This is a genomic window from Psychrobacter sp. H26 (genome assembly GCF_059073035.1).
Genome location: NZ_JCACRW010000001.1, coordinates 1,672,473 through 2,133,845 on the forward strand (window position 1 = coordinate 1,672,473; position 461,373 = coordinate 2,133,845).

386 protein-coding genes, 7 tRNA genes, 3 rRNA genes and 1 pseudogene (1 of these 397 cut by a window edge) are annotated in these 461,373 nt (G+C 44.1%); 160 read left to right on the forward strand and 237 right to left on the reverse strand.

Annotated elements, in window-relative coordinates:
- Nucleotides 1-204: 204 nt before the first annotated feature.
- The 12 genes from lpxC to AC5JPT_RS06955 form a co-directional block, all read right to left on the reverse strand.
- Nucleotides 205-1,122, reverse strand: a complete 918-nt coding sequence (gene lpxC, locus AC5JPT_RS06900; protein WP_319051414.1) for a UDP-3-O-acyl-N-acetylglucosamine deacetylase — start codon at nucleotides 1,120-1,122, stop codon at nucleotides 205-207.
- Between the two features lie 324 nt (nucleotides 1,123-1,446).
- Nucleotides 1,447-2,646 (reverse strand): cell division protein FtsZ, encoded by a 1,200-nt coding sequence (gene ftsZ, locus AC5JPT_RS06905; RefSeq protein WP_493857585.1) that lies wholly within the window; start codon nucleotides 2,644-2,646, stop codon nucleotides 1,447-1,449.
- Between the two features lie 285 nt (nucleotides 2,647-2,931).
- Nucleotides 2,932-4,257, reverse strand: coding sequence for a cell division protein FtsA (ftsA, locus tag AC5JPT_RS06910; RefSeq protein ID WP_493844359.1), 1,326 nt, complete (start codon nucleotides 4,255-4,257; stop codon nucleotides 2,932-2,934).
- 139 nt (nucleotides 4,258-4,396) lie between these two features.
- Nucleotides 4,397-5,200, reverse strand: coding sequence for a cell division protein FtsQ/DivIB (locus tag AC5JPT_RS06915; protein ID WP_493857586.1), 804 nt, complete (start codon nucleotides 5,198-5,200; stop codon nucleotides 4,397-4,399).
- 432 nt (nucleotides 5,201-5,632) lie between these two features.
- On the reverse strand, nucleotides 5,633-6,706 hold the full coding sequence (locus tag AC5JPT_RS06920; RefSeq protein ID WP_443525742.1) for a D-alanine--D-alanine ligase: 1,074 nt from the start codon (nucleotides 6,704-6,706) through the stop codon (nucleotides 5,633-5,635).
- A gap of 23 nt (nucleotides 6,707-6,729) precedes the next feature.
- Nucleotides 6,730-8,169, reverse strand: a complete 1,440-nt coding sequence (murC, locus tag AC5JPT_RS06925) for a UDP-N-acetylmuramate--L-alanine ligase (RefSeq protein WP_493857587.1) — start codon at nucleotides 8,167-8,169, stop codon at nucleotides 6,730-6,732.
- An 85-nt stretch (nucleotides 8,170-8,254) separates the two neighbouring features.
- Complete coding sequence (gene murG / locus AC5JPT_RS06930; protein WP_493857588.1) at nucleotides 8,255-9,340, reverse strand: undecaprenyldiphospho-muramoylpentapeptide beta-N-acetylglucosaminyltransferase; 1,086 nt, start codon at nucleotides 9,338-9,340, stop codon at nucleotides 8,255-8,257.
- Between the two features lie 277 nt (nucleotides 9,341-9,617).
- A complete protein-coding gene (gene gshB / locus AC5JPT_RS06935; protein WP_493858444.1) occupies nucleotides 9,618-10,589 on the reverse strand; it encodes a glutathione synthase in 972 nt (323 codons plus the stop codon).
- Between the two features lie 64 nt (nucleotides 10,590-10,653).
- Nucleotides 10,654-11,358 (reverse strand): orotate phosphoribosyltransferase, encoded by a 705-nt coding sequence (pyrE, locus tag AC5JPT_RS06940; RefSeq protein WP_493857589.1) that lies wholly within the window; start codon nucleotides 11,356-11,358, stop codon nucleotides 10,654-10,656.
- Nucleotides 11,359-11,419: 61 nt separating this feature from the next.
- Nucleotides 11,420-12,430: a hypothetical protein gene (locus AC5JPT_RS06945; RefSeq protein ID WP_493857590.1), complete on the reverse strand. Its 1,011-nt coding sequence runs from the start codon at nucleotides 12,428-12,430 to the stop codon at nucleotides 11,420-11,422.
- 94 nt (nucleotides 12,431-12,524) lie between these two features.
- Nucleotides 12,525-13,364: an SDR family oxidoreductase gene (locus tag AC5JPT_RS06950; protein WP_493857591.1), complete on the reverse strand. Its 840-nt coding sequence runs from the start codon at nucleotides 13,362-13,364 to the stop codon at nucleotides 12,525-12,527.
- Nucleotides 13,365-13,458: 94 nt separating this feature from the next.
- A complete protein-coding gene (locus AC5JPT_RS06955; RefSeq protein ID WP_493857592.1) occupies nucleotides 13,459-15,561 on the reverse strand; it encodes an Lnb N-terminal periplasmic domain-containing protein in 2,103 nt (700 codons plus the stop codon).
- 241 nt (nucleotides 15,562-15,802) lie between these two features.
- Here AC5JPT_RS06955 and ampD point away from each other — a divergent pair, with 241 nt between their 5' ends.
- The 3 genes from ampD (at nucleotide 15,803) to AC5JPT_RS06970 (ending at nucleotide 18,893) form a co-directional block, all read left to right on the forward strand.
- Nucleotides 15,803-16,408, forward strand: a complete 606-nt coding sequence (gene ampD / locus AC5JPT_RS06960; protein WP_493857593.1) for a 1,6-anhydro-N-acetylmuramyl-L-alanine amidase AmpD — start codon at nucleotides 15,803-15,805, stop codon at nucleotides 16,406-16,408.
- Nucleotides 16,409-16,558: 150 nt separating this feature from the next.
- Entirely contained in the window at nucleotides 16,559-18,109 is a 1,551-nt protein-coding gene (murJ, locus tag AC5JPT_RS06965; RefSeq protein ID WP_493857594.1) for a murein biosynthesis integral membrane protein MurJ, read from the forward strand.
- A 145-nt stretch (nucleotides 18,110-18,254) separates the two neighbouring features.
- Nucleotides 18,255-18,893, forward strand: a complete 639-nt coding sequence (locus AC5JPT_RS06970; protein WP_493857595.1) for a hypothetical protein — start codon at nucleotides 18,255-18,257, stop codon at nucleotides 18,891-18,893.
- Nucleotides 18,894-18,908: 15 nt separating this feature from the next.
- Here AC5JPT_RS06970 and AC5JPT_RS06975 read toward each other — a convergent pair whose 3' ends face one another.
- Nucleotides 18,909-19,514, reverse strand: a complete 606-nt coding sequence (locus AC5JPT_RS06975; RefSeq protein WP_493857596.1) for a GNAT family N-acetyltransferase — start codon at nucleotides 19,512-19,514, stop codon at nucleotides 18,909-18,911.
- 246 nt (nucleotides 19,515-19,760) lie between these two features.
- Here AC5JPT_RS06975 and ribF point away from each other — a divergent pair, with 246 nt between their 5' ends.
- The gene (ribF, locus tag AC5JPT_RS06980) at nucleotides 19,761-20,843 is read left to right on the forward strand and encodes a riboflavin biosynthesis protein RibF (RefSeq protein ID WP_493857597.1); all 1,083 of its coding nucleotides are present in this window, start codon (nucleotides 19,761-19,763) and stop codon (nucleotides 20,841-20,843) included.
- An 81-nt stretch (nucleotides 20,844-20,924) separates the two neighbouring features.
- Here ribF and AC5JPT_RS06985 read toward each other — a convergent pair whose 3' ends face one another.
- From AC5JPT_RS06985 to AC5JPT_RS07000, 4 genes are all read right to left on the reverse strand, one after another.
- Nucleotides 20,925-21,164 carry a DUF2789 family protein gene (locus AC5JPT_RS06985; RefSeq protein ID WP_319051398.1) on the reverse strand — a complete coding sequence of 80 codons (240 nt, stop codon included), beginning with the start codon at nucleotides 21,162-21,164 and terminating at the stop codon, nucleotides 20,925-20,927.
- A gap of 293 nt (nucleotides 21,165-21,457) precedes the next feature.
- The gene (locus tag AC5JPT_RS06990) at nucleotides 21,458-22,447 is read right to left on the reverse strand and encodes a malate dehydrogenase (RefSeq protein ID WP_493857598.1); all 990 of its coding nucleotides are present in this window, start codon (nucleotides 22,445-22,447) and stop codon (nucleotides 21,458-21,460) included.
- A 364-nt stretch (nucleotides 22,448-22,811) separates the two neighbouring features.
- Complete coding sequence (locus AC5JPT_RS06995; RefSeq protein WP_319051396.1) at nucleotides 22,812-23,453, reverse strand: T2 family ribonuclease; 642 nt, start codon at nucleotides 23,451-23,453, stop codon at nucleotides 22,812-22,814.
- A 522-nt stretch (nucleotides 23,454-23,975) separates the two neighbouring features.
- Nucleotides 23,976-26,108 (reverse strand): lytic transglycosylase domain-containing protein, encoded by a 2,133-nt coding sequence (locus AC5JPT_RS07000; protein WP_493857599.1) that lies wholly within the window; start codon nucleotides 26,106-26,108, stop codon nucleotides 23,976-23,978.
- Between the two features lie 347 nt (nucleotides 26,109-26,455).
- Here AC5JPT_RS07000 and miaB point away from each other — a divergent pair, with 347 nt between their 5' ends.
- Nucleotides 26,456-27,949 (forward strand): tRNA (N6-isopentenyl adenosine(37)-C2)-methylthiotransferase MiaB, encoded by a 1,494-nt coding sequence (miaB, locus tag AC5JPT_RS07005; RefSeq protein WP_493857600.1) that lies wholly within the window; start codon nucleotides 26,456-26,458, stop codon nucleotides 27,947-27,949.
- A 181-nt stretch (nucleotides 27,950-28,130) separates the two neighbouring features.
- Here the strand turns inward: miaB and AC5JPT_RS07010 are convergent, their stop codons facing one another.
- The 3 genes from AC5JPT_RS07010 to AC5JPT_RS07020 form a co-directional block, all read right to left on the reverse strand.
- A complete protein-coding gene (locus AC5JPT_RS07010; RefSeq protein ID WP_493857601.1) occupies nucleotides 28,131-28,868 on the reverse strand; it encodes a LysE family translocator in 738 nt (245 codons plus the stop codon).
- A gap of 134 nt (nucleotides 28,869-29,002) precedes the next feature.
- A complete protein-coding gene (gene argE, locus AC5JPT_RS07015) occupies nucleotides 29,003-30,253 on the reverse strand; it encodes an acetylornithine deacetylase (RefSeq protein WP_493857602.1) in 1,251 nt (416 codons plus the stop codon).
- Between the two features lie 91 nt (nucleotides 30,254-30,344).
- Nucleotides 30,345-30,998 carry a UPF0149 family protein gene (locus tag AC5JPT_RS07020; protein WP_493857603.1) on the reverse strand — a complete coding sequence of 218 codons (654 nt, stop codon included), beginning with the start codon at nucleotides 30,996-30,998 and terminating at the stop codon, nucleotides 30,345-30,347.
- Between the two features lie 212 nt (nucleotides 30,999-31,210).
- Here AC5JPT_RS07020 and AC5JPT_RS07025 point away from each other — a divergent pair, with 212 nt between their 5' ends.
- Nucleotides 31,211-31,651, forward strand: a complete 441-nt coding sequence (locus AC5JPT_RS07025; RefSeq protein WP_493857604.1) for a hypothetical protein — start codon at nucleotides 31,211-31,213, stop codon at nucleotides 31,649-31,651.
- 106 nt (nucleotides 31,652-31,757) lie between these two features.
- A complete protein-coding gene (locus tag AC5JPT_RS07030; RefSeq protein ID WP_493857605.1) occupies nucleotides 31,758-32,219 on the forward strand; it encodes a cell division protein ZapA in 462 nt (153 codons plus the stop codon).
- An 89-nt stretch (nucleotides 32,220-32,308) separates the two neighbouring features.
- On the opposite strand, the gene AC5JPT_RS07035 is transcribed toward AC5JPT_RS07030, so the two are convergent.
- The 4 genes from AC5JPT_RS07035 to AC5JPT_RS07050 all read right to left on the reverse strand — a co-directional run bounded on the left by AC5JPT_RS07035 (nucleotide 32,309) and on the right by AC5JPT_RS07050 (nucleotide 36,656).
- The gene (locus tag AC5JPT_RS07035) at nucleotides 32,309-32,614 is read right to left on the reverse strand and encodes a hypothetical protein (protein ID WP_493857606.1); all 306 of its coding nucleotides are present in this window, start codon (nucleotides 32,612-32,614) and stop codon (nucleotides 32,309-32,311) included.
- A 282-nt stretch (nucleotides 32,615-32,896) separates the two neighbouring features.
- On the reverse strand, nucleotides 32,897-34,990 hold the full coding sequence (gene glyS, locus AC5JPT_RS07040; RefSeq protein ID WP_493857607.1) for a glycine--tRNA ligase subunit beta: 2,094 nt from the start codon (nucleotides 34,988-34,990) through the stop codon (nucleotides 32,897-32,899).
- Between the two features lie 9 nt (nucleotides 34,991-34,999).
- Entirely contained in the window at nucleotides 35,000-35,962 is a 963-nt protein-coding gene (gene glyQ, locus AC5JPT_RS07045; RefSeq protein WP_319051478.1) for a glycine--tRNA ligase subunit alpha, read from the reverse strand.
- 481 nt (nucleotides 35,963-36,443) lie between these two features.
- Nucleotides 36,444-36,656: a PspC domain-containing protein gene (locus AC5JPT_RS07050; RefSeq protein WP_319051385.1), complete on the reverse strand. Its 213-nt coding sequence runs from the start codon at nucleotides 36,654-36,656 to the stop codon at nucleotides 36,444-36,446.
- A gap of 614 nt (nucleotides 36,657-37,270) precedes the next feature.
- Between AC5JPT_RS07050 and nadR the strand changes: the two genes are divergently transcribed.
- The 3 genes from nadR (at nucleotide 37,271) to AC5JPT_RS07065 (ending at nucleotide 39,851) form a co-directional block, all read left to right on the forward strand.
- Entirely contained in the window at nucleotides 37,271-38,329 is a 1,059-nt protein-coding gene (gene nadR, locus AC5JPT_RS07055) for a multifunctional transcriptional regulator/nicotinamide-nucleotide adenylyltransferase/ribosylnicotinamide kinase NadR (RefSeq protein ID WP_493857608.1), read from the forward strand.
- A 109-nt stretch (nucleotides 38,330-38,438) separates the two neighbouring features.
- Nucleotides 38,439-39,170 (forward strand): nicotinamide riboside transporter PnuC, encoded by a 732-nt coding sequence (gene pnuC / locus AC5JPT_RS07060; RefSeq protein WP_493857609.1) that lies wholly within the window; start codon nucleotides 38,439-38,441, stop codon nucleotides 39,168-39,170.
- A 243-nt stretch (nucleotides 39,171-39,413) separates the two neighbouring features.
- On the forward strand, nucleotides 39,414-39,851 hold the full coding sequence (locus AC5JPT_RS07065) for an Mpo1 family 2-hydroxy fatty acid dioxygenase (protein WP_493857610.1): 438 nt from the start codon (nucleotides 39,414-39,416) through the stop codon (nucleotides 39,849-39,851).
- 177 nt (nucleotides 39,852-40,028) lie between these two features.
- Here AC5JPT_RS07065 and AC5JPT_RS07070 read toward each other — a convergent pair whose 3' ends face one another.
- From AC5JPT_RS07070 to AC5JPT_RS07080, 3 genes are all read right to left on the reverse strand, one after another.
- Nucleotides 40,029-40,640 (reverse strand): nitroreductase family protein, encoded by a 612-nt coding sequence (locus AC5JPT_RS07070; protein WP_493857611.1) that lies wholly within the window; start codon nucleotides 40,638-40,640, stop codon nucleotides 40,029-40,031.
- A 148-nt stretch (nucleotides 40,641-40,788) separates the two neighbouring features.
- Nucleotides 40,789-41,739 (reverse strand): pirin family protein, encoded by a 951-nt coding sequence (locus AC5JPT_RS07075; RefSeq protein ID WP_493857612.1) that lies wholly within the window; start codon nucleotides 41,737-41,739, stop codon nucleotides 40,789-40,791.
- 89 nt (nucleotides 41,740-41,828) lie between these two features.
- On the reverse strand, nucleotides 41,829-42,542 hold the full coding sequence (locus AC5JPT_RS07080; RefSeq protein WP_493857613.1) for a pirin family protein: 714 nt from the start codon (nucleotides 42,540-42,542) through the stop codon (nucleotides 41,829-41,831).
- 159 nt (nucleotides 42,543-42,701) lie between these two features.
- Here AC5JPT_RS07080 and AC5JPT_RS07085 point away from each other — a divergent pair, with 159 nt between their 5' ends.
- Nucleotides 42,702-43,607, forward strand: a complete 906-nt coding sequence (locus AC5JPT_RS07085; RefSeq protein WP_493857614.1) for a LysR family transcriptional regulator — start codon at nucleotides 42,702-42,704, stop codon at nucleotides 43,605-43,607.
- 27 nt (nucleotides 43,608-43,634) lie between these two features.
- Here the strand turns inward: AC5JPT_RS07085 and AC5JPT_RS07090 are convergent, their stop codons facing one another.
- Together AC5JPT_RS07090 and AC5JPT_RS07095 are read right to left on the reverse strand one after the other, a co-directional pair.
- Complete coding sequence (locus tag AC5JPT_RS07090; protein ID WP_493857615.1) at nucleotides 43,635-45,038, reverse strand: Na+/H+ antiporter NhaC family protein; 1,404 nt, start codon at nucleotides 45,036-45,038, stop codon at nucleotides 43,635-43,637.
- 223 nt (nucleotides 45,039-45,261) lie between these two features.
- A tRNA-Gly gene (locus AC5JPT_RS07095) sits at nucleotides 45,262-45,336 on the reverse strand.
- A gap of 575 nt (nucleotides 45,337-45,911) precedes the next feature.
- Between AC5JPT_RS07095 and AC5JPT_RS07100 the strand changes: the two genes are divergently transcribed.
- The 4 genes from AC5JPT_RS07100 (at nucleotide 45,912) to AC5JPT_RS07115 (ending at nucleotide 48,252) form a co-directional block, all read left to right on the forward strand.
- The gene (locus AC5JPT_RS07100; protein ID WP_319051367.1) at nucleotides 45,912-46,724 is read left to right on the forward strand and encodes a M48 family metallopeptidase; all 813 of its coding nucleotides are present in this window, start codon (nucleotides 45,912-45,914) and stop codon (nucleotides 46,722-46,724) included.
- A gap of 262 nt (nucleotides 46,725-46,986) precedes the next feature.
- Nucleotides 46,987-47,307: a BolA family protein gene (locus AC5JPT_RS07105; RefSeq protein ID WP_493857616.1), complete on the forward strand. Its 321-nt coding sequence runs from the start codon at nucleotides 46,987-46,989 to the stop codon at nucleotides 47,305-47,307.
- Nucleotides 47,308-47,381: 74 nt separating this feature from the next.
- Nucleotides 47,382-47,741 (forward strand): SirB2 family protein, encoded by a 360-nt coding sequence (locus AC5JPT_RS07110; RefSeq protein ID WP_443525688.1) that lies wholly within the window; start codon nucleotides 47,382-47,384, stop codon nucleotides 47,739-47,741.
- 109 nt (nucleotides 47,742-47,850) lie between these two features.
- On the forward strand, nucleotides 47,851-48,252 hold the full coding sequence (locus AC5JPT_RS07115) for a hypothetical protein (RefSeq protein WP_443525687.1): 402 nt from the start codon (nucleotides 47,851-47,853) through the stop codon (nucleotides 48,250-48,252).
- 141 nt (nucleotides 48,253-48,393) lie between these two features.
- On the opposite strand, the gene trxA (AC5JPT_RS07120) is transcribed toward AC5JPT_RS07115, so the two are convergent.
- The 3 genes from trxA (AC5JPT_RS07120) to AC5JPT_RS07130 form a co-directional block, all read right to left on the reverse strand.
- Nucleotides 48,394-48,831 carry a thioredoxin gene (trxA, locus tag AC5JPT_RS07120; RefSeq protein WP_493858445.1) on the reverse strand — a complete coding sequence of 146 codons (438 nt, stop codon included), beginning with the start codon at nucleotides 48,829-48,831 and terminating at the stop codon, nucleotides 48,394-48,396.
- Between the two features lie 130 nt (nucleotides 48,832-48,961).
- Nucleotides 48,962-49,582 carry a class I SAM-dependent methyltransferase gene (locus tag AC5JPT_RS07125; protein ID WP_493857617.1) on the reverse strand — a complete coding sequence of 207 codons (621 nt, stop codon included), beginning with the start codon at nucleotides 49,580-49,582 and terminating at the stop codon, nucleotides 48,962-48,964.
- A gap of 117 nt (nucleotides 49,583-49,699) precedes the next feature.
- On the reverse strand, nucleotides 49,700-50,572 hold the full coding sequence (locus tag AC5JPT_RS07130) for an MBL fold metallo-hydrolase (protein WP_493857618.1): 873 nt from the start codon (nucleotides 50,570-50,572) through the stop codon (nucleotides 49,700-49,702).
- Nucleotides 50,573-50,758: 186 nt separating this feature from the next.
- On the opposite strand from AC5JPT_RS07130, the gene AC5JPT_RS07135 reads away from it, so the two are divergent.
- The 6 genes from AC5JPT_RS07135 (at nucleotide 50,759) to AC5JPT_RS07160 (ending at nucleotide 56,162) form a co-directional block, all read left to right on the forward strand.
- Entirely contained in the window at nucleotides 50,759-51,232 is a 474-nt protein-coding gene (locus tag AC5JPT_RS07135; RefSeq protein ID WP_493857619.1) for an ArsR/SmtB family transcription factor, read from the forward strand.
- A gap of 54 nt (nucleotides 51,233-51,286) precedes the next feature.
- Nucleotides 51,287-52,996, forward strand: a complete 1,710-nt coding sequence (locus AC5JPT_RS07140; protein ID WP_493857620.1) for a SulP family inorganic anion transporter — start codon at nucleotides 51,287-51,289, stop codon at nucleotides 52,994-52,996.
- Nucleotides 52,997-53,236: 240 nt separating this feature from the next.
- A complete protein-coding gene (locus AC5JPT_RS07145) occupies nucleotides 53,237-53,563 on the forward strand; it encodes a protein tyrosine phosphatase family protein (protein WP_319050883.1) in 327 nt (108 codons plus the stop codon).
- A 67-nt stretch (nucleotides 53,564-53,630) separates the two neighbouring features.
- Complete coding sequence (locus AC5JPT_RS07150) at nucleotides 53,631-53,963, forward strand: protein tyrosine phosphatase family protein (protein WP_319050884.1); 333 nt, start codon at nucleotides 53,631-53,633, stop codon at nucleotides 53,961-53,963.
- 398 nt (nucleotides 53,964-54,361) lie between these two features.
- Nucleotides 54,362-55,219: a bile acid:sodium symporter family protein gene (locus AC5JPT_RS07155; protein ID WP_493844321.1), complete on the forward strand. Its 858-nt coding sequence runs from the start codon at nucleotides 54,362-54,364 to the stop codon at nucleotides 55,217-55,219.
- Nucleotides 55,220-55,394: 175 nt separating this feature from the next.
- Complete coding sequence (locus AC5JPT_RS07160) at nucleotides 55,395-56,162, forward strand: glutathione S-transferase family protein (RefSeq protein ID WP_493857621.1); 768 nt, start codon at nucleotides 55,395-55,397, stop codon at nucleotides 56,160-56,162.
- A gap of 111 nt (nucleotides 56,163-56,273) precedes the next feature.
- Here the strand turns inward: AC5JPT_RS07160 and AC5JPT_RS07165 are convergent, their stop codons facing one another.
- Nucleotides 56,274-57,722 carry an alanine/glycine:cation symporter family protein gene (locus tag AC5JPT_RS07165; protein WP_319050887.1) on the reverse strand — a complete coding sequence of 483 codons (1,449 nt, stop codon included), beginning with the start codon at nucleotides 57,720-57,722 and terminating at the stop codon, nucleotides 56,274-56,276.
- 277 nt (nucleotides 57,723-57,999) lie between these two features.
- Nucleotides 58,000-59,577: an alkyl hydroperoxide reductase subunit F gene (ahpF, locus tag AC5JPT_RS07170; protein ID WP_319050888.1), complete on the reverse strand. Its 1,578-nt coding sequence runs from the start codon at nucleotides 59,575-59,577 to the stop codon at nucleotides 58,000-58,002.
- 360 nt (nucleotides 59,578-59,937) lie between these two features.
- Between ahpF and AC5JPT_RS07175 the strand changes: the two genes are divergently transcribed.
- On the forward strand, nucleotides 59,938-60,186 hold the full coding sequence (locus tag AC5JPT_RS07175; protein WP_493857622.1) for an HP1242/YdcH family protein: 249 nt from the start codon (nucleotides 59,938-59,940) through the stop codon (nucleotides 60,184-60,186).
- Between the two features lie 187 nt (nucleotides 60,187-60,373).
- Here AC5JPT_RS07175 and ahpC read toward each other — a convergent pair whose 3' ends face one another.
- Nucleotides 60,374-60,940 carry an alkyl hydroperoxide reductase subunit C gene (ahpC, locus tag AC5JPT_RS07180; RefSeq protein WP_319050890.1) on the reverse strand — a complete coding sequence of 189 codons (567 nt, stop codon included), beginning with the start codon at nucleotides 60,938-60,940 and terminating at the stop codon, nucleotides 60,374-60,376.
- 267 nt (nucleotides 60,941-61,207) lie between these two features.
- Between ahpC and AC5JPT_RS07185 the strand changes: the two genes are divergently transcribed.
- Nucleotides 61,208-62,122 (forward strand): hydrogen peroxide-inducible genes activator, encoded by a 915-nt coding sequence (locus AC5JPT_RS07185; RefSeq protein WP_319050891.1) that lies wholly within the window; start codon nucleotides 61,208-61,210, stop codon nucleotides 62,120-62,122.
- Between the two features lie 39 nt (nucleotides 62,123-62,161).
- Nucleotides 62,162-62,833, forward strand: a complete 672-nt coding sequence (locus AC5JPT_RS07190; protein WP_493857623.1) for an HD domain-containing protein — start codon at nucleotides 62,162-62,164, stop codon at nucleotides 62,831-62,833.
- On the opposite strand, the gene AC5JPT_RS07195 is transcribed toward AC5JPT_RS07190, so the two are convergent.
- From AC5JPT_RS07195 to AC5JPT_RS07225, 7 genes are all read right to left on the reverse strand, one after another.
- Nucleotides 62,811-63,413, reverse strand: coding sequence for a methyltransferase domain-containing protein (locus AC5JPT_RS07195; protein WP_493857624.1), 603 nt, complete (start codon nucleotides 63,411-63,413; stop codon nucleotides 62,811-62,813). The two genes, AC5JPT_RS07190 and AC5JPT_RS07195, sit on opposite strands and share 23 nt — an antisense overlap.
- A 206-nt stretch (nucleotides 63,414-63,619) precedes the next feature.
- Nucleotides 63,620-64,246, reverse strand: coding sequence for a M48 family metallopeptidase (locus AC5JPT_RS07200; RefSeq protein WP_493857625.1), 627 nt, complete (start codon nucleotides 64,244-64,246; stop codon nucleotides 63,620-63,622).
- 173 nt (nucleotides 64,247-64,419) lie between these two features.
- Entirely contained in the window at nucleotides 64,420-65,976 is a 1,557-nt protein-coding gene (locus AC5JPT_RS07205) for a DUF1513 domain-containing protein (RefSeq protein WP_493857626.1), read from the reverse strand.
- Between the two features lie 3 nt (nucleotides 65,977-65,979).
- Nucleotides 65,980-67,131, reverse strand: a complete 1,152-nt coding sequence (locus AC5JPT_RS07210; RefSeq protein ID WP_493857627.1) for an imelysin family protein — start codon at nucleotides 67,129-67,131, stop codon at nucleotides 65,980-65,982.
- A gap of 93 nt (nucleotides 67,132-67,224) precedes the next feature.
- The gene (locus AC5JPT_RS07215) at nucleotides 67,225-68,850 is read right to left on the reverse strand and encodes a di-heme oxidoreductase family protein (RefSeq protein ID WP_493857628.1); all 1,626 of its coding nucleotides are present in this window, start codon (nucleotides 68,848-68,850) and stop codon (nucleotides 67,225-67,227) included.
- Nucleotides 68,851-69,149: 299 nt separating this feature from the next.
- Nucleotides 69,150-70,607: an imelysin family protein gene (locus tag AC5JPT_RS07220; RefSeq protein WP_493857629.1), complete on the reverse strand. Its 1,458-nt coding sequence runs from the start codon at nucleotides 70,605-70,607 to the stop codon at nucleotides 69,150-69,152.
- A gap of 402 nt (nucleotides 70,608-71,009) precedes the next feature.
- Entirely contained in the window at nucleotides 71,010-71,666 is a 657-nt protein-coding gene (locus AC5JPT_RS07225) for a YiaD family glycine zipper/OmpA-like lipoprotein (protein ID WP_319050898.1), read from the reverse strand.
- A 523-nt stretch (nucleotides 71,667-72,189) separates the two neighbouring features.
- Between AC5JPT_RS07225 and yihG the strand changes: the two genes are divergently transcribed.
- From yihG to minE, 5 genes are all read left to right on the forward strand, one after another.
- Nucleotides 72,190-73,155, forward strand: a complete 966-nt coding sequence (gene yihG, locus AC5JPT_RS07230; protein ID WP_493857630.1) for a 1-acylglycerol-3-phosphate O-acyltransferase, YihG family — start codon at nucleotides 72,190-72,192, stop codon at nucleotides 73,153-73,155.
- A gap of 390 nt (nucleotides 73,156-73,545) precedes the next feature.
- Entirely contained in the window at nucleotides 73,546-74,631 is a 1,086-nt protein-coding gene (locus AC5JPT_RS07235; protein WP_319050901.1) for a hypothetical protein, read from the forward strand.
- Between the two features lie 80 nt (nucleotides 74,632-74,711).
- Nucleotides 74,712-75,545, forward strand: a complete 834-nt coding sequence (gene minC, locus AC5JPT_RS07240) for a septum site-determining protein MinC (protein ID WP_319050903.1) — start codon at nucleotides 74,712-74,714, stop codon at nucleotides 75,543-75,545.
- A 405-nt stretch (nucleotides 75,546-75,950) separates the two neighbouring features.
- Nucleotides 75,951-76,763, forward strand: a complete 813-nt coding sequence (minD, locus tag AC5JPT_RS07245) for a septum site-determining protein MinD (protein ID WP_319050904.1) — start codon at nucleotides 75,951-75,953, stop codon at nucleotides 76,761-76,763.
- 2 nt (nucleotides 76,764-76,765) lie between these two features.
- A complete protein-coding gene (minE, locus tag AC5JPT_RS07250) occupies nucleotides 76,766-77,056 on the forward strand; it encodes a cell division topological specificity factor MinE (RefSeq protein WP_319050905.1) in 291 nt (96 codons plus the stop codon).
- 191 nt (nucleotides 77,057-77,247) lie between these two features.
- Here the strand turns inward: minE and AC5JPT_RS07255 are convergent, their stop codons facing one another.
- From AC5JPT_RS07255 to pilG, 9 genes and pseudogenes are all read right to left on the reverse strand, one after another.
- Nucleotides 77,248-77,769, reverse strand: coding sequence for a cytochrome b (locus AC5JPT_RS07255; protein ID WP_493857631.1), 522 nt, complete (start codon nucleotides 77,767-77,769; stop codon nucleotides 77,248-77,250).
- 145 nt (nucleotides 77,770-77,914) lie between these two features.
- Complete coding sequence (locus AC5JPT_RS07260) at nucleotides 77,915-78,412, reverse strand: hypothetical protein (protein ID WP_493857632.1); 498 nt, start codon at nucleotides 78,410-78,412, stop codon at nucleotides 77,915-77,917.
- Between the two features lie 13 nt (nucleotides 78,413-78,425).
- Nucleotides 78,426-79,430 carry a chemotaxis protein CheB gene (locus AC5JPT_RS07265; protein WP_493857633.1) on the reverse strand — a complete coding sequence of 335 codons (1,005 nt, stop codon included), beginning with the start codon at nucleotides 79,428-79,430 and terminating at the stop codon, nucleotides 78,426-78,428.
- Nucleotides 79,420-86,367, reverse strand: a complete 6,948-nt coding sequence (locus tag AC5JPT_RS07270) for an Hpt domain-containing protein (protein ID WP_493857634.1) — start codon at nucleotides 86,365-86,367, stop codon at nucleotides 79,420-79,422. The genes AC5JPT_RS07265 and AC5JPT_RS07270 overlap by 11 nt, the downstream gene beginning before the upstream one ends.
- A 30-nt stretch (nucleotides 86,368-86,397) precedes the next feature.
- Complete coding sequence (locus AC5JPT_RS07275) at nucleotides 86,398-87,336, reverse strand: CheR family methyltransferase (protein WP_493857635.1); 939 nt, start codon at nucleotides 87,334-87,336, stop codon at nucleotides 86,398-86,400.
- 116 nt (nucleotides 87,337-87,452) lie between these two features.
- Nucleotides 87,453-88,514 (reverse strand): annotated as a pseudogene (locus AC5JPT_RS07280) (methyl-accepting chemotaxis protein); the annotation flags it as partial.
- 528 nt (nucleotides 88,515-89,042) lie between these two features.
- Entirely contained in the window at nucleotides 89,043-89,573 is a 531-nt protein-coding gene (locus AC5JPT_RS07285; RefSeq protein WP_443525647.1) for a chemotaxis protein CheW, read from the reverse strand.
- 3 nt (nucleotides 89,574-89,576) lie between these two features.
- On the reverse strand, nucleotides 89,577-89,939 hold the full coding sequence (locus tag AC5JPT_RS07290) for a response regulator (protein ID WP_319050912.1): 363 nt from the start codon (nucleotides 89,937-89,939) through the stop codon (nucleotides 89,577-89,579).
- A 170-nt stretch (nucleotides 89,940-90,109) separates the two neighbouring features.
- Nucleotides 90,110-90,487 (reverse strand): twitching motility response regulator PilG, encoded by a 378-nt coding sequence (gene pilG, locus AC5JPT_RS07295; protein WP_114701589.1) that lies wholly within the window; start codon nucleotides 90,485-90,487, stop codon nucleotides 90,110-90,112.
- 699 nt (nucleotides 90,488-91,186) lie between these two features.
- On the opposite strand from pilG, the gene AC5JPT_RS07300 reads away from it, so the two are divergent.
- The 7 genes from AC5JPT_RS07300 (at nucleotide 91,187) to AC5JPT_RS07330 (ending at nucleotide 99,908) form a co-directional block, all read left to right on the forward strand.
- Complete coding sequence (locus AC5JPT_RS07300) at nucleotides 91,187-92,473, forward strand: efflux RND transporter periplasmic adaptor subunit (protein WP_493857636.1); 1,287 nt, start codon at nucleotides 91,187-91,189, stop codon at nucleotides 92,471-92,473.
- A 326-nt stretch (nucleotides 92,474-92,799) separates the two neighbouring features.
- Entirely contained in the window at nucleotides 92,800-93,522 is a 723-nt protein-coding gene (locus AC5JPT_RS07305; protein ID WP_058025471.1) for a response regulator transcription factor, read from the forward strand.
- A gap of 81 nt (nucleotides 93,523-93,603) precedes the next feature.
- Nucleotides 93,604-95,757: an ATP-binding protein gene (locus AC5JPT_RS07310; protein ID WP_493857637.1), complete on the forward strand. Its 2,154-nt coding sequence runs from the start codon at nucleotides 93,604-93,606 to the stop codon at nucleotides 95,755-95,757.
- Nucleotides 95,758-96,011: 254 nt separating this feature from the next.
- A complete protein-coding gene (locus AC5JPT_RS07315) occupies nucleotides 96,012-96,782 on the forward strand; it encodes a methionine ABC transporter ATP-binding protein (protein ID WP_493857638.1) in 771 nt (256 codons plus the stop codon).
- 19 nt (nucleotides 96,783-96,801) lie between these two features.
- A complete protein-coding gene (locus AC5JPT_RS07320; protein ID WP_493844299.1) occupies nucleotides 96,802-97,488 on the forward strand; it encodes a methionine ABC transporter permease in 687 nt (228 codons plus the stop codon).
- 167 nt (nucleotides 97,489-97,655) lie between these two features.
- Nucleotides 97,656-98,621 carry a MetQ/NlpA family ABC transporter substrate-binding protein gene (locus tag AC5JPT_RS07325; protein ID WP_493857639.1) on the forward strand — a complete coding sequence of 322 codons (966 nt, stop codon included), beginning with the start codon at nucleotides 97,656-97,658 and terminating at the stop codon, nucleotides 98,619-98,621.
- A gap of 438 nt (nucleotides 98,622-99,059) precedes the next feature.
- Nucleotides 99,060-99,908: an aldo/keto reductase gene (locus tag AC5JPT_RS07330; RefSeq protein ID WP_493857640.1), complete on the forward strand. Its 849-nt coding sequence runs from the start codon at nucleotides 99,060-99,062 to the stop codon at nucleotides 99,906-99,908.
- Nucleotides 99,909-100,030: 122 nt separating this feature from the next.
- On the opposite strand, the gene ccmE is transcribed toward AC5JPT_RS07330, so the two are convergent.
- The 5 genes from ccmE to ccmA all read right to left on the reverse strand — a co-directional run bounded on the left by ccmE (nucleotide 100,031) and on the right by ccmA (nucleotide 103,449).
- Nucleotides 100,031-100,531, reverse strand: coding sequence for a cytochrome c maturation protein CcmE (gene ccmE, locus AC5JPT_RS07335; protein ID WP_493857641.1), 501 nt, complete (start codon nucleotides 100,529-100,531; stop codon nucleotides 100,031-100,033).
- A 276-nt stretch (nucleotides 100,532-100,807) separates the two neighbouring features.
- Nucleotides 100,808-101,029: a heme exporter protein CcmD gene (gene ccmD / locus AC5JPT_RS07340; protein ID WP_319050921.1), complete on the reverse strand. Its 222-nt coding sequence runs from the start codon at nucleotides 101,027-101,029 to the stop codon at nucleotides 100,808-100,810.
- Between the two features lie 16 nt (nucleotides 101,030-101,045).
- Nucleotides 101,046-101,834 (reverse strand): heme ABC transporter permease CcmC, encoded by a 789-nt coding sequence (ccmC, locus tag AC5JPT_RS07345; RefSeq protein ID WP_319050922.1) that lies wholly within the window; start codon nucleotides 101,832-101,834, stop codon nucleotides 101,046-101,048.
- Nucleotides 101,835-102,039: 205 nt separating this feature from the next.
- Complete coding sequence (locus AC5JPT_RS07350; RefSeq protein WP_493857642.1) at nucleotides 102,040-102,786, reverse strand: heme exporter protein CcmB; 747 nt, start codon at nucleotides 102,784-102,786, stop codon at nucleotides 102,040-102,042.
- A gap of 33 nt (nucleotides 102,787-102,819) precedes the next feature.
- Complete coding sequence (gene ccmA / locus AC5JPT_RS07355; protein ID WP_493857643.1) at nucleotides 102,820-103,449, reverse strand: heme ABC exporter ATP-binding protein CcmA; 630 nt, start codon at nucleotides 103,447-103,449, stop codon at nucleotides 102,820-102,822.
- A gap of 161 nt (nucleotides 103,450-103,610) precedes the next feature.
- Between ccmA and AC5JPT_RS07360 the strand changes: the two genes are divergently transcribed.
- The 4 genes from AC5JPT_RS07360 (at nucleotide 103,611) to AC5JPT_RS07375 (ending at nucleotide 106,871) form a co-directional block, all read left to right on the forward strand.
- Nucleotides 103,611-104,678 carry a hypothetical protein gene (locus tag AC5JPT_RS07360; RefSeq protein WP_493857644.1) on the forward strand — a complete coding sequence of 356 codons (1,068 nt, stop codon included), beginning with the start codon at nucleotides 103,611-103,613 and terminating at the stop codon, nucleotides 104,676-104,678.
- Nucleotides 104,679-104,733: 55 nt separating this feature from the next.
- On the forward strand, nucleotides 104,734-105,576 hold the full coding sequence (locus tag AC5JPT_RS07365) for a type III secretion system chaperone family protein (protein ID WP_493857645.1): 843 nt from the start codon (nucleotides 104,734-104,736) through the stop codon (nucleotides 105,574-105,576).
- Between the two features lie 146 nt (nucleotides 105,577-105,722).
- Nucleotides 105,723-106,652 (forward strand): histone deacetylase family protein, encoded by a 930-nt coding sequence (locus tag AC5JPT_RS07370; protein WP_493857646.1) that lies wholly within the window; start codon nucleotides 105,723-105,725, stop codon nucleotides 106,650-106,652.
- 12 nt (nucleotides 106,653-106,664) lie between these two features.
- Nucleotides 106,665-106,871: a DUF2905 domain-containing protein gene (locus tag AC5JPT_RS07375; RefSeq protein WP_319050928.1), complete on the forward strand. Its 207-nt coding sequence runs from the start codon at nucleotides 106,665-106,667 to the stop codon at nucleotides 106,869-106,871.
- Nucleotides 106,872-107,036: 165 nt separating this feature from the next.
- Here the strand turns inward: AC5JPT_RS07375 and AC5JPT_RS07380 are convergent, their stop codons facing one another.
- Entirely contained in the window at nucleotides 107,037-107,819 is a 783-nt protein-coding gene (locus AC5JPT_RS07380) for a TSUP family transporter (protein WP_493857647.1), read from the reverse strand.
- Nucleotides 107,820-107,876: 57 nt separating this feature from the next.
- Nucleotides 107,877-109,292 carry a bifunctional phosphopantothenoylcysteine decarboxylase/phosphopantothenate--cysteine ligase CoaBC gene (gene coaBC, locus AC5JPT_RS07385; protein WP_493857648.1) on the reverse strand — a complete coding sequence of 472 codons (1,416 nt, stop codon included), beginning with the start codon at nucleotides 109,290-109,292 and terminating at the stop codon, nucleotides 107,877-107,879.
- Nucleotides 109,293-109,534: 242 nt separating this feature from the next.
- Between coaBC and radC the strand changes: the two genes are divergently transcribed.
- The 3 genes from radC to AC5JPT_RS07400 all read left to right on the forward strand — a co-directional run bounded on the left by radC (nucleotide 109,535) and on the right by AC5JPT_RS07400 (nucleotide 115,380).
- Entirely contained in the window at nucleotides 109,535-110,218 is a 684-nt protein-coding gene (gene radC / locus AC5JPT_RS07390) for a RadC family protein (RefSeq protein WP_493857649.1), read from the forward strand.
- Nucleotides 110,219-110,578: 360 nt separating this feature from the next.
- The gene (locus AC5JPT_RS07395; protein ID WP_493857650.1) at nucleotides 110,579-113,509 is read left to right on the forward strand and encodes an acyl-CoA dehydrogenase; all 2,931 of its coding nucleotides are present in this window, start codon (nucleotides 110,579-110,581) and stop codon (nucleotides 113,507-113,509) included.
- A 494-nt stretch (nucleotides 113,510-114,003) separates the two neighbouring features.
- Entirely contained in the window at nucleotides 114,004-115,380 is a 1,377-nt protein-coding gene (locus tag AC5JPT_RS07400) for a dicarboxylate/amino acid:cation symporter (RefSeq protein ID WP_319050933.1), read from the forward strand.
- A 97-nt stretch (nucleotides 115,381-115,477) separates the two neighbouring features.
- Here the strand turns inward: AC5JPT_RS07400 and AC5JPT_RS07405 are convergent, their stop codons facing one another.
- Nucleotides 115,478-116,233 (reverse strand): TSUP family transporter, encoded by a 756-nt coding sequence (locus AC5JPT_RS07405; RefSeq protein WP_319050934.1) that lies wholly within the window; start codon nucleotides 116,231-116,233, stop codon nucleotides 115,478-115,480.
- Between the two features lie 477 nt (nucleotides 116,234-116,710).
- On the opposite strand from AC5JPT_RS07405, the gene nhaA reads away from it, so the two are divergent.
- Entirely contained in the window at nucleotides 116,711-117,913 is a 1,203-nt protein-coding gene (gene nhaA, locus AC5JPT_RS07410; RefSeq protein ID WP_319050935.1) for a Na+/H+ antiporter NhaA, read from the forward strand.
- Between the two features lie 442 nt (nucleotides 117,914-118,355).
- On the forward strand, nucleotides 118,356-119,696 hold the full coding sequence (locus AC5JPT_RS07415) for an oxygenase MpaB family protein (RefSeq protein ID WP_493857651.1): 1,341 nt from the start codon (nucleotides 118,356-118,358) through the stop codon (nucleotides 119,694-119,696).
- Between the two features lie 147 nt (nucleotides 119,697-119,843).
- On the opposite strand, the gene AC5JPT_RS07420 is transcribed toward AC5JPT_RS07415, so the two are convergent.
- Nucleotides 119,844-120,578, reverse strand: a complete 735-nt coding sequence (locus tag AC5JPT_RS07420; protein WP_493857652.1) for an NUDIX hydrolase — start codon at nucleotides 120,576-120,578, stop codon at nucleotides 119,844-119,846.
- A gap of 628 nt (nucleotides 120,579-121,206) precedes the next feature.
- Here AC5JPT_RS07420 and AC5JPT_RS07425 point away from each other — a divergent pair.
- The 3 genes from AC5JPT_RS07425 to AC5JPT_RS07435 all read left to right on the forward strand — a co-directional run bounded on the left by AC5JPT_RS07425 (nucleotide 121,207) and on the right by AC5JPT_RS07435 (nucleotide 124,100).
- A complete protein-coding gene (locus AC5JPT_RS07425) occupies nucleotides 121,207-122,022 on the forward strand; it encodes an SDR family oxidoreductase (RefSeq protein ID WP_493857653.1) in 816 nt (271 codons plus the stop codon).
- Nucleotides 122,015-123,298 carry an AGE family epimerase/isomerase gene (locus AC5JPT_RS07430; RefSeq protein WP_493857654.1) on the forward strand — a complete coding sequence of 428 codons (1,284 nt, stop codon included), beginning with the start codon at nucleotides 122,015-122,017 and terminating at the stop codon, nucleotides 123,296-123,298. The genes AC5JPT_RS07425 and AC5JPT_RS07430 overlap by 8 nt, the downstream gene beginning before the upstream one ends.
- A gap of 238 nt (nucleotides 123,299-123,536) precedes the next feature.
- A complete protein-coding gene (locus AC5JPT_RS07435; RefSeq protein WP_493857655.1) occupies nucleotides 123,537-124,100 on the forward strand; it encodes an NUDIX hydrolase in 564 nt (187 codons plus the stop codon).
- 70 nt (nucleotides 124,101-124,170) lie between these two features.
- Here the strand turns inward: AC5JPT_RS07435 and AC5JPT_RS07440 are convergent, their stop codons facing one another.
- On the reverse strand, nucleotides 124,171-127,251 hold the full coding sequence (locus AC5JPT_RS07440; RefSeq protein ID WP_493857656.1) for an insulinase family protein: 3,081 nt from the start codon (nucleotides 127,249-127,251) through the stop codon (nucleotides 124,171-124,173).
- 373 nt (nucleotides 127,252-127,624) lie between these two features.
- Between AC5JPT_RS07440 and AC5JPT_RS07445 the strand changes: the two genes are divergently transcribed.
- Together AC5JPT_RS07445 and AC5JPT_RS07450 are read left to right on the forward strand one after the other, a co-directional pair.
- A complete protein-coding gene (locus tag AC5JPT_RS07445; RefSeq protein ID WP_493857657.1) occupies nucleotides 127,625-128,086 on the forward strand; it encodes a universal stress protein in 462 nt (153 codons plus the stop codon).
- A 141-nt stretch (nucleotides 128,087-128,227) separates the two neighbouring features.
- Nucleotides 128,228-128,689 (forward strand): universal stress protein, encoded by a 462-nt coding sequence (locus tag AC5JPT_RS07450; RefSeq protein WP_057761630.1) that lies wholly within the window; start codon nucleotides 128,228-128,230, stop codon nucleotides 128,687-128,689.
- Nucleotides 128,690-128,785: 96 nt separating this feature from the next.
- Here AC5JPT_RS07450 and AC5JPT_RS07455 read toward each other — a convergent pair whose 3' ends face one another.
- Nucleotides 128,786-129,721 carry a LysR substrate-binding domain-containing protein gene (locus tag AC5JPT_RS07455; protein ID WP_493857658.1) on the reverse strand — a complete coding sequence of 312 codons (936 nt, stop codon included), beginning with the start codon at nucleotides 129,719-129,721 and terminating at the stop codon, nucleotides 128,786-128,788.
- 230 nt (nucleotides 129,722-129,951) lie between these two features.
- Here AC5JPT_RS07455 and AC5JPT_RS07460 point away from each other — a divergent pair, with 230 nt between their 5' ends.
- Nucleotides 129,952-131,076 (forward strand): YeiH family protein, encoded by a 1,125-nt coding sequence (locus AC5JPT_RS07460; RefSeq protein WP_493857659.1) that lies wholly within the window; start codon nucleotides 129,952-129,954, stop codon nucleotides 131,074-131,076.
- Between the two features lie 194 nt (nucleotides 131,077-131,270).
- Here AC5JPT_RS07460 and AC5JPT_RS07465 read toward each other — a convergent pair whose 3' ends face one another.
- The 3 genes from AC5JPT_RS07465 to AC5JPT_RS07475 all read right to left on the reverse strand — a co-directional run bounded on the left by AC5JPT_RS07465 (nucleotide 131,271) and on the right by AC5JPT_RS07475 (nucleotide 133,440).
- On the reverse strand, nucleotides 131,271-131,480 hold the full coding sequence (locus tag AC5JPT_RS07465; protein ID WP_045453470.1) for a cold-shock protein: 210 nt from the start codon (nucleotides 131,478-131,480) through the stop codon (nucleotides 131,271-131,273).
- 243 nt (nucleotides 131,481-131,723) lie between these two features.
- Nucleotides 131,724-132,146 carry a YbaN family protein gene (locus AC5JPT_RS07470; protein WP_493857660.1) on the reverse strand — a complete coding sequence of 141 codons (423 nt, stop codon included), beginning with the start codon at nucleotides 132,144-132,146 and terminating at the stop codon, nucleotides 131,724-131,726.
- A 346-nt stretch (nucleotides 132,147-132,492) separates the two neighbouring features.
- Nucleotides 132,493-133,440 (reverse strand): DUF2971 domain-containing protein, encoded by a 948-nt coding sequence (locus tag AC5JPT_RS07475; RefSeq protein WP_493857661.1) that lies wholly within the window; start codon nucleotides 133,438-133,440, stop codon nucleotides 132,493-132,495.
- A gap of 608 nt (nucleotides 133,441-134,048) precedes the next feature.
- Between AC5JPT_RS07475 and AC5JPT_RS07480 the strand changes: the two genes are divergently transcribed.
- A complete protein-coding gene (locus AC5JPT_RS07480; protein ID WP_493857662.1) occupies nucleotides 134,049-134,945 on the forward strand; it encodes an ABC transporter substrate-binding protein in 897 nt (298 codons plus the stop codon).
- 429 nt (nucleotides 134,946-135,374) lie between these two features.
- Here AC5JPT_RS07480 and AC5JPT_RS07485 read toward each other — a convergent pair whose 3' ends face one another.
- The 3 genes from AC5JPT_RS07485 to AC5JPT_RS07495 form a co-directional block, all read right to left on the reverse strand.
- The gene (locus AC5JPT_RS07485; RefSeq protein WP_397477779.1) at nucleotides 135,375-135,845 is read right to left on the reverse strand and encodes a hypothetical protein; all 471 of its coding nucleotides are present in this window, start codon (nucleotides 135,843-135,845) and stop codon (nucleotides 135,375-135,377) included.
- A gap of 68 nt (nucleotides 135,846-135,913) precedes the next feature.
- A complete protein-coding gene (locus AC5JPT_RS07490) occupies nucleotides 135,914-136,876 on the reverse strand; it encodes a hypothetical protein (protein ID WP_493857663.1) in 963 nt (320 codons plus the stop codon).
- 255 nt (nucleotides 136,877-137,131) lie between these two features.
- The gene (locus AC5JPT_RS07495; protein WP_493857664.1) at nucleotides 137,132-140,065 is read right to left on the reverse strand and encodes a valine--tRNA ligase; all 2,934 of its coding nucleotides are present in this window, start codon (nucleotides 140,063-140,065) and stop codon (nucleotides 137,132-137,134) included.
- A gap of 312 nt (nucleotides 140,066-140,377) precedes the next feature.
- On the opposite strand from AC5JPT_RS07495, the gene AC5JPT_RS07500 reads away from it, so the two are divergent.
- Nucleotides 140,378-141,520 carry a formate/nitrite transporter family protein gene (locus AC5JPT_RS07500; RefSeq protein ID WP_493857665.1) on the forward strand — a complete coding sequence of 381 codons (1,143 nt, stop codon included), beginning with the start codon at nucleotides 140,378-140,380 and terminating at the stop codon, nucleotides 141,518-141,520.
- A 159-nt stretch (nucleotides 141,521-141,679) separates the two neighbouring features.
- Here AC5JPT_RS07500 and AC5JPT_RS07505 read toward each other — a convergent pair whose 3' ends face one another.
- From AC5JPT_RS07505 to AC5JPT_RS07530, 6 genes are all read right to left on the reverse strand, one after another.
- The gene (locus AC5JPT_RS07505; RefSeq protein WP_057761648.1) at nucleotides 141,680-142,603 is read right to left on the reverse strand and encodes a bile acid:sodium symporter family protein; all 924 of its coding nucleotides are present in this window, start codon (nucleotides 142,601-142,603) and stop codon (nucleotides 141,680-141,682) included.
- A 421-nt stretch (nucleotides 142,604-143,024) separates the two neighbouring features.
- Nucleotides 143,025-143,522 (reverse strand): YbjQ family protein, encoded by a 498-nt coding sequence (locus tag AC5JPT_RS07510; RefSeq protein ID WP_493857666.1) that lies wholly within the window; start codon nucleotides 143,520-143,522, stop codon nucleotides 143,025-143,027.
- A gap of 76 nt (nucleotides 143,523-143,598) precedes the next feature.
- Nucleotides 143,599-144,033: a YbjQ family protein gene (locus tag AC5JPT_RS07515; protein WP_493844273.1), complete on the reverse strand. Its 435-nt coding sequence runs from the start codon at nucleotides 144,031-144,033 to the stop codon at nucleotides 143,599-143,601.
- Between the two features lie 153 nt (nucleotides 144,034-144,186).
- On the reverse strand, nucleotides 144,187-144,744 hold the full coding sequence (locus AC5JPT_RS07520) for a YecA/YgfB family protein (RefSeq protein ID WP_319050953.1): 558 nt from the start codon (nucleotides 144,742-144,744) through the stop codon (nucleotides 144,187-144,189).
- Nucleotides 144,745-145,008: 264 nt separating this feature from the next.
- On the reverse strand, nucleotides 145,009-145,245 hold the full coding sequence (locus AC5JPT_RS07525) for a PA3496 family putative envelope integrity protein (RefSeq protein ID WP_057761656.1): 237 nt from the start codon (nucleotides 145,243-145,245) through the stop codon (nucleotides 145,009-145,011).
- A 175-nt stretch (nucleotides 145,246-145,420) separates the two neighbouring features.
- On the reverse strand, nucleotides 145,421-146,851 hold the full coding sequence (locus tag AC5JPT_RS07530) for a hypothetical protein (RefSeq protein WP_493857667.1): 1,431 nt from the start codon (nucleotides 146,849-146,851) through the stop codon (nucleotides 145,421-145,423).
- Between the two features lie 380 nt (nucleotides 146,852-147,231).
- On the opposite strand from AC5JPT_RS07530, the gene serB reads away from it, so the two are divergent.
- The 6 genes from serB to hemJ all read left to right on the forward strand — a co-directional run bounded on the left by serB (nucleotide 147,232) and on the right by hemJ (nucleotide 153,172).
- On the forward strand, nucleotides 147,232-148,419 hold the full coding sequence (serB, locus tag AC5JPT_RS07535; RefSeq protein WP_493857668.1) for a phosphoserine phosphatase SerB: 1,188 nt from the start codon (nucleotides 147,232-147,234) through the stop codon (nucleotides 148,417-148,419).
- Nucleotides 148,420-148,638: 219 nt separating this feature from the next.
- Nucleotides 148,639-149,634: a DUF368 domain-containing protein gene (locus tag AC5JPT_RS07540; RefSeq protein WP_493857669.1), complete on the forward strand. Its 996-nt coding sequence runs from the start codon at nucleotides 148,639-148,641 to the stop codon at nucleotides 149,632-149,634.
- Nucleotides 149,635-149,923: 289 nt separating this feature from the next.
- Nucleotides 149,924-150,316, forward strand: coding sequence for an AciT family ciprofloxacin tolerance protein (gene aciT, locus AC5JPT_RS07545; protein WP_493857670.1), 393 nt, complete (start codon nucleotides 149,924-149,926; stop codon nucleotides 150,314-150,316).
- A gap of 189 nt (nucleotides 150,317-150,505) precedes the next feature.
- A complete protein-coding gene (locus tag AC5JPT_RS07550; protein WP_493857671.1) occupies nucleotides 150,506-151,012 on the forward strand; it encodes an SCP2 sterol-binding domain-containing protein in 507 nt (168 codons plus the stop codon).
- Between the two features lie 299 nt (nucleotides 151,013-151,311).
- Nucleotides 151,312-152,418 (forward strand): biotin synthase BioB, encoded by a 1,107-nt coding sequence (gene bioB / locus AC5JPT_RS07555; protein ID WP_493857672.1) that lies wholly within the window; start codon nucleotides 151,312-151,314, stop codon nucleotides 152,416-152,418.
- A gap of 319 nt (nucleotides 152,419-152,737) precedes the next feature.
- Entirely contained in the window at nucleotides 152,738-153,172 is a 435-nt protein-coding gene (gene hemJ / locus AC5JPT_RS07560) for a protoporphyrinogen oxidase HemJ (RefSeq protein ID WP_319050960.1), read from the forward strand.
- Nucleotides 153,173-153,283: 111 nt separating this feature from the next.
- Here the strand turns inward: hemJ and AC5JPT_RS07565 are convergent, their stop codons facing one another.
- The 6 genes from AC5JPT_RS07565 to AC5JPT_RS07590 all read right to left on the reverse strand — a co-directional run bounded on the left by AC5JPT_RS07565 (nucleotide 153,284) and on the right by AC5JPT_RS07590 (nucleotide 161,852).
- Nucleotides 153,284-154,054, reverse strand: coding sequence for a hypothetical protein (locus AC5JPT_RS07565; protein ID WP_493857673.1), 771 nt, complete (start codon nucleotides 154,052-154,054; stop codon nucleotides 153,284-153,286).
- A 263-nt stretch (nucleotides 154,055-154,317) separates the two neighbouring features.
- Nucleotides 154,318-154,809 carry a hypothetical protein gene (locus tag AC5JPT_RS07570; protein ID WP_493857674.1) on the reverse strand — a complete coding sequence of 164 codons (492 nt, stop codon included), beginning with the start codon at nucleotides 154,807-154,809 and terminating at the stop codon, nucleotides 154,318-154,320.
- A gap of 117 nt (nucleotides 154,810-154,926) precedes the next feature.
- The gene (gene rph, locus AC5JPT_RS07575; RefSeq protein WP_194364566.1) at nucleotides 154,927-155,643 is read right to left on the reverse strand and encodes a ribonuclease PH; all 717 of its coding nucleotides are present in this window, start codon (nucleotides 155,641-155,643) and stop codon (nucleotides 154,927-154,929) included.
- Between the two features lie 182 nt (nucleotides 155,644-155,825).
- Nucleotides 155,826-157,625, reverse strand: a complete 1,800-nt coding sequence (locus AC5JPT_RS07580) for an AMP-binding protein (protein WP_493857675.1) — start codon at nucleotides 157,623-157,625, stop codon at nucleotides 155,826-155,828.
- Nucleotides 157,626-158,126: 501 nt separating this feature from the next.
- Nucleotides 158,127-159,854: an AMP-binding protein gene (locus tag AC5JPT_RS07585; protein WP_493857676.1), complete on the reverse strand. Its 1,728-nt coding sequence runs from the start codon at nucleotides 159,852-159,854 to the stop codon at nucleotides 158,127-158,129.
- A 354-nt stretch (nucleotides 159,855-160,208) separates the two neighbouring features.
- Nucleotides 160,209-161,852 (reverse strand): vWA domain-containing protein, encoded by a 1,644-nt coding sequence (locus AC5JPT_RS07590; RefSeq protein WP_493857677.1) that lies wholly within the window; start codon nucleotides 161,850-161,852, stop codon nucleotides 160,209-160,211.
- 567 nt (nucleotides 161,853-162,419) lie between these two features.
- Here AC5JPT_RS07590 and parC point away from each other — a divergent pair.
- Complete coding sequence (parC, locus tag AC5JPT_RS07595; RefSeq protein ID WP_493857678.1) at nucleotides 162,420-164,726, forward strand: DNA topoisomerase IV subunit A; 2,307 nt, start codon at nucleotides 162,420-162,422, stop codon at nucleotides 164,724-164,726.
- 13 nt (nucleotides 164,727-164,739) lie between these two features.
- The gene (locus tag AC5JPT_RS07600; protein WP_493857679.1) at nucleotides 164,740-165,477 is read left to right on the forward strand and encodes a hypothetical protein; all 738 of its coding nucleotides are present in this window, start codon (nucleotides 164,740-164,742) and stop codon (nucleotides 165,475-165,477) included.
- A 272-nt stretch (nucleotides 165,478-165,749) separates the two neighbouring features.
- On the opposite strand, the gene AC5JPT_RS07605 is transcribed toward AC5JPT_RS07600, so the two are convergent.
- The 3 genes from AC5JPT_RS07605 to AC5JPT_RS07615 all read right to left on the reverse strand — a co-directional run bounded on the left by AC5JPT_RS07605 (nucleotide 165,750) and on the right by AC5JPT_RS07615 (nucleotide 167,949).
- Nucleotides 165,750-166,211, reverse strand: coding sequence for a BLUF domain-containing protein (locus AC5JPT_RS07605; protein WP_443525587.1), 462 nt, complete (start codon nucleotides 166,209-166,211; stop codon nucleotides 165,750-165,752).
- Between the two features lie 310 nt (nucleotides 166,212-166,521).
- Nucleotides 166,522-166,995, reverse strand: a complete 474-nt coding sequence (locus AC5JPT_RS07610; RefSeq protein ID WP_493857680.1) for a BLUF domain-containing protein — start codon at nucleotides 166,993-166,995, stop codon at nucleotides 166,522-166,524.
- Between the two features lie 432 nt (nucleotides 166,996-167,427).
- Nucleotides 167,428-167,949: a hypothetical protein gene (locus AC5JPT_RS07615; RefSeq protein WP_493857681.1), complete on the reverse strand. Its 522-nt coding sequence runs from the start codon at nucleotides 167,947-167,949 to the stop codon at nucleotides 167,428-167,430.
- A gap of 319 nt (nucleotides 167,950-168,268) precedes the next feature.
- Between AC5JPT_RS07615 and AC5JPT_RS07620 the strand changes: the two genes are divergently transcribed.
- On the forward strand, nucleotides 168,269-169,108 hold the full coding sequence (locus AC5JPT_RS07620; RefSeq protein WP_493857682.1) for an HAD family hydrolase: 840 nt from the start codon (nucleotides 168,269-168,271) through the stop codon (nucleotides 169,106-169,108).
- A gap of 66 nt (nucleotides 169,109-169,174) precedes the next feature.
- On the opposite strand, the gene AC5JPT_RS07625 is transcribed toward AC5JPT_RS07620, so the two are convergent.
- Nucleotides 169,175-169,972: a 3-oxoacyl-ACP reductase gene (locus tag AC5JPT_RS07625; protein ID WP_493857683.1), complete on the reverse strand. Its 798-nt coding sequence runs from the start codon at nucleotides 169,970-169,972 to the stop codon at nucleotides 169,175-169,177.
- A 362-nt stretch (nucleotides 169,973-170,334) separates the two neighbouring features.
- Between AC5JPT_RS07625 and AC5JPT_RS07630 the strand changes: the two genes are divergently transcribed.
- Nucleotides 170,335-171,462, forward strand: a complete 1,128-nt coding sequence (locus AC5JPT_RS07630; protein ID WP_493857684.1) for an ABC transporter substrate-binding protein — start codon at nucleotides 170,335-170,337, stop codon at nucleotides 171,460-171,462.
- Nucleotides 171,463-171,556: 94 nt separating this feature from the next.
- On the opposite strand, the gene AC5JPT_RS07635 is transcribed toward AC5JPT_RS07630, so the two are convergent.
- From AC5JPT_RS07635 to pilM, 11 genes are all read right to left on the reverse strand, one after another.
- Nucleotides 171,557-172,768 carry an FUSC family protein gene (locus AC5JPT_RS07635; RefSeq protein WP_493857685.1) on the reverse strand — a complete coding sequence of 404 codons (1,212 nt, stop codon included), beginning with the start codon at nucleotides 172,766-172,768 and terminating at the stop codon, nucleotides 171,557-171,559.
- 203 nt (nucleotides 172,769-172,971) lie between these two features.
- Nucleotides 172,972-174,393: an FAD-dependent oxidoreductase gene (locus AC5JPT_RS07640; protein WP_319050978.1), complete on the reverse strand. Its 1,422-nt coding sequence runs from the start codon at nucleotides 174,391-174,393 to the stop codon at nucleotides 172,972-172,974.
- 265 nt (nucleotides 174,394-174,658) lie between these two features.
- The gene (gltB, locus tag AC5JPT_RS07645; RefSeq protein WP_493857686.1) at nucleotides 174,659-179,122 is read right to left on the reverse strand and encodes a glutamate synthase large subunit; all 4,464 of its coding nucleotides are present in this window, start codon (nucleotides 179,120-179,122) and stop codon (nucleotides 174,659-174,661) included.
- An 882-nt stretch (nucleotides 179,123-180,004) separates the two neighbouring features.
- Complete coding sequence (locus AC5JPT_RS07650) at nucleotides 180,005-181,120, reverse strand: hypothetical protein (protein WP_493857687.1); 1,116 nt, start codon at nucleotides 181,118-181,120, stop codon at nucleotides 180,005-180,007.
- 163 nt (nucleotides 181,121-181,283) lie between these two features.
- Nucleotides 181,284-182,393 (reverse strand): 3-dehydroquinate synthase, encoded by a 1,110-nt coding sequence (gene aroB, locus AC5JPT_RS07655; protein WP_493857688.1) that lies wholly within the window; start codon nucleotides 182,391-182,393, stop codon nucleotides 181,284-181,286.
- A 109-nt stretch (nucleotides 182,394-182,502) separates the two neighbouring features.
- Nucleotides 182,503-183,060, reverse strand: a complete 558-nt coding sequence (gene aroK, locus AC5JPT_RS07660) for a shikimate kinase AroK (protein WP_319050982.1) — start codon at nucleotides 183,058-183,060, stop codon at nucleotides 182,503-182,505.
- 203 nt (nucleotides 183,061-183,263) lie between these two features.
- Nucleotides 183,264-185,618 (reverse strand): type IV pilus secretin PilQ, encoded by a 2,355-nt coding sequence (locus tag AC5JPT_RS07665; protein ID WP_493857689.1) that lies wholly within the window; start codon nucleotides 185,616-185,618, stop codon nucleotides 183,264-183,266.
- Nucleotides 185,619-185,645: 27 nt separating this feature from the next.
- Nucleotides 185,646-186,179, reverse strand: a complete 534-nt coding sequence (locus tag AC5JPT_RS07670) for a pilus assembly protein PilP (protein WP_319050984.1) — start codon at nucleotides 186,177-186,179, stop codon at nucleotides 185,646-185,648.
- A complete protein-coding gene (locus tag AC5JPT_RS07675) occupies nucleotides 186,179-186,898 on the reverse strand; it encodes a type IV pilus inner membrane component PilO (protein WP_319050985.1) in 720 nt (239 codons plus the stop codon). The genes AC5JPT_RS07670 and AC5JPT_RS07675 overlap by 1 nt, the downstream gene beginning before the upstream one ends.
- Nucleotides 186,895-187,542 carry a PilN domain-containing protein gene (locus AC5JPT_RS07680; protein WP_443525571.1) on the reverse strand — a complete coding sequence of 216 codons (648 nt, stop codon included), beginning with the start codon at nucleotides 187,540-187,542 and terminating at the stop codon, nucleotides 186,895-186,897. The genes AC5JPT_RS07675 and AC5JPT_RS07680 overlap by 4 nt, the downstream gene beginning before the upstream one ends.
- Nucleotides 187,542-188,597: a type IV pilus assembly protein PilM gene (gene pilM / locus AC5JPT_RS07685; protein ID WP_319050987.1), complete on the reverse strand. Its 1,056-nt coding sequence runs from the start codon at nucleotides 188,595-188,597 to the stop codon at nucleotides 187,542-187,544. Before pilM ends, AC5JPT_RS07680 begins: the two co-directional genes overlap by 1 nt.
- A gap of 192 nt (nucleotides 188,598-188,789) precedes the next feature.
- On the opposite strand from pilM, the gene AC5JPT_RS07690 reads away from it, so the two are divergent.
- A complete protein-coding gene (locus AC5JPT_RS07690) occupies nucleotides 188,790-191,444 on the forward strand; it encodes a penicillin-binding protein 1A (protein ID WP_493857690.1) in 2,655 nt (884 codons plus the stop codon).
- Nucleotides 191,445-191,558: 114 nt separating this feature from the next.
- Here the strand turns inward: AC5JPT_RS07690 and AC5JPT_RS07695 are convergent, their stop codons facing one another.
- From AC5JPT_RS07695 to AC5JPT_RS07765, 15 genes are all read right to left on the reverse strand, one after another.
- Entirely contained in the window at nucleotides 191,559-192,083 is a 525-nt protein-coding gene (locus AC5JPT_RS07695; RefSeq protein WP_493844248.1) for a DUF6586 family protein, read from the reverse strand.
- Nucleotides 192,084-192,248: 165 nt separating this feature from the next.
- Nucleotides 192,249-196,466, reverse strand: coding sequence for a DNA-directed RNA polymerase subunit beta' (gene rpoC / locus AC5JPT_RS07700; protein ID WP_443525568.1), 4,218 nt, complete (start codon nucleotides 196,464-196,466; stop codon nucleotides 192,249-192,251).
- Between the two features lie 151 nt (nucleotides 196,467-196,617).
- Entirely contained in the window at nucleotides 196,618-200,736 is a 4,119-nt protein-coding gene (rpoB, locus tag AC5JPT_RS07705; RefSeq protein WP_443525566.1) for a DNA-directed RNA polymerase subunit beta, read from the reverse strand.
- Between the two features lie 753 nt (nucleotides 200,737-201,489).
- Entirely contained in the window at nucleotides 201,490-201,861 is a 372-nt protein-coding gene (gene rplL / locus AC5JPT_RS07710) for a 50S ribosomal protein L7/L12 (protein WP_319050992.1), read from the reverse strand.
- Nucleotides 201,862-201,993: 132 nt separating this feature from the next.
- Nucleotides 201,994-202,521 carry a 50S ribosomal protein L10 gene (gene rplJ / locus AC5JPT_RS07715; protein WP_057761724.1) on the reverse strand — a complete coding sequence of 176 codons (528 nt, stop codon included), beginning with the start codon at nucleotides 202,519-202,521 and terminating at the stop codon, nucleotides 201,994-201,996.
- A 475-nt stretch (nucleotides 202,522-202,996) separates the two neighbouring features.
- Nucleotides 202,997-203,698, reverse strand: a complete 702-nt coding sequence (gene rplA / locus AC5JPT_RS07720; protein ID WP_319050993.1) for a 50S ribosomal protein L1 — start codon at nucleotides 203,696-203,698, stop codon at nucleotides 202,997-202,999.
- Nucleotides 203,699-204,130, reverse strand: a complete 432-nt coding sequence (rplK, locus tag AC5JPT_RS07725) for a 50S ribosomal protein L11 (protein WP_058025423.1) — start codon at nucleotides 204,128-204,130, stop codon at nucleotides 203,699-203,701.
- An 87-nt stretch (nucleotides 204,131-204,217) separates the two neighbouring features.
- The gene (gene nusG, locus AC5JPT_RS07730; protein ID WP_319050994.1) at nucleotides 204,218-204,748 is read right to left on the reverse strand and encodes a transcription termination/antitermination protein NusG; all 531 of its coding nucleotides are present in this window, start codon (nucleotides 204,746-204,748) and stop codon (nucleotides 204,218-204,220) included.
- A 71-nt stretch (nucleotides 204,749-204,819) separates the two neighbouring features.
- Nucleotides 204,820-205,305: a preprotein translocase subunit SecE gene (gene secE / locus AC5JPT_RS07735; RefSeq protein ID WP_319050996.1), complete on the reverse strand. Its 486-nt coding sequence runs from the start codon at nucleotides 205,303-205,305 to the stop codon at nucleotides 204,820-204,822.
- Nucleotides 205,306-205,356: 51 nt separating this feature from the next.
- Nucleotides 205,357-205,432, reverse strand: a tRNA-Trp gene (locus AC5JPT_RS07740).
- Nucleotides 205,433-205,803: 371 nt separating this feature from the next.
- Nucleotides 205,804-206,994, reverse strand: a complete 1,191-nt coding sequence (gene tuf, locus AC5JPT_RS07745; protein ID WP_319050997.1) for an elongation factor Tu — start codon at nucleotides 206,992-206,994, stop codon at nucleotides 205,804-205,806.
- Nucleotides 206,995-207,217: 223 nt separating this feature from the next.
- Entirely contained in the window at nucleotides 207,218-209,344 is a 2,127-nt protein-coding gene (gene fusA, locus AC5JPT_RS07750; protein ID WP_319050998.1) for an elongation factor G, read from the reverse strand.
- Nucleotides 209,345-209,683: 339 nt separating this feature from the next.
- Nucleotides 209,684-210,157, reverse strand: a complete 474-nt coding sequence (gene rpsG, locus AC5JPT_RS07755) for a 30S ribosomal protein S7 (RefSeq protein WP_057761735.1) — start codon at nucleotides 210,155-210,157, stop codon at nucleotides 209,684-209,686.
- A 207-nt stretch (nucleotides 210,158-210,364) separates the two neighbouring features.
- Complete coding sequence (gene rpsL, locus AC5JPT_RS07760; protein WP_011281154.1) at nucleotides 210,365-210,739, reverse strand: 30S ribosomal protein S12; 375 nt, start codon at nucleotides 210,737-210,739, stop codon at nucleotides 210,365-210,367.
- Nucleotides 210,740-211,215: 476 nt separating this feature from the next.
- Nucleotides 211,216-212,310 carry an EcsC family protein gene (locus AC5JPT_RS07765; protein ID WP_493857691.1) on the reverse strand — a complete coding sequence of 365 codons (1,095 nt, stop codon included), beginning with the start codon at nucleotides 212,308-212,310 and terminating at the stop codon, nucleotides 211,216-211,218.
- A gap of 552 nt (nucleotides 212,311-212,862) precedes the next feature.
- Between AC5JPT_RS07765 and AC5JPT_RS07770 the strand changes: the two genes are divergently transcribed.
- Both AC5JPT_RS07770 and AC5JPT_RS07775 read left to right on the forward strand, forming a co-directional pair.
- Nucleotides 212,863-214,098 (forward strand): beta-ketoacyl-ACP synthase II, encoded by a 1,236-nt coding sequence (locus AC5JPT_RS07770; RefSeq protein ID WP_493857692.1) that lies wholly within the window; start codon nucleotides 212,863-212,865, stop codon nucleotides 214,096-214,098.
- Nucleotides 214,099-215,811 (forward strand): anthranilate synthase component I family protein, encoded by a 1,713-nt coding sequence (locus tag AC5JPT_RS07775; protein WP_493857693.1) that lies wholly within the window; start codon nucleotides 214,099-214,101, stop codon nucleotides 215,809-215,811.
- A 148-nt stretch (nucleotides 215,812-215,959) separates the two neighbouring features.
- Here AC5JPT_RS07775 and hisC read toward each other — a convergent pair whose 3' ends face one another.
- The 8 genes from hisC to AC5JPT_RS07815 all read right to left on the reverse strand — a co-directional run bounded on the left by hisC (nucleotide 215,960) and on the right by AC5JPT_RS07815 (nucleotide 224,200).
- On the reverse strand, nucleotides 215,960-217,084 hold the full coding sequence (gene hisC / locus AC5JPT_RS07780; protein ID WP_493857694.1) for a histidinol-phosphate transaminase: 1,125 nt from the start codon (nucleotides 217,082-217,084) through the stop codon (nucleotides 215,960-215,962).
- Nucleotides 217,085-217,159: 75 nt separating this feature from the next.
- Complete coding sequence (gene hisD / locus AC5JPT_RS07785) at nucleotides 217,160-218,455, reverse strand: histidinol dehydrogenase (RefSeq protein ID WP_493857695.1); 1,296 nt, start codon at nucleotides 218,453-218,455, stop codon at nucleotides 217,160-217,162.
- 250 nt (nucleotides 218,456-218,705) lie between these two features.
- Complete coding sequence (hisG, locus tag AC5JPT_RS07790; RefSeq protein ID WP_319051004.1) at nucleotides 218,706-219,398, reverse strand: ATP phosphoribosyltransferase; 693 nt, start codon at nucleotides 219,396-219,398, stop codon at nucleotides 218,706-218,708.
- Between the two features lie 116 nt (nucleotides 219,399-219,514).
- Entirely contained in the window at nucleotides 219,515-220,783 is a 1,269-nt protein-coding gene (gene murA, locus AC5JPT_RS07795; protein WP_443526988.1) for a UDP-N-acetylglucosamine 1-carboxyvinyltransferase, read from the reverse strand.
- A gap of 111 nt (nucleotides 220,784-220,894) precedes the next feature.
- On the reverse strand, nucleotides 220,895-221,146 hold the full coding sequence (locus tag AC5JPT_RS07800; protein ID WP_058025509.1) for a BolA family protein: 252 nt from the start codon (nucleotides 221,144-221,146) through the stop codon (nucleotides 220,895-220,897).
- Nucleotides 221,147-221,316: 170 nt separating this feature from the next.
- Entirely contained in the window at nucleotides 221,317-222,318 is a 1,002-nt protein-coding gene (locus AC5JPT_RS07805) for an alpha/beta hydrolase (RefSeq protein ID WP_493857696.1), read from the reverse strand.
- A 365-nt stretch (nucleotides 222,319-222,683) separates the two neighbouring features.
- Nucleotides 222,684-223,484: a BON domain-containing protein gene (locus tag AC5JPT_RS07810; RefSeq protein ID WP_493857697.1), complete on the reverse strand. Its 801-nt coding sequence runs from the start codon at nucleotides 223,482-223,484 to the stop codon at nucleotides 222,684-222,686.
- 245 nt (nucleotides 223,485-223,729) lie between these two features.
- On the reverse strand, nucleotides 223,730-224,200 hold the full coding sequence (locus AC5JPT_RS07815; RefSeq protein ID WP_493857698.1) for a YraN family protein: 471 nt from the start codon (nucleotides 224,198-224,200) through the stop codon (nucleotides 223,730-223,732).
- Nucleotides 224,201-224,333: 133 nt separating this feature from the next.
- Between AC5JPT_RS07815 and rsmI the strand changes: the two genes are divergently transcribed.
- Entirely contained in the window at nucleotides 224,334-225,290 is a 957-nt protein-coding gene (gene rsmI / locus AC5JPT_RS07820; RefSeq protein ID WP_493857699.1) for a 16S rRNA (cytidine(1402)-2'-O)-methyltransferase, read from the forward strand.
- A gap of 69 nt (nucleotides 225,291-225,359) precedes the next feature.
- A complete protein-coding gene (locus AC5JPT_RS07825) occupies nucleotides 225,360-226,373 on the forward strand; it encodes an adenosine kinase (protein WP_493857700.1) in 1,014 nt (337 codons plus the stop codon).
- Between the two features lie 213 nt (nucleotides 226,374-226,586).
- Here AC5JPT_RS07825 and AC5JPT_RS07830 read toward each other — a convergent pair whose 3' ends face one another.
- Both AC5JPT_RS07830 and nfuA read right to left on the reverse strand, forming a co-directional pair.
- Nucleotides 226,587-227,903 (reverse strand): O-acetylhomoserine aminocarboxypropyltransferase/cysteine synthase family protein, encoded by a 1,317-nt coding sequence (locus AC5JPT_RS07830; RefSeq protein WP_493857701.1) that lies wholly within the window; start codon nucleotides 227,901-227,903, stop codon nucleotides 226,587-226,589.
- Nucleotides 227,904-228,129: 226 nt separating this feature from the next.
- A complete protein-coding gene (gene nfuA / locus AC5JPT_RS07835; RefSeq protein WP_319051012.1) occupies nucleotides 228,130-228,801 on the reverse strand; it encodes a Fe-S biogenesis protein NfuA in 672 nt (223 codons plus the stop codon).
- A 628-nt stretch (nucleotides 228,802-229,429) separates the two neighbouring features.
- Here nfuA and AC5JPT_RS07840 point away from each other — a divergent pair.
- The 5 genes from AC5JPT_RS07840 (at nucleotide 229,430) to AC5JPT_RS07860 (ending at nucleotide 234,629) form a co-directional block, all read left to right on the forward strand.
- Nucleotides 229,430-230,419, forward strand: coding sequence for an alpha/beta fold hydrolase (locus AC5JPT_RS07840; protein ID WP_493857702.1), 990 nt, complete (start codon nucleotides 229,430-229,432; stop codon nucleotides 230,417-230,419).
- Between the two features lie 139 nt (nucleotides 230,420-230,558).
- Nucleotides 230,559-231,626 (forward strand): bifunctional nicotinamide-nucleotide adenylyltransferase/Nudix hydroxylase, encoded by a 1,068-nt coding sequence (locus AC5JPT_RS07845; protein WP_319051014.1) that lies wholly within the window; start codon nucleotides 230,559-230,561, stop codon nucleotides 231,624-231,626.
- Nucleotides 231,627-231,650: 24 nt separating this feature from the next.
- Nucleotides 231,651-232,298: a DUF4145 domain-containing protein gene (locus AC5JPT_RS07850; RefSeq protein WP_493857703.1), complete on the forward strand. Its 648-nt coding sequence runs from the start codon at nucleotides 231,651-231,653 to the stop codon at nucleotides 232,296-232,298.
- Nucleotides 232,299-232,410: 112 nt separating this feature from the next.
- Nucleotides 232,411-233,808 (forward strand): nicotinate phosphoribosyltransferase, encoded by a 1,398-nt coding sequence (locus AC5JPT_RS07855; RefSeq protein WP_493857704.1) that lies wholly within the window; start codon nucleotides 232,411-232,413, stop codon nucleotides 233,806-233,808.
- Nucleotides 233,802-234,629, forward strand: coding sequence for an SGNH/GDSL hydrolase family protein (locus AC5JPT_RS07860; RefSeq protein ID WP_443526999.1), 828 nt, complete (start codon nucleotides 233,802-233,804; stop codon nucleotides 234,627-234,629). Before AC5JPT_RS07855 ends, AC5JPT_RS07860 begins: the two co-directional genes overlap by 7 nt.
- Nucleotides 234,630-234,738: 109 nt before the next feature.
- Here AC5JPT_RS07860 and AC5JPT_RS07865 read toward each other — a convergent pair whose 3' ends face one another.
- On the reverse strand, nucleotides 234,739-235,017 hold the full coding sequence (locus AC5JPT_RS07865; protein ID WP_057761772.1) for a type B 50S ribosomal protein L31: 279 nt from the start codon (nucleotides 235,015-235,017) through the stop codon (nucleotides 234,739-234,741).
- 516 nt (nucleotides 235,018-235,533) lie between these two features.
- On the opposite strand from AC5JPT_RS07865, the gene AC5JPT_RS07870 reads away from it, so the two are divergent.
- A complete protein-coding gene (locus tag AC5JPT_RS07870; protein WP_493857705.1) occupies nucleotides 235,534-236,133 on the forward strand; it encodes a YceI family protein in 600 nt (199 codons plus the stop codon).
- Between the two features lie 118 nt (nucleotides 236,134-236,251).
- On the opposite strand, the gene AC5JPT_RS07875 is transcribed toward AC5JPT_RS07870, so the two are convergent.
- Nucleotides 236,252-236,686, reverse strand: coding sequence for a COG4315 family predicted lipoprotein (locus tag AC5JPT_RS07875; protein WP_319051019.1), 435 nt, complete (start codon nucleotides 236,684-236,686; stop codon nucleotides 236,252-236,254).
- Nucleotides 236,687-237,285: 599 nt separating this feature from the next.
- On the opposite strand from AC5JPT_RS07875, the gene AC5JPT_RS07880 reads away from it, so the two are divergent.
- On the forward strand, nucleotides 237,286-238,842 hold the full coding sequence (locus AC5JPT_RS07880) for an FAD-dependent oxidoreductase (protein WP_493858446.1): 1,557 nt from the start codon (nucleotides 237,286-237,288) through the stop codon (nucleotides 238,840-238,842).
- A 210-nt stretch (nucleotides 238,843-239,052) separates the two neighbouring features.
- Here AC5JPT_RS07880 and AC5JPT_RS07885 read toward each other — a convergent pair whose 3' ends face one another.
- Nucleotides 239,053-239,736 (reverse strand): LOG family protein, encoded by a 684-nt coding sequence (locus tag AC5JPT_RS07885; protein ID WP_493857706.1) that lies wholly within the window; start codon nucleotides 239,734-239,736, stop codon nucleotides 239,053-239,055.
- A 306-nt stretch (nucleotides 239,737-240,042) separates the two neighbouring features.
- On the opposite strand from AC5JPT_RS07885, the gene AC5JPT_RS07890 reads away from it, so the two are divergent.
- Nucleotides 240,043-241,008, forward strand: coding sequence for an alpha/beta hydrolase family protein (locus AC5JPT_RS07890; protein ID WP_493857707.1), 966 nt, complete (start codon nucleotides 240,043-240,045; stop codon nucleotides 241,006-241,008).
- Nucleotides 241,009-241,015: 7 nt separating this feature from the next.
- Here the strand turns inward: AC5JPT_RS07890 and AC5JPT_RS07895 are convergent, their stop codons facing one another.
- The gene (locus tag AC5JPT_RS07895) at nucleotides 241,016-241,735 is read right to left on the reverse strand and encodes a 3'-5' exonuclease (protein WP_493857708.1); all 720 of its coding nucleotides are present in this window, start codon (nucleotides 241,733-241,735) and stop codon (nucleotides 241,016-241,018) included.
- A 196-nt stretch (nucleotides 241,736-241,931) separates the two neighbouring features.
- Between AC5JPT_RS07895 and AC5JPT_RS07900 the strand changes: the two genes are divergently transcribed.
- Nucleotides 241,932-242,522: a M23 family metallopeptidase gene (locus tag AC5JPT_RS07900; protein WP_493857709.1), complete on the forward strand. Its 591-nt coding sequence runs from the start codon at nucleotides 241,932-241,934 to the stop codon at nucleotides 242,520-242,522.
- Nucleotides 242,523-242,738: 216 nt separating this feature from the next.
- On the opposite strand, the gene phoR is transcribed toward AC5JPT_RS07900, so the two are convergent.
- From phoR to dtd, 3 genes are all read right to left on the reverse strand, one after another.
- A complete protein-coding gene (gene phoR / locus AC5JPT_RS07905; protein ID WP_493857710.1) occupies nucleotides 242,739-243,848 on the reverse strand; it encodes a phosphate regulon sensor histidine kinase PhoR in 1,110 nt (369 codons plus the stop codon).
- Between the two features lie 58 nt (nucleotides 243,849-243,906).
- Nucleotides 243,907-244,611, reverse strand: a complete 705-nt coding sequence (phoB, locus tag AC5JPT_RS07910) for a phosphate regulon transcriptional regulator PhoB (RefSeq protein ID WP_319051026.1) — start codon at nucleotides 244,609-244,611, stop codon at nucleotides 243,907-243,909.
- Nucleotides 244,612-244,723: 112 nt separating this feature from the next.
- Nucleotides 244,724-245,176: a D-aminoacyl-tRNA deacylase gene (dtd, locus tag AC5JPT_RS07915; protein ID WP_493857711.1), complete on the reverse strand. Its 453-nt coding sequence runs from the start codon at nucleotides 245,174-245,176 to the stop codon at nucleotides 244,724-244,726.
- 114 nt (nucleotides 245,177-245,290) lie between these two features.
- Between dtd and asd the strand changes: the two genes are divergently transcribed.
- Nucleotides 245,291-246,127 (forward strand): archaetidylserine decarboxylase, encoded by an 837-nt coding sequence (gene asd / locus AC5JPT_RS07920; RefSeq protein ID WP_493857712.1) that lies wholly within the window; start codon nucleotides 245,291-245,293, stop codon nucleotides 246,125-246,127.
- Between the two features lie 93 nt (nucleotides 246,128-246,220).
- Here asd and AC5JPT_RS07925 read toward each other — a convergent pair whose 3' ends face one another.
- The 4 genes from AC5JPT_RS07925 to fadB form a co-directional block, all read right to left on the reverse strand.
- Nucleotides 246,221-246,850, reverse strand: coding sequence for an HD domain-containing protein (locus AC5JPT_RS07925; RefSeq protein ID WP_493857713.1), 630 nt, complete (start codon nucleotides 246,848-246,850; stop codon nucleotides 246,221-246,223).
- A 130-nt stretch (nucleotides 246,851-246,980) separates the two neighbouring features.
- Nucleotides 246,981-247,556: an isochorismatase family protein gene (locus AC5JPT_RS07930; protein WP_493857714.1), complete on the reverse strand. Its 576-nt coding sequence runs from the start codon at nucleotides 247,554-247,556 to the stop codon at nucleotides 246,981-246,983.
- Nucleotides 247,557-247,827: 271 nt separating this feature from the next.
- The gene (fadA, locus tag AC5JPT_RS07935) at nucleotides 247,828-249,000 is read right to left on the reverse strand and encodes an acetyl-CoA C-acyltransferase FadA (protein WP_493857715.1); all 1,173 of its coding nucleotides are present in this window, start codon (nucleotides 248,998-249,000) and stop codon (nucleotides 247,828-247,830) included.
- A 231-nt stretch (nucleotides 249,001-249,231) separates the two neighbouring features.
- Nucleotides 249,232-251,391 (reverse strand): fatty acid oxidation complex subunit alpha FadB, encoded by a 2,160-nt coding sequence (gene fadB, locus AC5JPT_RS07940; protein ID WP_493857716.1) that lies wholly within the window; start codon nucleotides 251,389-251,391, stop codon nucleotides 249,232-249,234.
- Between the two features lie 797 nt (nucleotides 251,392-252,188).
- On the opposite strand from fadB, the gene AC5JPT_RS07945 reads away from it, so the two are divergent.
- The 4 genes from AC5JPT_RS07945 (at nucleotide 252,189) to AC5JPT_RS07960 (ending at nucleotide 256,572) form a co-directional block, all read left to right on the forward strand.
- Nucleotides 252,189-253,247 carry a polyprenyl synthetase family protein gene (locus AC5JPT_RS07945; RefSeq protein ID WP_493857717.1) on the forward strand — a complete coding sequence of 353 codons (1,059 nt, stop codon included), beginning with the start codon at nucleotides 252,189-252,191 and terminating at the stop codon, nucleotides 253,245-253,247.
- Nucleotides 253,248-253,318: 71 nt separating this feature from the next.
- The gene (locus AC5JPT_RS07950; protein ID WP_493857718.1) at nucleotides 253,319-254,137 is read left to right on the forward strand and encodes a DUF72 domain-containing protein; all 819 of its coding nucleotides are present in this window, start codon (nucleotides 253,319-253,321) and stop codon (nucleotides 254,135-254,137) included.
- Nucleotides 254,138-254,169: 32 nt separating this feature from the next.
- A complete protein-coding gene (locus AC5JPT_RS07955) occupies nucleotides 254,170-255,330 on the forward strand; it encodes a metal-dependent hydrolase (RefSeq protein ID WP_493857719.1) in 1,161 nt (386 codons plus the stop codon).
- Nucleotides 255,331-255,831: 501 nt separating this feature from the next.
- Complete coding sequence (locus AC5JPT_RS07960; protein ID WP_493857720.1) at nucleotides 255,832-256,572, forward strand: SDR family oxidoreductase; 741 nt, start codon at nucleotides 255,832-255,834, stop codon at nucleotides 256,570-256,572.
- Between the two features lie 88 nt (nucleotides 256,573-256,660).
- Here the strand turns inward: AC5JPT_RS07960 and sodB are convergent, their stop codons facing one another.
- Nucleotides 256,661-257,290 carry a superoxide dismutase SodB gene (gene sodB, locus AC5JPT_RS07965; protein ID WP_319051038.1) on the reverse strand — a complete coding sequence of 210 codons (630 nt, stop codon included), beginning with the start codon at nucleotides 257,288-257,290 and terminating at the stop codon, nucleotides 256,661-256,663.
- Nucleotides 257,291-257,839: 549 nt separating this feature from the next.
- Here sodB and rdgB point away from each other — a divergent pair.
- Nucleotides 257,840-258,490 (forward strand): RdgB/HAM1 family non-canonical purine NTP pyrophosphatase, encoded by a 651-nt coding sequence (gene rdgB, locus AC5JPT_RS07970; RefSeq protein WP_493857721.1) that lies wholly within the window; start codon nucleotides 257,840-257,842, stop codon nucleotides 258,488-258,490.
- A 426-nt stretch (nucleotides 258,491-258,916) separates the two neighbouring features.
- On the forward strand, nucleotides 258,917-260,260 hold the full coding sequence (tig, locus tag AC5JPT_RS07975; protein ID WP_493857722.1) for a trigger factor: 1,344 nt from the start codon (nucleotides 258,917-258,919) through the stop codon (nucleotides 260,258-260,260).
- Nucleotides 260,261-260,428: 168 nt separating this feature from the next.
- Here tig and AC5JPT_RS07980 read toward each other — a convergent pair whose 3' ends face one another.
- The 7 genes from AC5JPT_RS07980 to AC5JPT_RS08010 all read right to left on the reverse strand — a co-directional run bounded on the left by AC5JPT_RS07980 (nucleotide 260,429) and on the right by AC5JPT_RS08010 (nucleotide 267,230).
- Nucleotides 260,429-261,181: a HupE/UreJ family protein gene (locus tag AC5JPT_RS07980; protein ID WP_493857723.1), complete on the reverse strand. Its 753-nt coding sequence runs from the start codon at nucleotides 261,179-261,181 to the stop codon at nucleotides 260,429-260,431.
- A 69-nt stretch (nucleotides 261,182-261,250) separates the two neighbouring features.
- Nucleotides 261,251-261,937, reverse strand: a complete 687-nt coding sequence (ureG, locus tag AC5JPT_RS07985; protein WP_493844213.1) for an urease accessory protein UreG — start codon at nucleotides 261,935-261,937, stop codon at nucleotides 261,251-261,253.
- A gap of 57 nt (nucleotides 261,938-261,994) precedes the next feature.
- The gene (locus AC5JPT_RS07990; RefSeq protein ID WP_493857724.1) at nucleotides 261,995-262,789 is read right to left on the reverse strand and encodes an urease accessory protein UreF; all 795 of its coding nucleotides are present in this window, start codon (nucleotides 262,787-262,789) and stop codon (nucleotides 261,995-261,997) included.
- Entirely contained in the window at nucleotides 262,779-263,393 is a 615-nt protein-coding gene (gene ureE, locus AC5JPT_RS07995; RefSeq protein ID WP_319051045.1) for an urease accessory protein UreE, read from the reverse strand. Before ureE ends, AC5JPT_RS07990 begins: the two co-directional genes overlap by 11 nt.
- A 165-nt stretch (nucleotides 263,394-263,558) precedes the next feature.
- Nucleotides 263,559-265,742 (reverse strand): urease subunit alpha, encoded by a 2,184-nt coding sequence (ureC, locus tag AC5JPT_RS08000; protein WP_493857725.1) that lies wholly within the window; start codon nucleotides 265,740-265,742, stop codon nucleotides 263,559-263,561.
- Between the two features lie 55 nt (nucleotides 265,743-265,797).
- Nucleotides 265,798-266,100, reverse strand: a complete 303-nt coding sequence (ureA, locus tag AC5JPT_RS08005; protein WP_443527023.1) for an urease subunit gamma — start codon at nucleotides 266,098-266,100, stop codon at nucleotides 265,798-265,800.
- Between the two features lie 146 nt (nucleotides 266,101-266,246).
- Complete coding sequence (locus AC5JPT_RS08010) at nucleotides 266,247-267,230, reverse strand: urease accessory protein UreD (RefSeq protein WP_493857726.1); 984 nt, start codon at nucleotides 267,228-267,230, stop codon at nucleotides 266,247-266,249.
- A 988-nt stretch (nucleotides 267,231-268,218) separates the two neighbouring features.
- On the opposite strand from AC5JPT_RS08010, the gene clpP reads away from it, so the two are divergent.
- The 3 genes from clpP to AC5JPT_RS08025 all read left to right on the forward strand — a co-directional run bounded on the left by clpP (nucleotide 268,219) and on the right by AC5JPT_RS08025 (nucleotide 271,660).
- Nucleotides 268,219-268,854 (forward strand): ATP-dependent Clp endopeptidase proteolytic subunit ClpP, encoded by a 636-nt coding sequence (gene clpP / locus AC5JPT_RS08015; protein WP_319051071.1) that lies wholly within the window; start codon nucleotides 268,219-268,221, stop codon nucleotides 268,852-268,854.
- Nucleotides 268,855-269,058: 204 nt separating this feature from the next.
- Nucleotides 269,059-270,333: an ATP-dependent protease ATP-binding subunit ClpX gene (gene clpX / locus AC5JPT_RS08020; protein ID WP_493844208.1), complete on the forward strand. Its 1,275-nt coding sequence runs from the start codon at nucleotides 269,059-269,061 to the stop codon at nucleotides 270,331-270,333.
- 340 nt (nucleotides 270,334-270,673) lie between these two features.
- The gene (locus AC5JPT_RS08025) at nucleotides 270,674-271,660 is read left to right on the forward strand and encodes an SDR family NAD(P)-dependent oxidoreductase (RefSeq protein WP_493857727.1); all 987 of its coding nucleotides are present in this window, start codon (nucleotides 270,674-270,676) and stop codon (nucleotides 271,658-271,660) included.
- Between the two features lie 154 nt (nucleotides 271,661-271,814).
- On the opposite strand, the gene AC5JPT_RS08030 is transcribed toward AC5JPT_RS08025, so the two are convergent.
- The 3 genes from AC5JPT_RS08030 to argS form a co-directional block, all read right to left on the reverse strand.
- Nucleotides 271,815-272,909, reverse strand: coding sequence for a PTS sugar transporter subunit IIC (locus AC5JPT_RS08030; RefSeq protein ID WP_493857728.1), 1,095 nt, complete (start codon nucleotides 272,907-272,909; stop codon nucleotides 271,815-271,817).
- A 134-nt stretch (nucleotides 272,910-273,043) separates the two neighbouring features.
- Nucleotides 273,044-273,844 carry an SPOR domain-containing protein gene (locus tag AC5JPT_RS08035; protein ID WP_493857729.1) on the reverse strand — a complete coding sequence of 267 codons (801 nt, stop codon included), beginning with the start codon at nucleotides 273,842-273,844 and terminating at the stop codon, nucleotides 273,044-273,046.
- Nucleotides 273,845-273,931: 87 nt separating this feature from the next.
- Nucleotides 273,932-275,761, reverse strand: a complete 1,830-nt coding sequence (gene argS, locus AC5JPT_RS08040) for an arginine--tRNA ligase (RefSeq protein WP_493857730.1) — start codon at nucleotides 275,759-275,761, stop codon at nucleotides 273,932-273,934.
- 431 nt (nucleotides 275,762-276,192) lie between these two features.
- Between argS and AC5JPT_RS08045 the strand changes: the two genes are divergently transcribed.
- A complete protein-coding gene (locus tag AC5JPT_RS08045; RefSeq protein WP_319051053.1) occupies nucleotides 276,193-276,411 on the forward strand; it encodes a DUF2788 domain-containing protein in 219 nt (72 codons plus the stop codon).
- Nucleotides 276,412-276,506: 95 nt separating this feature from the next.
- Here the strand turns inward: AC5JPT_RS08045 and AC5JPT_RS08050 are convergent, their stop codons facing one another.
- The 3 genes from AC5JPT_RS08050 to cmoA are packed head-to-tail and all read right to left on the reverse strand — an operon-like array spanning nucleotide 276,507 to nucleotide 278,588.
- The gene (locus AC5JPT_RS08050) at nucleotides 276,507-276,668 is read right to left on the reverse strand and encodes a DUF1176 domain-containing protein (protein ID WP_493858447.1); all 162 of its coding nucleotides are present in this window, start codon (nucleotides 276,666-276,668) and stop codon (nucleotides 276,507-276,509) included.
- Between the two features lie 37 nt (nucleotides 276,669-276,705).
- Nucleotides 276,706-277,740, reverse strand: coding sequence for a tRNA 5-methoxyuridine(34)/uridine 5-oxyacetic acid(34) synthase CmoB (gene cmoB, locus AC5JPT_RS08055; protein ID WP_493857731.1), 1,035 nt, complete (start codon nucleotides 277,738-277,740; stop codon nucleotides 276,706-276,708).
- A gap of 50 nt (nucleotides 277,741-277,790) precedes the next feature.
- On the reverse strand, nucleotides 277,791-278,588 hold the full coding sequence (cmoA, locus tag AC5JPT_RS08060; RefSeq protein ID WP_493857732.1) for a carboxy-S-adenosyl-L-methionine synthase CmoA: 798 nt from the start codon (nucleotides 278,586-278,588) through the stop codon (nucleotides 277,791-277,793).
- Nucleotides 278,589-278,823: 235 nt separating this feature from the next.
- On the opposite strand from cmoA, the gene msrA reads away from it, so the two are divergent.
- From msrA to AC5JPT_RS08080, 4 genes are all read left to right on the forward strand, one after another.
- The gene (gene msrA, locus AC5JPT_RS08065; RefSeq protein ID WP_493857733.1) at nucleotides 278,824-279,345 is read left to right on the forward strand and encodes a peptide-methionine (S)-S-oxide reductase MsrA; all 522 of its coding nucleotides are present in this window, start codon (nucleotides 278,824-278,826) and stop codon (nucleotides 279,343-279,345) included.
- Nucleotides 279,346-279,526: 181 nt separating this feature from the next.
- Nucleotides 279,527-280,240 (forward strand): thiopurine S-methyltransferase, encoded by a 714-nt coding sequence (tmpT, locus tag AC5JPT_RS08070; RefSeq protein WP_493857734.1) that lies wholly within the window; start codon nucleotides 279,527-279,529, stop codon nucleotides 280,238-280,240.
- Nucleotides 280,241-280,290: 50 nt separating this feature from the next.
- The gene (locus AC5JPT_RS08075; RefSeq protein WP_493857735.1) at nucleotides 280,291-281,004 is read left to right on the forward strand and encodes a DUF1499 domain-containing protein; all 714 of its coding nucleotides are present in this window, start codon (nucleotides 280,291-280,293) and stop codon (nucleotides 281,002-281,004) included.
- Nucleotides 281,005-281,234: 230 nt separating this feature from the next.
- Nucleotides 281,235-282,677 carry a lytic murein transglycosylase gene (locus AC5JPT_RS08080; protein WP_493857736.1) on the forward strand — a complete coding sequence of 481 codons (1,443 nt, stop codon included), beginning with the start codon at nucleotides 281,235-281,237 and terminating at the stop codon, nucleotides 282,675-282,677.
- A 133-nt stretch (nucleotides 282,678-282,810) separates the two neighbouring features.
- Here AC5JPT_RS08080 and AC5JPT_RS08085 read toward each other — a convergent pair whose 3' ends face one another.
- The 4 genes from AC5JPT_RS08085 to AC5JPT_RS08100 all read right to left on the reverse strand — a co-directional run bounded on the left by AC5JPT_RS08085 (nucleotide 282,811) and on the right by AC5JPT_RS08100 (nucleotide 286,616).
- Nucleotides 282,811-283,110, reverse strand: a complete 300-nt coding sequence (locus tag AC5JPT_RS08085; RefSeq protein ID WP_493844197.1) for a hypothetical protein — start codon at nucleotides 283,108-283,110, stop codon at nucleotides 282,811-282,813.
- 235 nt (nucleotides 283,111-283,345) lie between these two features.
- Nucleotides 283,346-284,350, reverse strand: coding sequence for a DUF4062 domain-containing protein (locus AC5JPT_RS08090; RefSeq protein WP_493857737.1), 1,005 nt, complete (start codon nucleotides 284,348-284,350; stop codon nucleotides 283,346-283,348).
- A gap of 164 nt (nucleotides 284,351-284,514) precedes the next feature.
- Nucleotides 284,515-285,393: a glutamate racemase gene (murI, locus tag AC5JPT_RS08095; RefSeq protein WP_493858448.1), complete on the reverse strand. Its 879-nt coding sequence runs from the start codon at nucleotides 285,391-285,393 to the stop codon at nucleotides 284,515-284,517.
- Nucleotides 285,394-285,827: 434 nt separating this feature from the next.
- Nucleotides 285,828-286,616 (reverse strand): DUF1285 domain-containing protein, encoded by a 789-nt coding sequence (locus AC5JPT_RS08100; protein WP_493857738.1) that lies wholly within the window; start codon nucleotides 286,614-286,616, stop codon nucleotides 285,828-285,830.
- Between the two features lie 535 nt (nucleotides 286,617-287,151).
- Between AC5JPT_RS08100 and AC5JPT_RS08105 the strand changes: the two genes are divergently transcribed.
- The gene (locus AC5JPT_RS08105; RefSeq protein ID WP_319051073.1) at nucleotides 287,152-288,789 is read left to right on the forward strand and encodes an electron transfer flavoprotein-ubiquinone oxidoreductase; all 1,638 of its coding nucleotides are present in this window, start codon (nucleotides 287,152-287,154) and stop codon (nucleotides 288,787-288,789) included.
- 135 nt (nucleotides 288,790-288,924) lie between these two features.
- Here AC5JPT_RS08105 and AC5JPT_RS08110 read toward each other — a convergent pair whose 3' ends face one another.
- A complete protein-coding gene (locus AC5JPT_RS08110) occupies nucleotides 288,925-290,421 on the reverse strand; it encodes an alanine/glycine:cation symporter family protein (RefSeq protein ID WP_493857739.1) in 1,497 nt (498 codons plus the stop codon).
- 747 nt (nucleotides 290,422-291,168) lie between these two features.
- Here AC5JPT_RS08110 and AC5JPT_RS08115 point away from each other — a divergent pair.
- From AC5JPT_RS08115 to AC5JPT_RS08125, 3 genes are all read left to right on the forward strand, one after another.
- Nucleotides 291,169-291,429: a DUF4212 domain-containing protein gene (locus AC5JPT_RS08115; RefSeq protein WP_319051064.1), complete on the forward strand. Its 261-nt coding sequence runs from the start codon at nucleotides 291,169-291,171 to the stop codon at nucleotides 291,427-291,429.
- 3 nt (nucleotides 291,430-291,432) lie between these two features.
- Nucleotides 291,433-293,301 carry a sodium:solute symporter family protein gene (locus AC5JPT_RS08120; RefSeq protein ID WP_493857740.1) on the forward strand — a complete coding sequence of 623 codons (1,869 nt, stop codon included), beginning with the start codon at nucleotides 291,433-291,435 and terminating at the stop codon, nucleotides 293,299-293,301.
- 161 nt (nucleotides 293,302-293,462) lie between these two features.
- Nucleotides 293,463-294,011, forward strand: coding sequence for a hypothetical protein (locus AC5JPT_RS08125; protein WP_493857741.1), 549 nt, complete (start codon nucleotides 293,463-293,465; stop codon nucleotides 294,009-294,011).
- Between the two features lie 60 nt (nucleotides 294,012-294,071).
- Here the strand turns inward: AC5JPT_RS08125 and AC5JPT_RS08130 are convergent, their stop codons facing one another.
- The 13 genes from AC5JPT_RS08130 to AC5JPT_RS08190 form a co-directional block, all read right to left on the reverse strand.
- Nucleotides 294,072-294,674 carry a rhomboid family intramembrane serine protease gene (locus tag AC5JPT_RS08130; protein WP_493844193.1) on the reverse strand — a complete coding sequence of 201 codons (603 nt, stop codon included), beginning with the start codon at nucleotides 294,672-294,674 and terminating at the stop codon, nucleotides 294,072-294,074.
- A 41-nt stretch (nucleotides 294,675-294,715) separates the two neighbouring features.
- Nucleotides 294,716-295,762, reverse strand: coding sequence for a 5'-nucleotidase (locus tag AC5JPT_RS08135; protein WP_493857742.1), 1,047 nt, complete (start codon nucleotides 295,760-295,762; stop codon nucleotides 294,716-294,718).
- A gap of 161 nt (nucleotides 295,763-295,923) precedes the next feature.
- Entirely contained in the window at nucleotides 295,924-296,142 is a 219-nt protein-coding gene (locus AC5JPT_RS08140) for a dodecin family protein (protein ID WP_057761866.1), read from the reverse strand.
- A 144-nt stretch (nucleotides 296,143-296,286) separates the two neighbouring features.
- Nucleotides 296,287-297,576 carry a TRAP transporter large permease gene (locus AC5JPT_RS08145; RefSeq protein ID WP_493844191.1) on the reverse strand — a complete coding sequence of 430 codons (1,290 nt, stop codon included), beginning with the start codon at nucleotides 297,574-297,576 and terminating at the stop codon, nucleotides 296,287-296,289.
- Complete coding sequence (locus tag AC5JPT_RS08150) at nucleotides 297,573-298,100, reverse strand: TRAP transporter small permease (protein ID WP_493857743.1); 528 nt, start codon at nucleotides 298,098-298,100, stop codon at nucleotides 297,573-297,575. The genes AC5JPT_RS08145 and AC5JPT_RS08150 overlap by 4 nt, the downstream gene beginning before the upstream one ends.
- 17 nt (nucleotides 298,101-298,117) lie before the next feature.
- Entirely contained in the window at nucleotides 298,118-299,179 is a 1,062-nt protein-coding gene (locus tag AC5JPT_RS08155) for a TRAP transporter substrate-binding protein (RefSeq protein ID WP_493857744.1), read from the reverse strand.
- Nucleotides 299,180-299,549: 370 nt separating this feature from the next.
- The gene (locus tag AC5JPT_RS08160) at nucleotides 299,550-299,897 is read right to left on the reverse strand and encodes a hypothetical protein (protein ID WP_493857745.1); all 348 of its coding nucleotides are present in this window, start codon (nucleotides 299,895-299,897) and stop codon (nucleotides 299,550-299,552) included.
- A gap of 112 nt (nucleotides 299,898-300,009) precedes the next feature.
- Nucleotides 300,010-300,123 (reverse strand): 5S ribosomal RNA (rrf, locus tag AC5JPT_RS08165).
- A 146-nt stretch (nucleotides 300,124-300,269) separates the two neighbouring features.
- Nucleotides 300,270-303,125: ribosomal RNA gene (locus AC5JPT_RS08170) — 23S ribosomal RNA — on the reverse strand.
- Between the two features lie 351 nt (nucleotides 303,126-303,476).
- Nucleotides 303,477-303,552, reverse strand: a tRNA-Ala gene (locus AC5JPT_RS08175).
- Between the two features lie 10 nt (nucleotides 303,553-303,562).
- Nucleotides 303,563-303,639: transfer RNA gene (locus AC5JPT_RS08180), tRNA-Ile, on the reverse strand.
- Nucleotides 303,640-303,712: 73 nt separating this feature from the next.
- A 16S ribosomal RNA gene (locus tag AC5JPT_RS08185) occupies nucleotides 303,713-305,251 on the reverse strand.
- Together the 16S, 23S and 5S rRNA genes with 2 tRNA genes alongside form the textbook arrangement of a ribosomal RNA operon.
- 674 nt (nucleotides 305,252-305,925) lie before the next feature.
- Nucleotides 305,926-306,594: a DNA glycosylase gene (locus tag AC5JPT_RS08190; protein WP_493858449.1), complete on the reverse strand. Its 669-nt coding sequence runs from the start codon at nucleotides 306,592-306,594 to the stop codon at nucleotides 305,926-305,928.
- Between the two features lie 384 nt (nucleotides 306,595-306,978).
- Here AC5JPT_RS08190 and upp point away from each other — a divergent pair, with 384 nt between their 5' ends.
- Together upp and AC5JPT_RS08200 are read left to right on the forward strand one after the other, a co-directional pair.
- A complete protein-coding gene (gene upp, locus AC5JPT_RS08195) occupies nucleotides 306,979-307,638 on the forward strand; it encodes a uracil phosphoribosyltransferase (RefSeq protein WP_443526642.1) in 660 nt (219 codons plus the stop codon).
- A gap of 69 nt (nucleotides 307,639-307,707) precedes the next feature.
- The gene (locus tag AC5JPT_RS08200) at nucleotides 307,708-308,460 is read left to right on the forward strand and encodes an SDR family NAD(P)-dependent oxidoreductase (RefSeq protein WP_493857746.1); all 753 of its coding nucleotides are present in this window, start codon (nucleotides 307,708-307,710) and stop codon (nucleotides 308,458-308,460) included.
- Between the two features lie 27 nt (nucleotides 308,461-308,487).
- On the opposite strand, the gene AC5JPT_RS08205 is transcribed toward AC5JPT_RS08200, so the two are convergent.
- On the reverse strand, nucleotides 308,488-309,144 hold the full coding sequence (locus tag AC5JPT_RS08205) for a hypothetical protein (protein WP_493857747.1): 657 nt from the start codon (nucleotides 309,142-309,144) through the stop codon (nucleotides 308,488-308,490).
- A 170-nt stretch (nucleotides 309,145-309,314) separates the two neighbouring features.
- Between AC5JPT_RS08205 and AC5JPT_RS08210 the strand changes: the two genes are divergently transcribed.
- Both AC5JPT_RS08210 and AC5JPT_RS08215 read left to right on the forward strand, forming a co-directional pair.
- Entirely contained in the window at nucleotides 309,315-310,271 is a 957-nt protein-coding gene (locus tag AC5JPT_RS08210; RefSeq protein ID WP_493857748.1) for an alpha/beta fold hydrolase, read from the forward strand.
- A gap of 245 nt (nucleotides 310,272-310,516) precedes the next feature.
- Nucleotides 310,517-311,353: an alpha/beta fold hydrolase gene (locus AC5JPT_RS08215; RefSeq protein ID WP_493857749.1), complete on the forward strand. Its 837-nt coding sequence runs from the start codon at nucleotides 310,517-310,519 to the stop codon at nucleotides 311,351-311,353.
- Nucleotides 311,354-311,448: 95 nt separating this feature from the next.
- Here the strand turns inward: AC5JPT_RS08215 and AC5JPT_RS08220 are convergent, their stop codons facing one another.
- Both AC5JPT_RS08220 and tyrS read right to left on the reverse strand, forming a co-directional pair.
- The gene (locus AC5JPT_RS08220; protein ID WP_493857750.1) at nucleotides 311,449-311,685 is read right to left on the reverse strand and encodes a DUF1653 domain-containing protein; all 237 of its coding nucleotides are present in this window, start codon (nucleotides 311,683-311,685) and stop codon (nucleotides 311,449-311,451) included.
- 71 nt (nucleotides 311,686-311,756) lie between these two features.
- Nucleotides 311,757-312,971 (reverse strand): tyrosine--tRNA ligase, encoded by a 1,215-nt coding sequence (tyrS, locus tag AC5JPT_RS08225; RefSeq protein WP_493857751.1) that lies wholly within the window; start codon nucleotides 312,969-312,971, stop codon nucleotides 311,757-311,759.
- A 143-nt stretch (nucleotides 312,972-313,114) separates the two neighbouring features.
- Between tyrS and AC5JPT_RS08230 the strand changes: the two genes are divergently transcribed.
- The 3 genes from AC5JPT_RS08230 (at nucleotide 313,115) to AC5JPT_RS08240 (ending at nucleotide 316,997) form a co-directional block, all read left to right on the forward strand.
- Nucleotides 313,115-314,545, forward strand: a complete 1,431-nt coding sequence (locus AC5JPT_RS08230; protein ID WP_493857752.1) for an anhydro-N-acetylmuramic acid kinase — start codon at nucleotides 313,115-313,117, stop codon at nucleotides 314,543-314,545.
- 153 nt (nucleotides 314,546-314,698) lie between these two features.
- Nucleotides 314,699-316,033 (forward strand): beta-ketoacyl-ACP synthase II, encoded by a 1,335-nt coding sequence (fabF, locus tag AC5JPT_RS08235; protein WP_493858450.1) that lies wholly within the window; start codon nucleotides 314,699-314,701, stop codon nucleotides 316,031-316,033.
- A gap of 130 nt (nucleotides 316,034-316,163) precedes the next feature.
- A complete protein-coding gene (locus tag AC5JPT_RS08240; protein ID WP_493857753.1) occupies nucleotides 316,164-316,997 on the forward strand; it encodes a hypothetical protein in 834 nt (277 codons plus the stop codon).
- Nucleotides 316,998-317,127: 130 nt separating this feature from the next.
- Here the strand turns inward: AC5JPT_RS08240 and AC5JPT_RS08245 are convergent, their stop codons facing one another.
- From AC5JPT_RS08245 to AC5JPT_RS08265, 5 genes are all read right to left on the reverse strand, one after another.
- Nucleotides 317,128-318,945, reverse strand: coding sequence for an aminopeptidase P family protein (locus tag AC5JPT_RS08245; RefSeq protein ID WP_493857754.1), 1,818 nt, complete (start codon nucleotides 318,943-318,945; stop codon nucleotides 317,128-317,130).
- Between the two features lie 409 nt (nucleotides 318,946-319,354).
- Nucleotides 319,355-320,860 (reverse strand): peptide MFS transporter, encoded by a 1,506-nt coding sequence (locus tag AC5JPT_RS08250; RefSeq protein WP_493858451.1) that lies wholly within the window; start codon nucleotides 320,858-320,860, stop codon nucleotides 319,355-319,357.
- Nucleotides 320,861-321,221: 361 nt separating this feature from the next.
- The gene (locus AC5JPT_RS08255) at nucleotides 321,222-321,677 is read right to left on the reverse strand and encodes a hypothetical protein (RefSeq protein WP_443526655.1); all 456 of its coding nucleotides are present in this window, start codon (nucleotides 321,675-321,677) and stop codon (nucleotides 321,222-321,224) included.
- Between the two features lie 191 nt (nucleotides 321,678-321,868).
- Nucleotides 321,869-323,443: an apolipoprotein N-acyltransferase gene (gene lnt, locus AC5JPT_RS08260; protein ID WP_493857755.1), complete on the reverse strand. Its 1,575-nt coding sequence runs from the start codon at nucleotides 323,441-323,443 to the stop codon at nucleotides 321,869-321,871.
- A 292-nt stretch (nucleotides 323,444-323,735) separates the two neighbouring features.
- Nucleotides 323,736-324,635 carry a CBS domain-containing protein gene (locus AC5JPT_RS08265; RefSeq protein ID WP_493857756.1) on the reverse strand — a complete coding sequence of 300 codons (900 nt, stop codon included), beginning with the start codon at nucleotides 324,633-324,635 and terminating at the stop codon, nucleotides 323,736-323,738.
- Between the two features lie 264 nt (nucleotides 324,636-324,899).
- Between AC5JPT_RS08265 and AC5JPT_RS08270 the strand changes: the two genes are divergently transcribed.
- Nucleotides 324,900-326,180: an Lnb N-terminal periplasmic domain-containing protein gene (locus tag AC5JPT_RS08270; RefSeq protein ID WP_493857757.1), complete on the forward strand. Its 1,281-nt coding sequence runs from the start codon at nucleotides 324,900-324,902 to the stop codon at nucleotides 326,178-326,180.
- 49 nt (nucleotides 326,181-326,229) lie between these two features.
- Here the strand turns inward: AC5JPT_RS08270 and AC5JPT_RS08275 are convergent, their stop codons facing one another.
- Nucleotides 326,230-326,757 carry a YcgN family cysteine cluster protein gene (locus tag AC5JPT_RS08275; protein ID WP_493858452.1) on the reverse strand — a complete coding sequence of 176 codons (528 nt, stop codon included), beginning with the start codon at nucleotides 326,755-326,757 and terminating at the stop codon, nucleotides 326,230-326,232.
- 235 nt (nucleotides 326,758-326,992) lie between these two features.
- Here AC5JPT_RS08275 and AC5JPT_RS08280 point away from each other — a divergent pair, with 235 nt between their 5' ends.
- The 5 genes from AC5JPT_RS08280 to mutY all read left to right on the forward strand — a co-directional run bounded on the left by AC5JPT_RS08280 (nucleotide 326,993) and on the right by mutY (nucleotide 335,272).
- On the forward strand, nucleotides 326,993-327,730 hold the full coding sequence (locus tag AC5JPT_RS08280) for a dienelactone hydrolase family protein (RefSeq protein WP_493857758.1): 738 nt from the start codon (nucleotides 326,993-326,995) through the stop codon (nucleotides 327,728-327,730).
- A gap of 171 nt (nucleotides 327,731-327,901) precedes the next feature.
- Entirely contained in the window at nucleotides 327,902-331,210 is a 3,309-nt protein-coding gene (locus AC5JPT_RS08285) for a DUF2339 domain-containing protein (protein WP_493857759.1), read from the forward strand.
- 174 nt (nucleotides 331,211-331,384) lie between these two features.
- Complete coding sequence (ylqF, locus tag AC5JPT_RS08290; RefSeq protein WP_493857760.1) at nucleotides 331,385-332,341, forward strand: ribosome biogenesis GTPase YlqF; 957 nt, start codon at nucleotides 331,385-331,387, stop codon at nucleotides 332,339-332,341.
- Between the two features lie 129 nt (nucleotides 332,342-332,470).
- Complete coding sequence (locus AC5JPT_RS08295) at nucleotides 332,471-333,874, forward strand: KAP family P-loop NTPase fold protein (RefSeq protein WP_493857761.1); 1,404 nt, start codon at nucleotides 332,471-332,473, stop codon at nucleotides 333,872-333,874.
- A 105-nt stretch (nucleotides 333,875-333,979) separates the two neighbouring features.
- On the forward strand, nucleotides 333,980-335,272 hold the full coding sequence (mutY, locus tag AC5JPT_RS08300; RefSeq protein WP_493857762.1) for an A/G-specific adenine glycosylase: 1,293 nt from the start codon (nucleotides 333,980-333,982) through the stop codon (nucleotides 335,270-335,272).
- Nucleotides 335,273-335,364: 92 nt separating this feature from the next.
- On the opposite strand, the gene AC5JPT_RS08305 is transcribed toward mutY, so the two are convergent.
- The 3 genes from AC5JPT_RS08305 to rapA all read right to left on the reverse strand — a co-directional run bounded on the left by AC5JPT_RS08305 (nucleotide 335,365) and on the right by rapA (nucleotide 340,264).
- Entirely contained in the window at nucleotides 335,365-336,000 is a 636-nt protein-coding gene (locus tag AC5JPT_RS08305) for a DUF3885 domain-containing protein (RefSeq protein ID WP_493857763.1), read from the reverse strand.
- Between the two features lie 88 nt (nucleotides 336,001-336,088).
- Nucleotides 336,089-336,991 (reverse strand): acyl-CoA thioesterase, encoded by a 903-nt coding sequence (locus AC5JPT_RS08310; RefSeq protein WP_319051593.1) that lies wholly within the window; start codon nucleotides 336,989-336,991, stop codon nucleotides 336,089-336,091.
- A 384-nt stretch (nucleotides 336,992-337,375) separates the two neighbouring features.
- Nucleotides 337,376-340,264 (reverse strand): RNA polymerase-associated protein RapA, encoded by a 2,889-nt coding sequence (rapA, locus tag AC5JPT_RS08315; protein ID WP_493857764.1) that lies wholly within the window; start codon nucleotides 340,262-340,264, stop codon nucleotides 337,376-337,378.
- A gap of 471 nt (nucleotides 340,265-340,735) precedes the next feature.
- On the opposite strand from rapA, the gene AC5JPT_RS08320 reads away from it, so the two are divergent.
- Entirely contained in the window at nucleotides 340,736-341,680 is a 945-nt protein-coding gene (locus AC5JPT_RS08320; protein WP_493857765.1) for a D-2-hydroxyacid dehydrogenase, read from the forward strand.
- Nucleotides 341,681-341,720: 40 nt separating this feature from the next.
- On the opposite strand, the gene AC5JPT_RS08325 is transcribed toward AC5JPT_RS08320, so the two are convergent.
- Complete coding sequence (locus AC5JPT_RS08325) at nucleotides 341,721-343,340, reverse strand: flavin-containing monooxygenase (RefSeq protein WP_493857766.1); 1,620 nt, start codon at nucleotides 343,338-343,340, stop codon at nucleotides 341,721-341,723.
- 119 nt (nucleotides 343,341-343,459) lie between these two features.
- The gene (locus AC5JPT_RS08330; protein WP_493857767.1) at nucleotides 343,460-344,173 is read right to left on the reverse strand and encodes an RluA family pseudouridine synthase; all 714 of its coding nucleotides are present in this window, start codon (nucleotides 344,171-344,173) and stop codon (nucleotides 343,460-343,462) included.
- 406 nt (nucleotides 344,174-344,579) lie between these two features.
- Here AC5JPT_RS08330 and trxA (AC5JPT_RS08335) point away from each other — a divergent pair, with 406 nt between their 5' ends.
- The 3 genes from trxA (AC5JPT_RS08335) (at nucleotide 344,580) to AC5JPT_RS08345 (ending at nucleotide 347,312) form a co-directional block, all read left to right on the forward strand.
- Nucleotides 344,580-344,906 carry a thioredoxin gene (gene trxA, locus AC5JPT_RS08335; protein ID WP_319051598.1) on the forward strand — a complete coding sequence of 109 codons (327 nt, stop codon included), beginning with the start codon at nucleotides 344,580-344,582 and terminating at the stop codon, nucleotides 344,904-344,906.
- A 523-nt stretch (nucleotides 344,907-345,429) separates the two neighbouring features.
- Entirely contained in the window at nucleotides 345,430-346,698 is a 1,269-nt protein-coding gene (gene rho / locus AC5JPT_RS08340; protein ID WP_319051599.1) for a transcription termination factor Rho, read from the forward strand.
- A 386-nt stretch (nucleotides 346,699-347,084) separates the two neighbouring features.
- Nucleotides 347,085-347,312, forward strand: coding sequence for a YMGG-like glycine zipper-containing protein (locus tag AC5JPT_RS08345; RefSeq protein ID WP_058023542.1), 228 nt, complete (start codon nucleotides 347,085-347,087; stop codon nucleotides 347,310-347,312).
- 174 nt (nucleotides 347,313-347,486) lie between these two features.
- On the opposite strand, the gene ypfJ is transcribed toward AC5JPT_RS08345, so the two are convergent.
- Complete coding sequence (gene ypfJ / locus AC5JPT_RS08350; RefSeq protein ID WP_493844165.1) at nucleotides 347,487-348,377, reverse strand: KPN_02809 family neutral zinc metallopeptidase; 891 nt, start codon at nucleotides 348,375-348,377, stop codon at nucleotides 347,487-347,489.
- A gap of 525 nt (nucleotides 348,378-348,902) precedes the next feature.
- Here ypfJ and AC5JPT_RS08355 point away from each other — a divergent pair.
- Entirely contained in the window at nucleotides 348,903-349,259 is a 357-nt protein-coding gene (locus AC5JPT_RS08355; protein WP_443526675.1) for a hypothetical protein, read from the forward strand.
- Nucleotides 349,260-349,487: 228 nt separating this feature from the next.
- Here the strand turns inward: AC5JPT_RS08355 and AC5JPT_RS08360 are convergent, their stop codons facing one another.
- From AC5JPT_RS08360 to rpmI, 5 genes are all read right to left on the reverse strand, one after another.
- Nucleotides 349,488-349,787: an integration host factor subunit alpha gene (locus AC5JPT_RS08360; protein WP_058023539.1), complete on the reverse strand. Its 300-nt coding sequence runs from the start codon at nucleotides 349,785-349,787 to the stop codon at nucleotides 349,488-349,490.
- A gap of 245 nt (nucleotides 349,788-350,032) precedes the next feature.
- On the reverse strand, nucleotides 350,033-352,438 hold the full coding sequence (gene pheT, locus AC5JPT_RS08365) for a phenylalanine--tRNA ligase subunit beta (protein ID WP_493857768.1): 2,406 nt from the start codon (nucleotides 352,436-352,438) through the stop codon (nucleotides 350,033-350,035).
- Nucleotides 352,439-352,540: 102 nt separating this feature from the next.
- Nucleotides 352,541-353,596: a phenylalanine--tRNA ligase subunit alpha gene (gene pheS, locus AC5JPT_RS08370; protein WP_493857769.1), complete on the reverse strand. Its 1,056-nt coding sequence runs from the start codon at nucleotides 353,594-353,596 to the stop codon at nucleotides 352,541-352,543.
- A gap of 328 nt (nucleotides 353,597-353,924) precedes the next feature.
- A complete protein-coding gene (rplT, locus tag AC5JPT_RS08375; protein ID WP_011281252.1) occupies nucleotides 353,925-354,281 on the reverse strand; it encodes a 50S ribosomal protein L20 in 357 nt (118 codons plus the stop codon).
- A gap of 135 nt (nucleotides 354,282-354,416) precedes the next feature.
- Nucleotides 354,417-354,614 carry a 50S ribosomal protein L35 gene (gene rpmI, locus AC5JPT_RS08380; RefSeq protein WP_011514608.1) on the reverse strand — a complete coding sequence of 66 codons (198 nt, stop codon included), beginning with the start codon at nucleotides 354,612-354,614 and terminating at the stop codon, nucleotides 354,417-354,419.
- 435 nt (nucleotides 354,615-355,049) lie between these two features.
- On the opposite strand from rpmI, the gene AC5JPT_RS08385 reads away from it, so the two are divergent.
- The 6 genes from AC5JPT_RS08385 (at nucleotide 355,050) to AC5JPT_RS08410 (ending at nucleotide 360,244) form a co-directional block, all read left to right on the forward strand.
- Nucleotides 355,050-355,493, forward strand: a complete 444-nt coding sequence (locus tag AC5JPT_RS08385) for an acyl-CoA thioesterase (protein ID WP_493857770.1) — start codon at nucleotides 355,050-355,052, stop codon at nucleotides 355,491-355,493.
- A gap of 174 nt (nucleotides 355,494-355,667) precedes the next feature.
- Nucleotides 355,668-356,504 carry a bifunctional phosphoribosyl-AMP cyclohydrolase/phosphoribosyl-ATP diphosphatase HisIE gene (gene hisIE, locus AC5JPT_RS08390; RefSeq protein ID WP_493857771.1) on the forward strand — a complete coding sequence of 279 codons (837 nt, stop codon included), beginning with the start codon at nucleotides 355,668-355,670 and terminating at the stop codon, nucleotides 356,502-356,504.
- A 201-nt stretch (nucleotides 356,505-356,705) separates the two neighbouring features.
- Nucleotides 356,706-356,948, forward strand: a complete 243-nt coding sequence (gene tatA / locus AC5JPT_RS08395; RefSeq protein ID WP_319051606.1) for a Sec-independent protein translocase subunit TatA — start codon at nucleotides 356,706-356,708, stop codon at nucleotides 356,946-356,948.
- 26 nt (nucleotides 356,949-356,974) lie between these two features.
- Entirely contained in the window at nucleotides 356,975-357,634 is a 660-nt protein-coding gene (gene tatB / locus AC5JPT_RS08400) for a Sec-independent protein translocase protein TatB (protein ID WP_493857772.1), read from the forward strand.
- Nucleotides 357,635-357,777: 143 nt separating this feature from the next.
- Nucleotides 357,778-358,515, forward strand: coding sequence for a twin-arginine translocase subunit TatC (gene tatC, locus AC5JPT_RS08405; RefSeq protein ID WP_493858453.1), 738 nt, complete (start codon nucleotides 357,778-357,780; stop codon nucleotides 358,513-358,515).
- A 232-nt stretch (nucleotides 358,516-358,747) separates the two neighbouring features.
- A complete protein-coding gene (locus AC5JPT_RS08410) occupies nucleotides 358,748-360,244 on the forward strand; it encodes a UvrD-helicase domain-containing protein (protein ID WP_493857773.1) in 1,497 nt (498 codons plus the stop codon).
- 14 nt (nucleotides 360,245-360,258) lie between these two features.
- On the opposite strand, the gene AC5JPT_RS08415 is transcribed toward AC5JPT_RS08410, so the two are convergent.
- Together AC5JPT_RS08415 and AC5JPT_RS08420 are read right to left on the reverse strand one after the other, a co-directional pair.
- Nucleotides 360,259-360,657, reverse strand: coding sequence for a hypothetical protein (locus AC5JPT_RS08415; RefSeq protein WP_493857774.1), 399 nt, complete (start codon nucleotides 360,655-360,657; stop codon nucleotides 360,259-360,261).
- A gap of 27 nt (nucleotides 360,658-360,684) precedes the next feature.
- Nucleotides 360,685-361,089, reverse strand: coding sequence for a hypothetical protein (locus tag AC5JPT_RS08420; protein ID WP_493857775.1), 405 nt, complete (start codon nucleotides 361,087-361,089; stop codon nucleotides 360,685-360,687).
- A gap of 84 nt (nucleotides 361,090-361,173) precedes the next feature.
- Here AC5JPT_RS08420 and AC5JPT_RS08425 point away from each other — a divergent pair, with 84 nt between their 5' ends.
- A complete protein-coding gene (locus AC5JPT_RS08425; protein WP_493857776.1) occupies nucleotides 361,174-362,190 on the forward strand; it encodes a tRNA dihydrouridine synthase in 1,017 nt (338 codons plus the stop codon).
- Between the two features lie 46 nt (nucleotides 362,191-362,236).
- On the opposite strand, the gene AC5JPT_RS08430 is transcribed toward AC5JPT_RS08425, so the two are convergent.
- Both AC5JPT_RS08430 and AC5JPT_RS08435 read right to left on the reverse strand, forming a co-directional pair.
- Nucleotides 362,237-362,665 carry an MAPEG family protein gene (locus AC5JPT_RS08430; RefSeq protein WP_319051611.1) on the reverse strand — a complete coding sequence of 143 codons (429 nt, stop codon included), beginning with the start codon at nucleotides 362,663-362,665 and terminating at the stop codon, nucleotides 362,237-362,239.
- Between the two features lie 11 nt (nucleotides 362,666-362,676).
- The gene (locus AC5JPT_RS08435; RefSeq protein ID WP_493857777.1) at nucleotides 362,677-363,090 is read right to left on the reverse strand and encodes an OsmC family protein; all 414 of its coding nucleotides are present in this window, start codon (nucleotides 363,088-363,090) and stop codon (nucleotides 362,677-362,679) included.
- A gap of 477 nt (nucleotides 363,091-363,567) precedes the next feature.
- Between AC5JPT_RS08435 and AC5JPT_RS08440 the strand changes: the two genes are divergently transcribed.
- Entirely contained in the window at nucleotides 363,568-364,086 is a 519-nt protein-coding gene (locus tag AC5JPT_RS08440; RefSeq protein WP_057761956.1) for an RNA pyrophosphohydrolase, read from the forward strand.
- Between the two features lie 114 nt (nucleotides 364,087-364,200).
- Here the strand turns inward: AC5JPT_RS08440 and AC5JPT_RS08445 are convergent, their stop codons facing one another.
- Both AC5JPT_RS08445 and AC5JPT_RS08450 read right to left on the reverse strand, forming a co-directional pair.
- The gene (locus AC5JPT_RS08445) at nucleotides 364,201-365,025 is read right to left on the reverse strand and encodes an NRDE family protein (protein WP_493857778.1); all 825 of its coding nucleotides are present in this window, start codon (nucleotides 365,023-365,025) and stop codon (nucleotides 364,201-364,203) included.
- Nucleotides 365,026-365,119: 94 nt separating this feature from the next.
- Complete coding sequence (locus AC5JPT_RS08450) at nucleotides 365,120-366,772, reverse strand: DUF4139 domain-containing protein (protein WP_493857779.1); 1,653 nt, start codon at nucleotides 366,770-366,772, stop codon at nucleotides 365,120-365,122.
- Between the two features lie 388 nt (nucleotides 366,773-367,160).
- On the opposite strand from AC5JPT_RS08450, the gene urtA reads away from it, so the two are divergent.
- From urtA to AC5JPT_RS08490, 8 genes are all read left to right on the forward strand, one after another.
- Nucleotides 367,161-368,513: an urea ABC transporter substrate-binding protein gene (gene urtA / locus AC5JPT_RS08455; RefSeq protein WP_319051615.1), complete on the forward strand. Its 1,353-nt coding sequence runs from the start codon at nucleotides 367,161-367,163 to the stop codon at nucleotides 368,511-368,513.
- Between the two features lie 494 nt (nucleotides 368,514-369,007).
- Nucleotides 369,008-370,645 (forward strand): urea ABC transporter permease subunit UrtB, encoded by a 1,638-nt coding sequence (gene urtB, locus AC5JPT_RS08460; protein ID WP_493858454.1) that lies wholly within the window; start codon nucleotides 369,008-369,010, stop codon nucleotides 370,643-370,645.
- A gap of 10 nt (nucleotides 370,646-370,655) precedes the next feature.
- Nucleotides 370,656-371,723: an urea ABC transporter permease subunit UrtC gene (gene urtC, locus AC5JPT_RS08465; RefSeq protein WP_493857780.1), complete on the forward strand. Its 1,068-nt coding sequence runs from the start codon at nucleotides 370,656-370,658 to the stop codon at nucleotides 371,721-371,723.
- Nucleotides 371,724-371,725: 2 nt separating this feature from the next.
- Nucleotides 371,726-372,571 carry an urea ABC transporter ATP-binding protein UrtD gene (gene urtD, locus AC5JPT_RS08470; protein ID WP_319051617.1) on the forward strand — a complete coding sequence of 282 codons (846 nt, stop codon included), beginning with the start codon at nucleotides 371,726-371,728 and terminating at the stop codon, nucleotides 372,569-372,571.
- Between the two features lie 86 nt (nucleotides 372,572-372,657).
- Entirely contained in the window at nucleotides 372,658-373,356 is a 699-nt protein-coding gene (gene urtE, locus AC5JPT_RS08475) for an urea ABC transporter ATP-binding subunit UrtE (RefSeq protein ID WP_493857781.1), read from the forward strand.
- A gap of 308 nt (nucleotides 373,357-373,664) precedes the next feature.
- Complete coding sequence (lgt, locus tag AC5JPT_RS08480; RefSeq protein ID WP_443526700.1) at nucleotides 373,665-374,549, forward strand: prolipoprotein diacylglyceryl transferase; 885 nt, start codon at nucleotides 373,665-373,667, stop codon at nucleotides 374,547-374,549.
- 151 nt (nucleotides 374,550-374,700) lie between these two features.
- Entirely contained in the window at nucleotides 374,701-375,570 is an 870-nt protein-coding gene (locus tag AC5JPT_RS08485) for a thymidylate synthase (protein ID WP_493857782.1), read from the forward strand.
- An 80-nt stretch (nucleotides 375,571-375,650) separates the two neighbouring features.
- A complete protein-coding gene (locus tag AC5JPT_RS08490; protein WP_493857783.1) occupies nucleotides 375,651-376,238 on the forward strand; it encodes a dihydrofolate reductase in 588 nt (195 codons plus the stop codon).
- Between the two features lie 96 nt (nucleotides 376,239-376,334).
- Here AC5JPT_RS08490 and uvrC read toward each other — a convergent pair whose 3' ends face one another.
- Both uvrC and AC5JPT_RS08500 read right to left on the reverse strand, forming a co-directional pair.
- On the reverse strand, nucleotides 376,335-378,179 hold the full coding sequence (gene uvrC / locus AC5JPT_RS08495) for an excinuclease ABC subunit UvrC (protein WP_493857784.1): 1,845 nt from the start codon (nucleotides 378,177-378,179) through the stop codon (nucleotides 376,335-376,337).
- Nucleotides 378,180-378,462: 283 nt separating this feature from the next.
- Nucleotides 378,463-379,998 carry a DUF3360 family protein gene (locus AC5JPT_RS08500; RefSeq protein WP_493857785.1) on the reverse strand — a complete coding sequence of 512 codons (1,536 nt, stop codon included), beginning with the start codon at nucleotides 379,996-379,998 and terminating at the stop codon, nucleotides 378,463-378,465.
- Nucleotides 379,999-380,406: 408 nt separating this feature from the next.
- Here AC5JPT_RS08500 and AC5JPT_RS08505 point away from each other — a divergent pair, with 408 nt between their 5' ends.
- Nucleotides 380,407-380,967 carry a DUF4442 domain-containing protein gene (locus AC5JPT_RS08505; protein ID WP_493857786.1) on the forward strand — a complete coding sequence of 187 codons (561 nt, stop codon included), beginning with the start codon at nucleotides 380,407-380,409 and terminating at the stop codon, nucleotides 380,965-380,967.
- Between the two features lie 223 nt (nucleotides 380,968-381,190).
- Here the strand turns inward: AC5JPT_RS08505 and rplS are convergent, their stop codons facing one another.
- From rplS to rpsP, 4 genes are all read right to left on the reverse strand, one after another.
- Complete coding sequence (gene rplS, locus AC5JPT_RS08510) at nucleotides 381,191-381,610, reverse strand: 50S ribosomal protein L19 (protein ID WP_290176744.1); 420 nt, start codon at nucleotides 381,608-381,610, stop codon at nucleotides 381,191-381,193.
- A gap of 205 nt (nucleotides 381,611-381,815) precedes the next feature.
- Nucleotides 381,816-382,580: a tRNA (guanosine(37)-N1)-methyltransferase TrmD gene (gene trmD / locus AC5JPT_RS08515; RefSeq protein WP_493857787.1), complete on the reverse strand. Its 765-nt coding sequence runs from the start codon at nucleotides 382,578-382,580 to the stop codon at nucleotides 381,816-381,818.
- 76 nt (nucleotides 382,581-382,656) lie between these two features.
- A complete protein-coding gene (rimM, locus tag AC5JPT_RS08520; protein WP_493857788.1) occupies nucleotides 382,657-383,190 on the reverse strand; it encodes a ribosome maturation factor RimM in 534 nt (177 codons plus the stop codon).
- A 165-nt stretch (nucleotides 383,191-383,355) separates the two neighbouring features.
- Nucleotides 383,356-383,625, reverse strand: a complete 270-nt coding sequence (gene rpsP / locus AC5JPT_RS08525) for a 30S ribosomal protein S16 (protein WP_021812802.1) — start codon at nucleotides 383,623-383,625, stop codon at nucleotides 383,356-383,358.
- A 452-nt stretch (nucleotides 383,626-384,077) separates the two neighbouring features.
- Here rpsP and AC5JPT_RS08530 point away from each other — a divergent pair, with 452 nt between their 5' ends.
- Nucleotides 384,078-385,559, forward strand: coding sequence for an ATP-binding protein (locus tag AC5JPT_RS08530; RefSeq protein ID WP_493844143.1), 1,482 nt, complete (start codon nucleotides 384,078-384,080; stop codon nucleotides 385,557-385,559).
- Between the two features lie 33 nt (nucleotides 385,560-385,592).
- On the opposite strand, the gene AC5JPT_RS08535 is transcribed toward AC5JPT_RS08530, so the two are convergent.
- The 13 genes from AC5JPT_RS08535 to AC5JPT_RS08595 form a co-directional block, all read right to left on the reverse strand.
- Complete coding sequence (locus AC5JPT_RS08535) at nucleotides 385,593-385,772, reverse strand: hypothetical protein (RefSeq protein ID WP_443526713.1); 180 nt, start codon at nucleotides 385,770-385,772, stop codon at nucleotides 385,593-385,595.
- 131 nt (nucleotides 385,773-385,903) lie between these two features.
- On the reverse strand, nucleotides 385,904-387,592 hold the full coding sequence (locus tag AC5JPT_RS08540; RefSeq protein WP_493857789.1) for an ATP-binding protein: 1,689 nt from the start codon (nucleotides 387,590-387,592) through the stop codon (nucleotides 385,904-385,906).
- A 311-nt stretch (nucleotides 387,593-387,903) separates the two neighbouring features.
- Nucleotides 387,904-388,620, reverse strand: coding sequence for a response regulator (locus tag AC5JPT_RS08545; protein ID WP_058023509.1), 717 nt, complete (start codon nucleotides 388,618-388,620; stop codon nucleotides 387,904-387,906).
- Between the two features lie 631 nt (nucleotides 388,621-389,251).
- Nucleotides 389,252-389,668 carry a F0F1 ATP synthase subunit epsilon gene (locus tag AC5JPT_RS08550; RefSeq protein ID WP_261869167.1) on the reverse strand — a complete coding sequence of 139 codons (417 nt, stop codon included), beginning with the start codon at nucleotides 389,666-389,668 and terminating at the stop codon, nucleotides 389,252-389,254.
- Between the two features lie 114 nt (nucleotides 389,669-389,782).
- On the reverse strand, nucleotides 389,783-391,216 hold the full coding sequence (gene atpD, locus AC5JPT_RS08555) for a F0F1 ATP synthase subunit beta (protein ID WP_443526717.1): 1,434 nt from the start codon (nucleotides 391,214-391,216) through the stop codon (nucleotides 389,783-389,785).
- A gap of 38 nt (nucleotides 391,217-391,254) precedes the next feature.
- A complete protein-coding gene (gene atpG / locus AC5JPT_RS08560; protein ID WP_443526718.1) occupies nucleotides 391,255-392,136 on the reverse strand; it encodes a F0F1 ATP synthase subunit gamma in 882 nt (293 codons plus the stop codon).
- Nucleotides 392,137-392,345: 209 nt separating this feature from the next.
- Entirely contained in the window at nucleotides 392,346-393,890 is a 1,545-nt protein-coding gene (gene atpA, locus AC5JPT_RS08565; RefSeq protein ID WP_319052002.1) for a F0F1 ATP synthase subunit alpha, read from the reverse strand.
- Nucleotides 393,891-393,986: 96 nt separating this feature from the next.
- Nucleotides 393,987-394,610 carry a F0F1 ATP synthase subunit delta gene (locus AC5JPT_RS08570; RefSeq protein ID WP_493857790.1) on the reverse strand — a complete coding sequence of 208 codons (624 nt, stop codon included), beginning with the start codon at nucleotides 394,608-394,610 and terminating at the stop codon, nucleotides 393,987-393,989.
- A gap of 13 nt (nucleotides 394,611-394,623) precedes the next feature.
- Nucleotides 394,624-395,094, reverse strand: a complete 471-nt coding sequence (locus AC5JPT_RS08575; RefSeq protein ID WP_493844142.1) for a F0F1 ATP synthase subunit B — start codon at nucleotides 395,092-395,094, stop codon at nucleotides 394,624-394,626.
- Between the two features lie 117 nt (nucleotides 395,095-395,211).
- Nucleotides 395,212-395,460: a F0F1 ATP synthase subunit C gene (atpE, locus tag AC5JPT_RS08580; RefSeq protein WP_010197960.1), complete on the reverse strand. Its 249-nt coding sequence runs from the start codon at nucleotides 395,458-395,460 to the stop codon at nucleotides 395,212-395,214.
- Between the two features lie 33 nt (nucleotides 395,461-395,493).
- A complete protein-coding gene (gene atpB / locus AC5JPT_RS08585; protein WP_493857791.1) occupies nucleotides 395,494-396,360 on the reverse strand; it encodes a F0F1 ATP synthase subunit A in 867 nt (288 codons plus the stop codon).
- A gap of 676 nt (nucleotides 396,361-397,036) precedes the next feature.
- Entirely contained in the window at nucleotides 397,037-397,435 is a 399-nt protein-coding gene (locus tag AC5JPT_RS08590) for an ATP synthase subunit I (protein WP_443526725.1), read from the reverse strand.
- A gap of 271 nt (nucleotides 397,436-397,706) precedes the next feature.
- Entirely contained in the window at nucleotides 397,707-398,591 is an 885-nt protein-coding gene (locus AC5JPT_RS08595; RefSeq protein WP_493857792.1) for a metal ABC transporter solute-binding protein, Zn/Mn family, read from the reverse strand.
- A 275-nt stretch (nucleotides 398,592-398,866) separates the two neighbouring features.
- On the opposite strand from AC5JPT_RS08595, the gene AC5JPT_RS08600 reads away from it, so the two are divergent.
- The 6 genes from AC5JPT_RS08600 (at nucleotide 398,867) to gluQRS (ending at nucleotide 404,495) form a co-directional block, all read left to right on the forward strand.
- Nucleotides 398,867-399,421, forward strand: coding sequence for a transcriptional repressor (locus tag AC5JPT_RS08600; protein ID WP_443526727.1), 555 nt, complete (start codon nucleotides 398,867-398,869; stop codon nucleotides 399,419-399,421).
- Between the two features lie 163 nt (nucleotides 399,422-399,584).
- Nucleotides 399,585-400,343: a metal ABC transporter ATP-binding protein gene (locus AC5JPT_RS08605; RefSeq protein ID WP_443526821.1), complete on the forward strand. Its 759-nt coding sequence runs from the start codon at nucleotides 399,585-399,587 to the stop codon at nucleotides 400,341-400,343.
- Between the two features lie 101 nt (nucleotides 400,344-400,444).
- On the forward strand, nucleotides 400,445-401,266 hold the full coding sequence (locus AC5JPT_RS08610; protein WP_493852317.1) for a metal ABC transporter permease: 822 nt from the start codon (nucleotides 400,445-400,447) through the stop codon (nucleotides 401,264-401,266).
- 258 nt (nucleotides 401,267-401,524) lie between these two features.
- The gene (locus tag AC5JPT_RS08615) at nucleotides 401,525-402,367 is read left to right on the forward strand and encodes a metallophosphoesterase (protein WP_443526730.1); all 843 of its coding nucleotides are present in this window, start codon (nucleotides 401,525-401,527) and stop codon (nucleotides 402,365-402,367) included.
- Between the two features lie 486 nt (nucleotides 402,368-402,853).
- The gene (gene dksA / locus AC5JPT_RS08620) at nucleotides 402,854-403,291 is read left to right on the forward strand and encodes an RNA polymerase-binding protein DksA (protein ID WP_319051992.1); all 438 of its coding nucleotides are present in this window, start codon (nucleotides 402,854-402,856) and stop codon (nucleotides 403,289-403,291) included.
- A gap of 223 nt (nucleotides 403,292-403,514) precedes the next feature.
- Nucleotides 403,515-404,495 (forward strand): tRNA glutamyl-Q(34) synthetase GluQRS, encoded by a 981-nt coding sequence (gene gluQRS / locus AC5JPT_RS08625; protein ID WP_493857793.1) that lies wholly within the window; start codon nucleotides 403,515-403,517, stop codon nucleotides 404,493-404,495.
- Between the two features lie 122 nt (nucleotides 404,496-404,617).
- Here gluQRS and ftsW read toward each other — a convergent pair whose 3' ends face one another.
- Both ftsW and murD read right to left on the reverse strand, forming a co-directional pair.
- Nucleotides 404,618-405,814 (reverse strand): putative lipid II flippase FtsW, encoded by a 1,197-nt coding sequence (gene ftsW / locus AC5JPT_RS08630; protein WP_493857794.1) that lies wholly within the window; start codon nucleotides 405,812-405,814, stop codon nucleotides 404,618-404,620.
- Nucleotides 405,815-406,088: 274 nt separating this feature from the next.
- Entirely contained in the window at nucleotides 406,089-407,525 is a 1,437-nt protein-coding gene (gene murD / locus AC5JPT_RS08635) for a UDP-N-acetylmuramoyl-L-alanine--D-glutamate ligase (protein WP_493857795.1), read from the reverse strand.
- A gap of 669 nt (nucleotides 407,526-408,194) precedes the next feature.
- Between murD and AC5JPT_RS08640 the strand changes: the two genes are divergently transcribed.
- The 4 genes from AC5JPT_RS08640 to AC5JPT_RS08655 all read left to right on the forward strand — a co-directional run bounded on the left by AC5JPT_RS08640 (nucleotide 408,195) and on the right by AC5JPT_RS08655 (nucleotide 412,874).
- Nucleotides 408,195-409,694, forward strand: a complete 1,500-nt coding sequence (locus AC5JPT_RS08640) for a SulP family inorganic anion transporter (protein WP_493844134.1) — start codon at nucleotides 408,195-408,197, stop codon at nucleotides 409,692-409,694.
- Nucleotides 409,695-409,853: 159 nt separating this feature from the next.
- Complete coding sequence (locus AC5JPT_RS08645; RefSeq protein WP_319051987.1) at nucleotides 409,854-410,708, forward strand: universal stress protein; 855 nt, start codon at nucleotides 409,854-409,856, stop codon at nucleotides 410,706-410,708.
- 458 nt (nucleotides 410,709-411,166) lie between these two features.
- Complete coding sequence (locus AC5JPT_RS08650; RefSeq protein WP_201556743.1) at nucleotides 411,167-411,505, forward strand: P-II family nitrogen regulator; 339 nt, start codon at nucleotides 411,167-411,169, stop codon at nucleotides 411,503-411,505.
- Between the two features lie 106 nt (nucleotides 411,506-411,611).
- Nucleotides 411,612-412,874, forward strand: coding sequence for an ammonium transporter (locus AC5JPT_RS08655; RefSeq protein ID WP_319051986.1), 1,263 nt, complete (start codon nucleotides 411,612-411,614; stop codon nucleotides 412,872-412,874).
- A gap of 233 nt (nucleotides 412,875-413,107) precedes the next feature.
- On the opposite strand, the gene AC5JPT_RS08660 is transcribed toward AC5JPT_RS08655, so the two are convergent.
- From AC5JPT_RS08660 to AC5JPT_RS08670, 3 genes are all read right to left on the reverse strand, one after another.
- The gene (locus tag AC5JPT_RS08660) at nucleotides 413,108-413,491 is read right to left on the reverse strand and encodes a DUF2147 domain-containing protein (RefSeq protein WP_319051985.1); all 384 of its coding nucleotides are present in this window, start codon (nucleotides 413,489-413,491) and stop codon (nucleotides 413,108-413,110) included.
- 272 nt (nucleotides 413,492-413,763) lie between these two features.
- A complete protein-coding gene (locus AC5JPT_RS08665) occupies nucleotides 413,764-414,027 on the reverse strand; it encodes a hypothetical protein (RefSeq protein ID WP_493857796.1) in 264 nt (87 codons plus the stop codon).
- A gap of 71 nt (nucleotides 414,028-414,098) precedes the next feature.
- Nucleotides 414,099-414,920 carry a DNA/RNA non-specific endonuclease gene (locus AC5JPT_RS08670; protein ID WP_493857797.1) on the reverse strand — a complete coding sequence of 274 codons (822 nt, stop codon included), beginning with the start codon at nucleotides 414,918-414,920 and terminating at the stop codon, nucleotides 414,099-414,101.
- A gap of 204 nt (nucleotides 414,921-415,124) precedes the next feature.
- On the opposite strand from AC5JPT_RS08670, the gene AC5JPT_RS08675 reads away from it, so the two are divergent.
- Nucleotides 415,125-415,215, forward strand: a tRNA-Ser gene (locus AC5JPT_RS08675).
- A gap of 861 nt (nucleotides 415,216-416,076) precedes the next feature.
- On the opposite strand, the gene AC5JPT_RS08680 is transcribed toward AC5JPT_RS08675, so the two are convergent.
- The 3 genes from AC5JPT_RS08680 to AC5JPT_RS08690 form a co-directional block, all read right to left on the reverse strand.
- Nucleotides 416,077-417,138, reverse strand: a complete 1,062-nt coding sequence (locus AC5JPT_RS08680) for a hypothetical protein (protein WP_493857798.1) — start codon at nucleotides 417,136-417,138, stop codon at nucleotides 416,077-416,079.
- Nucleotides 417,139-417,219: 81 nt separating this feature from the next.
- Complete coding sequence (locus AC5JPT_RS08685) at nucleotides 417,220-418,758, reverse strand: YHYH protein (RefSeq protein WP_493857799.1); 1,539 nt, start codon at nucleotides 418,756-418,758, stop codon at nucleotides 417,220-417,222.
- A 674-nt stretch (nucleotides 418,759-419,432) separates the two neighbouring features.
- Complete coding sequence (locus AC5JPT_RS08690) at nucleotides 419,433-419,735, reverse strand: hypothetical protein (protein WP_493857800.1); 303 nt, start codon at nucleotides 419,733-419,735, stop codon at nucleotides 419,433-419,435.
- A gap of 370 nt (nucleotides 419,736-420,105) precedes the next feature.
- Here AC5JPT_RS08690 and AC5JPT_RS08695 point away from each other — a divergent pair, with 370 nt between their 5' ends.
- Entirely contained in the window at nucleotides 420,106-420,888 is a 783-nt protein-coding gene (locus tag AC5JPT_RS08695; RefSeq protein ID WP_493857801.1) for a YdcF family protein, read from the forward strand.
- Nucleotides 420,889-420,956: 68 nt separating this feature from the next.
- Here AC5JPT_RS08695 and AC5JPT_RS08700 read toward each other — a convergent pair whose 3' ends face one another.
- The 7 genes from AC5JPT_RS08700 to rsmH form a co-directional block, all read right to left on the reverse strand.
- Complete coding sequence (locus AC5JPT_RS08700; RefSeq protein WP_493858455.1) at nucleotides 420,957-421,901, reverse strand: putative RNA methyltransferase; 945 nt, start codon at nucleotides 421,899-421,901, stop codon at nucleotides 420,957-420,959.
- Between the two features lie 139 nt (nucleotides 421,902-422,040).
- Nucleotides 422,041-423,159: a phospho-N-acetylmuramoyl-pentapeptide-transferase gene (gene mraY, locus AC5JPT_RS08705; RefSeq protein ID WP_493857802.1), complete on the reverse strand. Its 1,119-nt coding sequence runs from the start codon at nucleotides 423,157-423,159 to the stop codon at nucleotides 422,041-422,043.
- Between the two features lie 3 nt (nucleotides 423,160-423,162).
- Nucleotides 423,163-424,614 carry a UDP-N-acetylmuramoyl-tripeptide--D-alanyl-D-alanine ligase gene (locus AC5JPT_RS08710; RefSeq protein ID WP_493857803.1) on the reverse strand — a complete coding sequence of 484 codons (1,452 nt, stop codon included), beginning with the start codon at nucleotides 424,612-424,614 and terminating at the stop codon, nucleotides 423,163-423,165.
- A gap of 82 nt (nucleotides 424,615-424,696) precedes the next feature.
- Entirely contained in the window at nucleotides 424,697-426,478 is a 1,782-nt protein-coding gene (locus AC5JPT_RS08715; protein ID WP_493857804.1) for a Mur ligase family protein, read from the reverse strand.
- Nucleotides 426,479-426,546: 68 nt separating this feature from the next.
- Nucleotides 426,547-428,628 (reverse strand): peptidoglycan D,D-transpeptidase FtsI family protein, encoded by a 2,082-nt coding sequence (locus AC5JPT_RS08720; RefSeq protein WP_493857805.1) that lies wholly within the window; start codon nucleotides 428,626-428,628, stop codon nucleotides 426,547-426,549.
- Entirely contained in the window at nucleotides 428,625-429,104 is a 480-nt protein-coding gene (ftsL, locus tag AC5JPT_RS08725; protein ID WP_319052334.1) for a cell division protein FtsL, read from the reverse strand. The genes AC5JPT_RS08720 and ftsL overlap by 4 nt, the downstream gene beginning before the upstream one ends.
- A 418-nt stretch (nucleotides 429,105-429,522) precedes the next feature.
- Nucleotides 429,523-430,560, reverse strand: coding sequence for a 16S rRNA (cytosine(1402)-N(4))-methyltransferase RsmH (gene rsmH, locus AC5JPT_RS08730; RefSeq protein WP_493858456.1), 1,038 nt, complete (start codon nucleotides 430,558-430,560; stop codon nucleotides 429,523-429,525).
- 367 nt (nucleotides 430,561-430,927) lie between these two features.
- Between rsmH and gltX the strand changes: the two genes are divergently transcribed.
- From gltX to AC5JPT_RS08755, 5 genes are all read left to right on the forward strand, one after another.
- Entirely contained in the window at nucleotides 430,928-432,451 is a 1,524-nt protein-coding gene (gene gltX / locus AC5JPT_RS08735) for a glutamate--tRNA ligase (RefSeq protein WP_493857806.1), read from the forward strand.
- A 206-nt stretch (nucleotides 432,452-432,657) separates the two neighbouring features.
- Nucleotides 432,658-433,023, forward strand: coding sequence for a hypothetical protein (locus tag AC5JPT_RS08740; RefSeq protein WP_493857807.1), 366 nt, complete (start codon nucleotides 432,658-432,660; stop codon nucleotides 433,021-433,023).
- A gap of 122 nt (nucleotides 433,024-433,145) precedes the next feature.
- Nucleotides 433,146-433,221, forward strand: a tRNA-Ala gene (locus tag AC5JPT_RS08745).
- Between the two features lie 148 nt (nucleotides 433,222-433,369).
- Nucleotides 433,370-433,445, forward strand: a tRNA-Glu gene (locus AC5JPT_RS08750).
- Between the two features lie 291 nt (nucleotides 433,446-433,736).
- The gene (locus AC5JPT_RS08755) at nucleotides 433,737-434,390 is read left to right on the forward strand and encodes a LysE family translocator (protein WP_493857808.1); all 654 of its coding nucleotides are present in this window, start codon (nucleotides 433,737-433,739) and stop codon (nucleotides 434,388-434,390) included.
- 98 nt (nucleotides 434,391-434,488) lie between these two features.
- Here AC5JPT_RS08755 and acnA read toward each other — a convergent pair whose 3' ends face one another.
- Together acnA and AC5JPT_RS08765 are read right to left on the reverse strand one after the other, a co-directional pair.
- Nucleotides 434,489-437,326, reverse strand: a complete 2,838-nt coding sequence (acnA, locus tag AC5JPT_RS08760; protein ID WP_493857809.1) for an aconitate hydratase AcnA — start codon at nucleotides 437,324-437,326, stop codon at nucleotides 434,489-434,491.
- 334 nt (nucleotides 437,327-437,660) lie between these two features.
- On the reverse strand, nucleotides 437,661-438,680 hold the full coding sequence (locus AC5JPT_RS08765; RefSeq protein WP_493857810.1) for a DUF3025 domain-containing protein: 1,020 nt from the start codon (nucleotides 438,678-438,680) through the stop codon (nucleotides 437,661-437,663).
- Between the two features lie 127 nt (nucleotides 438,681-438,807).
- Between AC5JPT_RS08765 and AC5JPT_RS08770 the strand changes: the two genes are divergently transcribed.
- Together AC5JPT_RS08770 and AC5JPT_RS08775 are read left to right on the forward strand one after the other, a co-directional pair.
- A complete protein-coding gene (locus AC5JPT_RS08770) occupies nucleotides 438,808-439,524 on the forward strand; it encodes a metal-dependent hydrolase (protein ID WP_493857811.1) in 717 nt (238 codons plus the stop codon).
- A gap of 29 nt (nucleotides 439,525-439,553) precedes the next feature.
- Nucleotides 439,554-440,129, forward strand: coding sequence for a YchJ family protein (locus AC5JPT_RS08775; RefSeq protein WP_493857812.1), 576 nt, complete (start codon nucleotides 439,554-439,556; stop codon nucleotides 440,127-440,129).
- Here AC5JPT_RS08775 and AC5JPT_RS08780 read toward each other — a convergent pair.
- The 5 genes from AC5JPT_RS08780 to AC5JPT_RS08800 form a co-directional block, all read right to left on the reverse strand.
- The gene (locus AC5JPT_RS08780; protein WP_443526762.1) at nucleotides 440,126-440,557 is read right to left on the reverse strand and encodes a hypothetical protein; all 432 of its coding nucleotides are present in this window, start codon (nucleotides 440,555-440,557) and stop codon (nucleotides 440,126-440,128) included. The genes AC5JPT_RS08775 and AC5JPT_RS08780 overlap by 4 nt on opposite strands.
- Before the next feature lie 134 nt (nucleotides 440,558-440,691).
- Nucleotides 440,692-441,612 carry a class II glutamine amidotransferase gene (locus tag AC5JPT_RS08785; protein WP_493857813.1) on the reverse strand — a complete coding sequence of 307 codons (921 nt, stop codon included), beginning with the start codon at nucleotides 441,610-441,612 and terminating at the stop codon, nucleotides 440,692-440,694.
- Complete coding sequence (locus tag AC5JPT_RS08790; RefSeq protein ID WP_493857814.1) at nucleotides 441,613-441,936, reverse strand: hypothetical protein; 324 nt, start codon at nucleotides 441,934-441,936, stop codon at nucleotides 441,613-441,615.
- A 75-nt stretch (nucleotides 441,937-442,011) separates the two neighbouring features.
- Complete coding sequence (locus AC5JPT_RS08795) at nucleotides 442,012-443,178, reverse strand: homoserine kinase (protein WP_493857815.1); 1,167 nt, start codon at nucleotides 443,176-443,178, stop codon at nucleotides 442,012-442,014.
- A 270-nt stretch (nucleotides 443,179-443,448) separates the two neighbouring features.
- Nucleotides 443,449-444,297: a class II glutamine amidotransferase gene (locus AC5JPT_RS08800; protein ID WP_493857816.1), complete on the reverse strand. Its 849-nt coding sequence runs from the start codon at nucleotides 444,295-444,297 to the stop codon at nucleotides 443,449-443,451.
- 97 nt (nucleotides 444,298-444,394) lie between these two features.
- Between AC5JPT_RS08800 and hisF the strand changes: the two genes are divergently transcribed.
- The 9 genes from hisF to AC5JPT_RS08845 all read left to right on the forward strand — a co-directional run bounded on the left by hisF (nucleotide 444,395) and on the right by AC5JPT_RS08845 (nucleotide 454,710).
- Nucleotides 444,395-445,177 (forward strand): imidazole glycerol phosphate synthase subunit HisF, encoded by a 783-nt coding sequence (hisF, locus tag AC5JPT_RS08805; RefSeq protein ID WP_347163512.1) that lies wholly within the window; start codon nucleotides 444,395-444,397, stop codon nucleotides 445,175-445,177.
- Nucleotides 445,178-445,363: 186 nt separating this feature from the next.
- Nucleotides 445,364-445,882 carry a 6,7-dimethyl-8-ribityllumazine synthase gene (gene ribH / locus AC5JPT_RS08810; RefSeq protein WP_319052082.1) on the forward strand — a complete coding sequence of 173 codons (519 nt, stop codon included), beginning with the start codon at nucleotides 445,364-445,366 and terminating at the stop codon, nucleotides 445,880-445,882.
- A 257-nt stretch (nucleotides 445,883-446,139) separates the two neighbouring features.
- Complete coding sequence (nusB, locus tag AC5JPT_RS08815) at nucleotides 446,140-446,982, forward strand: transcription antitermination factor NusB (protein ID WP_493857817.1); 843 nt, start codon at nucleotides 446,140-446,142, stop codon at nucleotides 446,980-446,982.
- Nucleotides 446,983-446,984: 2 nt separating this feature from the next.
- Complete coding sequence (thiL, locus tag AC5JPT_RS08820) at nucleotides 446,985-448,025, forward strand: thiamine-phosphate kinase (RefSeq protein ID WP_493857818.1); 1,041 nt, start codon at nucleotides 446,985-446,987, stop codon at nucleotides 448,023-448,025.
- Nucleotides 448,026-448,028: 3 nt separating this feature from the next.
- Nucleotides 448,029-448,634 (forward strand): phosphatidylglycerophosphatase A family protein, encoded by a 606-nt coding sequence (locus AC5JPT_RS08825; RefSeq protein ID WP_493857819.1) that lies wholly within the window; start codon nucleotides 448,029-448,031, stop codon nucleotides 448,632-448,634.
- A gap of 169 nt (nucleotides 448,635-448,803) precedes the next feature.
- The gene (glmU, locus tag AC5JPT_RS08830; RefSeq protein WP_493857820.1) at nucleotides 448,804-450,180 is read left to right on the forward strand and encodes a bifunctional UDP-N-acetylglucosamine diphosphorylase/glucosamine-1-phosphate N-acetyltransferase GlmU; all 1,377 of its coding nucleotides are present in this window, start codon (nucleotides 448,804-448,806) and stop codon (nucleotides 450,178-450,180) included.
- Between the two features lie 196 nt (nucleotides 450,181-450,376).
- Nucleotides 450,377-452,221: a glutamine--fructose-6-phosphate transaminase (isomerizing) gene (gene glmS, locus AC5JPT_RS08835; RefSeq protein ID WP_493857821.1), complete on the forward strand. Its 1,845-nt coding sequence runs from the start codon at nucleotides 450,377-450,379 to the stop codon at nucleotides 452,219-452,221.
- A gap of 200 nt (nucleotides 452,222-452,421) precedes the next feature.
- The gene (gene truC / locus AC5JPT_RS08840; RefSeq protein WP_493857822.1) at nucleotides 452,422-453,189 is read left to right on the forward strand and encodes a tRNA pseudouridine(65) synthase TruC; all 768 of its coding nucleotides are present in this window, start codon (nucleotides 452,422-452,424) and stop codon (nucleotides 453,187-453,189) included.
- A gap of 669 nt (nucleotides 453,190-453,858) precedes the next feature.
- Nucleotides 453,859-454,710: an SEL1-like repeat protein gene (locus tag AC5JPT_RS08845; RefSeq protein WP_493857823.1), complete on the forward strand. Its 852-nt coding sequence runs from the start codon at nucleotides 453,859-453,861 to the stop codon at nucleotides 454,708-454,710.
- Between the two features lie 268 nt (nucleotides 454,711-454,978).
- Here AC5JPT_RS08845 and AC5JPT_RS08850 read toward each other — a convergent pair whose 3' ends face one another.
- The 7 genes from AC5JPT_RS08850 to AC5JPT_RS08880 form a co-directional block, all read right to left on the reverse strand.
- Entirely contained in the window at nucleotides 454,979-455,794 is an 816-nt protein-coding gene (locus AC5JPT_RS08850) for a sulfite exporter TauE/SafE family protein (protein ID WP_493857824.1), read from the reverse strand.
- A 38-nt stretch (nucleotides 455,795-455,832) separates the two neighbouring features.
- Entirely contained in the window at nucleotides 455,833-456,357 is a 525-nt protein-coding gene (locus tag AC5JPT_RS08855) for a flavin reductase (protein WP_493857825.1), read from the reverse strand.
- Nucleotides 456,358-456,396: 39 nt separating this feature from the next.
- The gene (locus tag AC5JPT_RS08860) at nucleotides 456,397-457,425 is read right to left on the reverse strand and encodes a methionine synthase (RefSeq protein ID WP_493857826.1); all 1,029 of its coding nucleotides are present in this window, start codon (nucleotides 457,423-457,425) and stop codon (nucleotides 456,397-456,399) included.
- A 53-nt stretch (nucleotides 457,426-457,478) separates the two neighbouring features.
- Complete coding sequence (locus tag AC5JPT_RS08865) at nucleotides 457,479-458,486, reverse strand: DUF1852 domain-containing protein (protein ID WP_493857827.1); 1,008 nt, start codon at nucleotides 458,484-458,486, stop codon at nucleotides 457,479-457,481.
- A gap of 579 nt (nucleotides 458,487-459,065) precedes the next feature.
- Complete coding sequence (gene ahr, locus AC5JPT_RS08870; RefSeq protein ID WP_493857828.1) at nucleotides 459,066-460,067, reverse strand: NADPH-dependent aldehyde reductase Ahr; 1,002 nt, start codon at nucleotides 460,065-460,067, stop codon at nucleotides 459,066-459,068.
- A gap of 333 nt (nucleotides 460,068-460,400) precedes the next feature.
- Nucleotides 460,401-461,015, reverse strand: a complete 615-nt coding sequence (locus AC5JPT_RS08875; protein ID WP_493857829.1) for a YceI family protein — start codon at nucleotides 461,013-461,015, stop codon at nucleotides 460,401-460,403.
- 207 nt (nucleotides 461,016-461,222) lie between these two features.
- Nucleotides 461,223-461,373, reverse strand: partial view of an efflux RND transporter permease subunit gene (locus AC5JPT_RS08880; protein ID WP_493857830.1) — the 3' end only. The gene runs 2,954 nt beyond the window's last position; the window shows 151 of its 3,105 coding nt (coding positions 2,955-3,105); its start codon lies off the right edge, out of view; its stop codon occupies nucleotides 461,223-461,225.

Here is a 461,373-nt window from a genome sequence, read left to right on the forward strand (position 1 = left end):
ATCTGTCAGTTCCACTTATATCTAAAAGGGAACCAACAGATGATTTATTATTTGCCTACAGCTTTTATATACACTGCCTTAGAAAGAAATCTAAAAAATTATCTAGACTATATATTCAAAATATGATATATTATATTAATGTAATCATAACGTCACTATGTAATATTGCGTAAATGTTTCGATACTTCGTGTATATTCCTGTATTTATCCTTCAACCGCTAAACCATTCAACGGTAAATACTCGATCGGGCATGTTACATTGTCATCAAAAGTTACAATTTCAAAGTTATCTTCATCGGATAATATCTCACGTACTAGCAAATTGTTTAATGCATGACCAGACTTATAGGCATTAAAACGTCCTATAATCGGATAACCAATCAAATATAAATCCCCTAATGCATCTAAAATCTTGTGACGAACAAACTCGTCGTTAAAACGTAGACCCTCTTCGTTAAGAATATTCATGTCATCAATGACGATAGCATTGTCCATGCTACCGCCCAGAGCCAGATTGTTTTGGCGCATGGCTTCTATATCACGTAAAAAGCCAAAAGTACGGGCTTCACTCAATTGCTCAATGAAGTTCTGTGTAGAGAACTGTAGCTGTGCGTGTTGGAAGTTTTTATCGATAGCAGGATGATCAAAGTCAATCTCAAAATTCAATTCAAACCCGTCATAAGGGCGCAGCTCTGCCCATTTATCATCTACTTTTACGCGGACTGGACGGATGATTTTGATAAACTTCTTTGAAGCTTCTTGCTCACAAAACCCTGCATCAAGTAATAAAGCAACAAAAGGCGCTGCACTGCCGTCCATGATAGGTATCTCAGAGGCAGAAACACGAACGAGTAAATTATCTACCCCAAGTCCAGCAATCGCGCTAAGCAAGTGCTCTACGGTACCTACTCGCGTCCCACCGAATACTAGATTCGAGGACATCATAGTATCGTGTACCAAAAATGCATTTGCTGGGATAGGCTCGCTACCTACAATATCGGAGCGCTCGAAAACAATACCAGTATCAACCGGCTGTGGATGGAACTCTAAGTCAACAGGCTGACCACTATGTAGACCAGTACCTGTAACGGCTATCGCTGTTTTTATGGTTCTTTGGTTCATGGCTGTTTTCTCACATATTTTGTTACAATTGACATAGTGTACCATTACCTATGCCTAATTCGCTACAAATAAAAAGCGTTAATTTCCTTATCTCCTTGATTGATAACACTTATCGTCCCTATTACTATCCTTGTTGTGGCTCTATTCCTATAACTTTTATATACCATCTAAGGATTTAAGGTAGTAGTTTTTGGACATACTTTTATAGTTTGAAACATTTTATTGTACTACGACCTTTATTATTCTTCCTTTATATACGGTTCCTGATCTATAGACATAAAAAAGCCAGCATTTAGATGCTGGCTTCTTTGTATGGGGTTAGGACTATTTATTTTGTTGGCGCTTCAGATAGTCTTGGATACTATTGGTTTTTGTCTTTGTTTGCTCTTGAGGCGTACTTGAACGCGGAGCAGTGTCCTGATGCATCTGAGCTTGCGAATGCTTTTGGCTGTTCAATGCACTGGTATGCACATTAGGATCGACAGGCTGTGTGCTATTTACAGAAGGTACCGGCTGCTCAACCACTTCTGGCTCTTGACCTGCATTTTCATCCAGAGTCAAACCTGTTGCAATGACTGTGACATGCAAGTCATCACCCATTTTTTCATCAATCACAGAACCGTAGAAAATATGAGCGTCATCGATATCAGTGATTTCTTCAACGATAATACTAATTTTACTCATCTCATCCAATGATAATGATTCAGAAGAAATGACGTTAACCAGTAGGCCTTTGGCATTTTCTAGACGTAAATCGTCAAGTAATGGTGATCTAATGGCTTTTTCAGTGGCTTGACGGGCACGATCATCACCACTAGCACGGCCGATACCCATCATTGCATGACCTTTAGCAGTCATTGCCGTACGGATATCATTAAAGTCAATATTAATCATACCTTCGCTAGCGATCGTCTCTGCAATACCTTGCACAGCATGCAACAACACATCATCTGCTTTTTTGAAGGCATCTTGCATAGAGATGTTACCGTACACGCTCATCAACTTATCATTTGGAATGGTGATAATTGAATCAACGAAATTAGTGAGCTGCTCGATACCTGCTTTAGCAGCTTTGATGCGCTTACCGCCTTCAAACTTAAATGGTGTGGTTACGACAGCCACTGTCAACACTTCCATTTCTTTTGCAATACGTGCAACAACTGGCGCTGCACCTGTACCTGTACCGCCGCCCATACCAGCGGTGATGAACACCATATCTGAATGTTCGAGCAATGCGCGGATAGATTCTTCTTCACTTTCGGCAGCTTCACGACCCACTTCTGGATTTGCCCCTGCACCTAGACCACGGTTTGTTTTGGCACCAAGCTGTAGCTTGTGCGGTGCAGTTAGACGATCTAGCGCTTGCTTATCTGTATTAGCACAGACGAACGTTACACCTCTAATTCCTTGTTGTACCATATGTTCAACTGCATTACCGCCGCCGCCGCCAACACCGAATACAGTGAAGCTCGCTTGGCCGTTGTTTTGAAGCTGATTATCATCTGGCATGGTGTATTTTGACATAAAAAAGATTCTCCAGTTGCAGATAGCGTATAGGTCGATACGTATTGACGCACTCATATGGCGCGCTATCGACATACTATATATAAATGTATTTAAATAAAACAGGGCTATAGATCAAATAGTTCAGCATAGACAATAATATGTCATTACCTCAAGGTATTACTTTTCTTGCTTAGCGTATTATTATCAGTATCACTTTAATCTTTTCTCAAGTTACTCATTGATATCTTGTGAGCTGCTTAAACACTAAATAACTCATAAAACAGGACTATATTCAGAATACTACTATAGTATTTTTTTCAACACGTTAGCGAAGCGTTGCCCTGCGCTTTGAAAGACACCTGTGACTCGATTTTTTTGGATCGTATCAGGCTCGCTTTTTTCACTGCGGCGAAACTGCTCGCTTTGACTATATAATAGTGTACCAAAAGCCGTTTGATAAGCACGGTCGTTCACCTGACTATTAAGCTGCTTAAATGATTCATCATTATCAAAATGGTTATAGGCACTGATAGCAGGATGAGTATTAGTCAATACGACTGGCATTTTTAGCAGCCTTTTGGCGAAAGGTATCATGCCTTTGATTGTACTACCGCCACCCGTTAGTACGATGCCTTTATCTATATAACCTATCAGACCCGCCTCATGTAACTGACGGGCCACTTCTGTAAATATCTGCACATAACGTGCTTCGATAATGCGTGCTAGATTATAGATACCGATATTGATTTCATCACTAGACCCTTGCGGCTTAAACAAGAAGAAAGCGCTGGGGTCAACGCTGGTAGCGTCAGCAGTTCCGTGAGATTTTTTCAACCGTTCAGCTTCGATCATCGATATACCAAAATCAGCTGAGATATCCATCGTTACTTCGTGACTGCCGGTAGCAATACAATGGGTAAAGATTAATTTATTTTCTTTATAAACGCAGATACTGGTCGTGCTGGCACCAATATCCACCAAGCACACGCCTTGCTGACGCTCTTCACTCATCAAGCTATATTCGGCACTGGTCACCGCATCAAATACAATGTGGTCGATACCAACGTCGCAACTTTGCAATAATTTTTGGATATTTTGGCGGCTAGCGACTGGCATCATCATCATGTGATACATCACAGTAATGTTGTGTGCCATCATCTCAATGACGTCATCGACCATAAAATCTTGATCGTCGACGTAGATACCTTGCTGGCAACAATGCATAAGGTAGTAATCAGATGGTAGATCGCGTGATTTGGCATTAGACAATGCCTGTACCATATCATTGGCTCGCACGACGTCATCTTCTACCCTAACTTCCCCTGCGCTGTTTTTACTAGACAGTTCAGGCGTCGCTAGGGTTAACCACACACTATGCACGCGGCAGTTAGCAGTATCTTCAGCTTCTTGGATAGCTTGCTTGATAGCACCTTGTAGACGTTCACGATGCTTTATTTGACCTTGATAAAAATCGCTGTTCTTAACTTTCCCCACGCCCAAAATACGAATGTCTTTTGCAGAGACAACATTGCCAATAACGACATATACTGCCGTGGCACTTAAATGGACAACAACCAAATTTTCATTATTTTTCATGGTACCAGACAAATTATCGCTAGACAGGAGCACATACTATGTCCTCCTGTTGAATCGTTAAAAAAAGCGTTATTAACACGCTATGATGTTGTACATATATTATTCGTTTAAGCCAAATAGTTTCAAATCAGGTCATAACCTCTCATTGATCCTGCTATTGCTTTGCTTAGTGCTACTGTGGTTGTTCTGATTCCTCAACAGGTGATGCTGACATATCCCAAGCTATGGTAAAGCCGTTTTTATAACGTAAATCTACCGACTGTATCTCATCGCGGCGGCCGCTTAACTGATTACCCAGTAGCTGGCTTAGATTCAGTAACTTCTGCGCCGTGTTTTCATTATCAACAATAACGCGTAAACCATTATCAAAACGAATCAACCACGTCATTCTTGGTGATAAGATAATATCGGCAACTTGCATATCAAGTGGTGCATACCAATCATTGACCTGCTGCATTTGTTGCATAATAACTGGTGCTTGAGTCATCTCACCTTGTAAGGTAGCAAAACGTTCCTGAGTCAAATCGTTACTATCAGCGGGAACAAAAACAGCGCCCTTTGCATCGACCAGACGTTCTGTACCAAAGTTGGCGACCGCTTGCTTCGGTAAAGCGGTAACAACAATACCGCGTTGCCAGTCACGAGAGATACTCACTTGATCAACCCAGGCCAAACCCGTCGTGATATCTCGCAACGCTTGTAGATCGGAAGTAAAAAAACTACTGACCTTTTGCTGATCCATCACCGTTTGCAACGAGTTATATTGGGCGCTAGACAATCCTTGGTTACTGACATGAATCTCAGCTGGCGGTGCATCACGCAGTGCTTTGCCACCCATTATCAATATCAGCACTAGCAATCCTATTACCAATATCATAAAAAGATATCTGACCGGATTCGGTATTTGGATTTTAGATACTGGGCGACCGGCTTTATCACTCATCAAGTCAGTTACCTCGTTGACAGTTTGAGCCATAACGACCTTTGTCCCTATATTTGCATAAAACTGATCATGCTCATTATTGATATAAATCTGCATACACTTTGCAGAAGCCTATTCATTCGATATATTATCAAAGTCTGTCAATAAAACGACTCGTACACTGCAATTATTCTTATTTAAACGTAACATTTTTCTTAAGTTATGAATAACTTATGAGTTATCTCTATCACAGAGATAAATATTATTAAACTAAACCCATTCTTGCAATATTAACGTATTTCATAGTCAAACAATAGCCTAACACTCGTTAGCAGCCTTGAATTTACACAAGTTTACATGAAGCTATGATATAGCAGCTTTAGCAACACGTTGAACACGCTAATAACGGTTAGTAGTATGGGATAAAAACACGACTATATAACTACAACTAACTATAGAACCGCAAATGACTTAAACAGCGAATAACTATACTGTCTGCGATAGTATGTGCCAGCACAATGTATCAAAGTCCATGCCGCGTGCTTTAGCTGCCATCGGGACCAAGCTATGGCTAGTCATACCAGGCACTGTGTTAATCTCTAGTAGCCAGAAATTGCCTGCTTCATCTTGCATGGCATCAATACGCCCCCAACCTTTTGCATCCACTGCACGAAATGCAGCAAGACTTAAATCTTGTAGATGCTTTTCGTCGGCAGCAGTCAATCCGCAAGGAATATAGTAGCTGGTATCATTGCGATTGTACTTTGCTTCAAAATCATAGAAGTTGGTAATGTCGGCAGGCTCAAGGCGGATGACAGGGTAAGCTTCATCATCGATAATCACAATCGTAAATTCACGACCTGTGATCCAGCGTTCAGCCATTACAGCATCACCGCACTGTACTGCGGTGGCATAGGCAGCAGGCAACTCATCTAAATGGTTGACCTTCGTCATACCAATACTTGAGCCTTCGTGAACGGGTTTGATGATAAGCGGTAGACCCAGCATGTTAACCACTTGCTGCCAATCTGTGTCTGCCGTCAATAATGAGAAAGGTGCAGTCGATAAACCGCAACCTTGCCATAGCTGCTTGGTACGGACTTTATCCATGCCCAATGCTGATGCCAAAATACCTGAGCCGGTCTGCGGTATATCAAACCACTGCAGTACACCTTGTAATAAGCCGTCTTCACCGCCGCGACCATGTAAGACGTTGAACACGCGATCGTACTCACGTAATTCTGTGATATCTTGATGCTTTGGATCAAAGTGAGTCGCATCGACGCCTTGATTCTGAAGTGCTTGCAATACAGCAGCGCCGCTATCCAAAGACACACTACGCTCATTGCTACTGCCACCATAAACGACGGCAACCTTTCCGAACTGCTTCGCGTCTTTTACATGACTGGTTATCGTACTGACAGAGGTTACGTTGTCTGTTTTGTTTGACGTAGTATCAACGTTATCTTGTTTTACTTGTGCAGCTGCGGCCATTGCCATCTCTGGATTGGTAATGGCTTGGTTCTGATTGCTTGTATTGTCTTTATTATTAGTCGTCATGAGGACAGCTCCTAAGTTTTAGCTTACTTGATATAAAGGTTATTGGCAGCCAAGTCGACAGCAATCTGTCCCACGTTACCTGCACCTTGCGTGATGAGCATATCATTGGCTTTTAATAAACGCTGCATAACAGGAGCTAGATTGTCTTTATCAATAATCGTTGGCTCAACTTCACCGCGCAGACGAATACTGCGTGCTAATGATTTGGTATCAGCGCCTGTGATTGGGCTCTCACCTGCCGAATAAACATCCAATAGTAGTAGCTCGTCCACACTTGATAACACATCAACAAAATCATCGTAGCAATCGCGAGTACGGCTATAACGGTGCGGCTGGAACAGCATAACCAAACGACGATCAGGGAAGCTTTGGCGCGCGGCTTTGATAGTGGCGTCGACTTCTTTTGGATGATGACCATAATCATCAATCAATAAGACATTGCCATCATCGATATCTACAGAAGCATGCTGTTCAAAACGACGTCCTACCCCTTCAAATTTCTGTAGCGCACGTTCAATCGCTGCATCATCCACCCCTTCATCAGTTGCCATCGTGATAGCGGCAAGCGCATTGTAGACATTATGAGTACCAGGAATGTTCAGCGTCAAACGCAATGGCTCACGGTCACGGCGCAATACAGTAAAGTGTGTTTTGGTACCTTCAGTTACCAAATCGATAGCTTGTACGTCATTGAAAGGCTCAAGTCCGAAAGTCAACACAGGGCGGCCAATATCATCAATCATTGCATACAGCTCAGGATCATCACCGCAGACCACTGCTAAGCCATAAAACGGCATATTCTGCAAAAACTGAATGTAGGCGGCTTTTAGTTTATCAAAGCTGTTTTCATAAGTTTCCATGTGATCTTGGTCAATGTTAGTCACGATTGCTGCCATCGGGCGCAATGATAAAAATGACGCATCAGACTCATCTGCTTCTGCTACCAAGAAACGGCTGCTACCTAACGCTGCATTTTTACCAGAAGCATTTAGCTTACCGCCAATCACATAAGTAGGATCTAACTGCCCTTCTGCCATCATCGTGGTAAGTAAACTGGTCGTCGTCGTTTTACCATGAGCGCCTGCAACTGCAATACCATGACGATAACGCATCAATTCACCAAGCATATCAGCACGGCGTACTACCGGTAGACGCGCTTCAAGCGCTGCCTTCACTTCAGGGTTACTGCGATCAATTGCTGATGACACGACAATCACATCAGCGTTAGCGATGTTTTTGGAATCATGACCAATTGATATCTCAATACCAATCTGCTGTAGACGCTTAGTGACTAAGCTCTCTGCAATATCAGAACCACTCACTTGATAGCCTTGGTTGTTCATTACCTCAGCGATACCGCACATACCTGAGCCACCAATACCAATAAAATGTAAATGCTGAATACGGCGCATTTCTGGTATTTCAATCAAACGCTTAGGCAAGGCTTTGGCAGAGGTAGACATAAAATTTTCTCTTTATTAAAGGATAATAAAAATTAAAGAACAGTAAAATGTGATAAATGAAAAATAACGGGTGGCAAGGCGTAAACTACAGCGCTTGCCAAATAATATCAGCGACTTGCTGACTTGCGCTACGATTGGCTAAGGCATGACCCTTTTTTGCCATTGTTAGGCAGTTGTCGCGATTGAGTACCGCAAGCTCATCATGCAAACGCGTCGCGGTCAGCTCAGACTGCGGTAATAAGATTGCCGCATCATGTGAGGTCAACGTGCGAGCATTCGCCGTTTGATGGTCATCAACGGCATGCGGCAGTGGTACAAATATAGCGGCAATACCGACATTTTGGATTTCGGTCACTGTCAATGCACCAGCACGGCAAACAATCACATCTGCCCAGTTGTAGGCTGCGGCCATATCATTGATAAAAGGCTGTACGGTAAATTGATGCTTGCTTAAATCTTGCTCGCTATAAGCCGCCTGCGTGGCAGCTTCGTTGTTGCGTCCACATTGGTGAAGGACTTCGAAGGGCTTATCTAATAGAGCCAGCGCTTTTGGTACCGTGTCATTTAATACTTGCGCACCAAGTGAGCCGCCCACAACTAATAGTTTAAGCGGTGCATTATCACTCACATCGTAGCGTACTACCGGTTCTGCAACCCCAGTGATGGCATTACGCACAGGGTTACCGACAGTTTCAAGCTTGGTATCCTGCTCACTATTGGCAAAGGTACTCTCAAAGGCTTGCAGTGTCTTTGCAGACAGCTTAGACAGGTAGCGGTTGCTCATACCAGCAATAGCGTTTTGTTCATGGATAATCAGCGGCGTACTGGTCAGACGTGCAGCCAGACCACCCGGCGCACTCACATAACCACCGAACCCAACGACCACGTCGATTTGATTACTGCGAATTATTTTTACAGCAGCCATCGTCGCTGATAGCAGAGTGACAGGTAGCTTTAATAGTCGGCCAACGCCTTTACCGCGTAGTCCCTGCATATTGATGGCATGAAAAGGATAACCTGTCGGTTCAACCAAACCATTTTCCATGCCATTTGGGGTTCCTAACCAATGAATCACCGCGCCGCGACGGGTCAACTCATCACTTACTGCAAGCGCTGGAAAAACATGCCCGCCAGTACCAGCTGCCATCATCAATATCTGCGGTGTTTTCATGAACGCCTGCCTATCTTTGCTTTATTTATATGAAGAGTTTATCTTGCTGCTACGATGCCACTAACCAAAAATAATGACATGGCAAAAGCCCGCATAGTATAGAGGAAATCATTGGCTTGTATACAGTACTTTGTGCAGCAAAAACAACAAAAACCTCAGTCGTGAGCTTGCACGACTGAGTACTATATATTACTGATGAACAATCAAGAAGCAATGACTGATTTCACGCCAAAACATAGATGTTGTATCGTCAGAATACGTCTTGAACTGGGAGCAACTATACCGTAAATTTATTTTCAATCGCCATGATAAAGTCGGTTGCGATATCAGTACCGCATTGGTCGTCGATCTCACGTACACATGTTGGACTAGTGACGTTAATCTCAGTGATGCGCCCACCAATTAAGTCTAAACCAACAAACATCAGACCTTTTTCTTTGACAATCGGTGCCACCACTTCTGCCACTTGGCGCTCGATATCAGTCAATGGCATGGCAACACCGCTACCACCCGCTGCTAGATTGCCTCGCGTCTCGCCTTTGGTTGGAATACGTGCCAAGCTATAATCGATCACGACCCCATCAACGATTAGCACACGCTTGTCACCGTCTTTGATCTCAGGTAGATAACGCTGCGCCATAATTGGCAACGTCTCAAGCTCCGTTAGCACCTCAATCGTTACGCCAATATTAGGACTATCGGCAGTTAGACGAAAGATACCTGTACCGCCCATACCGTCTAATGGCTTGACGATGACATCCTGCTGTTCAGCGATAAACTGACGAATATGCGCCTGCTTGCTGGTCACAATCGTTGGGCTCATATATTCACTAAACCATGTCGCAAATAACTTCTCATTACAATCACGGATGGCTTGCGGATCATTGACCACGAGCACGCCTGCCGCTTTTGCATGATCAAGCATATAAGTGGCGTAGATAAAGCGCATATCAAACGGTGGATCTTTGCGCATCAAAATCACATCGTAATCACTGACCGGACCTGTTGCTTTATCGCCCAATGTATAAAAATCTGTAGGATCGCGCTTCACGGTAAGCGGCTGCGTGTCGATCATCAACTGCCCACGGTCCAACCACAAGTCATGAATCTGACAGTAACCAAGTTGATGTCCACGGTCCTGAGCTGCCCACATCATAGCGAGACTGGTGTCTTTTTTATAATTGACCCGCTCGATAGGATCCATAATAACGAGGATCTTTAGCGGTTTCTTTTGGTTTTGTTGGCTCATTGTTTGACTCATAGTAAGGCTCACTTACGTTATATTGTTGATATGAAATAAACTCAGTGCTCAACTATACGCCGTACTGCTCACGATAATGTTGCATTTTGGCTAATTGGGTCGCGTCTTTATGCTGGCTTTTATCACTTGCCAAATAACTGATCAAGTCATCGATATCAACCAATGCACGTACAGGCACTTCTAGTGTCGCCGCAAGCTCTTGGATAGCAGAGTGTTCAGCTTGACCTTTTTCTTTGCGATCAAGCGCAACAATAATACCCGCAACACTGGCACCTGCCTGCTCCAAGATCTCGACCACTTCACGCATGGCTGTGCCTGCTGTAATGACATCATCGAGTACCCATACCGCTTTGCCAGTCACATCTGCACCCACTAAATTACCACCTTCACCATGGGTTTTGGCTTCTTTGCGGTTGTAACCCCATTTGGCGTTAATACCATGGTGTAGCCACAACGCTTGCGCGGTCGCCGCGACAAAAGGAATACCTTTATAAGCCGCACCAAAGATGACCAACTCTTGCTCATCGTTTTTGTCATCTGCTGCACACACTTGCTCTGCTAACGCGTCTGCGTAACCACGTGCTAGCAGCGATAACATCTCGCCAGTCGCAAGCAGACCTGCATTAAAAAAGTACGGGCTGATGCGACCAGATTTGAGGACAAACTCACCAAACTTTAGCACATGGTTATCTAAAGCCAACTGAATAAATTGATGAGATGAAAACATAGTATCTTGCTGGTATGGTGCGTGAGGCATTATTACATTCCTATCAGTAAAAAGAGGGGCAAAAAACTGGCATTATTGTACGCATTATTGGTCAGCTTGACCAACCGTTGATTTCATAATCCTGCATGTTGGCATAGCGAGTCAATAAACCACTACGCGACGAGAGGTTAAAGTAGCTCTGACCGTCTGCGCGTACTTGTATTTCCCAACCCAAGTGATATGCAGCAGCAATGATGTGTCCTGCAAATACTCGAATCTGGCGATACGCATGTTGCTGCGCAGGCTCACAAACGATTTGACTGAGCAAATAACTGCGCACGTATTGGCAGATTTGCGCGGCACTATAACTGTGATTGATACTTTTACGGGTATCACATTGCTTAAGCACATGGACAGCGACGCTACATGCCATAATATCCGTGACCAAGCTGCCCTCACCTGTCTCAAACTGCTGTGGATGCAAAATCACTTGCCAGTCATCTGCATACATACTGCTCAACAGCTCATCAGGATTGTAACGCTTTACTAGTGCTCGTAGAGAGGCTGAAGGCTCATTAGCGCTGCTATCGTTATCTGGCTCAGTCTTTGCGGCACTATCAATAGGTGCAAACCCATAGCGATGCAGCTTTGGATAGGCGCGAATCGCCTGCTGAATGTCTGACATATCTAGTAATGTCATACCCGATAACGGTGATACTAATGGCTGCTCACTGTGATTCTGATAAAAACTATCAGGTAGCTCGATGAGCTGTGCTGCACTAAGTAGTGACAAATGCTCGGCCAACGCTTCTGATGCTATTAGCTCCCACTTCGACAAGCTGGACTCAGTCGGCTGATAAAAACGCGTCGAGTTACCATAAAGCCGACGCAGTTGACCATCTAGGCGACGCGCAGGCTCAGGAATATCACTTAGGGGGCGAGCAGGATCAAGAGGCGATCGTTTGGGATCAAAGTTGGGATGGACAATCGCAGGCTGGTGCGAGTCAGCTAGCAGAGACGATTGCTCAGTCTGTTTTTGGACATGACCTTCTGCAAGCTTACCGCCTTCTGCTGCACTATTAGCATTAGATAAGCGGTTATCAGAAGTAGAAGGCTGGGTCATGAAATCTCCATAGACTATAAAATATAAAACAAGTAAGAGCGAGTGAACAAAACGGCTATATTACATTTGAAAGCATTCAAATGTCCTTAAGAACTTACTGTTGATGATCCAAAATATCACGATACCCTATCTGCCAGTCAGCGTACTCAAGCCAAGCTAACGGAATATTGCTGTGCAAGCGTTTTCCTGTCACTGATGACTTTTTATCATCAATAGCAGGTGCTGTTTCGCCGATTTGCTCACTCAGCCAAACGCCAAGCTCAAAGGTAGTCACAGGCCGATAGTCTGTCGCAATATAAAGCGGCTTTGGCGCGTCTATCTTCAATACATTGGAGATAATAGTGACCAAATCACGGTCCATAATACGGTTACTCCAGTGCGCGGCGGCTACTGGCTCTTTTTGTGATTCGCGAGCTTTGCGTAGACGCATAAGTCGCGCGCGCCCATAGATACCACTTGGACGGATAATAATCGCCTTATTACCAAAGCCTTGCTGCAGTGCTTGCTCTGCTTGCAACATAACCTTTGATGCATCGCGCGCAGGCGTGATGGATACAGTATGCTCATCAATCCACTCACCACTATCCTGTCCATAGACACCAGTAGAGGAAATAAATACCACACGCTCAAGGTTGACTAATTTTGAGGCAAGGGTTGCCAGATGCTGGTTAATTGCCAAATAGCTATCGTGATAGCCGCTAGCTGAATACTCATCAGGGGTGACGATAATAGCAATGTGAGTGAATGGGTCTAACTGCTCCGCGGTCAAGGTCAATGCATCCGCTTGCAAAAAATTAGCGCTATCCACCAAATCATAATGCTGACGCTCACTGCGCGCAAGTCCCGTCACAGACCAACCTTCTCGTGCAAGGGCATTAGTGACTGGTAGGCCGATATCACCCTGTCCAATAATTAGTAAATTGTGCGTGCTCATGCAGCGTTTTCCTTTTAGTGTAACCCTTACCAATAAAATTACTACAGCGCTTAGCATCGACTTTTTTTATATCAATACTTAACTAACCCAAGGTTTAAAAGTACCGTCTGTACGACAGTTGTATGTCATCATTAGCATCGACGCGCTCCTGCCAGTCGTAGTTGGCATTGATACGTAAGGCTTGTTTTTTATCGATATCGTATTGTAGCCCAAGGCTTGATATCGGCTGCCAGTAATGACCTCGAACGTCAGACTCAGCGCTGTTGCCATGATACCAATATGGTAATTGTAATTCAGCTTGCGCACGTAACTGATTGTTAATCTGATAACGACAGCCCGCATTGATACCAGCCCCTACGCGAAAGCCTTTATTGAGACCTCGCCCTGCTTGCGCGGTACCCGCCAAAAACGTATAGCATAGCTGCGGCGGCATCTCACCCGTACCTGTGCTAGGTGTGCCAAATGCCCAAGACCAACCTGTCTCATAACCCACACTACCAACCAAATGGTCCGTGCCCGCATCTTGTGACCCATCATTCACTCGCGTCGCCTCGATACTCGCGCCCCAAGTTTTGCCTTTTTTGGCAGAATTGACAGGATTAAAAGAGCGTCCTCGAATCAAGGTGGCGTTTTGTAAGACCACACGCTCTGGTTGATTGGGTTTGTTATCATCGGTGTCATATAGACGCACTGTCGCCGCCAAACCTTCTAAATTAAAAAACTGCGGATACCCTGAAGCACGGTCAAGCGTATCATGAAACCCAGCTCTAAACCCAATATCAACATAGTCGTCATCGCCGCGTTGCCCTATACCGATAGTGCCAAGCTGTAGTGGATGCCTGTCTACTGGATTATTATCTGACGGCTCGATTTGACGCTTGAGTAATGCCTGATTGTCGTCTGACATACTCGATATAGCATTGAGCTCTGCAGACTTTATTTGGTCAAGTGTTTGCCTGGTACTATCTTGATAGCCTAATTGCCTAGGGCTTGAGTTTTTCTCGTTGATCTGCGCTTGTCGCAAGGTATTATCGGCAGGTGTGTACATGGTACTTGCCAAAAGGTTCTGTTTACCTAACAGTTGAACCACATCGGAGGGAACGACAACATAAGCCATTTCATTCAACAGACTCTGCTGCGGGCGAACCACGTCGATAAGTCGTAAAATCTCAGAGGAACAGTTGTCCGTAGTAAAGTAATACGGCATTTTTAGCTCTTTGGTTTCCCACACATGGCGCATGATCTGTTGTACTTCACTAGGCGTGAGATTCAATTGATACGTCCACGTATCACGCTCATCGTCTTGTAGATACTTTGCCAGCTTTTCTGGATAAGGATCAATCTCTATAGCACTGTCATAACGACCTATCATAGATTTGGTCGCATAAACTGGAAAGCTATCATCTGGATCACCATCAACCGTATAGTTGAGTGCATACGCCTGACTGATCTGATTGGGGTCTGCTACGCTCAATTTTGAATCAATACGCAGTAGCGTGTGACCAAAAGCAGAGAGTGGGTTGTCCAAATACTCCTCAGCAAATACAATGGATAGCTGCTCAGGTGCCAATGTCGACATCCAATCATCCAGCTCTGGACACTCAGCCGATAGACGCGCATTATCAATAGCTAACGTTTCTTTTAGCCATGCCACTCGCGCTGGAAAACGGCACAGAACAGAATCGTTATTCGCTTGAATATGAGTTTCAGTAGTGACTTGGTTACTATGGATAGGAGATGTCGTTTCTTTTGCAAGAGCTACGAGCGTAGCATCTAGCTCCGCTGCTGCATCTTGTTGACCGCGCGTGCTCAAAAAGAAGCTTGGATCATCAACCATACTCTTCGTTTGCTTTTTTGCAAAAATACGGTTTTGGTCATCATAGAAGTACAACATACGTCGCCATGTTGTATGCTGTGCTAAATTGTCAGTTTTTACCTGCTTACGCCATGTTGAAAGTAGCTGCTCTGTCGTTATACTGGAACCAGAATCAATATCATTTTGAGCACCCTGCACAGCCTCATCCGGATATGCCATCTGGATAGGTACAGTAGCATTTGAGTCAGTAGTGGGTAATTCAGATGACTGTAGATCTTCCTCTATGACAGATAAAGGCGTTGGCAAAAATGCCTGTGCGGGTGCAGAGAGTAGTAACGCTGCTACTGCCAAGGATAATGGTGCTCGCGGGTTAAGTCTCATCAGATTACAATCTCCAAACACGAACGTTAGTTCTATGGATATGAGGCAAGCCCTCATACGTTATTACTTAGACGCCATTATTTACACGTTATTAGCGTGCCTAAGATCTACTGGCTCAGGGACGCCGATAACATAGACAGCCTACTATCATTGAAGCCCATTCGATAAAAAGATATCTGACGGCTACTTCGATAGGTCATCTATCACACTACTATGAATACTATTACAAAAAGAGAGCGTCATGCCCACTTTATCAAACGCCACATCATTTACGTCGCCAATGACCATTACAGACGGTTTATTATCCGCAGCAACGTGGCTGACTTCGCCGAACTACAATAGTCGACCACAAGATGTCAATGTCGATGCGATTATCATTCACAACATCAGCCTACCACCAAACGAATTTGGGGTTTGTGACTCTAATGACTTACATTACGTAAAAGCGTTGTTTACCAATCAACTAGACTGGGATGCGCACCCTTACTTTCAGACGATCAAAGGGGCAGAAGTATCAGCACACCTGTTTATCGAGCGTAATGGCGCTATCACCCAGTTTGTCAATTTCAACGAACGTGCGTGGCATGCTGGACGGTCGAGTTACTTGGGTCGACCTGAATGTAATGATTATAGCATTGGCATCGAGCTTGAAGGGTCAGATTTTGTGCCCTTTACTTCTGTTCAATATGAGACGCTTGCAATGGTAGTCGCGGCTATCTATAACGCCTACCCCAAAACACAGCGACATTTGACAGGTCATAGTGATATTGCGCCGGGACGCAAAACGGATCCTGGTGATTATTTTGAATGGGTAAGGTTGCGGCAGCTGGTTGCCGAATCATCTTAGAGCAGCGTCGCCCTGTGATAAGAATGATTTCCATACCCAATCCATTTATCTCAGTGATGAAAGTGCTATAATTCGTCAGTTTTTTGCAGTAGCAAGTCAGTATACAATCTCGTACACAACCCTATAAACACATTGGCAAGATAGGTTCTCATGGCAAAAAGTCGGTTATTTCGTTCAACCATGGTAGTCAGTAGCATGACCATGTTGTCTCGTATTTTGGGTTTGGTACGCGATATTGTATTGTTAGGCGTTTTTGGGGCTGGTGGGTTGATGGATGCCTTTTTGGTCGCCTTCAAAATCCCAAACTTTTTGCGACGACTGTTTGCCGAAGGCGCTTTTAGCCAAGCGTTTGTACCCGTACTGTCTGAGTACAAAGAAAAATACAGCTTGCAACAGGTACAGATTTTAGTCAGTCGCACCTCAGGCGCACTGCTGATGGTGTTGTCGATGCTGACAGTAGTGGTCATCTTGATCGCGCCTTGGGTAGTCACATTGTTTGCCCCTGGATTTGCTGATCAGCCCGACAAGTTTGCTATCACTGCTGAATTGCTTCGCCTCACTTTTCCCTATTTGCTATTCATCTCTATGACGGCTTTTGCGAGTGGTATTTTGCAGAGCTACGGCCGTTTTGCAGCACCTGCCTTTGCCCCTGTGCTATTGAATTTATGTATGATTGGTGCTGCGCTGATTTTTGCGCCGATGTTTGATACCCCCATTATGGCGCTTGGCTATGCCGTGGCAATCGCAGGTTTACTGCAATTCTTGATACAACTGCCGCAGCTATGGCAACAAAAACTACTGGTCGCGCCCAAGATTGACTTTCAGCACGAAGGGGTACGCCGTATTTTAAAATTGATGCTGCCCGCTATCTTTGGTGTGTCTGTCACCCAGATTAACTTGTTATTAAATACGGTTTTTGCATCATTAATGATTGGTGGGTCGGTCTCTTGGCTCTACGCCGCCGAGCGTATGAGCGAGCTACCATTGGGATTAATCGGCGTAGCGATTGGTACGGTCATATTACCGAGTCTATCCAAAAGCGAAGCCCAAAAAGACGATGTCAATTTCAAAAAGACCATCGATTGGGCAGCTCGCCTAATCATCTTGGTGGGTATCCCAGCTTCGGCTGCACTATTTGTGCTCGCAGATGTATTGATGCAGGCGCTATTCTTACGCGGTGAGTTCACCTTACGTGATGCACAGATGAGCTCGCTCGCCCTACGTAGTATGGCAGGCGGTATATTAGGATTCATGTTGATCAAAATCTTTGCGCCCGCTTTCTTTGCACGTCAAGACACCAAAACCCCCGTAAAAATCGGCATCATCTCTGTCATTGCCAATATGGTCTTTAGTGTGATCTTTATTGGGATATTTTACTTTTTAGAGATACCATTACATGGTGGCTTAGCGCTAGCTACGACTGGTGCTGCGTTCGTAAACGCAGGTTTGTTGTATTACTTCTTACACAAACGCAATATTTTCCGTTTTGGATCTCATTGGAAAAAACTGTTTACACAGTTTGCCATTGCGACTGCCTCTATGATTGGCGTCCTTTATCTCATGCTGCCCTACTTCCCCACCAATGATGCTCAGTGGCAACGTATCATTGCCCTCATAATTATGTGTGTCGTGGGAGCGCTCGTCTATGGCGTGGTATTGTTGGCAACAGGCTTCCGCCCTCGCCAGCTAAAACATGGATAGGTCAACGTGCATATAAACCAAACTCCAGAGAAGTTGATAATTGGCTTACCAAACCAAAACAAGCTTCTCATGAGAAATGACAATGCGTGCGACGGTTAGTTGTCATAATTGGTTATGAATAAATAAACGAAACATGAGGTTTGATATGACAACAAAACAGCCTATTCAGCGCTTACCGTTTTTACTGATCACTGGCCTGCTGAGCGCTGGACTACTGCTGAGCGGTTGTAGCAATAATGATTCTGCCGACGTAGATACTGCTAACAATACTGAAACCACTACAGATAACGAAGAGATAGCGGCTGCCGCAGATACTTCAGATACTTCAGACGAGACCATGTCTGAACAAGAAGATACAGTGGGTAGTGCTAGCGATACGGCAGTAGTATCAGATGATGCTGAAAACGAAACCATGATCGATGATGACAATATCAACCCAGTTACTGCTTCAACCACACAAAAAAGCCTAGTAACCAATCCGACTCAAGCGGGCACGCCAGAGGACACGGTCAAAAAAGCATTGAACAGTTTGTATTATGGTGAGGTAAAAGACGCCGTATCATACTACCAAGTCGATATGGCAAATTTTGAGGAAGAGCTTGCCAATACTCAATCAGCATTTCAGCAAACTGTTGAAGGCGTTACTATCACGGACACCCAATATAATGACGACAAAACTCGTGCTACTATCACAGGTGAGCTGATGCTAAAAGGACAGAGCGAACCTGCGCCATTGACCTACCAGCTACAAAAGATAAAAGGCCAATGGAAGATTTTGGGTTAAGGCGATTCAGGCTTTTTACACATTGTCATCTAAGGTTACTTTTTTGCCAAGCATCACAACATCAGCGATAAACCCATCCATATCGCACACTTCTGGCATATATCCCCATTGCTCAAAGCCAAGTTTATGGAACAGTCCTAAACTTGGCTTATTATGAGCGAAAACAAGCGCAACGATATTGTTAATCCCCAAACTTGGCGCTTGCGTCAACATCCAGTGCGTCAATAGACTACCCAGCCCTTTACCCTGGTAGTCTTTATTCAGATAAATACTGATCTCAGTGCTGATATGATACGCAGTACGCGCATACAAATCACTAAAGCTACCCCATGCAACTATGGGTGGTTTTGTACGCTCTTCCTGATGGTTTTGTTCAGGCAATGCCTTTACTACATAAATCGGTCTGGTCCCACTCTGTAAGTGTTCGTCAAACCAAGCTGCACGCTCATTGACCGTTACTAATGCTAAGTTTGCCGTGGCCTGTTTACCAGGGATACTTTGATTATAGATTGCTAAGACTTCTGCTAGATCTTCTCTACTCGCGCGCTGCACAACAAACTGATCGGTTAGCTGATGTAGTAATAACTCAGTTGTAGTAGCGTTCAAGGCAACATCAGACATAAGATCTCCATATTTATTTATATTTTTTGGCATTACTCATCACAGTCACACGGGTAACACAAAAAGGTGCAGACCTTTAGACTCATAGAAAACAGGCGTTCTAGGTAGGCCATACTTGCATTATCCATAGACTATAGGATGTTAGTGCGGCTATTTTACTTTATAATGGCTAGTTTTAGACACATCGATTTTGAGTATAGATGTGTTTTTTCGTTTTTTATCTGGTCTTATCATAGCTGAAAACTTATGAAAACCTATTTTCTTGAGCAACTGATTGCCTCACCAAGCGCCGCATCTACTGGCGATAGCTCAGTAGAGTTGCCGCCTTGTGTACTCAGTATCGGTAATTTTGATGGCGTGCATCTTGGTCATCAAGCGATGCTGGCACAAACGCGTGATATCGCAAGCACCAAAAATCTTACCGCAGCAGTCATGATATTTGAGCCGCAACCGCGTGAGTTTTTTGCGCCGGCCAAAGCCCCTGCACGTCTGACCAATCTAGCAGAAAAGCAGGCACTACTAGCAGAGTATGGGGTTGAGACCTTAATTGTGGCAGGGTTTGACACCGATTTTCGCTCACTCTCAGCGCAGGCATTTGCAGATATACTGGCCAAGCGTCTTAATGTAAAAGCATTGGTACTGGGTGACGACTTTCGTTTTGGACATGATCGTACTGGTGATAGTCAGTTTCTGCGCGGTTATGGTTTGGATGTGACTAACTTGCATACGGTCACTGATAGCAGTACTGATCATGGCGGTACTAGTAGCAACGATATTGTTAGTACGAGCAACGATGATGTACGGATCAGCTCTACGCGTGTTCGTGATTTATTATTAGCAGGCGATATTCATACTGCCAACAGATTGCTTGGGCGTGATTACGCTATCACGGGGTTGATTGTCCGTGGTGACCAAATCGGTCGAACGATAGACTTCCCTACAGCAAATATCGATTTGCAGCGACTAAAACCTGCGCTGCATGGTATTTTTGCAGTGGATGTCGTGAGCTTGGATGACAATGGTGACGTCATTCCTGATGGTCTCGTTACTCTTGCTACTGACGGTAATACGGGTGTTGTAGGGTTACGTTCACATAGCTTGTTTGGCACGGCCAATATAGGCAAAAGGCCTTCGGTTGATAAGGGTGATGACTGGCGACTAGAAGTACATTTTCCAGAGTTGCAGGCTGATCTATACGGACTGCGTGTAGAAGTGCGCTTTTTGCACTTCTTACATGGTGAGCGTCGCTACGATGGCTTGGAAGCATTGAAAAATGGTATTAACCAAGATGTCGCTGATCTACTTGAATGGCGTAACCATCAAATATAGTATTTGATGTTACTTTATCTACGAAAAAACCCCACAATACTATCAGTATCGTGGGGTTCTTTATATTGATTCTATGCGTTATTAAGCATCAGGGTGCAGACGAACATTCAATTCATCAATTGTCTCTACCCATACCGCATCTTTGCTCCATTCTTCTTGCAAAAACATGCGTTGGTTGTCATTCCAAATATCAGATTCTGTTAACTTTTCTTCTTTTGCTAATTGATTATCTTCGATAAACTTATCAATTGCTTCATCAGAGCTCTCTAAACCTAACTGAGCAAATAGCTCATTCATATTATATTCTGGTTCACCCAACATACTTTTCTCCTTAAATAGTACGTGTAAAATCATAGTTATTATTCAAATTAACACGTTTATTGTAGCAAGCTTTAATCTAATAGCTGTTAATCCACGTTTATCTAACGTTATCAATTGTATTAACGGTAATCGGCACATGGCCATTTGAAATTGTAGATGAGGTCACCCACACTTATCCTATTGCCATTTGGCTTAATATCACAAGCACAAAAAAAGCCCTCATATCTAAGAGGGCTTTTTTATGTTTTTTCTACTTATCACCTAGCTTGAGCTAGCAATATAAAGGCTACATCTTATGGTAGTAGATGTGCTACTGCATCACGCTCTTCGCTAAGCTCTTGCTCAGTGGCAGCCATTTTCTCTTTAGAGAAATCTGATGATACATCAACGCCGTCTACGATAGACCAATCGCCGTTAGTACAAGTGCAAGGGAATGAGTAGATAAGGCCTTCAGCGATACCATATTCGCCGTTTGAGTAAACACCCATAGATACCCAATCGTTCTCATCAGTGCCTAGTGCCCATGTACGCATATGTGCGATAGCAGCATTGGCAGCAGAGGCCGCAGATGATGCACCGCGAGCTTTAATGATTGCTGCACCGCGCTGCTGTACTTCTGGGATATAAGTACCTTCGTACCAGTCACGATCAACAAGATCTAGCGCAGGCTTACCATTTACCGTACAAGTGGTTAGATCTGGATACTGAGTTGATGAGTGGTTGCCCCAGATGATCATTTTTTTCACGTCATTAACTGTGCTGTCAGTCTTGCCAGCCAACTGTGCCATAGCACGGTTGTGGTCTAGACGAGTCATTGCCGTAAAGTTACGTGGATCAATATCTGGTGCATTGCGCTGAGCGATAAGTGCGTTGGTGTTGGCAGGGTTACCGACTACCAATACTTTTACATCACGGCTAGCGACTTCGTTCAATGCTTTACCTTGCGCTGAGAAAATCGCAGCGTTGGCTTCTAGCAAATCTTTACGCTCCATACCTGGGCCACGAGGACGTGCACCAACCAGTAAAGCATAATCGATATCTTTGAATGCAACATTAGCATCGTCAGTTTGGACAATACCCGCCAATAGTGGGAATGCGCAATCTTCTAGCTCCATAACCACACCTTTTAGGGCGTCAAGCGCTGGCGTGATTTCAAGTAATTGCAAAATAACTGGCTGATCTTTACCTAGCATCTCGCCAGATGCAATACGAAATAGCATCGCGTAGCTGATGTTACCAGCGGCACCAGTGACGGCAACACGTAAAGGCTGTTTCATTGACATTGAATACTCCCTAATTAATGATTATGTAGCTTATGATTCTAATTGATGATTATCGTTTTAGATATCGACTTGTTCGCTGCAGAACAGCATGTATAAACCGAGAGCTAGTGTAGCACTTCAGCCTATTGACCGTCTAGATACAGTAATAGACCCACCAGGGACTATATTGTTACATTTTATACGGAAGGAATCTGATATAGGCTTAGCGCCTATGGATAAAAGGTTGTAGCACTACGAAGTACGTTTTATCGTTGCTCGATGAGATGATATTTCGACAAAAACAGACGTTTAATATTGCCAAACATGATCGAGCAGCAATGGGAATGAGACTAAAAAATGCATATAAGAAATGGACAAAAAAAGCCTATCTGCCCCCTGAAATGATAAATTGGCTACCGCAATTATCTACAACATTTTGACAAGAGTCAAAACGGCTGCCTTCATAACAGACATGTATATCAGTCAGGATTGACTGACGGCGACTGCCTTCTTGGCAGATAAGATCAACACTACTCGATGACATGCCACTGTTCAGACGTGTCATTTGACTGATAAACCGTGATTTAGAAACCGTATAGCTGTTACCCGTATTTAGCTCATTGGGTAACTTTAGCCCGCCTGCATAGTTGGTGATTTGCCGAAAGTAACTGCTCGCACTGAGTGGACTACAAGCGCCGTAACGCTGCCACGTTTGGCTGCGTACTGTTGTGTCGGGCATGATACGGTTGACGACTTTTAATTGTAGAGGCGTTAATCGCGGTTCACTACCGCGGCCACAACGCTCACCGTATCCCATGTCTAAACCTGACACTGTCAATGAATACCCTTCTAGACACTGGCGCATGCGGGCTCTGGTCGGCTGCATACTACATAATGCAGGTGTCATCTCGATCATCAATACGCGCTGACCTGTTTTATTCGTGCTAGCAGCATGTGCTGGCATCAGCATGAGGCCTTGTATAAGTAATAAGGCACCGAAACTTGCAGTCGTATTAATGTTATTCATGTGTTGCCTGCCTATCAAATTCGTACGAAACTGCTCTAAAGAATTGGATGTTTTAACTTTTGCGTTTAGTTGTGCTCTCATATGTAATAACGGCTGCGCTTGAGTCGGTAATGAATATCTAGCTCTTGACAATACGGACAGTTTGAAAAAATTTTTGATCATAAGACTGAAGGTAATTAGCAGTGGTAAAACATAGAATACTACTCGAATCACCGTGTCCAAAACATCAAACATGGCACAACTTCAGAGTAAGGCTGAAAAAATATGGACACTAACTAAAGTAATGTTAACAAAACGTCTTTTTTAATCTATAGCAGAAACGTAAACGTTGTCGCCTTCGTCAAGAATTGCGTATTGATCAGACAGGTATTTATCAGATGATTATGTATGAAACAACTGATAAACGACTACATATAAAATAACGGTCTATAAAGTCATTCATCACTGGTCAAACAATCTAGTGTACAAAAATAAACCACTAACAAAAAATTATTAGTGGTTTATTGTCTATAACATCACTGGCTAAAATGAAGCAGGCACTGTACCCATACGCTGACTGATTGGCTGACTACGACCTAAAAGGCTACTATAGATAGTGGCGTTTTCCATCACATGTTTGACGTAATTGCGCGTTTCAGGAAATGCAATCGACTCAACGTACTGATCTGCGGCGATAGAGCCATAGAGTGGCTGCCAGCGTTTGGCATTGTTGGGACCGGCATTGTAACCTGCCGTTGCCAATACTGGCTGATAGTTGAGCTTGCCTAAGATATCACCCATGTACCATGTGCCATAACGGATATTGGTATCGCCACTATTGGCACGGCTCGCACTATAAGTCTCGCCCAGATTACGAGCAATGTATTTTGCAGTATCAGGCATAACCTGCATCAAGCCACTAGCGCCAACATTTGAGCGCGCAGAGGTCACAAAACGACTCTCTTGGCGCATGATGCCATAAGCCCACGCTGGATCAATGCCCGCTGACTCGCTATAACGTACGACTGCACTCTGATGCGGCATTGGATGCGAAAGCGCTAAGCTATCGACTCTATCAGTATTGTCCACCGCATAGATCGCTCGATCGAGCCAGCCCATATCATAAGCCTGACGAGCAGCAGCAATGATTAAGTTGTCATCACGCTTATCACGTGCTTGTTTTACTGCCCAGTTCCATTCGCGGTTGGCATACCCTCGGCTAGCATCAGAATTGTACAAGGCAAAAGCTCGAGCAAAGTTACCATCTTGCATGACACGAGCGCGGTCAGCGGTACTGACATTAGGCAGGTTACTACCACCGAGACGGCTAGCATCGAAACGTTGACCTATTCTATCTTTTGCCATTAAGCCATAGTAATCATTACTTTTTGCGATATTTTGATACATTTTTTTGGCAGTATTGCGCTTGCTACTATCGCTTGATTGCTCATAAGCACGAGCCAGCCAATACTGCCATTGGCTTTCTTTCTGAGTCTCTCCATCCATTTTTGAGATGGCTTCTACGACGTCATCCCAGCGACCGAAACGAATCGCCGCCATGGCATAATCTTCTGCTTCTTCAAAGTTAAAATCATTGTCTAAGCTATTGCGAAACCACTCCACTGCTTCAGCATTAAAGCCATCATCTGTATTGTGGTTCATGCGCTTGACGCCAAGCGTACGATACGCATAGTGGCGGGTTTCGTCGTTTAATAGTCTGACTGAGCGCTGATTGTCTTGTCTAATATCAAACTCTAACTGGATCGCCGCCTCGCGATAAGACTTATCAGCGACTCGGCCGATTGCGTATAAATACAGGTATTGATTGGTCTGGCTGGCAGGTTCACGGCCAAATCGACTAAAAAATGATGATGGATTAAGCTGAATTTCGCTCAGCGCCGAATAAGCAATCGGAGTACCTAGGCGTGAGGACAATGCCATGATATCGCCTGTTTTGCCAGTGCGTAGCATACGCTTGAGACGAGAAGCGCGATCCTGATTGCTAATCAGCGCGTTGTTGTTCATCTCCATCGCTAACTGATCGCACAACGCGGGCTGCTTTTTGGTAGTCAGCCAAACATCAGATTTGGCTGCCATAGCACGCATGGTATCACCGCCATTGTTGAACCCAAGCGCAACCGCACAGCGCTCGCTTGCGTCTGCATTGGTGATGAGATTCGCCACTTGTCTGACCGAGGCATAATCATTAGAACCAGCCTTAGTTTCAGCATAGTCAGATACCAACTTTTCTGCCATCACCGTGTCTGGATACTGACGCACAAATTGTGAAACGGCCGCTGAGCTTTGTGAGTTCAGGTCTAGATTCATACGCCAATAAGTAGGATACATGGCAAACAAACCACCGCTCATGACTTGCTCATAGTTATAGAGCGCGCTCACGTCACCACGGTCTGCAGCAATTGCAGCACCCATAAATGAATCAATACTGGTGTCTTGCTGATAATTTTGCTGGTAGTTACTTTCTTGTTGGTAACTCTCGTTATCACCCCACGTCAGCTCCGCGCAGGCAACTTGCGATACACCAAGCGCGCTCACTGCGGTCGCCACGCTGAGTGCACTCATGCGTAACGTCCCCACTGTAAGTCTTTTTGATATTTGTTTTTGACTGGTAGATTCTTCATCCTTGATGCTATGAGCAACACGCAACTTTGTCATACTGACTCTCTTTATTGTCTCTCTACGAGTATTTGAATAACGGTTCGCTAAGTACCGCCAAGGGTATAGCAGTCATCATACTATACTCATTGTGCTTTCAACTATCTCCTTTACCTTTTGTTAATAAATAGGACAGCACGGTGTAACATAGAAGTGATAAAGAGTATTTATTTCGGTAAACACCCCCATTCATAGTAGTAAATAATTGATACTAATGTAAATTATTTGTCTTATTGACGGCTGATAGGCGATGCTAATTTTTCACATTGGTACCAGGTTGTGATAAAATACGCCACCTGTTAATCGGCTACTCCGCTATATTTTTGGTCAATCATGGACTTATCCTTATGAGTGTTACTGTATTCAATCCCCGCATCGATGACGATGCTGTTGCTGAGACGACTGTCACTGCACGTGCTGTCACCGCACTCAAAGAGCAAAGTTCAGCCCAAGCACCCGTCGAAAAATCAACGACCAAAAAAGTCTTCGTCACTACCCAAGGCTGTCAGATGAATGTCTATGACTCTGGCAAAATGCTAGACGTGCTAGGCGACTCACATGGTATGGAAGTCACTCATGATATCGATGAGGCCGACGTGCTACTGATGAATACCTGCTCTATCCGCGAAAAAGCGCAAGAAAAAGTCTTTTCAGAACTCGGCCGCTGGCGCAAGCTAAAAGAAAAACGTCCTGACCTTGTCATTGGCGTCGGTGGCTGCGTAGCCTCACAAGAAGGTGATAACATTCAAAAACGTGCGCCTTACGTCGATATGGTATTTGGCCCGCAAACCTTGCACCGTCTGCCAGAGCTATACGATCAATCAAACGAGCAACGTGAGATTTCACCAAAGAACCGCATTGGCACGATTGATGTCTCATTCCCTAGCATTGAAAAGTTTGACTTTTTGCCAGAGCCAAGAGTAGAAGGCTATAAAGCATTTGTCTCTATTATGGAAGGCTGCTCAAAGTATTGCTCATTTTGCGTCGTGCCTTATACCCGCGGTGAAGAATTATCACGTCCACTCGATGACGTATTGGCTGAGATTGATAGCCTTGCTGCTCAAGGTATCCGTGAAATCAACTTACTTGGTCAAAACGTCAACGGCTATCGCGGCGAAAAAGACGATGGCAGCATTTGCCGTTTCGCTGAGCTATTACATTATGTCTCGCATGTCGATGGTGTCGAGCGTATTCGCTATACGACCAGCCATCCGCTAGAGTTCACTGATGACATCATTGATGCCTATGCACAATTGCCTGAGCTGGTATCGCACTTGCACCTACCAGTTCAGAGTGGCTCAAACGCTATCTTGGCAGCGATGAAGCGTAACCATACGATTGATGTTTATATCAATCAGATTAATAAGCTCAAAGCCATTCGTCCCGACATTCACTTGTCGAGCGACTTTATTATTGGCTTCCCAGGTGAGACGGAACAAGACTTCCAAGATACCTTGAACTTGGCAAAGACATTGAACTTCGATCACTCTTACAGCTTTATCTACTCGAAACGTCCAGGCACGCCAGCCGCTGAGTTACCAGATGATGTGAGCTTCACCACTAAAAAAGCGCGCTTGGCTGAATTTCAGAAAGTCATCATTGACTCAACGCTTGCGAAAACGCATGAGATGGTCGGGACTACGACTCGCGTCTTGGTTGAACAAGTTGCCAATCGCCACCCTGATTGCTTAATCGGCACGGCGGATAACACCCGTACCGTCATGTTCCCTCATGATGTTGAGAAAATGGATGAGCTGTTGGGTAAACTTGTGAGCGTACGTATTACCGATTTTGTCAGCCCGCACATGGTGAAAGGTGAGCTAATCGAAGTATTGGCATAGTGGTTAAGGTAACAATGGTTAAATTATAAATTTGTGTAAGAATAAAAAAGCCGTTCACTATAAGTAGCGAACGGCTTTTTTGTGCGTGAATGTTAACCATCACTATTCTGATAACCAATCTGTCTTCCGTAACTGCTGCTTAGCCTTTCGGCGACGTTTTAAAATAAACTTATCGGCATTTTTAAACCATAAAGCTATTGATTACTTCAGCCAATAAGGCCGCAGCAATGATAATAAATATTACCCCGCAACCACGATTAAGCCATGCTAAACGATTACCCACATCGAGCCAACTTGCCAGCTTTTTGCCACCTAGCGTATAGACGATCTGCCAAATCGTTTCGCTTAAAAACAAGCCGATGGTCAATAGGACATATTGCGGCCATAGTGGTGCGCTGAAATTGATAAACTTAGGGAAAAATGCCGCAAAGAATAAGATAGCTTTTGGGTTAGATAAAGATACCCAGACACCAGTACGAAACAAGGTTATGTTACTTGGTGCGATTTTAGTAGCTGCACTAGAGAGCGAACGCGGCTTTGGCACATCAACCCTACCTTCCGAGGTAGCATAGTCAGCATAGTCCGCCTCTACCTCCGCACTCAACTCTTTGGCATCGCTCATCAAACTGCCATAGCCTGCATCACGCCATGAGCTGATACCCAAGTAGACTAGGTATATCGCACCCACGGCTTTGATAATGGTCAGTAGCCACGGCGACTGACGACTGATCACATCCAGCCCCAACAGCGTCGATAGCAATAATACAAACAAACCAAGGCTCAGCCCTGCCAACGTCCATAGCGTCCGCTTCACGCCATAGTTCATGCCATACTGGAATGCCAGTAACATATTGGGACCTGGCGTCGCGGAAATCAAAAACGTACTTGCGAAAAATACTGCAAACAGATGCCAAGACATCAACCCACCTCTACTGTTTATATATCAGCGGCTCTGATGCGATCCGCTACACTGCCAAAAAATAAATACCGCCATTTAGGCGGTATTATTTGTACTTGCTCATATTATATACATATGTTTAGTATTTTCATACATTATTTACTTGTGCAGCTCGTTAGTAGTTTTTGCAAAAAAGCATCACAGCGTTCGATTTCGATGAGTTCGACATATTCATCCGCTTTGTGCGCTTGCTCAATACTACCAGGGCCACAGATGATCGTTGGAATACCTGCATTGGTAAACTGACCGCCTTCTGTGGCATAAGCGACTTTGTGACGCTCGTCATCCCCTGTCAGCGCAGCGATTAACGATTGTAACTCAGCGCTATCGCTATCGGTCATGGCAGGGACGCTTTCTTCTTGCATCAGCTCGATACCCGTCTCAGGCGCACGTGCTTGCATTTGAGCATTTAGCTCAGCAACTTTTGCTTGAATAGGCTCGAGTATATCGTCTTGTGTCATGTGCGGCAGATTACGATAGTCAAAGGTGAACTCGCACAGATTGGGGACAATATTAGTAGCTGTGCCGCCGTGTATCGTCCCTACTGATAAGGTAGAATAAGGCACGGTAAACAATGCATCCCCGTCTTCTAAAGTGTCGTCACGAGCGCTCAGCTCTTCGGCTAGCGTATCGACATAGCCCACCAGCTTACTGGCATAGCTGATCGCATTGACCCCTTGAGCAATCAAAGACGAATGCGCTGATTTGCCATGGACACGGCAACGATAAACCGCAATACCTTTATGTGCGACCACCATCGCCATATTGGTGGGTTCACCGACGATACAGTAATCAGGCGTGATGCCGCGCGCTTTTAAGTCTGCCAAAATCAATGGTGCGCCCAAGCAGCCTACCTCTTCATCGAACGACAGTGCCAAATGCAATGGACGTCGCAGCTGACCGCTATTCGATAACTGCACGGCTTGTGGCAATATCGTCAGCGCACAAGCGATAAAGCCTTTCATATCACACGCACCGCGTCCGTATAGCTTGTCACCACGTATCGTCGCGGTAAATGGCTCTGATGTCCAGTCTTGACCATCGACTGGCACCACATCAGTGTGACCAGACAGCACAAGACCATTGTTTACTTGGTCAGCATTTTCGCCAGCGGGTACGGTCACAAACAAGTTAGCCTTGGTTTTTGCCTCGTTAAAGGTCAAATCTACCGCTAAACCCAACTGCTCACAGTACGCTTGCACGTCTTCAATCAACGCTAAGTTGGAATGTCGACTGACCGTGTCAAAGGCGATCAAGCGCGTTAGCCAATCAAGGCTATTACTTGGGTGTGTAGCATGGCTTAACTGTTCGTCATTGCTAGCATTGTCATTAGTATCTTGGATCATAAAATATCCTTATTACGATTTTTAAGAGCTATTTCTCACAAACTACTTCTTAAAAACTAATTCTCACAAACTATGATTGATCAGATTCGTCTTATGATGGATTATTCTGATTCATCACGTCAAGCACTGGTGGCATCGGTTTTGGTAACTTGCCTTCTGCTTGTAGCTCTTTGGTTGTTTTAGCATCGATAGACAGTCCAGCAATCAACGCAATGTCTTTCACATGCTTGCGTTTACGCGTCGCAAAACTCACTGGCACCATACGGGCAAACTCGTAGATATAAAGATAAGACTCTTCCCCACCTTCGAAGTCTTCGTCTTCCTCTAAACGAATCGCCCCAATCTTAGCCAAATCTGAGAGCATCTCGTTCTCTTCACTGGTCAAACCACAATCGGTAATACCAAAACCTGTCATAAACCCGTTCGACCACTGTTTCAATGCCATCACGCGCTCGTACAAATCATGTTCATCATCAGGGATGAGCGGCATGTACGCATAGGCATCATCTTTGTCTTTTAACTGAAACACGGTGTCCTCTGCTTCTTCTGCCAACAAGGTCAATGCAGTATCTGGTAGTGGTGCAAAGCTCAGCTCTTCGAACACCTTTGCCCATGTCGATTCGTCAGGTGCATTACAAGCGGTCATAAGCCCTGTCATCAAGCCATGCACTTCGCTGATGGACACATCAGTCCAGTCATCAAAAGCCGTTAGCCAAGTATTCCAGCCAGAAATATTATCGTTCATAACAGATGTCCTAGTAATTGAGTATGACTCATAAGATAAAAAGAAACTCGATAAAATGTTGGAGACAGATTACCGGTAAATAAAAGTAAAAAGACCAAATCTCGTGCTTGTAATTACTTTGTTGATATAGATATTATGCGGTCACCTATGGCATTATTAAATGCAGCGAACAAAATTCATTCACGCTTACTTGTTAAGGATAAAAACTGACTATGTATGATCAACTTAGAATATTAGAAAAAATGGTACTAGACATCAAAAAACAGTATCAGCTTGTCAGTGCTGAACTTAGCAGCCTAAAACAAAACCCTGTTGCTGATGCAAAAGAAGTCACCGCCCTAAAGACTCAGCTTGATAGTAGCCATAGCGAACGTGATGGAGCCAAAAAACAACTGAATGATCTCGACAAACGCTATCAAAGTCTCGCTGAAGCGCATCATATGATCGGTGAAGAACAAGACAAGCTGCAAAAACAGATCAGCCAACTACAACAACAAAACAGCGAGCTACAAAAACATAATAATGAACTAAAGCAGCAGTACAGCGATATCAAACATCAAAACAGTGAGCTACAAAAGAAAAATCAGCTGGCAGCTGAGCGCACGCAAGTGGTATTACAACGCCTAACTCGTATCGATCAAGCAGAGGGCTAACTCATCCTCTAGTAGAGGTAGCATGCAAAGAGATACGGTTTGTCAAACTACCACTTGTTATATCTCACATCACTCATTTCACTGACCAGACATTGTAGGATTTATCATGACCGATGACCAAAGCAAATCGATAGAAAAGCAGTCAAAAAACAACCCAACACCGCATTCTCAAGCACCAAGTAAAGGATTGCCAGCGCAAAAGTCAGCTCAAGCAGGAACCACCGCATCAAGTACAGTAGCAAAAGCCAATACCAAAACAACGAATACACCTGAACCACAAATCAAAAAAGTAGATATTGCGATTGCAGGGGTTACCTACCCTATTTTTTGTCCTGTACATGAGCAAGAAGAGCTACTATCAGCGGTTTCTTATATAAACAACTATGCACTTGACCTAAAAAGAGAAGCGCCAAGCTTGAGTCAAGAAAGCATACTGGTACTGTGCTGCTTGAACTTATACGAAAAAATCCATGCCAATCAGAGAAGCGATGAAGATCGCCTGCAACACGAGAAACAATCACAAGCATTGCTAAATAAAATCATGAAAGATGCACACTCGATCCTATAAACTGATAGGTAATGTATAGTAGCGCTTAGGACATGACGACTAAGCGCTTTTTTATGCGACCAAGCATTGCTCTGTCATGACCCTAATTATTAGTAAGGCTGATAGGTTTTGCCCGCATGAAAATCCGCTTGATGCTCATAATTGCAAAAAAACAACTCCTGACTGCCTGTAATATCAGCTGCTGTATCACCATCGCTAGTTGTTCCTAAGCTAGGCTTAGTTTCAAGTACGCCGCGATATTCAGCCAAACTATGACCGCAAAAATTGCACTGTCGCGGTGTGGTGATATCTCCTTCTTGTGGCATCATGCTTTTGGGTGCTCGTGGGTACATAAACTTATAAAAAGCCCACATTGACGCCCAAATAATGAGAATGACAATAATAACGGCAAACACGGCTGTGCTCCTTTGATTACGGATAAACGTGATGGCTATCAAAAGCAACCAAGCTAATAGCTGTACAAAAACTGGCTACGCTAATGACTGTTTCATACGCATATGCTTTGATAACGTAAATTTTACCGTCAATAATGGTAATGGCACAATGCCTTTACCGTTTAATTACCATTGACCGTAGGTAACAGCCTATAACAATATAAAATGAGGCTGGGCTATAACCACAAAAAACTGGCCACATTGAGCCAGTTTTTATCAAAATCTACGATTAAAGATTGACCGCTACAGCTGTAGCTCACTGATATCAGCTACAGTCAAGAACAGAGCGCGAACCTGCTTTAATAGTGCCAAGCGGTTATTCTTCAATGCCGCATCGTCGCTATTGACCATGACATTATCAAAGAACTGTGTCAGTGGCTCATCTAAGCTCGCTAATGTCTGCAATACTTGGGTGTAGTCTGCTTGCTCAAGCAACGGTTGTACCCTCGTCTGTGCTTGCTTCACATTTGCATATAGATTTTGCTCAGCAGGCTCAGACAATAGCGCTTCATCAACCGTGTCAGCAACACTGGTTTCTGACTTGGCCAATATGTTGGCTACCCGCTTATTAGAGTCAGCCAACATCGACGCTTGTGACATCTCGCTAAATGCTTGTACGGCACGGATACGCTGATCAAAATCGAGCGGCATATGCGGATTAATCGCTTGCACTGCCTGAATCGTATCAACGCTGACGCCTTGCTCTGTATACATCGCACGATAGCGCGAGTTTAAGAACGCCATGACCTGAGTAAAGGTATCGCCCATCTTAGCAATCTTGCTGCCTTCGGCATTGCTATAGCCTTTGATCGCCTGCTCAACGAGCGCTACCAAATTAATCGGCAGTTGCTTTTCAATCAAAATACGCAAAATACCAATGGCAGAACGACGTAAGCTAAACGGATCTTTTGAGCCCGTTGGTGCTTGGTCAATGGCAAAAATACCAACCAATGTATCTAAGCGATCAGCCAATGCTAAGCAAATACCAATTGGTGTTTGCGGCAGCACATCACCACTGAACTTAGGCAGGTATTGCTCTTCTAAGCTTGCCGCAACTGCTTCAGGCTCTTCGTTTAAACGCGCATAATACGTGCCCGCGATACCTTGCAATTCAGGATACTCACCAACGAGTGAGCTGGCCAAATCTGCTTTGGACAAGATACCAGCGCGTACGGTGTCGTCGACATTGATGTCGTGACCTTGCTGCTGCATCAAAGTAGCAATAAATGCTGCAAGCTTAGCAATACGCTCAGATTTCTCCCAAATCGTACCCAATTTGTCTTGGAATACGCGCGTTTTCAGGCTTTCTGTGAGCGCAAACAATGGCTGCTTTTGATCTTGTAAGAAGAAAAACTCAGCATCAGCCAAACGTGGACGCACAACTTTTTCATTACCTTCAATGATCTGGTTAGGATCTTTTGATTCAATGTTGGTAATAAAGATGAAATACGGCTGCAGCTTACCTGCTTTGTCGGTCAAGCAAAAATACTTTTGATCGGCTTGCATAGTCGAGATAAGCGCTTCTTGCGGCACTTGTAAAAAACGCGCTTCAAAGCTCGCTCTTAGTGCAATGGGAAAATCAACCAACGCGGTCACTTCGTCCAGCAAGTCCTGCGGTACGATAGCGTCCGCATTGACCTCACCTGCCAATGCTTTGACTTGGTTGTTGATCAGCATTTGGCGTTTATCAAAATCTACCACTACCTTTAGACTGTCTAGCAATTGCTCATATTCATTGGCATGAACGATGTTATGGTAGTCAGGGCTGTGGAAACGGTGGCCACGAGTTTGCGAGCCTGTTTGGTGCCCTTGAATAGTCGCATCAATAACAGCAGCATCCTGCATCAATACTGCCCACTGTACGGGACGGACAAACTCATTGCGGCTAGCGCCCGAGCGCATACGCTTGGCAATCGGTAGGCTATCTAATGCTGTCTGAAAAATAGCTGGCAGTAGCTCCGTAGTCGCTTGACCAGTGATTGTTTGCTCAAAGCCGACATAGTCACCTTTATCAGTGTTAATCGTCGTAAGCTCGCTGGCGTCAATACCTAAACCTTTGGCAAAACCCATCGCCGCACGTGTTGGATTACCCTCTGCATCAAAAGCGGCTTTGATTGCTGGTCCGCGTTTTTGCTCAGTACGATCAGGCTGCTTGTCGCTAATGCCCTCGATTTGAATTGCCAAACGGCGCGGCGCGGCAAAGGCTTTGATGCTGTCAAAGCTGATATCAGCGTCAGTCAGTTGCTGGGTGACACTGGCTTGTAAGGCATCACGTAATGGCTTTAGGCTTTTTGGAGGTAGCTCTTCACACCCCAGTTCAAATAGAATAGTACTCATGGGATGCTCCTATTTTTTATTAGTAGATTGATTGTTGTCAGTGTCTGCTACTTCTTTTGGTAGATACTTCTCAAGTGCTTCGGCACGGTGTGCTTCATCTGCCAATGGGAAACCCAATTTGGCACGAGCTTCGACATAACCGATGGCAACTTTGCGCGCAAGCGTACGCACACGCAGAATAAAGCGCTGACGTTCAGTGACTGAAATCGCACCGCGGGCATCAAGCAAGTTAAACGCATGAGAGGCTTTTAATACCATCTCGTAAGCAGGCAATGGCAAGCCAGCTTCGACTAACTTGTCGGCTTGCTGCTCATAAAAGTCAAACATCTCGCCCATCATTGGCACATCAGCGTGTTCAAAGTTGTAGGTCGACTGCTCAACTTCGTTTTGATGGAACACATCGCCATAAGTAACACGGCCGAACTCACCATCAGCCCAGACCAAATCATAAACGCTATCAACGCCTTGCACATACATAGCTAGACGCTCAAGACCATAGGTAATCTCACCTGTCACTGGGAAGCATTCAATACCGCCAACTTGCTGGAAGTACGTGAACTGCGTCACTTCCATACCGTTCAGCCAAATCTCCCAGCCCAAGCCCCAAGCGCCTAGCGTCGGTGATTCCCAGTTGTCTTCCACAAAACGCACATCGTGCACCAACGGGTCAATACCAATGGCACGTAGTGAGTCTAAATATAGCTCTTGGATGTTAGGTGGATTTGGCTTTAGCACCACCTGAAACTGATAGTAATGCTGCAAGCGGTTTGGGTTGTCACCATAGCGCCCATCGGTAGGACGACGTGATGGCTGTACATAAGCTGCGTTCCAACGCTCAGGACCTAACGAGCGCAAAAAAGTTGCCGTATGAAAGGTGCCTGCGCCGACTTCCATATCATAAGGCTGCAATATAACGCAGCCCTTGTCAGCCCAATAATTCTGCAGGGTTAGGATTAAGTCTTGAAAGGTCATCGGTTGAGAGTTTTTATCTTGTGTCATTGGGGTTGTCGCTTCGGATGTCATAGTTTGGGTATTCATAGTAAAGCCACTGTGAAATGAGTATTATTAACTAAATCTCTGATAGCACTCGCCACGCATTTTGGCAACGACTCTATTTGCCTGCTCACCTTACTAAAAATTGACTATTTTATCCATATTTACGTCAACTAAATTTGCATTGCGAATAGAAACACGTCGCTATACGACTGTTTTTTGGTCGAATAATCACAAAAGGCAAATCATCATTAAAAGATGTGGTTAGAGATATGGTTAAGATAGACAAAAAAATACCCAAATGCGTGAGCATTCGGGCAGGAGGAAAATTGTATCTTGGGCATCCTGATTATTCAGGCTTTTTATTTTTAAGGTACTGCTGTTCTTTTAACTGCGTTTACAACTTAACGTTTTAACTTAGCGCTTTTAAATTCTAATTTCAAAACTTATCAAAGCGTAATCACTGATAAGACCCACTATTGGCTTTTGGCATGATTATCCACAGTATGATGTAAATCAAGATACCAGGTACTGCTGCACTCAACGATGAAATAATCACAAAAAGCAATCTAACCCACGTTGGCGACCAACCAACATACTCTGCGATCCCGCCCATTACGCCCGCTATCATACGATTGTTTTGTGAGCGATGTAATTTTGCTAACTTAGCCAAACTAAATACCTCTCTAATGTTTGTTTTTATATGTTTATTCTTTTTTTTGCTTCTTTCTATATGTCAAAAAAAGCTTTGTGTTGCTAACTTATGAATAAGTATATCAACTCTTTAGTATTTATCTGTTGACGCTGTAGACGTACTTTGTGAGTTTATGATACCTAAGCTTACCCTAATCTGTCATAACTGCGCGCAAACCCCTGATTTTAAATAGTTATTTCAAAATGTTTCAAAATCACCTTTGTTGCTCAATCCTTACAACAACACCTTCCAATTCTTATTATTTTTTAATTTAATCAAAGAGATAAACAGTAATTTAATAACGACAATAATCATCAACAGCTATCAAAAAATCTTCATCTGCCCAACCAGTTATCAATAAATTACCGGTAAGCTACGCCCAATTTGTCATTGCTAAATTCAATAAACTATCCGTTCAAAATAGCCAGCTGAAGATAGAATAATGTGAAAAAAAGTCAGATATAAGCCAGGGTTACAATAACCTACCTGCAAATCCACCCAAACCTTTATACCATGCTGATAAACAACTCAGACTTTATAAAACTCATCATAAAAACTGAGACAGACTATAAAGATAAAAAATAAGGACGACCATGTACGATACGGGATTGATGATTGGACATTTTGAGCCGCTACATTTGGGGCAAATGCGCAGCATATTAGAAGCAGCAGGACAGGCAAAAACCTTACACATTGTCATTATGGCGCATCCTTCACCGCATCCAGATTTTGCTATTACGTTACAAGACAAGGCACGCTGGCTACAGATGGCCTGTGCAGACCTGCCATTTATTCATATTCATACGACTCATGAGCTCGAGTTGCCTCTTCATGAGCATCTTTATGATAGTAGTGAGGATATCCGTATTGATGTGGCTGCTAGCAACGCCAAATTGCAGCGTTTGATGGACGCACTAGCACTACCTGCAGAGACAGCATTATTTATGGCTGATAACCACCCGCTAACGCAGAGTGATGTACAAGAGCAATTGATTTTGCAAATGGTCACGACAGCGCTACAGCCTGAGTTTGACTCGTACGCCATTGCTCGCGACCCAGTCGCCCATTGGTCAGCGATTCATCCAAAGGCTCGCGCTAACTATACCAAGACCATCGCTATCGTCGGTGGTGAAAGCTCAGGTAAGACGACACTTGTACATAAGCTGGCTAATTATTATGGTGCTAGCTTTGCATTAGAGATGGGTCGTCTGTATGTCGGCACAGACTTGGGTGGTAGCGAAGTTGGCTTACAGTATAGTGACTATGGGCCGATTTCGCTTGATCATGCCCAGGCGATACGAGAAGCCAAAGTCCATGCAACTGCGCCTGTCACCATCGTTGATACTGACTTTGTGACCACGCAGGCATTTTGTGAAGAGTACGAGGGTCGCACCCATCCTTTTGTGGCTGCCTGTATTGATGAGTTTCGGGTAGACCACACCATTATGCTAGATAACAATACGCCGTGGATCGATGATGGCATGCGCTCTTTGGGTACGCCTGAGGCACGTGGACGGTTTGAGCAGCGTCTGGTAGATATTTTTGCGCGTCACGATATCATGCCGCATATGATAGACCAGCCTGATTATGATGCTCGTTATCAACAAGCGTTATTGTTTATCGATCAACATGTCTACGGCAAAAAGCCATAAAAAATTCAGTGTATATTTATAATAATTTATTTACGAGCGCATGTTATTCAGCTAGCGCATGACAGTTAGCAACATATTGATATTAGTATTTATTTTAGAGGAAAAAATTATGCGTATTCAACTATTGGACAACATTACCGGAAAATGGGCAATGCAATGGATTGTCATCTGGTTTATTTGTGGGGTTATTGCCTTGTCCGCCGGTTTTTGGCTCACCACCGACCATACCACGCTCGATTGGTTTTATTTGGCTGTCTCATTTATTGGCTTGGTTTGTGTGGTCTCGCTATCATTTCGCAAAAACGTCATGGGCAATGGTTTTGGGATGGGGGCAACCGCAGGTGAGGTTGTCGTACAGGCAACGTCTGGCGCAGTAGGCTTAATGCTGGCACCACTTTTTAACTTTTTTACCCATGTCTATGGTATCTTTTATTGGTCCAAGCACACGGATCCTGATGGCGATATGATCCCCAAGTCAGCGAGCAAAGCGGTTTGGTTGATCACTGCAACTTTTATCATCATTGGTCTTGCGCTATTCCCTACTATCAATGATCTGCTGACGAGTTATGGATATGCGGTCGTAGAAGATGACAACAGTAAATTTTTAGGGTTTATCTCCTTTTTTTGGATCAACGTCATTGCATTTGTGTTATCTATTACTGCACAGGCTGCCATGATTTTGCGTTACTCGTTTAACTGGTGGCTATGGATCATCGTGAACTTTGTCTGGCTCATTGTGAATCTCATGTCTGGCAACTATATTTTTGCTATTCAAACCATGGTTTATCAGGTCAATGCATTTGTCGGTCTGTACGAGTGGCATCGTAGCGAACGTGGTTAAAAACATCAGCTACAAAAAACTGTATGAGACTTTAAAACACATACGATTTGGAAACACATAAGACATTGAGACAAATGTTGCCAACATGACATTAGCAACCTGTCCAAATTTGACTGTGCCGTCTATGAGATAAAATGGTAGATACACGCGATTAATGCTACAACTGATATCAAACATCATATTGATATTTGAGTGAGCGGCAAATATCAGCCCTTTATTTCAATCACTAACAGGGAGGTTAGTATGTCACGTCATCAACCCAAAATGTCTAAGCGTACGCTTGAGCAATGGCTTAGTGAGTACTCTGTCAGTCATCAGAACTTGGTCAATAAGAAAATCCATTGGCTATGTGTACCAACGATTTTTGTCAGTTTGTTAGGTATGGGCATGTCACTGTCTGTTTGGTTTACCTTAGTGCTCAGCGCCTTAGTGCTACTGTTCTATATGCGCTTATCGACGCCGCTGTTTTTAGCGATGGGTATGTTCATTCTGATCTGTCTGTCAGTCATGGCAGCCATGCCTTGGGGATTTAAAGCATGGGCAGCTGTCTTTGTCGTCGCTTGGATTGGGCAGTTCATCGGTCATAAAATCGAAGGGAAAAAACCTTCATTCTTTAAAGACCTACAATTCTTGATGATCGGTCCAGCATGGGTAGCCGACAGTTTAATGCAGCGCAAATAGCTATTATTTTGGCTGATGAATTTCGTAAATACCAAATTTTGCAAATATTCAGTATCGCTGCGCTATCTTTGACCTTTATCATCAATAAAAAAAGCGCCACCTGATTGTCAGGTGGCGCTTTTTTTTATGTACTTAATCTAGGACGTTTTTTAAGTAAAAACAATAACGCCCTATATTTTAAGCACCAAAAACTTTTAGACGTTCGTCAACTGGCTTGAACGCTTTGTCGCCTGCTGACTGCTCGATTTTACCAAATACCAACTGGGCTTTGAGCTCCCAGTCTGCATCGATGTTCCAAGTGCTTGCAACTTTTTGATCAATCACTGGATTGTAGTGCTGTAAGTTTGCGCCAACCTCAATACTTGCAAGCGCCGTCCAAATAACGTACTGGTGCATTGCATTGGTCTGGGTTGACCAAATCGGAAAATTATCAGCATATAAAGGTGCCGCTTCTTGCATGCCTCTGACGACAGCTTGATCTTCAAAGAACAACACCGTACCAGCACCCGCTCTAAAACCAGTAATTTTATCTTTGGTAGATTTGAATGCTTCCTCGTCACCGACGATTACACGCAATGCATCTTCAGTCATGTCCCACAATTTATGATGGTCATCACCGAATAACACCACAATGCGTGTTGACTGTGAGTTGAACGATGATGGTGTATGCAAGATAGCATGCTCCACTACTTTTACAACTTCATCATTAGATACTGGTAACTGATCGCTAAGGGCATAGATTGAACGGCGTTTTTCTGCTGACTGCTGTAATGTTTTTAGGTCTGACATAGTGTTGCTCCACGTTGTTGATATTAATAGTTGTTGGTATAAGTTATCGTTTTTTCTTTATTATAGGCTTAATGGTATTAAACCCATATGTCGTTTTTATCAAAAAAAATTATGAGTGTTCGTTGGATGGAAACTATCATTCGTGACGTTATCCTTTGAACCCTTCAGGCAATTCTGGCGCCACAAGACGGTTCATATCAGAATCGATCTCACCAAAGCGTTCATGACCATTGTTCCAATCGCTAATCGATTGCTTGAGCGCTTCTTTATTGTCAGCGACAAAATTCCACCACAGCAGTACCTTGTTATTCAAAGGCTCACCGCCAATAAACATCAGACGTGTGCCTTTTTTTGCTACCAATCTTATGCTGGTACTATTGGCGACATCTGTACGATGAAAACGTAACAGCTGGTTTTTTTGATAGACCTTACCTTCGGACTCCAGCTCACCAATAATAACCAAAACACCGTACTCGAAGCTGGCTTCTAAATCCAGTGTCACATCCCCATCTTCTAGGAAGTGCGCATCGATACCGACCATCTTAGAGTACTGCAATGTTGGCGCTTGATAGTGCTCGCCTGAGGCAGCTGTATAGTTACCTGTGGTCAGAATCAGCTCAACATTGTTTTCAGTCCATGTTGGCAACTCTGGATAATGATTGAAACTGCATTCAATCTGTTGGTCAGTAGGTAGGGCTATCCACAGCTGTACCATGTTCATATTGCGTATAGCTGTGCTTGAGTCAGTATCGCCTACATCATCACGTAAAAAGACGCTTTGCTCTGTGTGACTGATGCCTTGATTCAGTCCAGTACCTGCCGTCATGACATTAACTTGGTGTTTGGTGATGACTTGCTCACTACCTAAGCTATCTTTGTGTAATATCTCACCCTCTATCATCCAACTAAAGGTCTGTAGATTGGTGTGCGGGTGACGTCCAACTTGCACCCCTGAATCATCTGACGCGAATTCGACCGGACCTGCATGATCCAAAAAGCACCAAGCACCGATGGGTTGTTTGCCTTTGTTCGGTAGCAATCGAGCGATAGGAACGCCGCCAACATCTGTCAATCGTGGCTCTAAAGTACTAATAGTCATGACCCACCTCTTGGTATCTATAACATCAATACGGTTATTAATAATGAGTTGTTGATCGCTATAGTTTCTCTATAAAAAAGCAGTACTTCTTATAAAAAAAGCGGTACTTCTATCACCAATACTGTTGCAGCTGCTGGCACATCCATCGTAAAACTCTCAGTATCCCAAATACCCAAACCATCTCGACTGGCCAGAACATTATTATCTATCACGACTTGACCACTGATAACAAAAACATAGACACCGTTGCTAGGGTTTTTTAGTTGATAACTGCTCATCACCCCTTTATCAAATTCCCCCATGCTAAACCAAGCATCTTGATGAATCCAAACGCCTGCATCCTCAGCATTAGGCGACAGCACTTGACTGAACGCATTGGGCTGCATGATATCGCCCATAGGTATTTGCTGATATCGAGGAGCCACACTCATCTTATTTGGGATTACCCAAATTTGTAGAAACGCCATGGCTTCTTCATTATTACCATTCATTTCACTATGAGTAATGCCCGTACCTGCTGACATGACTTGGATCTCACCAGTCTCGATCATGCCTTCATTGCCGATACTGTCTTTATGTGCAAGCTTGCCAGATAAAGGAATGCTGATGATCTCCATATCACGGTGCGAATGCCTACCAAACCCATGACCACCAATGACAAAGTCATCATTGAGGACACGTAAAGCACCAAACCCCATACGCTCCCGGTTATGATAGTTAGCAAAGCTAAAGCTATGACGGCTTTTGAGCCAGCCATGATTGGCGTCACCACGTGAGTCTGCTGCATGATAGATCGTTTTCATAATTTATCCTTAGCTATCAACACGTTTATCAGCTATGTATTTATTATTAATTAACGTCATTGAACAATAGACTTATTATAATTGTTGACTACAAAGAGATAAACAAGGATAAATGCAATTGACTATTCTTTTTTTTAGAACAATCATAAGGTACCGATAATGGGACAACTAGAAGATATGGCGATGTTTGTACGCATTGTCGAAGCAGGTAGCATTACCAAAGCGGCTGAGCAGTTAAATATCGCAAAGTCAGCCGTGAGCCGTCGTCTCAAAGAATTAGAAGCACGTCTAGGCAGTCAATTGATCAGCCGTACCACTCGCCACTCTAAATTGACTCAAGCAGGTGAACAGTATTATCAGCAGGTAAATCATATCTTGCGCGCAGTCGATGCGGTCAATGAGCGTACCAGCGATGCACCTATGCGTGTCGAAGGCACGCTCAAAATGACAGCACCATTATCGTTTGGAGTCAGGCATCTGAATGATGTGATTGATGAGTATGCCAATCAGCACCCCAACCTGAGATTCGATCTGGATTTTTCTGACCGGCGTATCGACTTAATTGAAGAAGGCTACGAGTTGGCAATTCGCATTGGCGATCTGCGCGACTCTAGCTATCAGGCAAAACAGTTGGCATTGATACGCTGTGTTATTTGTGCCAGTCCTGACTATCTGGCAAGGATGGGTGTACCCGAAACCCTAGATGATTTAGACAATCATGAGCTGTTGCAATATAGTCTTGGTCAAACGAGCAGTATAGAGCTGGTGGACGCTGAGGGCAAAAGACATCACCGTACTATCGATGCCAAAATAAAAGCCACCAATGGAGAGTTTTTAGTTGATTTGGCGGTAAAGGGACACGGCATTACCTTTGTGCCCACGTTTATTGCCTACAATGAACTGGCACGAGGTGAACTCGTACCTGTCTTCCAGCAGTACCAGTTGCCTGTACTAAAAGCATATGCCGTTTATCCAAAAAACCGATTCTTATCGCAGCGTTGTCGTTATTTGATTGACTTTATTGCAGAGCGATTCGGCGATCATCCCTATTGGGATGAGTATTAATAGCACTACTAAATAGAGCTATGAGGGTTACGCTTTGGCAACCCTCCCCTCTTTCACCCGACTAATCGTCAGTCCCGTAAACCCAAACAACAGCGTCAGTAGCAATGACAAATAACAGAAGAACGCATACGGCAAGTATTCCAGTACTGGCACCCCTAACGCCTGACTAATGAACACCCCGCACACACTCCAAGGTACCAGTGGATTGATTACCGTTCCTGCATCCTCAATCGTCCGCGACAAATTCTTCGGGTGCAGTTGCAGACGCTCAAATGTCGACCGAAACGCTGTACCTGATAATAGAATACTTAAATACTGCTCACCAATCAGCACATTGATACTGAGCGCCGACATCGCCGCTGCAAATATCGCTCGTCCTGACGTCGTCAGCGTGTCTTTGATGCCAGATAGCAGTGCTGGCAGAATCCCTAGTGCCGTCAACAACCCACCCAAACTCAATGCCAATATCACAATCGCCTGGGTAAAGAACATACTCTGTACACCGCCACGCGACAGCATACCACCGCCTTCACCCAGCTCTAAGGACTCAGCGGGAGCATAGCCTGCAAACAGATACCCACCCAACTGACCAAAGCTTGGTGAACTATGGATATAAGTAATAATCAGAGCTACAGCAATCGTACAGATAATCGTATAGATCGCATTAACCCGAAACAGTGCCAATCCAACTAGTATTACAAAAGGCAGTACCGAATACCCATGTACCAAACCACTGTCTATCAGCTGTCCTTGTAGTATGGTCACTTGACTCAGATCAGCGCTGGTCGTCTGGCCTGAGAACATCCAGAACAGAATTACTGTCAATAGCCACGCAGGCACAGTGGTGTACATCATATTGCGAATGTGCTCAAACAGATCGATACCGACTACTGAGGACGCAATGGTACAGGTATCAGACAAGGGCGACATCTTATCACCGAAGAACGCGCCTGATACCACTGCCCCTGCTGCTATCGCCACATTGGCATCAAAAGCATTACTCATGCCAATAAAGGCCACACCCAAAGTCGCAGCAGTCGTTAAACTACTACCCAATGCAATACCAATAATAGAGGTCAAGACAAAGGCAGAGATATAGTAGTACTCAGGTGAGATAAGCTGAAAACCTACATACATCAAAGTAGGAATCGCCCCTGACATCATGAGAGCCGCCACCATAAGACCGATAAAGAAGAATAGGTAGATGGCACCGATACCGCGCATGACCCCTGAGGCCATTTGCGCTTGCATGTCGTCAAAGCTGAGACCTTTGGTCATACCAATCGCCAGCAATACACAGATGGCAAGGATAAGAGACAGGTGCGGTACCCAGCCAAAGCCAATCATGGTGATGCCCATAATAGCGATGACGATGGCGGATATAATAAAGGCGAGCTTGGCACTAATCTCGGTGAGCGGTTTTGGTGGCATGAGGTGCCCTTATGTTGCCTACAGGTTTAAACTGCGTAGATGTCTGGGTTTATACGCCTGATCTGTCGCGATCATGATGGCTACTCTCTTTTGCTCTGTAGAAATTCCATTTTGACTTGCTATGTCTCTACTAGCTGCTTAGCTTATTTTTCAAGACAAATTTTAAGCATAAAAAAAAGCCTCACTATGAAGTGAGGCTTTTCGCGCTTTTTCAAGCCATATTTGGAGCGGGAAAAGAGATTCGAACTCTCGACCCCAACCTTGGCAAGGTTATGCTCTACCACTGAGCTATTCCCGCTTATTATCGAATCGTCGTGTTGTTAACAACTACTTCGTCTCGATAGGCTGGCTATTCTAGCAAATATTCTGTAGGTGTCAACACCTTTTTTAAAATTTATATCTAATATTATCAACTAAGCTCCCTGTATTTTAGGTAAATAGACACAAACAATTGATTTAATAAAATAATTTATTTTTAGAAAAATATAAATTATTTCGCATTAAATATCACATATTACAGTCCCACTCTTTTGATCTGATGCTTTCTACTATTGCAACCTGCTACTTACCTACTATTTTCCGTTTATATGTACTAATAAAGATCTCATAGAGAAAAAGAAGCAAAGCCAAGCCTTACTTATAGCAATATCTTACTCATTTACAATCATAGGCTCTATTGTTACTTTTTCTACCTTGGTTTTAGTCAGTTAACATTATTATACTTATCTACAATAAGAGTTCAGGTAGACTTTCACTATCTATATAGATGAACAAACGTTAATAAAAGAGCAATAACAAATAACGTTACCATCTATTTTACTGTTATTTATTTTGTATGATTTTAATTTTACCGCTTATCGAGAGGATATTTTTATGAAGAAGTTATTAACTACCACAGTGATGGCAGCTTCGTTGTCGGCACTGACATTGACCGGTTGTACCAGTACCACGAATACGGGTGCCGTTGGGGTTGATCGCCAGCAGTTATTATTGGTCTCCAGCGAGCAGGTACTACAGTTATCAGCACAGAGCTACGCGCAGACATTACAAGAAGCAAGAGCAAAAGGCGTGTTAGATACCAATACCGCTCAGCTCAACCGTCTAAAGAACATCGCGAATCGTTTGGTTGGTCAAGTAGGTGTTTATCGTACAGATGCTGCAAAATGGCAGTGGGAAGTCCACACAATCAAATCTGATCAGCTAAACGCCTTTGTGATGCCAGGCGGTAAGGTTATGTTTTATTCAGGTATTATCGATCGCCTAAATCTGACCGATGACGAGATTGCCGCTATTATGGGTCACGAAATCTCTCATGCATTGCGCGAGCACTCACGTGAACGTATCTCACGCGAGTATGCCACTCAGACAGGTATCGGTGTGGCTGCTAGTATCTTCGGTCTATCGCAAGGTCAAGCTCAGATCGCAAGCGTAGCTGGTGATCTAGGGTTGAGCCGTCCGCACAGTCGTACTCAAGAAAGCGAAGCCGACCAAATCGGACTTGAGCTAATGGCACGCGCAGGCTATAACCCGCAAGCGGCTATTACGCTATGGCAAAAAATGCAACGTGCCAGCCAAGGCGAGCCACCTCAGTTTTTGAGCACTCACCCAACGAGCAGCAGCCGTATCTCTGAGCTACAGTCGTTGATGCCAAAGGTCACACCACTGTACCAACAATCGCGTCGTTAATATGCGAACAATCGCTTTTATGCATGCATAAGAGATCAAGTTTAAGAGACTAAATTTGAGAGACCAAGCATAAAATAATGCGTGTATAGAGTCCAAAAAAGCAAAGTACAGCCAGTGCGCCGTGCTTTGCTTTTTTACTTGGCGCTAGGCATTGTATGATTTCTGATCGTACGCTATACCGACTGCTGTCTCTGCTATAATGCCAGTAGATATCATTTGCAAATTGCCAATAGACTTGGGCAATACATATTGAAGGATTGTTATGAGTACCACACCTACCACCGATGCACTTCATACTGAACTACAAGCGCTAGAGCCGCAGTATATCGAGCTAATCAATGAGTCGATGTCTCATGCTGGCTACTTCGAAGGCAAAGAGAGCCACTTCAAACTCACTATCGTCAGTGATGCTTTTGAAGGTAAACGATTGGTCGGGCGTCACCAACTAATATACGGGTTAGTCAACTCCCTATTGACGTCACAAGGTGGTCAGGTACATGCGCTAGCCATTCACGCCTATACGCCAACAGAGTGGCAAGGTCAAAGCCCAGACAGTCCATTATGTGCGGGTCAAAACAAATAGCACGATACACGTTTATAAAAATCAAACAGTTTAAATATGCCCGCATATCATAATGCTGAAGGGAGCAAGATTCGATGAAACATCTACACATGTTAATGGCAGCGCTGACCGTTATATTATTTCTATACCAAAGTTACTTGGTACTGAGCGCTGACAGGCGTGCACCGCGTGTGGTCAAAATAGCCACTCATATTATCTACGCTGTGCTCATCTTGTCAGGTGCCATAATGCTGATGCAGTTAATGAGTGCTAATGCCCCTGTACAGTGGGTGTTTGCTAAGATTATTTTGCTTGTTGCTGCTATTAGCTCTAGCATCAAAGCCTTCAACGCTAACGCAACCCCTGTTCAGAGAAAAACAGGCATTCTTATTGCTGCAGTTGCCTATCTTGGCATCGTGATACTTGCCTTTGCCAAACCAGCAAATTTATTCTAATTATTCCTACGCTTTTAGTGAGTATTCGATATTTTTTAATATCTTAATGATGCGGTATTTGTTATCTTAAATAGACATAAATACAATTACTTAGCCTAACGGAGCCTTCATGAAAACGTTTACGACAGCGACCCTACTGGCAGCAGCTGGCATCTTTGCGCTCTCAGGCTGTGCTTCTACTGGTAATGTCACACCGCAATATGTCCCGCCAAGTACTTATCAAAATTACAATTGCCAAGCACTCAGTCAAGAGTACGCGCGCGTCAACCGCTATGTTGAAGCTGCTCGCAGTGAGCAATCTACCTTGTCAACCTCAGGCGTGGGCGTGGGCATTTCTGCAGGGCGTTGGGGTATCTCTCCCAATATCAGCTTTGGCGTTGGCAAAAGCAACAACACCAAAGCACGCGATGCAAAACTCTCGCGTCTGTATGGTGAGCGTGATGCGATTGTCCAATCTGCCCGTATTCAGCGCTGTAGTTTTGCCAATGGCATCAAAATTTATGGTGAATAAGAGTAAGCAAAAGCTGTCTACATGATTGAGATAGTACGTGACACAAGAAAAAAGCCAATATGCTGATCGCGTATTGGCTTTTTTCTTGTTATCGCTTTGATGAACACTGTCCTAATTTGACGCATACTGCTTTACTAAACGCTACGCCTGCAAGCTTTGCACCCACTGCACTATTTGATGGCTTGGCAGTGCGCCTGATTGACGCGCAATCTCCTTGCCGTGCCTAAAGGCCACCATCGTTGGCAGGCTGCGAATATTATAAGGAGCAGCAGCTTGCTCGTATTTATCCGTTTGCACTTTGGCAAAGACCACTTGCGGCAATTGACCAGCAGCCGCTTTGAATTCTGGTGCCATCATAATACATGGCTGGCACCAGCTCGCCCAAAAATCTACGATGGTTAATACATCATTTTTTTGAATGACTTTGTTGGTCGTTTGCGCGTTCAGCTCATGTGGACTGGCGGTCAATAATAGCTGGCTACATTTACCACATTTTGGTGTAGCACTTAGCCGTGCGGCAGGTACACGGTTGGTTGCTTGACACTGTGAGCATACTAAATGGAAACTTTGTTCGCTCATCATCTGATTCCTATTTTAATTATTCCAATCACTTTAATTTTTATAAGTTCGATATTGGTATTTATAACCCAAGCTCAACGCATAATCTACGCAGACAAATAATTTTAGCACAGTTCACTATTTTCCTTCTCTATGCTATTTGCTGTGCCACGCCGCTATAGACATAGCTCATGGGTCGTGGACCAGGCAAATACGCTTCGCTCAATTCATCAATAGCAAACCCACCTGCTCTGATTAATGCTGGAATATCACGGTCTAAGTGACAACCGCCTGCTATTGGTTTCCAAAAAGGCGTTAATCGATGCTGCCAACGCTCAACAGTCAGGTCTGGTGCTAGCCCATGCTCACAGAATAACAAGCGTCCATTAGGTTTTAGCACGCGTGCCATTTCTTGAAGTGCAGCTACTGGATCGTCGATACTACACAAAGTAAAAGTCATCACAATGGTATCAAATTGATCAGTTTTGGCATGAATACCTTGTACATCGACGGCTATTACCTCAACTGGAATATCAATGTTAGCCGCTCGCTCATGGGCAAGTGACTGCATTTGAGCCGCTGGATCGACACCGACAATAGCAGAGACTTTTTTGGTATCGTAGAACTGTAGATTCAGACCGCTACCAATGCCAATCTCCAACACCTCGCCAAACGCTTGCGGAACAATTTTGGAACGCGATTTCATCACATTGCCTGTACTACAAGCGACATCTATCATTTTTGGTAGTATATAGCGCTCATATAGGTTCATTACTCTCTCCCTTTACCAACGCCTTTAGCGCTTATAAGCATCTATACCGAATATACTATACCGTGGACAAAAGCGGATACGTCTTGTTGCTAACGGTTACTCATAACCCTGTCTGGCCTATTCACCAAGCACATTAATCGGCACTTTCAGATAACGCGTGCCATTGTCTTCAGGCTCTGGAAAATGCCCTGCATCTATATTTACTTGTACTGCAGGAATGATCAGGCGCGGCATATCCAAAGTCGCATCACGGCGCTCACGCATATCTACAAACTCCGCTTCGTTAATACTGTCTTTGACATGAATATTTTCTAGTTTTTGAGCCGCAACAGTGGTAGTTGGACAATGCTGACGCCCCTTGCTTGGATAATCATGACACAAATACATCACCGTATCTTCGGGAAGTGCCAATAGCTTTTGGATAGAGTGATAAAGCGTTTTGGCATCACCGCCTGGAAAGTCACAACGGGCAGTACCCACATCAGGCGCGAACAAAGTATCTCCAACAAAAACCACTGTTTTTTCTTTATCAGCGGCCATGTACGCCATATCGGCGCGGGTATGCCCGGGTACATACAGCGCAGTAATAGTAATACTCCCCAGCGCTAACGTCTGACCGTCATCTGTCAAAATATCAAACTGACCAGCATCAGTACGGAAACTGCTGTCAAAATTAAATATTTGCTTAAATATTTTTTGTACTTCGGTAATATGCTGACCGATGACCAACTCACCACCAAGACTTTCTTTGATATGAATGGCAGCAGATAGGTGATCGGCATGGGCATGGGTCTCAATGATATATTTAAGTGTCCAGCCATGCTCACGGACGAACTCAATGACGTCATCAGCGCTACTGGTATTGGTTCTGCCCGACTTTGCATCAAAGTTTAGGACTGGATCGACAATGGCGCACAGTTGCTGCTCGACATCAGCTAACACATGAGTATAGGTTTCTGTATCACTGTCTAAGAAAGAATGAACTTGCATGGTTACCTCTTTGCTTATCTGTTGAGTGTTTTCGTTATAGGGCGTTTATTATCTTTAATTAACCCTTAAGTATGATATTGAGTCGTATATAATGCTTGTTTGTATTTACGACTTATCTGTTATCACCAATATAACAACTGCCATACACTTTATCAATTTATATAATGTAAATAATGATATCTTGATATGCAGCGTGATATCATTGATAATCAATCATATATTATTGAAAATAATACGGTAGTCACTACCCTATTATATAAGGAGCTCACTCTGGCTACTTCACCTGCAGCAGCGGATATGTCCGCTCATAGCGCTAATGATGATATGTCATCTGATAACGCAGATTTTGCCTCTATTGATCTTGCCAAACAAATGCAACAAGCATCGATGCAAGCAAGTCAGTTGTTAAAATCACTCTCACACCCTGATCGACTGTTACTACTTTGTCAGTTGACCCAAGGCGAGTACTGTGTCGGTGAGCTTGAAGGTTTGGTCGGTGTTGGACAGCCAAGCTTGTCGCAGCAACTGGGTATCTTGCGTAAAGACCAGCTGGTAGCGACACGGCGCGAGGGCAAGCAAATTTACTATAGCATCGCAAGTGATGACGCCTTGGCTGTATTAGAGCTGCTTTATCAAAGATTTTGTGCCAAAGCGGAATAATGCCGTACTCGCCTAGCTGTCTTATGATGCTTTTTATTTTGGTGATGTATTGATATGTCTTCTATCGCTGGCCGTCTTATTCCTATTTGGTTGCGCCAATACCAGCTAACTGCATTGCCGACTGACCTTGTCGCAGGACTCGTGGTAGGCGTATTGGTGATACCGCAGAGCTTAGGCTACGCGGTACTTGCAGGGCTGCCGCCTGTGTATGGTCTGTATGCAGCGATCGTACCTGTAGTCGTCTACGCGTGGCTTGGCTCTAGCAACGTACAGGCTGTCGGACCTGTCGCTATTACCGCTATTATGACGGCGAGCGGTCTGCTACCTTACGCTGAGCAAGGCTCAGAGCAGTACGCACTGATGGCAAGTCTGCTGGCATTGATGGTAGGCGCACTACTATGGATTGCTGGACGGCTGAAGCTTGGCTGGATCATGCAGTTTATTAGTCGCGGCGTTTCAGCAGGGTTTGTAAGCGGAGCTGCAGTACTGATCTTTGTCAGCCAACTCAAGTACCTGATGGCAATTCCTATCACTGGTAACAGCTTGGTTGGTTATTTATCTACCATGCAGCGCTATGCCAGTCAATTACATCCTTTGACTTTGGTTATTGGTGTTGTTGCTTTTGCGCTATTGGTTGCTAATCGCTACGCCAGTGAGTGGGTATGGCGAACGTGGCTATCGACATCATATGCCAAGTGGGCAGAGCGTCTATTTCCACTCGTCTTACTTGGCTTTGCCATCGTTCTGAGCATCGTAATGCATTGGAGCTCACTGGGTGTTGCCACTATTGGTCGTATTCCGCAAGGATTACCGAGCTTTACGCTGCCCCATGTGACAGACTTACAAGAAGCGCTCAAGCTCTTGCCAACAGCAGGCTTGATGGCACTGATCGTATTTGTGTCTAGTAGCTCAGTGGCTAGTACCTATGCACGTTTACGCGGAGAGCGGTTTGACGCCAATCGTGAGCTGACTGGCCTTGGTCTGGCCAATCTATCTGGCGGACTGTTTCAGAGCTTTGCTATTGCAGGCGGTTTCTCACGTACGGCTATCAACGCAGACTCAGGAGCGAAAACGCCGCTTGCCAGCCTAGTGACGGTACTAGTGATGATTGCTGCCTTGATAGCCTTTAGCAATGCGCTTGCTCCTCTGCCTTACGCGCTACTGGGTGCCACTATTATGGCATCCATCATTGGGCTGATAGATATCACAACTCTAAAGTCTGCTTGGCAACGTGATCGCTTAGATGGGGCTAGTTTTTTGGCAGCGTTCATTGGTGTGCTGATATTTGGACTCAATACAGGTCTGGTCATTGGGCTGATGGTGTCGTTTGCGAGCCTTATATGGCAATCAAGTAAGCCGCATGTGGCTATCGTTGGACAGTTAGGTGGTAGCGGACACTTTCGTAATATCAATCGTCATGATGTGGTGACTTTTGATAATTTACTGATGCTACGTATCGATGAGAGTCTGTTCTTTGGTAATAGCGAGTCCGTACATCGTCGTATTCTGAATGCTATGCAGCAGTATCCAGCAGCACACGAGGTGGTGTTGATTATGGCGGCGGTCAACCATATCGACCTGACCGCGCAAGAAATGCTCAGTACTCTAAACCAAGAGCTTGCACTACAAAATAAGCGCTTACATTTTAGCTTTATCAAAGGGCCTGTCATGGATGTTATTGGCCAAACGCCGCTGATTAGTGAATTATCAGGGCAGGTCTATCTGAGTACCTTAGATGCCGTCGATGCTTTGAAAAACATCTAATAATAATATTATGTGCGTGTCCTTTAGAGCATAAGTGACCATAGCATCCATCGCACAATATCGCTACGATAGAGCCTGTGTTATGCTATACCGACTATACAGAGCTTGCAGTACACAGCTAACCATACACAGACAGCTACTGGCTCACAGCTTTAGTCTCAACGAGACTGACTTGTCTTTTGATTGCCATGAATCATCCTTTAATACTATAACTATTCACAACAATAATTGACGCGACTTATGACCGACGACTTAACGATTTACAAGCAGATATATCCAAGCCAATGTATCAAAATTGCTGAGCTTGGCTACCGCTCAGTGCTCAATATACGTCCAGATGCTGAGATTGAGACACAACCTGATAGCTGTGATTTGGCAACTGCGACCAAGGAAGCAAACCTAACTTATCATCATCTCCCCTTTGATGATGAGCGCCTAAGTATGCTGACCGTAGAACAGTTTGCTGACTTTTATCACGCAATGCCGAAGCCTATATTGATGTTTTGTGGCACTGGGGCGCGTGCCAAACTACTGTACCAAAGCGCATTGATGCAAGGTCTACTATAACCAACTCTATTGCCCAACCGATTAATCTACTTATAATACCAACCAAACCCATAAAAAAGGAGCTCCTATGAGCCATGAAGTTAGCTTTGCCGGACAGATCACCCCTGACCAAGTGCCTATGATTGCCGAGAACGGTTTTAAAACCATTATCAATAATCGTCCAGATGGTGAAGAGCCGGGTCAGCCTACCAGTGCAGAGATTGAAGCCGCGGCTAAAGAAGCGGGGCTCGCGTATAAAGAAGTATCATTCGCTGGTAGCGAGCTCAATCAAAACCACGTCGAAGAATTCGCTGATTTCTTTAACCAAGCTGAGCAGCCAATGCTCATCTTTTGCCGTACTGGCAATCGCTCAACGGGTATCTATGAAGCCGCGAAACGTATGGATTTGTTAGATGACTAGAGCCATAAGAATCTTAGGTGATTAAAATATTTAGCCCACAAAACCTTGTGGGCTTTTTATTATGCTTAAAAACGCATTACACGCAGACAGCGCAAAAGGCTCTTAATACTATTTAAGAACCATCATAGTCACAACAAGTGGGTTACTAAGTAAGTGTAATAGAGCTATTATCATTCAGAGCACTTAATCTCTTTGAGTGATTAAGACAACTAAGTATGTCATTAGCATTAGAATCAGCTCTTTTATACTTAAATATCTATGTCACTCAATATCTGGACAATCAGTTGTTTAAAAACATGGAATGTGAGTAGCTGCATAGGGGGACCGTGCCCTCCCGCTACTATTGATTCTCAACGAGCCATCTTTATATGGCACTTTAGTTTTACAAGGAATGTTTAATGAATAATACTGCGCTAGCATTACTCCCACTAGCACTTGCCTATATTATGTTTACCCTAGGAGCAGGGTTAAAACTTAGTGATTTTAAAGTCATTGCTAAATATCCAAAAGCGTTCTTTGTCGGCTTGATCAATCAAGTTGTGCTGGTACCTTTGGTTGCATTAGCAGTCGTATTAGTGATGACGCCGCCGCCCGCCATTGCTTTTGGAATTATGCTTATTAGTTTTTGTCCAGGCGGCGTCACCAGCAATATGCTGACCTATTATGCCAAAGGTAATGTCGCACTCTCTATCGCATTGACAGGAGTGGTCAGCATATTGTCTGTGATTACGCTCCCTATTTTAATCACGTTGGCTTTCGATCATTTTATGCAAGATCAAGCGAACTCTATTAGCGCCATCAAGATTGGTCTAGTCATGTTCTTATTGACTACGTTACCGGTGACGCTTGGTATGCTCGCTCGCTATAAATTTACTGATTTTATGGTACGTCGCAGCAGCCTTCTTAATGGTTTAGCTAGTGTATTTTTTGTATTGATTGTCTTTGCTGCTATTGCCTCTAACTGGCAATTACTACAGTCACAGTTCACCCAAATTGGGCTAGAGCTGGTCTTTATGATTGCTATTTTATTTGCTATTAGTATCCTAATCTCTAGAATCCTAAAGCTCAGCTGGTTTGATACAAAAACCATCTCGATAGAGACCAGTATTCAGAACAGTACAACCGCCATTACTTTAGCGCCTATTATTATGGGTGTAAGTACTCTGCCAGTGATTGCACTGCCCGCTGCCTTATATGGTGTGCTGATGTATGTGGTTGCACTTCCTATCATTGCTTTGATCAAAAATAAAAACTGATGATAACGTACATAGAAAACACAGAGCGCTCACCTTAGTATTGGATGGGCATTTTTTATCATCGTATAACTTAAATAATCTAAGTAATGATATGAATATTACTCAGATTATAGACTGGTCAACCCTTGATATTGAGCACATAATGACACTCTCTACTATGACCTAATAGGACGATATGATGCAAAAACCACTACTGATCATCGGCAATAAAAACTACTCGTCTTGGTCACTACGGGCCTGGCTACTCTTAAAGGCATTTAACATCGATTTTGAGGAGCAGCTGATCGAGCTGTTTGATTCATCAGCACGTCCAGTATTGGAGGCGCACTCACCAACGGGAAAAGTTCCTATATTGGTCTATGGTGAGGGGGACAAACAAGTAACTGTCTGGGATACGCTGGCCATTGCGATACAGGTTAATGAGTATTTTACGGATATTAATATTTGGACGGGTGTCAATAAATCTAGCGCTGACACACAATATGATACTCAAAATAGAATAAACAGTGCTTATTGCCAGAGTATCATTGCTGAGATGCATTCAGGGTTATCAGGTATACGTAATGAGATGCCGATGAATATCCGAGCAACTGCTAAGATACAACCGAGTGCTGCTTGCCTAGCCGATATTGCTCGTATTGAGCGTATTTTTGCAGATTGTCTACAGGGACGTTCAGAGGACAGCTATTTGTTCGGGCATTTTACAGCAGCTGATGTTTTCTTTGCCCCGGTAGTGCTGCGACTACAAACCTATGCTGATGCGTCTAACATTGTCTTGCAGCCCCTTACCAAGCAGTACTGTCAAACCATGATGAATCACCCAAATATAGCAGCTTGGGTTCATGCTGCCATGCAAGAGACACGAATCATTGAAGAAGATGAAGCGGGTGATATTGTATCGCTATCGGGTATTTTGGCGAATAGCGAGCATATAAGCGAATAACCGTCATTTCGGGCACAATCATTTTGGGAATAGAAAGTATCTTGCACAAAAAAACCACTTCAGCTAGGCTAAAGTGGTTTTTACTTTCATAAGACATTAAGCGCATACGTACTACTGTTTTTGATCTAACGCTTCTTTTACCGCTTTTTTACCCCATGCACTCATATCGAGATCTAACTTTTCGTACTCTTGTGCATCGAATAATGGCTCTTTGACCCCTGATTTCAATTGACTTGCAAAATCATCAAGTAAACGTTTAGCTCGCGGAAATAGCATAATCAAGGCCAATAAGTTGGCCAGTGCTAGTACACCCATTAACGGATCAGCGAAGAAGAATACCGCGGTTGCCGTAGGGGCTACTGCGCCCAAGAACAATATCGCAATCACGACAATTCGTAAAACCAAAGTCGCTTTTTTGATGTTTTTCTTAACCAAAAAGTTAATCGCGTTTTCGCCCATATAGTAGTTATACATAATAGAACTAAGTGCAAATAGCAGTAGCGATATGGTCAGAATATACTGTGCCCAATCCCCAAGCTGAGTCGTTAGCGCCTGCTGAGCAAGTACGATACCATCGACCTCGGCTCCTGGTTGATAGACGCCACTTAACAAAATCATAAATGCTGTGGCACTACACACAACTAACGTATCAATAAATACAGATAGTGATTGTGAGATACCTTGACTCACAGGGTGCGTGGCGTAAGCGGTAGCTGCAATATTAGGAGCAGAACCCAAACCGGCTTCGTTAGAGAACAATCCGCGCTTCATACCCTGCTCAATTGCGACACCGATACCACCACCTACGACAGATTCAATACCAAACGCATTTTTGACAATCATTACCATCAATGCAGGTATCTCTGTGAAGTTGAGTGCGATAATAATAAGCGCCATCCCAAGATAGATCAGTGCCATTACCGGGATGACAACGTCGGCTACTTTGGCAATGCGCTGGATACCGCCAAAGACGATGAACCCACCTGCAATGACTAATACTACCCCTGACATCCAGCGTTCGATCCCAAAGCTCTCAAGCGCAGAACCTGCCACCGTGTTGCCTTGGAACGCCACAAAGCCGATAGAGAAAGACAGTAGTAGAGAAACAGCATAAATAACAGCAAGCCAGCGATAGTCTTTACCTAGACCATGTAGGATATAGGTTGCAGGACCACCGCGAAAGTTACCATCATTGTCTCTACGCTTGTAAAGCTGAGCCAAACTACACTCAACAATACTGGTCATCATTCCAATGAGTGCGACAACCCACATCCAGAAGACCGCACCGGGGCCACCTAACGAGATTGCAACCGCAACACCAGCAATGTTACCACCGCCCACACGTCCACCGATAGAAACGAGCAACGCCTGACGGGCAGAAATCCCATCTTCTCCTACTTCATCCGTTTTAAACACACGGAACATACGTTTAAAATATCTAAACTGGGCGAACCTGCCCACGATAGTGAATAATAAACCAAAAATAACCAACATAGGCACGAGTGCCCAGCCCCATGTTAGATCCCCGATTAGGGCGAAAAAAGCTTCGATATATTCCATGCCTACTTTCCTTATAGTTCATGATGCTTTGAAAGGTTCTATTGAGCTCATTATTGCATCAACAACGCGAATTTGTAATGCGAATGACAAATTTGTAACGTAAATGTTGATATTTTCTAGGAATGACTACTTTATTAGCGCACTCAAACGTTTATTTTCTATTTATTAAACTCTCCTTTTTAGAGAACGGTTTATACAACGTCATAAAAAAAGCCACCTCAAACAAGGTGGCTTTTTACGTTTAATCTACAATTTAATGGTCTATTGCATGAACCGCTTATTGCATGACTAAGTATTCAAACGCTGACAACGCAGCTTTACTACCTTCGCCCATCGCGATGTTGATCTGCTTGAACGGTACGGTCGTGACGTCACCACAAGCAAAGATACCTTTACGATCTGTATGGCAGCGCTCATCAATTTCAATCTCGCCAAAACGGTTTAAATCAACAAAACCTTTGATGAACCCAGTATTTGGTACTAGACCAATCTGTACAAATACCCCTGACAAGTCACGCTCATGGGTCTCACCTGTGCTGCGGTCTTGATACACAATAGAGGATACTTTGCCATCAGTTGCTTTAATTTCTTGAGTCGCGGCACCTGTGATGAATTCAATATTGGCTTTTTCTTTAGCTTTATTAATCAATACTTGGTCAGCTTTTAGTTCATCAGCAAATTCCAGTACAGTCACATGTTTGACGATACCTGCCAAATCTAGTGCTGCTTCAACGCCTGAGTTACCACCACCAATGACTGAGATGTCCTTACCTTTGAAGAATGGGCCATCACAGTGGGCACAGAACGCCACACCTTTGCCGATGTTTTCTTCCTCACCTGGTACGCCAAGTTTGCGCCACTGGGCACCTGTTGCCAAGATAATACTACGCGTCTCAAAGGTCTCACCAGTGTTTAGATTGATACTATAGTTCTCTTCTTCGGTCTCGCCGATGTCTTTTACGCTGACATGCTCTTTTAGCGTGATATTGTACTCGGCTAAGTGTTTAACGAAATTACCAGACAGATCGGTACCATTGGTCAACGGTACAGAGATAAGGTTTTCGATATCTTGTGTGTCTTTAACCTGACCACCAATACGATCAGCAACCATCGTCACTTTTAGACCTTTACGAGCAGTGTAAATGGCAGCCGCTACACCTGCAGGACCCGCACCGATGATAGTTACATCTTGCTGCTCTAGTTGCTCAGCATCATCTTCTACTTCTGACAACAAGTCAGGGAACTGCTCTTGTAACTTACCGATTAGTTTTGCAGTATCTATTAGACCATTAGCAAATGGCTTACCGTTCAAGAATACTGCTGGTACGCCTTGGATCTTGTTTGCGTCTACTTGTTCTTGGAACAGTGCACCATCGATCATCTCATTGCTGATACCGTCATTCAATAGCGCAAACTGGTTCAATGCCTGAACGACTTCTGGACAGCTATGGCATGACAACGACACATAGGTCTGGAACTGTAATGGCTTGTTAAAACGCTTAACCAGCTTTTGAATACCTTCATCTAGTTTTAGCGTGTGACCACCCGCTTGCAAGATTGCAAGGATCAGCGAAGTAAACTCATGACCGCCTGGAATACCGCTGAATACAATACCAGTATCTTCTGACGCACCATCTACATGACTAACTACCTTGAAGCTGATTGCGCTTGGCAAGCTGTCATCAGTTGATTCTGCACTGAAATTAATTTTATCAGTGGTACCAGCAATTTTAGTCAAAAAATCGATCAGTTCTGCACGCTTACTGTGCTCACCATTACCCAATACAAAGGTAATCGGACGTGTCATATTTTCACTATAGCTCTTAACGGCATCTAATAAATTTTGGTCTATCATGTTTGTTCCTCATTATGACTGAATATGTAACGGCAACTGTCATGCTGCACGTCTATACATAAGATTCTAAAATTAATAGTTTTATATAAAATGTTGTATCTATCGGGTTATTGCCCTTGAATGTCCCTATTATCATGCGTTTGAGTAAATTCAGCAAGCTGAGAAACTCAAATATCAAGTTTTATAAAACCAATCATAAATAGATTTACTATATTAAATATAAATACACTCGTGGATAATAGTCGTGGTGTCTGTCTGGTTTTTTCGCTACAATCGAGAATAGTTCTTAAGTTAAGCCGTTTTTTAAAACAATTCGCGACTATGTGTAGCAAGGTTGCGTTTAATGACAAGGATGAACACATGAGAAAAACAGACACGCTCCACGACAACAGAGAGATCATCGCCGAGCTCAAACTCAAAGACAGTCATTTTGCGAGTATTTTTGAGGAGCATACTCAGCTTGATCAAAAAATCAACTACCTCGAAAAAGACCTAGTAAAGCATACCAGCCGCGAAGAAGAGATAGAACAAATGAAGCGCCATAAACTACATCTTAAAGATGAGATTTATAAAATTATCGATAAGAATAAAGAAGACTCTCCTATTTAATAGTACGTTTACTGTCAATCTACACAGATTCTGTAGACCAGTAGAAATGTCATCAATAAATTAAGCTTTAACTCATATAAAAAAAGACCCCATCAACATACGTCAATGGGGTCTTTATATATAGCACTGATTCAAACTAACAGTATGAAATTCAGTGCTACTGTTATCTAAGTGGTGAAATAACTACTTAGATTTTACCAACGAGGTCAAGACTTGGCTTCAATGTATCGCCGCCTTGCTCCCAAGCTGCTGGGCATACTTCACCGTCGTTTTCACGAACGTACTGTGCTGCTTTTACTTTACGTAGCATATCTTTTGCACTACGGCCGATGCCACCTGCATGGATTTCAGCAACTTGAATCAAACCATCAGGATCTACTAAGAACGTACCACGTTCAGCAAGACCAGCTTCTTCAATCATAACGTTAAAGCCACGAGTGATCTTACCAGTAGGATCGCCAATCATTGGGTATTGTACTTTGCCGATAGCATCTGAAGAATCATGCCATGCTTTGTGCGTGAAATGCGTGTCAGTTGATACTGAATATACTTCAACACCAAGACCTTTTAGCTCTTCGTAATGACCTGCCATGTCTTCAAGTTCAGTTGGGCAGACAAACGTGAAATCAGCTGGGTAGAATAAGAAAATTGCCCAGTTGCCTTTTACGTCTTCTGAAGTAACGGTTTTGAACTCACCGTTTACGTATGCATCTGCTGAAAATTCTGGGATTTCTTGATTGATGATAGACGCCATGGTTGGCTCCTCTATAATTAATTAGATTAAAAGTTATTTGTATGGTTTTTCGACTAACCCTTTATCTTTCTGGGCTACCCGACAAACTATACGCGAATTCTATGGTTAATCTAGTTAAAAGTTTTTAATGTGATGTTTTGTTTTATTAAACTTGTTAAACTATTATCTCTAGAGCTTATCATTGGTTCAAAATTGGTAATTTGCTGCCCCATAAAGGTTGACGACGCATAATAAATTGCATGAAAAACCCATAAAAAGAGAGGTTTTATGATTACTTTACGACAACTTGAGTTTGCTTTGGCTGTAGCCAAACATCGCCACTTCAAACGTGCTGCTGAAGACTGCAATATTTCACAGTCTGCGCTGAGCTTAGGTATTGCAGAATTAGAGAAACAGCTGGATACTCAGATTTTTGAGCGTAATAATAAACAGGTGCTGATCACGCCTATCGGTCAAGATATCCTTACGCGCGCACAACGCGTGTTTTCTGAAGTGAGTGACTTGACCACGCGTGCGCAAAGTCACCAGACGCCACTTGCCTATCCTATGACGGTCGGTATCATCCCAACGATTGCGCCTTATTTGCTACCAAAGGTATTGCCTGCGCTACGTGCTCAATATCCAGAGTTTCGTATGACGATCGTTGAGCAACAGACCGAGCGCCTACTTGAACAAGTCCGTTATGGTCATATTGATACCGCTATTATTGCACTACCTTATGCGGTCGATGGTCTGCACAGTTTTGAGTTCTGGAGTGAAGACTTCTTTGCTGTATTCCCAAAAGATGACATACATGCCAAACTCGAAACCATCAACGCTGATGAGCTGGCCACTGCCAACCTTATGCTACTTGGTGAAGGGCACTGTTTGACCGATCAGACACTATCGGTCTGTCATTTCGACCGCTCGCAAATGAAATCGAGCTTTTCGGATGCCAGCTTAAACACGCTAATTCAAATGGCGCTTGCCAATATGGGCACAACGCTAGTACCTGAAATGGCATTGGATCAGCTGCACCTGCAAAATCAAAACGCGGTTGCAGTACCTTTGGCTGAAGACGGACCACACCGCCGTATTGCTTTTGTCACTCGCTTGAATTATGCGCGTGTCGATGATGTGAGCTTGCTTGGGGACGTCTTTAACAAAGCATTTAAAGATGCCGTGGCTAACGACGAAGACTAGTTGCACCACATTTAGCATAGCAATAGTGAACAGTGATAGATGGCTGACTTTTTATATAGACGCGATGATCTTGGTAAATGCTTTGCACAGCACTTATCGTCTATGAGTAACGATATCTTGCCGCAGCAGATAGAGTTGCTGTGGAAAGATATCGCTGTACGCTATACTGAGCCGCATCGCGCTTATCATACGCTTGATCATATCGAGCAATTAATGATGCAGCTTGAAAATATCAAACCCTCTCTATCTAAGCCAAATACGATAGCGCTGGCACTGTATTATCATGACATCGTGTATGACCCAACACGTTCAGACAATGAGCAAAAAAGTGCTGAATATGCGGTAGAGGCGTTGAGCCCCTACTTGAGTTCGACGCGATGCCAAGATATCTACGCACTTATTATGATAACTGCCAGTCATCAAATAGATGAGTCGATAAACAGTGTTAAATACAATGATGCCGCCTATCTGTTAGACATGGATTTGAGTATTTTGGGTATATCTTGGCCCCTATACGAGCAGTATACACAAGCAGTACGTCAAGAGTATGCTCATGTGACAGATGTGGATTATCGTCATGGTCGCACTGCAATATTACGAGGATTACTAGCCCATCCAAGACTGTATTTGACTGACTACTATTACGAGCGACTAGAAGCACAAGCTCGGGGCAATATTAACCGCGAGATTACTTTGCTCGCAGCTTTATAAACAGCTCGCTACCCTGCCGTGCAGGATATGAATTGTAGCTAGGCGCCATGGTCTCAATATCAAAATAGCTTTGAAAACGCTGCTGGTACTCTTTTTTACTACCACCAAATGGTGGCTCTTCTCGTCCAAAGTCTGTATTAAATAACAAACCCACCAGTTTGCCTTGAGGCTTTAGTAGTCTCGCCATCTGCTGCACGTACTCATCACGGCGCGCGGGATTAATCGCACAAAAAAACGTCTGCTCCAATATCCAATCAAATTGATACTGCTGCTCTGACAAACTAAAAAAGTCTGCGCAGATCAAATGCTCAGAGGGAAAATCAGGATAACGCGCTGCAAACGCTTCAATCGGTGCTGGCGCAAAATCAACCAACGTGACATTGGTAAATCCTTGCTCATATAGATAGCCTACTTCATAGGCATTACCTGCACCTGCTACCAACACTGCTTGGTTTTTGGCGTTGTCAGGTAGCTGGTCAATATAAGCTTTGAGTGGTGGCGATACCTGTCCCATATCCCAGCCGATGCTATTTTTTTCATAGCGCTGCTGCCAAAATTCTGCCTGATTGACATTTTCCATGTGACATCCCTGTATAGTTCTATTTAAACGACACGTTTTGTACCGTTATGTCTTATCATATCAGGCTTATGAAGGCGTGTCCTTATGTCAATCATGCCAGTAAAACTCAGACAGGGTTATCTATCTTTGATACAAAAGAAAGATGCGTAGGCAAAAACTGCTATGAACGCACTGATTTAGATAGCTAAAATCGCAGGCTGTTGAACTCAATCCAACTGACCCGTCTTGCCTGCCAGCAGATTGTGCCACTGCTGATAATCCGGCATTGCCGCCTCAACGGTTTGCCAAAACGCGCGACTATGATTGGCATGATGTAAATGACAGAGCTCATGAACGATAACATACTCGGTGCATTCGATAGGATAAGCAGGAAGATAGACCGAGAGCCAGATGCGGCGGGCGCGAGTATTACAGCTACCCCAGCGCGTGTGCATTTTCTTTAATCGTACCTCATTGGCATAAGCGCCGACGATGGGCTGCCACTTCTCAAATAGCGAAGGCATGATATTGGAGAGCTGCTGTCGATAGTAAGCTATTGTTTCATCATGGCTCAACGTCAATGCTTGTACTTTGCCCCATAGATAGATGGGCTGATCAGCATCTGAGGAATCTACCGGAGCGCTGGGTTTACGATGGTATTGCGCCAGTACTTGCGGGTGATGAGCAATCGCCCAAGACACTCGTCTGGCTACAGCATACAGTGTTTGCGAGGCAGTGATACGCAGTGGTACAGAGACCATCAATAAATAAGGCTTTAAGCGAAAGTTGATATTTTTGACACGTTTTTTACTGATGCACAGCTCGATACCTGCCTGTGCGAGCTGCTGTCTCACAGTATCTAAACTGATATCTGAGCTGATGCACTGTCTCCTTTTTATATGGTCATAGCAGCTATAAGCTGCATCGCTGAAGTCACGGACGCAAAAGTTATGAATGTAAAAGCTCTGGACATAACCGTGTGAATCATTGCTCCTGACTACTGATGCGCTTATAACATTTACAAAATCTACAACGCTTGCAAATGGTTGTCAAAGGACATCATGTGCAATTTACTGTCCTTTATAATACGCTCACGGTGCTCAGTAACTTTCGTCTCTGACTTTGTTTCTGGCACAGGAGTGACTCTTAACGCAGTTAATTGTCCTTGACCGTCACTGACGATAAATCCTGAATCCATAGGATCACTGGCTCTGTGAGTTGATATATTGGAGTCAGCTAACACTGAGGCACCTGCACAGTCTGGTAGGTTTACATCATCAAGCAACTCTCGAGTATGCAAGTCATAAATCGCGGCACAGCCACCAATGGGTGTGGTCACACAAAGCAAATTACGCTCACTATCAACCGCTACGCTCGCAATATATTGATGAAAACGTTGCCATTGATTGTTTGGCATGGTCAATGGTGTGAAATGGCTATCACCGCGCTTGTGGGTCAATACCAATGGTACATTGATGTGCTTTTCACCTTGGAACTGAATACCTATCATCACTGAGCCATCCTTGTGCATCGCTAAATGACGCACGCTCATCTGGCTATGTTCAGGAGTCACTTGCTCAATTAATGACCCGTCATGACGGTTTAGATAAGTTAGCGAGGGTCGCATGCTATCTAGATTTAACTCTTCACGTGAGGCTTGCTCGGTCTTGATACCACCATTTGCGATCACTAATGTATCACCATCTGGATGCATAATCAGCTCGTGTGGGCCGATACCATGCGAGTCAAACTCTGCTATTTTTTTATAAGCATTATTGGCATCGTAGATACCGATTTTGCCTACCAAGCTGACAGTGTCATTTTCAGTCACATAGAGCAAATTACCATCTAAACTATAGCAAGCATGACCATAAAAATGGCGGTTTACGTCAGCTTTGATTGCATGCTGTACTTGACCATTTGCTGTACTCAGCACCCAGAATTTTTCGCTAGGGCGACGACCCATTACGACAACGTGCCGACCTTGGTGGTCACTGCTATGCTGAGCTTGCTCTTCAGGTACATTGACGGATACAGGTTGAACGACGATGTCATGAACACGTTCAGGCATAGTGGTCTGCCACACCATTTGCCTATCAGCATCAATACCCACCACACCAAAATCATGCTCGTTTTGGTTCAGTGATGTGTGGTTTTTTGGCATGGATGCAACACCGCTAACCCAGCTAACTGGTCGTGCTAGCAACGTCGTCGTATGCATATCAGCAAAACTGGGAGTATCATACTGATCAGCATTATCTATAGTATGATGATAAGCCTGCCGCCATGTCGCCACCCCTTGCTGACAAGCATAGCGCAAGCGCGTGAGCATTGGTGTTGTCTCATCAGCCGATTGCGATACCCATAACTGCGTGCGGAGACCTGTCATATAATCTTGCAGGCTAGCATTGGGGTTCTGCTGCTTGCGGTAACGATGGTGTAGCCCAACAAGTGCTGTCGTGCCAATTATAGACAGCACCGAAGTCGTCAGTAGCTCATGGCTTGCTGATCTTGCTCCTGACTTATACGCTTGATCGCGCACTTTGGGCATTAACGCTATTGTGTTCCTATTAATAGTAGACATTGTCTAATCGCCATCAGTGCTATTGAATCCCACACGGATACCAAGTGCTGGGATTAACTCGCGTTTGATTAGGCGAGTGATGGTGGTCAGATGATCATAGAGCGCCTGCTGGTCATCTTTATCTGCCGCTGATATATCTTCTGGCATCTGTGCTAGTAGTGTCGTCGCTTCGGCAAGCGCAGTCGATAGGTTATCAGCAACTGTATTTTCATCATTACTACCAAGAATCGCTGTCAATACGGGGTCAGTCATGGCTTTATTAATCGCATCTAGTTTTGCATTGATAATAGCGCGGCTTTGACCCGCAGTAGCAGCTGGCAGGTGACCTTTTGCTTTGCCCGTCAGACCCAGTGGCTGATCGATCGCATTGGACTTCATCGTTTCAATCAATGACAGTAAAGAGTTAAACCATTGGTTTAAACCTTGGTCGCTCTCCCCTGTCTTATCTATTGCCAATAAGTTAGTCGCGTTCTGCTGCCAATTGTCCTCGATGGCTTTTAGACGTGTGCTCAGAGCACTACTGGCACTGATCACATAAGCACATTGACCAGAATCCAAGCTCTCATTGGCAAACAAAGCTTCTTCTAATCCTGGTACACCCTGCACAATCGCACTCTCACCGGTGAGCTGCTCTGGCGTTAGCTTTGGATTAGCAGCGATTAGGTCGGCGACACCGCTATGCACCAGACCGCGCTCGTCGGGATAGTAATTGATATATAAGTTACTCATACTGGCAGTAGCGGGACCAAAGTTGACCATTTCAGCACTTGACCATGCTTGTGCTAGTACCAGCCACTGCTCGCGCAATGCTTGCAACTCATCACCGCTTACTGGTGATTGTTGACAATATTTCTGCGCCAATTCATTGAGCAGATCGCTTTGTTGTGCTGCATCGGCATACGCTGGAATCACGATATCCTCTGCCACATGCGTCAAGTATGTCTTTTGGGTCTCAGGACTGATATCTACAGCAACGATCTGCTCAGCAGCTTCATTACTGCTTTCTGCTGAGCCATTAGCAGCGCTATTCTCTTGCACAACTTCTTGGCTGTCCGCTTCTACCGCTTTGTTTTCGTCGGCAGGTTTAACACAGCTGATTAGCAGTCCAGCACTTAATGCAGATAGTGCCATTGCCAAAGCATGATTCATTTTCATAGATTTCTCGGTAATTTTATAGGTAGTAATTTATATCGTTGTTGCATGACTGCTCAAAACAGGTGGCGCACGATAGTACGCAGTAAAATCACGCTATAGTGACTTTAAGAATGCATTGAGCTCTGTACGACCTTGCTTGTCTAGTTTCAATACCTTTTGTTGCTGCTTTTTGGCTTCTCCGCCATGCCATAGTACGGCTTCCATCAGCGTGCGCGCGCGACCATCATGCAAGAACGTCGCTTGCGGATCAACCGTTTGAGCAAGCCCGACACCCCATAAGGGCGGTGTGCGCCACTCATAAGAGTTGGCTAAAAATTCAACTTGAGCATCTTTTGATGGTAACTTACCGGAAACTGTACGATCAGCAAGCTCATCACCCATATCATGTAGCAGCAAATCTGTGTAAGGGTAAATCACTTGACCGTGTTGCTCAAGACGATCATCGTCGGTTTTTGGCAACTGATATCTTGGGGTATGACAGCTTTGACACCCCATGTCATAGAAATGCTTTTTGCCAGCCAGCACCAACTCACTATCCGCGTCACGGCGATGTGGCACCGCCAAATTACGGGTATAAAACTCTACGAATTTTGCCACGTCATCGTTCACTTCGACAGGAGGCTTGCCATTCCCTTGCTCATCAGCGCCAGTAGTCGCATTTAGGCAGGCAGTCTGCGTGGGCATGCAAGACTCATGTGGACGGATATTTGACGTCAAACCCATGTCTTCATTAAACGCACTTTGGTTCTGGGTCAGCAGCCTCGTTTGACCTGCTTTCCACCCAAAACGTCCAAGCGCACGCTTACCGGTTTGTGGATCCATAACCCAATTGAACTTACCACTGATATCACTATTGTTCTTGGCTTGTTTTTTAATATCATCGTCAGGGATTTGTTCTAGCAATCCAAGTCCAATCATCGGCGGTGCCACTCGCGGCGATACCATCATCGCCTCATCAAGAGCACCGTATCCAGGGGTGGTCAAGTTAAATGTGGGTGCGCGCAGCGTCTCAACATGTCCGTCAGCAAAAGTGACTGGTTTATCAGTCCACTGTACTGCTATTCTCGCTTCAGCAGGGACGCCCTGAATACCTCGATCTTGCAGTTGCCCACCATACATCGGGTGAACGACTTTTTCAATGAGCGAGTCCTGCAACTGCTTACGCTGCTCATCGGTCGTCGCTGGCATAGACAGACGTACCAGCAAGCTGTCCGCATCATCATCGGCATCCATCGGTGCATGACCACGTCCATCTTTGATGTGGCAAGACTGACAAGCCGCAACGTTAAACAGCGCACCCAGTCCATCACGGCTATCTGTACTAGCAGGAGCTACAACCCAAGGCTGACGAAAGAACGCATTACCAATAAAAAACATGCCTTTGCGTGAAGCCGCCAAGTTTGATGACGGCTTTGAATAGCTCTCAGCACTCGTGATGCTGATCCCGGTGTCACCGCCCTGTTTAATCTCTTGTGGATCAAAGCTGACAAGCTGTTGCATGGGCATGCCAGCAAGTGCCTCAATATTTTGAGCACGTTCAGAGGTTATTGGTTGGGAGCTATCACTAGTAGCGGTCGCCCTTTGACTCTCCGAAGTATTACTTGGCGTACTATCGGTTGGTTGACACGCACTTAGTGCGACCGTACTCGCTATGATGAGCGGCAAACTGCGCATGAATATAGAAGACAAACGAAAAGATGGGATATCAATGGCTTTCATAAAAATTGTGTGCCTTGGTTTTAGAGTAGAACCACTGTAATCGATACCTATAATATGATAGGTATCCATATACGGATTCAGAAGACCGATGTATCTGGCCTATTTTAGTACTTACAAACTTGATATTTACAGGCTTAGTGATTACCAACTTAGTGCTTACAAAAATACGTTGCCGACCATGATCGACAACGTACGTATAAAATCCAATCTGCATTTTTATAGCAGTAGGTTTACTCACTTACCACTATGATATGGATACCATCAATAGAATAAAAAGACCTTAATCGCTAAAACTGAAATTAAAACTGCGATCCTGCATCCGCATCTAAGTTATCGATACCGACTGCTTTTGCCGCATTTTCGATACCAGCCGTCAATTCTTGCAAGCTGTTGATACCAGCTTCAACCCAACCGCGACGAATATTTTGCTCTTCAGCAGAGATACCTTCTTGACTGGCTTGACCAACAGTGGCAATCATTTGGTCAATCTTAATCCCTTCTTTCTCGCCTTTGTTAGCGATAACGTTGAACGCACCTTCAACTTTACTGAATTCAGCGGCCAGTTTTTCGGCTTCTTCTACATGCCCATTATCAATGAGATACTCTTTGATGCCGTAGCCGCCGACAGTCTTTCCAGTGACAGTCTGATAGCTACCATTAAAGACATTTTGGATACCGCGTGCATTATTGGCATAGCTCAAATGCGTCAAATCACTAAAGCATTCGTGCTCATCTTCAGTAGATCCTGTGACAAAAGCGACCTGCATACGCTCAGAAGCCAACTCGCCTAACGCTAAGCTGCCCATTTGGTACATAATCTGACGTAGACCATTATCGTATTTGCGCGCTAGCAAATCACTACGTAAAGTATTATCTGTTTCAGGTTGCCACTGGGCTTCCATCGCTGTCAGGTCATCAACCAATAGCTGGGTCGCAGCTTTTAAGAATTCACCGCGGCGCTCACAAATGCTAGCATCTTCATTGACCGCATCACCACTAGTACATTGACCAGCTTCTGTTACGTAATCTGTCACTGGGCGATTGCCCGCGCCTTCTTTTACCCCATTGGTATCCTGACCCCATAGCATAAACTCAATCGCATGATAACCAGTCGTTACGTTGGCTTCGCTACCACCGATCTCGTTCATTTCTGCAAGTAGCTCAGGCGTGATCGTACTGGTGTCTTGATTAATACTACCGACTGTCACGCTGTCACTGTTGATGATGTTTTCTTGGCTGTTGTACTCGCCCTCATAATCATCACTGACATAGTCAATTAGCGCTTCATCTAATGGCCAAGCATTGATCTGACCTTCCCAGCTATCTATGCTGTTGATCGCGCGCTTGTCATTTGCTGTCACAAACCCTTCATCAAAACGGAAAATCTCGGTTTGTGAATACGGCTGGCGCGCTGCTTTGTAGGCAGCTTTTGCCGCGTCAAGGTTGGCTTGTGTTGGCGTCGCAACGTATGTATCTACCGCTGTCTGTAGTGCTTTGGCGGTATCCAATGAGTCTTTGTAAGCGGCGTGAGCCATATTGGCATAGCTGATAGCCAGTCTGTCAATATGTGCTTTTTCGGCAGCTGACATCTCAGTACTATCGCCCGCTTCTGCACTAACAACCTCTGTCTGCGCTTCAGCAGTAGCCGTATCTTCATCGGTTTTTTTGGTACAGCCCGACACCATTAACAATCCTGCAAGGGCAACAGCTAACGTAGTTGGTAGAATCTTACGGTTTGTTACTGTGGTAATCGTCATACATATCCTCAAAAATATAGCAAAAAGTTTGTTTGGTTAGGTAGCATTCTTACATCGATAAGCAAGCCATATATAGCAAGCTGGTATGGTCGTCTACTTTTATCAATTATCGTGCACAGAGATGCATATTATCTTATGGCGATAAAAATATTGATAAATTATAGTGTTATTGATAATCATTATCAATGCTTAATTTTATATTAATAATAATTAAATCTGTGGTGGATATCTATGATGTCATAAAAGTTTCGCTTTACGTCGCTGTGCTGCAATGACCCTCGTGTATTCCCATCTTTAACTTTTCCCTATCAAATACAACACAAAAAAAGAGCCAGCATATTGCTGGCTCTTTTTGAAAACACATTTGAGAATGTGTATGCGATAACTAAATCAAATTACTGATTAGTTTACGCTTTGCGGTGCATTAACCGTTAGTTCAACACGGCGGTTTTGCTGACGACCATAATCAGTATTGTTATCTGCAACTGGGCGTGACTCGCCATAAGCAACAACATTGATACGGTTAGACGCAACACCGCGAGCGGTCAAGTAGTTAGCAACTGAGTAAGCACGGTCACGTGACAGACCCATGTTATAAGAAGCTGTACCTTTGCTATCAGTATGACCAGCGATAGTGATCGTGTTTTGATTGTACTGGTTCATCGTTGAAGCAAGCTTGTCTAGTGTTGGCTTGAATGAAGAGCTAAGTGTTGCATCATCAAACGAGAAAGTGATGCTACCTGGCATTACAAGATCAATGTTACCAGTTGTTGGATTTTGCTCAACCGTTACGCCTGTACCAGCCATTTGCTGTTCAAGCTGACGAGCTTGACGCTCCATGTAGTAACCAACGCCTGCACCTAATGCTGCGCCAATTGCTGCATCACGACCAGTTTTGTCGCCACCAGTTGCTTTTGAGATAGTTGCGCCGCCTGCTGCACCGACCAAACCACCTAAAGCGGCTTTGTTCAAACGTTGCTGTCCAGTGTTTGGATCAGTAGTACAACCGCTCAATGCTAGACCTGATGCTACTGCTGCAATCATTAATGTATTACGCATAATATTTCCTCTTAAATTCAAAAATGTTATAAATCGTGCTTTTTATAAAGATTGTCCATTAATCTTTCATAAGTACTTATTTACTTTCGTCATTATTATGGCAATTCCAATCTAACTGTGTGTAATATTTTGTCACACCTATGTATGAGAAGTGCAGGTTGTCTTGCAACCAGCTGTAGGAGCTTTGGCTGCCTCATAGTAATCACTTGCTATCGCTAGTCACGTTTACAGTCGTACACTACCAATTGTTTCTGCTAAAATTATCTAAGCGAATTTATCATGGCTAAACGGCTCATACATCAGGTGTCGACTGTCTGTATGCATCTAACAATAGTTATCGAGTTGTAGACATCAAATTGTAGACATCGAATGACCGTTTACATAACGTTAGCTTTTATCTGACTACTATTTAGTTGACTGCTATCAGTCATCAATTATGAAGATAGATTCGGTAGAACCCAAATACATTGACACCCACAATGTAAGACTCATTTATTAATTAGATTGAACAAGAGGATCAAGCATGCGCCTGACATCTACCATTCGAAAAATGCATAAACGTACTCCTAAGCTGGGTAAGGCTGTGTCATTAGCCACGGCTACGGGCGTCATTGCTGCTAATAGCTTTGGTGGTAGTATTCCCTTATGGTTAATGGGTGTTGGCAAGGTCATTACTGGTGCTCCCATCGCGGACAAAGCCGTTATCAAGATTGCTACCTACTGGATCAGCAGCAATAGCGCTCTGATTGATGATATGCTACCTCGTAAAGACTGGCGCATTAGCCTACCTGATGATATCCATACTGAGGGCAAATACCTCTTGGTTAGCAATCATCAATCATGGGTCGACACCAGCATCGTGCAGTATATAGGCGAAAAGCGCCTGCCACTCACGCGATTCTTTACCAAGTTTGAGCTGATTTATATTCCTATCGTTGGACAGGCTTTCTACTTTTTAGACTTCCCTATGATGCGTCGGCACTCCAAAGAAGCCATCGCCAAAAACCCTGCACTAAAAGGTAAAGATATTGAGGAGGCCAAACGTGCCTGTGCGCTATTAAAGGACAAGCCTTTTACTTTGCTCAACTACTTGGAAGGAACACGCTTTACCAAAGCCAAACACGCAAAGCAGCACTCTCCATATACTCATTTGCTAAAACCACGTGCAGGTGGCTTGTCATTGGCAATCAGCGCGTTAGGAGAAGACATTGACGGCATATTGGATGTGACCATTGTCTATCCAGACGGTGTACCAAGCTATGGCGATCTATGGAAAGGTAACATCAAGCGTTTGGGGGTAGATCTAAGATATATCGATATACCGGATACTTTGTTCGATGGTATCAAAAAAGGTGGTTACGAAAATGATGATGATATAAAAGCGCAGATGTTCGATTGGGTTGAAAAAATCTGGCGCCAAAAAGATCGGCGTATCACCGACATGTTGGCTGATTTTGAAACCAATCCTGAGCCTCAAAACGCTAAATAAACTATCAATTAGCGGAGTGGCAGGCACTTTCTATAAGGGTGTTGTTTCCTATAAGGGTATTTCATTTATAGTGTATTGCCTCTATGAATATACCGTGAATTAGAACGGCATAGACCATTAGAAACAGCCACGTAGTAATACACTATCCATAGTGGTTGTAGACCATTCCAGTGTTGTTGCATACCTATTTTATTTATAGCGCACATTTACTTCTTATAACTATAGAAAGCATCCCAAGTTAGAATGCGTAAATTTTAATCATAGATGGGTTGTTTTTTGGTCTTATTCATTGATAATGTGACTATTCGTGAACTGATAAATTTTCGATAATTGTTTTTAGTCATTATCGAAAATTTGCTCACTCTTTGTGTCATTTATCACTTATAAGGTATGACTGTGCCCGCCTCTCCTACTAGCCCGCCTCTTGCAGCACCGGTTTCGCCTCACCTAACACATAGCGAGCCACCAAGGCCAAATCGTCCAAAGCCAAGCCGCTTGAAGCTTACCTACGACATCGTGATGCTCATCGTAATCAGTATTGATCTATTACTAATCAGTATTGATGCGGTATTGATGAGCGATTTTAGTAACAACGCTGCACAGTGGCTGTCTGTGAGTGATGGACTGAACTGGTATCAAACCACTTTGCATGAGCCGCTGCGTACTGCTGGTGGGTTTTTTACTATCTTTTTGATTGCCGAGCTGTTATTACGCTGGGCTATCGCCATCAAAAACAAAGTCTACTACCGCTGGTTCTTTTTTCCTTTTGTCCACTGGTATGAAGTATTAGGTTGTTTTCCGCAATTACGTGCATTACGGTTGTTCCGAGCAGTCATTATCGGGCGCCGACTCTATCAGCTTGGCTATCAAGTGCTACCACAGCTCTGGATCAATCGTATTAAGTTCTATATCGATTTACTGCTAGAGGAGCTATCTGATCGTGTCATCTTAACAACCATCCAAAACTTTAGACAGCAACTGACCGATCCCAAAGCACATAAATCATTTATCGAATCGGCCATCACGCGCAACCGTGCTGAAATCGAAGCTGCCGTGCTGTTTATGCTACGCTCGGAGCTTGCCCCAAAATTACAAGAGCTCACCGCTTCATCAGGTGGTGGTAGTATATTAGCCGATGAGATGGGCAATGCTATTGAAGAAGGGTTGGCCAATACCCCTGAGCTACGACGCTATTTGCGTATGATCCCTATCGCTGGCAGCTTAATTGAATCGCAATTACAGACTATCGGGCACAACGTCGGCACCAATGTCGTTTACGCGTTAAATCAGCGTCTGCTTGACCCTGAGCGCCTCGACTCATTGATGGTTGCTATTGCTAGCGGTATTGCGCAAATAGATACCAATAATACTGCGCTCGATACTCTGATTTCGAGTATCATTGATGACAGTTTGACTGAATTTGAAGCGCAAGTAAAAGTACAGCAATGGAAGCATCAAGATATGCTAAATCTGTAGTATATCTATCGACTCGCATGACGCAATTATAAAAATGACGCTGTGGATACAGCGATAGAATTATTCTTAAGGGTTTATATATGACAGTTTCAGATAATAATAACCAAACAACAAACACAGCCCCTGCCTTAGCCTTATACGGCAAAATGCTGACTTTTTCACGTTTACAGTTCAGTACAGATGACCTAAGTGCTATTGAAGCCCAGCTGGCTGAAACACTAAGCAACAAGTCGAGTAATATCCCCATCCTTATTGATAGTGACGTTGAGCAAGATTTATCTGCATTGGTAGAGTTGCTATGGTCATGGGGACTACAACCTATCGGTGTGGTCACGGGTGTACTCGATGACCAAGCTCGCGAACAGCGCTTGGCTATATTTCCAGCAGATGGCAAACGCATTGAGCGTATCATACCTAGTAAGAAAGCACCTACAACGCCCAATAAGCCAGCAGAAGACAGCAACAAAGACTCAGCTAGCGACGATAATGTAAAAGACGTTACAGCGACCAATGAACGAGAGACCAAAACGACTGTATCTGAGATGCCAGCTGATACCCTTACTAGCGCTCAGCATATTACCAGTTTGATCTATGACCAGATGCTACGCTCAGGGCAGAGCTTAAACCACGTCGGTGGTGACTTGATTTTGACAAACAGTGTCAATAGCGGTGCTGAAGCGATTACTGATAACAGCTTGCACGTATATGGCCGCGCTCAAGGTCGCTTGGTGGCAGGCGCAACAGGTGACAAAGACGCGCGTATTTTTTGTCAGGTTTTTAATCCTTCGCTGGTTTCTGTAGCAGGCACTTATTGCTTGCGGGACAACCTACCTGAGCACGTGATTGACAAGCCTGTACAAGTAAAGTTTATAGAAGGTGAAGGCTTGGTATTTACTGTAATGGATGAGGCTTAGAATTTAATACTGTTAAAAACAATACACGATTAAGTGATGGTTTAGAAAAGTAAACTGAGTAAGGTAGGTGTGCTTGATTAAGCTATAGTATAAGACGCGCGAGGTACATAGAATCAATTATTATAGTTGGTCTATTATCAGCTGCTATTTTTGCTATTATTTTTAGTGCCATTATAGATTTATGAAGCGAATAGAAATTAACACTATTAGCGGTGTATTTTTTAAGCAGAAACCCTTTATAGCTTATATCTCAGTTGTTTTCCTGCTTTAGTACAGACTTGCTATAAATGTTTGTTTATTTATGCTAGGCTAGCTTCGCAGATAGTACATATATAGTAGATAAATACCATGCAATTGTGCTATTTATATAACAGATATCCCATTGATTCATAGGAGTGTGCCATTGTGGCGAAGATAGTTGTAATCACTTCAGGTAAAGGCGGTGTGGGAAAAACCACGACAAGTGCCTCTTTTGCCGCTGGTTTAGCATTGCGTGGCTATAAGACGGTAGTGATCGATTTTGATGTAGGTCTACGTAATCTAGACTTGATCATGGGTTGTGAAAACCGAATTGTTTATGATTTTGTCGATGTCATTACTGGTAGCGCACGCTTGTCACAAGCACTTGTCAAAGACAAGCAGCTTGAGAACTTGTATATCCTTCCTGCTAGCCAAACGCGTGATAAAGACGCACTAACAGACGAAGGCGTATCAGAGGTTATGGCTGAGCTGTCTAAACAGTTTGACTATATCATCTGCGACTCACCTGCTGGTATCGAGCGCGGTGCGCAGCTGGCTATGTATCACGCTGATGAAGCCATTATCGTCACTAACCCTGAAATCTCTTCAGTACGTGACTCAGATCGCATCATTGGTATCTTGCAGAGCCAAACCAAAAAAGTTGAAGAGAACCAAGGCTCTGTACGTGAGCATCTGGTGATCACTCGTTACAATGCAGAGCGCGCCGCTGCAAACGAGATGATGGACATCGATACCATCTCGAATGATATCTTAAAAGTACCACTGCTCGGCGTTGTGCCTGAGAGCCATTCAGTGCTCGAAGCGTCTAACCATGGCGAGCCTGTCATTCATTATAGCGACTCTGTGGCTGGTCAGTGTTATGATGATATCGTCGCTCGATTTTTGGGTGAAGAGCGTCCGTTACGTCATATCGATGTGAAAAAGAAAAGTTTACTGCAGCGCTGGTTTGGGGGTTAATGATGACTAAGAAAAAAGGATTTTGGAGTAGCTTATTTGGTACTGACGACAGCAGTAACGCTGGTAGTGCTAATTTAGCAACTGAGCGCCTCAAGGTTATCGTAGCTAGCGAAAACCGTCTGAATAACCGACTGACAGTTGATCGTATCGAAAAAATGAAACGTGAAATACTAGAAGTGGTTAATAAGTACGTCAACGGTGTACAGATTGATGATGTGAACATTAACCATCGTTCAGAAGACAGCCTAGATGTATTAGAGATGAATATTAATTTACCTGAACACAAAAAGTAAGTTTGTGTATTCAGACCATTAACGTCTCAATTTATGTCTGATATAGAAAAGCCCTAAGTCATATACTTAGGGCTTTTTTTTGGCTGTATTTTCTTTATATAGATTGTTTTATATGAGCTTCTTTGTATAAGTTTATCAATATATTTTTTCATGTCTATGTGAATATTAGAAAAATGAGTAACGATAATGGCTTATTTCATACGCGCTATTAGATTGTCTTTTTTGATAAATTGATGATATAGGGCTGCACCAATATGAAGTGCCGTAAAACCAATAATCATAGGCCAGATGATATCAGTATGTATATCATTATAAAAACGTGCCAAACTTCTATCAGGAGTCACAAAAACAGGTATCTGAAATAGCCCAAAGATGTCGACAGGGCGTCCACCGTATACAGACATGAGTAGACCAGCAAGCGGCATAGCGATCAAAATGGCATAGAGGGCAAAGTGAGAAAGCTTGGAGATCAAAGACTGCCACTTTGGCATTGGTACTGATGGTGGTGCTTTAACAAACAGGCGATTGATGACTCGTGCAATCATCCAAAATAATAAACTTATCCCGAACGATTTGTGAAGTCCGATGTATAAGCTGCCATCGAGATTCTCGTATAGCAACATCATAATCCACGTGACCAACAGCAAAAGCGCACTGATCCAATGAAATATACGACTACTAAGAGACCATTTTGATACGTTAGAATTATTCATGAGCAGCTCTATTGTCTTTATCTTTATTATAAGTTATCACTACTCAACATTATAAATAGGATCGCTACCCCTCACAAGACAAAAAACAACCGATATGCCAAGCTGTAGCGCTAAAATGATAAACACCTTAACGCTAAACAAACATTTAACTGTCTAAATTAGCCAAGTTATGCGCGATTTTATCTAAATCTGGTACTAGGTACGTCTTATCACCAATCATGACCGTTTGATATAAATAAGAGAGCACGATGTCTTCATCAGACTGCCCCTCCAAGACGTCAGTACTACTATTCAACATCTGCTTAGGAATATCAACATCTTTAACATCAGAGATACGAGCTTGTAACTGCTGCAGCTCACCTGCTGTTTGTAGTGCAAAACGATGTTCAGCTGTATTGCCTTCTAACACAATAATTCGCTCTGGCACCTCATCTTTTGACAACAAATGAAACACAGGCAGCGCTTGCTGTTGCCAGTCATATATAGTGGTGCGTTCTTGATGATCCTCTACGCTCAAAATTAGAGCGCTTGGAATAATCCAGTCAGGCTGGTTAAATGCTGGCACGATAGTGACTTCAAGCATACCATTGTTCGTGGTCAGTAGACTTACCGCTTCGAACGAATGTTTCAAAATTTGTTTCATACGTCGCTCACAATCAGTTAGCGTGAATGGCTTGCTGCCTTTCACCAATATAATCAGACAGTTTTTGTGCCAACTCTTTGGGGCTGCCGATAAAGCTACAGTATCCTGAGTCAATAATGGCTTGAGGTTGGCTTGGACACGCACTTAAAGCAGGATCTTGTGCCCACAGTTGGCTATTATTATCTTGAATTAGGTCGAGATACTGAGAACCATCGTTACCCATACCTGAAAAGACAATATTTATCAGCTCATTACCATAAGCATCGCTGGCATTTTTGATAAGCTGACCAATGGCAGGTTTATATTCACCGCTCCACCCCTGCTCTAGTAGTATCACCCGACCTGTCGAGTCGCAGACAATCTGCTTATCAATAGGGGCTATAAGGCACTGCCCTGCTCTCAAACGTTGTGAGGAAGCAATTACCTCACAGCCCCAATCATTATGGCGATTGAGTATGCGGGGTAATGTACCAATCATCGTCTGATTAAAGTGATGCGCCAATAAGATACAAACTGGTAGCGTGGCTGGTACATTATCCAAAAACTCTTTTACCGCACTAGGTCCACCCATAGAGGCTCCTAGAAACACGACATACTCCCAGTCTATTTCGGTGACGTCACTTTTATGGACTGGCGTATCTAATAGCGCCGGTAATGCCAGTAGTTGTGCAAACTTACGTTTTAGTTTTCGTTGCCATTTGGCATATTGCTGTGCCTCATTGAGATAAGGGGCTTGACTAAAGCCCACCAGCACAGCTGCTGGTTTAGATACTAACGTTGCTGTTGCGACACTATCATCGTAGTCACTATCTATCAGCCAAATATCAACAGGTATATTAGACAGCTCGCTTTTTTCTTGCCACTGCATTCGTGACACACATCCTATGAGTGTGAAACCGCAACTACGCACGGTATCTGAAAAAGCCACACGCTGGCGATGATCTTCTGCCACCACCAGCACTTTGATATCACTTTTGTTTTTCTCTCGCAGTGCTAAAACACGTGCATTATCCTTCATTAGTCAGGCTTGCCTCTTTACCTAGCAATTTCTGTATTTTTTCAAGCAGCTCTTTTTCTTGGAATGGCTTACCCATATAGTCATTCACACCAATCTCTAATGCACGCTCACGATGTTTTTCACCCGTACGTGATGTGATCATTATAATTGGAATATGCTGCAATCGACCATTGTGTCTGACTTGGGTTGCAACCTCAAAACCATCCATACGCGGCATTTCAATATCTAGCAAGATCATATCTGGCGTCGTGTCTTGTAGTATCTCAAGCGCATCAATACCATCTTTTGCGACTGCCACATTGAAGCCTTGACGCTCTAAGAAGCGTGAGGTCACTTTGCGTACGGTAACAGAGTCATCGACTACTAGAACAGTCGATTTGGACTCTATGCGTCCTCGTTTAGCATTCGCGGACTTTAAGGTGTTTTTGCCCAATTGTGCATTACGCATTAAAGCAATCAAATCTAGGATAAGCATCACTGAGCCATCGCCCATAATTGTAGCGGCCGAGATACCTGGTATATTCGATAATTGCTGTCCTAAAGGTTTCACAACCACTTCTATACGTGACCCTGCAATCTGATCAACCTGTAGAGCAATATTTTGCCCTGTACGGTTTTTGATGATGATCAGCGGTAGGCTGGTATTGGTATTCACCACCAGCTCATTTAGCTTATTGCCTGATAAAATCTCATTTAAATAACGTACTCGGTAATCAGTATCTTCAAAGTTTAGCGTCGCATCATTTGATTGATAGTAATCATAGAGCTTTTCTGGGTTGACACGTACCACACGCTCGATCTGTACCAATGGTATGGCATAGTAACGATCTGCTGCACGTACCACCAATGCATCAGATACTGCCACCGTCAATGGTAAGCGCATTGTAAAGCTAGAACCTTTACCAAGCTCCGATACTACTGAGACCGAACCGCCCAGTTGGCGAATTTCACTGATTACAACATCCATGCCAACACCGCGACCAGAGATCTGTGTCACTTGCTTACTAGTACTTAAGCCTGCATTAAAGATGTATTGCATGATATCTAGATCAGAGAGACTGTCATCGTCTGCATCGATAAGACCTTGAGAGATTGCTTTATTGCGGACTGCCTCTACATCGATGCCGCGACCATCATCCGATAGCTGAATAACGATCTCGCCACCTTCTCGGTGTACTTCGAGAGTAATACGTCCACTACGCTCCTTGCCTGCTTTCAATCGCGTCGACGTCGTTTCAATACCATGATCGACCGCATTTCGTAGCATGTGCTCAAGTGGCGAGGTAATACGCTCTAGAATGGTTCTGTCCATCTCGTCATCAGCGTTGATGATTGTTAGATCGACGGATTTGTTCAACTCATTGGCTGTCTGACGTACAATACGCTCAAGACGAGGTGTCAAACGCGTAAATGGAACCATACGCGAATTCATCAATCCATCTTGTAATTCGGTCTGTGTTCGTGAAAGCTGTAGCAACAGACCTTCACTATCACGGGTCTTTTCTAATAGCGTATGGTTAATGTCCACCAAATCCGAAGCCGACTCTGTCAAAGATTTAGACAGCTGGTTCAATGATGAGTACTGATCCATTTCTAGAGGATCAAAGTCTTCATTGTTAATCAACTCCTCATCTATCTGGGACAAAATTTGAGCTTCAAGCTCGATCTCCATACGGCGTAACTGATCTGCCAGTCGCTGTACTGTGGTACCCATCTCTTCGATACTATTGGTTAAGCTACTGATGCCCATATCAATACGCGCACGGTTAATCGCTGACTCACCAGATAAGTTAATCATGTGCTCGATCAGCCCGCCTGAGATACGAATCATCTCATTGTTATTGGCGTTTTCATCTTCGTCGTTAGTACTTCTAAGCATAGAAGGCATTTCGCCGATATCTTTGGCAAGATACTGAGAGTCTTGGTTTTCTTTAGCAATCAAAATTGCTTCGCGCTGAGACTGTAGCGACTCTTTAGGTATTTGTTTGAGACTATCAGGGTTTTTACCGAACTGTTCTAATGCCCCAATCAGCAATGTAGGCGTTGGTGGATTGACCTGTTGTTGAAGAATAAATACGGCATCAGCGAGCCAGTCATGACTGGCTACTAAGAGCTCTAGGACTTTTTTGGTCGCTGGACGGCGATTACTGACAAAGTCTGTATACACTGATTCCATCTCGTGAGCTAAATCTGCGATACCAGAGGCTGTCACCATTCGCGCACCGCCCTTAATGGTATGCAAATCACGCTGGAGTGCTTGTAACGCTATAGTATTGCCTGTATCTTTTAAGAACAAATGCAGATACTTATTTCGATTGGTTAGCTCTTCAGCTTCTTCCAAGAATACTGCTAGTATATCTGGATCAGGTAGCCCATTAGCCCATGACTGCTTAATCATCGTCTCTAGACTTACGGTCTCTAACACTTCGGTACCAGTATCAACATCAACCACTGGAGCGGCAACAGCTGGCTCAAAATGATTATTTGGAACTGGTATGATTAGCTCCACTGTTTCTGGTAAGCTTCGTGCTTTTTCAAATGCTCTTAATTGCTCAATGAGCTCTGAGGTAAAGAAAGATTTTTTGTGACTGACGATATGCATGACCTGCAATGACATCGTGTCTTGCACCATTTGCATAATCTCAAGCCACTGTGCAGTCGGCGCTCGTCTGTTTTCTACAAAAGACTCATACACACTTTCTGCTTCGTGGGTAAGATCGCCAATACTGCGGATACCCGCCATACGTGCCCCACCTTTGATGGTGTGCAAGTGACGCTGCAAGACTTTGAGTGCGTTGATATTGGTGATATCGTCACGCCACTTATTAAAGCTTTCATCTAGCGCATTATCAAGCTCCTGCGCCTCTTCTAAGAATATCTCTAATAGCTCAATGTCGGTATCAATTGTCTCAAACTGTAGCTCAGGCGCTGCAGTAGTACGGACTGTAAAGCTACTATCTGCATCTTCGAGACTATTATCACTTTGATAGATACTCTGTAGCTCGTCGATGACCTGCTGGTCGATCTTCAATGAAGTACTACCGGCCAAGGCATCAAATAGCCCTACTAGCTGAGCATGACCAGCGTGCAGCGTCGCCTGAATATCTTTGTCACCTGCTCTATCGATATTGTCATTTAGATAGCTATATACATTACCTAGCTCATTTAGAACCGTCACAAACTTCGGAAATGCCTGCGCCTTATTAGAGAGAGCGTCTATCTGTAAGATTTGCTGAGCTATATAATCTTGAGTATGCGCGACTTCTGTATGATTCAAGGCATCATCTAATTCCCATTCAGCATCCAATAGCGTGTCAATATTACTATCCAGCAACTCTTCTATCGTCGGTTTATCATCAGAGATCACTGCCGTATCACTGATAATGTATTGCTCACCAAGCATGGCTTGCAATGATGCTATGTCTTGCTGACTTTGCGAGTCTTCTACGGCCACGCTATGCTGTTCTAGGTTCTGTTTGTAACTATTTAAGTACCCATCTATCAATGTAGAAGATTGGGCCAAAGCTTCTAGATGCTGAGTATTCATAGGAATATCTTGCTGTTGTAACAGCTCTAGACTATGCTCTATCGTTGCACCCACTTCACTGATGGCCGCTAAAGCACTTGAGCCAGAAGCACCGCGTAGGGTATGGAATGCACGTACGATATCATCTGTTATCTCAATACGGTACTGATCTTGATTGTCGCTGACAAACTGATCGATATGATGAAGTAGCTCTTCTGCTTCATCAATAAATATCTTACAAAATGCTCTTTCCTCTTCACTTTGAGGCGTTAGAACGACAGCGGCTTCTGCCATTTTTTCGTTGACAGAATTGATCGTCTGTAGCGTGGTATCCATCGCGCCATCATTATCATCAACATTATAGTGAACAGTAGTTTCATCTGAGTCCGATACCAGTATCGGCTCTTGAATGGCTTCAGTTTTCAGACTCTCACTTGCTTGTTCAGGGCTCGTAGTTATTTGCTCATACAAGTTAGAATAGCTGAATTCATCGCCATGCTGCTTACTATAAGCATTAGCACAAGCAATCCACAACGGTGTTACGGCTGGATAATTTTGGCTATTATCTTCAAAGGCGGTTAGCATCATAGGATACGTACTCAACACATCTGAAATCAGCTGACGCATCTCACCTGAGGCGACAATACTATGATCCAGTACGCGATTGAGCATATTTTCTATTGCCCACGCTAGCTCAGCAGTATAGTTTGCACCTACCATGCGACCAGAGCCTTTTAGCGTATGGAAGCCGCGGCGGATATCTTTTAAACCATTTAAATCAGATAACGATAGCTGCCACTGTTCGTATAGTGGGACAATTTCCTCTAATACTTCATTGGCTTCTTCTAAGAATATTTCTTTAATATCAGGATCTGCATCATTTGCATCATCTGGTAGCTGCGTCGTCTCTTGCACGAATGGGATAAGTACGGGCGGAATCTCTAAATCAGATAATGATGTCAGCATATTATTACTTTCAGAGCTTGATAGTTCGTCATTACCGCCTATCGAGAGTAACGTATCCAACTCTACATCATCCATCATAGCAGAGTCGTTTATATCAGATTCAGCTTCTGTTTCAGCGCTTTCTATCTTGGCACTCTCTATCTCAGTAGCTTCTGTTTTAACTTCTGCCTCAAACACAGTAAGACCTGCATTGATAGGCTGCTGCGTCATCAAATTACTACTTTGTAGAATCGTAATCGCAGGATCGTGACTGGGCGGTTGTTGATCTTCAAAATCGGTTACCAAAGCTGGTAGACGTTTTGCAGTATCAATGACTAAATTGACGACCTCATCTGTTACAGGCAAGGTTTTATCTAACAGACGATTAAGTAGATTTTCGATTGACCATGCCATCTCACTAATACTAAAGGCGCCAACCATACGACCAGACCCTTTTAGAGTATGGAAACCGCGACGCACTTCAGTTAATGGTGTTAAGTCTTGTGAGTCTTGCTGCCAGATAGGAAGGAAGTCTTCTAGATCGGCAATTACCTCTGTGACTTCTTCAATAAAAATATCACGAATATCTGCATCGATATCAAAGTTATCAGGCTTGACCTGCTCACGAGCATGTAGCAATGCATCACTACTCTCTGTATCAGCAGTGGCATTTGCACTGGTATCCACTATAGCCTGTGCTAACACTGGCTCATCATTTTCATCAGCAGGCGCAATCTCACCACTATCATCATAACGAACAACATCCATTGCTACTGATGCTTGCATTGGCCACGTCTCACTGACTGTGTCTGGCGCTTCTATGTGAGCATTCAAAAGCTGAGTGGCTCTCATCGTATACTCATTAGCTTGTGTCAGCAGCTTTTGATCAAAGACTTGCTGCGCTAGGTAATCTAGCAAGAGCTCAATAGAAGTCAAACCCTCAGCCAATGCTTGAGTCAAGTCCCAGCTAAGTACTGTGACATCGCCGGTGCGTAATTGCGCAAATATACGACCTATATCATTAATAGTCTGTCTAACGTCTGACAACCCCATCTTCTCGAAAGCTTGAGCGATACTGTCAAATTCAGCAACCTCTGGCAATAACTGAACCGTTTGACGTTGTAGGTACTCATTGAATTTTTGCTTGATATTTTCAACAGCAATACGTAGCTCTCGTAATTCACTATCAGTAGAGACCGACTTAGGTTTGCCCTCTAACTGCTTTTCGGTACTATAAGAAGCTTCAGGCATTGTAGCAAAAGAAGCAGCGTCACCGATTTTGAGCGATATGGTCTGTTCAATATCATAGATATCGTTATATAACTCTTGTAGCTTACGCTCAATTTGTAATTGTTCTTGCGCAGCATCTGTCTCTGAAAAGATAACTTGTTCTAAATCGGCAATGATTGATTCAGCTTGCGAGACATACTGTGTCCAACCTCGACTCTCAAGCTGGTTCTTCATATATTTTAGAGGGTTTATTAGAGTAACTGGCTGGTCCAAATCAAAAATGAGCGTCTCAAGCTCACTGAGCAATTGCGGTAAGAAACGTGATATCGGCGGTATGCTCTGTGATACATTATCAAGAACAGACTGAGTGCGATCGCTACTCGTTACTAAGTAGCTGAGCTCAATGTAGACAGTCGTAATTAAGCTTTTGACAAAGCTTGAGGATAAAGTCACTGATTGACCATAAGACTCTATAACATGATCCAACTGACTGAGAAGTTGTGCATAACTTTCAGGTAATGGCGTGTCGTTGTGCGCAAGATCATTTAGCCACAATTGAGTCAAGTACCAAAGACGTTGTAGCTCTCTATCTTGAGTCGTCTGCCAGAGATATTGAACTACTTTTTCTAGAACGCTCAGTACTGATGGCTGATTCACATTAGCAGTCAATAACTTCTGTACTTGCTGTCGCCATACTAACAACAGTTGCTGATATTGCTGATCAACTAAACGGGTTGTAACTTCAGTAATGGGTACTGTCACCTCAATACTTTTGATAATACTGTCGTCAATATCACCATTACCTAAATATTCATGCTGAGCATCAGTATCATCGACAATGAGCTCTGTTGCTATACCTCTTTGAGACAGTACCTGCGTCAGCTCATAAGCAGCTTTGTCTATTACAGCAACGTGATAATTGCCTGTACGCGTATAGTAATTCAACTCACGCTGCAGCAGCTTATGAGAAAATTGTCCTATCCGGCAGTCTTTACTAGAGAAGCTGTCATTGTCTCCTAAGCTTGCAAGCAAACCCAGCTTATTAGCAAGACCTGCTAATAGAGGAAGACGAACCATAATCAATGCACCACTTATCTGATGATAGTACGATATCATCTGCTCATAGCTAGCGATATCAGCCTCTAATTGCCAGCCATCAGATATCTGTGATAACTGCTGATCAAACAGTGGCAACAACCACTCAAGCGTCACTATGTCATTGGGCTGGTTTTTCATAGGTTTATCCTAACTCGTCTAGGCACTAATTTAGGCACTGATTTTTTGCCACACATTAACCTGTGGGTGCGCAATACGGCGCATATTTGAAGGACGCCAAAACAACGCCTCACCTGGAGCCAATATAATATAACCCGCTAACGCACACTGCTCTGAGAGCCGTGCCAAAATATCACGCTGATCAAACTTACGAAAATATAGCAGCATATTTTGACAGATGATCACATTTTGAAGATACGAAGTGGGAGATTGTTGTTCAATGATGTTATGCACAGCAAAATTAACATACGGTTTTAAGACTGATGCTATCTGCCAGCTGGACTGGGTACTATTTGACATGTTTGACTGATTAGCTATGTCACCTGTGTTTAGCCTACGACTTATACTCTTAGTGGTTATAGGCTGAACGAACTGCTGACACCGCTCAGGTATTAAAGACTGCTGCCGTTTGTCATATTGTGCTAAACGTGCGTCTATAATCGCCTGTTCACTCACGTCGGTTCCCAATATACAATAGTTTGACAACTGTTCTGCTGACAGACTCATGGCTAAAGACCATGCTTCTTGTCCACTTGCACAGCCAACGCTCCAAATACGAAATGGGCTATCTACTTCATTTGCACTTTGATGCTGTAATGCATATTTTGTGACAAAGTCTATGGAAGGCTTGTGCCGAAAAAATCGACTTTCGTGAATCAAAACTTTGTCTAAAAATTGCTGACGCAGTTCACTATTTTTTGGCAGCTGAATCCATAGCTGCTCGAGGGTCAGTCCATTTGATATTGCCGTACATTCAATTGCATTGATCAACCACTGCAGCTGCATGTCTGGGAGTACAAAGCCAATCTCGTGCTCTATGTACTTTTGCCATTGACCCGCATCAAAACGATTTGATTGCCTCAGAGCATCGCTCAATGCAAATTCAGCGTTATTGACTGGAGCTCTGTCTGGTTGAGTACGATTGTTCACGTCACCTGCTATGATTGCTGCTGTACATCAGCATAGCCTGTACAGCATTTTAGTTAATAGTCTCATCGAGGGAGCGCTATATGAAGCAGCGACGCTCTAATACTAACAACAAATGATTAAACAGTTTCTGATAATACTTCTTCAGAATTCATCATGTCATCGTCTAACAAGGCATCATCATCTGATACTTTAAAACCAGTAACCGATTCCTGTAGGGCTGCAGCCATTTCACTCAACTCACCAATAGAACGTGCGGTTGCCATCGTACCAGACGATGTTTGTGAGGTGATGTCCTGAATAATATTCATGGTGTGAGAGATGTGTCCAGCAGACTCAGCCTGCTGTAATGCAGCGTTTGAGATACTTTGAATCAAGTCAGCCAACGTATTAGAAACGCTCTGTACTTCTTCTAGTGCTTCACCTGCATCTTTTGCAAGACGTGCACCGCGTACTACTTCAGAAGTTGTTGATTCCATCGACATAACAGCTTCGTTGGTATCTGCCTGAATGGTTTTTACCAATGTTTCGATCTGTTTGGTCGCGTTTGCTGAACGCTCAGCCAGACGCTGAACCTCATCAGCAACAACGGCGAAACCTCGTCCCGCTTCCCCTGCCATCGATGCCTGAATGGCAGCATTCAATGCCAAAACGTTGGTCTGATCTGCAATATCGTTGATTAGACCAACGATATCACCAATCTCTTGCGAAGACTCACCCAAACGTTTGATACGTTTTGATGTTTCTTGAATCTGATCACGAATAACGTTCATACCTTCAATCGAACGCTGTACAACCGCAGCTCCATTATGCGAGATAGCAACTGAACGCTGAGCAACGGTTGCAGACTCTGCAGCGTTGTTCGAAACTTGGTCAATTGATACGGTCATCTCGTTAATCGCAGCTGATACACCTGCAATCTCTTGCGCTTGATGCTCAGAGGCTTCGGCCAACTCAACCGCATTCATCTGGGTTTGATCTGAGGACTGTGATACACGATCAGCGGTACTGTTAATAACCAAGACCAATTGGCGTAGTTGGTCAATTGCAAAGTTTACCGAATCAGCAATGGCGCCAGTAAAATCTTCTGATACCGTAGCATTGACGGTCAAATCACCCTCTGCCAAGTCACCCAATTCATCAAGTAGACGTAGAATAGCGATCTGGTTACGTTCGTTTTCTTCTTGAATCTGACGAGCGCGTTCAGACTCTGCTTCTGCTTCTTGACGACGACGTAACGTCTCTTTTTCAATAAGCAAACGCTCTGAACCACCGCGCTGCTTAAGCAACTGATACGAGGCAAACATAATACCTAGGGCACCAACCGCAAATATCACGGCTGGTAAGATAACAGACTGATTGAAGCTGCCAAAATACTGACTCACTGATGATAGCGAATTGATCAGCCAGATCAGGCAGGCTATGCTCAATAAAACGAAAAACCCTAATAACAGCTTCCATGTATTATTAGCATCTTTACCGTCCGCTGTTGTATTACTCATACCAGCTACAGGTTTTCTTATAACATCACTCATCTTGCATATCCCTTTCAAACAATCGTCAAAGTCTTATCGTGACTGACTTTGACAATCTTATTGTTATCAAAACAATGATTAGCAAAGCCTGTATAAATGCTGACATTTCACTAAATCGTGTCAGTCGCTATTAATCTGCCATTACTTCACAGACAGGTATTCTATTGTCGATTACTATATTGCAGCATCTGAATATTGTAGATCCTGTGCAAGCAAGCTTGGCATGAAGACATACCACTCTTGCTCTTCTTTCAAAAACTTACCATGGTTATAAGGCGCAAATGGTGAATTAGGATCAATCGCTTCTGGGCGGTACTGATCCTGAGTAAACTGCTCAATACCGAGCACTTGATCGACCAGTAGTCCTGAAAAACTATTATCATGGTCAACAACCATAACTTTTCGCTGGCTTAACTGAGACAGTCGACTCGGAACTTGCAAAAAATGTGACAAATCCGTGAGCGGTAACAAACGTCCACGGATATTGGCAATACCTAGCATCCAAGGCTTTACTAGAGGTAAGCTTGTGTATTCTGGCATGGACAACACCTCTGATACCTGACCCATAGGGGCAACCAAGCGTTGCCCACCAATTTCAAATACCACACCCTGCCAATCAAACGCTTGACCACCGCGGCGACCACTTTTACGCGCACGTGCCAAATCTGCTATACGCAGAAGCTCAATAAATCCTCTAGAAGCCACAAGTTACTCCATCACTTTGCGAATCATATTGACCAATCCATTTTCGTCAACTGGTTTACTCATATACTCTTTAGCGCCTTGGCGTTTGCCCCAAACTCTATCGGTTTCCTGATTTTTGGTACTGATCATAATGACAGGAATATGCGCAGTTGTTTTGCCACGAGTAATCTTTCGCGTGGCTTGAAAGCCGTTCATCTCAGGCATAACTACATCCATCAAAATAACATCTGGCAAATGATCAGCGGCCATTTGACAGCCTTGCTCGCCGTTTGAAGCTTCTAGTACTTGAAAATTATTTTTGGCAAGCATGTCGCGAAATTTCGCCATTTCTGATGGCGAGTCGTCAATGACTAAAACTGTAGCCATAGGGATTTCCTTTATTTCTAAGATATCCATGAGGATATATTGTTGAAGTAAAACGATTGAAAACAATACCCAAAATTTATTGGTGGTATATTTTTTATCATAATTACTCAAAAATTGAGCAATCACTTCCAATCTTAACAATCATTACGGTTAAGTCTAGCTATACCTGACTAGCGGTACTGATTGATAGCATCAAAAAGCTCATCTTTACTAAATGGCTTGGTCAAATACTCATCAGACCCGACAATACGACCACGTGCTTTATCAAACAAACCATCTTTTGACGACAACATAATTACGGGCTTATTGGCGTAATCTGGATTGTTTTTTATCAATGCGCAAGTCTGATAACCATCCAAACGAGGCATCATAATATCGACGAAAATAATGTCTGGATTGTTATCAACAATTTTTGCTAAAGCATCGAAACCATCTATAGCAGTTACTACTTCACAGCCTGCCTTTTGTAGCAAGGTTTCTGCGGTACGGCGAATGGTTTTTGAGTCATCAATTACCATTACTTTTAGACCATCAAAATTATTTTCCATTATCATTATCCTATGAACGACTATTTGTACGTAACGCCCTTCTGTCTATATAAAGTCTTAACTATTAATCTCAAACCGCAACGACAGTCAGCATTAAAACGATATAGAAGATTAAACGTTTATCAAAACTTATTTTGACAGTGACTATCTTTTATCAGTGTCTGCCCATCAAACACAGCGTCAACATTGGTTACTATACGCACTTTGCAATTAATAAGCTCACAAAATCGAGCGTTATTCTTAGTATATTGGGCTTGTCACCCTACTCTTGTTTGTGGATATCAATCAAACTCATGTGAGCGCTGAAGACACTTGGGCATATTTTTAGGCATATTTTAAAATCAATCATCGCCAAAGCAAAGTAATCAAATCAATGTAGTAAACAAATTTACGATACTTTTGCATTATATAGAATCAATAGCCACATTGCTGAATAATTTGCGTTTGTGATAAAAATGTATCAGTGTATTTTATTATGTTTGTTTTAGCACAGTTATTGACCCTTTTCCAGTTATTCACGAATTAATATTCAAACTGTTGAGTATCAAAAACGACTGTTCTTATCTGACAAATCAATGACTTCTGTTGCTAATCTGGCAACAGGGCCTAACCTACTTAAGTTTGGCAAGTAGGTTGTACTCATTCCACCGCGTGACAATTCACTATATAATTAAGGTAATGACTATAATGGTAACTGCTATGACAGCCTATAAACATTCGAAAAAAAGCCTGTACTTGCTTGGTGCTTTATTGCTCGCTGCCTGCCAGCCGTCACCATCCAATAGTGAGTCAGCCGTTGCCGAAAACGAAGCCGCTATAGATACGCCGCTTGTCATTACCAGTGATAGCGTCACCATGACACCAGATCATATACTCAGCGTAAAACCTTCACGATATCAGCCAAGTCTTGGTCTGCAAGGTAATATCGAGCCTATTAAACAGACCTCGTTTGTAGCAGTACATCCTATAACCATCGAAAAGATCTTGGTCAGTGAAGGACAATGGGTAGAGAAAGGGGCACCGCTGCTTGTTTTTAGGCGTGTAGGTACTGCTAACGATGTAGCATCTACAGACAACGATACGGCAGCCAATGCAATCAAAGACCCAACGCTAGCAGACAAACAGCAGATAAATACTAACTCAAATACCAAAGCTGTACAGCCAACTAAAGACAAAGATATTGCGGTCGCAAAAGAAACCACCAATAACGTAAAGTCACCAGCGACAGACTCAATAACAACAAAGGCTGACGATATCGCTAATAGCAATGACGCTGACAGCAATAACGCTAACAACAGCGGATCTACCAACAATGAATCCGATAGCAACAGCGTAGACGATAGCGCCGCAACACCAAGTGGACAATACAACCTGATTACCATACATGCTAGTTTTTCAGGTCGCGTAGAAAACCTAAATGCTAAAGCTGGTCAAAAAATGATAGCGCGCGCCTCGTTATTGCAACTTAGTGATGAAACCAAACTGCATTTTGTAGCGACCCTACCTATCCAAGCAGAGCCACAACTTTCAGTGGGTCAAACCGTTAATTTTACGGTCGAGAGTATGACTGATAAATTTACAGGACAAGTCAGTAAACTGGTTCCAACCAGCCAACCAAAAAAACTCTTGGTTTATGTCAATGTCATTGACAATGAAGCCAGCCGTAACAAGCTACTGCCAGAGATGAAAGTCACTGGGCGAGTCAACTACGGACAAATAGATGTCGGTACAATCGTACCCAAGCGCGCGTTGCATGATGTTGACTTAACAGAGTTACAGAAACCGCCATATATGCCACTTAGACCATTAGCTGCTAATGTTTGGGTTATTGGGCAAGATCAGCGCTTGACACGTCAGCCTATCGAAGTTGTTGAGTACGATCCGACCACTCAGCAGTATTTGATCGCTGGGGTGAGTAACGATAGTTTAATTTGTTTGGCTGATTTACCTGTTGATTCTGAAGGGAAAAGAGTCATCGTGTCGTAGCAGCTTATCGCGTCAGTTACATTATGTAGAAACATTAACAAAGCCTCTCTTGTTTTGTAACAGCATAATTAGGCACTATGACGTACCTTATATAGCGTTAACCGAGTATTTTAGATAGCCTTTAATTTTAGATAGCCTTTACATGATGGCTTAGTCTTTTAGACATTTGAAAACTTAGAGGCTCGCCTGTTTAATTATTTTGTCTGTTTAATTGTATTGATGATTTAACTGCTTTAGAGCAAAAGTCATTAGAGCAATTATCATAATTAAGCAATTAGCGCATATTAGAGTTTTAGCAGATCATAACAACAACTAGAGGATATCCCATGAGCAAGCAGATTTTATTGATTGAAGACGATCCAGATTTAGCAGAGCTGATCAGTGACTATTTGACCATGAACTACTATGACGTCCACCATGCTGGTCTTGGTCAAGAAGGTCTCGATCTATTAGATACCAAAGAGCGTGATATTGATTTGGTCGTACTGGACTTGATGCTGCCTGATATGGATGGTATGCAAGTGTGCCAAAAAATCCGTGGCAACAAAAACAATATGACCAACAAAGTACCTATCATTATGCTAACTGCGAAAGGTGATACCACTGACCGTGTACTAGGTCTGGAGATGGGTGCTGATGATTATATCGCCAAGCCTTTTGAGCCACGCGAGCTTCTCGCTCGTATTCGTGCTGTCATTCGTCGTCACGAACAGCCAAATCAGGCAGACAGCCAGTCAGATAGCCTAACTTTTGGTCGTTTAAGTGTGTTCCCTGATAGCCATGAAGTGACTATCGATGATGAGCCTGTACGTCTGACAACGCATCAGTTCCAACTGCTGCATTATTTTGCCACTCACTCTGGCAAGGTATTAAATCGCGAGCAGCTATGGCAGGCAATGCCAAATGATGACAGCTCAGACAATATCGACCGTGCTATTGACGTTCATATCTCGCGTCTGCGCGCTCTGATTGAAGACAATCCGCGTCAACCAAAACGCATCATCACGGTACGCGGCGTTGGCTATCAATTTGCTACTGATCAAGTTTAATCTAATACAGTGGATCAATCAGCAACGTGTTAAGCTCAGACGTACCAGTCCACATCAGCGTCCGATAGTAGAGATTGTTTAATGCAGCAATTGGGTTTTCGTTCCGTATTTGCCAAGTTGTTTGCCAGCGTCATGCTGGCACTTACTTTGTTTGCCGTAGCGATGGTGTTGTTGACCCAATTGGTCCATGACAAAGATGCAGGCATACGGTCGGAGATATTAGCGACGCAGATCTTAGGACAAATCGATCCATTTTTACATGAATTAAATATCTCTATTAGTAAAGATAACCGTCTACAGTCGCGGTTCATGCTCGCTGTTGTCAAAAAAAGCTTTGATATTTTTGATGAGTCTCTTCAAGCAAAAATGGGCTTGTATGACAGTGAAGGTCGGATGCTCATGCAGACTGACAACAGTGACTTACCACTAGAATTACCGCCTACGCCTTCTTTGTTTTCACGTGTTTTTCCTTCGTTCGCAGATACTCCGCCTACCAAACAGGCGCAAGTATATAGTAGTACGGGCTATACGTTACTGTATGAATCACGTTTGCCACCCAAAAAACCTGTGCTGTCTGCTGCGCTAAATCTGTTTACTGGTACTCTATTGCTGCTCATCATTATGGCAGGTGTTCTCTGGCTCATAGCCCGTACCATGACCTGGCGCATCGATCAGTTGAGCCAGCAGATGACTCAACTGGGTGATGGCGATTTTACGGTTCGCGTGAATGCTCGGGGTAATGATGAAATCGCTTCACTCGCACGAGGCTTCAACCAAGCAGCGCAAAAAATTGAGCATCTTGTCGATGCCAATAACTTATTACTGGCACATGCTTCCCATGAGTTACGTACACCCATCACGCGTATTCGCTTACAGATCGAAATGATGGACATGTTAGCTGGTGCGTTGCCAACTGATACCAAAGCCAAATTTGATAAGCGCGCTCATGCCATCACTCGAGACTTATCGGGGCTCAATGACTTGGTAGAGAGTATCTTATTGGTCAGTCGTCTAGATGCGGGCCATGCCTTGCAACAGATTGAAGATTTAGACTTATATGACCTTGTCAATCAAGAGCGTCAACACTATCCTGAAGCGACCTTGATTGGTGAGCACATTATGATTGATGGTCAATCATCAATGTTGACTCACCTCATCCGTAATCTATTGACCAATGCTATGCTGCATGGCAAGCCGCCTGTCACTGTGCTTCTTTATGGGGTTCAAACTATCGAAGACGCTGGAGTAGTCCCTGATTATCTGTTGCAAACGGTACTCGCCAACAGTTTCACTGATTATAATAGCTTGGAATTTGATTCTTATGACAATCAGACTGATGTCACTGCGAACCATCAAAACAATCCAAGTGAACATGATGGCTATGATAATTATGAGCGAAACGATACTGATAAACCTGAATCAGTTGACCTCATAGATAAGTTACCAGCACCGCCGATATATATGAACGGTGAAAATGTGCCCGTTAGTGAAGATATAGATACTCATATAGACACTAATACAACGACTAGCGATAGTACAGATACTACTCTGACAGAAGATAACACTGATACTAGTAGAGGCTCAGTAAACCATTTAGGTATGCCAAAATCGGCTAATGACTCGTCATTACTTGCGAACTACCATAGCTTCACCAATGAGTTGACTGATAGAGTCAAAAAAGTAATGTGGAAAGCTGTTCCTGACTCTGACTCCGAAGCAACTACTAAAAATACTGACCACCCTATTCCTAATGGTACAGTCCAGTCTACAGATAACAAAACATTCATTAGCAAAGACACTCTCGAGAGTCACCGTCAGCAGAACACTGAAAATATGCTCAATGAAACAGCTAACACTAAAAACGCCAGTAAAGACAGCGCTAAAACCAATACTAAAAACAGCAATGACATATCAGCGCCGCCGCGCAAAGAAGGACTTTTTGCCAAGCATATGAAAAAGGCAAAGGCTGAACCTGTACGCCCGCAACCTAAATATGCAGTACTGGCAGTGATTGATGAAGGGACAGGTATCCCTGAAGAGAAACGCGAGGAAGTGTTTAGCCCATTCGTACGCTTACAGCAGAAGAACAAAGGTTCTGGCTTAGGTTTATCGCTGGTTTCACAAATTGTCACCGCACATCAAGGTCGCATCACTACCGATACGCTAAATGGTCATACTCGGTTCTTGGTTGCTATACCTGTCAAACACGATCCTCATTATCATCAGCATGATTGATCACTTATATTAAGAGTATAACGACTTTCGTTGTATTACCGCCCCTTCTACCTTCCAAACGCCCTATCCTTAATAGCTATTCATCATAAGCTGGACGCGGATGTGCATATCCAAAGTGCCAGATAATATGCTATATTACCGCCCCTTATTATACGGTTATTGACTGTCGTTGTTTTAGTTAGGCTCCTCGCATATCGATAGAGCCATAACGACGCATAATAATCACAAAAAATTTATTAAATTTTGAGCCCTCCATGAACGACATGATTGTCTTAAACGATGTGACCAAAAGTTTTTTAAGCGACCGATCAATCAAAGACAAAGACGGCAAACCACATTGGTTTACTGCTGTTGAGCCGACGTCTCTAACGATCAAGCAAGGCGAAATCTTTGGTCTAATGGGTTATTCAGGTGCAGGCAAATCGACCCTGTTGCGTATCATCAATATGCTTGAACGTCCAGATTCGGGTCAAGTCGTTATAGATGGTACTGACTTGACCACGTTATCTGCTAGTGAACTGCGTATCGCCCGTCACAATATCGGTATGATTTTTCAGCAGTTCAATTTGATGTCTAATCATACTGTCTTTGACAATGTCGCATTTAATTTGAGAGTGTCAGGCTATCCTAGCCGTGATATTCACAAGCGCGTTATGGACTGTCTTGAAATCGTAGATTTGACTGATCGAGCAGGTCATTACCCTGCTCAACTATCAGGTGGACAAAAACAACGTGTTGGTATTGCCCGTGCAATTGCCCCAAGTCCAAAAGTACTATTGGCCGATGAGCCAACCAGTGCACTAGATCCTGCAACGACTCGCAGTCTACTCACCTGTTTGCGCGATATCAATGAGCAACTTGGCGTGACTATCGTTATCGTAACTCATGAGATGAGTGTGATACGCCGGCTTTGCGATCGTGCCGCATTATTGCATCAAGGTCAGTTGTTAGAAGTAGCCGATGTACAAGATGGTCTGATTCAGGCAACCACCCCAATTGGCAAAGGTTTAGTCGTTGAGGACTAATGAGGCAGGAGAAATAGATATGTTAACTGGTACTGAATTATCCGCCTCTATAGACAAGCTGCTTGTTCTACGTAAAGAGATTATGAACGCGTTCGTTGATACCTTTATCATGCTTGGTATCTCGACCACGGTAGCCATTATCATCGGTGGACTGTTTGGCGTATTCTTGTTTTTGTCTAGTGATCGACAGTTTTTGCAAAACAAGACACTGTACGGTGTACTTGGTGGTATCACCAACTTTATGCGTGCCTTCCCATTTGTAATTTTGATGATTGCGATGAGTCCGTTTACCAAGGCTATTGTTGGCACAGGTATTGGTCCTATTGCGGCATCATTGGTACTGGCAATTGCAGGATCGTTTTATTTTGCGCGCTTGGTCGAGCAAAACCTACGTGAAGTGCCGCGCGGTATCATTGAAGCCACTGAGTCGATGGGCGCCAGGCCTTTTACTATTATAAAAGTACTGCTCAATGAAGCACGCTCAGGCTTAGTACTGTCAGTGACTATTCTTTGTATCAGCTTGCTGTCTTATTCGGCGGCGGCAGGTATGATCGGCGGCGGTGGTTTGGGTGACTTGGCCATTCGTTATGGCTATTATCGCTATCAAACCGAAGTCATGATTTTTATTGTGATTGTACTATCGATCATGGTCATATCAATTCAAGCCTCTGGTAACTGGCTTGCCAATCGTTTGGACAAACGTTAAACCGCTTTAGAGAATACTTGACATTACGAGCGACTAGGTTTATTTTTGGCAACACTCAATCCCATCTCAGCGCTCATAAAAAGCAGCATTACTATTTATAATGTTGCTTTTTTAATGTTTAGACAATAAACATTTTATTTAATCCCATTCATTATTAAGGACGTATTATGAAATTAACAGATATCAGCCGTCAGTTGGCCAGCGCATTTGCCGCTGTTGGTGTATCAGGTTTGGTCTTGGTTGGTTGCAGCAATTCATCAGCGCCAGAAGCGACCAAAGAACCAGTCACCGAAGGATCAACTGCTGAAACTGCCGCTAGCGATATCGATCCTGAACATACCAAAATCGTTATCGGTACCACTGAAGGCGATTTTGCTGATATGGTTCGTAACCAAGTGAAAGGTACACTAGAAGCACAAGGTTATGAAGTTGAGCTAATTGCATTTACTGACTATGTGCGTCCTAACCTTGCATTGGCTGAAGGCGATTTGGATATCAACATCTTCCAGCACAAGCCATACCTTGATACTTTCAAGACAGAGAACAATCTTGATCTTGTCGAAGTATTCCAAGTACCAACTGCACCACTTGGCATCTACTCTGGTAAAAAAGACAGCCTTGATGCTGCATTTAAAGGCATGAGTGTTTCTGCGCCTAACGACCCAAGTAACTTTGCCCGTGCGTTGGTCATGATGGATGATCTTGGCTGGATTACACTCAAAGACGATATCGATCCGCTAACTGCATCAAAAGCAGATATCGCTGACAATAGCAAATACGATATTGAAATCGTTGAGCTAGAAGCAGCCCAGCTGCCACGTGCACGTGACGAAGTAGACTTTGCAGTAATCAACGGCAACTATGCTACTGACTCTGGTATCGAGCTGACTGAAGCACTATTCCAAGAGCCAAGCTTCTCTTATGTCAACTGGTCAGCAATCAAATCTGCTGATACTGGCAAGAAATGGGTTGAGGATGTTACCAATGCTTATAACTCAGAAGCTTTCAAAAAGTACGCTCACGAAACGTTCCCTGGCTACAAGTACCCAAAAATCTGGGGTACTGACCACAGCGCGCATATGGGCACTGCCGAAATTGAAAGCGCTGACGCTCTAGAAGCTGCTGCTCAGTAAGACTTAGACTGCATATCCAAATCGTAAGTATTTAGGCTTTGAGTACCTGAGCTTTAAGTGTTTAAGTATATTTATGATTATGAACGTCCGTCACTTGATAGTGATGGACGTTTTTTTATGGCAACAACTATTAAGCTTTTTTACTATTGTATAACTTGTATGAAACCATCTGATTGTTAAAAGTCACGTTACAGCCTGTTTACCCTTTGTAGGGATGCGTCACTCGACCTTCCACTTTGTGCGCGTTTTTCTTATAGTAGACGAGACTGATTAGTGAAGCATTGACAATTAAATATCGACTTTTTAGAAATGATAATCGAACAAACTTTTTATCGCTTTAACTAAGCCTATCAAATAATACCAATCGCCTTACTATCAGTAATTATATCGAAATTAATCAATAACAATAGAAACTACAAATAGAACAAGGATAATAATATGAGTGCTAAAAGCTATACTATTCGTACCGCTGGACAAGCAAACATTCCCGTTCTAGGACTGGGCACGTGGCAGTCAACAGGACAAGATTGTATCGATGTGGTCAAAAAAGGCCTACAGATGGGTTATGAGCATATCGATACCGCCCAAGCTTATGACAATGAAAAAGAAGTGGGTGAAGGTATCAAACAATCAGGGGTGGCTCGCGATAAATTCTTTTTGACTACCAAGATTTTTCCTGACGATATGAAGTTTGAGCCAGAGAAGCTAAAAGCTGCTGCGCAAAAATCATTAGAAAATCTGGGCGTAGACTATGTCGATCTATTGCTACTACACTGGCCTGACGACCGCGTACCATTGTCTGAAACTATTCCTGCGTTGTGCGAGTTACAAAAACAGGGTTTGACACGTCACATCGGTGTTTCAAACTTCAATATTGCCAATATTATTGAAGCCAAAAAACATGCTGATGTGCCTATCGTAGTGAACCAAGTAGAGTTTCATCCGTTCATTAAGCAAGACACACTACAAACCTTTTTGAATAATCACCATATCTTGCTAGAAGCCTACTCACCGCTAGCACGTGGTGATGTGTTTGACAACGATATTATCAAAGAGATTGCTGATAACCACAATGTAACACCAGCGCAAATATCGTTGGCGTGGATACTATCAGACAAACACCGCGTTGCTATCCCAAAAACCTCGAATCCTGATCACTTACAAGGCAATCTAGATGCTACCAAGGTAGAGCTGAGTGCAGATGAGCTAGAAAAAATTGGTAAGCTTGCAAGCTCTGACGGTCGTAAGATTGAGCATCCTGATTATACTCCTGTATGGGATGACTAATGTGGCGAGTACTTCGTTAATTGATTGAATACACCAACAAAAAAGCCACCGATCATCGGTGGCTTTTTTTATTTTACATATTGTATATTTTATATACTCTATAGCTTAAATGCATACAGCCACTACTGTTGTAGCGTTTCAGTCTCGTGAATTTTTACGGCGGGGTTGTATTGCTCAGAAGAAGGCACTGCCCCGCTACGATTGTTTTCTTTCATAGACTTGGCAACTTCTGGTGGCATGTAGTTTTCGTCATGCTTAGCCAATACTTCACCTGCCACAAAGGTTTCGCCTTGCATCTTGCCAGTAGCGACCACGCCTGAGTTTTCAGCAAACAAATCTGGCAAAATACCTTGATAAGTCACGGGTACTGTCGATTGAAAATCAGTGATCGCAAACTCGACATTTAGAGGATTATCCGCTGCGCGCTGCACACTACCTGCAACCACCATACCACCAGCACGAATACGTTTGTCTTGAGGCGCTTCACCTTGAGCAATGGCAGTCGCATCAAAGTAGTAGTCAGTTTGCTGCCCGATAGCATAAATAACCAACATAACAGCTACGGCCGCACCTGCCAGCGTAAACATAACCCACGTCAGTTTTTTCCTACGAACTGCATTCATACCACTACCCCATCAACGAGTCGCTGTTTTATAAACCATAATCCGTCTATCAAACAGAAAAATTTGAAGAAACTACCATTAGAAAAACGTTCTGAAAATGTCTTTCTAATCGTACTTATCTAATCGCTATATGGTAGCATTTTTCAGACAAATCAATAAGCCTCATCATTGCCTATAAAGTCATATTTTTGTCAGTTTAAGGATACGGCGCCTTACAGTAAAACCATGATATTAAAATAATTTTTTATTCAGAGCCCTTTTTATTAAGATCTCTTTTTATTCAAAATTTTTGGTAGCAGGTGTTTGTGTTTTGGTAGTGCGTTGTGCCTGGCGCGCTTGTTGGATAGTGAGCTGTTTGATGAGCGCTTGGCGTTGTCTACGACTGTAGATGATAAAAGCCAATATTACACCGACGGTAATCGCCCAGCATGTCCATACAAAAACTCCATGCTTACCCATGGCAATGAACTCAGATATGCTATAAAAGTAGGGCTGCATAGTATATTCCTAACCGTTACTTGTGTTGACTACGAATGTATTCTTTGACCCATGCCTTGCCTTGATCACGGTTTAAAATCAGCGTATTGGTACGATAAATCGCTAATGTCGCAACCAGTAAATAGCTGCCGATAATCATTAGTAGTAGCGGCATCCACATATCTGCCGACATTTTGGGTGCTGCCGTCAAACTAAAGGTCGCCCCTTGATGCAAGGTGTTCCACCACTCCACTGAGTACTTGATAATAGGCAGGTTCACTGCGCCTACGATGGATAGTATTGCGGCTGCTTTACCACGATTGGCGGTATGCTCAAAAGCAGCAAACAGCGCCATGACGCCCGCGTATAGAAATGCCAATATGAGCATTGACGTCAGGCGCGCATCCCATACCCAATAGGTGCCCCATGTTGGCTTTGCCCAAATGGAACCTGTGAGTAAACTAATAACGCATAGCAAAAACCCCATTGGAGCAAGCGCCTGCGCGACTAAGCTGGCAGTCTTAATCTTCCATACCAAATAAATCACTCCCAGAACTGCAAGAGAAAAATAGATAGAAATAGCAAGACTGGCCGCTGGTACATGGATAAAGATAATGCGATAGCTATTACCCTGAAGATAATCAGGCGGCGCAAAAGCAAGGCCCCATACACTACCAATGAGCAAACAGATACTGGCTAATATCGCAAGCCACTTGACCCAAGGGCCAAAAATACGAAAAAACTGCTTGGTGCCTACAGTGGTCAAGAAACCCTGCCAAATGCGCTGCCACAAGCTAGGAGATGAGACGTTATTCAGGTTGGGCATGAGAATAAACCTATTACACAGCTTACTGGTTTTGACCGATATAGTGCAAAAAAGCACTCCTATTGGCTCACCTGCTGGCGTTAAACACTGGATAGAATCTACAAAGATCTGTGTACGTATTCAATAGACTATTATAGCAAAATTGCCCGTTTTCAACACGATGTTAATACGCTGGATTTGGACTACGGGGTTTTGGACATTCTAGTTAATTGAGCCATGACATTTTGAGGGTTGTTGCAATCACCCAAGGCATCACCAATACTGAGATAATGCTTCCTGCCAATAGTAGTGCTAATATAGGCAAACCGTTAAGTCCCGTGGCAAATAAGTCGACCGCGCCTGTCGCAAAAATCAATACGGGTAACTGCATAGGCAACGCAATCAAAGGCACCAACACTGCGCCATTCTTTAGTGACAGTGTCAGGCTACTGGCGACCGCTGATAGCATCAACAGCATCGGACTGCCTGTCACGATAGATGCCATCAACACCCATGCCTCAAACCAGCTCAGCTGAAACAAAGGCACCGCAAGCAAGCTCAGCACCGCCACAATACCACTGCTAAATATCCAGTGAATGACCAGACGTATCAGCACCCATAACGGTAGTGACGCTTTGGCGACGACCAATTGCGCAAGCGTACCATTATCAAGCGCAGGCTTAAATAAACCATCAACACCCATGACCAGTGACAATAATGCCGCGATCCAGACTGCCGATACACCAAGGCGCTGTAACAGCGCAGGCTCACTACCCACCGCTAGCGGAAATAAAGTAATAATCACTAAAAACAAGACTAGCGGATACAACCATTGCACCGCTCCTTGCTGCTTGACTTGCCATTCGCGGCGCCACAGCTGACCAAACCCAATCCCACGCGGTGTGGTGACGATACTCACGGGTTTTTTGCTTGCCACTGCAGCTGAGTTTGCTTGCGCTGGACTGTCTGTCATTATTCGTCCTTTCACATATACTAAGGGTATGAGCTAAACCATATAATCTGACAAGTCGAGCACCTGATTGGCCACACCGACTGCCTGATGACTGGTCATGAGTATCGACCCGCCAGCCTGTGCAAAGTCACATAGCCGCGCCTCCATTCTCGCCACCATATCGACATCCAGCGCTGTAAAAGGCTCATCAAGCAGCCATAATGGCGTCACATCAGGTGTCAGCAAATATAAGCGTGCCAGCGTGATACGCCGCGTTTGTCCCGCAGACAGATGACTTGAGCTGATCGTCTCAAACCCTTGTAGACCTACCCAAGTGAGCGCATCATCAATATCGGATGCGCTTGGGCTGATACCATACAAGTTCAGTAAGAACGTCAGATTTTGCGCGACGGTTAGATTGGGATGAATACCCAACTGATGCGAGACATAAAGAGGCTGGATAGGCAAGCTCGATTGATTCTGATAAGCAACTCCACCTACCAGAACTGGCAACAATCCTGCTAACTGCATGAGCAACGTCGTTTTTCCCGTACCATTTGCCCCAATAAGATGACAGATACTACCGGTAGATAAGTGCAATGAGACCCCTTCACACAGCGGTATCTCACCGCGCTGAACCGTCAGCTCGTCAAGTGTAAGTAAAGGCGTATCCAAAACCGTCATCTAAACCTCTGGTTATTTATCAAGTGGCAGTCAACATTCCTCACAAATAAAGGTAATGTTCATGGCATAATACCCTATGACCACCACAAACACACAGTATAACAAATTGTCGATTACTCTGACTTTAAAAAGTACAACCTCAAAAAATACGACCTCAAAATATGACTTTGAAACCTATGCAGACTTTACCAGATAGCCAAAACGACACGACTACTACCTCATCAACCAGCCGTTTAACAGTAGATAGCTTGATTGATGCTCAGATTGATTTTATGCAGCAGTGGCTGCATCAGCAGGCTGAACCTCTAGCGATGGAGGCGTGGCAATGGTTTGGGGCGCAGCCCTTGAGCAAATATATTAAATGCGAGCATTTACAGCATGTGATGAAGGACTGGCTATTAAGTCAGCCGATGACTGAAGTAATGCGCAAAGACATACGTGATATTTTGCACACCCTCATTTATCACCCGGTCAATGACAACGTGCCTTTGTCTGAGTTGGTCGATGATGTACAAGTTGAAACCCTTGCTAATTACATCGGTAGCCATGAACAGCAGCGTAACGTATTGATTCATACGCTGGTCGGCAACGAAACCTTTGCAGACCTACTGACCCAAACGCTCTATCATGCTATCAATGACTTTATGGATACCACACTTGATAAAGCAGGCGGCGTCGGTAAATTAATGAAGCTTGGACGCAGCTCTTTTGAGAAGGCAACCAATAGAAACCTCGATGAAAAACTGCAAACGTACTTGCATCGTAATATTAAAGATTTGACACGAAAAGCCGAAGTTAACGCACAAGAACACTTATCAAATAAAGAAGTGGCGCGTCTGATGGTCATGGGCTGGGATCGTATCAAAGATCAACCGATCAGCGAGCTGCAAACCTATCTAAGCGATGAGCCTGGCGATAGTAGTATTGATCATATCGAAGCCAGTATTCAGCAAAGCTACAACCGTCTCAGAGTATCACCGTATTTGCACAGCTTGGTGTCAGCAAGTATCGACACATGGTATGCCAATCATCAGTCTGACACAATGACAACTATCGCTGCGGGTCTGCACATTGATGACGATGCGATGCGTCAATGTAGTGCTTCGCTACTGCCTATCGTCAACGATGCTATTGATGCGCCTTGGTTTACCGCTCATCTACGTGACATGCTAGAAGCATTTTATGCGCAGCCTACTATTAAAGAAGGACTCGCGCTGAACCAAGATTAAGCTGTCGTTTTGCTTGTTTGCTATTTTAACTTCACTTACTTGTCAGCATACTATTATGAGTCAACGCAACAAACTCAGCCTGTGGCAAAAAATCAAACGGTTACTGACTGCATCCGCGCCGCAGTCGGTCATCGATGGTACAGGTGAGCAAGCAGATTTATCACTCGCTGATAGTAACGCTGACCACCATGCTAACACTGCTAACGATAAAACTGGTATATCCACTAATGTCATTGCCCGTAGTTCTGAGACTACTGATAATAACTCCTCTGCCGCTACCTCTGAACCAGATGCCAGCCAAGTCCGTGAGCAAATAAACTCCTCTCGTCTAAAGCCTGATCATTCAGTAGCGGAAACACAGCGCCCCAGTGACACGCCCATTGTCGACTGCTTAAAACAATATTTCAGCGATAAGCAATGGCACTATACGCATTATCGACCCAAGACGAATGATAGCCAGCAATCACATCACTTATCCTTGAGAATGCGCCACAAACAGGTCAACTGTGGTTATCTGTTTCGTGTACAAGAAAAAAATAAGCTGCTGGCTGTTTATGGTATCTTGCCATTTTTGATACCAGAGAGTCACCAAAATGCGGCACTACTACTCATTACCCAGATCAATTATGACATGCTGATCGGTAATTTAGAGATGGATATCAATGATGGGGAGATACGCTACAAAAACGCTATCGACGTTGAAGCCGTCGGTATTGATAATGATATCATTGAGCATTTGCTGCAAAGCGTGGTCGCGATGACTACCGTTGCCAATGAGCTGTTTGATAACCTAATCAACAATCAAGATCCTGCTGAAGATATGCAAACGCTGCTTATCGAGCTACGTCAGCAGTCAGATGCGCGTACATTCTTCTTGCCGACCCAGTTTGTTCAATAACTCGGTTTATTCAGTAAGCCAGTTTTTTCAGCAAACTGGTTGTTTATCAAGCGATAATTAGCGATAGCTCGCCTCTGTCTTTATGCTTATCTATCTAAAATAACCACCCTATCTACAACAACCCTCAATATGAAGCTAGAATTTTTATGCTAAAAATTGCCTACTCTGACGTCTTTCGTTATTCTGTGCCCGAAAAACATCGCTTCCCCATGCAAAAGTACATCTTGATTCCTGAGCGCCTACTGGCAGAAGGAACCATTACCCAAGACAATTTCTTTGCCCCTGCCCGCTTAAGCGAAGCTGAGATTCTGACCACACATACTCCAGAATACTGGTATCAGCTCAAAACGCAAACCCTACCACGAAAGGCTGTGCGAGCTATTGGGTTTGAGATGACGCCGCAGCTGGTGGAGCGTGGCCGCTATATTGCTCATGCCACCTATGAGTGCGCACTCTATGCTCAGCAATATGGCGTATCCATGAATGTCGCAGGTGGTACTCATCATTCTTTTGCCGGTCATGGAGAAGGGTTTTGTGTCTTTAATGATGTCTGTATTGCCAGCAACTTATTATTAAATCGCGGACAGGCACAAAAGATTTTGATTGTAGATTTGGATGTTCATCAAGGCAATGGTAATGCCAGCATCATGATGAATGAGCCACGCGTCTTTGTCTTTAGTATGCACGGTGCCAAGAACTATCCATTTCGTAAGCAAGTGTCCGATCTAGATATTGAGCTGGACAATGATGCAGGTGATGAAGCGTATTTGCAGATATTAGAGGAGACGTTACCTCGTTTAATTTCTGAAGTTGCGCCAGATATGATTTTTTATCAGTCTGCCGTTGATGTGCTTGCAACAGATAAGCTTGGCAAACTTGGTTTGACACCAGCAGGTTGCAAAGCACGTGATGAATACGTATTGCAGCAAGCAAAAGCTGCCAGCATTCCTGTTGCTATCGTGATGGGCGGTGGCTATTCAGAAGATATCGAAGATGTGGTCGAAGCGCACTGTAATACTTTTCGTTTGGCACAGCAGATATATTTTAGTGAGACTGTTCAACTTACAACGACATAAGGCAAAGTTTATATGGCGAAACTATTGATAGGCATAGGTATTGTATTGGTTATTATCGGTATTATCTGGTTGCTGTTTCCAAGTGCTTTTTCTTGGATAGGTAATATGCCAGGCGATATCAAACATACTTCAGGCAATACGCGAGTGTATTTCCCAGTAGTGACTATGATAGTGATTAGTGTCGTCGCGACTATTCTCTTAAATATGTTTAACCGTTAAACCATATTGAGAGACTCGATTTTTTCGATTACACCAACCCTCATAACCTCAGTAGCCTCGGTAACTTCAGCGAGCTTTTGAGCTAACCTTTGAGCTGACCATTGTTATGTTGAGCGTCCCTCCTATATTGGCTCTGACTTAACATAGTGTATCAAGACAACGATACTACAATAGTGCTGTGATCCCCTGCCAGCCAACGCGTACGCCAAGCACGATTAAGATCAATAAAATAAGCTGACGAAAACGTGCTTGTGGCAAATAACGACGTAAACGAATACCAATCAAAAGCGTGGCTATAGATAATATACTCAAAAAAGCAATTAACTGCCACTCGCCGCTGCTAAGCGCCATGATAGGCTCGCGTAAGACGATAATTTGGGCGATTTTTCCTAAGAAGTAGCACATGTTGCCCACTTTGGCGATAGTGTTTTTATCATCACTTGCAGACAATAGATACATCATCAAGATGGTGGACATGGCATTGGTCGAACCGCCGATAACGCCTGCACTAAAGCCAACAGCAATCAGTACTGGCTTGGTATCTGATAAACGGATTTGTTTTCCGAGTAGGCTACTCACCACATAAAAGGCTATTACCGCCGCCAATAGCAATAAAATATAAGCGCTATTGATCCATAGCAACAGCTTAGCGCCCAAAATACTACCGAGTAAGCTGGTAAGCGCAAGCAGCCAATAGCGCCTGCCGTAATAGATAAAGTTTTGCCAAATAGTGCGCTCACCACCTGCCAACCATGTCATTGCATTGAGTAGTAAAGAGGGGAAAATAACCAAGACAATGGCGTGTGGCAACGGGTAAATACTGGCAAGCGCCGTGGTCGTCACCAAGGTCACACCCAGCCCACTAATACCATGTAACAGCGATGCCAGCGCAAAAATAATCGTCAGCACTAGCATCTGAGTGCTATCGTTACCAGCCATATCTATCATATCGGTCACACCATTTTAGGCTCTGCGCTCATATCTACTGGTTGTAAGCCTGTACCTTTAGCCGTTTTTGCGTTGACCGATTGCTTCACCGATGATGCCAGCCAACTGCTCAGCGATTTTGTCTTTGCTGGTCTTTTCTAGTGCTATCGCATCACGTGCATAATACTCTGAGAAGAATACCTGCATTGCATTATCGTCGCTGGCAAAACCAATATCTGCGCGTGAGACATCGTTACAAGCAATCATATCGAGATCTTTTGCGACCAATTTACCACGTGCATAACGCTCAACATCTTGCGTTTCTGCGGCAAAGCCGACGACAAACAGCTCTGGATGCGCAAGAGAAATGGTCGCTAAAATATCAGGGTTCTTGACTAAGCTGAGTGTCATCGCATCTTGCGTTTTTTTGATTTTTTGCGGTGCGGCTTCTTCAGTACGATAATCGGCAACTGCTGCAGTCGCGATAAAGACATCTGCCTTTGTGACTGGGTTGTGATCATGAGAATGTAGCGAGTCGTGGTCATAGTCGTAATTATGATTGCCATCTTCACCGCAACCACAATCGCTATGATGATGTTCTTTGGAGTGAGTATGAGTATGAGAATGATTGTGCATATGCTCATGAGAATGGTCGTGTTCTTCTTCAAAATCCAGTTGCAGCTCACTGTGCGTGCCATCCACACACTGCTGTGCAGCAATCAGCATATCTTCGGCAGACAGCACATCGATACGTGTGACATTGAGCGGTGTAGGCAGAGCGACTTTGCCGCCTGCAATCAAGACGACATCTGCACCAGCTGCAACGCAGGCACGCGCTAAAGCAAAACCCATTTTTCCTGAAGAGTGGTTGGATAAGTAGCGTACAGGGTCAATTGCCTCTACCGTTGGACCTGCAGTAATAACGACCCTTTTACCTGCTAATAGCTGGGGTGTCGTTTGTATTGCATTGAATAGCAATACTTCGGCTAATAACTGCTCAGGCTCAGGCAATCGCCCTGCGCCTACATCACCGCACGCTTGCTCACCGCTGGCTGGTTGGATAATTTGATAATTCATATCCCGTAGGGTTTGTACATTTAAATTCACTGCTGGATGCGCCCACATCTGCTGATTCATCGCAGGAGCAAGAATAACAGGTGCTGTAGTGGCAAGGCACACTGTGGTCAATAGATCATCGGCCATACCCATGGCCAGACGTGCGAGCGTGTTGGCAGAGGCAGGTGCGATGACAACCAAATCAGCCCATTTAGCCAGCTCAATGTGACCCATGCCAGCCTCTGCTTGCTCATCAAGCAATGAGACATGCACTTCGTTACCTGTCAACGCTTGTAGGGTTAGCGGCGTGATAAAAGCTTGTGCGCCTGTCGTCATAATGACGCGCACATCAAAGCCTGATTTGATTAATAAACGGGCAAATATGGCAGATTTATAAGCGGCGATACCGCCAGTAATAGCAAGCACAATATTGGACATAAGCGTGGCATCAACAAAAAAGTAAAAAGATAAAATTGCGCTTATAGTAACAACTATGAGATAAATTGGGTAAGATTTTCCGTATTTACCTCGTTATAGTCCATACGCAATAAGACAATACAAGAAATTGAGTATCAGTGGCACATGAGTCTGGCTTGCTATATTGATGCCGCCACCGAGTTATTGACCGTGTTATTGTAAGTAGGCTACAAGCAGTATCAATCCATTTTCAAGGAGTGACAATGGCAATCAAAGACTGGCATGAAGACGACAGACCACGCGAAAAACTACTGAAATTTGGCGCAGCTCATTTATCCGATGCTGAGATATTGGCTATATTTTTGCGGACAGGGACTCAGTCTCTATCAGCGATTGAGCTGGCGCGTCAATTAATCAATCAATTTGGCAGCTTAGCTGAGCTATTGTCTGCGCCGCAACAGACCGTTCTCGCCTGTCACGGGATTGGGCCTGCGAAATACACTCAGATACTGGCATCGCTTGAGATGGGCACACGCTATCTAGATAGCAAGCTCAAAACAGGTCAGGCGCTTGGACGCTCGCAGGTGGTCAAAGATTATATCAGCACCCAGTTACGCGGCGAGCATCGTGAAGTGTTTGCCGTACTTTGTCTCGATAATGCATTGAACCTTTTGAACTTTGAGATACTGTTTACTGGCGGTATCTCATCTTGTTCTGTCTGTATGAAGCATGTATTGCGACATGCCCTGAGCCACGCTGCCAGTCAGTTGATCATTGCCCATAACCACCCTCATACTGACGCAAAGCCATCAAATGCGGATAACCTACTGACTTATGAGCTAAAAAAAGCATGTGACTTATTAGACATCTCACTTGTCGATCATATTATTGTTGGTCGCAATGAAACCTTATCCTATGCCGAAAGCTGTCTTGTGCCTTTTGGCTAGTCTATAACGCTAGTTGCTTAGCAAGTCGCCATATTTTAGTCACTCTTAAGGCTTTATCCATCAGAGCCTAATAGCTATACACTGCTTGATACATATTGTCGACACAGCGTAGCATTTAGGGTCTTGATAGTCATCGACAACTGTTTCATATTAGTGGCCATTCTTGTTATTTATTTATCAATCACTTGCTAGACCGTTAATACTAACATTTAAAAAATGTAGAATCGGGCATTTAGTAACTAGAAAATCATTCGATTTATTTATAAAACAGTAAGTGGTAAGACATAACAATAATTACAGTTACCTGTTTCACTCACATACTTTTCACGCTTTTTATCCAGCATTTCAAAGGAGATAGTCATGGCAATTGGCTTGTTTATTTTGGCAGTCATCATTCAATTAGCCGTGGTCTTGGCCATCTTTTTGTTGTCCTTATCACGGGTTACTGGCAGTATCGTCGCGCTAATAACGGTCATCGTTACGGCAGTTATTAGTCCCTGGTCGCTCATCTTGGGCATACCAATGGCGCTGCTGTGCTTGGTCTTACTCGTTGCACCACTGCGCCAATCCTTGATTACAAAGCCTGTCTATAAGGCACTTGGCGGTGCCATGCCAAGTATGAGTGATACCGAGCGTGAAGCGCTTGATGCGGGTACTAGCTGGTGGGAAAAAGAGCTGTTCATGGGGGCGCCAAACTGGGATACTTTTGCCAGCTACCCTTATCCGAAACTATCAGAAGAAGAGCAAAGCTTCATTGATAATGAAGTAGAAGCCTTGTGTACCATGCTCGATGAGTGGCAAATTCAGCACAAAGATAAGGAGCTGTCACCTGAAGCATGGCAATTTATAAAAGACAACGGCTTTTTGGGTTTGATTATCCCAAAAGAGTTCGGTGGTCTAGAATTTAGCTCTTATGCACAAAGCCGAGTGATGAGTAAGATTGCGTCGCGCTCACCGACTGCTGCTGTAACCTGCATGGTTCCCAACTCGCTCGGCCCTGGTGAGCTACTAATGCACTACGGTACAGATGAGCAAAAACAGCGCTGGCTACCAGGTCTGGCCAAGGGTGATGAAGTGCCTTGCTTTGGTCTGACTGGTCCTGAGGCAGGATCGGATGCAGGTGCAATTCCTGATACTGGCGTGGTCTGCTATGGCATGCATGAGGGCGAGCAAGTACTCGGCCTACGTATGAACTTTTCTAAGCGCTGGATTACCTTGGCGCCTATCGCCACTGTAGTCGGTCTAGCATTCAAGATGCACGATCCAGAAGGACTGCTTGGTAATCCTGAAAAAACTGATTATGGTATTACCTGTGCGCTTGTTCCTGCTAGCCACGAAGGCGTCGTAACAGGCCCACGTCATAATCCGATCGGCTCACCATTTATGAATGGTACAGTCGATGGCAAAGATGTCTTCATCCCGTTAGATTACATCATCGGTGGTGTCGAAAACGCTGGTCGCGGCTGGCGTATGCTGATGGAATGTCTCGGCGTCGGTCGTGGCATCTCTTTACCAGCTCTGTCTACATCAGCCAGTGAAATGACGTATTTGTCTGTCGGTGCGTTCGCAAAAGTACGCGAACAGTTCAAGATCTCAGTCGGTAAGTTTGAGGGTGTGCAGGATGCTACTAGCCGTATGGCAAGTAACACTTATATGTTAGAAGCGTTCCGTCACTTGGTGACTTGCGGGTTGAACCAAGGCGGTACGCCGTCAGTCATGACTGCTATGGCGAAATACTACGCGACTGAAACCATGCGCAGTGTGGTCAACGACGGTATGGATGTGGTCGGTGGCCGCGCCGTACAGATGGGTCCGCGTAACTTCCTAGCCACACCTTATCAAGCGATCCCTGTATCTATCACCGTTGAGGGCGCCAATATCTTGACGCGCTCATTGATGATTTTTGGTCAAGGTGCGATGCGCTGTCATCCATATCTATTTGACGAGCTGCAACTGCTACAAAGCGAAGATAAAGCTGCGGCGACCCAAGAGTTCGATACTCTTTTCTTTAAGCATTTGGGCTATACCTTTAACCGCGGTGCAAAAGCGTTTGTGGCAGGGTACGTTGGTGGTAGTAATGATGCACCAAGTTTTGCTGACGCTTTCACTCGTCCTTACTACAAGCATATCAACCGTTTAAGCGCGAGCTTTGCACTAACTGCGGATATGGCGTTAGGTTTGCTAGCAGGTGATCTAAAACGTAAAGAGATGCTGTCTGGTCGCTTAGCAGACATTCATAGCCACTTATTCATTGCGACTGCCATCTTGCAGTTTTATGAGTATGGTAGTAAATCAGAGTCTGAGCGACTGCATGCCGAAGTTGCGCTACAAAATAGCTTATATACGGCTCAAGAAGCCTTTGTCTCTTTCTTTGCCAACTTCCCGAACCGTATGGCAGCCAATGTGGTTAGCTTTGTGACCTTCCCTAGCGGGCGTATTTTTACGCCAGCGAGTGATGAGCTCAAGCGTCAATTGGGCGATACGTTCATGGATGATTTTGCGGCAAACCCATTTCGTGATTATCTGAAAACCATGGTCTATTACAATACCGATGCAGACGATGTGACTGGTCGGATGGAACATGCTTATCAGACGTTAGTTGAAATTGAACCGTTGTGGCAGAAGTTCAAAAAAGCAGAACATCAAGACAGCTTTGAAGGACTGACGTTTGAGGATCATGTGGTACATGCCAGCCAAAACGGCGGTATTACCGAAGAAGAAGCGGAAGTACTGATTCAATATAATGCCATGCGCTTTGACTCGTTATTGACCGATACATTTGACGAGCATCTATCAGAAGCGCTAGAGCGTGACAATCCACACGCTCTTGAAAACGCGGTTCATCAACTGACGGACTACGCTCAGCTAAAACAACAGGCTCAAAGCAAACGCGGTATGTCTGACGATATTGATACGGCAGCGGATACTGACGCTCCAGCTACCGATGCTCTAGCTACTGGTAAGCTGAATGATACTTCAAATACAGACACAAAAACGGGTGACGAAAACCCCAATCACGGTTACGAGAGTGATGGTGACGTAGAGATGGTAAGCGAACAGGATACTGCCGAAGAAGTAACCTCACAGACAGATTTTAAGAAATCAAAACCGCAAGCAGACGCATTAGATCATCGTTACCGTGATGCTGAGTCACATCTCAGTGAGCGTATGAGTAACAATCACAGTCGCCACATTGATCCACCCGATGAGGCTCATAATAGTGCTGAAGCGAATACCCTCAAGCATTCGGAGCAGCCAGTGCATGTACCACAAGAGGATGATAAAGTATAAATAAGCATTTATTGTAGATAGCGCCACTATTACGCTTAGTACTTATAGTGCTATCTACCCTCAAAGAGCCAGACTGTCCCTATGCGACCGTTTGGCTTTTTTTATTACTAAAATTTAGGGGCGTTTAAAGTCGATACTGAGTCCGTTGCATTAGGTTGGTCCGATATCCGATATAAAATCTCGATGTTTAGCCAGCCTCAAAACTCTTTCATAAATATTTTGTTTCATATAAGAAACAAACGGTTTAGAATAAATAATGATTATTTTATGGGCACATCGTTGTGAAAATTATCATCGTCTCAGAATAAAATGGTAAAAAAATCTTGCAGTGCCCTTAACTATTCTTTTATATTGTCCCCGAAAACGTGACATCAAGCGACAATCATAATAACTTAATAGTCATAACACGCATTATAGTTAGGTAAATAAACACGATCATGAGCTCTGAGTGATTGCTGACTATAGCGCTGTTGTGCACACAAAGGATATGAATTATGTGGAAGAATTTGGGACTGACGGGCAAGATTATTGTTGCCATGGTGCTTGGTATTGCACTGGGTTTATTTTTAAACTATTCGGGATTGAATGGCGAAGGTGGGTTTGTTAATACCTATATCACTAATGGCTTTCTTGCCATTATCGGTAAGCTATTTGTTAACTCACTAAAAATGTTGGTCGTACCATTGGTACTTATCTCACTGATCTGCGGTGTGTGCGGTATTGGTGATATTCGTCTATTAGGACGTATCGGTACCAAAACATTTATGATCTATATGTTCACCACCGCGCTTGCGATTGCAACAGCGATTGGACTGGGTTCACTATTTGGTATTGGTAAAGGCATGAACATTGGTACTGATGCGACTTTTGAAGCCGCGTCAGCACCGCCTTTACTTGATGTATTCTCAAACATTGTCCCATCGAACCCTATCAGTGCGATGGCCAATGGTGACATGTTATCGATTATCTTCTTTGCGATTTTGATCGGTGTGAGCATCTTGATGGTTGGCAAGCCTGCCAAAGGTTTGGTTCAGAGCCTAGAGCTTATTAATGAAGTCATCTTGAAGATGGTGACGATCATTATGAACCTAGCACCTTATGGTGTGTTTGCACTATTGACCAAAGCAATGGCAGAGCTGGGACTAGACTTGATCTGGTCACTACTTGGTTATGTTGCGGTATTAGTTGGCTCATTAGCATTCCACTTCTTTATCACGATGATGATTGTACTCAAAGTCGCATCAGGTCTATCTATCAAGACCTTTTTGGCAAAAATGCGTGAAGTACAGATCTTTGCTTTTAGTACGTCAAGCTCGAACGCGACGATTCCTATTACGCTGCGTACCGTTACCAAGCGTATGGGTGTTAATAACTCAGTTGCGTCGTTTACCGTTCCTTTTGGTGCCACCATCAACATGGATGGTACTGCCATTATGCAAGGTACTGCGACCATTTTCATTGCCAATATTTATGGTATTGATCTGGGAGTTACCGAATATCTAACCGTTATTTTAATGTCGGTTCTTGCTTCTGTTGGTACAGCTGGTGTGCCTGGTGTTGGTCTCATCATGCTGTCTATGGTATTTGCTCAGGTTGGTCTACCAATCGAAGGTATTGGTCTAATCTTGGGTGTGGATCGTATCCTTGATATGTTACGTACCGCTGTAAACGTCGGCGGCGATGCTGCTGTTACGACTATCGTAGCAAAATCAGAAGGCAAAATGGATTTGGCTATTTACAATGATCCTAACGCTGGTGCAAAAGACGTATTCGATGGTCATATCGACGAAAATAACGAGCGTGAATTCTCTGAAGTATTCAGCGATGGCATCATGGGTAGTGAGTACGATGACGTAGATCGTCGCCGCTAATCACATCTATTGGATAAATAATGTCATAAAAAAACCTCAGTCACCTATGCACATGGACTGAGGTTTTTTTTGTGATGGGTATATTTATTATTTTTATTTAGCCAAAAACATACTTGGTCAGCATGGCCAAACATACCACGACAATCATCGGACGAATCAGCTTGCTACCGCCTTTTACCACCATATGTGAGCCAAAATACGCACCAATGGTTTGACCTACCATCATCGCCAGTCCTACTTTCCACAGTACATTACCGCCCAAAATAAAGAATATGAGTGAGCCGATATTGGTAGATAAATTCAATACCTTTGCGGTACCTGTCGCCTCGATAATCTGTCGACCACGCAGCGCCACATTGCCAAGCGCAAAAAACATCCCTGTACCTGGACCAATATAGCCATCATAAAAACCAATGAGTGGCGCTACAATCTTTTGCCATTTACCCTCTGAGATGCGCGGTGCAGCTTCCACTTCCCCAAGCCTAGGCGCAAACAACGTATAAATACCGATAGCCGCAATCAAAAAAGGAATCAGTTTTTCGAGTAAATCTGGTGGCGACATCTGCACCGCGATGGTACCTATGACTGACCCGATAAAAGCGGCAATAATCGCCACTTTTATACGCTGTGGTTTAACGACTCCTTTTTTGATCATTGTAATAGAAGCTGCAAGCGCACCTGAGGCCGCTTGGAGCTTGTTTGTGCCAAGCGTGAGTACCGGAGGGATGTTAGCCAGTAGCATGGCAGGTATGGTCAGTAGTCCACCGCCCCCAGCAATAGCATCAATAAATCCTGCCAATGCTGCCACCGCAGTGAGCATCAAAATGATCTCTAATGAGAATGTTAAATCCATAACGCTGACCTGCAAAATATCGTAAGAAAAAAGTGAGCTTGAAAGATGAGACTAGCATGTCACTGATGTGAGGCTACTAGCAGTCAGACAATTGAGTCATTGAAATCGACAAGGGAGCCGGGACAACCTCGTAAAGCGTCGATCATTATAGAGATAAAACTGCAAAAAAAGCCAAAAACCTACCAAAGTCTGCTAAATTTGTTTAATAACGACTGGGGTATCATTTATAAAAGACCTTTTGTTAAAAAGATTTAACGACTTACAACTATGTTGCTCAGCGTATCACCTTTATAATGTCACTATAATGAGTACAACAAAGTGGGCTAGCAGGTTTGTTTGGGCGTATTTTGTTGTCTATATCGATAAGAGTATGAGAAACTGTTGCTGTCTATTTGCTACCCTCGCATTGTTGGTAGCGCAGACATTGATGGATATTTGAGGTTATTTAGTAAATTGTATTTAGCGAATGAGGATGATATGGCAATACGAAGGATTAAGGCATTTTTTGAATTTGAGGCAGCAGGCGGTATCGTCTTAGCATTGGCTGCCGTTGCTGCAATGATCATTGCCAACTCCCCTCTTCATGTGTGGTACGAAAGTTTTATTCACGCGCCAGTTGCGATTCAGATTGGTGATTTTGCTATTGCCAAAGATGCCCACCACTGGATCAATGATGGCCTTATGGCGGTTTTCTTTTTCTTAGTTGGACTTGAGCTCAAGCGTGAAGTACTCATCGGTGAGCTGTCTAACGTCAAGCAAATCATCTTGCCAGCTGGTGCAGCATTAGGTGGTATGATTATGCCAGCAGCGGTGTACATACTTTTTAATCTCAATGAGCCTGAGTACTGGAAAGGCTGGGCAATTCCTGCAGCAACCGATATTGCCTTTGCACTGGGTATTCTGAGTCTATTAGGTAGCCGCGTACCCAACTCCCTAAAAGTATTCTTGGTCTCTATCGCTATTTTTGATGATATTGGTGCGATTTTAATCATTGCTCTATTTTATACTAGCGAGTTGTCATTGGAGTCATTGGCAGTAGCCGGTCTATGTCTGCCATTCTTGTATCTGCTCAATCGTCGCAATGTGACCAGTATTACGCCTTATCTGCTTATCGGTATCGTTATGTGGATTGCGGTACTCAAATCAGGTATCCATGCCACATTGGCAGGCGTGGTTTTGGCCTTATTTATCCCTATGTTTGACCGTACTGATCCTGAGCACTCTCCATTAGAGGAGCTAGAGCACGATCTCCATAACTCTGTTGCCTTTGGTATTTTGCCAATATTTGCTTTTGCCAACTCGGGGATATCACTCGAGGGCGCAGGTCTTGCTGAGCTATTCCACTCAGTGCCGCTAGGTATCGCTGCAGGCCTGTTCATCGGCAAACAAGTGGGTGTTATGGTCATGTGCTGGTTAATCTTCAAGCTTGGTCTATCAACCATGCCAAAAGGGATGGACTATAAGCAAATATATGGCGCAGCATTATTATGTGGCGTTGGCTTTACCATGAGCTTATTCATCGGCGGCTTGGCGTTTGCTGGTGATACAACGATGTTTGATGAGCGCTTGGGTATCATCATGGGTTCTATCGTCTCTGGTATCGCAGGTTATATCATGCTCAAAGTGAGCTTAAAAGACAATGTCAGCGGCACGTCGGTCGACTTGACCCGCTCTCATTAATATCAAAACGAGCGACTTATGAGCCTTTAGCTTATAAGTCGTTTTTTATTATGTACAGGTCGCTTGTTATCGTGGATAGATATACTGCAACCAGCTGACTCATAAAACCTCAGTAACTATCTATTAAATGGCTATCTATTAAACGATAAATTTAACAGCGGTCAAAGGCTTGTTAAGGATTATCATACAGAAATCGATAAGCTAAAAAATGGCTCGAATTTCGGTCTTGCTAGCGAAAAAAAACTTGTGCAACACTGCTATCACTATTGAATGAAAGGCACTATACCAAATATCGTATCAAACACTATATTAAGCAGACGCAAAGACAGCTGGATGCATCAATTCGGTTTTATGAGGGATCGCTATAGACGGCTTTGATGTTGCAGATATTAGATCTATAGCTAAATCAAGCTATAACTTAATCATAAAGGCACTTGATCATATGAGTAAGAAAACCACCAATACTGCAAGTATCTCAACACAACCTCATCATCAATCAAAAGAACCCTATCAGCGTCACGGGCGCACCACTGCCACCAATGATCATAGTGATTTGCAGGTTTTAAAGCGGATCAAACGGTATCTATTACCGAAAGACTTTGCAATATCGCCTACCCTGCTTGATGAAATAGTTGCCGGCTACGATATTGGTGATCCGCTTGCAGATGCACTAGCCGCTGAGAACATTCGTTTTGCAAAGCCTTTGCAGCAGGTTATTCTTGGTGACGATATATCTGGCGACCACTTAGCTCACCCCTCATTTAGTACATTAGCCGAGCAGTTCAGTACGCATCCTGACTGGTTCGACCCCAAACTTGCTCAGATTGGTGCCGTTGCTTACAGACGCTATCCGTTGATGCTCATTTGGCTACTGCGTAATGTGGCACTCATGGCAGGCTATAGTATTCCCGCCCTATCATTGCCACTGATTCAGACTGGCGCACTGATGCATGACGCACTGCCGCGACTCATGCGCACCTATGCCTATATCTTGGCCGTGTCTGAGCATCCGCAGTTAGATATAAGTACGCGTAATCATCATAACGCTATTGATCAAGTATTGGCCATCGGCTCTGAAGGCTGGCGACAGTCCATCAAAGTACGTCAAATTCATACTTTGGTACGTCAGAACTTACTCAAAGGTAAGGGCAATGCCGCGACAGGTGTGATACCAAATGCTGACCAGCATCATAATCCTGATGGCAGCTGGAACACCGATTATTGGGGCGTGCCCATCAATCAAACCGATATGATTGCCACACACTTACAGTTTTCTCTATTGATTATGCGCGGTCTACGACTGCTGGGTGCCCGTATTAGCACCGAGGAAGCAGAAGGTATCTTGCATTTATGGAATCTTGCCAGCTATTGGATGGGCGTTGATTTAGATCGTCTGCCGAAAGATGAAGCAGCCTGCTGGGAATGGCTCTATACCTACCTATCCATTCAGCAGCTTGATTTTAAGATGGGGCAGCCACTTGCAAAAGCCTTGCATGATTTACCCCGTCAGCTCATGGGCGAGGACAATCGTCGTGGGCGGTTTGTGGAGATGGTAAACGCCAGTGTGACTCGTACCTTAGTCGGTGATGATATTGGCGATGGCTTAGATTTACCAAAATCAAAAATACGTTTTGGCGTATTGTCTTCAGTGCCTATTTTGTTTGCTCTAGATACCGCGCGAGGACACAACAAAAACATTGCCAATAAGTTAGAGGCGTTCCGTGCCAAACGCCAAGATAATATGAACTGGTGGCTCAAGAAAAACGACGATTACTATAAATAAAGCGGTCTATAAGACTCTAAATGATTTATCAAATATAGCAGCCGTACTTATATAGTATCATTTGGATAGTAGTACTTAGATAAGCAGCCCTATTTAAGTATAAACTCGTGAAGGAATGCTGTTGATGCTATAAATCTAAATGTTATATTATCGGTTGTTGTCCACGCGGTAATACCACTCTAACTGTCGATCGAACCCTGTCTCTAGCAGGTTAGCTATGACACGTCCTGTCAGCCCCCACACTGTCTCACCATCGACTTGCCAGCTCGGCGTCAATAAAGTCGCTATTTGATCTTGCATTTTATACTCTACCGCATACTCTACTGTGGGCTGAGTGACCAACGACTCAAAGTCCGCCCAAAAAATACGTGATATCTCTCCCACTTCGGGTACCAGTACCAAGCCTGGTGCAATAAGCGCAACGATAGGGCGTACACTCATACCGCTTTTGGACGTTTGGATAGGTAACTGTCCAAGCAGTTGGACTTTGTTAGGTGGTAATGCTGTTTCTTCACAGGCTTCACGCAGTGCTGTGACCACATTGTTGCCATCGCCTCGATCATGTTTGCCACCCACACAAGACACCTCGCCCGCATGACTGTTCATATGGGCGGCGCGGCGTGTCAATAGTAGTTTTGGTCTACGCTCATGAGTGATCGCGACCAGTATTGAGGCATCAGCAATGGGTGTCTGGTACAAGCTATCTAAAATGCGCGTACTGTGTGAGGTGTTGTGCGCTTCATACATCGCTGGGCTGGTAAGCGTGTTTAGGGTCTCATGTTGCACACGCTCAGCCAATTTTCTGAGTGTGGGATGTCGTATAAAGCTCGGTACAGCAACGCTAAACTTGTTAAAGAAATCAATATTTTCGGGTATGGTCATTATCAAATCCTATGAGTGGTCATCTTCATATTATTCATGAAAATACCTGTGCCAGCATACTAGTATACTAGTATACCTGTTGCTAGTATGGCAGCCTTTCTTATTAGTCCGATGATTGCTTTAGTAGATGCATCTCATATTGTTGTCGTTTCAGGCAAAGTGCGACTTATTAACGTATCGGCTGATTGCTATACATATATCCGGCAACTATGATAAATATAAAATTTCTTGCCGCTTATGTATATCCTTTGTTATGTAGACTGAGTCTCTATCAAAGTGAATCTTTCAACCAAATGACTGTTTTTTGCTGTGTCTTTACACCTTTTTAAATTACTCAATGCCTTATCCCATTCACTTTAGATGGTAATAGGTTTATTGAATGAGACTTTCTCAATATCCTTTTTGCTTGATATTCGTTCATGGTAATAAGTCTCATAACCGCATTTTTACATTACCAAACATTAACCGATTAATGTTTCATTAAATGCGTTTGGCTACTATGATAGATCCCAACAAGATAACGATACTGGCATCCTAAAATAGCACTATAAAAATATTGATACCAGCATCCTTGTCTTGTTGTGATGACAATAAATAAAACACCTAATAAGAACGAAGGATACAAATTATGACCGATAAAATCGATAACCTGATGCCACCTGCTGAATATATCAATGACGACTATAAAGGCTCAGATAAACTCAAAGACAAGCGCGTCTTGATTACTGGCGGCGACAGCGGTATTGGACGTGCAGTGGCTCTGCACATGGCACGCGAAGGTGCCAAAGTCGCTATTCTTTATCACTCTGATGAAGACAGCGCGAACGAGACACGTGACGGTATTGAGGCAGAAGGCGCAGAAGCCCTGGTCTTACAAGGTGATACGGCCGACAGTAGTAGTTGCAAAGCAGCGGTAGACGCTGTCGTGGATCAATGGGGCGGCATCGATGTACTGGTCAACAACGCAGGCATGCAAAAGCCCTATCATGATTTGTCTGAGGTCAGTGATGAAGACTGGCAACAGCACTTTGATGTCAATATGGCAGGCATGTTTTATACCACCCGTGCAGCCCTTGAACATATGAAAGAAGGCGACAGCATTATCAACACCACATCCGTGAACGCCTATGTTGGTAACGATGTGCTAGTGCCATACACTGCAACCAAGGGCGCTATCGTTGGCTATACCCGCGCACTATCACAGCAACTATTGGATCGTGGTATCCGTGTTAACCAAGTGGCACCAGGTCCTGTGGTCAGTGAAATTCAGTTGGTATTCAAAGACTTTGACAAAGACATTCTAGAATCCATGTCCTCACCAATGGGCCGTATGGGTCAGCCACGCGAGATGGGAGCCGCTTACGTCTTCCTTGCTTGTCAGGACAGTAGCTTTGTCACTGGGCAGACGCTACATCTCAATGGCGGGATGATCACCAATGGCTAATACTGCTGATCACTCCGATCTTTTAGCTGCCTGCTGGGCAGATCGGGATACGCATCGCCGCTGGCTACTGGCTGAAGGGCAACGCTTGCTTGATCATTATGCCAAAGCACGCGTGCCGGCAGGGTTTGCTATTCTCGGTCAAGACGGCAATATGGTCGATGATACGGCAGATAGTGTCATTACGGCTAGAATGGTACATTGCTACGCGCTAGCAACGCTCATGGGACTGCCGGGGGCAGCCATACTATGTGATCACGGTATCGACGCACTGCTGGATGGGCCGCTACGAGATCAGGTATATGATGGCTGGTTCAGCAATGCGTCCTCTACGCTTGACAATCCATCGCGCAAAAATGCCTATTTGCATGCCTTTGTTGCGCTTGCTGGCGCGTCTGCTAGTATCGCAGATCGTCCACGTGGTACAGAGCTAATGGAAGCTGCGATAACCGTTATTGATCAGCATTTTTGGTTAGAAGATGAGCAATCTATGCTACCCTCTTTTGCCGCTGACTGGTCTGATCCTGAAGATTATCGCGGTGCCAATTGCAACATGCATACTACCGAGGCTTGCTTAGCCTTGGCAGATGCCACGGGTGAGACGCGTTGGCTTGATCGCACGCTACATCTAGCCAAGCGTTTTGGCCATGATATCCCTAAGACTTATGATACGCGTTTGCCTGAGCATTTTGATGGCAAGTGGAACCTATTGCCTGATTACGATGCCAATGAGCCTTCTGATGACTTGCGGCCTTGGGGACTGACACCCGGTCATTTTGCAGAATGGGCAGGATTATTGCTAAAAGTTGAGTCTGCTTGTATGGCACGTGATTATAAAGTGCCTGATTGGCTGCTACCTGATGCCATTGCGTTGTTTGACAGTTCTATTGATCGCGGCTGGGCACCTGATGGTAAGCCCGGTATGGTCTATACCATTGGCTGGGAAGATGAGATTTCAATCGCTAATCGTCCTTATTGGGTACAGGCTGAAATGGCTAACACGGCGCTGATGCTGACTCGCCGTACGGATGATTCACGCTTTGACCATTACTACCGCTTGGCTTGGGATTATATTGCCAGTACCTTGATTGATCTTGAGCACGGTGGCTGGCGTCATGAAGTGGATGCAGACGGCAATTTAAGTACGGTCGTATATCCGACGCGCGAAGATCTCTATCATGACTTTCAAGCCACTGTAACGCCATTGATTCCTATCTCTGCATCGGTAGCTGGTGGACTACGCACACAAATGCTCGAAACAAAAACTCAGTTCCTATGACCTAATCCCTATATAGGATATACTCAATAAAAACGCTCTAATGGCGATTGCAACGCGCTGTCAGAGCGTTTTTTTGTAATCGTAAAAATTAAATAAAATAGCTTTTATCATTAAAAGTAAAAGGATATGCTTGGAAGCATTTTCCACTATCGTTGCTGTATACAAAAGCAAACATCAGAATAGCAAAAAAAATCTTAAGATAAGTGAACATATAATATTTTCTAATAAGGTAGTCGATATGAGCTATTGTCTCCAATGCGGTCATAAAGCAGAACGAAAAATCCCACCTACAGACAATATGCCGCGCTTGGTGTGCCCTAATTGCCATTATATCCACTACGAAAACCCAAAAGTTATCTGCGGCTCACTAGTGGTACACGAAGATAAAGTACTACTATGCAGGCGAGCGATCGAACCTCAATATGGCTTGTGGACCATACCTGCAGGTTTTATGGAAAATGGCGAAACCATGGCCGAGGGTGCAGCACGCGAGAGCTACGAAGAAGCTGATGCCACCGTGATACATCCGCATCTATACTGTGTTTACGACCTGCCAGATATTGGACAGATTTACTCGATTTATTTGGGAAATCTAAAAGACGGTGCTTATGGTACTGGTTCAGAGAGCCTTGAATGTGCGCTATTTAGTGAAGAAGAGATTCCATGGGACGAGCTGGCTTTTGAAGCCATCCGCCGCACCCTAAGGAGCTATTTTGATGATCGTAAGCAGTTTGACGAATGGTCCGACTTCCCAGTTCACCAAGAAAAAATTGGTAAGGATTTGAGCATCAAGCGCTATTAATTCATATACTAAATCACAAAAAGCCAAGCATGATGCTTGGCTTTTTATTGTTGATAGCAGTCTTGCTGATTTAGCTCTTGATTTTGCAAACCTCAAAGCCCAGACCTTTTACCGTCTCTTCTTTGTCATAAGGGGCTAGCACTGCACGTACGTGTTTTTGACCCTGCAGATATTGCTTAGCAACACGCTGCAAATCATCAATGGTCACGGCCAAAATCGCAGCGCGCATTTTACGCTGCCAGTCAGCACCGCGATGATGTAAGTTGGCAAAGCATGCTTTGATTGCTTCCCCTGCAGGAGAGCCTGGCTTATCCATACCTGAGATAATCCCTAAGATTGCCTCTTCCAACTGCTCATCGGTTTGTGGTTCATTCATGACCCACTCGATACTGGCCTCAAAGTGCTCAAAAGTCTCTGCACACTGCGGATCGCGGTAACTAAAGAACTTAAACGCACATGCATTGGCGTCATAGCCTGCACCGCCGCCATACGCACCGCCGCGCTCACGAATCGCACTGTGCAAGTAGCCGTTACGCAGATACGGCGCTAATACCATCAGAGCCGCAGTATCAGGATGATCAGCCGCTGGTACTGTATAGGCGCTAGCATTATGATAGACATTGGTTGGCACCAGCCACGCTAGATCTGCAACATCGAGCACATCGTTTTTAACATCGTCGCCACTCTCTAATGCCTTGACTGCATCAGTCTCACCATTTAAAGCGGTAGCTAACTGCAGATTTGCAAACTCACTAGGAATATTTGCTTTAGTATCAGTTACTTTTTCAGTAGACGTTGCTGCTTGGCTATCTGTCCAGCTATCGACGATTAAGCTGCTCAAACGTTCTGTTTGCTCGGCTTCACAGATAATAACGGCATGCTTAGGTAAGCTGATTAAGCGTTGATGTAAGTCCATCAAGCTGGTTGCCAACTGATCCCACTGTGCATCATCAGTACTCGCGTGCGTCAAGAAATCCTTGAGCGCATTTAGTGCTGGTAGACCACTACGTACATACTCTAGCTGCGCTTGACGACTCATACCGCGACTGGCAATTTGCATCGCATACGAGTGACCAGAGCCTGCTAGGTTTGACTGCCAGCTGGCTTGACGCTGCTGTAAAATCTCTTTGATGCGGTCATGCTCAGTAAAGATACTGTGCTCCATGACTTCTTTGAGTAAATCAATCGCTTCAGGTTTGCGATTGAGCGCACGTGTTGCGACCACAAAGTAGCTACCGATGGACTGACTGTCATCAACATGGGTACGCTGGCTGATACGTGCTGTCACACCTGATGAGTGCGCGGCCTGCTTGGCTTGCATTTCATGGGCACTGAGCGAGTCAGTCCCTAGCTCAGACAGCAAACTCAGATAGATCGGCAGCAATGGATGATTGATGACATCATTCACTGGTAGCTCATCGGCGCTCGCGTTACCAATCGCCTCAGTTAACGGTACGATCACTTGGTAATAATACAGACCATTGGTGCCCGCTTCGTATTCAAATAAAGTACTGTCCTGCCCACTCAAGCGCACTTGTTTTTGTTTGCCTTCTTTAAAGCTAATATCCGCTGGTACGTCTTCTAGACCTACCTTTGGTAACAGGCTCAAATCATCGGGCGCGGCTTGACGCGCAGCCAAATCCAAGGCTTGTTGCTTCAAGATAGCCTTGTCATCAGCAGTCAAATCCATCGCTATGGTATCAAGGCGAGTCTGTTCAGCTGCTGCTAGACGGGCGGTTTTTTCGCTGTCAGGTGTCATCGTCACACGGACTCGATGCTGATTGTCTAGTAGATGCGTTTTGATCAAATTCGGTAGCCACTGCGGATCGACGACTTGCGCGCGTAGCCACTGTAGATGCTCGTCTACTTCCCATACATCGATAGGATTGCCATCATGGATAGCGGTGCTAAAGCCTTCTAGCATAAGGTTTAGACCATAAGGCACGCTATCACCACCAATATGACGCTGATCAATCTCAATCTGATGGAGGATGGTTTCGATCGTTTCATCATCGACTGGCGTGCTTGCCACTTCGGTCAGTAGATCGATGATACCTTGCTCTACCGCTTCGGCATGCTCAGGGTTAGAACCACGCAGTCCTGTATAAAACACCATTTCGTAATGGCTGTCATCAAGTCCCAACAACGGACTTGGGGCTTTACCCAGTGGGTGACTGTCAAGATAAGCACGTAGTGGTGAGCCTGAATGCTCAATCAACACGCCTTCCAGCAGACGTAATGCTAAGCGCTGCTTAGGATCGGTAATCGATGGTAGCAACCAAGCGACCACGTGATGGGTCTGATCTGGACCGGCTTCGTCAGCAGTATAAGTATCGACCGCACTGATTGGCGCAGACAAACGCTGCTCTGGGCGCGACACGTGCTTTTTGCCTGCTTCGAACTGAGTCAATGCGTCGTCATGTATTTTTGCTTGTGTCTCGGCAACAGGGATATTACCAAAGCTCATGATGACACTGTTTGACGGGTGATAGTGACTCTGATGGAACTCGGTCAGCTCAGTATGTGTCAGGTCAGGAATCTGGGCAGGATCACCACCTGAGTTATAGTGGTACGTCGTCGTTGGAAATACATGATGCGCCACCGTATGATAGAGCTGATCAATCTCGCCGCTCATAGCACCTTTCATCTCATTAAAGACAATGCCTTTAAACTGCGGTTTATCGTCTTCGTCCAGCTCTACACGGATGCCCTCTTGGGCAAAGTCGAGCGGATGAATGTTAGGAAAGAAGGACGCATCAAGGTATACAGACAGCAAATTAAAGTAGTCGTTTTTATTTTGCGTGGCATAGGGATAGGCTGTCCAATCCGCCGCGGTCATCGCATTCATAAACGTGTTCAATGAACGTTTTATCATTGAGAAGAATGGATCACGTACTGGGAATTTCTTAGAACCACATAATGCGACGTGCTCTAAAATATGCGCCTCGCCTTTTGAATCCATTGGCTGAGTACGAAAGCCCACCAAAAACGCATTTTCGTCACTTGGATGCGCGAGATGATAATGCATCGCGCCTGTTTTTACATGCTGACTGATCAGCACATCCATCGATAGCGCCTCAATGTGGCGATGCTCGAGCAGCTCAAATGCTGGATGCAGCGTTAAATCCGCAGTAAATGGGGTATCAGTCATAGTTATCCTTATCGCTTACAATGCGTATAGTGCCCTGACTATCAGGGTAAATAAAATGGTAATAATTACCGATATATCAGTTATAAAAAGTGGCTAAAAAGTCTTGGCTTAGCGCTATTAGTGGGGCTGCGGCATCGATAAGTCAAGTCGACTATCACGCAATAATCTATGAAATCGAACTCAGCAATCCTCTACCTATTAAAACAGCCCTAGCAAAACACAAAGGCAACAATAATCATAGATAAACAATGGTTGAGTCGCTTAACAAAAATAGCCTGCACTGCTACTATAAAAGTGGCTATTAAAAAGTAACTGCCAAGAAATAACTACCAAAAAGTGACTATTAGAAAGTAAACACCAAAAGGAGCCACTTATGAGCTATCAACACATTTTACTGGTGACTGACTTATTATCTGATGCCGACAAGGTCGCTCTAAAAACCAAACGTATCCTTGCAGGCTCGCCTGAGGCTAGGTTATCTGTTCTGCATATTGTTGAAGATGATATGGTGCGCTTCGGTTACGAGCTGGTTCCTTCATCTAGTCTTTCGGGCGATTTCGATGGCGAAAAATGGCAAGAAGCACGCGCTAAACTGGCACGCTTCCTTGAGTATAATGAGTTAGAAGTCGCTAACTCTGAAGTGACTGCTGCTATCTCTAACAGTAAAGGTATCGTTAACTACTGCAATAAAAAAGAGGTCGACTTACTCATTATCGGGCGGCATGACCGTCAAGGTATCGCCGCTTGGTTGGTGCGCGCGACCGCCGATAGTATATTGCCAAACATCTCTTGCGACAGTTTGGTTGTTAAACTTAGCGAACCCGTATCGGAATAAGCAGTGTATTGAGTCTTTGGTTTGATAAATATTAATACACCTGAACTCATATTACGGAGAGCCTCAAAGATAGACAAGCACCACTTAACAGCGCTCTATAGTAGTGCTATAGTAAATACTATCTGACATGAGGAAGACGCTATGAGTTACGAACATATACTACTGGTCACTGACTTACTCTCTGATGCGGATATCGTCGCGCAAAAAGCCAAGCGTATCGTTGAAAACCGCCCAGGATCTAAGCTATCGGTGCTACACATCGTAAAAGATACGATGGTTGGTTTTGGTTACGAGCTGGTACCCGCCTCCAGCCTATATGATGAGATTGACGATGAGCGTTGCCAAGAAGCACGCGCTAAGCTGGCACAATTCTTAGAACGCAATCAGCTGAACGCGGCAACGTCAGAAGTTACTACGGCGATCTCTAGTAGTGAAGGTATCGTCAGTTACTGCCACAAACACGATGTAGACCTATTGGTCATCGGTCGTCATAAGCGCACTGGTATCGCGGCATGGATCAGTGGCGCGACAGCAGATAATATTTTACCCAACGTACCTTGCGATAGCTTTGTGGTGAGACTAGACAAGCCCGTCTCGGCATAGCGTTGAGCCACAACGCTCTGGTATGAGTGACATATACAATGAAAAGCGCAGCGCCGAGATAGACGTTGCGCTTTTTTATGGGTTACGCTTTCTTATTCACCTCTGCTGAATAATATCTATAAAGGTTTGCCAAATGGGACTTTGATGTCTTGCCTTGTGCCAGACCAGCCACCACGTCCGTGACAAATCAATCCCAGCAACATCGACTCTTACGAGCGCCCCTGTCGCAAGCTCTGTCTCAATCACATGCTGTGATAGACAGCCAAGTCCAATATCTGCACTCACCATATGCTTGATGGCCTCTGACTGATGTATCGCCTTAACCACCTCGGCATTGGGTAGATATTTTAGCAACTGCTCATCGATAATTTGCCGTGTGCCCGACCCTGCTTCACGTACCAATAACGGTAACTGTTCGAGCTGCTCAATAGTCAGACGGTAGCCATCCTCGTCTTGATGATATATAGCGATATCCTTTAGCCATTTGCTATCACGTTTGGCAAATATCATCAGCGTATCTGTTCGCCACTCGCGCAGTTCAATAGCTTTCATATCTATCGGTCGCGGCATCCCTTCTACTAGCGCAATGTCAATATTTAACTGCTCAACCTCACCCACGACCTCTTGTGTGTTGGCAATATACATATCGACATTGGCATCTGGCAGCGCCTCATAGAGCTTACCAAGCAATGACGGCAGTACATAGTTGCCGATTGTGGTACTCGCCCCAATATGAATCTGTCCTGCTTGGTACTGATGATAATGCTCAAGCGTGAGTGACTGTCCTAGGATGGCTTGCGCTTGTACATAAATAGGATGCGCATTGGGGTGTTGATTGAGTCTGCGACCAACCCGCTCAAACAATGGCATCTGTAGTCTAGACTCAAGCTCTGTCAACGCGCTACTGACTGCTGATTGTGATAGATGCAGCGCCTCACTGGCGCGGCTGGTACTTCCTGTCTGATAAATACTGACAAAAACCGCGAGCTGCTTGAGCGTAATCTTTGGTAATGTTTGCACAGATTTTTTCATGACATCGATGGCCTTGCGTCAGTTTTTGAATGCTCTTATAGGTTAAGTAGACTTAGTATGTAGCAGCAGCCTTTTCTCAATACTATTAAAGTTCATTGATAAAAATACTTTAACCTAAAAAATCGATAGTTTGTATCTTATATATCTGTTTTTATTATAAATGTAGTGGGCATATACTGTCTATTTATAAGCTCATGCTTATTTTACTATCAGTAATAGGGTACCGCGTCATGCATACACTACTCCAATCAATTAGTAGCTCAGCTCATAACTACGTCCCGAGCCAACGTCACTTGGCGGGTTTGGCTGTGGTATTGATCGGTAGTTTGTTCTGCTTATGGTTGGATAGCAGTCTGGATGTGTGGTCGAACGGACGCATTATTGGCTTGTCATCCTTAACGCTTGCGATATTGCTTGGTATGATATTGGGCAATACTATCTACCCCAAATTCACTGAACGTTTAAACGGCGGCGTATGCTTTGCAAAAGGTCAGATATTGCGACTGGCCATCATGTTTTATGGGTTTAAGCTGACCATGACACAAGTAGCAAGCGTTGGTATGCCAGCGATTGCGACCGATGCTCTGGTACTGACGTCTACGTTTTTATTAACCTACTGGCTAGGTACTAGATGGCTAAAAGTCGATAAAGAAACCGTCATTCTGATTGGCTCAGGGGCAAGTATTTGCGGCGCCGCTGCCGTCATTGCCGCAGAGCCAGTCGTCAATGCCCAAGCACACAAAGTCACTATCGCCGTGGCAACCGTCGTGGTTTTTGGCACTATCGCGATGCTAATCTACCCTTTTCTCTATCATCTGGGCTGGCTACAACCTTGGCTGAGCGCCCAACAATATGGCATGTATACAGGTTCTACTGTCCATGAGGTGGCGCAGGTCGTGGTCGCTGGTAATGCCATCAACACTGAGATCGGTGACACTGCTGTTGTGACCAAGATGATACGCGTCATGATGCTCGCGCCTTTCTTACTCGTGTTATCTTTTGCACTAACCAAAGATTGCACCGTAGATAATGCCATTTCAGAAGATAAGAGCAATAAAAGCGAGACAGCATCATTTGTAAGCCGCGTCAAACAAGTCAAGGTGCCATGGTTCGCGTTTATCTTTATTGGCATTGTGTTGATACATACATGGGTACCCATGTCTGAGAGTATCGTGCGCAGTATGGTGATGTTAGATGATGTACTACTGACAATGGCGATGTTTGCGCTAGGTCTGACCACTCATCTAAGCGCTATCAAACAAGCTGGCGTCAAACCTTTAGTCTTAGGCGCAGTGATGTTTGGTTGGTTGTTGCTGGGCGGCGGTCTGATCAATATCAGTATCAGCTTGATATAAGAAGTCGATTTTACATTTTAGTGACTGCTATCACGCTCTATATCACAGCCCAATAAAAACACCGCCAACTATTTACACAGTTGGCGGTGTTGTTGTATCTGTTATATCATTTGACATCAAACAGTAGACGAAAAAAAACGAACCCGAAGGTCCGCTTTTCTACATCTATTCATCTATCTGTCTATAAAGACAAATTAGATAGCAACGATGTTATGTGCTTGTGGGCCTTTTTGGCCTTGAGTTACAGTGAACTCAACTTCTTGGCCTTCAGCCAAAGTTTTGAAACCTGAACCAGTGATTTCGCTGTAATGAGCAAAAACGTCTGCGCCAGTTTCTGGAGCGATAAAACCGAAACCTTTAGCTTCGTTGAACCACTTAACTGTACCTTTTTGAACGTCTGACATAGTATAATCCTACTTTTAAATTTATTAATGGTCTAGTGACCGGTAACGCTTGCAAATAGCTACTGAACGATAAATATTAAAACGAAGGATTATAACTAATACTACGAGGTAATGATTTGGTGCAGAACTGCTCTTAAGCTTGGGCGTATTATAAGGGGTACATCCTAGTATCGCAAGCCTTATCTCATCTTTCGTGTAACCAGCGCCATTTATTGACCACATTTGGTACAAATTGCAACAATTTTAGGCGTTTGGCAGACGGAATAAATATATCGCCACCCCGCTACAGACAGCGGCTACCAGCCATGCTATCCACATCATATCCGTAGGAAAGCGATAAAATAGCATCGCTGTTGACGCTGCCATCATGACCGTTGCCAGACACTTGGCATATAGAGGAACGGCATGACTCTCCTCCCAATCGCGGACGAATTTGCCAAAATACTTGTGATTGATCAGCCAAAAATGAAAGCGCTTAGAACTACGCGCCCAGCACCCTGCTGCTAGTAGTATGAATGGTGCTGTGGGCATCACTGGCAATAAGATACCGATAATCCCTAAAACAAAAAATATCCAGCCGAGCGTCACAAACGTCCAACGCATCATTGGGCTTTTGGATTGATTGGTCTTTGGCCTATGATAAAACGTTTTTTTATTATTGCTCATGACAGCCGTATCGTATGGTTAGCAGGTGAAATACAAAGAACGACATCAATCAACGCGATCATCTATCAGCGCTATCGATATCAGTCTAGATGAGCATTCATCATGCCTTAGACACTATAGGCACACAAGATTACTTTTGCGTCTTTAGTTTGTCTTTTGTTTCATATCCCGAGTTGTTTTCAGAAAAAAACCATTAATTAGGTCACTAACCGTACAAACCGCGCACCATTGCATAATGAGCGGTTTTTTATGTCTAAAGATCGATTACTTTTTTATAAGATCAAATGCGTCTCAATACTCGAATATCTTTAAGATTGTATTATTTAGCCTCGTAGGGGTTGACCCTTTATATCTTTCTTAATTGACACTCTGATTCACATATCTCAAAATCCAAATTATACCGACCTCTTAACAGCTCGATCCCCTTTCGTCTAAGGGTTGCATCGTCTGTCGGCGATATGATCACTTTGGTAATGCTCTTTAAGTCGATATGGACAGGAATATAAGGAATAATCACGCCTGATCTTGAGCGAAACTTAATCGATTTGTCGTGTTGGTTGATCACCGTCAGTATCAGTCTCTTCTCCTTCTCATCAGAGAACTGTGGGTTTCTTATCAGTGCAAACTCTGTTAGCGCCTCAAGTATAGAAGAGAACAGTAAGTCGGCGGTCGCATTATATCTATACTCGGTACCTGTCTTTCTGACCGCACTATGCTCTCTAATACTGCGCACGTTATTGACCAGTGCTTGTTTTCTATTTAAGAACACCTCTCTTATTTTATGTTTATCAAAATACCTTTTTATACTATTGGAGTAACTATAGATAATACTATCGAACCTATGATGCGCTTGAGAGTGTCTATTGAATTTATTGTATTTAAAACCATCTGACAGTACGTGCTCATCGAACTCTATACAGATACCGTCATTGTGCTCACAATAAGAAGTCCACTGTCTCAAATAGTCTTTGTTATGTGTAAAAGAGGTGATATAGAACTGCTGACTGAGCCCCACCAGCATCTCTAGCAGATAGTTGGTGAGCGACATCTCTGCATCCGCATCCAGACTGTAGTGATCGGTAGATATCTCTTGCAATCTTTCGATGATTTTTTGATAGTCCTGCGACATGGATTCAAATAACTTTTCGTCTTTTAGATTTTTTCTGACGTAATCAATACCTTTTTTCATTTCTTGATAATCATTTAAAAAAAAGATATTGGTCGCCCATATGCTTGAGTCATTGACTATACCCAAAAATCCAGCGGTACTCGTATAGTGATAGACTTTACTCATAACTTAACTCATTAGGTCTCACGTATAGATGACAGAGCATTGCTAGCTGTAATAATAAAGACAGACAAACCTTGTCGTTATATTCGACTTCAGTTTACTAATCATACCTTTTTTTGCCGAGATTTTCGATCGCTTATCAAAGGCATAACATATAACAACTGCACAAAGCATACCAACTCATGACTCAATCCAACACCTTGCATTACCGCTCATAGGTCGTCTATGATGAGGCAATAGTATATGGTAAAAGCTATCTACAGTAGCCGTTAGCGGTACTGATTCAGTAGCGCTACTGCTTAAAAATACTGTAATACCACTCAATCTTGTCGGGGTGCTTTGATTTTTACGTTTTAATGCCGTCAAAACCATCGCTGAGAGACACCCGTGAACCTGAAGCAGTTAGCACTGACGTAGGAAACAAGCATGACATACCTTATCGTCTACGGATAAGGAACGTAAATAGGAACGCAGATAAGCGATATGGATAAATGAGGTACCAATACCTATACGCCTATCATATGTAGATTTTGCCTGTCTTGTTTCGCCTTTCATGTTGTATTTGAACAGCATCAGTCTGATTGTTTTCTATCATTAAAAAGGAAACAACCATGCAATCGACCACCAAACTTACTCTTACTCTCGAATGGTTCTTGAACCCTGACCACTTGCCCTTTATCGCAGGTGTGACCACGGGTGCATACGAGCAGGCAGGGCTAGATATCGCTATTATCGAGCCTGATGACCACTATGATGGCTTTGCTGAATTGCAGAACCAGAGCATCGATCTACATGTGAATGAGCCGATTCATTTGTTTGAGCATTACGCGCCTAATCTGCGCGCATTGGGCTGCTTTTTTGAGACCGATGGCGGCATATTGATGCAGCAGTCTAGTATGGACAAATTAAAAAATAATCAGCCGATTCGCATCTGTACCCCTGCGGCTGAAGAAAAAACCAATCGCATTGGCTTTGAGATATTGGCTCGCTATGCCAAGAAAAACGGCTTTAGTATCAGCCGTGATAATGTAACCTTTGTGCAAAAGGACTTTTATCATATAAAAAATCTGCAAGAAGACCCAAGCCTCGATGGTGCATGGCTGTGCTTTTATAACTTTGAAGGCGTTGAGGCAACTCACGAGGGTTTAGAGTTTGAATTTATCGATCAGCATCTATCTCCCTATCCGAACTTTTCAGCTTTAGAGATTCTGACAACAGATGAGATCTATAGCGCGAAAAAAGACGCGATAGATATCTTTATCCAAGTGACCAATCAAATGACGGAACTGTGCAAAAATGAGCCAGCCACAGCCCACCGTATGTATTACGACTATAGTAAAACCGAAGCCGATACGCTGATGGATGCCATTATTGACAACACGCTAGGCAGATTGATCGCGCCCATCAAGCCTGATGCAAGTAAATGGCAAGAACTGCGCGAGATGCTAGCCGAAATCGATATCGTAACCTTAACTGATGAGCAATATCAATCGCTTTGGGAACTGTAGAGATTTTAGAAGTTAAGAATTTTGAATAACAAAAAACCGCCATAGCATTTGCTGTGGCGGTTTTTTATTACTTTAAACAAGAGCAAATTCAAATAGATATAAAGCAGTCTATATCTATCGGACTTTGGCAAGTCAACTTAAGCGTGATGGGTGCGGTATCGTCAATAGCAAGATTGCTTAAAGGCGAGCGTTGTCCGACGGTGAGATGGTTCATGGTGTTCCTTACGTTAGCTTGTTATTCCTTTGAAGATAATAGACTAATTACTGACATTAAAAAAACCGCTAAAGCCAGTGCGGAAGCGGTTTTTTATTTTAGCTAAGCAGGCAACTTAATGCTATTTACTAAGAATGAATAACCATCTAATCGAAAATATTTTACAGATATTATGCGAATTTGCACAATACTTTATTCCCATATTAGATAACTAATTAGCCCGAATGCTTCTTTTTCATCCAATAATAACCTATTCCAAACCTAACTTCATGAGCATGACAGATATAAACAGTCTGGCATAGCGTACATCGACATTCATAGTTAGTTTCAGGATAAGAAACATGCTGGACTTTCTGTAATATCTCTATCAGTCCCAGACTTTCTTGCCCTTCTGGTGTAGATTTAACATATCGATATTTTGAACATCGACAAACACCTTCAGCAATATCATTTAGAAAAGTATTAAGCTTATCCATTGAACCTAAGATGTATTGCCTTGAACTGTCTTTTGGCCACGTTTCAGTCTTTTTGAGAACCTCAAATTTATCAATATGTTTTGCTATCTCTTTTAGAATACTCATATCTGAAATATTCATTATTTCATAAGCATTTATTTCACTAGGAATAAGTACTTTATCATCAAATGTCTTATTTTTTATAAACTTTATGATATCATCAGTTTTCATGGTTATCTCTATTTGTTTTATAGCTACTTAATTATTTATACATATTATATAAATTTTAATAATGTTATCTATATAAATACTTTTAAGAACTCTTCTACAGATAAAACCTGAGCTTTAGAGCCTCTAAAATAGTAGCAAGCTAGCGCCTTCTTTCTGAACTTTTCATCAGTAGATATAATGAAATCGAAATGCCAAGCTAATGAGGCATGTTTAGCATCCAGCATAGAGGCATTATGCAAACCTTTTTTATTAGTTATATTTTGAAACCTATCAGGAAAATAAGCTACCCAATTTAAAAGTAGAAATAGAAATTCAATTTTGTTCTCGATACCCGCCACATTATGAGACAGTAAAACCGGAAGGTTAGGATCATGATTGAACAATCGGCGTTCAACCTCTTTAAAGACCTCTTTAGGTGAGTATGATTCAATACTCTCATAACTTGAATCATTTATAATTTCTCGTAAATTGGGAATTAGATTTAAGACTGAATAACCTTCGATTTCATTCAAGGGATTAAGTTTTTTACTGGCATACTGAGAAACCTTTTCACCAATTTTATCTATAGGTCGTTTTAGAATAGGTAACTTCTTTGATAACAAAGAAAACGGTGTTGAAACAAGCTCATCAATGAGCGAATCAAATCTTTTTTGAGCCGTAGCTCCTGTATCGATGCCATTCAAGCTCTGAATAAGCTTTTTATTTTTGTAATCAAGCCTTTGAGATAAAGAAGAATTCTTCGATTCAAAATAATCCTTATAGACTATTTTTGAATCAGGGGATTTATGTGGAAACTGATTATTCCAATATATTGCGTTGAGCATATTTAAAACATTCAAATGCTCAACAACAAACTCTTCGCTTTTTACTTTACTGATTTCTATAAGTGTATATTCAGAGTAAATAACTTGGAAGTCTGGTCTCCTCAATACTTCAAGTAAACTTGCGAAATTAGAACCTATTTCTCTTATCTTAGAGACTCGCAGTTCAGTCAGAACGTTTTGGTCTAGATAAACGGTGCAAACCTTCATAAAACTATCTCGTTTTAAGTAAGTTCAACTTTATTATATTATTACAAGAAACAATTGGCACTTATATACAAAATGAGCTTACATATAAAAAAATACACCACCATAAAAATGGCAGTGTATTTCTTGTTATTTACTTTTGCGCGAGGGACGAGCGCTGAGCTAAGCTATTAAAGAGCACCGTCCCATGCATCGCATATTTGCCCCTTATTAAAGGACTCCGATGCTGAGGCTATGCTCTTTAAGCTTTTGCTTTACTTACAACGCTTTCAACTGCTCCATCTGCGCTGTCATCGCCGTCAACTGCCCTTCTAACTCAGCCAGTTTCGCCTTCTCAGCATCGACCACTTCCGCAGGTGCTTTACTGACAAAGCCTTCATTACCGAGCTTACGCGCGATACCATCGGCTTGCTTTTGTAGCTTTTCATGCGCTTTACCTAGACGTGCCAGCTCAGCCGTTGGATCGATTAGACCCTTCATCGGTACGAGTACCCGTAGTTGACCGACCATACTTGATGACGATAGTGGCACTTCATTGCCTTCTTTGACGATCTCTAAGCTCTCGACTTTGGCAAGCGCTTTGAACTGGTTTTTGATACGGGATAGACGCGCTTCTTCGTCGCTAGAGACGTTTTGTAGTAGCACTGGCAGACGTACCGCGTTACCCAGTTTCATCTCACCACGGATGTTACGGACGCTCGCGATCAGCTCTTGTAGCCACGCCATATCCGCTTCAGTCTGCTCACTGATTTGGCTGGCATCAGTCTGTGGATAGTCAGCGACTACGATGCTGTCAGTGTTTTTACGACCCAGTAGGGGCGCGATGGTCTGCCAGATTTGCTCAGTCAAATACGGCATGATTGGATGAGTGAAACGTAGCGCCGTCTCGAGCACATGTAACAGCACATAGCGGATTTGCGCTTTACGCTCGTCAGATACCGATTCATCATTTAGACTGGCTTTGGCAAGCTCAACGTACCAGTCACAGTACTCGTTCCAGATGAACTCATAGATATCTTGGCTGACCATATCGAGACGATACTGAGCAAAATGCTGATGAATGTCTTTGATGCTAGAGTTTAGGCGACTCATGATCCACTTTTCTGGTAACTCCCATACGTCAGGGTTGGCCACTTGGTCGATAGGCTTAGCATTACTATCGCCATCCACACAGTTCATAAGGACAAAACGGCTGGCGTTCCAGATTTTATTACAGAAGTTGCGATAGCCCTCGACACGTTTTAGATCAAAGTTGATATCGCGACCAGTACTGGCTAACGAGGTAAAGGTAAAGCGCAGCGCATCCGTACCATAAGCCGGGATGCCTTCTGGGAACTCTTTACGCGTTTGCTTCTCAATCTTGGCCGCGTCTTTTGGATTCATCATATTGCTGGTGCGTTTTTCTACCAGCGCTTCAAGCTCAATACCGTCGATCAGATCAATCGGATCTAAGACGTTACCTTTTGATTTTGACATTTTTTGACCATTACCATCACGTACCAGACCATGCACATAGACGGTCTTAAACGGTACTTGCGGCGTGCCGTCTTCGTTTTTCACGAAGTGCATGGTCATCATGATCATGCGGGCCACCCAAAAGAAGATAATGTCAAAACCTGTCACGAGCACGCTGGTTGGGTGAAAGGTATCCATTACGCGCGGATCAGCGTTGACGTCTGCCCAGTCAAGCGTACTAAACGTCCATAAACCTGAGCTGAACCACGTATCGAGTACGTCATCGTCTTGGCGCAGTTTTACATCATCACTTAGGTTGTATTTAGTACGCACTTCCTCTTCATCACGAGCGACATAGATCTCACCTGTCGCATCGTCATACCATGCAGGGATACGATGTCCCCACCAGAGTTGACGGCTGATACACCAGTCTTGTAGATCGGTCATCCACGCCATATACATGTTTTTGTACTGCGCAGGGACAAACTCAATGCTGCCGTCTTCTACTGCGTCAATCGCAGGCTTGGCAAGTTCTTTGACTGCGACATACCACTGATCGGTCAACCACGGCTCAACGATTGTACCGCCACGCTCAGCACGCGGGGCTTTTAGCGCGTAGTCTTCGATATCTTCTAGCCAGCCCTGCTCGCCTGCTTGCGCTACAAGGAACTTACGCGCGGCAAAACGCTCAAGTCCTGCATATTCGCTCGGCGTGGTCTCAAGCTCTGGTTCACGCGTTTGCAAATCAGGGTAGACTTCCATCGCTGGTAGAATATTAGCGCGCTCATCGAGAATATTGATGAGTGGCAAGCTATGGCGACGACCCAATTCATAATCGTTAAAATCATGCGCTGGGGTGATTTTGACACAACCGGTACCAAAGTCTTTTTCGACATAATCATCAGCGACGATAGGCACAACACGACCCGTAATTGGCAAGGTAATCGTTTTGCCAACTAGGTGTGCATAGCGCTCATCGCTAGGATTGACCGCGACCGCCGTATCACCAAGTAGCGTCTCAGGGCGTGTGGTAGCAACGACCAGATAGTTTTTGCCATCTTGCGTCGTTAAGTCTTTATCTGTGAAATGGTAGCGGAAATGCCATAAGCTGCCTTTTTCATCATGGTTTTCGACTTCTAGATCAGACAGTGCGGTTTGGAACTTTGGATCCCAGTTCACCAGACGCTTACCACGGTAGATCAAGCCATCATCGAACAGGCGAACGAACACTTCTTTTACTGCGTTAGATAGACCATCATCCATGGTAAAACGCTCACGCGACCAATCAACCGAGCTACCTAGACGACGAATTTGGCTGGTGATATTGCCGCCCGACTCTTCTTTCCATTCCCATACTTTATCGATGAAGTCTTCACGCGTCATATCACGGCGTTTGATACCTTGCGCTTCTAAACGACGCTCAACAACCATCTGGGTGGCGATACCCGCATGATCCGTACCTGGTTGCCACAGCGTATTGTCACCATCCATGCGGTGATAACGAGTGAGCGCATCCATGATGGCGTTGTTAAAACCATGACCCATGTGCAGCGAGCCAGTGACGTTCGGCGGTGGCAAGGCGATAGAAAATGACTCGTCTTTGTCAAACGTCGGCTGAAAGTAGCCGCTCTCTTCCCAGCCTTGATACATACCTGCTTCGACTTGTGCAGGATTATAGGCGTTTTCTAGTTGGCTTAGCGCCGCTTGGATAGATTGCGTGAGGGTCTGGTTACTCATAATAGGGTGATCTTATTGTTGGTAATGAATGTGGTCAAACTGAGATGGCACAGAATGCTATAAAAACAGAGAAAATTATTGATAGTGTGATTTTAACGCAGATAGGCATATTTTGTTAGATGGTAAGGCAATTTATAGGACGTGAACCGCATTTATTCCTCAATTAACAACCCCAGTCAGCCAAATACGCAACAGAATATCTTACCCTCGTACGATAAAATATGGATGATAGCTGAATTTGAGCATACTAAAACTTAAAACTACCAAGCCTGAAACGTACTAAAACATTATATAACCAACAGTGAGCTGACCGTGCCCCAAGATACCGAGCAACCCCCCAACTCTCAGAACAACTTGCCAAACGATAAGGCTCTGCACACGACTACCAAAAGTCATCTACATTCAGATGACGATGCGCTGAATGGCAGTCACGAAAATAACAGTATGGAGCACAGTCATACACTACAGCACAGCCACGCTGTAAAAGACAGCTCTGATATGGACAGTCATCACTCAGATGACCACATAAAAGCTACCGAAGAACTAGATAATGATGACTTGCCAGAAGAAATCAGCGAAGAAGATAAAGAAACCATCAAAAAAGTCGCCAGTGATGACAATCTAAGCCAAGCAAAAAGCTACGCCAGTATCTTGGTAGAGCAAGTCATCCATGCCAAAGAAACCTTTAAACGCTCACTTGGTTCGTTATTTACCAGTGCCTTTACCGCTGGACTCGAGATTGGTATCAGTTTTTTTGTGATTTTATCCGCATTTGCACTACTGAATGACGTGCTACCCAGTCGCTATGCGATGGTACTGTCGTCCCTACTCTATCCGATTGGCTTTATTATCGTGGTGATCGGTCAGTCGTTACTGTTTACTGAACAAACATCCCTACTCAGTCTGCCTGTACTCAATAAAATCGAACCACTGCATAAATTGCTCAGGCTGTGGGGCATCGTTATTGCTGGTAATATCGTGGGCGGTTGTATATTTGCAGCCCTTATGATCGGTCTGGGGCTACACATGCACTTGTTTACAGATCATGCTATTGACGCCTATGCCGAGCATATTTTGGGGTTTGAGTGGTGGGTTATCTTTGGCAGTGCAGTGCTAGCAGGCTGGATGATGGGCGTCGCCGCATGGTTAGTGACTTCTGCCCGTGACACTCTGAGCCGTATCGTCTTGGTCACCCTCATCACTGGTAGTATCGGGTTCTTGGGATTGCACCATAGCATCGTGGGCAACATCGAGGTATTTTCAGCACTGCTATATGGCAATATTGTCAGCCTTTGGCACTATTTGGTATTTTTAGTCGTGGTACTGGCGGGCAATACGGTGGGCGGCGTGGTATTCGTTGCCGTACTCAAAAACCGTACGTTCTTATTTGAAATCGAAAAGGTCAAAGAGCAAACTGCCGAGGCGAGAGCAAAAATGGACAGACGAAGATTTTAGATTCGAGATGAAAAGAGGTACTACACACAAAAGCCCGCAACGCACTTCCTTATACGAAGCGTGTTGCGGGCTTTTTTATTGCGCCATACATTGCTACTTTTTTGCCAAGTACTGTCTCAACTGGCGTGACAATACATTACTACGGTTATCTTAAACACCTTACATTCTACGTGCTGCCAATACACTGTTTTCTATCTCGGTTTTTTTGGCTTTATTGTGCTGAGCTGTGAATACTCTGACCATGATACCAGCGGTCAAGAACATAATTAGCGTATAGATAGCTGGCGTCAACGACATCTTATAGTTAGCGAGCAGCGTCAATGCCATAAACATCGATAGCGTACTGTTTTGTAGACCGACTTCCATGGTGATTGATCTTCTCTGTTCAGGATTGAGACCAAACCATTTACTCGTATAATACCCAAGTGCCATCGTTGATACGTTTAATATGAGCGATACAGGACCAGTAGCAATTAAGGCCTCTACGATGATGTCTCGTTGCACATAGCTCAAGAAAAGCACCAAGAAGCTCAAAAAGATCACCCCAAAACGGGATACCATAACCTGTGCTCTATCAGCAAATTTAGGCTTATAGTTTTTGATCAGCATCCCGATACTAACCGGCAGGATAGTCAGCGCAATCAGGCTAATCATGGTCTTGGCGACTGGCAGTTGGAACTCGCTGCCCGCTCCCATGAAATAGACGAGCGAAAAGCTAAGTACGATAGGAATGGTAAATACAGTAATGACGCTGGCAATAGCGGTCATCGTAACTGACAGGGCGACATCGCCTTTGGCAAGATAAGTGAATAGGTTTGATGTGGTGCCACCAGGACACAGTACCAGCAACATAACCCCAACCGCATACTCAGGCTCTAATGACATAGACGCCGCTAAAGCAAAACCAACTAATGGTAAAAATATAAGCTGATTGGTGAGACCTATACCGACGGCCTTGGGGTACTTGACGACTCGTTTAAAGTCATTGGTAACTAGGGACAGTCCCATTCCCATCATAATCAAAAAAATACTGATAGGAATAACTTTTGAATTTACAAACGTGACTAACTCCACACCTTCCATAACTACATCCTTGTAGATAGAGCCCTTACACGGGCAAGTTTATGACAACGTTGTGATGCTCAATCAGCCAATCCTGCTGATATCTGGGGTAACAGCCATCGATGTTGTCAGCTCTTTATATAATCTTGATTCACACAACTGTGTGCTTAGAACGACAATTTTTTGATGATACTCATCTTTTACGGTATTAATTCTTTATGGTACTGGTCTTTTACGGTATTGGTTTTATAGTACGAGTACTTGTAGTACTGATTCTTGTAGTACTAATTTTTGGCAATAACGATTTTTAGTCCATACGAACCGAAATAATAACGGAACGGCAAAATTCAGTATATCGTTGTAAAAGTGTATGTATTTGATTTTTTTGACTACTCGTCAGTCAACTATCAATTTATATGTCTGAGACTGAGGTAAAAACGATCTAGACGGGTATCACGTGAGGTGTAGCAGATGTATGGTCAGTACTGATTACCGCTGTACCATAGGCTATGGCTTCTACCATACTGCCCAATTGGTTGACGTTGGTGACTTCTAAGCGCAAACCATAGATATGTGTGTAGCCTTTGGCTTTTGCTTGGGTGCGCATACGGACGATCGCCTCACGGCGCGCGCGATCTAATAATGTCTCGTAGGTGGTTAGGTTTTTGCCAAAGACACTGAGTATACGGGCGATAATCATTTTAAAATAATCTTGCGCGATGACGACACTACCCAGTACCAGCTCACCCTCACTACCAGTCGCCAGCAGAGGACGATAAAAGCGTTCACTTGAGACGGTAATATCACCTAATGCTTGCTCTGCTACTCTTAGCTGCGCCAAATGCTGACGCTCGTGACGCGAGCCAAAAAACCAACCAGCAGCGAATAGAAAGACAAACGGCCCATAATTGATAAGCACTTGCATCAGTGAGTCATTCATGGCACGTCTCTCATCATAAAAAGCACTACAGCTTTTAGCATTATATAATTAACCGAAATGAATTAATCAAACAAAATTAACCAAAGGGATTGAAACGCGGTAAATCATCGGGCGCGGTTGGGGTTTGAGGATTCGTATGTTGAGCTGAGTGATGGTGGCTATCACTTGGCGGGTTTTGGAATTGTTGCTGCGGTACCGCTTTGACAGCCGTACCATAGACAAACAGCTCTGAGGCACCCTGTGCGATACTAGAAGTTGAAAAACGTAGTCCTACAATTGCATCAGCACCCAGCGCTTCTGCCTTGACTATCATACGATCTATCGCCTCTTGACGTGACTCTTCTAACAGCTCGGTATAAGCCGTCAGCTCGCCACCGACGATGTTTTTTAGTCCAGCAAACAAGTCTTTACCGACGTGCTTTGAGCGTACGGTACTGCCATATACCACATCTAGGCGCTCGGTGATTTGATAATTAGGTAGGTGTTCGAGGTTGGAGAGTTGCACAGCCATAATAAGACCTTATCAGTGACTTATAACGTATCTAAGAAAATGACCAAAACCACATGGGGCAGCTTTAATATAAGTAAAGAGACTTTGCTATTGTGTGCTGCTATATATCGCTAGTAGTACCACACACAGTAGCACAGTCTCTTAGAGCAACAACTAGTCATTGGTATGGAATAATAAGAACAGCTCGGTCAAATTACCTTCGATGCTATTGGCCATTTGTACCATCTTATCTTCATCTTTACGCATTTCAGACAGCTCTGGATCTTCATCATCGATGCCGCTTAGTACGATCATTGGCAAGGTCAGTACAGCAACGTCTTCTGCTGTCTCTTCGTCTTCGAACCAATCGCTCGCCTCATCGCCATACATCGCATCGACAAAGCCAATCGACCAAGCCACGATATCCGACTCATCTGAGAAATCAACTGCTACCTCTTCGTCACCAGCATCTTCACCAAATGGTAACTCAATTGGCGTCTCGTTTTTTAGCTCAGCCATGATCGAGTCACGCCAGCGTTTGATGCCATCGATGACATTGTCTGGAATCTCACTCACATGCCCTTCAAAAAGCGCATCCATCCAGTTAGGCAGTGGACGACCGATGACAGTCGCTGTCAAAAAGCCATGCGCCGCAACACTATCGAGCACGAACTGGCTCTCTTGGTTATCCAAATAATCTAGTAATTCATCAAAACTTAGTTGGTTACTCATGGTTTGGTAGTCCTTGAAAGATAGATATCATCAACCGCAGCGATTGATCCATTGTATGCAAGATGGTAGATGGTTTGAAAACAAAGGCTGCTTGAATCACTAAAACCAAGCAGCCTTTATGAAGTATGTATCATCAGATAGAAACGACTGCGAGTAACTGTAAATAACAACAAACAGCGAGTACTCTATATCAACAATTGAATAGTAATGTGACGGTCGATCATTAAAGCACTTTAGTCAGCTTAGACGATCAAAGCCTACAAATTAAAAGTCATCATCGTCCCAGTCATCGCCGTCTTCATCAAAATTGTCTATATCATCTAGATCGTCTTTTAATTCTTTAGCCAAACGCTTTTCTTCTAGCAAATTATCGATCAGTCGACGCTTCTCAAGACTACTTAAGCGCGTACGTACGCTCGTCTCAGCTTCTTCGACCATCTTTGCATCATCATCGTCGACAAAATCATCATCAAAATCGTCGTCAATATCAGCGTCACTCATGACAAACTCCTATCATTTTTAGGCAAGGGTGTTGAATATACATCAATATATATATGCCTTATAAAGTCTCTGTTGAATGTTGTCAATGCTTTTTCTTAATATGTCACATTTCGGCCTCAGTGCCAAGACCGTGATATAGGTAATATAGCGGACAATTGTAATATAAATAACGCCTCTACATAGACGACTCATCGTCGTCTTCAATCATCAGCACCGCATTACGCACGTCTGCCAATCGCTGAATCAGGGAATCATTACCACCATCGAATATCGCACATTCTCGCTCATAAACTGTCGTTGGGCGCATGATGCTATGTACTTGTACATGATTGCTGATCTGTTTGAGACCTGCATTAGGTAATAGTATCAACAGCTGCTCTTTTTTGCCGATACTCTGTAGCAGATGTGTCATTGCTTCTGCTTGCGCCTCATCGCTGACACCTGCTTTTGCTGGTAAGGCAAAACGTGACAGCTCAATATGCTTATCGTGAATGATTTTGTTAAGCATCAAGTACAATTTGGCGAGCATCACACCAGCCAGCGCCACTTTTGCATGGCTATTGTCCGCCTTTAATACCACGCTTGCGCCATCGTCCTCGAAACGTGCCTCATTGGTCGCATTGACGCCAAGCAATAGTGGCTGTTTGAGTAGCTCGGTCACTGCCTGATTGAGCAGTTGCGTACACAGCGCCAGATAAGGTAGGCGCTGAGCTGGTGCTAAACGCTCCAGCATATTGAACTCATCATGAAAGACGATTTGGACTCGTACGCTATCAACGTTTCGTGTCGCAGACAGTTTAGCTGTATGACTACTGGGCTGATCGTCGCTCGTCGCCGCTGTATTAGCAGCGCTATCCTCAGTCGTGGCGGTCAAGCTGCTCGCTTCGTCACTGGCGCCTTGATTTTGCTGTGTTCTGAGATATTCGTTGACTTCGTTATGTACATTGAACGTACGTGTGTTCGTTGTGTCTTCGGTCAGCGCTTGTTCGGAAGCGGCGCCAGATGCTTGACTATTAGTGTCTGTGCGACGCTCAAGATCACGATTGTAGCCTCGCTGGTCGACCTGATTATACTGCTCGCGGTACAGCTCTTGAATACTGCGACTCAGTGCGCTGATTTGCTCCTTGGTAGGGCGTGCAAGATAACCATAGATTAACCATAACAATAAATGCAGCAGCATCGTGCCGATCACAAACGGCCATTGCATGGTAATGATTTCGCCCTTACTGACATCTTTTAGGGTCAGTGCAACGCTACCAATCACCGCGTCACCGTTGGTTGCGATTTGACGAATCGTATCCCCTTGTTGCATCGGCGCGTTACCTACCGGCACTAGAATCTCGTCGGTATTGTCTTTGATAAGTATCCGTGTCACATCTTGCTCGCTGGTATAGCGATTAGCAATAACGCTAAGACTGACGCGGTCTTTGTTTTCCAAAGACAGCCTTGCTTCATCAATCAGCTGGGCGACCATCTGCTCGCCTTTTAACGCACGACTTTTGCTCAGCTGTTGGTCGGTACTGATGACCAATAACAGCGTCTGCAAACAAAAACTAACCAGAAGAATAATGGCAAACAACCCTTGCCGCGGCGCTAAATACGTCATGATATGGTAAACTTTTTTGGAGAAAAGAAATTAAAAAACGAGGCTATTGCTCATTTTTTGGCTATTTTTTAGAAAATGTTGATGCGGGCATACTGATGCAACTTCACTGAGGTTTATCAGCACATAGGCTCTGATGTCTTTAGCTTGGCGTTACTACCTATTGCTCAGTTTGTCTTGTCTACTATATCACCATAACAAACCTTATAGCGTGAGTCGCTTTATAAATTTATCATAATAACAGCAATGCATTTCTATCGCGTCTTACACCATAAAATCTGTTTTTAAACATCATTGTTACTTTGCGCGTCATCTATAGGCGCTGCTTAGGAAAACTGTTATTATTCCCAATCTTATATGAGCATACAAGGGACAAATGAGCCATGCCAAAAAATACCTCTTATTCGTTACCAAAAGACAGCAAAGCATGGCAGCAAGCCGTCGACTCTATTGCGACATTATTGCCTGATGATACCAATCTGCAAGATTTTGATGCGCTACAATCGCTACCTGTTTTTGCACTTATCGTCGTGCTACCGACTCAAGTATCAGCAATCGATATTCATCAATACATTCAGTCTTGGGTAGATGAACAGCCAAGCTGGCATTTGGTGACTGTCGCAGAAGATACTGATGCCAGTTTTGTCAATATCACAGTATCTGATACGGAGCCGACGGCGGCAGATGCACAGCGCCTCCCTTTTACCAATGCTCAAGTGTACCGCTATTTGCTAGTACCCGTGACTGACACCCTAATGCATCCCGGCAAAAAGACTGCCGCCGCCCACATCATCGATGATCAGCTAACCACTCGCCTGCGTCATGATTTGTCTGAACAATACAACACTGGTATTGCAGATAGTGCTGTCGACCTAAACGTTGTCGATTGTCATATTTTGTCTGTCGGTCATATGCTGCGCACCCATAAGCTTGCTTGCTTTGACATGGATTCGACTTTGATTGAACAAGAAGTCATCGTAGAACTGGCAAAAACGGCTGGTATTGGTGAAGAGGTCGAAGCCATCACTGAAGCTGCGATGCGCGGCGAGATTGATTTTGATGAGTCATTTGCTCAGCGTGTGGCGTTGCTAAAAGGCACCTCTACTGAGGTACTTGATGATATTTGTAGCCGCTTAACATTATCAGTTGGTGCACGTACCACCATCAGTGCGCTAAAAGCATTGGGCTATCATACGGTGCTGGTCTCAGGCGGTTTCACTTATTTTGCCCGCTATATCGCTGAGCAGCTGGGTATCGATGAAGTCCATGCTAACGCCTTGGATATTGAAGACAATGAAGTAACTGGTCATGTGCAGTTTCCTATTGTTAATGGTGCCAAAAAAGCCGCTATCGTCGAGCATACTGCTGAACGCTTGGGCATCAAGATGTCACAAGTGGTCTGTATCGGAGATGGTGCTAATGACCTGCCGATGATGGCGCTTGCTGATCTAGGGGTTGCCTATCATGCTAAGCCAATCGTGCAAGCACGTGCAGATGCCGCTATTAATGTGACTGGTCTTGAGGGTACGCTTTATGCACTCGGCTATCCAGCGCTTGCGCCTACTGAGTAATCACTAAACATTCTAGAGCCTCTGCTAAGCTGGATTAATGTTTTTTTCATTGATCCAGCTTTTATGCGTTAGGGCATGTCTTATGAGATGGTTTTACTTCGAAGGTTTAAGATCCTAGTAATACCCACCACTTATACTTTTTATTACTTATTAGTCATTCATGCTTAGATGACACTTACTCTCAAACCATACTCACTTCCAAAAAATAAAGGACTGTTCATGACGGCACCACAATCTCCGCGGCAAAACCAGCCGTCAGCAGCGCAGCCACTTGATACTAGCACTGAGGCTGTACGCAACGACAACCCAAAACAGCTTTTGGGGGTTTATCTCAAAGGAATGGCTATGGGAGCCGCTGATATCGTACCTGGTGTCTCTGGCGGCACCATCGCACTGATTGCCGGTATCTATGAGCGCTTGATTAATGCGCTTGGTAGCATTGGTCCCAATTTGTGGCAGATATTTCGCCAAGAAGGCGGCATTAAAGGATTCGCTGCGATTTGGCGCCATGTTGATGCGACATTTTTGTTGTGCTTGCTACTTGGTATTGTCACAAGTTTTGCTACGTTAGCTGGTATGATCAAGCATTTTCTGGACAATCAACCGCTCCTCATTTGGTCGTTCTTTTTTGGGCTGGTTGTCGCGACCGTATTTATTTTGTTGAGTGAAATCAAGCACTGGAACATAGGCCGTGTGGCATTGTTTACTATTGGATTAATCACTGCTGTGGGCGTTAGTAGCCTGCCACTGCTCACAACCACACCCAGTCTTCCCTATTTGTTTTTTGCAGGGGCAATCGCTATTTGTGCTATGATCCTGCCAGGTATATCAGGGTCTTTTATTTTGCTACTGTTAGGTGCTTACGATGCGGTACTAGAAGCAGTCGACACGATGAACCTAAGCGTCATTCTAACTGTCGTCGCAGGTATGGCAACTGGATTGTTGTTATTTACTCGCGCATTAAAGTGGTTATTGTCCCGCTACTATCAAGCAACATTGGCACTGCTGACAGGGTTTATCGCAGGCTCTCTAGTAAAAGTCTGGCCGTGGAAAGTAGATGCTTTGGGTGCGCTTAACAGCGAGGCAATCAATAACGTCATGCCATGGCAATATCCTACTGGTCCACACTGGGTCACCACAATTGGTCTTATGCTGATCGGCGCTATTTTGGTGTCCTTACTATCGTGGTGGGGCAATCGTACCAATCGAGTCTAAGCGTTTGGCAAACTGTCAATTCTAAAACCGACAACCATATTGGCGAATTTGCTAGCTAATAAACACCCTCTCAAGCAAACAAGACCATTTCCGTATTACTCAAAATAAGCGCCAATCCTCACGGCGCTTAGCCTAAAACCTAGCCATCAAATATCTTAAAAACAAACCAAAAAAATCAAACGTCAACGGTTGTCGCAAAGTCGCCTATACCCTCTTTAGCTTTGTCCGACAACCTTTCATAATAGCTTCATTGGAGTTCACCTTATGAATAGCGAGATGAATGATGGTAATGACGGTTTTTTCTTTTATTGGTGTAGAGGCGTGGAGTAGCACAGCTTGGCTGGGCTATGGCTTGCTGGTAGGGATGATTGTGGCACTCGCCTTATCATCACAGCGTTGGCTTTTATGGTATCTGTTTGGCGGGATGGCTTATTGGCTGAGCGTTGAGGTTATCCAGAATATCTTGGCAGGTCGCTCGATGTTATCTGCACTGTCAGAATGGCACAGCTATGTCATTGCTATGGGTATCAGCTGGTTGCCTTTGGCAGGTTGGGTGTTGTATCGAGCATTGCGTTACGACGATGTGAGCCAGTCAGTGAGTCAGCAGCGCGAGCTGGAAGCGGCACGTTATGTTGAGCATACACCTGTTTACGATGATGATTACCATCCACGCTTTCACTAATCCTGTCTTATATATGCCGCTGTCTCATTCATAATACTGACATCGAATGTTACAAGATACTTAACGCACTCTACTTAACTCCTAAAGAGTTCAAAGCAGCTGATAGTTTATAATCTAATTATATATTTATCATAAAAACTGGTATAAAGTACGCTTTATTTTTATGCCCCATCCTTTAGGAGTTCCACTATGTTTACTATTCCTGTATTAGATATCAAATCTGACCCATTAGATGCATTGCTCGCAGTCGTTGGCTACCGTCTATCTATGCTAGCTGATAGCGACAACGAAGATGTCAAAGTATTATTTGCTGATCGCAACGTCACCATTGAGTTTGCCAGTACCGAATCTGATATCGCTCGTTCTTTTAGCTTTGATAACGGACAGTTTAGTCAACAAAGTGGTCATGCAAAAGACGCAGATCTTACCATCACTTTCAAAGACTCTATGACTGGTGTAAAGCTATTAACCAAAGGCAGCTTACCTGCATTTATGACAGCTGTTCAAGAAGGTAATCTGAGCATTGAAGGCGACTATAGCCTAATGATGTGGTTCAATAAGCTGGCTAAACATATCGTGCCAGCTGTACCAGAAGAGTGCAAACCATATATCCAAAAAGCCAAGCCTTATGCTTATAAAGCACAGCAGCTTGCTGAACATTGGGTTGGGGTTGCTAAGCACAAATTGGGTAAATAAATAATCGTAAGTCAGGTCAAATAAATCAGAGATTCAGTATTGAGCTGGTTACATAAACGGCTAATGTATTAGATCATAGTAAGTAGTAAAAAGTTTGTCATGCAGTTGATCAGAATATAAATCCTTACTATTTATGTGCGCTACTGTGACATTTATACATACTCTCTAGCAGGGTTCTGATTTTCTAAAAAGGTTGCGGTATACTATACTGCAACCTTTTTTGTTACCTTATAAATGACAACAGATAACAATATTGATTTTACCTAATACTACTTAATATCTATAAAAGGACTTACCTTATGGCAGGATTGCTTAGCATCTCTGAACCAAACGCCGATAGCCCAATCGATGACAGCCTAATCAATGATAGTACGTCGACCATATATAGCCGTGACGATATCGCTCAGTTGTTTGACCTTCCGTTAATGGATTTGCTGCTACAAGCGCAAACCATTCATAGAGAGCATTTCAAAGCCAATGAAGTACAAATCAGTACGCTACTGTCTATTAAGACGGGCAACTGTCCTGAAGATTGTGGTTATTGCTCGCAATCAGGTCACCACCGCGACACGACTAAGCTACAAGCAGAAAAACGTATAGAAGTGGATAAGGTCATCGCCGCAGCAAAACGTGCTAAAGCAACTGGCTCCTCACGTTTCTGTATGGGTGCGGCTTGGAAGCATCCAAGCGCCAAAGATATGCCTTATGTGGTAGAGCTCGTTAAGGAAGTCAAAGCATTGGGGCTTGAAACCTGTATGACGCTAGGCATGCTCGATACCAACCAAGCAACACAGCTCGCCGATGCAGGACTGGACTATTACAATCATAACTTAGATACTTCGCGTAGCTATTATGAGCAAGTGGTCAGCACACGTAGCTATGACGAGCGTTTGGATACGATAGAAAACGTGCGCAACTCTGGCATTAATGTCTGTAGTGGCAACATCGTTGGCATGGGTGAGAGCCGTGATGACCGTATTGATTGGGTCCATGAGCTACTCAAGATGCCAAAAGCACCTGAATCTATTCCTGTGAACTTGTTGGTTCCTATTGCTGGGACACCAATTGGTGATAAAGTGTTGGCGGAGGGTCAACTATCAGTACTTGAGTGGATTCGTACCATTGCTGTGGCGCGTATTTGCTGTCCAACCAGTTACGTGCGTTTGTCTGCTGGGCGTGAGAGTCTATCAGACTCTGAGCAAGCCCTAGCCTTTATGGCAGGTGCCAACTCATTCTTTTATGGTGACAAGTTACTGACGACTGGTAACGCAAGTCAATCAGGCGACGATAGGCTCATGCGTGAGCTTGGTCTAACCAAGCAGTTTGCTGCCCCAAGAGCACCTAAAGTATTGCCTGTAATGGATGCAATGAACGGTCATCAAACCCAAGTGGTATTGGCTGACTAATGTGGCCATGTGCAGTTGCTGTGCATTAACAACATGCGTCAGTAACCTGCACCCATAATCTGCATTTGACGTATCAACAGTTAGCCCTAACAGACAGCATATGAAAATAAGCCTAGGACGTTTCCCTATTTTAAAAATGGAGATAGAAATAAGATAAATCGCAGGCAAACAAGGAAAATGGTACAGACAATATCGAGATATTGACCAGCTATTTGACGCCGTTTGTCAAAGATTTAACCATTTTTAGCCCATTTAGTGATAAAAGTTTGAATTAGGGACACGCCCTAGTAACACATGGCTAATAACAAGAGATTAAGTAATGGCAGATTATTTTAATTGGATTAAAGCAGCACACATCATCTCGATGGTCTGCTGGTTTGCGGCGATCTTCTACTTGCCTCGCCTGTTTGTTTATCATGCAATGAGTGATGACACCATTAGCCAAGAGCGTTTTTCTATTATGGAGCGCAAGCTATATCGCGGTATCATGACCCCATCGATGATAGCGACATGGGTTTTTGGTCTATGGATGTTAGGACTAGGCTGGGATGTCTACAAAACCCAGGGCTGGTTACACGTCAAATTGCTATTAGTAGTGCTGCTGTCAGGCTATCATGGCGCTTGCGGTTTTTATCGCAAAAAGCTGATTGATAATCCGCATTATAAAACCCATAAATTTTGGCGTTGGTTCAATGAAGTGCCTGTTTTTGCCTTAGTGATTATCGTGATTTTGGTCGTGGTAAAACCGTTTTAGGTTCAGAAGAACCATTTAACCTGTAAAACAAAAGCGTCCGTAACTTCAATGAGTTGCGGACGCTTTTTTATTCAATTATAGAACATGTTGTCAAACTGGAAATATCAAACACTAAACACTAGGGCGCATAATTTGATAAACATTGCTTAAATCATAAACACGGTAGCGCGCAGGCTCACGGCGATTTTCGCCAGCATAGCTCAGTATTAATGCTTGCTTGGCACGCTCATCGACCCAACCGACGAACAGTCCACTATGCTCGACGCCATTGTAGCCATGATTGATATAGTAGAGCCAGTCACCCACCTCAATGTCACTGCTAGTGGCATAAGGGCCTTGCGCATACGTGCCTTTATGGATAGTGTTGCGGGTCACCCCTGCCCGATTAAACACCGCATTCAGATAGTCCCAGCAGCCCCCTTTGATAATCGTCCGCTCGTTAAGTGCCATCTTGCGGGCCGTACTCACCACCTCACGCGCAGCCCTATTGCTTTGCGTTTCAGCATTACTCAGTAGCGGCAAATACTCGCTGTCGACGTTGTCATAGTTACCTGATAAAAACGCGGGCAATACTTGAGGCGCCTGACGCTGTATCTCAGGGTACTGATAAGTAGAACTCATAGAGTAGTTTTTGTTGTATGTTGGCAATACTTCGGTAGAGCGTCGAGGTAAGCTTGCACGTTGAATAGTAGAGTGTGTACTTACTTTGACAGCAGGGACTACTGGATAGGAGGATATATAGCGTGCATGGGTATCAGACTGAACTGACTTTTGAGCAATAAGTGCACTCATACTATCTGCGCGGGCTTGTCCGGTGATACTACAGGTAAATAATAATAAACTGCACGACGCTGCGACTGACGGTATAGACAAACGCGACATGACTAACTCCTGGTCAATAAAGTATCAATGACAGTATAAATAATAGTAGGATTAATGTTTATACGCTTACTTATAAACCATTTAGACAGGCGTCTGCAAGCACTATTCGCTTTAGATGGGCGATAGACGGTGCAAATATAATGATGGATGGCACTATTGGAGAGGCGCGCAGAGTAGAATTTAAAATGACACTTGGGTTAGGAATTTAGATGATACGAAGATAATAGCTGTGATTTCGCACCGTGTGAGAGTGAGCGATCATATCAGTTACTTTTCATTTTGATATTTACGTGACGTTTGGTCAGCGCCTGCCCTTCTAATATAGCTTTCGTTGCTTTTACTTCTTGGATACTTTCAAAACCTGTAATATGGTATTTACGGACGTCGCTATCATCAACAATCTGTAAGGTGTCACCATTTATCACGATTTTGTCATTGTCAGTGAGATGGATATGCTCACGCTTGCCTAGATTGTCATGAACCAAATCACCAGCGCGCACCCACAATGTACCACTGCTGATCACACCGCTCATGGCTTTCTTATGCTGCTGACGTTTTTTGTTAAATACAAAGCTACCGATGATAAGTAGTGCCAGCGCACCAATCGCCAATCGTTCAGACAGTAGACTCATTGCCATAGCCACCGCGACCGCGCCTATCAGTAGCGCAGACCCAAACCAGAACATACCATTGTCAGCAGTACTTGGCTGACCCTGTAAGGTGATTTTGGCGCCATCGTCAGTCAGCTTAAGCATGCATTTTTACCTATTAATAGACACAGGAGATATTTTTTAATAAAAAACTGCCTATCAGAAGCTAACAGGCAGTTATTAAAACCAGAGATAAAGACAGCGTACTATATGATAACTGGACTACCAGCCAAGCGCTGTCTGTTGCATCTTAATCAATTCAGCGATGCCTTTTTCTGCCATTGATAGCATAGCGTCTGCTTGCGCACGAGTGAACGGCTTTTCTTCAGCAGTTCCTTGTAGCTCAATAAACTCGCCTTTTTGAGTCATAACCACGTTCAAATCAGTGTCACAACTAGAGTCTTCTTCGTAGTTCAAATCCAGATAAGCTTCGCCGTCTTTCATACCGACAGAAACCGCAGCGACCAATCCGATGAGTGGATCTGCTTTAAGTTTTTTGCTCTTTTGGATGGTTTCTAACGCATCAATCAGTGCAATTGCCGCACCAGTGATACTGGCTGTACGAGTACCACCATCTGCCTGTAATACATCACAATCAAGATAAATGGTGTTTTCACCAAGCTTACTCAAATCAATCATGGCACGTAAGCTACGACCGATCAAACGCTGAATCTCTTGGGTACGACCTGATTGCTTACCACGAGCCGCTTCACGCTGATTACGGGTATTGGTTGCACGTGGCAGCATGCCGTATTCAGCCGTAATCCAGCCTTTGCCTTTACCTTTGAGCCAGCGTGGCACGCCAGATTCGACACTAGCCGTACAGAGTACTTTGGTATCGCCAAAACTGACCAGTACGGACCCTTCAGCATGCTTAGTATAGTGACGCTCAAAGCTGATAGAGCGAAGTTGGTCAAGTTCACGATTGTCAATACGCATAAAAATTCCTAGTACAATGTTGTAAAAGCAGTGTCATAAAAGCGCACTGTCGATGGCTAATGAACCAATTAATAGGTGTTTGTCTGACTAAAATATTAAGATATCCTAACGTGGCGGCAGCGTAATAGCAAGATTCGCACTAGCTATCGCACCACTCATTAGGGGATAATCGACGTTAATAGTTATTCTAAGCCTTCCATCTTACGCAATTCTTTACGTAGGATTTTGCCAACGTTCGACTTTGGTAATTCATCAACGAACTGTATGTGACGCGGACGCTTGTAACCAGTCAGCTGTTTTTTGCCGTAATCGAGTAGCTCTTTTTCGGTGACGTCACTTTTTTTGACTACAAACAGTTTTGGCTCTTCGCCGCGTTCGTCATTTGGCACGCCAATAGCACCGCACTCTACCACAGCCGGATGTTCGCTCATGGCTTCTTCGATCTCATTTGGATAGACATTAAAACCAGATACCAAAATCATATCTTTTTTGCGATCGACAATTTTGATAAAACCTTTTTCGTCCATGATACCGATGTCACCTGTCTTTAAGTAGCCACTAGCGGTGAAGGATTCGGCTGTCTCTTGCGGACGGTTCTGATAGCCAATCATGACTTGCGGACCCTTAACACAGATCTCACCGCGATCGCCCATAGCCACTACATTCTCTTCTTCATCGATTAGCACAACATCAGTACTAGGCGCAGGGATACCAATTTTTCCTGTGAACTCTGCAATAGTCATCGGGTTAAAAGCGACGACTGGTGAAGTCTCAGACAAACCATAGCCTTCGACAATCGGCAAGCCTGTGATTTTGTGCCACTCTTTGGCGACGCTCGGCAATACAGACATACCGCCGCCGATAGAGGCTTTTAGATTAGAAAAATCTAAGTCGGCAAAACTCTCTTTATGCACCAAACCATTGAACAGTGTATTTACGGCTGGGATAAAAGACGGTTTGTATTTCCCCATCTCTTTGATAAGACCATCAAGATCACGCGGATTGGGAATGAGCAGACCAGCATAACCTTGGTACATACTGCATATGCCGCATACCATAAAGGAGAATACATGGTACAGCGGTAGCGCCGTCAAGATCACATCTCTGCCGTCCACATCATCATCAAAAGCGCTATTCATCAATGCGCTGACCTGTAGCATATTGGCAACTAGATTGCCATGTGACAACATCGCACCTTTAGCCACGCCTGTCGTACCACCAGTGTACTGTAACAATGCCACATCATCCAGGTTCAACTCAGGGCGCGCATACTTACTGGCAGATACCGCACCTAATGCGTGCTTAAAACTCACACTATTTGGGATGCTATAAGGAGGGATCATCTTTTTGATATGGCGAGCGACAAGATTGATCACGGTCCCTTTTACTGTGCCCAGCATGTCACCAACTTTGCAGACAACGACATGCTCAACCTGACCTTTGTCTTCTGCGTCTTGGTAGGTTTTTGCAAAATTTTCAACGATGAATAATGCTTTGGCACCACTGTCATGCAACTGATGCGACAGCTCGCGACTGGTATAAAGCGGGTTTACATTGACCAGTATCATACCGGCGCGAATAACGCCCAAAGCCACGACCGGATACTGCAAGATATTGGGCATCATGACCCCAACTTTATCGCCTTTGACCAGACCTAATGACTGCAAGTAACTGGCGATCTGGCGACTATATAGATCTAACTGCTTAAAACTGATAGACGCGCCCATGCAGATATAGGCTGTTTTTTGTCCATAACGGCTAAAGTTACGCTCAAATACATCAAGTAAAGAGGTGTTGTCCTCTGGCATATCGATGGTCGCATCGATGCTATAGCGCTCATACGCGCTTAACCACGGACTGTCACTGGCGATGGTGGGCATAGTAGGAAATGCATTATCCTGATAAGTATATTCAGACGCATTGCCTGTGCCATTGGTCTCAGCGTTATTGTCTGTCGTCTCTTTATTGATGTTATCCGTCATAGTTTTCCCTAAATGTTACCGTTAAAGACATAGAATATTCTATATAAAAACACCGTTTTTTATATTTGGTTTATGATAATACGCTCGTAGATAAACAGCAGTTAACCTCAAGCTATTTATCGTTCACAAGCAGTATCATGCATAAGCTTTGTGGACTGAAAAACATCACTTAGCGCATAATAAATGATATTAAGCCTCGGTAGGGCAAAGTCATAATGATCATAGTCGTTTTGCAAGTCATACTAAGTAAAATCAATACTCTGTTGTAAATAAATACAAAAATATATCGGTGGGCACTATAGCAGTTTTGCCACAAATTCTCTATCTATACCGCTTGAGCATGAGTGTTCACAAAGGTTACGAATACAAAAAATGATAAGGCAGCATAGAGCAACCTTATCATTTTGATTATAACGGTATTGATGAGTCTAGTACTTTATAAGTAATCGCTACTAATAACTGTACTCATAAAATAACTGTCTGACACTGAGTGTTGGCAGCCTAACCGTTGTTTTTCTCTTCGAGCGCACGTAGGTCTTTACGTAGGATTTTACCGACGTTAGATTTTGGTAGCTCATCGATAAACTCAACATGACGTGGACGTTTGTAGCCAGTCAGGTTTTCTTTACCATAAGCGATAACTTCATCAGCTGTCAGGCTAGCATCGCTACGTACCACATAAATCTTTGGTACCTCACCGCTCTTCTCATCATCAATACCGATAACACCACACTCCAAAATCTTTGGATGTATCGACATCGCATCTTCTACTTCGTTTGGATAGACGTTAAAACCAGATACCAAGATCATGTCTTTTTTGCGATCGACAATCTTAAAGTAGCCTTCTTCGTCCATCACCCCAATATCACCAGTACGGAAGAAACCATCCGAGGTCATAACCTCAGCAGTCGCGTCTTCGCGTTTCCAGTAGCCCTTCATTACCTGAGGACCACGGATACTAATCTCACCGCGCTCACCTAGGGCAACTTCATTGCCTTCTTCATCCAAGATTGCCATATCAGTGGCAGGCATCGGCAGACCAATGTTACCTGAAAACTCGCCTGTACCATGTGGATTTGCTGACGCCACTGGCGAAGTCTCTGACAGACCATAACCCTGAACGATGACGTTACCCGTTACTTGTTCCCACTTGGTCGCAGTGTCTTTTAGTACTGCCATACCGCCGCCCATAGACATCTCAAGCTTACTATGATTTAACGACTGAAACTCTTCGTTGTTAGCAAGCGCGGTAAACAATGTATTTACTGCTGGGAAAAACGCTGGCGGATAATCTTTGTATGCTTTGATCAAGCTTGGTAGATCACGCGGGTTTGGTACGAGTAGACCAATACAACCACGATATAAGCCATACATACCACAAACGGTAAACGAGAAAATATGATATAGCGGTAGAGCAGTCATAATAACCGGCTGCTCGTTACCCTTCTCAAACTTCTCAAAAGCATCACCTAGATACGTATCGCTCTGAATCAGGTTGGCCACCAAGTTACCATGCGTTAGCATCGCGCCTTTGGCGACACCAGTAGTACCACCGGTATACTGCAGTACAGCGACATCATCGAGACCGATGTTATTGGGACGCTTATAGTTTGCAGCAGAAAAGCGGTTCATTGCTTTTTTGAACTTAACACTGCCTTTGATATGATAGTCAGGTACCATTTTTTTGACATGACGTACAACAGCATTAACAATAAATCCTTTGAGCGGACTCATCATATCGCCCATTGAAGCCACAACAACATGGTCAACCAAATCCTGACCGATGTCTTCATAAGTTTTGGCAAAGTTCTCAAGTAAGATCAGAGCTTTGGTATCTGAATCTGTTAACTGATGCGACAGCTCTTTAGTCGTGTAGAGTGGATTGACATTGACCAATGTCATGCCAGCACGCAGCACGCCCAGTACAGCAACAGGCAGCTGTAAAATGTTGGGCATCATCACCGCAACTTTATCGCCTTTTTGCAATCCTAGTGACTGTAGATAGGCAGCGACTTGTTTACTATAGAGATCCAACTCTTCGTAAGACAGCTTTACATCCATACAGACAAATGCTGTCTTTCCAGCATAGTTGATGAAGTTTTGCTCAATGATATCGATGAGAGACGTATTGGCTGGTGGCATATCGATATCATACTGAATGCCTAGCTTTTCATACGTTTTTACCCATACTTTGTCGTCACGACGAGTCATGTTACCTTGATTTTCCATAATCTTTTCTCTCCTAGTAATAAACATTACCGTCCACTCATGCAAATCGCAATATGATACCTATGCGAAAAATCAGAGCACAAGCTTGCCATCATAATGGTCAGCGAGACTAAGATATAATCATACGATGATAAGCGGACAATATAGTGGTAAGTAGCCCTTTGTTCATTAACATACACACTTTGTACAGACTACTCAATATAAAAGATTGCTACACGAGTTCTCAAACTGGCTTGACTGCTACTATTGATATAAATATCAATCATTTACATAGTTAGCAACCAATCCCATTCCCCAAATCGAGCATAGTGTATTTTTTACTTTTAGTAATACTTTTGGCATGGTACAAGCCTGTTATCGAGTACTCTCAAGCGCACCAGCCAGCTCAGTCAATGTTATAAAGTTGCGACGAATACCATCTTTGTCGCTACTTGCTCTAGCGTCGATGGTGTTCTGTACGAGCTTGGCACTATCGTCATATTGCCAATTGTTTATATAATCGCTCTGGTTTAAACGCTGACCAAACCCTGCCACAGCTATCGCAAACTGGGTATCCATACTGGCTTTGGTAAGTACCTGAGCAGCGTTCACAATCGGCTGGTTGATCAGTTTTGAGCGGCTGCCCGTAGGATCTTTATAACGTATCTTTAGATAACCAAGCTCATTGGTTCTTTTACCTTTGTTGATATTGGCATTCATCTCTTTATCACTACTCGTACCATAACGCCTATCACTATATAAGCCTTTTTGTCCTGTTGGTGTCACTTCAAAAAGCGCAATGACCGCTTTGCCAGCGCCCAGTTCGCCTGCATCGACTTTGTCATTGTTAAAGTCTTGCTCATCAAGCACACGATTTTCGTAACCGATCAAGCGCCATTCACTCACCACATTAGGGTTGAACTCTACTTGTACTTTGACGTCTTTGGCAACGGTATTGAATGTTGCTGCTAGCTCATCACCAAAGACCTTTTTGGCTTCTGTTAAGCTATCGATATAGCTATAATTGCCATTGCCGTTATCTGCCATTTGCTCCATCATATAGTCGTTTAGATTACCGCGACCAAAGCCGACGGTAGATAACGAGATACCACGGTCACGATTGGCTTTGACTACATCTAGCATGTCATCGACATCACTAATACCAACATTAAAATCGCCATCGGTCAGCATGACAATACGGTTGATACCATTCTTTTTCATTGCTTGTTCAGCTTGTCTATAAGCCAGCTTTAGAGCGTCTTCGCCGTTGGTTGACCCTGCCGCATTCAAGCTATCAATTGCAGCAAGTATTTTTGCTTTTTGGTCACCCGTAGTCGCAGACAATGCCACATTAGTACTGCCTGAATACGTCACAATGCTAATGCTGTCTTGAGCACGCATCTGCTCTGTCAGCAGCTTGAGCGAGGATTGCGCTAGTGGCAATTTGTCACGCGACGACATAGAGCCTGAGACATCGACTAAGAATACGAGGTTGGCAGGTGGCATAGACTGCGTGTCAGTCTTATAAGACCCATTTTTCTCAACGGCTTTGATACCGATCTTGACTATTCTATTGTTCTGGTCGGCGCTATCCCATGGCGTCTCAACAACTTCAGTTGCCACAACAAATGGCGCGTTGCCGACGCGCTTAGCATCATCAAATTGATAATTGAAATAGTTAATCAACTCCTCTACCCGTACAGCATCAACTGGAGGAAGCTGACCTTCGTTTAGGTAGCGGCGCACGTTGGCATAGCTGCCTGTATCTGTATCAATAGACAGTGTCGATACTGCCATATCGGTCGTACGGTGCACAGGGTTGGCGGTGTTTTCTTGATAGTTGTCTCTTGTTTTTGGCTGTATTGCTATACTAGGCAAAGGACGAATACCCAACTGAGGCGCAGCACGTATCATCATCTGTGAGGCATTGGTTACACTCATCTTGTTTGGCGCAATCATCATAGACTCTGATACCACGACTGTGTCCTGACCGACGGTGCTACTGCTCACAGTTGACACGGAGCTGTCTCTCTGCGATGAGCTGCAGGCTACAAGTCCTAAACTGGCGATAGTGGCAATAGTGACTGTTAAGAATGTGCTTTTAGGTAAGTTCTTAGGTGAGCTTTTGACTATATGCCTGGTCGTGTTTTTCGCAGCGTTACGTATTGGTATTGATGATAAATGGTCAGATGACATAGCAGATTTTCCTTATTGTAAATAGGTCAATGGCGACGTGTCCTTGTCGATAGTATAAACTTGCCAGCTAATAAATTTTTATAGCCAATATAATGAGATATTTATTAATAACTTAAAAAAATATTAGATTTACTATACTCAACTTAACGGGCGAAAGCTACGTGTCAAAACACCACACTGGAAGTCTATAAAGGTAAGTCATAAGCACGTCACGAGCTGTCGTATATTCTGACATACGCCTTTTTAATTGGCTCAATATCCTTTACGATAGCACTATCTTAATTTTAAGTGAATGTCGCGCCGAACCCAATAGACACTGCGACGCCTATTCACGCTATGCATCACTATATAAACCATACTAATTAAAAATCTATAAGCGAAATCTATTTTATGTCTGATGTTATTGATAATACGATTGCTCCACCCATTGCTAATGAACCGATGGATACTCGCTCAGTTGCAGAATTCACCGAGCAGGCGTATCTCAACTACGCCATGTACGTCATCATGGATCGGGCACTACCCAATATCGCTGACGGTCTAAAACCTGTCCAGCGCCGTATCGTCTACGCTATGAGCGAGCTTGGCCTAAAATCCTCTGCTAAAGCAAAAAAATCCGCACGTACCGTTGGTGATGTGCTGGGTAAGTACCATCCGCATGGGGACAGCGCTTGTTATGAGGCCATGGTACTGATGGCACAGCCGTTCAGCTATCGCTATCCGCTCATCACAGGTCAAGGTAACTGGGGTAGTCCAGATGACCCTAAGTCCTTTGCGGCTATGCGTTATACCGAAGCAAAAATGTCAGCTTATGCCAATACCTTGCTGGCAGAGTTGGGACAAGGCACCGTCGACTGGCAAGATAACTTCGATGGCACCATGCAAGAGCCAACCACCTTGCCTGCTCGCTTGCCTAATATCCTATTGAACGGCACGACAGGTATTGCCGTCGGTATGGCAACGGATATTCCGCCGCATAACCTCAATGAAGTGGTACGGGCAGCGATTCGCTTGCTCAAAAATCCTGAGCTGTCGGTGAAGCAGCTTACCCAATCGATACCAGCACCTGACTTACCAACGCCAGCTGAGATCATCACTAGCAAAAAAGACTTGCAGGCGATGTACGAGACGGGTCGTGGCAGCTATAAGATGCGCGCCACGTTCCATATCGATACTAAAGAGAAGAATCTCGTCATCATTGATGCGCTACCCTACCAAGTCTCAGGCAACAAAATCCAAGAGCAAATTGCCAAGCTCATGACGGACAAAAAGCTGCCTTGGATCACCGATATTCATGATGAGTCGGATCACGAGAATGCCTGCCGTATTGTATTAGAGCTACGCTCGACGCGGGTCGATGTCGAGCGTGTTATGAGTCATCTATTCGCCAGTACAGACCTAGAGAGTAACTATCGCGTCAATATGAATATGATTGGCCTCAATGGTAAGCCGCAGGTCAAAAACCTAAAAGAAGTGTTGGAAGAATGGCTCATCTGTCGCCGCTCAGTGGTCACGCGCCGTCTGCAATATCGTCTTGATAAAATCGATAAGCGCTTGCACATTCTTGCAGGTTTGCTGATTGCATATCTTAATATCGACGAAGTCATTCGCATCATTCGTGAAGAAGACGATCCAAAAGCGACACTGATGCAGGACTATGACTTAACTGATATTCAAGCCAATGCAATCTTGGATATTCGTCTGCGTCAGCTAGCAAAGCTAGAGGAAATTGAGCTGCGCCGCGAGCAAGACGAATTGGCTGCCGAGCGTGCCATCATTCAAGAGTATTTAGATAACCCAGACAGTCTGACCAACCTGATGATCGATGAGCTGACTGCCGATATGAAAGAGCATGGCAACGAGCGCGTATCACCATTAGCAGAACGTGAAGAAGCACAAGCACTAAAAGAGTCTGATCTGGTGCCGAGTGAGCCTATTACCGCTATCTTATCAAAAGCAGGCTGGATTCGTGCTGCCAAAGGTCATGACGTCGATGCCGCTGGTATGAGCTATCGTTCAGGTGACAGCTATCAAGCCCATGTGCGCGGTAAATCCAATGAAAAAATCTACGTACTTGACAGTACTGGACGCAGCTACAGTATCGATGCGCACAACCTCGCCTCAGCGCGCGGTCAAGGTGATCCACTGACCAGTGTATTGAAGCCGCCAGCAGGTGCCAGCTTTGAGCAGCTATTGACGGGTGCTGACGATCAACGCATCATTCTTGCCAGCTCGCAGGGCTATGGTTTTATCAACACCCTTGGTAATTTAGACAGCAATCAAAAGGCAGGTAAAAATGTCATTAATCTAGCTGCTGATAGCCGTCTGCTGTCTGTTGCTCGTATCGATGCACCAGTAAAAATGGCGGATAGTACTGATGACGAGACCACCAAGCTAGATATAAGTCCTGATCATGTCGCTGTGGTAACCAATGCCGGATATTTACTGATATTTGCCCTCGATGATTTGCCTGAACAGGCTCGCGGTAAAGGAAATAAGCTGATCAAGTTAAAAGATGGCGAAGAGGTACTCGCCATCACGCCACTGAGTCAACAAAATAGCCTTGTCATCACCGCTGGTAAACGCCATGTGACACTCAAGCCGAATGATTTGGCTAACTATACCGGTAGTCGCGGCAACCGGGGTGGACAGCTGCCAAGAGGCTTTCAGAACGTAACGAGTGTTGAGGTTGGGTAATGAGGCTATCCAAATGAATCCAAATACTCATCTTAGCAATACTCAGATAGAGTTCCTTGATGCGCTAGTCGACCTCGTTATTGAAAACTGGAGAATCGATGAGCAGGAATATGATTTCTATAAATATCATATCGAAGAGTGGCAAAAGCTAGGCTACTATGATGATGCTATGCTGTATTTTTGGTATTACGAACCCGTAGAAGGATTGAACTCTAAACAAGTAGATAACTTTCATGGTTTTATAAAAGTCGTTAACGGCTTAGGGTTTACCTTCCCATCGACTGAACAAGTCCTAAATACAAATACGTTGGGATATATTGAACGTTTAAAGAGCGCTTATACTGTTGAAGATAAAACAGAAAGTATAGTTAATTTTTGGCAAGCCATAGATGACGGAGAAGCTCTTGAGATAGATAGCTTTTATGAAAAATTCAACTTAATGAGAGCTGAGCATCAACTGATACAAGATGGTAATTGGTATAAATTTGATAAAGAAGGATTTGAAAATTCTTACCAAGATATCATAAATAAAAGTCATGTATGGAAAGCACAATATCCAAAAGCTAAGTTGGGAATATATGAGCAGTTAATCTACGATGGTGAAAGTGTGGAAAATCAGGCTAGTAGTATTCCATATCAGTACGAAGTAAATATCATAGAAGCTTCTCAAGTTAATGAACGCTCATTAAAATGCAAAAATACTATTTGCTCTAAGATAAGTAATTTTTTGAACTGGATAAAGCACTTTTGAACATGGATACAAGCTAATGTATGGTGCGTTCAATACATCTCTATAACAGCAAAGGCACTCAAAAAAGTACAGAGCCAGACCAAAAAGCCGCCTACACAAACGTATAGGCGGCTTTTTTGTGCTACTAGAGATTTGTATTACCAAAATAAGAACTTGTACTACAGGAGAGAAGTAGCTGACCATATCGAATATTAAAGCTATGAGCTACTGACACTAAAAGCTATTAAAACTAAAGTGGCAAAATACCATTTTAACGAACACATACACTCAGTTTAAATTTCACTAAGCTGCTTATCTGTAAAGAGCGCATCCATAAAGCTTATGATGCGATCCTTTGACATAAGATAGGGATTAAAATCAGTTCCTGCCGAAAAATGTTTGAGGGTATGCACTTCGTATTCAGGACCTGACGTTAAATATCTAATCAAAAAACCATCCCATTTACGTACTTCCACTTCTTTAATTTCTACTACATGAATTGATAAATGCGGACGTTCTGTGATGATTCTGGTTATCAGCTCGTTGACATCAAGTCTTGAACCTTCAATATTTTGAATAATATAGTTATCATTGATGGCAAGTGCTGAAGTTATACCGCTTTGCTCGTTGTTTCGTCTTGCTATCTCAAACGTACGAGCCATTTTGACACCATTGTCTTTTTCGCGGTTTTTACCAATATACGTCAAGCTGGTGAGAATGTGAGCACCATTTTTATTTCTCTCGTCTGAAATCATTCCCTTCTCTCTTCTGAATTAGAATTCAATAAATCTGCGCATAAGATATCTAATTAAAAAATCCATTTAACTTAAGATACTATCTAAGAATCACCCTAATCAATAGCCCCTTAGTTTTTTTGTTATATGACTGTTAATTGATAACCTTAAGTTATGAATTATCGAAAATCCAGCTTGTATTTTTATTCAATTGCAGCTTATTAAACTCTAAAAACAACACTTACAATACCCTTTTCTAGGAAATCTGTAGCGAGAACAACTCATCAACTCTCCTTCACAACCCTCTTTTGGTCGTTAGATTGTTATGTCATCATAAAGTTTTTTGGTCTGCGAAAATTTCGTGCAAAAATTTTTCAATCTGACTACTTCTCATGAGATAAGGGTTATAGTCAGAGCCTGCCGAGAAGCTTTTTAAGGCATACAATTCATCCTCATTACTTGACGTTAAATGTTTGATCAAAAAACCGTCCCATTGACGTGATTCTATTTCCTCTATGTTGATAATATTAGGAAAGATGGTTGAATGCTCATCGAATATCTTGTGTAAGGCAGTGCTGATGGCAGGTCTTGTTCCTTGAAAACTTTGGACAAAATAGCCTTCACTAATAACCAACGCTGAAACGATACCGTTTTCTTCAAAATATCTCCTCCAATACTCAAGTGCACGAGTCAATTCAATGCCTGAGTCTAGATCGACATTTCTGGCGATGTATGTCATGTTGATAAGGATATGTTCGCCATTTCTTTTTTTGTTTTCTGGAACATGGCTTATAATAGAAGACATAAAATACCTCATTTATAAAAATGATAATCTAAATTAAGATACATTTTGAAGTTAAATACAATCAATAAAAATTTTTAGCTTTTGATGATTTTGAAATTGTAGCTTAAACATTTTAACACGATACCATACCAAGATTCGTCATAGTAAAATAACACTACAACTCTTGGCATCACTAGGGCGATAGCATTATTCTAATCAGTTAAAAGTTTAATCCATATTTCTTTATAACACTAATTCAATCCCAAAATAGCACTAGCTGGGTTTTTCTTGTTGAGTTGATGACGTTTTAGTATCTGTTTATTAATTTTAATCAATTTTTCCACCATTTACTGTCATATATTTAACAAATACAGCTAGATTGCATTGATCAAAAACCCGCTTATAAACGCTGTATAAAAAACTCTTTGTATTTAATTTTAGATTATCTATATATCAATAGCGACCCATCTCAACGGTTGTCTCAGCGAGTACCGTATCACCTTGCCATGCCTGCACGTCCACCGTATAGAGGTGGTTTTTGCCACCTGAGCAAGGTGGTTTGTAGGCACCGCGAATATCGCCCTTACGGCTACGATACTCTGCTATCATCTCAATACCGACTGGCACTTCATAAGTATGCCCGAACACACGTGGTACTTTGGCATTCATTGCGCCTTCTGGTAGCGCAAACTCTACGATACCATGTCCACCACTTTGCATACGCTTATTGCTGACGTCGTTATAAACGAACACCAAGCTCTCTGCACCTGTTGGAATATTTGAGACAGTCATACTGGGTGTGGCTGGACTTTTGCCATCGTAGTTCAAACATTGCTGCCCTTCAGGTATTGTTTTACCATTCCACATAGCATCGTCAAATGTAACATCCATCGCAAAAACATGCGTAGATAAGGCTAACGTTGTACAAACCATAAGCGTTTTTGTGGTGAGTGACTTTATAGTAGAAACGTTCATATTTATTCCTTTAAATAGCCGATGCGTTAGCGACGTACCATTATTAGTATATTGCTAACTGTTGGCGGTGGTTTGGTACTAACCTACTAGTTAAACTGCCCTATTAGTAAAACTACGCTATTCAGTCACCGATATCGTTGGGGGTTTTGTTACATTTTTGGACAAACGTCAGTCAACCTCAACACGATAGCATCGAGCACTTGATTGTCAGATGACTTTACAACATCACAGGTTACGCTATGAGTATTTATCTCTTTAGCGCTGTTGTAGTAGTATTTAAATCATGAGTATCTAAACGACCAAAAATAATAGGATCATCATGTTTATCGAAGATAAAATTGCCAAAGAAAATATAACCACTAAGACCCCAGCGCCCAAAATCATATTTTTTGATATTGATGATACTTTGAGTCGTGGCGGTATCATTGCTGCACACAATAAAACCACCCTTGAACAGCTAGCAGACACTGATATTAAATTGGTGATTTCGACTGGTCGCTCCAAAGCTATACTGCCCGAAGATATTCTGGGTCTGCTTGATGTCGGCGTATTGGACGCTATTATTTGTATGAATGGACAATATAGCTTCGATAAAAACGGCCGAATCAGCCACTATCCATTGACGGATGAGCAAGCGGAAAAAATCGTGCGTCTTTGTGAGCAGAGCCAGCTCATTCATAAATTTGACTCCGCCACTCATATCGCATGGTCGGGTGAAAACGATCGATTACGTCAGTTCAATGCGATAACGCCCAATTCTATCGTTGACCCTGAGTACTATCAATCAAACACCATCTATCAGTGTTCTGTATTTTTTAATAACCAGCAAGAAAAGATGCAGGATATTGACTTTGCACAGTACGACCTAAAGCTGGTTCACTGGCATCAAATTGGCGCAGATATCTTACCCGCGGATGCCTCTAAAGCCCGCGGAATAAAAGATGTATGTGCATATTATGGCGTAGAGGCAAGCGACTGCATGGCGTTTGGTGATGGGTTTAATGACCTTGAGATGTTTGATTTGGTCGGATTCGCCGTGGCGATGGGCGATGCACAACCTGATCTGATAGAGCGTGCTGATTTCGTCACGGGGACAATCGAAGAGTATGGTATACAAGCAATATTAGAGCCATTTTATGCGGTGCCCGTAGCTAAATAAACCGTAGCCAAATACAAGCATCGCGCTTATTAATTTGGCTACTTTGACTCGCATTAACCATAGAATCTAAGGCATAGTCAGCCCGCCATCAACAGCAATTGATTGTCCAGTAATAGCCATACTCAAATCAGATGACATAAGTAATACGGCGTTGGCAAAGTCAGCTACCGAAGTTGCTTGACGCAGCGGCGTGGTGGTCGCGATATAATCGAACACGTCTTCAGTCGTCAAGCTACTCGCATCGGTTGTCTTTAATAACCCGCCTGCCAGTAAGTTCACACGAATACCATATTGCCCAAGCTCGCTTGCTAAATTACGCGTCAAGCCAATCAGTGCAGATTTTGCCGTAGTATAGTCGTAATAAGTGACGACAGGGTTGTAGACAAGGTTGGTTGAGATATTGATAATTTTACCCATTTGCTGTGTTTTCATCTGTGGCAATACGGCTTGTGTTGTATTGACTGCGCCTTTGACAATACCATCCATCTGCTGCGAGAAATGTGGCCACTTGACGGTTTCAATACTGGTGTATTCAGCACTTGGGTCAAACTTATAATACGGTAAGGCATTGTTGACCAATATATCGATATGACCATAACGGCTGACGACCTCAGCAGCCATTGCTTGTACTTGCTCAAGCTCAGTAACATCCGCCTGATAAGCAAAGGCCTGTCCGCCCGCCCCTATGATATCAGCAACTACCGCATTAGCGGCGTCTACGCTGCTTAGATAGTTGACACAGACAATGGCGCCTGCTGCTGCCATTTGCTGGGCAATCTGTGCACCAAGCCCGCGACTAGCGCCAGTGACAATTGCAACCTTATTGGTGAGTAGCGCTGGTATAACAGAGGTGTGTTCAGACATCGTATTGCATCCTTTACTATTGTGGTGTGTTCAATGTTCTATAGGTTCGGCTGTGAGACTATGCTGGTCTTTATACTGCTTCCTATACCCATTGTAGTATGGTTATATACTATCATCACTCAGCTTATCATTGGCAATGACCTAAAAAACCTGCTCAGCACGCGTTACCTCTACACTTAATGTATAAGCCTATTCGATGAGCAATATTCACTGTTTTTATTAGTATGACTCCGCACTGTCTTGGTAATTGCCCTTTAAATCGCATGGAATAATAACCATAATAGGGTTATTGGTGACGCTATTCATCTATCGTTTTGCTATTTTCTTTTTACTTTGTATTGTCTTTATTTAGGAGAGCTATTTTGACTCATTTATCATCGTTTCACCCAGACAACCCAACCCCTATCGGACGTATCGTACCAAAGGCACTGCTAGCAGCAGCGATTGGCTTGGCACTAGCCAGCTGTAGCAATTCTGACAATGCAACAGATGGTAGCGCGGCGGCGAGCAATGAGACGCTCAACTTGTACAACTGGTCAGAGTATATGCCGCAAGAGATTTTGGATGGATTTGAAGAAGAGACTGGTATCTCGGTCAATTACACCACGTTTGACTCTAATGAAGCGATGTATGCCAAACTCAAACTGCTTGATGACTCTAGTCAATACGATCTGGCAATCCCCTCAACGTATTATGTCGAAAAAATGGCGAAAGAGGGACTGTTGCAAGAGCTAGATAAGTCTAAATTAAGCAACTTTAAAAACCTCGATACGTCATTTACTAACACCAAAGTCGATCCTGAAAATAAGTACTCTATCCCTTATATGTGGGGTAGCACCGGTCTTGCGATAAATGGTGATAGTGTCGATCCTGCGACTGTAAATAGCTGGAATGACTTATGGGATCCTAAGTACAAAGGTCAGGTGATGCTGACCAACGATGTACGTGAAGTGTTTGGTATGGCTTTGCTGACGCTTGGCTACTCGGGTAACAGTAGCAACCCTGACGAGATCGAAGCGGCTTATGATAAGCTGACTGACTTGATGCCAAACGTCAAGACCTTTAACTCTGATGCGACACGTATGCCCTATATTGAGGGTGAAACGTCGCTTGGTATGACTTGGAATGGCGAGGCTGTCATGGCAAATGACGAGGGTCTGACCAGCTTGGTTTATAAATACCCAAGTGAAGGCGCGATATTGTGGATGGATAACTTTGTTATTCCAAAAAACGCCAAACAAGTTGATGCAGCACACAAATTTATCGATTATCTGCTGCGTCCTGAAAACGCCAAGATCGTTAGTGAAGAGATCGGTTATGCCTCACCAAACATGGCTGCGCGTGAGCTGATGGACGACAGTGTTCAGAACAACCCGACAATTTATCCTTCTAAAGAAGTCCTTGCACAAGCTGAGTTCCAAGAAGACGTAGGCGACGAAGCGTTGCAGGTATATCAGCAGTACTGGGATAAACTAAAAACTGGTCGTTAATAGCCATAGCTTAGTAACGATTTAGAGTTTTAGAAATAAAGTAAATCTTTAAGAGCAAAACGCTGATCCTAAATGGTCGGCGTTTTTTTGTGCGTTATAAGTGCAAATCTGTCTCACCGCCCTGCTCTTTCATCCGGCGCTGCTCACGGCGCTGATAGCCCAAACCTGACGCTGCAAACCAGTGAGGCTTACAGGTCTGTAGCAAATCACTCAACTGCTGCAGCTGCGTCTGCAAAGTCTGCGTCAACCAAAAGTATCCCTGCCATTCAAACGCCAAGTGCTGCACGCTTGGGTACTCCGATACAGCAATGCGAGTAATAGGACGAAACACTTCATCACTGGGGCTACGTAGCACCGCTGCGATGTGTTGCATGGCTTGCGTCAGCTCATGCTGATAATGTATTAATAGCACATGGTTTTCTTCATCTATTTCGATATTGGCCAAGCGCGGTGCAGCACTCAACAATAAATCAATCGTACCAATGATATTGCGATGCGTGCGTTGAATCGTCTCTAGCGTCTCTTTTTCAATCCCTGACTCACTTGCTGTTGCGGCGATATGAGGGCGTACGGCTAGCAGGCGTTTATTGATTTGCTGTAACGCGGTGACTAGTGCTCGATCGACAGGCACCTCCTCTACAGGAAAAGCTACTGGGTTTACCTTTTGGACAGAATCATCCACTACCCCATCTGCTGCATCAATATGATGACCTACGCCCGCGTAGAGATTGCTACAGGCGTCAAGATTACTGCTCAACAAGAACCGCCACATCAAAGTCGATTTCAGTGGCAAAATAAGCGTAACCGCAACGGCAACACCTGTACCCAACAAAATATTTAGAGCACGGTAAATACCATCTTGACCAATACTGTTATTGCCCAAGTCAGAGACAATCATGAGCATGGTAATACCCGTCAGCAGTCCTGTATATCCAAGCTTTCTGACAGCCAAATAGCCGATGATACCGCTTAGCAGACCGATGAGCGCATAGTCTACCCATAGCCATGCGCCTGCATTTTGATTGAACCATAGTACGCCAAGGGCAGCAGCAATACCGAATAGCGTACCTAATATGCGCTCTTTTGCCTTAGTATAGATCGCACCTTGATACTGCAACAAACCAAGAATGATAAAAACCGTAATGGTCGTCCACTCTCCATGTGGTAAACCAGTGAGTTTGTTGACCAAAAAAGCCAATATCACGGCCGCACCCAAGCGAATAGCGTGCAAAACATCTGCATGCTGATAGCGGACATAAGGTTCAGTAAATGGAGCAGTAATACGCTGGTAAAGGGTTGGTTTCACGCAAGGCTACTCTTTTTAGTTGATAAGCGAGATAGAAGACTATTAAAACAGATCATACAGCTCATAGATTGCTCACAAACATGCTAGCAGTTGAACCTCCATTTACAAAGCATTAATCAAAAAAAACGCCTTCTGCCTATTAAAGACAAAAGACGTTCAATTATAAACTAAAGCCATAAGTGGCTAAGCTTAGGTAAATATAACTACACTTCCAAAAAGTCTAGGATACCTTCCGCTGCCTGACGACCTTCCCAAATCGCCGTGACGACCAAATCAGAACCGCGAACCATATCTCCACCAGCAAAGATCTTTGGATTTTTGGTCTGGAACTTGTAAGGCTGCTCTTCAAGAGCCAATACAAGACCATTGAGATCCATTTCAACCTCATAACCTTCAAACCAATCAGCAGGACTGGGTCTAAAGCCGAATGCCATAATGACCGCATCACATGGAATAATCTCTTCAGAGTTAGGAATGGGCTCAGGACGCCTACGACCACGGTTGTCTGGCTCACCTAAGTGAGTCGTCACGACCTTAACCCCATTAACCTTACCATTTAAGCCAATGATTTCGGTAGGCTGACGGTTGAATAAAAACTCAACGCCTTCTTCCCGTGCATTGACTACTTCGCGGCGTGAGCCAGGCATGTTTTCTTCGTCACGGCGATAGGCACAGACTACTTGTTCAGCGCCTTGGCGAATACTGGTACGGTTACAGTCCATCGCTGTATCGCCACCGCCTAGTACCACCACTCTCTTGCCCTTGAAGTCGATATACTCTTCGGCATCTTTTTCCCAGTCATTGCAGCGATTTACATTGGCAATCAAGTAATCTAGCGCATCATAAACGCCTGTCAGCTCTTCACCTGCAAAGCCGCCGCGCATATACGTGTATGTCCCCATACCCATAAAGACCGCGTCGTATTCTGCCAATAGCTCGTCAATAGTGACATCAGTACCGATTTCAGTCTCTAAGCGGAACTCCATACCCATGTCTTCAAAAATCACACGGCGATTGCGCATGACGTCTTTTTCCATTTTGAACTCAGGAATACCGAAAGTCAGCAAGCCACCAATCTCAGGGCGCTTATCAAAGACAACAGGCTTGACACCGTTTCTGACCAAAATATCTGCACAGCCAAGACCTGCTGGTCCTGCACCAATGACCGCGACTTTTTTGTCTGTCCAAACGACTTCAGACATATCTGGACGCCAGCCTAGTGCAAACGCAGTATCGTTAATGTATTTTTCTACATTGCCAATAGTCACGGCACCAAAGCCATCATTCAGCGTACAAGCGCCCTCACACAAACGATCTTGAGGGCAAACACGGCCACAAACTTCAGGCAACGTATTGGTACGGTGGCAGAGTTCAGCAGCTTGAAAAATCTGTCCTTCGGTGGCCAGTTTTAGCCAGTTAGGGATATAGTTATGGACTGGACATTTCCACTCACAGTAAGGGTTACCACATTCAAGGCAACGATGCGACTGCTGCGCAACGGCTTCGTTTTCGAACGGTTTATAAATTTCGACAAACTCTGTTGAACGTGTGGCAATGTCTTTTTTGGTGGGATCAAAACGAGGTACATCTAAAAACTGAAAATTATTTTCTAAGCGTTTTGCCATGGTGCTATCTCTTTTATCTAAGGTTCTTTTATAGTGAGCGGCGACCATCAGCAATGTCTCATTTATCTGCTACCCTATTTGGGTTAACACTGAGACTTATGATGTACTGTGGTCGCTTACCTGCTAAAAACCTGTGAGTTAAACGTCTCTAAAAACGGAACGCTGTCTAACCTAATCAAAACTATCGATACTCTATACCTACCAAGTAGCGATCATAAAGTCATAAATAGCAAATGATCGTTACTGTGTAAGCATTACAGATCGACTACTGAGGATCTGCCATAGTGGTTTTGAGGAGGCTTGCGATATTTGCCGCTTTTGGCTTTACCAAATAGAACTTACGAACGTAATGTTCAAAGTCATCTAGTATGGTCTGGCCCCATGCGCTACCTGTTTTTTCTACGTGAGTCTCAATCACTTGTTGCAAGTGAATACGATGCTCTTCGGTTTGTTCGCTTGAGATACGGTTGAGGTCGATCAGCTCATGGTTACAGCGATCAAAGAAATCTCCTTCCATATCGAGTACATAAGCGAAACCACCAGTCATACCAGCACCAAAGTTGAGGCCAGTACGTCCAAGGATAGTCACGATACCGCCTGTCATGTATTCACAGCAATGATCACCTGTGCCTTCGATGACAGCATGTGTACCTGAGTTACGTACCCCAAAACGCTCACCTGCTGTACCAGCAGCATATAGCTTACCGCCTGTTGCCCCGTATAGGCAGGTATTACCAATGATGGCGGTTTCTTGTGCTGTAAAGTTTGAATTTTTTGGTGGGTAAATAACAATCTCACCGCCTGCCATACCTTTACCGACATAGTCATTGGCATCGCCTTCAAGCTCAATATTCAGACCGCCCGCATTCCACACACCCAAGCTCTGACCTGCTGTACCAGTAAGACGAAGCTTGATCGGCATATCACTCATGCCAAGGTTGCCCCATACTTGTGCAATCTCACCAGAGATACGAGCACCGATAGAGCGGTCACAGTTACCAACGAAATAGTTGTAATCACCGCCTGAACCTTGGCGAATATTCACAATCATATCGCTAATCATCTGTTCAGCAAGTAACCCTTTATCAAATGGCTCGTTACGCTCCACTTGACACGTCTGGGCTTTGCCCACGCTAGCTGGATGACTAAATAGCAATGGGGTCAAATCAAGATGGCGCTGCTTTTCAGTATTGCCTTCTAAAATATCGAGCAAGTCAGTACGACCGACCAGCTCTTCCATGCTGCGAACCCCTAGTGCTGCTAACCATTCGCGTGTTTCGGTCGCCACAAACTTAAAGAAGTTAATCAGCATTTCTGCTTCACCAATGAAATGCTCATCACGCAGTTTGGCTTTTTGGGTAGCGACGCCTGTTGGACAGTTGTTCAAATGGCAGATACGTAAATACTTACAACCAACTGCAATCATCGGCGTGGTACCAAAACCAAAGCTTTCTGCACCAAGAATAGCGGCCTTGACGACATCCAGTCCTGTTTTTAAACCGCCATCAGTCTGAACACGTACCTTATCACGTAACCCATTCACTCGTAGAGACTGATGAGTCTCAGCCAGACCTAACTCCCATGGTGAGCCTGCATGGTGAATAGACGATAGCGGAGACGCTGCTGTACCGCCATCATAACCTGAGATAGTAATCAAATCGGCATAGGCTTTTGCGACGCCCGTTGCGATTGTTCCCACACCTGGACGCGACACTAGTTTGACTGATACTAATGCGTCTGGATTGACTTGTTTTAAATCAAAAATCAACTGCGCCAAATCTTCAATAGAATAAATATCATGATGCGGCGGCGGTGAAATCAGTGTCACTCCTGGTACTGAATAACGTAGACGTGCAATCAGCGCGTTTACTTTACCACCAGGCAACTGACCACCTTCACCAGGCTTAGCGCCTTGAGCAACCTTAATCTGCATCACCTCAGCTGAGCGTAGATATGCAGGCGTTACACCAAAACGACCAGAGGCAACTTGCTTGATTTTTGAGTTGCGCAGCGTCCCGTAACGCGCAGGATCTTCGCCGCCTTCACCAGAGTTTGAGCGTCCACCGATGGTATTCATAGCCATCGCGATTGACTCGTGCGCTTCAGGAGATAGCGCGCCTAATGACATACCAGCTGAGTCAAAACGGGTCAAAATCTCAGAGATATCTTCAACATCATCGACAGCGATACTGTTGTCAGTTTTTAGTTGCAGCAAATCACGTAACGTCGCAACCGGACGGCTATTGACCAGATTGGCATAATTCTGATAATTCTCATAATCACCTGTACGTACTGCTGTATGTAGGCTGTTGATCACGTCAGGGTTAAAGGCATGGTACTCTTTGTTAAAGACAAACTTGAGCAAACCGCCCTGATCTAGCGGTGCACGGCGCTTAAAGGCATTGGCAGCCAGTTGCGCTTGGTCAGCAGCAAGATCTGCAAAGGTAGCGCCTTTGATACGGCTTTGTACGCCTTTAAAGCATAGGTTTACCACCTCTTCTGATAGACCAACTGCTTCAAACAGCTGTGCCCCGCGATAAGAAACAATGGTAGAGATACCCATTTTTGACAGGATTTTTAATAGCCCTTTATCCAAGCCTTTACGGAAATTGACGCGTGCTTGGATCGGATCACCAAGCAGCTCACCAGTAGCAACCAAATCATCAATAACATCATATGCCAGGTATGGATACACACAGGTTGCACCAAAGCCAATCAATACTGCTATTTGATGCGAATCACGCGCAAGACCAGTCTCAATCACCAAATTAGCATCGGTACGAATACCTTGCGCAATAAGATAATGGTGTACGGCACCAGTAACCATAATAGCGTTGGCGGGTACTTTGTCTGCATCGATATCTCTATCAGATAGGACAATCAACGTATTGCCTGAGCGGATGTTATCTGCCACTTCCTCACAAATAGCGACGATAGCATCAGATAGCTCTAGAGTACGGTCATAATTGAGATCGATACGGGCCATCTTGAACGCTGGATCATCCAGTTTTTCAAGCTGCTGCATTTTGCTGGCTGACAGTACTGGTGACGATAAGATAATGCGGTGAGCGTCTCTTGCTGATGGTGCAAATACGTTAGTCTCAGCGCCCAGGCAGGTCTGCAATGACATCACAATAGATTCACGGAGTGGATCGATTGGTGGGTTGGTTACCTGAGCAAACTGCTGACGGAAAAAATCACCGACATGGCGGATTTGCTGTGACAGTACTGCCATTGGCGTATCATCACCCATCGAGCCAACTGGCTCTTGACCGTTTTCGGCATTAGGGCGAATGATTTCTGTACGCTCTTCATTGGTGATGTGATACATCTTTTGTAGGGCTTTTAGCTTGTCACCGCGGCACGATTGCGTGGCCAAGGTCTCTTCTAAGCGCTCATCATCACGGACACGCGTCGCCTCTTCACGTAACCACTTACGGTACGGATGTGCATTTTTCAGTAAGTTCGCAATGGCTGTGGTATCCATCACTTGACCTGTCAGCGTATCAATCACCAGCATTTGACCAGGACCAACACGACCTTTTGCTAGTACGTCCGTTGGCTCATAATCCCAAACACCAACCTCTGAGGCAACAGTGATGTAGCCATTTTTGGTGGTTACCCAACGTGACGGACGCAGACCATTTCTATCGAGCATACAAACGGCATAACGGCCATCTTGAATTACGAGTCCTGCTGGACCATCCCACGCTTCCATATGCTGCGAGTAAAACTCATAAAACGCACGCAAGTCCATGTCCATACTATCGACATTCTGCCATGCAGGGGGTACCAAAATCGACATTGCATGAAATAGATTCATACCACCAGACATCAGCACTTCAAGCATATTGTCTAAGCTTGATGAGTCAGAACCTGTACTATTTACAAGTGGTGTCAGCTCGTTCAAGTTAGGCAGTTTATCTGATTTAAGCTTTGGCGTACGTGCTTTAGACCAGTTGCGGTTACCTGTGATGGTGTTCAACTCGCCATTATGGGCAAGGTAACGGAATGGCTGTGCTAACGGCCAGCGCGGCAATGTATTGGTCGAGAAGCGCTGATGGAACACAACGATGTGTGAGGCCAGACGCTCATCTTGTAAATCTAAAAAGAATGCTGGCAGATCTGAAGGCATCACCAGACCTTTATAGATAATCGTCTGGCAACTCAATGAACAGACATAAAACAGCTCATCGTCAGCCAAGCGCTGCTCTGCTTTTTTGCGTGCGACAAACAGCTTACGGTTAAAGTCATCCGCAGCCAAATCATCTGGCGCGTTGACGAATACTTGCTTAAAGTCTGGCAACGTTTCACGGCCAATATCACCAACGATACTTAAATCAAGTGGCACATCACGCCAGCCAGCTACTTCTAATCCTTGGGCAGTAATTTCATCGCTTAGCACTTGCTGGCTATGTTTGGCTTTATCATCGTCCAAATTGACGAACACCATACCAACAGCAAAATTATCTGTGATTGTGAATTGCTGCTCATGGGCAATCTGTTTAAAAAAGTCAGTAGGCGTTGCTAACAGCAGACCACAACCATCACCAGTTCTACCATCAGCTGCGACGCCGCCGCGGTGTGTCATACAACTTAAACTATGAATGGCGGTTTTTACCAAGTCATGGCTGGCTTGACCTTCAATATGAGCAATCAGACCAAAACCGCAATTATCAGAAAAATCATCTGGCGTGGCCAGGTGTGTTTGCGAGGAAATCATCGACATAGCTTGTCCTTTTAAGTAGACGGGCAACTTACACCTCCAATGCGGAATATAAGCTGGTACCCGTAGGCAGAACGGGCTGATAATGGATATTCGGGTTTTCTCGAATTAGTAAATGGCGCAAGGCTCAATAGACATCATGCTCTAGCAGCAAGTAAACCCTTGACCCTCCTGGTCATTAGATAATGTCGTGACATATGCTTCATATATTAATAGACAGTAAGTAGCAGCCCTTGGCAACGGGGTAACTTATACTCCTAAATGCCAGTTACTTACTCATTAATATCTTATGTCATTCGTTTAAGCGTCGTTTGTTATGTTGTCATGTCTGGCAATGAAGGCTGGACATCTGACCATTTAATAACCGTGTATTTGGTTCGTTTTGAATATCTGACGCTCTGTATTCAAGCGCTTTATTCACCCTAAAAAGAGTGATAATAAGAGAGGTTGCGTCACTTACGATAACTTTATTATAAATGGCAAGTAGCCGCGCTTGAGACAACAAATTATAGTTACAAAACCAAAAAAACCTTGGATTTATAACTAAATGATTGTTTAATAAACAGTTTTTACGATAACTATACAGAACGTCGCCCACAGTTATATTAGTTAATGATTCACAAAAAATCTAGTCTTTTCTGTCGATTCATCAGCCATAATTTGTAAGAAGACTTATTACTATTGGTTATAGGATAGACAACAACGCTATTAAAAATTTAATATAATAAGACCATATAAGGCTTCGCTGCGTTGATATATATCAGTTTATCTCCGTTGATATCTCTTTTAAATTATTCAGACCTACTATTAACAACCTAGAAAATAGCACAAAAAAACCCACTAGCTATTTGGCTAGTGGGTTCTATAAGCAACGAGAAATAAAGATCAGTTGCTTTTATCTTCTATCAGCGTCTTCATACTATCACTGTTATTTTTAGGTGCGTTTGTGCTAGCAGGTTTATTGGTAGCGTTTGAGCTGTTACCGGTGCCAGTATTAGCTGTGCTTGGTGGTTTTGGTGCAGGTACGACTGGTGGTTTTTTACTAGTCGTATTATTTTCAGGTGCTGGTGTTACTGGCTTTTTGTTGTCCTGTTTTGGTTTATTGGCATCATTTTCAGTTTTTGCTGGTGCTTCAGGAGTAGACTGTAGCTCTCCTCCAACGGTACGCTCTTCAGTAACGGACAACGTGGCTGAGGTATCGACTGACTGGCGGATGCTTTCTTCTGTACTGCGGCTACTACTAGCGGTACTCTGACTGCTTTGACTAGACCCGCTATCGGTAGCTTGATTGTTACTAGTATTATTGACTGCTTGAGCCTGCTGACGTGCTGGTACTTCACGTTTAGTCGGATTGAGACTAACAGCCCGTGTACGCCTAGTACTCAAGTCTTTTACTGGATCAGGACGTTCGTAATTATCGATAATACTGACATATCGATTGATCTCTTCTGGCAGCACTCGCACATTAGCAGGTAGCTTAAAATCTACCAATTTCGATGCGCCTGCCGCTTCTTGTGGACTACTCATCAGTCCATAAGTCAACATATAACGGATTTGTTTTTCTTCATCAAGGTAGCGAAAATAAGCAAACTTATCACGATCCGCACGGCCTTCAAGATAGCTGACAATCACATCATTCTCAGCAACGTTCATCACCTGCACGGTCCACTTGCCTTTATTAGCGAGTAAGTAACGCTTATCCTTGAACTCATCAGGATAGTTACGTAAATCACGGACAGTTGCATCAAAACTGATTGGCTGCACATCCGTATCAAGCTCATGTAGCGACTCGATCTGCAATGGCTGTTCAAACTCTTCTGCTAGCATTTGCGGCGCTGATACCGGCTCGTTTTCGATTTTGGCACCCATTGCTGGTGTCTGACTGAGCATCCACACTAGGGCGGTAACAACGCCCAACAGCAGCGTCACTACTAGCCAAATCAATGCTTGACGACTGTGTGACTGCCTAGCGGTACGCGTCGTCGATTTTGATGCTGCCATGGAGATATCCTTGGTAAAAACACATTTAAGAGGAGTGTAGAAATACTCATTCTAGCAGAGGTGCCGTTAGTAACCTTAATAACCTCAGTACTTATCAAAAACGCTCATCAAAAGTGTTTACCAACGCTTGATATAAACAACTGATCGCTAAGATTTTGATAAACTATGCGCTATGTTGTGATAACACTTCAGATAACAGTGCCGAATCGAAATCATTAGTTAACACCGCACTGCCTATTGATTTTAACAAAATCAGCCTGATTTGTCCGTGTTTGACTTTTTTGTCGTGACCCATTAAATTCAGAGCCGTTTGTGCATCAATTGCAGGCGGCGTAATTGGCAAATTACCTAGAATTAGAACGCGTCTAATGCGTGCAACATCATCATGGGTCAACCAACCGATTTTTTGGGATAATTCAGCAGCTTGCATCATGCCAGCGGCTACTGCCTCACCGTGTAACCAATTGCCATAACCTTGATGAGTCTCTATCACATGACCAAAGGTATGTCCAAAGTTAAGCAATGCACGTACACCGGATTCTCTTTCATCTTGCGCTACGACATCTGCTTTGTATTGGCAGCAGCGCTTCACGGCTTCACCAAGCACAGCCAAATCTAGTGCCATCATCGCTGGCAAATTCTCTTCAAGCCATACCAAAAATGCATCGTCCATAATAAGCGCATATTTGATGATTTCAGCAACGCCTGCCGATAGCTCACGCGCAGGTAAGGTTTTGAGCGTACTCATATCTGCAAGCACCATCTGCGGCTGCCAGAACGCGCCAATCATGTTTTTGCCTCGCGCATGATTGATACCCGTCTTACCCCCGACACTAGAATCAACTTGTGATAATAGTGTTGTTGGAATTTGGATAAAGTTCACTCCTCGCATAAAACTGGCTGCAGCAAAACCTGTCATATCACCAATCACGCCGCCGCCAAGCGCAATAAGTGTGACGTCACGATTGAAGTGCTCTGTCATTAGTGCATCATAGATCTTATCAATGCTTTGCTGGCTCTTGTATTGCTCACCATCTGGCAACACACAAACCTTTACTGTGAACTGCTCTGCCAGCTCGTCTTCCAATGCTTTTAAGTACAGGGGAGCGACCGTATCATTGGTGACAATTAATACTTGGCGACCACTGATATAAGGGGCAATCTGTTTTGCCATACTACTGTTTTCTGCCTCAGAATCTTCAGTAATAACGATTGGATAGTCATGACTCTGAGCGTGAACAGTTAGGCGATCATGAAATAGTGATGCTGTCATGAGACACTCCTTAAGCATTTTTATTGGGGTAAAAGTAACTGGGTTGGCAGGTCAACACTATTGTTAGAAGTTAAAATTATTAAAAGTTAAAATCTATAGTGTCGACCTATTACTCATCATCTGTCAGCAATGCATCAGTACCGTCAAAAAACGTGGTTAGCTGCTGCAATAACTGATTGACCATATGGCGCGGATAGGTGTGACCAGTAGGCATAATAATATGTGAAACCTGACGGTATAATGGATCACGAATGCTATATAGCTCTTGCAATATTTTTCTAGGATTAGGCTGTTGTAGGAGTGGTCGCGACTTGTCTTTAGCAGTACGTGCCATTTGTACATCAACGGGTGCATTTAGATAAACCACAATGCCACGTTGTTTTAAAAACGCTCGGTTTTCGGCACACATCACTGCGCCACCGCCTGTCGCTAGTACGATTTGAGGCGTCTGAGTCAATTCATCGATGGCACGTGTTTCACGCTCACGGAAACCTGCTTCGCCCTCTTTGGCAAATATCCAAGCAATATCGGCACCTGTTTGCGATTCTATGTACCAATCACTATCTACAAAAGTTCGACCCAGTTGCTTGGCAAGCAATTTACCAATTGTCGTCTTACCCGCTCCCATCGGTCCCACTAAAAACACCGACGGCAATTCCTGCACCATAATACTCACTCAGCTAAATTAGCTATGATACAACGTCATTGATATTCTGGCTAGTAATGCGCCATGATTATTGTCAGTAATATTTATCGCACCTTACCCATTAGTCAATGTAGGTATAACACGCTCTTAGAGATATTTGATTCATGCACAAAAAAAGCAAGCACTATGGCTTGCTTTTCAACGAAGGCGGAATAGAGAGACGACTAGTTCAGACGGCTAGTGCCATCATTGATCAGTTTTGGTGTGATAAAGATGAGTAACTCTTCCTTGTTGTTATTACGAACATCTCTACGGAATGCGCGACCGATGTATGGTAAATCACCTAAGAAAGGCACTTTGTCTACGTTATTGTTGGTACGGTTTCTAAATATTCCACCCAGCACGACCGTTTGACCATCTTCGATAGTCACGTTGGTTGATATAGAATCTTCATTGATAGCAACGATGCCATTAGTGAACACTGGCGTACCGTTAGTGATAAGTAATTGCAAGCCAATCTTACCATCAGGCGTGATATTCGGCGTTGCCTCCAAGCTTAGCGCTGCTTCTCTAAAGCTGGTCGTGGTTGCGCCACTGGCTGAGGCCTCCTGATAAGGAATCTGTGTGCCAGAAGAGACTTTCGCGGTTTGCTTATCAGCGGTTAAGACTTTCGGTGTAGAGATGACCTCACCGCGATTGTCTGCTTGCAAGGCGGACAGTTCAAGGTCGAGCATGTAATCAGAAATATTTAGTAAGCCAAAGGCAATACTGCCAGCCGCATTATCAATACCCAAATCCACATTGAGGTTGTCAGGACTAGTGATATCATAAGAAGGGTAAGAAACCGTTTGTCCGTTAATTGTCGTGGTTTCTATATCAAAATCTTTAAGATCTGCTAACGTCTGATTACTACCACCAACCAATAAGTTACGGTTAGTAGCTGCGCCACTAGACAAGATACCCCAGCTTACGCCAATCTCTTTACTGAAAGTATCAGTGGCGCTCACGATACGCGCTTCAATCATGACTTGTCGAACAGGAATATCGATTTTACTGATTAATTTGTGGATATTCTCAATGCTATCCGCCACGTCTTTAATGATGAGTGTGTTGGTACGCTCATCAATCGTTACCGTGCCACGACTGGATAATAACGTATTGTTGTCATCTACTCGATTTGACAGACTACTGTTGTTATTCGATGCGCCGCTGCCTTGAGAAATAAGTGTTAAGACATCTTGTGCTTTTGCATAGCTCAGACGAATATATTCAGTACGGAGCGGTGCATAAGATTGAACCGCTTGTTGTGCTTCTAGCTCACGAGCTTCTTGCTCTGCAAGCTCTGTAGAAGGCGCAACCAAAATGACATTACCGTTTTCGCGCTTACCTAAATTTTTACTTTTTAAGATAATATCAAGCGCTTGATCCCAAGGCACGTTAATCAGACGCAACGTAATATTACCAGCGACTGAATCGCTAGCCACAACATTCATCTCAGTAAACTGCGCTAAAATATCTAGAACACTACGAATTTCAACGTCTTGAAACTCCATAGATAATGGCTCGCCGCTATATACTCTTTCTTCAAGCGTCGGCTCGCGTAGCAGCTCAGGCCTATTGATACTGATATTTAATTGATTGCCTGACTGGTAAGCTTGATATTCGTAGTCCTCAGTCATGTTAATGGTGACAACACCATTTTGACCTTGATTTTTTGTATCAATACTACTAACCAGACCACTATTAATATTTAATCGACGCAACAGGTTTCTAGGAACCGTACTGCCCGTTAGGCGTACCACAAGCTTGTTACCCTGACGCTGTACGTCCACTGGGATGGCTTCATTAGCCAGTACCATACTGACGTTGCCACCACCATCACTACCTGCCGCAAAATTGACCGCGCTTAGACCGTCGTAACTGTACTGTCTACTTACTTGTGAGGAAGCGAGCTGCGGATTTAGTAGTGGATTAACTCTTACCACCATCGTGTCGGCTGGCACTTCGTTTTTTATTACTGTCGTACTGGTTGTTTGGACAGCCGCCACAGGAGTAGCACTCGTCTCGACAATTGGTGTCACGACTGCCGTGGTGGTTATACCATTGTTGTTATTAAGGACATCTTGTATAGGGTCGCTAGTAATTACTGGACGGTTAGGATCAGTAATTGTCAATAGCAGATCATTACCCTCAATCGCTGTCGTGTAATTTCCTGACTGTTTGAGACCAACGATAAGGCGCGTTGTGCTATCGCTACTCAACGTGGTGACATCGTTGACCATACCAATATTGTATTCGTTAAAGCGACTAGTAAGACCGTTTTGCACTTGTTCAAAATCTAGTACCAAGCGGCTAGGATCATCAAGTTGGTAGGCTGCCGGCAATACAGGTAGTCCTGCAAACCCCAAACGCATTTGTGTCACTGCTGGTGCCGTTTGTACCACAGAAACATTATTGATACGCTGAGCCGCATGAGCGCTACTGCTTACTGCTACCATGCTCACTGCCAATGCTGAAATGGCAAAAGCAGAAGAAACGCGGTTACTCATCGTCATTACCTTGTTATTGCGTACTGTCATTATTTATTCCTCAAAAAATCTGCCGACTTAGCTTATGGGGGATACCAGCGACTGGGGTTTTTCAACAAACCCTGCGCGGCTGTCTGGCACAATTTCAATCAAGTTAATCTGGGTCGGCGTGATTTCAACAATACGGCCGTCATTCAATCCAAGATAATCACCTACCTTCACACTAGCAACTGAACCATCAGGGCGTTGTACCAATGCGTATCGCTGTCCTTCGGGTGAAACCACGACTCCTCGAAAGATCAGTTGCGATAACTCATATTGCTCAAGTGGTTCTTTGACCCTTGTAATGTCTGGGCGGACGCCATCAATAGACGTCGTAGGACCTTGTACATTGACCAAGCTTGGCGGTAGAAAAGGACTACGCTGCGCGCTGGCACTATAGACAAAATCTTCTACCAGTTCAGCTTGAGGCGGTGGTTCGATAGGCTGTGCTGGCTGGTTACGAATATCAGTCATCGCTTGCTCTGCCATTCCGATACGGTCAGCACAGCCAGCCATAGATACAGCTGAGACACTCAAAGCCAACAACATGGGTAATTTTTGTATACTCATTAGTTGCCTCCTGCGTTTGTATCAGTAGCGACTGCTGCTTCATCTTCAGGAGCAGCTTCTTTGGAACGATAAGTCTTCGTTTGCAGTACCAAATTCAGTTCTGGTAAAACATCCAAACTCGGCTGCGGGTTGCTTACTTCAAAATCATGCATAGTAATGATTCGAGGTAATGCAGCAAGACCACTGATAAAGCTACCAAATTGATGATACTCACCCAAAGCCGCGATACGGATCGGCTGCTCAATAAAGAATTCGTTTTCAATCTCAGGCTCTACTGATATATCTTGGAAACGAATATTACTACCGACGCCTGTCATATTGATACCTTCTACCAATTCTGACACACGGGTATCTTTTGGCAACTGATCTAACAAGGTATTGAATTCAGTTTCCATTTGAACAACTTGCGCTTGATAAGCTTCTAAGTGACGCGCACGTGACTCTTTTTCACGGTAGCTGTCAAGCAAGGTCTGTTGCTGACTCTCAGCTGCCTTGATCTCATCTATTTTGCTGCTAATTGGTAGCGCCCATGACAGTGCTGCGATAAAGGTGATAATAAGACCAATTACCGTTACCTTTACTGGTAATGGCCAGCTGCCATAGTTCTCAGAATCCAATGATTCAAAGCTGCGGCGGAATTCATTTAAGTCAAACTGCTTTTTCGGTTTTAACGCCGTTTTCTTAGTTTTGACTAGGCTTTTCTTGCGGACAAGCTTCATAACTCCCCTCCCACACCATCTTCAGCAGGAACAGGTGTCTCAGATTGTACTTTAGTCGTTACCACAAACTGCACATAACTGTCTTCAGGGTATACAGGGCGTGGTTGTTCGCCAGTAGCGACAGTGTTATTAAGTACTGGAGCTGCTTCATAAGCACTGATATTCTGCTGAATATTACTCACTGCCGAGTTACCCATCCACTTACTACTATCTAAGTTACGAATCAAGCTCGACACAATGTTTGGGTTATCTGCAAGGCCTGTCAAAGTCAAAACATCGCCTTCGCGTTTTAGGTTGTTCAAATATAGTGCTGGTGGAATGGCACGAGCCAAGTCATCCCATAAGCGTACAGGAACCGGACGGCGACCCTGCAAGTCCTGAATAACCTGCATACGCGAGATAATATCTTCACGGCGCTGCTCTAAACTGTCAATTTCAGTGAGTGCCGTATCTAAGCGTGCGTTTTCTTGTTCAATTAATGCATTGGCATCAAGCTGCTCATCGAGCTCATTATTGAAATAGCTCCATGAAGCAAATGCAGCCAGTAAAGTGAGTAGAGTCACTGCGACTACCAGAGTCATAAACTCTTTGTTGCGACGGTCACGCTCTTCTTGTCGCCAAGGTAAAAGGTTAATACGAGCCATTAGTCAAAGCTCCTTAACGCAAGACCGCATGCAGCCATTAGGCTTGGTGCATCAATGGTCAATTGCTCATTATCAATATTAGGCGCAATGGTCATATTGGTAAATGGATTGGCCACACTAACACTCACCCCGAGTTTTTGTTGTGCCAATCCAGCGAGACCTGCGATAGAGCTACTACCGCCTGCAAGTACTACATGGTCAATACTGCTGTACTGACTAGAAGAGAAATAAAACTGCAAAGAACGAGTGATTTGTTGAATGGTACTTTCTATAAAGGGGGTCAAGATTTCAGGATAGTAATCATCAGGTAAAGTACGTTCACGCTTGCTCAGCGTTGCTTCTTCAAACGATAATCCGTAGCGATTCTGGATGGCTTCTGTCAGTTGCACACCGCCAAATAACTGCTCACGACTATAAATAAACTCGCCATTTTTTGCGATATACAAGGTAGTTTGATTATGACCAATATCTACCAATGCAACCAACTCTGGCATGTTTGGCAGATTGTCTACCATCAACCCAAAAGCGCGTTCAATAGCATGTGACTCAATATCCATGACCTTGGCTTGCATACCACCAAATGTGAGGGCATCAACACGTTGGTCGACGTTTTCTGAGCGAGAGGCTGCGAGCAACACTTGCACCATATTGTCATCAACTAAAGACGGGCCTAGCACCTCAAAGTCGAGATTGACGTCTTCTAGTGGATAAGGCACATACTGGTCAGCATCCAAACGTATCTGTGCTTCGCGCTCAACATCGTTTAGCACCATATCCATGTCAATGATTTTGGTAATGACAGCAGATCCTGACACAGCTGTTGCCGCATTACTGCCCGCCACCTGGCAACGTCTCGCTAGACTGGCTATAATGTTGCCAACCGCTTCTGTGTCTACTAAGAGTTTGTCAACGACTATACCTTCCGGTATTCTCTCGATACCATAAGATTTGAGATGGAACATGCCTTGTTGGCGCTGTATGTCAACCAACTTCACTGAAGTGGCACAAATATCCACACCAATCAAATGTCGACTTTTAGAAGTAAATAGCCTCACAAACTCTATACCTTATATTAAGTGTACAATCTGATAGTTATTTGTAATAATTGAATACAATACTTTACTTAATTGATAGATTCAAGCGTTTAAAAATATATTAAGGCCTACTTACACATTTATTATGACCTGCTGATTTTGTTCAAGGTATAATGAGTTATCCGCTACAAACTCTAATTAATAAGTCTTATTATGGCCAAAAAAAATGCTACCGCTCGTCTCATTCACTTTTTGGTGGGGCTTTTTGTCGCTTGCCTAGCATTGGCAGTCATCTTAGCACTTGCTGTGCCCATTGGTTTTTATGGCATGGCGATGTATTTATCGCCGACTCTGCCTAGCACTCAAGAAATTAAAACTGCCAACCTAGAAATGCCATTGCAGATTTATAGTAGCGATGACAAATTGATTGGTCAATATGGTAACCGTTTATCATTGCCAGTCACTTTTGATGAAATACCAAAAGATTTGACTCATGCTTTTTTAGCAGCAGAAGATGCTTCTTTTTTTCAGCATAGTGGTATTAGTATCAAAGGGCTTGGGCGCGCAGTTACTGAAGTTGTGACTGATGACGATAGTCAAACTGGTGGATCTACTATCACCATGCAGGTCGCCAAAAATTACTTTTTGAGTCCAGAGCGTACCTTAAATCGTAAACTGACGGAATTATTTTTAGCACGTAAAATCGAAGACGAGCTGAGTAAAAATGATATTTTAACTCTATATGTCAATAAGATTTATTTGGGCGAAGGCGCTTACGGCATTCGCGCTGCTGCCAAAAAGTATTATAGTAAATCATTAGACAGTTTAAGTATTGCTGAGATGGCAATGCTTGCCGGTCTACCAAAAGCCCCTTCTAAATACAATCCTGTTGCCAATCCTACGCGGGCTTTGACTCGCCGCAACTGGATTATTGGCCGTATGCATGAGCTTGGCTACATTACCAAGGCTCAACATGATGAAGCCGTAAACTCACCTGTGGGCATCAAACTATATCAAGAAAAGCTTGATGTAAATATGCCTTATTTAGCAGAAATGACGCGTGCTACCTTAGTTGAACGCTACGGTGAGCAAGTCATGCATGGCGGTTGGCGCGTACGTCTCACGGTTGATAGCAAAGCACAAACAGATGCAGAAGCTGCCATACTCACAGGCTTAGTGGCCTATGAGCACCGTCATGGTTGGCGCGGTGCCGAAGCAAATGACGAGCCTCTCGAAAATTTCCAGCGCTATAGCAACATGTCCCCTGCTAAAGTTACCAAAGTCAACGCTCGTAGTTTTGAAGCGACCTTAAAGTCAGGTGAAGACGTAACAGTCAACTGGTCTGGTATGCGCTGGGCACGTAAATATATCTCTGCAGACCGTATCGGTTACTACCCTGATAATGCCAGCCAAGTGGTCAGCGAAAATGATATCGTGCGCGTAATACCTACTAATGATGGCGATTGGCAACTGGGACAAATACCTGAAGTACAAGGTAGCTTGGTTTCTTTGAATCCAGAAACTGGTGCTGTCAATGCCTTGGTAGGCGGCTTTGACTTTAATCACAGTAAGTTTAACCGAGCCTTACAAGGCTGGCGTCAACCTGGTTCAACCATTAAACCGCTTGTTTACACCGCGGCTTTAGAAAAAGGCTATCGACCAGACAGCATTGTCTCAGATCGTCCTATACAAGTAGGCGACTGGAAACCTAAAAACTCGGATGAACGCTTCTTGGGCGATATCACCTTGCGCCATGGCTTGTACCTGTCTCGCAACTTGGTTTCTATTCGCTTGTTACAAGCTATTGGTATCTCTGATGCCCGTAACTTACTAGATGAGTTTGGCTTAGACAAAGAAAAACTGCCAACGACTTTATCGCTAGCACTCGGTGCAGGACAAGCAACCCCTTTACAAATGGCAACGGCCTATTCGACCTTTGCCAACGGTGGTCATCGTGTTCAGCCCTACTTTATTGAGCAAATCTATAATTATAAGAACGAGCTACTATTTCAAGCAAACCCTCTCCAAGCCTGTGCGTTGTGTTTTAACGAACAACTCGAAGAGGTCAATAAAACGCTATTAGAGGAATACAATCAATCACTCGAAGATGAGACTAGCACCACCGATGAGTCGACTACTGAAGAGTTAGAGAGTGATGGAGAGACTGAAGAAGAAGCTACTACTGTTGCTGATGATACGATCTACAACGCAGGTCCACAGTCAGATCGCTTAAAAGCGCCTGCTGTACAGTACATCATGGCCAAACAAGCACCGCGAATACTAAAACCTAGAGTCGCATTTGAGATGGCAGATATCCTACGTGATGTCGTGCAGCGCGGTACTGCAGTACGAGCAAAAGCTTTGGGACGTGATGATATTGGCGGCAAAACTGGTACCACCAATGAAGCTAAAGACGCCTGGTTTGCAGGGTTTCATCCTACCAATGCAACAGTAGTATGGATGGGCTTTGATCAACCGACATCTATGGGTCGCCGTGAGTACGGTGGCGTGGCCGCCCTGCCCGTTTGGATAGACTTCATGAAAGCACAGCTAGAAGACACACCAAATCAGTGGGTATCTATTAATAATCGTTCAAAATCTAAAAAGCAACAACAGCAAATTATAGAAATGACTGATGATGGCATTGTCTCTAATGCTGCTGACGATGATGAGTTGTCCGATACCAATCAACCTGCAAAACCGGTTAAAACTCAAACCCAGCAGCGCAAACCAACTGCCCCTGAACCTATCGAAAACTCAAGCATTTCACAGACACAGGCATCGGGCAACAGTCGGAGTACTGACGGATCATCACAGAATGCTTTGTCAGCAACACCCGTTCAGCGTATGCCACCAATGCCAGAGTAGTTTCTATAAATTTATAGCACGTATTTAGAGCAAAAAGACCTGTCCAGTAATCACTGAACAGGTCTTTTTTTATGCTATTAGTTATTATCTCATTTATACTTCCAAGCAGTTTTATTAGAACTCAACCATCCCTGCACGCAACTGCTCAATTAATTCTAAAAGCTGTTGACGCCATTCGCGTATCGTGGCCTCATCAGGTAGCCATTGATTCGATAGAGTAACAACATTAACAATAAGATCTGGTGATACTGAGTTGTCGTTTGGTGTATTGTCTACAACAGTATCTGGTGGTACCGCATAGAGACAGCGTTGATAAGCACGCTCTATATTTGCCACAAAACCTTGCTGCTGCAATTGCTGTAAGCGCTGAATCTCAGGAGATACCTGCGTGCGCGCGCTTAATGCTTGCTCAATATCGAGCAACGTTGGTGCCGTCATATTTAAACTATAGAAATGACCCAGTTCTTGAATAAATGCTAATAGCGCGCCATGCAAATGGAAAATAGCGGTTTCACAATGTGCTTGGTATAACTGCTTGTCATTGGAACCGCCTGCTGCTTGACAAGATAGACGACAAAAATATAGCTTTTGATTGGTTCGATCTGCTTGGTATTTAGCGACGCGTGTTTTGCCTGCCATTTGCTAATTGTCCTTTTATAAATAGTGATTAGAGCCTATTTCCCAGTGTACTATTTTTTTAGATGATAGCACCATGCCTTTCTCAGTTTTTTACACGCACAAAAAAGCCAGCAACTTAGGCTGGCTTTTTATCAAATTAAGAATGAATCAAGATACTTAATACGATTAGTTGTCTTGATTTAACTCTTGAGCAAATGCTTCATCAAAGCTAGCGAAGTCTTTGCTATCAGTGCTTGCAGTCATATCGAAAGCGGCATTAAGATCTTTATCTTGTAGCTTCTGATCTGCTGCTTCTTTACGTGCCTTGTGGTAAGCGAGCCCCGTACCTGCAGGAATCAAGCGACCAACAACCACGTTTTCTTTCAGACCACGTAGCTCATCCACTTTACCAGTCACAGCAGCCGCAGTTAGTACACGGGTTGTCTCCTGGAATGACGCTGCTGAGATAAAGCTTTCAGTTGCAAGACTTGCTTTGGTGATACCTAACAATTGACGCTCAAACTGTACTGGGAATTTATCTTCCGCTTCTAGCTTCGCATTCAATGCTTTGATATCTGCATACTCGACCTGATCACCTTTAAAGTGACTTGAATCGCCGCCGTCAGTGATTTCAACTTTACGCAGCATCTGACGAATGATAACTTCGATGTGCTTGTCGTTGATTTTTACGCCCTGCAAGCGATAAACGTCCTGTACTTCATTGACGATATAGTCAGCAAGCGCAGTTTGTCCTTTCAGACGTAAGATATCATGCGGGTTTTGTGGACCATCAGCGATAACCTCACCACGTGCTACTGTCTCGTTTTCAAAGACGTTGATTTGACGCCATTTCGGGATTAGCTCTTCATGTACTTCACCATCTTCATTAGTAATAATGAAGCGGTTTTTACCCTTGGTCTCTTTACCGAAGCTTACCACACCAGTCATTTCTGCCATGATGGCGTGATCTTTTGGACGACGTGCTTCGAACAAGTCAGCAACACGTGGTAGACCACCAGTAATATCTTTTGTACCAGAAGACGCTTGTGGTACACGGCCTAGAATCGAACCTGCTGCTACTTTTTCACCGTCGCTTACGCGGATGATCGTTTCAGCTGGTAAGAAGTAAACCACTTCTTTACCTTCGTCAGTGTTCAAGATAATCGCAGGACGTAAGTCTTTTGCTGAGCTTGAACGGTCACGAGTCGCTAGAATCTCAAACGAGCTCATACCAGTCGCATCATCAACTTTTACTGTTGCAGTCATACCATCAGTGATGTCACTGAAGCGTGCTGTACCAGCAAATTCTGTGATAATTGGATGCGTATGCGGATCCCATTTAGCGATAGTTTGACCGCCTTCAACCTGCTCTTCGTCTTTCACAAGGACGCTTGAACCATATGGTACTTTATAGCGCTCACGCTCACGGCCAAGCTCATCGGTCAATGCGATTTCAGCTGAACGCGATACGATGACTAAGTGACCATCGGTATGCTGTACTGTTTTCATGTTCTCAAAGTGCGCTTGACCAGCATTACGTACAGAGATGCTGTTGTCTACAGAAGCTGAGCTCGCGGCCCCGCCCACGTGGAACGTACGCATGGTTAACTGAGTACCCGGCTCACCGATAGACTGAGCAGCCATAACACCAACTGACTCGCCGATGTTCACTTTATGACCACGTGCAAGGTCACGACCATAACACTGTGAACACACGCCATGTTCGATATTACAAGTAATAACTGAGCGTACCCAGATATCATCGATTGCGTTGTTATCTAGAACGTTAACCCAGTACTCATCAATCAATGTACCCGCTGGAATCAAGATCTTATCAGCATCATCATTGTACGCAACATCGCGTGCAGTAACACGGCCCAGTACTAGCTCACCTAGCTTCTCAATGATTTCACCACCTTGGATATGTGGTTTCATGAGTAGGCCTTCTTCGGTACCACAATCATCGCTAGTGATAACCAAATCTTGCGCCACATCAACAAGACGACGGGTTAGGTAACCCGAGTTAGCTGTTTTCAGTGCGGTATCCGCTAGACCTTTACGTGCACCGTGAGTTGAGATGAAGTACTGTAGTACGGTCAAACCTTCACGGAAGTTAGCTTTAATCGGTGTCTCAATGATTGAGCCATCTGGTTTCGCCATCAGACCACGCATACCTGCCAACTGACGAATCTGTGCCGCACTACCACGAGCACCAGAATCCGACATGATGAAGATAGAGTTGAATGACTTCTGCTCGTCCTCTTCACCTTGTGCATTAATAACTTTATCTGTTGCCAAGTTGTCCATCATCGCCTTAGCGACTTTGTCATTAGTACGTGACCAAATATCAACGACTTTGTTATAGCGCTCACCAGCAGTTACGAAACCTTGCTCGAACTGATCTTCGATTTCACGTACTTCGCCTTCTGCCACTTCGATAATATTCTTTTTCAGTGGTGGAATGACCATGTCATCGATACCGATAGACACACCAGATAGCGTTGCTTGAGCAAAACCAAGATACATCAATTGGTCAGCAAACATAACACTTTCTTTGACGCCAACTTTACGGTAGCAAGAGTTGATCAAACGAGAGATGTTTTTCTTCGTCATCTCTTGGTTACACTCATCAAACGTCATACCTTTAGGCATGATGTTCCAGATAAGTAGACGACCAGCGACCGTATCTTTGATACTGATCTCTTTGGTCTCGTTACCGTCTTCGTCAATTTGCGTCTCAGTAACACGCACTTTGATCTTAGCGTTTACATGTAGATCATTTGAACCAATTGCACGCAATGCTTCATTAACGGTAGCAAAAATCATGCTCTCGCCTTTGGCATTGATCGACGAGCGACTGATGTAATATAGACCTAGTACAACATCCTGAGAGGGTACGATGATCGGATCACCATTCGCAGGTGACAAGATGTTGTTGGTAGACATCATTAGCGCACGTGATTCAAGCTGTGCTTCTAGCGTCAATGGCACGTGAACGGCCATTTGGTCACCATCGAAATCGGCGTTGAATGCAGTACAAACAAGCGGATGCAACTGGATTGCTTTACCTTCGATCAATACTGGCTCAAATGCTTGCAAGCCCAAACGGTGAAGTGTTGGTGCACGGTTCAAGAGTACTGGATGCTCACGGATAACCATGGCCAGCATATCCCACACTTGTGGCTCTTCGCGCTCTACCATCTTTTTGGCAGCTTTAATCGTCGTTGCTAGACCATGAGACAATAGCTTGTTATAAGTAAATGGCTTGAATAGTTCTAGTGCCATTTTCTTCGGTAGACCACACTGATGTAGACGTAGTGTTGGACCTACAACGATAACCGAACGACCAGAATAATCGACACGCTTACCAAGTAAGTTCTGACGGAAACGACCTTGCTTACCTTTGATCATATCTGCCAAAGATTTCAATGGACGCTTGTTACTACCAGTGATGGCACGACCGCGACGACCGTTATCAAGCAACGCATCTACTGACTCTTGCAACATACGCTTTTCGTTACGTACGATAATGTCAGGAGCACTTAGCTCAAGCAGGCGCTTAAGGCGGTTGTTACGGTTGATCACGCGGCGATATAGATCGTTCAGATCTGATGTCGCAAAGCGGCCACCTTCTAGCGGTACTAGAGGACGCAAATCTGGTGGTAGTACTGGCAAGATATTCATTACCATCCACTCAGGCTTATTATTAGAATCACGGAATGCTTCTAATAATTTGAGACGCTTAGACATCTTCTTAAGCTTAGTCTCAGAACCAGTTTGTGGAATCGCTTCACGTAGCTCATCAATTTCAAGATCGATATCGATGTCTTTTAATAGGTCTTGAACGGCTTCAGCACCCATCTTGGCTGTGAATTCGTCACCAAACTCTTCAAGCGCTTTGTAATAATCTTCATCATCAAGCAACTGGTACTTTTCTAAGCTAGTTAGACCAGGCTCAGTTACGATGTAGCTTTCAAAATATAGAACACGCTCGATATCACGTAGGGTCATGTCTAGCAATAGACCAATGCGGCTTGGTAATGATTTCAGGAACCAAATATGCGCCACAGGACTGGCTAGGTCGATATGACCCATGCGATCACGACGAACTTTAGCAGTGGTAACTTCGACACCACATTTTTCGCAGATAACGCCTTGGAACTTACGGCGCTTATATTTACCACATAAACATTCGAAATCTTTTACTGGGCCAAAGATTTTGGCACAAAAAAGACCATCACGCTCAGGCTTGAACGTACGATAGTTAATGGTTTCAGGCTTTTTTACTTCGCCGTGCGACCATGACTTGATGACGTCAGGTGAGGCTAAAGTAATTTGAATGCTATCAAACTCTTGGTTACCGTTGCCGGTAGGGCTTTGCATGATATCGAGTAAATCTTTCAAGTTGCTTCTCCGTTATCTTTATAATCATCTGACAGCGTACTATAGACGCGGATAAGATGAATGAAGGCAATGAATAGGGTTGAGACAAATTACTAAAAGCAGCAGCAACAAAGCAGACTGCCTTTAGTGGACAACTAAGTTAAACAATGGGTTAGTTGCTTTGTTTTAACTCAATATTGATACCCAGTGATTTGATTTCTTTGGTCAGTACGTTGAACGACTCAGGCATGCCTGGATCCATATACTGCTCACCATCAACGATGTTTTTGTACATACGCGTACGGCCTTCAACATCATCCGACTTCACCGTTAACATTTCTTGCAACGTGTACGTCGCGCCATAAGCTTCTAGTGCCCATACTTCCATCTCACCAAAGCGCTGACCACCAAACTGAGCTTTACCGCCGAGTGGCTGCTGCGTTACTAGAGAATAAGAACCCGTTGAACGCGCATGCATTTTGTCATCAACCAAATGGTTCAATTTGAGCATGTACATGTAACCAACGGTTACTTTACGGTCAAACTTCTGACCTGTACGACCATCATATAACGTCTGCTGACCATCGCGATCCATACCAGCAAGCTCAAGCAGATCTTTGACTTGGCTTTCTCTTGCGCCATCAAATACCGCTGTACCCATTGGGACACCGCCACGTAAGTTAGCTGCTAGCGCCATGATGTCGTCATCATTCAAGCTATCAAGATCAACTTGCTCACCGCCAACTTGGTTGTAGATTTTATCCAAGAAGTCGCGTAGCTCTTTGATTGCTGCTTGAGATTTGAGCATACCGTCAATCTTCTCGCCCAACCCTTTCGCTGCCATACCCAAATGCGTCTCTAGAACCTGACCGATGTTCATACGAGATGGTACACCAAGCGGGTTCAATACGATGTCAACGGTATTACCATTTTCATCATAAGGCATGTCTTCAACTGGCATGATGCGCGATACAACACCTTTGTTACCATGACGACCAGCCATCTTATCACCAGGCTGAATACGACGCTTAACCGCTAGATATACTTTAACGATTTTTTGTACGCCATGTTGCAGGTCATCACCAGCAGTCAATTTGCGTTTTTTCTCAGCAAATTTCACATCGATATCTTTTTGCTTATCAACCAAGTAATCAGAAATCTGGGTCAAACGCTCAGAGATTTCTTCTTCTACTGGTTGAATATCAAGCAATGTCTCAAGGCTCATGTCTTTCATGTCAGCCAAAGCCATTACCGTACCCGCTTTTAGACCAGCACCGCCGCTGACTTTTTGGCCATCTAATAGATTACCAATACGACCACGAGCTGCTTCTTCAAAGATACGTAGCTCTTCTTTCAAATCTTTGCGATAGCTATCAAGCTGCGATTTTTCAATCGCTCTTGCGCGTGCATCTTTTTCAACGCCATCACGAGTGAAGACCTGTACATCGATGACCGTACCTTTACTAGAAGTCGGTACACGTAGCGACGTATCTTTCACATCCGCCGCTTTTTCACCAAAGATAGCCCGTAGTAGTTTCTCTTCTGGCGTTAGTTGTGTTTCACCTTTTGGCGTCACTTTACCCACTAGAATATCACCAGCGTCAACTTCAGCACCGATATAGACGATACCTGCTTCGTCAAGGCTTGATAAGGCTGCTTCACCAACGTTTGGAATATCAGCAGTGATCTCTTCTGTACCTAGCTTGGTATCACGAGCCACACAAGTCAATTCTTGGATATGAATAGTAGTGAAGCGATCTTCTTTCACGACTTTTTCAGATAGCAAGATTGAATCTTCGAAGTTGTAACCATTCCACGGCATAAATGCGATGCGGATGTTCTGACCAAGTGCAAGCTCACCAAGATCCGTTGAAGGACCATCAGCCAAGATATCACCCAAAGCAATCTCGTCACCTTGGTTAACGATAATACGTTGGTTTATACAGGTGTTCTGGTTAGAGCGCGTGTATTTGATCAAGTTATAGATATCGATACCCGCTTCACCAGCAGTCATCTCGTCTTCATTGACACGAACCACGATACGTGAGGCATCAACATCTTCAATCACACCGCCACGCTTAGCAATAACACAAACACCAGAGTCACGAGCAACATGACGCTCCATACCGGTACCTACTAATGGCTTATCAGCACGTAGCGTAGGAACTGCCTGACGCTGCATGTTCGAGCCCATCAAGGCACGGTTAGCATCATCATGCTCTAGGAACGGAATCAAACCTGCTGCAACCGATACTACCTGACTTGGCGACACATCCATATGCGTCACTTTTTCTGGTGGCATACGAACAAACTCACCATAGCTACGAACACTGACCATCTCGTCAGATAACGCGCCTTCTGGAGTTATTGGTGAATCAGCCTGTGCAATGACCGTACCGACTTCTTCAATAGCTGATAGATACTCAATAACGTCAGTCACTTTACCATCAACCACACGGCGATAAGGTGTCTCTAGGAAACCAAAGCTGTTGGTTTTAGCAAAGGTCGCTAGTGAGTTGATCAGACCAATGTTTGGACCTTCAGGAGTCTCAATAGGACATACACGGCCATAATGGGTATCATGTACGTCACGTACTTCAAAGCCTGCACGTTCACGAGTAAGACCACCAGGTCCTAATGCTGATACACGGCGCTTATGAGTAACTTCAGACAACGGGTTGTTCTGATCCATAAACTGTGACAACTGGCTTGAACCAAAGAATTCTTTCACTGCAGCCGCAACTGGCTTAGAGTTGATCAAATCTTGTGGTGACAAGTTATCAGATTCCGCTGAGCTTAAACGCTCTTTTACCGCACGCTCAACACGTACTAGACCAACACGGAACTGGTTTTCTGCCATTTCGCCAACTGAACGAATACGACGGTTACCTAAGTGATCGATATCATCGACATCGCCGCGACCATTACGAATCTCGATAAGCTCTTTTAGAACATTGACGATATCGTCATTGGTCAACACGCTACGTTCACGCTGGACATCAGGATCATCAGTATTATCAAACTCTAAACCGAGACGACGGTTGAACTTCATACGACCAACGTTTGATAAGTCATAACGATCTGCGTTAAAGAACATGCTTTCAAACAGTTTCTCAGCAGTCTCAACCGTTGGTGGCTCACCTGGACGCATGACTTTGTAGATTTCAATCAACGCTTCTTCACGGCTCGACGTGCTATCAGCACGTAGCGTATCAGCGATATAACTACCTTGATCGATATCGTTCGTGAATAGGATGCTGAACTCTTTGATGGCACCACTGGCTTCAAATGAGTTCAATTTAACCAATAACTCATGGTCGATTGGCGTGTTTGCTTTAGCGATGATTTCGTCATTAACAACGATGTCTTCTGCTAAGATACGCTCGTACAGATACTCGTCAGGCACAGCAATCTTCGTCATACCTGCTTCTTCAAGCTGACGGATGCGGCGTGCGTTGATACGCTTGCCCTGCTCTACGATAACGTCACCTTCAGGTGATACGATATCAAACTGTGCCATCTCACCACGCAAGCGATCAGCGACTAGATCAATTTCGAACGTCTCTTCGGCTTTATAAACAGCAACTTTATCAAAGAATAAATCTAAGATTTCAGAAGTGGTCAGACCAAGTGCACGCAGAATGATTGACGCGAGTAGTTTACGGCGACGGTCAATACGAGCAAATACTAAGTCCTTTGCATCAAATTCAAAATCTAACCATGAACCACGATAAGGGATGATACGTGCGTTATAAAGCACTTTACCACTTGAATGCGACTTACCTTTATCATGATCAAAGAAGACGCCAGGTGAACGATGTAGCTGAGAGACGATAACACGCTCAGTACCATTGATAATAAAGGTACCGTTCGCAGTCATCAAAGGCATCTCGCCCATATAGACGCTTTGCTCACGGATATCTTTGATAGCGGCTTTGCTATCTTTGTCTTTGCTGTCTTTGTCTTTGATGATCAAACGGATTTTGACACGCATTGGCGCAGCAAACGTTGAACCACGTAAGATACACTCACGCTCATCAAATTCAGGCGTGCCTAAATAGTACTCAACAAATTGCAACTCAGCGTTACCAGAGTGACTCTCAATTGGGAAAATAGAGGAATACGCAGCTTGCAAACCAGTATTCTCACGAGCTTTTGGCTTTTTGTGCTCTTGCAAAAATTGCTCGTAAGAATCTACTTGAATAGACAGTAAATAGGGAACGTCCATTACAGTGGGCAATTCAGCAAAACTTTTGCGAATACGCTTTTTTTCAGTATAAGAATATGCCATCGAGAGTCCTTACAGTAAACGTGGAAACAAATTAAAAGCGCGGCTAGCATGCATAAATAAGATGCACACTTAGCGACGTAAACGATAATATAAAACGGGTCTTCGTGTTCAGTTCATGTCTTTTCTGTCAATTACTACTTTACTCATCAGTGCTTACCTAGCACATTTCACTTAATCTCATTGTTGATTGCTATATTCATGGTAGGTGAATCAGTCTATATGACTGTTGCGACCAAGAAATTCAACATCATATAATATCTTGCCTATCAGGCTAAACTTACAAATACTTTGCTAGAAATAGAGTCAACTGAGATTGCATATAAACTACTTGCCATCTAAACTATTTCTAAATGAGCTACTTACTACCAAACCATGACCCTACACGTATAAGCGGTCTATGAATCTAAATGCCGACAATAATACCACACCAAGTAGGCACCTTGAGATCAACAGCTTTTTTCAGAATTAAGAATCGGGGTAACTATAACTTTTAGAATCAGTATAAACTATAGTGTTGATAGGAAAGCATGCAGACACAAAAAAATGCCAAACATCTACGGACGTTTAGCTTATCTTAACTGATTTCAAAAACTGGTATGTGTGCTTGCATGTATATCGTCTGTCCTTTTGATGGGTATCCACCGTGATGTTGCATACGTATGTTGGCAGACACAAAAGGTCAAGCTACGAATTATAATAAAAAAAAGCTGGCAATGCAAGGCATTACCAGCTTTTTTTAGTACAGTGTTAAACTTATTTTAGTTCAACAGTTGCACCAGCTTCTTCAAGCTTCTTCTTCAACTCTTCAGCTTCAGCTTTAGATGCAGCTTCTTTGATTGGAGCTGGAGCGCTTTCAACCAAATCTTTTGCTTCTTTCAAGCCAAGGCCAGTCGCTTCACGTACAGCTTTAATTACAGCTACTTTCTTCTCACCAAAGCTAGCAAGAACTACGTCAAACTCGTCTTTTTCTTCAGCAGCAGCAGCAGGACCAGCAGCAGCAGGTGCAGCAGCGGCAACAGCAGCTGTTACGCCGAATTTTTCTTCCATGTCGCTGATTAGCTCAACGATATCCATTACTGACATTTCAGCGATTGCATTTAACACGTCATCTTTAGATAGTGCCATGAGAACTCTCCGTTATCTGATAAAAATTAATTGATTCTAATATCGCTTTGACCGCTTGCCACCGTTTCAAATAGGTGTGGCAATAAAATGCAATCAAGGTTAGCGATGTTAAAGTTACGTTAAAACAAGCAATTAAGCAGCTTCTTTTGCGTCTTTGATTGCCGCTACAGTGCGAACGAACTTGCCAGGAACAGCGTTCATAGTCTGGACAAGCTTGGTCACTGGTGCATTCATAGTAGCCATCAAGATAGAGATTGCTTCGTCGCGAGTTGGTAGCTTCGATACGCGCTCTAGCTCTTCTGGACCATAAACTTCACCACCGACTGATACTAATTTGGTCTCTAAAGCTTTGTTATCTTTGCTAAAGTCGAAAACGACTCGAGCGGCAGATCCCAAATCTTCCATAGAGAAAGCCAAAAGTAGTGGACCAGTCATACGGTCTGACATGCTCTCAAACTTAGTGCCTTCAAAAGCGCGTTTTGCTAGTGTATTTTTTACCACTTTCAAAACAACGCCTTTATCACGGGCTTGTTCGCGCAGCTTAGTAAGCTGTGCAACACCAATTCCATGATACTCGGCAGCTACTGCTGAGTAAGCATTAGCAGCAACTTCAGACACTTCAGCCACAACTTGTTGTTTTTGTTCTAGCGTTAATGCCATAAGTTGACTCCTTTAATCTTATCAATCTACTAATAGTAAAAATGCTAAAAACCGAAGTTTATCTGCCTTTGGACTAAAAGCTACGACTGACTTGATACGACACATTACCAACTGATTCGATTAATAAAAAAAGTATCAACTGGTAACGACTGATTACGGCACCGTTATCAGAATGACGTTGAGTAATAGTTTGGAGATCGTATAAACAATCATACCACCCTATTGCCTCGTGTCTTAAACTGTATGGGCCACCGTCTGCGTAGGACAACTAAGATTTTCATCTGTCGTCGATTAACAAAAGTGACTCATTGTCATAAGCAAATATCCTAAGATCATTACTCATGACGTTAAACCACTCTCTACCTACGGTCTTAGACAGCGTAGCAAATGCTACGCTGACCTAATTCTTTAAAAATTCTTTGTGCTCATCATTCAAAATATTTGACGTGCAAATATTAAAAGATAGAGACTCTAATTATTTTGCAGTGCGATAAGGTACTGGATCGATCGTTAGACCTGGACCCATAGTGCTAGACAAAGTAATTTTCTTGATGAAAGTACCTTTAGACGTAGCAGGCTTAGCACGCTTAAGATCTGAGATTAGTGCTTGAGCATTTTGGATAACTTGCTCAGCAGTGAAACCTACTTGACCGATAGTGGTATGGATGATACCAGCTTTATCAACACGATACTGCGCTTGACCCGCTTTTGCGTTAGTCACAGCTTCAGCAACGTTTGGCGTTACCGTACCAACTTTTGGGTTAGGCATTAGGCCACGTGGACCTAGGATCGTACCCAATTGTCCAACAACACGCATTGCATCAGGAGCGGCGATAACAACATCAAAGTCCATGTTACCGGCTTTGATTTCTTCTGCTAGGTCTTCAAAACCAACGATGTCTGCACCAGCTTCTTTAGCGGCTTCAGCAGCAGCACCTTGAGCGAATACAGCAACGCGTTTGGTTTTACCAGTACCAGCAGGTAGATTAGTTGCGCCACGAACCACTTGATCAGATTTACGTGGGTCAACGCCCAAGTTTACTGCGATATCAATAGATTCTTTGAATTTTAGCGCTGGCAAATCATTTAGAATTTGAACCGCTTCTTCAAGCGTGTATTGCTTTTCGTTATCAATACGGCTTTGAATTTCTTTTTGACGTTTGGTTAGCTTGCTCATTTACACACCCTCCACGGTAATACCCATTGAACGTGCAGTACCAGCGATGGTACGGACAGCAGCGTCAAGATCAGCAGCAGTTAAGTCTGCATTTTTGGTCTTAACGATTTCTTCTAGTTGTGCACGGTCAACTTTACCAACTTTAGCTGTGTTCGGTGTACCTGAACCTTTAGCAATACCAGCAGCCTTACGTAGTAAGTATGCAGCAGGTGGTGACTTCATGATGAAGGTAAAAGACTTATCGCTGTATACCGTGATCTCAGTTGGGATCGGTAGACCTGGCTCTTGGCCTGAGGTCGCAGCGTTAAATTCTTTACAGAACGCCATGATGTTCACGCCTTTTTGACCCAAAGCTGGACCAATAGGTGGTGAAGGATTAGCTTTGCCTGCAGGCACTTGCAGTTTGATGTAACCATCAATCTTCTTAGCCATGATACTCTCCTAAATGGGTGATAACGCCAAGCCAAATCATTATCTGATGTGACGGGAGGCTCCCCGGTTGATGAAATTTTTGCTGAATTAGTCTAGTTTTTCAACTTTACTAAACTCAAGCTCAACCTGTGTAGGTCGATTAAATACGTTTACTGTTAGATGTAGCTTAGATTTTTCGTAATCGACCTTTTCAACCATTCCTTTGAAATCAGTGAATGGACCGTCGATAACCAATAACTCTTCGCCCGGCTCAAATAGCGTCTTAGGACGTGGATCAGTTTCAGTCTGGTTCAAACGGTTTAAAATACGGTCAGCTTCTACTTGCGTAATCGGTGCAGGCATCTCAGGCGTACCACCGATGAAGCCCATAATACGAGGACAGTCTTTTACGATGTGCCACGTATTATCATTCATTTCCATCTGAATCAATACATATCCTGGAAAGAACTTACGCTCGCTTTTACGTTTTTTGCCGTCTTTCATTTCGACGACTTCTTCAGTAGGAACCAGTACATCACCGAATGACTCTGTAAAGTCACTACGGTTAATACGATCAGTTAATGAACGTTGTACTTGTTTTTCATATCCTGAAAACGCTTGGACAATATACCAACGCATATCACGCTCCTGATCGTTATAAATAAGTTGTTGTGAGTAAATGTCTCGCTAATGGTCACCAATACGCGCCATTAACCGATAAAGATACCAACGAACCAATTAAAGAAATTATCTAATAACCAAATAAAAAACCCAACAATCCCGATCACGACAATCACTTGCCATGTGTATTGAAAGGTTTCGTCTTTACCCGGCCATGTCACTCGGCGAAGCTCAACAGCCGCATCTTTTAACAATATTTTAAAAGCACGACCTTGATGCGTTAATGCCAAGCATACTAATGCAAATACGATAAGTGCGACAATGATACCAATACGTACCCAAACATCATTGGCTGGTTGCCAATAGCCTGGTAAGTATTGATTAACGAGAGTCGCACCGATCAAAACAGCTGCAGCAAGTAGCCACAAAATCAAATCTTTTATTGAGCCAGTCTTAGCCACTTCAACAGCAGTAGTACCGCTCGCTGAGATGTGCTTATCTTTAGACAGCATTCCACCAGCAACCGCCTTGGCATCAGATAACTTAGTCTCGAGGTTATCTTGATCATTGCTCATAAAGAACTCGCTTCGGAGATGGTGGGGTACAACAAAGATGAGATAAGAAGATGGCAGGCGATGTAGGACTCGAACCTACAACCCTCGGTTTTGGAGACCGATGCTCTACCAATTGAGCCAATCGCCTATGGGTGTAAAGGACAGCATTATACAATATTTAGCATAGAATGCAAGCCTTTAGCGGTAAAATTATTAGTTTTACCTGATTTGTCACTCAACTAACAGAATTATCGTACTAACAGTGCTTTAACTTTCGCTAAAAGTAGATACTCGTTTTAAGTGCAGCGCTAATATAACAATCTATGAGATAGATTACAATACATTGTATAGTAAATAAGTGACTGGTCTCATCGGCTAAACTAACGATTCTATATCTCAGCTAAGCTATTACTTCATTCAACTACGACATCACACACAACGCAACCCACAAAAAAAGCCACCCTAAATAGGGTGGCTTTTTTATGACTAACTCATAAGCTCATTACTGAGGCTTAAGTCTTAGTTCAATACGTTAGCAACAACACCAGCGCCTACAGTACGGCCGCCTTCACGAATTGCGAAGCGAAGACCTTTGTCCATAGCGATTGGGTGGATAAGCTCTACGCCCATCTCAACGTTATCACCAGGCATTACCATTTCAGTACCGTCTTGTAATTGGATTGCGCCAGTTACGTCAGTAGTACGGAAGTAGAACTGTGGACGATAGCCGTTTAGGAATGGTGTGTGACGACCACCCTCTTCTTTTGACAATACATATACTTCAGCGTCAAACTTGGTGTGAGGCGTGATTGAACCTGGCTTAGCTAGTACTTGGCCACGTTGTACGTCTTCACGCTTAGTACCACGTAGTAGTACGCCACAGTTTTCGCCTGCACGACCTTCGTCAAGCAGTTTACGGAACATCTCTACACCAGTACAGGTGGTTTTTTGAGTGTCACGGATACCAACGATTTCGATCTCGTCGCCAACTTTAACGATACCAGATTCAACACGGCCGGTTACTACGGTACCACGACCTGAAATTGAGAATACGTCTTCGATTGGCATTAGGAATGCTTTGTCGATGTCACGCTCTGGCTCTGGGATGTAGGTGTCTAGTACGTTTAGTAGTTCTACTACGGCTGGTTGGCCATATTTGTCTTCTGAGCCTTTTAGGGCTTCAGTAGCTGAACCTTTAACGATAGGCGTGTCATCACCTGGGAAGTCATAGTCGTTCAATAGTTCACGAACTTCCATTTCTACTAGTTCTAGTAGTTCTTCGTCATCAACCATGTCACATTTGTTCATGAATACGATGATGTACGGTACGCCGACCTGACGTGAAAGCAGGATGTGCTCACGTGTCTGTGGCATAGGGCCGTCAGTTGCAGATACAACTAGGATTGCGCCGTCCATCTGAGCAGCACCAGTGATCATGTTTTTAACATAATCGGCGTGACCTGGGCAATCTACGTGAGCATAGTGACGGCTGTCTGTGTCATATTCTACGTGTGAGGTGTTGATGGTGATACCACGTGCTTTTTCTTCTGGTGCTGAGTCAATAGACGCGTAGTCTTTTGCTTCGCCGCCAGAGGTGATTGCAGCTACGGTTGCGATTGCAGCGGTAAGGGTGGTTTTACCATGGTCAACGTGTCCGATGGTTCCGACGTTGACGTGTGGCTTGTTACGTTCAAACTTGGCCTTTGCCATGGGTATTTCCTCTTTTTTTGGGGTCCAAGGCTCAACTCATATAGATATGATAATCGAGGTGTTCTTGACCACATTAAGATAATTGTTAAAAGGTTACACATACTAATGTGCAGATATTATAAGAAAATCGCGACCAATAACAAGTCTTTTAACAAGTTATTGGTCTATTCTTTAGTGACAATACACAGATATACTCTATATTGTCACCTTCAGTAAGCTTTATTTACTCGTCATCATCTTTAGAGTTGAACTTAGAGATGATCTCAGCAGCAACTGATTTTGGAATTTCAGCGTACTTTTGGAATTCCATAGAGTAAGTTGCACGGCCTTGTGACATAGAGCGCATTTGCGTGGCATAACCAAACATCTCCGCTAATGGTACTTCAGCACGAATCTGTTTAGTACCGCCAGGTAGATCTTCCATACCCTGTACCAAACCACGACGACGGTTAAGATCGCCCATGATGTCGCCCATGTAATCTTCAGGCGTTTCAACTTCTACTTTCATTACTGGCTCAAGTAGAGCTGGGTCAGCTGCCATGAAACCTTTTCTGAAGGCCATAGAACCTGCCATTTTGAATGACAATTCGTCAGAATCGACGTCATGGTAAGAACCATCATACAAGGTCGCTTTTACGCCAACGACTGGGTAACCAGCAAGTACGCCGTTTTTCATGCGCTCTTGGATACCTTTATCAACGGCACCGTGGAATTCTTTTGGTACTGTACCACCAACAACTTCTTCAGCGAATTCGTATTCAGTGTCACCAGCTGGATCAAGTGGCTCAAGACGTAGCCAAACATGACCGAACTTACCACGACCACCAGTCTGACGTACAAATTTACCTTCTTGTTCAACCGTGTTACGAATCGTCTCACGATAAGCAACCTGCGGCGCACCGATGTTTGCTTCAACGTTGAACTCACGCTTCATACGGTCAACTAGAATCTCTAGATGTAGCTCACCCATGCCACTGATGATCGTCTGGCCGGATTCTTCGTCAGTGTGTACACGGAACGAAGGATCTTCTTTTGCCAAACGGCCAAGCGCGATTGACATTTTTTCTTGGTCAGCTTTGGTCTTTGGCTCAACTGCTAGAGAGATAACTGGATCTGGGAATTCCATACGCTCAAGTGTGATCACGTTTTGCTCATCACATAGCGTATCACCAGTAGTCACATCTTTCATACCGACTAGAGCTGCGATATCACCAGTACGGATTTCTGGAAGCTCTTCTTGAGAGTTTGCCATCATCTGTACGATACGGCCAACACGCTCACGCTTCATTTTAACTGGGTTATAAACACTGCTACCCTGCTTCATCACACCAGAATAAACACGTACGAAGGTTAAGTTACCAACGAATTTGTCATTCATGATTTTGAATGCTAGAGCTGAGAAAGGTGCTTCATCTGATGCTTCACGGCTGCCTTCGCTTTCGTCTTTGTCATCAAGAATACCTTTAATAGCAGGTACATCTATTGGTGCTGGTAGATACTGAATAACAGCATCCAACATCTTCTGTACACCTTTGTTTTTAAAGGCAGTACCACAAAGAAGTGGAATGATTTCGTTATCAATAGTCAACTGACGAATAGCGGTATGAATTTGCTCTACGCTCAATTCACCGTTTTCTAGATATTCGTTCATCAACTCTTCGTTGGCTTCAGCAGCGCTTTCTACAAGATGTTCACGGTACTCGTCCGCTTTGTCTTGTAGTTCAGTTGGAATATCACGCTCTTCATAGTTCATACCTTGAGACGCTTCGTCCCAATAGATGGCTTTCATAGTAACTAGGTCAACAACACCTTCGAAGTCATCTTCTTTACCAATTGGGATAACCAATGGTACCGGGTTACCACCCAAACGAGTTTTGATCTGTTCGATAACACGGTAAAAATCAGCACCAACACGATCCATTTTGTTTACAAATGCAAGACGTGGTACTTTATATTTGTTTGCCTGACGCCATACGGTCTCAGACTGTGGCTGAACGCCGCCTACTGCACAGTAAACCATGCAAGCGCCATCAAGTACACGCATAGAACGTTCAACTTCGATCGTGAAGTCAACGTGACCTGGGGTATCGATGATGTTGATACGGTGTTCGTCAAACTGCTTGGCCATACCTGACCAAAAACAAGTTGTTGCTGCTGAGGTAATAGTAATACCACGCTCTTGTTCTTGCTCCATCCAGTCCATGGTGGCTGCGCCATCATGTACTTCGCCAATTTTGTGGCTAACACCGGTATAGAATAAAACACGCTCAGTAGTGGTTGTCTTACCAGCATCGATATGCGCTGAGATACCAATATTGCGATAGCGTTTTAGGGGAGTTTTACGAGCCATAGTGTTTTCCTAGGAAAAGTCGTGTATATAATAATGTATTGTGTCTCTACCTCATACTCTATGACAAAGCGTTCAGCTTCGTAATATTACTGACTGATTATTGAGCCTAATGCGGACAAAAACAGAGCAAATACTAAGAATAGTGTGGCATCAAATTCGGGATGTCTCTAATAAAAATTTTATTTTCACAAGAGACATCTTGATAGATGTCCGCCATCTCAGTTAATAAATGAACTTACTATACAACTGGATAAATGATGGCGGCAATCAATAGAATAAACAACAATGTAAGACTAGTTGGCCTGAACCATTAGTCTCAAGCTACTGTTAAAAAGTAGCTTAGAAACGGTAATGCGAGAATGCTTTGTTAGCATCTGCCATGCGGTGAACTTCGTCACGCTTCTTCATAGCAGCGCCTTTACCATCAGCGGCGTCATTCAATTCGCCAGCTAAACGCAAAGCCATTGATTTTTCAGAACGCTTAGCAGCAGCTTCAGCTAACCAACGCATAGCCAAGGCAGTACGACGGGAGGGGCGTACTTCCATTGGTACTTGATAGGTTGCACCGCCGACGCGGCGAGCTTTTACTTCTACCATTGGGCGTACATTTTCAAGCACTTCTTCGAAGAAAGATACTGGATCTTCAACTTTACGCTTCTCACTTACTGTCTCAAGTGCACCGTAAACGATACGCTCAGCAGTAGATTTTTTACCATCACTCATTACATGGTTGATGAATTTTGCAACAGTTTGGCTACCAAACTTAGGATCCGGTAGGATCTCACGGGCAGCAACGACGCGACGTCTTGGCATAATAAATTTCCTTGTCTTCAGGAGTGTCTAACATTCATAACATCAACTATGTTTCTTAATAAGAAATAGCGAGTTATCAGTTAGCCTTACTGCATGGTGGTATGTTTCGAGCATACACGACTTATATAAAAGTAATGTGACTACTGACACCAAACCCATGCACAGTTATTGGGTAGTGCGAAAAGCTAATTTAATAACGTTTAATTATTAAACTTTAGGCTTCTTAGCACCGTACTTAGAGCGACCTTGCTTACGGTCTTTAACGCCTGCGCAATCTAGTGCACCGCGAACAGTGTGATAACGTACACCTGGTAGATCTTTTACACGACCACCGCGGATAAGAACAACACTGTGCTCTTGTAGGTTATGACCTTCGCCGCCGATGTAGCTTGATACTTCATAGCCCGAAGTCAAACGTACACGACATACTTTACGCATGGCAGAGTTAGGTTTTTTTGGCGTGGTAGTATATACACGAGTACATACACCGCGACGCTGTGGGCACGCTTCCAACGCAGGAACTTTTGACTTTTCCTTGATGGTTTTGCGACCTTTACGAATCAATTGGTTAGTTGTTGCCATAAGGCATCCTTCTCCCGTTTGGTATAAAACAAAAAAATGGGCCAATGCACCATCTATCTGACAATATTTGCAGATTTCGGGGCACCCATTTTTAGGACAGTGTATTATAAAGAGTTGTTGCTGCTATTTCAACCACTTATCTATGGTTTCACTTTACAACATTTGATAGATATGCATCCAGCCTGACGCTATGCCGTTTTATAAATTTTTAACTAAAAAATAACTCAATAAATAAAGCAGATAGGTCAGTGTCGAGCTGCATCTACAGAAGATATTAAAAACTGCTCGATAACGCATATGTTGTGATAGCTGGCCTGACTTTCAAGTTTTTTCTCCATAAAATCTCAACAAATACTAATGTTGAAGTTGATATTTATGCAAGCAGTTTACTTATTATGAATAATACATGGTGGGTATGATACTAATGATTCCATGCTGACTGGTTATACAACCGATATCAGCATGGTTGTTGCTGCTTACTTGGTCTTTTTATCAGATGTTTGCTCATCCAATAGCTTATCATTACTATCGTCTTTATCACTATCTGTTTGAGTTTCATCCTTTGTATCTTGCTCTGCAGTGTTATCACTATCGCTTGCTTTTTTTACTTCAGCTTCGCTACTGCTATCATCAGTAATGGCGCGATTGGCCAGTTTCGCTTCTGGTGCAAAAGTCGCTTGAGCAACGCCGATAACCTCGTCGATTAATTGACTATTGTAATGCACCCCTACCGCTACTGCAGTGATAGGAATAAAGCGGCGAACCCATGATAGGTCGATCTGGTCAAGATCAATGCCTACTTGACTGGCAATGCTATCTATTTGCTCGGCATAATAGTTCACATTCTTATTTTTTAGACCTAAGTTTTTGAGCTCACTATGTAATCCACTGCTTTGAGCATTATCAAGTAAACCTTTACCAATACCCATACCTGCTAGTAATGCTTGTTTTTCTTGCATTTTGCTCAGGTCTGCGCTGGAAAGTAGCTCATAGGCCATTTTTACGCCTTGCTTACCTGTTAATGGCTTATTGTACACAGATGCGATTTGATAAACCGTACGTAACGAGACCAACAATAACCATAATGTATCAGCAAGCAATCCTGGCAATCCAGCCAGACCAGTTATGCCGCCAATTGCTGCAAGCGCACGGTTTTGATTGGCGATATCTGTCGCTAGCGCATAGCGCTCTTCGTCATCTAAGGTTGCGATATTGGCAAATCGGTGCTCATCCGGTAAATCTAACTGGCTCCAGCTCGATGCAAGATTGGCTACTTGGGCAAATGCACTATCAACTGTCGACTGGAAAAAACTATTTGGTACCACTTTTTTGGCGTACTTGCCATACATAGCAAAGCGTGGTCCTAATAACTGCTGTGTTGCTTTTAGAGTCTGTTCACGAAATAAGTCTTGTTGATAGTCCTCATCCCCTAAATCTACCGCTTTATATTGACGCGGCTTGCCTGTTTTGGCATTGACGTTGTCAATCATAGCGCCCATACGCTCTAGGTTGTTCCGAGCAAAAGAACCAATAGTATTGATGCTTTTAGAAAGAGTACTACGCTTTGCCATCGTGATGTCCTTAATATGATGAATATGGTAATTGGCTTTATTTTAATAATAGTCAAGCTGTCATTCTAGCCAACCGCTGTAACCTTTGTCAGTGCGAACAATGTTATCACGGTCACAAATTTTGTATCTAAAAGTATAGTTGATTTTTTTATCACTTAGCCATGGCTTTTAATTCATTTATAATATTTTCGCTGATTTCTATCTAACGCCGAGAAATCTATTTAGCAAAGACCATCTGTGAACATGTATTTGTTAATAAGTCTTAACGACAAGGGGCAATTAGGCGTTTTTTTACATTTGCTCAAAGATTTTCAGCGCTTGATACGTTATCATGTGCCGTAATTGAGAGCATAATTGTACACTGAGTTGATATTACCTTTAATAGACTGTTAATAGAGTCTAGTTACCTAAATTCGTGCTATCGTTATCCCCTCTACATGAACTACTTTTTACTATAATGCTTACATTAATTCATCGTTAAATATCATATATAGATTTGCAACGATTATTGCAACCAACTGCTAGCAAGTCGTTACTTATAAGGAATAGCATATGCGCCGCGTCGTTATCACTGGAGCAGGGATTGTCTCTTGTATCGGACATGATTTAGCCACCGTTACCACTGCTCTCAAAGAAGGACAGTCTGGCATTACATTTAATGAAGCTCATGCCGAGCATGAATTCAAGTCACACGTGAGTGGTAGTATTAATCAATCAGACTTAGATACCAGTGGTATCGACCGCAAACTCAAGCGCTTCTTTAGCGATGCCAGTTTGTATGCTTATGTCAGTGCCTTGAATGCTATTGAGCATTCAGGGTTATCACTTGAGACCATTAACAACAACCCACGCATAGGCGTTGTCGCCAGCTCAGGTGGCGCATCAACAGAAAATATCGTAAACGCCGTAGATGCAATGCGCGAAAAAGGTTTACGCGGTGTCGGTGCGATGGCTGTACCAAAGACAATGGGAAGCTCAGTATCAGCAGCCTTAGCAACAGGTCTAAAAATCCAAGGGGTCTCCTACTCGCTTTCTTCTGCTTGCGCGACCTCGACCCACTGTATCGGTCATGCTGCTGAGCTTATTCAATTGGGCAAAGCTGACGTCATACTGGCTGGTGGTAGCGAAGCTGAACACTGGACGCAGTCTTGTATGTTTGATGCGATGGGTGCAGTCAGTACGCAATACAACGACACGCCGACGCTTGCTTCAAGAGCTTATGACAAAGATCGTGATGGTTTTGTCATTGCTGCTGGCGGTGCAATGGTGGTGGTTGAGAGTTTAGAGCACGCACAAGCACGCGGTGCTAATATCTTAGCTGAAATCGTTGGCTATGGTGCTAGCTCTGATGGTGCAGAAATGGTTGCCCCAAGTGGCGAAGGTGCCGTGCGCTGTATGCAACAGGCCCTAGCCGAAGCTGGTCTAGAAAGCGTTGATTATATCAACAGCCACGGTACGAGCACACCGCTAGGCGATATCACAGAGCTTAAGGCGATTGCCAAAGTATTCGGGGATGATGCCAGTAAAGTACCTGCTATCAGCTCTACCAAATCCATGACAGGTCATAGCTTAGGTGCTGTCGGTGCTCAAGAACTTATTTATTGCTTATTGATGCTACAAGAGAGCTTTATCGCACCAAGTATCAATGTCGATAACCTAGATCCTGCAGCTGAAGGGTTCGATATTGTCACCCAGATGCGTGAAACTGACCTTGATACCTTGATGAGTAATAGCTTTGGCTTTGGTGGTACTAATGCTACGCTAATCATAAAAAAATTCGACGGTTAAATGATGCCTGTACCAAATCAAAATATAACCAGCCAGATAGACTCTGCCCCATCGCCAGCTATTAACTCTAGCTGGCGTTTTGGTGATTTATCTGCTGCCGAGTTGATGTCCCATCTACAACGCCATTTGCTCAATCAACATAATGAAGCCAATTGGCAACTTATCTGGCTAAATAACCATAAACAACCTGTCATTGGACTGTTACCTAAAGTCAGCTGGTCTGTGTATCCTAATGATAAAAAGCGCTCTAGCAATCTCTACAAAGTGGTTAAAATCTGGCGTGGTGAGGGCCCTAACGCTAGCAAATCTATCACGGCGTCTTATGTAAGCTACCTAGACTGGCAAGATGAGCTGATTGCTTATAGTAAAACTTATGATGTCGATAGCGACGATTCAAAAAAAATAAATGTAGAAAATGCGAATTTAGAAAATGCAAATCCCGGTTATCATCACGGTCTAATAGGTTTTATTGGTTACGATATTGCCGCTCATGAATTAAGTCCTACAGATAGTATCGAATTGGCACAGCAGCCTTGTGCCTCATTAGGTCATTATGATATTTATCTCACCCATATAGCTGATACAGGTTGGGAGCTCACGAGTCATCAAACCAATAAGTACTCGGATGACACTACCGACAATGAAGCACAGCAGAAGCTTTTGACTGCTATTGTATCTTCTCTAAACGAGTTAGATCACAGGTTGGCTGAAAAACATCTTTCTCAAACACTATCTGAAACCGCATCTAAGGTAGAGCCTATTGTTCTAACTGCACAATGGAGCAAGCGTGACTATCAGCAAGCATTTGATCGTACTCAAGACTACCTACAGCAAGGCGACTGCTATCAGATCAATCTGACGCAAAAGTGGTCTGGCAAACTACCATATAATAATGACACCAACCAACCAATAGCCGCGCTTATCGATTATCTCCCTGCACTACATCGCAATACAAAAGCACCTTTTGCAGGCTACCTGAGCGTCGATAACTATACTGCCGAACATTTCAGCGAAAGTGGCAGCGATGCTACAGGTGATAACCGTTTTGAATTACTAAGCTGCTCACCTGAATTATTTTTTACCTTTACAAGAGACAGCGATACTGGCAAACATCATATCTTAACCAAGCCTATCAAGGGCACCATGCCGCGTAGCCTCGATCAAGACCAAGATGACGCACACAAACAACAACTGATCGATAGTGAAAAGGACCGTGCCGAAAACGTTATGATCGTGGATTTACTGCGTAATGATCTGGGCAAGTATGCCAAGATCGGCAGTGTAAAAGTACCACAGCTATTCGCGATTGAGAGCTTTAGTAATGTTCATCACATGGTAAGCACGATCATCGCTGAGCTAAAAGCGAATACTCATCCGCTGGCAGTGTTGTTTGGTAGTTTGCCTGCTGGCTCCATCACAGGTACACCCAAAAAGCGCGCTGTTGAAATCATCTCTGAACTAGAGACCGCAACGCGCGGTGCCTATTGCGGTACGATGGGTTATATGAATTTTGATGGTAGTGGTCAATGGAATGTGCTCATTCGTACGCTACAGGCCAATGCATCGTGGAATGATGAGGCCGTCAGCGAAAGACATCTCAACCTATGGGCTGGTGGCGGCATCACGGTTGCATCAGATTGCGATGCCGAATACCAAGAGTGCTTGGACAAAGTAGGTAATCTGCTAGCGGTGTTGGCTAAAAAATATAAATAATTGTACTGTGCTTTTTTATCGTCCAAAAAAGCCTGCTCACGTTGCGTTAGCAGGCTTTTTCAATACTTCTTAATACATCTATTACTTCTTAATACTTCTTTCTAATCATTACGATGTGCTCGTTGATATGAATATTGAAAGCTCTGTATTAATCACTAGTAACGCTGTTATCGGCATGCAACACTGTCAAAGCCTCAATCAAACGGCTGTTCTGCTCTGCTGTACCAATTGTAATACGCAAGTACTCATTGATACGCGGTTTGTCAAAATGACGAACGATAATTCCTTGCTCACGTAACGCACTTGCCACTCCACTAGCATCACCGTCTTTTGGGCGGACAAAGACAAAGTTGGCATGTGACGGCAATACGTCATAGCCCAATGCTATCAGCGCTTCTGTCAATGACGTACGCAGGTCGATAACTTGCTGACGAGCCTGTTCGAAGTAATCCACGTCTAGCACACTCGCCGTCGCTCCAGCTTGTGCCAGCTTATCTAACGGATAACTATTAAAACTGTTCTTCATACGCGTCAATGCTTCGATCAATGACGCATTGGCAAAGGCCATACCGACACGTAAACCAGCTAATGAGCGTGACTTTGAGAAGGTTTGTGTCACGATGATATTGTCACATTCATTGATCAGACTTACTGCTGATACTTGAGTCTCTGACTCTCTCTGAGAAAAATCAATATAAGCCTCATCGATGACAATGACGGCATTGGAGTGTTCGCTGGCAAGCTTACGAATATCAGCAAGCGATAATAGCAAACCAGTTGGTGCATTCGGGTTGGCGATGATGATACCGCTACAAGGCTGGCGGTACGCATCAGGGTCGATACTGAAATCTTCTTCTAGGGGTATCTTAACAAGATGTACACCAAAGGTTTGTGCATAGACGGGATAAAAGCTATAGCTGATATCAGGTGATAGTAGCGGGCGCTCTTTTAGGAAGAAGCTGGCAAATATAAGTGCCAACACCTCATCTGAACCATTACCAACAAACACTTGGTTGATATCTAACTCATATGACTGTGCCAATGCCGCACGCAAATCATTAGACTCGGGCGCTGGATACAAGCGCAGCTCTTCTGCTTGCTGCGTCAATACCTTGGCAATTGCCTCCCCTACCTTTGGCGACGGTGGAAACGGGTTTTCATTGGTGTTCAGTTTGCACAAATTGTCATGCTGTGGCTGCTCGCCCGGTACGTAAGGTGACAAATTGCGTGCTTTAGATGACCAAAGTCTGGTATCTATCTTTGACTCACTCATAAATTATCCTGCTAATTAGTCAGACAGACTATTAAATACATATTAAAAGTAAATAAGAAAACGCTCAAATATATTTTACTGGTAACGATAACGTGCTGAGCGTGCATGGGCTTCTAAGTCCTCACGCTGCGCTAAAATATCAGCCGTCTCAGCCAATGGCTTGCTGCCAGCTTGGGTACAATAAATAATAGATGATTTCTTTTGAAAGTCATAGACACCTAACGGCGAAGAAAAACGCGCTGTACCAGACGTCGGTAACACATGGTTCGGACCTGCACAATAATCTCCGATAGCCTCAGGCGTGTGACGTCCCATAAAGATAGCACCGGCATGACGAATATCATCTAATAGCGCATCAGGGTTATCAACAGAGAGCTCCAAATGCTCAGGAGCAATACGATTGATCAGTGCCATGCCTTCACTACGGTCTTTTACTAAAATAAGCGCGCCGCGGTTCTGTAACGAATCGCGTGCGATATCTGCTTTTGGCAGCTCAGCCAGTGCTTTTTCGATCTCCATTGCCACTTCTTTAAGCTGATCTTCGCTAGTGGTCACAAAGATAGCTTGAGCAATGCGATCATGCTCTGCTTGTGACAATAAATCCATCGCAAGCCAATCGGCACGATCTTGTGCTTCACCCTCTGCGTATACCAGCACCTCTGAGGGCCCAGCAATCATATCAATACCCACCTGACCAAATACCGCGCGTTTGGCTGCTGCGACATACTTATTGCCAGGTCCTGTGATCTTGTCCACGGCTGGAATGGCTTGGGTACCATAAGCCAACGCTGCGACTGCTTGTGCGCCACCAATAGTAAAAACACGGTCAACTTGTGACAAATGTGCCGCCGCCAACACTAGAGGATTAAGCACGCCCTTGGGTGCTGGTACGACCATGATAACTTCGTTGACGCCAGCGACCTTGGCAGGGATAGCATTCATCAATACCGACGAAGGATAGGATGCCAAGCCACCTGGGACATAAATACCGACACGATCAAGTGGCGTAACCTTTTGACCCAAACGGTTACCCAGCTCATCCTCATACTGCCACGTTTCTTGTACTTGGCGCTCATGGAATGTCTGCACTCGAGTCGCAGCTGTAGTCAGTGCTGCCTTTACTTTATCATCGAGAGTGGCAAATGCATCAGCAAGTGATTCTTTAGAAAGCTCTAGCTCGTGCATCGCTGTTGCTGGGTGCTGATCAAATTTCTGGGTTAGCGCCAATACGACGTTATCGCCATCAGCACGTACTTGAGCGATGATATCATCAACGGTATGTAGTAATTCAGAGTCGTTAACCGTTTCAAAAGCAAGCAATTGTGTCAACTGACTGTCAAAATCGGCATCTTGGGTACTTAACTGGCGCATGACCTAATCCTATATCTGAGCATAAAATACTGCTAAAAATAAATGAGGTAAACATAACTAATGTATGTTTAATTTTTATAAAATTATGGCTTATTCGCTGTCTTCTAATGTAGAGTTTACTTATATTTTATTTTTTGGCAAGCCAAGACAACAAAACCAGTTTAGCACGCTATATTTATCATAGAGCGCCAAACTGGTTTAAAAATTCGTATAACCGTGCTTTATATTACCAATGATCAACACCGGTCTATTAGGCATTTGCAATACTGTCTTTAAAGCTATCTAAAATTGGTTCTAGCAGGGCAAATTTGCGCTTGTAGCTGACCTGATTAACGATAAGACGTGATGAGACATCACAGATATGATCGCGGGCTTCGAGCCCATTCGCACGTAGCGTATTACCAGTATCTACCACATCAACAATCAAATCACCCAGACCCACCAACGGTGCAAGCTCCATCGAGCCATACAGCTTGATGACATCGACTTGCTGACCTTGGCTTGCAAAATAAGCGCGTGCCACATTCACATATTTGGTCGCGATGCGTAGGCGACGATTGGGTAGTGGTGCATCTTTCACACCAGCAGTCATCAGCTTGCACTGAGCAATTTTTAGATCAAGTAGCTCATAAACATGATTGGCACCATGCTCAAGCAACACGTCTTTACCCGCCACACCAAAATCAGCTGCCCCGTGCTCGACATAGGTCGGCACGTCACTGGCACGCAAGATTAATACACGCACATTTGGGTTTGATGTTGGAAAAATAAGCTTGCGAGAGGCTTCAGGGTCTTCTAGTAAGTCAACGCCAGCTGCACGTAACAGTGGCATGGTTTCTTCTAGAATACGGCCTTTTGACAACGCTAAGGTTAGACCTGAAAACTCATCGTTTACTTCGTTTAATAAACCACTGGCTGGTAAAGGTTTGCTTGTCTCAGTCATAATGACATCATGTCCATGTACGGTTGATACCTCCCCCCAATTAAAAGTAGTAAGAAGGTAAGGAGGTTTTGATTTATAGCGTAATGTGCCCAAAAGTTAGCATCAATTTAGTGATACTAATCGTTGGTATTCACACGCTGAATATTGACACCCAGGCTACGCAGCTTTTCTTCAACATGCTCATAACCGCGATCAATATGATAAATACGGTCGATTAAGCTCTCGCCTTCTGCAGTTGCAGCCGCCATTACAAGTGACATAGAAGCACGTAAATCTGTTGCCATAACAGGCGCCGCAGTGAAGTTCTCGACGCCTCTGATCACTGCAGTATGACCATCAACTTGGATAGACGCACCCAAGCGATTGAGCTCAGGTACATGCATGTAGCGGTTCTCAAAGATATTTTCAATAATGGTGCTGGTACCATCAGCCAGACAGCAAATCGCCATCAACTGGGCTTGCATATCTGTTGGAAAACCTGGATGTGGCTGAGTGCGAATATCGACCGGCTTTGGACGGCCTTTCATCTGCGCGCGAATCCAGTCATCACCTGTCGTAATCACTGCGCCCATCGCTTCAAACTTCTCAAGTACAGGATGTAATAACGACGCTGTAGTATTTTTGGTCAATACATCACCACGCGTCATTAACGCACCAGCAAGGTATGAGCCGGTCTCAATGCGATCAGGTACGACTGAATACTCACAACCGTGCAAGCGCTCAACGCCTTCGATGGTCATGGTTGAAGTACCGATACCGCTAATCTTAGCACCCATAGCAACCAGCATATTGGCCAAATCAACCACTTCTGGCTCTAATGCACAGTTGCCTAGCACTGTTGTGCCGTTGGCCAGTGCCGCTGCCATAATCACGTTTTCGGTACCGCCAACGGTAACCATGTCAAATGAGAAGTTACAGCCCAAAAGCTTACCGCCTTTAGGTGCTTGTGCCTTTACATAACCATTTTCTACGCTAATGACTGCACCCATCGCTTCAAATGCTTTTAGATGCTGATCAACAGGACGTGAGCCAATCGCGCAGCCACCTGGCAATGATACTTCGGCTTCACCAAAACGTGCCAGCAATGGACCTAACACCAATATCGAAGCACGCATGGTTTTTACTAAGTCATACGGCGCATAAAAGTTATCAATGCTTTTTGTATCGCAAGTGACGGTATCATCTTGCTTTTGGATATCGATACCCATACCACCGATCAATTCAATCAATGTTCGCACGTCTTTTAGTGACGGTACATTATGCAATGTCGTTGGCGTCTCAGCCAGTATCATAGCTGCAAGTAACGGCAAAGCGGCATTTTTGGCGCCTGAGATAGTGACTTCCCCTGCGATACGACTACTACCAGTGATTAAAAATTGATCCATAAAGGTGACAACCTAGCAATGAGTATAAGAAATTATGAAAACCAAATTTATGAAAAGCGTCTATTAAAAAGATGCATTCTATAATACTTGGTCATGTATACAGCTATTTAATTAGCCTTTTGACTGAGCGTCCCACTCAGCAGGCGTTAGCGCTTGGATATTGAGGGCATGAATATCGCCACTCGCAATCTTATCATTGACTAGCGCATAGATAGCTTGCTGGCGTTGAACTGCGCGTTTGCCTTCAAAGCTGGCATCAACCACGCGTACATCAAACTTATTACCTTGGTTGGCAGCTTGAATAAAAGCGTCTGGGAAGTGAGTCTGTAAAAATGCGATCAAATCGTCAGCGTTCATGCTCATAAATATTCTGCCTTAAAATTTAGAATAGGGTGTAGATTTAAAGTGGTGACATTATAACAAGAGTTTGCCTGTCTTACAGCACTGTCTTGCTCAAGTACATTGCAGTGCTCGAGCAAGACAATAGAGATGAGGTTGCACGTAACTATTGACACCGACTGCGTCTATATAGACTATTTGAGCGTTTTGTCTAAATACGCTAACACTTGCGCACGCACATCATTGACCCAGCGCAGCGGCGGCGCCATTGCGCCAATACTGGTTGCATGACTTGCGCCTTCGATTTCACCAGTCTCGACCGTGACACCTGCTTCTTTGAGTGCTGCTGTCATCTTGGTCGTATTGCTTTCATAGACTATTTTGTCTTTTTCTGCTGTCAATAACAGATATGGCGGCTGAGCACCTTTAATCTGACGATCCGGCATCACTTGATCTGGTGTGGCATCTGGAGCAAAGGCTGTCGCACTATCGAATTTACGAAAGTCATAGCTATAAGGACCTGCAATACCAACCACCGCTGCTATGTCTGTGGGCTTCATACCGTAAGGTGCCAAGAAGTCTTCATTGGCAATGGCGGCAACCGCATTGAACGCGCCAGCAGAGTGACCCATGACAGCGACACGTGATGGATCAGCATGTAAGCTTTCGGCGTTTTTTACACTCCAAGCAATTGCTTGGGCTGCATCTTTGACATAATCAGGATAAACATGCTCAGGGGCTTTGCGGTAATTGATTACTGCGGTGACATAGCCTGCTTGCGCCAAGCTTTGACCGACAAAGGCATATTGCTCTTTGTTGCCACTCTCCCATGAACCACCATGCACAAACACCACCATAGGGTAGTTATTGCTAATAGTGCTTTGTTCTTTCATGGCTTTTGCCAGAGGCTTAGGATAGTAAATATCCAAGTCTTGTAATGGCTGATCACCATATAAGATGTCTTTGCTAACACTGACACCGCCACTAGAGGTAATGCCGTTGACGATAGCCAGCGGTGAAAATGCCTGTGCATTTTGTGTGGCTAGCGCAATGCTACCGAACGCTACTATCATCGCCCCGCCAAATTTTAGTGTGCGACCTTTATTGCTAGCGACATGACCATACGTATCTGTATCACTAAACGTATCTCTACTGGTGCTATCACTCTGTCGTGTGTGGTTTTTTGAATCCTTCATTGCCAGTATCCTATTATATTTATTAATAATGCGTAACGTCATCGCAGCTATTATTTTATCCATTGTCTAAAAATGCGTTGCTACTTAAATATATCAGCGACCAATATGCTGTCTGTGCTACTTTTTACTATGAATATAGTACCTACTGACCCAATATTTCTCGTGCTCTTACTGTTATCTCTATTTAGGCTTATTGTGATTAAATTAAAAAATCTATTAGCAATACGAAGTTATCAGCAATACATAGAGCTATTGAAAACAGATACAGACAACCTGTTTTTATCTGTTCGTTTTTAGCCACTCATCGCTATGACTGAACAGCATGCGGTAAAATTTTGCTCGGTAGCTTTGTAGCTTTAGCGTTTTTACTGATTCTTGTAGAGCTCTATATAAGGACTCGATGAGGGTTGAGTAACAGTATTCCCATCTTCTGTGACGACTATAGGCGTTGCTGTGCTGACCGCCGTATCTACAATCACTGGCGTGGTAGTAGGGTTGGCTAGGTTGTTTTCATACATGATATCGTCGTTATTTATTTTTACGCCTGTGTTGTCGACTACCGTCGTTAGCAATACCAGTTCGGTGACACCAACCGTACTGTTAGCAATATCGATCAGATGGCTCTGCTGAGTGGGTGTCATCCGCCCCATGATATACACCACACCATTATTGGTAACGGCTTTGATCTGCGATGCTTTCACGCCATCACTAGCAGCTACCTTTGCCAGTAGCTTTGAGGTGATGTAACCATCATGCACAGTTGAGCTGTAGCCCTTTGACGCACTTACTTCCATCTCGTTATAGACACGGCGCACATCTGGCATAGAGCTGATGACTTTTTCTACTTCTACTTTGAGCGCTTCAGTAGGCACTTCACCGGTGAGGAGCACTTCACTATTAAAGCTATCGATACCCATGCGACTGGTCTGCTGCAAATCTTCTTTTAGACCATAGACATTAATCTTGGCGGTGTGTTCGATGCTACGATCGAGTAGTCGCTGCGGAATCGTGCGCTCAGTCATCGGCACACCATAGGTCCCCTCTGTACTGTTGGTCAGATAGTTTGTGGCACAACCCGTACTAGCAACACAGGCCGCAACCATAAGACCTGTCGTGATACGACGTGAGGAACCAAAAATAGCCGTGCGCAAATGCATCCGTGTCATTACTTACCTCTTAGAACCTGATGGTATAAATTCAATAAATTTATATTTAATGGTGATGTGCTAAATTTTTTCAGTAGGCACCCTACTTAAGCTATTCTACTTAAATAGCTACTTTACTTAATTTTAATGATAAGCGGTTAGGTTTTTAGTAACGAGTATTGCTCGTAAAATACCGCCCACGCTCAGTACTCTATGGGTTTACGATTATCTAGCCTTATATCTAACGCTTACATGCTTATGCTTAACTACCATGCGTCAGCCACAAAGGCGCCTTTTAACCATTCAGGTTGGCTACATGTACGCTCTTCTTTTACCGTATTATAAGCAATAACATCAAATCGGCAATCATAATGGCTATACTCAGGATGCTGCTGCAAAAAACATTGTGCTGTTTTGATCACTTTACGTTGTTTACTGGGCGTCACGCTTAGTGCTGCATCGCCATACACCGAGCGCTTGCGTTGACGAACTTCCACAAACACTAGCGTCGACCATGCACATCCTGCCTCTATCATAACCAGATCCAGCTCGCCTACTGCTGACTGCTGCCAGTTCTGTGCAAGCAACTCCATCCCTTGTGCTTGCAAAAACTCACAGGCACGCTGCTCAAACCAACTTCCTTGGCGTTGTCTTGGCGAGTTGAGCGTCAACGGTTTATGATTGGTCATAAGGGTAATGTGTCTGATCAACATTTGAGAATTATCATAGCACAACATGCTAAACTAGCCACTTCTGCGCCGCACACTATCGATATCTATACGTTTATTCACTCATGATTTGATTAAATCGCGCCAAAATAGCGACTATACGTAATGGCGCACTATTACTTTTTAACGACCCGAGGTTTTCATGTCTACTCTTACTACGATGCCGGCTTGTCTCTATATCGTTGCCACGCCGATTGGTAACTTGACTGACATGACCCCACATGCCATTGATGTATTAAAACAAGTCGCTATTATTGCCTGTGAAGACACCCGTACCTCCGGTAAGCTGTTATCGCATTTTGGCATTGATACCAAAGGCAGCAAAGCTGATGAGACAAAAGACACTGAGACTCATACTGCCAAAAGCATCGCTGACAATGATGACACGACCACCAAGCAAAAAGGTCACAATAAATTATGGGCCTATCACGAGCATAACAGCGCGATTCAAACGCCCAAAATTATTGAAATGATCGAACAAGGTCACTCAGTTGCCTTGATTAGTGATGCGGGTACGCCACTGGTTAGTGATCCAGGCTATCAGTTGGTGCAAGCGGCACATGATGCGGGCGTGACGGTATCACCTATCGTTGGTGCGTCCGCTGCCATCGGTGCATTATCAGTAGCAGGCCTGCCATCGGATCGATTTAGCTTTATTGGGTTTTTGCCTGCCAAAACTCACGGTCGTCAAAAACAGCTGAGCGCACTGGTATCACTTACCGAAACCTTGATATTTTATGAAGCACCGCATCGCATTGTATCTAGCCTAGAAGACATGGCAACGATATTTGGAGCCGATCGCGCGGTGACGTTTTGTCGTGAACTGACCAAAACCTTTGAAACCGTACACAAGAGCACCCTCGGCGAGTTGGTCGAGTTTGTCAAAGCAGATGACAATCAACAACGTGGTGAGATCGTCGTGGTCGTTGCGGGTGTCAATGTAGCAAAAGATAGCGACGATATCAGTACTCATGATAAGTTACTGCAGCGGTTGCTAGAGGATCTGTCCGTCAAAAAAGCGGCAGCGTTGGCAGCTGACATCACTGGGGTAAAAAAGAATGCGCTCTATCAGCGTTTGTTAGAATTACAAGCTGAATAAGTCATAGGCTGAATAATTTCAACGATATAAATCGATCATAGTTATAAACATATCAAAGAGAGGTAAGCAATGTACGACGTAATGGCAATAGGTAATGCGTTGGTTGATCACGAGTATGTGTTATCAGATGCCGCACTAGAAGAAACCGAGCTGACTAAAGGCAATATGACCCTAGCAGAATTTGAAGAGCAACAGCAGCTCCTAGCATACTTCCAGCTTGCCAACATTGCACCGTCAAAGCAGGCGGGTGGCGGTTCAGCAGCCAATACGATGTATGCCTTTGCAAGCCTAGGCGGCAAACCATTCTATGCTTGCCGCGTAGGTGACGATGATCAAGGCGCATTTTACCTTAGAGATCTGCACGAAGCAGGCGTCTCCACTTCAGAAAAATCCATCCATGCAGGCGGTGTGACTGGCTCATGTGTGGTCGCTGTCACAGAAGACGGTGAGCGTACTATGCAAACCTATCTTGGCACCTCAAGCGAGATCGCTGCGGACAACGTCGACTTCGATGCCTTGACGCAAGCGGACTGGCTATACCTCGAAGGATATCTAGCGATGTCTGAGAGCATTCAGCCAGCGATGACGCAGCTGCGTCAGCAAGCAGGTATTCATAATGCAAAAATCGCGGTGAGTTTTGCTGATCCTGCCGTGGTGAAGTTCGCCAAAGATGGCCTACTTAATATGCTGGGTAATAAAGTCGCGGTGATATTCTGTAACAGCGAAGAAGCCAAGCTATTTACAGATAAAAAACAGGTGAAAGCAGCAGCGCGTGCCCTACTTGAGTACTGTCAGACAGCGGTCGTGACTGATGGTGCTAATGGCGCCATTATCGTGCACAAACCAAATGACGAGGCAGAGATTGAGGTTTATGATATTGCAACGCCGGTAGTAGCTAATGTCATCGACACCAATGGCGCAGGTGATAACTATGCCGGTGCTTTCTTATATGCCTTGTCGCAACAATTTAGCTTGCCAGAATGTGGACGTCTTGCCAGCGAAATATCAGCGCAAGTGATTCAACAGTTTGGACCACGCTTGGCCTCGCAAGATTATCGAGACATCGCGCAGCGTATACTATAGTTCAGTACATATGATAACTAGCCTTATACTGATAAAATACAGTGTCAGGCGCACGCCTTTATATATAAGCTGATCATCTCTCCTTGATCACTGAACATATTTACATAAAAAGCCCATATCAAACAGATATAGGCTTTTTACGTTTGAGTGAGCACCGTTCAATTACGTTGCTTTTTCTTATACGTTGCTTAAAAAAGCAAGCAGTTGCTGATGTTATGCAGCAGCCAGTGCCTGTGCAAGATCCGCTTTGATGTCTTCAATATGCTCAATACCAATCGACAATCGCACCATATCTTCACTCACACCAGCTTGCTCAAGCTCCTGTCCATTCAGCTGACGATGAGTCGTCGTTGCGGGGTGGCAGGCCAGTGATTTGGCATCGCCAATATTGACTAATCGAGTAATCAGCTGTAGCGCATCGATGAAACGCGCGCCCGCTTCAAGACCACCTTTTACCCCAAAGGTCAAAATAGCAGAAGGTGTGCCATTCATATATTTTTTGGCAAGCTCATGTTCAGGATGATCAGACAGACCTGCGTACTTCACCCAAGCGACTTTGTCATGATCACGCAAATATTCTGCGGCAGCTTGTGCATTCTGTACATGACGCTCCATGCGCAGGCTCAGCGTCTGCATTCCTTGTAGGATACTAAACGCATTCAGTGGGCTAAGCGCGGCACCCGTATTGCGTAACGGCGCGACACGTGCGCGAGCGATAAAAGCAGGCGCCCCCACGTCTTTGACGAAATTCACGCCATGATAGCTATGGTCTGGGGTGTTCAATAACGGAAAGCGCTCTGGGTAGTTGCCCCAAGCAAACGTGCCGCTATCGACAATCGCACCACCAATTGATGTTCCTGTACCACTCATGTATTTGGTTAATGAATGAATCACGATATCTGCCCCAAACTCAAACGGACGACATAGCGCAGGCGTTGCCACTGTATTGTCAATCACCACTGGCACGCCGTATTCATGAGCGATATCGCTGAGTGCCTGAATATCTACGATATTACCTAGCGGATTACCAATACTCTCTGCAAACACCATCTTGGTCTTATCATCGATCAAACCCCGAATCGCTTCTGGGTCTTTGTGATCAAAAAACCGTACCTCGATACCCTGACGCGGTAGTGCGTGCGCAAACAGATTGTAAGTACCGCCATATAGCGTCGATACAGCAACGATGTTATCACCTGCTTCACAGATAGTCTGAATGGCATAAGTGATGGCTGCCATACCAGAAGCGACTGCAAGCGCACCGATACCGCCCTCAAGCGCTGCAACACGCTCTTCTAGTACCGCGTTGGTCGGATTCATGATACGCGTATAGATATTTCCAGCGACTTTGAGATCAAAAAGATCAGCACCATGCTGCGTATTATCAAACGCGTATGAGCTGGTGTGATAGATAGGTACGGCTACGGCCTTGGTTGTTTGTTCAACACTATAGCCAGCATGAATGGCTAGCGTCTCCAGACGCTGATTGCTCTCTAGGTCTTGCTGCTGGACTGCTTGTTCGTCGCTCATAGTACATTCCCTTGTGTGCATAAAATGTATAGATCAAAAGTTAATGTTTAACAATTACTGATTGAAAACTACTGCTCGAAAGTCAGCGTTTCAATACGGTCTTAAAAAGCTATCTACCAAATCATAGCAATAAAAAAAGCCAAGTTCATTAGAACTCGACTTTTTTATTAAATATAATACTAAAGCTATTGTTTGACCATTCAGATTTTATATGGCTAACAAGCTTTTATTTATAATAAGCATTCTCTGTGCGCGTATGGTCAGTATCATCAACCACTTGCGTCAGCTCTGGTATTTGCTGCTTAAGCTGTACTTCAACGCCTTGACGCAGCGTCATATCAACAGCTGAGCACCCTTGACAACCACCGCCGAACTTCAATACCGCCGTCAGACCAATGCCTTCTTCGTCAATCAACTCAAGTAATTGTACATCACCACCATGCGCCGCCAACCCTGGGTTAATCTCAGATTGTAAGACATAGTTGATGCGCTCTTCGACGCTGGCATCAGCGCCTACTTTAGGCACCTTGGAGTTTGGCGCGCGGAAAGTCAGCTGACCACCAAAACGGTCTTTATTGTAATCAATGACCGCGTCTTCTAGATAAGGTACTGACGCCGCCTCAATAAAGGCAGAGAAGTTTTCATACGTAAAACGCAAGTCAGCGCTGTCTTCTTCGCCCGGCTGGTTATAAGCCATGCAGCACTCTGCACGCGGTGTACCAGGATGCTCAACGAAAATACGCACACCGATACCATCGGTATCCTGCTTAGATAACAAATCTGCCAAGTACCCTTGAGCAGACTCAGTGATCGTAATGTTACTTTTCGCTTCAGCTTGCTCGGTATCTAATGCTGATTCGTAATCGGTAGACTGATCTGGTTGGTTTAGCTCACTCATAATATTTCCTATGCGTTATGACACAAATACAATATCTATTATGGCTACTGTGTCGTGAATTTGAATTTTTAATGTCTAGCATTTATGTTGGTTGGTAAGTCATCAGTGACTGAGGTTTATTATTGTATGACACTGATCACCATATTTATGAAAAGACCACAATGTTTGTGAAGTTCAATCCGTTTATAGTGGCCATTATACCTGAATCAAGACATAATTCCGACTGCGCTACTGTGAATTGGACAGTGACCACGACAAATGGTTGACATTGATTTTTTTAATAGCAAGAACAATCCATTGGGGTCATGTTAGTACGCTGATCTAGACGCTACCCTATATATAAAGACAGACTGGTCACTTATCAAGCACTCATTGCTTTTCTAGCAGGTCACAGGTTTTATTCTTGTCACTCTACATTGCTATACAATCATCGGTATGGTTTTCATCACTGCTCTATAAATCAATTAAACTACCCTGCAAATAAATTAATGCATACGCCGCAATGATTAAGTCTATACCGAGCAAATAATTTAGTTTTGACGTACTATTAACCATTTGATGTGCTGTTTTTATGAGCCATGGATGGCGGTATATCAGTCGTGCGTATGCTTAAGATAGGATCACTTTTATGATGACACGGACGTTGCACTTAGTAACTACCAAAGATGATGAAGAAATTGCCGTTTGGAAGGTGGTCGATACGGCAGCAAGCGCTACTACGACAGAGGGTTTAGCCAATACTGGTTCTGACGTTACCGCACAAAATGTGTTTTTGACACATGGTACGTTTTCAGACAAACAAACCTGTCTAAAAATCGCTGAGTATTTTGCGGGTTTGGGACATCATTGCTATATCATGGAATGGCGTGGTCATGGTGACAGCTCACAGCCAAAAGAGTCGTTTAACTTTGAAACTGTTGCCACTTACGACTACGAAGCGACTTTTCGTTATTTCTTTGAAGAATTAAAACTCAATAACCTGCACTGCGTTACTCATAGCGGTGGCGGTGTTGGTTTGACCATGTTTCTTGTCCAAAACCCCAGCTATATCGATAAGGTCAACAGCATCAGTATGTTTGCCTGCCAAGCTTTTGGGGCGGCGCTAAATTCAACAAGCTACGCGAAAATCCTCGCCGCCAAACTCGTAACAAGGCTAATTGGTTTTATTCCTGCCAAATCACTCAACATGGGGCCTTTTAATGAAAGCTATCATACGATGACCCAGTGGTATGATTGGAATTTGCGCAAAAACTTTAAAAGCAGCTTTTTGAATGCGGCAAGTTTTAGCCAAGGCGCTGCGCATGCAGACAGTATGAACGAGCCTATGCACCACTCAAAAAACGCTAGTAACGACTTTATCGACTATCGACAGTATATGCCACAAATCACGACCCCTATTTATTCTATCAGTGCTAAAGGAGATAATTTTATCTCCCCTACTCGCGGTTGCCAGTTGTTTTTTGATGGTTTTAAAAATTCGTACAATGTCTTTCGAGAATACTCGCTCAGTAATGGCAATTTAGATGACTACACACACAGTCGCATTATGATCAGTCGCAACGCAGCCACAGAGATTTGGCCAACAGTGACAGCATGGATAGAGAAGCATGCAGGTTAAAGCAAATATGCCGAGTAGATGATATCGATAACGACACACCCCTAAACATCTTTGCACTTGTCATAAAGTCATAGGCTGTGTCAGTATTAGCGTCATCAATTTTTAATCAATAAAAATAAGTCGTAGGAAGCTGGCGTCTATGAGTGAACTATCAGAGCAACATTCAGATAAGCAAAACCCCGAGCAAGAACACAGTAAACACTATCGTTATTTGGTTTTTATCGGGCGTTTTCAGCCGTTTCATTGTGGACACAAGGCCGTCATTGATGAGGCGCTAAAACGCTCAGACGATGTGATTATGCTGATTGGCTCTGCCAATCTACCACGCAGCTTACGCAATCCGTTTAGCGTCGCTGAGCGTGCTGCAATGATCAAAGGCGCTTACTCAGCAGAGGATGCTGCACGTATTCACTGTGTTGGGCTAGATGATGCATTATATAACGACACACGCTGGCTCCAGTATGTCCAAGCAGGCGTGAAATCTGTTACTGGTGACTTACAAACAGATATTGGCTTGATTGGTCACTCAAAAGACAGCTCATCGTATTACCTATCGCTATTCCCCAACTGGGCATCCGTATCGGTGCCCAACTATCACAACCTATCTGCCACGCCGATTCGCGACAGCTACCTAATGGGTGCTACGCCGACGCCCGAGCGTACGCCTGAGTCGACACGTAACGTCCTTGACGAGTTCAAACAAACCGAAGATTATCAGCAGCTGCACGAAGAAGCAGACTTCATCGATAAATACAAAAGACAATGGGAGTCAGCACCCTACCCGCCGACCTTTATGACGGCTGACGCGCTGATTGTACAGTCGGGACATATCTTATTGGTGGAGCGGCGCAGTATGCCAGGGCGTGGGCTTTGGGCACTGCCGGGCGGGTTTTTGGATCCAAAAGAGACGCTATTCGATGCGTGTATTCGTGAGCTGCGTGAAGAGACACGCCTAAAGGTCCCTGAGCCCGTACTGCGCGGCTCTTGCCACAGTCAGCATACCTTTGACGACCCGTATCGATCAGCGCGTGGTCGCACCATTACCCAAGCCTTTTATTTTCAACTCAAAAACGATCCAAAAGGATTGCCAAAAGTAAAAGGTGGCGATGATGCAACCAAAGCATTTTGGTTGCCACTCGCTGAGCTCGATGCCAAGATGATGTTTGAAGACCACTATGCGATTATTACCAAGATGGTTGGGTTGTGAAAATTATTAGGGAAACTCAAAAGAATGACTTATATACAACCTAAAGTTTTATCAAATAAATTTACATGCCCTTATTGTGGGGCAATTGCTAAACAAGATTGGATTTCAGGCACTCTCTCTTTAACTTCGTATCAGTTTCATAAAGACAATGAATTGAGAATTGGAACTTGTCAAAACTGTGCTAACAAAACTGTATGGCTTAAAGAAAAAATGATGTCTCCTGATACAGGAAGTGCACCTTTTCCTAATTCTGAGATGCCAGAAAGCGTCAAAAAACTTTATTTGGAGGCGGCTTCAATTCATACGAAGTCTCCTAGAGGAGCAGCTGCTCTTTTACGTTTAGCTATACAGGTTCTTTGCAAAGAACTTGGAGAGAGCGGTCGAAATATCAATAAGGATATTGGAAATCTTGTACAGAAAGGTTTGCCCGTCATTGTTCAGCAGTCTTTAGATATCGTACGGGTGACTGGTAAGGATGCTGTTCATCCAGGACAAATTGATACTGATAACCCTGAGACAGTTAGCCAATTGTTTAGCTTAATAAATGTAATTATTGAGTATATGATAGAGCTGCCAAAAAAGATAAATGGAATTTATTCAAGTTTGCCATCTGATAAAGTAGCTGGTATCGAAACTAGAGATAGTAAAGTAATATCAAATAAAAGTATTTGATAAACGAAGAGGTTTAGTTTTCACGCCAACGCCGATAGACGGCAATGGTCCACTGCCGCAATAACGCTTTTATTAAAGCAGGCGCGGCACATCAACGCAGAGGAGTTCTGTGATGTACACCAGTAATCTAAATAATTTAATCTTAAACAGCGACAGCTATAAGACCTCACATTGGGTGCAATACCCAAGTGGCAGCGAGTATCTGTCAAGCTATGTTGAAGCGCGCAAGGGTGACTACGATGTGGTGTTCTTTGGCTTACAAGCCTTTATTAAAGAATACCTAAGCACCCCTATCACGCATCAAGATATCGATGAAGCCGAGAAAGTTATTCGAGCGCATGGGCTAACCTTTAATCGTGCTGGCTGGGAGCACTTGATCGAAAAACACAACGGCTACTTGCCACTGCGTATCGAGGCCATACCCGAAGGCAGCATCGTGCCTGTGTCTAACGTGGTCTGTCAGGTTATCAATACCGACCCTGAGTTCTATTGGTTACCCAGTTATATTGAAACGGCACTATTACGCGCGATTTGGTACCCGTCAACGGTTGCTAGTGTCTCTCGCTACTGCAAAGACATTATCCGTCAAGCGTTAGAAAAGTCAGCGGACAACACAGAGTCGCTCCCGTTTCGCTTGCATGACTTTGGCGCACGCGGTGCCTCTAGTCAAGAGACCGTTGCGCTGGGTAGTTTGGCACATTTGGTCAACTTTGCTGGGACGGACTCGATGACAGCATTGGTTGCTGCCAGCCGCTGGTATCAGATGGGTGATGACATGCCTGCATTCTCTATCCCAGCAGCTGAGCACAGTACGATGACCGCATGGGGACGCGATGGTGAGACCGCTGCTTTTCACAACATGATTGATCAGTTTGGCGGTGAAGATAAAGCGTTCTCAGTCGTATCTGATAGCTATGACTTGTGGAATGCAATCGACAATATCTGGGGTGATACTTTAAAGGATGACGTCAAAAATATGGGCGGAACCTTAGTCATCAGACCAGATAGTGGTGAGCCGACCAAAGTCGTTCGAGAAGCGTTAGAGCGTTTGGCTGTGAAATTTGGTACGACGACAAACAGCAAAGGCTATAAAGTACTGCCCGACTACGTACGTATCATTCAAGGGGATGGTATCAGCGCACAGAGCTTGAGCAAAATTATTGATGTGGTGATGAAAGCGGGCTTTAGCGCCGAAAACGTGACGTTTGGTATGGGCGGCGGTCTACTGCAACAAGTCAATCGCGATACCATGAGCTGGGCAATGAAGTCGAGTGCTATTTGTATCGATGGCTCATGGAAGGATATTTATAAAGACCCAGTAACTAGCCGCTCAAAACGCTCAAAAAAAGGACGACTAGCGCTAGTACAAAACGAAAGCGGTCAGATAAAAACCATAAAAGAACAAGACATAAGTGCCACAGCTGACAACCTATTGTGTGATGTCTATGTGGACGGTCAACTACTAATCGAAGATAGCCTGACAACTATTAGGGAACGTGCGGGATGGTAGACACCAACAAACTAACAGCGGTTGCAAAAGACGTACTATTTGCCCCTGTGTACTTTTACCAAGGTCGTAAAATCAAGCGTGATACGGTTCGTCTGCCTGAGCCACACGGTGAAAGGCATGGTATGGTTAAATTACCGAAAGCAGATGGGTCGTCATCTGAAATAAATACCACACTCAACCTAATGGTCGTCGGTGACTCGGCAGCAGCAGGTGTCGGCAGCCAAACTCAGCAAGAGGCGCTGGTTGGCAAACTTATACCGATATTGGAGCAGCATCAGGTTATTCGGGCCAACTTTGCTCAGCTTAATTGGTCATTGCAGGCGACCACAGGTCATACCAGTTTTGATATTTTGCGCAGATTGTATGTCTTACCTGCTCCTGAGCAACCTATTGATGTAATGTTGCTGAGTGTCGGCGTCAATGATACGACTTCCAATGTCTCTGTACAAAAATGGCAGCAACAGATCGAAGACATTATTAATATTGCACAGCGTAAATTCGGTGTCCGTGAGTTAATATTTTTGAGTTTACCACCGATGGCGCAAATGCCTGCAATCCCTGCCCCGCTCAACAATTTTGTGGGTGCAAAAGCCTCATTGCTTGATGAAATATTACAGCAAGTATGCGCAGCTCATAATGGTGTCCACTACATGGCAACTGACTTTGCCCGTATGATAGAGGAGCATGCAAATGGTGACCCTATCGATATCGCTGTGATGTTCGCGAGTGATGGCTTTCATCCCAGTAGCCTGATGTATGGCTACTGGGCGCAGCAGATTGTAGAGACGATGACTCAGTTATTAGACTCATCTACCGCTTAGACTGACTACTAAGCACACCTAAAAACGAAAGGCTCAAAACAAAAAAAACCGCTGAATAGTCAGCGGTTTTTTATTGCTTGGCAGTATATATCTACACCATAAGTATAAATTACTCAGCAGCGTCAGCAGCTTTCTTGCTACGGCCACCGAATGCACCAAAGCGTTTGTTGAAGCTTGCAACACGGCCTTCAGTAGACGTTTTACGTTGCTCACCAGTATAGAATGGATGCGACGCACTTGAGATATCAAGTGGGTAGTATGGGTATTCTTTACCTTCGTATTCACGAGTCGCTTTAGTCTTAGCCGTTGAGCGAGTCAAAAAGAACACGTCAGCGTTAGTGTCGTGGAATAAAACTTCTTGGTAATTAGGATGGATATCTTTACGCATAATATACTCTCTAGGTCCGATGTATGTAGGGCAGTGTCAATCAACATCATAAATGATGTCTCAAACAAGCGAACACATACGTAACTGAGGCACTAAGGACATTACAAGTATGGCAACTGCATCACTGGCTTATTCCAGCACCCAATACCACGCCTCTGCTCACTTAGCCTTTCCCCAGCGGGAAAATTAAACCGCGATTTTAACGCTTTTTTGACGCGGACGCAAGCTGCAGTTGTGATAGAGATATGTGATAAGTTGTCAATAATATAGCTACGGTCTTGAGATAATCAATGTAATTCAGTACAATTATTTAGTTAGTAAAATTAATCTGTAGTATAAAATACTGTAGTTTATCTAAACAGATATGCTTTGACTATATCATTTATACTTAGCATATTAAACTACACAACTATGCGGTATTGATCAGGTCTACAGGAAGTATCGCTCTACTCATTTATAGACAAGCTTAGATTTATAATCAAGCATGGAAAACAAATACTCAATAAGGACTATTCAATGATAAACATGACAATGAAAACTACTGCTAAAGCGTTATTCGTCAGTTCAGCACTTGCTATCACTACTATGGCAAGTGCGGCACTACCAACTCAGTGGGAGTTAGATGATTCACATACTCGTGTTGGATTCTCTGTGAGCCATATGGGATTCTCGACCACAATGGGACATTTTAGTGATGTTGAGGGCGTAGTGAATTATGATATGAAAGCACCAAATCAAGCCAGCATGGAATTTACTATTGCAACTGATAGTATCGATACCAATTGGGATGCTCGTGATAAACATCTGAAAACTGATGAGTTTTTTAATGTCGAAAAGTACCCAACCATGACGTTCAAATCGACCCAAGTTAAATTTATCAACCCACAGCAAGCTAAAGTAACTGGCGACTTTACCTTACTCGGTCAGACCAAACCGCTGACGTTGGATGTTACGTTAAATAAAATCGATAACAGCCCACTGACTAAAGAGCCCGTTGCTGGTTTTCGCGCTACTGGTACGATCGATCGCGCCGCTTACGGTATGACTGCTTATGCTAGCGGTATTACGACCAACGTCCCTATCCAAATCGACGGTGAACTGGTAGAGAAAAAATAAAGACAGGCTTTACTGAATATCTACGTTCGTCCTGAATATCAATTTTTAGTCGACGGCAACAAAAAAGCAGCACCTATATAGGCGCTGCTTTTTTGTGTTTATACCAAACTATCGTAGATTATTTTGTTGGGATCACGTGCCAAACGTCAAGCTTATCGTCGCCATCTTTATCACCCATTTTGGTGTCATTGGCGTAGAAGTATAAAGGCTTACCATTCATGGCCCACTGATACTTACCATCTTCACGTTTGAATGCAGCAAACTGACCAGAAGCTTTTGCATTGCTTGGAGCTTGAAATATTGGCCACACAACTTGGCAGGCGGTGCCGCAAGCTGACATGTTCATTGAATCTTTGTCAAAAGTATATAGTGTCATGTGATTGGTTGCGTCGACCAATACGCCGTTTTTACTAGCGACTGGTGCAGTATTATTGCTAGTGGCTTGCACCTCATGTGTACCTGACATGTCATTACCGACGACGCTCTTTAGTGTCGTACAGCCTGTCAGAGCCAAAACACCTGTCAGAGCAGATAACATCATGATATTTTTCATAGTAACTTCCTTGTCATTTTGATAATTGTAATAATAAATTTTATGAGCCGTTTTTGTTTTCTGATATAAAAACTGGGCTTTAACCTCACTTGAGCGAAATCAATATAGCACACAGCTTTTCGCTATAACGGTCATCCATATACAAACTTACAAAAGTGGCTGAACTTTACAAAATGATTAAGTACGAGCATTTTCACTTAGCACCTTAACTCTACTATCTTGCTTCTTACTTCGCTCTTCTGTCAAAAACCAATCTGCGGTTATAGCACCTCGTTGACAAAACTCATGCATCTACTTACGTATTTGTCATCATATTATCTACAGTTCTTCGTAAAATAGTCTTATGGAAGTGAAGCATGACTACACAATAGACTATGACATGATAGACAACATGCTCACTGCAACTCATACATGAATGTTGAACTTAGCGCCTTTCGCACGCATATCAATAGTTATAAGACATTACACGATTACACCGAGCATAGCCTGATGCAAATGCTACTAAGGATACAACGACGACAATGACTCAGTCTTCTAATAAAAATCGCGCTCACCTTATCAAACAAGACTCTGCCAAACAGGGTTCTGCTGTTGACTTGATGTCTCATGGAGGCAAAAACATATCGCCTACAAAACGCGTTGGTATCTTGGGCGGCGGTACTGCAGGGTCAACGATTGCTATTCGCTTAGCAGCGCTAGGACTTGAAACTTACTTGTTTGAAAAGAAAAAATCACTTATTGATGGTCCACCAATGTGCCATTTGCATGCAGGTGGTAACTTATACCGTGAGATACCTGATGAGGATTGTGTGGCACTTCTCAAACAATGTATCGATATATTACGCCTCTATCCTCATACCATCGATGTTCGCCCCACTGTATTTGCGGTGCCAACACGCGATGAAGGGTTTCCTGAAGACTTGCTACCGCGCTTGAACACGTTAACAGACGCTTATCAAGAACTGATCGAGCAAGACGCTAACAATAAAGTATTGGGCGAGCCTGAAGACTACTATCAGCTCTATAGTCATGAACAGCTGCTAGAGCTCTCCAAACGTGAGCAAGTTGCCGTGCCGAGCACAGTTGATGAATGGGTGATACCTGTTGCCAAATACCTAGACTTAAACAAAGTAAAATTTCCCCTGATTGTGGTACAAGAGTACGGCTGGAATATCTTTCGTTTGGCGGCCTCTGCGCAGTTAGCGCTTGAAGAGTATAACCATGCCCATGTCTTCACTGATACTACGGTACAAAAAGTAGTTCCGGTAGATTGTGAGAACTGCACCAACGCCGATCATCATGTTACTAAATGGCGTATTGACTATCAGCAAGCTCAAAAACAAGAGAACGCCTCTCAAACTGAGTCTATCGAAGTTGATTATCTAATCAATGCGTGCGGTTTTCGCACTGGCGTCATCGACGATATGGTCGGTGTAGAAGTCACGCGTATGGTCGAGTTCAAATCTTCCTATGTTACTCACTGGGGCGATGCAGGTGGACAGATACCCGAGATTATTGTTTATGGTCAACGAGGTACGCCCGAGGGCATGGCACAGCTAACCCCTTACCCTGGTGGCTACTTCCAAATACATGGGATGAGTAAAGCGATCACTTTATTCGATGATGGTTTGGTGGCCTCTAACACTGACAGTGCTCAGCCTAAGCTACCACAGCAATATGTACACTATATCGAAGATGGTTGGGACAAGGCACCATTACAAGCGCGTAGTCAGCAAGCGATTGAATATGTGGCTGAGTTTGTACCAACATTTAATAGTGCACGTACCATCGGTAACGCGCTATATGGTGGGCAGCAAATCCCTGGAGAAGATGATACATTGCGAGTGGCTGATGTCAGCCTATACTCTAATATACGCTACGCCCGTGCAGAAAATGTCAAAGCGTCTTCAACCCTGATCGCTGCTGATCAGATAGTCAATGAGTTAACAGAACTTGGACTAGTAGATAACGATACACCGATGAATCGTGGTCGTTATGCGCACGAATGGTCATATCTGACACACAACGATGGTGTGTCTGTCGATAAGGTGGCTCGCGTACTCGCTGAGCAGCGCGGTTTTCCAATAGCGATGGCAGATGTCAATCATAGTGTCCGCGAAGCGGTTTTGGACGATTTGTCACCGGCTGGTGCGTAGCCGTTATCGTTTATTGATAAGTTGTTACTTTGTCCATACGTAGAAAAAAGAGCAGACAACCTATATAGGGTTATCTGCTCTTTTTTTGTGCTTGCTTGCAGTGTGCTTGCTTGCAATGTGCTTGCTTTCAATGTACCTGCTTTCAATGTACTAATGATGATTGCCATCATTTTATATTGATAAGCGTATTTAGGTTATATACTGACAACCCTAGCGGTTACTACCCGCCATTTTTTCTGTATCGACATCGTCTTTGATAGTCACGACGGTCTGTAACATGTCGATTGCCTCATCGATGGTATTGCATACTACTAGACGGTCTAAATCTTGCTGCTTCATAAAACCTTGCTCAGTCGTATATTTTAAATGCTCGATCATACGGTCATAAAAACCATTGATATTTAAAATAATCATTGGCTTTTCATGTTGGTACAACTGGCGCCATGTAGCGATTTCCATGATTTCTTCTAGTGTGCCTAGCCCGCCCGGCAAGGTAATAAAAGCGTCCGCGTACTCTGCCATGACGGTCTTACGAGTATGCATCGTATCAGTCAAATGCAAGCGAGTTAGCTGCTCATGAGCAATTTCGTGCTTGAGCATGAAAGTTGGGATAACACCCACGGCCTCGGCACCACCTGTGATGACTTCATCTGCCACCGCGCCCATAAGACCGATACTGGCTCCGCCGTACACCAACCCCATGCCATTACTTGCCAACGCACTGCCCAATTCACGCGCTGCCCGCTCATAGACATCACTGTTGCCCAAGCGCGAACCGCAATATACCGCGACCAATGGCATCGTCAACGCTGATTTATCCACTGCTTTTTCTATGTTTGTTATGTCCTTACTAGTGATTACATCGTAAGTATCGTCATTTATTTTCATTTGCATACAGCGTCCTTAATTTTTATATCAGGTTTTATTGAGTGCTTGTTATTGATGAAGGTCAAACACCGACACCCTTCGATTGTATTATCATGCACATTGTTTATAAAACGCGCTCAACCAAGGGATACAAAACTTGGAAGTCATATTTGAGCAACCGTCTCACCAGCATTTATCTTAACATAAGCAATGCTATCACACAGTCACAGGGATTTATCACTACGCAAAAACTACACTTTAAAGACATGTATTTGTGACACATCATAGTTTAATAATTATTATCTACCAATAAAAAAACACTAAGGTATAACGATGGATAATCGCGACGCTTCTTTTACTACAGATCACCCAAATTCTATCATCGATAACAACTTGATCAACGCTAATAGTACGGACAGCGCTACTGATATCGACATATACTCGCTAAGCATCATGACCGATCGCAATCAAGTACTGGCAGCTACAGTCTATCGTCCTAAAGAGGCGCCCACAAAAGCCATTATGATGGCGCCCGCTACCGGCATCAAGCGCCGTTTTTATCATAACTTTGCGACATATTTGGCACAGAGTGGCTTTGGTGTCCTGACCTTTGACAATGAAGGCATCGGCGAGTCATTGTCGACTGAGCTGGCAAAATGTAGTGCTTCTTTAATCAGCTGGGGTCGCCATGACATGCCAGCCGTACTTGATGCGCTACAAGATCAGTTCCCTAATGCGTCTTATCACCTCATTGGTCACAGCGCAGGTGGACAGCTCATTGGGTTGATGCCGAACCATGACGCCATCTCTTCAGTGTTCAATGTCGCCTGCTCATCAGGACAGATCAAAAACATGGGTATGCCCTATAAGCTCAAAGCGATGTGGTTTATGGATGTTTTTATTCCGACTACCAACTTAGCATTGGGCTATACACCTGCAGACAAGATTGGTATGGGCGAGCCCCTGCCACGTGGCGTAGCGCGCCAATGGCGTGAGTGGTGCAATGGCGCAGGCTATATCAAAACCGCCTTTGGCAAAAGCATTCACACGCATTTTTATGATGAGCTCAACATGCCAGCACTGTGGTTAGGCTTTAGTGATGATGATATCGCCAATAGTGAAAACATGGACGATATGATACGCGTATTTACCAAAATGCCTGTAGAAAAGCGCTTCTTGGACCCTGATGATTTTGGACTAAATCAAGTCGGTCATATGCTCTATTTTAGTGGTAAAACCAATGCCAAAGCACCAGAGCTTTGGCAAATGGCAGTAGATTGGCTGAGCAAAGGTGAATAGGCTTTAATTATTCACCTTCTTGAGTTTTCTCTGCTTCAATACGCTTCTTTAGGGCGGAGTATAGCGACGGCTGCATATTATGAATATTGCCTATCATCCATTTGACATAGCTGATAGGCACCTCTTTGATTGGTTTGCCTTTATGCTTACCAAACGGCATCTTACTCACAGGAGTCGCTTTGTTAGAAATCGCATGTGCCGCTGCAAAATCTGTTGGGGCAATCTCAAGTCGCTCACAGCATGCCTGATAAAGCAGATAGCACATTCGTGCGTCACCTAACGCGTCATGAGCGGCAATCGTCATGGCACTCGCCTCGCTCTTGCCCAATAACTGCTCAATGCACTTGGACTGACCATACGCGCGCCATTCTGGAAAAGCGGCGCGCGCCAGTCTCACGGTACAGATGAGCTTAGCAGAGGGACTACCAATCACTCGCCAATCAAAGCGTACGTTATGTCCGATCAAATATTCTGGTAGCTCAAATTGATCTAACTCAAAGCGGTCAAGACCAGCGACATCAGCATCCGTAATACCATGCACCTTGATGACCACAGGCGATATCGAACGACCACTGTTAAAATATTTCATCCACTCATATCCAGTGGCTACATTGATCGTCGCCACTTGAATCGGCCTCGGATCACGACCTTGATCGGTTTCAGTATCGATGACCAGCGCCGTCTCAGCCATAGTAGAGACATCAGCCGTATTAAAAGCATCATTCATAAGAAGTTAACCATCCATAGCACCGTCATCGCTCAACAACAGTGTTAAGTAGATAACGTTATATTTGCTGTGCTTGTGTTTAATGACACCTGTATTTATGGGGATAAAATCTATAGATAACAATGCTATACACACCTTTGTATACAGGGCTTCTATAATAAAGTCTTATATCGTATAAAACAAATAAGAGACCTCAATGCTAGCAGATGAAAAAAACAAACAACCCAAGCCTTCTATTTTTGGGCGCGTGTTGAGCGTACTGATTAGAGCAGTGGTATTGCTGGGGCTGTTATTTGTGTTTGATAAGCTACTGCCCGATATCAGCCAACAGACCCAATCATTTGTGGTCGCCAAATGGCAACAGATGAGTTTGCTGCAGCAAGAACTGCCGACAGAAGATAGCTTACCCAGCCCACTACCAGGGCAAAACCTAACAGATACGTGGGGCGCAGCACGCAGTCAAGGGCGCTCACATGAAGGTATCGATATCTTTGCAGAACGAGGAACACCCATACAGTCAACCACGCAGGGTATCGTGAGCAAAGTTGGCGAAAATACTTTAGGTGGCCTCGTGGTCGTAGTGGTAGGACCGGGCGGTGCAGGACATTATTATGCTCATCTAGAGGACTATGCTGATATCTCTCCCAATGATTGGGTCAATAAAGGTGATACTATTGGCTACGTGGGTAATAGCGGCAATGCAAAAGGGACACCGCCGCATGTACATTATGGTATTTATATTAATGGCAGTGCTGTGAACCCCTACCCACTTTTACAAAAGAATTAAGCATAATGTATAAAAAGCTCTAATAACTTATATCAAGAGAGGTGCTAGGGCGTGTCCCTATTTTAAAAATGGTGATAAAAATGAAATAAATCGCAAGCTAACAAGGAAAATAGTGCAGACAATATCGAGATATTGATCAGCTATTTGACGCCGCTTGCCAAAGATTTAGCCATTTTTAGCCCATTTAGTGATAAGCGTTTGAAGTAAGGACACGCCCTAGTTTGCGGTGACTGTACGCACATAAGTGGCTGGAAATACCACACTAAATGTCGAACCCTCACCCTCTATTGATTCAATCTGTAGCTGCGCTTCGTGTTGATGCAGTACGTGTTTTACAATAGCTAACCCCAGACCTGTACCACCTGTGGCACGGCTGCGACCTTTATCAACACGGTAGAAGCGCTCCGTCAAACGAACAATATGCTCTGGTGCTATCCCCAATCCGTCGTCTTCGACTGCAAACCGGCATCCATCTGATGTTCGCGTCCAACTGATAGTAATATTGCCACCTTTTGGTGTGTATTTTATCGCGTTGATCACCAGATTGGACAATGCACTGTTTAAGTACATCTCTGATCCATATAGACCATCATAGGTGTCTATATGCAGATGAATGATGTGCTTATAGGCTTGGTTATAGGCTTGCGCATCATCATAGATATTGGTGAGTAGCTTGGTCATATCTATAGCATTGACTTCGTGCGTCTCTTCGATCTCAATTCTAGATAAAAGCAGCAAGTCATTTACGATTCTATTCATACGCGCGGTTTGCTGAGTCATGAGCTCAAAACCACGGCGCCAATGGGGCGGCATATCTGGCTGATCCGTAAAGTTTTCCAAGTAACCGGTCATGACGGTCAATGGTGTGCGTAGCTCATGAGAGACGTTTGCTACAAAGTCTTGGCGCATCTGCTCTAGGTGCTTTAAGCGCGTCACATCATAAATAAATAGGAGTTTTTCATCACCAAAAAACGTGAGCTCAAATTTTAGGTAGCGGCTAGGGTCGCGCCATGACTCTATGTGGATGCCGTCATTGGGCAGCGTGGTGTCTTCATAATACTGGTGAAACTCTGGTATGGTAATAAAATCAAAGACACTCTTCCCTTTATCATCTTGCTGCAAAGACAATAGATCCTGCGCCGCCTGATTCCACCATCCTAAGCAATCATTCTCATCGATTAAAATCACCGCGTCTCGTAGTGCTCGCAGTGCGCTTCTGATTTTTTGTAGCTGCTCTGCTTCATGCTGGGCAGAGGTGTTTTCTGGGGTATCTTGCTGATGGCTGTTATGGTTTTTTTTGTGTTGTGCTGGCACTGTCTTGTCCATTTCTTATCCTTACCACTATCCGCTATTTTAGTATTCCAGCGACCTTATGTATGCAAGACTAGCTTGGCTCAATAAGACTAGAGAATCGATAGCCTGTACCGCGTACCGTCTGTATCAATGTATCACAGTCATGAGGACGCAAGAGTTTACGCAGACGTTTAATATGTACGTCGATGGTGCGATCTTCGATGTATACGTTGCCGCCCCAAACCTGATCGAGGAGCTGCGTTCGTGTATAAGCGCGCTCTGGATGACTCATAAAAAACGCCAATAGACGATACTCTGTCGGACCCACATCGATGACTTTTCCGGCGGCGGTCACACGCTGACTTTTGGTATCTAGACTCAACTGACCGATTTCAATAGGCTTGTCACTACTCATCGCACTACTACGGCGCAATACCGCTTTGATTCTAGAGATCAACTCACGGGTTGAAAAAGGCTTGGTCATGTAGTCATCTGCACCCGCATCGAGTCCATAAACCTTACTGTCCTCTTCACTTTTAGCTGTCAACATAATGACTGGTATCTCAGAGAGCAGCTCATCGTTCTTTAGCATACGGCAAAAATCAACGCCGCTTTTGTCTCCCGGCAGCATCCAATCTAACAAGATCAGCGACGGTCTATGATCGACCACTTGCTGGTGCGCCTCTGAGACGTCAGCGGCTTGCAGGCTCTCAAATCCAGCCATTTCTAGCGTCATCACAACCATTTCACGAATCGCAGGTTCATCTTCAACAATCAAAATTTGCTCGTTATACATATGACATTCTCAGTGTTAGAGGGCAAAATTTAGCATGCAAAAAGGCGATAAATACTCACCAGTCTTTATCTATTAAACGGATTAATTATGACAGCTTGATGACACTCTAGTGTCAGATCTCCAGTAGAAAACTTAGGGGTCCGTCATTGACACTAGCGACTTGCATGTCAGCGCCAAACTGACCAGTGGCGACGTTTGGGTACTGTGTTTTTGCATAGTCTATAAGTTGCTCAAACAGTATTTGAGCCGCATCAGGTGCCATTGCACCACCAAAATCAGGACGGCGACCTTTGTCTGTTTTTGCCATCAAAGTGAACTGCGACACCAATAACAAACCACCGCCTGCCTGCTGGACATCTTTATCCAGTTTACCAAATTTTGTGGGATCTTCATCATTTTCAAAAATACGATACGTGAGAATTTTATCAATCATTCGCTGAGCCGTGCTCAGACTATCCTCATGCCCCAAACCAATATAAGCCAGTATTCCATGATCTATTTTGCCAACACAATGCTCATCGATAGTCACACTAGCCCGCCTAACTCGTTGTATAAGTGCCTTCATTTACTCATTCCTTAACAGATTATGCTCAGACAATAATGGGCTGTCCATGATAAAATACGGTCATTAACTTGCACATGCAATAATGACATCATCTCTTATTTTGGTAGCCGTATTATGAATGTATTTACCACCTTACAACAGCTGGTACCACAGCAGCAGCTCAGCAAAGTCGCTGGACGTTTGGCCGCCAGCCGCCATCCTTATGTTAAACGTACCTTTATTCGTAGTTTTGCAAAAGCCTATAACATCAGCCTAGACGAGTATGAGCGCCAGAGTCTCAACGCGTACGAAAGCTTTAATGACTTTTTCACTCGTGAATTAAAAGAAGACGCTCGTACCATCGATACCATTGACAACGGTATCGTCAGCCCTGCTGATGGTATTATCTCTCAGCTTGGACAAATCCAAGACCATAAGCTATTGCAAGCCAAGGGTCGTCACTATGATGTTGGACAGCTGCTGGCTGATAGCGAAGATGGCAGTTACTTTGCGGATGGCAGTTTTGCGACGATCTACCTAGCGCCTAGCAATTATCACCGTGTCCATATGCCGTTTACAGGTACGTTGACCAAGACTCGCTACGTACCTGGCACGTTGTTTTCGGTTAATAACACTACGGCCGCTAACGTACCAGATTTATTTGCTCGTAATGAGCGTCTGGTATGCATGTTCGATACCAAGTATGGCAAAGCAGCTGTTGTCATGGTAGGCGCTATGATCGTCGCTGGTATCGAAACCGTCGCAACGGGCAAAATCACTCGTACTGACGACATCCAAGAAGCTGATCATGACATGCCGTTTGCCGCAGGGGATGAACTTGGACGTTTTTATTTAGGCTCAACGGCTATCGTGGTGCTGCCAAAAGCGGCAAAAGCTGACTGGTTGGATAACATGCAAGCCAACAGCGTCGTGCAAATGGGTCAACTGTTGGGTATGGCAAATACTCAATAATATGACCGTATAAAAACGCTCAAAATATCAGCCCAGTTAGGTGTGTTAATGCATGCTTAACTGGGCTTTTTTATGACTGTCACTCATATAGAGTTATGCATCGATCAGCCATCCTTGCTGGGTTGCATAGTCGATATTTTTGGTAAGCCAATCATGAATAGGTGGAAAGCTATCTTTGATAAAAGCAAGGGCACAAGCTACCTGCGAACGTGTTACCTGAGCTTCGACCCACGTTTTTCCCTCAGTATTGAGATTGAGTAAAAACGGCAATAAGCGGTCAACCACTCTAAGCAACTGACTTTCTTTGCTGCTACCCGTTTCTTGCGCCTCCCAAACCTCACTTAACGCTGCGATACCATTGCCGCGCTCTGCTTGTAGTCGAGCAATACCAGCGCGCTCTTCAACGTGCGCATCGCTACGACTGTTTGCGAATAAAAACGTATCGCCAGCGTCAATCTCACCTAAATCATGTACCAGTGCCATCTTTAGCAGTCGCTCATGATTGACATCTAATTCAAACGCTTCAGCAATCGACCAACACGCCATAGCTAAGTGCCAAGAGTGCTCGGCAGAGTTTTCGCGGCGAGTGGTTTGTGTCACATAGCTACGGCGATTGATACGCTTGAGGGCATCTAGCTCTAATAAGAAGTGAGTAACATCATCTATGTCGATGTTTGCAGCAGACTTTGGGTTGGTCAATGACATAGTTGTGTTTGAGGACATATTTCTCTCTAATTTTTTGATGATTTTGCGAATTATGATGTTGCTAACAGCAAGATAGCGCTGATCTTATCAAGCGCTATCTCTTATAAATGTTTCAGTTAAATGACTGAGCACCCTATTATATGACTGTCTACTTTATCAAATTAATAATGGTTTTGAACGCAGGATCTTCACTACTACGACATAGCTCAAATAATATCGACTCAACAGTACTGATCACTCCGCCCGCACGGCGGATACGGCGAATCGCTTGTTTTTTATCGTAAGGGAAACGAGAGCCAACCGCATCGCCAATGATGACAGGTTGCATGCCGTTGTCTAATAAATCTAATGCTGTCTGCATAATACAGACATGCGCTTCAGCACCAAATAGCAACACGGTACTACGGTTCTGCTGCGCCAAATGATGCCACGTGTCATTGTTATCACAAGCACTAAAGGTAACTTTTTCGAAGCTCTTAGCATTATCACCTTCAAGCACGTCGCGTAACTCTGGCAAGGTATCCCCCAACCCCTTTTTGTATTGTTCGTTCAGCATAATTGGGATATTGAGTGCTTGCAGCCCTTTGATTAGAGTAACTGTTTTTTTGACGATGTTTTCGTGGTCATAGATATGCGGTGTTAGGCGCTCTTGTACATCAATAATCATCGCCTGGGTGTTCTCACGAGCGATTCGATAGGTGCGATCATTAATCATGGTAGACATAGTACACTCCTTGTACGGCTGACAGTTATTATCAAAAGCTATTTTAGAATGATCATTAATAGTGCCATGGTTTATCTCACTCTTATTTAGTCACAGTTTTTTGGATGCGTCAATGGAGATAATTTGCAAACGCACCACATGTTTTGTTTTTGGGCATGTGCCTCGTTTATTTATGCCATAAAAAAACCCCCAGTCATTATGGCTGGGGGTTTTATTTATTAGAAAGTAGCTGTTTTTGCGTGTTCAGATAATCTTATTTATATAGACTAGATTAAACGCGCTCAATAACAGTAGCAATACCTTGACCAAGACCGATACACATCGTCGCTAGACCGATTTCAGTATCTGACTGCTCCATTGCGTTTAGTAAGGTTACGGTGATACGAGCACCTGAACATCCTAGTGGATGACCTAGAGCGATTGCACCACCGTTGATGTTAACGATGTCTTGCTTGTCAGACAGGTTCAGTCCTTTCAATACAGACAGACCCTGAGCTGCGAACGCTTCGTTTAGCTCGATGGTTTGCATGTCATCGATGCTCATGCCAGCACGTTTTAGTGCTTTGTTAGTAGCAGGTACAGGACCATAGCCCATGATAGCTGCATCACAACCAGCAACGGCCATACTACGAATACGGGCACGCGGTTTTAGACTAAGATCTTTGGCTTTTTGTGCGCTCATGACTAGCATGGCTGACGCACCATCAGACAATGCAGATGAGGTTGCTGCTGTAACCGTACCGCCTTTTGGATCAAACGCTGGACGTAGGTTGCGCATTTGCTCCATCGTCGCATCTGGACGAATCACTTCATCCACAGTACATAATTGCAAGCGACCAGCCGCATCATGACCTTCGATGCCGATGATTTCATTGTCAAAACGACCTTCAGTGGTCGCAGCCCATGCACGGCGATGTGACTCAAGACCAAAAGCGTCCTGCTCTTCACGTGTAATGCCATTCATACGGCCTAGCATCTCAGCGGTCAAGCCCATCATGTTTGAAGCTTTTGCATAGTGCTTAGAGGCAGCTGGGTTCAAATCAACGCCGTGCATCATGCCTACGTGGCCCATGTGCTCGACGCCACCGATGATGAATACATCACCTTGGTTGGTCATGATTTGCGCAGCAGCAGTATGTAGCGCTTGCATAGAAGAGCCACATAGACGGTTGACCGTTTGTCCACCAGCAGTTTTTGGAATACCCGCTAGCAGACCGATGTTACGACCAATATTTAGACCCTGCTCTAGAGTCTGGTTAACACAGCCCCAGATAATATCTTCGATGTCATTGGTATCAAAGTCATTACGTTCTACCAAAGCACGTACCAGTTCAGCTGAAATGCTGTCAGCACGTACATGGCGGAACATACCGTTTTTGGTTTTGCCCATTGCCGAGCGTACGCCATCTACGATGACCACATCTTTTGGACTTAAAGTTGTCATACTATCTTCCTTTTCAATTTTTATTGTCAGTGTAGGCAGTCCACTTCAGCGCTATGGTTTACTGGTCTTGCACAAAGCACCGTATGCTATGTACGTCGATGATTAATCCCATCCATCAGTTCTGAAGTAAATCTACTAAAACAGTACGTCTGCAATCAAAGAGTATTAATAAATCCATTGTTATCTCTCTTTTGCCAGACGTACCACACTTATCCTAATACGGTATGTTCATTAAGCGACTGAGTAAAAAGTCTCGCCAGCTGCTGCCATATCGCGAATCTTTTGCGGCGCTTCATAGGCTTTGCCAAGGTGTGCATACTTTTCACACAGTGCCAAATAGTTATCTAGACCCATTTGGTCAACATAACGGCAAGGGCCACCGCGGAATGGCGGGAAACCTACGCCCATGATCATTGCCATGTCGGCCTCGGCAGGCGTGCTTACAATGTTGTCTTCTAGGCAGCGAACCGTTTCGTTGCAGAACGCAATCATAGTACGGTCGATGATCGCTTGATCATCAAATTCTTGCTTGTCGCTGTCAGTCGTGGTTTTGAGTAACTCGTAAGTGGCTTCGTCAGCAACTTTCTTTGGCTTACCGCGCTTGTCAGTTTCATACTTATAGAAACCAATGCCGTTTTTCTGACCTAGACGCTCGTTCTCATATAGATGCTGGATGGCACCTTTGTAGTCAGGCTTCATACGATCAGGGAAACCGTCCGCCATTACTGCTGCGCCATGTACACCTGTGTCTAGACCGACAACGTCGATTAGGTATGCAGGACCCATTGGCCAGCCGAATTTTTCCATGACTTTATCGACATGAGCAAAATCAGCACCTTGCTTGAGTAGTAAGTCAAAAGCGCCAAAGTATGGGAACAAGACACGGTTCACAAGGAAACCTGGGCAGTCATTGACTACAACAGGGACTTTACCCATTTTAGAGGCTAGTGCAACAGTCGTCGCCACGGCTTCCTCAGATGATTTCTCACCGCGGATAACTTCTACCAGTGGCATACGATGTACTGGGTTAAAGAAATGCATACCCACGAAGTTTTCTGGACGCTCAAGCGCTTCTGCTAGATAAGTAATAGAGATCGTCGAGGTGTTTGACGCTAGGATGCAATCGTCTTTTACCAGGCCTTCTACTTCTTTTAGTACCGCACGTTTTACGTTTGGATTTTCTACGACCGCTTCGATTACGATATCAGTCTCAGAAAAGTCGCCATAGTTCAAAGTAGGACGGATACGGCTCAACGTTTCACCCATTTTCGCTGGGGTCATTTTCTTACGTTCAACCATTTTGCCAAGCAGTTTGCTGGCTTCGCCCATACCAAGGTCTAATTGCTCAGACTTAATATCTTTCATGATGATTGGCAGGCCTTTGCTGGCTGCTTGATACGCGATACCGCCGCCCATGATGCCAGCGCCTAGTACAGCGGCTTCATCGATTTCATGTGCTTGTTTGCTGTGTTGCTTCGCTAGCTTTTTAACCAACTGATCGTTTAAGAATAGACCAACCAAGCTCTCTGCTTGTGGGGTTTTAGCCGCTTTAGCAAAACCAGCCGCTTCTACTTCGATTGCTTTGTCACGTGGTAGATTGACGTGCTTCTCAATCGCTTCGATTGCTAGCGCTGGTGCTGGGTATTGTTTAGGATTGGCTTTAGCAAAAATAGCACCTTTGGCACTGTTAAACGCCATGGCTTGCTCAAGCTGGTTTAGCTTAACTGGGACCAGTTTTTCTTCACGTTTTGCTTTCCAATCAAGCTCACCTGAGATACATTTTTTGACTAGGTCAATTGCAGCATCTTGTAAGTCATCAGCAGGAACGGTTGCATCAACTAAGCCTAGCTTCAACGCTGGCAACGCTTTCTTTGGGCTACCAGTAGCGATAAGCTCAAGCGCATTGTCGATACCGATCACACGTGTACTACGAACTGTACCACCAAATCCTGGGAAAATACCAAGTTGAGTTTCTGGTAGGCCAATGATTGCTTTGTCGCTCATGACGCGATATTCACAGACCAATGTCATCTCACAACCACCGCCCATCGCAGCGCCATTGATGGCAGCAACTTTCGGGAATGGTAGGTCTTCAAAACGGTTGAAAGCGTCATTGACATGAACGACCCAATCTTTGATCTCGCTTTCTGATTTTTTGAAAGAACCGACAAATTCTGTGATATCAGCACCAGCGATAAACACGCCTTTGGCTGAAGTTACAATAAGACCTTTTACGTCGTCAGCTTTTTCTAACGCGCTAACGGCTTCACCAAACTGCTTGTTGGTCTCAGCATCAAACTTGTTCACGCTCTCATTTTCGGCGTTGTACTGCATGTTGGCGATGCCATCCTCTAGCATTGTCACCGTGATGCGATTTCCTTGGTATACCATTTGAAACTCCTTTCTATATAACGAAAGCTACGTTTTGAATTAAATAAATAGCCAGTTATTGTTAGTAAAATGGGTAATAGCACTCCACGCATGCTACGTCTTAGAGATAAACACATAGCTTACGCACGAGTGAAGATGTCTTTATTATCCAGCGCTCATGATGGGATACTTGTGTTGACGCTTGCATCCCATCACACGGCGCTTCATTTATATGTTACAACCACTGATATTAAAATACTGACTGAGACATGCTCCAATACAGATGATCGACCACACTGAGCAAAACTCAATACGATCACTATCGGACCATTTTCACGTCAATTAGTGTAGGGGATTATGCCCCTAGCTGTCACAAGCTAATACCATACTCGCAAGTCACTCTTAAATCACCCGTAGGCATTTACCTTATGCGCAAAGTGTTTTAGTGAATGACTGTATACTGAGTTACTGTTTTGATATTAATTTATCTGGCTTGCCTATGCTGTCTACCACCACAAGGATGATAAACCGTTGCTGTGCTCAATAAATACAACTTACTTAGATTGCACCTTTATCAAAGCATATTCAACCAGTGAGTGACACCATCCATAAGTAACAAAATCTTGTCGCTGTATTTCAGCTTAGCATGTCTTATTTTGGGATCTACACCCATTGTGAGAATCGTGATAAAAAAATGCAAAAAACAATCAATTGATACGGTGTCTCACAAAAGCCGTATAACCTATCATGCTACACTAATACTGTTTTTACCTTATCTCTGATAAGTCTCTACTGTACTCCTAATAAATGGTTGGATTATGACTGTTTCCGTTACTTCTGGCACTACTTCTTCTGATATCACCTCTTTTGACTTTGTTTCTTTTCAAAGCACTGAGCAGTTTCATGGTGCTGTGCGCGAACAATTGGCGCAAGACATCGAGGTATTGTTTGCTTATGCCAAGCTTCCTAGTCCACTGGTCGATGCTTGCCGTTATGTGATGACTGGACAAGGCAAACTGGTAAGACCACTCATGGTTGCCAGTGCTTTTGCCAGTATCAACAGCAGTAAGAGTAATCGTGAAGACGAGCGCAATGATGTCGATATGCTCAACGCTGATCTGGACTCATTACTCGAGAACGACTCAGACTATGATATGTCGCGCCGTGCTGCACTGGCTGTGGAGCTACTGCATACCTACTCGCTAGTACATGATGATCTACCCTGTATGGATGATGATGAGCTACGCCGCGGCCAGCCAACGGCTCATATTGCTTTTGATGAAGCGACGGCGCTGCTGGCAGGAGATGTGCTGCAGACGCTAGCATTTGAAATACTCACTGCAAAGCTGCCAACCTTTGCGCCATTCAATGCGGACATTGCAAGCCAGCTATTGGCAATTTTTGCTCCGCGCGCACGGCGCATGGTGTCGGGTCAAATGCTAGATCTTAATGCCGAAGCCAGTACCAGTATCGCGCAGGACGATTTAGAAGCCATTCACCGCGACAAGACAGGGGCGTTGATCGAGGCAGCTATGCTTATGGGCGGCGTTTGTGCTGGTGCAACAGCCCCGCAGCGCATGGCACTGCAAGAGTGCGCACAACACATCGGGCTTGCCTTTCAAGTCCAAGATGATGTGTTGGACGTCACCATGACGACAGACACACTTGGCAAACCAGCGGGGAGCGATGAAAAGCTGGACAAGTCTACCTATGTAAAACTGATGGGTGTCGATAATGCGACCAGCTACGCGCAATCTCTTTTTAATGACGGACGCGCAGCAATCAGTCGTGAGCTTGGCGGTAACAAAGACAACATTGGCAAAAACAATGATGCTCTACTGGCGTTGATTGAATGGCTCTGGTCGCGTAAAAAGTAGCTTGTCGAATAAGCGACAATAAAAGATATCGTAGTAAATTTTATTACCTCAAACGGCAGTGAGTGGTCAACATGGAGAGTCCCCCTACCCCGCGTATCTATCTTGGCACTGGTGGTTATAGCGATACTGACTTACTCGGTACGCTGTACCCGCAAGGCACCAAAAAGACGGATTTCCTACGTGAATATGCCAAGCAATACGGCGCAGTTGAGATAAACAGCACCTTTTATGCGCCCATCGGGCAAAAAGCCTTTGCGGGTATGGTTGATAAAGCCTACGCCCAAGCAGGTAGTCAGCTCAAATTTTCTGTAAAATTGCATCAAGACTTTACTCATGCACGTAAAGGCACTGCTGAGCATGCACAGGCATTTCTAAACGCTCTATCACCGCTTATCGAAGCGGATGCGTTAGCACCGTTATTACTCCAGTTCCCACACGGTTTTGATCGTACCCGCACGCATCGCCTCTATCTGGCAGAGCTTGTCAGTTGGTTTAAAGATTATCCACTTGCTATCGAGTTCCGCCATAACGGCTGGCACACGCCGCAAGTGGTCGATAGTTTCCAGCAGCAAGGTCTCATTTGGTGCAGCGTCGACTATCCAAAAGTCGGTGGGTTGCCACCATCACGATTGATATTCACTGAGCGCACTGGCTATCTGCGTATGCATGGCAATAACACAGGCTGGTGGGATGCGATGAGCGCAGCTGACCGTCATGATTATCGTTATAGCGAAGCTGAGATGCAGGGCTGGGCACAAGCGATTGCCAATCAGCGTCAGCATTTTGACACGCTCTATATCTTTTTTCAAAACACCGTCAATGCGCACGCCTACTATAATATTGCGATGCTGCGTGAGGTGTTGGCAGTGCATAACTTTGACGTATTATAATTAATCTAAACCCTTACATTAATAAGAGCGCTATGGATTCACTCAGTCAAATCGTCTTGGGCGCAAGCGTACAAGGCACGTTACTTGGCAAGTATCAAGGTCGCAAAGCCTATCTGTACGGGGCAATGCTAGGTACATTACCTGATTTGGATGTGCTGGTTCATTATCCTGACCCCATCAGTGACATGACTTACCATCGCGGCTTTAGCCACTCACTGATTGTCCTGACTGCAGTGGGTATCATAGGTGCTTTGCTAATCAGTCGCTATCATCAATGGCGCAACATGCCATTGCCTTACTCCAAAGCTCGCTTAACGCTAGCCATGACGTTGGCACTGACGACCCATCCGATTTTAGACAGCTTTACCGTCTATGGCACTCAATTACTGTGGCCGCTACAGGAGTCTTTATCGCTGACACCTTTTAGCATTGCGTCAATGTTCATCATTGATCCGCTATATACCTTGCCATTGTTTATAGCACTACTTCTGGGACTTATTAAGGGTAGCAAACTTGCGGTATTCAAAGCAGGACTGCTAATCAACTGTCAACGCTTTACTCTATGGATGCTGCTGCTTAGTAGTAGTTACTTACTGCTTAGCTTAGGATTAAAATACCATGCACAGTCTCAAGCTAAGCAAACTTTGGCAGCGGCTAATATCCATACCACGCGCCTCAAAACCATGCCTGCCCTGCCGACAGTGCTTATGTGGCGTACAGTCGCTGAAGACGATAAAAATAGATTGATTGAAGTACGCGGTAGCGTTTTAGACAGTCGCTTACCTGAGTATCGCTACCTGACGCAGTATGACAACTCGCAGACGCTACGCGCAAACATGCCAGCGCAAAGCCGACCTTATGCCGATCGTCTTGATTGGTTCTCAGGTGACTGGACAGGCTACCGAACTCAAACGATGCTTGATGACGTTGTTGAACCGAATAAACAAGACGCCCAGTTGGTCGTTGATGACCTACGTATGATGGCAGGCGATACGGCGTTCTTTAGTTTTGTATTGGCTAATAAAATAGGACAAGGGGCACCATGGCAATCGATTACGCCTATAGAAGCACCTGTTATCAAAACGGATGGTGAACCTGAAGTATCGCGCATTGAATTGGTGAAACAAGGATTTGTGAGAGTATTCGATGAGTCGGTTATGGATGGGCATAATGGTTGGGAAGTGGTTGAATGAAGGTATCCTCGCTACTCAAACTATAAGTCTAAAACAAGTTCCTAAAAAAGATTTTATTATAAAAGTCACAGGTATTTTAACTACTAAATATGGAGAAGTATTACCTTTCTCATATACTCGAAAAGGTGAAGTTCACTTAATGTCTAATTATTATTCAGGCTTTTACCTGTTAATGCCTACTGTGTAATACCTTCTTATCTTTCTAATCTAGAAATTGAGACTAATAAACCCGTAAAAATCTGACAGCAGCCATAACCTATAAATCAAAAAAAGGACACCTCACCGTGTCCTTTTTTTCATCCAAACCCTTAGCAACTCAAAATTTTTATCTTTCAAACCTATAGAAACCCAGCTCATACATTTCTCTAAAAACAAGCCTACAGAATTGCTCTACTTATCGGTTTTGCACACTGGTAACTTATATCCTACTAATCAAGAGACATTAGTCAAGATGCAACATAAGCGTACTGATATTCAACTACAATAATAGAGAGAATAATAATGACAACCCTAAAAAATAAAGTCGCGATTGTAACTGGTTCATCAAAAGGTATCGGCGCACAGATAGCTATATTGCTTGCAGAGGCAGGAGCTAAAACCGTCATTAATTATGCAAACGATGACGCAGCAGCCAATGATATCGTGAGCCAGATTAAATCAGCAGGCGGTGAAGCTATCGCTGTGCAAGCAGATGTCAGTAATACTAAGCAAGTGGCTACGCTGTTCGACACCACCATCAGTGAATTTGGCAAACCAGATATTTTGGTCAATAGCGCAGGTATAATGATTAATAAACCCATTGCAGAAACCACTGATGAAGACTTTGACCGTATATTTTCTATCAATGTAAAAGGCACGTTTAACACGCTACGTGAGGCGGCGACTAAACTCAATAATGGCGGTCGTATCGTTAACCTTTCAAGCACGACCACTCGCATGATGCTGCCTGCCTATGGCACATACTGTGCAACCAAAGGTGCGGTAGAGCAGCTAACTAGAATCTTTTCTAAAGAAGTTGGCGAGCGCAACATTACTGTCAATGCAGTCTCTCCTGGCCCTACTGACACTGAGTTATTCAATCAAGGTAAAGCTGACGAGACTATCGAAAATCTCGCTGGTATGTCACCATTTAATCGTATCGGTGAACCAATCGATATCGCCCGCATAGTGGCATTTTTAGTGAGCGAAGAAGCGGCTTGGGTGACAGGACAAAATATCGGTGCAAACGGTGGTATAGCGTAATAGCATTTTTCGACTGAAAGTGATCAAACAAAAAAAAGGACACCTTTCGGTGTCCTTTTCTATCAATCAAATACTTAGCTATTAAAGATTATGCTTCAACGCCAGCATCTTGACCTTTATATTTTGCATTTGCGTAGTCCCAGTTCACTAGCTTGTCTAGGAACGTATCAACATAGTCAGGACGACGGTTACGGTAATCTACATAGTACGCGTGTTCCCATACATCACAAGTCAGTACAGCAACTTGGTCATGTGCAAGTGGCGTATCAGCGTTGGCAGTTTTGGCGATTGACAATTTGCCACCGACTTTATCAGCCACTAGCCATGCCCAACCTGAACCAAACTGAGTCAATGCTGCGTTTTTGAACTCTTCACGGAACTTGTCATAGCTACCGAAGTCTTCTTCGATTTTTGCTTTTAAATCGCCAGTAGGTTCGCCGCCGCCGTTTGTTGGCGTCATGCAGTTCCAATAGAACGTGTGGTTCCATACTTGAGCTGCTTGGTTGAATAGGTTTTGAGTGCTTTCGCTTTCAGAAGCTGCCTTGATAATTTCTGGCAATGTTTTGTCTTCTAGACCAGAACCTGGTAGCAAGTCTTTTAGCTTATTTACGTAAGCAGCATGATGCTTATCATGATGGTATTCTAGCGTCTCGGCACTGATATGTGGCTCTAGTGCGTCTTTTGCATATGGTAGGTCTGGCAATGTAATGTTTGACATAATTATTTTATCCTTGCTTATTTGACCACTCATACTGTTTATATCTCGGAAATATATCATCAAAGTTAGTATTTCTGTCGATAGGCAAGCCTAAAAACAGAACTACCCTAAGAAGATGCGTACTAAAGACATAAACAATATCGAGCTAAATTGGCTGAGTTTATTGTTTGAAATGAATTTGATCGCTTAATACATGTTATTGCTTAACACAGTATCACGTATTATTATGAGTCCAAAATTAATCTAGCTATTACTTATTGCTATTATTCTTTGTCTAAAGGCTAAGTGTCTAACCCTATAGACTTTTATTAACTTAATGTTCACAAGCTATAAGATTTTATTCACTGTAGCTTAGAAAGCATTATAGCAACAGTAGCCAATAATATCAGTTACCAAATGTTATAGCCCGCATAATTTGCATAGCAATTGGTTATTCATTTAATGATAATCACCACCATCGTATAGCCATACGCTATCAAGCATAATACAGTCACAACATAGCTATCAAGGTCGATCAAATCATCGCTACTCACCTAACGGAATGTCTATATGAGCACTACTGACCCCTCTTTACTTTCTACTGAGTCGACCTCCGATGACCAATGGGTACTCGCCAGTAATAATAAAGGCAAATTGGCTGAATTCAAAAGGCTATTTGCAGAAGCAAATTTAAACGTAACGATTGTTCCGCAAGGTCAACTCGATATCGAGGATGCTGTTGAGGATGGCTTGAGCTTTGTAGAGAACGCCATTATCAAAGCCCGTCACGCCAGCCGTATCAGTGGGCTACCTGCTATTGCTGATGACTCGGGACTGTGCGTGCCTGTACTAGGTAATGCGCCAGGTATCTACTCTGCTCGCTATGCTGGTGAGCATGGTAACGATAGTAAAAATAACGCCAAACTCATCGCTGACTTACAGCTTATTCGTACTGAGCACGCGAGCGAGCCTGTTAAAGGTATGTTTGTGTGCGTGCTAGCTATGGTGCGTCATGCTGATGACCCGCTGCCGATCATTGCTCAAGGTCTATGGCACGGTGAGATTTTGGAGACGCCGCATGGTGACGGCGGTTTTGGTTATGACCCATTATTCTGGTTACCTGATTTGCAAGCCAGTGCCGCAAGCCTCAGTGCGGGTGACAAGAACCGCATCAGTCATCGTGGTCAGGCGATCAAGCAGTTACTAAAACAGTTGGCCTAAACTTGCCCAACTGACTGGATAAGCGTACTTAATAAAAACAGCAACATAAGAAAACATGGCGTTAAAGAGATAATTTTTACTTTAATAAACAGATAGATTATACTGTTCTACTTTTAAAATTTTGTTGAAAGCCGTTATTTGGCTGTATAATTCACCAAAAAGCGTTATTATGCGCTGCATTAACGGTTTATGATTGATATTTGGTAGTGTCTGCAACTTGGACAGCGTTATCTTAATGAGTATCAGCGGCGATGGCTACTGGTGCTGATTTTGAGGTTGCGGGCTTATCACTATCCCCTATTTTTATTCCAACGGCAACCGGTTGTACACGCCCGTAATTTGAGGCACGGTTTGTCTATTACCATTTAACCCTAAGTACTATTTCATTAATCAAACGTACTACTTAATCCTAAAGGTGTAATGAACATGGCTACAGATTTACAAGTCACAACCAACAAGCTATCTAATAAAGAAACTCAGCTCACGGTTAAAGTACCCGTTGAAAAAATTCAAAACAAAGTTGAAGGCCGTATTCGCCAAGTTGCGAAAACTGCCAAGATTGACGGTTTCCGCAAAGGTAACGTCCCTATGTCACACATCCGCTCACAGTATGGTGCTGGCATTCAACAAGAAGTTATCAACGATGTCATCCGTGATACTGTATTTGAAGCGATCAAATCTGAAGACATCCGCGCTGTTGGCATGCCTAACATCGACGACGTAAAACTTGAAGATGATTTCTTGGTATATCAAGCGACTGTTGAAATCTTCCCAGAAGTAGACGTACAAGGTATCGATGAGATCGAAGTTGAGCGTCACACGGCACAAGTGAGTGAAGAAGACGTCGACACCATGATCGAAAACCTACAAAAGCAACGTGAAGAATTCGTTGAGAAAAAGGGCATGGCGGCAAAAGACAACCAAGTGACTTTTGATTTTGAAGGCTCTATCGACGGCGAAAAATTCGAAGGCGGCTCTAGCGAGGACTTCAAATTGGTTATCGGTAGCAACCAGATGATCCCAGGTTTTGAAGCGGGTATTAAAGGCATGAAAGCTGGCGAAGAAAAAACTATCGACGTGACTTTCCCAGAAGACTACCAAGCTGAGAACCTAGCTGGTAAAGAAGCTCAGTTCAAAATCAACGTAAAATTGGTTGAAAAATCTAAGCTACCTGAAATTAACGAAGAGTTCCTAGAGCTATTTGGCGTAAAAGAAGGCGGCGTTGAGAAGTTGAAAGAAGACGTACGCAAAAACATGGAACGCGAAATCAAAAATGCAGCGCGTAGCCAAGTTAAGCAAGCGACTTTTGACGCATTGTTAGAAAAGAACGAATTTGACGTACCAAACGCGATGCTAGAGCAAGAAATCGAGCGTCAACGCAACATGATGATGCAACGTTTTTCTCAGCAGTTCGGTGCGAATGCTGATAGCTTCGATAAAGACATGCTACCAAATGAGCTATTTGAAGAGCAAGCGCTACGTGCTGCCCGTCTTGGTATCATCGTTGCCCGTGTTATCGATACCAAAGGTCTAGAAGTAGATCAAGAGCGTGTTGAAACCTTCATCAAAGAAGCCGCTGAAAACTACGAAGATCCAGCAGAAGTTATCGAGTACTACACCAATGACAAGCAGCAGCGTGCTAACATTGAGTCTGTAGTACTAGAAGACCAAGTAGTAGATTACTTGATCGAACAAGGTAAAGTCACTGACAAAGAAGTTAGCTACCAAGACTTGCTAGCCGCTCAGCAGCAACAGCAGCAAGCAATGTAATTGATACGACAAGCTGTCTTTTTAGATATGCTGTAGTCTATTATCAAAACTAAAATGCGCCCCCGACCTTTTGATCGGGGGCGCATTTTTTGTGGCATTCGTTAACTAGATGAAATTAGTCGCAACTATCGAACCTACAAGCATCGTACTTGTACTATAAAACGCGCCTTATACCAAAACAGGCGCAAATACGGCGCTCAACCCTAGCAGTACTACCCCGCGCTGTAACCATAAGCTATCGCTAAATCGTTGCTGCAACTGTTGACTAACTAGCGTACCAACTGCATATAGCGCTAGCATCGTGACCATCATCCCTGCATAAAAACCCAGCTGACCGCTCACACCAACATTCGCTGGCACTTCAAGCGCATGTGCCAACCCGTGAAAGACTGCTAGACCACCAAAGCCAAACAGTGACAACTGCTGAATGTTTGGCATACGGGCTGTATGGGTCTGCGCAGAGAATGCTTCTTGTCTGCTTTTTTGACTCATCAAAACCATTGCCAATACGACTACCGATAATGATATGGCGACTTCGATCAGCCCAGATGATGCCGCAAACCCAATACCACCGACCAAGACACCAATCGTGCCCAATATTGCACCCAACGACAATCCTGCCGTCAATGACATCATACCTAGGCGCTGCTTTTGTAGTCCATAAAACAACATGCCCATGCCTACTGCCAAAAACAGATGATCAAGGCCAGTCACTGGATGCATTAGTCCTGCTTGCAACGTACCTAAGAACGATGGCGCTTGCGCAGTATTCGAATGAATATGCCCTGAGTGTGCTTGCGCCAGCGACGGCACCACAGACAACATTGCCAGTGTCGATGAACCAACTACGAGACTACGAGTAGACAACCTCTGTGAAAATTTAGCATTTTTGACATCAAGCTCTTTTGTATATCGTGTCATGTGGTTTGTTCCTTTTTATTCATGTTGTATTTTCAATGGTGAAGGATTCGGACTAAGGATATGCCTAAGCTACGCAAGCATGCCGTGCTCTTTGATAAAGGCAATAATCTCATCTAAACCGTCACCTGTTTTCATATTGCTAAAGACAAAAGGCTTATCACCGCGCATTTTTTTGGCATCGCGTTCCATTACCTCAAGCGACGCGCCAACCATAGGCGCAAGATCGGTCTTATTGATAATCAGTAGATCAGATTTGGTAATACCGGGGCCACCTTTACGCGGTATCTTGTCGCCTGCAGAGACATCAATGACATATAAGGTCAAATCAGACAGTTCTGGGCTGAAGGTCGCGGCCAAGTTATCCCCACCTGACTCGATGATGATCATCTCCAAGCCGTCAAAGGTCGCTTGCAGCTCGGCAATGGTGGTCAGATTGATAGACGCATCTTCGCGAATGGCTGTGTGCGGGCAGCCGCCTGTCTCAACGCCACGGATACGCTCAGCTGGCATGGCGTTATTACGGGTTAAAAACTGTGAATCTTCTTTGGTGTAAATATCGTTAGTGACAACTGCCATATTGATCGTATCACGCAGGTTTTGACATAGTCTCAAGGTCAAAGCAGTTTTACCACTGCCGACTGGCCCGCCAATACCAAGGCGTAAACACGATAAAGCAGGCTGATGTGAGCTCTCACTATCAATAGCTGAGTCGGGTATGGCTTGAGTATTTTTTGGTTTTATTGGGGTTAGAGACATCGTAAGCTCCTTAGAGGATTCATATAGGAATAATTGTAAATAGAAACAAATGTAAAATTATGAGCGGAACAACCGGCTGTATTGCTCCTCATGCATACTCGAGAGGATAGCTAGATTGGGCAAGTTGTTAGAGATGTTGAGGCTCTCATAGAGGTCTTGACACAGTTTTTGACAAACCTGATCTTCATTCATATCCAAAGCATGGGTAGCGTTTGCTGACGTGATTACATCATCAAAGGCTTGTTTTACGTCACCGCTCAACGCATCAACTTGAACGCCGAGATCGTTTTGTAATTGCCATAAAATACGTTGACCTGCCATCTGTCCTAGCGGTACGGTCTTTACAGCGGCGAGCACCATATTCTCTAATTGCGCAAATCCATAGGTGGTCATTGACTGCGCTAGTGGTAGTTGCCAATGCTGAGCAATATGAGCGAAAAGTGGCAAAAAGCCATCTTCAGGTAGCTCTGTAGGTACGCCCAGATTTAAAACTTCATTAAGCCAAGATACCATCGCCTGTGCCAACTGCTGGGACTCAAGCACAAACTCTTTACTCTCGAGGCTAGCGTGGTAGTCATGTGCTACCTCGTTTGCCAGCGCCTCATGTCCTCCACCGAGCGCACACATTATTAGCCCTAATAGTGGTAGCTCGTAGCCAATCACTGCAAGCTCTAAATAGTCCTGCATAAATGCAAGTGTGCTGGCTTCGTCAGAGATAACCCCTGACTCAATCGCTGACTCTACACCTTGCGAATAGGTATAGCTCCCGATTGGCAAATTACTTGATGCCAGCATCAATAGCTGTCCCAGTTGGACGGATTGAGTAGATTGCGTGCTGGTATTAACCATCATGTGAATGACCTACAGATGCCTCATCATGGTTATGGGAATGACTGTGTGAGTCGCTACTCGAATGAGAGTGGCTGCTTGCATGTGAATGAGAGTGCGCGTGAGAATGGCTATGTGCATGCCCTTGTCCTGTCTGATAGGCCCCTGTCTCAGGCTCGAACGGTACGGACGTGGACTCAGTATATAACCCTAAGTTTTCGAGCATTTGAGCCAGCACATGATCGTTTTCAAAATACAGCGCATAGCCTGCATCATCCTGATCAAAACTGTGCTCAAACATCAACGGCACATGACGATTGCCCAAATGATAAGCGCCTTTCATGAGTAAAAAATCATCGTTGGCCGTCACTTTAGTCACTGCTTGCGGTTTGGCGATGATTTGTATCAAGTCTCCTGCTGCATTACTAAGCACATCATTTCCTTTTAACACCCCTGTACGAGGCAGATCAATACCAACAGCTGTGCCTGCTGCAGTAACTGCTCTAAAGCGTGTATGCTGTCGCGTGTCAAAGTCCAGTAGCAGGTAATCATCCGCTTGATACTGCGCTGTCAGTTGCGCTTGTTGTGTGTCGTTAGGTGCGCTTAAACGGGTATTAAATATTTTCATAAATATAAGGCTCTGTTTACTGTTGCTCAAACTATCGGTCTATAACTTGAATGGTAAAAGTGGTGGCAATAAAGGCAAGATCACACTCAAAACACCCCCTAACCATTGGCATACATGGTCTATGGTTCGCTCTTTTGAAGATCCTAAAAACGTGCGTCATAAGGACTAAAATAAAAAGTAACGCTGCGCCATGGGTAGTACCTCAGCTGGCTCACAAGTAAGTGTCTTACCATCAGCGCGTACCTCATAGGTCTCAGGATTGATGTCCATATCTGGGCAGTAGCTGTTGAAGCGCATGTCGCTTTTGCGAATCTCACGAATACCGTGTACAGGCTGAATAACTTTGGTTAACCCGAGTTGCTTATCTACTTGTTTGTCGATAGCGGCTTGCGACATAAAGGTAATGCTAGTTTGGGCAACCGATTTTGGATACGACGCAAACATAGGACGATAATGCACAGGCTGAGGCGTAGGAATAGAGGCATTAATATCACCCATCGGCACCGCAGCGATGAGACCACCTTTGATGATGCACTCAGGTTTTACCCCAAAAAACTTAGGCGACCACAGCACCATATCTGCCCACTTACCAACTTCAATTGAGCCAACCATATCGCTGATACCATGCGTAATTGCAGGATTAATCGTATATTTTGCGATATAGCGTTTGATACGAAAGTTATCGTTGTCTGTACTTTGGTCGTAGTCTGTCAGAGTAATGGATTGATTTTGACGTTCTGTATCTGCTGTCGCATCTGGAGCAAGATGCCCGCGCTGAACTTTCATTTTATGTGCAGTCTGCCACGTACGAATGACCACTTCGCCCACCCGTCCCATCGCTTGCGAGTCACTACTCATCATCGAAATCGCACCCAAATCGTGCAATATATCTTCTGCGGCGATGGTTTCTTGACGAATACGGCTTTCGGCAAAGGCCACGTCTTCTGCGATAGCTGGGCTCAGATGATGACAAACCATCAGCATATCGAGATGCTCATCAATGGTGTTGACGGTATATGGACGCGTTGGGTTGGTTGAGGATGGCAGCACATGCGACTCGCCAATCGCCTTTAGAATATCAGGTGCATGACCACCGCCCGCACCTTCGGTATGAAAGGTATGAATACAGCGATTTTTAAATGCGCCTAGCGTGCTCTCAAGATAGCCACTTTCGTTTAGCGTATCGGTATGGATGGCGACCTGCACGTCATAGTCGTCAGCGACGCTCAAACAGTTATCGATGGCTTGCGGCGTCGTACCCCAATCCTCATGGAGTTTCAGTCCGACCGCCCCTGCTTCGATCTGCTCAGCAATCGGTTTGGGAACACTCACATTGCCTTTACCCAATAGCCCAATATTCATAGGGATACTATCAGTAGATTTTAGCATTGAGGCAATATGATATGCTCCTGGCGTACAGGTGGTAGCGAGTGTTCCTTGGGCAGGGCCTGTACCACCGCCCAGCATCGTGGTCACTCCCGACATCAGCGCCGTCTCACACTGCTGGGGCGCGATGAAATGAATATGACTATCAACGCCCCCTGCAGTGAGAATCTTTCCTTCACCAGCGATGATCTCAGTCGCGCCGCCAATAGGGATATCGATGGCAGGCTGAATGTCAGGATTGCCCGCTTTACCAATAGCACTGATACGACCATCTTTAATACCGATATCGGCTTTATAAATGCCTGTATAGTCCACAACTAATGCGTTGGTAATCACTGTGTCAGCAACTTCTGCCCCTAACAACTGCCCTTGCCCCATACCATCACGGATGACTTTACCACCGCCAAACTTGACTTCCTCACCCTTGATCTCTGTGGTTTTGCTAATAACCTCATCGCTTTGCGACGTCTGCGTTTGATCCATATCTGTGTGACTGGTCAAGTCCGCCTCAACCTGTAACCAAAGCTCCGTGTCAGCAAGGCGTACTTTATCACCAGTGGTCGGACCGAAATGCTCAGCATAAATCTGCCGGCTTACTCGCTTTTGCGAAGTGGTTACTGGTGCTTTGTCGTGAGACGTATCTGATTCTTCATTTGGCTGTGCATTACCCATGACGCGACCCGCAAAACCGTAGACTTCCTGTTTGCCTGCGTAGGCCACCAATTCTACTTCTCGCGATTGTCCTGGCTCAAAACGAACTGCTGTCCCAGAGATAATATTCAGGCGATATCCACGGGTCGACTCTCTATCAAAACTCAGCGCATCATTGACCTCGTAGAAATGATAATGCGAGCCAATTTGGATAGGTCTATCCCCAGTGTTGCTGACACTGATGGTCTGCACCTGTCGCCCCTGGTTTAAGATAATATCGCCATCTTTTATATTGTATTCACCTGCTTGCATAGGAGCCGCCTTATTTTGGAGTAATCATTTCGGTGGTAGACAGTGATAGACAGAACTACACGATGGGATGATGCACGGTGACCAGTTTGGTACCATCAGGGAATGTCGCCTCGATTTGCACCTCATCGACCATCTCTGCCACCCCTTCCATAACGTCATCGGCAGATAGATAGGTTGCCCCTTCACTCATCAATTCAGCAACTCGCTTACCATCTCGAGCTCCTTCCATTAGCAACATACTGATATAAGCGATGGCTTCTGGATAGTTCAGCTTAACACCGCGATTTTTGCGGCGCTCAGCGACCATACCGGCCGTAAACAGCATGAGCTTGTCTTTTTCTGTTGGCGTCAGATGCATGGCAGATCCTTGTTATATTTGTGATTATTATTTATAGCAGACTAGAGATTAGACAACATTGCATACTGCCCAAAACAGACGCAGCATCACTCAGCTTCGGTAATTAGCTTCAGTACTCTTCAACTTCGGTGATAGCAAATGCAAGCTTAGGTGTCCCAAATACGCGGGCGACAAGGCTCAAGCTGCCACCAATGCTCACGCAAAATCTCTCTAAGCTGATAAAACGCTTCAAAACAGTCGCGCACATCTGAGCCAATATAACGGATATTAACCGCTTGACTGTTATGAGTGCAATAGACGGGTAGTTCAGCTTGAGCGATGACTTGACGTAATGTCGCTATGGTGTGGTCTAGATAGCGCGTTAATGCTTGTTTGGTAGCTGCTTGTGCCGTCTCGTCTGATTGCGTTGGCTGAGAGGCAGACAGTACATGATTGTCATGCACATCGCTCAAACTTGGCACTGCCCAAAATGACCCATAAATATGATGGCTCGCTAGTCCCAAGTTTGAGGTGAACCAACGACTTTGGGCAGACTGATCTACACGTTCAGCAACGACGACTTTACCTTCTCGGTAAATGCGTAAGCCAGTATGATAACGCCCTTGTAGGAACTGTTCATCATACGCTTGTCGCCCAAACACGCTGATCTCCCAGGTTAGCAAGCTAGAGGAGTCAGCTAAATCAAAGCGACTCGTCGCATGCATATTGGCTTCGTTATAAATAATGCTCTCTTGTGGCAACCACTCCAAACGAGTATCTGCTTCAAGTTTGGCCTGTACATCCTGACTGGCATAGGTAGCCATCTCGTCTGTCACGGTATTAGCTGGCAATTTACTATCCTTGCCATACCATTTACCGGCGCCTGGGGTAGTGATAACAGCATGGCTGCCCTGATCTAAACGTAAGTCTATCGTCAGGGTATCACCGCCTGCAATACCTGCTGGCGGATATAGCATCAATATATGACAAATACCTTGTTGTACACTCGGTTCAGGATAAAGCGCACGCTGTACCATAAGCGCGCCTGTGTGCTTTCGGTGATATAGCCGCGTCTTATCAATAGATGCGCCTTGGGTAGTCGTACGTCTAACAGCGTCAAAACTCAATGCTAAGGAGGAAGCCCAACTCATCTTATATACTCATCAAATATGATCTAGCGTCTTACACAACCATCATTATTTAGCAGTTGCAACTAGAGTGCTGTCAACATAAAAACTAGGTCACATAACGTAAAAAACCATCAATACTACTATTTATACAAGCATTGTGCCAATTTGTATCGGCCTAGTGCTGTAAAAATCAGTCTGTCTATCCAACACCGTGATTTTGCATTGGTTTTTGTTTCCTGTATTCGTTTAAGAAAACAGTAATATTAGTTTGGCTATTTTTTACCCTATTTTGCAGCTCGTTATACATGGATAGTTAGCTATATTTGCACCAAACCATGGCGCTCTAATGAGTATATGCACCATTTTTCAGCAGAGATAGTACCCTATATATCATATGGGTAATTGCTATTACTTGGACATATCCTATTCATTCTTAATGCCATACTAAGCATGTTCTGAGCATATTTAATTGCAAAATAGAATAAAAGACTGCATTGATGACTGCCCACTCATAAAACCGACTAGGGCGTGTCCCTATTTTAAAAATGGTGATAGAAGTTTGAATTAGAGACGCGCCTTAGCAAGATAGGTAGATTGTAATGCTATTAATCAGGTATTCTATGTTAAAAGTAGGCTGGCATGAGACTCAGAATATCTGTATCAAGGCGAAATACTATAGTAATCATTTGAGTCAAACATTGTGAAAAACGCTGTAAAAAACACTTAAGCCACTACTGACTTTATTCACATATTTTTTATCAAAAAGTTCTTTTTTAGTTCATACAGAAAATATAAAAACAGAGGATAGTTATTTTTTCCTCTATTTTGTGCACAAACCGTTTTTATAGGCTTGAATAGTGGGCACAGACCCCCTATAAACTATCCATTAGTTCAAAACCTACTAGACAATAAAATTACTCAAACCATTTTTATTTTATACTTTTATCGATAGGACCTCTCTATGACAGATTATGATCGCATCACTGCTAACCCACATTTTGATATGCTCATGAGTGCGCACAATGAAGTACAAAGCGCGCAAAACATTCAAAGCGCTTTAGTACCAATGGTGGTCGAGCAGTCTTCGCGCGGTGAACGCTCGTTTGATATTTTCTCACGCCTATTACGTGAGCGCGTTATCTTTTTGACTGGTCAGGTCGAAGACAATATGGCAAACCTTATCGTTGCACAGCTGCTATTCTTAGAAGCTGAAAACCCTGACAAAGATATTCATTTATATATTAACTCTCCAGGCGGCTCAGTAAGTGCAGGCTTAGCAATCTTTGATACTATGAACTTTATCAAACCTGAAGTATCGACCATCTGTATGGGCGGTGCTTATAGCATGGGTTCATTCCTATTGGCCGCGGGTCAAAAAGGCAAGCGTTACTCACTTGCCAATGCGCGTGTCATGATTCACCAGCCATCAGGCGGTGCGCAAGGTCAAGCGACTGATATTGAAATCAATGCTCGTGAGATCCTTAAGACTCGTGCCCGTCTAAACAAAATCTTAGCTGAGCGTACTGGTCAGCCAATCGAAAAAATTGAAAAAGATGTTGAGCGTGATTATTGGTTAGATGCTGATGAAGCAAAAGAATACGGATTGGTTGACGAAGTATTAGAGCGTCGCCCTGAATCTTTGTAATCTACCGATAAGTATTATGCCTCTCAAATGAGGGTGCAATCATAAAAATAGTTATAGTCTGTTTGTATTATGGTAGATCAATATGTCGCTCATACCTGATAGCTCATATCTGATAGATAGTAAGCAGGTATGAGCGTTTAACCAATATAGCCATCGATGTGACGCAAATAGACTAACCAGTTTTAAACTTTAGGAGCGCCTTTTATGGCAGAAGATAATACCCCGCAGTGTTCGTTTTGCGGCAAAGCCAAAAGTGATGTACAGCAGCTGATTGCTGCCGACGATGCCAATATCTGTAATGAATGTATTGAACTATGTACGGATCTAATCGCCGATAGCGCAGAATATAGTGATGACGATAGCGAAGTGGATACCTCGTGGGTCAACAAAAAGCTACCAACGCCAAAGGAGCTGCGTGCCAAGCTTGATGAGTACGTCATCGGTCAGGACGCTGCCAAAAAAGCCTTGTCTGTTGCTGTTTACAACCATTACAAACGTCTAAAAGTTAGCCAAACACTCGCCAATGACAGCAAAAAAGCCAAAATCGGTGCTGATGACGCTATGGTAGAGTTGGCAAAGAGTAATATCTTACTGATTGGTCCGACTGGTTCTGGTAAGACATTGCTAGCCCAAACCTTGGCTCGTTTGCTTGATGTGCCTTTTGCGATGGCTGATGCCACGACTTTGACCGAAGCAGGTTATGTCGGCGAAGACGTAGAAAACATCGTACAAAAGTTACTACAAGCCTCTGACTACGATGTGGCCAAAGCTGAGCAGGGTATCATCTATATCGATGAGATCGATAAGATCAGCAAAAAAGGTGACAACCCGTCGATCACTCGTGATGTATCAGGTGAAGGCGTACAGCAAGCGTTGCTAAAGCTTATCGAGGGTACGGTTGCTGCGATTCCACCGCACGGTGGTCGTAAGCATCCACAGCAAGAGCTGATCCAAGTTGATACCAGCAACATCCTAATCATCGTGGGCGGCGCGTTTGCTGGACTGGACAAGGTCATTCAGCAGCGTACAGAAAAAGGCGGTATCGGCTTCAACGCTGATGTTAGCTCAAAAGATGACAGTCGCCGCAGCTCGGACTTGCTACAAGAAGTTGAGCCAGAAGATCTGATTAAGTTTGGTCTTATCCCTGAGCTGATCGGTCGTCTACCTGTACTTGCAGCGCTAAAAGAGCTTGATGAAGAAGCACTGGTACAAATCCTGACTGAACCAAAGAATGCACTGGTCAAACAGTACAAGTATTTGTTCGATATGGAAGGGGCTGATATCAGCTTTACGCAAGAAGCGCTTGATGCTATCGCCAAAAAAGCCATGGAGCGTAAAACTGGTGCGCGCGGTCTACGTTCTATCGTAGAAAACGCTTTGCTTGAGACCATGTACGAGCTGCCTTCTATGGAAAACGCCAAAACCGTTATGGTTGATGCAGAAGTTATCAATGAAGGCAAAATCCCTAAAATTGCTTAATGTATATCAAGCCTTAGATAACTAATTATTAGTAATGAGCTATTCAAAAAAGCGCCTAGCTAAATAAGCTAAGGCGCTTTTTTTATGCCTATTTATCATCTGAATTATCTGAAAAACTCTCAATTGGGCTTCATATCGTAATAAGACGTAGCGACATCATATTTTAGAGATAATGGACCATCTCTCACAAAATGACAGCCGCGTTTATCAATCGCAAGTAGACCTCATCATGAATCATGCTAATGTAGATAGTCTATTTCGACCTTTATTCTATTGCTGCGCTTCAATATTTGTAGTAACTACGAATACTCGTTATTAATAATACAAAGGACTGTTTATTATGCTCACTCATGTGACCACTATGGCGACAGCATTGCGCCAGCACCTGCCATTTTCTTCCCACACAGACTCACTAGATGATGCTGATATTGCTGCTTATTATCGTAATCATGTCGCTGCCATCACGGGCGCAGGGTCTGGTATGGGACGTGAGCTGGCGATTCATCTAGCAAAAATAGGCTGTCATCTTGCGCTATCAGATATAAATCCTGAACAGCTGGCAGAGACCAAACAGTTACTCAGCGGTTATGACATCAACATTACGATGACTGTGCTCGATGTATCAGACAATAAAGCTGTAGAATCGTGGGCTGATAGTGTCATGAGTGATCATGGCAAAGTGAACTTTATCTTTAATAACGCAGGTGTAGCGCTCTACTCTACGGTTGAAGGTAGCAGTATCAGTGAGCTTGAATGGGTAATGAACATCAACTTTTGGGGCGTGGTCTATGGTACCAAAGCCTTTTTACCTTTGATAAAAAACAGTGTGCAGCAGAGTCAGTTGAGGGAGCATGGTCATATTATCAATATCTCAAGTCTATTTGGGCTGACAGCGCAGCCGTCACAATCTGCCTATAACTCTAGTAAGTTTGCGGTACGCGGCTTCACAGAGAGCTTGCGCCAAGAGTTAAACATCCAGCGCTGCGGGGTATCAGCAACCTGTATTCACCCAGGTGGCATCAAGACCAATATTGCCAATAGTGCGCGCGGTAACGAGAGCATCCATGATATTGGCATGAGCACTGGACCCAAAGCCATCAGAAGCTTTAATAAGTTCTTAAAATTCGATGCCAGTGAAGCCGCTTGGATTATTTTGCATGCAGCAGCGACCAATCAGCAGCGCTGCTTAATTGGTAATGATGCCAAAATGATTGACGCCATTCAGCGGGTATTTCCATCGCACTACAGTCAAATCCTAACTGAATTTCATCAGCTGTCTCTCAAGCTAAAGCCGCGTCGCCATAAGAAGCCTAAAGCAGTTGAGTAATAGGCTATGAGCATCCTTTGTAACATGACAGTTGAATGACCCTGTATACAAAAAGCCCAGCTACGATAATAGCTGGGCTTTTTGAGAGTTATTAACTGCAGAACAAAAGGCGTTTTGATACTGCCAGTAATATTTTAATTCGACATTTTGAGTATTAAGGCAGCTTCATATCTCCAGCAACCAACCAGCCCATACGGCGCATAATATAAGCAACCACACCTGCGATCACCGCAGGTAATACAAACATTAATAGAATAATCGCCGTCCACAGCTGACCAGTGCTCATGATTTCTTGTGATGCTTCGATGACTCCGAACATCCCGACCAAACCAGCCGTACCCATACCCGCTCCTGTCGCTGTACAAGCCAGCTCAAAACCGACAGTCGCGATAGGACCTACGATGGCACTCGCAATGACAGCAGGCAGTAGAATTAATGGCTTTTTTAGTACATTGGGAATCTGCAGCATACTGGTGCCCAGACCCTGAGATATCACACCGCTGACGCCATTGTCCTTAAAGCTAGCGACAGCAAAACCAATCATATGCGCCGCGCAGCCAACCACGGCAGCACCGCCTGCCAAACCACCAAGACCAATCGCGATACAAATGGCAGCACTCGATGTCGGTAAGGTTAATAGGATACCGACCACAACGGCAATGACAATACCCATTAGTAATGGCTGTAATTCAGTTGCCGCATGAATGCCCTGTCCGATAGCCGCAACCCCTGCCACGATAGGTGGGTTGAGTAGCGCACAAACCAATAACGCAACGCCACACACCACTAAAGGCACCAATAAAATATCAAGCTTGGTCTTGCCAGCGATCCAAGTGCCAGCGCGATAAGCGAATACAGAGGTCAAATATGCTCCTATTGGATTACCCGGTAATGCCACAAAGGTAGCAGGCCCAACCTCTTGCTGCGTAAATAGCGTCCCTGCCATCAATGCTTCAGAATGCGCACCCAGCATACCTGCTACAAGGCAACTGAGCATCACAAGCGTTGGCGCTTTTAGGTAGTAAGCGATACCGACACCGATACCTGCCCCCATCAATATAGAAGCAAGCTTACCGACAGCGACCAGTGCTGGCAGATCCAACCAACCACCGATTTGGGAGATAATTAGACCAGCAATTAAGGTGACAAACAACCCTAACGCCATACCAGTAAAAGCGTCGATAAAATACTTTTGAAAAAATGCTCTAATAATGCCGACTTGCGGTGCTGCTGGGTGAGATACTGCCATAACCGTACTCTTTGTAAACGTTGCGATTGGATAAAATTGTTATAATAGTTTGATAAAATAAAGCGATAAAAAAAGCGTCATGACGACGCTTTTTTATTTACAGACTCACCTGATACCTATTGCTTAGCCTATGTTTAGCGGCGCTGTTCAACGATAATAGAATCAATACCATTGTTTTGTAGGCGCTGCTGTGCTGTTGTCACTGCTTGACGGTTATTTAACGGACGCGAGATTACCTGATAGATAGGTAAGCCATTCCCTGTGGTGTTTTTGATCACTCTAGCATCAACACCTGCCATCAGCACTTGAGCGCGGCGGCGATCCGCTTCATCTGCATCACTAAAACTATTGATCTGCAAGATATAAGTCGCAGCAGGCTTAGCCGCTTGGATACTTGCCGTCCCTGCTCCTGCAGTGTTGTTTCGAGTTGTGGGATTACTACTAGCTGGCGGTGTTCCGTCATAAGTCGCATCTTCTTCAACAATTACAATATCATCGTTCGCGGCATCATTACCACTATCACCTGCAGCATTGTCGGCACTACCAAAGCTACCAGTACCGTCTACGCTATTGGTCGATGTACCCTCTGGTTGAGTCACCACAACATCTGGTTCGAACTCGTCGATATCCCCTATTTGATCATTATCGATTTCTGCGATATCTTCATCAGGGATGGTTGCCATCTCTTGATTGGGCAAAATATCATAGAACTCATAATCACCATTATCAGTATCAGTATCCACACGTGGCTGTACTTGCCTGTCAGGATCGTTCTCAGCACTACTATCCGCGGGGCTAAAGTTAAATAATGGTGAGAGGTAGATAAATACCCCGATCATAAGGGTCAATACGGCCCCAACAAACATCCACAATAAGCCTGATACGCTACTTGATTTGCGCTTTTCTGTTGCGCCTTTAGGTTTTTTGGCTAGCATGGATCTCGTTCTCCCTACTGAATTTAACTGTCATCATCGAATTAATGCTATCAGCTCTCTATACTTATTTCACGTAGTAAAAAGTTATTACATAGCAGAGGGTGCAGACAAGCCTAGCAGACCAAGGCCGTTCGCTAATACTTGTCTAACAGCTTTGGACAAACGCAAACGCGCTTGCATTAAGTCCAGCTCGTCAGCACTTGGCGTCTCACCTGAGGTGACACTGACTGGCAAGATACGATTGGTGTCGTACCAGCCGTGGAATAATGCAGCAAGCTCTTTTAGATAATTAGTCAAGACGTGTGGTTCATAGCCTGTCGCTGCACGTAATAGCGTTGCTGGATAGCCTGCCAATAGCTTAATCAGCTCATCTTCATTGGGCGCATTAAGCAGGTCTTGCTGCGCTAAACCAACGGTATCATCTACCGCAAGACCATTGCTTTGTAGCTTTTCTAATACGCGGCAGACGCGCGCATGAGCATACTGAATGTAATACACTTGGTTGTCTTTACTCTGTGATTTGGCAAGCTCTAGATCAAAATCAATATGCACTTCAGGCTTACGGGCAACATAGTAAAAACGCGCCGCATCATTGCCGACTTCTGCACGCAGATCGCGTAAGGTAACAAACTGCCCTGAGCGTGATGACATTTGTACTTTTTCACTGCCACGCCATAACGCTACAAACTGAACCAATACGACATCAAGGCGCTCTGCATCGATACCTAACGCGAGCAGCGCCGCTTTTACGCGTGGCACATAACCATGGTGGTCAGCGCCCCACACATTAATCACTTTATCAAAACCGCGATCGAACTTGTTTTTGTGATAAGCAATATCCGAGGCAAAATACGTCGATTGACCATTGGCACGGCGCACCACGCGGTCTTTCTCATCACCAAAGTCAGTCGACTTGAACCAGATATTGCCGTCTTTTTCGTATAAGTAGCCTTTGTCATCAAGTATCTGAAGCACAGGCTCAATCTCACTATCGATAGAGCGCTCACTGAACCAGCACTCATAGCTCACACCAAAGTCATTTAAGTCGTCTTTGATATCCGCCAAAATACTGCTCAATGCGGCATTCAAGAACAGCGCATAGCTGTCAGCAAGTAAGGCTTTGCTATTCGCAATCAAACCATCAATGTGCGCTTCTTTATCACCTGAGATGAGCGTTTTTTCGCCATCAGCATTGATCTCAAACTTAGCATCTTCTGGTGCGTCCTTGGCAACTAGTGCAAACCCATGTACGTAGCTATTGCCATGTTGCGTTTTTAGTGTCTGCGCGATATCACTGACATAGTCACCTTGGTAGCCATTGACTGGGAACGTGATTTGCTCACCATTCAGTTCTAAATAACGCAAATAGGTACTGGTCGCCAAGATGTCCATTTGACGACCAGCATCATTGACGTAATACTCGCGCGTGACGTCGTAACCGATAGCTTCTAATAGGTTAGATACGCTCATACCAAACGCAGCACCTCGCCCATGACCGACATGCAGACTTGAGGTTGGATTGGCTGAGACAAACTCGACTTGTACCTTTTGACCATCAAACTGGTCGCTCAAACCAAAACGTTCTTGCAAGCTAAAGATATCGTCTAGTACTGAAAACTTGGCCTCTGAATTTAGAAATACGTTGATAAACCCTGGACCTGCGATTTCTACTTGGCGGATATCCTGATTCTCAGGCAGCGCGCTGACAATTTTTTCAGCGAGTTGGCGCGGATTGGCTTTGGCAGCCTTTGCCGCAGTGAGCGCGATGTTACTGGCAAAATCACCATGACTAAGATCTTTAGTACGGGTGATTTGGCTGTTATTTTGCCAATCACTTGGTAGCGTACCATCTGCTTGTAGGGTTTGAATCGCATCATTAAATAGGGATGCAAGCGTATCAATTTGGGCTTGTGACATAGGGATCTGAACTCAATTAAATAGACAACAAAAGCGGTGCAAATACGAGCGATTAATAACGGTTTATGGTAATAGCGACCGACATTGCAGGGATAAAATAATGTAAAAAGATAAGTAACCTGTAAATATAACAATCTTTACGATGTATTGCACCATTTGCACTAAAATTAGCACCAAAATCTTACTGTTATGACAGCTACGACTGATAATTGATGACAATAAAAAATTGGTCACGTACTCGCTTATACTTAACGACGCAAAGTTGATATCACGCACATACAGCAACTCAGCGAATGGCACGCTCAATTGTAGCGTTCCTGTTGCCCAACACTGGGCAGTCGTTTATACCTATCTGCTTCCACGTTATAATAGCGGTTTGTACGGCTCTTCTAAAATATAGGAGATGCGTTACTACTTCATAGGATTACGCCATGTTTGCTATTGCTGCCAGTACGGTCACCAGTTGGGGACTGTACGTCTTACTGCCGATTTTCATCGCTTTTTTATTCTTTATTATGTGGGATATCTCCAAAAAATCTGACGCTGGGCGCGCAGGTACATTCTGGATATTTTTGGCACTAGGGGCAGGCTCTGTGGGATTTATACTTAAGATAGTCATGGAAGTCGCTTTCAAAAAATGGCTGATGTAAACGGTCATTTTCTATGCGTTGATTATGCAGCAAACATATATAGCGCATAACCAATATGGTCAATAAGATATCGGGTATTAGTCTTAAACAGCTATCTAGTGAGCATTACTATTATTTTTTACGACCTTACTCACGTAAGTTGGCAGATCCCATGCGTCACCAGCAAAGCCTCGGCACATTCCCGTACTCGACTCCTCAATTTTAGCAAACATTTGACCATTCCACGTCCATACAGCGCGATTCCAACAGTCACTAATACCTTATTCTGCCTAGTATTGTCCAGTACGGTACCTGCTATCTTTTTGCGATCAAAGTCGCACGCATAGGTGCAGGATAGCCCTCAATGGTCTTTGCGGCATCGTTAGGGTCCAGAAAATCTGCTAATGAATGGTATGTCATCCACTCCGTTTTTCGTTGTTCCTCAGTTGAGGTAACGGCGACATCCACGCAGCGTACATTGACAAATCCTGCTTTTTCTAGCCAGCCTGTCAATGCCGCCACTGACGGTAAAAAGTACACATTATTCATCTGCGCATAGCGATCATGTGGTACCAGTACTGTATTGGCATCACCCTCTATGACCAACGTCTCAAGCACCAGTTCGCCACCTTTTACGAGCTGGCCTCTAAGCTGCTGTAAATGCTCGAATGGTGACTGACGATGATAGAGCACCCCCATGCTAAACACAGTATCAAACAACTGACTGTGCTCAGGCAATGCCTCAAGTGGCACAGGAATATAATGCGTACGATAGCGCCCTGTATCATGAGCATCAGCTGCGCCAACAAAATGACGAATTGCCATAAACTGATGGTAAAACAAGCAAGAGGGATCAATGATAATAACGGTATCTGCTCCTGCGCCAGCCATACGCCAACCGTGATAACCAGAGCCACCGCCGACATCTAATACGCGGCGACCGTCAAGCCTACTCAAATGCGATGCGACCCGTTGCCATTTCCAATCACTATGCCATTCGGTATCAATCTTAATACCTGATTCATCATTACCAATCTGAAATGGCCCTTTACGCCATGGCATCAGCTGCTTTAATAATGCAGTAGTTTGTTTGTATTGAGATTGATTAAGACTGGAGTCAATCGTCAAGGTATCACTGTTGAGATCGACGTGATTGACCGTCAAATTTGGCAGACGTGCCACTGACGCTTGATAAGCCGGGGCATGCGCGTAGTTGGCTTTGTCTTTGATAGCATTTAACCATGTTGGCAGTCGCGTCAGCCATTCGTAAGCGCTTGGATACTGCTGAGCCAGCTCTAATAAGGTTAAATATAATTCGCGTTCGGCGTGCGTGATTGTGTCGTTGAGCATAAAAACAGGTTACCGTATTGACTAAGAAATAACTGTGTTAAAAGTAAGGTTTATTTAAACGCCACAATAGAAACAAAATTCAAAAACTGAAACCACGTTAGATGACGCTTAAAGCCAACTTGATCCAGCCGTGCATGATGCTCATCTAACGTATCCGTAATCAGCACATTTTCTAACGCATTGCGTTTACCGCTAATCTCCATTTCGCTATAGCCATTGGCACGTTTAAAATCATAATAACGCTCAACCAGCCATGCATCATACTGCTCATCAAAGGCGTGGGTTTTTTCGGTTAATACCAGTATGCCGCCTGCGCTTAATGCCGCGTAAATCTTCTCTAATACCGCCACTCTATCGGCGGCTGGTAAAAACTGTAATGTTAAATTTAAAATCACCATATCGCAGGGTTCCAGCTCCACGTCGCGAATGTCCGCAGTGATCGCTTCGATATCATGTTCAGGATAGTTATCACTCAATAACGTCGTCGCTTCCGTCGTCATCGCTGGGGAAATATCAATCGCCTTAATCTGCAAATCCTGCGGGTCAAACTCACCAGCCAGCGTCATACTAGCCGCACCAAGCGAGCAGCCCAAGTCATAAATACGGCTGACGCGCTGACCACTATCACTCTGCTGACGATACTTGCAATGCCGACGGGCAAAGATGGGCAACATAGCCAATACCTGACCATAACCGGGCACGCTACGACGAATCATATCGGGAAAACAAGCCACCACTTGCTCATCAAAGGAAAAACGCGCCGCTTTGTCCAGCGGCGTGGTAAACGGTTTGTCAAATAGGGTGTCATGTGTGATAGCAGGCTGCGATTGGCTCATGGGGCGACTCATTTTTTAATAATAGAACTTACATTAGGCGTTACTTGATGAATTTTGCTTGTCACTGTCAGTTGATAAATAAGCAAGATAGCAAAAGCTCATTATAACATTACTGTTTGTTACTTATTGCCTTTGGCTTGCCTGCTAAGCTGAATAAATAGCGCTAGGACTAATGAGGCATTGAAAAATGAGAACATTACAACCAAATACAGTGCTTAATCCATATTTATAATAATAGGAAAAAACTATGCAAACAATCGTATTAGGCGGCGGCTGCTTTTGGTGCACTGAGTCGGTATTTTTGTCCGTGAAAGGCGTACAATCTGTTGTCTCAGGCTATATGGGCGGTAATGCAGTGTCTGCCAATTATGAAGCAGTATGTAGCGGTACAACTGGTCACGTCGAAGTTATCAAAGTCGAGTTTGATGAGACGACTGTTCCGCTAGAAGTCATCCTCGACGTCTTCTTTGCCACACATGATCCCACCACGATGGATCGTCAAGGCAATGATGTCGGTAGCCAATACCGTAGCGTGGTCTTTTATACCGAAGAGGACCAAAAACCTACAGTCGATCGCACGATCAACAAGTTACGTGACATGGGTGTCAATGTGGTTACAGAAGTACATCCTGCCGTTGAATTTTACCAAGCAGAAGACGCGCATCAAGACTTCTTTAATCGCAATCCAGGACAGGCTTACTGTAACTTTGCGATACCACCAAAGCTGGCAAAATTGCGTAAAGAGTTTAGCAAGTATATGATAAGCTGATTTTAATTAAAGAAATTGAGCATCGTATTATTCAAAAAGATTAACACGATGCTAGCAAAATACCTAAGCCAAACACTTATACGATAGGTGTTTGGCTTTTTATTATTGTTTACTATATCGATAGCTGATATTTATAGTAAACGCTCCTTCCACATACACTATCCTGTTAGAGACCTCACATATGAACCCTGAGTTTTGGCGTAAACGCTGGCAAGAAAAACGCATTGGTTTTAATCAGTCGGCTGCTAATCCATTGTTAGTTGAATATATCAAACATTTGAATTTATCGGCGGGAAGCCGTATTTTTGTTCCGCTGTGTGGTAAATCTATTGATATGGCCTGGCTAGCTGCTCAAGGATATGATGTGGTCGGTGTTGAACTGGTTGAAACAGCTGTTCAGGATTTTTTTGTTGAACAAAATATCCAGTACACTATCTCTCAACATGTAGAAAATCCAGCGATCACATGCTATCAAGGTCAACTGATAGAAGGTGAAGAGCGGCGAACTATTACATTATGGGTCGCCGATATTTTTACGCTTACCCCTACAGATGTTGGTCCTATCGATGCAGTATATGACAAAGCGGCATTGATTGCCCTACCAGCTGATATGCGAACAAAATATAGTGAGCAGATACGACAGCTTAGTGGTAATGTAAACAAATCTGTCAGCGTCGATAGCATTGACAATAACGTCGCGCCACAGCTTTTAATGACATTGAATTATGATCAAAGCAAGAAAAATGGACCGCCATTCTCTATCAGTGAAGAACAACTACAGCAGTACTATGGCAGTCACTATCAAATATGTAAGCTGGCGAATGTGCCTACTATTATAGGGTCTGCACCTGATCTAAAAGTTACAGAGCATGCTTGGCTATTAAGTCATAAATAAACCAGTTTGCGCAGCGACTAATCAGTACTAAATCACAAGGAAAAAGCGGAATGAAAATATTCGTTGGTCTGATAAGTTTAATCGCTGTCTTACTGGTCGCGCTCGCAGGCCCACTCTACAAATTTGGCATGATTGAGTTAGCGACTGCCTTTGCAGGGTTTAAGTTTGGCGTGTTTGCGGGTATTGCAGCTTTAGTATTGTTAGTTATACAGCTTTTGTTTAAACGAAACACAGCGAGCGTTGGTAGCGCGTTAATATCAGCATTGCTTGCGATAACCGCCATTGCCATACCGCTTAACATGATGAATACTGCCAAAAAGGTACCGCCCATTCATGATATCTCTACTGATTTGGTAAATCCGCCTGCATTTGTGGCCATTGCCCCACTGCGTGCTGACGCGCCTAATCCAGCTGCTTACGCTGGTATCGAGGCAGCAGAGCAACAGCGCGAGGCATATCCTGACCTACAAACATTACGTTATGATCAAACACAACCTGAACTGGCAGCAGCAACCAAACAAGCTGTTGAGAACTTAGGCTGGGAGCTGGTCAATATTGATGTAGATAATGGCATCATCGAAGCGACGGATACGACTGCTTGGTTTGGCTTCAAAGACGATATTGTCGTGCGCATCACTGATAACGATAGCGAGTGCCTAGTAGACATACGCAGTAAATCGCGGGTTGGTGGTAGCGATTTGGGCAAAAACGCGGCGCGAATTGGTACATTTATCAATGAATTAGATAGTGTATTGGCTGAGTAATTAAATTATATCTACCAAAAACCATTAGATGTTATTTGACTCTTGACGTTCTGTTAAAGTTAAACCCTCTCCCAACCTCACGCCATCGTCAATTTATCGTAACCATTTATAATCTTGGTACTTCGGCAGCTTTTCTTTACTGTTTAGATTGGTTACTCTACGTTAATATCATGTTTTACCTTTTGTTATCTGCCTTTTGGTAACCACTTTGACGTTTATAGGATATTTTCATGCGTTTTACTCCCTTCTCTACCATGTCACTGCTTAGTGTTGCAGTTGGCATTAGCCTCGCAAGCACCGCTCAAGCCGCTCAGCCACCAGCACCGGATTTATCTAACAGTGAATTCCAGCAGTGTTTGGATGGTCTAAAAAATTCAAGCAAATTTAGCGGCGTGAATAGCTACACCTTTAACAATTATCGTCCAAGCCAGCCTGATCCAAGCGTTATTCAATCGCTTAACTACCAGCCAGAGTTTCAAAAAGATGTCTGGGACTATTTATCATCACTAGTAGATAAAGAGCGTGTCGAAGATGGCATCCGAGCCAAGCGTCAATGGGGCTCAACGCTTCGCCAAATTGAGGCACGCTACGGTGTCAAAGCCGAACACGTACTGGGTGTGTGGGGCGTAGAGTCTAACTTTGGTCAGACATTAGGTAAAAAACCATTGTTCGAATCATTGGCAACATTGTCTTGCTTTGATCGTCGTCAAAGCTACTTCCAAGGTGAGTATGCCAATGCCCTAAAGATTGTGCAAAACGGCGACATTGCACCTAGTGATATGACAGGATCATGGGCAGGTGCTTTTGGACAGACGCAGTTTATGCCCAGCACCTTTTTGGAGTTGGCAGTAGATTTCGATGGTGACGGGCGCCGAGATTTGGTCAATAGTGTTCCTGATGCGCTCGCTTCTACCGCAAACTTCTTAGATAATCGTGGCTATCGTACGGGTGAGCCTTGGGGTTACGAGGTCAAATTACCTAATGGATTTTGGGCGGCCTCAAATCGTAAAGATAAAAAGTCTATCAGCCACTGGCGCAATCAAGGTCTGATCCTCGCTAACGGTAGCCCACTACCTTATGATTTAAGTAGTGCTGGCTTATTGCTACCTGCTGGTATCGATGGTCCTGCGTTTCTAGTCGGCAAAAACTTCGATACGTTTTACTCTTATAACGCCTCAGAAAACTACGCCCTAGCTATCGCGCACTTATCAGACTTGGTCACTCGTGAAGACAGTAGTAAAACCGACTTTGTAACTGCATGGCCGACAGATGATCCTGGTATCAGTCGCCAGCAGGCAAAAGATATCCAACAAGCATTGCTCAATGCTGGTTATGATATTGGCGGCGTTGATGGCATCATCGGCGACAACACCCGTACCGCTATTCAACAATATCAATCTAGCCGTGGTATTTTTCCAGCTGACGGACGCGCAGGCCAAAAATTCTATCGCGCTATCGTTGGCAGTTCAGCACCAAGCCAAACTCAGTACGGGCAACCATTAAACCCTGCACCAGCCGATCGTATGGGTCAACTGATTCAGCAACAAACAACGCCCAATAGCTATTCGTCTCAAACATCGATCAGTCCATCACCCTCTAGCAATGCACGCTATCGCCGCACCACTAGTGCCGATGGTACGATTAAGCTGGTTCGTATTGACGAAGGGTTATAACAACTTATTGAACCACTTTATCTTAGAGCACTAAAAAAGCCACGCTAATCATAGCGTGGCTTTTTTCACTTCTTATGTATCAATGCGGGTCTGTCATTGTGAGTTTGTATTAACTACATTAGTCATTACAGATCTAGACAATAGGTGGTGGGTTTGGCTTACCGTTATCACCATCCCAATTTTCACGAGCATTGTCATCTAGATCAGCAGCAGTTTTCGGTTCCCACTTACCGTTTTCTTTCCAAGTGGCATCGCCCCAGTCTTCGTCTTCTGCTTTTCTATCCAAATCTTTGTAGGCTTGGCTTGGATCAATGCCACGACGCTTCATGTCTGCCACTTGCTCTTCTAACGTGTGAAACTGATCGGCGTCATGCATGCTTTTTTCTAGACCATCAATCTCGCTTAACAGTTTGTCATTTTTATCGTTACTCATTATGTGTTCTCCTTAATAGATCAATGTTGTTTTGCATTTTATGTATTTTTAATTGCTACAAGTTTTAATAAAGATAAGATCGTTATCTGATGGTTCTTATTATCACGAGTCCTGAGTCGATTCACAACCAGTGACGCGTATGCTTTGTATTACAAAACGTAGCCATAGACAGAAGTGGTGTTTTTTCGGATTTTTTATTGAATGTCACAAGGTTAGTGTACGCCAAGAACTGGCTTTACTCGTGTGTTTGGGAGGAATTACTTACTAGTAAATTTTTTGCATAAAAAGTGAGCTTCCAAAGCTCTTGTGATAGCCGCGTACCATAGGTCGTCAGCTGTATCCAATTTGCGCTTACCAGTTGACGCTGTAAGTTGTTTAAGTCATCTTGAGCGATTTGGCAACGTGAGACAGCGTGAACATTTGGCATATCATTCTTGATGTCTATCTCAGCTTTTGGTGCGATTAGACGGTTGATAGCGTTTTGTAGACCGTAGCTAGAAAACGTAGAAGGTATTTTTACTAGAGCAACCAATATCTCTTGCCAAGATAAGGTAATTTCGCGAGTCACGTCTTTTAGATTACCACCTTCATAGGCTTGAGCGGTGTATTTAACAGTGAAAGTCTCTGTCAATACAATGGGCTGGCTGACGTTGTCATCCGCAAAGTTATCCTCTACAGGAGCTTGTTTTTTTGTATTTTTATTGATTGCCAAAATATCAGCAAATCTTTCAGCAACAGTCTGATTGCTAAATTTGATAATCTCTTCGGTGGCTCTTATCCAGCCACCCTCTACTCTATTACTCGCCAATGTGTTGTAGTAGGCTTGGACGAGTAGCGGCTCAATATCATCTTCTGAATCATAATAATATATTTGATTGTCTTGCTTAGATACCGTTTTGATGAGCTCTTGTAGTTGCCGGCTAACATCCAGTTCATGATGGTGTTTCTTTGCCAGGATTAACAATGGTTTGAGCTTGGCTTTGGCATTTAGATAACTCAGATGCATCTGACTGACACCATTCTTTTGCACAGTTCCGTAGCTGTCTCCAATAATCATCAACGCATAATCACAGGAATCTATGCATTGACGACCATATAAAGAGGCTTTGGGGAGCTTGCTAGACACATCATAAGTCAAAAATGCACGTGCTTGAAAAAATATCGCTAAGCTATCCAAGACTAACGATTGATCGTTGTCAGCGCATATAACATGAATATGGTGATAGCGGCGGTTTGGCACAATTACCTCTGAGCTTAGGTGATGGCATAAATAGGTGTAAGATGAAATAGAGCACAAATATCTTGTTCTGCGCAGCCTAGCATATTCTAACAAAACTGCACTCAGCTTGTTTCAAATAAATCAACAAAATGAGTAAGGATTAGCTTAAATAGCACTATCAGCACTTACCCAGTGTGGTATTGCAGCACAGTCTCTCTACCAAGCAAACGCACAACTAAAGCGCCTAGTCTATCACTATATTTGGTAGCATGAAAAGTTAATGGATAACTAATATCAACTTTTGTTTTACTACTCACTTCTGAATGATAATCTTTTGTTTCACTATCTAAGCTTGCAGACATCTGATTTGCTACCAGTAACTGCTTGACTCGCTCAGCGATTGCTTGCCCAGAGTCAATCACTTGTATCGATAGCTGCTGTCGTACAATTTCATCAAGCAAAAATGCTTTGAAAAATGGGTAATGCGTACAACCTAACACCAGCTGATCCACGCCATTATCAGCAAATGCTTGTATCTGTTGACGCAATCGCTGTGCGGTTTCGTCTTGCACTGGCATCCCAGACTCTACCCAAGGCACCAATTGTGGATCAAAATACTTAGTAACCAATGTGCCATTAGGGTCAGCCACATTGCTAATGACATCATTGAGCAATGTACCATTCAAAGTGGCTTTGGTAGCCAGCACTGCAACATGTCCACTCTTGCTGGCCAATACAGCAGGCTTTAGTGCTGGTACTAAGCCGACAATAGGCAGCTCTGGGTAGCAACGTCTTGCTCTGTCTAAAGCATAAGCGGACGCGCTATTACAGGCAATAACGATCAACTTGCAACCTTGCTGATACAGCCATTCCACCGCATTCAATGTCAACGTCTCAATGTCCTCGCTATCGCGGTTGCCATAGGGGACATTGAGGGTATCAGCGTAATATATATAATGTTCAGCGGGTAGTTGTTGAGCTAAATGTAGATAAACAGATAAACCACCAACGCCAGAATCAAACAATCCTATTGGCGCATGACGCGCTTTACAATTAGCAGCCATATTGTTTTCACCGATACTGCTTTTACCAATACTGTTTTTACTGATATCAGCTTTATCGATCCTAGCGTCTTTAACAGAATTACCGTCTAAAGTGTTTACGCGCGCTAGAGAATTTGCTTGCACAGGCTCCACTGTCATGATGTTATTTGCGGTAGTATCCATGTCTACTCTACCGCCAGTTTTGTATGCATGTGATTATCTTCATGTTATGTATGTTTTCATCACTCAATTAAACGTCTCACGCTTTGTGTGATTCCAGTGTTTGGTCATGATCCAAAGACAGCTTAATTGTACGGCGAATCTCAACGTAGCAAGCCATTATCAGACCACTATAATTTGTGAAAGTTATAAACTTATAACATTCGCCATCATATAGCAATCAATAGACGTCTCTCTATTGATTGCTATCTATTGCATTATTGCAGCTTAATAGCTTAATTAGCTGACATAGATAATGAGTAATCCTGTCCACCACTCCGTAAAGTCAATATGGTCTCACCATTGCGTTCTGTCAATTCACCAATCTCTGCCAAATGGTAAAAGGTATTGCGTCCAATAAGCGCGGTCAAGCCATTTCTGACTAGCATATAAGGGCGTACTGGCTCATCGGTCGTAACGTTTTTACTGTGATCCATGTTTTCACTATTGAGGCTTTCACTTTCAAAGTTTTCATTCTCAACGTCGTTATGCTCAATGTCCAGCGAATAATCTGCAGGCACCGCTTTATCATTATTTTCAGAATTATACACTTGTAGTGTAATTTGATGCTCATCATCCAAACGCACTACATCGCCAGTTGTCGTCGTAAACTCCAACCAACTCATATCGTCTTCATGGACGATACCAACATCGTTAATTAGAAGCGGGGCATCCTCTACTTGAATCCGTATTTTTTGTACTGGTGTCTTTAGAAAATACTCAGTAATGCCGTTATTTTCTTCTTTCCACAAAATAGTAGCAAACAAACTGACCAATGACTCACGGGTCATTTTTCCACCTTCATGCCACCACTCACCGTTTGCTTTTATGACCAGATCCATATCGGCAATATCTTCAGGATGCCATTTGTCGAGTGGTGGTATCGCAAGCCCTTCACGCGCCCCAGCAGCAGACTTGAGATATTGACTTAATGCATCTACATTATTGATGCTAGAGGCCTTATCAATTGGGGCTTCAGCACTGTGATTTACATCTTCATTAGTCTTGTTATTATCATTACTCATCGCTCAATCCTTTATTTAGTATTCAAAGTTTGGCAAATCTATTATTACTATAAATTTTTGTTTCGGGTATGATGAAACGATATTGTTCAAGCACAGTCGTTTATTCAATATAACCTTAACACCTATACTCATAAATGCGTATCGTGTTTGTAGGACTTTTCTTTTATAATGAGTAACGATTTTTTATTAAGATGGTCAAGCGGTCATTATGTTAATGACATAATTTACGTTATGTGTTGATATCCTTGAATAAATTATTCACGACACCGACGTATTAACTGATACCGCAAAGACAGTTTTATCGGGCAGCCATATGTCTGAGTGACGTTAGCGCCGCAAGTCTATTATTCAGTTGTTAAGCTAATGATGCCCTGAGATAAGCCACTAAAGTTTAGGAGTAGGTATGCAAGAGCAAGACAATCAAGCGCCAGTCGTTGATGACAACACTGTGAATGCTGATGCACCAGTAGCAACAGAGACAGCAGCTCCAGTTGTAGAGCCTGTGGCAGCGGAACCTGAAATCGAGCGCGAATCAATGGAATTCGACGTTATCATCGTTGGTGGTGGACCTGCAGGTCTGTCTGCTGCTATTCGTTTACGCCAGCTCGCTATCGAAGCAGGTAACGACGAGTTTATGGTGTGTGTGGTCGAAAAAGGCTCAGAGTTTGGTGCTCATACGTTATCTGGTGCAGTCATCGAGCCACGTGCGCTCAATGAGCTGATTCCGGACTGGAAAGAAAAAGGCGCGCCGCTTAATGTGCCGGCGACAGAAGACCGTTTTTATTACTTAAACTCTGCCACACGCTCAACCAAAGTGCCTCACTCGTTGATTCCAGGACCTATGCATAATGATGGCAACTACATCGTGTCATTGGGTAATGTGGTTCGCTGGTTAGCGGTACAAGCAGAAGAGCTTGAAGTCATGATGTTCCCAGGCTTTCCTGCCGATGATATTTTGTACAACGACGATGGCTCGGTACGAGGTGTGTTGACGGGTGACATGGGTGTGGCTGCGAATGGTGAAGCCAAGCCTAGCTTTGAGCCGGGTTACGAGCTTCTTGCCAAATACACTATCTTTGCTGAAGGTAGCCGTGGTCACTTGGGTAAGCGTTTGATTAGCCGTTTTGATCTAGACAAAGACTCTGATGCTCAGCACTATGGTATTGGTCTAAAAGAGCTGTGGGACGTCGACCCTGAGAAGCATGAGCAAGGCGTTGTCATGCACGGTCTTGGCTGGCCATTGACTGAGACTGGCTCAACTGGCGGCTGGTGGTTATACTTTGATGAAAACAATCAAGTAAGTTTTGGTCTTGTGGCTGATTTGTCTTACCACAACCCTTACATGTCTCCCTTTGATGAAATGCAGCGCTTGAAAACACACCCTGTTATCAAGAATGTATTAGAAGGTGGCAAGCGTATCTCTTATGGCGCCCGTGCGTTGACCAAAGGTGGTCTTAACTCACTGCCGAAGTTTACCTTCCCAGGCGGCGTATTGGTGGGTGATGATGCAGGTTTCTTGAACCCAGCAAAAATCAAAGGTACTCATACTTCGATGAAGTCAGGTATGCTCGCAGCCGAAGCGATCTTTGAGGCATTGCAAGCAGATCGTCAGCATGATGAAGTGGTTGCCTATAGCACCATGTACAAAGAGTCTTGGTTATATCAAGACAACTATGAGTCACGCAACTTCTCACCAGCGATGCATCGTATGGGGCAGTTCATGGGCGGTGCTTTTATCTTTATCGAGCACAACTTGCTAAAAGGTAAGATGCCATTAACCATACATGATAACACTCCGGACTATGATCAGTTAGAGCGTGCTAACCACGCTTATCAACCTACTTACCTCAAGCCTGATGGTAAACTGGTATTTGATAAGTTGTCGTCGGTGTTTATCTCTAATACCAACCATGCAGAAGATCAACCAACGCATCTAAAATTGACTGATCCGACGGTACCTGTTTCGATCAACTTACCGTTATATGCTGAGCCTGCACGTCTATACTGCCCAGCGGGTGTATATGAAGTGGTCAAAGATGCTGAAGGTGCTAAGTTTGTCATCAATGCGCAGAACTGTGTACATTGTAAGACTTGTGATATCAAGGATCCTTCACAGAACATCACTTGGGTAACACCAGAAGGTGGCGGTGGTCCAAACTATCCAAACATGTAAATCAGAGTAATTCTGGTTCACGCTGGTGTAGTTAAGATCATTAAAACTGCACTCCAATAAAAACCGCCCTTCTCTTCGTAGGAGAAAGGCGGTTTTTTAATGCTTAGAACAAGCAGTGTTACCAATCAATACTACTCAATCTATCCACGCATCACGGTTGGCTTCATTTTTGAGTTTTACGAAATTATCAGGGTTAAATTTAATCTGATCGCCTGTTTTACCTTCTCTTACCTGACGCTCGTAGTCACGCAAGATTCTCAGCGCTACAGGAGATAGCATTAAAATAGCCACCAAGTTGACTAGTGCCATCAGACCCATAGACAAGTCAGCAAAGTTCCATATAGCAGGTAGACTGGCAACAGCACCAACAAACACCATACCGAGCACTAAAAAGCGAAAAATCATAATCATCACTTTGGCATTTTTCGCACCAGAGATAAACTCAAGATTTGATTCACCATAGCTATAATTGGCAATGATAGAGGTGAATGAGAAGAAGAAAATCGCAATTGCGACGAATATCACACCTAAGTCGCCCACATACTGCGATAGCGCTAGCTGGGTTAGCTGAATACCTTCTTGTTCGACATTGGGATCGACCACGCCAGATAATATGATGATTGATGCTGTTGCGGTACAAATAATAAGCGTATCCATAAACACGCCCAGCATCTGCATAAACCCTTGTACTGCTGGATGATCAGGATGACTCTTTGCTGTTGCCGCAGCATTCGGTGCTGAGCCCATACCTGCCTCGTTAGAGAACAGACCACGTTTGATACCGTTAATCATGGCCTGCGCAATACCATAACCGATCACACCGCCTGCCGCTTGCTCAAAACCAAATGCTGATTTTACAATCAATGCGATTGCTGCTGGGAATTGACTAAAGTTAGTGACGATAATGAATAGTGCTAGCAAAATATACAAGATCGCCATAACGGGTACGATTTTGCCTGCGATACGAGCCACTGAACGTAACCCGCCGAATACCACTGGCGCTACCAATACTACCAATACTAATCCTGTCATCCACGTTGGAATACCAAACGCTTCATTGGTAGCTTGGGCAATGGTATTGGACTGTACGCCGTTGAATGCTAGACCGAAAGCCACCAACAAACACAACGAGAAAAATACCGCAAGCCAGCGCTTGCCCAGACCTTTTTCAATATAGTAAGCAGGTCCACCGCGATACACATTATCATTATGCGGTACTTTATATGCTTGTGCCAAAGTTGATTCGATAAAGCTTGTCGACATACCAACAAGCGCCGTCATCCACATCCAGAACACAGCGCCCGGACCACCTAAATAGATTGCAATCGCCACCCCTGCCAAGTTACCAGTACCTACGCGTGCTGCCAGTGACGTCATTAATGCTTCAAATGAGCTGATACCGCCATCTTTGCGTCCTTGGTTAGATACACGCAGCAGCTTCCACATATGACCAAAGTGCCGAAACTGGATAAATCGTGTAGCAACGGTGAAGTAAAGACCCGCACCTATCAGTAAGAACATTAGTAGCCCGTACCAAGGGTTGCTCGCGATCAACCAATCGTTATTACCCCAAATAATGCCAACACCATAATTGACGATGCTATTAAACCACCCGATTACCCCTTCATTCATGCGGACTCCTTATTCACACTTTATATACTTCATTTAAATTTTGCATTGATACCGTATTTTGATTGATCAAAATCTTAGTCAAACAACTCTGTCATATTGCTCGATACCAAAATGTCCTGTGCATGATATAGATATTCAGTCACGTGCGACCATCACGTTTGGTTATTGGTTCCTTATTTTTATTTTTGAAATAAATAATCTTTGTAAATCATCTTATATAGAATATATTGAGTAATAAATTAAATGCATATACTGGATATTTGTCGTACACTTTCAGTAATGCACTTACTTATCGCTACCTTTTCCAAACTAATTTTTGGCAAAAATGACGTTAGATATGATTTGTTGTTTATAATCATATTTATTTAATCGTGCTAAGATAACCCTACATTCGTTGGTGCTATTTTATAATTTGCAGTTTGCATTTGCACTTAGAGCGTTAAAATTGTTAGAACTCTTGTCAGGAAGACGAGATTAAGAAAAAGACATCGGATAGTCCTACCCTTCTGTCTTCCTCGATAAATCCTATATTTGCTATTTGATAGTTGTATTCAAGGGTTCAATGTCGTGTCCAACACTGTATTTATTTTGCTAAATAATTGCCGATAAATACATATGTGGCGGTGCATCGTCATTGGCACTATATAAGGTAGTTGCAGTCTATTTCTATGACAGTATTTATCATAAAAATAGTTCAAGGCGTTTTATATAGTGGATATTTTTAGGTAAGACAAAAGGAGTTGTCCTATGAAAGGTCATAACGATCCATCTGGATATTGGCGAGCCAATATTCGTCTCATTGCAGGTAGCCTAGTTATCTGGGCGCTATGTTCTTACGGCTTTGCCATCTTGCTACGTCCTCTTTTAGCCGGCATCAAGGTTGGTGGTACTGACTTGGGCTTTTGGTTCGCCCAGCAGGGATCCATCGTGGTGTTTATTATTTTAATTTTCTTCTACGCCTGGCGTATGAATAAGTTAGATAAACAATATGGCGTAGACGAGGAATAGACTATGAGCCAGTATGTCATTAATATTATTTTTGTGGGTCTATCATTCGCTCTATACTTCGGTATTGCGATTTGGGCTCGTGCAGGATCTACCAGTGAGTTTTATGTAGCAGGCGGCGGTGTCCACCCTGTTGTGAACGGTATGGCAACCGCAGCTGACTGGATGAGTGCCGCTTCCTTTATTTCTATGGCAGGTTTGCTTGCTGCTGGTGGTTATGGCGCCTCAACCTATCTGATGGGTTGGACAGGTGGTTATGTACTATTAGCCATGTTACTTGCGCCCTATTTGCGCAAGTTTGGTAAATTTACCGTGCCTGACTTCATTGGCGATCGTTTTTATTCAAAAACAGCTGCCATGATTGCTGTTGTTTGTTTGATTATCGCCTCTACCACGTATGTTATCGGTCAGATGACAGGTGCTGGTGTTGCATTTTCACGTTTCTTAGAAGTCGATAACGACACAGGTCTTATTATCGCGGCCGTCGTTGTTTTCTTTTACGCGGTTCTTGGAGGCATGAAAGGGATTACCTATACGCAGGTTGCGCAGTATGTGGTTCTGATCATTGCTTATACGATTCCTGCTGTCTTTATCTCACTTGAATTAACGGGCAATCCGATTCCAGGTTTGGGCTTGTTTTCAAACCATATTGAATCTGGTGTTCCTATCTTGACCAAGCTTGATCAAGTAGTCACTGATTTGGGCTTCACAGCATATACCGCTGACGTACCTAATAAGCTAAACATGGTGCTATTTACGTTATCACTCATGATTGGTACAGCGGGTCTACCACACGTTATTATTCGATTTTTTACCGTTCCTAAAGTTGCCGATGCTCGCTGGACAGCTGGTTGGACATTGGTATTTATCTCGCTATTGTACTTTACGGCACCTGCCGTTGGGGCAATGGCCCGTCTAAACCTTGTTGATACTATCTACCCACAAGGGGTTGCAGAGCCTGCTATTAACTATGATCAACGTCCTGACTGGATGAGAACATGGGAAGATACTGGTCTAATCAAATATACTGACCTTAACAACGATGGTCGTATTCAGATGTACAACGATAGTGGACTTGGTGCAGCAGAGATTGCACTGACCAACGCACAAACCGAAGGCGGCGATATAGCTGCTGCGACGACTGCTGTCGAAACTGCACGTATCGCCCACGATACAGAAGTTGATGGCCGCTTTGCCGATGCAGGCTGGGCCGGTAACGAGCTGGATGTCAATGCTGATATCTTGGTATTGGCCAATCCAGAAATTGCACAGCTACCACCTTGGGTAGTCGGTCTCATTGCCGCAGGTGGTCTTGCTGCTGCACTATCCACTGCCGCTGGTCTCTTACTTGCTATCTCATCAGCAATCAGTCATGACTTGATCAAGCGAAACCTTAATCCAAACATTACTGATAAGGGAGAGCTACGAGTTGCTCGTATCACTATGGGTGTCGCGATTGTCATTGCGACCTATCTAGGAATGAATCCGCCAGGGTTTGCCGCGCAGGTTGTCGCACTCGCATTTGGTATCGCTGGTGCGTCCCTTTTCCCAGCCTTAATGATGGGTATTTTCTCAAAACGTATTAACAATATTGGCGCCATCGCTGGTATGTTGACAGGTTTGATTAGTATCTTGGTTTATATCTTTGTGTTCAAAGGCTGGTTCTTTATCAGCGGTACTGCCAACTTCCCTGATACTGCAGAGTACTGGCTATTTGGTATCTCACCATTATCATTTGGTGCGGTTGGTGCATTGCTTAACTTTATCGTCGCATTCATTGTCTCTTATGCGACCAAAGCACCACCACTACACATTCAAGATTTGGTTGAGAGTGTTCGTTCACCACGCGGTGCTGGCGGTGCAGTCGATCATTAATTTGACGAATAATGATATGCATTCTGTTACTCTATCTCACTCACTAGCAGTCACTGCCGGTGAGTGATTTTTTATCTGACACCGATTAGAATAATTTTTAGACGGTACTTATACTGTTAAACACACCTGACGACAAGTGCCTAGTGCATTAAGGAATACTTATGCTTTTTGAGTTTATCGCTACCATAACTGCCGCATTCGGTATGGCTGGGGTGGCGTTGATCATAGCGCATCTCAGTAAGCTGTCAGGTAAGCGCGCGCCAAGGTGGCTGGTGCCCTTGTTTGCTGCAATTGGTATTTTTGGATTTCAAATACATCAAGAGTACAACTGGTATGACCAACAAGTGAGTCAATTGCCCAAAGGGGTCAATGTTGTCAAAACTGCCGAAAGTACAGAGTGGTTTCGCCCCTGGTCTTATATTAAGCCGCAAGTCTTGCGCTTTATCGCGGCAGATACTGGCAATGCTAGCGTGCAGGTAGATGACCCAAATATGCATTTGGTCAATTTGTATCTGTTTGAGAGGCGCAGAAGTGTGCAAAAGATCCTACAAGTGATCGACTGTGACACCCCTGCTCGGGCAGACTATGTGATACCGCAGAAAAACAGTAATCTTACGATTGATGAACACGTCAAACAAACTACCGCATGGCGAGAACTGGCTACAGACGACCTTTTATTTATCAGGGTCTGTACTGATGCAAGCGTCTGACTCCATAACGCTGAGTACGACGACGCTGTTTCATTAAGCGCTGATAATAAGTTGCTTCTATTAGCGCCGATCAGTTACTGAATACGTATGTTTAGAGTTAGCCCCCAATAGTAATCCGGCGCATAAACCACCGAAGTGTGCAGCAAACGAGATGCCTTGCTGCGGCATCAATCCTTGCTTGATGGTTAGCCAATAGCCAGCACCCATCACAATACAAGCAATCAGGTAACCCCAGCGCCTAGCAAACACAGCGCCACCTATCATGTAACCGAACATGGCAAAGCACAATCCTGATGCGCCGACATGGATAGAAGACGGTGATCCAATCACCCAAGTGACCAATCCCGAAGCAATGATCAGCTTAATAATTGTCCGATAGGCATTCTTTTCAAATAACCCAAATAAAAATAAAATTTGTAATAATGTCACGGTATTGCCGGTCAAATGTGACAGGTTGCCATGCATGGTCCATGACGCAAATACCCCAATCATACTGCCTACATCCAACGTACGCGGTACAATACCAAAGATATTCCACAGACCAAATAACACCACTTCATTTAGAAAAAACATTCCCCACATCGGTATGAGTACAAAAGCATATAAGCCGATAACTTGTTTTATTCGTGTCACGATCAAGCTGAGCAACTGCTGCCAATCCATATCCCATCCTATGTTTTATATTTTACGCATCTATATGTGCTTTATTGATTTATAGCAAATAACGGGCGTACAGCAGGCTTGAACGACAGCAGTGATGCATCCTTACTGGCGGTTAAGTAACTGTCCCCATGCAGCAACGATGTTGAATGATAGGGAACGAGTGCCGTAGGTATGAAACGACGTGCTGCATCAATATGCTTGATTGAGTCATCAAAGAAAATATGCGGTGCAAACGTTCTGAGCACCGCTGTCTTCTCAAGCCCTCCCAAAAAAAACGCCATATCCACATTGACGCCCCACTCTCGCAAGGTTTTTATGGCACGTAAGTCAGCTGGTGCATTACGAGCTGTCACTAGAGCAATTTTGATTGGAGAATATTTGAGTCCCGCTGGTAGACGCTCTTGTAAATTTGATAGTTTAATCAACAACTCAGCGTAAGGGCCTTTTTCGATTGGTAGATCACGCAGTTGCACCTCACGATCATGAAAGGCTCGCAATCCTTTTTGCTTGTACAGCAGCTCACCTGAATCATCAAACAGCACCGCGTCCCCATCAAAGGCAATACGTAGCTGCTGAGTATCCAATTCATAAGTGTTGACAGGCGTTGCGTCTAGTATGGCACAAGCACAGATATTGGCATCAGCCACCTGCTGGGCATCGTCACGATTGGTGGTCAAAAACAGATCAACATTAAAGTCTTTGATATAGGGCGCTACAGGACTGCCTGAAATAAACGCCGAGCGTGAGATATTGATACCGCGTTCTAAAATTGCATTCAGCACTTGAATGCCTGTATCTGGGCTGCTTTTTGAGACGATAACGACTTCTACTAAAGGCGTTTCCGTTTCTAAATCCTGCTTATCTTCACAATACTTATTCAAGTTTAGCAACGCTTTGATCAATGGATAGCCTGCACCACTGTTTAGCGTATCGTTTTCACGCGCTGTCATATAATCTCGAAACTCTTTTATGGCGCTCTCAGGCCGCTCTTCTAATAACGCTAATAAATAGTTTTCCGACTCTGTTAAATCAAAAAGCGCCGTTGCAGAGATTGCGACAATGAGCGTATTACTAAAATCGACAGCCATAAATATGTGCTTCTATGATAAGTATTGAGAATTAGAGGATTTATTTTACTATATATAAAAGTATGCCGTGTAGCTACTCATGTATATCGTAGTTCTACTAATGACCGTTTTTTGTGCAAAAAAAAGACTGCAATCGCAGTCTTTTTTATCTTTATCAACGTTTAGCTGATATCAGTACCATCATCGATGACAAAGCTTACAATCATAATGACATGATATTTGCTGATTTTTCCATCAGTAACGCCTACTTTTTGCTCTTTTATCCAAGCACCTTCAACATTCTTGACTGTCTTAGAGATTCTTGCGATACCTTGTTGAATAGCATCTTCAAAGCTGGTTTCAGAAGTACTGCTGATCTCGATATTTTTAGCAATAGTCATAATATTTTTCGCATCCATATGATTTTAGAATAATTTTTATAAGACAGAATAATGATAAAAATGTCCATTTGGCTTTCTGTCTCTCAATCATTCTAGCGTTATACCCCGTATACAACAGTGTATCTATGTTACTTTATGTATGACTTACCCCAACAACACCAGCGATATTGCAGGGAATGCCACCAAGATTACCAATCGAATCACGTCAGAGACAATGAATGGAGCCACCCCGCGGAACATATCGGACAACTTAATGTGCGGTGCCATCGCCTTGATCACAAAGATATTCATCCCCATCGGTGGCGTGATCAAACCAAGCTCTACCGTCAATACTGCAATAATGCCAAACCAGACTGGATCAAACCCTAATGCTAATATAATTGGGTACACAACGGGAATAGTGATTACTAGCATTGCTAGCGCATCCATGAACAGTCCTAATAGGAAGTACATGAACAGGATACAGATCAGCACAATCATTGGACTAACAGCCAACCCACCAATCCAAGATGCTAACGAATATGATAAACGCGACACTGAGATAAAATAACCCAATGCCTCTGCACCTAATAGCATAAAGAACACCACGGCAGAGAGCGCTAACGTCTCAATCAATGACTGCTTGAGACCGTCTAAACGCATGCCTTTGGCAAAAGCATAAGCCCAAGAGACAAACGCTCCTACTGCGGCCCCTTCTGTTGGCGTAAATAATCCAAAGAAGATACCGGCAATAATCACAATAAAGATAAAGCTAAAAGGGATTAAGCCCGTCAAAGATAGTAGTTTGGCTTTCCAAGACGTTTTTTCGCCGCGCTGTGCCAAATGCGGTTTCCAGCGTACCATGATCATCACGGTGATAGAGTACATTACCATGCCCAGCATACCCGGTAAAAAACCTGCGATAAACATATCACCAACCGACTGCTGGGTTAAGATGGCATAGACGAGTAACGCAATACTCGGTGGAATCATGATACCTAAAGTACCACCAGCGGCTAAGATACCGCAGGCAAATCCCGGCTGATAACCATACTTCTCCATTTGCGGTAGCGCCACTTTAGTCATAGTAGACGCTGTGGCAAGTGATGAGCCTGAGATAGAGGCAAAGATACCAGACGATCCTATACCTGCAATACCCAGACTACCTCTCACTCCGCCAAATATGGTTCTAGTGGCTTCAAAAAGCTTACCTGCCATACCAGAGTGAGTGGCAAACACGCCCATTAGAATAAACAAGGGAATGGCACTAAAATCATACTTTGCTAAGACATCAACAGGGATGTCTTTGAGCATTTGTAGTGCCCCACTTGGCGCGGTAACCGCACCGAAACCTACTAAGCCCACACCTAACATAGCAAGGGCAACGGGTACGCGTAGGATGACAAGCAGGATCATGACAACTAGGCCAATGGCTCCGATAATCTCTGGACTCATGCGCCTGTCTCCTCGGCGTCAAAGAATTCGCCTGTCTTAAAAATGTTAATGGATTCGATCAATGAGCGAATGGCAAGTAGTAAGCTCAAGAATGCGCTAATCATATAAATAGGCATCATAGACAGTCTTAAGTCTTGGGTAACCTTACCGTATTCGACAGCATCAATGGCACTCTCGTAGAGACCCCATGAGAAGACGACACCGATGACAAAAAAACCCAGCATAAAGATGCCCATGAGGTAGCCTTTGATAGACTGCGGCATCTTTTGGGTAAAAACATCAACGATGATTTGCGAGCGCTCAACGAAAGCGGCAAAGGCGGCAAGCAATGCAAATAGCATGAAGTAAGAAACAATCTCGACGGAGCCTTTGACGGTGAAGCCAAGCTCACCGCCGCTAAGCTTGAAGATATAGCGTGCAGTAACGTCTAGCATGGTGGTCAGCACGATAATAATAAGACTGACCCCGCCGATAAACTGACACAATCTAGAAATTAAGACACTGAGCTTGACTAAAAATGCCATGTGACACCTCCAATGGGTTATACCACTTTACAGGCGGCACTAGCAGCTTTGGCTTTTTCGTAGACACCATTTGCATCTAGACCTAAAGCATTAACATCATTTAAATATTTTTGTGTTCCTTTTTCGAGCGGTCCTTTCCAGTTTGGATCATTCAACGGATCAGGAATATCAACGATCTCATCACCTTTATCTTTGGCTGCTTGCATTGCCATCTGATCATGCTTATCAAAGACTTCACCAACTTTGCTGGCTAGGGCCATGCCTGAGTTTTTGTCTAGGACTTGCTTTAAGTCATCAGGTAAATTGTCATACTTATCTTTGTTCATAGTGACCATGAGGGCTGAGCTGTAAAAAGGAATGTTGGTATGATATTTAGTAATTTCATCAATTTTAAAAGCTGTCACCGCTTCCCAAGGGAAACTCAAACCATCAACGACACCACGCTGTAGAGAGGTGTACATATCATTTGCAGGTAGACCTACAGGGGACGCACCAGCACTTTCGATAATATCACCAGCGACTGCAGAGGGACGACGAATACGCATACCTTTCATATCCTCAGGCGTGCGAATCAGCTTATCTGTGGTATGAAGTGAACCAGGTCCCGCACCATACATAAATAACAGATGTGAGTCTTCATACTCACTAGCAAGAGTACCATCATCATAAAGGGTTTGGAGCATACAGCCCATTTGAGTGGCTGAGTTAGATAGTCCTGGTAGCTCAGTGATCTGAGTTAAAGGAAAACGACCATTGGTATAACCGTGTGCTTGTGAGCCGATATCGATCGTACCTTTAGCAGCGGACTCATAGGTTACATCTGCTTTGGCAAGACCAGCCGACGGATACAACTCTACCTTTAGACGACCATCAGAATCTGTCTCTATTTGCTTAGCCCACGGTTCAAAGACTTCTTTGCTAATAGATGAAGTAGCTGGCCAAAAATGCGAAAAGCGCAAAACAGTAGTTTCTTGAGAAGTCGCTGATGAACCATCAGAGGTATCAGCAGATTGATTGGAGCAGCCGAAAAGACTAATAGTGGCCAAAGCGCCAATTGAAAAGAGAGGAGCTAACTTCATTATCAATTCCTTTTGATAATTATAAGAATGGGAGTAGAACATCACGAGTAAATAATCCGACTCAAACTAAATTGAACTATTTACAAGCCTTTATATATCTTTTACATCCCTGTAAGAAAAGTATAGTCTAAAATTAACAGCTATAATGATATAAGTCAAATCATTTTGATAATATGCTAAATAATGAATTGAACCTTTGGGGCACTACTAGGCACTTATTTATAACTGATACAGCCGAATTAATATCGAGTAGATGAGTCGAATGAAAATAAAAAAAACCCTCAACTCGGCGTCAAGTTGAGGGATTTTCTGTCAGCTAGGAATAAACTAAAAATGGCTAAAGTAAATTACAAATGTAGGCAATGTAAATCTACTGTTCCATATGCCATCTGTCGTCTACCCACACCGCATCAGTATCGTCCACATGCACATGCCACTCTGCATCAGCTACTACGAGACGAATTTCAGTTAAGCAGTGTAGCCAATGGTTTATGCTATACATTAGGACTTCGATATCAATACTAGAGGGTACTTTAGTCGCTCCTGCGAGTATCACATCTGACTCACTATCATCATATGCATAAAGGTCAAAAGATTCTGCCTCTTCTATATACTTGAAGCTTTCATTGTACTTATCGACAATAGAAATGATATCTTCCTGCTCTTTTTCAGTCAAAAGCGTCGCGCGCTCAGCTGTATAATAAATAGCAGTGCCCATAATACATTGCTCCAAGATACGATAGTGATAGTAGATAATAGTATAATATATTTTTGCTAAACAAAGAAAATCCCCTGGCTAGATAACTAGTCAGGGGATATTCAGAATAGAGAGCTGACGATGACCTACTCTCACATGGGCGAACCACACTACCATTGGCGCAACGATGTTTCACTTCTGAGTTCGGGAAGGGATCAGGTGGGGCCATCGCGCTATTGTCGTCAGCAAAGGGGGTTAGATATGAGTCTGTTTTTAGTTTTACTTATTTGACTAAGTATCACGTAACCTAACTGAATCAAGGTTAAAGGTGATATCGAAATGTTCTGTCTGTGACAGATTAATTAGACTTGGTACAAACCACTTGGGTGTTGTATGGTCAAGCCAAACGAGCAATTAGTACAGGTTAGCTACACACATCACTGTGCTTCCACACCCTGCCTATCAACGTCCTAGTCTTGAACGGCTCTTTAGGGAAATCTAATCTTGAGGTGGGCTTCCCGCTTAGATGCTTTCAGCGGTTATCCCATCCGAACGTAGCTACCGGGCAATGCCATTGGCATGACAACCCGAACACCAGTGGTTCGTCCACTCTGGTCCTCTCGTACTAGGAGCAGATCCTCTCAAATTTCCAACGCCCACGGTAGATAGGGACCGAACTGTCTCACGACGTTCTAAACCCAGCTCGCGTACCTCTTTAAATGGCGAACAGCCATACCCTTAGGACCTGCTTCAGCCCTAGGATGAGATGAGCCGACATCGAGGTGCCAAACACCGCCGTCGATATGAACTCTTGGGCGGTATCAGCCTGTTATCCCCAGAGTACCTTTTATCCGTTGAGCGATGGCCCTTCCATACAGAACCACCGGATCACTAAGACCTACTTTCGTACCTGCTCGACTTGTGGGTCTCGCAGTTAAGCGCGCTTTTGCCTTTATACTCTACGACCGATTTCCGACCGGTCTGAGCGCACCTTCGTACTCCTCCGTTACTCTTTAGGAGGAGACCGCCCCAGTCAAACTACCCACCATACATTGTCCTCGGTATTGTTATACCTGAGTTAGAACCCCAACATGACCAGGGTGGTATTTCAAGATTGGCTCCACCAAGACTAGCGTCTCGGCTTCAAAGCCTCCCACCTATCCTGCACAAGTCAGGTCAAAGTTCAATGTAAAGCTGTAGTAAAGGTTCACGGGGTCTTTCCGTCTAGCCGCGGGTACACAGCATCTTCACTGCGATTTCGATTTCACTGAGTCTCTGCTGGAGACAGCGCTGCCATCATTATGTCATTCGTGCAGGTCGGAACTTACCCGACAAGGAATTTCGCTACCTTAGGACCGTTATAGTTACGGCCGCCGTTTACTGGGGCTTCGATCAAGAGCTTCGCTTACGCTAACCCCATCAATTAACCTTCCAGCACCGGGCAGACATCACACCCTATACGTCCACTTTCGTGTTTGCAGAGTGCTGTGTTTTTAATAAACAGTTGCAGCAGCCTGGTATCTGCGACTGCCAACAGCTCAAGGAGCAAGTCCTATCACCATCAACAGCGTACCTTCTCCCGAAGTTACGGTACCATTTTGCCTAGTTCCTTCAGCAGAGTTCTCTCAAGCGCCTTGGTATTCTCTACCTGATCACCTGTGTCGGTTTAGGGTACGATTCGTTTATAACTATTGCTTAGAAGCTTTTCCTGGAAGCATGGTATTTGCCACTTCGTCCTACAAGTAGGACTTGCTATCAGATCTCGGTATAGAATAGCCCGGATTTACCTAAGCTATAAACCTACATCCTTTCACCTGGACAACCAACGCCAGGCTGACATAACCTTCTCCGTCCCTCCATCGCATTATAAACAAGTATCGGAATATTAACCGATTTCCCATCGACTACGCCTTTCGGCCTCGCCTTAGGGGTCGACTCACCCAGCCCCGATTAACGTTGGACTGGAACCCTTGATCTTCCGGCGTGCGAGCTTTTCACTCGCATTATCGTTACTCACGTCAGCATTCGCTCTTGTGATACCTCCAGCATGCTTTACAACACACCTTCACAGGCTTACACAACGCTCCCCTACCACTTGAAAACAAATTCAAATCCGCAGCTTCGGCTCCTAGTTTGAGCCCCGTTACATCTTCCGCGCGGGCCGACTCGACTAGTGAGCTATTACGCTTTCTTTAAAGGATGGCTGCTTCTAAGCCAACCTCCTAGCTGTCTATGCCTTCCCACCTCGTTTCCCACTTAACTAGGAATTTGGGGCCTTAGCTGGCGGTCTGGGTTGTTTCCCTCTCCACAATGGACGTTAGCACCCACTGTGTGTCTCCCGGATATCACTCATCGGTATTCGGAGTTTGCATCGGTTTGGTAAGTCGGTATGACCCCCTAGCCGAAACAGTGCTCTACCCCCAATGGTGTTCGTCCGAGGCGCTACCTAAATAGCTTTCGGGGAGAACCAGCTATCACCGAGTTTGATTAGCCTTTCACCCCTATCCACAAGTCATCCCCTGGCTTTTCAACGACAGTGGGTTCGGTCCTCCGGTGCCTGTTACGGCACTTTCAACCTGCTCATGGATAGATCACTCGGTTTCGGGTCTATGCCCTGCAACTAATCGCCCTATTAAGACTCGGTTTCCCTACGGCTCCCCTAAACGGTTAACCTTGCTACAGAACATAAGTCGCTGACCCATTATACAAAAGGTACGCGGTCACCTAACAAGTAGGCTCCCACTGCTTGTACGCACACGGTTTCAGGTTCTATTTCACTCCCCTCACAGGGGTTCTTTTCGCCTTTCCCTCACGGTACTGGTTCACTATCGGTCAGTCAGGAGTATTTAGCCTTGGAGGATGGTCCCCCCATCTTCAAACAGGATTTCTCGTGCCCCGCTCTACTTAATATGTTAATGCTAATGTTTCGAATACAGGACTATCACCTACTACGGTCAGCTTTCCCACGCTGTTCTTCTACATTAGTACTAATCGGCTTCTCCCCGTTCGCTCGCCGCTACTAGGGGAATCTCAATTGATGTCTATTCCTAAGGGTACTGAGATGTTTCACTTCCCCTCGTTCGCTTCCTAATAAATTAGGATACCTACCTTATGGTAAGTGGGTTTCCCCATTCAGAAATCTCCGGATCACAGGATATTGCCGCCTCCCCGAAGCTTATCGCAGGCTGTCACGTCTTTCATCGCCTCTGACTGCCAAGGCATCCACCATGTGCGCTTCATTACTTGACCATACAACCCCAAGTAGTCTCTCGACTTCTAAGTCGTCATACAATCTAATTATGATAACGATATCACCTATGTTTATACGCTTGATTCAGTTCTCTTTACTTTTTTAATAACTCACCCCTGGGATAACAACTGATGTCGTTAAGAGGTGAGTTATTAAGGTTAAGAAGTGCGCGTGAACACGCTCTTCCTAACCCAGACTCATATCTATGTTTTTAAATAGTCTCTATGCTCTCGTCGAGTCACAGATTCTGTATAAAACAGAAAGAAGTAATCGTGTCTTTATTCAAGATGAATCACTTGTTTCTATTTGATACCTATTTTTATTTAGCACTCTAAGCTTAACTAAAGTAGTGGTGGAGCCAAACGGAGTCGAACCGTTGACCTCCTGCGTGCAAGGCAGGCGCTCTACCAACTGAGCTATGGCCCCATTATATAAATGGTGGGTCTAAGTGGACTCGAACCACTGACCCCCGCGTTATCAACACGGTGCTCTAACCAGCTGAGCTACAGACCCTAATACGTCCTAAAACGTAAGCTTAAACTAAAGAACAACTTGTTGTGAATTCTTGCTGACCGAATGCCATCTATAAGGAGGTGATCCAGCCGCAGGTTCCCCTACGGCTACCTTGTTACGACTTCACCCCAGTCATCAACCACACCGTGGTGAACGCTCCCCCGAAGGTTAAGCTATCCACTTCTGGTGCAATCAACTCCCATGGTGTGACGGGCGGTGTGTACAAGGCCCGGGAACGTATTCACCGCGGCATTCTGATCCGCGATTACTAGCGATTCCTACTTCATGGAGTCGAGTTGCAGACTCCAATCTGGACTACGATAGGCTTTTTGAGATTCGCATCACATCGCTGTGTAGCTGCCCTCTGTACCTACCATTGTAGCACGTGTGTAGCCCTGGTCGTAAGGGCCATGATGACTTGACGTCGTCCCCGCCTTCCTCCAGTTTGTCACTGGCAGTATCCTTAGAGTTCCCGGCTTAACCCGCTGGTAACTAAGGACAAGGGTTGCGCTCGTTGCGGGACTTAACCCAACATCTCACGACACGAGCTGACGACAGCCATGCAGCACCTGTATTCTAATTCCCGAAGGCACTCCCGCATCTCTGCAGGATTCTAGATATGTCAAGACCAGGTAAGGTTCTTCGCGTTGCATCGAATTAAACCACATGCTCCACCGCTTGTGCGGGCCCCCGTCAATTCATTTGAGTTTTAACCTTGCGGCCGTACTCCCCAGGCGGTCTACTTATTGCGTTAGCTGCGTCACTAAGTCCTCAAGGGACCCAACGACTAGTAGACATCGTTTACGGCGTGGACTACCAGGGTATCTAATCCTGTTTGCTACCCACGCTTTCGAGCCTCAGTGTCAGTATGATGCCAGGAAGCTGCCTTCGCCATCGGTATTCCTTCAGATCTCTACGCATTTCACCGCTACACCTGAAATTCTACTTCCCTCTCACCTACTCTAGCCTAACAGTTTCAGATGCAGTTCCCAGGTTAAGCCCGGGGATTTCACATCTGACTTATCAAGCCACCTACGCTCGCTTTACGCCCAGTAATTCCGATTAACGCTTGCACCCTCTGTATTACCGCGGCTGCTGGCACAGAGTTAGCCGGTGCTTATTCTGCAGCTAATGTCATCGTCTCCGGGTATTAACCGAAGAGTCTTCTTCACTGCTTAAAGTGCTTTACAACCAAAAGGCCTTCTTCACACACGCGGCATGGCTGGATCAGGGTTTCCCCCATTGTCCAATATTCCCCACTGCTGCCTCCCGTAGGAGTCCGGGCCGTGTCTCAGTCCCGGTGTGGCTGATCATCCTCTCAGACCAGCTACAGATCGTCGCCATGGTAGGCCTTTACCCCACCATCTAGCTAATCCGACTTAGGCTCATCTAATAGCGAGAGCAACAAGTTGCCCCCTTTCTCCCGTAGGACGTATGCGGTATTAATACGAGTTTCCCCGTGCTATCCCCCACTACTAGGTAGATTCCTAAGTATTACTCACCCGTCCGCCGCTCGACGCCTGGTAGCAAGCTACCATCGTTTCCGCTCGACTTGCATGTGTTAAGCCTGCCGCCAGCGTTCAATCTGAGCCATGATCAAACTCTTCAGTTTAATCTTGCTATGAAGCTCTTTAAAGAAGCTTCTAAACTTGGCTCATCTAATCTGGCAAAATCGCTAAAAATTATGTTCGTAATGAATTAACTTTGAGTTTTTCTGCTGTCTTAAATGATAATTTTTATAGTTAATAATCTTCCCGAAAAGAAAAGATAGTCAACTTTATTTTTTAGCATTCTGAATCAGCAAAAATCCACACAAGTTGTTCTTTAGTTATGCTTTTAAATAGTCTCAATCACTGTCGTCCAGTCATCGATATATAGGGTATTTCTTTTGCCATCTAGCCAATCCGTCTCCGGTTAAGCTATCTAGCGAGCCGACTATCTTATCATAATGATTTGATTTGTCAAGACTTTTTATAATTTCGTTTCACCAGGTTAACTGCGTTATTAATATGTAATTCACATATCAGTCACCGCTAGTCCGTCCGATGAGGGCGTATTATAGAGAGTTTAATCACTGTGTCAACCAATTTTATACATGTTTTTAAACTTATTTTACAGCTGTCGAAAATACTAAATAGTTTCAATAGCTTATAAGTTGGTCGATTGGTGGGTATGGTAGAGGAATAGGTACGTGCTTCCCTTTTAGTAAGAATATTCTGCTTTAACAGATATAGATCCTTTACTATTTTTTAGATTTTCCCGTCTATTAGTACAACCTTACTTACCTTATAACTTGTCCATTTTTTCGAAAAACGCTCTATACGCAGCAACTTTCTTATCCAGCGATAACGGATAAGCACGTGAAGTCGACGGTAACCTATGTAAGGTTAGATTGTTTACATCAGCTTTCTGATTATCTGTACTCTGCCACTCGTAAGGATAATTGATACTTTGGTTGGTTTTGGGGTGCTTTGACTTGGCAAGTGGTTCATCCAATAGTTCGATCAGCACTTCGGTTGCCTTACCTCCCGTCGTGAACAACGTTTTTACCTTTGGTACTTGTGGCAAAATACTATCTAAATCAACGGGGGTGACTACCGTTAGGTCTTTATCCGACGCGTTACCTGTCTCACGAATGGCTTGCTTTACTGTGGGACATGAAGCGATACCTCGCTCAAACATAAAGTCACGGATACGTTCAGGATCAAATCGCTTCTCATCGCCTACTCTAAAATAATCAGCATCATCAAAGAATACTCGACCATATATGCGCCACATGTCATTATAAAAGTTAGGGTAATGAAAACTCATTGCCCATTTGTCAGCAGTCGGCGGAAAAGTACCCATCATCATGATAGTAGCGTTTGATGGCAACACAGGCTCGAAAGGATGAGTTTCAATTTCTGTAGCTCTATTTTTAGGAGATGTAAGCGTTGTCTCTGTATTTTGGGTCATTGATGTTTTTATAGTCATGATATTCTTCATCAGAAAAGCGGTTTTTTTGGTATCATAGCAGGTCTAAACACTACCTCACTTGTCATTACAATTATAGTCAACCTAAGTTCGTTTGATTGGTTAACTTAAATAGCAAAATATCGATCTGCTTAGCCTAAATCGTTTAGGCTTTGACGGTAACTGTGAACGTGAATATTGTTATCGTCCTCCGCAGTCACTGCTGTGAGGCAGTAAACGTATTTGATAAGCATGATTGTGAGAGCTCTAACCTTACTATCTATATGCTAGATATATGGTTAAAGTGCGGTAAGTGTTTGTATCTTTTATACTAATAGCAACCGCAGTAACTGCGCAAGCATCAGACAAGAAACCAAGAGAGATTCTATGAGTGACTTAAACAACGATTTGAACATTACGGTAATCGATCATCCATTAGTCCGTCATAAACTCAGTCTCATGCGTGAAAAAGACTGTAGCACTTATAAGTTTCGCACATTGACCAAGGAGCTTGCGCGCTTGATGGCGTATGAAGCAAGTCGCGATTTTGAGATTGAGACGTTTCCAATGCAAGGCTGGTGCGGCGAGATCACTGGTGAGCAAATCATCGGTAAGACAGCGACTATCGTACCTATTTTGCGCGCAGGTATTGGCATGCTTGACGGCGTGCTCGATCTAATTCCTACTGCTAAAATTTCTGTTGTCGGCCTACAACGTGATGAAGAAACGCTACAGCCAGTACCGTTTTTTGAAAAATTCGTCAGTCATATGGACAAGCGTCCTGCGCTAATCATTGACCCAATGCTAGCCACAGGTGGCTCAATGGTTGCGACCATCGAGATGCTCAAGAAAAATGGCTGTACCAATATCAAAGCATTGGTACTCGTGGCTGCTCCTGAAGGCGTACGCTTGGTGAATGAAGCGCATCCTGACGTGACCATTTATACCGCTGCGCTAGACAGTCATTTGGATGAGCATGGTTATATCATTCCAGGTTTGGGTGATGCGGGCGACAAGATTTTTGGTAAGCAGTTATCTAATAAATAGTACCGAAACAGACAAAGCCGTCGTTAGGGTTATAGCAAAAGTAGACAGCATCTATAATAAGGACAGATAATGAACGTATTGATTACAGGGGCAAGCGCAGGGTTTGGCAAAGCGCTAGCAGAGCGTTTGGTTGCAAATGGTCATCGCGTGATTGGTTGTGCGAGACGCCTTGATAAACTGAATGCTTTAGCAGACACCCTAGGCGATGCGTTTTTGCCTGTGGTGATGGATGTCAGTAAAACGGACGCTATCCCGCAAATCCTTGCTGTTCTGCCTGATAATTTTACGCAAATCGATGTGCTCGTAAATAATGCAGGATTAGCACTCGGTACAGAGCCTGCACACAAAGCCAGTCTCGATGACTGGATGCGCATGAATGATACCAATGTCAAAGGTTTGATGGCGCTGACTCATGCTGTCTTGCCAGCGATGGTTGCGCGCGATAGTGGATATGTCATTAATGTGGGTTCAATCGCAGGTAACTGGCCTTATTTTGGTGGCAATGTCTATGGCGCGACCAAAGCGTTTGTCAAACAATTCAGCCTAAACTTACGTGCCGATTTGCTTGGTACGCAAGTGCGTGTGACCAATCTTGAGCCAGGAGTGGTTGCGGGTACTGAGTTTTCAAACGTGCGCTATCACGGTGATGATGACAAAGCGGCAAAGGTCTATGATGGTTTTAAGACCATGACGGGTGAGGATATTGGCGATATTTTGCTGTGGTTGATTGAGTCACCTGCGCATATTAATGTCAATCGCTTAGAAGTCATGCCAGTGGCCCAAACCTACAATGGCTTAACCGTTGCCAAGCAAGACAGTTAAGACAGGTCTAGCTCCTCGATATACTTATTAGCGTAACTCATACGACCGAAGCAATATAGAGCCCTCTATATTGCTTTTTTTTATGTCTTCAATCGTTATCTCATTGACCAGACGCAGGTCCTGAAAGTCCATAATCAACACTTCATTGCGCAGCCGCTCGCTCGTACGTTTGTTGTGACGTATCGCAAACCCCAATACTTGCTTACCCGTGATGGTAATTTGGTTAATCACGACTCTTGATGCATTGGTGACTGATGTCTTAGATGATTTCTGAGCATTGACGATCGCAGTGGCTGGATTGACAGTAGTGGTAAGCAGTTTGGTCTGTCGCACACTTTTTGGCATATCTCCTGCAAAAAAAAGCACCTGTGTGAGCGGCAAATACTGCGTATGGCGCATTAGCTCCTGACGGAACAACGAAGGCATATCTATATTGAAACTATCTTCTGTTTGTTGATAAAACGCGGTAAAGTTGCGATGCAGGTACCGTCCAAATACCGTGGTATTGATCCATTCTTGATAAATATCGTTCGCCAGTAGCTGCTTGGTAAAGGCGCTGGCATCAACCGTGACCTCGTTATTTAACATCGACAATAAAAGTGCTTGTGGACTGGTAAAGGTCTGCTGCTCCCAGACTTGTGGATACAAGCTACTATCCAATAATGATAATATCGATTTGCCCATACCCTTCTACCCTTGTCAGTTATTGCTACTGCTTTTACCACCCGCCAAATTTTGTGCTATGGTCAGATGACTGTTTAATATAACAGTCTTTTATCAGCGGTAAAGCCCATTTTGTAGCGACCTGTCTCAACAAATCAACAGGTGGCTTCATAACCCAAAGTGATCCCTCTATGAAAAAAAACCTTAGCGCCTTGGCTGCTCCTTATCAGTTACAGACGATCACTATCAAATCAGCGGATGGTATAGCGCTACCCGTATCGGTTATTGGACACGGCAAACCCGTCATGATGCTGCATGCTTATGGTATGGATGCACGAGAGTTTTTACCTTTTATACTGCCACTGATCGGTAAATACGAATTTTATCTGCCACATTTTCGGGGGTTTGGTGCCTCACAAAATATCGAGCTGACGCCGTTTGATTTTATCAATCAGTACGCTGAAGATATTGATGACATCATTGAGCATGTCTGCATAAACCGTAACGTAGAATCACTGCCCGTTGCTGCGATTTCGATGGGGGCGTTGGTGATGTGGTCTTATTTTACCCACTTTGGCACATCTCGCATCAGCCGCTATTTGAACATCGATCAAAGCCCTGTGATTCACAATCAACCAGATTGGCAAGGTGGATTGTTTGGTGATCGGCAAACAGAGATGTTTGCAGTTTTCCAAGAAATTATTGATATGACGCTACCGTATGCGCAAGTCGAATGCTTTACGCATTTGCCTTTTTCTCTTAAACGCCGTGTGACAGACATTGAAAAATTATTTTCTTTACTCTCTGTCAGCCGCCCGCGCTCAAAAGCCATCGTGCAAGCGCTCACTCATCAAAACGATCATAAACTGGCATTTTATAATCACCAAACATGGAAACACAAAATGCGCTGCCTGCAAGCCTATCTCGCCATACCTTATGATTTTCGGGCAGGTATAGAGAACGTCACCATCCCAGTAGTCAGTCTCATTGGTGGTCGATCAACGCTCTATAACCCTAGATGGCAGCAAAGAATCACCCAAATGCTGCCCAATGCTCGCGAGATCGTACTGTCCCACTCAGGTCATGCCGTGCCACTAGATGCACCTATAGCCTTCTATAAAGTACTAAAAAAATTTCTACAAGAGTAACTAAGATTTTACACAACCGCTTTATAGTCACTACTATAACTTTACAACCTGTCATAGCAATTGTTTTGGGCTAATTCTATACTTAAAAGCTGATGCCAGTATCAGTGAATGACCACTCCTAGATTGCTAACTTTAGATCACTAGCTTTAAATAGTGACTACGAAAAATAATGACTATGAATAGCATTTACTGTTAAGCATCACTCCAAAAGCATATGAATATAATAATATCAAAAGGATAAGATAATGCCCTATGTCACTGTTGCAACACAAGACGATCAACCGGTTGAACTCTATTACGAAACCCAAGGTACAGGCAAACCTGTCATACTCATCCATGGCTGGCCACTCAGTGGTCGCGCTTGGGAAGCACAGCTACCTGCGCTAGTCGCAGCAGGCTATCAAGTCATTACTTATGACAGACGCGGTTTTGGTCAATCGTCTAAACCATGGAATGGCTATGATTACGATACGCTAGCCGAAGACTTGAAAGGGTTGATGGAGGCGCTCGATCTACAAGACGCGACCATCGTTGGATTCTCTATGGGCGGCGGTGAAGTGGCGCGTTATCTGGGCAAATACGGCTCCGAGCGTGTGAGTAAAGCAGTACTCGCGTCTGCGGTCCCGCCATATTTATTTAAAGCAGATGACAATCCTAATGGTGGTCTCGAAGAGTCAGATATTCAAGGTTTCTTGGATGGTGTCAGCGATGATCGTATTGCCTTTTTAAATGACTTTACTAAGAACTTCTTTACCCCAAAAAATGGTAAGTCGCTGGTCAGCAAGCCAATGCGCCTATACAATCGTGATATTGCCGCATTTGCTTCTGCTAAAGCGACACTTGATTGCGTTAAATCGTTCAGCTATACCGACTTTCGCGATGATTTAAAAGCGTTTGATGTACCAACATTGGTCATACATGGTGATGCCGATCAAATCGTACCAATCGAGGCCAGTGGTGAACGCTCTCACGATATGATTGCAGACAGTAGATTACATGTCATTGAGGGCGGTCCACACGGTATCAATGTGACCCATAGCGAAGAGTTCAATAAAGCATTGATTGCATTTTTGAACAACTAATGGCGCATCTATCTAAAACCTAGATATAAAACAAAAAAACGACCTCAACGGATCGTTTTTTTTGGGTGAAATTTCTCGTGCGTGGTGGTTCAGTACTAATCATTCAATGATTGAATCAACTCAAATCGTGGTACCTCTTTACCTTCAACGCTGACTGTTTCAGCAAACATCGCAAGCGGGCGTACCCACACCCCATACTCACCGTACAGACAACGATAGACTACGAGCGACTCTTCGGTCTCTGAGTGCTGCGCGGTATGCAATACTTGATACAAGCTGCCTTTGTAATGCCGGTAAATGCCTTGAGTTATAGTGGCTTGATTTGTCATCATTACAGTTTACTCTTTATATTGTGTTATTCACTCGCTATGACAGATTGAGCAGTCACTTAACCAACAAGCACTTAAGCAACAGTCACTTTCGCATAGGCTTTCTTGCCTGCTTGAATCACGACTGTCTGACCTGAGGTTAAGCTAAACCCACCATCAACCACCTCACCATCGACTTTTACCGCGCCACGCTTGACCATATCTTTGGCAGCTGCGCCGTTTTTGGCAAGCTCAGCTTGGTTTAGGATTTGCGCGATAAATAAGGCATCTTGACCTGCTTCAAGCGTTAATGTCACTTCTGGCAAGTCAACTGGTAGCTCACCATCTGCCAAGACATTACCAGCAGATTTGTGCGCATTGGCAGCGGCATCTGCATCGTGGAAACGCTCAATCAATTCCTCGGCAAGGATACGTTTGATTTCTTGTGGGTTGCGACCCGCTTCCATTTCCGCCATCAAGGCTTCGATCTGCTCCATCGGTTTGAAACTCAAAAACTCAAAGTAACGATGGATTAAAGTATCAGGCATCGATAGGATTTTTTGGTACATGGTACCTGGCGCATCATAGATGGCAACATAGTTATTTAGTGACTTAGACATTTTATTAACGCCGTCTAGCCCTTCCAAAATAGGCACTGTGATGCAGACTTGTTGCTCTTGATCATAGCGCCCTTGCAATGTGCGGCCCATTAGTAAATTGAAGGTTTGATCGGTACCGCCAAGCTCAACATCAGCTTTTAGCGCGATAGAATCATAGCCTTGCACTAATGGATACAAAAACTCATGGATTGAGATAGGCGTTTGCGAAGCATAGCGCTTCGAGAAGTCATCACGCTCAAGCATACGCGAGACCGTCTGCTGACTGGCAAGCTGAATCATGTCAGCGGCGCTCATGTCACTGAACCACTCAGAGTTAAAGACCACGCGCGTTTTTTCTTTGTCTAAGATTTTAAATACTTGCTCAGCATAAGTGGTGGCGTTGGCTTTGATTTGCTCATCGGTCAATGGCGGACGCGTAGAGTTCTTACCAGAAGGGTCGCCAATCTTGGCAGTATAATCACCAATAAGAAAATAAATCTCATGACCCAAATCTTGAAAATGCTTGAGTTTATTGATCAGTACTGTATGACCTAAATGCAGGTCAGGTGCCGTAGGATCAAAGCCTGCCTTGATACGTAGCGGGCGATTGAGTTTTAGCTTAGCCACTAAATCGTCTTCAGAGAGTATCTCTTGCGTACCGCGCTGAATAAGGGCCAGTTGTTCTTCTAGGGTGTAGGTTTTATCGGTCATGGTACTCTCTATATATTGCTGTCGTTAGGGTTTTTATAAGTGATTATTACCGGCTCGATACCTTATGACGTTTAGCAGCTCAAAAGGTAAGAAAAAATGCTAGAATTTGACGGATATACTAGCGTTTTTTAAGGTAAATTGCCATGACCAACCCCGCATCAACTACTGATACTGACCATAACGCCCTTACCGACTTGCTTATGAATAATGGTTTGGATGATAGTTCAGACGATATCGACGACTTAACCCATGATAGTTCGAACTACGCCACCCTGACCGACGCTCTTGAGCAAACAGTGTTTGAAAGCTTTGATGATGGCCTATATATCGGCATGATGTCAGGTACTAGTTTGGATGGAATGGACGCGGTTCTTTGCCAGTTCAATAACGACATGGCTGATAAAGAAAATATCTACAAAGAAAACACCATTGATGAAGATCATAGCCAACCACCAATGCAACTGCTCGCGACGTATAGTCAAGATTTTCCACCAAGACTGCGTGAAGTGCTACTGGGGTTATGTCAGCCGAATGGTGTGAATCAACTCGTACCGGAGGTCAATGAACCGAACAGTGAATTGGATTGGTTTGGCTGGGCAAGCCGCGCGTATGCAGAGTTCGCAAGCGAAGTGGGCAATACCTTATTGCAGCAATCAAATACCGACCCCGAATCGGTACTGGCGATTGGCTGTCATGGACAAACCGTCCGTCATCGCCCGCAAATGGGCTTTAGTTTGCAACTGGTCGACGCCAATATCATCGCTGAGCGTACAGGCATCAGCGTGGTCAGTGATTTTCGTCGTCGTGACATGGCAGTTGGTGGTCAAGGTGCGCCTTTAGTACCTGCGTTTCATCAGGCCTTATTTGCGACACCTGATAGCACACGCGTGCTCCTAAATTTGGGCGGTATTGCTAATATAACCGTCTTGCCAGCGTTAACTAATGGCGTGGACAGCAATCTAGATAGCAACCCAGATAGCGCAGATAATGTCATTGGCTATGATACTGGACCTGCTAATCTATTGTTAGATGCATGGACGGCGTTGCATACAGATAATGACTATGATGCAAAAGGCGCTTGGGCACAATCTGGTACCATCATTGAGCCACTATTACACCAGCTGTTAACCCATGCATTTTTTGCTCAGCCTCACCCCAAGAGTACTGGTCGTGAAGACTTTAATTTGGCATGGCTACAGGGTGAGCTACAGGCTTTTGAACAAGCCAATGCCAATGTCAGTTATTCAGCGGCTGATGTACAAGCCACTTTGACTGAACTAACCGCTATCAGTGCAAGCACGCAAATCAGTATGTTTACAGATACGGATAAAAACAGCTCGGTATACGTCTGTGGTGGCGGCGCACTAAATGATTATCTAATGGTACGTCTACAAGCTCATCTACCTCGCTGCACAGTACAAACCACTGATCATTTAGGGCTGGCGCCAACATGGGTAGAAGCCGTCGCTTTTGCGTGGTTAGCCCGTCAAACTATCATGGGTGAAACGGGTAATTTACCAGCAGTAACTGGTGCCAATAAAAGCGTGGTATTGGGTCAGGTCTGTTTTGCCTGACCAGTTATATTTTAGTTTACATACGTGCACCTATGTGTTTTATAATAACTTTTAAAATGCCATCCTCTTAGGACCCGTAAGTATAGGACATATCGTATGAGCCAACACAGCAGTTCACCTATTGACCAAGCCACCAATGATGACACAAACAATATGACCGCAGCACCTGTACATAAATCGCGTCAAAAACCACCACACTATGAGCGTTCTGATGAGACTCGCGTGGTGGTCACAGGGATGGGCGCCATCACACCGCTTGGTCTAGATGTTGATAGCTCGTGGTCCAAATTGCTCAATGGTGATAGTGGTATCGCACCGATTACTCATTTCGATGCCACAGGCTACCGTGCTCAGATCGCAGGCGTGGTCAAAGACTTCGATGCCAAACAGTATATGAGCGCCAAAGATGCCCGCCGCTATGATGAGTTTATACATTATGGGATTGCAGCATCTTCTATGGCATTGAAGCATGCTGGGTTTATTGATGAGATCGGTGCTGCTGATGCGCCAGTACAGGATGTGGAGCAAGATCGTTTTGGTATTATTTTGGGCTCAGGTATTGGTGGTATCCAAACCATCGAAAACAGCCGCGATACCCTACGTGAAAAAGGCGCAGCCAAGGTGTCGCCTTTCATCATTCCAGGATCTATTGTCAATATGGCGGCAGGATTGGTCGCGATCAAACACACCCTAAAAGGTCCGAACTTGGCAACATCAACCGCTTGTACCACTGCCACTCATGCTATGGGTTTGGCAGCGCGTTTGATTGCTTATGGTGATGCTGATGTCATGCTGGCGGGTGGTAGTGAAAAAGGCTCAAGCCCGCTTGGTATATCAGGGTTTAGCGCCATGCACGCACTCTCAACGCGTAACGATGAGCCGACCAAAGCGTCGCGTCCATTCGATAAAGGTCGTGACGGTTTTGTACTTGGTGATGGTGCTGGCGTGGTCGTATTAGAAAGTCTTGCTCACGCCAAAGCTCGCGGCGCGACGATATTGGCAGAGCTTGTCGGGTTTGGTATGAGCGATGATGCCAGTCACATTACCGCACCACCAGAAGACGGTAGCGGCGCTGCAAAAGCGATGCGAAATGCACTCAATGATGCGGGTATCGAGCCATCAAGCGTAGGTTATGTCAATGCTCATGGTACCAGTACACCTGCGGGCGACGTGGCTGAGTCCATTGCTATCGAAACTGTGTTCTTTCCTGTTAAAGACAGTATCTTGGTCAGCTCGACCAAATCAATGACGGGGCATTTGCTGGGTGCTGCTGGCGGGGTTGAAGCTATCTTTACTGTGCTTGCGCTACAAAACCAGCATGTACCACCGACGATCAACTTAGATGACGTCGAAGACAACTGTAACCTCGATTATGTGGCTAACCAATCGCGTAAGGTCGATAACCTACAGTATGCTGTCTCTAATAGCTTTGGCTTTGGCGGTACCAATGGGTCTTTGGTATTTGCACGTTGGCCTATCAGTCAATAACAGCCACCCATTTGCATCGCAGTGCATGATAATGATTGCGTTGTAACGCTGGTGTCAGATTGGCTACGTTTGTCCACTTGCAGCCCCTTATCGTACTTGCGTATGATAAGGGGTAATTTTTGGAACATTTATGGAAGATACCATGTCAAGCTACTCATTTTCCCATCAGTTTTATCAGCGTTGGACGTGCGCACCTGAGCCAGTACGCGCAGCAATCACTCAAGAGCTCAAAGACATCACTACCCTACTACAAGCTGACACTCCATTTGAAAGCTTTGAATTTAATACGCATGATTTGGACGCTCATGTGGACGAGCTATACGACAACTATAATGCCGAGCAAGCCATTGCTAAAGCGATTGCTGACAAACAAGAGCAAGCAGATGCAGCAGCCGAAAAACAGCGATTAGAAGAAGAACAAAAGAAAAAGGCTGAAGAAGCGGCACTCCAAGCAGAAGTTGAACTGGCTGAAATAGCTCAAACAGAACAAGAAAAAAATGAGCAGATAGCAGAAGATAAAAATAACACTGATGAAAAAGTTATCGCTACTAGCGTAGATAAAGTAAATGCTGATAAAGACAATCCAGTTACTGATAATTCTATTACAAAGACCGAAACAGCAGCATCAGAAACACAAAAGACTAAAAGTAGTGCTAGCGATAATAAAAATGCTGACCACAAAACTATTAACGAACAAACTCATGCTATTGGCGATAGTCATATTAAAGACATTCATCATAAAACCAGCACAGCGATTAACTTAGTCTTAAAAGACGCAAAATTAGACATAACGCATCAAGAGCTCATCCGCGAACTTGAAACGCAAGTCGATGACTATTTGAGTGAACAGATGATGTTATTATCTGAAAATCTAAAGTCTTGGCTACGTGCTGAAGTCACCCAGCATTTAAACGAACAGAATGATTCAACTGTCAATAACGAAGCTGCTAAGAGCATCCATTAATTTTGCTCATTTTCTAATATTGGACTTGCCGTTAGAAATAGCCGCTCAGCAGTAAGTAACGAACAATAAAAAGCCCCGTAAATCTTTACGGGGCTTTTTATTGTTTTTATTTAATGTTTTGAGCTCGGTATTAAATGGCTTTGGTACGTTCAGTCAACCATTCAAGCGCAGCGCCTTCGACCCGATCTTTTAGCTCTGTATAGACTTGGCTATGATAATCATTGAGCCAGTCTATCTCAGTTTTATCCAATAGTGACGGCTCAATCAGACGCGTGTCAATTGGGCAGTAAGTGATGGTCTCAAAGTTCAAGAATTGACCAAACTCTGTCTCAGTAGGACTAGCAACTGATGTGTTCACCACCAAGTTCTCGATACGGATACCCCATTTGCCTTCGCGGTACAGACCTGGCTCATTACTTGAAATCATACCGACTTTCATCGCGCGCTCTTTTGGAGTACTGGCACTATAAGCAATGACTTGCGGACCTTCGTGTACGTTTAAGAAATAACCAACGCCGTGACCGGTACCATGACCATAGTCCATCTGTGCTTGCCACAATGGTGCACGGCAAATAGCATCAATCAATGGTGAGGCAATGCCATCAGGAAAATGCGCACGGGCAAGTGCAATATGTGCTTTTAGCACTGTTGTAAAATCACGCTTGTGCTCAGCGGTGACTTGACCAATACCAACCACACGGGTGATATCTGTCGTGCCGTTCTGATACTGTGCACCTGAGTCTATCAGTAGCAATCCGCCCTCGCCCTCAGCCACATCAAGGTAGCTAAAGCTCTCTGGCGTCGCGCGGTAATGCGGCAATGCACCATTTTCGTTAAAACCTGCGATAGTCGGGAAGCTTGGCGACACATAATGCGGCTGACGACTACGTACCTCTATCAGCATGCTATCGACATCCAGCTCACTTAGACGCTCGCCTGTCGCTAGACGCTGCTCAAACTCAGCAAAGAACTCACTCAATGCCGCACCATCTTGACGCATCGCTTCACGCACATGCTCGATATCTGCGTCAGACTTCACAGACTTAAGCAGTGTGCTGGGTGCCATCTGTTCAATAAAACCAACATCATCCGCCATTTTTGAGAGTGTGCCAACGGCAACTTTGCTCGGATCTAATAGCAATAAATCGTCTGGTGTCAGTGCACCAAGTGCCTCTTGTACAGCCGAATAATCAGCCAAGGTGATACCGCTGTCTTTTAGACTCTGTGCTATGTCAGCACTGACTTTATCACTATCAACAAACAACGTCGCACGGTCTGCATCAATCAGCATATGTGATAAAAACACAGGATTATAATCAACATCAGCGCCGCGTAAGTTCGTCAACCAAGCGATGTCATCTAAGCTTGAAAGCAAATGATGGGTTGCTCCTGCCGCTGCCATACCTTCACGTACTGCGGCAAGCTTTGAAGCAGCAGACTGGGCAAGGAACTGCTCATCATGTACGTATAGCTTGGCAGCTGGTAGGGCCGGGCGATCTGTCCAAACGCTCGTCAATACATCACGCTCAGTGATCAAAGTAATGTCATTCACATCAAGGGCCTTGAGCAATCGGTCTTGCTCAGCGATAGAGAGCACATTGCCGTCTATTGCCACGCTATCCCCTTCTTGTAGATGTTCGGCTAACCAATCGATATGGTTTGGCTGACCTGGCGCAAGCTTCTCTAAAGTGATACCTGTACCCGCTAACTGATCAGCGGCATGTACCCAGTAACGGCTATCCGTCCACAGACCAGCAAACTCAGCTGTCACAACTAGCGTACCAACAGAACCGGTAAATCCTGATAGCCATTGGCGGGTTTGCCAGTACTCTGGTAGATACTCAGACAAGTGAGGATCAGCAGAGGGCACGATGATTGCGGTGAGATCTTGCTCTACTAAGCTCGTACGTAGGCTAGCTATCCGCTCGTGAATGGTTTGTTTTTTCATTGAATGTGTCCTTCTAGATGTTTTAAGAATATTATGATGGCGTGATTATTTACAATCGTCTTGTTCTAATAGTTATCTTGCTTGGGTTATTGATACCGCTTTGGTTTTAATAAAATATTTATTATCGATAGTAAGTGTTTAAGTAAGCACTTTCTTTAACTGTGTTTGCTTGATAGTTGCTTCTGCTTATTGAGAATATTTGATTGAGGTTGATATTGCGTCACTGATGTTTAGCGTGAGCTACCCTTAGATGTTTGGGCAGAGCGTAAGCTTTCAATGACTGATGCCAAATATCTCACCAAATAAAACAATAAGACGTGCTACCAGCAATGGTAACACGTCTCGTCATACGTCATTTATACTGTTGTTATTCGCGGCTATACCGGTCACTCAGCTCCATAGACGTCGCTTACTGTTTGGCCAGCTGCTTCTCACGCTCACTATCTCTAAGCATTTTGTTGATAGGTTTAGCAAGTGCTAGCAAAAACAATGCTGTCACCACCAAGAAAATAGTCATGGTAGTAAACAGTCCTGGTAATCCTTCGATTTTGTCAGCAGATACATGACCACCGAAGAACGCAGCAACCAAGTTACCCATGGCAATAGAAGCGAAGAACAGCCCCATCATTTGACCTTGCATGCCCTCTGGTGCCAGCTTAGTCATTGCAGATAATCCAACAGGACTTAATGCCAGCTCACCTAGCGTCAATAATAATAGACTACCTACCAACCATAGTGGCGATGCCAAGCCCGCACCAGGTGCTAAAATGCTTTTAGAGGCAAAAATCATCAAAGCAAAACCCGCAGCGGCAAGTAACATACCCAGCGCAAACTTTGCCATACTGCTTGGCTCAAGACCTCGGTTACCAAGCTTGACCCAAATAATGCTGACGATAGGCGCCAATATCAAAATAAACAATGGGTTCAATGACTGGAACCAGATACTAGGAACATCAAACCCTAAAACGTTTAGGTCGGTATAACGATCAGCAAATAAGTTAAAAGACGTGGGCTGCTGCTCAAAACTTGACCAAAACAGCGTTGAGCCGATGATTAAGACAAAACAAATCAACAAGCGTAATTTGTCCGTCTTATCGAGGCGCGGTGAGATAAACATGATCGCAAAATATAAGATGACTACCGCAGCGATAATATAAGTCATGTACTCTGCGACCATCTCAGGATTGAACGATATCATGCCAGTAGACACTAATAGCACTACAGCGACTAACAACGCGACAAACCCACCAACCCAGCGTCCAATGTTTTTATAGCGGTCATTGGAATGCTCCCATTCGGCGGAGATACCTTTAGCTGTGGCATAACGAGTTAGATTTTTTTGCGCGACAAAACGATAGATAAGCAAGGATACGAGCATCCCTAAACCACCGACGCCAAAGCCGACATGCCACATGCCTTTTTCTTTGAAGACACCAACGATCAGTGCCGCCAATAGCGCGCCGATATTAATACCCATATAAAATAAGGTAAAACCACCATCACGGCGAGAGTCCTCTTTAGGGTATAGCGCGCCAACCATTACTGAGATGCAGGTCTTAAATAATCCTGAGCCCAAGACGATACAGATTAGACCTACGAAGAACAATGTCATGCCAAACATGGCAGAAAGTGCGATACATAAGTGACCAAGAGCAATCACAATACTGCCCCACCACAGCGCACGCTCTTGACCAAGCCAGTTGTCAGCCAACCAACCCCCTGGTACCGCTGCTAAATACAACGAACCTGCAAAAATACCATAGATAGCAGAAGCCGTGACCTCACTAAAACCAAAACCACCACTACCCACAGTCGCAACCATAAATAGAACTAATAACGGACGGATACTATAGTAGGAGAACCGCTCCCACATTTCGGTAAAAAATAATGAGCGTAATGGCGCAGGATGTCCCATAAAGCCATTGTCTAGTGCTTGCAGCTCTGCTGCACTAGTACCTGTTTTTGATTCTGTACTCACAGCTTTATTCCTTTAAAGATTGTTTTTTTAATGACCAAATGCCCTATTATCCAGACAAGCGGTCATATAGGCGGAACATTGTTTCACTTGGCCATAATCAAGTAAAGAAATAATTGGTTAAAAATTACACAAATACCCATAAAAAAACCCGCTCTCAATGACTGAGAACGGGCTTTTTTATGGGTCTATCAACACATCTATCATATTGATATTACTAACAATCAGTATTTATACGACTGCTAACTTATAAAGTATTTTGCAATGTAGCTATTTACCTATCGAGTCACGACAGCAAACACTACTGTGCGGCGGCAGTATCGTCAGCGGTCGTGCCGGCATCGCCAGCATCTAAATCGCCATCTGCTTGCTCAGCGGTCAAGTCAGTGTCGGCAACTGCGGCTTGACTCACTGTACCAGAAGCTGTCGCTGTACCTGCTTCTGCAGTAACAATTGCGCTATCAGCGTCTGTCGCTGCTGCTGGTGTTACTGCTGCATCTGCAGCCGTATCAGGTGCTGCGGCATCTTCTGCAACCATCGCAGTATCTGTCTCAGCAGCTGTGTCTTCAGTCGCAATGGCTTCTGCCTCGTCTGCCGCCGCTGATGCTTCCGTTGACTCAGCAGTGATATGCTCACCTGCTGGACGCAAAAATGCAGAAACACCAATGAGTAAGACAATACCTAAGAACATGGCAATGCCGCCCAGAGTAAACAACAGCTCTTTTTTTGGATTGTTATTGACGATACCTTCTGACATACCTTATCACCTTGCACAAAATATTTGAAATATTGACCTATTATATCGCAATTTATACTGATTTGTGAAAACCCTTAAGTATTTAAAGGGTTTATTATCAACAATTGTACTACTCATTTTTGGTATATATAGCCATCATTCACCCAATTACCTGATTATCATAGGCTAGCACCATTGAGCGTGTATCGTTTTTACTTACCCAGACGTACTGGAGTCTTTGGACGCTTGCCCAAGTAACTCAGTATGAGTAATAGCGCCATAATAAATAAAATAGGATAATGACCAAAGCGCATGAATGGTGTGTTACCCACTCGTGCTTGCACCTCACCGCGTAATATCGTGCGCTCGAACTGTGGCGCGCGTTCTACGATACGACCTTTGTGATCGATGATAGCGGTCACACCTGTATTGGTCGCACGCATAAACCAGCGACCGTTCTCTAGTGCGCGCATCTGTACCATTTGCAGATGTTGTAATGGACCTGCTGACGTACCGAACCAAGCATCGTTTGAGATGGTTAATAAAAAGTCCGTACCAATCGCGTTTTTACGCGTCGTATCTGGATACGCGACTTCATAGCAGATGGCAGCACCTAAGCTATGACCACGCACCTGTAACGGTGATTGTTGGTCACTGCCTCGGCTATAACTCATAATGTCTTGACTACCAGCCAGATTGGGCAATATATCAAGCACACCTTGAAACGGGATGTATTCACCAAACGGTACTAGACGCTGCTTTTTGTATAGACCCTCTGCCTGAGCACCAAGCGCCACCACACTATTATAAAACGGCGCATACTTGTCTGTACTGGCATCAAACGCGGCTTCGTCTTTGTAGGGAATACCCGTCACCCATGTCGTATCCGTTTCTTTCGCCATCGCTACCATTTCATTGATGAAGCCAACTGCTTCTGTCTGAAACATAGGAATCGATGACTCAGGCCACAAAACAAGATCACGACCCCATTCGTCACGCGTCAAAGTAGCGTAGATTTTTAGGGTTTCAATCTGATACTCAGTGAGCCATTTTAGATCTTGCGGGATATTGCCTTGAATCAATGACACTGACAGATCAGGTGTACCTTTAGGCTTGGTCCATTGCGGATTGACCAACCACAGCGTAGTGCTAATAACCAGCAACGCAATCGATGGAATCATGTAACCGCCACGGCGACGCAGCAGCTCGACGATACTGGCAGCCAGTAGTATCGCTACAAAAGAAACCGTGAAGACACCCGCAACAGGGGCGAGCGATGACAGCCAATATTGTTCCGTAAAGGCATAACCAACGAAAAGCCAAGGAAACCCGGTGAACAGCCATGTTTTCAGCCATTCTTGAAGTATCCACAGTGCGGCAAAAGATAATGGCTGCTTGCCGACCACGCGATTGAAAACCAATGCCAAAAATCCGTGGAATAGTCCCATCCCAAGACCCATCAACGCGATCATAATCAGCGCAAGCCATACAGGGGTGGAGCCATAAACATGGATAGACGTATATAGCCAAAATGCCCCGACGCACCAAAGTCCTGTACCGTATGCCTGACCAATAACAAAGGCGCGGCGACCTGTCATCTCAGGCATCAATAGCGCATATAAAATAGCAGGTGATATCAGAGCGACTGGCCAAATACCATAAGGCGCGAGCGCAAGTATAAAAGCCGCTCCTGCCAGCAAAGACATCAGTGCCGCCAACCCTAGATGTAAGCCCTTTGGCTTCTCGGGGTTTAGGCGTTTTTGTAAATCAACAGTAGACAGGCGCATAGCAGTTATCCAAGACTATATTTTTCAAATATTTCACAGCTCAGCATTGAAAAACTGAAGCGAAATTAAGGCAAAGCTGGCCGCATGATACGTCATGCAAGACCACAAATAAAACCCACCCATGATACCAGTCAAAACCCATCAATGGGTAAATTTGCGTAGCGAAACCTCAAACTAGAAAGCAAAAGCTAGAAAGCAAAAAACACGATTTTTCATCGTGTTTTTGATTACAGTTACTAGCGACATCTATTGAGCACTCAGCTGCTAGGACATGGTTAATAGACTAGATAAGCTAATGGCTACCTATCAATATTTGCTGGTCTGCAGTGGTCTTGGTCAGCTCTAGGTTTTGGATAAATCGTCCTTCAACATCAGTGATTGTAATCTGCCAGTCATCTATCAACACACTCTCGCCTTCTAGGTCGCCGACATAACCAAGTGCTTGCATGACCAGTCCGCCCATCGTATCGACATCGGTATCATCGAAACGACTACCGAGCTCATCATTGCAGTCTTCGATGACAGTAGACGCTTGGACACGCCATGTGTTCGGCTTTTCTGGGTCTGCAACGATGTTGTTGATGTCGCTGTCTTCGTCAAAGTCATCATGTTCATCCACGATGTCACCAACGATTTCCTCAAGCAAGTCTTCCATGGTGACCACACCACCAAAGTTACCAAACTCATCGACGACAATCGCCATATGGACTTGCGTGCGCTGCAACGAGCGTAGCAAAGTATCTGAGCGCGCAGTTTCACTAATATAGAGCGGCTGACGTACTAGGTCTTTTAGGCGTTTGCTATCGATTTTGTCTTCTTGGTTACGCACCATATGAACCAAAATAGGAATCAAATCTTTGGCCAGTAAGATACCAATAACGGCATCATCATCTTGACTGTCAAAAACAGGATAGCGCGAGTGCGTGGTCTCAAGAATAATGTCCATCACTTCAGCAAGGCTGGTGCTCTCGTGCAGACCAATCACTTGCGGGCGTGGCGTCATGATTTCGCGCACTTGGGTTGCTGGTAGATCGAGTACGCCTTCTAGCATATCGACCGTATCAGGCTCTAAGAACTGGCGCGAGTCTTGTACCAGACGAATCAATTCGTCACGGGTCTCGGGGGCGGTCGATAGCCAGCGTTTTAAGCCGCGCATCGACCAACTACTCGGGCTGGGAGTGTCGTCAGACATGGTGGTGTGATTTAACCTCTTTAGTTAATGGCAATTAAAATAATCGTGAATAAAAACAAGTAGCGCCTAGATGGGGACAAAAGTAGCAAATAAAATGGCTGACTTATCATTAGTTGATGATTCAATCGTAAACATGCCAGCACAAATTAGCTTCACTTTATCGCAAGGCTCACCGACATTCAACGACAAATTCACTCAAATTGTATTGTCAGCGTGTTATAAACTTTGCTATGGTCAAAGCCTTTATTTAGCAAAACAAACCCTATGTCGCTACGTTCCCTTTTTTCCCGCTTGCTCTCGTCGCGTTCACGCCGCCATCCTAAGGGTCGTAGCGTGAGCGATGGCGTAGCAGATAGCAAACAGCCAAAATCCACATGGCGACATCGGATCGTGTCTTTTTTGATTGCCGTTACCCTGCTCTTATCCGCCGTGTGGTTACTGCTAGCGATTTGGTACCAGTACGGGATAGGCTCTATAGTGACCTGGCTTTCCACTATTATCATCGTAAGTCTATTAGGGGCATTGCTGAGCACCCGCTATTGGCGTGCTGTCAACAAAATACTGTATCGCCATAAATCAACTGACAACACAGTGATTCATAAAGCCGACGCAAACAAATGGCTCATCGGACTATACGGCGTGATTTGGTTTATGGGTGTGGGCTGGTTTTTTTCTATTGAGCCCAAGCAGGATCGTGACTGGATGGCTGAGGTCGATCAGCAAGTCGCTTATAAGCGTGATGCGACCAACCCTAATTTGATTACGTTAACCAATGTCCGCAACTTTGATTGGCGTACAGATACAGAAGCAACCGCGCACTGGGATACCCGTACGATTGATTTGTCCAAACTCTCAGGCATCGATGTGACCAACTCTTATTGGATGGGACCACTCATCGCTCATACTTTGGTCAGCTTTCGTTTTGAAGACGATAGACCACTTGCCTTCTCCTTTGAGATTCGTAAAGAAGACGGTGAGTCGTTTTCAGCCCTTGCTGGGTTTTTTAGGCGTTATGAGCTGAGCCTGATTGCGGCAGAAGAGCGTGACATTATCTATACTCGTAGCAACGCGCGCGGTGAGCAGGTCTATCTATTTCCCATCAGCAACTTGCAACAGCATGAAGTCAGATCATTATTTGAATCTTACCTGACTGCTATTGATGAGCTAAATAACCAGCCAGCTTGGTACAACACGTTGACGAGCAACTGTACCAATATTATCTTTTATATGGCGCGTATTATCAGTGGCGATCGCTTGCCATGGGATTACCGGATTTGGGTCTCTGGGTGGTTGCCCAACTATCTATACGATGTCGGTATGCTCGATGCGGCGCCCGAACAGCCCGATCAACCTTGGTCAATGGATACATGGTATGAGCGTACTCATATTAATCCAAAGTCGCTCGGTTTTGACAATCTGCACTCCATTGGCAATAGCCGTGCGTTCTCACAGCAAATTCGTCAAGACATTCCACTACCGCCACTCGCCCACTCTCAATCTAGTGCCGAGGCAAAAGCCAAGTCTACTGCTCAGGCGTCTAACTAAGTATCATCCAACGAATAAATGCAGAAATAAAAGTAGCGCAGTATTTTTACTAAGGGTTAACCCAATTAACAACCCGTGTCTCCATCTCTTCATCAGACATACTGGTTTCAGACACACAGCGCCCTGCAACGCCGACATTAGCAGCGCGCATCTCGTGTTGTGTTACCACTGCATCCCCAGTCAATAATAAATGCCAGCTTGGCAGACTCTGTCCTTTATATAACCGCTTGTAAGCACAGTGCGATGGGAGCCACATCATGTTGGGCAAGTTGTCCATGGTGAGCTGAATGCAATCTGGGACATACTCTTGACGCGTCGCATAATGGCTACAATACCCCGTCGCACAGTCCATTAGCTGGCACGTGACATCGGTATACTCAACCAGCTCTTCGTCTACATTGCCATCCTCATCCTCATCGATGTATTTGATCAAACAGCAACTGCCGCAGCCATCACACAAGGCTTCCCATTCGCTATGATTCAGCTCGTTCAATGCAAATCGCGACCAAAACTGCGGGCGCAGTGGCTCAGATTTAGAGCCATTATTAGAATCGACATTAGAGCTATCAGGAAACAAACTTATCGATTGCGTAGGCTTAGTATCTGAATCAATACTTGAGTGCAAGTCTGGTTTGTCATCATTTTTGTTTAACAAATTTATAGTCATAAGGTCGCAGTAGCATTTTGATAAAGAGCGTTACAGTATTATAGCTGTTTTTGCTAGACATGGGCGTTAAGGTAGTACGAGTTAGAAACACGAACCATCACAATGACCAATAATTAAAACTCATAACATAAAAAAGGACAATAATATGTCAATTAAGACTTTTGAATTAATCAGTACAACCGAAAACGGTATCGAACTTGTCAGCTATGTCGCACTGCCAGAAAATGCTTCAGATGATAATCCAGCAGCAGGTATTTTGGTCGCACCAGAATGGTGGGGCGTGGTCGATCATCCAAAATCAGTAGTAGAGCGTTTGGCCAAAGCAGGCTACGCGGCAGTCGCTATGGACGTCTATGGCGAAGGCAAACTAACCACAGATGCTGCCATGGCCAACATGTGGATGGAGCAAGTATTGGCTGATCAAGACATGCTCATGTCACGCTGCCGTCTGATTTTGAACGACTTTAGCGATCAGCTATCAGTGGATGGTGACAATCTAGGCGCAATCGGTTATTGCTTCGGTGGTAAAGTTGTCCTCGATATGGCGCGTGAAGGCATGCCATTAAAAGCCGTTGCAACGTTCCATGGTAACCCAACCCCAAAACAACCAGCAGACAGAAACTTTGCCGCAAAAGTACTGGTCGCTCATGGCCGTGATGATTCAATGGTATCGATGGATGCTATCGAAGGTCTAAAATCAGAGCTAGATGCTGCTGATGTTGATTATACTATCGATGTCTATGACAACGCTAAGCACGGCTTTACCAACCCACACGCCGATGAGCGTGCAGCCAACAATGAAGTAGACCTTGGCTATAACGAAGCAGCTGCTAAACAAAGCTGGGAAAATATGATTGAGTTTATGAAAGCAAACTTGGCATAAAAGCGGTTTGATATAAAACTTATCAAGAAGGGCAGCTTAACTATTTAAGCTGTCCTTTTATTTTGCGTGTGTTTTAGCCACTGTTTTTGAGGAGCGTTATCAGACCAGTCTTGTACTTCTTATCAAATCGCGTCATTATCACCTTACTATCCGTTGGCTTGAGTGACGAAGATGTTATATCTATTGGTGACCCAGCTCGGTTGGCTGGCTTTTACGATTCTATTGATTGTGGTAGTCGCGTTATACACTAGGACAACTCGAAAAATCGAGCATCTACGCCGCGATGTCACAAAACTACAAGCTGAGCTTGCACAGCAAAAAGACCTCAGAAAAGACAATAGCATGAGTCGTATGACTGCCTCATCTACCCGTTTGGCTGATGACAGTGTTCATGTGCGCAGATCTTTTGCTGAAGATATCGCAACTGAAAATAGCGTACCTAAAAATAATGTGACTGAGCCCTCTAATAACGTTGCGACAAATAACGCGACTGAGGGTAGAGCTTTTGATTCACAACATCCATCAACAGCCGGTACCTTACCAAGCACATCATCAGTCACATCCTCACTCCCGTCGTCACCCACATCACCGCCGCCATTGCCAACGATGGTGCCAGCGTCAACACCAGCGCCAGCCAAAAATATCATATCGAGCGTCGCTAATGATGACCCTATAGATCAACCTCACTCAGAAACAACTGCGCATAGCGTGCCAGCCGCCCCAATCGAGCCTGATGAACGCTCACTACCTATCGTCACATCACTCATTCATTCCATCAAAAACTGGTTTTTCGGTGGTAATCTTGTCGTGCGTGTCGGGGTATTGGTACTCCTCATCGGCGTGGTATTGCTACTGCGCCTATTGAGTGAGTATATCGAGATTTCAATTACCACAAAGCTGATAGCCGTCGGTCTCACAGGATTAGCACTGTCAGCACTTGGATTGAAGCTCACGGCAAAACGCTTCTCGTATGGTATTACGCTACAAGGCGCAGGCTTAGCAATTGCCTATTTGAGCACTTTTTTTGCCTATAGCGTCTATCAGATCATTCCAAGTGTACCGAGCTTTATCGGGCTAGGATTGTTGTCTGCGATTACTATTGCCCTCGCCGTACGTCAAAACGCTTTTCCTTTAGCATTGCTGGCATTGTCTGGTGGATTTTTTGCACCGATTCTGACCAGTGACGATACGGGGAGTTTAGTCACGTTATTTAGCTATTATCTATTGTTAAATGTCACGATTGCCGTCATTGCCCATTATCGCCCGTGGAAAATCCTGAATTTATTCGGTGTTACGGTGACGTTTGGCTTGGCATACTACTGGGGTGTCAGTGAAAATCTGAGCGCTGTCATAGAGTCGCAGCGTTGGTCATTTGTGACACTGGTTGCATTACATTGGCTGCTTTATTTATTTGTCGTCATTCGTTATGCGCAGCAGATCATTACTTACAATTCACTTAATGAGCAGAACCTTAGCCATATAGATGATGCAAACACCCTAGGTCATTTGGACAAAACACCTAAAAGTAATCACCCTTATCTATTCCCCATCGATACTGGGCTGCTGTTTTCGGTACCGATTCTGGCTTTTGGCTTATTTGCTGCCTTACTCGATGACATTCCCAATGCCCTAACCTTTACTAGTACAATTTTGGCAGCGGTGTATCTCGGACTAGGCTGGCTGTTTGTCCAGCGTAGTGGGCGCTATGCACTCATTACTGAAGGTATGCTGGCATTGGGTTTTGGGTTTTTAGCGCTGGTAATACCGCTGGCGCTGGATGCTGAGTGGATTGCTTTTGGGTGGTCAGTACAGGGGCTCGCATTGGTCTGGTTTGGCAGGCGCTCCTTACGGTCATGGTCCGTATTATTTGGTTTGCTTTTACAGCTTGTTAGTATCGGCATGCTCTTGACCACCGCGATATTCTCTATCAAAGACTATCCCGTCTTAGCCTTTAGTATCTCAGCGATTGCTTATCTGGCGACTGTCTTTATCTTACGAGTTAGCAACTCCCCTGTTATGCTCATGACTGAGCTCAATAATAGCAACACTGATGGCAACAGCAATAAGCATAACGCGGCAACTGCCTCAGAGTCGGTTACTCGTTACGCCCGTACGCTTGGTGTCAGCACCCAAGCTGCCCAGCAATGGCTAACCTCTATTGATAATCAAAGCCGCGCATTCAAGTTTGTTTGGCACAGTCCTAGAATAATAAAGTTCCTAACAGTGACTGCCATGGCTTGGATGCTACAAGTTCTGATGCTTGATTTGCATCATTGGTTTGATACTTGGCAGTTAGAGACCACGGTCATTGCGCTAGCCGCACTCATTAGCCTCACGATCTATTGGATGATCAATCGCTATCGCTCATGGTCGGAGATCCGGCAGTTTAGTCGTGGATTGCTACTATTGTTTTGTCTCATGCTAGTGGTACAACTCCCGCAAAAGTTTGAGCTCAATTTGACATGGACGACAGCAGAATGGCTGATATTCGTAGGTTTGATAATCGGCTGGCTCATGATAGGTCAGCTATGGCTAAAAAACTGGTCTAATATCTGCTCTGATACATGGATTAATAATAACAACGCCTCACGCTATACGGCTATTAGTTGGCTGGGTACTGGTATCTTACTGGTTGCTGCCGCTGCGCATTATGGCCTACCAGACTCTGATGGCATCATGGCAGTATTGAGCTCAGCTGTACTCATTTTGACTGGGCTATGGCTCAGTCATCGTGATCTCAGTCATCGTGATCTCAGTCAAAACAAAAAAAATCCATCAATCAATAAAGCTTCACAACAAGGGCTACTGTATTGGTTTGACTGGCAGCAGGCACTACGAGGATGTGCTGCGATCTTTGCTCCCATTGCTTTATTCTGGATTGTCATGACCAATTGGTCTTATGACGGTGTAATTTGGGACATGTCTTATTTTCCATTATTCAACCTTTACGACATTACCTCGTGGTTGACGCTATTGGTTGGTTTTAGTCTTTATTATATAAGCTGGAGACACCGAGACAAAAACCCTATCCCATCAGATACAGTCACCAAAACCAAGCAGCTATTCAATGCTGATAGTTTGCTAATAGTACTAGGGCTTATTGGCTTTTGGCTGATATCTAGCATGTTAGTTAGAACGCTACACGCCTTTATCGGTACACCGCTTTGGGACGGTACTGGTACTCAAGGCGGCGCATGGCAAAGCGAGCAGGTGCAAACAGGACTGACGATCTTATGGACGCTCTTGGCATTGGTCGCCACCATTATGGCGAGTCGCTACTGGCAGCGTGCGCTTTGGTTTATGGGTATTGGTCTACTCGGCATCGTCGTGCTCAAGCTGGTACTGGTTGATCTGTCACAGACCGAAGCGATTTGGCGCGTGATTTCCTTCCTTGGCGCGGGTAGCTTGATACTATTGATTGGTTATCTTGCACCTTTACCACCAACCACCAAGGAAATAGAAAATAAGAATCAAGAGTAGTGGCGTACCTGGTCGAGCGAGCGGATCAAGTGAACTGGTCAGGCGAAATTGTCCCGTGAATACATAGGTTCTGTAGTAAACTGGCGACTATGAATAAAGACAATGCCAAAAGTTACCAAAATCGCGCACTGTCTTTAATGCAATATTTTATGAATAAAAAGGTTATGAAAGACAATGGATAAGAGAACAAGCATTCAGTGGTTCCCTGGGCATATGAACAAAGCCCGTAACGAAATCAAAGAAATCATGCCGCAGATGGATTTGGTCATCGAGGTCATTGATGCGCGTATCCCTCATAGTAGTGAAAACCCGATGGTTGCAGCACTACGCGGCGAAAAGCCTGTAATCAAAATCCTGAATAAAGCCGATCTTGCCGATCCAGAATTGACCCAAGCGTGGATGGACCATCTTGAGCAGCAAAATGGTGTCAAGGCCATTGCTTGTGATACGGATAAAGCCGATGACGTCAAACGTATCATCGCTATCTGTAAGCACCTCGTACCCAACAAAGTCGGTACTGGCCGTCAGATCAAAGCGATGATTATGGGCATCCCGAACGTCGGAAAATCAACCTTGATCAATACGCTAGCAGGACGCGCTGTGGCAAAGACAGGCGATGAGCCCGCCGTGACCAAGTCGCAGCAGCTCATCAAGCTCGATGATGACATCATGCTCTATGACACGCCTGGTATGCTGTGGCCAAAGGTTGAAAATGAAAACTCTGGCTATCGTCTAGCCGCAACGGGCGGCATCCGTGATACGGCGTTTGATTTCGCTGATGTGGCAAGCTATACCGCTGAGTACCTCATGCACGCCTATCCTGAGCTGCTAAAATCTCGCTACAAAATTGAAGAACTGCCCAAGACTGACTGGGAGTTTTTTGAAGTGGCGGGTCGTAATCGCGGCTGTGTGCGCGCGGGCAACCAAGTCGATACGTATCGCATGTCTGAGATTCTCATCAATGAGCTGCGTAGCGCGAAGATTGGGCGTATGACGCTTGAGACTCCAGCTATGATTGAAGCGGAAGAAATTGCCGTCGCTGAACAACGTCTCGCTGCTGAAGAGAAGCGCAAAGCGAAAGAGGAAGAAAAACGTTTACGCAAAAAGCGGACTCGTCAGAATCGGAAGTAACTTTAGCTCAAAGCCCATTACTCAAAAAACGATTGCCTATATAAAAGCCCTGACGGGCTTTTTTTATGTCTATATTATCTGTATAACATAAGTATCGTATATCAAAACTATAACTATAGAGAGTGCTTAATGACAGATTATAGCGTGATGAAAGAGTTAACTTTTTCTAGCAGAGACGAGTTCACACGTGAGCCTATCGCTGAGAAAATCATTAAGTTATTAGACTCAAATATTGATGTATCACCACTTATCATTGATGGTAAATGGGGTACAGGAAAGACAGAGTTTTGTTTTAAGCTAAAGAATCTGATTGAGGCGAACAATACGAATGATTATAAAGTTGGCTATGTAAATGCTTTTCAAGCTGACCATGCTAACGAACCACTTTTGACACTAATTGCAGAAGTCGCTGGATTCTATGGTGAAGACGATGATAAACGAAAAAGCTTTATCAAGAACGCTATTCCCTATTTGCGTTTAGTCTCAGGTATCGGTATTAAGGCAATAGCGAGCTTAGCATTTGGAAAATATGCAGCGGATATATCGGACGACTTTAAGGAGGGTATGGAAGATATAGAAGAAGGTTCGGACTCATTTATTGACCAATCTCTTGAGTCAATGATTAAAGACCAAGTAGAGGCTGAAAAGAACCTATCAACACTAAAAGAGGCCTTAAAAGATATCGCATCTATCAATCCCGTTATACTCCTGATTGATGAGCTTGATCGCTGCCGTCCAGACTTTGCAGTAATGATGTTAGAGACTATTAAACACGTTTTTGACGTTGAAAACGTACAGATTATCTTGGTTACCAATGCAGAGCAATTAAAAGCAACCATCAAACACAGCTATGGTAGCGAAACCAATTCTCAGGATTATTTATATAAATTTTTTAAGTATCAGATCAACTTGCCCACTTCTACAAAAGATCCTGAGGGTAAATCAATCGAGAATAACGTCACTCACTTCAAGACAGTAGTACGAGATAGCAAGGTAATCCCACAAGAATTTAAAGACAACCAGTCTATCTATGAGATTCCAACCTTCTTGGATATCAGTAAATTATCACTTCGTAATATTGAACAAATTGTACGTTGTGTTGAAACATTGATTATTTTTGAAGATGAAGAACAAAGCAAATTGTTAGTACTTGAGCAAATCATTATGATATTTCTATCGGTTGTTTATATTACTGATAAAGATTTGCTTATGAGTTTAGCAAATAGAAACCTCTTATCTTCAGAATTCCTTGAATTCATGAATTCTGATATTCTATCTATACCGAGTAGTGATATCTTAGGTAATCCTGTAAAAAGCTTTATACTGATCCTCTTTAACAAAATCATCAGAAATCAAGTTGTTAATATTCGCAGTAATAGTGGGGTAGCAATACAGAAGTTAGCACAAGAAATCTTAGGTAGTCCACACTATGATCTTCTAATAGACAATAATGGTATAAGTAGCAACTCTTATCTTTATAATTACATCGACCATACTATCAACAACCTCCTACTTTTCGAAATCGTTAAGTAGTTATTTTTATTATATTATTTAAGGAAATCGTTGCAAGGTTGGGTCGTAGAAAATACGTATATCGGGTATAATTGTTTACCTTTAAAAGATTAAATATAAGAGCCTATGACCCAGCCAACTGCTAATTCTGAACCTTCTGACGCAACTTTTAACCACACCACCTCTTCCCTCAACGCCTTCACCCCGCGCCTTCTCGATTGGTTTGCCGAAAATGGTCGCCACGATTTGCCGTGGCAACAGCATCAGACTGATACGCCCAACCCTTATATCGTATGGCTATCCGAAGTCATGCTACAGCAGACACAGGTCACCACCGTATTGCCCTACTTTGCGCGTTTTATGGGGACGTTTCCGACCGTGCAGGATTTAGCCGCAGCGGATTGGGATGTGGTCGCTGAGCATTGGGCAGGGCTTGGCTACTATGCGCGCGCGCGTAATCTGCACAAAGGCGCGAAGCAGCTGGTTGCAATGATTGATGAGACGGGTGACTTCCCGCAGACACTCGCAGGTTGGGAGGCAATTTCTGGCGTTGGCCCATCTACCGCTGGGGCGATTATGGCGATGGGACTGCATCATTATGGCGTCATCTGCGATGGTAATGTCAAACGAGTCTTAACGCGCTGGGCAGCCATCGATGGTGACATTACCAAGTCTGCCACGACCAAAAAGTTATGGGCACTAGCGGAGCGCCTGACCCCAAAAGAAAGCTCAGGACTGTTTGCTCAAGCGATGATGGATATGGGCGCAACGCTATGTGTTCGCCGCAAGCCTGCATGCCTGTTATGTCCATTGCAAGAAGACTGCTTGGCACATGCAGAGGGGCGCGAAACCGATTATCCTGTCAAAGCAAAAAAACAGCCCAAGCCAAGCAAATTTAGCAATGCGCTACTGATAGAAAGTGTAGACAGTGAACTATTGTGGCTACAACGTCCTGATAACGGCATTTGGGGTGGATTGTGGAGCTTGCCATTACAGTTTGTAGAAAAAATTGACGGTAAGACAAGTAGTAAAGCCACTGGTAAGACTGATGCTAAAAAACCAGCGAGCGATGATAAGTCAACTAATATACCAAGTGACGTCCGTAGTCATGAAAAAGTATACGAAGCCGAATTCACCACGGCTGAGCAAATTATCCATGAGTGGCTGATAGAAAACGAGTTGGTCGCCGAATCAGTCGGCAATACCTTGCTTGATGATGCTCCGATTAAGCACTCACTGACTCATTTTCATTGGTATTTAACCCCGAAAAAACTAACGGTTGATGCCGCGCAAATACTAGAGCTCAACGAAAAACTCGTAGCGGCTGAGATTGATTTTAAATGGCTGACTGAACAAATAGCACAAGACAATTTAGGACTACCTCGTGCTATGGAAAAAATTATTGAGCTACTTCAGTAGTTTCTATGGATTACCTATCTTCTGAATTCTTTAGAACGATTTAAAAAGTTATATAGATAGTTTTTTATAGAATTACCAAAGGAAAATTTGGTTTAACACTTAATGAAGTTTTTATTCATAATTTCACGGTCATAGTCAAGCAAATAACTATTAAAACCATCAAATAATATTTGTTTTAAATCATGATTCGCTCCGATGATATCCATTCCTCTGTCATCATATGGATGGGCTAGAATCTGCAATTTAGAACTAAAAAAATAAATATGAGCACTCACTCTTGGACTGATATTAAAGTCAGAAGCAACAGCAGACCATAGTAAGCTCAACATTTCCGTTCGTCCGATAGGAAAGATAATAAATGTTCTAAAATAATTTTCCTCTAAGTCATCGTTTCCTTCTTGAGGATATTGCTCTTGCCAAATTTCACATGATGATTTGTTAAGCTCAATATCAAGGCTCTTCAATTGCTTAAAGATTGATAAGTTGGCTAACAACCCTTTTCCACCGTAAAAACTGACACATGCATACAAGTCATTTTGTTTACCAAATACATTGTCAAGAATCTCAATGCCTTTTGAAAGAGCTTGATTAAACAACTCCACAAATGAGCCCTCTACCGATAGCTCGAAACGTAGTGACCGTTCATGCAAATAAAATAAACCATGCTCAAAAGCATTTTTTCCAAAAGCTTGATGCACTAAATCTCTAATGAGGAAGATATTGTCCATTATTATAATTTCAACAGAGGTTTATGAGGTTTTTTGCGCATACTGAGCAACCTTGACATACGTGGGAATAAAGATAAGCCCTAGAAACCTAAGACTTTGGCACACGCAAACGCATTAGACCTTCTTGCTGCACGGTTGCGACCAGTTTGCCTTCTTGCCAAAACTGCCCATGGTTCAACCCTTTCGCATTAGAAGTGGTGTCACTCCACATGTCGTATAGCATCCATTTATTCAAATCAAACTCACGATGAAAATGCATCGAGTGATCGATACTAGCGGCTTGTAACCCACTGGTCATAAAGCTCACGCCATGTGACATCAGCCCCGTGCCAACCAAATAAAAGTCAGACGAAAATGCCAATAGTGCCTGCTGAATAGCTACTGGCTGATTGCCAAGCTTATGAATACGCAGCCAATTTGCCTGTTTAGGTTTCATAGGTTCTGGGCTAATCGGGTTGCGCGGCTTAACGGGTTTTATCTCGACATGACGGCGGCGCATAAATCTGGCTTTGAGCGCTTCTGGTACTTTTCCAACATTCTCTTCTTTTAACTCTTGCTCGGTCAGCAAGTCTTCTGGCGGTGGATAAACAGGCATGTCCTCTTGGTACTCAAGCCCCTCCTCCATCGGTGAAAACGAGGCAATCATCGAAAATATCACTTGCTCAACAGGCGGCTTACCACGTACTTCTTTGTATTGAATAGCCGTCACTTCACGTGCAGAGAGACTGCGACCGTCACGCAGACGACGCACTTGATAGATCACTGGTTGATTGATATCCCCGCCACGCAAAAAGTACCCATGCAGTGAATGACAGGGCTTGTCTTGCTCTAAGGTATGCGCGGCTGCCATGATCGCTTGGGCAAGCACTTGTCCACCAAATATACGACTGCCCACATAGTCATGGCTTTTGCCTTCAAAGACATCAGGGGTAACTTCAATAAGTGCGATGGTAGCCAGCAGCTCATCGATCAGTTGTGAATTATTGGACATGACGATATGTTTCCTTATTTTTATCAACAACACCCAGCACTCGAAAATAAGCATCTAACCATATCGACGCGATATAACTGCTGCGCTTGCATGTAAAATAATATGGGATCACTTGCTAACAGATACAAGCGATACTGTAGAACGAACAAACAACTGTAGCTAACAGAGCCATCGCTACATATTTACTTTCGATAGAAAAGGTAAACATCTTACCCAATATCTATAGCTTTGACTAGCTACTGTCGGCTTACTTGCGAGTGTTGCTTTGCTGTTTTTGCTCAACAAATAACGATTTGTCAGTGCGTGTATGCAGTATGAATCAAAAAAACGAGATGCCTGATAACATCTCGTTTTTTAGTGATTACAACGATAATACTGCACTATCTACGGCTTGACGGCGACCAGTACACGAATAGAGTCCGGCACTAATGATAAGTTGCCAAGCGCTTGCTCACCTTGAGCCTTGAGTTGCTCTAGGCGCTCAATCTCTTCAGGACGCACGTTTGGATTGATAGTTTGCAGATGCTTGAGACGTTTGATCTCGCGCGACCACTGCTGACTAAAGCGGCTACTGGCTTGCTCACCAATCTCAGCGATCTGCGCGCGTGCGATATCTTCAGCTTCATAGTAACGCTGCTCAATAACATCGCTGCGTACCTTGATGACTTGGCGAGCACGGTTTTTGTCCAAACGCTCGATATGCGGCATGATCATATCAGCACTAATACGAGCAGATAAGTCACTGCCCTGCTCACTGATAAATACGCGGATGTTTTGTGTAGTCAATGTCGCAGGCAAGTTAAGCAGCTTTGGTGCGATGGCTTCAACGCGGAAGTTGACTTCTAGTAACACCATGCCTTGCGGTACAGCAGCGCTTTTGAGCATAGCCACAGTAGTATTACCAAAAGTGCTGGTACTCGCCAGCTCATAGATGGCGCGCATCAATGGATGCTCATGCGTGATAAAGTCGATATCTTCACGCTGCAGCGCTTGCTCACGCTCAAATGTTAATGTCATGCCGTCTTCATCGCCAAGCGGCAACCCGTCGATATAGTCACTAATCTCTGTGCTGTCGATAGGCGCGATAACCCACGACCCATCACGCTGGACGTTGTGATCGATATTGGCAGAGGCAAAGAAACGCTCAATGAAATGCGGCAGTAAGTTATTGCCATCAAAATCGCGCATAGCGTCAGCGATACGGCCAGCGACACGCGGGCGACATGAGTTGTATTCTAACAGACGATCGCGACCCGCTTGCAACTGCGCCTCAAGTCCCAGTCGCGTTTGCAGCGCTTCATCGATAATGTCTTGTAAAATGACATTGTTTTCAGCGGTGTCAGCGCCTTCAAGCATCGGCTTAAGATCCTGGATATACTGCTCTTGTACACTTTGTGCGGTTGGCGATATTTGGCTAAACATGTTCAGCGCATCGTTGTACCAGTGATACAGACGCTCTTGTGCCGTACCTTGTACATAAGGGACATGCAGCATGATCTGCTGGGTTTGTCCGATACGATCTAGGCGGCCGATACGCTGCTCTAGCGTATCTGGATTGGCAGGGAGATCCCATAGTACCAGTTGGCTTGCAAACTGGAAGTTGCGACCTTCTGAGCCAATCTCCGAACACAATAGTATCTGTGCGCCTTCACTATCGGCAAAGAATGCGGCGGCTTGGTCACGCTCTAGTAGCGTCATCTGCTCAGTAAAGATAGCGGTTTTAATCCCTGCGTGCAGGCGCAGTACTGCCTCTAGGCTCTCTACGGTTGCACCACTACGCGCGATCAACAGCACCTTTTGCTGCTTAAGCTCACCACGTAAAATATCAATCAACCAAGAGACACGTGGATCGTCCTCTAACCAACCACCATCTGGTTGGTTTTCTTCACCCCACAGCTGCTCACGCAATTTGCCATTGGTTTGATAGCTGTCACGCCATGCTTCAGGCAATGGTAGTGGATGCGGCTGGCTACTACGACCATAGAATCCCTTGACACTCTCACGCGTATTACGGAATAAAATACGACCCGTACCGTGACGATCTAGTAGCTCGTTGAGCGCATGCGTGCGTAGCTTGTCGTCATCGTTGATCGAAGCCAGCTCATCAATACTGATGGCCAATAGACTACTCAGAGCAGCGATTTGACCTTTATTTAGCGGCTTGTCTTCTATCAAGACACCAGCCACAGCTGCCGTCTCCTCAAAAGCAGCCTGACCATCGATGAACTCATCTAGATCATCAAAACGGTCTGGATCGAGTAGACGTAGACGGGCAAAGTGACTTTGCGCGCCAAGCTGCTCTGGTGTTGCGGTCAGTAGCATGACACCTGGGGTCTCTTCTGCAAAATCTGCCACCAGATCGTATTGATCATTGCCGCCTTGCGCTTCATCCCAATGCAGGTGATGCGCCTCATCAACAACCAACAGATCAAACCCTGCATCCATCGCTTGGTCATATAAATCTGGATGATCGATCAATAGATCCATACCTGCGATGATGCATTGCTCAGTGGCAAAGACGTTTTGCTCAGGGTCATGTTCTTTGATAGCCGCCGTACGCACCAAATCAAACAGCGCAAAGTTTAGATTAAATCGGCGACGCAGCTCAATCATCCATTGATACTGCAAGCTGTCTGGCACTAAAATGAGAACACGCTCAGCCTTGCCTGTTAGCAGCTGCTGATGAATAATCATGCCCGCTTCAATGGTTTTACCAAGACCCACTTCATCAGCCAATAGGACACGCGGCGCGATACGCTTACCGACTTCGTGTGCGATATATAACTGATGTTCGATGATATCGACACGCGCGCCCATGAGACCTTTTAGCGGATGACCTGCCAGTGCTGACTGCATACGCAAGATATCTTGGCGCAGCTCATACCAGTCACCACGTTCGATACGACCAGCAAGCAGACGCTCAAGCGGCTTAGCCAATGTGATATTGGCAGCCAAACGGGTCTCCATGATGCCTTTTTCGTGCTCATCAACGCCGTACTTGAGTACACCCATGACTTCATCGACAGCATTTACGGTGTAGCTTTTGCCATCTTGGTCATAGATGGTATCGCCCACTTTGAACACCACGCGCGATAGTGGCGCAGAGTTTTTTGCGTAGACGCGTGTCTCTTCACTTTGTGGAAATAAAATATGCACACATCGATCATCGACGTCGATAACCACACCTAAGCCAAGCTCAGATTCCGTATCAGATAAATAACGTTGGCCAACGGCGAATTCAGTACTGTGCAATGAAGCAATAGAGATAGTCATAGGGCGATGTCTTTTGTACTCAGATAATTAAAAATTAGATAGCAATGGTGGCTTTTGATAGCGATAAGATTACAAGCTATGCACAGCATCAGTAAATGTGAATGCAATATTGTAATCTTGGTAAAACCAGTCTTAAGAAAACCAATAGCTAAGCCATACCATTATATAACGTTAGCGGCTAGATGAGTGCGTTAAGTTGAATTTTCAAGAGGTCGATTGTGATACCCATAATTTTATGAAGACTTCAGACCAAATCAGCCTGGGTAGGTCGGTTTATGATATAAATTACTTTGTTTTTAGCCGCTTATGTCTACGGCGATAGCATTTAACGAATTGGTTTTTGACTAAAAATACCAGCATGCTACATTAAGCCGATGATGACTCATTCGATGAATGCTTATGCAAAGTGATTTATTCGAGCGTTATCTATATAAGAGCGACCTATATGACAACAATAAATAAGGAACAACCATGCAAGCCGTTTTTTTAGACAAAGGTACTTTTTCTGACGGTATCGACCTACCTGCACCAACAGGCGTAAGCGATTACATCACTTATAACGACACACCAAAAGATACAGACGTCATCATTGAGCGCTGTCGTGACGCCGATATTATTATCACTAACAAAGTCCAAATCGGCGCTGAGGTAATAGCACAACTCCCTAAGCTAAAGCTTATCCAACTGACCGCCACTGGCATGAACAATGTCGATCATGATGCTTGCGATAAACACGATGTAGCCCTCTATAATGTCGCAGGTTACGCGGTAAAAAGCGTCCCTGAGCACACATTTATGCTGATGCTAACTGCCATGCGTGCTGGTATTCACTACCATCAAAAAGTCGCTGATGGTACATGGCTCGCAAATGATAATTTTTGTCTGCTAGATATTCCCCTGATAGATTTAGAAGACAAGACGCTAGGCATCATTGGTATCGGTACGATTGGCAAGCGCGTGACCGAAATCGCCCGTGCTTTTGGCATGACAGTACTCTGGGCAGAGCATCAAGGGCGCACGCCTCGTAGCGATGAGTACACGGCATTTGATGACGTGCTGGCACAGGCTGATGTGATAAGCCTGCACTGCCCACTAAACGAACAAACCGAGCATCTCATTAATAAAGACACGTTGGCAAAAATGAGCAAGCAGCCACTCATCGTCAACGTCGCTCGTGGCGGTGTGGTCGACAGTCAGGCATTGACCGACGCGATTAACAACGAGCAAATCATCGGTTATGCCAGTGATGTGTTCGAACAAGAGCCTATTGCTAAGGACGACCCACTGCTCAGTCTCAGTGACCATCCGCGTGTTATCTTTAGTCCGCACAATGCTTGGGGCAGTAAAAGCGCACAAGAGACTTTGTGGCAGATGTTGAGCAAACAAGTGGCTGAGTTTATTGACAGTGACCATTAACAACGAACACCAATAGCAACTGTCGATCATTGACCAGCTACTAACGACTAAACTGTAACCAGTCGTCTTTTATTTTACGGTATTTAAGCATGACACGATCACTTAGATAGTTATTGGTCACGTACCACGGATAGCGATTGCCTTGCTTAGGCAGTCTGTCTTTTGCGCGCCTGACATATCCAGATGACAGCGAGCCCATCACAGTGTCTGTCTGAGCACAGGCAGTAGCACTCGCTGTCTTTGCCTGTGGCAGCGCGACTTGGTAGCGGTTTTTATGCATGTAGCTCAGTAGTCTTACCAAATACTGACACGCCAAATCGATTTTTAGCGTCCATGAAGCATTGGTGTAACCGAACAAAGCCGCCATGTTAGGTACGCCCTCGATCATGACTGCCTTATACGTCATGCGCGTGCCGATATCGATAGCTTGGCCATCGATATATACCGCTGCCCCGCCCAGCATTTGTAGCTTCAAACCCGTTGCAGTGACGATGATATCAGCATCGAGATGCTCGCCTGATTGCAGCAGGATACCAGTCGTGGTAAAACGGTCGATCTGATCGGTCACCACCGCTGCACGTTTGCCTTGCAAAGACTCAAATAAATCACTGTCTGGTACGGCGCATACTCGTTGATCCCAAGGATCATAGTCAGGCATGAAATGCTCGACATCGATATCGCTACCTTTTAACTCTTTTTTCACGCCACTCTTGAGTACAGCTCTCATCAGCTTGGGCGCGTGAGTCGCTAATTTATATAACCCTTGCTGCCGTAGCACATTGCGTGCACGTAGCACTGTATAAGCTTGCTCTTTTGATAAGGGTGAAAATTTTCCTGATAGCCAATCCATAGCATAATCATCGCCTGGCACACTTGCCACATGAGTTGGCGTCCGCTGTAGCATCGTGACGTGGCGTGCACACTGATCACTATCTTCATCCACCATCGCAGGCAATAACGTCATGGCAGTCGCACCGCTACCGATGATGATTACTTTTTTGTCGTGATACTTTAGATCATTCCAGTGCTGTGGATGGACAATATGCCCACGGAAGTCCTCTTCGCCATCAAAATGAGGTCGATACCCTTGCTCATAGTCGTAGTAGCCCGTAGCACCCACGACGAACTTTGCTGTTTTGACAAATACCTCTCCGCTGGCATGATGTTTTATGGTTGCTGTCCATAACTGATCAATACTCGACCATTCTATCTGCTGGACTTCATGCTCATAGCTGATATGGTCCGTAATACCAAACTCGCGCGCCGTATCAGCAATATAACGCTTAATATCGCCACCTGCTGCCAACATTCTATAATCTAACCACGGTCTAAAGTTATAACCAAAGGTGAGCGCATCGGAGTCAGAACGAATACCAGGATAGGTAAATAAGTCCCACGTACCGCCAAGATCGGCACGTTTTTCTAGTACGACAAAGCGCTGCGAGGTCTTTTTCTTATCAGATGATTTGTTCTTCTTTTGCTTTTTTATGCTCTTTTGACCAAATAAATTTGTTTGCTGTAGTTGCTGTAAACGGCAAGCCATGCCAATACCGGCGATACCAGCGCCAATAATCATGACTTCATAATCGGCTGGCGCATTCAATTTTTTGCTTTTACGTCTAAGACGTTTTTTGATACCTTGTGCGGTGTTGTTAAGCATGCTCTCATCCTTGTGTGCATAACTGATGCTATGTGACTGACTTTGAGGCCATAGCTGTTATGGCCTCTATTCATTTCCCTTTACAAAACCCAACGCTCTAAAACACAGAATCTAACGCCCTAAAACGGACATGGGCTTTCCCAATCCATCCAAGCACCCAATACTGGATGTTTTAACCGTAATTGCTGCGCATGTAAGTTCAGCCTTGGTGCAATCTTGAGTGCCGCACCTTCAGCATAAATCGGATCACCAATCATCACGTGACCTGCATGTACCATATGTACGCGCAACTGATGACTGCGACCCGTCACCGGTTTGAGCATCACTCGAGTAACTGCTTCACCATTGCACATTTCGTGCGCTATGACTTCATACAATGTTAATGCATGTTTTGACCAGTCGTGATCGACGATATGACGCGGTTTGGTAGTCGGCTCATAACGCACTGGCACGGAGATCTTACCCGTTGCACCCACCTGCTCCCATTCGCCAAAGACCCGCGCTTGATACTTTTTTTGTGGTAGACGCTCAATAAACTGCTTACTGATATTGGTTTGGGCTTCTGCATTTTTTGCAAAGATAAGCAGTCCTGAGGTATCCATATCCAATCGATGAATCAGCTTGACCGCTGGATTGGCACGCGCAAGCCGAGCGAGCAGACTTACCTTTAGCGTTTTGCCATCGACACTTAGCAGCCCTGCTGGTTTATCTACTACCCAAATATCATCGTCCTCATAAACGGTAACCTCTTGTGCAAAATTCTTGAAAAACTCGAGCGGGTAAGCATTTTCTTGGGCGTTAAGGGCGTGGACTTCTTCATCGGTAAAAGGCATAAAATTAACTACTTATGTAAATTGGATTAAATATGTGATTTCGGTTGATATTGTTTTGATACGCTATCGCTGTGGTTACTATGCTCAAAATATTGCTGTTTGATACCGAAAGCAACCACTGCTATATGATTGACAGGTGCTCAAAGAAATGCATTATTGTCACAATGGTTATAGCAAGTAACAGAGAAAACCTAAGCGGTATCAATCTGTCTTGATTTATTGTGCTAATCGTAATTGTTAAACAATTTAACCGGCCTGTATCTGTCAAGCATGAGCAAACATGTTAATATAATGGCACATTTTCACCCCTTCCAAACAATTCTTTAATCATTAATCGATTCATTATTAAACCAATATGCACGTCGATACGTGATGATAGAAGTTACAAAACAAGAGAGATAAAATTATGTCAGACCTTATTGTACATACTACCGACACAGACTTTGATCAAGACGTTCTACAATCAGACGTGCCTGTACTGGTAGACTTCTGGGCACCATGGTGTGGTCCTTGCAAAGCCATTGCCCCTATTTTAGAAGATCTAGCCACTGAGTACCAAGACAAAGTTAAAATCGTCAAAGTAGACGTGGATAACAACCCACAAGCAGCAAGCCGTTTCGGTATTCGCAATATCCCAACACTATTTGTATTCAAAGACGGCGAAAAAGTTGATTCAGTAATGGGTCTACAACCAAAAGCTGAATTGGCTAAAGTCCTAGACAAGCATTTATAAGCCGAATGCAGTCGCTCTAAACTGTTTGGCGTGAATAAGTAGAACACGTGAAAAGCCATTATCTGAATCAGATAATGGCTTTTTTGCTTGTTTTTTGTGCAAAAAACTTGATTATACGAATTTTTTGGCAAAAATTATTGACAATGCTATTGTGAAGACCGTATAGTCTGCTGACAAGAGAAAACCAACTGTTTTCCTAGTATCTTGTCGCTATTCTCCTCGTGTTTATCAACAAAAACACAATCGTCATTATAAACACCATTGCTGAACAAAATGACTAAACGCAATTACTGATATTGAGTTTTTGACGCAGACTCTTATGTAGCCTTTTTTATCCCTATTTCTTAAGACCTTGCATCTACCGATCGCAATGCGTCCATAAGCAGACATGCATAACCAAAACTACATAAACCACAGCGCTGTACAACTACCCTCTATCCTCATATTACTGTTATTTTAATCACTGTCGTGATTTGTGCTGCTAATGGCATCTCTCATCTGATCAATTGCTAATGACCTATCTATGAATCTAACTGAATTAAAGAAAAAATCAATCTCTGAGCTATTGGCTATCGCCAAAGAAATGGGTCTTGATAACATGGCGCGTAGCCGTAAACAAGACATTATCTTTGCTATCCTAAAAACTCACGCTCGTAACGGCGAGGCTATCTATGGCGATGGCGTACTTGAGGTTCTTCCTGATGGCTTTGGCTTTTTGCGCTCATCAGAAGGCTCTTATTTAGCAGGTCCTGATGATATCTACGTCAGCCCTAGTCAGATCCGCCGCTTCAGCCTAAAAACTGGTGACAGTATCGCTGGTACGATTCGCCCACCAAAAGACTCTGAGCGTTATTTTGCGCTTCTTAAAGTCGGCGAGATCAACTTTGATACACCAGACCGCTCACGTCATAAGCTGATCTTTGAGAACTTAACGCCCCTATTCCCAACTGAACAGCTAAAGCTTGAGCTGGGCAACGGTACTACTGAGGATTTGACGGGTCGTATCATTGACCTAATCGCGCCGATTGGTAAAGGTCAGCGCTCTATCATCGTTGCACCGCCAAAAGCGGGTAAAACGATGTTATTGCAATCTATTGCTCAGTCCATCACTCGTAATAATCCTGAATGCTACCTGATTGTACTTTTGATTGATGAACGTCCAGAAGAAGTGACCGAGATGGAGCGTACCGTGCGCGGTGAAGTGGTTGCCTCTACCTTTGATGAGCCGCCACAGCGTCACGTACAAGTGGCTGAAATGGTCATCGAAAAAGCCAAGCGTTTGGTTGAGCATAAACAAGATGTGGTCATTTTATTAGATTCGATTACTCGCCTAGCGCGGGCTTATAACACCGTCATACCGTCATCAGGTAAGGTCTTGACTGGTGGTTTGGATGCCAATGCTTTAGAACGCCCAAAACGTTTCTTTGGTGCGGCGCGTAACGTCGAGGAAGGCGGAAGCTTGACGATTATTGCCAGTGCATTGATCGATACTGGTAGTAAAATGGACAGTGTTATCTTTGAAGAATTTAAAGGAACGGGTAACCAAGAAATCACGCTTGAGCGCGACTTGGCCGAAAAACGCGTCTTCCCTGCGATTAATATCAAAAAATCTGGTACGCGCCGCGAAGAGCGTCTATTGGATGAAGATAAGCTGCGTAAGGTATGGATCTTGCGTAAACTACTACAGCCAATGGATGGTGTCCAAGCGACTGAGTTCTTGTTAGATCGTCTCAAAGAAGCAAAAACTAATGACGAATTCTTTGAGCAAATGAAGCGCAAATCACAGCATTAATTTGCACACACTTTGCTAGCGCTGTTTTTGTAGCCAACTCAGATTAAGACCACTACTAGGTGGTCTTTTTTTTGCTTATCTAAAACTCAGCGTACTCGCTATCATACTATTACGTCAGTTATGTCACCTAAGAAGGTATCAACACGATAAAGTGTCAATATAGAAAAACACTAATATAAATAGGTGCTCATACGTGTAAGTGCTAGCTTGATGATACAGTCTGGCAACATCGATTACATGTTATTTGCAAAGTTTAGCGTTTTTACTACGACCAATAAGTTGTTAACCGACTATTATGGCAGACAGTAGAAATATATTTGAAAATACGATGGGTACTGCTTTTTAAAAGTTCTGTATTCTAACTTGACGACTAAATAGGTGATAATATGAAATTTGCTAAAACGATCGCAATGACTGCAATTACTAGTTCAGCACTAATTATGACTGGCTGTAACTCATACGGTGGCATGAGCAACACTGCGAAAGGCGCAACTGCTGGTGCTGCTGCTGGCGCGCTTATCAGAAGTAAAGGCGACAGTAAAGATATCGCTCGTGGCGCGTTAGCTGGTGCAGCTATCGGCGGTGCTGGTGGTTATGTTCTTGATAACAACTAATAGTACTTTACTCTGATATTGTCTGACTATTAGGTTGGTAATATCAGATACAAGACATCAAAAAAGCCTGCAATTGATTGCAGGCTTTTTTAATGTCTTTATTTTAGTGTTATATGTGAGCTGTGGTTTTTACGAGTTAGTATACTTCGCTTTTAGCGCACGCTACTGATAGTCCTAAAGTGCACCACTAAAGGTATCGCAAGATTGTACGTTACCGCTCTCCAGACCACGAGTAAACCATTCCACACGTTGTTGACTGGTGCCGTGAGTGAAGTTATCAGGAACAACTGCCCCGCCGCTAGCTTGTGCCAGACGATCATCACCGATTTGACTGGCAGCATTCACAGCTTCATCAATGTCACCTGCTTCTAAGAACTGTACGCGCTCTTGATTACGCTGTGCCCATACACCCGCAAAGCAATCTGCCTGCAACTCTTGTAATACTGATAATTTATTAGATTGTGCTTGCGTGACCTGCTGACGAGCTTCATTAACCTGCTGACTGATACCAAGTAGCGTCTGCACATGGTGACCGACTTCATGTGAGATGACGTAGGCCTGCGCAAAATCACCTGCTTTGCCTTGGTTCTCTTGACTGCCTGACCCTTGCTGATCTCCTGAGATACCAAGGTTCTGACGCATCTCTACAAAAAACGAGGTATCTAAATAGATTGTTTGATCGCCAGGGCAATAAAATGGACCTGTCGCCGAACTGGCACTACCGCAAGCTGAGCTGACTTGACCATTAAAAAGAATTAGCGAGGGCTCTTTATAAGTACTGCCTCCTTCATTGAATATCTGATGCCATACTTCTTCTGTATCCGCCAGTACCACTTTTACGAACTGTGTATCCCGATCAGTACTGGTCGCAGGCTCGGTAGAGGTCCCATTACTACCACCACCAGCAACCACCTGACCTGTTTGTAATGCGGTCATTGGATTGACGCCAAAGACTAGCCATAAAATTCCAGCAATAATAATACCGCCGATACCGCCGCCTATCATCTTACCGCCACCCTTACTGGATCGTACGTTAGAGCTACCTCGTCTGCCTTGCCATTTCATAGTTTGTTCCTCAAATATACGATATCTATAGTCATTCGTATTGGTTATTCATTATGTGATACAGTTTTTAGTACAAAGTTTCCAATTGGTTTTCTGTTCAGCCATCTGATATTTTCGTTAGATACTCTAAAACGAGCGATTCTAAAATACTTTAGCTGTCTTCGTCCCTCATAGTCTCAAGAACTGATATATTTTCTTATACTACTTATAGGTAAAACGCCAAGAATAATCAAAAACCATGGTGAATATTAAGCACCTAACACTTTCTTGAGTAGGCTGATGTCATTGATTATACGTCGATTAATTTTATTTGTTGTATTAAAAATACTATCAGTTAGACAAAGTAAAATATTATTGAAAATATTATTGTTACTTAATTGTACAGCCTATTCCTATTTACATAGAAAACATATAGAATGCGTGAAAGCTGAGTAGCTGTAACTGAGACTATTTGGATTCTGAGAAATCTTGGAATTCAGCCTTTGTTGCTGCTACTGCTCATTTCATTTTTCCGGAGAAAACCTTATGAAACTTAAATTACTTGCTCTAGCTGGTATCATGACTGCAACTATGGGCTTAACTGCTTGTGATAGCAGCAAAGAAAACGCTGCTGAAGATCTATCTGACGCACAAGAAGAAGTGCAAGACGCATCTGAAGAGCTAAACGAAGCTGCTGCTGAAGGCGAAATGACTGCTGATGCTGAAGCTGCTGTTGTTGATGCTGAAGCTGACATCGCTGATGCACAAGCTGCTACTGCTACTGACGAAATGGACGCTGAAGTTCCTGTAGACGGTACGACTACTAGCATGGACGTAGCTAGCGAAACTGATACTGCTGCTGTTGAAGCTTCTGACGAAGTAGTAGTTGAAGAAGCTCAGTAATTTATTGTTCATACAATAGATACACTGTAGTAAAAAAAAGAGAGCATATGCTCTCTTTTTTTATGTCCAAATTATGGTGTTAATATCGCATGCTGTATCTAGTCTCGGCTGCTATAGCGATATCAGAACTATATATTATAACACTGATATAAAAGACCACAGTAGATGCTCTATAAAGTAATAATAAACGCTACCAGAGCATCATTTGAGCTCCTACTAAACAACACATCAAGTATCAAATAAACGCTCATCGACTTTTTGGCGAAACTTTTGTCCCGTTTTAAAAGTAACAACGCGGCGAGCAGATACAGCAACTGGCTCCCCTGTCTTTGGGTTACGACCGGGACGGCTGTTTTTATCTTTAAGCTCAAAGTTGCCAAAGCCTGATAGCTTGACCTCTTTGCCATCAATCAAACTATCTGACAGCTCATCAAAAAAGTTCTCTACCAAACAGCGGCCTTCTTGGCGTGTTAGGTTCAGGTGACTCATCAGGTGCTCAATCATGTCAGATTTGGTTAAGGTGCTCACAGTACGACTCCTATGCTATGTCGTGATGTCGAATATCATGGTTTAGCGGTATGAGGTTAAGAGTAGTCATTATAAAGGTTTTTTGACTGCTTTTTAACATAGTATGCATTAAAATCCTTTATTAATAACGACTTAACGTATTCTATAAACAAAAAAGGTTATAGATAATGGTTTTACCAATAACAATGCTCTATAGCCTAATAAGCAAAAGGCTATAGAGCACTGGGTATTTTAAGTACTAAAAATTAGCTATCGCGTAACTGCGCTGAGTGCTGCTCTGTTAATGCCTGTACAACATTGTTCGTAGCAGTCTTTACAGCGTCATCAGATAGGGTCTGAGTACTGTCTTGCCATATCAGTGCAAACGCCAATGAACGCTGGCCTGTTGGCACGTTGTCCCCCTGATACACATCGAACAGCCATAAATCAACCAACAAGTCCCCTGCCGCAGCTCGCACCGTTGACTCTAAGGTCTGCAAACTGATATCACTGTCAACTAAGATAGCGATATCACGGCGTACTTGTGGAAACTTACTTGGTGTGGTGATCGCATGCTGCTCACGAGCCATCGTTAATAGCGGTGCTAATGACAATTGAGCCACCCATGTCGTTGGCAAATCGAGTTGCTTTGCCGTACTTGGATGCAGCTGACCCAACCAACCGACGTATATATCATCGATATACAACTCAGCGCTTTGGCCAGGGTGCAAGAAGCTCAGCGTGCTACGCTCGTAGCGGATACGGGCGCTATCGATTTGTGCTGGTAATAGCTGCTCAACATCATGCTTTAGGTCATAGAAATCTAAGGCACGGTTTTGATACGCTTGCTCACTCCATATATCACCAACGGCAACTAAAGCAATGCTTGGCGTTTGTACCAACTCGCTAATACTTTGTCCAACAAAGCTAAGACCTGTCTCAAAAAAACGTACACGCGGCTGCTGACGATTCAAGTTGTATTGCACGCAAGGCAGTAAGCTCGATAGTAACGTACGACGCATCACAGCCAAATCACTAGAGATAGGATTTGCAAGTGCCAATACCTCCCCTAGCGCCTCATCATCAAGTAATGCTTCTAGTTTTGCATCACTAAAGCTAAAGCTGATGGCTTCCATATAGCCATTATCAACTAATGCCAGCTTCATCTGATGCGTCAAATCTGCAGTATCGTCATAATCCATGCTGACCTGCAGATGCGGCAATACACTTGGAATATTGTCATAGCCATAGATACGAGCGATTTCTTCGATTAAATCCTCACGGATACTCATATCAAAACGATAAGATGGCGGTGTGCAAACCAGTGCATCGCTCTGCTGCGTTACGTCAAAACCCAATTGAGTCAAGATACGTACCATCTCTGATGGCTCGATATCAATACCAATGACATCACGAACTTTTACGATTGGCAATGTAATCGGCGCGCGTGCTGGTAGATGCTCGAGAGTCTCAACTGTTACTATTTGACCTGCTTCGCCGCCCGTGATGCTAGTGATCAGCTCACAAGCACGTGCCAACGCCAGCTGTGGTAATTCAAAGTCGACGCCGCGCTCAAAACGCTGCGAGGCATCAGTATGTAGACCAAAACGACGTGCGCGCGCAGCGATAGCAAGCTGATCAAAGAAAGCACTCTCTACAACGATGTTTGTCGTGCTATCCGTGACACTACTGCGCTGTCCACCCATGATGCCAGCCAATGCCAAAGCACCTTTGTCATCAGCAATGACGAGCTCATCACCCGTTAAGGTAACGGTTTGCTCATTGAGTAAAGTAATGGTCTCAGACGGTTGTGCCAAACGTACAACAATATCACCCACGATGGTATCAGCGTCAAACGCATGTAACGGTTGACCCAATTCCATCAATACATAGTTGGTCACATCGACCAAAAATCCATGTGAGCGTAGACCTGACTGTACCAACGCATCTCGCATCCATTTCGGCGTTTCAATGCTGCGATCGATATTGCTAATCGATTGTAACAAGTATCGAGGACATGCTTCTACTGCATCAACGGTTACCGCTGGTGTTGCGCCATTATCAGAAGCGAATAGGTTGTCAGGAATCGCAGGCGTTTGTACAGACAAATCATTGATGACTGAGATCTCACGAGCAATACCGCGAACGCTAAAGCAATCACCACGGTTTGGCGTGATAGAGATGTCCAATATTTGGTTATCTAAACCCAGGTATTCACGGATATCAGTACCGATTGGTGCATCTTCAGGCAACTCAAGCAAGCCATCGATGTCATCGACCAAGTCAATTTCAGAAGCGCCGCACAGCATACCGTTTGAGGCCACACCGCGTAGCTTGCTCTTTTTGATCTTGAAACCTTTGCTATCGTCACTTGGTAATACCGCACCGACAGTCGCAACGGGTACTTTCATACCGACGATCACATTGGGCGCACCGCAGACGATTTGTAATGGCTTAGCAGCGCCGATACTTACCTGCGTCACACGCAGTTTATCTGCATCTGGATGCTGCTCAACACTGATGACTTCACCGATAACCACACCACTAAACTCACGGGCAACGGCATAACGATCATCAATCTCAAGCCCTGCCATGGTTAGCTGCTCGGCCAATGCTTCACTAGTATTGTTGGGGTTTACCCATTGACGTAGCCACTGTTCGCTAATTTTCATAAATATCTCGGATCAGAATTTTATAATAAAGATGTTGGAGTAAAGCTTGGCAAATTAACTTGTTGTATTAATAAGGCGCACTTTTATATCAACAAAAGCACTCTAGCCAAATTGCTTTAAGAAGCGCACGTCATTTTGGAAAAATAAACGTAAATCATCGATACCGTAATACAGCATCGCAAAGCGCTCGATACCCATACCAAAAGCAAAGCCAGTATATTTGTCGCTATCGATACCGCAGTTGGTCAATACTTGTGGGTGCACCATGCCGCAGCCCATTACCTCAAGCCATTTGCCGTTATCATCCAAGATATCTACTTCCGCAGACGGCTCAGTAAATGGGAAAAATGAAGGACGGAAACGCACCGTTAGCTCTTTGGCAAAAAATGCTTCTAGAAACTCACTGATCAAACCCTTTAGCTCAGCAAACGTGCTCGACTCGGTGACCATAAGACCTTCTAACTGATGGAACATTGGCGAGTGAGTTTGGTCTGAGTCATTACGGTACACACGACCAGGACAAATAATACGAATTGGTGGCTCGTTTTTTTCCATAGTACGGATCTGTACCGGACTGGTATGCGTACGCAATAGATAATGCGCATCAAAATAAAAAGTATCATGCATCGCGCGCGCAGGATGGTGTGAGGGAATATTTAGCGCTTCAAAGTTATAGTAATCGCTCTCAACTTCAGGTCCAGTTGCGACATTGAAGCCTGCTTGAATAAAATACTGCTGCATGCGCTGAGTAATCATCGTTACTGGATGCAAATGACCTTTTTGACCACCGCGAGCAGGTAAAGTAACATCGATACTCTCACTCTCTAACTTGGCATTGAGCGCTGCTACTTCTAGCTGCTGCTGTTGCTCAGTCAGTGCTTGCTGAATGCGACTACGCACTTGATGCAGCCAGCCGCCATAGATCTTTTTATTATCGGCATCGAGTTTACCCATTTGCTTTGACCAGCCTGTCAATGGGCTTTTTTTACCAGTCAATTGCACACGTAAGTCTTGCAGTGTACGCGCATCAGTTACTTGCACAATCAAAGCTTCAGCAGCACTCGCAAACTCAGTAAGCTGAGCCTCATTGAGCTCACTTAGCTCTGAAGACAAGGTCGGTAACGCCGACAAATCGTTGATAGCAGCAGGGTTAGTCATAAGACGCATTATTCCTGATTTAAACGGACTATTAATTGTAGGGATTTGACCAAATATTGCAAACCATTTATCCAGTTATATTCATATACAGAATATATATAAAGACTGGTTATCAGAATGGCTTGAATATTGAGTCGATGATAAACGTATTTATTGTCGATATAGCCTCAACATCGAGTAGGCATGGAATAATTTAATATAAAAAAAGCCACCGACCAGCGGTAGCTTCTATTAATATCATACTATTAATCAATATTAGTCCTATCCATTTAGATAACTACTTATAAATAATTATTTAAAAGCATCATATCTGACGGACAGTTAATATTTAGGCCAATTCCGCTTTTGCTTTTTCGACCAATGCTGTGAAAGTCGCTGCATCATGCATAGCGATGTCTGCTAGAACGCGACGATCGATTGCGATGTTTGCTTTTTTCATACCATTGATGAAGCGGCTATAGCTTAAGCCATTTAAGCGTGCACCAGCATTGATACGTGCGATCCAAAGACGACGGAAAGTACGTTTCTTGTTGCGACGGTCACGATAAGCATATTGACCAGCTTTGGTCACTGCCTGTACCGCTACGCGGTAAACACGTGAACGGGCACCGTAGTAGCCTTTTGCGCGCTTTAAGATTTTTTTGTGACGGCGATTTGCCTGTACACCACGTTTTACACGGGCCATAATTTACTCCAAGATTTTTTGATCACTGTTAAGCGAGTGATGATGCTGTCAAATAACAAACATCATTGTCAGATTGCAAAGTCAAATATCATTTCATCAGATAATTTTTGATTCAATGTAAATGACGACAGGCTATTAGATATATGGGCACATACGACGAACTGCTGCTTCGTCAGATTTGTGCACTAACTTAAGACCACGCAACTGGCGAATACGCTTAGGTGATTTCTTGGTCAAAATATGGCTTTTGAATGCTTGCTTACGCTTGAAGCCATTCGCTGTTTTTTTGAAGCGTTTAGCTGCGCCGCTTCTGGTTTTCATCTTGTTTTTCATGATGATTTGCCTCTTTTTCTGTTTTAGAACCTGGTCGTCAAATAGTCATACTGGCTGATTGTTATCATAAATAACAACCGAACCTCTATTTGCCTCGAGGTGGGAGGCGCTATTTTAGCAGATAGTGCGTTGTTTTGCCAAGTAAAGTTTTGGCTTGACGCTGGTGAACAACAAAGACAGCTAGCCAATAGAATATAAACCCTAGCAGCACTCCCAAAAACCTCAATAAAATGTCTAATTTGTCTCCAAATAGATTGAATGTCAGCTTAAGCTGTGCTTAAGTATGTACTGTATAATTCCACGATACGCATACCATTGAATCAAGCGTATTTATCGCCTACATATGGCTTTACGATAGGCTCTCAATCACTGTAATACTACCCGCCTCTCGCAGGATAGATGGCGTAATCAATTACCATCACTCTAGGAGATAGTGTGTCAGAACAAGCGTTAGCATTTGAAGACGACTTATTTGTCTTTGAGACAGTGATGCGTGTGCGTCATACTGAGATTGATTTAGGACAGCATATGGCAGTTGAGTCTCTAACAGCGCTTCTGTCTGAGGCGCGTCTTAGATTCCTACAAGCCAAAGGTATTAAGGACATCAACTCAGAGCAACAGGGTTTGATTATCGATCAGTTACAGCTAGATATTATAAGCCGTATACGAGTGCGCGAAGAGCTTTTATTCGAAGTCGGTGTGGAGCCGATATATGATAATGGCGGTCACATAGTCATAAAGGTCACCCGTATGCATACTGGTGAAATCATGGCACAATCACGGCAGCACTTTGTCAATTACGACTTTAGCCTCAATAAAGTAGTCAAACTCGATAAGACAACCAAAGAAGCACTGTATCCGCATTTATTTAGATTATAAAATAGCGGGCTATAGATAGCGTGCTTTCATTTTGGTCAGTATTCATCTGATACAACGTGTCAAACCATCTCCTCGCTTCATCCGTTACTTCACTCATAACATTGCTTCACTCATAAGTAGTATAATTGCTTATTGATCTTTTTCACTTTTTACCTATAAGACGATAAATTCATTATGACTTTACCTGCTTGGCTGACTACCGTAACTTTTAACGATGATGGTTTGATTCCTGCGATTGCTCAAGATCACCAGTCAGGTCGTATTTTGATGATGGCTTGGATGAATAGCGACGCACTACAACTCACTGCAGAAACAAAGACCGCCGTTTATTTTTCGCGCTCGCGTGCCAAATTGTGGCACAAAGGAGAATCCTCAGGTCATACGCAGACGGTGCATGATATCCGTCTAGACTGTGATGCAGACGTGATTGTCCTTAGTGTCACGCAAGCGGGCGGTATTGCCTGTCATACAGGGCGTGAGTCTTGCTTTTATCAGCGTTTAGATTTATCTGGTCCAACGCCAGAGTGGCAAACGGTTGATAAGGTACTAAAAGACCCTGCTGATATTTATCATGCTACAAAAACTACTAATGATATGCCTGAAGGCAAGAAAGATGATGCCCATGCTGATTCTGCTACTAACCAAGAGTCAGTTGATAAAGCCTCTGTACTACAACAGCTCGATCAAGTCTTAGCAGAACGCAAACAAGCCGATGCCGACAGTTCATACGTAGCCAGTCTATATGCCAAAGGCTTAAATAAAATATTAGAAAAAGTCGGTGAAGAAAGTACAGAGAGCATCATCGCTGCTAAAGATTTTGCTCACTGTGATAAAAGTAGGGATAAGGCGCAGTATGATGAGGCGCGTCACGAGCTAATATATGAAGTGGCAGATGTCTGGTTTCACACCCTAGTTGGACTGGCATGGTTTGATATTGAGTCAGATGCTGTGTTGGGCGAACTAGGCAGACGTTTTGGGTTGTCAGGTATCGATGAAAAGGCTGCCAGATAGCACTTATGCAATAAGCATCACTTTTATTTGATTACTGTTGTTTTCATCTATTTGTAATAACTGCAGATTATAATATATCTCTGTTTTATCTCGACTTATATATCGATGCTTTTTGTTTGATACATAAACCTTTTATAACTGCAAAATATGCATATAAAGACTGAAAGCTAAGTCACAAAACCAAGTCACAAGGATACCGTTATGGGTAGTTTTTCTATTACACATTGGCTAATACTATTGGTTGTTGTCGTTGTCGTTTTTGGCACTTCAAAACTTAGAAATGCTGGCAAAGATTTAGGCGGTGCGGTTAAAGGCTTTAAAGAAGCTGTCAAAGACGAAAATACAGAACACGCCAAAAAACACGTGGTGCTTGATCACGACGGCACAGCCCATACCGAAGAGCGCACAGCAACCACCAAGGTTGATGATAAGCATAATGTATAGCATTTAGACAGTGACATCGGACCATTATGTTTGATATTGGGTTTTCTGAACTACTCCTCTTTGGCGTTATCGCTCTCATTGTCTTGGGCCCAGAAAAACTGCCGCAGGCAGCGCGTACGGCTGGGCAATGGTATGCCAAAATTCGTCGCACCGTCTCGACCTTACAGTCCGAGATAGAAGCAGAGTTAGATCTGGCTGAGACACGCCAACAAATGCAAAAAGAGCTTGCCAAAATTCGCGAAACCGAAGCTGATATGAGACGTGAGATGGCTGAGATGCGTGGCAACATGAAAGCTTTCGAAAGCTCACATAGTCCATCTTCAATGTCTGATGACGTCACAAGTGATAGCAATAATGAAGAGAGTAAAGAAAACGGCACCCCTCATCGAAAATCAGCCACACCAAAAGCATTCGACTATCGCTATGCCACTGATACGCGCGAAGATACTTTAGAAGATAACCAACTATCTAAGAGTGACCACAGCAGCGATGAAAGCGATAGGGTCGTTCCAATTACTCAAGTCATAAATACCCGACCATGGGAAAACATGTGGTTTCGCCTCGGTGCTTATGACAAGGCAAGACGTTTACCGATGCCCCCATATGTACCAAATTATAAAGCCGATACTTTGCTAAATAACCCTATAGATATACAGACTTCTGACAACAAGCAGGAGACTGATTGATGCAATTATTCAAACGTAAAAAAAGCCGTCAAGAAAAAATCGCGCACTCAGACAGCCCTGCCAATATCACTGGTCAAGATACGGATACAGCAAACGATCCTAAAGACAAAGCAGCAGACGATGTGCTGAGCTCGTTGGGCGACATGCCTATTACCGAGCACCTAATCGAGCTGCGCCGGCATTTGATCAAAATATGCGTGGCTGTTTTAGTCATATTTTTGGCATTAGTCGGTTATTCACGTGAGCTTTATAATTTTTTGTCAGATCCGCTAGTTGCGCAGCTGCCCGCCAATTCAACGATGATTGCCACTGATATCACATCGAACTTTATGGCACCGATACGTCTGACGGTCTTCGTTGCTGCATTTTTGGCGATGCCCTATATCCTCTATCAAATTTGGTCATTTGTCGCGCCAGGCTTATACAAAAAAGAAAAGAAAATTGCTATTCCAGTCCTCCTGTCCTCGATATTTTTGTTTTATGCAGGTGTGGCCTTTTCTTATTTTATTGTCCTAAAAGGCGTCTTAAAATTCTTTATTTTGTTTGCCCCGCAAAACGTATTACCGATGACCGATATCGACAGTTATCTGAGTTTTGCCTTAAAACTATTTATGGTATTTGGCTTAACCTTTGAGATTCCAGTCGTCACTTTACTATTGATATTGGCTGGTATTGTCTCCATTCAAAGTCTAGAAGAAAAACGCCGTTATATCATTGTCGGCTGTTTTGCTGTGGCTGCCGTGGTTACGCCACCTGATGGGGTATCGATGTTGATGTTGGCTTTTCCAATGTGGCTGTTGTTTGAGCTTGGTTTATTTTTGGCAAAAATTCTAATAAAGGAAGAGCCAAGCCCTAATATGACATCAGCAGTCAAAAAATAGTCTCACCAGTGCCCTATTTGGATGTCCAATAGCTCCTAATTTAGATTAGAATGAGACTAGATACATAAAACTGTGCTGTAAACTGCTCACATATTTTCTTCTTGTCCCATCAGTAAGCTTAGCGCTTATTATCACGTTTTAGCACCATCATCATCTCTAAGCCATTGTTTATCCAGTGGCTTTTTTTGCCCCTTGTGTTTTAATCATTTTTTGTACTTTAGGTAACTTTATTATGTCCGCATCGATGCCAGCTTATATGAGCGACCCCACTGATGAGCAGCTTGCCGCGCTGAATATGGCGATGGATCACAAGTCATTTAAAGTGGTCGCTTATGCAGGTGCTGGTAAGACAACGACCCTCAAGCTGATTGGGGAACGTTTACGTGGGCGCGGTCTATATTTGGCGTTTAACAAAGCCATTGCCAATGATGCACAGCAGAAGTTTCCGCCGCATGTAGAATGCCGTACTTTTCACTCGCTGGCCTATCGCCATGTCGCTCGTGATATTACCGCAAAGCTGTCTTTGCCGCGCTTTTCACCCAAACGTCTGGGCGACGACTTGGGACTACAGCCTGTACAAGTACGTCGGCAAATGGATGGGGTCAATAAATATATTACGCTCACGCCAGCCAGGTTATCTCGGTTCGTCAGCGACGCGGTCAGTAATTTCTGTAGTACACATGCCAGCTACCCTGCGCCAAGGCATATCCTGTTCCCCAGTTGGCTCGATGCGTCAGATGCAGAGCAACTGCGTGAGATGCTCTACCCTGCTGTTGAGCAACGCTGGTTACAATCGATCGATGCGCGTCATCCTGCAGGTATCGGCCATGATATTTACCTTAAACTGTGGGCGCTATCCAAGCCGAGTATCCCTGCGGATTTTATTCTGTTTGATGAGGCGCAAGATGCTGACCCCTTGATGATGGGCATCTTGACCCAGCAATCGAGACAAGTCATCTATGTGGGCGATGCGCATCAGCAGATTTACGAATGGCGCGGCGCAGTCAATGCCATGAAAAAACTACCCCTACCGCAGACATTATTGACGCAGTCTTTTCGCTTTGGTGAACCGATTGCGGAGGTAGCCAACACCTTATTAAAAGCCCTACAAGAAGATGTACCGTTAAAGGGCAATCCGAATAAACAGTCCTCTACTGATAAGGGAATGGTACATAGTAAAAAAGACGCCATTCTCTGCCGTACCAATGCCGCGGCGATGTCACAATTACTCACAGGATTAAAGCACGGGCACCGCGTGGCGCTACAAGCCGATACTGACCGTATGCTCAAATTCTGTCAAGCAGCTGAGAACTTAAAAAACGGCAAATCGGCTTACGGGGTGCCTGAGCTGGCTTATTTTTATAATTGGGGCGATGTACAAGAGTATGCCGAAACCAATGAAGGCAGCGATCTCAAAACACTGGTCAAATTGGTCGACGATCACGGTACGAATGTCCTCAGTCAAGCGGTCAATAGTCTAACCAGTATAGAAAATGCAGACTATGTGATCTCTACCGCGCATAAAGCCAAAGGGCTTGAGTGGGGCAAAGTACAACTAGATGATGACTTTTATTATGATGTGACCACCAATGCGGTCAAAATAAGCCCAGAAGAACTGCGCTTGCTTTATGTTGCCTGTACGCGCGCGCAGAGCAATTTAGACATTCATAATATTAAAGATTTAATATCAGGATTACAGACGGGGAAAAAAGTGATTTTTGGGTCTTGAGCTCTTTTTAGTTTTTAAACCTTCTGTTGCCATATATCCAACTTCCCTTTTGTATATAAGCCAGAATCATCAGCATAGATTCCGTTCACCAGTTTATCTAAAGTCACTTGATTTAGCTCGCATCTAAAAGGCAGTTTTTTGTGCGACTGGCTGACGGCAGAAATTCTGATTTGTCCTGCTTGCTCATCGAACCATGCATAAAATAGCATTTCTGAAACACCACTTTTTCTATGATATAAATTAGCGCATTCACTAATAAACTCTATGACAGAATCTTCGCTCCACTCTACAAGTAGATCTTGGTTAAAGCCAAAGCTAACTATGTTTTGCGCTGCTTCCTGATGAATATCTTCAGCACATATCACTACCATGTCTTCTAACTCTGTTAACCACCTTCTAAACGTATTGTGCATATTTTATTCCAAGTAGCTAATCTGTTTTTAAAGTAGAGGATCTACTGTAGTAATTTTTGGTGCACCAGGGGATAGAATGCTAATACAGTCGTCTATTCCGATTACTAGATACTCTGTTAATAGGTCTTTTTCAAAATAACCTGTTACAAAGCCTTCTCGCTGTTTTTCTAAGTCGAACCAACCTCCATCGTTAACCTCCCATAGCCAACCGTTCGGGCAATCATCATTCCAAAATTCAACAAGGTTTCCATTATCTAATACTCTAAATCCAATAATATCAGTGAAATCGACGTACACCATTTGCCGTATTTCTTCAGTTGAAAAGAATAAAGACACTCTTAATAACCATGAATCATAACTTATATGATTAATTAACGGTACAACACTATAAAGCGGAATACTTTTGACTGACTCTACTCGTATCTCAGACATAATAAAGTCCTGTTTTAATTTATTAAGGACTATAATACTAGAATGAAATTATTTTACATTTATTAAAAACAGTCTTTTAAATATATGCCTCTATCAGAAAACCTATTTACCAATCCCGTCCGCCTCCTCGCACCCATGGAAGGCCTGACCGATCCATTGATGCGCCAAATCTTAACGCAGATTGCATCAGATTTAGGGCGTCCCTATGATTGGTCAGTGAGCGAGTTTATTCGTATCACGCAGCATGTATTGCCTGCGCATGTTTTCTATAGGTACGTCCCCGAACTCCATCACGATGCCAAAACAGCTTCTGGCACGCCTATTCATGTGCAAATCTTAGGTAGCGACGCGCAGCTGATGGCAGAGAACGCTACTTATGCCGCCGAGCTTGGCGCACCTGCAATTGATATCAACTTTGGTTGTCCTGCAAAAACGGTGAATAGCCATCGTGGGGGTTCTGTATTGTTAGATGAACCCGAAACCATGTATCAGATTATCAGTGTAGTACGTCAGTCTGTGCCCGCCCACATTCCTGTCTCTGCAAAGATTCGCTTGGGCTATACCGATACTAGCCGAATGGATGATATTCGCGGCGCGATTGCCGCCAGCGGCGCTGACTGGCTCACTATTCATGCCCGCACCAAGACCCAAGGCTATAAGCCGCCTGCCTATTGGGATAAAATCCAAAGCTTTAATGCGCTCGATATTCCAGTCATTGCCAACGGGGAAATATGGACAGCAGCGCAAGCAAATGACTGTATGACGCAGTCGGCAACGCATCATTTGATGTTAGGTCGCGGTGCAGTCACGCGTCCTGATCTGGTTGCGCAGGTCGATAGCCATGCTGAAGAAAATGCTGAGAGCAATGCTAAAAGCCTAGAGAATGCCTCTACATTGTTATGGCAAGATTTGATCACGCATCAGATTAAGTTTTTGGAGGGCGCAGCAAAGAATGATGTGGTGTTAGTCGGGCGTTATAAGCAGTGGCTAGGTATGCTGACCAAAGGCTATGCTGAGGCGCAAACATTATGGGAAAGGATTAAAAGAGAAAAGAATAAAGCGGTGATTATCAGCGCACTACAAGCGAGCGTGCAAAAATAATCACCTAGTCGTACATGGTTTGCTCTATAAATAACAATGGGCAGTGCTATACGCTGACTCGTATCGCTAAATAAAACAGCATTAGACAGCATGCCATCGACAATACCCAGAGAATAGAGCGAAATGTCGATAAGTTGGTAATATAAGCGGTACAGTAGCCAATCCTAATCATTACATACAACCAAGCCAATACATTAATAATAGACTGCGGTACAAAGAGTAGCATCGCTGTCAGTACAGCTGCTAAAAATACTGGTAAGGTTTCATAGCTGTTTTTTTGTGCGGCATCAGCGCGTGCGGCAATACCAGTAGTGCTTTGCATAAAGTCACGTGGATGCGCATTATTTCTGATTCTAAAGCCACCAGATATTTTTGCCACTAAAGATACTGCCCATGGCAGTAAGCTTGCGGCTATCATCGCCCAGATGGCGGAGGCGACTTTATCAGAAACCAAGTCAAAGAGTGCACTGATCATTGTATAAGTCCCTAACCTGCAGTCACTTCAAAATCGTGGGTAATGTTGACCCCACCTTCCACTAGCATACGGCTAGCAGAGCAGTATTTTTCTGCTGATAAATTAATAGCTTTTTCGACTTGTTTTTCTTTGACATCTTGACCCGTGACAATGAAATGCATATGGATATCAGTATAGACTGCTGGTACGGTCTCAGCACGCTGGGCAGTTAGCTCACAACGTACATCCGTCACTGCTTGGCGTGATTTCTGTAAAATCTCTACGACATCGTAACTGGCGCATCCACCCAATCCTAGCAGGATCAGCTCCATCGGGCTTGAGCCTTTTTCTTTATCAGCATCAAGCTGTACGTTATGTCCTGATGGTGACACGCCCATAAAGGCTTTGTTTTCTTGCCATGTGACGCTTGCTTTTGACTCTGACATTGCAGATGCTCCTTACTTTGATTGGCATATTGCCTATTTTTATTGTTTGAAATATATAACACTTGGCTAGTGTAGCATAAGCCAAAGCAAGATTTTATAGAGCCATTGTTCTGCTACCGCGTCACGATGAGTAAATACACTACTCTTACTCTTCGACTTTTGATAAAGCTATTATTTTGTAAACCTTTTGATTACTTTACACTCGTACAGTTGTCGCTGCTCATTACCACGTCTACAAAACCATTATCCTATAAATATACAAAAGTTCATTCATAAATAGTTGATTTTAAAAGGTAAAACTCGTGAAACATTTTATAGCAAAATACTGTTACACATTTTGCTTGTTTCTTGGTTTAATAACGGTAATGAAACTCGTTTTAGGCAGATGTCGATAACAATCACCTTATAATAATTACGATTGCTATTATGATTTGGATCTAGGACGAGCTATTTTTAAACAAATTAAAAGGTTTAGTCATGATAGATGCAGACGGCTTTCGCGCCAATGTCGGCATCATCTTGGCAAATACACAAGGGCAGGTTCTGTGGGCAAAACGGATTGGTCACAACGCTTGGCAATTTCCGCAGGGCGGTATCGACCGCGGGGAGACGCCGATGGATGCAATGTATCGCGAACTCTGGGAAGAGGTCGGTTTGCATCCGCGTCATGTGGACTTATTGGCAGTCACGCAAGATTGGCTGCGTTATCGCTTGCCAAAACGTTATGTACGTCATGGCCAGCACCCCTTATGTATTGGGCAAAAACAGAAATGGTTTTTGCTACGCTTAGATGAGCCAAATACCCAACATATTCGCTTCGATGAAGGGAAACCTGAATTTGACCATTGGCAATGGGTCAGTTACTGGTACCCACTCGGACAAGTAATTCACTTTAAACGAGGCGTTTATCGCCGTGCCTTGCAAGAATTGGTACGCGAACTCCCCTTAAAACAAGAACTGATCATTCCTGAGCAGAATAATCATCTGCTTATGTAATGAGTTACTCAATAGTACGATGCAAAACACCCACGATAATAACTAGAATGTTAGCAATTACCGTGGGTGTTTTTTTATGCTCTAAGATCTATAGTCTCAAAACGCTATTGATGACTACTTTGAGTTACTGTCAAATTCTCGGCTGATGATATCGGTCGTGAAATCTGCATCCCTATCTTTGCGTAATGTCAAAATGCTTTGAGTCCGCGTACCATAGGTGGGTGTGTTGGTTTCAACATCACCAAAAGCCACTGGCTCAATATAAACAGAGGATAAGGTTTGCTCAATCTCAGTGCTCATACCCGTCTCTGGCAGCTGATCATCTGGTGCTTTGGTGTTATCCGATAGTACATCGAACGCCGCCGCTTGCCAGTATTCAGCCGAGCTGTCCTCAGCAATCAATGGCAACACCTCTTGGCGCAGCCTGCCGCGCAGACGTTCTGTCTTAAACCAAGCTGATTCTGGCTGACCGTTAGATATGACATGCAGACCTGCATATAATGGCGTGGGTGCATGACCGCGATTATTAACGATGACAGCTTGAGTGGCGTCACCAATAATCAGGTTAAAGCCTGCATAGTTTTGCAAATCAATCTGCCGTGCAAATGTCATCGGACTAAGCATACTAGTCAAAAAATGGGTGACCAGCTCACCTCGTGAACGCTCATTAATACCTGCCTGCACACCATCACGAAAGTTCAATACCGCCGCCCAGCGTCCATTCTGCTCATATATGATGCTACCTTCTTTATCTGGCAGTGGCTGCTGATGAATGCCCAGCCAAGTCCCACCGCTTTGGCTATCACGTCCTGCATAAATAGGCTGGTCAGCCCACTGATGTAGCGGATCCGTCGGACGCTGCAAAAACTCATCGCGATTGGACAATAGTACTAAAGGTAGTTCGTCAAATAACTGCCAAGCAATGGCAACAATACACATAGCATTCCTTTTATTATTTTCTGTTAGGCGATAGATTTTCGGAAAAAAATAAAAAACATCGCTTAAAACTGATTTACTAATCAAGCGCCTCTTATCAATTACCACTCAATATTTTATTGGCAGGGTAACTGATTTGAGACGTTGAGCGTATCACCTGTGACTGTTTGCTTGGCAAGTCAAACTCCCACGCCACCATGCCTTGATTGTCATTCCAATTGCGCTCAGTGATAGGCGGCGTGTGGGTGACTGCAACTTTCAGACTATCATCGCGGCTGATAGGCTCGCTACCTAGTACTTGCAAGCGTACAGCGCGGTCGTGCTGGTTAGTAAATTGATAGGCTTGGGTTGTCGTTAAGGTTTGTGTGCGGTTTAGCACGCCTTTTTCACCTTGCTTATCTTCGTTGATCAGCGCTTTCACGAGCATATTTGAATCACGGCCAAAACCAATCCCCTGCTCTTTTAGCATCTGATAGTTATAGCGCGACTGTCCGACATAGTTGTCATCACGGTACAGCTGTAATGAGCCATCCACCCACTCTGGCGTCAGAAATGGTGCTGACGCATACCAATATGCTGTCGTCTCAACGCTGGGTGTACTTCGAACCCACAGCTTACTACCGCCAGACTGCTCGCCAATGACAGTACGCACTCGTCTACCACCACTGGGTATCGTCACCAGCTGCGGCAAGCGATACTCAATGATACCGTTTTTGTTCTGGCTATTGACCGTAAAGTTCGGTAGCGGCGCCATATTTGGCGAGCTAGAGCCGTCGCTATAGCTCTCTCTCGCAGACACGACTACAGGCGTGTTATCCACCATAGCTGATGCATACTGAGCATTTTGGTTTTCTTCATATAGCGATAGGCGCGGCACATAAGGCAGTCGTCCTGTCGCACTTTGATTGGGGTTGGCGGTACCGAGAGTGACAGGTACGTTGGTCCAGTTCTCGCCCGTTTTCTGGGCGATGATCGCCGAGGCGGTGATACTCAACTGATCACTATTGGTGTTGAGACGCGCCTGATACGTAGGCTCCCAACCTGCGCCTTGCACCTGATAATGCAATTTAATGCTACTTGGCGAGCGACTGGCGGTGCGCACACTTACCTGTGTCACATCATTGGAGGTTGATGTTGCGCTGCCTGCCATCAGCTGATTCAGTGCGTCTTGGGCGCGTGCTTGGCGCTGCTGAATGTCCAAAATCTTTTGGTTAATGCGGGTTGCTTGCGCTTCTATGTCGCGTGCGTTATTTGCAATCGTACTCGCTGTGTTGACTTGCGTGGCTTTAGTCAAATTTTGCAAGTAGGCTTTTGCCAAGCGCGCCGCTTCTAATTCAGCATTGATACTGGCTAGAGTGTTTTGCTGCGTCTGTACCTTGGCATCGCCTTGATATTGGCATTGGGTGGCTTGCTCTCCACTCAACGCTTCAATACTGATTTCACCAATATTGACATTACCTATTGCATGTACGCTTAGACTTTCTTTATCTATATAAGGTGACAGGCAAGAGAATATCACGGTTTGCTCGCCACTCTCTGTGATAGGCAACGAACGTGTGACACTTGCCAGTCCCTGATAGATAGTCACTTGCTCGACGCTACTGATAGCTGCTTGTGCGCTAGATATACCCCATACTGCACTGCCAACGCATATCACTGGCAGGACAGCGAGCCGTGTCATTCGAGTGAACGCAGACAATATACTGGTACGATCATTTGAGACAGACCAGTGTGTTAGGTGGACATTCATACGTCATTCCTCAAAATGAAATTATCCTAGCGTCACCGTCAGTCTTATATCAGATAAGCGCATAAGAGAACCTTTATCTTAGCAAGATTACCGTAGCCGTTTTGACCGTTTTTAATAGAAACTTTTTTATCGCCTCAGGTCTTTTAATGAGAGCTTCTCTATTTCAGTGTGTGGCTCTATACACTGCACCAACTTTTTATTCCTCTCCCCTTTATGGTGCACTTTTATTAACAATCGTGCACTAAATTAATGAAAACAACCGACAAGATTTAATTATTGCTCAATTATTACTCGATTACTGACTTTTTTGACTTGGCATAAAACTTGAAGTCTTAATTATTGTTCAGGAGCAGTATTTTTACTTTTTGTGTTTATTTAGGAGATGTCCATGTTTTCGTTACCAACTTTAGCCAATCCTCAGTGTGTTGACTCTCACTTACCCAGCAAAATCAAATCTCGCTTCTCACTATTAGCCATCGCTGTCGTTGGTAGCTTGAGCCTCGCTGGCTGTCAAAAACCTGCTGAAACGGCGACCTCTACAGAGACAACAACCGAAACCACTACAGAAACAACGACGACTCCTGCTGCTGATGGCGACACCATCAAAGTGGGCATTTTGCATTCACTATCTGGCACCATGGCCATCTCTGAAACCTCTCTAAAAGACACGGCACTCATGACCATTGATGAGATTAATGCCAGCGGCGGCGTACTCGGTAAACAGCTAGAACCTGTGGTCGTTGACCCTGCTTCTGATTGGCCGTTGTTTGCTGAAAAAGCCCGTCAACTACTCACTCAAGACAAAGTAGATGTTATTTTTGGTGGCTGGACATCAGTATCACGCAAGTCAGTATTACCAGTGGTTGAAGAGCTAAATGGCTTGATGTTCTATCCTGTGCAGTACGAAGGACAGGAGCAATCAGAAAACATCTTTTATACTGGCGCAGCGCCTAATCAGCAGGCTATACCCGCGGTTGAATACTTAATGAGCGAAGAAGGTGGCGGCGCAGAGCGCTTTGTACTGTTAGGTACTGATTACGTCTACCCAAGAACCACCAACCAGATCTTAAAGGCATTCTTAAAGTCAAAAGGTATTGCTGATGAAGACATCATGGAAGAATACACGCCGTTCGGCTTTAGTAATTATCAAACCATCGTCTCCAATGTTAAAAAGTTCTCAACAGGCAAAAAGACAGCCGTCATCTCTACCATCAATGGCGACTCAAATGTTCCGTTCTATCGTGAACTTGCCAACCAAGGTATCAACGCCTCAGACATTCCGGTTATGGCATTCTCAGTCGGTGAAGAAGAGCTACGCGGCATCGATACCAGTTTATTGCAAGGGCATTTGGCGGCATGGAACTACTTTATGTCGATCAAAAACCCAACCAACAGCGACTTTACCAAACGCTATAAGCAGTATGCACTAGATCAAAAACTGCCAAATGCTGAAAAGGTTGTGACCAATGATCCGATGGAAGCCACCTATGTGGGCATCAATATGTGGAAACAAGCCGTTGAACAGGCAGGTACCACTGATGTCGATAAAGTACGTATTAGCATGGCTGGACAGACATTTGATGCCCCTTCAGGCTACACGCTAAAAATGGATGAGGAAAACCATCATTTATGGAAACCTGTCATGATTGGTCAAATTCGTGCCGATGGTCAATTTGATACGATTTTTAAGACGCCAGAAGTTATCCAAGCCCAGCCTTGGAGCGAGTACATTCCTAAATAGACCGTCTTTTTAATGACTGTATGCTGACAAATATATTGATGGTGAGCCTATAACGCCTGAGCATAATCACGAATCAGCGCGCTCAACTGCCATAGCTATGTTTGACTTTATAGTTATGTTTGACCTTTTAAAACCCTTCAAACTTTATCAAACCTTTATCGCTCAAGACATGAGCGGTATAGGCTGAAGGTTTGTTGTCTGTAAAACATAGGGAGCCGCATATGCAGCGCCACACTTTATGCCCATTTGCAGGGCAAATATCGTCCAAAAATGATAACGCTCAGCAAGCATCGTTAAGCGGGCTAATGACGCACGTCACTTGTTTTTCAGTGTGCACGATTTTGCGGCTACTTGCAGTCACCACGTTATTCATAACGACCTTGGCCACCACTGCACATGCTGATCACGGTGACCATAGTAATACAGAACATGCCCATGACCATATGATTAAGGCCACTCAATCTGCGAACACCGTCGCTGCGACATCGGAGTCAATGACCGACGGTAGTGACACATTACGCACAAACAATGAGCAGTCATTGACCACACCTGCTAATGCCTCAACGCCTGCAAAATCTCCCACTGTTAATCCAGCAACGATTAGCCAAGCAACTGTAGGCGATGCTATTCCCCAATTTGTGGCAGGAGACTTTAGTCAACGCCAAGCCATGCTAAGTGATTGGCCAGGATCGGTTGAGAGTTTGGACAGTTTGGTTGAGTTGATTGCAAATGACGAGCTATACCAAGGCAATGGTGGACAGACTTATTTGCTCAATGCAGAGGATCAGCTATTTACTTATCCTGACAAAAAAGAAACGTCAGACTGGCCCAGTGATCTATCACAAATAACGTTGACCAACACATTACGCTCAGCGCTTATTTTTGGACAGGCAAAGGTAAAGCTCGAATCTGACAAGCCAGCTCAGCGCCTGCAAGCGGTGGAGATTTTGGCTAATAATATCGATCAAGTCGATCCAGCTATTATCACAGCAGCGGCCACAAACGAAGACAATACCAAAGTCAAAAAGGCATTAGCTGCACTGCAAGCTCGTATTGACTTCAAAAACGGTGACCTCCCCACTCAGATCGCCGCGGTCAATCTACTCGCCGATAGCGACAGCCCGCAGGTATTGGTTGATATCGAGTCCGCTCTTGCAGCCGATAACGTAGATCCTACGCTCGAAGCAGCGCTGATTGATGCCAGAGATAGCGTGGCACGCCGTATTCAGATAAGCACATGGACGGGGCATATTTTCACTGGTATGAGTACGGCCAGTATTTTATTGCTAGCAGCGCTTGGTCTTGCGATTACTTTTGGGTTGCTTGGCGTCATCAATATGGCGCACGGTGAACTGATCATGATTGGCGCTTATACCACCTATATGGTGCAAAACGCATTTCAAGCTTATATGCCAGACATGGCGGGCTGGTACTTGCTTGCTGCTATTCCCGCAGCATTTTTGGTCAGCGCCATCATCGGTATGATTATTGAGCGCATTGTCATTCGTCCGTTATATGGTCGTGAGCTAGAGACACTATTAGCGACCTTTGGCGTGAGTCTGATTCTCATGCAGCTGGTGCGGATGATTTTTGGCGCGCAAAACGTTGAAGTTAGTAATGTGGCGTGGCTCAGCGGTGCGTATCAAGTGTCCTCAAGCCTTGTACTGCCTTACAACCGTATCGCCATTATCGTGTTTACGGTCATCGTCGTGGCGCTACTGGTGTACTTGCTCAACAAGACTCGCTTTGGGTTATTTATACGCGCCGTTACTCAAAACCGTCAAATGGCGCGCGCCGTTGGTATCCCTTCAGCACGCATCGATATGATGGCATTCGGTCTAGGCTCTGGGCTGGCTGGTATGGCTGGTTGTGCACTGGCGCAAGTGGGCAACGTCGGTCCTGATCTGGGACAGACGTATATTATTGATACGTTTTTAGTCGTTGTTGTGGGCGGTGTCGGACAAGTGTGGGGCGCGGTATTGGCCGCCTTGGGATTGGGTGTCAGTGGTACCGTACTTGAGATTGGTATCGGTGCAGTATTGGCTAAGATTGTGTTGTTGGTTCTTGTGATTCTGTTTATTCAGAAGCGGCCACAAGGTTTATTTGCCCTCAAAGGCCGCTTTGTCGAATAAGGAGAGCTCTATGATACTGACCAAATTACTGTCTGACTCGCGGCGCAGTGCTATTTTAATCGGTTTATGTTTTGCCATACTTTTAATACTCCCTTGGCTACACTTGATGCCAGAGACCTCACCTTTTCACCTTTCAGCTTACTGGATCACGCTCATTGGCAAGATCATGGCACTGGCGATGGTTGCATTGGCACTAGATCTGGTCTGGGGCTATGCTGGCATTCTAAGCTTGGGACATGGTCTATATTTTGCGTTGGGTGGTTATGCCTTTGGTATGTACTTAACGCGTGAGACTGCTGGCGATGGCTTGCCTGATTTTATGCGTTTTTTGAGCTGGACTGAGATGCCGTGGTATTGGGCTGGCACGCAGCATTTTTGGTGGGCGATGGCATTGGTGATCTTAGTACCAGGACTGATTGCCTTTATCTTTGGCTTCTTTGCCTTTCGCTCCAAGATCAAAGGCGTATATTTCTCCATCATCACCCAGGCAATGGTATATGCTGCAGCGTTGCTATTCTTCCGTAACGAAACAGGCTTCGGTGGTAATAATGGTTTTACTGGTTTTACTACTCTTCTAGGTTATGACATTACTGCTGCTTCAACCCGTGCGGTCCTATGTTTTGTCACTGCTTTGGCGCTGCTTGTGTCTTACATGGGACTGCGCTATTTGATGAATCAGCCTTATGGGCGCGTATTGGGTGCGATTCGTGATAGCGAAAACCGCTTACAGTATTTGGGTTATCGCACCCTATGGTACAAGCTATCTGCTTGGGTATTATCCGCTGTTATTGCTGGTATCGCAGGCGCACTCTATGTGCCGCAAGTCGGTATTATCAATCCGAGTGAAATGAACCCTGTGAACTCAATCGAGATGGCAGTCTGGGTCGCGACTGGCGGCCGAGGAAGTTTGATCGGTGCGATTTTGGGTACGGGTGTGGTGAACGCAGTAAAAACCTACTTTACGGTCGCCTACCCTGAGTTTTGGCTATTGATATTAGGCGGGTTATTCGTTGTGGTCACCTTGTTTTTACCCAATGGCATTATGGGCTTGTTTGACCGATTCAAAAAGGAGAAATAATAATGCTAAGTGATAAACCATCAACGACTGAGCAGCTTATCAATGAGTATGGGCGTACTCATGGCGGTACGGGACGCAGTCACCCAAAGCCATCAGGCGTCGATTTTAGCCACGGTATTGCGCTATACCTAGAAGAGGTGAGCGTTTGGTTTGATTCGTTTCGAGCACTCAACAATCTGTCGCTCTATATCGAGGAAGGCGAGCTACGCTGTATTATTGGTCCCAATGGTGCGGGTAAAACCACGCTTATGGATGTTATCACTGGTAAGACCCGCCCTACTGACGGTAGTGTATTTTTTGGACAAACGCATAACCTTGCTAGCTTATCTACCGAAGAAATCGCTGAAGCAGGTATCGGTCGTAAGTTTCAAAAGCCCACCGTATTTGAAAATTTTACTGTCATGGATAATTTGCTACTTGCCGCACCCAAGGACAAGCGCGTGGCCAAAAGTTTATTTAACAAACTCGATGCCGATACGCGCGATACCCTGGATGCGACCCTTGAGCAAATTCGTTTGACCGACAAAACCAACAAACCTGCTGGGCTGCTCTCTCACGGTCAAAAGCAATGGCTAGAGATTGGCATGTTACTGATGCAAAGCCCCAAGCTGATTTTGCTCGATGAGCCAGTAGCAGGCATGACCGATGCCGAAACAGAACATACTGCAGAGCTGTGCCTACGCCTCAAAAAGAACCATACTCTAGTGGTTGTCGAGCATGACATGACCTTTATCGATGCGATTAGTGAAAAAGTCACGGTATTGGCACAAGGGGCGATATTAGCCGAAGGTACTTTGGCGGAAGTGCAAGCCAATGAAGCGGTTATTGAGTCCTATTTGGGTCGATAATTGGTCAATAGCTCAATACATCGCTAATAAATAAATGACTAGATCATATAAATATCAGAAAACAATGTAGAGGTTAGGAGACCGTCATGTTACAAATCAATGGCATCAATCAATATTACGGCGGCAGTCATATTTTACGAGACGTCTCGTTCACAGCACCTATAGGTGCGTGCAGCGTGGTACTTGGGCGTAACGGCGTGGGCAAAACCACGTTGCTCAAATGCTTGATGGGCATATTACCTATCAAATCAGGGCAGATATTACTGAATGATAAAGAAATCAGCAAGATGTCCCCAGAGCAACGCGTCCGAGCAGGTTTGGCTTATGTACCTCAAGGTCGTGATATTTTTTCGACACTGACGGTAGAAGAGAATATCTTGATTGGTATGGCAAAATTCTCACGCAGTAAAGCTAAACAAGTACCCAAACACTTATATGATATCTTTCCAGTGCTCGATGAGATGAAGCATCGACGCGGCGGTGACCTGTCTGGTGGTCAGCAGCAGCAGCTTGCGATCGCTCGGGCGCTCGCCTCCGAGCCGTCAGTACTAATTTTAGATGAACCAACCGAAGGTATTCAGCCGTCTATCATTAAAGATATTGGCCGTGTGCTTCGAGACTTGGCAGACAAAGGTGATATGGCGATTGTGCTAGTCGAGCAGTTTTATGAGTTTGCCGAAGAGCTCGCTGATAACTATACAGTGCTATCACGGGGCAAGGTCGTGTCTCAAGGTGCAGGCGACACCATGGTCGACAACAACGTACAAGAACTGGTGGCTATCTAATTGTTTTAATCCTATCTACTTGGTAGTGGGCATCTTTTATGCGCTAAGAACGCCATACTTTTCTTAGACTGTCCACTATCAAGTACCTCCTATTGCCACCCCAACCCCTTCTTCTATCACTGCGGCTATATCTGAAATCTAACGTTCTTTATCTCTCACAGCGCTTGCCGAGCACTCTATCAACGACCCTCAACATCAATAGTAAATCTCTTAGCGCCCCCTAACTGGCGTCATAGCAATTATGTATGCTGGGCGCATGAAATTTGCTATTATAGTCAGCACTTTATTATCAATATTATGACACTCTTATGACGATTCACCCTCAGTACGATCCTGTCGCTTTAGCACTGGGACCTGTCGAAGTCCACTGGTATGGGCTGATGTATTTACTGGCATTTGCTGCCGCTTATGGTCTGGCATGGTATCGCAGTACCAAGCGTGAGGGCTGGACGACAGATATGGTCTCAGACTTAGTGTTCTTTGGCGCACTTGGCGTTATTTTAGGCGGCCGTGTCGGTTATGTGTTGTTTTATCAATTTAGCGAGCTGCTACAAAACCCTGCTTATCTGTTCAAAGTCTGGGAAGGCGGTATGTCATTCCATGGCGGTCTGATCGGTGTGATGCTAGGTATGCTGTACTTTGCTCGCAAGTACAAAAAGACACCGTTTCAAGTGCTCGATTTTATCGTACCCTGTGTACCGACGGGTTTGCTGTTTGGTCGCATCGGTAACTATATCAACGGCGAGCTATGGGGCCGCGTCTCTGATGGTGGCTATAACTGGCTCACCTACTTTCCCCAAGCGGCTGGGTTTGATATGCAGCAGCTACAGGCCAATCCGGCACTGCAAGACGTTATGACTGAAGTCAATGGTCAGTACCTACTACCTCGTCATCCGTCACAGCTATACGAAGCTTTTGCCGAAGGTCTGCTATTGTTCTTATTCCTGTGGTGGTATTCATCAAAACCCCGTCCACGCATGGCGGTGACTGGTGTCTTTATGCTGGGCTATGGCTTGAGCCGTTTCATCATTGAGTTCTTCCGTCAGCCAGACGTTGATCAAGGGTTTATCTTGCTCGGTTGGATGACCAAAGGTCAGATATTGAGCGCACCGATGATTATTATTGGTCTGTTTTTGATCGGTTACGCTTACAAGCGCGGCATCTACGACTGGGGCAAACAAGCGGCTTACTAAGGCTGTGCTCCCAGTAGAGTGATGGATAACTTGAATAATAGGGTAAATGGTCGCAGCACCTACCCTAGCAATACTTTTCATAATGACAGCGGCGGTATCGGTTATTTGACTAGTCGGTAGCTACTGTCAGCAGTAACTAAAGAGCATTTTTATGATCAATGGTAACCACAGTAATAACGAGCAAGCGTATCTTGATTTGCTACGCCACGTCTTAGACAACGGTACCGAAAAAGGTGATCGTACGGGTACGGGTACGCTGAGTCATTTTGGGGCGCAGTTGCGTTTTGACTTAGCAGAAGGTTTTCCACTGCTAACCACCAAAAAGGTTCACTTCAAATCTATTGCTTACGAACTGCTATGGTTTTTGAGTGGTAGCACTCATGTTCAGTACCTACAAGACAAGGGGGTGCGCATTTGGAATGAGTGGGCAACAGCGGAGCAAACCGCACGCTTCAATCGTCCGGAAGGTGATCTTGGTCCAGTATATGGTCATCAATGGCGCAACTATGGCGCGACCAAAAATGAAGACGCCAGTTATAATTCTGACGGCGTCGATCAAATCGCACAAGTGGTCGAACAAATAAAAACCAATCCTAACTCGCGCCGCTTGATTGTTTCAGGTTGGAATCCAGGTGAAGCAGAGCAAGTAGCACTGCCCCCTTGTCATACGTTGTTTCAGTTCTTTGTGGCAGACGGCAAACTCTCTTGTCAGCTGTATCAGCGTTCGGCTGATCTTTTCCTAGGTGTGCCATTCAACATCGCCAGTTACGCGCTACTAACCCATATGGTGGCACAGGTTTGCGGTCTGGATGTCGGTGAGTTCGTCTGGACGGGTGGTGATTGCCATATCTACCAAAACCACCGCGAGCAAGCTGAGCTGCAACTGACACGTTCGCTTTATAAGCTGCCAACACTGTCTTTGAATACGGATATCAAAGATATATTTGCGTTTAAATATGAAGATATTAGCGTCAATGACTACGAGTCGCACCCTGCTATCAAGGCCAAAGTTGCTGTATAGAGCTGGTCTTAGTACCCGCTCTACGTAAGATCAAAATTTAGAAATATAAACGTTTAAAAATATAATATAAAGGACACATTATGAGCTATGCCCACACTGAAGTCGCCCAAATCGCTGCAATAAGTAGCAATCGTTGTATCGGTAAAAATAATAAACTACCGTGGCACATCTCGGCAGATCTGCAACATTTCAAAAAAATGACCACACGCGATCCGCAAAATACTGCATCTAGTAGTGATATGCAGGGTATCGTCATTATGGGTCGTAAAACGTTTGAGTCAATGAATAGCAAGCCACTACCAAAACGTGTGTGCTTCATCATCTCTACCCAGATGGACTATGCAGAGCAGCAAGGGCTAGTCGGACATGACCATGTGCATGTGGTTCATAATTTGGACGATGCACTCACTCACGCGGCAAGTTTGGCACATGGGCTACACCTAGATACGATTTGGGTGATTGGCGGTGAGCGTGTATTCAGTGAAGCGCTGATGTATACCGATCGTATTGAACTGACCCACGTAGATACTGATATTACCGATGGTGATGCGTTCTATCCTGAGCTGCCTGCGCGTTTCAACGTAGCAGAAGAGTCTGAGCAGATGCATGATGAAAAAAGTGATTTAAGCTTTAAATTTACGACTTATAAAGTAGCATCTGCTGAATAATAGGGTTCAATAGTTCAAAAAATGGGGCGGTTTCAGATAATCTTATTTATCCGAACCCGCCCCATTTTTATTCATGATCTTTTTAATCTTACAAAATCACTCGTGCAATACTTTATAGACTGTTTTTGCGAGTACAGGTCCAATCCCCTGCACACCTGACAGCTCTTGCTGTGACGCGCCAAGCAACTGCTGCATACCGCCGAAGTGGTTGAGCAAATCGCGGCGGCGCTTTTCACCAAGCCCCGGTATCACTTCGAGCACTGACGAGGAACGGCGCTTGTCGCGTTTTTTCCGGTGCGCAGTAATGGCAAACCGGTGTGCCTCATCACGAATATGCATCAATAAATGTAGCGCCTTGCTATCCATCGGCAAATCAAGCGGCTCATGATCGATGAAATGTAGTACCTCAAGTCCCGCTTTACGTCCCTCGCCCTTTGCCACACTGATAAGTAAGGTATCACCTAGGATACCCAATTCCGTTAGCACTTCTTTTGCGATACCAAGCTGTCCTTTTCCGCCGTCAACCAGCAGTAGATCAGGCAATGGCTGCTTTTTGTAGCGTCTGGTCAGCACTTGCTTCATTGCGGCATAGTCATCACCGCCTTGGATATCATGAATGGCATACTGGCGGTAATCTCGCTTACGTGCGCCGCCTTGATCAAACACCACACAGCTACCAATGGTCGCCTCACCCATCGTATGAGAGATATCAAAACACTCGATACGGTCAACAGTGCGGTCTGTCACATCAGCCAGTACGTCCTTTAGTGCACCAAAACGCGCATGGAGCTCTAAATAATCGCCCAACTTGGTTTTTAGCGCATTGCTGGTGTTGAGCGTTGCCAAATCCAGCCATTCTGAGCGGTGCTCGCGCACATTGGTCTTAATGGTCACTTTACTGCCAAAATGCGTTGCCAATGCTTCGCTCACTGCCACCTGATCTGGTATCTCATGACTCAAAATGATCTCAGCTGGTAGGTCATCGGTCACCTGAAAATAAAACGATGTGATAAAAGCCGATAGATTATCTGCTAGCGACTCACTACTATCCACATCGGGGAAGTAGTTTTTGCCGCCTAACACGCGACCACCGCGTACGGTTAGTACGTTGACGCAGGTCATGCCAGCCTGACTGGCAATCGCGATCACATCAGCCTCGCCTTGTACCGTATAGACCGCTTGTCTTGCCTGCACTTCGCGTAACATGGATAGCTGATCACGATAAAACACCGCCTTTTCAAAATCTAGCGCTTCAGCAGCGCCTTCCATTTTTTCAATTAGCGTACTATGAATATCACCCGAGTCACCTTTCAAAAACCGAATGGTATTATTCACATCTTCCGCATACTCCTCTGGCGATACCAGACCGACACAGGGCGCACGGCAACGCTTAATCTGATACTCAAGACAAGGGCGCTGACGCTGCTTAAAAAAAGTATTGGTACATTGACGCATTTGAAACATTTTCTGCATCAATACCAGCGTTTCTTTTGCGGCGTGGGCGGATGGAAAGGGACCAAAAAAACGACCTTTTTGATGGTTGCCTTTGCCGCGTCCATACGCCAAACGTGGATAAGGCTTATCGGCTGAGATAAACACATAGAGGTATGATTTATCATCACGCAGTAGGACATTATATGGTGGGCGATGTTCTTTGATGAGGTTTTGTTCGAGCAGTAGTGCCTCGGTCTCACTACGCGTGATAATGGTCTCAATATTATGAATCCGAGCCACCAATGCGCGCGTCTTTGGATGATCAATCGTCTTGGCAAAGTAACTGTTCACACGGCTCTTTAACGATTTGGCTTTACCCACATATAAAATATCGCCGTTTTTGCTCAGCATCTTATACACCCCTGGCAAGTTTGGCAGGCGTTTGATGAGATGTTTGAGACGGGCTTTTTTATCATCGACAGGGCTTGCTTCTGAGACGTTGACCATAGACTTTTTTGCTCTTAAAACCTTAATTGATATAGCCATTTATGGGGCGGGAGTGATCATTTTACAAGCGAGGTGACAGCATATAACGACTCACAAAAAAGCCAGCTTTATGCTGACTTCGTATGATTCATCTAGTTTTAGAACATGGTGAACGTTCAATTATGGCATTGATAGAGACAGCTTTTTAGACGACTCAAAGGTAAAAATAGTGAGTATAGTCAGTCTATGCGTCTGTCTATATTTATCGATGAAGCGGCAAAAAGGGTCATATCCTCTGCTTGTATTATTGGCGGAAGCTTGCCATCAATGCTGGGATGCCAGGCAGCATACCAACGATAGCCATTACCCCTGTCAGCACCACAAACATAATACCTGGTATGATCCAGCGGCTCATTTTAGATAAGCCAGCACTGCGCTCTTTAGAGCCAATCAAGCCTAAATTATCGAGCAGTAATGTGAGTGACCAACCAAAAGCGGGATTGACCAGTGCAGAAGCAAACACCACGATAGCAGCAGACTGCGTGGTCTTTCCTTCGCGCGTCATCTCCATGCCCGCTTCTAGCAATGGAATAAACACCCCTACGATCAGTGCCACACACATCACAGGCTGCCAGATGGCCAAATCCATCGGATAACCCCAAACCCCTGCGATAACACAGAATAATGCTGTCAATAATGCACCAGCCGGAATCGGACGCTTGGCAATCGCTGCTGGGACAATGTATGTACCCCATGACGAGGCAAAGTTGGCACCGCCCAGCACCGAACCCACTACTTGACGAAACGACGCACTGGTCATCGTATCATCAATGTCCATAAGTACTTTTTCAGTTCGTTTGGGATAGCTGATTTTTTGAAACACTTGATGACCCAAAAAATCTGGCGACCACATAGCAACGGCTAGAATGGCAAATGGTAGGACTACGACAAAGCTTTCAATCGTGGGCAGACCCAACATCCACCCTGTGTTCTCACCCCACCAGTACATCGGATTCATGTTTGGTAGACCTGGAGCTGTCTGAAACTCAAAAGGCGCGCCCAATGCAAATGCAAGACCGCCGCCCAGTACGCAGCTAAGCGGTACCGCAAGCCAGCGCTTTTGCCAATGCTCAAGTAAGGCATATAGCAAGATAGTCGCTAAAATAATAAAGAAAGCAATGTGCGTCATACCAATACTTTCTGACCAGACAAAGAGATTTTTGACCTGTGATGTCGTACCAATAAATCCTAAATAAATAAGTAGGCCACCGCAGACGCCTTTACTGGTCAAGTTAGCAAGCAAACTCCCTCCTTTACTGATAGCAAGGAGCAGACCAAAAGCACCGATAAGTAAACCAAATGCCATAGGGTGACCACCAGCGGCCACAACAATAGGAATCAATGGAATGAGTGGACCATGAGTACCAGCCAAGTTGGCAGTCGGTAATAAGAAACCAGAAAACAGTATAATAAAGAAGGAAACGATCAATAACTCATAGCGCACGTTTTCTAGAACAAAGGCATCGCCCAACCCTAGTGGTCCTGCAAACGTTGCTGCAATGGCGCCCACCATAACCACTTTGCCAATCGTTGCTGCCATCGCTGGGATCGTATCTTCATACTCAAAACGATAATCTCGAAACGGCAAATTAGGTCGCCAGCGCTTCGGCTGCATGATCTGTAGTTCATGATTCAGATAAGCATCGCGATTATCAAAGCTTGAGCTTGGCTTGTGTAATTCTGGATAGCTACCCTCTCTGTTACTGTCATTATTATTGTCATGATCGGATAGGTTCGGCGTCGGATTAGACCCCGGAGAAGGGGTCTGAGGGTTACTCATCACATTTCCTTGTGTGGATTACGTCTTTTATGGTTGCTAATACTCTAATCAAGTACTGAGTAGATCAATGTGTCCATCGCAAACTGCAAACTATTGTATGCTATGCATTGGTGAAATGCGACCCAAAACTCATGTAAAGATACTGTGTGTCTCACTATAATACATAAAGGAAAGTTTGCATTTATGATGACGCAAAGACTAATGGAACTTTGTAAATGCGCTATATTGACAATATATAAGTGCATACCAGATGAATATATTGTTTTTTTGGTTACGCTTTAGAGCTAGCGAGCGTAGCCATTTTTCACTATGATAAATATTTTTTGACGATCTTCACCTGATAGTCAATACCGAAAAACAGTACTACTGGTAATATCAAAAAATTGAGAAAAGCAACAGGATAGAGCTATGAGTGTATTTCCCGCTAATTTTGAGACTTTAAAGCGTCGAGCAAAACAAAGTATCATGCCATTACTGACACCGCACCTTTTAAAGCTGCGACTCAATACTTATGCTCCATACATTGGCGCAGGTATCAAAATCGACCATATCAGCCTTGATCAGGGATTATGTGTGGTCAGCATGGGACTGACCACGCTAAACAAAAACATCGTTGGTACTCAATTTGGTGGTAGCTTATATTCGATGGTTGATCCCTTCTACATGCTCATGCTGATGCATCAACTGGGTAGCAACTATGTGGTGTGGGACAAAAGCTCAAGTATTGACTTTGTCGCGCCCGGCAATAGCAAAGTCACTGCACGCATGAAAATACCCAGCTCTGAAGTCATTACCATTCAAGAGCTGGCAAAAGATGGTGACGCTGTATTCCGTGAATATAAAGTCGATATCGTCGATGATCAACAAAAGCTCATCGCTACCGTCACTAAGACATTATATATTCGACTACGAAAATACAGTAAATCTAAAGAGCAAGTCAGCCGTATTGAAACACCTGACAACGAATAGCTGCCAACTATTAATGTGAGGTTGATAGGTGATAAAATCTACATTTATAACGGCACACATACAAAAACCCCAATCTAGCATATGCATAGATTGGGGTTTCGTCTTTTTTGGTATGGCCCGCTTATTTATAAATAAACCTATGAATAAGGGCTTGTATCTACTATTACCTTATTTTGAGTCAACCCTAAAATAATACGATTAACTCAAAATGGCAAACTTGTGCTTAAATACCAGGTGCAGTATCAACGGCATCAGGTACGCCAGCATCAGTCTTTTTCTGAGCTGGACGTGGCGCAAGTTTTTCGCGGATACGTGCTGATTTACCAGAACGCTCACGTAAGTAGTACAGTTTCGCACGGCGAACAGCACCGCGGCGCTTCACTTCAATGCTATCGATGATTGGTGAGTGCAACTGGAATGCACGCTCAACACCAACGCCGCTCGAGATTTTACGTACGGTAAACGCTGAGTTTAGGCCGCGGTTACGCTTAGCAATTACAACGCCTTCAAAAGCCTGTAAACGCTCACGCTCACCTTCACGTACTTTTACTTGTACCACGACGGTATCGCCGGGTGCAAAGCTTGGGCGCTCGATCAATTGAGCATTTTCGATGACCTGAACCAATGGATGCTTGTTGCTCATGAGAGTTATCTCCTCACATTAGATAATAGAGGCTTGACGCATATCACCTGTTTGTAATAATTAATTATATCTCTTTATAGTGAGACACAACGTAAATGGGTTATAACCAACGGCCACTGTGTGATGACTCGTTTTATTATTGCTCAAAATTCTGTCTTTTAACTGTTTATCAAGCTTAAAAGCGATAAAACCAGATTTTGAAAATCTAATTTTTATCTGCTTTTGCCAGTGCTTTTAGCCACTTCGCTTGCTCTGCCGTTGGGGTAAACGCTTGCCACAAATCTGGACGACGCGTTTGCGTACGACTGACTTGCTGAGCAAAACGCCACTTGGCGATATTGGCATGATGTCCTGACAGTAACACTTCAGGAACTGCCATGCCTGCAAACTCATGCGGCTTAGTATAATGTGGACAGTCAAGCAAGCCATCGACGAACGAGTCTTGCTCTGCTGACTTGTCATCACCCATGATGTCGGGCAGACGACGTATCACACTATCCATCAGCACCATCGCTGGTAGCTCACCACCAGTCAATACGTAATCACCTAGTGACACTTCCATATCGACATACTGTGACAGTAGGCGCTCATCAATACCTTCATAACGACCGCATAATAGAATCATGCCATCGTAATCAGTCATACCGACTACGCTACTCTCACTAAGCGTCTGTCCTTGCGGCGACATATAAATCACCGGACAGTGCTCGCTATCGACACGGCAGCCATATTGCTCAGCACGCAAACGGGCATCCTCAATGGCTTTCGATAATGGCTCAGCCATCATCACCATCCCAGGACCGCCACCATAAGGGCGCTCATCAATACGGCGATAGTTATCAGTGGTATAATCACGCGGATTAATGCATTCAATCGTAACTTGCTCTTGAGTCACTGCCCGTCCCGTGATTCCAAACTCACGAATCGTGGCAAACATCTCAGGAAAAATACTAATTACGGCAAAATACATCTGATGTCTACTTGCATTGAGGCTAAAACAATCGGTGTGACTATCAACGAGGTCTAACTAAAAGCTAGAGTCGCTATCAATAATCACTCGGCCATGCCACAAGTACTGTTTTTTCGGTCATGTTGACCTCTATCACAGTTTTCTTATGCCATGGAATTAGGCGCTCTTCATTATCCAAACTGTCTGAATTGGCCGCTACGCGCATGATGTCATGGGCACCGGTTTCAAACATTTCAGTGATATTGCCTAGATACTCATCCTGCTCGTTCATCACGCGCAGACTGACCAAATCCGACCAATAATATTCGTCTTCAGCTGTTTCAGGCAAGACGTTTTGTTCGACCCAAACGGTAACACCGTTCATAGTCTCAGCAACATTACGATCAGGAATCTGCTCAAATTGAGCCACAATTCCTGTTCCTTGCTCACGCCAAGCTTTCACAGTCAAAGGTTTCATACCAGTGGCAGTTTTCATCCACCACGGCTTCATATCGAATATCGCTCTACGATCATCCGTATCACTGAATACCCATAGCCAACCTTTGATGCCGTAAGGCTTCTTAAGCTGACCGATTTTCATAAGGGCACTAGCGTTTGGAGTGGATGACATAGCAGCTAACCTAACAATGATTACAACAGCAATTGCAAAAACAATTGTGTCAAAAGCGATAAACAGTTAATGGCGCACCCTGGTTAGACCAGTTACGCTATGTATTCTAAAGTCTACTGAATCAGCTTGTAGTCATACTATAAGTGGCTCAGTAACAGCAAAAACTTAAGCAGTTGCTTCAGTTTGTGCTGCAGACTTGTTGTAAGCTTTTGCTAATGAAGCAACGCGATCTGAAGGTTGTGCACCTTTTGCGATCCACGCGTTGTACGCTTCCATGTTTAGGCGTACTGCTTCTTCAGACTCTTTAGCGAGTGGGTTAAAAAAGCCGATGTTTTCAATATAGCGACCGTCACGCGCGCGGCGTTGATCAGCAACAACTACTTGATAAAATGGGCGTTTCTTGGCACCGCCCCGTGCTAAACGAATAACAACCATGTGAATTCTCTCTTTCGCAGGTATACCAAAAAGGGCATAATTATATCACAGTCTTTATTTGTTGAAAACATAAACTGTGCATATTTAATTATTTATTAACAATAGCTTAAATACCAGTCTGTGTAAAATATAATTGTCGATAGGCGTTTTTTAAATGCGCATAGTAGCCACTTCATACAAACAAATTAATTACGTATCAAACTGTCTTTAAACCAAACTAGGCATCAAGCGAATTATGCATAAGTGATTTTATTTTGATCTTAAGTATTTAATGGTTATCCTTGGTGAGTACTATAAAGGTACTATTCATCGGATGTGGTATTCTATGATTATTGTAGCTTGCTTGGTTTTACACATACTCAAGGCATAAGTTGGACTTTTTCAGTCACGATACAGCGGTTTAACCCCAGACCAAACCCAACACAGTATCTCTCTCAATCTGCTGGATTTATATGATCACACCAAACTCAAAGCCACGTCGCAAAGGTTGGCTACCAAGCTCTTACTCCAATACTTGGCTGACGACCTTGATGGTCTCTTTTATTGTTCTTATCAGTGTGGGTTTATCGATTTTATTTTTTTGGCGCAGTCTATATCTACCAGAGCTCAAAAATCATGCCCGTTATTTGACGAGTGAGCTACGTTTAATCAATAGCGTGAATAAAGACTGGCAGTACCGCCCTGATATCCGTCAGTGGGTTTATCAGCACTCTCATGTTGTCGTCGTCAACAATCCCAGTGATTTCCCTGAAGTTGCTGATAAGGCGTTTGTCGGCTTCTTCACTGATGTACTTCAGCATGAGATCGGTGCACAGCTGGGTCGACCTGTCGAAGTGTACTTTAAATTTAAGCCAACGCCCCAGCTTTGGGTACAGGACAGCCGTGACGACAGTTTTTGGATTCGTGAGCCAGTAGTTTACTATTCACAGTACAGTCCGACATTGCTCGTACTGTTTTTGATTGGGTTGCCGATATTATCCCTACTGACCATTATTTTGCTTGCACGGCAACTCAATCGCCCGTTACGTTATTTGCAGCGTGCAGCGACCAATTACATTCGTTTAGGACACGCTACCACTTTACCTACGCAAAAGGGTCCTACTGAGATACGTCAAGTAAATATGGCTTTTAACCGTCTGTTTACGACATTAAACCAAGCGCAAAAAGAACGGACAATTATGCTTGCTGGTATCTCACACGACTTGCGTACGCCATTGACTCGTATGCGTTTGACTGCCGAGATGCTGCCAGATGATTTCTTTCGTGAAGGGTTGATTTACGATATTGAAGACATGGATGCCATTTTGGAGCAGTTCATCTCGTTTATGAAAGACGGCTCTGATGAGCCCGTCAGCTTAACCAATTTGGATACGATATTTAATGAAATCATGGTGCAATTTGCTCCGATGAAATTTATATATCAATCAGAGTGTAATAAGGTCGTTCCGGTGCGCCCCTTATCTATCAAACGTCTGATTATCAATCTCATTAACAATGCCAATCGCTATGGTAAACCACCGATTTATCTTTCAGCCACAGTAATACCTACTTTTATAGAAACGGCTCCAGAAGAAGATAGCGATGTGGTCAGTGAGAACGTAGTCACCCAAGAGGCGCAAGAGCAATTGATGATTTGTGTGCGGGACTGCGGTAACGGGGTAGCAGAGGATCAGTTAGAGCGGATTATGCAACCGTTTGAGCGTGGGGAGACCGCACGTACGACGCAAGGTAGTGGGTTAGGACTGGCTATCGTCGATCGTATCGCAAGGTTACATCACGGTACGGTGGAGGCCATTAACCATCCTGATGGCGGGCTACAAGTATGCGTACGCATACCCCTACTCTCCAAAGTTACTGGAGATAATACCATCGCAGCTGATACGGTCGATACCTCTGCAACCGAGAATGCTACAGCAAATAAAGAAACGCGATAAAACTGTCGCCCATATAAATCGAGTGACAGCCGCTCAGTCTCTTGTACCAATAATAGGCGGGAGATACTCAGCACCATTGGTGAAGGTGAGTGGCTGGGTCATTTCCTCTTGTGCTGCCTTCAGCGTTTGGGTCGTTAAAGGCTGCTTTAAGAACAAATGATAACCCAACGTTATCGCGTTCAACAGCACTAGCCCTCCAAATAAATATGGCATCCTTTGCCCTCCTATATTATCAAGCTATTTTAGAAATATATGGTAAACGCATCATCTCATTGCCAAAGTGTCTGTAATCAAATCCGTTTAACCATAGTTCTTGTATTGCTCAACATGGTTACGAGGAGCAATTATTTAGTATCAAAATCGCGTTCGCTTCTCTCTTGCGTCAACTCATCAGCAGCAAGAATCTGGGTCAGCGGTTTGATAGGCCACGTCATCACAAATCTCGCACCACCAAGCGTATGGCTTTCATCGACTTTCATACTACCATTAAACCAAAAAGCAATGCGCGATACAATTGATAAGCCTAAGCCATAACCACCAGACGCTCGTGTACGACTGTCATCTAAACGTGAAAACGGTATAAATACTTTTTCGCGATCCGCTTCAGAAATACCATGTCCATCATCCTCTACGCTGACAAATGCATTGCCTTTTTTGACGCCTGCACTAACGATGATGGTCGTCTCAGCATAGCGCAAAGCATTACCTGCAAGATTCTGAATCACGCGGTGCAAATAGCGGCGATCTGCGATGGCAGTGACTTTTACACTTGGTAAGTTGGTCACGATTTTGATTGGCTTACCCAGTGCATTGGTCTCACGCTCGATCTGCTCTAGCAGCTCTTTGAGGTTTACTGGCTCCAAATCTAATTTTGGCGAGCCTTCCTCAAGCTTAGCATAAGTCAAAATCTCATCAATCAGCCCATTAAGTGATTCAATGTCTTCATCGATATAATCACGTTGCATGAAGCGCGAGTCCTCATCGTCAGTATCAGCAAGCATATCTACGGCAAACCGAATACGTGCCACTGGCGTCCGAAGCTCGTGTGATACTGCTCGCGTCAGCTCTCGTTGCGACTCAATCAAACGCTTGATATGTGACGTCATGGCATTAAATGTCGCTGACAGACGCGCAATCTCATCTTGCCCAATGACCTGTACTTGAATATCAAGATTGCCTTTACTGACTTCGTTGACACCTACTTGAATCAGCTGTAGCTTACGCTCAAGCGGGAAAATAAGCGCATAAACACCCAAACTGATTAAGAACATACTAATCAGAATCATACTGATGATTAGGTTAAGTGGGAACCAGTTGAACAACGGCACAGGACCAATCAATATCGCCATATCATTGATTTCAGACGGTACCACTACTCTAATAGATGAGTTACTTTTGCTGCTATTAGTATCTTGCAATGAGATAACCACTTCGTCACGGCGCAAACGCGACATCTGATCTGGATCCAAATCGAGCGTATTGACAGCAGTAAACGCTAAAGGAAAAGAAAATTTCTCCTCTAACTCTGCTAGACGCGCACGTTTATCAGACAAGGTCATCTGATAGGACAAATCATCTAGTAAAAATATTGCGATAGCTCGTACTTGCTGCTCTGTGACTTGCGATATTCGCGCGGTCAACACGTTCTCATTGTCTGGCAGACGATAATACACATCTGCATAGACAGGTTGGCTCATATAACGAACCACTGTGGCATCGTTCTTAAAGCGTCTTAATTCACTGGCAGTAAAGTCTACCTCATCGATAGGGACAATCTTAAACGTTGAACCAAATAGACTACTAGCATCAGACAGCCAATACTCACGATCTTCTTTAGTATCTTGATGAGAGATGCCTTCACTTACTAAATGAAACGCCCCCATCGCCATACTCTCGCGATAGGACTGCACGCGTTCCTTATTGATGGTGTCCATCAATAACTGCGCAAACAATGCTACGCATAAACAGACTATAAGCAGTCCAGCATAGATACGAACAAAAATACTGTGTTTTAAAGAAGAGACTAATGACATACGTGCCGTGACCAACTTAATAGATAGAGAGTGCCGATATCATTCGCTACATAGTGAGCGCCATATACTGATATCGAGTATTATCAAATAGAGATAGACTTTGACTAATGCAGTCTAATTAATCTGCAATAATCGCCCAAATATAGATACAAGTCACTCATATTCGATCAGTGTCTATAATAATGGGTTAATTAAACCACATAACACTGCATTTAAGTTCAAAAGTTAAAATTTAGCCACAAAAAAACCAGCAAAGATGCTGGTTTTTTCGAAAATGACTAATAATTAATCACTACGTAGATGCAGTAATCTTAGTTGCCTTCTTTCACAAACAGATAACCTTTACTACGTACGGTTTTGATACGCTTTGGATTTTCTGGATCATCACCGATTTTTGGACGAATACGTGAAATACGCACATCAATTGAACGATCCTGACCATCATACTCAATACCACGTAGACGCTCAAAGATATCTTCACGAGATAAAATGCGACCTGCGTTAGAAGCAAGTAACCACAATAGATCATATTCAGCGCTAGTAAAATCAACCAGCTCATCACCTAGATTGACTGAGCGACCACCGTTGTCAATGACTAACTCGCCAAACTCTAAACGCTGCGGCACATCTTCTGATGGTGCGTTTTCTGAACGACGTAATAAAGCACGGATACGAGCGAGCAATACGCGCGGCTGAGCAGGTTTGGCGACATAGTCATCAGCACCCATCTCTAGACCCAATACTTGATCCATATCTTCGGTACGCGCAGTCAGCATCAAAATAGGATTCTGATAGTGCGGGCGAACTTCACGGCAAACTGTCAATCCGTCGCTACCAGGTAGCATGACATCAAGTACGACCATATCTGGTTGTTCATTGACAATGCGGCGAATAGCACGGTTACCGTCAGTTTCAATTGCCACTTCTAAACCATTTTTGACCAAGTAATCTTGAGTCAACATGGCCAGACGCTCATCATCTTCAACAATCAGGATTCGGGGGGTGTTGTCTTCTTCAGTCGTTGTCATTGTTATATCCTCTAATACATCTAATTTAAAAGCAGTAAAAGTAAGAGCGGTAAAATTAATAGCACCATAAAGCGGTACAATTGATGTTCGTATAGCTGTTACAAACTTGGTAGCACAGTATACTATTAAACCTACAGCTTCCTATACTATAGCTGATAGTCGTTAACAAAACCTATAAACTACCTCTAATAAAACTTTAGTTTGCGTCCAAGAATAATCCTACCTATCTCAATAATAGGCAGTAATTTCGTTTTCGTTAAATACTTACAACCAGAGCGCATCTTAATAACCAATGTTAGTGTCTTACATCGCACAGACGCACCACAGTATCACTCCATACTTACGATATTTCATAGTCTAATATAACCACATATCACCCTTACTGCTAGTGGCATTTTAAGGAAATCCAATATTATCTTATTCTCAAACGATAATTAACGCAGGCTCATAAAATACTTATCTTTCCAAACACTGATATAAGTAAAAGTAGCAGCCATAGCATTGGTAAATTCAAACTAACAGACATAAAAAAGCAGCCCATATAATGGACTGCTTTCTGTCTTCAACTACACTGTTAGCTTCAGATAACTATCTATCGCTAACAGTGATAACTATCACTAACAATGATAAGTTACACGCGATTTTTGTACTTGCGAATAGTCTGTAGCTGTCCTACTGACTCTGCAAGTGAGGCTAAAGCTGCATTAGTCTGTAGTGTATCAGACTGGTTTACTAGCATTTGCTCAGCTTTCTTGCGAGCTTCGACAATCTTACTTTCATCAAGATTGCTTGCACGCATAGCAGTGTCAGCCAATACGGTAACCATCTTAGGTTGTACTTCTAATACACCACCTGAGACATAAATTATTTCTTCTTCACCATTTGGTGTTTGCACTCGCATTGCACCTGGCTTTAACAAAGTAATAAGCGGTGTGTGACCTGGCAATACACCAATCTCGCCTTCGGTACCAGTAGCTATTAACATGCTAATTTCGCCTGAATACAACTCTTCACGAGCACTTACGACGCGACATTGTAACGTTGCCATACTTAATTCCTTACCATCAAAGCGCGATCAAAAAACAGTAAAACTGCGATGCGTTACTGAAGAGTAGATATAAAATCTACATTATATCTACTCATTAATTCATGCTCATACAGCTTACGCTGCAGAAGACTTCATTTTTTCAGCTTTAGCGACTACTTCATCGATGCTACCAGCCATGTAGAATGCCTGCTCTGGTAAGTCATCATATTCACCAGCGATGATTGCTTTGAAGCTAGCAATAGTATCGCGTAATGGTACGTATTTACCAGGTGCACCGGTAAAGACTTCGGCGACGTGGAATGGTTGAGACAAGAAGCGCTGAATCTTACGAGCACGATAAACAACCAGTTTATCTTCTTCTGATAACTCGTCCATACCCAAGATCGCGATGATGTCTTTAAGCTCTTTATAACGCTGTAGAACTTCCTGAACACCACGAGCAACATTGTAATGCTCTTCGCCGATCACTTGTGGATCTAGCTGACGTGACGTTGAATCGAGCGGATCAACCGCAGGATAGATACCTTGTGATGCGATATCACGGCTTAGTACGACCGTTGCATCCAAGTGAGCAAACGTTGTAGCAGGTGATGGATCAGTCAAATCATCCGCTGGTACATATACCGCCTGAACTGACGTGATAGAACCTGACTGAGTTGACGTAATACGCTCTTGCAGCATACCCATCTCTTCAGCTAGTGTTGGCTGATAACCAACCGCTGATGGCATACGACCAAGCAGGGCTGATACTTCTGTACCGGCTAGTGTATAGCGGTAGATATTATCAACAAACAATAATACGTCACGACCTTTGCCAGTGGCAGGATCTTTGGTATCACGGAAGTACTCAGCCATGGTCAAACCAGACAGTGCAACACGCAAACGGTTACCCGGTGGCTCATTCATCTGGCCATATACCATTGCTACTTTAGACTTACTGAAGTCTTCAGTGTTTACAACGCCAGCTTCCTGCATTTCGTGATAGAAATCGTTACCTTCACGAGTACGCTCACCGACGCCCGCAAATACTGACAAACCTTCATGTTTTAGAGCGATGTTGTTGATCAGCTCCATCATGTTAACGGTTTTACCAACACCAGCACCACCAAATAGACCAACTTTACCACCTTTAGCGAACGGGCAAAGTAGATCAATAACTTTAATACCGGTCTCTAGCAGCTCAGTGCTGTTTGACTGATCCGCGTAGCTTGGCGCTTCACGGTGGATAGACCATTTTTCGTCAGCAGCAACAGGACCTTCTTCATCGATAGGACGACCAAGAACATCCATGATGCGACCTAGCGTACCAGTACCTACAGGCACAGAAATCGGTGCACCAGTGTTGGTAACAGGTAGGTTACGCTTTAAGCCTTCGGTTGAACCCATTGCAATAGTACGTACAATACCATCACCTAGCTGTTGCTGTACTTCTAGGGTGGTTTCGGTACCATCTACTTGCAAGGCATCAAAAATCTGAGGAACTTCATTACGGTTGAACTCAACGTCAAGAACCGCGCCAATAATCTGTACAATACGACCGCTACTCATTGCGTTCTCCTTGAACTTCTATATATAGGTGTAGTCAATTATGAAACAGCAGCAGCACCGCCAACGATTTCCGAGATTTCTCGGGTAATCGCCGCTTGACGCAGCTTGTTATAAACCAACTGTAAATCGTTAATAAGGTCACCAGCATTATCTGTTGCCGCTTTCATCGCAACCATACGTGAAGACTGCTCAGAGGCAATGTTTTCCATTACCGCTTGATAAACAATCGACTCAATATAGCGACCAAGCAATTCATCAATCAATGTCTTGATATCAGGCTCGTAGATATAATCCCAGCTAAGTTCTGTCTGTAGACCACTGTCTTCATCATCAAATGACTGCTCTGGTAGAGGAACCAACTGATTGACCGTTGGTTTCTGAGTCATCGCATTGACGAATCGGTTATAGACCACATAGATACGGTCAATATTGCCGTTACTATAGTCTTCAAGCATCGCTTGAACTGGTGCATTCAACTGCTCAAACGTTGGTTTATCGCCATAATCAGTTACAGCCGATGTGACTTTACCACCAAAGTTTTTGAAGAAGCTCACACCTTTGGCACCGATGACTGCAAACTCAGCTTGTACTGACTGATCTTGATAATCTTGGATACTTTTAGATAAAGCTTTGAATAGGTTAATATTCAAGCCACCCGCTAGGCCACGGTCAGAGGTAATGACGATATAGCCAACCTTATTGACTGGACGCGATACCATATACGGATGTTTGTAGTCTGATGAGGCATGCACCAAATGTGAAATAACCCGGCGCATACTATCAGCATACGGGCGACCCACTTCCATGCGCTCTTGAGCACGGCGCATCTTACTTGCCGCTACCATTTGCATAGCACGAGTAATTTTCTGGGTGCTTTTAATACTGGTGACTTTGGCACGTATCTCTTTTAAGCTTGCCATAATGATTCCAATATAAGAGGGTTAAAAAGCATTGGCGCATGCGACAATCATTTGATATGCAACATCACTCTTATAGAATAACATTTTATATCTTGTGGCATTACGCGATCTAATACCGGTAATGGTTAAAACAGTGGCGCAAATATCTAGTCAGACAACGCGCCACTTTTCAAACGACAGTTATAACCATTTCGGCTTAACCCGTTAAATTAATAACTGTGATTTTGTTTAAAGGTCTCTAACGCTGACTTTAAACGACCTGCGATATCATCATTGTAGTTCGCAGTGTCATCAATCTCACGCATCAATTCACTTTGCTCATCATGCATATAGCGCAAGTATGCTTCTTCAAAAGAACCAATCTTTTCAACAGGAACGTCAGCTAAGAAGCCTTCGTTTGAAGCATAGATAACGGCTGCTTGCTCAGAGATTGACATCGGCTGGTATTGCTTCTGCTTCATCAATTCAGTTACACGCTCACCATGATCAAGCTGTTCGCGAGTTGCGTCATCAAGATCTGATGCAAACTGAGCAAATGCTGCTAGTTCGCGATATTGAGCTAGAGCAGTACGAATACCACCAGATAGCTTTTTGATAATCTTAGTCTGAGCGGCCCCGCCCACACGAGATACCGAGATACCGGCGTTGACTGCTGGACGGATACCTGAAGCGAATAAACTAGACTCTAGGAAGATCTGACCATCAGTGATTGAGATCACGTTAGTCGGTACGAATGCAGAAACGTCACCGGCTTGGGTTTCAATAATAGGCAATGCGGTTAAAGAACCAGTTTTACCTTTCACTTCACCGTTAGTGAACTTTTCTACATAATCAGCGTTTACACGTGATGCACGCTCAAGTAGACGTGAGTGTAAATAGAATACATCACCAGGATATGCTTCACGACCTGGCGGACGACGTAGCAATAGTGAAATCTGACGATAAGCAACCGCTTGCTTTGATAAATCATCAAATACAATCAATGCATCTTCGCCGCGGTCACGGAAGTATTCGCCCATCGTACAACCTGAGTACGGTGCGATATACTGTAGTGCGGCAGGCTCTGATGCTGAAGCAACCACAACCGTAGTATATTCTAATGCACCAGTTTGCTCAAGTTTACGTACCACGTTAGCGATGGTCGAACGTTTCTGACCGATAGCCACGTACACGCACTTAATACCAGATGATTTCTGTGCGATGATCGCATCGATAGCCATCGCTGTTTTACCAGTCTGACGGTCACCAATGATAAGCTCACGCTGACCACGACCGATTGGAATCATGGTATCAACGGCTTTATAACCGGTCATTACTGGCTGATCTACTGACTGACGATCGATAACGCCTGGAGCGATCTTTTCGACTTTGTCAGTCATTTTGGCATCGATAGGACCTTTGCCATCAATAGGATTACCCAAAGCATCAACAACACGGCCTAGCAGCTCAGGACCTACGGGTACTTCAAGAATGCGACCAGTACAATAGGCTTTTTGACCTTCTTGTAACTTTAGGAAGTCACCTAGTACTACTGCACCAACAGAATCACGCTCTAAGTTAAGCGCCATTCCATAGACTTCACCTTCAAACTCAATCATTTCGCCGTACATGGCATCTTCAAGACCATGAATCTGCACGATACCGTCAGATACTTTGACAATCGTGCCTTCATTCTTTGCAGTTGCACCCGCATCAAGGTCTTGAATACGCTGCTTAATCAGGTTACTGATTTCCGCTGGATTCAATTGTTGCATTGCCTTGTTTCCTTTAATTTATGATAACCCGCCCACTGACTTAAATGCTCTTACTATCACGCAGATTGTATTATGTGTCTGCGCCGATACATGGCATTAGGCAGTTAGCTGTGTTTTTAACTGTTGTAACTTGCCGCGCATCGAATCATCGATGACTTTATCACCGACTTTGATTGTAGCGCCTGCCAATAGGCTTGGATCAACTGTTTCGTGAATCACTACACTCGCATTTAGCGAGGTAGCAAGACGCGTTTGTAGCATTTGACGCTGTTTATCAGTCAATGGATAAGCAGAGGTCACATATGCGTCAAGCTGCTTTAAGCTTACTGCCTTATGACGGCGATAATGCTCATAAACTTCAGGAAGCAGCGCCAGACGCTCTTGTTCTGATAATTGTTTAACGAAATTGCTAAGTGCTACTGATACTTTTGGATAGCTGGCGTTGCTGCCAAGGTTGGTACCTTGAGCATCATCTAATAACTGCTTAAGAGCAGAGTCATTAGCGCTAGCTACTTGCGTATCATAAAGATCGACCAAAGCAGCTGACTTATGCTCAGCAGAAACAGCTGGATTGTCTAGCCAAGTACTGAACGACTTGTCATCGACAACAGTGCTAGCAACAAGCAAGAAGTTTTCCCACTCATTTACTGCGCCGTTTTCGTTGGCATAGTCAAACGCGGCTTTAGCGTACGGTCGTGCTAAGGTTGATAAGTCAGCCATTATATCCTCACAATTACAGCTTCGCCGCCAGTTGGTCTAACATACTGGCATGTTTTTGCGCATCGACTTTGTCTTGCAAAATCTTTTCTGCACCAAGTACAGCCAGCTCAGCAACTTGGGCACGTAATGATTCACGTGCTTGATTGATTTCTTGATCAATAGATGCTTGAGCTTGTTGACGAATACGCTCGCCTTCCGCTTGGGCTTGCGATTTTGCATCTTCGACAAGCTGATTAGCACTTTTGTTGGCTTGCTCGATTAATGCAGCAGCCTTGGTCTTTGCAAGATCAAGTTCCTGCTGGACACTTTGCTCCGCGGTCGCCAAATCTGCTTTTGCTTTTTCTGCGGCATTTAAGCCATCTGCGATTTTACGCTGACGCTCATTGATGGCACCGATAAGTGGTGGCCACACGAATTTCATGCAAAAAACCACAAATATTGCAAAAGCAATGGCTTGACCGACGAGGGTAAAATTGATATTCACGTGATCACCTCTTTGTTAATGAAAAATCAGTTTCATTGATCATGTTTGGCAGTCAAATCTTGACTATATTTGATAGAAAATTCTTGAGTACCAAACATTTACAACTGAGCTTTCGGATTAACCTGCTAGAGGGTTAGCGAACAACAATAGCATAGCAATACCAACACCGATCATCGGAATAGCATCCAAAAGACCTGCTACGATGAACATACGAGTTTGCAACTGTGAGCCAAGCTCTGGTTGACGTGCAACACCTTCTAAGAATTTGCCACCTAGAATAGCAAAACCAATACCTGTGCCAAGTGCGCCAAGACCGATAAGTAGTGCTACTGCGATAACTGTGTAACCACCTAATACTGGATCCATTGATGTATCCTCATTTACCTATTGAATGTCTAATTAATGTTCAGTTGATGATGCAAGCGACATATAAACTATCGTCAGCATCATGAATACGAACGCTTGAAGTGTAATAACTAAGATGTGGAAGATAGCCCACGGTACCGATAACGCCCATTGAATCCAAAATGGCATTAGAGCAATCAGTATGAAAATCAATTCCCCAGCATACATGTTACCGAATAGACGTAGACCAAGTGATACAGGCTTAGCTATTAGAGTAACTGCTTCTAGGATGAAGTTGATCGGGATCAAAATCGCTTGTACGATTGGGTTTTTGGCACCAAACGGATGTAGTGTTAACTCGCCGATAAAGCCGCCCAAACCTTTTTCTTTAATGCTATAAAAGATAATCAGTGCAAAGACAGAGAACGACATGCCAAGCGTAATGTTAGGGTCAGTCGTTGGAACAATCTTGAAGAAAACATGATTTGGATCATGGCCCATAGCGGCACCGATCTGTCCAGCTAGACCTGGAATAAAGTCAACCGGTATCAAATCCATCAAGTTCATCAAGAAGATCCAGACAAAAATAGTCAACGCCAGTGGCGCGATCAATTTTGAGGTACCACTGTAAGAATCACGAACGTTGTTATCAACAAACTCAACGATCATCTCAACCGCTGCTTGAGTTTTACCTGGTACGCCTGAGGTTACTTTTTTGGCAACCATCCAAAAGACGGCACAAAATAAGATTCCTAGACCGATTGACCATAGCATAGAATCAAGATGGATAGCATTAAAGCCCATTAACCCTGCTTCTTCAGCATTGTAGGCAACTTTCCAACCTTCGCCCGGCAAGTAGCCGTACGTCCAGTTCGTTAAGTGGTGAGAGATATATTCTGATGATGTTTGCTCGGATGCCATAATGTAAGCTTCTTATTAATCAACGATTTAATCAACTACCAAAAATATGGTTGTCATCTGATGGGTTTAGCGTTTTTATTTGTGGTGCTATTAAGCAAGCAAATAAATCATACTAAAGCGCCCATGTAACCAATAACATCCAACCCATAGTTCTATTGCTATATCTGATAGCGTGACATAAATTTTAGCTATCAAAAAAGGGCTTATGATAACTCAGTAATAGCCCTTGCATTTTTATACGCAAAATTATTATACATGTGCTTGCCTATTGGCCGTTTTTATGACCGACGCTCAATGTAGCGTTTATAAGCAAAATATTTAGCTGCCTATATTAATGCAGCGTTGTATTCGTGTAAAGTCTATTATGATCTTATTATCCATTGTATGAATAAGTTAGCTGACAACAACGATTGCTAATATAGCTTTTCGTTCATAATTAAACTGTAAGAATCTAATTATCAATGACAGTTATGGCTGCGTCCGCCCTACCCTATCATTGTGTCGTTGCATACTGCGCCTGATATAGAGGCTCATACTTCGGTCTTCATGATCATTAGTGCTGCCATAAGACAGTTTTGTACTTTGACTTTCCGAACTAGTCATAGAGAAGTTGGACGGCAGGGTGACTTGCCAGTACTATTAATAAATCATTTAATCATTTAATCATTTATTAGCGCTAGCGTATATGCCACAACATCCAACTGTGACTAATTTGCATTACCATAAAACCGATAAACAGCGCAGGCGCAGATAGGGGTTGTACGGTAATAAAAATTAGTGCGAAACCAAACACGGTCAACAGCCACTTTGCCATCTGACCTCGATATAGCTGGCTAACGATATGTTGGCGCGCGCGATATCCTGTGTACCAAAAGATAAAAAAAGCAAATACGGCTTGAGTCGTGAAACTTAGCAATGCCCCGATTGCAGCGCTTTTTGCTACTGTAAGCTCACTACGTAACCAAGTAGTATCTACCATCCAAGCAACAATGATAAAGATAAACAATATCCATGCTTGCCGTTTGATATAGATGCCAATCTTATCTTTTTGCGTGCGTTTGGCAGGCTTGGTCATCGATATTCCTATAGCCTTTCAGCATTGGGACAATATAGCATACTTGCCATATTTTTATCCGTGAATGACTTACTCTACAGGCATTACCTTTAAACCAAAATAAAACGCCACTTATTATAAGGAGACCATTACTATTAAGCAAGTAAAATATGACCTTTATCAGTCACCTAACTCACAGACTTACGACGATGGCGTGTTTTCATCTATCAAAATCAAATCACGCCATTACTTGAACACCTCTATATGACCCGTGGTGTAGTGTATATCACGTTTATGATGTTATACATTGATTGATTTGCTGGGCCATAGCTTGCCAACTACTAACAAAATCTTCGCTGTTGTTGCTCATATCTTCGACTTGGATGGTTGTATTAACTGGCTGTAACTTAGCAAGCAAACCTTTTGAAACACTACCTTGGTTGACCATACACATTTGCTCAACAGGACGATTTTTATTTAACCAAAGTAGCTGGCTGGCTTTTGGAGAGATATGATGATCGGGGCTTAGACTACCTACTAATTTTATATGCGCCGCTTTTTCAATATATTGATAAGCGTCATGATATACCCAGTAAGGGCGATCTGTCTGTGTGCCTTGCTGTATGTCAGCAACGGCTTTATCCATACGTTCAGCAAACTTTTTGACATTGGCTTGATAAGTACTTGCATGCTCTGGATTAGCATGGCTATGAATCACAGCTAGTGCACGGGTAATGGCTTTGGCATTTTCAGGATCGAGCCAAATGTGCGGATCTAGCGTACCTTCAATCGCCTCGCCTTTTACATCACGCAGCGGATAACGGTTAAAGGCATCAAACTCAAATAGAGCAATGGCGTTGGGTGCATTTTTCAAACTACCCGTTAGACTATTTTCTAATGCAGGCCCAAACCAAACAACAAATTTACTGTCTTTAATAGCTTTCATATCACTTGGACTAACGCTACCATGATGCCCAACATCGCCTGCCTGTAGAATTCTATTGGCCGATGGTGTGCCATCAGTGACCGCTTCACTGAGTAAAAACATCGGATAGTTGCTCACACTGACCGTCGCAGCTTGCGCACTTAATGTAAAAGATCCTATCACTAGTCCTGTAATCAGTAAGCGTTGTAGCATGATGATTGAGCGTCGAAAATAAGTAACAATAGCGTTCATGGCAAGCTCTTTGGTTAATGAGTCATTCTTTATTTAAAGTCGATCTGTATTTAGTAAGTCACCACAATGCGAATCATCGTTTTTATTGTAAGGCGCCTTTTAAAAAGGAGACACGCATACAGGAACAGCGTGTCTGGCTGTCTGTAGCGGCTTTAAAACAGCTGATTCAGATCTGTAGTTATAGTTTCAACTATATTATGTTATACTATAACAATAAAAAACGCTATCATAAAAAACGTCATGCGATTACCATGCTATTTTTAGGAGCCTATACTATGTCTACTACTCCGTCACTCTGTGAGCATTTGCATGATGTGCAAGATTTGACTGCGCATGACGTTACTGAGCGATTGCTAGCCGCAAAGGAGCACTGCCGCTTGAATGGGGCACGGTTTACGCCGCTACGCCAGCAGATATACCAGTTGGTACTAGAATCTGATCAACCTGTTGGCGCTTATGACTTAATCACTCAATTACAGCAAATGCGACTGTCTGAAACAGATGATATATCGAAGACGCCTGTGGACGAACCAGCTGTTAAGAAGCGCACCCCCAAAAACGTTGCGCCACCAACAGTTTATCGCAGCTTAGAGTTTTTGTTGAGCGAAGGGTTGATTCATCAGCTGACGTCTATCAACGCTTATGTTCCTTGCTGTCATCCCAGAGCACGGCACACGGCCGCCTTTTTAATATGTGATCAGTGTCAGCGGGTTCAAGAGTGTAGTAGTTTACCGGTACAAGAGATGATGAGCTTTGCTGAGCAAGATGTAGGCTTTGTCGTTGAGCGCAGCGTGATCGAACTCAGTGGCCGGTGTCAGGCTTGTCAGTAACATATAAATTCAGCGACCCGTCAATACTGCCTACCTTTCTTTTAATACTGTTCTATTGGTTCTTAACACTTATATTCTGGTTATCCCTCCCCTTTACTTATCTATTTGTTGTCATATTATGAGCCTGTCTACCCTACCCTCTAATCGGCCAGTTGCCCCTATTATGGATAAAAATATTGTGAACGATGCTAGTCAACTGCTGAGCCTACGCAATATCAGCTATTATATTGGGCCGCAACGTCTTCTCTCGAACATTGATATCGACATTGCAACCAACGAAACCGTGAGTCTCGTTGGGCCTAACGGGGCTGGAAAATCTACACTGGTCAAACTCATCTTAGGTTTAATTGACCCGACCAAAGGCAGCATCACGGCACACCAACCACTACAGCTTGGCTACGTACCACAGCGATTTACCGTACCGCCAATATTGCCATTGCGAGTCAGCGACCTATTGGATCAAGCAGATAAAAAACGTCTTACCGCTGAGCAGCGCCAGTTTATCTTTGATAATTTATCGTTAACACACTTATTATCGCGACAAATGTTGCATTTATCGGGCGGAGAGGCGCAGCGAGTGTTGCTTGCCCGAGCATTGTTAGACAAACCCAACTTATTGATTCTGGATGAACCTATGCAAGGGCTTGACCCTGATACAGAGGTTTGGCTGTATCAGTTTATCGATAAATTGCCAGATTTTTTACGTTGTGCCATGTTGGTGATATCCCATGATTTGCACTGGGTTATGAGAGGCAGTCGACGTGTTATCTGTCTCAATAAGCATATTTGCTGCGAAGGAAAACCCAGCGAGCTAGCCATCAGTACCGAGTTTAAAAAGTTGTTTGGTCATTATTATGAACAACCTTACGTGCATCAGCCACATGCTTGCCAGCACCATGCACCAAACGAGCTCGAACTATAACCCTTAGCATCACATACTCTATAGCTTAGCTGTATTGGTTTCAATGTTTTGACATTTAGCAGTGCAGTATTAAGCTCTATAAAATTTCATGGATATTTATTATGACCTCATGGTTAGCTATTATCGCTCCTGCTTGGATCGCTGGCAGTATTTTAGCGCTACTATCGGCACCTTTAGGTTGTTTGGTATTGTGGCGACGTATGGCCTTTTTTGCTGATGCGTTAGCACATGGTACTTTGCTGGGCGTAGCTCTAGCAGCTTGGTGGCAGATGCCAATGGGAATTGGCGTTGCGTTAGTCAGTATCGCAGTAGTGTTAGGGCTGGTTTTGATTGATGATGAGCGTTTGCCTGCTGATGCAGTGTTGGCCGTTGTTGCGGTGTCATTGCTGTGTTTGGGTTTGTTGACCTTGACCCAGCTGACAGACCAACAAGCCAATGTGCTTGGTTTTTTATTCGGTAATTTACTGGAGCTTGGTTGGGATGAGTTGCCCCTACTCGCAGGGTGCGCACTCGTAGGCTTAAGCCTGCTCAGTTATATTTGGCCCGCTCAAATCAAACTGGCCACCCACGAGGCATTGGCGCGTATCCAAGGTATTAATCCGACCCGTCAGCGGCTGTTTTTTATGGGCTTACTTGCAGGGTTCTGTGCCGTTGCTTTACAAGCCGTTGGTAGCTTATTAATCAGTGGGCTACTGGTATTGCCTGCATTGACTGCCCGCTTATGGTCATCATCACCAAAACAAATGGTGATTATCGCATTTATCATCGCTCAGCTGGGGGTGACACTGGGTGTATGGGGAAGTATCTGGTTAGATATTCAAACGGGCCTCTCTATTGTATTGATATTAGCAGCTTTATTTTTTATCGCTCTGATTTTTTCGAAGCTAACCAAAATAAAATTTCGTTCAGCACGTCATCCATAGTTCATTGGCGTTCAGGCTGTAATGAAGATTTCTAGAAACTTTGTTCAACTTTATTTCACCAATATTACTAGAGCTTTAACTGGCTTTATGTTATAAAATTGGTTTACCACTGCGCGTCGCGATTCACTATTGTGACTCGTCACCAATCGGTGTTGATAACCGTTATAATAGGCACATGTACCATTAAAAATAGTAGATCATTTATCCACACTCGTTCTCACAATGACCATTGTTTTGATTCGATAAGGGACTGACCCAATGCCAAGCTATCCTGTCAATAAGATCAGTACGCCCGATGAACAGATGAATATTTTACAAATCACTGATTTGCATTTATCCACGCCTGTCGCTGCTGATATTGATAGCAGTGGTTACAACGATGCTGGCAATTGTCAGCGCAGCTTTGAGACAGTACTCCAGCAAGCACTGAGTGAAGATATTCGCTGCGACTTGATCATTGTGACCGGCGATCTGGTGAATAAAGTAAGGCTGTCAACCTACGACCACATATTTGCTGTCCTACAAGCGACTCAAATCCCTTTTGTTTGTATCGCTGGCAATCATGACGTGACTGACGAGGAGGGCGAACACCTACCGTTTTTTCAGAGGTCGCTCGTTGCCCAGCCAGCTGACTCACGTCTGCTCAGCCGGCATAGGATTGAGGGAGATCACTGGCAATTACTATTGCTAGACTCATCGATTACAGGCAAGGTAGCAGGTGAAGTAACAACCACTGATATTGATTGGCTGTGCGAATGTCTTGATGCCTGTGATAAGCCAGCGCTCGTTGCTCTACACCACCACATCATACCAGTGGATTCTGACTGGATTGATACCCATATGGCAACAAACACGGAGAGTTTTTGGGAGCATATGGCGCCTTTTGAGCATCTACAAGTCATTATTAGTGGTCACACTCATCAAGAGCAAGTTCGTTATCGCCAAGGGGTTACCGTCTATAGCACACCGTCTACCTGCTACCAGTTCAAACCTTATTCGCACGATTTTGCTTATGATGAAAGTGGCCTACCAGGCTACCGCTGGTTGCAATTAGCCAACAATGGAAAGGTTGCAAGCTGGGTTGAAAGACTGGATACTTAATGGCCATATTTTTTACTACAGATAATAGCTCCACCCCTTGCCCACTATGAGCTTAGCCTATATTGACCAAGATTGTACAAGTTAATGAATTAAGAAAAAACGAGATCAAAATAAAAAATAACTTCATTATTACTATAAACAATGATACAACTTGTAAAATGAAGCGAGGACGGTCTAATATTTAAAATTAGGCAATAGAATAATAGCTAGGATGGCCAAGAAACCACAAGCTAAGTGTTAATAGTCAATCATTTATAATACGATTTGAGCAGTGCTATTGAACTAAAGATTTGCATAGCAATATACCTGAGTCAGAGTATGCCGATATACTAAAATAACGATATTATTTGATCAGCTGTGTTACTTGTATCACCAAGTGGTAAAACGTTTGATAAAGGGACAACTTATAGCGTTTGTAAAACTGATAACGTCTTGTCTTTTGATACGTCGTTTTATTGAATTAATTTGAAAAAGTAGGATACCCATATGAGCACCGTGACCACGAATCCAAGTGAAGTCAAGTTTACTCCCTATGTGCCAGCCAAAGACGAAGAGTACATGTCTGACGCACAGTTAGAGCATTTTAAGTCAATTTTGTTGGAATGGAAAAACCAACTGATTGGCGAAGCGGATCGTACCAAAAACTACATTCAAGATGAGTCAAGTGCGATGCCTGACATCAATGACCGTGCAACTCAAGAAGAAGAGTTTGCGCTTGCCTTACGTACACGTGATCGTGAACGTAAGCTCATCCGCAAGATCGACAAGTCTATGTTAGAAATCGAAAATGATGACTATGGATTTTGTGAAACCTGTGGTGTAGAGATTGGTCTACGTCGCCTCGAAGCTCGTCCAACAGCCACGCAGTGTATCGACTGCAAAACCTTGTCAGAGATCAAAGAGCGCCAAAACCAAGGGGCTTAAGCGGTATACAGATAACCATACGTAAGCAGAAGCGACCACATCATGGGTCGCTTTTTGCTTTTACAAGACTATCATTTTTCTTAACCACCACCCCTACTCTACTCTCAAATATATGATCGACGCAAAGCTGCCATTACTAACAAAATAATTTCATTTAATAAATATCTTTTGATACCGATCTTTATTATTCTATCTCTATCATTTTTATCGATAGTTATTTATTTTGAAAAATATTTATACTGATACACCAACTGAACCCAGATTATCACAGCCTATTGGCCGTTTTGCGCCATCACCTACGGGTGAGCTGCATCTGGGTTCTTTTACCACGGCACTTGCTAGCTTCTGTCATATAAAATCGCTCGGTGGCCAATGGTTGCTGCGCATCGAGGACACCGATACTGCGCGCTGTGACAAGCAGTTCACTGAGCAGATTTTGATGGATCTAGAAATACTTGGATTGCACTGGGACGGTGACGTCATCTATCAGTCTGAACGTATCGATATTTACAATGACTACCTGTCTTCATCGCTGCGCCCCTTAACCTACGGCTGCCGATGCTCACGCAAAGACTTAGAGCAGTACTGGGCACAAGAAGATATCAATAGACATCATAGCCAGACCCATACTGAAACACCAGTCAATCAAAAACAGCCAAACCGGCAGCGTTATCCAAGGCGCTGTGTGGCAACCCATCTTGATAGGCATCAGCATAAATTACGTATACAGCTACCAGACTATAAAATCGGTTTTAATGATGGTATTCAGGGTCAGCAATGGGATAATCCACAGCAGACACTAGGAGACATGGTAGCGCGTCGTCAAGATGGTATGATCAACTACATATTAGCCGCCAGTATCGACGATGGTCTACAACAGGTTACTCATATTATGCGCGGTTTGGATATCCTACCGATGACCACAGCGCAGATCAGTATTATGCAGGCGGCGGGTCTACCAACGATCGACCATTGGTATCACTTGCCGTTAATTAATAATGCAGATGGTCAAAAGCTCTCCAAGCAAAACCTCGCGCAGCCAATAGACACATCGGATCCAAGCCAACTTATCACTGATGGACTGGCACTCCTACGGCAACCAAAAGTCGATGTCGACACGCCATTCAATATGCTCATCCAAGCCATTGCACAGTGGGACAATGCACCGCTACAAGGTATGCAGCAGCTGAATTTACTCTGTTGATGAGAACCAAGGAACCCTTAATAGCAGTAGACAGCAAAAAGCGCCACTATTTGCGGCGCTTTTTTTAGGTCTTACTCATAAAGTGTATAAGCTAACTCAGATGTTTTACTAGTTAAAATTTTTTAATAGTAGCGGCATTGGCTCTTTTCGATTTCAGGACTTTCCTTATATATCTTTAGTAGTAGTGCAACCATCACTAGGCTGATCAGCATTGAAGACCCACCATAACTAAAGAATGGCATAGTGAGGCCTTTGGTTGGAATGGCACCCATATTCATCGCCGCGTTAATAATTGTCTGCGCAATAAATACCACACCGATACCAAACGCCGTATAACTCATGCGCATTTGACGACGTTTGAGTGCGTTGTAACTGATGCGCATCGCACTACCAATGATCAGTGCTTCGAGCACCAACACCATGCTGACCCCAACAAAGCCTAACTCCTCACCCGTAATCGCCAACAAAAAGTCAGTATGAGCCTCAGGTAAATGCGATAGTTTTTGTACGCTTTCGCCATAGCCGACACCCGTGAACTGTCCACGCCCAAAAGCAATCAAACTACGCGCTAACTGGTAGTCAGTATCTTGCACATCATCAAATGGATCCATAAACGACATGACACGCACCAATCGGTACTCTGCCGTAGTCACCATCAGTACAGCACCGCCAATAGCCGCCGCACCTAATGCTAAGAAGTGCTTGTAAGGGGCACCAGCGATATAAAAAATCGCGAATAGTGTCCCTAAAATAACGACAAACGAGCCAAAATCAGGCTGTGACAAGAGCAGTATCGTGATTAGCGCTACCACCAGCATAATTCGCAAAAAACCATCAAGGCCATTACGCACCTCAAACGAGCGGCGCACCACAAAGTCAGAGACAAATACAATCATGACCAGCTTGGCCAACTCTGCGACCTGAAAGTTAAAACCGCCTAGCGTCAGCCAACGCTTAGAACCATTGATAGGTGTACTAAATAGCGTTGCCACTAACAACAGACCTGTGATACCTAGTAAAAGAAATTGGGTTTCAGTCTTATAAAGCGTTCGCAGCGACACACTATAATAAGGGATAACAGCGACGATCAAACCAATCATCATGTACAACAGCTGATTTTTGAAAAAATACAACTCTGTCATACCGCGGCTGAGCGCAAAAGGAATAGAGGCAGATGCGACCATCAGCAAACTAAGCACCATCATGCAGCCTACGCTCGATAGTAAAATTGCACGTGCTGATGGCATAGAAAGCACACCATCTGTGCCAGAGGTTTGCTTGGTCTGAGACGAGGAACGAAAAAAAGAAGAGAGCGCCATAATTTTATATACACTAACGAACGAAGAAACACGGCGTCTATAAAACGCCACCGTTTAAAAAATGATAAAGTAAATCGTACCAGATAGAGGATGATAGGACAGTCATGATCATCAAAAGATGCGTGGACTACCACCTATCTAAGCATCAAACCAGTTATGGTGACAGTAGCAGCAATCTATAAGCAAAACAATCATTTATAAAGAAAATACCATCTATTGCCTACTGCTACAACGACTGAGCTGACTGACCAGAGCGTTTGGCTGATCGAGACCTTTAGCTGATAATCGTGTTATCTGATTGTGTCGCACCTAACTGTTCGACCAATTTACTAAAGTGCTCGCCGCGAGCAGCATAGCCACTGTATTGGTCAAAACTGGCGCAGGCAGGTGACAACAGCACCGCTTGCACTTGTGAAAGACTGCTTGTCGTCACTTGCTGAACCGTTACAAACGCGTTTTCTAGTGTCTGGCATTGATGTAATGCGACATCATCACTGAGTTTGGCCGCTCGCAAATGCTGCTCAATCTGTTGTCCATCGTCACCGATCAGTAGTACCTGACTCACGTATTGGTTAATAAAAGAAGTTAACTCGCCAAATTGCTGACCTTTACCTTGCCCACCCAAAATCAATAGCAACTTGCCATCTTTTGGGGCATAGACCGCGCCCAATCCTTCGATAGCAGCCATGGTAGAACCGATATTGGTGCCTTTAGAGTCGTCAAAATAGTCGATACCAGCAACGTTCCCTACATATTGGCAACGATGCTCAAGTCCTGAGAACTGCTGCAGCGTATCCAGCATGCTTTCAATAGGCAACCCTGCAAGCTCGCCGAGCGCTAAAGCAGCCTGCGCGTTTAGCAGATTATGACGACCTTTAATCAACAGTTTGTCTGCCGACAGTAACCTTTCTGTACCGCGCGCCAGATAAGTCTGACCTTCCGTATCGGTAATGAGACCATACTGTCCTTTATCAGGAGCATGGATACCTGTGCTGATTCTTGGTAGGTTGTCTGCCACTAATGGACGGGTGAGCGCATCTTCACGGTTGATGACTACTGATTTGGCGCCCTGAAAGATACGATGTTTGGCTTGATGATAACCAAGCATATCACCGTGACGATCTAAATGATCGGGCGACATATTGAGTACCGTCGCGACTTTTGCACCTAAATTAGTAACGGTTTCTAACTGAAAGCTAGACAACTCTAACACGGCCAACTCCATGTTCGTATTATCAAGCAAAGTCAGTGCTGGCACGCCAATATTGCCACCGACACCCACATTAACGCCAGCATCTGCTGCCATTTGCCCAACTAAGGTAGTCACGGTACTTTTGGCATTAGAGCCTGTGATGGCTACTATCGGTACTGTACATGCGTCACAAAACAGTTGAATATCACTGACGACTGGAATATTAGCTCGGCGGGCTGCTGCCACGGCATCGGTTTCAAGCGAGATACCTGGACTGATAATAATACGTGCCGCTTGCTGTAGCAGCTCTGCATCGATCGCCCCAAACTGACGAATTTCAATATCAGCTGGCAGTTGATCCGCAAGCTTAGGCGCTGCTTGTGCATCTGTTACTGCTACTTGATAACCTTGCTTGGCAAGATAGTGCGCTACCGATAGTCCAGACTGTCCCAAACCGACCACGACCTGTAGACCGTTGCCCTTATGAATCAAGGTTTCTGTTGCGGTATTGGCGGTCATATCTATTCCTTCTGTTAGACGAACAAAGTAGTGTCAAGAAAAACAAGCGTGTAGCGACTTTAGACGACACCCTCACGATGATAGGCATCATAACGGTATCGTTCAAATTTGGGTAATGATTTTTTATGACTTTGTGCTATTATTCGCCTGTTTTTATATTTGGTAGCTAATGCTATAATAGCTGACTTGATTGGCATGTGACATTGTTATGCAATAAGGCGCTACGCCTGATTATTTTAGTTTAGCATGTTGTCACATTTATCGCGCTATTGTCACGTCTCTTTAGCACTGATTCGTGTGTGGTAACTTTATGTCAGGCAACAATCGTTGTGTGGCAAATTATTTATCACCCTCTACTACAGCAAATAATTGCTGATTCTATGCCTTATCTTGGGTGTTTTATTCAATAGCCTATTTTAAGCAACCCAGTCCAAACCATATTTTTAGGTCATCTTACTGTCTTCATCATATTTATTATTGATGAGCGTATACGCGATACCGAAAAAATGAGTAGACATACTTATTATTGACCTTGCACATTCCAACACAGCAACATGACCCAGTGCATGTTGACGTAAAAGACAAATGAATAGCTATTATTAGCGACGCGATCATTTTATAAATGAGTAATGATTACTTTTTTTGCCTCTAACCCTATGTAGTTTACTTATGACATCTTTTATTGATAACTTGCGTGACGAGTGGTTTTCCAATGTTCGCGGCGACGTTTTATCGGGCTTAGTCGTAGCCCTAGCACTGATTCCAGAAGCTATTGCCTTTTCTATTATCGCGGGTGTTGATCCAAAAGTTGGCTTGTATGCCTCATTTTGTATCGCCGTCGTGATCAGTTTTGTTGGTGGTCGTCCAGGGATGATTTCGGCAGCGACAGGGGCCATGGCTCTGGTCATGGTTGATTTGGTTGCTGATCATGGTTTGCAGTATTTGCTTGCTGCTACCTTATTATGCGGCGCCATTCAGGTTGTGATGGGCATTCTAAAGCTAGGCAATCTGATGCGTTTTGTCTCGCGCTCAGTGGTTATTGGCTTCGTCAACGCATTGGCGATATTGATATTCGCTGCGCAACTGCCTGAGCTAAACCCCATGACCGAACGTGTCGGTATGACGGTTTATATCATGACAGCCGTGGGTTTAGCAATTATTTACCTGTTCCCACTTATTCCTAAAATAGGTCGTGTGATTCCTTCTCCATTGATTTGTATCGTTGGATTGACCGCTGTTGCCATGTATATGAATCTTGATATTCGCAACGTTGGCAGCATGGGTGACTTGCCAGATTCATTGCCAGTATTTTTGCTGCCTGATATCCCATTGAATTTGACGACACTACTTATCATCGCGCCGTATTCTATTGCGCTTGCTATTGTTGGTTTATTAGAGTCTATGATGACAGCAACCATCGTCGATGAGTTGACGGATACACCCAGTGATAAAAACAAAGAATGCCGTGGTCAAGGTATGGCTAACGTGGTATCAGGGTTTTTCGGTGGTATGGCAGGCTGTGCGATGATTGGTCAGTCTATGATTAACGTAAAATCTGGTGGTCGTACGCGTCTATCTACGTTGATGGCTGGTGTTGTCTTACTGATTATGGTGGTGTTTTTGAGTGAATGGGTCAGCCAAATTCCAATGGCTGCGCTAGTTGCCGTTATGATTATGGTATCGATTGGTACGTTTAACTGGCAATCTATTCGCGAATTCAAAACGCATCCTATGTCGTTCAATATTGTGATGCTGGCGACAGTATTGACGACGGTCTTTACTCATAACCTGGCTTATGGTGTTGGTGTTGGCGTGCTGCTATCTGCCTTGGCATTTGCCAATAAGATTGGACAGTTCTTGACCATCTTTAGCGAGTACGATGACAGTAGCAATACCCGTTACTACTATGTTCAAGGTCAAGTATTCTTTGCTTCTACGACACAGTTCTTAAATAGCTTCGATACCAAAGAAGCCGTAGATAGCATTCAGATTGATGTCAGCCAGGCACATTTTTGGGATGTGACAGCTGTGGATACTTTGGACAAACTGGTCATGCGCTTGCAACGTGAAGGTATTGATGTCAAAGTGGTAGGACTCAACAATGCGAGTCGCACACTGATTGACCGCTTCTCTGTTCATGATCGCCGAGATATTGGCTTATTAGATTAAACCAATATCCATCAGCCTTGCCATACGAATGCGTAACAAGGTTTTGTAGATTGATACATGAATAGGCGGCCATAGTGATAATCAGGGTTGAGTATGATGGTTATGCTTAGCCCCGAACTGAGTGGCTGACTTTTATTATTAAAATGATGTGGTCGTTTTATGAGTAACTTAAAACCAGATAGTGTCATTGCTTGCTTGGACTGTCCCGATCATGTTCAAGCGGTATTAGAGGCGAGTATGTGGGCCTCTACCCGTCTACAAGCACCTATTGGACTATTGCACTCTGCACCAAGCTTACAACAAAAAGCTGCGGTCAATTATTCTGGCTGTCTCAACATCGATGATGAGAATGCATTGCTTGAGCAGTTCACGAGTAAAGAGCATCTGAGCAACTGTGAGTTAAAGGCACAAGGCAGATTGCTACTCTCACAAGCGACCACTTATTGTGAACAGCAGCGCCGCAAGCTTAAAACGTACACCTTACATCGTCATGAACACCTAAACCAAAGTATCGATTACGTTGATGACAAGGCCCAATTGATCGTTATTGGTCATCATGTTACCTGCAAATCCACCCTAAGTCAGCTTATCAGAGTCAGTCACTGCCCCATTTTGGTGACACATGCACCATTTTTGACCCCTACCACGGCTTTATTTGCTTTTGACAATAGCCCAACGTGCCATAAACTACTCAATTGGCTATGTAAGACGCCACTTGTACGTGCCTTGACCGTTCACATTGTTATGGTTGGTAGAGAGAATTCTGACAACTGTGATGCCCTGCGTGAAGCCTATGCAAAGCTCAAGCAAGCAGGTATTAAGTCTAAAAAGACACTACTCGACTGCCGTGATGTCGCAGCGGCCTTAAATTACTATCAGAATCAAAACGACATCGGTCTGCTCATGACAGGCGCCTTCGGTCAGTCTCGTCTGCGTGAATTACTACAAGGTAGCGATACCAAAAAACTGCTCGTCAGTACCAAAACGCCGTATCTGCTATTCCCTAAAGCGTAAGTACGCTGCTGCATACACCCCCATATACCTAAGTACAGAGCACCCGTAACCTTGCTGGAGCTCTGCTATTTATATCTGTCTTATATTTATCTTCTGTTTATAGCTTCCTCACAAAAACCCCATTTGATTGCTAAACTCAAGTTAGCAAATCGTCACATGAAATACAGGGATAGCTTCCCCAAGCACTCAAAAAGTTGGTTATAATAAAGTTGTCATTAACCAAACGCTAAAGGTTGATTTACTTTTATTACTTCTATAATGAAGGCTCTCATTGTTGTACCGTCGATTATAGTCTTTACCAGAATTACGGTTGTTTTTGAACGGACACGTCCAATTTACTTCCCCTTGAGTAAATTGGCACGGTTCTTGAATAACTTACCGTAAGCAAGGCAGAGATACGGCGATGCACCATAATGCCTCTATCAATCTGCAGCATCACACAAATAAGGAATTTTTTTATGAAGCTAATCACTGCGATCTTAAAACCGTTTAAGCTCGACGATGTGCGTGAAGCGCTTTCTGACATCGGTGTCAAAGGTGTTACTGTCACTGAAGTCAAAGGTTTCGGTCGTCAAAAAGGTCACACAGAGCTCTATCGCGGCGCAGAATACGTGGTGGACTTTTTACCTAAGGTAAAAGTTGAAGTTGCTGTGATCGACGAGATGGTCGACCCTGCTATCGAAGCCATCACTCGCATCGCTAGTACTGGCAAGATTGGTGACGGCAAAATCTTTGTTACTGCACTTGAGCAAGTCATTCGTATCCGTACAGGTGAAACCGGACCGGATGCTATCTAGATTTGAGGCCATATCTATAAAAGGAGATTTGTAGATATAGGTTCTTACAGCATTTTTATCTATCGGTCATACCGATATCTATATTGTAAATTCAAGGGGAATGTAAATGGAAAGTCAAATCTTTGAGCTCCAGTATGCGCTCGATACGTTTTACTTTTTGATCTGTGGGGCGTTGGTCATGTGGATGGCCGCTGGCTTCACTATGTTAGAGGCCGGACTGGTCCGATCAAAAAATACGGTCGAAATCTTAACTAAGAATGTCGCGTTATTTGCAACGGCCAGCATTATGTACATGGTATGCGGTTACGCTATTATGTATGGTGGCGATCTGTTCTTAAGCGGAATTGCAGGCGGTGACACTTTAGTAGAAGATGCGTTGGCAGCCTCTGCCGAAAATGGCTTTGGTGGCGACTCCGTTTACTCTGCAGCCTCAGACTTTTTCTTCCAAGTAGTGTTTGTAGCGACCTGTATGTCAATCGTTTCAGGTGCCGTTGCTGAACGTATGAAATTATGGGCTTTCTTATTGTTTGCAGTCGTCATGACTGGTGTTATCTATCCATTAGAAGGTAGCTGGACTTGGGGTGGTAACGATGTCTTTGGGTTATTCAACCTAGGTGACATGGGCTTCTCTGACTTTGCAGGCTCTGGTATCGTTCATATGGCAGGCGCTGCTGCAGCCCTAGCTGGCGTACTACTACTGGGCTCACGTAAAGGTAAATACGGTCCTAACGGTGAGATACGTGCCATTCCTGGTGCCAATCTACCACTTGCTGCACTTGGTACATTGATCTTATGGATGGGTTGGTTCGGCTTCAACGGCGGCTCAGTACTTAAACTTGGTGATATCGCTAGTGCCAATGCTGTTGCCATGGTATTCTTGAACACTAATGCTGCTGCTGCTGGCGGTGCTGTTGGTGCCTTAATCCTAGCCCGCATCATATTTGGTAAAGCGGATCTAACCATGCTTCTAAATGGTGCATTAGCAGGTCTAGTTGCCATTACTGCAGAGCCTTCAACCCCTTCTGCACTACAAGCTACTATCTTTGGCGTTATCGCTGGTATCATCGTGGTGTTATCAATCTTAGCCTTAGACAAAATCAAAATTGATGACCCAGTTGGTGCAATCTCAGTACACGGTGTTGTTGGTCTATTTGGTCTACTAATTGTACCAATCACCAACCCAGCATCTACCTTTATTGGTCAGATTGTAGGCGCCGCGACTATCTTTGCTTGGGTATTCATTGCTAGCCTAGTAGTCTGGGCAATTATCAAAGCGGTTATCGGTCTACGTATCTCTGAAGAAGACGAGTACGAAGGTGCTGACATTGCTGAATGTGGTATGGAAGCTTACCCAGAGTTTATCAGATAAGATCACTCTCATAAGCTGAACATAAGTCTTAAATGCGCTGATACTGCTTACTGTAGTATCAGCGTTTATTATTTTAATCAACAAAAAATTTCCCCTACTAAACCTTCAATATAAAACTTACTTATTGAACCTAGAAAACAAATCTAGAATATAAAAAATCCCGCAGAACCTTTCGGTAATGCGGGATTTCTCTATATCAAATTAAGACTTAAAAATTAGATATTAATGCTGGCTTATTTCTTTTTCCATTCTTGGCTACGAGAGAATGGACCAATATAACCTCTTAGCTTCAATGTGTTGCCGCTTAAGTTTGCAGTCATACGATAGTCCTTACCTTTTTCAGGGTCAGTAATCGTACCACCACTATATTTACCACCACCGTCAGACTTCAGACCTTTGATAATAGTCGTACCAACGTGCTTCTTACCTTTGGCTGAATTAGTAGCAACAAGCGTACCTGTTAATACACCGTTTGACTCAGTGATTTTTACAGTACCTTTTGGCTTGCCTTCATCATATGTCTGCCAAGTTGTATTGGCTAGTGGATCAGCGGCAAAAGCCATGCTAGCGATACCAATACCAGCAACTGCTAAAGTGGTTTTTGTAAATAATTTCATAGATTGACTCCTTTCATACAATGATTGCTCGAAACGTTATGTTTCCGATGTCCTATGCTTATCCTTTGCTAGAATCTTCTATTATGAAATTTGGGATATCTATCTAAGCACTTACGCCTTAGGTAGATATTACCGCAATTACTCATAAAGTTTTGTTCAAAGATCTGAGCGACATAAGCGATGTCTTGATTCATTATAAGCAATTTTTTAGCTTTGCCTAGTAATTTTTTTATACTTTATTATTTCTGGAAAAATAAAACTATATCAAAGACTTACAGGAAAGGATTGTCGATATCTTTGCCTAGCTGGTCATCATTTTCTTTTGACTTACTGTCGTTATTACTATAAAGGCTATTGGCCTGAAATGCGTCAACAATCCTACCAGTTAGCTCATGTAACTTCTGGGCTTGCTCATATCCTGATGCATCTAAAGTCAGATCAATATCACCATAAATTATAATTTTGTCTTCTTGATTTTCAATAACCAGCTCGCCTATCTGCATGCTTTGGTGGTTGTTTGCGAATGGCTCAATCATGTGTTCATCCTCATCATTAGTATGCTCTAGCGCAGTTATATTCTTTTATACGTCGATATTTTCAAAGTACTTTACGCTTTTAGCTGTGCAATTAACCATTCTAAAATAGCCCATACAAATAACATCCAGTCAGGCTCTTCGTCTGTAGCATCAGGTGTATCTAAGCGCTCCCCTGCTTTTAGTGGTAAATCAAACGCCTGTGTTTTTGTTTGGATGTCTAACATCGGTAGGACATCGATACCCGTTTCAGCCGTTAGCTCATCAATGCTAATAACTTCGATACGCTCTGATTCATCATTGGGTGCGTAATACACCCCGGCTTGATTGGTTGCTGGAATATATACCGCTTTGAAAAAATGGCTAGGAACCAGTACGCGGTTCGCAAGTTGCTTGGTTTTGCTATTAGTGAATGCTACACCTGTGATGGTATAGACCTCACCGTATTGCTGTGTTAAATATCGAGTAGCCGATTCAATATTACGCCAGATATAACGATTGTTGCGCGGTGACTGCGGCGCGATATTGGCCAGACTAAAACTATCATATTGCTGACTACGCGTTGCCATGTCGGCATTGGGTGCGAGATGTCCGCGATCATAACCTGAACCTGAATAGTCAGATAATGACGCGCGTGCTGACTCCGGGAGCTTACTTTCTTCGTGAAAACTGTCTTCACGGTCGATTTGTTTTGCTTGCTGTAGGCGTGTCCGATCTAGATACTCTGCTGACCATAGCGGTGTGCGTGATACACCAGAGTACATGACAGCAAAACCATCCATACATAGTGCTTGTGTCTGATTACTCAGTTTGGTATTGGTAAATTCAGGATAAATACCACCATAAAAAGATTGGCTACACTGGCTGAAGTCATCAGCATATGCCTGAGTAGACATACCTATCGTAACAGTCACTATCGCCGTCAGCACGCTATGTTTAAGTCCACTTTTGGACTTACTGAAACTTATCATTCAACTCTCAACCATTTATACTTGCTATTACATACTTGCTATCCTATCAGGCGGCCACCAATAAAGAAAGATAGTGCGCAAGTCGTGACATTTTAAATGGTATCCGCTATACTTAGGCGTTCAAAAAACGGTGAAGTGGGTGAGTGGCTGAAACCGCACGCCTGGAAAGTGTGTATACGTTCATAGCGTATCGAGGGTTCGAATCCCTCCTTCACCGCCAATCTTATCTATTTTGATAAAAGCCCCAGTTTTTCTGTTTTGTCTTACTCTATCCTAAATAAAATTCAAACACTTCAATAGTAAGACTATCAGTCTATACTTGTCATTTGATGCTGCCTGAATCGTTATTATCTTATCTATCAAAAAAACCAACAATAAAGCATATTGCTGGCTCATACCATTCATCTATCGCTGCTAATATCCAAACCTACAGCTACTTACTGCCTATACATCTCTTCATTGCTTCTTTTTTACTGTCACTTAGATTCGTATATAACTTGTTCAGACCCAAATTGATGCGACATTCGCGTCTGATTTTTCGTATTTCAGCAGATACGACTGGTTTTGGAGTCGCGTTTACTGCTTCTGCAAAGGCAATACTCGGTACCATTGCATTGGCTGAGTAGCCTATTGCACTGAAAAAGATGGCAAATAGTATGAATAAGGTTTGTTTCATTGGCGCTCTCAGTCGATTTTTGAGATGATTATTTAGGACAATCAGTGGATATTTGGCATCATTTTTTTGGTTGGAAAGCATTACTTTGAATAACTAGCGCACGTAGACGATGTTAATAATACTGCCCTTTATCATAGCTAGTCCCTATGTTAAGTAGCTTGATGAAAGTTTAAGAAAGGTAACGATTTTTGAGTTCAACCAGCGCTTACAGACATACAAGTACGCGGTAGTGACAAACGAGGAAGGATATCGATAGATAGCTTTTTATTTATAAATATATACTGAGAATAAAGATACGGCTTACAAATAAAACGTAACCGTTATACCACTGCCGCTCCAAGATAGATCTAAGATAGCTATTTTGGAGCGACATTTATGATGGTCTTTTAAATATTTGTTCAGCGCTTATAACGCATCTACGGTATAGCGTACGATAACTTCATTATCGAGTACGACATTGGTTGACCAAATGAATTGGGCATCTGCTTTTTCATTATCAAAAATATCTATGAAATTGGTATAAGCTTGTTTATTATCTACCCCAATGGTTTGGTTACTATAAGTAGTAGCGTTCGGCCAACTAGAGTCATCAAAGTCTGCTTGTTGCCAGTTGGTAGGCAATTCCCAATGCAGGCCATAATCTGCCGAACCATCTTGCACATTAGCTGTGGTAACACAATTACTAGATAGGCGCTCGCTACCTGACTCACTAACACAGGATAAGTCTCTAATCGGCGCGGTATAAAAGGTTTGTGCTTTCCAGGTTTCATCGGTCTTAGCGATGATACTATTGTCTTTATCTTTGATCACAGCGACTAGACCGCCGTCTCCTGCATGAAACTCTGAGCCTTGATTACTCTCTGAACCAATGCCTAAGTTTTCTTCCCAATCGACCAAATGCATAGCAACGGTAAATGGTGCTTTTGCTTTGAAACGCACTATATTTGAATTGAACTGAGTAAATGGCACATTGTCACGTCCGACTGCCACACCATTTACATACATCTCAAAATAATTATCTGCAAAAACGTAAGCGGTATATACTTCACCATCTGCATCTATTTCAATGATGTCTGAACCATCAAGTTGAGCTAAAGCTTCACTGGCAGTGCGATAGTCGTTGCCCGTACAAGGGTTGTTTAAGTCAGACGCCACTGGGAAATCTGTATTGAGCAAATTAGTCGCTGCTGGTACTGTCCACGATTTACCGTCAGTTGACTGGATACTACCAATGTTGGTTTGACGACCACGGTCACATTCATAGGCATTTGTCACATCGGTCTGAGCAACACCTTGGGTTAAGCTCGCGGTGCCAGTATAGCTGCTGGCATCTGCACTACTTATTGATGCTGTCGCTTGCTCATTGGCATCGGTAGCCGCTGAGTCTATCTGAGTTTGGCTACACGCTGCCAGCAATACAGCAGATACTGCCGTGGTTAGCAAAGCAGGTATTAAAATAGGTTTCATTAGGATTCCTTAGCATTATATAAGATGGTTTTTGAACTCAGCTTATTATCTCTATAACTGATCATTATCATTAGATACGTATTATTTTTTCTGTGTGTCATCAGTGCGTTTATAAGTCTGTACGGTCGTACCCTCTGGATCAATAAATTCAAAAGTATAAATATCTTTGGTCGCTTCAGTAGCGCCCCAACCATAGTTAAGCTTATGCTCTTGACCGTCATGGGTATACGTTAGACTGTATTGAGTCGGACTTATAATTTTATAATCTGTGATTTCAGCTCCGCGCAAAGGCGTCAGCGCTGGGCGAACGCCATGAGTATGTGCTTGCGGTGAAATTTCATTTTCTGGTGCTTTCGTATCTGGGTTTATAGTGACCTTACCGCGCAAACCGGCAATTAAATACGGAAACTCTGAGGTAGCATGGTATTCATAGCTACCGTTTTCATTGAATTTGCCTAAATATTCATCAAGCTCATAATCCGTTTCACCATAGACAGGAAAGCCGTCTAGCGCATAAGCAATGGGCTTACCTTCACCAACTTGTGACTGGAGGTGGGTTGGTGCAAGATGATAATGGTAGTCATCAGCGCGTCCAGAATGCCCGCCCCAATTATCTAATTCTCCGAATGCTTTGGCGTCCTCACCACGATTGTTTAATGGGTTAAATATAGGAATGCCATTAGCTGCAATAGCGATGGCCCCTTTCATAAAATTATCTTTGGCCATTAAAGGCTCATCGGCAAGCTCAGGCTGTAAGGGAATGACCCAACTGTTCTCATTGGTATAATCCTGGTCGATAGGTACTTGCTGTTGCCAACTGGTGATACCCGTCATCATTTCATGGCTTGGGACACCGTTTGATTCGACATACAGATATTTATCATCATGATGGGTACTGACGTTATCGAATGAGCCAAATACTGACGTCATAAAGTCAATATCATTGGCTGGTACTGGCAAATGAGCGATCGCCTCTTTCGTCTTTGCACCGATATTTTGGGCCGTCTCAGTACTGCTACAGGCGACCAGTAAAGCAGTTGCACCCAATACTCCAAAAACTGAATAGGTAATTTTTGACGGTCGGTTTTTCTTGTCGCGTATATTCAAAACATAAAACAAAACCAAACCACTCGCTAAGACCAAGCCACCCAACAAGTAGAAGAATAAAACAGAGCGCGTGTCACTGTTATCCGTTATAACAGAACTTTCCGCATCAGCTTTGTTTAGTGAAATCCCATTATCATTGGCGATAACAGTAGTATCGTTTGGATTTTGGATAGCCGTTAATTGATTACTACTTACTAGATTTTCAATCACTGCTAGCTGATTGATCGCTTGAATATGAGCGTTTTTTTCCAGAATATAGGTTTGATCATTGGCTGAAAAGTCTGACAAATCAAAAGAGAGCAACTGATGATGACTATCCGTTAAATAAACAGTACCGTCTTCTAGTTTGATAAAATCAGCAGCGACACTAGGCTGGCCTGTGATCTGCCATTCTTTGGCAGGCATGGTATGTTCACTAAGGTCATGGGCGTAGGCAGAGGTCAGTGATGAAACTTGTATGGCGGTGACAATAGCCAGCAAGCTAAAAGCGTTAGCTGTTTTTGTGAGGTTCATAAAGCACTCTTGTAAGATGTAAGACCTAAAAGGCAATGGTAGTGAAACAGGGAAAACTATCAGTTACCTGTTTAGACGTCGTAATTGTTAATATTTATTCAAAAATAAATCTCTTATATTGATTAGATAATATCAACTTTTACTTTATAGAAACTTTAAGAAACGTTAAGTCTTGCTGAGTTTTTCTTCATGAAAGATACTTATATTCTAAGGCTTAGCGCCAAATATTATTTTAAAACACCTAATAGTGAGACTTACCAGCTATATTTATGAAAACTCAAGTAAGATATTGGGCAATATACAAAACACATCATCATATTTGCACTTACCGTAAAAAGGGCAAAAAAACCACCAAAATAATGCGTTATCTAGAAGATACTGAGCGTGGCATTGATGTAAAACAGTAGCTGTTCTCTCACATATTTTCTGACCACCAGTCCGTCAAATGGCTCAAAGCTATGTATCGATACTATATCTCCATGCATCAATACCATATTTCAGTACCCTCAATGATTATCACCTTTTGCTGAACTGTCCGTATAGGTTCATAGTCTAACGTTGAGGTATGATCATAAGCATTAAATAAGCCATTATCTTGAACAACGCTTAATTCGTCCTTACAAAAAAAATGACGCCTACTTAGGGCGTCATTTTTAGATAATCAGATATTACTTTTAAGAGCGGTGTCTGTAATCATTTTTACTTTGTTTATCATTTTTATACTTGCTCTGATATTTGTCTTGGTGCTTTTCTTGTGCTTTACGTTTGGCAGCCATTATTTTTGCTTTTTGCTGTGATACCTTTGCCTTGTTTTTGACAACCTTGTGTTTGCTATCTGCTTTTGTTTTAGCATCATGTTTTTGATGCTGTACTTGGGCGGCATGAGACTTTGAGTAATCAGGTGCCGCGTTGGCTTGACCAACCATAGACAAACAAGCGGTAGCGGCTAAAATTGAACTTACTATTATCTTTTTCATTTTATTTTCCCAGTTTCATTCATATTGATGAATAATAATTAAAGATACCTTATGACGTATCAAATAAGATATTGCGATGTCGCATCGCTCTATCGACAAAGAAAATGATAACTGATTCTAGTATTAAGTAGATTTATGAAACATGAAGAAAGGTTGCGATTGTTACCGTTGTTTGGCACATTCAGACACTAAACTGTAGACAGCCAAACAGTTGTGCTACTAGTGTAAGTAAATAGATGGGCAGACCTAAAAGTATATATGATGCTTTTGATTACTGTAGAGGCGGATGTAGCATTCAATGTTTAATGTTTAATATTTGACACTTATATAGACAGCGCGACTGATCTATAAGTGCTGACTGGAAAAACTTATGTTTGGGTTATTACGTATTGTATTGATAGCACTTGGACTCATACTTATCATCGACTGTATCGCACTGATAGCCATTGACAAGGTTAATTTTGGCACGGTACTGCCTTTTCTGATAGGTGTAGTTTTTTTGGGTCATGGGCTGGGTGCGCCTATGATTGCTAGAGTGCTTGTCAAACATCCTGTACTGCGTCGTATCTGGTATGGGTTATGGTTAATATTTGGGTTATGGCTCATGAGCTTTTTGGTATTTGTTTACTCATTGCAACAGCAGATTGCTCGTAGCAAACAAACGCTACCGCCCGTGGCCGCTATTATCGTGCTTGGTTCTGGTACCGTTGCGGGCAAACCCAGCGCCACCCTCGCCAATCGTCTGGATACGGCAGCAACGCTGATTGAGCAGCAACCACAAGCATTGATCATTACCAGTGGCGGTATCGGTCTGGGGCAGCCGCGCAGTGAGGCAAACATTATGGCAACTTACTTGCAGGACACGCACGACATTTCGCTAGATCGTATTTATCAAGAAGGCAAAAGCACCAGCACTGAGGAAAATTTGGCGTACAGTCAGGATATTCTTGCGCAGCATAGTATTAATAAAAACATGCCCATTGTGATTGTCACCAGTGATTTTCATACCATTCGTGCCGTAGCAATTGCAAAGCATCAGGGCTACCAGCAGCCTATGGCACTCGCCAGCCCAACGCCGCTATCTATTCGCTATAACGCCTGGTTCAGAGAGTATTTTGCCTTTGGTAGTGGCTGGTTGCTAAAAGAATACTAATACTTGGAGTATCAAAGACATCATTGCAGTGCAGTGCAGTGTATGACACCATACTATTTTGAGCAGTGCTACGCTATCCTTTGTAAAACATAAACCACAAACTTTGCCTCTGTATTGAATGACGATTTTTCTACTGCTGACAATAATGCTTGTCGCTTCTCACTACGCGCCCGGTACGCATAAGGCGTCATCGTCATTAAATCGGCTAAGTCCTCTGCGGATAGACTCATGTCGGTACTGACACGCTGAGTCTCAACCAACGTAAAATATGGCGCCAATTCCTGTAGAAACTTATCAGAGTCATGCTCACGCACACTATCGAATAAGGCTTCACGTAGCGTCGCCAAATGCCCAACATCTGGTTTGGCAATAATCAGATAGCCATTATCAGCCAACACCTTAGCGAACGCTTCGGGCAAAATGGGGCTAAATATACTACTGATACCGGTAATGCTATGAGGGCGTAGTGGTAGATGCGCCGCACTGGTCACTAGTGGATAGACGGCTGTTGGCTTAGTAACACTATCCTCATTCTGTTGATACCAGAGATGACCTATCGCTTTGCTCACTTTAGCCAACTCAACCAATGCAGGCTTACTGATATCAGCGGCTATTAACGTGTCTATGAGCGACGAGCCCATTTGTGCCATTGCCTGCGTATAATAACCTTCACCGCAACCGATATCGAGCCAATGAACAGAGTTGCTATTATGCTCATCTGTGGACTCAATTTTTGACAACAGCACTTCCATTTTTTGGCTGATCAGATCCTGCAGCGGTGCATAATGCCCTTGGTTCAAAAACCGTTTACGCGCATTGATAGACGCTTGACTGTCGCCAGGTGCTTTGGACTTTTTCTGTTGGACAGGCAGAAGATTAACATAGCCTTGACGGGCAACATCAAAGGGGTGCGAGGTGTTTTTGGGGTGCAAACTACCATCACAGCGCCACGTATCTGCAGCAGGCTGTAGTGGTGACTGGCAAAGTGAGCAAATAAATAAGGACACAGATATCTCAAAGTCATAGCAATATGACTCGCATTTTAACAAATTTCGTGTGCCTTGAACGATAAAAAGCCACCTCAATATTGTTTGAGATGGCTTTTAGGAGGCTGGTATAAGTGTACTTACAATACGGTTTGGGGCTGACGTTTTAACGCAGCTTCAATGTCATCAGTCCAAGAATAACAAGTATGATAGCGATAATCCAAAACCTGGCTACTACTTGTGTTTCTTTCCAGCCAATCTCTTCAAAATGATGATGCAGCGGTGCCATACGGAAAACACGTTTTTTGCGCAATTTGTATGAGCCCACTTGTAGCATCACTGATAGCGCCTCGGCAACAAACAAACCACCCATAATAGCAAAGGCAATCTCTTGTCTCGTCATCACCGCAATCGTACCTAGCATCGCCCCGAGTGCCAGTGCGCCGACATCTCCCATAAATACCTGTGCTGGGTGAGCATTGAACCATAAGAAACCAAGTCCTGCCCCAACCATTGCGCCACAAACAATAAGAACTTCAGAGTTATAGGCAATATAAGGCACATGCAAGTAATCCGCAAAGCGCACATCACCCGACACATAAGCCATTGCGCCCAAACCTGCAGCAACCAAAACGACTGGCAAAATCGCCAAACCATCTAAACCGTCCGTGAGATTGACCGCATTGGAGGCGCCGTTGATCACAAAGTAGGTGAAGATAATAAAACCAATACCAAAGGGCACTGCGGAAAATGGAATCATCCAGTCTTTGAATACGGGCAATAATAGGTCCTGCATCTCACGAGTGGTGTTGATGTCTGGCTGTAGTGTGGCGATATAGTACAACGAGACGCCGACGAACAATGCGCCCATCGACAACCAAAAATATTTCTTTCGTGCGATCAGACCTTTGGGGTCTTTATATTTAATTTTGAGCCAATCATCTGCCCAGCCTACCGCACCAAAAATAACCATAACAACGAGCAAAATCCAGACGTAAGGATTATTCAGGCGTGCCCATAGCAGCGTCGATATGCCAATAGCACTCAGAATGAGTACCCCGCCCATGGTAGGCGTACCTGTCTTGGCCAAATGCGATTGAGGCCCATCGTTCCGAATAGCCTGGCCGTATTTGAGCGAACGCAAATGTCGAATGACACGTCCGCCAAAAATCATGCTAAACATAAGCGCAGTGACGACCGCGAGCAGTGCTCTTAGCGTCAACGAAGAAACCGCAGAAAACGGCGTATAATACTGACCAAGCCAGCCAAACAACCAAACTAACACCGCCTACTCCTCTACTAATGCATGTATAAGTGTTTCCATTTTCATGGAGCGTGAGCCTTTGAACAACACAGTGCAAGGCTTAGCTTGTTGTGCTTGTAAATACGGCTGTAAATACTCTAATAAGCTGTCTTTATCTGCAAATGCATGAGCATTGATATCAGAGATCTCTTGCGCGCCGGCAACCGTATAGGCGGCATACTCACCTACGCACAGCAGCACATCGATACCTGTGGTCGAGATAGTACGGCCCAAGCTTTGATGCTCACTAACTGCCGCCTCCCCAAGCTCACCAATATCCCCTAGCACCATCACTTGCGTACCCGTTTGTGCAGCCAGCACTTTGGCAGCGGCACGTACCGAATGAGGATTGGCATTATACGTATCATCAATAAGGCGATGCATACCTAGTATCTGACTGTTCAGGCGACCTTTTGCTGGACGCGCATTTTCTAGACCCACAACGATGTCACTCACCTCAATATCTAGCGCGTATGCACAGGCAGCAGCAGCCAAAGCATTATTGACATTGTGCTCGCCTGCTAATGGCAGATTGATATCATGAATCTGATTACCGATATGTAGCTTAAACTCACTACGCTCAGGCTCTACATCTAAATGACTTGCACTGACATCGGTATTACCGAACCCAATCACATGGGAGGTATGCTTTTCAGCAATACGGCGCAACTGATTGGTAAAATCATCCTTGTCAGGCACTATCGCATACTGTGCGTCCGTCAAAGTGTGATAAATCTCTGCTTTGGTTTGGCAAATCCCTTCACGGCTACCAAACTCGCCTAAATGGGCAGTACCGATATTTAGGATACAGGCCACGTCAGGGCGGACGATCTCAGTCGTATAAGCGATCTCACCAATATGATTGGCACCCAATTCTAAAATAGCATAGCGATGATGATCTGATAGCTCAAGCAGCATCATTGGCACGCCCAAATCATTATTGAGGTTGCCACGAGTAATCAATGTCGGCGCCAATCTACCAAAAATACTACCCAGCATCTCTTTGCAGGTTGTTTTGCCACTTGAGCCTGTAATAGCAATCACGGTCAGGTCTGTGTGTTGCTGACGACGATAGCTGGCCAATTGACCTAAAGCCAAACGGGTGTCACTTACCACCAACTGCGGGATAGTATTTGCATCGGATGATGCGGTAGGACGAGACACGATAGCAGCAATTGCACCTTTTGATGCTGCCATATCAATATAATCATGACCATCAAAATTCTCACCACTTAACGCCAAAAAGATATCACCTGGTTTTATCGTGCGAGTGTCGGTAGCGATACGCTTACTGGCTAAAGCGACTTCTCCTGCATTTGCATGGTCTTGTGGCAGTTGCCAATGACCATCGAGCGACGCTGTCGCAGCAAGCATATTATCCATTTGCCAGACATAAAGCCCTTGCGACTGGATGGTGTTATCGGTGTCGGCTGTCATAGTGGTTACCTTATATGATGACTACTTAATTTTTTTATTTAATGATCACTCTTGACTATTTTATGCAGCGAGAGTCTATCGGCTATACACGGCCCGCTTGTTCTAATGCCTGTTGCAAAATAACACTGTCATCAAAGTTATAACGAACATTGTTGATTTCTTGGTAAGTTTCATGGCCTTTGCCCGCAATGACGACGATGTCATCTGGACCCGCCTGACTGACGGCATATACTATTGCTTTTTGGCGCGCAGGCTCTATGTGAGTGTGTTGATATTGCTCAGCACTCATTCCAGCTTGCATGTCTTGCAAAATAGCGGTGGGGTCTTCGGTACGTGGATTGTCCGCAGTTAGGACAACTTTATCAGCACCAGCTAGACCTGCTTGTGCCATCAGCGGACGCTTGCCTGCATCACGGTCGCCACCGCAACCAAATACCGCCCACAATTGACCCTTACAGTGGGTCTTCAAACTCGCTAACACCTGACTGAGTGCATCTGGTGTATGCGCATAATCAACGATAAAACAGCCATCATTAGATGGCACACGCTGCATACGCCCGACAGCGCCTTGTAACTGTGTCACTGCCTCTGCAATGCGATGAATACTTATATCTGAATGGGCAGCATTTAACTGAACATCATTTAACTGAGTTCTATTTGACTGATTTTTATTTGACTGGGTATTCAGCGCCGTAGTAGCGGCTATCGCGGCGAGTAAATTGGCTACATTAAAACGGCCCAATAATGGACTAACAATATCTATAGTCGTGGCTTGCTCATCACCAAAATCTGTACGTAAGCTAATCTTGACCCCTTGCAGACTCGGCGTGATATCAGCCGCGACAAAGGTAGCGGATGCTAACGGATCTAAACTGTAGGTCCATACCGTTAAATGACTAGCTCTCGCAGTATCTAGCATGACCTGAGCATGCTCATCATCAATATTAATAATGGTATGAGTCAAATCTGGAAAATGTGCCGTATCAAACAGCTTGGCTTTGGCGGCAGCATATTCTGCCATATCGGCATGATAGTCTAAGTGATCACGGCTAAGATTGGTATAAATCGCCACAGAAACTGGCATACCCTGCAAGCGCTGCTGATCTAAACCGTGAGAGCTGGCTTCTAGTGCCAGTATTTCAGCATTCTCTGTCCCCATTTGATACAAAAACTGCTGTACAGCCAAGGCATCTCCTGTGGTATGACTCGCCTGTACTAACGCGCCAAGCCTACCATTACCTGCTGTACCCATTACCGCGCTACTCATACCTGTCAATTGTGTAAGCTGCGCTACCAATTGACTGATAGTGGTCTTGCCATTGGTTCCAGTCACAGCCACTACTTTTGGCAAAGTCACTGGCTGCTGATACTGTAGATACGCTTGGATTAAACTACCCAAAAAATCACGGATGTTAGGAACGTATAAGACTGGGCATGAGAGTGCTGCTAATTGCTGTGACGCATCGCTTTTACTATCTACCGCCGACGCATTACTGGTATCTGCAGAGCCGCTGATATCACTCATTAAGGTGATAGGATCAATTTCCGATAGCACAAAAGCCGCTTTTGAGGTGGCCTGAACCAGATAATCGCGGCTTTTTTGAATGTTCGGCGTGTGGCTGTTTAGAAGGATAAATACGTCATTATCAGACAGCTGACGACTATCTAATTGAAACTGCCGGAAGGCGATATCAGCGACAGAGTGAATCTGAGCTGAGACTGCCTGATTTAACGCCTTTTGAGCCGAAGTTGCCATCATTTCTGTCAATTGCTGCGTCAGTCTGCTATCGCTAGCATCGATAAGCTGTTGTAAAGTGACAGAGATAGCAGGGGCGCCATTTGGCGAGAAGGTAGGCAAGGTCATGAGCGATTCCTAAACAGTTAATACAAATCAGCACTTAAAAGAGCTGACTACTTAAAATAATTCAACGCCTACTGTGGTTCTGTTTTGAGCGGCTTATCCAAAGGCACATTGTACAATCGTAACGCCTCTTTCATGACGTTGTGAAATACAGGGGCAACGGTGAGGCCAGCATAGATTTGACCGCGCGGATCTTCGATGAGCATGACACCCACAAGCTTTGGATTAGAGGCTGGTGCCATACCAGCAAACACATTGCGATACTGATCAGTATAATAGCCGCCTTCTGGATTGATGCGGCGCGAGGTACCTGTCTTACCTGCTACACGATAGCCATCAATAGCAGCGGCTTTGGCGGTACCGCCTGGCTCAGTCACACTCTCGAGCATTTGGACGATCGACATCGCTTGCTCGCGCGCCATAATACGTTTGCTGGGCTGCGGCTTGTCATTTTTGATCAAGGTCAATGGGTGCATTACCCCGCCTGCCGCTAGTGCTGAATAGGCCTGAGCCACTTGTGCTAGCGTTACTTGCAGTCCATAACCGTAACTGACCGTCGCACGGCGTGAGGTTTCTTTTTCTTTTGGTGTCACAATGAGACCACTGCCTTCACCTGGGAACTGTAGAGGGGTTTTTGTCCCAAAACCAAACTGTTTTTGCATATTGGTAATGGCTTCAGGCGGTAGCGAGAGCGCAATCTTGGTGGAGGCGACGTTACTGGATTTTTGTAGCAGCGTTGCCATATTGATCATGCCAAGATTGTTATGATCTCGAATGGTATAGCCGCGCACGCGAATTGAGCCAGGATTGGTATCAATTAAGGTAGTCGGTGTATATTTACCCGAGTCCAATGCAGCAGCAACGGTAAATGGTTTCATAACTGAACCTGGTTCAAACACATCTAACAGCGCACGGTTACGTTGGTTTTCGCCCGTCATCTCATTGAGATTATTTGAGTTGAATGATGGCCATGTCGATAGTGCCAGTACCTCGCCTGTCTGCACATCGACGATCATACCTGTTGACCAGCGCGCTTTTTGCAAACGTCCTGCTTTCTCCAGCTCTTTGTAGAGCAAATACTGCAAACGCGAATCAATCGTCAGTGCCACATCTTTACCTGGTATCTCAGGCTCGATTTGCTTGATCTCTTTTAGGCTATTTTGTTTGGCATCTTTTAAGACCAGTACCTTACCGTCATCACCTGCCAGCTCTTTTTCATGCTGACGCTCAATACCAGCACGGCCCTCATAACCGCCCTCGGGATCATTGGCATTCTGTCCCATAAATCCTAGTAGCTGCGCATTAGATTGTGGCTGAGGATAATAACGCTGAAAGAAGTTTTTCTCGTGGACACCAGGGAAGTCAAGAGAGCTAACGCTTTGAGCAATCTCAGGCGTTACTTTGTTGAGCAGCGGTAGATAATGCGAGCCTGCACCAGATGGCAGTGCCGCTTTGACAGCTTCCTTGTCAGTCACATCGAGACTGTCATCGATTGCGGTGACTTTTTTCAGCTCATCGACTGAAATATTGGCAGCTGCTGCTAGCGTGGTCAGATCCATATTATCCAAGCGTTTTTGCATACGCGCTTGTAGTTGTGGACTGCTAGGATTGGTTAAAATAATGCGTTTGAGCTCGTAATATTCACTTGCATAGTCATGCGGACTAAATGATACGGTCGCAAGCGGCGCACTGACTGCGAGCGGTAAGTTATTGCGATCGGTAATCATGCCTCGATAAGATTTTTGTGTGCGCTCACTGGTGATGAGCTCATTGCCTTTGTCTTGATAAAACTGCGCATTAGCCACTTGAATATAATAGGCACGGCCAATCAATAACACTAATATTACCAGCGCCAAACCCCAAACAGTACGAAAACGGTTTTTGTCTTGCTCAAAACCGCCACGAGAAGAAGCGCCAGAGGCCTTACCTAAGAACCCTCGTTTGCTCTTTGAGTTTTTCCCAGCGTTATAAGCGCCTTTGGTATCACTCTTTTTAATACGGCCAAATAGCTTTGCCTTACGATTACCTGCCGCTTTATCACTTGCTTGTCCAGATTTGGCAGCGCTAGCACGGCGCAACGGCTTTGTTACCTTGCCGCTGGCTGGTTTTTTGGCGGTGCTTTTTGCTGTAGGTTTGGTTTTTTTCTCACTCATTGTCCTGCCTCCATTGCTGGCTCTTCAGGAGAGATATCGGTGGAAGCACGTGGACCAGTAGCGTCAGTCAACTCTTCGTCTGAGTCATCAGAAACTACTGGCACCAACGCTGTCGCGACGCCAGGCTGGATAATAAGCTTGTCTTTTAGGGTTGGGGAGTACATGCCCAGTTCAGCAACGGCACGGCTTGCAATCTGAGGTGTGGCACTGAAGGTTTGCTGCTCAATCAATAGCCGTTGGTGCTCTACTTGTAGCTTACGCTCTTGTTTTTTCATGTCTTGCAAGGTTTTATAATCCTGATGATATTGCTGAACTTCTTCGGCAGTTTTGATACCACTCCAGACGATTGCGGCTGCCAATAGCAGCAGTACGACCACATAAATACTTACCACATTGAATCGGCGCACGAACAGCTCACCGATATCGGTGTTGGAGGGTACAGCGCGGCGATTTGCAGGTTTGTCAGATATTGCCATGACGATCTCAAAAAGGTGAACGTAAACGATAAAGTAAATAGTGAGTTGCAAACAACGAACTTAACATTGCCCAGCAGTACCATTAAAAATAAAACCAAAGATAACCATCGTATGACTGTAGCAGCCTGACTATAAGAGCCTATTACCTTACAAGTCTCCGACTATCAATGTATCCTGTTAAAGCCAGATCTACTGCCGTGCTAGATTAAATGAATGGACACTTAATTTCAGCTTAGAAGACGATCGATTCATGAGCCCATAAGCCTCATAGATCATGAAACAGACAAAAATTATTTGCCGAGCCTAACAGACAATATTTACAGCTTTTTAACAGTGGCGTAGCGATTAAGACATTTGCACATCATTGAGATAGACAATAGCAACCATATGCGACCTGCCTAGCGACTGTATCCAAGATTTATGGTGCATCCGTTTGCTGATACGCTGTATCAGTACGAGTGGCCAGTCGCAACCAGGCGCTGCGCGCGCGCGGATTCTGACTGGTTTCAGCTTTGCTAGGGCCAACGCGTTTTGGCTTGCTAAAATAACGCGGACGGTTCGGCGGCATCGGTAGATTTTCGTCTTCCGGATACTGGCCTTTACTATGACGCTGCAAAAACTGTTTGATACGGCGATCTTCTAATGAGTGAAAGCTAATCACTGCCAGCTGACCACCTGATTTTAAAATCGGAATGCTTTGCGCTAAAAAGTCATCGACATCGCCCAACTCATTGTTAATAAAAATACGCATAGCCTGAAAGCTTTGTGTCGCTGGATGCTTACCACGTTGCCAATTAGGATGCGCTACTTTGATCACCTCTGCCAACTCAAGCGTAGAGTCATAGCTCTCCATCTGTTTGATAGCGCGGGCAATACGGCGACTATGACGCTCTTCACCAAACTCATAGAGCACATTGGCCAACGTCTCATCATCGACTGTTTCAAGCCACTCGGCAACGGACTGACCGCGGCTGGTGTCCATACGCATGTCCACTGCCCCATCACGCATAAAGCTAAAGCCGCGACTACCATCGTCAATCTGCGGTGATGAAATGCCCAAATCCGCCATCAAGCCATCAACTTCACTGATGCCCATAACAGCTAGACTGTCAGTCAAGGTCGCAAAGCTGTCATGAACCACACGCACACGGCTGTCTTTACTTGCCAACTCTTGCGCTACGCTAATGGCCGTCGGGTCTTTGTCAAAGACAATCAGTGTGGCGTCATCGGCAAGTTGGCTCAGTAGTAGCCTACTATGACCGCCACGACCGAAGGTCGCATCAACATAGATGCCACTTATATTTAAGCTATCCTGGTTATTGCCATCAGTTTGCTTGGGTAGAGATTTTACGCCCAGCACTGCAGCGACAGTCTCTTGTAGGAGCACCGCATCATGGACAAAACTTAATTCATCAGACGTGATATCGCCCTCATGACGGGCGTGAGTAATATCCATATCGACATTTTGCGTAGACACATCACTTGTCAATGATGGGCTGGGCGCTGACTCAGAGAGATCAGTGGCAACAGAAGAACTGGCTTTCGATTTTGGCTTAGACTTTGATAGGGACACAAACAACTCAATAGATGACGACCATACTGGCCAGTAATTGGATGAAAATAAACAAGTTATGACTTGCCTAGCATTATTATCGCAAGGATACACGGCGAGTCAAGCACTAGAAGGGCTTTTCATTAAAAATATCACATGTCTCTGTTATACTAGCGCTATATTTTACGCTATTTCTTCACATCGACTTCATATCTTTCATCGCTATTTATACTAATAGCTTATATCGATAGCAAATTTTGAGACTTTTACCATGCAAACCTCTACTGACAGCACACGCCCTGTGCGCACGCGTATCGCACCTTCACCTACTGGCTTCCCACACGTAGGTACTGCCTATATTGCCCTATTTAACTTAGCCTTTGCCAAAGCGCATGGCGGCGAGTTTATCTTACGTATCGAAGATACTGACCAGACGCGCTCGACTGAGCAATCAGAACAGATGATTTTGGATGCCTTGCGCTGGGTCGGTCTAAATTGGAGCGAGGGTCCAGATATTGGTGGTCCACATGCACCTTATCGTCAGAGCGAGCGTAGCGATATCTACAAAAAGCACGCCGAGATGCTCATAGAAAAAGACCATGCGTTCCGTTGTTTTTGTACCCCTGAAGAGTTAGACGCTATGCGCGCTGAACAAATGGCCAATGGCGAGACTCCTCGTTATGATGGTCGCTGTGCTCATCTTGCTCCAGAAAAAACCGAGCAATTGGTAAGCGAGGGCAAGCCGCACGTGATTCGTATGCGTGTACCGACCGAAGGCACTTGTCAGGTACAAGACATGCTGCGCGGTACGGTTGAGTTCCCTTGGACCCAAGTCGACATGCAAGTGCTGCTAAAAACAGACGGTATGCCAACCTATCATTTAGCCAACGTCGTTGATGATCATTTGATGGACATCACTCATGTGATGCGCGGTGAAGAGTGGCTCAACTCTGCGCCCAAGCATCAACTGCTATACAATTATTTTGGTTGGGAAATGCCGACGCTTTGCCATATGCCATTACTGCGTAACCCAGATAAGTCAAAGCTCTCTAAGCGTAAAAACCCAACGTCGATCACCTACTATCGTGATGCAGGCGTACTGCCTGAAGCACTGTTAAACTATCTTGGGCGTATGGGCTACTCAATGCCTAACGATGCCGAGCAGTTTACCTTAGATGAGATGATCGCAAGCTTCGATATTCAGCGTGTGTCGCTTGGCGGTCCTATATTTGACATCGAAAAGCTTAACTGGGTAAATAGCGAATGGCTACGTGCGCTCACCCCTGAAGAGCTAAAGAACAAAATTCTTGAATGGGCCAGCAATAGTGACAAGCTAACCGCTATTGCAGCCGCGATTCAGCCACGTATCGAGCTATTGTCTGATGCGGTGAACTGGGGAGGTTTTTACTTCCAAAACTTACCTGATATTAATGCCGAGAGCTTCACTCATAAGACGCTTGCACCTGAGCAAATTATCGAAATGCTGCAATTGGCGCTTTGGCAGTTAGAGGTCTTGCCAACGTGGTCGGAAGAAAACATCTATGCCACGTTAAAAGGCCTTGCTGCTCACCTGGATATCAAGATGCGCGACTTTATGGCGCCGTTCTTTATCGCGATCGCTGGTAGCACCTCATCGACGCCCGTTATGAACTCCATGGCGATTATCGGTGCTGATATGACCTTGACTCGCTTGCGTCATGCGGTTGATGTATTAGGTGGTTTGGGTAAAAAGAAACTTAAAAAGCTTGAAAAACAAGCGGCAGAGTTGCCAGATTTCTTAGCCTCTGCTGAATAGTTCAGTTGCTGCATAGTTTAGAAGCTGAATAGTTTAGAAGCTGAATAGTTTAGAAGCTGAATAACTTATCTGCTAAACAGTTAATTAGCTAAACTTGTCGAGTATAAAAGGGTCAGGCCAGTTCTGACCCTTTTTTCGTTGTTAATAAGTACTACTACTCTCAGAATATAAAAATCTCTTACTCAATCTTTTAATTGGAAATAAACATGCCTGCCAAAACCGTCACGATAGAAAGCAAAGATTATGTCTTTAATACCCTAAAAGAAGCACAGAAATATTATGATGCCATCGTAAAGGAGCTGTTTGATGCAACTTTGACCCTGACCAAGGGCCAAGACTTCGAAGATTTAAAATGGATATACAGCACTTACTGCGGTTACACCAAGCATAATCTAGATAAATTGGGCAAATATGACATCATTGGCGTCAAAGGCATCAGAACGATCCGAGAAAAAGGCGGTCAATATATACCAACTGAATGCTGTGCGATTATTTTTTCTGATGGTAGCGAAGAAGAGCTTTATACCGATAAAGCCATCAAAGAGATCGCGCTGAAGCAAAATCCACGCTAATTTGGGCTTATTGAGCCTTTAAAATAGGCTAAATCACTTTTTTTTGCATATTTATGAATTATTTTTAAAATAGTGGTTGACAAGACTGCCGCTCTTACATAAAATACGCACACTCTTAGCGAGGGGCTATAGCTCAGTTGGTAGAGCACTTGCATGGCATGCAAGGGGTCAACGGTTCGACTCCGTTTAGCTCCACCATACTTATTTATAGCAACGCTCAGTATTACTGAAACGTAATAATAAATACTCGCTAGTAGGACGATATCAGCACCTAGGCAATGCTTATTTAATAAGCTATCTGATATTGTGAAGTACCGTTGTAACCACTGGTTATAACACTCTATGCGTCCCCATCGTCTAGAGGCCTAGGACACCGCCCTTTCACGGCGGTAACGGGGGTTCGAATCCCCCTGGGGACGCCACTATTCGGCGTCACTTATTAGCACTTTTGCTTAGCATCAGATTAGACTAATAAGCGAACAATAAAAAAGCCCAATCATCATACGGTGACTGGGCTTTTTTATGCCTGACGTTTCTCGAAATCCTTTATTCTGTTGTCGTTAGCTTATTATTAATAGCTGCTAGCTTACTGTTGATAGCGCTATTGCCAATCTATCTAATACTCGTTAACATCGACCTGACAAGCGTATTTATAAAGTGCAGCCACATACTACAAATGATGGGCGTAGCGTGATTAAAGGGAAGTGATTGCGATGTTTGGTATCGAGAATTATCTGGGGTTTATCTTGGCGGCTATTTTGTTAAACCTAACGCCAGGTACGGATAGCATGTACATCATCACCCGTAGTATCTCACAAGGGCAAACGGCAGGATTTTATTCGGTATTGGGTATTACCTCAGGAATTTTGGTACATACCTTATTGGCGGCGCTAGGATTGTCAGTATTGCTTGCCAACTCTCCTACAGCATTTATGGTCGTCAAATATATCGGTGCGGCTTACTTATGCTACTTAGGTCTAAAAATGCTACTAAGCAAAAACTCAAACTCAATAGCGAGCAGCTTAGCTGATGATCAAAACGTTGTCAGCAAACAGGGTAAAGAAGGTTGGCAAACTTATAAGCAAGGTGTATTGACCAATACTTTTAACCCAAAAGTCGCTTTATTCTTCTTGGCGTTCTTCCCTCAGTTTATCGACGCTAGTTATGCTTATGGCATGCTGTCATTTTTGATATTGGGACTTACTTTTGCCACCACAGGTTTTATATGGTGCTTGTGTTTGGCACTGCTGGCGTCAAAGTTCAGCAAAAAACTAAGAGAGAATCCAAAAATTGAATCCATGATGAATAAAATAAGTGGTGTCGTATTTATGGGGCTAGGAATTAAGCTGTTGACTGAAAAAGCGTAGAGTAAAGTAACAAGAAGAAAAAACGTCTTCCATAGAAAAGCCCAATCCCCTACTTTGAAGGAGATTGGGCTTTTTGTCATATAAAGCTTAACTAACTACTAGCCAGCTTCTTTGCTCTCAGCAGCCAATTGACGTAGTACATAGTGCAATACACCACCATGACGTACATATTCGCGCTCTTTTGGCGTTTGTAGACCGACATTGACTTCAAAGGTCTCGCTCGACCCATCAGCACGTGTAGCCGTGACTTTGGCGGTTTTGCTTTCACCATTATCCAGACCCGTAATGCTCAATACTTCAGAACCATCTAGTTTGTAGGTTTCTGCATTTTGACCGTCTTTAAACGTCAATGGCAACACACCCATACCGACGAGGTTTGAGCGGTGAATACGCTCAAACGAGCTGGTCAACACGGCTTTTACACCTAGCAAGATAGTACCTTTGGCTGCCCAATCACGGCTCGAACCAGAACCATACTCTGACCCACCAAGTACGACGAGCGGACGCTTGTCTTCTTTATACTTCATCGCTGCATTATAGATAGGCATTTCTTCGCCATCTTGTAACGTAGCGTTGTCATCTTTGAAATAATAGGTATAACCGCCTTCTTTACCGTCCATCATGGTGTTTTTGATACGGATATTGGCAAAGGTACCACGGGTCATGACTGCATCATTACCACGACGTGAGCCATAGCTGTTGAAGTCTGCTTCCATCACACCGCGCTCTTGCAAGTACTGACCTGCTGGTGAGTCTGGATCGATATTACCCGCCGGAGAGATATGATCGGTGGTGATTGAATCACCGAACAGACCTAGGATACGTGCGCCTTCAATATCAGGAATACCTTCTGGCTCCATGGTCATACCATCAAAGAACGGTGGGTTCTTGATATACGTTGACCCTTCATCCCATGGATACAGCTGACTATCCGCTGAACTAATGGCATTCCACGCGGCACTACCATCGAATACTTCACCGTAATTTTTGCGGAACATATCCGCATCAATGTTGTTAGCGATCAGCTCATTAATCTCTTCTGAGGTTGGCCAGATATCTTTTAGATAGACATCGTTACCGTCTTGATCTTGTGCCAGTGGATGTGTCGTCAAATCGATATCGACCGTACCTGCCAACGCATAGGCAACTACTAGCGGCGGTGATGCCAAATAACTGGCCTTCACATGTGAGTGGATACGACCTTCAAAGTTACGGTTACCTGACAGTACGGCAGCAGCAACCAAATCATTCTCTTCAATACCTTTTTCAATCGCTTCAGGAAGTGGTCCTGAGTTACCGATACAGGTGGTACACCCATAACCCACAAGATAGAAGCCTGTTTTTTCTAGCTCATCCATAAGGTTGGTTTTTTCTAAATAATCAGTCACAACTTTAGAGCCAGGAGCCAGTGATGTTTTAACCCAAGGCTTGGCTTTGAGACCTTTGGCAGCCGCTTTTTTGGCAACCAAACCAGCTCCAATCATAACTGCTGGGTTTGAGGTGTTGGTACAAGAAGTAATGGCAGCAATTACGACTGAGCCATCACGCAATTTGTGCTGCTTGTCATCAATACTAACATTTGAAAACACATTGTTTGCCGGAGCGTGCTTGAGATCATCACCTCTTGTGTCGACTTCGATCTTTGGTTCAGCCGCTAGATCTTCTGCTTGCTCTTGCTCACCGCCCTCTTGATCAAAACGTATCTTACCGTCCACTTCTGCTTTGCGGTCTTTATTCATCTTCTCTAGCGTTTCGCCAAACTTCTCATGCATATCAGACAGATTGATACGCTGCTGTGGCAAGTTAGGACCAGCCAATGCTGGCTGTACTGAAGATAAGTCTAGCTCTAGTTTGCTCGAATAAGTCGCCGCTGGTGTATCAGCATCGTGCCATAGACCTTGCGCCTTGGCATATTGCTCAACCAGCTCAATTTGCTCTTCATCTCGACCAGACAGACGCAGATAATCAATCGCCATTTGGTCAATTGGGAAGATACCACAAGTCGCGCCATACTCTGGTGACATATTGGCAATGGTAGCGCGGTCTGCTAGCGGCATACTGTGCAGGCCTTCACCATAAAACTCAACGAACTTACCTACTACACCATGTGCACGCAACATCTCAACGACACGTAATACCAAATCGGTCGCCGTGACGCCTTCGGTCAGCTTGCCTTTTAGCTCAAACCCGACCACTTGCGGAATTAGCATCGATGACGGTTGACCTAGCATTGCTGCTTCGGCTTCAATACCGCCCACACCCCAACCAAGCACACCGATACCATTAATCATCGTGGTGTGGCTATCTGTACCAAATACGGTGTCTGGATAAGCCATCAGCTCGCCATCAACATCCGCTGCCATCACGACGCGTGCGAGATATTCGAGGTTTACCTGATGCACGATACCTGTCGCTGGTGGTACGACGACGAAGTTTTCAAAGGCTTGTTTGCCCCAATGCAAAAACTCATAGCGCTCATTGTTACGCTTAAATTCGATTTTTTCATTGAGATCTAGTGCGTCCTCACGACCATAAGCATCGACCTGTACAGAGTGATCAACGACCAGCTCACTAGGGATAAATGGGTTGATTTGCTCAGCTTTACCGCCAAGCTCAACCACTGCATCACGCATCGCGGCCAAATCAACAACTGACGGCACACCAGTAAAATCTTGCAAGACCACACGTGCTGGCATAAAGGCAATCTCTTTTGATGCCTCAGCGCCTGCATCCCAGTTAGCAACTGCTTCGATATGGTTTTTGCCAACCGACTGGCCGCCGTCTTCGTTACGCAATAGGTTTTCTAATACCACTTTCATACAAAATGGTAGGGTATCGATATGTTCGTAAGTTTCGGTCAGCTTTGGCAAACTATAAAAGGCATGTTCCTTGCCAGCGACTGAGAGGGTGTCTTTTACATTAAAAATATCACTCATGATAGCTTCCTTATCGTTGTTATAGATCCTAGACGTCAATTATTATGGGTGTAGGTATATGACTGGTGGCTGAATAAATGATCGAATTGATTTTGATAATCAAAAGGTGTCGTCGATTTATCTTATGACCGCTTCTGCTCGCAAAGAAAATAACGTTACTTTAACAATGCTATTTTAAAACGCTGCTTTGATAACGCTATTTTCTTGCTCAACAAAAGCTTCTTTTACCATAACAAACATGCAAGGCTTTGTTAACGTCTGGACGTTATTGAATCGTGGCACAATCGTAAACGTAACAAAGGCTTAATGAGCTATATACTAGCGACGGGCGCTATCACTTGCTGGGTTTTTGGCGTCTGCCATTACGGAACACGTAGCTGTCGTCATAAAACTCGGTCACGGCGTTTGCTGCCCAGAAATGCGGCACGCCTAAAATCGGTAGCGGCGCAAGCTGGCGTGGCTTGACATCATCATTTGATAATAACGTGTCCATGTATGTGGCAACCTTATCATCCAAATAGCTCATACGTTCAGCCAATGATAAGGTAAAGAGCTCTTGTGAAACATGAATGACAATACTATGCGCACATAATGGTTTACGCGGTTGTATCAGTTGCTCAAGTAGTGCATGCCCAAAGATATAGACTGCTGCCTGAGCGCTGTTATCAGGTTGTGCTGGGTTGTCCCATTTAGCACGTGGCTTAACCAAACTTGCCTGCCAGTCAAAATCAACCAATGCCTCGCCGATACTAGCATCAGAGGTCACCAGCACTGCGCCATTCTCATCAAAGACAGTAATAGTATCGCGCACACGCCCTCGACGCTCACTAATGCCTTGTTTGGCGATTTCTAGCATATGGTAGTAATTGAGCATAGCTTTAGTCTTCGGGAAGGTCAGCCAGATACTACCGTTAAATAAATCGTGCAGATTGTCCCGCGTCGGAATATGTCCGCTTGTCCCGATGAAATACTCGTAAGCTTCGCCATCGGGCAATGCATTTTGAGAGACGAACTGTAGTGTCTGCGGCTTATTATCACCAGCTGGTTTGGTCTGTGGTAAGGGTTGCTCCAAGGCCGTCGCTTGCCGCTCCATTGCTGCTTTTAATACCGCACCAACGACATCAGGTGTACTACCGACAGCTTTTGGTGTGCCCATACTGTCTACTTGGCAACTGGTATTGCTAAGGTGCTCGATGGTTGTGCTGAGGTAATTAAGCTGAGCAATATGAGACAGCCACGGTGCTTGCCAGTCAATATCGGCAAAGAGTTTATCAAGTGTACTCTCTACGATAGAAGGGTCGTCGTTGTTGTCTGTGTCGGGTTTTGTTTTGGCGGGCAAGTCATTGGCGGGCATAAGGGCTATCTCTTAAGGTTTATCTCTGTTAGACGTATGGACGGTCTATGGTATCATGGTGCGCTTTTTTACAGCTAGATGAGCGACTCGAAAGGTCTTTTCGAGCGCGATGGATAAATGAGTTTTTATGGCAAATTTTAATACCCACTTAAACGTTGCATTTATGGTCAGCGGTGCCATGAGTCTGACCGTATATAAAGCTGGACTGATCGACGACTCAGGATTTTTGATGTGTGTGGCACTTGGGACTATTGGCGGGTTGTTACCAGATTTAGATTCGGATAACTCAACACCGATTAAGCTTGGTTTTAATATCACCTCGTTTGTCTTTGCCTTTGGTTTAGTCATGCACTGGCGTAGTGAGCTAAGCTTGCTTTCGCTGATAGCATTATGGCTGGCTGGCTACGGTTTTATGCGTTATGTCGTTTTTCATATTTTTACTACGATGACTGTGCATCGCGGCGTCATCCACTCTGTGCCATATATGGCGATATTGGGATTGGGTCTGACGTGCTTAAGTTATTACGGTCTACACCTACCACTGACGACCAGCTGGTTTTACGGTCTGTTTTTGTTTGGCGGGGCGATAGTGCATTTATCATTGGACGAGCTGTATAGCGTGAATTTGTCTAATATGAAAATGAAGCGCTCATCGGGCACAGCGATGAAGTTCTACCAGCCAAAAGATAAATGGTGGTACTTGCTCTTATATACTATCCTTGCATTACTGGTGTATGTCGCTCCGCCTTTTGAGATGTTTTGGTCACGACTAAGTGATCCTTCTGCATGGGCACAGCTAAGAGTTGGTATGCTGCCGACACTCCTAGAAAATATGCTACGGTAAGCTATTACTACCAATCATTAGAGTATGCTATGTCACTTTTTATACCATCTACTACCCAAACCTGCCCTTGCCAAATCAATCCGTTATCAGAGACAGACTCGCCGCTCTCCTATCAAGAGTGCTGCCAGCCTTATCATAATGCTTTTTATGATGACGAAGTAGGTGGTCTAAAAGCGGAGACAGCCGAGCGGCTTATGCGGTCGCGCTATAGTGCATTTGTACTCATCAAACCAGACTATATCGTTAAGACCACGCTACCTGCACAGCAGGCTTTGCTTGACGTCACATCGGTTGAGAGTTGGGCAAAAGAGACGGACTGGGCAGGCTTAGAGATTGTGAAGCATACGCCAAAGCTGGGCAAAAGACATGCGCAGGTTGAGTTTAAGGCGTATTTTAATACCAAAGATAATGCAAATGATTTAGGAGGAAAAATACAAGCGCATCATGAGTTATCTACCTTTGTGAAAACAAAAGACAAGTTTAGTAATGATGCGCGTTGGTACTTTTTAGACCCGACGGTTGCGATAACAGTGACGCAAAAGCAACCGTGTATTTGTGGTTCTGGAGAGAAATTTAAGCGGTGTTGTGGGGGATATTTGGGTTAGTTTTTTATTAGCTTGTTATGAAAATATATTTGCTTATTATCTTCATTGTCGTCTTTAAGCCATTCAGATACTTCAATCATTTCGCAATCTGGCGTAATTTTGTAATAGTTGTAGTAACTACTAGCATAAACATTTTCAGAGGGCACATAGCAAGTTATAGACTCAGTTTTGCAAAAAGATTGAAGTCTTTTCAAAAAAATATCAAGTGGAATCTTAATTCGGTAAATCTGTAATAGCATACAAGCATCACCTTCTATGAGACTTTTTACTCCGAGACATTCGCAAAGTTTTGGAAGTTGATTTCCTAAGGTTCCTATCTCTTGCAAGCTTAATACCGCAACCTTATTTTCTGGCAAGCTAAAAACTTTCTGTAGTAACAAACTAGCCTTTTCATCACTAATAGCTTGTTTTACAAAAAAATCAATCATTAAGATACCTGATACAGTATGAAGAGAATTAAATACTGCTTATATATACATTCTAAGTTATTAGAAGGTCTGAACTATTCGTCAAAAACATCAATGTACAAAGTAAACTATTCAAAATTGCCAAATATCATTCCCTAAACACTCGCCCCAACCTCCCGTGCAATCGCAATCCCTTCCTCAACCGTCAAAAACTTGCGCTGGCTTGGGCTATCTTTATAAATGACATCACCGTCTTGAAAGATTAAGCACTCATTGACCGCCAGCTGTTGCCATTTCTCATTTTCAGTGAGCGGCACGGTGACTAAGATCGTGACTTTGTCCGTGTCTGTGGTCACATCACCAAAGTTAATCGCCAGATCGTCGTCTGATAATTTCGCTTCACCAAATGGTGCTTTTCGTGTGAGATAAAACAACAGGCTGCCCGCATAAGCCAGTTGCCACTTGCCATTCGATATCAAGCAGTTGAATAGACCATTTGCAGACAGATAGCGACACTGTGTGGTCAAAAAATTAAACAACGTTTTGTCATCAGGACGGGTTTTGAAGCTACTCTTTAAACGATTAATGAGATAGCAAAAGATCATTTCAGAATCGGTACTACCCACTGGCTGACAATGCGCGGCATTACCGTTGTCTTGCAGGCGTTGGCAGCGTTTAATGAATTCGCTATTCATCTGTCCATTATGCGCAAACACCCACTGCTCGCCCCATACTTCACGGACAAACGGATGCGTATTTGCCAAGCAGTTCTGCCCTTGGGTCGCTTTACGAATATGAGCGATGACATTCATGGCTTTGATTGGGTAGTTGTTCACCAAGTCAGCCACTGGTGACAGGTGGCTCGGTCTATTGTCATGAAATAGACGCAGGCCTGTTGAGTCATTTACTGTGTCATCGCTAGTGTTATCATTATTGCTGCATTCACTACGTTCAAAAAAAGCAATACCAAAGCCGTCTTCATGACTGTCTGTCATTCCGCCGCGTTTGCGAAAACCTGCAAAACTAAAGCCAATATCCGTCGGGGTATTGCAGTTCATTCCTAAGAGTTGACACATTTATAGTTCACCATTTTTATAGTCTTGTTTGCCATGATTGTGCTCGGTTTCTGGCGTGATACCGAGCTCAGCATCGCTCATATTGGCGAGCAGATCAGCCCTAGCACTACTGTCTGTATCGATACCCTCTAGGATACGCTGGGCTGCTGCTAGATCTTTATGCTCTACCCAAAGCACAATACCAGAGTTCATGCCAGGGATAGCACTTAGCGGCTGTAGAGACACCGTGATGCCATTATTGCGTAGCAGGTTGGCATGCAGCTCGCCCTGCATATTGGTATCAAAACGTGCCAGTTTGTGCCAGTTATCAACTTGATCGGTCATGGGGTCGTCTCCAAAGTGCTACTAGGATATCTACTGCTAGCATATTTGTTACTAAGGTAAATAGATAAGCAATGTTTAGAATACTTGATCTAGTGTATATTCTTTGACTGCAAACTCACTACTATTAGCTAATTTTTCGTGTGCTTGCTCGGCTTGTGCCATACTACTAAATACACCAGCAATGTGATTGTTCTGTGTGTTCGATAATACAAACACTGCCTTCTGCGCTTTTTCGACATGTGCCCAATGATAGGCGGCTAAACGCTTCATCAAGTCAGGATTTTTGACCATGATGTTGTCACCCGTACGACCTTCTGTACGGTTGTAATGAATCACATTTAGTCGCAGTAACCAGAATATCACTGCTGCTTTTGCTAGCATAACAGGTAGTGCACGTTTCTCATCAGTATTTAGTGGGCGTATCGATTCATAACCTTGTAAGAATGCCGCCATTTTATTGCGATCAAAGTTCACAGACTCGCCCTGCTCAGCGACGCCCCACGTGGTACAAAAATCATTGATAGTGATAGCAATATCCATCACATAGTGCTCGACACTGACTTCAGTGAAATCTAACAGACCCGTCAGACGCGCCTCCCCTTTTTGTAGATTCCATAATGTGTTGTCAGCAAACATATCTAAATGACATAAGCCGTTTGGCAATGTAGTCAGCGGTAGATCGCGATAAGACTGCCAAATATCGCTCATCAATTTGGCTTCGTCACCTGGCATGAACTGCATTTCGCGGTCACGTACATCCGCCCATGGGTATAAGGGTACGCCATATTGCTCGCTTGGCTGTAGTGCTTGCAGCGTCTCATGCAGCATGGCTAACGCCGCTCCGATATCGTGACACATCGCTTGCGTGGTTTGCTCTGGATGCGATCCTGATAGGCATGGCACTAGGGTAATCGCTTTGTCTTCATAATGGATGACATAACGTTTATCGTCACCATCCGTTTGAGCGCTATTCGATTCAATAACTGCCAATGGCGCGGCAACAGGTAGTTTGCCATCTAACTGGTTTAGGATGATTGCCATTTTTTCGATATCAGCAGGTGGACGCTCTTCAAACAAGGTAAATACATAAGAGTATGTACCCTCTACATCATCAGTCGTTTGAATAAACCAGTTTGAGTTTTTGATACCTTGAGTGATTGGAATCGCACGGGCGAACGACACACCAAAGCTTTGGCAAAAGGCGGCAAACTGATCATCGGTTAACTGGGTATAGACGGACATGACATCTCACTTATGACGGTTAAATGGTAAAAGTAGTACGTGAAATAATAAATTCAATTTGAGTAATAATAAATGTGGTGACAGTCAATAATAATGACCATTACGTCGCCGACAAGCAATTTTTAAATATTGTTAGGATATTTTGTCAACCAGCTGCGCTCTGAGACGTAGCTGATACTGTTATTGATAAAGTAGCCACTTAGCAAAATAGCAGCTCAGAAGGCAGCTACTTAATAAATCAGCTGACACATAGGCTAGCTAATATATAGGCTAGGCATTTTTTGCAATCTTTAAACCCTTTTCAATCGACAAATAAACAGGGGACTTAGGGACATCTTGATAAACCATATGACCTTCTGCAAAAATAATGCACTCATCAACGGCCAGCTGTTGCCAGTTTTCATCACTAGTAAGCGGGGTGGTAGCGAGCACCGTCATGACATCGTCTGTCTCGTTGACGGTCTCAAAGTCCATCGTTACATCCACATCAATGAGAGCCGCTGAGCCAAATGGAGTTTGACGAGTCACATGAAACAATAACGTATTGGCATAGCCGAGCATCCACTCACCATTGGACATCACGCAATTGAACAGTCCATAATTTGCCAAAAAACGGCATTGCACGGTTAAAAACTCATACAGTGTCCGCGCATCGGGCTTATACTCAAATTGGTCTTTTAGTTGATTGAGTAAATAACAAAACGCAAACTCCGAATCGGTGTCCCCTACTGGGCAATAGTGATGTGATTTGCCTTGCTTGATAGGGTCACTATCGGACGCCTCTTTAATGGTCATTTTACCGTTATGAGAAAACACCCAAGCCTCGCCCCAAATCTCACGCGTAAAAGGATGAGCATTACTGAGTAACTGATCACCTGATTTGCGTATATGGACAATAGTATTGTCAGCTTTTACTCGAGTTTGACTGACCAACTCAGCAAGTGGGGAGTCCATCGCTGCGCGATTATCGCAGTACAAACGCAGTCCCGTCGGCTCAAAATAAGCAATACCAAAACCGTCAACATGATCATCTGTAAGCCCGCCGCGAGCCCGAAAACCAGCAAAAGAGAAACCGATATCAGCAGGATTTTTACTGTTCATGCCGAGCAGTTGACACATAAGCACCCTTTGCATTTGTTTTGTAAAATAGTTACGCGTATCATAGCATTTTATGTGATGTATCTTTGTATTCTTGCGCGAATTAATAGGCGGTTTTATGCTAGCGAAACGTATTATTCCCTGTCTTGACGTAGATAATGGCCGTGTGGTCAAAGGGGTTCAGTTTGTCGATATCAAAGACGCTGGCGACCCTGTCGAAGTCGCCCGACGCTACAACGAACAAGGCGCTGATGAGATTACCTTTTTGGACATCACCGCGACCAATGACGAGCGCGATACCACGTATCATACCGTTGAGCGCATGGCAGAAACGGTATTTGTGCCACTCACCGTCGGCGGCGGCGTGCGAAAAATCGCTGATATTCGCAATTTGCTCAATGCAGGTGCGGACAAAGTCGCAATCAACTCAGCAGCAGTATTCACCCCTGAGTTCGTTGGTGAAGCTGCCCAAAAATTTGGTAATCAATGTATCGTCGTTGCCATCGATGCCAAACGCGTCGCTGATATCAACGTCGATGGTATTACCGTGCCGCGTTGGGAGATTTTTACCCATGGTGGTCGTAAGCCAACCGGTATTGATGCCGTTGCTTGGGCGAGCAAAATGGCCGAGCTGGGCGCTGGTGAATTGCTAGTCACTTCGATGGACGGTGATGGCACCAAAAAAGGCTATGATTTGGCACTCATGCAGCAGATCACCAGCCGCGTCAATGTACCTGTTATTGCTTCAGGTGGCGTCGGCAACCTACAGCACTTGGCAGAAGGCGTGCTAGAAGGTGGCGTCGATGCGGTACTTGCCGCCAGTATTTTTCACTTCGGTGAGTACACCGTGTTGGAGGCCAAAGAATACATGGCAGCGCAAGGTATACAGATGCGTCTATAGCACGTTCGTAAAATACAAATAAAACCCAAAAAAATGCTATCATAGTGCTAACCATTTATTTTCGTTCAATTAACTATGACAACGCCAAAATAATAGGCGACCGAGTTGATTGAACGTATTTGTATATTTAGCTATTTATTTACGTCTATATCTCAATTGAACGCTTTATTAAGCAAAGGATTTTTTATGTCGAACTTACAACAGCAGCGCAGCGATGTGACCCATATCGATGGTAACTTGCATCAAAATGCTGACGCTCGCATTGGCATCGTCGTTGGTCGCTTTAATGGTTTTGTCGTCGAGTCACTAGTTGATGGCGCAATCGACGCCCTACTCCGTCATGGTGTATTGGGTAGCAACATTACCGTTGTCCGTGTTCCTGGTGCATTTGAGTTACCGCTTGTTGCCCAGCGAGCCGCTGAATCAGATCGCTTTGACGCGATTGTGGCACTGGGTGCAATCATCCGTGGCAGCACGCCGCACTTTGATATTGTGGCCAGCGAGTCGGCCAAAGGTCTGAGCGCTGTGGCAATGGATTATAATATCCCTGTTGCCAACGGTATCATCACAACGGATAGCATCGAGCAAGCTATTGAGCGCTCTGGTACTAAAGCAGGCAATAAAGGCTCTGAAGCTGCGATGGTTGTGCTAGAAATGATTGCTGTTTTGTCACAGCTCGATATTGATGATATCGATGAAGCTTAAGCTTTGAAGCTAGAACGTACTGTTTTGACTGGTGCTGCTATTTGGTAATAGCAGCACCTTATAGCACGACGCCAGCTATCAACACACTGGCTATTTTTTGAATTTTCGCCGTATTTCTATACTCTTTATAAAATTGAATAAGCAAAGTAAGTACATATGCGTTCTGATAGTATTCTATCTCAACACACTTGAATCAATGCTTTGCTGATTTGGTTTTTGACTGGGTATCATCTCAAAAATTTAGGTACAGACCCCCTATGACTGACCAACTCAAGCGCGCTATCAGCGCTGCGAAAACCGCACAAGCCAATGAAGCTGAAGCTACCCGTATAGCGAGCAGTAGTGCAGGTGATCAAACCTTCGATATGAGTGAGTCTTCTTACAAGACCAGTCACACTGCTATCCGTAAAGCACGCCGCTTTGCGATGCAAGGACTATACGAGTGGCTCGTCACCGACCGCCGCTTTGATGTGGATGGCAAGCTTGGCTGGAAAGACAATGCTCCGCATGACATCGCTGCACGTACGCGTGCCACCAACGCCATGCATACTGTACATATCGGTTACTATCACGAAATGATGCGTGATATTCCAGAGCAAATTGAAGCGCTAGACGCCCTTATCAGTCAACATCTCGATCGTGAGATTGATAAGTTAGATACCGTTGAGCACGCTATTTTGCTGATTGGTGCCTATGAGCTGCAAAACCGTATGGAAATTCCTTACAAAGTTGTGCTTGATGAAGCGATGAAGCTTAACAATCACTTTGGCGCGACTGATGCTCATAAGTTGATTAATGCAGTACTGGACAAAATGGCTGTTGAAGTGCGCGCGCTTGAAGTGCAAGCAGATACCAAAGCTAACCTACGTACCTCACAAAAAGCAGCATCTAAGCAAGCTGAAACAGTGCTAGCAGACGATGTCGAATCAGCTACTCAAACTACAAACGCTGTCGATGAGGCACCAACCGCTTCAAACAAGCCGCGTATCAGTGCTAACAAGGCCAACATCAAGCGCAGTAGTGCCAGTAAAGCCAGTGCCAATATCAGTGAATTTAAAGCAAATAAGAAAGCCACTGACGACACAAAAAGCAAAGACTAACCATGAACGAGTTTGAGCTGATTGAGCGTATATTTTTGCAAATGCAAGCTGACTATTTACCGTCAGATGCTATCAAAAAGGGTATCGAAAAAGGTATCGGTGATGATGCGGCGGTCATGGCGGTACCAGCAGGGTCACGCTTGGTCAGTTGTATCGATACGCTGGTTCAAGGTCGCCATTTCCATGCTGATTTTGAGCAAGTAAATAAGCTTGCGTTTGAAATTGGCTACAAAGCCGTCGCAGTCAATGTTTCAGATATTGCAGCAATGGGTGCCACCCCGCACAGTATCTTACTGGCATTGGCCTTGCCTGAGCAATTGGCAAACAGCGACTGGCTCACTGTATTTGCCAAAGGTTTATTTCATGCCTGTCAACTGTTTGGGGTCACGCTAATTGGCGGTGATACTACACGCAGCGAACAATTGGTGATCAGTGTGAGTGCGCAAGGGTTACTTGCCGCAGATACACCTGCCGTCTATCGCTCGGGGGCGCAGGTCGGTGACAAGGTCTATGTCTCAGGGACGCTTGGTGATGCTGCCTATGCATTAAAGTACCCTCACAACCCCCAAGGCATAGAGCTGGCACATCGCTTGCACATGCCGACGCCTCGTATTGCTTTAGGTGCGGCACTGGCAAGCGCGGGCGCAACGGCGATGATCGATATCTCTGACGGTCTATATCAAGATCTTGGGCATATCTGTCAGCAGAGCGGTGTGAGTATGCAGCTTAACCTTGAGCAACTGCCTACTAGCGACTCGTTACGTTCAGTAGACTTATCTGAGCGCTTGTTGTGTCAACTGACAGGTGGAGATGATTATGAGCTGGCTTTTACTTTGCCTGCGCATATTGAGCCACCAGCTGGCAACACATCTATCACCTGTATCGGAACAGTGATTGCGCTAACAGAATCAGCAGTAAATAAAAGCACATCTACAGCGTTACATCCTGAACTGTTCTATAACCATCAGTCAGTGACGCCTACCCAACCTGCACCATTCTCTATATGGCCCAATATGACTGGCTACCAACACTTCACAGGCTAATCTATGACTGATCATTACCTATCTAAGCCTGATATCCGTAAAGCAAATGACTGCCCACCACTGCCAGCAGGTGCCAGTATGCTTGATGCTATCGTTTATTGGCTTGGGTTAGGCTTAGGTAGCGGCCTACCCCGCCGGGCCCCTGGTACGTGGGGCACTGTTGGTGGTCTGATTGTGGGCGTACCGCTCATGGCCTTGGGGTTTGTCCCTTTTTTAATATTAACTATTCTATCTTGTATTGTTGGTATCTGGATATGTGGACGGACGTCTGAGTTAATGCAGGTACATGATGATCCACATATTGTGTGGGATGAATGGTCTGGTATGTGGATTACCTTGCTACCCCTATCCTATATTTTGTCCTATGTATTTCCTCCTTCTGTAGATGCCTTATCGATGATGATGTTGCCGACCTTTTGGGGCTGGTTACCGGCAGCTTTTATTCTATTTCGTGTGTTTGATATTTTAAAGCCACCACCGATTGGCTGGGCAGACAAAAAAGTTGCTGGCGGTCTTGGGGTGATGTTAGATGACATCATTGCAGGAATCATGGCGGCCGTTATTTGGCTGATTATGTATACCGTTGCAGTCATGTTTTTTGCTTTGTAATAGCAGTCTGTAGGAATATCTAAGATAGTTCTAGTGTATTTACTGGTTTGATTTCGCTGAATTAAGCGAGGCATATTCGAGTTACAAAGCCTGCACGTCATATTTTATTTTCGAAACGGATTTTGCGTTATAATCCAATATTATATTTTGTTACATTTGTAGGGTTATTATGACATCTCCTCTTTCTGTGATTATTTTAGCGGCCGGTAAAGGCACACGTATGCAGTCTGCAAAACCAAAGGTATTGCAGACACTGGCTGGTAAATCATTGTTGGGTCACGTACTAGACACTTGCCATCAGCTCACTGTCGATGAAACGATTATCGTCCATGGGTTTGGTGGTGAGCAAGTGAAGTCGGAAATCACCAATCAATATACACAGTCATCGATCACTTGGGTTGCTCAAACTGAGCAATTAGGTACTGGTCATGCCGTCAAAGTGACACTGTCTGCTCTGCCACAATCAGGGCAAAGCCTTGTTTTGTATGGTGATGTACCATTGGTAAGCTGTCAGACGTTGGCAGCCCTGAAAGCTGCCAATACTGACGGTATGTCTATGTTAACCCTTACTGTCGATAATCCGTTTGGACTCGGTCGTATCAAGCGTGATCAAGCAGGTAATATTGAAGCTATCATTGAGCAAAAAGATGCCAGTGCCAATGAGCAAAGCATCAAAGAAATCAACAGCGGTATCTACTGCGTAGACAATGCGCTATTGCACAAATATTTACCTGAACTCTCTAACGATAACGCCCAAAAAGAATATTATTTGACTGATATTGTCAAAATGGCAGTCGCTGATGGTATTACTATTGCGGCGATTGAGCCTGAGCATACGTTTGAGATTGAAGGCGTGAACAATCGCCAACAACTTGCCAGCCTAGAACGCACGTGGCAGCGCAAGTTAGTCGCTGATTTACAAGAAGCAGGTGTGCAGTTTGCTGATCCTACCCGTGTTGATATTCGTGGGTCTTTAACCGCTGGTCAAGATGTGTTTGTAGATGTTGGCGTGGTATTTGAGGGTAATTGCGTTTTAGGTAATAACGTCTATATCGAAGCTGGCTGTGTGATTAAACATGCCACTATCGGTAATGCCTGCCATATCAAACCTTACTGCGTGATCGATCACGCTGATATTGGTGCTGGTGTCGATGTAGGGCCTTTTGCCCATCTGCGTCCTGAGACGGTATTGTCTGATAATAGTAAAATCGGTAACTTTGTAGAAATTAAGAAATCGACCGTTGGTTACGGCAGTAAAGTAAACCATTTGAGTTACGTGGGTGACGCGACTGTTGGTACAGGCGTCAATATTGGTGCTGGTGTCATTACCTGTAATTATGATGGTGCTAATAAATCGCAGACCATTATCCAAGACAACGCTTTTATCGGTTCCAATGCTAGCTTGGTTGCGCCTGTCACGATTGGTGATACTGCGACCGTGGCGGCAGGTTCTGTGGTTACAAAAGATGTTGATAATAATGCCTTGGCATTTGGCCGTGCGCGTCAAGTGCAAAAAAACGACTTTCAGCGTCCGACCAAGAAGTAACCGGCTCGTTGCCAGCGTGATTAATGACCGTTACTCTTGAGCAACCCTAAGCAGTACTTCAATCGTTGTGGTACTGCTTCATCATATGTATAAACTGATGCGCTAATTGATGACCAGAGTGATGAATCAGTGGCTAGTCTTTTTATCTTGTACCATCCTATATTGAACTACTAAAAATTGAATTTAAGGAATAGCCATGTGTGGAATTGTAGGCGCAGTTGCTGAGAGAAATATTGCCAATATCTTACTTGAAGGCTTGAAGCGTTTAGAGTATAGAGGCTACGATTCAGCTGGTCTGACGGTTATTCGTGATGGTGAGCTACACCGCGAACGTCAAGTAGGTAAAGTAAAAGCGCTAGTCGATGCTGTCGCCGTCAATCCAGAGTTCTTTGATGGCTATATCGGTATTGCTCATACACGCTGGGCCACCCACGGTGAGCCAGCACAGCGCAATGCACACCCACATGTATCAGGTAAAATTGCTGTTGTACATAACGGCATCGTCGAAAACTATGCTGAGCTAAAAGAAGAGCTGCTGGCTAAGGGCTATGAGTTTACCTCGCAGACAGATACTGAAGTGGTGGCGCATTTAGTCCATGATATTTATAAACAAACGCCTGACTTATTAGAAGCTGTCCGTACTATCATCCCATTACTGCATGGTGCCTTTGCTTTGGGTATCGTACATGTAGATTGCCCAGATGAGCTTATCACGGTGCGTCTAGGCTCACCGTTGGTGATTGGCGTCGGTATTGGCGAGAATTTTATCGCCTCAGACCAGCTGGCTCTACTGCCAGTGACCAATCGCTTTATGTATCTAGAAGAAGGTGATATTGCTAGATTGACTCGCAGTGGCATTCAGGTTTATGCAGATGGTGTTGAAGTCCAACGTCAAGTACATGAAATTGATGCCACTCAGCACAACGCAGATAAAGGTGAGTTCAAGCACTATATGCTCAAAGAAATCTATGAGCAGCCGGATGCTGTCGGTCGTACTATTGAGATGGCCTTAGATAATGGCGAAACCACTAAACTACGCGATGATTTTTTGCAGCGTCATGAGACAAAGCTATCAGGTATCCGTAATGTCCAAGTCATCGCTTGTGGTACCAGTTATCATGCTGGTATGGTCGCAAAGTACTGGTTCGAGAGCCTTATTCGTATCCCTTGTTCAGTCGAAGTGGCAAGCGAGTTCCGTTACCGTAACCCTGTCGTCGTCGATAATACTCTGGTTATCTGTATCTCTCAGTCGGGTGAAACGGCTGATACCTTATCTGCACTACGCGATATCCAAAAGCAAGCACCTGTAGGCTTAGTTAGCTTAGCGCTGTGCAACGTACCGACCTCATCACTGGTACGCGAGACAGATATATTCCTGCAGACACTAGCAGGTCCTGAAATTGGCGTTGCCTCAACCAAAGCATTTACTACACAGCTGGTCGCACTGATGCTACTAATACTTAAAGTGGGTGCTACTCAGCAACGTATGACCGATGAGCACTTGAATACCCTACTTGGAGAGCTACAGAAGTTGCCGGGACAACTACACGCCAGTCTAAGTCTAGATGGTCCTATCCAAGCCATGAGCGAGCATTTTGAAGATAAGAAGAGCTGTCTGTTTTTGGGACGTGGTCTACAGTTCCCAATTGCTTTAGAGGGCGCGTTGAAACTAAAAGAGATCTCTTATATTCATGCCGAAGGCTATGCAGCAGGTGAGCTCAAGCACGGACCATTGGCACTGGTAGACAAAGACATGCCAATCGTCGTATTGGCACCCAAAGACAGTATGTTTGATAAATTAAAAGCTAACATGCAAGAAGTGCATGCGCGTCATGGTGAGCTATTCGTCTTTGCTAGTGAAGCCAGTCAAATGGTAGCAGAGGACAGACTGCATTTGGTAAATGTGCCTGACGTTTGCGAGGCCCTAGCCCCTATCGTCTACAGTGTACCCGTACAGTTGCTGTCGTACCATGTAGCAGTGATGCGTGGCACTGATGTCGATCAACCACGCAATTTGGCCAAGTCAGTGACGGTTGAGTAGTATAACCTATTGATTTTTAATTTATTATTACTTAATAGTCACCTATTATACTGAAGAATTACCAACCATTCTATGATGCATCACTAAATCCTTCGCCATCTACTACTGACAAGATGACGAAGGGTTTTTTTTGAATAACGAAATAAGAAACTATGCATCATTCATATGACTATAGTTTCTACTATATAGGTACTGAACGCATGGATACTGAGAGTGAAAGCACTAACCAAATAGACATTATCTATGAAGATGAGCACCTAGTGGCAATTAACAAAGAAGCAGGGCTGCTAGTACATCGCAGCTGGCTGAATAAAGGCGAAACACGCTTTGCCATGCAGCTGACCCGTGATGCGGTCGGTTGCCATGTGTTTCCGGTGCATCGTTTAGACAAACCGACTTCGGGCGTGCTGTTGTTTGCCAAAAGCTCAGCCGTAGCGCGCACCTTGACCGAGGCGTTTACTGAACGCAAGGTTACCAAGCAATATATAGCCGTGGTGCGCGGCTTTATGCCAGAGCACGGTACGATTGATTATGCGCTCAGCTTTAAGCCTGATGCCATCGCTGATAAATTCGCCAACTTAGACAAACCTGCTCAAGAGGCAGTGACTCACTGGCAAAGCTTGGCACAAATTGAGCTACCGTTTGCAGTGTCAAAAAAGCATCCCACCAGCCGCTATAGCCTTGTACACTTAACACCTGAGACGGGGCGTAAGCATCAGCTGCGTCGGCATATGAGACATATATTTCATCATATCGTGGGTGATACCAGCCACGGTGATATACGGCACACACGATTTTTTCGTACTCACTATGACTGTACGCGCATGCTGCTACATGCTCAGACGTTGGCGCTCCGTCATCCCGTCACTGGTGAGCCATTACTCCTAAAAGCAGGCTTGGACGATCAATGGACGCGTATCTTAGAAGCGTTTTCTTGGGTAGAGAGTCTTGAATATCAGATGCATTAAGATTTTTTGGTGCTGTTGCTTCATATAAGTAACGACCCCGATACTACTCGTAAAAGCTCAATGCGCTAACAATTACTCATTAATACGAGCGTTTTACTCTGACAGAATATATTATTTCTCTAAACCATACTTTCTTTTAAGACTCTGATTGATGACTAAAAGGTCGAACAAAAGACCAGATTATTTAATTCAGTCTTTGAGCGGTTACTAGCGCAAATTTTCCAATAAAATGGTAGGTATTTAGCTAATTAGAGCTTGTAAACTTACTTGTGTTATATCTACTCTAATAGAGTGACATATTGGGCAGATCATAATATTCTCTGTAAGGCAATTATATGCAAAACATAACGAAACCCCTGCTTTGTCAACAGTCCGAGTAGTTTGAATCTCTCAATTATCTATTCCAATAGATATATTTTACTTTTAATGTTTGTTAACATGGGCCGCGATTTCTAAAATAGCGGTCATAGATCGTATATTAAGAAAACTACTGGTAGTAACTAAATCTCGGACAAACAACATGATGATCCACTAAAGGTAATTGCTTTATTTAGCATCTTTCTTTCTAATATCAACAATATTACTATTAAAGAATGGACAATGGTTTTTAAGTACCTAAAAAAGCTTTTCTTTTATAATAGAAGAAAAAGATCTTATCTTGGTGAAAGCTTGACTATAGCTGCCAAGTCTTATCAAAAGGCAGCTGAGCAGGGTCATGCTATTTCTCAGTATCATCTTGGTTCATTTTACAAAGAAGGTAAAGGTGTTCGTCAAGATTTAGCTACCGCTATCAATTGGTACCAAAAGGCCGCTGATCAGGGTCATGCTATTTCTCAGTATCATCTTGGTTTGCTCTATCAAAAGGGCAAAGGTGTTCGTCAAGATTTGGCTACCGCTATCAATTGGTACCAAAAGGCCGCTGATCAGGGTCATGCTATTTCTCAGTATCATCTTGGTTTGCTCTACCAAGAGGGCAAAGGCGTTCGTCAAGATTTGGCTACCGCTATCAATTGGTACCAAAAGGCCGCTGAACAAGGTCATGCTATTTCCCAGTATCATCTTGGTTTGCTCTATCAAGAGGGCAAAGGCGTTCGTCAAGATTTGGCTACCGCTATCAATTGGTACCAAAAGGCCGCTGAACAAGGTCATGCTATTTCCCAGTATCATCTTGGTTTGCTCTATCAAAAGGGCAAAGGCGTTCGTCAAGATTTAGCTACTGCTATCAGTTGGTATCAAAAGTCAGCTGAGCAAGGATATGTCACTGCCCAGTATCATCTCGGTTCACTTTACCAAGAGGGCAAAGGTGTTCATCAAGACTTGGCTACCGCTATCAATTGGTACCAAAAGTCAGCTGAGCAAGGATATGTCACTGCCCAGTACCATCTTGGTTTACTTTACCAAGATGGTACTGGTGTGCGTCAAGATAAGTTTCAAGCAAAAGAATGGTTTGGTAGGGCTTGTGATAGTGGTAATCAAAATGGGTGCGACATGTATCGCCTATTAAATGAAGCAGGTTACTGATCTTGTTCATTTGATATAAAAACCTCTCGATATAGGTTATACGTATAAACAAAATATCAAAAAGTGCCGATCAGTTAAAAACCTGATCACTTAGATTATTAGAATTAATCTATGATTCTGTTGCAAGCATATCCTAGCCAATTAACTCTCTCCCCTCCAACATATATGTAGATTACCTAAAAAAGCTCACTAAACTATACATGGCTCGCAGCATTAGGCACTATCCTTGTTCATAAGCTTTATCCTTTAGATACACCACTCCAAACCCTCAAAACAATCCTTTATACAGAAAGTAAAACCCTACAACAGTCAGCAGCACTGCAAAGCATTTTTTTAGTAGCGCTGGTGACAAGATATGCGCGACTTTTGCGCCCAGCTTGGCGGTAAAAAAGCTCATGATACTGATACCCAAAAAGGCATAGATATGCACAAAGCCAATCGCATTAGGTACATTGATATTGGCCTGCATCCCAAAAATAATAAAACCAAGCGCGCCTGCGATAGCGATTGGTAGACCGCAGGCAGCGGACGTGCCTACCGCTTTTTGCATCACCACACCGTAACGTGTGAGATAGGGCACCGTTAAACTGCCACCGCCAATACCAAAAATAGCGGAGGCAATACCAATACCCGCGCCTGCTGCCAGTTGCTTCGGTTTTGATGGCAACGCGGCATCGGTATGCTGGGCGCTGTTGTTTGTTTTCTTTTTGCCGCCTATAAACATCTTATAGGCAACCCACAGCAAAAACACACCTACAATCAGCTGAAGGTACAATCCTGATATCTGCCCTGCAATCCCTGCCCCCAAAAAGCAGCCGATGGCTAAACCTGGGGTTAGGTTTTTAAAGACCGGCCACATGACCCCGCCCTTTTTGTTGTGCGCCATGAGCGAGCTGATAGAGGTGACAATGATAGTGGCAAGCGAGGTGCCCAGCGCCAGATGCATTACATTATCAGGACTGTAGTCTATTTGAGTAAAAACGATAAACAACAGCGGTACGATGATGGTGCCGCCGCCCACGCCGAACAGCCCCGCCGCAAAGCCTGCTAAGGCCCCAATGATTAAAAATATGATAAGTTCCACAGAATCGTTACTTTTGGTTAGAGGATAGAAGGGTACGGTTAAGCTATGTCTATTTGACGGACTTGACCGACTGGATGATAGCGACGGTTGAAATAGACCAGACTCTCGCCTGACCCATCTCCGCCCTCAGCATGTCTGTCAGTTTGGCTAATAGCGACGACGCGGCACATAAAGACGCTATGCGTACCCACCGCTTGTACTTGCTCAATCTCGCAATCGAAGCTGACCAGCGCATCGTCTAATGCAGGCGCACCTGTCGCCAAGGTATGCCATGCGCCATGGGTGAAGCGCTCATCTGACTCAAGCTTTGAGGCAAAGACATTAGATAGATGCTCATGCTGCGAGCCGAGCACGTTGACGCTCAAGACGTTATTATCCACAAAATGCGTGTGCGAGCGCGAGGATTGGTTCATACAGACCAGCAAGGTCGGTGGATTATCAGTAACACTGCACACCGCTGAAGCAGTGAACCCGTGTATGCCTGCCACGCCTGCGGTGGTGACCACGTTGACTGCCGTCGTCAGCAGTGACATGGCGTCTCTAAAATTGCTTGCTTCATTCATCACTGAACCCTCAACTTTCAATAATCGCTTGTCGTACGCTTAGCCTGCCAGCTCTTGGCGAATGATGTCAGTACCTGCGCTCAGCGCTTGCAGCTTACCTTTTGCCACTTGGCGCGATAGTGGTGCCATGCCGCAGTTGGTTGAAGGATAGAGCTTGTCGGCATCGACAAATTGTAGCGCTTTACGTAAGGTATCCGCGACCGCTTCGGGCGTTTCAATGTCGTTGGTCGCCACATCAATCGCGCCAACCATGACCTTTTTACCACGAATCAGTTCAATCAAGTCCATCGGTACGCGCGAATTTTGGCATTCCAAAGAAACGATATCGATTTTAGACTGCTGCAATTTGGGAAAGGCTTTTTCGTACTGACGCCACTCTGAGCCGAGCGTTTTTTTCCAATCGTTATTGGCTTTGATGCCATAGCCGTAGCAGATGTGTACCGCCGTTTCACACTTTAGTCCTTCAATTGCACGCTCAAGCGTGGCAATGCCCCAATCGTTGACGTCATCGAAGAACACATTAAACGCAGGTTCATCGAACTGAATGATATCCACGCCCGCCGCTTCTAATTCTTTGGCTTCTTGATTGAGGATGGTGGCAAATTCCCACGCCAGCTTTTCGCGGCTCTTATAATGACTGTCGTACAACGTATCAATCATGGTCATCGGCCCAGGCAATGCCCATTTGATCGGCTTGTCAGTGTGCTGACGTAAAAACTTGGCATCATCAACGAACACAGACTTTTGGCGGCTCACGCCGCTCACAACCGTTGGCACACTGGCATCATAGCGATTGCGGATACGCACGGTCTCGCGCTGATTAAAATCCACGCCGTCTAAATGCTCAATAAAGGTGGTGACAAAGTGCTGACGGGTTTGCTCGCCATCACTGACGATATCAGTCCCTGCCTGTACCTGCTCTTGTAGCGACACCAATAGCGCATCTTGCTTGGCTTGGATTAAATCCTCACCGTCCAGCTGCCATGGTGACCAAATTTTTTCAGGTTCCGCCAGCCAAGTGGGTTTGGGTAAGCTGCCAGCAGTTGAGGTTGGTAGTAATACTGTCATATTGCTTCTTCTTTTATATTGGTCTTTTATTAGTTTTTTCATGACATGATCAATTAGGCAGCATGCTTTTTAGGCAGTACCTCTTTCACAGAGTAACTGGCCGCCCATGTCTCAAGAATATCCTGATAAGGCTTGATAAAATGTGTTTCGGTGAACTTGCCTTGGGTCACTGCCATTTGGCTACGCTCTGCACGATCATATACGATCTGGGTCAATGAATAATCTTGGTAATTCAAGCTTGGCTGATAGACTTCCCCAGCGCTTGAGTTGGCATTATAAATCTCAGGACGATAGATCTTTTGAAAGGTCTCCATGGTACTGATCGCGCTGATGAGCTCAAGATCGGTATAGTCGCTGAGTAAGTCACCTGCAAAATAAAACGCTAACGGTGCGACGCTACCTTCAGGCTTAAAATATCGCACAACTAAGCCCATTTTGTGAAAATAGTCGTCGGTGAGCGAGTATTCATCTTGCTTGTACTCGGCACCCAATACCGGATGTTGATTGTTGGTACGATGATAGGTTTTGCTTGTCGACACACTCAGGCAAATCACAGGCTGCTTATCGAAATTGGCTTTATAGGCATCTGAGTTCAATAGGTACTGAAACAGCTTGCCATGCAAGTCACCAAAGTGCTCTGGTGGCGGTGACGTTGGATGTTTATCGAAATGATCTAATAGCACGACGCTAAAATCATAATCGCGCACATATGATGAAAAGCTATTACCAATCATACCGTTGATGCGTTTGTTTTCTTTGTGGTCAATAATCGTTGTTTTGAGTGTTTCAATGACAGGAAAAGCATCGCCATTGCCTTCGATATCCATATCTACAGAGACGATATCAATCTCAACAGAATAACGATCTGCTGTAGGATTGTCCCAATGCGCAAGGGTATTAAAACGATTGTTAATCATCGTCAACGTTTTGCGTAGGTTATCCTCGCGCTGCTCTCCGCGTGCTAAGTTAGCAAAATTTGTCGTCAGTCGTGTATTGTCAGCAGGATGATAGTTTTCATCAAAACGAATGCTTTTAATTGAACAGCTAAACTCTTTACTCATAATGATTCACCACTTTCATATTTAAAATAGAACAAAATATCGTTATGGGTGAATCATACTCAAAACTTTACATGAATAAAAACGATACTATTTTAATACAAGATGAATTTTATTCATCTTTCACATAGATCTGGAATTAGGTATAGATTGATAAGAGCATTTTTGACTATTGCTATAAAAAATCTAAGTCTGCAAAAAACTGAGAAGTGATGGCGGCGATCGACAAATGGGATAGAAAGGATAGAGAACGATGTCTGATTAGAAATTGTGGACGAGTGATACCGTACTGTGATCCAAAGATTTTAAAGAAGGTAGAACTGTCACAAGTGAAAAATCAAAACGATATGATATATTCAAGACTCTAAATCAGTACCTAAACATGACTAATTTCTCGCAAGGTAAACTACATAAGATAGTAAAGTAATCTTAGCAGTCTTATTTTACCTATAGCCATTTTTTGATAGCATCAAGCAATGCTACGAGTACAAGACAAAAAAATAGTAGCGATACGTCATCTATTAAATGACCTATCGCTACTATGTTTAGAGCTCTCTATCTTTAGAGTAATGTCCTTAGAAGCTATTCTCTTTCCAATACCACTCTATAGCGAGCATTGCCGCTTTCTAGGCGCTCAAATGCTTCGTTGATTTCAGACATCTTATAAGTTTCAGTCACTGGCTGGATATTGTGTCGCGCAGCAAAATCTAACATTTTACGTAGGGTTGATGGCGAGCCGACTGGTGAGCCTGATAGGCTTTTTTGCGCCATAATCATCGGTGCCGCTGATATCTCTAGCGGTGCTTCTAATATGCCAACAAAGTGTAGTTTACCTTTTGGCTTCAAGGTCTGGACGACAAGATCCCAGTTCATATCGACGTTCACCGTTGAGATGATTAAATCAAAAGAACCCGCTACTTTTTCGATTTCGCTGTCTTCTCTTGAATTCAGCGAATGATGAGCGCCCATCTCTTTTGCTTCTTCTAGTTTCGACTCACTGGTGAACGCGGTCACTTCACAGCCCCACGCATTGGCAAACTGTAACGCAAGATGACCCAAGCCACCAATACCGATCACGGCTACTCTTGAGGTTGGTGTGATGTCGTACTCTACAAGTGGGTTAAATACGGTAACACCGCCGCATAATAGTGGTCCCACTGCATTAAAATCTAGGCCTTCAGGAACCTTTATGACACTGGTATCTTTTGCGCGCACTTTGTCTGCAAAGCCGCCATGGTTACCAATAATCGTACCTTCTTGCTCAGGGCATAAGTTATGATCGCCACCGATACATAGATCGCAGACGTTGCAGTACCCTTTATGCCAACCAAGTCCGACTTTGTCGCCTAGTTCCAGATGCTTGACATGTTTGCCTTTATTGAGGACTTTGCCTGCAACTTCATGACCACCGACGAACGGGTACTCGGTCATGCCCCACTCGTTTTGCCACATTGACAGATCACTGTGGCAGATGCCGCAGCTGTGTACTTCGATTTCTACTTCGTGATCACCTAGAGCACCTGGATCATACTCATAAGGTTCAAATTTGCCACCTTTCTCTTTTGCTGCATATGCATTAATCATCGTTATTCCTTATTTTTAGTCATTGTGAGAGTTAGATTTTTAATCATTGTGATTGTTAATTTATAGTTCTATTAGCAATTGGGACATCGAATGCATTGTTGAGGTTATTTTTTGCCAAGGGATCAACATTACCAAGATATTTACTGAGATATCTGTTGATTCGATATAGAAAATATTTTGGATACAAACGTTTTGAATATAAATAAAAGCGTCTTCAATAAATCCAATTGAGCAGACTATAGCAAAGACTGACGCTATCACACCATCACCTTTAACAAATTAGGACCAACCTCATACACAGTCACATACTTAAAGGACTGATCACAGCTACTACTATCGCTTTGCGGCTTCAATTTGGATATTCAGCTGCACTTCGCTGGTGATACCTAATAGCGTATATTTACTAATACCCCATTTGGTTCGATCGATGGTTGTGGTGAAATCGCCACCGCAGACTGGCTTTTTGAGTATCGGGTTCAGATAACAATTGAACTTAGTCGCTGTTAATGTAACAGGGTTAGTCTTGCCATGTAGCGTCAACATCCCATCGATTTTACTGACATTTGAGCCACTATCATCGGTCGAAAAGTACCATTTATTAGACTCAAATTGCGCTAATGGAAACTGCTTAACATCAAAAAAATCTGCGCTTTTGAGTGCAATATCAAACCCTTTATCTCCTGTATTTAAGCTGTTCAGAGGAATAACCAACGAGATATCACCAGTTTTGGCAGCGGCGTTGTAGGCTAGCTGTCCAGTTAGATTGTAGAACCCACCTGTGTTGGTCGAGGTATTAAAGTGGTCAATAGCAAAACGTACATTGGTATGTGTAGGGTCAATATCATAAATCACTGCATGGCTGCTAGTGAGACCCAACACACCTATACATACAGCTGGTAGAAGCTTGCGAGTGGGCAGCATGATTGCCGCAAGAGACATTCGATTCATAATAACATTCCTTTGTGATCGTAAATGATAGGGCAATCGTGTCATTTATATTCTTTGCCATCAGGCCCTTATGTATATTGCGCTCTTATATAATGACAACAAGCCCATACTTAATCAATAAGTATGGGCTTGTGTATTTTGGGTATGACGTTATTGCTAATAGTATGTCACGTGAATGATAAATCAAAAACATCACATCAGATCACATCATATCTTACTGTCCGTGGTTGCCTGATCTTTACCGCTTGGCACCAGCCATTTGGCAAACCATCCTGATAGATCATCCATCAGAGTATAGACGACTGGAATGACCACTAGGCTAAGTAGCGTTGAGGTGACCAGACCGCCCAATACTGCT

What these genes read in the sequence shown, in the direction of transcription:
- AC5JPT_RS07605 (WP_443525587.1), bottom strand. Translation starts at nt 166,211, where the DNA reads ATGATTTCAGACGAGAGAAATAAAAATGGTGCTCACATTCTCACCAGC.
- AC5JPT_RS08645 (WP_319051987.1), top strand. Translation starts at nt 409,854, where the DNA reads ATGAGTAACTTAAAACCAGATAGTGTCATTGCTTGCTTGGACTGTCCC.
- AC5JPT_RS08320 (WP_493857765.1), top strand. Translation starts at nt 340,736, where the DNA reads ATGCAAGCCGTTTTTTTAGACAAAGGTACTTTTTCTGACGGTATCGAC.
- trxA (WP_493858445.1), bottom strand. Translation starts at nt 48,831, where the DNA reads ATGAGCGAACAAAGTTTCCATTTAGTATGCTCACAGTGTCAAGCAACC.
- pilG (WP_114701589.1), bottom strand. Translation starts at nt 90,487, where the DNA reads ATGGAAAATAATTTTGATGGTCTAAAAGTAATGGTAATTGATGACTCA.
- AC5JPT_RS07980 (WP_493857723.1), bottom strand. Translation starts at nt 261,181, where the DNA reads ATGACACGATATACAAAAGAGCTTGATGTCAAAAATGCTAAATTTTCA.
- AC5JPT_RS07620 (WP_493857682.1), top strand. Translation starts at nt 168,269, where the DNA reads ATGTTTATCGAAGATAAAATTGCCAAAGAAAATATAACCACTAAGACC.
- AC5JPT_RS07400 (WP_319050933.1), top strand. Translation starts at nt 114,004, where the DNA reads ATGTGGAAGAATTTGGGACTGACGGGCAAGATTATTGTTGCCATGGTG.
- ftsZ (WP_493857585.1), bottom strand. Translation starts at nt 2,646, where the DNA reads ATGTCAAAATACACCATGCCAGATGATAATCAGCTTCAAAACAACGGC.
- AC5JPT_RS07460 (WP_493857659.1), top strand. Translation starts at nt 129,952, where the DNA reads ATGCATACACTACTCCAATCAATTAGTAGCTCAGCTCATAACTACGTC.
- AC5JPT_RS06955 (WP_493857592.1), bottom strand. Translation starts at nt 15,561, where the DNA reads ATGAGACTTAACCCGCGAGCACCATTATCCTTGGCAGTAGCAGCGTTA.
- AC5JPT_RS07580 (WP_493857675.1), bottom strand. Translation starts at nt 157,625, where the DNA reads ATGACGGATAACATCAATAAAGAGACGACAGACAATAACGCTGAGACC.
- AC5JPT_RS07825 (WP_493857700.1), top strand. Translation starts at nt 225,360, where the DNA reads ATGTACGACGTAATGGCAATAGGTAATGCGTTGGTTGATCACGAGTAT.
- AC5JPT_RS07900 (WP_493857709.1), top strand. Translation starts at nt 241,932, where the DNA reads ATGCTAGCAGATGAAAAAAACAAACAACCCAAGCCTTCTATTTTTGGG.
- hisIE (WP_493857771.1), top strand. Translation starts at nt 355,668, where the DNA reads ATGACTTTACCTGCTTGGCTGACTACCGTAACTTTTAACGATGATGGT.
- ccmD (WP_319050921.1), bottom strand. Translation starts at nt 101,029, where the DNA reads ATGCAGCCCTACTTTTATAGCATATCTGAGTTCATTGCCATGGGTAAG.
- AC5JPT_RS07000 (WP_493857599.1), bottom strand. Translation starts at nt 26,108, where the DNA reads ATGACAAAGTTGCGTGTTGCTCATAGCATCAAGGATGAAGAATCTACC.
- AC5JPT_RS08085 (WP_493844197.1), bottom strand. Translation starts at nt 283,110, where the DNA reads ATGAGTAACGATAAAAATGACAAACTGTTAAGCGAGATTGATGGTCTA.
- rsmI (WP_493857699.1), top strand. Translation starts at nt 224,334, where the DNA reads ATGTCTACTCTTACTACGATGCCGGCTTGTCTCTATATCGTTGCCACG.
- AC5JPT_RS08190 (WP_493858449.1), bottom strand. Translation starts at nt 306,594, where the DNA reads ATGACCCAAAATACAGAGACAACGCTTACATCTCCTAAAAATAGAGCT.
- yihG (WP_493857630.1), top strand. Translation starts at nt 72,190, where the DNA reads ATGCGCCTGACATCTACCATTCGAAAAATGCATAAACGTACTCCTAAG.
- AC5JPT_RS07365 (WP_493857645.1), top strand. Translation starts at nt 104,734, where the DNA reads ATGAGTCAACGCAACAAACTCAGCCTGTGGCAAAAAATCAAACGGTTA.
- tig (WP_493857722.1), top strand. Translation starts at nt 258,917, where the DNA reads ATGGCTACAGATTTACAAGTCACAACCAACAAGCTATCTAATAAAGAA.
- atpG (WP_443526718.1), bottom strand. Translation starts at nt 392,136, where the DNA reads ATGGCAAGCTTAAAAGAGATACGTGCCAAAGTCACCAGTATTAAAAGC.
- AC5JPT_RS07220 (WP_493857629.1), bottom strand. Translation starts at nt 70,607, where the DNA reads ATGACGATTACCACAGTAACAAACCGTAAGATTCTACCAACTACGTTA.
- nusG (WP_319050994.1), bottom strand. Translation starts at nt 204,748, where the DNA reads ATGCGTTGGTATATTGTCCAAGCGTTTTCAGGATATGAAAAACAAGTA.
- AC5JPT_RS07495 (WP_493857664.1), bottom strand. Translation starts at nt 140,065, where the DNA reads ATGAGTAACCAGACCCTCACGCAATCTATCCAAGCGGCGCTAAGCCAA.
- AC5JPT_RS07395 (WP_493857650.1), top strand. Translation starts at nt 110,579, where the DNA reads ATGGCAATTGGCTTGTTTATTTTGGCAGTCATCATTCAATTAGCCGTG.
- lgt (WP_443526700.1), top strand. Translation starts at nt 373,665, where the DNA reads ATGACGATTCACCCTCAGTACGATCCTGTCGCTTTAGCACTGGGACCT.
- AC5JPT_RS07315 (WP_493857638.1), top strand. Translation starts at nt 96,012, where the DNA reads ATGAACGACATGATTGTCTTAAACGATGTGACCAAAAGTTTTTTAAGC.
- nfuA (WP_319051012.1), bottom strand. Translation starts at nt 228,801, where the DNA reads ATGAGTGAGCTAAACCAACCAGATCAGTCTACCGATTACGAATCAGCA.
- AC5JPT_RS07885 (WP_493857706.1), bottom strand. Translation starts at nt 239,736, where the DNA reads ATGCAAATGAAAATAAATGACGATACTTACGATGTAATCACTAGTAAG.
- AC5JPT_RS08670 (WP_493857797.1), bottom strand. Translation starts at nt 414,920, where the DNA reads ATGTCTACTCAGGCATATGCTGATGACTTCAGCCAGTGTAGCCAATCT.
- AC5JPT_RS07600 (WP_493857679.1), top strand. Translation starts at nt 164,740, where the DNA reads ATGAATCCAAATACTCATCTTAGCAATACTCAGATAGAGTTCCTTGAT.
- AC5JPT_RS08530 (WP_493844143.1), top strand. Translation starts at nt 384,078, where the DNA reads ATGATCACACCAAACTCAAAGCCACGTCGCAAAGGTTGGCTACCAAGC.
- AC5JPT_RS06945 (WP_493857590.1), bottom strand. Translation starts at nt 12,430, where the DNA reads ATGACCCAGCCTTCTACTTCTGATAACCGCTTATCTAATGCTAATAGT.
- argS (WP_493857730.1), bottom strand. Translation starts at nt 275,761, where the DNA reads ATGTCACAAGCCCAAATTGATACGCTTGCATCCCTATTTAATGATGCG.
- AC5JPT_RS07075 (WP_493857612.1), bottom strand. Translation starts at nt 41,739, where the DNA reads ATGACTATTAGTACTTTAGAGCCACGATTGACAGATGTTGGCGGCGTT.
- fadA (WP_493857715.1), bottom strand. Translation starts at nt 249,000, where the DNA reads ATGACAACTTTAAGTCCAAAAGATGTGGTCATCGTAGATGGCGTACGC.
- AC5JPT_RS06970 (WP_493857595.1), top strand. Translation starts at nt 18,255, where the DNA reads ATGACAACAAAACAGCCTATTCAGCGCTTACCGTTTTTACTGATCACT.
- AC5JPT_RS07510 (WP_493857666.1), bottom strand. Translation starts at nt 143,522, where the DNA reads ATGAATGACTCACTGATGCAAGTGCTTATCAATTATGGGCCGTTTGTC.
- AC5JPT_RS08200 (WP_493857746.1), top strand. Translation starts at nt 307,708, where the DNA reads ATGAACGTATTGATTACAGGGGCAAGCGCAGGGTTTGGCAAAGCGCTA.
- AC5JPT_RS08535 (WP_443526713.1), bottom strand. Translation starts at nt 385,772, where the DNA reads ATGCCATATTTATTTGGAGGGCTAGTGCTGTTGAACGCGATAACGTTG.
- AC5JPT_RS08485 (WP_493857782.1), top strand. Translation starts at nt 374,701, where the DNA reads ATGATCAATGGTAACCACAGTAATAACGAGCAAGCGTATCTTGATTTG.
- AC5JPT_RS07925 (WP_493857713.1), bottom strand. Translation starts at nt 246,850, where the DNA reads ATGTCCTCAAACACAACTATGTCATTGACCAACCCAAAGTCTGCTGCA.
- AC5JPT_RS07205 (WP_493857626.1), bottom strand. Translation starts at nt 65,976, where the DNA reads ATGTCTACTATTAATAGGAACACAATAGCGTTAATGCCCAAAGTGCGC.
- glmU (WP_493857820.1), top strand. Translation starts at nt 448,804, where the DNA reads ATGACATCTCCTCTTTCTGTGATTATTTTAGCGGCCGGTAAAGGCACA.
- AC5JPT_RS08500 (WP_493857785.1), bottom strand. Translation starts at nt 379,998, where the DNA reads ATGAGTAACCCTCAGACCCCTTCTCCGGGGTCTAATCCGACGCCGAAC.
- rplJ (WP_057761724.1), bottom strand. Translation starts at nt 202,521, where the DNA reads ATGGCATTAACGCTAGAACAAAAACAACAAGTTGTGGCTGAAGTGTCT.
- AC5JPT_RS07840 (WP_493857702.1), top strand. Translation starts at nt 229,430, where the DNA reads ATGATGACACGGACGTTGCACTTAGTAACTACCAAAGATGATGAAGAA.
- AC5JPT_RS07290 (WP_319050912.1), bottom strand. Translation starts at nt 89,939, where the DNA reads ATGGCTACAGTTTTAGTCATTGACGACTCGCCATCAGAAATGGCGAAA.
- AC5JPT_RS07030 (WP_493857605.1), top strand. Translation starts at nt 31,758, where the DNA reads ATGACCGATGACCAAAGCAAATCGATAGAAAAGCAGTCAAAAAACAAC.
- AC5JPT_RS07260 (WP_493857632.1), bottom strand. Translation starts at nt 78,412, where the DNA reads ATGAAACAAATTTTGAAACATTCGTTCGAAGCGGTAAGTCTACTGACC.
- urtD (WP_319051617.1), top strand. Translation starts at nt 371,726, where the DNA reads ATGCTAAGTGATAAACCATCAACGACTGAGCAGCTTATCAATGAGTAT.
- AC5JPT_RS07565 (WP_493857673.1), bottom strand. Translation starts at nt 154,054, where the DNA reads ATGTCGCGTTTGTCTATACCGTCAGTCGCAGCGTCGTGCAGTTTATTA.
- clpX (WP_493844208.1), top strand. Translation starts at nt 269,059, where the DNA reads ATGGCAGAAGATAATACCCCGCAGTGTTCGTTTTGCGGCAAAGCCAAA.
- AC5JPT_RS08860 (WP_493857826.1), bottom strand. Translation starts at nt 457,425, where the DNA reads ATGACAGTATTACTACCAACCTCAACTGCTGGCAGCTTACCCAAACCC.
- AC5JPT_RS07105 (WP_493857616.1), top strand. Translation starts at nt 46,987, where the DNA reads ATGAGTACCACACCTACCACCGATGCACTTCATACTGAACTACAAGCG.
- AC5JPT_RS07165 (WP_319050887.1), bottom strand. Translation starts at nt 57,722, where the DNA reads ATGGAATATATCGAAGCTTTTTTCGCCCTAATCGGGGATCTAACATGG.
- tatC (WP_493858453.1), top strand. Translation starts at nt 357,778, where the DNA reads ATGCCTATTACCGAGCACCTAATCGAGCTGCGCCGGCATTTGATCAAA.
- AC5JPT_RS07020 (WP_493857603.1), bottom strand. Translation starts at nt 30,998, where the DNA reads ATGAACGATAATATTTCTGGCTGGAATACTTGGCTAACGGCTTTTGAT.
- AC5JPT_RS07950 (WP_493857718.1), top strand. Translation starts at nt 253,319, where the DNA reads ATGGAGAGTCCCCCTACCCCGCGTATCTATCTTGGCACTGGTGGTTAT.
- gshB (WP_493858444.1), bottom strand. Translation starts at nt 10,589, where the DNA reads ATGAGCCAACAAAACCAAAAGAAACCGCTAAAGATCCTCGTTATTATG.
- AC5JPT_RS08435 (WP_493857777.1), bottom strand. Translation starts at nt 363,090, where the DNA reads ATGTCAGAGTCAAAAGCAAGCGTCACATGGCAAGAAAACAAAGCCTTT.
- aroK (WP_319050982.1), bottom strand. Translation starts at nt 183,060, where the DNA reads ATGGTGCAGGAATTGCCGTCGGTGTTTTTAGTGGGACCGATGGGAGCG.
- AC5JPT_RS07405 (WP_319050934.1), bottom strand. Translation starts at nt 116,233, where the DNA reads ATGGATTTAACATTCTCATTAGAGATCATTTTGATGCTCACTGCGGTG.
- AC5JPT_RS07860 (WP_443526999.1), top strand. Translation starts at nt 233,802, where the DNA reads ATGGTAGACACCAACAAACTAACAGCGGTTGCAAAAGACGTACTATTT.
- AC5JPT_RS07830 (WP_493857701.1), bottom strand. Translation starts at nt 227,903, where the DNA reads ATGAGCGACGAACAAGCAGTCCAGCAGCAAGACCTAGAGAGCAATCAG.
- AC5JPT_RS08445 (WP_493857778.1), bottom strand. Translation starts at nt 365,025, where the DNA reads ATGTGTATTGTTGCCATTGCTTGGCAGTTATTTGACGAACTACCTTTA.
- AC5JPT_RS08740 (WP_493857807.1), top strand. Translation starts at nt 432,658, where the DNA reads ATGCCTGCCAAAACCGTCACGATAGAAAGCAAAGATTATGTCTTTAAT.
- AC5JPT_RS08710 (WP_493857803.1), bottom strand. Translation starts at nt 424,614, where the DNA reads ATGACAGCCGACACCGATAACACCATCCAGTCGCAAGGGCTTTATGTC.
- AC5JPT_RS06950 (WP_493857591.1), bottom strand. Translation starts at nt 13,364, where the DNA reads ATGAGCACGCACAATTTACTAATTATTGGACAGGGTGATATCGGCCTA.
- AC5JPT_RS08855 (WP_493857825.1), bottom strand. Translation starts at nt 456,357, where the DNA reads ATGAATGAAGCAAGCAATTTTAGAGACGCCATGTCACTGCTGACGACG.
- nhaA (WP_319050935.1), top strand. Translation starts at nt 116,711, where the DNA reads ATGGCAATACGAAGGATTAAGGCATTTTTTGAATTTGAGGCAGCAGGC.
- dtd (WP_493857711.1), bottom strand. Translation starts at nt 245,176, where the DNA reads ATGAAGGCACTTATACAACGAGTTAGGCGGGCTAGTGTGACTATCGAT.
- rho (WP_319051599.1), top strand. Translation starts at nt 345,430, where the DNA reads ATGAATCTAACTGAATTAAAGAAAAAATCAATCTCTGAGCTATTGGCT.
- AC5JPT_RS07100 (WP_319051367.1), top strand. Translation starts at nt 45,912, where the DNA reads ATGAAGAAGTTATTAACTACCACAGTGATGGCAGCTTCGTTGTCGGCA.
- rimM (WP_493857788.1), bottom strand. Translation starts at nt 383,190, where the DNA reads ATGTCATCCACTCCAAACGCTAGTGCCCTTATGAAAATCGGTCAGCTT.
- AC5JPT_RS07765 (WP_493857691.1), bottom strand. Translation starts at nt 212,310, where the DNA reads ATGGCAAAGCGTAGTACTCTTTCTAAAAGCATCAATACTATTGGTTCT.
- urtC (WP_493857780.1), top strand. Translation starts at nt 370,656, where the DNA reads ATGATACTGACCAAATTACTGTCTGACTCGCGGCGCAGTGCTATTTTA.
- rplS (WP_290176744.1), bottom strand. Translation starts at nt 381,610, where the DNA reads ATGAGCAACAAGCATCCATTGGTTCAGGTCATCGAAAATGCTCAATTG.
- AC5JPT_RS08155 (WP_493857744.1), bottom strand. Translation starts at nt 299,179, where the DNA reads ATGAAGTTAGCTCCTCTCTTTTCAATTGGCGCTTTGGCCACTATTAGT.
- AC5JPT_RS06990 (WP_493857598.1), bottom strand. Translation starts at nt 22,447, where the DNA reads ATGTCAATGAAACAGCCTTTACGTGTTGCCGTCACTGGTGCCGCTGGT.
- rsmH (WP_493858456.1), bottom strand. Translation starts at nt 430,560, where the DNA reads ATGGATATTACTCACGCCCGTCATGAGGGCGATATCACGTCTGATGAA.
- AC5JPT_RS08765 (WP_493857810.1), bottom strand. Translation starts at nt 438,680, where the DNA reads ATGCCCGCCAATGACTTGCCCGCCAAAACAAAACCCGACACAGACAAC.
- AC5JPT_RS07360 (WP_493857644.1), top strand. Translation starts at nt 103,611, where the DNA reads ATGACTTTGAAACCTATGCAGACTTTACCAGATAGCCAAAACGACACG.
- glmS (WP_493857821.1), top strand. Translation starts at nt 450,377, where the DNA reads ATGTGTGGAATTGTAGGCGCAGTTGCTGAGAGAAATATTGCCAATATC.
- thiL (WP_493857818.1), top strand. Translation starts at nt 446,985, where the DNA reads ATGAACGAGTTTGAGCTGATTGAGCGTATATTTTTGCAAATGCAAGCT.
- AC5JPT_RS07775 (WP_493857693.1), top strand. Translation starts at nt 214,099, where the DNA reads ATGATGCCTGTACCAAATCAAAATATAACCAGCCAGATAGACTCTGCC.
- AC5JPT_RS07115 (WP_443525687.1), top strand. Translation starts at nt 47,851, where the DNA reads ATGAAAACGTTTACGACAGCGACCCTACTGGCAGCAGCTGGCATCTTT.
- phoR (WP_493857710.1), bottom strand. Translation starts at nt 243,848, where the DNA reads ATGGACAAGACAGTGCCAGCACAACACAAAAAAAACCATAACAGCCAT.
- AC5JPT_RS08285 (WP_493857759.1), top strand. Translation starts at nt 327,902, where the DNA reads ATGTTATATCTATTGGTGACCCAGCTCGGTTGGCTGGCTTTTACGATT.
- AC5JPT_RS07350 (WP_493857642.1), bottom strand. Translation starts at nt 102,786, where the DNA reads ATGACAGACAGTCCAGCGCAAGCAAACTCAGCTGCAGTGGCAAGCAAA.
- ylqF (WP_493857760.1), top strand. Translation starts at nt 331,385, where the DNA reads ATGGATAAGAGAACAAGCATTCAGTGGTTCCCTGGGCATATGAACAAA.
- AC5JPT_RS08415 (WP_493857774.1), bottom strand. Translation starts at nt 360,657, where the DNA reads ATGCACAATACGTTTAGAAGGTGGTTAACAGAGTTAGAAGACATGGTA.
- AC5JPT_RS07690 (WP_493857690.1), top strand. Translation starts at nt 188,790, where the DNA reads ATGGCCAAAAAAAATGCTACCGCTCGTCTCATTCACTTTTTGGTGGGG.
- AC5JPT_RS08550 (WP_261869167.1), bottom strand. Translation starts at nt 389,668, where the DNA reads ATGGCAACGTTACAATGTCGCGTCGTAAGTGCTCGTGAAGAGTTGTAT.
- AC5JPT_RS07680 (WP_443525571.1), bottom strand. Translation starts at nt 187,542, where the DNA reads ATGGCTCGTATTAACCTTTTACCTTGGCGACAAGAAGAGCGTGACCGT.
- AC5JPT_RS08610 (WP_493852317.1), top strand. Translation starts at nt 400,445, where the DNA reads ATGACCTCATGGTTAGCTATTATCGCTCCTGCTTGGATCGCTGGCAGT.
- AC5JPT_RS08125 (WP_493857741.1), top strand. Translation starts at nt 293,463, where the DNA reads ATGCTTTTTGAGTTTATCGCTACCATAACTGCCGCATTCGGTATGGCT.
- AC5JPT_RS06985 (WP_319051398.1), bottom strand. Translation starts at nt 21,164, where the DNA reads ATGTTGGGTGAACCAGAATATAATATGAATGAGCTATTTGCTCAGTTA.
- AC5JPT_RS08215 (WP_493857749.1), top strand. Translation starts at nt 310,517, where the DNA reads ATGCCCTATGTCACTGTTGCAACACAAGACGATCAACCGGTTGAACTC.
- AC5JPT_RS07330 (WP_493857640.1), top strand. Translation starts at nt 99,060, where the DNA reads ATGAGTGCTAAAAGCTATACTATTCGTACCGCTGGACAAGCAAACATT.
- mutY (WP_493857762.1), top strand. Translation starts at nt 333,980, where the DNA reads ATGACCCAGCCAACTGCTAATTCTGAACCTTCTGACGCAACTTTTAAC.
- AC5JPT_RS07125 (WP_493857617.1), bottom strand. Translation starts at nt 49,582, where the DNA reads ATGAACCTATATGAGCGCTATATACTACCAAAAATGATAGATGTCGCT.
- cmoA (WP_493857732.1), bottom strand. Translation starts at nt 278,588, where the DNA reads ATGAGTCGCCCCATGAGCCAATCGCAGCCTGCTATCACACATGACACC.
- trmD (WP_493857787.1), bottom strand. Translation starts at nt 382,580, where the DNA reads ATGTATTTTGCCGTAATTAGTATTTTTCCTGAGATGTTTGCCACGATT.
- AC5JPT_RS07930 (WP_493857714.1), bottom strand. Translation starts at nt 247,556, where the DNA reads ATGTCTACCATGATTAATGATCGCACCTATCGAATCGCTCGTGAGAAC.
- AC5JPT_RS07425 (WP_493857653.1), top strand. Translation starts at nt 121,207, where the DNA reads ATGACCGATAAAATCGATAACCTGATGCCACCTGCTGAATATATCAAT.
- aciT (WP_493857670.1), top strand. Translation starts at nt 149,924, where the DNA reads ATGACGGTTTTTTCTTTTATTGGTGTAGAGGCGTGGAGTAGCACAGCT.
- rpoB (WP_443525566.1), bottom strand. Translation starts at nt 200,736, where the DNA reads ATGGCATATTCTTATACTGAAAAAAAGCGTATTCGCAAAAGTTTTGCT.
- AC5JPT_RS08755 (WP_493857808.1), top strand. Translation starts at nt 433,737, where the DNA reads ATGTTTGGTATCGAGAATTATCTGGGGTTTATCTTGGCGGCTATTTTG.
- AC5JPT_RS08660 (WP_319051985.1), bottom strand. Translation starts at nt 413,491, where the DNA reads ATGAAATTATTTACAAAAACCACTTTAGCAGTTGCTGGTATTGGTATC.
- minE (WP_319050905.1), top strand. Translation starts at nt 76,766, where the DNA reads ATGACTAAGAAAAAAGGATTTTGGAGTAGCTTATTTGGTACTGACGAC.
- fadB (WP_493857716.1), bottom strand. Translation starts at nt 251,391, where the DNA reads ATGGTATACCAAGGAAATCGCATCACGGTGACAATGCTAGAGGATGGC.
- ftsW (WP_493857794.1), bottom strand. Translation starts at nt 405,814, where the DNA reads ATGGCGCTCTCTTCTTTTTTTCGTTCCTCGTCTCAGACCAAGCAAACC.
- AC5JPT_RS07225 (WP_319050898.1), bottom strand. Translation starts at nt 71,666, where the DNA reads ATGCGTAATACATTAATGATTGCAGCAGTAGCATCAGGTCTAGCATTG.
- AC5JPT_RS07375 (WP_319050928.1), top strand. Translation starts at nt 106,665, where the DNA reads ATGGCGAAACTATTGATAGGCATAGGTATTGTATTGGTTATTATCGGT.
- AC5JPT_RS07845 (WP_319051014.1), top strand. Translation starts at nt 230,559, where the DNA reads ATGAGTGAACTATCAGAGCAACATTCAGATAAGCAAAACCCCGAGCAA.
- AC5JPT_RS07325 (WP_493857639.1), top strand. Translation starts at nt 97,656, where the DNA reads ATGAAATTAACAGATATCAGCCGTCAGTTGGCCAGCGCATTTGCCGCT.
- ureE (WP_319051045.1), bottom strand. Translation starts at nt 263,393, where the DNA reads ATGAAAATATTTAATACCCGTTTAAGCGCACCTAACGACACACAACAA.
- AC5JPT_RS07570 (WP_493857674.1), bottom strand. Translation starts at nt 154,809, where the DNA reads ATGCTTAAGCTGACTGACGATGGCGCCAAAATCACCTTACAGGGTCAG.
- ypfJ (WP_493844165.1), bottom strand. Translation starts at nt 348,377, where the DNA reads ATGAAATGGCAAGGCAGACGAGGTAGCTCTAACGTACGATCCAGTAAG.
- rpmI (WP_011514608.1), bottom strand. Translation starts at nt 354,614, where the DNA reads ATGAAAAACAAGATGAAAACCAGAAGCGGCGCAGCTAAACGCTTCAAA.
- AC5JPT_RS08130 (WP_493844193.1), bottom strand. Translation starts at nt 294,674, where the DNA reads ATGGATTGGCAGCAGTTGCTCAGCTTGATCGTGACACGAATAAAACAA.
- rpsL (WP_011281154.1), bottom strand. Translation starts at nt 210,739, where the DNA reads ATGGCAACAACTAACCAATTGATTCGTAAAGGTCGCAAAACCATCAAG.
- AC5JPT_RS07440 (WP_493857656.1), bottom strand. Translation starts at nt 127,251, where the DNA reads ATGACTGATACCCCATTTACTGCGGATTTAACGCTGCATCCAGCATTT.
- truC (WP_493857822.1), top strand. Translation starts at nt 452,422, where the DNA reads ATGGATACTGAGAGTGAAAGCACTAACCAAATAGACATTATCTATGAA.
- AC5JPT_RS08075 (WP_493857735.1), top strand. Translation starts at nt 280,291, where the DNA reads ATGAAAATATTCGTTGGTCTGATAAGTTTAATCGCTGTCTTACTGGTC.
- AC5JPT_RS07800 (WP_058025509.1), bottom strand. Translation starts at nt 221,146, where the DNA reads ATGAGCATGAACGCTGACGATTTGATCGCATTTTTACAGACTCACTTC.
- rplK (WP_058025423.1), bottom strand. Translation starts at nt 204,130, where the DNA reads ATGGCTAAGAAGATTGATGGTTACATCAAACTGCAAGTGCCTGCAGGC.
- AC5JPT_RS07490 (WP_493857663.1), bottom strand. Translation starts at nt 136,876, where the DNA reads ATGAAGGTTTGCACCGTTTATCTAGACCAAAACGTTCTGACTGAACTG.
- rplL (WP_319050992.1), bottom strand. Translation starts at nt 201,861, where the DNA reads ATGGCACTATCTAAAGATGACGTGTTAAATGCAATCGCTGAAATGTCA.
- atpA (WP_319052002.1), bottom strand. Translation starts at nt 393,890, where the DNA reads ATGCAACAATTGAATCCAGCGGAAATCAGTAACCTGATTAAGCAGCGT.
- atpD (WP_443526717.1), bottom strand. Translation starts at nt 391,216, where the DNA reads ATGAGTAGCGGTCGTATTGTACAGATTATTGGCGCGGTTCTTGACGTT.
- acnA (WP_493857809.1), bottom strand. Translation starts at nt 437,326, where the DNA reads ATGAGTGATATTTTTAATGTAAAAGACACCCTCTCAGTCGCTGGCAAG.
- AC5JPT_RS06995 (WP_319051396.1), bottom strand. Translation starts at nt 23,453, where the DNA reads ATGAATAACATTAATACGACTGCAAGTTTCGGTGCCTTATTACTTATA.
- AC5JPT_RS07010 (WP_493857601.1), bottom strand. Translation starts at nt 28,868, where the DNA reads ATGTCTTGGCATCTGTTTGCAGTATTTTTCGCAAGTACGTTTTTGATT.
- AC5JPT_RS08425 (WP_493857776.1), top strand. Translation starts at nt 361,174, where the DNA reads ATGCCTCTATCAGAAAACCTATTTACCAATCCCGTCCGCCTCCTCGCA.
- AC5JPT_RS07485 (WP_397477779.1), bottom strand. Translation starts at nt 135,845, where the DNA reads ATGAAAACTGATGATATCATAAAGTTTATAAAAAATAAGACATTTGAT.
- AC5JPT_RS08265 (WP_493857756.1), bottom strand. Translation starts at nt 324,635, where the DNA reads ATGTCTGACGACACTCCCAGCCCGAGTAGTTGGTCGATGCGCGGCTTA.
- AC5JPT_RS07235 (WP_319050901.1), top strand. Translation starts at nt 73,546, where the DNA reads ATGACTGTGCCCGCCTCTCCTACTAGCCCGCCTCTTGCAGCACCGGTT.
- AC5JPT_RS07585 (WP_493857676.1), bottom strand. Translation starts at nt 159,854, where the DNA reads ATGGAAAATCAAGGTAACATGACTCGTCGTGACGACAAAGTATGGGTA.
- AC5JPT_RS08595 (WP_493857792.1), bottom strand. Translation starts at nt 398,591, where the DNA reads ATGAACGCTATTGTTACTTATTTTCGACGCTCAATCATCATGCTACAA.
- AC5JPT_RS07310 (WP_493857637.1), top strand. Translation starts at nt 93,604, where the DNA reads ATGCAGCAATTGGGTTTTCGTTCCGTATTTGCCAAGTTGTTTGCCAGC.
- AC5JPT_RS07380 (WP_493857647.1), bottom strand. Translation starts at nt 107,819, where the DNA reads ATGATAGATATGGCTGGTAACGATAGCACTCAGATGCTAGTGCTGACG.
- AC5JPT_RS07530 (WP_493857667.1), bottom strand. Translation starts at nt 146,851, where the DNA reads ATGACGTATTTAGCGCCGCGGCAAGGGTTGTTTGCCATTATTCTTCTG.
- AC5JPT_RS07185 (WP_319050891.1), top strand. Translation starts at nt 61,208, where the DNA reads ATGATTACTTTACGACAACTTGAGTTTGCTTTGGCTGTAGCCAAACAT.
- AC5JPT_RS07695 (WP_493844248.1), bottom strand. Translation starts at nt 192,083, where the DNA reads ATGGCAGGCAAAACACGCGTCGCTAAATACCAAGCAGATCGAACCAAT.
- AC5JPT_RS07215 (WP_493857628.1), bottom strand. Translation starts at nt 68,850, where the DNA reads ATGAAAGCCATTGATATCCCATCTTTTCGTTTGTCTTCTATATTCATG.
- AC5JPT_RS06975 (WP_493857596.1), bottom strand. Translation starts at nt 19,514, where the DNA reads ATGTCTGATGTTGCCTTGAACGCTACTACAACTGAGTTATTACTACAT.
- ureG (WP_493844213.1), bottom strand. Translation starts at nt 261,937, where the DNA reads ATGTCTCTAACCCCAATAAAACCAAAAAATACTCAAGCCATACCCGAC.
- dksA (WP_319051992.1), top strand. Translation starts at nt 402,854, where the DNA reads ATGAGCACCGTGACCACGAATCCAAGTGAAGTCAAGTTTACTCCCTAT.
- tuf (WP_319050997.1), bottom strand. Translation starts at nt 206,994, where the DNA reads ATGGCAAAGGCCAAGTTTGAACGTAACAAGCCACACGTCAACGTCGGA.
- AC5JPT_RS07850 (WP_493857703.1), top strand. Translation starts at nt 231,651, where the DNA reads ATGACTTATATACAACCTAAAGTTTTATCAAATAAATTTACATGCCCT.
- AC5JPT_RS07445 (WP_493857657.1), top strand. Translation starts at nt 127,625, where the DNA reads ATGAGCTATCAACACATTTTACTGGTGACTGACTTATTATCTGATGCC.
- AC5JPT_RS07890 (WP_493857707.1), top strand. Translation starts at nt 240,043, where the DNA reads ATGGATAATCGCGACGCTTCTTTTACTACAGATCACCCAAATTCTATC.
- AC5JPT_RS07805 (WP_493857696.1), bottom strand. Translation starts at nt 222,318, where the DNA reads ATGAAGGATTCAAAAAACCACACACGACAGAGTGATAGCACCAGTAGA.
- AC5JPT_RS08245 (WP_493857754.1), bottom strand. Translation starts at nt 318,945, where the DNA reads ATGAAAAAACAAACCATTCACGAGCGGATAGCTAGCCTACGTACGAGC.
- ahpC (WP_319050890.1), bottom strand. Translation starts at nt 60,940, where the DNA reads ATGGCGTCTATCATCAATCAAGAAATCCCAGAATTTTCAGCAGATGCA.
- murD (WP_493857795.1), bottom strand. Translation starts at nt 407,525, where the DNA reads ATGACCGCCAATACCGCAACAGAAACCTTGATTCATAAGGGCAACGGT.
- AC5JPT_RS07480 (WP_493857662.1), top strand. Translation starts at nt 134,049, where the DNA reads ATGCAATCGACCACCAAACTTACTCTTACTCTCGAATGGTTCTTGAAC.
- AC5JPT_RS08140 (WP_057761866.1), bottom strand. Translation starts at nt 296,142, where the DNA reads ATGACTATTGCTAAAAATATCGAGATCAGCAGTACTTCTGAAACCAGC.
- AC5JPT_RS07455 (WP_493857658.1), bottom strand. Translation starts at nt 129,721, where the DNA reads ATGAAAAAATCTGTGCAAACATTACCAAAGATTACGCTCAAGCAGCTC.
- AC5JPT_RS07640 (WP_319050978.1), bottom strand. Translation starts at nt 174,393, where the DNA reads ATGGCAAAACGCTTAGAAAATAATTTTCAGTTTTTAGATGTACCTCGT.
- AC5JPT_RS08770 (WP_493857811.1), top strand. Translation starts at nt 438,808, where the DNA reads ATGGCAAATTTTAATACCCACTTAAACGTTGCATTTATGGTCAGCGGT.
- glyS (WP_493857607.1), bottom strand. Translation starts at nt 34,990, where the DNA reads ATGAGTACTATTCTATTTGAACTGGGGTGTGAAGAGCTACCTCCAAAA.
- miaB (WP_493857600.1), top strand. Translation starts at nt 26,456, where the DNA reads ATGAGTGTTACTGTATTCAATCCCCGCATCGATGACGATGCTGTTGCT.
- AC5JPT_RS08875 (WP_493857829.1), bottom strand. Translation starts at nt 461,015, where the DNA reads ATGAATCGAATGTCTCTTGCGGCAATCATGCTGCCCACTCGCAAGCTT.
- AC5JPT_RS08665 (WP_493857796.1), bottom strand. Translation starts at nt 414,027, where the DNA reads ATGATTGAGCCATTCGCAAACAACCACCAAAGCATGCAGATAGGCGAG.
- AC5JPT_RS07870 (WP_493857705.1), top strand. Translation starts at nt 235,534, where the DNA reads ATGATAAACATGACAATGAAAACTACTGCTAAAGCGTTATTCGTCAGT.
- AC5JPT_RS08080 (WP_493857736.1), top strand. Translation starts at nt 281,235, where the DNA reads ATGCGTTTTACTCCCTTCTCTACCATGTCACTGCTTAGTGTTGCAGTT.
- AC5JPT_RS06915 (WP_493857586.1), bottom strand. Translation starts at nt 5,200, where the DNA reads ATGGCTCAAACTGTCAACGAGGTAACTGACTTGATGAGTGATAAAGCC.
- hisC (WP_493857694.1), bottom strand. Translation starts at nt 217,084, where the DNA reads ATGAGTGAGTCAAAGATAGATACCAGACTTTGGTCATCTAAAGCACGC.
- AC5JPT_RS07945 (WP_493857717.1), top strand. Translation starts at nt 252,189, where the DNA reads ATGACTGTTTCCGTTACTTCTGGCACTACTTCTTCTGATATCACCTCT.
- radC (WP_493857649.1), top strand. Translation starts at nt 109,535, where the DNA reads ATGGCAATCAAAGACTGGCATGAAGACGACAGACCACGCGAAAAACTA.
- rapA (WP_493857764.1), bottom strand. Translation starts at nt 340,264, where the DNA reads ATGACTATCTCTATTGCTTCATTGCACAGTACTGAATTCGCCGTTGGC.
- AC5JPT_RS08490 (WP_493857783.1), top strand. Translation starts at nt 375,651, where the DNA reads ATGAGCTATGCCCACACTGAAGTCGCCCAAATCGCTGCAATAAGTAGC.
- AC5JPT_RS08545 (WP_058023509.1), bottom strand. Translation starts at nt 388,620, where the DNA reads ATGACAACGACTGAAGAAGACAACACCCCCCGAATCCTGATTGTTGAA.
- AC5JPT_RS07150 (WP_319050884.1), top strand. Translation starts at nt 53,631, where the DNA reads ATGAGCCATGAAGTTAGCTTTGCCGGACAGATCACCCCTGACCAAGTG.
- AC5JPT_RS08100 (WP_493857738.1), bottom strand. Translation starts at nt 286,616, where the DNA reads ATGAGTAATGATAATAACAAGACTAATGAAGATGTAAATCACAGTGCT.
- pheT (WP_493857768.1), bottom strand. Translation starts at nt 352,438, where the DNA reads ATGAAAATTAGCGAACAGTGGCTACGTCAATGGGTAAACCCCAACAAT.
- aroB (WP_493857688.1), bottom strand. Translation starts at nt 182,393, where the DNA reads ATGACAGCATCACTATTTCATGATCGCCTAACTGTTCACGCTCAGAGT.
- hisD (WP_493857695.1), bottom strand. Translation starts at nt 218,455, where the DNA reads ATGCGCCAGTTAAGTACCCAAGATGCCGATTTTGACAGTCAGTTGACA.
- AC5JPT_RS07090 (WP_493857615.1), bottom strand. Translation starts at nt 45,038, where the DNA reads ATGCCACCAAAACCGCTCACCGAGATTAGTGCCAAGCTCGCCTTTATT.
- AC5JPT_RS07515 (WP_493844273.1), bottom strand. Translation starts at nt 144,033, where the DNA reads ATGGCTGTGCAACTCTCCAACCTCGAACACCTACCTAATTATCAAATC.
- AC5JPT_RS07160 (WP_493857621.1), top strand. Translation starts at nt 55,395, where the DNA reads ATGATGCAAAAACCACTACTGATCATCGGCAATAAAAACTACTCGTCT.
- rplT (WP_011281252.1), bottom strand. Translation starts at nt 354,281, where the DNA reads ATGGCCCGTGTAAAACGTGGTGTACAGGCAAATCGCCGTCACAAAAAA.
- AC5JPT_RS08540 (WP_493857789.1), bottom strand. Translation starts at nt 387,592, where the DNA reads ATGTCATTAGTCTCTTCTTTAAAACACAGTATTTTTGTTCGTATCTAT.
- AC5JPT_RS07270 (WP_493857634.1), bottom strand. Translation starts at nt 86,367, where the DNA reads ATGAAAAACCAGCCCAATGACATAGTGACGCTTGAGTGGTTGTTGCCA.
- serB (WP_493857668.1), top strand. Translation starts at nt 147,232, where the DNA reads ATGCCAAAAAATACCTCTTATTCGTTACCAAAAGACAGCAAAGCATGG.
- AC5JPT_RS08205 (WP_493857747.1), bottom strand. Translation starts at nt 309,144, where the DNA reads ATGGGCAAATCGATATTATCATTATTGGATAGTAGCTTGTATCCACAA.
- AC5JPT_RS08800 (WP_493857816.1), bottom strand. Translation starts at nt 444,297, where the DNA reads ATGTGTCAACTGCTCGGCATGAACAGTAAAAATCCTGCTGATATCGGT.
- AC5JPT_RS08110 (WP_493857739.1), bottom strand. Translation starts at nt 290,421, where the DNA reads ATGAATGAAGGGGTAATCGGGTGGTTTAATAGCATCGTCAATTATGGT.
- AC5JPT_RS07895 (WP_493857708.1), bottom strand. Translation starts at nt 241,735, where the DNA reads ATGAATGATGCTTTTAATACGGCTGATGTCTCTACTATGGCTGAGACG.
- AC5JPT_RS07770 (WP_493857692.1), top strand. Translation starts at nt 212,863, where the DNA reads ATGCGCCGCGTCGTTATCACTGGAGCAGGGATTGTCTCTTGTATCGGA.
- AC5JPT_RS08230 (WP_493857752.1), top strand. Translation starts at nt 313,115, where the DNA reads ATGACCAACCCCGCATCAACTACTGATACTGACCATAACGCCCTTACC.
- hisG (WP_319051004.1), bottom strand. Translation starts at nt 219,398, where the DNA reads ATGACTGAGACAAGCAAACCTTTACCAGCCAGTGGTTTATTAAACGAA.
- AC5JPT_RS07430 (WP_493857654.1), top strand. Translation starts at nt 122,015, where the DNA reads ATGGCTAATACTGCTGATCACTCCGATCTTTTAGCTGCCTGCTGGGCA.
- murG (WP_493857588.1), bottom strand. Translation starts at nt 9,340, where the DNA reads ATGAAAACACCGCAGATATTGATGATGGCAGCTGGTACTGGCGGGCAT.
- AC5JPT_RS07450 (WP_057761630.1), top strand. Translation starts at nt 128,228, where the DNA reads ATGAGTTACGAACATATACTACTGGTCACTGACTTACTCTCTGATGCG.
- sodB (WP_319051038.1), bottom strand. Translation starts at nt 257,290, where the DNA reads ATGTCAAACATTACATTGCCAGACCTACCATATGCAAAAGACGCACTA.
- AC5JPT_RS07610 (WP_493857680.1), bottom strand. Translation starts at nt 166,995, where the DNA reads ATGTCTTCTATTATAAGCCATGTTCCAGAAAACAAAAAAAGAAATGGC.
- AC5JPT_RS08505 (WP_493857786.1), top strand. Translation starts at nt 380,407, where the DNA reads ATGAGTGTATTTCCCGCTAATTTTGAGACTTTAAAGCGTCGAGCAAAA.
- AC5JPT_RS07255 (WP_493857631.1), bottom strand. Translation starts at nt 77,769, where the DNA reads ATGAATAATTCTAACGTATCAAAATGGTCTCTTAGTAGTCGTATATTT.
- AC5JPT_RS08150 (WP_493857743.1), bottom strand. Translation starts at nt 298,100, where the DNA reads ATGGCATTTTTAGTCAAGCTCAGTGTCTTAATTTCTAGATTGTGTCAG.
- AC5JPT_RS08035 (WP_493857729.1), bottom strand. Translation starts at nt 273,844, where the DNA reads ATGCTAGCCAAAAAACCTAAAGGCGCAACAGAAAAGCGCAAATCAAGT.
- AC5JPT_RS06920 (WP_443525742.1), bottom strand. Translation starts at nt 6,706, where the DNA reads ATGACGACTAATAATAAAGACAATACAAGCAATCAGAACCAAGCCATT.
- ureA (WP_443527023.1), bottom strand. Translation starts at nt 266,100, where the DNA reads ATGCATCTGACGCCAACAGAAAAAGACAAGCTCATGCTGTTTACGGCC.
- rpsG (WP_057761735.1), bottom strand. Translation starts at nt 210,157, where the DNA reads ATGCCAAGACGTCGCGTCGTTGCTGCCCGTGAGATCCTACCGGATCCT.
- AC5JPT_RS08255 (WP_443526655.1), bottom strand. Translation starts at nt 321,677, where the DNA reads ATGTCAGAAGGTATCGTCAATAACAATCCAAAAAAAGAGCTGTTGTTT.
- pnuC (WP_493857609.1), top strand. Translation starts at nt 38,439, where the DNA reads ATGCGTATTCAACTATTGGACAACATTACCGGAAAATGGGCAATGCAA.
- AC5JPT_RS07025 (WP_493857604.1), top strand. Translation starts at nt 31,211, where the DNA reads ATGTATGATCAACTTAGAATATTAGAAAAAATGGTACTAGACATCAAA.
- AC5JPT_RS07420 (WP_493857652.1), bottom strand. Translation starts at nt 120,578, where the DNA reads ATGACCATACCCGAAAATATTGATTTCTTTAACAAGTTTAGCGTTGCT.
- tmpT (WP_493857734.1), top strand. Translation starts at nt 279,527, where the DNA reads ATGAACCCTGAGTTTTGGCGTAAACGCTGGCAAGAAAAACGCATTGGT.
- AC5JPT_RS08345 (WP_058023542.1), top strand. Translation starts at nt 347,085, where the DNA reads ATGAAATTTGCTAAAACGATCGCAATGACTGCAATTACTAGTTCAGCA.
- AC5JPT_RS07155 (WP_493844321.1), top strand. Translation starts at nt 54,362, where the DNA reads ATGAATAATACTGCGCTAGCATTACTCCCACTAGCACTTGCCTATATT.
- ccmA (WP_493857643.1), bottom strand. Translation starts at nt 103,449, where the DNA reads ATGACGGTTTTGGATACGCCTTTACTTACACTTGACGAGCTGACGGTT.
- coaBC (WP_493857648.1), bottom strand. Translation starts at nt 109,292, where the DNA reads ATGTCCAATATTGTGCTTGCTATTACTGGCGGTATCGCCGCTTATAAA.
- AC5JPT_RS07265 (WP_493857633.1), bottom strand. Translation starts at nt 79,430, where the DNA reads ATGAAGGATAATGCACGTGTTTTAGCACTGCGAGAGAAAAACAAAAGT.
- AC5JPT_RS08010 (WP_493857726.1), bottom strand. Translation starts at nt 267,230, where the DNA reads ATGAGTTGGGCTTCCTCCTTAGCATTGAGTTTTGACGCTGTTAGACGT.
- ftsL (WP_319052334.1), bottom strand. Translation starts at nt 429,104, where the DNA reads ATGGCAATATCTGACAAACCTGCAAATCGCCGCGCTGTACCCTCCAAC.
- bioB (WP_493857672.1), top strand. Translation starts at nt 151,312, where the DNA reads ATGGCAGGATTGCTTAGCATCTCTGAACCAAACGCCGATAGCCCAATC.
- glyQ (WP_319051478.1), bottom strand. Translation starts at nt 35,962, where the DNA reads ATGACCTTTCAAGACTTAATCCTAACCCTGCAGAATTATTGGGCTGAC.
- minC (WP_319050903.1), top strand. Translation starts at nt 74,712, where the DNA reads ATGACAGTTTCAGATAATAATAACCAAACAACAAACACAGCCCCTGCC.
- AC5JPT_RS07470 (WP_493857660.1), bottom strand. Translation starts at nt 132,146, where the DNA reads ATGAGCAATAATAAAAAAACGTTTTATCATAGGCCAAAGACCAATCAA.
- AC5JPT_RS08280 (WP_493857758.1), top strand. Translation starts at nt 326,993, where the DNA reads ATGTCAATTAAGACTTTTGAATTAATCAGTACAACCGAAAACGGTATC.
- AC5JPT_RS07505 (WP_057761648.1), bottom strand. Translation starts at nt 142,603, where the DNA reads ATGGAAGGTGTGGAGTTAGTCACGTTTGTAAATTCAAAAGTTATTCCT.
- urtB (WP_493858454.1), top strand. Translation starts at nt 369,008, where the DNA reads ATGACCGACGGTAGTGACACATTACGCACAAACAATGAGCAGTCATTG.
- upp (WP_443526642.1), top strand. Translation starts at nt 306,979, where the DNA reads ATGAGTGACTTAAACAACGATTTGAACATTACGGTAATCGATCATCCA.
- AC5JPT_RS07085 (WP_493857614.1), top strand. Translation starts at nt 42,702, where the DNA reads ATGGGACAACTAGAAGATATGGCGATGTTTGTACGCATTGTCGAAGCA.
- AC5JPT_RS08685 (WP_493857799.1), bottom strand. Translation starts at nt 418,758, where the DNA reads ATGAACCTCACAAAAACAGCTAACGCTTTTAGCTTGCTGGCTATTGTC.
- AC5JPT_RS07135 (WP_493857619.1), top strand. Translation starts at nt 50,759, where the DNA reads ATGCAGCGTGATATCATTGATAATCAATCATATATTATTGAAAATAAT.
- AC5JPT_RS07370 (WP_493857646.1), top strand. Translation starts at nt 105,723, where the DNA reads ATGCTAAAAATTGCCTACTCTGACGTCTTTCGTTATTCTGTGCCCGAA.
- AC5JPT_RS08210 (WP_493857748.1), top strand. Translation starts at nt 309,315, where the DNA reads ATGAAAAAAAACCTTAGCGCCTTGGCTGCTCCTTATCAGTTACAGACG.
- gltX (WP_493857806.1), top strand. Translation starts at nt 430,928, where the DNA reads ATGCAAACCTCTACTGACAGCACACGCCCTGTGCGCACGCGTATCGCA.
- AC5JPT_RS08570 (WP_493857790.1), bottom strand. Translation starts at nt 394,610, where the DNA reads ATGGCTGACTTATCAACCTTAGCACGACCGTACGCTAAAGCCGCGTTT.
- AC5JPT_RS08795 (WP_493857815.1), bottom strand. Translation starts at nt 443,178, where the DNA reads ATGTCCGTCTATACCCAGTTAACCGATGATCAGTTTGCCGCCTTTTGC.
- nadR (WP_493857608.1), top strand. Translation starts at nt 37,271, where the DNA reads ATGTACGATACGGGATTGATGATTGGACATTTTGAGCCGCTACATTTG.
- AC5JPT_RS08590 (WP_443526725.1), bottom strand. Translation starts at nt 397,435, where the DNA reads ATGACCAAGCCTGCCAAACGCACGCAAAAAGATAAGATTGGCATCTAT.
- AC5JPT_RS07615 (WP_493857681.1), bottom strand. Translation starts at nt 167,949, where the DNA reads ATGAACGTTTCTACTATAAAGTCACTCACCACAAAAACGCTTATGGTT.
- AC5JPT_RS07435 (WP_493857655.1), top strand. Translation starts at nt 123,537, where the DNA reads ATGAGCTATTGTCTCCAATGCGGTCATAAAGCAGAACGAAAAATCCCA.
- AC5JPT_RS08220 (WP_493857750.1), bottom strand. Translation starts at nt 311,685, where the DNA reads ATGATGACAAATCAAGCCACTATAACTCAAGGCATTTACCGGCATTAC.
- atpB (WP_493857791.1), bottom strand. Translation starts at nt 396,360, where the DNA reads ATGGCATCCGAGCAAACATCATCAGAATATATCTCTCACCACTTAACG.
- murC (WP_493857587.1), bottom strand. Translation starts at nt 8,169, where the DNA reads ATGTCTACCTCTGCCAAAGCCTTGCCTAAGCGTTTGATTGAAATACCA.
- AC5JPT_RS08145 (WP_493844191.1), bottom strand. Translation starts at nt 297,576, where the DNA reads ATGAGTCCAGAGATTATCGGAGCCATTGGCCTAGTTGTCATGATCCTG.
- hisF (WP_347163512.1), top strand. Translation starts at nt 444,395, where the DNA reads ATGCTAGCGAAACGTATTATTCCCTGTCTTGACGTAGATAATGGCCGT.
- AC5JPT_RS07540 (WP_493857669.1), top strand. Translation starts at nt 148,639, where the DNA reads ATGACGGCACCACAATCTCCGCGGCAAAACCAGCCGTCAGCAGCGCAG.
- AC5JPT_RS08160 (WP_493857745.1), bottom strand. Translation starts at nt 299,897, where the DNA reads ATGGGCACTGCTATTTATTATACAGCTGAGCGCGCGACGCTTTTGACT.
- AC5JPT_RS08450 (WP_493857779.1), bottom strand. Translation starts at nt 366,772, where the DNA reads ATGAATGTCCACCTAACACACTGGTCTGTCTCAAATGATCGTACCAGT.
- AC5JPT_RS07195 (WP_493857624.1), bottom strand. Translation starts at nt 63,413, where the DNA reads ATGGAAAATGTCAATCAGGCAGAATTTTGGCAGCAGCGCTATGAAAAA.
- AC5JPT_RS08785 (WP_493857813.1), bottom strand. Translation starts at nt 441,612, where the DNA reads ATGTGTCAACTCTTAGGAATGAACTGCAATACCCCGACGGATATTGGC.
- tatA (WP_319051606.1), top strand. Translation starts at nt 356,706, where the DNA reads ATGGGTAGTTTTTCTATTACACATTGGCTAATACTATTGGTTGTTGTC.
- AC5JPT_RS07475 (WP_493857661.1), bottom strand. Translation starts at nt 133,440, where the DNA reads ATGAGTAAAGTCTATCACTATACGAGTACCGCTGGATTTTTGGGTATA.
- AC5JPT_RS08690 (WP_493857800.1), bottom strand. Translation starts at nt 419,735, where the DNA reads ATGAAAAAGATAATAGTAAGTTCAATTTTAGCCGCTACCGCTTGTTTG.
- argE (WP_493857602.1), bottom strand. Translation starts at nt 30,253, where the DNA reads ATGATCCAAGATACTAATGACAATGCTAGCAATGACGAACAGTTAAGC.
- urtA (WP_319051615.1), top strand. Translation starts at nt 367,161, where the DNA reads ATGTTTTCGTTACCAACTTTAGCCAATCCTCAGTGTGTTGACTCTCAC.
- ribF (WP_493857597.1), top strand. Translation starts at nt 19,761, where the DNA reads ATGAAAACCTATTTTCTTGAGCAACTGATTGCCTCACCAAGCGCCGCA.
- asd (WP_493857712.1), top strand. Translation starts at nt 245,291, where the DNA reads ATGAATGTATTTACCACCTTACAACAGCTGGTACCACAGCAGCAGCTC.
- lpxC (WP_319051414.1), bottom strand. Translation starts at nt 1,122, where the DNA reads ATGAACCAAAGAACCATAAAAACAGCGATAGCCGTTACAGGTACTGGT.
- AC5JPT_RS07525 (WP_057761656.1), bottom strand. Translation starts at nt 145,245, where the DNA reads ATGAGTGACGCTGATATTGACGACGATTTTGATGATGATTTTGTCGAC.
- rpsP (WP_021812802.1), bottom strand. Translation starts at nt 383,625, where the DNA reads ATGGTTGTTATTCGTTTAGCACGGGGCGGTGCCAAGAAACGCCCATTT.
- AC5JPT_RS07670 (WP_319050984.1), bottom strand. Translation starts at nt 186,179, where the DNA reads ATGAGTATACAAAAATTACCCATGTTGTTGGCTTTGAGTGTCTCAGCT.
- AC5JPT_RS08780 (WP_443526762.1), bottom strand. Translation starts at nt 440,557, where the DNA reads ATGATTGATTTTTTTGTAAAACAAGCTATTAGTGATGAAAAGGCTAGT.
- AC5JPT_RS08295 (WP_493857761.1), top strand. Translation starts at nt 332,471, where the DNA reads ATGACAGATTATAGCGTGATGAAAGAGTTAACTTTTTCTAGCAGAGAC.
- phoB (WP_319051026.1), bottom strand. Translation starts at nt 244,611, where the DNA reads ATGTATAACGAGCAAATTTTGATTGTTGAAGATGAACCTGCGATTCGT.
- AC5JPT_RS07875 (WP_319051019.1), bottom strand. Translation starts at nt 236,686, where the DNA reads ATGAAAAATATCATGATGTTATCTGCTCTGACAGGTGTTTTGGCTCTG.
- AC5JPT_RS08105 (WP_319051073.1), top strand. Translation starts at nt 287,152, where the DNA reads ATGGAATTCGACGTTATCATCGTTGGTGGTGGACCTGCAGGTCTGTCT.
- AC5JPT_RS08330 (WP_493857767.1), bottom strand. Translation starts at nt 344,173, where the DNA reads ATGCCTTTTACCGATGAAGAAGTCCACGCCCTTAACGCCCAAGAAAAT.
- rplA (WP_319050993.1), bottom strand. Translation starts at nt 203,698, where the DNA reads ATGAGCAAGCTAACCAAACGTCAAAAAGAAATTCAAAGCCGTATTGAT.
- AC5JPT_RS08250 (WP_493858451.1), bottom strand. Translation starts at nt 320,860, where the DNA reads ATGGGACATCCTGCGCCATTACGCTCATTATTTTTTACCGAAATGTGG.
- AC5JPT_RS08420 (WP_493857775.1), bottom strand. Translation starts at nt 361,089, where the DNA reads ATGTCTGAGATACGAGTAGAGTCAGTCAAAAGTATTCCGCTTTATAGT.
- ribH (WP_319052082.1), top strand. Translation starts at nt 445,364, where the DNA reads ATGTCGAACTTACAACAGCAGCGCAGCGATGTGACCCATATCGATGGT.
- AC5JPT_RS08045 (WP_319051053.1), top strand. Translation starts at nt 276,193, where the DNA reads ATGTTTGCTATTGCTGCCAGTACGGTCACCAGTTGGGGACTGTACGTC.
- AC5JPT_RS08865 (WP_493857827.1), bottom strand. Translation starts at nt 458,486, where the DNA reads ATGAGTAAAGAGTTTAGCTGTTCAATTAAAAGCATTCGTTTTGATGAA.
- ahpF (WP_319050888.1), bottom strand. Translation starts at nt 59,577, where the DNA reads ATGATAGACCAAAATTTATTAGATGCCGTTAAGAGCTATAGTGAAAAT.
- AC5JPT_RS08115 (WP_319051064.1), top strand. Translation starts at nt 291,169, where the DNA reads ATGAAAGGTCATAACGATCCATCTGGATATTGGCGAGCCAATATTCGT.
- AC5JPT_RS07305 (WP_058025471.1), top strand. Translation starts at nt 92,800, where the DNA reads ATGAGCAAGCAGATTTTATTGATTGAAGACGATCCAGATTTAGCAGAG.
- AC5JPT_RS08305 (WP_493857763.1), bottom strand. Translation starts at nt 336,000, where the DNA reads ATGGACAATATCTTCCTCATTAGAGATTTAGTGCATCAAGCTTTTGGA.
- AC5JPT_RS08440 (WP_057761956.1), top strand. Translation starts at nt 363,568, where the DNA reads ATGATAGATGCAGACGGCTTTCGCGCCAATGTCGGCATCATCTTGGCA.
- hemJ (WP_319050960.1), top strand. Translation starts at nt 152,738, where the DNA reads ATGGCAGATTATTTTAATTGGATTAAAGCAGCACACATCATCTCGATG.
- AC5JPT_RS07520 (WP_319050953.1), bottom strand. Translation starts at nt 144,744, where the DNA reads ATGAGTAACCAACTAAGTTTTGATGAATTACTAGATTATTTGGATAAC.
- AC5JPT_RS07130 (WP_493857618.1), bottom strand. Translation starts at nt 50,572, where the DNA reads ATGCAAGTTCATTCTTTCTTAGACAGTGATACAGAAACCTATACTCAT.
- AC5JPT_RS07070 (WP_493857611.1), bottom strand. Translation starts at nt 40,640, where the DNA reads ATGTCAGACCTAAAAACATTACAGCAGTCAGCAGAAAAACGCCGTTCA.
- atpE (WP_010197960.1), bottom strand. Translation starts at nt 395,460, where the DNA reads ATGGATCCAGTATTAGGTGGTTACACAGTTATCGCAGTAGCACTACTT.
- AC5JPT_RS07145 (WP_319050883.1), top strand. Translation starts at nt 53,237, where the DNA reads ATGACCGACGACTTAACGATTTACAAGCAGATATATCCAAGCCAATGT.
- AC5JPT_RS08825 (WP_493857819.1), top strand. Translation starts at nt 448,029, where the DNA reads ATGACTGATCATTACCTATCTAAGCCTGATATCCGTAAAGCAAATGAC.
- fusA (WP_319050998.1), bottom strand. Translation starts at nt 209,344, where the DNA reads ATGGCTCGTAAAACTCCCCTAAAACGCTATCGCAATATTGGTATCTCA.
- parC (WP_493857678.1), top strand. Translation starts at nt 162,420, where the DNA reads ATGTCTGATGTTATTGATAATACGATTGCTCCACCCATTGCTAATGAA.
- AC5JPT_RS08615 (WP_443526730.1), top strand. Translation starts at nt 401,525, where the DNA reads ATGCCAAGCTATCCTGTCAATAAGATCAGTACGCCCGATGAACAGATG.
- AC5JPT_RS07320 (WP_493844299.1), top strand. Translation starts at nt 96,802, where the DNA reads ATGTTAACTGGTACTGAATTATCCGCCTCTATAGACAAGCTGCTTGTT.
- AC5JPT_RS08720 (WP_493857805.1), bottom strand. Translation starts at nt 428,628, where the DNA reads ATGAGTGAGAAAAAAACCAAACCTACAGCAAAAAGCACCGCCAAAAAA.
- AC5JPT_RS07415 (WP_493857651.1), top strand. Translation starts at nt 118,356, where the DNA reads ATGAGTAAGAAAACCACCAATACTGCAAGTATCTCAACACAACCTCAT.
- AC5JPT_RS07650 (WP_493857687.1), bottom strand. Translation starts at nt 181,120, where the DNA reads ATGGCAGCATCAAAATCGACGACGCGTACCGCTAGGCAGTCACACAGT.
- secE (WP_319050996.1), bottom strand. Translation starts at nt 205,305, where the DNA reads ATGAGCAATGATCAAGATAACCTCGAGACTAAGTTATCTGATGCCAAG.
- msrA (WP_493857733.1), top strand. Translation starts at nt 278,824, where the DNA reads ATGCAAACAATCGTATTAGGCGGCGGCTGCTTTTGGTGCACTGAGTCG.
- AC5JPT_RS07210 (WP_493857627.1), bottom strand. Translation starts at nt 67,131, where the DNA reads ATGAAAATGAATCATGCTTTGGCAATGGCACTATCTGCATTAAGTGCT.
- AC5JPT_RS08600 (WP_443526727.1), top strand. Translation starts at nt 398,867, where the DNA reads ATGTCTACTACTCCGTCACTCTGTGAGCATTTGCATGATGTGCAAGAT.
- pheS (WP_493857769.1), bottom strand. Translation starts at nt 353,596, where the DNA reads ATGACTAACCCTGCTGCTATCAACGATTTGTCGGCGTTACCGACCTTG.
- AC5JPT_RS07955 (WP_493857719.1), top strand. Translation starts at nt 254,170, where the DNA reads ATGGATTCACTCAGTCAAATCGTCTTGGGCGCAAGCGTACAAGGCACG.
- urtE (WP_493857781.1), top strand. Translation starts at nt 372,658, where the DNA reads ATGTTACAAATCAATGGCATCAATCAATATTACGGCGGCAGTCATATT.
- AC5JPT_RS08025 (WP_493857727.1), top strand. Translation starts at nt 270,674, where the DNA reads ATGCTCACTCATGTGACCACTATGGCGACAGCATTGCGCCAGCACCTG.
- pyrE (WP_493857589.1), bottom strand. Translation starts at nt 11,358, where the DNA reads ATGCCTCACGCACCATACCAGCAAGATACTATGTTTTCATCTCATCAA.
- AC5JPT_RS07110 (WP_443525688.1), top strand. Translation starts at nt 47,382, where the DNA reads ATGAAACATCTACACATGTTAATGGCAGCGCTGACCGTTATATTATTT.
- trxA (WP_319051598.1), top strand. Translation starts at nt 344,580, where the DNA reads ATGTCAGACCTTATTGTACATACTACCGACACAGACTTTGATCAAGAC.
- cmoB (WP_493857731.1), bottom strand. Translation starts at nt 277,740, where the DNA reads ATGCTCAACGACACAATCACGCACGCCGAACGCGAATTATATTTAACC.
- AC5JPT_RS08775 (WP_493857812.1), top strand. Translation starts at nt 439,554, where the DNA reads ATGTCACTTTTTATACCATCTACTACCCAAACCTGCCCTTGCCAAATC.
- AC5JPT_RS08650 (WP_201556743.1), top strand. Translation starts at nt 411,167, where the DNA reads ATGAAGCTAATCACTGCGATCTTAAAACCGTTTAAGCTCGACGATGTG.
- murI (WP_493858448.1), bottom strand. Translation starts at nt 285,393, where the DNA reads ATGGCTGCTAATTGTAAAGCGCGTCATGCGCCAATAGGATTGTTTGAT.
- AC5JPT_RS07960 (WP_493857720.1), top strand. Translation starts at nt 255,832, where the DNA reads ATGACAACCCTAAAAAATAAAGTCGCGATTGTAACTGGTTCATCAAAA.
- AC5JPT_RS08270 (WP_493857757.1), top strand. Translation starts at nt 324,900, where the DNA reads ATGTCGCTACGTTCCCTTTTTTCCCGCTTGCTCTCGTCGCGTTCACGC.
- AC5JPT_RS07550 (WP_493857671.1), top strand. Translation starts at nt 150,506, where the DNA reads ATGTTTACTATTCCTGTATTAGATATCAAATCTGACCCATTAGATGCA.
- AC5JPT_RS08605 (WP_443526821.1), top strand. Translation starts at nt 399,585, where the DNA reads ATGGATAAAAATATTGTGAACGATGCTAGTCAACTGCTGAGCCTACGC.
- AC5JPT_RS08790 (WP_493857814.1), bottom strand. Translation starts at nt 441,936, where the DNA reads ATGACCGATCAAGTTGATAACTGGCACAAACTGGCACGTTTTGATACC.
- murA (WP_443526988.1), bottom strand. Translation starts at nt 220,783, where the DNA reads ATGGATCAATTTTTAATCACTGGTAGTAGTCGTATCGCAGGGGAAGTC.
- AC5JPT_RS07465 (WP_045453470.1), bottom strand. Translation starts at nt 131,480, where the DNA reads ATGTCAGACGTTCAAAAAGGTACAGTTAAGTGGTTCAACGAAGCTAAA.
- gltB (WP_493857686.1), bottom strand. Translation starts at nt 179,122, where the DNA reads ATGTCGATGATTTCCTCGCAAACACACCTGGCCACGCCAGATGATTTT.
- AC5JPT_RS07080 (WP_493857613.1), bottom strand. Translation starts at nt 42,542, where the DNA reads ATGAAAACGATCTATCATGCAGCAGACTCACGTGGTGACGCCAATCAT.
- AC5JPT_RS08120 (WP_493857740.1), top strand. Translation starts at nt 291,433, where the DNA reads ATGAGCCAGTATGTCATTAATATTATTTTTGTGGGTCTATCATTCGCT.
- nusB (WP_493857817.1), top strand. Translation starts at nt 446,140, where the DNA reads ATGACTGACCAACTCAAGCGCGCTATCAGCGCTGCGAAAACCGCACAA.
- AC5JPT_RS07190 (WP_493857623.1), top strand. Translation starts at nt 62,162, where the DNA reads ATGGCTGACTTTTTATATAGACGCGATGATCTTGGTAAATGCTTTGCA.
- AC5JPT_RS07665 (WP_493857689.1), bottom strand. Translation starts at nt 185,618, where the DNA reads ATGACAGTACGCAATAACAAGGTAATGACGATGAGTAACCGCGTTTCT.
- AC5JPT_RS08325 (WP_493857766.1), bottom strand. Translation starts at nt 343,340, where the DNA reads ATGCTTAACAACACCGCACAAGGTATCAAAAAACGTCTTAGACGTAAA.
- AC5JPT_RS08715 (WP_493857804.1), bottom strand. Translation starts at nt 426,478, where the DNA reads ATGACCTTGCCTACCTTCTCGCCAAATGGCGCCCCTGCTATCTCTGTC.
- clpP (WP_319051071.1), top strand. Translation starts at nt 268,219, where the DNA reads ATGAGTGCGCACAATGAAGTACAAAGCGCGCAAAACATTCAAAGCGCT.
- AC5JPT_RS07065 (WP_493857610.1), top strand. Translation starts at nt 39,414, where the DNA reads ATGTCACGTCATCAACCCAAAATGTCTAAGCGTACGCTTGAGCAATGG.
- AC5JPT_RS07810 (WP_493857697.1), bottom strand. Translation starts at nt 223,484, where the DNA reads ATGACACGGATGCATTTGCGCACGGCTATTTTTGGTTCCTCACGTCGT.
- AC5JPT_RS07990 (WP_493857724.1), bottom strand. Translation starts at nt 262,789, where the DNA reads ATGATGGTTAATACCAGCACGCAATCTACTCAATCCGTCCAACTGGGA.
- uvrC (WP_493857784.1), bottom strand. Translation starts at nt 378,179, where the DNA reads ATGGTCAACGTCTCAGAAGCAAGCCCTGTCGATGATAAAAAAGCCCGT.
- AC5JPT_RS08135 (WP_493857742.1), bottom strand. Translation starts at nt 295,762, where the DNA reads ATGGCTGTCGATTTTAGTAATACGCTCATTGTCGCAATCTCTGCAACG.
- AC5JPT_RS08640 (WP_493844134.1), top strand. Translation starts at nt 408,195, where the DNA reads ATGACATCTTTTATTGATAACTTGCGTGACGAGTGGTTTTCCAATGTT.
- AC5JPT_RS07880 (WP_493858446.1), top strand. Translation starts at nt 237,286, where the DNA reads ATGTCTCATGGAGGCAAAAACATATCGCCTACAAAACGCGTTGGTATC.
- tyrS (WP_493857751.1), bottom strand. Translation starts at nt 312,971, where the DNA reads ATGACCGATAAAACCTACACCCTAGAAGAACAACTGGCCCTTATTCAG.
- AC5JPT_RS07140 (WP_493857620.1), top strand. Translation starts at nt 51,287, where the DNA reads ATGTCTTCTATCGCTGGCCGTCTTATTCCTATTTGGTTGCGCCAATAC.
- AC5JPT_RS08680 (WP_493857798.1), bottom strand. Translation starts at nt 417,138, where the DNA reads ATGAAACCTATTTTAATACCTGCTTTGCTAACCACGGCAGTATCTGCT.
- AC5JPT_RS08410 (WP_493857773.1), top strand. Translation starts at nt 358,748, where the DNA reads ATGTCCGCATCGATGCCAGCTTATATGAGCGACCCCACTGATGAGCAG.
- murJ (WP_493857594.1), top strand. Translation starts at nt 16,559, where the DNA reads ATGGCAAAAAGTCGGTTATTTCGTTCAACCATGGTAGTCAGTAGCATG.
- ccmC (WP_319050922.1), bottom strand. Translation starts at nt 101,834, where the DNA reads ATGCCCAACCTGAATAACGTCTCATCTCCTAGCTTGTGGCAGCGCATT.
- AC5JPT_RS08030 (WP_493857728.1), bottom strand. Translation starts at nt 272,909, where the DNA reads ATGGCAGTATCTCACCCAGCAGCACCGCAAGTCGGCATTATTAGAGCA.
- AC5JPT_RS07300 (WP_493857636.1), top strand. Translation starts at nt 91,187, where the DNA reads ATGACAGCCTATAAACATTCGAAAAAAAGCCTGTACTTGCTTGGTGCT.
- AC5JPT_RS07815 (WP_493857698.1), bottom strand. Translation starts at nt 224,200, where the DNA reads ATGTTGTGCTATGATAATTCTCAAATGTTGATCAGACACATTACCCTT.
- tatB (WP_493857772.1), top strand. Translation starts at nt 356,975, where the DNA reads ATGTTTGATATTGGGTTTTCTGAACTACTCCTCTTTGGCGTTATCGCT.
- ureC (WP_493857725.1), bottom strand. Translation starts at nt 265,742, where the DNA reads ATGCAAGCAGGTGAATACAATATAAAAGATGGCGATATTATCTTAAAC.
- AC5JPT_RS07855 (WP_493857704.1), top strand. Translation starts at nt 232,411, where the DNA reads ATGTACACCAGTAATCTAAATAATTTAATCTTAAACAGCGACAGCTAT.
- lnt (WP_493857755.1), bottom strand. Translation starts at nt 323,443, where the DNA reads ATGCGCCTGTCTACTGTTGATTTACAAAAACGCCTAAACCCCGAGAAG.
- rdgB (WP_493857721.1), top strand. Translation starts at nt 257,840, where the DNA reads ATGAGCACTACTGACCCCTCTTTACTTTCTACTGAGTCGACCTCCGAT.
- AC5JPT_RS08695 (WP_493857801.1), top strand. Translation starts at nt 420,106, where the DNA reads ATGTTTGGGTTATTACGTATTGTATTGATAGCACTTGGACTCATACTT.
- AC5JPT_RS07625 (WP_493857683.1), bottom strand. Translation starts at nt 169,972, where the DNA reads ATGTCTGAACACACCTCTGTTATACCAGCGCTACTCACCAATAAGGTT.
- ampD (WP_493857593.1), top strand. Translation starts at nt 15,803, where the DNA reads ATGCCCACTTTATCAAACGCCACATCATTTACGTCGCCAATGACCATT.
- rph (WP_194364566.1), bottom strand. Translation starts at nt 155,643, where the DNA reads ATGCGTATTGACAATCGTGAACTTGACCAACTTCGCTCTATCAGCTTT.
- AC5JPT_RS08310 (WP_319051593.1), bottom strand. Translation starts at nt 336,991, where the DNA reads ATGTCCAATAATTCACAACTGATCGATGAGCTGCTGGCTACCATCGCA.
- AC5JPT_RS08655 (WP_319051986.1), top strand. Translation starts at nt 411,612, where the DNA reads ATGGAAAGTCAAATCTTTGAGCTCCAGTATGCGCTCGATACGTTTTAC.
- ahr (WP_493857828.1), bottom strand. Translation starts at nt 460,067, where the DNA reads ATGATTAATGCATATGCAGCAAAAGAGAAAGGTGGCAAATTTGAACCT.
- AC5JPT_RS07865 (WP_057761772.1), bottom strand. Translation starts at nt 235,017, where the DNA reads ATGCGTAAAGATATCCATCCTAATTACCAAGAAGTTTTATTCCACGAC.
- ccmE (WP_493857641.1), bottom strand. Translation starts at nt 100,531, where the DNA reads ATGAATGCAGTTCGTAGGAAAAAACTGACGTGGGTTATGTTTACGCTG.
- fabF (WP_493858450.1), top strand. Translation starts at nt 314,699, where the DNA reads ATGACCGCAGCACCTGTACATAAATCGCGTCAAAAACCACCACACTAT.
- AC5JPT_RS08430 (WP_319051611.1), bottom strand. Translation starts at nt 362,665, where the DNA reads ATGATCAGTGCACTCTTTGACTTGGTTTCTGATAAAGTCGCCTCCGCC.
- AC5JPT_RS07675 (WP_319050985.1), bottom strand. Translation starts at nt 186,898, where the DNA reads ATGAAGCTTGTCCGCAAGAAAAGCCTAGTCAAAACTAAGAAAACGGCG.
- AC5JPT_RS08240 (WP_493857753.1), top strand. Translation starts at nt 316,164, where the DNA reads ATGGAAGATACCATGTCAAGCTACTCATTTTCCCATCAGTTTTATCAG.
- AC5JPT_RS08355 (WP_443526675.1), top strand. Translation starts at nt 348,903, where the DNA reads ATGAAACTTAAATTACTTGCTCTAGCTGGTATCATGACTGCAACTATG.
- AC5JPT_RS07175 (WP_493857622.1), top strand. Translation starts at nt 59,938, where the DNA reads ATGAGAAAAACAGACACGCTCCACGACAACAGAGAGATCATCGCCGAG.